459 protein-coding genes, 24 tRNA genes, 9 rRNA genes, 4 pseudogenes, 3 riboswitches and 2 other annotated features (2 of these 501 cut by a window edge) are annotated in these 461373 nt (G+C 43.3%); of the genes and pseudogenes, 387 read left to right on the top strand and 109 right to left on the bottom strand.

The window, feature by feature from the left end; genetic code table 11:
• From NSQ26_RS10705 to rrf (NSQ26_RS10590), 24 genes are all read left to right on the top strand, one after another.
• Window positions 1–420, top strand: the 3' portion of a protein-coding gene (locus tag NSQ26_RS10705) for a hypothetical protein (RefSeq protein WP_499718143.1). 78 nt of this gene lie to the left of the window's left edge; the window shows 420 of its 498 coding nt (coding positions 79–498); its start codon lies off the left edge, out of view; its stop codon occupies window positions 418–420.
• Between the two features lie 26 nt (window positions 421–446).
• The gene (locus NSQ26_RS10700) at window positions 447–590 is read left to right on the top strand and encodes a hypothetical protein (protein WP_499718142.1); all 144 of its coding nucleotides are present in this window, start codon (window positions 447–449) and stop codon (window positions 588–590) included.
• A gap of 104 nt (window positions 591–694) precedes the next feature.
• Window positions 695–1633 carry a cysteine synthase A gene (cysK, locus tag NSQ26_RS10695; RefSeq protein ID WP_499718141.1) on the top strand — a complete coding sequence of 313 codons (939 nt, stop codon included), beginning with the start codon at window positions 695–697 and terminating at the stop codon, window positions 1631–1633.
• Between the two features lie 127 nt (window positions 1634–1760).
• The gene (pabC, locus tag NSQ26_RS10690) at window positions 1761–2594 is read left to right on the top strand and encodes an aminodeoxychorismate lyase (RefSeq protein WP_499718140.1); all 834 of its coding nucleotides are present in this window, start codon (window positions 1761–1763) and stop codon (window positions 2592–2594) included.
• A 31-nt stretch (window positions 2595–2625) separates the two neighbouring features.
• The gene (folP, locus tag NSQ26_RS10685; RefSeq protein WP_499720045.1) at window positions 2626–3390 is read left to right on the top strand and encodes a dihydropteroate synthase; all 765 of its coding nucleotides are present in this window, start codon (window positions 2626–2628) and stop codon (window positions 3388–3390) included.
• Entirely contained in the window at window positions 3391–3759 is a 369-nt protein-coding gene (gene folB, locus NSQ26_RS10680; RefSeq protein WP_499718139.1) for a dihydroneopterin aldolase, read from the top strand.
• Window positions 3749–4276 carry a 2-amino-4-hydroxy-6-hydroxymethyldihydropteridine diphosphokinase gene (gene folK, locus NSQ26_RS10675; protein WP_499718138.1) on the top strand — a complete coding sequence of 176 codons (528 nt, stop codon included), beginning with the start codon at window positions 3749–3751 and terminating at the stop codon, window positions 4274–4276. Before folB ends, folK begins: the two co-directional genes overlap by 11 nt.
• A 69-nt stretch (window positions 4277–4345) precedes the next feature.
• Entirely contained in the window at window positions 4346–5338 is a 993-nt protein-coding gene (dusB, locus tag NSQ26_RS10670; protein ID WP_090776625.1) for a tRNA dihydrouridine synthase DusB, read from the top strand.
• A 103-nt stretch (window positions 5339–5441) separates the two neighbouring features.
• Window positions 5442–6941: a lysine--tRNA ligase gene (gene lysS, locus NSQ26_RS10665; protein ID WP_499718137.1), complete on the top strand. Its 1500-nt coding sequence runs from the start codon at window positions 5442–5444 to the stop codon at window positions 6939–6941.
• Window positions 6942–7292: 351 nt separating this feature from the next.
• Window positions 7293–8841 (top strand): 16S ribosomal RNA (locus tag NSQ26_RS10660).
• Between the two features lie 378 nt (window positions 8842–9219).
• Window positions 9220–12155: ribosomal RNA gene (locus NSQ26_RS10655) — 23S ribosomal RNA — on the top strand.
• A 60-nt stretch (window positions 12156–12215) separates the two neighbouring features.
• A 5S ribosomal RNA gene (gene rrf, locus NSQ26_RS10650) occupies window positions 12216–12331 on the top strand.
• 7 nt (window positions 12332–12338) lie between these two features.
• Window positions 12339–12411, top strand: a tRNA-Val gene (locus tag NSQ26_RS10645).
• 8 nt (window positions 12412–12419) lie between these two features.
• Window positions 12420–12495, top strand: a tRNA-Thr gene (locus tag NSQ26_RS10640).
• 34 nt (window positions 12496–12529) lie between these two features.
• Window positions 12530–12605 (top strand) — tRNA-Lys (locus tag NSQ26_RS10635).
• A 5-nt stretch (window positions 12606–12610) separates the two neighbouring features.
• Window positions 12611–12693 (top strand) — tRNA-Leu (locus NSQ26_RS10630).
• A 7-nt stretch (window positions 12694–12700) separates the two neighbouring features.
• Window positions 12701–12772, top strand: a tRNA-Gly gene (locus NSQ26_RS10625).
• A gap of 24 nt (window positions 12773–12796) precedes the next feature.
• Window positions 12797–12885, top strand: a tRNA-Leu gene (locus NSQ26_RS10620).
• A gap of 13 nt (window positions 12886–12898) precedes the next feature.
• Window positions 12899–12975, top strand: a tRNA-Arg gene (locus NSQ26_RS10615).
• A gap of 10 nt (window positions 12976–12985) precedes the next feature.
• A tRNA-Pro gene (locus NSQ26_RS10610) sits at window positions 12986–13062 on the top strand.
• Between the two features lie 8 nt (window positions 13063–13070).
• Window positions 13071–13146: transfer RNA gene (locus NSQ26_RS10605), tRNA-Ala, on the top strand.
• A 173-nt stretch (window positions 13147–13319) separates the two neighbouring features.
• Window positions 13320–14868, top strand: a 16S ribosomal RNA gene (locus tag NSQ26_RS10600).
• Between the two features lie 378 nt (window positions 14869–15246).
• A 23S ribosomal RNA gene (locus tag NSQ26_RS10595) occupies window positions 15247–18182 on the top strand.
• Window positions 18183–18242: 60 nt separating this feature from the next.
• A 5S ribosomal RNA gene (gene rrf, locus NSQ26_RS10590) occupies window positions 18243–18358 on the top strand.
• Together the 16S, 23S and 5S rRNA genes with 9 tRNA genes alongside form the textbook arrangement of a ribosomal RNA operon.
• Before the next feature lie 133 nt (window positions 18359–18491).
• On the opposite strand, the gene NSQ26_RS10585 is transcribed toward rrf (NSQ26_RS10590), so the two are convergent.
• Window positions 18492–18617, bottom strand: a complete 126-nt coding sequence (locus tag NSQ26_RS10585) for a YjcZ family sporulation protein (protein ID WP_090776710.1) — start codon at window positions 18615–18617, stop codon at window positions 18492–18494.
• Between the two features lie 182 nt (window positions 18618–18799).
• On the opposite strand from NSQ26_RS10585, the gene NSQ26_RS10580 reads away from it, so the two are divergent.
• The 12 genes from NSQ26_RS10580 to NSQ26_RS10525 all read left to right on the top strand — a co-directional run bounded on the left by NSQ26_RS10580 (window position 18800) and on the right by NSQ26_RS10525 (window position 27316).
• Window positions 18800–18871 (top strand) — tRNA-Glu (locus tag NSQ26_RS10580).
• A gap of 10 nt (window positions 18872–18881) precedes the next feature.
• Window positions 18882–18957, top strand: a tRNA-Val gene (locus NSQ26_RS10575).
• Window positions 18958–18976: 19 nt separating this feature from the next.
• Window positions 18977–19061, top strand: a tRNA-Tyr gene (locus tag NSQ26_RS10570).
• A 6-nt stretch (window positions 19062–19067) separates the two neighbouring features.
• Window positions 19068–19142 (top strand) — tRNA-Gln (locus NSQ26_RS10565).
• A 2-nt stretch (window positions 19143–19144) separates the two neighbouring features.
• Window positions 19145–19217, top strand: a tRNA-Lys gene (locus NSQ26_RS10560).
• A gap of 194 nt (window positions 19218–19411) precedes the next feature.
• Window positions 19412–19975, top strand: coding sequence for an RNA polymerase sigma factor SigW (sigW, locus tag NSQ26_RS10555; protein WP_090776711.1), 564 nt, complete (start codon window positions 19412–19414; stop codon window positions 19973–19975).
• A gap of 22 nt (window positions 19976–19997) precedes the next feature.
• The gene (locus NSQ26_RS10550; RefSeq protein WP_090776712.1) at window positions 19998–20636 is read left to right on the top strand and encodes an anti-sigma factor family protein; all 639 of its coding nucleotides are present in this window, start codon (window positions 19998–20000) and stop codon (window positions 20634–20636) included.
• Between the two features lie 106 nt (window positions 20637–20742).
• Entirely contained in the window at window positions 20743–21570 is an 828-nt protein-coding gene (gene cdaA, locus NSQ26_RS10545) for a diadenylate cyclase CdaA (protein ID WP_499718136.1), read from the top strand.
• Entirely contained in the window at window positions 21563–22792 is a 1230-nt protein-coding gene (locus NSQ26_RS10540) for a CdaR family protein (RefSeq protein WP_499718135.1), read from the top strand. Before cdaA ends, NSQ26_RS10540 begins: the two co-directional genes overlap by 8 nt.
• Before the next feature lie 23 nt (window positions 22793–22815).
• Window positions 22816–24156: a phosphoglucosamine mutase gene (glmM, locus tag NSQ26_RS10535; RefSeq protein WP_499718134.1), complete on the top strand. Its 1341-nt coding sequence runs from the start codon at window positions 22816–22818 to the stop codon at window positions 24154–24156.
• A gap of 379 nt (window positions 24157–24535) precedes the next feature.
• Window positions 24536–26341, top strand: a complete 1806-nt coding sequence (glmS, locus tag NSQ26_RS10530; RefSeq protein WP_499718133.1) for a glutamine--fructose-6-phosphate transaminase (isomerizing) — start codon at window positions 24536–24538, stop codon at window positions 26339–26341.
• 81 nt (window positions 26342–26422) lie between these two features.
• Window positions 26423–27316, top strand: a complete 894-nt coding sequence (locus tag NSQ26_RS10525; RefSeq protein ID WP_499720044.1) for an aminoglycoside 6-adenylyltransferase — start codon at window positions 26423–26425, stop codon at window positions 27314–27316.
• 45 nt (window positions 27317–27361) lie between these two features.
• Here the strand turns inward: NSQ26_RS10525 and NSQ26_RS10520 are convergent.
• Window positions 27362–28577 (bottom strand): annotated as a pseudogene (locus NSQ26_RS10520) (NupC/NupG family nucleoside CNT transporter).
• 338 nt (window positions 28578–28915) lie between these two features.
• Between NSQ26_RS10520 and NSQ26_RS10515 the strand changes: the two are divergent.
• On the top strand, window positions 28916–29380 hold the full coding sequence (locus NSQ26_RS10515; RefSeq protein ID WP_499718132.1) for an ASCH domain-containing protein: 465 nt from the start codon (window positions 28916–28918) through the stop codon (window positions 29378–29380).
• Window positions 29381–29401: 21 nt separating this feature from the next.
• Here NSQ26_RS10515 and NSQ26_RS10510 read toward each other — a convergent pair whose 3' ends face one another.
• Both NSQ26_RS10510 and NSQ26_RS10505 read right to left on the bottom strand, forming a co-directional pair.
• Window positions 29402–29953: a GNAT family N-acetyltransferase gene (locus tag NSQ26_RS10510; protein ID WP_499718131.1), complete on the bottom strand. Its 552-nt coding sequence runs from the start codon at window positions 29951–29953 to the stop codon at window positions 29402–29404.
• Window positions 29954–29955: 2 nt separating this feature from the next.
• Window positions 29956–30354, bottom strand: coding sequence for a VOC family protein (locus NSQ26_RS10505; RefSeq protein ID WP_499718129.1), 399 nt, complete (start codon window positions 30352–30354; stop codon window positions 29956–29958).
• Window positions 30355–30577: 223 nt separating this feature from the next.
• Here NSQ26_RS10505 and NSQ26_RS10500 point away from each other — a divergent pair, with 223 nt between their 5' ends.
• Both NSQ26_RS10500 and NSQ26_RS10495 read left to right on the top strand, forming a co-directional pair.
• A complete protein-coding gene (locus NSQ26_RS10500; RefSeq protein ID WP_499718128.1) occupies window positions 30578–31066 on the top strand; it encodes a GNAT family N-acetyltransferase in 489 nt (162 codons plus the stop codon).
• A 14-nt stretch (window positions 31067–31080) separates the two neighbouring features.
• Complete coding sequence (locus NSQ26_RS10495) at window positions 31081–31278, top strand: hypothetical protein (protein ID WP_090776723.1); 198 nt, start codon at window positions 31081–31083, stop codon at window positions 31276–31278.
• Window positions 31279–31319: 41 nt separating this feature from the next.
• Here the strand turns inward: NSQ26_RS10495 and NSQ26_RS10490 are convergent, their stop codons facing one another.
• Both NSQ26_RS10490 and NSQ26_RS10485 read right to left on the bottom strand, forming a co-directional pair.
• Window positions 31320–31763: a DUF86 domain-containing protein gene (locus NSQ26_RS10490; RefSeq protein WP_090776724.1), complete on the bottom strand. Its 444-nt coding sequence runs from the start codon at window positions 31761–31763 to the stop codon at window positions 31320–31322.
• A 2-nt stretch (window positions 31764–31765) separates the two neighbouring features.
• Complete coding sequence (locus NSQ26_RS10485; protein WP_499718127.1) at window positions 31766–32074, bottom strand: YutD family protein; 309 nt, start codon at window positions 32072–32074, stop codon at window positions 31766–31768.
• A gap of 165 nt (window positions 32075–32239) precedes the next feature.
• Between NSQ26_RS10485 and NSQ26_RS10480 the strand changes: the two genes are divergently transcribed.
• The 8 genes and pseudogenes from NSQ26_RS10480 (at window position 32240) to NSQ26_RS10445 (ending at window position 38132) form a co-directional block, all read left to right on the top strand.
• Window positions 32240–33214, top strand: coding sequence for a YncE family protein (locus NSQ26_RS10480; protein ID WP_499718126.1), 975 nt, complete (start codon window positions 32240–32242; stop codon window positions 33212–33214).
• Window positions 33207–33896 (top strand): response regulator transcription factor, encoded by a 690-nt coding sequence (locus NSQ26_RS10475; RefSeq protein WP_499718125.1) that lies wholly within the window; start codon window positions 33207–33209, stop codon window positions 33894–33896. Before NSQ26_RS10480 ends, NSQ26_RS10475 begins: the two co-directional genes overlap by 8 nt.
• Window positions 33893–35281, top strand: coding sequence for a sensor histidine kinase (locus NSQ26_RS10470; RefSeq protein ID WP_499718124.1), 1389 nt, complete (start codon window positions 33893–33895; stop codon window positions 35279–35281). Before NSQ26_RS10475 ends, NSQ26_RS10470 begins: the two co-directional genes overlap by 4 nt.
• Before the next feature lie 15 nt (window positions 35282–35296).
• Entirely contained in the window at window positions 35297–35782 is a 486-nt protein-coding gene (locus NSQ26_RS10465; protein ID WP_499718123.1) for a FixH family protein, read from the top strand.
• 162 nt (window positions 35783–35944) lie between these two features.
• A complete protein-coding gene (locus tag NSQ26_RS10460; protein WP_499718122.1) occupies window positions 35945–36754 on the top strand; it encodes an alpha/beta fold hydrolase in 810 nt (269 codons plus the stop codon).
• 30 nt (window positions 36755–36784) lie between these two features.
• Window positions 36785–37279: a GNAT family N-acetyltransferase gene (locus NSQ26_RS10455; protein WP_499718121.1), complete on the top strand. Its 495-nt coding sequence runs from the start codon at window positions 36785–36787 to the stop codon at window positions 37277–37279.
• 55 nt (window positions 37280–37334) lie between these two features.
• Window positions 37335–37586: pseudogene (locus NSQ26_RS10450) on the top strand (hypothetical protein); the annotation flags it as partial.
• A gap of 87 nt (window positions 37587–37673) precedes the next feature.
• Window positions 37674–38132, top strand: coding sequence for a hypothetical protein (locus NSQ26_RS10445; RefSeq protein ID WP_499718119.1), 459 nt, complete (start codon window positions 37674–37676; stop codon window positions 38130–38132).
• Window positions 38133–38806: 674 nt separating this feature from the next.
• On the opposite strand, the gene NSQ26_RS10440 is transcribed toward NSQ26_RS10445, so the two are convergent.
• Window positions 38807–40447, bottom strand: coding sequence for a GNAT family N-acetyltransferase (locus tag NSQ26_RS10440; RefSeq protein WP_499718118.1), 1641 nt, complete (start codon window positions 40445–40447; stop codon window positions 38807–38809).
• Between the two features lie 108 nt (window positions 40448–40555).
• Entirely contained in the window at window positions 40556–42349 is a 1794-nt protein-coding gene (gene abc-f / locus NSQ26_RS10435) for a ribosomal protection-like ABC-F family protein (RefSeq protein ID WP_499718117.1), read from the bottom strand.
• Window positions 42350–42992: 643 nt separating this feature from the next.
• Between abc-f and mgtE the strand changes: the two genes are divergently transcribed.
• Window positions 42993–44366 carry a magnesium transporter gene (gene mgtE, locus NSQ26_RS10430; RefSeq protein WP_090776685.1) on the top strand — a complete coding sequence of 458 codons (1374 nt, stop codon included), beginning with the start codon at window positions 42993–42995 and terminating at the stop codon, window positions 44364–44366.
• 60 nt (window positions 44367–44426) lie between these two features.
• Here the strand turns inward: mgtE and NSQ26_RS10425 are convergent, their stop codons facing one another.
• The gene (locus tag NSQ26_RS10425) at window positions 44427–44675 is read right to left on the bottom strand and encodes a GlsB/YeaQ/YmgE family stress response membrane protein (protein WP_090776686.1); all 249 of its coding nucleotides are present in this window, start codon (window positions 44673–44675) and stop codon (window positions 44427–44429) included.
• Window positions 44676–44948: 273 nt separating this feature from the next.
• Between NSQ26_RS10425 and NSQ26_RS10420 the strand changes: the two genes are divergently transcribed.
• Both NSQ26_RS10420 and NSQ26_RS10415 read left to right on the top strand, forming a co-directional pair.
• The gene (locus tag NSQ26_RS10420) at window positions 44949–45302 is read left to right on the top strand and encodes a hypothetical protein (RefSeq protein ID WP_090776687.1); all 354 of its coding nucleotides are present in this window, start codon (window positions 44949–44951) and stop codon (window positions 45300–45302) included.
• Window positions 45303–45380: 78 nt separating this feature from the next.
• Entirely contained in the window at window positions 45381–46667 is a 1287-nt protein-coding gene (locus NSQ26_RS10415) for an aspartate aminotransferase type Ic (protein WP_499718116.1), read from the top strand.
• A gap of 44 nt (window positions 46668–46711) precedes the next feature.
• On the opposite strand, the gene map is transcribed toward NSQ26_RS10415, so the two are convergent.
• Window positions 46712–47479, bottom strand: coding sequence for a type I methionyl aminopeptidase (map, locus tag NSQ26_RS10410; RefSeq protein ID WP_499718115.1), 768 nt, complete (start codon window positions 47477–47479; stop codon window positions 46712–46714).
• 174 nt (window positions 47480–47653) lie between these two features.
• Between map and NSQ26_RS10405 the strand changes: the two genes are divergently transcribed.
• The 7 genes from NSQ26_RS10405 to NSQ26_RS10375 all read left to right on the top strand — a co-directional run bounded on the left by NSQ26_RS10405 (window position 47654) and on the right by NSQ26_RS10375 (window position 58622).
• Window positions 47654–48109, top strand: coding sequence for a flavin reductase family protein (locus NSQ26_RS10405; protein WP_499718114.1), 456 nt, complete (start codon window positions 47654–47656; stop codon window positions 48107–48109).
• Between the two features lie 57 nt (window positions 48110–48166).
• Window positions 48167–48703: a signal peptidase I gene (locus tag NSQ26_RS10400; RefSeq protein ID WP_499718113.1), complete on the top strand. Its 537-nt coding sequence runs from the start codon at window positions 48167–48169 to the stop codon at window positions 48701–48703.
• 434 nt (window positions 48704–49137) lie between these two features.
• Complete coding sequence (locus NSQ26_RS10395; protein WP_499718112.1) at window positions 49138–51498, top strand: S8 family serine peptidase; 2361 nt, start codon at window positions 49138–49140, stop codon at window positions 51496–51498.
• 74 nt (window positions 51499–51572) lie between these two features.
• A complete protein-coding gene (locus NSQ26_RS10390) occupies window positions 51573–52289 on the top strand; it encodes a M73 family metallopeptidase (RefSeq protein ID WP_090776693.1) in 717 nt (238 codons plus the stop codon).
• A gap of 360 nt (window positions 52290–52649) precedes the next feature.
• The gene (locus tag NSQ26_RS10385; RefSeq protein WP_499718111.1) at window positions 52650–55052 is read left to right on the top strand and encodes a S8 family serine peptidase; all 2403 of its coding nucleotides are present in this window, start codon (window positions 52650–52652) and stop codon (window positions 55050–55052) included.
• A 391-nt stretch (window positions 55053–55443) separates the two neighbouring features.
• The gene (locus NSQ26_RS10380; RefSeq protein ID WP_499718110.1) at window positions 55444–57816 is read left to right on the top strand and encodes a S8 family serine peptidase; all 2373 of its coding nucleotides are present in this window, start codon (window positions 55444–55446) and stop codon (window positions 57814–57816) included.
• 86 nt (window positions 57817–57902) lie between these two features.
• Window positions 57903–58622 carry a hypothetical protein gene (locus tag NSQ26_RS10375; protein WP_090776696.1) on the top strand — a complete coding sequence of 240 codons (720 nt, stop codon included), beginning with the start codon at window positions 57903–57905 and terminating at the stop codon, window positions 58620–58622.
• A 38-nt stretch (window positions 58623–58660) separates the two neighbouring features.
• Here the strand turns inward: NSQ26_RS10375 and NSQ26_RS10370 are convergent, their stop codons facing one another.
• Together NSQ26_RS10370 and NSQ26_RS10365 are read right to left on the bottom strand one after the other, a co-directional pair.
• Window positions 58661–59197, bottom strand: a complete 537-nt coding sequence (locus tag NSQ26_RS10370) for a DNA-3-methyladenine glycosylase I (RefSeq protein WP_090776697.1) — start codon at window positions 59195–59197, stop codon at window positions 58661–58663.
• 25 nt (window positions 59198–59222) lie between these two features.
• On the bottom strand, window positions 59223–60011 hold the full coding sequence (locus tag NSQ26_RS10365) for a TerC family protein (protein WP_090776698.1): 789 nt from the start codon (window positions 60009–60011) through the stop codon (window positions 59223–59225).
• A gap of 73 nt (window positions 60012–60084) precedes the next feature.
• Window positions 60085–60264: riboswitch (yybP-ykoY riboswitch) on the bottom strand.
• Between the two features lie 149 nt (window positions 60265–60413).
• Between NSQ26_RS10365 and hflX the strand changes: the two genes are divergently transcribed.
• Window positions 60414–61682: a GTPase HflX gene (hflX, locus tag NSQ26_RS10360; protein WP_499718109.1), complete on the top strand. Its 1269-nt coding sequence runs from the start codon at window positions 60414–60416 to the stop codon at window positions 61680–61682.
• A 20-nt stretch (window positions 61683–61702) separates the two neighbouring features.
• Here hflX and NSQ26_RS10355 read toward each other — a convergent pair whose 3' ends face one another.
• From NSQ26_RS10355 to NSQ26_RS10340, 4 genes are all read right to left on the bottom strand, one after another.
• The gene (locus NSQ26_RS10355; protein ID WP_499718108.1) at window positions 61703–61852 is read right to left on the bottom strand and encodes a hypothetical protein; all 150 of its coding nucleotides are present in this window, start codon (window positions 61850–61852) and stop codon (window positions 61703–61705) included.
• Between the two features lie 78 nt (window positions 61853–61930).
• Entirely contained in the window at window positions 61931–63604 is a 1674-nt protein-coding gene (locus NSQ26_RS10350; RefSeq protein WP_499718107.1) for an ABC transporter permease, read from the bottom strand.
• Between the two features lie 85 nt (window positions 63605–63689).
• Window positions 63690–64766 carry an extracellular solute-binding protein gene (locus NSQ26_RS10345; RefSeq protein WP_245701289.1) on the bottom strand — a complete coding sequence of 359 codons (1077 nt, stop codon included), beginning with the start codon at window positions 64764–64766 and terminating at the stop codon, window positions 63690–63692.
• A gap of 185 nt (window positions 64767–64951) precedes the next feature.
• Window positions 64952–66007, bottom strand: a complete 1056-nt coding sequence (locus NSQ26_RS10340) for an ABC transporter ATP-binding protein (RefSeq protein WP_499718106.1) — start codon at window positions 66005–66007, stop codon at window positions 64952–64954.
• A 271-nt stretch (window positions 66008–66278) separates the two neighbouring features.
• Between NSQ26_RS10340 and NSQ26_RS10335 the strand changes: the two genes are divergently transcribed.
• The 3 genes from NSQ26_RS10335 (at window position 66279) to salA (ending at window position 68745) form a co-directional block, all read left to right on the top strand.
• The gene (locus NSQ26_RS10335; protein WP_245701291.1) at window positions 66279–66764 is read left to right on the top strand and encodes a DUF2521 family protein; all 486 of its coding nucleotides are present in this window, start codon (window positions 66279–66281) and stop codon (window positions 66762–66764) included.
• A 32-nt stretch (window positions 66765–66796) separates the two neighbouring features.
• Window positions 66797–67564, top strand: coding sequence for an N-acetylmuramoyl-L-alanine amidase CwlD (gene cwlD, locus NSQ26_RS10330; protein WP_499720042.1), 768 nt, complete (start codon window positions 66797–66799; stop codon window positions 67562–67564).
• 116 nt (window positions 67565–67680) lie between these two features.
• Window positions 67681–68745 carry an iron-sulfur carrier protein/transcriptional regulator SalA gene (gene salA / locus NSQ26_RS10325; RefSeq protein WP_499720041.1) on the top strand — a complete coding sequence of 355 codons (1065 nt, stop codon included), beginning with the start codon at window positions 67681–67683 and terminating at the stop codon, window positions 68743–68745.
• 71 nt (window positions 68746–68816) lie between these two features.
• On the opposite strand, the gene gerD is transcribed toward salA, so the two are convergent.
• Window positions 68817–69404, bottom strand: a complete 588-nt coding sequence (gerD, locus tag NSQ26_RS10320) for a spore germination lipoprotein GerD (RefSeq protein WP_367576300.1) — start codon at window positions 69402–69404, stop codon at window positions 68817–68819.
• Between the two features lie 142 nt (window positions 69405–69546).
• Here gerD and NSQ26_RS10315 point away from each other — a divergent pair, with 142 nt between their 5' ends.
• A complete protein-coding gene (locus NSQ26_RS10315) occupies window positions 69547–70137 on the top strand; it encodes a KinB-signaling pathway activation protein (RefSeq protein WP_499718105.1) in 591 nt (196 codons plus the stop codon).
• A 95-nt stretch (window positions 70138–70232) separates the two neighbouring features.
• On the opposite strand, the gene pdaB is transcribed toward NSQ26_RS10315, so the two are convergent.
• Window positions 70233–70994 carry a polysaccharide deacetylase family sporulation protein PdaB gene (gene pdaB / locus NSQ26_RS10310; protein ID WP_090776705.1) on the bottom strand — a complete coding sequence of 254 codons (762 nt, stop codon included), beginning with the start codon at window positions 70992–70994 and terminating at the stop codon, window positions 70233–70235.
• 133 nt (window positions 70995–71127) lie between these two features.
• On the opposite strand from pdaB, the gene NSQ26_RS10305 reads away from it, so the two are divergent.
• From NSQ26_RS10305 to rrf (NSQ26_RS10290), 4 genes are all read left to right on the top strand, one after another.
• Window positions 71128–71373 carry a hypothetical protein gene (locus tag NSQ26_RS10305; RefSeq protein ID WP_090776709.1) on the top strand — a complete coding sequence of 82 codons (246 nt, stop codon included), beginning with the start codon at window positions 71128–71130 and terminating at the stop codon, window positions 71371–71373.
• A 256-nt stretch (window positions 71374–71629) separates the two neighbouring features.
• Window positions 71630–73178: ribosomal RNA gene (locus NSQ26_RS10300) — 16S ribosomal RNA — on the top strand.
• Between the two features lie 444 nt (window positions 73179–73622).
• A 23S ribosomal RNA gene (locus tag NSQ26_RS10295) occupies window positions 73623–76558 on the top strand.
• A gap of 60 nt (window positions 76559–76618) precedes the next feature.
• A 5S ribosomal RNA gene (rrf, locus tag NSQ26_RS10290) occupies window positions 76619–76734 on the top strand.
• A gap of 87 nt (window positions 76735–76821) precedes the next feature.
• On the opposite strand, the gene NSQ26_RS10285 is transcribed toward rrf (NSQ26_RS10290), so the two are convergent.
• The 3 genes from NSQ26_RS10285 to NSQ26_RS10275 form a co-directional block, all read right to left on the bottom strand.
• On the bottom strand, window positions 76822–78471 hold the full coding sequence (locus NSQ26_RS10285; RefSeq protein WP_499718104.1) for an L-lactate permease: 1650 nt from the start codon (window positions 78469–78471) through the stop codon (window positions 76822–76824).
• A 111-nt stretch (window positions 78472–78582) separates the two neighbouring features.
• A complete protein-coding gene (nrdG, locus tag NSQ26_RS10280) occupies window positions 78583–79035 on the bottom strand; it encodes an anaerobic ribonucleoside-triphosphate reductase activating protein (RefSeq protein WP_499718103.1) in 453 nt (150 codons plus the stop codon).
• The gene (locus tag NSQ26_RS10275) at window positions 79032–80888 is read right to left on the bottom strand and encodes an anaerobic ribonucleoside triphosphate reductase (RefSeq protein WP_499718102.1); all 1857 of its coding nucleotides are present in this window, start codon (window positions 80886–80888) and stop codon (window positions 79032–79034) included. The genes nrdG and NSQ26_RS10275 overlap by 4 nt, the downstream gene beginning before the upstream one ends.
• Window positions 80889–81315: 427 nt before the next feature.
• Between NSQ26_RS10275 and NSQ26_RS10270 the strand changes: the two genes are divergently transcribed.
• Together NSQ26_RS10270 and NSQ26_RS10265 are read left to right on the top strand one after the other, a co-directional pair.
• Window positions 81316–81390 (top strand) — tRNA-Asn (locus NSQ26_RS10270).
• Between the two features lie 8 nt (window positions 81391–81398).
• Window positions 81399–81472, top strand: a tRNA-Thr gene (locus tag NSQ26_RS10265).
• Window positions 81473–81594: 122 nt separating this feature from the next.
• On the opposite strand, the gene NSQ26_RS10260 is transcribed toward NSQ26_RS10265, so the two are convergent.
• Window positions 81595–82794, bottom strand: coding sequence for a tyrosine-type recombinase/integrase (locus tag NSQ26_RS10260; RefSeq protein ID WP_499718101.1), 1200 nt, complete (start codon window positions 82792–82794; stop codon window positions 81595–81597).
• A gap of 23 nt (window positions 82795–82817) precedes the next feature.
• The gene (locus NSQ26_RS10255; RefSeq protein WP_499718100.1) at window positions 82818–83495 is read right to left on the bottom strand and encodes a helix-turn-helix domain-containing protein; all 678 of its coding nucleotides are present in this window, start codon (window positions 83493–83495) and stop codon (window positions 82818–82820) included.
• 203 nt (window positions 83496–83698) lie between these two features.
• Between NSQ26_RS10255 and NSQ26_RS10250 the strand changes: the two genes are divergently transcribed.
• From NSQ26_RS10250 to NSQ26_RS10085, 34 genes are all read left to right on the top strand, one after another.
• Window positions 83699–83908 carry a helix-turn-helix domain-containing protein gene (locus tag NSQ26_RS10250; RefSeq protein ID WP_499718098.1) on the top strand — a complete coding sequence of 70 codons (210 nt, stop codon included), beginning with the start codon at window positions 83699–83701 and terminating at the stop codon, window positions 83906–83908.
• Window positions 83909–83975: 67 nt separating this feature from the next.
• Window positions 83976–84197, top strand: coding sequence for a helix-turn-helix domain-containing protein (locus NSQ26_RS10245; RefSeq protein WP_499718097.1), 222 nt, complete (start codon window positions 83976–83978; stop codon window positions 84195–84197).
• 94 nt (window positions 84198–84291) lie between these two features.
• Window positions 84292–84513, top strand: coding sequence for a hypothetical protein (locus tag NSQ26_RS10240; protein ID WP_499718096.1), 222 nt, complete (start codon window positions 84292–84294; stop codon window positions 84511–84513).
• A 60-nt stretch (window positions 84514–84573) separates the two neighbouring features.
• Window positions 84574–84987 (top strand): Rha family transcriptional regulator, encoded by a 414-nt coding sequence (locus tag NSQ26_RS10235; protein ID WP_499718095.1) that lies wholly within the window; start codon window positions 84574–84576, stop codon window positions 84985–84987.
• Between the two features lie 153 nt (window positions 84988–85140).
• Complete coding sequence (locus NSQ26_RS10230) at window positions 85141–85902, top strand: phage antirepressor KilAC domain-containing protein (RefSeq protein WP_499718094.1); 762 nt, start codon at window positions 85141–85143, stop codon at window positions 85900–85902.
• A complete protein-coding gene (locus NSQ26_RS10225; RefSeq protein ID WP_499718093.1) occupies window positions 85886–86191 on the top strand; it encodes a hypothetical protein in 306 nt (101 codons plus the stop codon). Before NSQ26_RS10230 ends, NSQ26_RS10225 begins: the two co-directional genes overlap by 17 nt.
• Complete coding sequence (locus tag NSQ26_RS10220; RefSeq protein ID WP_499718092.1) at window positions 86188–86961, top strand: DUF2800 domain-containing protein; 774 nt, start codon at window positions 86188–86190, stop codon at window positions 86959–86961. Before NSQ26_RS10225 ends, NSQ26_RS10220 begins: the two co-directional genes overlap by 4 nt.
• A gap of 16 nt (window positions 86962–86977) precedes the next feature.
• Window positions 86978–87520: a DUF2815 family protein gene (locus NSQ26_RS10215; RefSeq protein ID WP_499718091.1), complete on the top strand. Its 543-nt coding sequence runs from the start codon at window positions 86978–86980 to the stop codon at window positions 87518–87520.
• 61 nt (window positions 87521–87581) lie between these two features.
• On the top strand, window positions 87582–89519 hold the full coding sequence (locus tag NSQ26_RS10210) for a DNA polymerase (protein ID WP_499718090.1): 1938 nt from the start codon (window positions 87582–87584) through the stop codon (window positions 89517–89519).
• A gap of 12 nt (window positions 89520–89531) precedes the next feature.
• Window positions 89532–91934, top strand: a complete 2403-nt coding sequence (locus tag NSQ26_RS10205) for a virulence-associated E family protein (RefSeq protein WP_499718089.1) — start codon at window positions 89532–89534, stop codon at window positions 91932–91934.
• A gap of 346 nt (window positions 91935–92280) precedes the next feature.
• Window positions 92281–92559 (top strand): PDDEXK family nuclease, encoded by a 279-nt coding sequence (locus NSQ26_RS10200; protein WP_499718088.1) that lies wholly within the window; start codon window positions 92281–92283, stop codon window positions 92557–92559.
• Window positions 92556–93923: an SNF2-related protein gene (locus NSQ26_RS10195; protein ID WP_499718087.1), complete on the top strand. Its 1368-nt coding sequence runs from the start codon at window positions 92556–92558 to the stop codon at window positions 93921–93923. The genes NSQ26_RS10200 and NSQ26_RS10195 overlap by 4 nt, the downstream gene beginning before the upstream one ends.
• Before the next feature lie 4 nt (window positions 93924–93927).
• Window positions 93928–94305 carry a hypothetical protein gene (locus tag NSQ26_RS10190; protein WP_499718086.1) on the top strand — a complete coding sequence of 126 codons (378 nt, stop codon included), beginning with the start codon at window positions 93928–93930 and terminating at the stop codon, window positions 94303–94305.
• Window positions 94306–94734: 429 nt separating this feature from the next.
• On the top strand, window positions 94735–95496 hold the full coding sequence (locus NSQ26_RS10185) for a DNA-methyltransferase (RefSeq protein ID WP_499718085.1): 762 nt from the start codon (window positions 94735–94737) through the stop codon (window positions 95494–95496).
• Entirely contained in the window at window positions 95471–95806 is a 336-nt protein-coding gene (locus tag NSQ26_RS10180; protein WP_499718084.1) for an HNH endonuclease, read from the top strand. Before NSQ26_RS10185 ends, NSQ26_RS10180 begins: the two co-directional genes overlap by 26 nt.
• 107 nt (window positions 95807–95913) lie before the next feature.
• Window positions 95914–96231 (top strand): P27 family phage terminase small subunit, encoded by a 318-nt coding sequence (locus tag NSQ26_RS10175; RefSeq protein ID WP_499718083.1) that lies wholly within the window; start codon window positions 95914–95916, stop codon window positions 96229–96231.
• Window positions 96209–97918 (top strand): terminase large subunit, encoded by a 1710-nt coding sequence (locus tag NSQ26_RS10170; RefSeq protein ID WP_499718082.1) that lies wholly within the window; start codon window positions 96209–96211, stop codon window positions 97916–97918. Before NSQ26_RS10175 ends, NSQ26_RS10170 begins: the two co-directional genes overlap by 23 nt.
• 22 nt (window positions 97919–97940) lie before the next feature.
• Window positions 97941–99140 carry a phage portal protein gene (locus NSQ26_RS10165; RefSeq protein ID WP_499718081.1) on the top strand — a complete coding sequence of 400 codons (1200 nt, stop codon included), beginning with the start codon at window positions 97941–97943 and terminating at the stop codon, window positions 99138–99140.
• A 34-nt stretch (window positions 99141–99174) separates the two neighbouring features.
• Window positions 99175–99900 carry a head maturation protease, ClpP-related gene (locus NSQ26_RS10160; RefSeq protein ID WP_499718080.1) on the top strand — a complete coding sequence of 242 codons (726 nt, stop codon included), beginning with the start codon at window positions 99175–99177 and terminating at the stop codon, window positions 99898–99900.
• Window positions 99901–101040 carry a phage major capsid protein gene (locus NSQ26_RS10155; protein WP_499718079.1) on the top strand — a complete coding sequence of 380 codons (1140 nt, stop codon included), beginning with the start codon at window positions 99901–99903 and terminating at the stop codon, window positions 101038–101040.
• Window positions 101041–101124: 84 nt separating this feature from the next.
• Window positions 101125–102120, top strand: a complete 996-nt coding sequence (locus tag NSQ26_RS10150; protein WP_499718078.1) for an Ig-like domain-containing protein — start codon at window positions 101125–101127, stop codon at window positions 102118–102120.
• A 1-nt stretch (window position 102121) separates the two neighbouring features.
• A complete protein-coding gene (locus NSQ26_RS10145) occupies window positions 102122–102430 on the top strand; it encodes a head-tail connector protein (RefSeq protein ID WP_499718077.1) in 309 nt (102 codons plus the stop codon).
• Window positions 102423–102731, top strand: coding sequence for a phage head closure protein (locus NSQ26_RS10140; protein ID WP_499718076.1), 309 nt, complete (start codon window positions 102423–102425; stop codon window positions 102729–102731). The genes NSQ26_RS10145 and NSQ26_RS10140 overlap by 8 nt, the downstream gene beginning before the upstream one ends.
• On the top strand, window positions 102732–103106 hold the full coding sequence (locus NSQ26_RS10135; RefSeq protein WP_499718075.1) for an HK97-gp10 family putative phage morphogenesis protein: 375 nt from the start codon (window positions 102732–102734) through the stop codon (window positions 103104–103106).
• A complete protein-coding gene (locus NSQ26_RS10130; protein WP_499718074.1) occupies window positions 103103–103492 on the top strand; it encodes a hypothetical protein in 390 nt (129 codons plus the stop codon). The genes NSQ26_RS10135 and NSQ26_RS10130 overlap by 4 nt, the downstream gene beginning before the upstream one ends.
• Before the next feature lie 20 nt (window positions 103493–103512).
• Window positions 103513–104082, top strand: a complete 570-nt coding sequence (locus NSQ26_RS10125; RefSeq protein WP_499718073.1) for a major tail protein — start codon at window positions 103513–103515, stop codon at window positions 104080–104082.
• 89 nt (window positions 104083–104171) lie between these two features.
• Window positions 104172–104537: a phage tail assembly chaperone G gene (gpG, locus tag NSQ26_RS10120; protein ID WP_499718072.1), complete on the top strand. Its 366-nt coding sequence runs from the start codon at window positions 104172–104174 to the stop codon at window positions 104535–104537.
• Between the two features lie 237 nt (window positions 104538–104774).
• Window positions 104775–109391, top strand: a complete 4617-nt coding sequence (locus NSQ26_RS10115) for a phage tail tape measure protein (protein ID WP_499720039.1) — start codon at window positions 104775–104777, stop codon at window positions 109389–109391.
• Between the two features lie 2 nt (window positions 109392–109393).
• Complete coding sequence (locus NSQ26_RS10110) at window positions 109394–110221, top strand: phage tail family protein (protein WP_499718071.1); 828 nt, start codon at window positions 109394–109396, stop codon at window positions 110219–110221.
• A gap of 9 nt (window positions 110222–110230) precedes the next feature.
• The gene (locus tag NSQ26_RS10105) at window positions 110231–111256 is read left to right on the top strand and encodes a phage tail protein (RefSeq protein ID WP_499718070.1); all 1026 of its coding nucleotides are present in this window, start codon (window positions 110231–110233) and stop codon (window positions 111254–111256) included.
• Window positions 111253–112275, top strand: a complete 1023-nt coding sequence (locus tag NSQ26_RS10100; RefSeq protein ID WP_499718069.1) for a hypothetical protein — start codon at window positions 111253–111255, stop codon at window positions 112273–112275. Before NSQ26_RS10105 ends, NSQ26_RS10100 begins: the two co-directional genes overlap by 4 nt.
• Before the next feature lie 56 nt (window positions 112276–112331).
• The gene (locus NSQ26_RS10095) at window positions 112332–112733 is read left to right on the top strand and encodes a phage holin family protein (RefSeq protein ID WP_499718068.1); all 402 of its coding nucleotides are present in this window, start codon (window positions 112332–112334) and stop codon (window positions 112731–112733) included.
• Window positions 112733–113470, top strand: a complete 738-nt coding sequence (locus NSQ26_RS10090; RefSeq protein WP_499718067.1) for a peptidoglycan recognition protein family protein — start codon at window positions 112733–112735, stop codon at window positions 113468–113470. Before NSQ26_RS10095 ends, NSQ26_RS10090 begins: the two co-directional genes overlap by 1 nt.
• A gap of 467 nt (window positions 113471–113937) precedes the next feature.
• Window positions 113938–114321: a hypothetical protein gene (locus NSQ26_RS10085; RefSeq protein WP_499718066.1), complete on the top strand. Its 384-nt coding sequence runs from the start codon at window positions 113938–113940 to the stop codon at window positions 114319–114321.
• 228 nt (window positions 114322–114549) lie between these two features.
• On the opposite strand, the gene NSQ26_RS10080 is transcribed toward NSQ26_RS10085, so the two are convergent.
• Both NSQ26_RS10080 and esaA read right to left on the bottom strand, forming a co-directional pair.
• The gene (locus tag NSQ26_RS10080; protein ID WP_499718065.1) at window positions 114550–115014 is read right to left on the bottom strand and encodes a type VII secretion EssA family protein; all 465 of its coding nucleotides are present in this window, start codon (window positions 115012–115014) and stop codon (window positions 114550–114552) included.
• Window positions 115004–117943 (bottom strand): type VII secretion protein EsaA, encoded by a 2940-nt coding sequence (gene esaA, locus NSQ26_RS10075; RefSeq protein WP_499718064.1) that lies wholly within the window; start codon window positions 117941–117943, stop codon window positions 115004–115006. Before esaA ends, NSQ26_RS10080 begins: the two co-directional genes overlap by 11 nt.
• 268 nt (window positions 117944–118211) lie before the next feature.
• On the opposite strand from esaA, the gene NSQ26_RS10070 reads away from it, so the two are divergent.
• The 13 genes from NSQ26_RS10070 (at window position 118212) to NSQ26_RS10010 (ending at window position 131535) form a co-directional block, all read left to right on the top strand.
• Window positions 118212–118505 carry a WXG100 family type VII secretion target gene (locus NSQ26_RS10070; protein WP_499718063.1) on the top strand — a complete coding sequence of 98 codons (294 nt, stop codon included), beginning with the start codon at window positions 118212–118214 and terminating at the stop codon, window positions 118503–118505.
• A gap of 79 nt (window positions 118506–118584) precedes the next feature.
• Complete coding sequence (gene yukD, locus NSQ26_RS10065; RefSeq protein ID WP_499718062.1) at window positions 118585–118827, top strand: ESX secretion system protein YukD; 243 nt, start codon at window positions 118585–118587, stop codon at window positions 118825–118827.
• 12 nt (window positions 118828–118839) lie between these two features.
• Window positions 118840–120159 (top strand): type VII secretion protein EssB, encoded by a 1320-nt coding sequence (gene essB, locus NSQ26_RS10060; RefSeq protein ID WP_499718061.1) that lies wholly within the window; start codon window positions 118840–118842, stop codon window positions 120157–120159.
• Window positions 120156–124625, top strand: a complete 4470-nt coding sequence (gene essC, locus NSQ26_RS10055) for a type VII secretion protein EssC (RefSeq protein WP_499718060.1) — start codon at window positions 120156–120158, stop codon at window positions 124623–124625. The genes essB and essC overlap by 4 nt, the downstream gene beginning before the upstream one ends.
• Window positions 124626–124683: 58 nt before the next feature.
• Window positions 124684–125100, top strand: coding sequence for a YwqH-like family protein (locus NSQ26_RS10050; protein WP_499718059.1), 417 nt, complete (start codon window positions 124684–124686; stop codon window positions 125098–125100).
• A gap of 78 nt (window positions 125101–125178) precedes the next feature.
• Complete coding sequence (locus tag NSQ26_RS10045; protein ID WP_499718058.1) at window positions 125179–125868, top strand: YvcA-related protein; 690 nt, start codon at window positions 125179–125181, stop codon at window positions 125866–125868.
• A 14-nt stretch (window positions 125869–125882) separates the two neighbouring features.
• The gene (locus NSQ26_RS10040; protein WP_499718057.1) at window positions 125883–127376 is read left to right on the top strand and encodes a DUF6792 domain-containing protein; all 1494 of its coding nucleotides are present in this window, start codon (window positions 125883–125885) and stop codon (window positions 127374–127376) included.
• Window positions 127377–127394: 18 nt separating this feature from the next.
• Window positions 127395–127967 (top strand): T7SS effector LXG polymorphic toxin, encoded by a 573-nt coding sequence (locus tag NSQ26_RS10035; protein WP_499718056.1) that lies wholly within the window; start codon window positions 127395–127397, stop codon window positions 127965–127967.
• Between the two features lie 21 nt (window positions 127968–127988).
• The gene (locus NSQ26_RS10030; RefSeq protein ID WP_499718055.1) at window positions 127989–128123 is read left to right on the top strand and encodes a hypothetical protein; all 135 of its coding nucleotides are present in this window, start codon (window positions 127989–127991) and stop codon (window positions 128121–128123) included.
• Window positions 128098–128955 carry a YkgJ family cysteine cluster protein gene (locus tag NSQ26_RS10025; protein WP_499718054.1) on the top strand — a complete coding sequence of 286 codons (858 nt, stop codon included), beginning with the start codon at window positions 128098–128100 and terminating at the stop codon, window positions 128953–128955. Before NSQ26_RS10030 ends, NSQ26_RS10025 begins: the two co-directional genes overlap by 26 nt.
• A 26-nt stretch (window positions 128956–128981) precedes the next feature.
• Window positions 128982–129296 (top strand): hypothetical protein, encoded by a 315-nt coding sequence (locus tag NSQ26_RS10020; protein WP_499718053.1) that lies wholly within the window; start codon window positions 128982–128984, stop codon window positions 129294–129296.
• Window positions 129297–129380: 84 nt separating this feature from the next.
• A complete protein-coding gene (locus NSQ26_RS10015; RefSeq protein ID WP_499718052.1) occupies window positions 129381–130313 on the top strand; it encodes a hypothetical protein in 933 nt (310 codons plus the stop codon).
• Window positions 130314–130365: 52 nt separating this feature from the next.
• Window positions 130366–131535 carry an ATP-binding protein gene (locus NSQ26_RS10010; protein ID WP_499718050.1) on the top strand — a complete coding sequence of 390 codons (1170 nt, stop codon included), beginning with the start codon at window positions 130366–130368 and terminating at the stop codon, window positions 131533–131535.
• Window positions 131536–133175: 1640 nt separating this feature from the next.
• Here NSQ26_RS10010 and NSQ26_RS10005 read toward each other — a convergent pair.
• From NSQ26_RS10005 to NSQ26_RS09990, 4 genes are all read right to left on the bottom strand, one after another.
• Complete coding sequence (locus NSQ26_RS10005) at window positions 133176–133409, bottom strand: DUF7447 family protein (protein ID WP_499718049.1); 234 nt, start codon at window positions 133407–133409, stop codon at window positions 133176–133178.
• A gap of 91 nt (window positions 133410–133500) precedes the next feature.
• Window positions 133501–133743, bottom strand: a complete 243-nt coding sequence (locus tag NSQ26_RS10000; RefSeq protein WP_499718048.1) for a hypothetical protein — start codon at window positions 133741–133743, stop codon at window positions 133501–133503.
• 156 nt (window positions 133744–133899) lie between these two features.
• Window positions 133900–134379, bottom strand: a complete 480-nt coding sequence (locus NSQ26_RS09995; protein ID WP_499718047.1) for a hypothetical protein — start codon at window positions 134377–134379, stop codon at window positions 133900–133902.
• 210 nt (window positions 134380–134589) lie between these two features.
• The gene (locus tag NSQ26_RS09990; RefSeq protein WP_499718046.1) at window positions 134590–135390 is read right to left on the bottom strand and encodes a DUF4240 domain-containing protein; all 801 of its coding nucleotides are present in this window, start codon (window positions 135388–135390) and stop codon (window positions 134590–134592) included.
• 667 nt (window positions 135391–136057) lie between these two features.
• On the opposite strand from NSQ26_RS09990, the gene NSQ26_RS09985 reads away from it, so the two are divergent.
• Together NSQ26_RS09985 and NSQ26_RS09980 are read left to right on the top strand one after the other, a co-directional pair.
• The gene (locus NSQ26_RS09985) at window positions 136058–136465 is read left to right on the top strand and encodes a YqxI family protein (RefSeq protein ID WP_499718045.1); all 408 of its coding nucleotides are present in this window, start codon (window positions 136058–136060) and stop codon (window positions 136463–136465) included.
• 83 nt (window positions 136466–136548) lie between these two features.
• A complete protein-coding gene (locus NSQ26_RS09980) occupies window positions 136549–137013 on the top strand; it encodes a hypothetical protein (RefSeq protein WP_499718044.1) in 465 nt (154 codons plus the stop codon).
• 157 nt (window positions 137014–137170) lie between these two features.
• Here the strand turns inward: NSQ26_RS09980 and NSQ26_RS09975 are convergent.
• Together NSQ26_RS09975 and NSQ26_RS09970 are read right to left on the bottom strand one after the other, a co-directional pair.
• Window positions 137171–138276 (bottom strand): IS3 family transposase gene (locus tag NSQ26_RS09975; RefSeq protein WP_499718015.1). Its coding sequence is split into 2 segments (ribosomal slippage): window positions 137171–138027 and window positions 138027–138276, totalling 1107 coding nucleotides; the frame shifts between segments, so codons are not numbered across the junction.
• Window positions 138277–138508: 232 nt separating this feature from the next.
• Window positions 138509–138769, bottom strand: a complete 261-nt coding sequence (locus NSQ26_RS09970; RefSeq protein WP_499718043.1) for a helix-turn-helix domain-containing protein — start codon at window positions 138767–138769, stop codon at window positions 138509–138511.
• 242 nt (window positions 138770–139011) lie between these two features.
• Between NSQ26_RS09970 and NSQ26_RS09965 the strand changes: the two genes are divergently transcribed.
• The 8 genes from NSQ26_RS09965 to NSQ26_RS09930 all read left to right on the top strand — a co-directional run bounded on the left by NSQ26_RS09965 (window position 139012) and on the right by NSQ26_RS09930 (window position 144973).
• Window positions 139012–140175: an AimR family lysis-lysogeny pheromone receptor gene (locus NSQ26_RS09965; RefSeq protein ID WP_499718042.1), complete on the top strand. Its 1164-nt coding sequence runs from the start codon at window positions 139012–139014 to the stop codon at window positions 140173–140175.
• Between the two features lie 18 nt (window positions 140176–140193).
• Window positions 140194–140358: a hypothetical protein gene (locus tag NSQ26_RS09960; protein ID WP_499718041.1), complete on the top strand. Its 165-nt coding sequence runs from the start codon at window positions 140194–140196 to the stop codon at window positions 140356–140358.
• A gap of 546 nt (window positions 140359–140904) precedes the next feature.
• The gene (locus NSQ26_RS09955) at window positions 140905–141333 is read left to right on the top strand and encodes a YqxI family protein (protein WP_499718040.1); all 429 of its coding nucleotides are present in this window, start codon (window positions 140905–140907) and stop codon (window positions 141331–141333) included.
• A gap of 82 nt (window positions 141334–141415) precedes the next feature.
• The gene (locus tag NSQ26_RS09950) at window positions 141416–141835 is read left to right on the top strand and encodes a hypothetical protein (RefSeq protein ID WP_499718039.1); all 420 of its coding nucleotides are present in this window, start codon (window positions 141416–141418) and stop codon (window positions 141833–141835) included.
• Window positions 141836–142019: 184 nt separating this feature from the next.
• Complete coding sequence (locus tag NSQ26_RS09945; protein WP_499718038.1) at window positions 142020–143147, top strand: AimR family lysis-lysogeny pheromone receptor; 1128 nt, start codon at window positions 142020–142022, stop codon at window positions 143145–143147.
• Between the two features lie 14 nt (window positions 143148–143161).
• The gene (locus tag NSQ26_RS09940) at window positions 143162–143299 is read left to right on the top strand and encodes a hypothetical protein (RefSeq protein ID WP_499718037.1); all 138 of its coding nucleotides are present in this window, start codon (window positions 143162–143164) and stop codon (window positions 143297–143299) included.
• 203 nt (window positions 143300–143502) lie between these two features.
• Window positions 143503–144612 (top strand): AimR family lysis-lysogeny pheromone receptor, encoded by a 1110-nt coding sequence (locus tag NSQ26_RS09935; protein WP_499718036.1) that lies wholly within the window; start codon window positions 143503–143505, stop codon window positions 144610–144612.
• A 16-nt stretch (window positions 144613–144628) separates the two neighbouring features.
• Entirely contained in the window at window positions 144629–144973 is a 345-nt protein-coding gene (locus NSQ26_RS09930; RefSeq protein ID WP_499718035.1) for a hypothetical protein, read from the top strand.
• 357 nt (window positions 144974–145330) lie between these two features.
• On the opposite strand, the gene NSQ26_RS09925 is transcribed toward NSQ26_RS09930, so the two are convergent.
• Window positions 145331–146524, bottom strand: a complete 1194-nt coding sequence (locus NSQ26_RS09925; protein ID WP_499718034.1) for a site-specific integrase — start codon at window positions 146522–146524, stop codon at window positions 145331–145333.
• Between the two features lie 178 nt (window positions 146525–146702).
• On the opposite strand from NSQ26_RS09925, the gene NSQ26_RS09920 reads away from it, so the two are divergent.
• The 18 genes from NSQ26_RS09920 to NSQ26_RS09835 all read left to right on the top strand — a co-directional run bounded on the left by NSQ26_RS09920 (window position 146703) and on the right by NSQ26_RS09835 (window position 162924).
• The gene (locus NSQ26_RS09920; RefSeq protein ID WP_499718033.1) at window positions 146703–147449 is read left to right on the top strand and encodes a DNA-methyltransferase; all 747 of its coding nucleotides are present in this window, start codon (window positions 146703–146705) and stop codon (window positions 147447–147449) included.
• A gap of 325 nt (window positions 147450–147774) precedes the next feature.
• The gene (locus NSQ26_RS09915) at window positions 147775–148077 is read left to right on the top strand and encodes an HNH endonuclease (RefSeq protein ID WP_499718032.1); all 303 of its coding nucleotides are present in this window, start codon (window positions 147775–147777) and stop codon (window positions 148075–148077) included.
• Window positions 148078–148221: 144 nt separating this feature from the next.
• Window positions 148222–148521 (top strand): P27 family phage terminase small subunit, encoded by a 300-nt coding sequence (locus NSQ26_RS09910; RefSeq protein WP_499718031.1) that lies wholly within the window; start codon window positions 148222–148224, stop codon window positions 148519–148521.
• Entirely contained in the window at window positions 148518–150149 is a 1632-nt protein-coding gene (locus NSQ26_RS09905) for a terminase TerL endonuclease subunit (protein ID WP_499718030.1), read from the top strand. Before NSQ26_RS09910 ends, NSQ26_RS09905 begins: the two co-directional genes overlap by 4 nt.
• Window positions 150150–150153: 4 nt before the next feature.
• The gene (locus NSQ26_RS09900) at window positions 150154–151302 is read left to right on the top strand and encodes a phage portal protein (RefSeq protein WP_499718029.1); all 1149 of its coding nucleotides are present in this window, start codon (window positions 150154–150156) and stop codon (window positions 151300–151302) included.
• Complete coding sequence (locus tag NSQ26_RS09895) at window positions 151286–151873, top strand: head maturation protease, ClpP-related (protein ID WP_499718028.1); 588 nt, start codon at window positions 151286–151288, stop codon at window positions 151871–151873. The genes NSQ26_RS09900 and NSQ26_RS09895 overlap by 17 nt, the downstream gene beginning before the upstream one ends.
• A gap of 16 nt (window positions 151874–151889) precedes the next feature.
• A complete protein-coding gene (locus NSQ26_RS09890; protein WP_499718027.1) occupies window positions 151890–153026 on the top strand; it encodes a phage major capsid protein in 1137 nt (378 codons plus the stop codon).
• A complete protein-coding gene (locus NSQ26_RS09885; protein ID WP_499718026.1) occupies window positions 153023–153304 on the top strand; it encodes a phage head-tail connector protein in 282 nt (93 codons plus the stop codon). The genes NSQ26_RS09890 and NSQ26_RS09885 overlap by 4 nt, the downstream gene beginning before the upstream one ends.
• Entirely contained in the window at window positions 153291–153656 is a 366-nt protein-coding gene (locus NSQ26_RS09880) for a phage head completion protein (RefSeq protein WP_499718025.1), read from the top strand. Before NSQ26_RS09885 ends, NSQ26_RS09880 begins: the two co-directional genes overlap by 14 nt.
• Entirely contained in the window at window positions 153653–154039 is a 387-nt protein-coding gene (locus NSQ26_RS09875; RefSeq protein WP_499718023.1) for a hypothetical protein, read from the top strand. Before NSQ26_RS09880 ends, NSQ26_RS09875 begins: the two co-directional genes overlap by 4 nt.
• A gap of 2 nt (window positions 154040–154041) precedes the next feature.
• On the top strand, window positions 154042–154407 hold the full coding sequence (gene gp17 / locus NSQ26_RS09870; protein WP_499718022.1) for a tail completion protein gp17: 366 nt from the start codon (window positions 154042–154044) through the stop codon (window positions 154405–154407).
• Window positions 154408–155019: a major tail protein gene (locus NSQ26_RS09865; RefSeq protein ID WP_499718021.1), complete on the top strand. Its 612-nt coding sequence runs from the start codon at window positions 154408–154410 to the stop codon at window positions 155017–155019.
• Window positions 155016–155579, top strand: coding sequence for a head fiber protein (locus tag NSQ26_RS09860; RefSeq protein WP_499718020.1), 564 nt, complete (start codon window positions 155016–155018; stop codon window positions 155577–155579). The genes NSQ26_RS09865 and NSQ26_RS09860 overlap by 4 nt, the downstream gene beginning before the upstream one ends.
• 2 nt (window positions 155580–155581) lie before the next feature.
• Window positions 155582–155911, top strand: a complete 330-nt coding sequence (gene gpG, locus NSQ26_RS09855; RefSeq protein ID WP_499718019.1) for a phage tail assembly chaperone G — start codon at window positions 155582–155584, stop codon at window positions 155909–155911.
• 77 nt (window positions 155912–155988) lie between these two features.
• Window positions 155989–156114: a phage tail assembly chaperone GT gene (gene gpGT / locus NSQ26_RS09850; protein WP_499718018.1), complete on the top strand. Its 126-nt coding sequence runs from the start codon at window positions 155989–155991 to the stop codon at window positions 156112–156114.
• A gap of 48 nt (window positions 156115–156162) precedes the next feature.
• Window positions 156163–159921 carry a peptidoglycan DD-metalloendopeptidase family protein gene (locus NSQ26_RS09845; RefSeq protein ID WP_499718017.1) on the top strand — a complete coding sequence of 1253 codons (3759 nt, stop codon included), beginning with the start codon at window positions 156163–156165 and terminating at the stop codon, window positions 159919–159921.
• On the top strand, window positions 159921–160757 hold the full coding sequence (locus NSQ26_RS09840; protein WP_499720037.1) for a phage tail family protein: 837 nt from the start codon (window positions 159921–159923) through the stop codon (window positions 160755–160757). The genes NSQ26_RS09845 and NSQ26_RS09840 overlap by 1 nt, the downstream gene beginning before the upstream one ends.
• Window positions 160720–162924, top strand: coding sequence for a peptidase G2 autoproteolytic cleavage domain-containing protein (locus NSQ26_RS09835; RefSeq protein WP_499718016.1), 2205 nt, complete (start codon window positions 160720–160722; stop codon window positions 162922–162924). Before NSQ26_RS09840 ends, NSQ26_RS09835 begins: the two co-directional genes overlap by 38 nt.
• Before the next feature lie 13 nt (window positions 162925–162937).
• On the opposite strand, the gene NSQ26_RS09830 is transcribed toward NSQ26_RS09835, so the two are convergent.
• A protein-coding gene (locus NSQ26_RS09830; RefSeq protein WP_499718015.1) for an IS3 family transposase occupies window positions 162938–164043 on the bottom strand; the annotation gives its coding sequence in 2 pieces (ribosomal slippage) (window positions 162938–163794 and window positions 163794–164043; 1107 coding nt in all).
• 203 nt (window positions 164044–164246) lie between these two features.
• Here NSQ26_RS09830 and NSQ26_RS09825 point away from each other — a divergent pair.
• The 10 genes from NSQ26_RS09825 to NSQ26_RS09780 all read left to right on the top strand — a co-directional run bounded on the left by NSQ26_RS09825 (window position 164247) and on the right by NSQ26_RS09780 (window position 170876).
• Window positions 164247–164783, top strand: a complete 537-nt coding sequence (locus tag NSQ26_RS09825) for a peptidase G2 autoproteolytic cleavage domain-containing protein (protein ID WP_499720036.1) — start codon at window positions 164247–164249, stop codon at window positions 164781–164783.
• A gap of 14 nt (window positions 164784–164797) precedes the next feature.
• Window positions 164798–166144, top strand: coding sequence for a phage tail protein (locus NSQ26_RS09820; protein WP_499718014.1), 1347 nt, complete (start codon window positions 164798–164800; stop codon window positions 166142–166144).
• A 77-nt stretch (window positions 166145–166221) separates the two neighbouring features.
• A complete protein-coding gene (locus NSQ26_RS09815) occupies window positions 166222–166557 on the top strand; it encodes a phage holin family protein (protein WP_499720034.1) in 336 nt (111 codons plus the stop codon).
• A gap of 7 nt (window positions 166558–166564) precedes the next feature.
• The gene (locus NSQ26_RS09810) at window positions 166565–167560 is read left to right on the top strand and encodes a peptidoglycan recognition protein family protein (RefSeq protein WP_499718013.1); all 996 of its coding nucleotides are present in this window, start codon (window positions 166565–166567) and stop codon (window positions 167558–167560) included.
• A gap of 376 nt (window positions 167561–167936) precedes the next feature.
• Window positions 167937–168200 carry a DUF5344 family protein gene (locus NSQ26_RS09805; RefSeq protein WP_499718012.1) on the top strand — a complete coding sequence of 88 codons (264 nt, stop codon included), beginning with the start codon at window positions 167937–167939 and terminating at the stop codon, window positions 168198–168200.
• A gap of 13 nt (window positions 168201–168213) precedes the next feature.
• Window positions 168214–169803 (top strand): T7SS effector LXG polymorphic toxin, encoded by a 1590-nt coding sequence (locus NSQ26_RS09800; protein WP_499718011.1) that lies wholly within the window; start codon window positions 168214–168216, stop codon window positions 169801–169803.
• Window positions 169804–170010 carry a hypothetical protein gene (locus tag NSQ26_RS09795; RefSeq protein ID WP_499718010.1) on the top strand — a complete coding sequence of 69 codons (207 nt, stop codon included), beginning with the start codon at window positions 169804–169806 and terminating at the stop codon, window positions 170008–170010.
• Window positions 170010–170222 carry a hypothetical protein gene (locus tag NSQ26_RS09790; protein WP_499718009.1) on the top strand — a complete coding sequence of 71 codons (213 nt, stop codon included), beginning with the start codon at window positions 170010–170012 and terminating at the stop codon, window positions 170220–170222. Before NSQ26_RS09795 ends, NSQ26_RS09790 begins: the two co-directional genes overlap by 1 nt.
• Before the next feature lie 209 nt (window positions 170223–170431).
• On the top strand, window positions 170432–170680 hold the full coding sequence (locus tag NSQ26_RS09785) for a hypothetical protein (protein WP_499718008.1): 249 nt from the start codon (window positions 170432–170434) through the stop codon (window positions 170678–170680).
• Window position 170681: 1 nt separating this feature from the next.
• Window positions 170682–170876, top strand: a complete 195-nt coding sequence (locus tag NSQ26_RS09780; RefSeq protein WP_499718007.1) for a hypothetical protein — start codon at window positions 170682–170684, stop codon at window positions 170874–170876.
• 305 nt (window positions 170877–171181) lie between these two features.
• Here the strand turns inward: NSQ26_RS09780 and NSQ26_RS09775 are convergent, their stop codons facing one another.
• The 3 genes from NSQ26_RS09775 to NSQ26_RS09765 form a co-directional block, all read right to left on the bottom strand.
• The gene (locus tag NSQ26_RS09775; protein WP_499718006.1) at window positions 171182–171430 is read right to left on the bottom strand and encodes a hypothetical protein; all 249 of its coding nucleotides are present in this window, start codon (window positions 171428–171430) and stop codon (window positions 171182–171184) included.
• An 89-nt stretch (window positions 171431–171519) separates the two neighbouring features.
• Complete coding sequence (locus NSQ26_RS09770) at window positions 171520–171696, bottom strand: hypothetical protein (protein WP_499718005.1); 177 nt, start codon at window positions 171694–171696, stop codon at window positions 171520–171522.
• Between the two features lie 458 nt (window positions 171697–172154).
• Window positions 172155–172556 (bottom strand): hypothetical protein, encoded by a 402-nt coding sequence (locus NSQ26_RS09765; protein ID WP_499718004.1) that lies wholly within the window; start codon window positions 172554–172556, stop codon window positions 172155–172157.
• Between the two features lie 182 nt (window positions 172557–172738).
• Between NSQ26_RS09765 and NSQ26_RS09760 the strand changes: the two genes are divergently transcribed.
• From NSQ26_RS09760 to NSQ26_RS09740, 5 genes are all read left to right on the top strand, one after another.
• Window positions 172739–173437: a hypothetical protein gene (locus NSQ26_RS09760; RefSeq protein WP_499718003.1), complete on the top strand. Its 699-nt coding sequence runs from the start codon at window positions 172739–172741 to the stop codon at window positions 173435–173437.
• A gap of 95 nt (window positions 173438–173532) precedes the next feature.
• On the top strand, window positions 173533–173634 hold the full coding sequence (locus NSQ26_RS09755; protein WP_499718002.1) for a putative holin-like toxin: 102 nt from the start codon (window positions 173533–173535) through the stop codon (window positions 173632–173634).
• Window positions 173635–174316: 682 nt separating this feature from the next.
• Window positions 174317–175432, top strand: coding sequence for an AimR family lysis-lysogeny pheromone receptor (locus NSQ26_RS09750; protein ID WP_499720032.1), 1116 nt, complete (start codon window positions 174317–174319; stop codon window positions 175430–175432).
• Window positions 175429–175584, top strand: coding sequence for a hypothetical protein (locus tag NSQ26_RS09745; RefSeq protein WP_499718001.1), 156 nt, complete (start codon window positions 175429–175431; stop codon window positions 175582–175584). The genes NSQ26_RS09750 and NSQ26_RS09745 overlap by 4 nt, the downstream gene beginning before the upstream one ends.
• A 146-nt stretch (window positions 175585–175730) precedes the next feature.
• A complete protein-coding gene (locus NSQ26_RS09740; protein WP_499717752.1) occupies window positions 175731–177386 on the top strand; it encodes an IS1634 family transposase in 1656 nt (551 codons plus the stop codon).
• 363 nt (window positions 177387–177749) lie between these two features.
• Here NSQ26_RS09740 and NSQ26_RS09735 read toward each other — a convergent pair whose 3' ends face one another.
• Complete coding sequence (locus tag NSQ26_RS09735; protein ID WP_499718000.1) at window positions 177750–178130, bottom strand: helix-turn-helix domain-containing protein; 381 nt, start codon at window positions 178128–178130, stop codon at window positions 177750–177752.
• 317 nt (window positions 178131–178447) lie between these two features.
• On the opposite strand from NSQ26_RS09735, the gene NSQ26_RS09730 reads away from it, so the two are divergent.
• The 27 genes from NSQ26_RS09730 (at window position 178448) to NSQ26_RS09600 (ending at window position 199023) form a co-directional block, all read left to right on the top strand.
• Window positions 178448–178672: a helix-turn-helix domain-containing protein gene (locus tag NSQ26_RS09730; protein WP_499717999.1), complete on the top strand. Its 225-nt coding sequence runs from the start codon at window positions 178448–178450 to the stop codon at window positions 178670–178672.
• A gap of 155 nt (window positions 178673–178827) precedes the next feature.
• Window positions 178828–179091, top strand: coding sequence for a hypothetical protein (locus tag NSQ26_RS09725; RefSeq protein ID WP_499717998.1), 264 nt, complete (start codon window positions 178828–178830; stop codon window positions 179089–179091).
• A gap of 2 nt (window positions 179092–179093) precedes the next feature.
• Window positions 179094–179666: a host-nuclease inhibitor Gam family protein gene (locus NSQ26_RS09720; protein WP_499717997.1), complete on the top strand. Its 573-nt coding sequence runs from the start codon at window positions 179094–179096 to the stop codon at window positions 179664–179666.
• Between the two features lie 4 nt (window positions 179667–179670).
• Window positions 179671–179871 carry a hypothetical protein gene (locus NSQ26_RS09715; protein WP_499717996.1) on the top strand — a complete coding sequence of 67 codons (201 nt, stop codon included), beginning with the start codon at window positions 179671–179673 and terminating at the stop codon, window positions 179869–179871.
• A gap of 6 nt (window positions 179872–179877) precedes the next feature.
• The gene (locus NSQ26_RS09710) at window positions 179878–180795 is read left to right on the top strand and encodes an AAA family ATPase (RefSeq protein ID WP_499717995.1); all 918 of its coding nucleotides are present in this window, start codon (window positions 179878–179880) and stop codon (window positions 180793–180795) included.
• A gap of 11 nt (window positions 180796–180806) precedes the next feature.
• Complete coding sequence (locus tag NSQ26_RS09705; RefSeq protein WP_499717994.1) at window positions 180807–181244, top strand: DUF669 domain-containing protein; 438 nt, start codon at window positions 180807–180809, stop codon at window positions 181242–181244.
• Window positions 181245–181305: 61 nt separating this feature from the next.
• Window positions 181306–183735, top strand: coding sequence for a phage/plasmid primase, P4 family (locus tag NSQ26_RS09700; protein WP_499717993.1), 2430 nt, complete (start codon window positions 181306–181308; stop codon window positions 183733–183735).
• 337 nt (window positions 183736–184072) lie between these two features.
• On the top strand, window positions 184073–184513 hold the full coding sequence (locus NSQ26_RS09695; protein ID WP_499717992.1) for a hypothetical protein: 441 nt from the start codon (window positions 184073–184075) through the stop codon (window positions 184511–184513).
• On the top strand, window positions 184513–185040 hold the full coding sequence (locus NSQ26_RS09690; RefSeq protein ID WP_499717991.1) for an ERCC4 domain-containing protein: 528 nt from the start codon (window positions 184513–184515) through the stop codon (window positions 185038–185040). The genes NSQ26_RS09695 and NSQ26_RS09690 overlap by 1 nt, the downstream gene beginning before the upstream one ends.
• A 472-nt stretch (window positions 185041–185512) precedes the next feature.
• Window positions 185513–185953, top strand: coding sequence for a hypothetical protein (locus tag NSQ26_RS09685; RefSeq protein WP_499717990.1), 441 nt, complete (start codon window positions 185513–185515; stop codon window positions 185951–185953).
• Window positions 185954–185970: 17 nt separating this feature from the next.
• On the top strand, window positions 185971–186144 hold the full coding sequence (locus NSQ26_RS09680; protein ID WP_499717989.1) for a hypothetical protein: 174 nt from the start codon (window positions 185971–185973) through the stop codon (window positions 186142–186144).
• 1 nt (window position 186145) lies between these two features.
• A complete protein-coding gene (locus NSQ26_RS09675) occupies window positions 186146–186310 on the top strand; it encodes a hypothetical protein (RefSeq protein ID WP_499717988.1) in 165 nt (54 codons plus the stop codon).
• 57 nt (window positions 186311–186367) lie between these two features.
• Window positions 186368–186955, top strand: a complete 588-nt coding sequence (locus NSQ26_RS09670; protein WP_499717987.1) for a DUF3310 domain-containing protein — start codon at window positions 186368–186370, stop codon at window positions 186953–186955.
• On the top strand, window positions 186948–187157 hold the full coding sequence (locus NSQ26_RS09665) for a hypothetical protein (protein WP_499717986.1): 210 nt from the start codon (window positions 186948–186950) through the stop codon (window positions 187155–187157). Before NSQ26_RS09670 ends, NSQ26_RS09665 begins: the two co-directional genes overlap by 8 nt.
• Before the next feature lie 18 nt (window positions 187158–187175).
• On the top strand, window positions 187176–187397 hold the full coding sequence (locus NSQ26_RS09660) for a hypothetical protein (RefSeq protein WP_499717985.1): 222 nt from the start codon (window positions 187176–187178) through the stop codon (window positions 187395–187397).
• Window positions 187390–187665, top strand: a complete 276-nt coding sequence (locus NSQ26_RS09655; protein WP_499717984.1) for a hypothetical protein — start codon at window positions 187390–187392, stop codon at window positions 187663–187665. Before NSQ26_RS09660 ends, NSQ26_RS09655 begins: the two co-directional genes overlap by 8 nt.
• Before the next feature lie 4 nt (window positions 187666–187669).
• Window positions 187670–188125 carry an ArpU family phage packaging/lysis transcriptional regulator gene (locus tag NSQ26_RS09650; protein ID WP_499717983.1) on the top strand — a complete coding sequence of 152 codons (456 nt, stop codon included), beginning with the start codon at window positions 187670–187672 and terminating at the stop codon, window positions 188123–188125.
• Entirely contained in the window at window positions 188109–188294 is a 186-nt protein-coding gene (locus NSQ26_RS09645) for a helix-turn-helix domain-containing protein (RefSeq protein ID WP_499717982.1), read from the top strand. The genes NSQ26_RS09650 and NSQ26_RS09645 overlap by 17 nt, the downstream gene beginning before the upstream one ends.
• Before the next feature lie 502 nt (window positions 188295–188796).
• Window positions 188797–188877, top strand: coding sequence for a putative holin-like toxin (locus NSQ26_RS09640; protein WP_367576276.1), 81 nt, complete (start codon window positions 188797–188799; stop codon window positions 188875–188877).
• A gap of 696 nt (window positions 188878–189573) precedes the next feature.
• On the top strand, window positions 189574–190710 hold the full coding sequence (locus NSQ26_RS09635) for a S8 family peptidase (RefSeq protein ID WP_499717981.1): 1137 nt from the start codon (window positions 189574–189576) through the stop codon (window positions 190708–190710).
• Between the two features lie 199 nt (window positions 190711–190909).
• Entirely contained in the window at window positions 190910–191104 is a 195-nt protein-coding gene (locus NSQ26_RS09630) for a hypothetical protein (RefSeq protein ID WP_499717980.1), read from the top strand.
• A gap of 322 nt (window positions 191105–191426) precedes the next feature.
• Window positions 191427–192605 carry an ATP-binding protein gene (locus NSQ26_RS09625; RefSeq protein ID WP_499717979.1) on the top strand — a complete coding sequence of 393 codons (1179 nt, stop codon included), beginning with the start codon at window positions 191427–191429 and terminating at the stop codon, window positions 192603–192605.
• A 260-nt stretch (window positions 192606–192865) separates the two neighbouring features.
• Complete coding sequence (locus NSQ26_RS09620; protein WP_090774846.1) at window positions 192866–193573, top strand: MIP/aquaporin family protein; 708 nt, start codon at window positions 192866–192868, stop codon at window positions 193571–193573.
• Between the two features lie 21 nt (window positions 193574–193594).
• On the top strand, window positions 193595–195097 hold the full coding sequence (glpK, locus tag NSQ26_RS09615) for a glycerol kinase GlpK (RefSeq protein ID WP_499717978.1): 1503 nt from the start codon (window positions 193595–193597) through the stop codon (window positions 195095–195097).
• Window positions 195098–195284: 187 nt separating this feature from the next.
• A complete protein-coding gene (locus NSQ26_RS09610) occupies window positions 195285–196943 on the top strand; it encodes a glycerol-3-phosphate dehydrogenase/oxidase (protein ID WP_499717977.1) in 1659 nt (552 codons plus the stop codon).
• Window positions 196944–196952: 9 nt separating this feature from the next.
• A complete protein-coding gene (locus tag NSQ26_RS09605; protein ID WP_090774849.1) occupies window positions 196953–197492 on the top strand; it encodes a glycerol-3-phosphate responsive antiterminator in 540 nt (179 codons plus the stop codon).
• A gap of 136 nt (window positions 197493–197628) precedes the next feature.
• Window positions 197629–199023 (top strand): alanine/glycine:cation symporter family protein, encoded by a 1395-nt coding sequence (locus NSQ26_RS09600; RefSeq protein ID WP_499720029.1) that lies wholly within the window; start codon window positions 197629–197631, stop codon window positions 199021–199023.
• Window positions 199024–199067: 44 nt separating this feature from the next.
• Here the strand turns inward: NSQ26_RS09600 and NSQ26_RS09595 are convergent, their stop codons facing one another.
• Window positions 199068–199403: a type II toxin-antitoxin system PemK/MazF family toxin gene (locus NSQ26_RS09595; protein ID WP_499717976.1), complete on the bottom strand. Its 336-nt coding sequence runs from the start codon at window positions 199401–199403 to the stop codon at window positions 199068–199070.
• Window positions 199403–199672 carry an AbrB/MazE/SpoVT family DNA-binding domain-containing protein gene (locus NSQ26_RS09590; protein ID WP_499717975.1) on the bottom strand — a complete coding sequence of 90 codons (270 nt, stop codon included), beginning with the start codon at window positions 199670–199672 and terminating at the stop codon, window positions 199403–199405. The genes NSQ26_RS09595 and NSQ26_RS09590 overlap by 1 nt, the downstream gene beginning before the upstream one ends.
• A 165-nt stretch (window positions 199673–199837) precedes the next feature.
• Between NSQ26_RS09590 and NSQ26_RS09585 the strand changes: the two genes are divergently transcribed.
• The 8 genes from NSQ26_RS09585 to NSQ26_RS09550 all read left to right on the top strand — a co-directional run bounded on the left by NSQ26_RS09585 (window position 199838) and on the right by NSQ26_RS09550 (window position 208967).
• Window positions 199838–201166: an oligosaccharide flippase family protein gene (locus NSQ26_RS09585; protein ID WP_499717974.1), complete on the top strand. Its 1329-nt coding sequence runs from the start codon at window positions 199838–199840 to the stop codon at window positions 201164–201166.
• A gap of 249 nt (window positions 201167–201415) precedes the next feature.
• Complete coding sequence (treP, locus tag NSQ26_RS09580) at window positions 201416–202846, top strand: PTS system trehalose-specific EIIBC component (RefSeq protein WP_499717973.1); 1431 nt, start codon at window positions 201416–201418, stop codon at window positions 202844–202846.
• Window positions 202847–202934: 88 nt separating this feature from the next.
• Complete coding sequence (gene treC / locus NSQ26_RS09575) at window positions 202935–204608, top strand: alpha,alpha-phosphotrehalase (protein WP_499717972.1); 1674 nt, start codon at window positions 202935–202937, stop codon at window positions 204606–204608.
• A gap of 10 nt (window positions 204609–204618) precedes the next feature.
• On the top strand, window positions 204619–205335 hold the full coding sequence (gene treR / locus NSQ26_RS09570; protein ID WP_499717971.1) for a trehalose operon repressor: 717 nt from the start codon (window positions 204619–204621) through the stop codon (window positions 205333–205335).
• A 56-nt stretch (window positions 205336–205391) separates the two neighbouring features.
• On the top strand, window positions 205392–206453 hold the full coding sequence (locus NSQ26_RS09565) for a nitric oxide synthase oxygenase (RefSeq protein ID WP_499717970.1): 1062 nt from the start codon (window positions 205392–205394) through the stop codon (window positions 206451–206453).
• A gap of 81 nt (window positions 206454–206534) precedes the next feature.
• Window positions 206535–207872 carry an amidohydrolase family protein gene (locus NSQ26_RS09560; protein WP_499717969.1) on the top strand — a complete coding sequence of 446 codons (1338 nt, stop codon included), beginning with the start codon at window positions 206535–206537 and terminating at the stop codon, window positions 207870–207872.
• Between the two features lie 12 nt (window positions 207873–207884).
• A complete protein-coding gene (locus NSQ26_RS09555) occupies window positions 207885–208676 on the top strand; it encodes a DUF2785 domain-containing protein (protein ID WP_499717968.1) in 792 nt (263 codons plus the stop codon).
• A gap of 186 nt (window positions 208677–208862) precedes the next feature.
• Window positions 208863–208967 carry a putative holin-like toxin gene (locus NSQ26_RS09550; protein WP_245701021.1) on the top strand — a complete coding sequence of 35 codons (105 nt, stop codon included), beginning with the start codon at window positions 208863–208865 and terminating at the stop codon, window positions 208965–208967.
• Between the two features lie 581 nt (window positions 208968–209548).
• On the opposite strand, the gene NSQ26_RS09545 is transcribed toward NSQ26_RS09550, so the two are convergent.
• Window positions 209549–210970, bottom strand: a complete 1422-nt coding sequence (locus tag NSQ26_RS09545) for an ISLre2 family transposase (RefSeq protein ID WP_499717674.1) — start codon at window positions 210968–210970, stop codon at window positions 209549–209551.
• Between the two features lie 251 nt (window positions 210971–211221).
• Here NSQ26_RS09545 and htpX point away from each other — a divergent pair, with 251 nt between their 5' ends.
• Together htpX and NSQ26_RS09535 are read left to right on the top strand one after the other, a co-directional pair.
• Window positions 211222–212136, top strand: a complete 915-nt coding sequence (gene htpX / locus NSQ26_RS09540; protein WP_499717967.1) for a protease HtpX — start codon at window positions 211222–211224, stop codon at window positions 212134–212136.
• 237 nt (window positions 212137–212373) lie between these two features.
• Complete coding sequence (locus tag NSQ26_RS09535) at window positions 212374–212697, top strand: AbrB/MazE/SpoVT family DNA-binding domain-containing protein (protein WP_499717966.1); 324 nt, start codon at window positions 212374–212376, stop codon at window positions 212695–212697.
• A 52-nt stretch (window positions 212698–212749) separates the two neighbouring features.
• On the opposite strand, the gene NSQ26_RS09530 is transcribed toward NSQ26_RS09535, so the two are convergent.
• Window positions 212750–213001, bottom strand: a complete 252-nt coding sequence (locus NSQ26_RS09530) for a hypothetical protein (RefSeq protein WP_499717965.1) — start codon at window positions 212999–213001, stop codon at window positions 212750–212752.
• 118 nt (window positions 213002–213119) lie between these two features.
• Between NSQ26_RS09530 and rnhA the strand changes: the two genes are divergently transcribed.
• The 4 genes from rnhA to NSQ26_RS09510 all read left to right on the top strand — a co-directional run bounded on the left by rnhA (window position 213120) and on the right by NSQ26_RS09510 (window position 219043).
• The gene (gene rnhA / locus NSQ26_RS09525) at window positions 213120–213743 is read left to right on the top strand and encodes a ribonuclease H (RefSeq protein WP_499717964.1); all 624 of its coding nucleotides are present in this window, start codon (window positions 213120–213122) and stop codon (window positions 213741–213743) included.
• A 30-nt stretch (window positions 213744–213773) separates the two neighbouring features.
• Window positions 213774–215135, top strand: a complete 1362-nt coding sequence (locus tag NSQ26_RS09520) for an aldehyde dehydrogenase (RefSeq protein WP_499717963.1) — start codon at window positions 213774–213776, stop codon at window positions 215133–215135.
• Window positions 215136–215353: 218 nt separating this feature from the next.
• Window positions 215354–217117: a M3 family oligoendopeptidase gene (locus NSQ26_RS09515; RefSeq protein ID WP_499717962.1), complete on the top strand. Its 1764-nt coding sequence runs from the start codon at window positions 215354–215356 to the stop codon at window positions 217115–217117.
• A gap of 144 nt (window positions 217118–217261) precedes the next feature.
• Window positions 217262–219043, top strand: a complete 1782-nt coding sequence (locus NSQ26_RS09510) for a M3 family oligoendopeptidase (protein WP_499717961.1) — start codon at window positions 217262–217264, stop codon at window positions 219041–219043.
• 123 nt (window positions 219044–219166) lie between these two features.
• Here the strand turns inward: NSQ26_RS09510 and NSQ26_RS09505 are convergent, their stop codons facing one another.
• A complete protein-coding gene (locus NSQ26_RS09505) occupies window positions 219167–219325 on the bottom strand; it encodes an FbpB family small basic protein (RefSeq protein ID WP_090774233.1) in 159 nt (52 codons plus the stop codon).
• Window positions 219326–219493: 168 nt separating this feature from the next.
• Between NSQ26_RS09505 and NSQ26_RS09500 the strand changes: the two genes are divergently transcribed.
• From NSQ26_RS09500 to NSQ26_RS09490, 3 genes are all read left to right on the top strand, one after another.
• On the top strand, window positions 219494–219652 hold the full coding sequence (locus NSQ26_RS09500) for a hypothetical protein (protein WP_499717960.1): 159 nt from the start codon (window positions 219494–219496) through the stop codon (window positions 219650–219652).
• Between the two features lie 41 nt (window positions 219653–219693).
• Window positions 219694–220026, top strand: a complete 333-nt coding sequence (locus tag NSQ26_RS09495; protein ID WP_499717959.1) for a hypothetical protein — start codon at window positions 219694–219696, stop codon at window positions 220024–220026.
• Between the two features lie 390 nt (window positions 220027–220416).
• Window positions 220417–221232 (top strand): YfkD family protein, encoded by an 816-nt coding sequence (locus NSQ26_RS09490; protein WP_499717958.1) that lies wholly within the window; start codon window positions 220417–220419, stop codon window positions 221230–221232.
• Window positions 221233–221258: 26 nt separating this feature from the next.
• Here the strand turns inward: NSQ26_RS09490 and yfkAB are convergent, their stop codons facing one another.
• The 3 genes from yfkAB to NSQ26_RS09475 all read right to left on the bottom strand — a co-directional run bounded on the left by yfkAB (window position 221259) and on the right by NSQ26_RS09475 (window position 225037).
• Window positions 221259–222377, bottom strand: coding sequence for a radical SAM/CxCxxxxC motif protein YfkAB (gene yfkAB, locus NSQ26_RS09485; protein WP_090774240.1), 1119 nt, complete (start codon window positions 222375–222377; stop codon window positions 221259–221261).
• A 125-nt stretch (window positions 222378–222502) separates the two neighbouring features.
• Complete coding sequence (locus NSQ26_RS09480; protein WP_499720028.1) at window positions 222503–223825, bottom strand: hemolysin family protein; 1323 nt, start codon at window positions 223823–223825, stop codon at window positions 222503–222505.
• Window positions 223826–224209: 384 nt separating this feature from the next.
• Window positions 224210–225037, bottom strand: a complete 828-nt coding sequence (locus NSQ26_RS09475) for a DUF368 domain-containing protein (RefSeq protein ID WP_499717957.1) — start codon at window positions 225035–225037, stop codon at window positions 224210–224212.
• A 119-nt stretch (window positions 225038–225156) separates the two neighbouring features.
• On the opposite strand from NSQ26_RS09475, the gene pdaA reads away from it, so the two are divergent.
• The gene (gene pdaA / locus NSQ26_RS09470; protein ID WP_499717956.1) at window positions 225157–225942 is read left to right on the top strand and encodes a delta-lactam-biosynthetic de-N-acetylase; all 786 of its coding nucleotides are present in this window, start codon (window positions 225157–225159) and stop codon (window positions 225940–225942) included.
• Window positions 225943–226003: 61 nt separating this feature from the next.
• Here the strand turns inward: pdaA and NSQ26_RS09465 are convergent, their stop codons facing one another.
• Window positions 226004–226372: a GAF domain-containing protein gene (locus tag NSQ26_RS09465; protein WP_499717955.1), complete on the bottom strand. Its 369-nt coding sequence runs from the start codon at window positions 226370–226372 to the stop codon at window positions 226004–226006.
• A 134-nt stretch (window positions 226373–226506) separates the two neighbouring features.
• Between NSQ26_RS09465 and rlmD the strand changes: the two genes are divergently transcribed.
• On the top strand, window positions 226507–227892 hold the full coding sequence (gene rlmD / locus NSQ26_RS09460; protein ID WP_499717954.1) for a 23S rRNA (uracil(1939)-C(5))-methyltransferase RlmD: 1386 nt from the start codon (window positions 226507–226509) through the stop codon (window positions 227890–227892).
• 179 nt (window positions 227893–228071) lie between these two features.
• Here the strand turns inward: rlmD and NSQ26_RS09455 are convergent, their stop codons facing one another.
• Complete coding sequence (locus tag NSQ26_RS09455) at window positions 228072–228518, bottom strand: hypothetical protein (protein WP_499717953.1); 447 nt, start codon at window positions 228516–228518, stop codon at window positions 228072–228074.
• 191 nt (window positions 228519–228709) lie between these two features.
• On the bottom strand, window positions 228710–229348 hold the full coding sequence (locus NSQ26_RS09450) for a type 1 glutamine amidotransferase family protein (RefSeq protein ID WP_090774250.1): 639 nt from the start codon (window positions 229346–229348) through the stop codon (window positions 228710–228712).
• Between the two features lie 104 nt (window positions 229349–229452).
• Here NSQ26_RS09450 and NSQ26_RS09445 point away from each other — a divergent pair, with 104 nt between their 5' ends.
• Both NSQ26_RS09445 and NSQ26_RS09440 read left to right on the top strand, forming a co-directional pair.
• Window positions 229453–230385, top strand: coding sequence for a helix-turn-helix transcriptional regulator (locus tag NSQ26_RS09445; RefSeq protein WP_499717952.1), 933 nt, complete (start codon window positions 229453–229455; stop codon window positions 230383–230385).
• A gap of 397 nt (window positions 230386–230782) precedes the next feature.
• On the top strand, window positions 230783–230995 hold the full coding sequence (locus NSQ26_RS09440; protein WP_090774254.1) for a hypothetical protein: 213 nt from the start codon (window positions 230783–230785) through the stop codon (window positions 230993–230995).
• Window positions 230996–231597: 602 nt separating this feature from the next.
• Here NSQ26_RS09440 and NSQ26_RS09435 read toward each other — a convergent pair.
• Window positions 231598–233103: an alanine/glycine:cation symporter family protein gene (locus tag NSQ26_RS09435; protein ID WP_499717951.1), complete on the bottom strand. Its 1506-nt coding sequence runs from the start codon at window positions 233101–233103 to the stop codon at window positions 231598–231600.
• A 302-nt stretch (window positions 233104–233405) separates the two neighbouring features.
• Here NSQ26_RS09435 and NSQ26_RS09430 point away from each other — a divergent pair, with 302 nt between their 5' ends.
• The 4 genes from NSQ26_RS09430 (at window position 233406) to NSQ26_RS09415 (ending at window position 238361) form a co-directional block, all read left to right on the top strand.
• Window positions 233406–235016 (top strand): putative polysaccharide biosynthesis protein, encoded by a 1611-nt coding sequence (locus NSQ26_RS09430; protein ID WP_499717950.1) that lies wholly within the window; start codon window positions 233406–233408, stop codon window positions 235014–235016.
• A 171-nt stretch (window positions 235017–235187) separates the two neighbouring features.
• Window positions 235188–236315 carry a putative lipid II flippase FtsW gene (gene ftsW, locus NSQ26_RS09425; protein WP_499717949.1) on the top strand — a complete coding sequence of 376 codons (1128 nt, stop codon included), beginning with the start codon at window positions 235188–235190 and terminating at the stop codon, window positions 236313–236315.
• Between the two features lie 138 nt (window positions 236316–236453).
• Entirely contained in the window at window positions 236454–237614 is a 1161-nt protein-coding gene (gene rodA, locus NSQ26_RS09420) for a rod shape-determining protein RodA (RefSeq protein ID WP_499717948.1), read from the top strand.
• Between the two features lie 27 nt (window positions 237615–237641).
• On the top strand, window positions 237642–238361 hold the full coding sequence (locus tag NSQ26_RS09415; RefSeq protein WP_090774262.1) for a pseudouridine synthase: 720 nt from the start codon (window positions 237642–237644) through the stop codon (window positions 238359–238361).
• A gap of 51 nt (window positions 238362–238412) precedes the next feature.
• Here the strand turns inward: NSQ26_RS09415 and NSQ26_RS09410 are convergent, their stop codons facing one another.
• Window positions 238413–238631 (bottom strand): DeoR family transcriptional regulator, encoded by a 219-nt coding sequence (locus tag NSQ26_RS09410; RefSeq protein WP_176763710.1) that lies wholly within the window; start codon window positions 238629–238631, stop codon window positions 238413–238415.
• 249 nt (window positions 238632–238880) lie between these two features.
• Here NSQ26_RS09410 and NSQ26_RS09405 point away from each other — a divergent pair, with 249 nt between their 5' ends.
• The gene (locus NSQ26_RS09405; RefSeq protein ID WP_090774265.1) at window positions 238881–239204 is read left to right on the top strand and encodes a hypothetical protein; all 324 of its coding nucleotides are present in this window, start codon (window positions 238881–238883) and stop codon (window positions 239202–239204) included.
• Between the two features lie 203 nt (window positions 239205–239407).
• Entirely contained in the window at window positions 239408–240184 is a 777-nt protein-coding gene (locus tag NSQ26_RS09400) for a phosphotransferase family protein (protein WP_090774266.1), read from the top strand.
• A gap of 10 nt (window positions 240185–240194) precedes the next feature.
• Here NSQ26_RS09400 and NSQ26_RS09395 read toward each other — a convergent pair whose 3' ends face one another.
• Window positions 240195–240449, bottom strand: coding sequence for a YtzH-like family protein (locus tag NSQ26_RS09395; RefSeq protein ID WP_090774268.1), 255 nt, complete (start codon window positions 240447–240449; stop codon window positions 240195–240197).
• Between the two features lie 64 nt (window positions 240450–240513).
• Between NSQ26_RS09395 and NSQ26_RS09390 the strand changes: the two are divergent.
• Together NSQ26_RS09390 and trmB are read left to right on the top strand one after the other, a co-directional pair.
• A pseudogene (locus NSQ26_RS09390) lies at window positions 240514–240687 on the top strand (zinc ribbon domain-containing protein); the annotation flags it as partial.
• A 174-nt stretch (window positions 240688–240861) separates the two neighbouring features.
• Complete coding sequence (trmB, locus tag NSQ26_RS09385) at window positions 240862–241539, top strand: tRNA (guanosine(46)-N7)-methyltransferase TrmB (RefSeq protein WP_499717947.1); 678 nt, start codon at window positions 240862–240864, stop codon at window positions 241537–241539.
• A gap of 127 nt (window positions 241540–241666) precedes the next feature.
• On the opposite strand, the gene NSQ26_RS09380 is transcribed toward trmB, so the two are convergent.
• Window positions 241667–241972 (bottom strand): hypothetical protein, encoded by a 306-nt coding sequence (locus tag NSQ26_RS09380; protein WP_090774272.1) that lies wholly within the window; start codon window positions 241970–241972, stop codon window positions 241667–241669.
• A 183-nt stretch (window positions 241973–242155) separates the two neighbouring features.
• On the opposite strand from NSQ26_RS09380, the gene NSQ26_RS09375 reads away from it, so the two are divergent.
• The 9 genes from NSQ26_RS09375 to ccpA all read left to right on the top strand — a co-directional run bounded on the left by NSQ26_RS09375 (window position 242156) and on the right by ccpA (window position 252459).
• Window positions 242156–243229, top strand: a complete 1074-nt coding sequence (locus tag NSQ26_RS09375; RefSeq protein WP_499717946.1) for a M42 family metallopeptidase — start codon at window positions 242156–242158, stop codon at window positions 243227–243229.
• A 37-nt stretch (window positions 243230–243266) separates the two neighbouring features.
• Entirely contained in the window at window positions 243267–244274 is a 1008-nt protein-coding gene (locus NSQ26_RS09370) for a PTS sugar transporter subunit IIC (protein WP_499717945.1), read from the top strand.
• A gap of 119 nt (window positions 244275–244393) precedes the next feature.
• On the top strand, window positions 244394–245185 hold the full coding sequence (locus NSQ26_RS09365; protein WP_090774277.1) for a DUF1444 domain-containing protein: 792 nt from the start codon (window positions 244394–244396) through the stop codon (window positions 245183–245185).
• Window positions 245186–245243: 58 nt separating this feature from the next.
• On the top strand, window positions 245244–247412 hold the full coding sequence (locus NSQ26_RS09360) for a DNA translocase FtsK (RefSeq protein WP_499717944.1): 2169 nt from the start codon (window positions 245244–245246) through the stop codon (window positions 247410–247412).
• A 238-nt stretch (window positions 247413–247650) separates the two neighbouring features.
• The gene (gene murC / locus NSQ26_RS09355) at window positions 247651–248949 is read left to right on the top strand and encodes a UDP-N-acetylmuramate--L-alanine ligase (RefSeq protein ID WP_499717943.1); all 1299 of its coding nucleotides are present in this window, start codon (window positions 247651–247653) and stop codon (window positions 248947–248949) included.
• Window positions 248950–249116: 167 nt separating this feature from the next.
• Window positions 249117–249569 (top strand): DUF948 domain-containing protein, encoded by a 453-nt coding sequence (locus tag NSQ26_RS09350; protein WP_090774283.1) that lies wholly within the window; start codon window positions 249117–249119, stop codon window positions 249567–249569.
• Window positions 249562–250002: a YtxH domain-containing protein gene (locus tag NSQ26_RS09345; RefSeq protein ID WP_090774285.1), complete on the top strand. Its 441-nt coding sequence runs from the start codon at window positions 249562–249564 to the stop codon at window positions 250000–250002. Before NSQ26_RS09350 ends, NSQ26_RS09345 begins: the two co-directional genes overlap by 8 nt.
• Window positions 250003–250170: 168 nt before the next feature.
• Window positions 250171–251283, top strand: coding sequence for a bifunctional 3-deoxy-7-phosphoheptulonate synthase/chorismate mutase (locus NSQ26_RS09340; protein WP_499717942.1), 1113 nt, complete (start codon window positions 250171–250173; stop codon window positions 251281–251283).
• A gap of 168 nt (window positions 251284–251451) precedes the next feature.
• Complete coding sequence (ccpA, locus tag NSQ26_RS09335) at window positions 251452–252459, top strand: catabolite control protein A (RefSeq protein ID WP_090774289.1); 1008 nt, start codon at window positions 251452–251454, stop codon at window positions 252457–252459.
• A gap of 69 nt (window positions 252460–252528) precedes the next feature.
• Here the strand turns inward: ccpA and NSQ26_RS09330 are convergent, their stop codons facing one another.
• Window positions 252529–253713 carry an acetoin utilization protein AcuC gene (locus tag NSQ26_RS09330; RefSeq protein ID WP_499717941.1) on the bottom strand — a complete coding sequence of 395 codons (1185 nt, stop codon included), beginning with the start codon at window positions 253711–253713 and terminating at the stop codon, window positions 252529–252531.
• Window positions 253714–253818: 105 nt separating this feature from the next.
• The gene (locus NSQ26_RS09325; protein WP_499717940.1) at window positions 253819–254454 is read right to left on the bottom strand and encodes a GNAT family N-acetyltransferase; all 636 of its coding nucleotides are present in this window, start codon (window positions 254452–254454) and stop codon (window positions 253819–253821) included.
• A gap of 195 nt (window positions 254455–254649) precedes the next feature.
• Between NSQ26_RS09325 and acsA the strand changes: the two genes are divergently transcribed.
• Window positions 254650–256359 carry an acetate--CoA ligase gene (gene acsA, locus NSQ26_RS09320; RefSeq protein WP_499717939.1) on the top strand — a complete coding sequence of 570 codons (1710 nt, stop codon included), beginning with the start codon at window positions 254650–254652 and terminating at the stop codon, window positions 256357–256359.
• 75 nt (window positions 256360–256434) lie between these two features.
• Window positions 256435–256839: a phage holin family protein gene (locus tag NSQ26_RS09315; protein ID WP_499717938.1), complete on the top strand. Its 405-nt coding sequence runs from the start codon at window positions 256435–256437 to the stop codon at window positions 256837–256839.
• A 270-nt stretch (window positions 256840–257109) separates the two neighbouring features.
• On the opposite strand, the gene NSQ26_RS09310 is transcribed toward NSQ26_RS09315, so the two are convergent.
• Entirely contained in the window at window positions 257110–259590 is a 2481-nt protein-coding gene (locus NSQ26_RS09310) for a transglycosylase domain-containing protein (RefSeq protein ID WP_499717937.1), read from the bottom strand.
• A 289-nt stretch (window positions 259591–259879) separates the two neighbouring features.
• Here NSQ26_RS09310 and tyrS point away from each other — a divergent pair, with 289 nt between their 5' ends.
• Window positions 259880–261124 carry a tyrosine--tRNA ligase gene (gene tyrS, locus NSQ26_RS09305; RefSeq protein ID WP_499717936.1) on the top strand — a complete coding sequence of 415 codons (1245 nt, stop codon included), beginning with the start codon at window positions 259880–259882 and terminating at the stop codon, window positions 261122–261124.
• Between the two features lie 75 nt (window positions 261125–261199).
• Here the strand turns inward: tyrS and NSQ26_RS09300 are convergent, their stop codons facing one another.
• From NSQ26_RS09300 to rpsD, 4 genes are all read right to left on the bottom strand, one after another.
• On the bottom strand, window positions 261200–261664 hold the full coding sequence (locus NSQ26_RS09300; protein ID WP_499717935.1) for a hypothetical protein: 465 nt from the start codon (window positions 261662–261664) through the stop codon (window positions 261200–261202).
• Window positions 261661–261858, bottom strand: a complete 198-nt coding sequence (locus tag NSQ26_RS09295; protein WP_090774311.1) for a helix-turn-helix transcriptional regulator — start codon at window positions 261856–261858, stop codon at window positions 261661–261663. Before NSQ26_RS09295 ends, NSQ26_RS09300 begins: the two co-directional genes overlap by 4 nt.
• A gap of 118 nt (window positions 261859–261976) precedes the next feature.
• A complete protein-coding gene (locus NSQ26_RS09290) occupies window positions 261977–262852 on the bottom strand; it encodes an Rpn family recombination-promoting nuclease/putative transposase (protein ID WP_499717934.1) in 876 nt (291 codons plus the stop codon).
• Between the two features lie 193 nt (window positions 262853–263045).
• A complete protein-coding gene (rpsD, locus tag NSQ26_RS09285) occupies window positions 263046–263648 on the bottom strand; it encodes a 30S ribosomal protein S4 (protein ID WP_090774313.1) in 603 nt (200 codons plus the stop codon).
• Window positions 263649–264062: 414 nt separating this feature from the next.
• Between rpsD and refZ the strand changes: the two genes are divergently transcribed.
• The 8 genes from refZ (at window position 264063) to NSQ26_RS09245 (ending at window position 272627) form a co-directional block, all read left to right on the top strand.
• Window positions 264063–264701: a forespore capture DNA-binding protein RefZ gene (gene refZ, locus NSQ26_RS09280; protein WP_499717933.1), complete on the top strand. Its 639-nt coding sequence runs from the start codon at window positions 264063–264065 to the stop codon at window positions 264699–264701.
• Window positions 264702–264953: 252 nt separating this feature from the next.
• Complete coding sequence (locus NSQ26_RS09275; protein WP_499717932.1) at window positions 264954–266654, top strand: septation ring formation regulator EzrA; 1701 nt, start codon at window positions 264954–264956, stop codon at window positions 266652–266654.
• Between the two features lie 118 nt (window positions 266655–266772).
• Entirely contained in the window at window positions 266773–267558 is a 786-nt protein-coding gene (locus NSQ26_RS09270; protein ID WP_245700944.1) for a sulfite exporter TauE/SafE family protein, read from the top strand.
• Window positions 267559–267585: 27 nt separating this feature from the next.
• The gene (locus NSQ26_RS09265; protein WP_499717931.1) at window positions 267586–268932 is read left to right on the top strand and encodes a bifunctional metallophosphatase/5'-nucleotidase; all 1347 of its coding nucleotides are present in this window, start codon (window positions 267586–267588) and stop codon (window positions 268930–268932) included.
• Window positions 268933–268986: 54 nt separating this feature from the next.
• Window positions 268987–269301: a YunC family protein gene (locus tag NSQ26_RS09260; protein ID WP_499717930.1), complete on the top strand. Its 315-nt coding sequence runs from the start codon at window positions 268987–268989 to the stop codon at window positions 269299–269301.
• 35 nt (window positions 269302–269336) lie between these two features.
• Complete coding sequence (locus NSQ26_RS09255; protein ID WP_499717929.1) at window positions 269337–270131, top strand: thymidylate synthase; 795 nt, start codon at window positions 269337–269339, stop codon at window positions 270129–270131.
• Window positions 270128–270631, top strand: a complete 504-nt coding sequence (locus NSQ26_RS09250; RefSeq protein WP_499717928.1) for a dihydrofolate reductase — start codon at window positions 270128–270130, stop codon at window positions 270629–270631. The genes NSQ26_RS09255 and NSQ26_RS09250 overlap by 4 nt, the downstream gene beginning before the upstream one ends.
• Window positions 270632–270730: 99 nt before the next feature.
• Window positions 270731–270904: riboswitch (Lysine riboswitch) on the top strand.
• Window positions 270905–270998: 94 nt separating this feature from the next.
• Window positions 270999–272627 (top strand): Na+/H+ antiporter NhaC family protein, encoded by a 1629-nt coding sequence (locus NSQ26_RS09245; RefSeq protein WP_499717927.1) that lies wholly within the window; start codon window positions 270999–271001, stop codon window positions 272625–272627.
• Window positions 272628–272647: 20 nt separating this feature from the next.
• Here NSQ26_RS09245 and NSQ26_RS09240 read toward each other — a convergent pair whose 3' ends face one another.
• Complete coding sequence (locus NSQ26_RS09240; protein WP_090774320.1) at window positions 272648–273337, bottom strand: lysoplasmalogenase; 690 nt, start codon at window positions 273335–273337, stop codon at window positions 272648–272650.
• A 116-nt stretch (window positions 273338–273453) separates the two neighbouring features.
• The gene (locus NSQ26_RS09235; protein ID WP_090774321.1) at window positions 273454–274449 is read right to left on the bottom strand and encodes a M23 family metallopeptidase; all 996 of its coding nucleotides are present in this window, start codon (window positions 274447–274449) and stop codon (window positions 273454–273456) included.
• Window positions 274450–274620: 171 nt separating this feature from the next.
• Here NSQ26_RS09235 and lipA point away from each other — a divergent pair, with 171 nt between their 5' ends.
• The 5 genes from lipA to NSQ26_RS09210 all read left to right on the top strand — a co-directional run bounded on the left by lipA (window position 274621) and on the right by NSQ26_RS09210 (window position 279040).
• Window positions 274621–275550, top strand: coding sequence for a lipoyl synthase (lipA, locus tag NSQ26_RS09230; protein ID WP_499717926.1), 930 nt, complete (start codon window positions 274621–274623; stop codon window positions 275548–275550).
• A 391-nt stretch (window positions 275551–275941) separates the two neighbouring features.
• Complete coding sequence (gene ectA, locus NSQ26_RS09225) at window positions 275942–276439, top strand: diaminobutyrate acetyltransferase (protein WP_090774323.1); 498 nt, start codon at window positions 275942–275944, stop codon at window positions 276437–276439.
• Window positions 276440–276471: 32 nt separating this feature from the next.
• Complete coding sequence (gene ectB, locus NSQ26_RS09220) at window positions 276472–277752, top strand: diaminobutyrate--2-oxoglutarate transaminase (protein ID WP_090774324.1); 1281 nt, start codon at window positions 276472–276474, stop codon at window positions 277750–277752.
• A 13-nt stretch (window positions 277753–277765) separates the two neighbouring features.
• Window positions 277766–278149 (top strand): ectoine synthase, encoded by a 384-nt coding sequence (locus NSQ26_RS09215; RefSeq protein WP_090774325.1) that lies wholly within the window; start codon window positions 277766–277768, stop codon window positions 278147–278149.
• A 195-nt stretch (window positions 278150–278344) separates the two neighbouring features.
• On the top strand, window positions 278345–279040 hold the full coding sequence (locus tag NSQ26_RS09210) for a hypothetical protein (protein ID WP_499717925.1): 696 nt from the start codon (window positions 278345–278347) through the stop codon (window positions 279038–279040).
• A gap of 5 nt (window positions 279041–279045) precedes the next feature.
• On the opposite strand, the gene NSQ26_RS09205 is transcribed toward NSQ26_RS09210, so the two are convergent.
• A complete protein-coding gene (locus tag NSQ26_RS09205; RefSeq protein WP_176763711.1) occupies window positions 279046–279195 on the bottom strand; it encodes a hypothetical protein in 150 nt (49 codons plus the stop codon).
• Window positions 279196–279362: 167 nt separating this feature from the next.
• Window positions 279363–279592 (top strand) — a binding site (T-box leader).
• A 40-nt stretch (window positions 279593–279632) separates the two neighbouring features.
• Here NSQ26_RS09205 and NSQ26_RS09200 point away from each other — a divergent pair.
• From NSQ26_RS09200 to NSQ26_RS09185, 4 genes are all read left to right on the top strand, one after another.
• A complete protein-coding gene (locus tag NSQ26_RS09200; protein WP_499717924.1) occupies window positions 279633–282275 on the top strand; it encodes a valine--tRNA ligase in 2643 nt (880 codons plus the stop codon).
• A 22-nt stretch (window positions 282276–282297) separates the two neighbouring features.
• The gene (locus tag NSQ26_RS09195; RefSeq protein ID WP_499717923.1) at window positions 282298–283596 is read left to right on the top strand and encodes a bifunctional folylpolyglutamate synthase/dihydrofolate synthase; all 1299 of its coding nucleotides are present in this window, start codon (window positions 282298–282300) and stop codon (window positions 283594–283596) included.
• 183 nt (window positions 283597–283779) lie between these two features.
• Window positions 283780–283920: a hypothetical protein gene (locus NSQ26_RS09190; RefSeq protein WP_499717922.1), complete on the top strand. Its 141-nt coding sequence runs from the start codon at window positions 283780–283782 to the stop codon at window positions 283918–283920.
• Between the two features lie 280 nt (window positions 283921–284200).
• Window positions 284201–284506, top strand: a complete 306-nt coding sequence (locus NSQ26_RS09185) for a DUF3784 domain-containing protein (RefSeq protein ID WP_090774329.1) — start codon at window positions 284201–284203, stop codon at window positions 284504–284506.
• Window positions 284507–284953: 447 nt separating this feature from the next.
• Here the strand turns inward: NSQ26_RS09185 and NSQ26_RS09180 are convergent, their stop codons facing one another.
• Window positions 284954–285709 (bottom strand): NAD(P)-dependent oxidoreductase, encoded by a 756-nt coding sequence (locus NSQ26_RS09180; protein WP_499717921.1) that lies wholly within the window; start codon window positions 285707–285709, stop codon window positions 284954–284956.
• Between the two features lie 178 nt (window positions 285710–285887).
• On the opposite strand from NSQ26_RS09180, the gene NSQ26_RS09175 reads away from it, so the two are divergent.
• The 12 genes from NSQ26_RS09175 (at window position 285888) to NSQ26_RS09120 (ending at window position 297800) form a co-directional block, all read left to right on the top strand.
• Complete coding sequence (locus NSQ26_RS09175) at window positions 285888–286604, top strand: prepilin peptidase (protein ID WP_090774330.1); 717 nt, start codon at window positions 285888–285890, stop codon at window positions 286602–286604.
• A 69-nt stretch (window positions 286605–286673) separates the two neighbouring features.
• Complete coding sequence (locus NSQ26_RS09170) at window positions 286674–287822, top strand: hypothetical protein (protein WP_499717920.1); 1149 nt, start codon at window positions 286674–286676, stop codon at window positions 287820–287822.
• 81 nt (window positions 287823–287903) lie between these two features.
• Complete coding sequence (locus tag NSQ26_RS09165; RefSeq protein ID WP_090774332.1) at window positions 287904–289859, top strand: S9 family peptidase; 1956 nt, start codon at window positions 287904–287906, stop codon at window positions 289857–289859.
• 450 nt (window positions 289860–290309) lie between these two features.
• Window positions 290310–291698, top strand: coding sequence for a group II intron reverse transcriptase/maturase (ltrA, locus tag NSQ26_RS09160; RefSeq protein ID WP_499717919.1), 1389 nt, complete (start codon window positions 290310–290312; stop codon window positions 291696–291698).
• Window positions 291699–291973: 275 nt separating this feature from the next.
• Window positions 291974–292702 carry a RadC family protein gene (gene radC, locus NSQ26_RS09155; RefSeq protein WP_176763713.1) on the top strand — a complete coding sequence of 243 codons (729 nt, stop codon included), beginning with the start codon at window positions 291974–291976 and terminating at the stop codon, window positions 292700–292702.
• 251 nt (window positions 292703–292953) lie between these two features.
• Window positions 292954–293988, top strand: a complete 1035-nt coding sequence (locus NSQ26_RS09150) for a rod shape-determining protein (RefSeq protein WP_090774333.1) — start codon at window positions 292954–292956, stop codon at window positions 293986–293988.
• Between the two features lie 13 nt (window positions 293989–294001).
• Window positions 294002–294886 (top strand): rod shape-determining protein MreC, encoded by an 885-nt coding sequence (mreC, locus tag NSQ26_RS09145; RefSeq protein WP_090774334.1) that lies wholly within the window; start codon window positions 294002–294004, stop codon window positions 294884–294886.
• Window positions 294883–295407 (top strand): rod shape-determining protein MreD, encoded by a 525-nt coding sequence (mreD, locus tag NSQ26_RS09140; RefSeq protein ID WP_090774335.1) that lies wholly within the window; start codon window positions 294883–294885, stop codon window positions 295405–295407. The genes mreC and mreD overlap by 4 nt, the downstream gene beginning before the upstream one ends.
• Before the next feature lie 13 nt (window positions 295408–295420).
• The gene (locus NSQ26_RS09135; protein WP_281241387.1) at window positions 295421–295552 is read left to right on the top strand and encodes a hypothetical protein; all 132 of its coding nucleotides are present in this window, start codon (window positions 295421–295423) and stop codon (window positions 295550–295552) included.
• Entirely contained in the window at window positions 295521–296210 is a 690-nt protein-coding gene (minC, locus tag NSQ26_RS09130; protein WP_245700949.1) for a septum site-determining protein MinC, read from the top strand. The genes NSQ26_RS09135 and minC overlap by 32 nt, the downstream gene beginning before the upstream one ends.
• A gap of 54 nt (window positions 296211–296264) precedes the next feature.
• On the top strand, window positions 296265–297059 hold the full coding sequence (gene minD, locus NSQ26_RS09125; protein WP_090774337.1) for a septum site-determining protein MinD: 795 nt from the start codon (window positions 296265–296267) through the stop codon (window positions 297057–297059).
• A 171-nt stretch (window positions 297060–297230) separates the two neighbouring features.
• A complete protein-coding gene (locus tag NSQ26_RS09120) occupies window positions 297231–297800 on the top strand; it encodes a biotin transporter BioY (protein WP_499717918.1) in 570 nt (189 codons plus the stop codon).
• Window positions 297801–297849: 49 nt separating this feature from the next.
• Here NSQ26_RS09120 and NSQ26_RS09115 read toward each other — a convergent pair whose 3' ends face one another.
• Window positions 297850–298767 carry an aldo/keto reductase gene (locus tag NSQ26_RS09115; RefSeq protein WP_499717917.1) on the bottom strand — a complete coding sequence of 306 codons (918 nt, stop codon included), beginning with the start codon at window positions 298765–298767 and terminating at the stop codon, window positions 297850–297852.
• 100 nt (window positions 298768–298867) lie between these two features.
• Here NSQ26_RS09115 and NSQ26_RS09110 point away from each other — a divergent pair, with 100 nt between their 5' ends.
• The 7 genes from NSQ26_RS09110 (at window position 298868) to NSQ26_RS09080 (ending at window position 306342) form a co-directional block, all read left to right on the top strand.
• Window positions 298868–299590, top strand: a complete 723-nt coding sequence (locus NSQ26_RS09110; RefSeq protein WP_499717916.1) for a peptidoglycan DD-metalloendopeptidase family protein — start codon at window positions 298868–298870, stop codon at window positions 299588–299590.
• A gap of 1 nt (window position 299591) precedes the next feature.
• Window positions 299592–300422 (top strand): M50 family metallopeptidase, encoded by an 831-nt coding sequence (locus NSQ26_RS09105; RefSeq protein ID WP_499720027.1) that lies wholly within the window; start codon window positions 299592–299594, stop codon window positions 300420–300422.
• A 67-nt stretch (window positions 300423–300489) separates the two neighbouring features.
• Window positions 300490–301998: an Rne/Rng family ribonuclease gene (locus NSQ26_RS09100; RefSeq protein ID WP_499717915.1), complete on the top strand. Its 1509-nt coding sequence runs from the start codon at window positions 300490–300492 to the stop codon at window positions 301996–301998.
• A 56-nt stretch (window positions 301999–302054) separates the two neighbouring features.
• Window positions 302055–302135, top strand: a sequence feature (ribosomal protein L21 leader region).
• A 13-nt stretch (window positions 302136–302148) separates the two neighbouring features.
• Window positions 302149–302457: a 50S ribosomal protein L21 gene (gene rplU, locus NSQ26_RS09095; protein ID WP_090774344.1), complete on the top strand. Its 309-nt coding sequence runs from the start codon at window positions 302149–302151 to the stop codon at window positions 302455–302457.
• A gap of 5 nt (window positions 302458–302462) precedes the next feature.
• Complete coding sequence (locus NSQ26_RS09090) at window positions 302463–302801, top strand: ribosomal-processing cysteine protease Prp (protein WP_499717914.1); 339 nt, start codon at window positions 302463–302465, stop codon at window positions 302799–302801.
• 6 nt (window positions 302802–302807) lie between these two features.
• Window positions 302808–303086 carry a 50S ribosomal protein L27 gene (rpmA, locus tag NSQ26_RS09085; protein WP_090774346.1) on the top strand — a complete coding sequence of 93 codons (279 nt, stop codon included), beginning with the start codon at window positions 302808–302810 and terminating at the stop codon, window positions 303084–303086.
• Window positions 303087–303843: 757 nt separating this feature from the next.
• Window positions 303844–306342 (top strand): alpha-helical endospore appendage domain-containing protein, encoded by a 2499-nt coding sequence (locus NSQ26_RS09080; RefSeq protein WP_499717913.1) that lies wholly within the window; start codon window positions 303844–303846, stop codon window positions 306340–306342.
• Window positions 306343–306629: 287 nt separating this feature from the next.
• Here NSQ26_RS09080 and gbsB read toward each other — a convergent pair whose 3' ends face one another.
• The 3 genes from gbsB to NSQ26_RS09065 form a co-directional block, all read right to left on the bottom strand.
• A complete protein-coding gene (gene gbsB, locus NSQ26_RS09075) occupies window positions 306630–307838 on the bottom strand; it encodes a choline dehydrogenase (protein ID WP_499717912.1) in 1209 nt (402 codons plus the stop codon).
• A 28-nt stretch (window positions 307839–307866) separates the two neighbouring features.
• Window positions 307867–309336, bottom strand: a complete 1470-nt coding sequence (gene betB / locus NSQ26_RS09070; RefSeq protein ID WP_499717911.1) for a betaine-aldehyde dehydrogenase — start codon at window positions 309334–309336, stop codon at window positions 307867–307869.
• Window positions 309337–309415: 79 nt separating this feature from the next.
• Entirely contained in the window at window positions 309416–309976 is a 561-nt protein-coding gene (locus NSQ26_RS09065; RefSeq protein ID WP_499717910.1) for a GbsR/MarR family transcriptional regulator, read from the bottom strand.
• 147 nt (window positions 309977–310123) lie between these two features.
• Here NSQ26_RS09065 and NSQ26_RS09060 point away from each other — a divergent pair, with 147 nt between their 5' ends.
• The 9 genes from NSQ26_RS09060 (at window position 310124) to NSQ26_RS09020 (ending at window position 316929) form a co-directional block, all read left to right on the top strand.
• Window positions 310124–310999: a glycine betaine ABC transporter substrate-binding protein gene (locus NSQ26_RS09060; protein WP_499717909.1), complete on the top strand. Its 876-nt coding sequence runs from the start codon at window positions 310124–310126 to the stop codon at window positions 310997–310999.
• A gap of 131 nt (window positions 311000–311130) precedes the next feature.
• The gene (locus NSQ26_RS09055; protein WP_499717908.1) at window positions 311131–312276 is read left to right on the top strand and encodes a cysteine desulfurase family protein; all 1146 of its coding nucleotides are present in this window, start codon (window positions 311131–311133) and stop codon (window positions 312274–312276) included.
• Entirely contained in the window at window positions 312273–313475 is a 1203-nt protein-coding gene (gene thiI / locus NSQ26_RS09050; RefSeq protein ID WP_499717907.1) for a tRNA uracil 4-sulfurtransferase ThiI, read from the top strand. The genes NSQ26_RS09055 and thiI overlap by 4 nt, the downstream gene beginning before the upstream one ends.
• A 114-nt stretch (window positions 313476–313589) precedes the next feature.
• The gene (locus tag NSQ26_RS09045; RefSeq protein ID WP_090774354.1) at window positions 313590–313778 is read left to right on the top strand and encodes an alpha/beta-type small acid-soluble spore protein; all 189 of its coding nucleotides are present in this window, start codon (window positions 313590–313592) and stop codon (window positions 313776–313778) included.
• A gap of 134 nt (window positions 313779–313912) precedes the next feature.
• Window positions 313913–314899 (top strand): signal peptide peptidase SppA, encoded by a 987-nt coding sequence (gene sppA / locus NSQ26_RS09040; protein WP_499717906.1) that lies wholly within the window; start codon window positions 313913–313915, stop codon window positions 314897–314899.
• 19 nt (window positions 314900–314918) lie between these two features.
• Complete coding sequence (locus NSQ26_RS09035; RefSeq protein ID WP_245700953.1) at window positions 314919–315473, top strand: RDD family protein; 555 nt, start codon at window positions 314919–314921, stop codon at window positions 315471–315473.
• Window positions 315474–315575: 102 nt separating this feature from the next.
• Window positions 315576–316241, top strand: coding sequence for a DUF2953 domain-containing protein (locus tag NSQ26_RS09030; protein ID WP_090774356.1), 666 nt, complete (start codon window positions 315576–315578; stop codon window positions 316239–316241).
• 69 nt (window positions 316242–316310) lie between these two features.
• The gene (gene ytfJ / locus NSQ26_RS09025) at window positions 316311–316739 is read left to right on the top strand and encodes a GerW family sporulation protein (protein WP_090774357.1); all 429 of its coding nucleotides are present in this window, start codon (window positions 316311–316313) and stop codon (window positions 316737–316739) included.
• 109 nt (window positions 316740–316848) lie between these two features.
• Window positions 316849–316929 (top strand) — tRNA-Leu (locus NSQ26_RS09020).
• A gap of 151 nt (window positions 316930–317080) precedes the next feature.
• Here the strand turns inward: NSQ26_RS09020 and NSQ26_RS09015 are convergent.
• On the bottom strand, window positions 317081–318310 hold the full coding sequence (locus NSQ26_RS09015) for a M23 family metallopeptidase (RefSeq protein ID WP_499717905.1): 1230 nt from the start codon (window positions 318308–318310) through the stop codon (window positions 317081–317083).
• 421 nt (window positions 318311–318731) lie between these two features.
• Between NSQ26_RS09015 and NSQ26_RS09010 the strand changes: the two genes are divergently transcribed.
• The 5 genes from NSQ26_RS09010 (at window position 318732) to NSQ26_RS08990 (ending at window position 323461) form a co-directional block, all read left to right on the top strand.
• Entirely contained in the window at window positions 318732–319844 is a 1113-nt protein-coding gene (locus tag NSQ26_RS09010; RefSeq protein WP_499717904.1) for an ABC transporter ATP-binding protein, read from the top strand.
• Between the two features lie 77 nt (window positions 319845–319921).
• Window positions 319922–320767, top strand: a complete 846-nt coding sequence (locus tag NSQ26_RS09005) for a carbohydrate ABC transporter permease (protein ID WP_499720026.1) — start codon at window positions 319922–319924, stop codon at window positions 320765–320767.
• Entirely contained in the window at window positions 320764–321582 is an 819-nt protein-coding gene (locus NSQ26_RS09000; RefSeq protein ID WP_090774369.1) for a carbohydrate ABC transporter permease, read from the top strand. Before NSQ26_RS09005 ends, NSQ26_RS09000 begins: the two co-directional genes overlap by 4 nt.
• 16 nt (window positions 321583–321598) lie before the next feature.
• Complete coding sequence (locus NSQ26_RS08995; protein WP_499717903.1) at window positions 321599–322927, top strand: ABC transporter substrate-binding protein; 1329 nt, start codon at window positions 321599–321601, stop codon at window positions 322925–322927.
• A 222-nt stretch (window positions 322928–323149) separates the two neighbouring features.
• Window positions 323150–323461 carry a hypothetical protein gene (locus NSQ26_RS08990; protein ID WP_090774371.1) on the top strand — a complete coding sequence of 104 codons (312 nt, stop codon included), beginning with the start codon at window positions 323150–323152 and terminating at the stop codon, window positions 323459–323461.
• 216 nt (window positions 323462–323677) lie between these two features.
• On the opposite strand, the gene NSQ26_RS08985 is transcribed toward NSQ26_RS08990, so the two are convergent.
• From NSQ26_RS08985 to NSQ26_RS08975, 3 genes are all read right to left on the bottom strand, one after another.
• On the bottom strand, window positions 323678–326158 hold the full coding sequence (locus tag NSQ26_RS08985) for a 5'-nucleotidase C-terminal domain-containing protein (RefSeq protein ID WP_499717902.1): 2481 nt from the start codon (window positions 326156–326158) through the stop codon (window positions 323678–323680).
• Window positions 326159–326410: 252 nt separating this feature from the next.
• On the bottom strand, window positions 326411–328009 hold the full coding sequence (locus NSQ26_RS08980; protein WP_499717901.1) for a carbon starvation CstA family protein: 1599 nt from the start codon (window positions 328007–328009) through the stop codon (window positions 326411–326413).
• 6 nt (window positions 328010–328015) lie between these two features.
• Window positions 328016–328522, bottom strand: a complete 507-nt coding sequence (locus tag NSQ26_RS08975) for a DUF8052 family protein (protein ID WP_090774373.1) — start codon at window positions 328520–328522, stop codon at window positions 328016–328018.
• Between the two features lie 119 nt (window positions 328523–328641).
• On the opposite strand from NSQ26_RS08975, the gene NSQ26_RS08970 reads away from it, so the two are divergent.
• From NSQ26_RS08970 to NSQ26_RS08935, 8 genes are all read left to right on the top strand, one after another.
• Window positions 328642–329331: an AzlC family ABC transporter permease gene (locus tag NSQ26_RS08970; protein ID WP_090774374.1), complete on the top strand. Its 690-nt coding sequence runs from the start codon at window positions 328642–328644 to the stop codon at window positions 329329–329331.
• A 1-nt stretch (window position 329332) separates the two neighbouring features.
• Complete coding sequence (locus NSQ26_RS08965; RefSeq protein ID WP_499717900.1) at window positions 329333–329623, top strand: AzlD domain-containing protein; 291 nt, start codon at window positions 329333–329335, stop codon at window positions 329621–329623.
• Window positions 329624–329743: 120 nt separating this feature from the next.
• Window positions 329744–330664, top strand: coding sequence for an ABC transporter ATP-binding protein (locus tag NSQ26_RS08960; RefSeq protein WP_499717899.1), 921 nt, complete (start codon window positions 329744–329746; stop codon window positions 330662–330664).
• A complete protein-coding gene (locus tag NSQ26_RS08955; protein ID WP_499717898.1) occupies window positions 330661–331419 on the top strand; it encodes an ABC transporter permease in 759 nt (252 codons plus the stop codon). The genes NSQ26_RS08960 and NSQ26_RS08955 overlap by 4 nt, the downstream gene beginning before the upstream one ends.
• A gap of 115 nt (window positions 331420–331534) precedes the next feature.
• Window positions 331535–331909, top strand: coding sequence for a GntR family transcriptional regulator (locus NSQ26_RS08950; RefSeq protein WP_090774575.1), 375 nt, complete (start codon window positions 331535–331537; stop codon window positions 331907–331909).
• Entirely contained in the window at window positions 331906–332604 is a 699-nt protein-coding gene (locus tag NSQ26_RS08945; RefSeq protein ID WP_499717897.1) for an ATP-binding cassette domain-containing protein, read from the top strand. Before NSQ26_RS08950 ends, NSQ26_RS08945 begins: the two co-directional genes overlap by 4 nt.
• Window positions 332544–333323, top strand: coding sequence for a hypothetical protein (locus NSQ26_RS08940; RefSeq protein WP_499717896.1), 780 nt, complete (start codon window positions 332544–332546; stop codon window positions 333321–333323). The genes NSQ26_RS08945 and NSQ26_RS08940 overlap by 61 nt, the downstream gene beginning before the upstream one ends.
• Before the next feature lie 67 nt (window positions 333324–333390).
• Window positions 333391–334455, top strand: a complete 1065-nt coding sequence (locus NSQ26_RS08935) for a M42 family metallopeptidase (RefSeq protein WP_499717895.1) — start codon at window positions 333391–333393, stop codon at window positions 334453–334455.
• Window positions 334456–334472: 17 nt separating this feature from the next.
• On the opposite strand, the gene NSQ26_RS08930 is transcribed toward NSQ26_RS08935, so the two are convergent.
• A complete protein-coding gene (locus NSQ26_RS08930; protein ID WP_090774381.1) occupies window positions 334473–334931 on the bottom strand; it encodes a Dps family protein in 459 nt (152 codons plus the stop codon).
• Window positions 334932–335038: 107 nt separating this feature from the next.
• Here NSQ26_RS08930 and queG point away from each other — a divergent pair, with 107 nt between their 5' ends.
• From queG to yhbH, 9 genes and pseudogenes are all read left to right on the top strand, one after another.
• Window positions 335039–336178 carry a tRNA epoxyqueuosine(34) reductase QueG gene (gene queG, locus NSQ26_RS08925; protein ID WP_499717894.1) on the top strand — a complete coding sequence of 380 codons (1140 nt, stop codon included), beginning with the start codon at window positions 335039–335041 and terminating at the stop codon, window positions 336176–336178.
• Window positions 336179–336225: 47 nt separating this feature from the next.
• Entirely contained in the window at window positions 336226–336747 is a 522-nt protein-coding gene (locus tag NSQ26_RS08920) for a methylated-DNA--[protein]-cysteine S-methyltransferase (protein WP_499717893.1), read from the top strand.
• A gap of 86 nt (window positions 336748–336833) precedes the next feature.
• A complete protein-coding gene (locus tag NSQ26_RS08915; RefSeq protein ID WP_499717892.1) occupies window positions 336834–337709 on the top strand; it encodes an amidase domain-containing protein in 876 nt (291 codons plus the stop codon).
• 77 nt (window positions 337710–337786) lie between these two features.
• Window positions 337787–338260 carry a tRNA (uridine(34)/cytosine(34)/5-carboxymethylaminomethyluridine(34)-2'-O)-methyltransferase TrmL gene (gene trmL, locus NSQ26_RS08910; RefSeq protein ID WP_499717891.1) on the top strand — a complete coding sequence of 158 codons (474 nt, stop codon included), beginning with the start codon at window positions 337787–337789 and terminating at the stop codon, window positions 338258–338260.
• A gap of 280 nt (window positions 338261–338540) precedes the next feature.
• A pseudogene (locus NSQ26_RS08905) lies at window positions 338541–340026 on the top strand (potassium/proton antiporter).
• Window positions 340027–340217: 191 nt separating this feature from the next.
• Window positions 340218–342113, top strand: a complete 1896-nt coding sequence (locus NSQ26_RS08900) for a PrkA family serine protein kinase (protein ID WP_090774387.1) — start codon at window positions 340218–340220, stop codon at window positions 342111–342113.
• A 122-nt stretch (window positions 342114–342235) separates the two neighbouring features.
• Window positions 342236–342775: a signal peptidase I gene (gene lepB / locus NSQ26_RS08895; protein ID WP_090774388.1), complete on the top strand. Its 540-nt coding sequence runs from the start codon at window positions 342236–342238 to the stop codon at window positions 342773–342775.
• Window positions 342776–342797: 22 nt separating this feature from the next.
• Window positions 342798–343337: a signal peptidase I gene (lepB, locus tag NSQ26_RS08890; RefSeq protein ID WP_245700959.1), complete on the top strand. Its 540-nt coding sequence runs from the start codon at window positions 342798–342800 to the stop codon at window positions 343335–343337.
• A gap of 214 nt (window positions 343338–343551) precedes the next feature.
• Complete coding sequence (gene yhbH, locus NSQ26_RS08885) at window positions 343552–344733, top strand: sporulation protein YhbH (protein WP_090774389.1); 1182 nt, start codon at window positions 343552–343554, stop codon at window positions 344731–344733.
• A 27-nt stretch (window positions 344734–344760) separates the two neighbouring features.
• Here yhbH and NSQ26_RS08880 read toward each other — a convergent pair whose 3' ends face one another.
• From NSQ26_RS08880 to NSQ26_RS08870, 3 genes are all read right to left on the bottom strand, one after another.
• On the bottom strand, window positions 344761–345456 hold the full coding sequence (locus NSQ26_RS08880) for a hypothetical protein (protein WP_499717890.1): 696 nt from the start codon (window positions 345454–345456) through the stop codon (window positions 344761–344763).
• 169 nt (window positions 345457–345625) lie between these two features.
• Complete coding sequence (locus tag NSQ26_RS08875) at window positions 345626–345760, bottom strand: hypothetical protein (RefSeq protein WP_499717889.1); 135 nt, start codon at window positions 345758–345760, stop codon at window positions 345626–345628.
• Between the two features lie 22 nt (window positions 345761–345782).
• Entirely contained in the window at window positions 345783–346820 is a 1038-nt protein-coding gene (locus tag NSQ26_RS08870; protein WP_499717888.1) for an AimR family lysis-lysogeny pheromone receptor, read from the bottom strand.
• A 685-nt stretch (window positions 346821–347505) separates the two neighbouring features.
• Between NSQ26_RS08870 and NSQ26_RS08865 the strand changes: the two genes are divergently transcribed.
• Together NSQ26_RS08865 and NSQ26_RS08860 are read left to right on the top strand one after the other, a co-directional pair.
• A complete protein-coding gene (locus NSQ26_RS08865) occupies window positions 347506–347703 on the top strand; it encodes a hypothetical protein (protein WP_499717887.1) in 198 nt (65 codons plus the stop codon).
• 71 nt (window positions 347704–347774) lie between these two features.
• On the top strand, window positions 347775–349007 hold the full coding sequence (locus NSQ26_RS08860) for an MFS transporter (RefSeq protein WP_499717886.1): 1233 nt from the start codon (window positions 347775–347777) through the stop codon (window positions 349005–349007).
• 98 nt (window positions 349008–349105) lie between these two features.
• Here the strand turns inward: NSQ26_RS08860 and NSQ26_RS08855 are convergent, their stop codons facing one another.
• Entirely contained in the window at window positions 349106–350884 is a 1779-nt protein-coding gene (locus tag NSQ26_RS08855) for an ABC transporter substrate-binding protein (RefSeq protein ID WP_499717885.1), read from the bottom strand.
• A 130-nt stretch (window positions 350885–351014) separates the two neighbouring features.
• Here NSQ26_RS08855 and NSQ26_RS08850 point away from each other — a divergent pair, with 130 nt between their 5' ends.
• Window positions 351015–352247: an MFS transporter gene (locus tag NSQ26_RS08850; protein ID WP_499717884.1), complete on the top strand. Its 1233-nt coding sequence runs from the start codon at window positions 351015–351017 to the stop codon at window positions 352245–352247.
• Between the two features lie 50 nt (window positions 352248–352297).
• Here NSQ26_RS08850 and NSQ26_RS08845 read toward each other — a convergent pair whose 3' ends face one another.
• Together NSQ26_RS08845 and asnB are read right to left on the bottom strand one after the other, a co-directional pair.
• Window positions 352298–352741, bottom strand: a complete 444-nt coding sequence (locus tag NSQ26_RS08845) for a YhcN/YlaJ family sporulation lipoprotein (RefSeq protein ID WP_499717883.1) — start codon at window positions 352739–352741, stop codon at window positions 352298–352300.
• A 125-nt stretch (window positions 352742–352866) separates the two neighbouring features.
• Entirely contained in the window at window positions 352867–354765 is a 1899-nt protein-coding gene (asnB, locus tag NSQ26_RS08840; RefSeq protein ID WP_499717882.1) for an asparagine synthase (glutamine-hydrolyzing), read from the bottom strand.
• A 188-nt stretch (window positions 354766–354953) separates the two neighbouring features.
• Between asnB and NSQ26_RS08835 the strand changes: the two genes are divergently transcribed.
• From NSQ26_RS08835 to NSQ26_RS08805, 7 genes are all read left to right on the top strand, one after another.
• Window positions 354954–356414, top strand: a complete 1461-nt coding sequence (locus NSQ26_RS08835) for an acyl-CoA carboxylase subunit beta (protein WP_499717881.1) — start codon at window positions 354954–354956, stop codon at window positions 356412–356414.
• An 82-nt stretch (window positions 356415–356496) separates the two neighbouring features.
• Window positions 356497–357108: a hypothetical protein gene (locus NSQ26_RS08830; protein WP_499717880.1), complete on the top strand. Its 612-nt coding sequence runs from the start codon at window positions 356497–356499 to the stop codon at window positions 357106–357108.
• Window positions 357101–357469: a rhodanese-like domain-containing protein gene (locus tag NSQ26_RS08825; protein WP_090774398.1), complete on the top strand. Its 369-nt coding sequence runs from the start codon at window positions 357101–357103 to the stop codon at window positions 357467–357469. Before NSQ26_RS08830 ends, NSQ26_RS08825 begins: the two co-directional genes overlap by 8 nt.
• Before the next feature lie 44 nt (window positions 357470–357513).
• Entirely contained in the window at window positions 357514–357681 is a 168-nt protein-coding gene (locus tag NSQ26_RS08820; protein ID WP_499717879.1) for a hypothetical protein, read from the top strand.
• A gap of 46 nt (window positions 357682–357727) precedes the next feature.
• Window positions 357728–358549, top strand: a complete 822-nt coding sequence (locus tag NSQ26_RS08815) for a YitT family protein (RefSeq protein ID WP_090774399.1) — start codon at window positions 357728–357730, stop codon at window positions 358547–358549.
• 15 nt (window positions 358550–358564) lie between these two features.
• Complete coding sequence (locus NSQ26_RS08810) at window positions 358565–359068, top strand: BsuPI-related putative proteinase inhibitor (RefSeq protein WP_499717878.1); 504 nt, start codon at window positions 358565–358567, stop codon at window positions 359066–359068.
• Window positions 359069–359367: 299 nt separating this feature from the next.
• Window positions 359368–360468 carry a DUF2325 domain-containing protein gene (locus NSQ26_RS08805; RefSeq protein WP_090774401.1) on the top strand — a complete coding sequence of 367 codons (1101 nt, stop codon included), beginning with the start codon at window positions 359368–359370 and terminating at the stop codon, window positions 360466–360468.
• A 165-nt stretch (window positions 360469–360633) separates the two neighbouring features.
• On the opposite strand, the gene NSQ26_RS08800 is transcribed toward NSQ26_RS08805, so the two are convergent.
• Entirely contained in the window at window positions 360634–360918 is a 285-nt protein-coding gene (locus NSQ26_RS08800; protein ID WP_499717877.1) for a hypothetical protein, read from the bottom strand.
• A gap of 221 nt (window positions 360919–361139) precedes the next feature.
• Here NSQ26_RS08800 and NSQ26_RS08795 point away from each other — a divergent pair, with 221 nt between their 5' ends.
• Together NSQ26_RS08795 and NSQ26_RS08790 are read left to right on the top strand one after the other, a co-directional pair.
• Window positions 361140–362312 carry an AimR family lysis-lysogeny pheromone receptor gene (locus tag NSQ26_RS08795; RefSeq protein ID WP_499717876.1) on the top strand — a complete coding sequence of 391 codons (1173 nt, stop codon included), beginning with the start codon at window positions 361140–361142 and terminating at the stop codon, window positions 362310–362312.
• Window positions 362313–362458: 146 nt separating this feature from the next.
• Entirely contained in the window at window positions 362459–363052 is a 594-nt protein-coding gene (locus NSQ26_RS08790; protein ID WP_499717875.1) for a DNA-3-methyladenine glycosylase, read from the top strand.
• 141 nt (window positions 363053–363193) lie between these two features.
• On the opposite strand, the gene NSQ26_RS08785 is transcribed toward NSQ26_RS08790, so the two are convergent.
• Window positions 363194–363646: an Rrf2 family transcriptional regulator gene (locus NSQ26_RS08785; RefSeq protein WP_499717874.1), complete on the bottom strand. Its 453-nt coding sequence runs from the start codon at window positions 363644–363646 to the stop codon at window positions 363194–363196.
• A gap of 166 nt (window positions 363647–363812) precedes the next feature.
• Here NSQ26_RS08785 and hmpA point away from each other — a divergent pair, with 166 nt between their 5' ends.
• Window positions 363813–364991 carry an NO-inducible flavohemoprotein gene (gene hmpA / locus NSQ26_RS08780; protein ID WP_499717873.1) on the top strand — a complete coding sequence of 393 codons (1179 nt, stop codon included), beginning with the start codon at window positions 363813–363815 and terminating at the stop codon, window positions 364989–364991.
• A 51-nt stretch (window positions 364992–365042) separates the two neighbouring features.
• Here the strand turns inward: hmpA and NSQ26_RS08775 are convergent, their stop codons facing one another.
• Together NSQ26_RS08775 and ctaG are read right to left on the bottom strand one after the other, a co-directional pair.
• Window positions 365043–365648 (bottom strand): SCO family protein, encoded by a 606-nt coding sequence (locus NSQ26_RS08775; RefSeq protein ID WP_499717872.1) that lies wholly within the window; start codon window positions 365646–365648, stop codon window positions 365043–365045.
• A 24-nt stretch (window positions 365649–365672) separates the two neighbouring features.
• Complete coding sequence (gene ctaG / locus NSQ26_RS08770) at window positions 365673–366545, bottom strand: cytochrome c oxidase assembly factor CtaG (protein ID WP_499717871.1); 873 nt, start codon at window positions 366543–366545, stop codon at window positions 365673–365675.
• Window positions 366546–366691: 146 nt separating this feature from the next.
• On the opposite strand from ctaG, the gene NSQ26_RS08765 reads away from it, so the two are divergent.
• From NSQ26_RS08765 to NSQ26_RS08730, 8 genes are all read left to right on the top strand, one after another.
• Entirely contained in the window at window positions 366692–367495 is an 804-nt protein-coding gene (locus tag NSQ26_RS08765; protein ID WP_499717870.1) for a Cof-type HAD-IIB family hydrolase, read from the top strand.
• Between the two features lie 57 nt (window positions 367496–367552).
• The gene (locus NSQ26_RS08760) at window positions 367553–368023 is read left to right on the top strand and encodes a GNAT family N-acetyltransferase (RefSeq protein WP_245700965.1); all 471 of its coding nucleotides are present in this window, start codon (window positions 367553–367555) and stop codon (window positions 368021–368023) included.
• Between the two features lie 220 nt (window positions 368024–368243).
• Window positions 368244–368843, top strand: a complete 600-nt coding sequence (locus NSQ26_RS08755) for a YkzI domain-containing protein (RefSeq protein ID WP_090774423.1) — start codon at window positions 368244–368246, stop codon at window positions 368841–368843.
• Between the two features lie 182 nt (window positions 368844–369025).
• The gene (locus tag NSQ26_RS08750) at window positions 369026–370285 is read left to right on the top strand and encodes a hypothetical protein (protein ID WP_499717869.1); all 1260 of its coding nucleotides are present in this window, start codon (window positions 369026–369028) and stop codon (window positions 370283–370285) included.
• Window positions 370278–373283 carry a DEAD/DEAH box helicase gene (locus NSQ26_RS08745; protein ID WP_499717868.1) on the top strand — a complete coding sequence of 1002 codons (3006 nt, stop codon included), beginning with the start codon at window positions 370278–370280 and terminating at the stop codon, window positions 373281–373283. Before NSQ26_RS08750 ends, NSQ26_RS08745 begins: the two co-directional genes overlap by 8 nt.
• Window positions 373284–373448, top strand: a complete 165-nt coding sequence (locus tag NSQ26_RS08740) for a hypothetical protein (protein ID WP_499717867.1) — start codon at window positions 373284–373286, stop codon at window positions 373446–373448.
• Between the two features lie 130 nt (window positions 373449–373578).
• On the top strand, window positions 373579–374271 hold the full coding sequence (locus tag NSQ26_RS08735; RefSeq protein ID WP_090774426.1) for a hypothetical protein: 693 nt from the start codon (window positions 373579–373581) through the stop codon (window positions 374269–374271).
• Between the two features lie 29 nt (window positions 374272–374300).
• Entirely contained in the window at window positions 374301–375002 is a 702-nt protein-coding gene (locus NSQ26_RS08730) for an NAD-dependent epimerase/dehydratase family protein (RefSeq protein WP_499717866.1), read from the top strand.
• 339 nt (window positions 375003–375341) lie between these two features.
• Here the strand turns inward: NSQ26_RS08730 and NSQ26_RS08725 are convergent, their stop codons facing one another.
• Window positions 375342–376940, bottom strand: a complete 1599-nt coding sequence (locus NSQ26_RS08725) for a peptide chain release factor 3 (RefSeq protein WP_499717865.1) — start codon at window positions 376938–376940, stop codon at window positions 375342–375344.
• A gap of 200 nt (window positions 376941–377140) precedes the next feature.
• On the opposite strand from NSQ26_RS08725, the gene NSQ26_RS08720 reads away from it, so the two are divergent.
• The 5 genes from NSQ26_RS08720 (at window position 377141) to NSQ26_RS08700 (ending at window position 382799) form a co-directional block, all read left to right on the top strand.
• Window positions 377141–378076, top strand: a complete 936-nt coding sequence (locus NSQ26_RS08720) for a beta-ketoacyl-ACP synthase III (protein ID WP_499717864.1) — start codon at window positions 377141–377143, stop codon at window positions 378074–378076.
• Window positions 378077–378116: 40 nt separating this feature from the next.
• Window positions 378117–379358 carry a beta-ketoacyl-ACP synthase II gene (gene fabF / locus NSQ26_RS08715; protein ID WP_090774430.1) on the top strand — a complete coding sequence of 414 codons (1242 nt, stop codon included), beginning with the start codon at window positions 378117–378119 and terminating at the stop codon, window positions 379356–379358.
• A 153-nt stretch (window positions 379359–379511) separates the two neighbouring features.
• Window positions 379512–380798, top strand: a complete 1287-nt coding sequence (locus NSQ26_RS08710; protein ID WP_499717863.1) for an acetyl-CoA hydrolase/transferase family protein — start codon at window positions 379512–379514, stop codon at window positions 380796–380798.
• Between the two features lie 107 nt (window positions 380799–380905).
• On the top strand, window positions 380906–382225 hold the full coding sequence (locus NSQ26_RS08705; protein WP_499717862.1) for an alpha/beta hydrolase: 1320 nt from the start codon (window positions 380906–380908) through the stop codon (window positions 382223–382225).
• A 157-nt stretch (window positions 382226–382382) separates the two neighbouring features.
• Window positions 382383–382799, top strand: a complete 417-nt coding sequence (locus NSQ26_RS08700) for a thiol-disulfide oxidoreductase DCC family protein (protein WP_499717861.1) — start codon at window positions 382383–382385, stop codon at window positions 382797–382799.
• A 1-nt stretch (window position 382800) separates the two neighbouring features.
• Here the strand turns inward: NSQ26_RS08700 and NSQ26_RS08695 are convergent, their stop codons facing one another.
• Together NSQ26_RS08695 and NSQ26_RS08690 are read right to left on the bottom strand one after the other, a co-directional pair.
• On the bottom strand, window positions 382801–384012 hold the full coding sequence (locus tag NSQ26_RS08695) for a CCA tRNA nucleotidyltransferase (protein WP_499717860.1): 1212 nt from the start codon (window positions 384010–384012) through the stop codon (window positions 382801–382803).
• Window positions 384013–384103: 91 nt separating this feature from the next.
• Entirely contained in the window at window positions 384104–384697 is a 594-nt protein-coding gene (locus NSQ26_RS08690; protein ID WP_499717859.1) for a cell wall hydrolase, read from the bottom strand.
• Window positions 384698–385116: 419 nt separating this feature from the next.
• Here NSQ26_RS08690 and NSQ26_RS08685 point away from each other — a divergent pair, with 419 nt between their 5' ends.
• Window positions 385117–386040: a CAP domain-containing protein gene (locus tag NSQ26_RS08685; RefSeq protein WP_176763725.1), complete on the top strand. Its 924-nt coding sequence runs from the start codon at window positions 385117–385119 to the stop codon at window positions 386038–386040.
• A 51-nt stretch (window positions 386041–386091) separates the two neighbouring features.
• On the opposite strand, the gene coaA is transcribed toward NSQ26_RS08685, so the two are convergent.
• The 3 genes from coaA to NSQ26_RS08670 form a co-directional block, all read right to left on the bottom strand.
• A complete protein-coding gene (coaA, locus tag NSQ26_RS08680) occupies window positions 386092–387042 on the bottom strand; it encodes a type I pantothenate kinase (protein WP_499717858.1) in 951 nt (316 codons plus the stop codon).
• Window positions 387043–387307: 265 nt separating this feature from the next.
• A complete protein-coding gene (locus tag NSQ26_RS08675; protein WP_176763726.1) occupies window positions 387308–387592 on the bottom strand; it encodes a hypothetical protein in 285 nt (94 codons plus the stop codon).
• A gap of 13 nt (window positions 387593–387605) precedes the next feature.
• Entirely contained in the window at window positions 387606–387746 is a 141-nt protein-coding gene (locus NSQ26_RS08670; RefSeq protein WP_176763727.1) for a hypothetical protein, read from the bottom strand.
• A 151-nt stretch (window positions 387747–387897) separates the two neighbouring features.
• On the opposite strand from NSQ26_RS08670, the gene NSQ26_RS08665 reads away from it, so the two are divergent.
• Together NSQ26_RS08665 and NSQ26_RS08660 are read left to right on the top strand one after the other, a co-directional pair.
• Entirely contained in the window at window positions 387898–388644 is a 747-nt protein-coding gene (locus NSQ26_RS08665; protein WP_090774438.1) for a DUF3603 family protein, read from the top strand.
• A gap of 330 nt (window positions 388645–388974) precedes the next feature.
• Window positions 388975–389523: a TlpA disulfide reductase family protein gene (locus NSQ26_RS08660; RefSeq protein ID WP_499717857.1), complete on the top strand. Its 549-nt coding sequence runs from the start codon at window positions 388975–388977 to the stop codon at window positions 389521–389523.
• A gap of 7 nt (window positions 389524–389530) precedes the next feature.
• On the opposite strand, the gene NSQ26_RS08655 is transcribed toward NSQ26_RS08660, so the two are convergent.
• Window positions 389531–390043 (bottom strand): HD domain-containing protein, encoded by a 513-nt coding sequence (locus NSQ26_RS08655; RefSeq protein ID WP_499717856.1) that lies wholly within the window; start codon window positions 390041–390043, stop codon window positions 389531–389533.
• Window positions 390044–390135: 92 nt separating this feature from the next.
• On the opposite strand from NSQ26_RS08655, the gene trhA reads away from it, so the two are divergent.
• Window positions 390136–390786, top strand: coding sequence for a PAQR family membrane homeostasis protein TrhA (gene trhA / locus NSQ26_RS08650; RefSeq protein ID WP_499717855.1), 651 nt, complete (start codon window positions 390136–390138; stop codon window positions 390784–390786).
• Window positions 390787–390823: 37 nt separating this feature from the next.
• On the opposite strand, the gene NSQ26_RS08645 is transcribed toward trhA, so the two are convergent.
• Entirely contained in the window at window positions 390824–392593 is a 1770-nt protein-coding gene (locus NSQ26_RS08645; RefSeq protein WP_499717854.1) for a UbiD family decarboxylase, read from the bottom strand.
• A 130-nt stretch (window positions 392594–392723) separates the two neighbouring features.
• On the opposite strand from NSQ26_RS08645, the gene NSQ26_RS08640 reads away from it, so the two are divergent.
• The 6 genes from NSQ26_RS08640 (at window position 392724) to NSQ26_RS08615 (ending at window position 397650) form a co-directional block, all read left to right on the top strand.
• Window positions 392724–394013, top strand: a complete 1290-nt coding sequence (locus NSQ26_RS08640; protein WP_499720024.1) for a putative glycoside hydrolase — start codon at window positions 392724–392726, stop codon at window positions 394011–394013.
• Between the two features lie 114 nt (window positions 394014–394127).
• Complete coding sequence (locus NSQ26_RS08635; RefSeq protein ID WP_090774584.1) at window positions 394128–394643, top strand: GNAT family N-acetyltransferase; 516 nt, start codon at window positions 394128–394130, stop codon at window positions 394641–394643.
• Between the two features lie 28 nt (window positions 394644–394671).
• Window positions 394672–394806, top strand: coding sequence for a hypothetical protein (locus tag NSQ26_RS08630; protein WP_281241390.1), 135 nt, complete (start codon window positions 394672–394674; stop codon window positions 394804–394806).
• A gap of 205 nt (window positions 394807–395011) precedes the next feature.
• Complete coding sequence (gene spxA / locus NSQ26_RS08625; RefSeq protein WP_090774442.1) at window positions 395012–395407, top strand: transcriptional regulator SpxA; 396 nt, start codon at window positions 395012–395014, stop codon at window positions 395405–395407.
• 236 nt (window positions 395408–395643) lie between these two features.
• Window positions 395644–396291: an adaptor protein MecA gene (mecA, locus tag NSQ26_RS08620; RefSeq protein ID WP_090774443.1), complete on the top strand. Its 648-nt coding sequence runs from the start codon at window positions 395644–395646 to the stop codon at window positions 396289–396291.
• 108 nt (window positions 396292–396399) lie between these two features.
• Window positions 396400–397650 (top strand): competence protein CoiA, encoded by a 1251-nt coding sequence (locus NSQ26_RS08615; protein WP_499717853.1) that lies wholly within the window; start codon window positions 396400–396402, stop codon window positions 397648–397650.
• 153 nt (window positions 397651–397803) lie between these two features.
• On the opposite strand, the gene NSQ26_RS08610 is transcribed toward NSQ26_RS08615, so the two are convergent.
• From NSQ26_RS08610 to NSQ26_RS08600, 3 genes are all read right to left on the bottom strand, one after another.
• Window positions 397804–398697, bottom strand: a complete 894-nt coding sequence (locus NSQ26_RS08610) for a ClpXP adapter SpxH family protein (RefSeq protein ID WP_499717852.1) — start codon at window positions 398695–398697, stop codon at window positions 397804–397806.
• A gap of 24 nt (window positions 398698–398721) precedes the next feature.
• Window positions 398722–399132, bottom strand: a complete 411-nt coding sequence (locus NSQ26_RS08605) for a globin domain-containing protein (protein WP_499717851.1) — start codon at window positions 399130–399132, stop codon at window positions 398722–398724.
• A 102-nt stretch (window positions 399133–399234) separates the two neighbouring features.
• Complete coding sequence (locus NSQ26_RS08600) at window positions 399235–399816, bottom strand: CYTH domain-containing protein (RefSeq protein ID WP_499717850.1); 582 nt, start codon at window positions 399814–399816, stop codon at window positions 399235–399237.
• Between the two features lie 138 nt (window positions 399817–399954).
• On the opposite strand from NSQ26_RS08600, the gene NSQ26_RS08595 reads away from it, so the two are divergent.
• The 5 genes from NSQ26_RS08595 to fabI are packed head-to-tail and all read left to right on the top strand — an operon-like array spanning window position 399955 to window position 403567.
• Window positions 399955–400353: a UPF0738 family protein gene (locus NSQ26_RS08595; RefSeq protein WP_499717849.1), complete on the top strand. Its 399-nt coding sequence runs from the start codon at window positions 399955–399957 to the stop codon at window positions 400351–400353.
• 36 nt (window positions 400354–400389) lie between these two features.
• The gene (gene yjbM, locus NSQ26_RS08590) at window positions 400390–401022 is read left to right on the top strand and encodes a GTP diphosphokinase (RefSeq protein WP_090774449.1); all 633 of its coding nucleotides are present in this window, start codon (window positions 400390–400392) and stop codon (window positions 401020–401022) included.
• 17 nt (window positions 401023–401039) lie between these two features.
• Window positions 401040–401840, top strand: a complete 801-nt coding sequence (locus NSQ26_RS08585) for an NAD kinase (protein WP_090774450.1) — start codon at window positions 401040–401042, stop codon at window positions 401838–401840.
• Complete coding sequence (locus NSQ26_RS08580; protein WP_499717848.1) at window positions 401833–402735, top strand: RluA family pseudouridine synthase; 903 nt, start codon at window positions 401833–401835, stop codon at window positions 402733–402735. Before NSQ26_RS08585 ends, NSQ26_RS08580 begins: the two co-directional genes overlap by 8 nt.
• Before the next feature lie 52 nt (window positions 402736–402787).
• Window positions 402788–403567 carry an enoyl-ACP reductase FabI gene (gene fabI, locus NSQ26_RS08575; protein WP_090774451.1) on the top strand — a complete coding sequence of 260 codons (780 nt, stop codon included), beginning with the start codon at window positions 402788–402790 and terminating at the stop codon, window positions 403565–403567.
• Window positions 403568–403658: 91 nt separating this feature from the next.
• On the opposite strand, the gene NSQ26_RS08570 is transcribed toward fabI, so the two are convergent.
• On the bottom strand, window positions 403659–403991 hold the full coding sequence (locus NSQ26_RS08570; RefSeq protein ID WP_499717847.1) for an alpha-helical endospore appendage domain-containing protein: 333 nt from the start codon (window positions 403989–403991) through the stop codon (window positions 403659–403661).
• A 162-nt stretch (window positions 403992–404153) separates the two neighbouring features.
• Here NSQ26_RS08570 and NSQ26_RS08565 point away from each other — a divergent pair, with 162 nt between their 5' ends.
• Window positions 404154–404564: a hypothetical protein gene (locus NSQ26_RS08565; RefSeq protein ID WP_499717846.1), complete on the top strand. Its 411-nt coding sequence runs from the start codon at window positions 404154–404156 to the stop codon at window positions 404562–404564.
• 59 nt (window positions 404565–404623) lie between these two features.
• Here the strand turns inward: NSQ26_RS08565 and NSQ26_RS08560 are convergent, their stop codons facing one another.
• Window positions 404624–405880: a nucleotide sugar dehydrogenase gene (locus tag NSQ26_RS08560; RefSeq protein ID WP_499717845.1), complete on the bottom strand. Its 1257-nt coding sequence runs from the start codon at window positions 405878–405880 to the stop codon at window positions 404624–404626.
• 468 nt (window positions 405881–406348) lie between these two features.
• On the opposite strand from NSQ26_RS08560, the gene NSQ26_RS08555 reads away from it, so the two are divergent.
• The 3 genes from NSQ26_RS08555 (at window position 406349) to NSQ26_RS08545 (ending at window position 408807) form a co-directional block, all read left to right on the top strand.
• Window positions 406349–407056, top strand: a complete 708-nt coding sequence (locus NSQ26_RS08555; RefSeq protein ID WP_090774455.1) for a BMQ_0737 family morphogenetic spore coat protein — start codon at window positions 406349–406351, stop codon at window positions 407054–407056.
• A gap of 99 nt (window positions 407057–407155) precedes the next feature.
• Entirely contained in the window at window positions 407156–407866 is a 711-nt protein-coding gene (locus NSQ26_RS08550) for a hypothetical protein (protein WP_499717844.1), read from the top strand.
• Between the two features lie 2 nt (window positions 407867–407868).
• The gene (locus NSQ26_RS08545) at window positions 407869–408807 is read left to right on the top strand and encodes a CgeB family protein (RefSeq protein ID WP_499717843.1); all 939 of its coding nucleotides are present in this window, start codon (window positions 407869–407871) and stop codon (window positions 408805–408807) included.
• Here the strand turns inward: NSQ26_RS08545 and NSQ26_RS08540 are convergent.
• The 3 genes from NSQ26_RS08540 to NSQ26_RS08530 all read right to left on the bottom strand — a co-directional run bounded on the left by NSQ26_RS08540 (window position 408800) and on the right by NSQ26_RS08530 (window position 412595).
• Window positions 408800–409873: a glycosyltransferase gene (locus NSQ26_RS08540; RefSeq protein ID WP_499717842.1), complete on the bottom strand. Its 1074-nt coding sequence runs from the start codon at window positions 409871–409873 to the stop codon at window positions 408800–408802. The genes NSQ26_RS08545 and NSQ26_RS08540 overlap by 8 nt on opposite strands.
• Window positions 409867–410208, bottom strand: coding sequence for a DUF1360 domain-containing protein (locus tag NSQ26_RS08535; RefSeq protein ID WP_245700972.1), 342 nt, complete (start codon window positions 410206–410208; stop codon window positions 409867–409869). The genes NSQ26_RS08540 and NSQ26_RS08535 overlap by 7 nt, the downstream gene beginning before the upstream one ends.
• 77 nt (window positions 410209–410285) lie before the next feature.
• Window positions 410286–412595: an ATP-dependent helicase gene (locus NSQ26_RS08530; RefSeq protein WP_499717841.1), complete on the bottom strand. Its 2310-nt coding sequence runs from the start codon at window positions 412593–412595 to the stop codon at window positions 410286–410288.
• A gap of 133 nt (window positions 412596–412728) precedes the next feature.
• On the opposite strand from NSQ26_RS08530, the gene comGA reads away from it, so the two are divergent.
• From comGA to NSQ26_RS08485, 9 genes are all read left to right on the top strand, one after another.
• The gene (comGA, locus tag NSQ26_RS08525; protein WP_499717840.1) at window positions 412729–413742 is read left to right on the top strand and encodes a competence type IV pilus ATPase ComGA; all 1014 of its coding nucleotides are present in this window, start codon (window positions 412729–412731) and stop codon (window positions 413740–413742) included.
• Window positions 413739–414776 (top strand): competence type IV pilus assembly protein ComGB, encoded by a 1038-nt coding sequence (gene comGB, locus NSQ26_RS08520; RefSeq protein ID WP_090774461.1) that lies wholly within the window; start codon window positions 413739–413741, stop codon window positions 414774–414776. Before comGA ends, comGB begins: the two co-directional genes overlap by 4 nt.
• Window positions 414777–414922: 146 nt before the next feature.
• Window positions 414923–414998, top strand: a tRNA-Ala gene (locus tag NSQ26_RS08515).
• A gap of 21 nt (window positions 414999–415019) precedes the next feature.
• Window positions 415020–415112: transfer RNA gene (locus NSQ26_RS08510), tRNA-Ser, on the top strand.
• A 21-nt stretch (window positions 415113–415133) separates the two neighbouring features.
• Window positions 415134–415210: transfer RNA gene (locus NSQ26_RS08505), tRNA-Met, on the top strand.
• Between the two features lie 10 nt (window positions 415211–415220).
• Window positions 415221–415295, top strand: a tRNA-Gln gene (locus NSQ26_RS08500).
• 5 nt (window positions 415296–415300) lie between these two features.
• Window positions 415301–415372, top strand: a tRNA-Gly gene (locus NSQ26_RS08495).
• Window positions 415373–415403: 31 nt separating this feature from the next.
• Window positions 415404–415477, top strand: a tRNA-Gly gene (locus NSQ26_RS08490).
• A 33-nt stretch (window positions 415478–415510) separates the two neighbouring features.
• Window positions 415511–415584, top strand: a tRNA-Ile gene (locus NSQ26_RS08485).
• A gap of 24 nt (window positions 415585–415608) precedes the next feature.
• Here NSQ26_RS08485 and yidD read toward each other — a convergent pair.
• Entirely contained in the window at window positions 415609–415842 is a 234-nt protein-coding gene (gene yidD / locus NSQ26_RS08480) for a membrane protein insertion efficiency factor YidD (protein ID WP_499717839.1), read from the bottom strand.
• A 225-nt stretch (window positions 415843–416067) separates the two neighbouring features.
• Between yidD and comGC the strand changes: the two genes are divergently transcribed.
• From comGC to NSQ26_RS08445, 7 genes are all read left to right on the top strand, one after another.
• Entirely contained in the window at window positions 416068–416376 is a 309-nt protein-coding gene (gene comGC / locus NSQ26_RS08475; RefSeq protein WP_090774463.1) for a competence type IV pilus major pilin ComGC, read from the top strand.
• Window positions 416357–416797: a competence type IV pilus minor pilin ComGD gene (gene comGD, locus NSQ26_RS08470; RefSeq protein WP_499717838.1), complete on the top strand. Its 441-nt coding sequence runs from the start codon at window positions 416357–416359 to the stop codon at window positions 416795–416797. Before comGC ends, comGD begins: the two co-directional genes overlap by 20 nt.
• Window positions 416787–417071: a hypothetical protein gene (locus tag NSQ26_RS08465; RefSeq protein ID WP_499717837.1), complete on the top strand. Its 285-nt coding sequence runs from the start codon at window positions 416787–416789 to the stop codon at window positions 417069–417071. Before comGD ends, NSQ26_RS08465 begins: the two co-directional genes overlap by 11 nt.
• The gene (locus NSQ26_RS08460) at window positions 417055–417501 is read left to right on the top strand and encodes a competence type IV pilus minor pilin ComGF (RefSeq protein ID WP_499717836.1); all 447 of its coding nucleotides are present in this window, start codon (window positions 417055–417057) and stop codon (window positions 417499–417501) included. The genes NSQ26_RS08465 and NSQ26_RS08460 overlap by 17 nt, the downstream gene beginning before the upstream one ends.
• Complete coding sequence (locus tag NSQ26_RS08455) at window positions 417488–417841, top strand: hypothetical protein (RefSeq protein WP_090774467.1); 354 nt, start codon at window positions 417488–417490, stop codon at window positions 417839–417841. Before NSQ26_RS08460 ends, NSQ26_RS08455 begins: the two co-directional genes overlap by 14 nt.
• A 41-nt stretch (window positions 417842–417882) precedes the next feature.
• Window positions 417883–418068 (top strand): YqzE family protein, encoded by a 186-nt coding sequence (locus tag NSQ26_RS08450; protein WP_090774468.1) that lies wholly within the window; start codon window positions 417883–417885, stop codon window positions 418066–418068.
• Window positions 418069–418165: 97 nt separating this feature from the next.
• Complete coding sequence (locus NSQ26_RS08445; RefSeq protein ID WP_090774469.1) at window positions 418166–418405, top strand: DUF2626 domain-containing protein; 240 nt, start codon at window positions 418166–418168, stop codon at window positions 418403–418405.
• Window positions 418406–418491: 86 nt separating this feature from the next.
• Here the strand turns inward: NSQ26_RS08445 and NSQ26_RS08440 are convergent, their stop codons facing one another.
• A complete protein-coding gene (locus tag NSQ26_RS08440) occupies window positions 418492–419127 on the bottom strand; it encodes an MBL fold metallo-hydrolase (protein ID WP_090774470.1) in 636 nt (211 codons plus the stop codon).
• 176 nt (window positions 419128–419303) lie between these two features.
• Between NSQ26_RS08440 and NSQ26_RS08435 the strand changes: the two genes are divergently transcribed.
• Complete coding sequence (locus tag NSQ26_RS08435; protein WP_090774587.1) at window positions 419304–419465, top strand: DUF2759 family protein; 162 nt, start codon at window positions 419304–419306, stop codon at window positions 419463–419465.
• A gap of 64 nt (window positions 419466–419529) precedes the next feature.
• On the opposite strand, the gene NSQ26_RS08430 is transcribed toward NSQ26_RS08435, so the two are convergent.
• On the bottom strand, window positions 419530–420327 hold the full coding sequence (locus tag NSQ26_RS08430) for a YqhG family protein (protein ID WP_090774471.1): 798 nt from the start codon (window positions 420325–420327) through the stop codon (window positions 419530–419532).
• A complete protein-coding gene (locus tag NSQ26_RS08425) occupies window positions 420314–421987 on the bottom strand; it encodes a DEAD/DEAH box helicase (protein WP_090774472.1) in 1674 nt (557 codons plus the stop codon). The genes NSQ26_RS08430 and NSQ26_RS08425 overlap by 14 nt, the downstream gene beginning before the upstream one ends.
• Window positions 421988–422180: 193 nt before the next feature.
• Window positions 422181–422277, top strand: a riboswitch (glycine riboswitch).
• 154 nt (window positions 422278–422431) lie between these two features.
• On the opposite strand from NSQ26_RS08425, the gene gcvT reads away from it, so the two are divergent.
• From gcvT to NSQ26_RS08405, 4 genes are all read left to right on the top strand, one after another.
• A complete protein-coding gene (gene gcvT / locus NSQ26_RS08420; protein WP_499717835.1) occupies window positions 422432–423535 on the top strand; it encodes a glycine cleavage system aminomethyltransferase GcvT in 1104 nt (367 codons plus the stop codon).
• 11 nt (window positions 423536–423546) lie between these two features.
• On the top strand, window positions 423547–424905 hold the full coding sequence (gcvPA, locus tag NSQ26_RS08415) for an aminomethyl-transferring glycine dehydrogenase subunit GcvPA (RefSeq protein ID WP_499717834.1): 1359 nt from the start codon (window positions 423547–423549) through the stop codon (window positions 424903–424905).
• Window positions 424893–426374, top strand: coding sequence for an aminomethyl-transferring glycine dehydrogenase subunit GcvPB (gene gcvPB / locus NSQ26_RS08410; RefSeq protein ID WP_499717833.1), 1482 nt, complete (start codon window positions 424893–424895; stop codon window positions 426372–426374). Before gcvPA ends, gcvPB begins: the two co-directional genes overlap by 13 nt.
• Before the next feature lie 70 nt (window positions 426375–426444).
• Window positions 426445–427227: a class I SAM-dependent methyltransferase gene (locus NSQ26_RS08405; protein WP_499717832.1), complete on the top strand. Its 783-nt coding sequence runs from the start codon at window positions 426445–426447 to the stop codon at window positions 427225–427227.
• A 56-nt stretch (window positions 427228–427283) separates the two neighbouring features.
• On the opposite strand, the gene NSQ26_RS08400 is transcribed toward NSQ26_RS08405, so the two are convergent.
• Window positions 427284–427667, bottom strand: coding sequence for a rhodanese-like domain-containing protein (locus tag NSQ26_RS08400; protein WP_499717831.1), 384 nt, complete (start codon window positions 427665–427667; stop codon window positions 427284–427286).
• Between the two features lie 358 nt (window positions 427668–428025).
• On the opposite strand from NSQ26_RS08400, the gene NSQ26_RS08395 reads away from it, so the two are divergent.
• Together NSQ26_RS08395 and helD are read left to right on the top strand one after the other, a co-directional pair.
• Entirely contained in the window at window positions 428026–428859 is an 834-nt protein-coding gene (locus tag NSQ26_RS08395; protein ID WP_499720022.1) for a lipoate--protein ligase family protein, read from the top strand.
• A gap of 43 nt (window positions 428860–428902) precedes the next feature.
• Window positions 428903–431230, top strand: a complete 2328-nt coding sequence (gene helD, locus NSQ26_RS08390) for an RNA polymerase recycling motor HelD (RefSeq protein WP_499717830.1) — start codon at window positions 428903–428905, stop codon at window positions 431228–431230.
• Here the strand turns inward: helD and dat are convergent.
• The gene (dat, locus tag NSQ26_RS08385) at window positions 431227–432084 is read right to left on the bottom strand and encodes a D-amino-acid transaminase (protein ID WP_499717829.1); all 858 of its coding nucleotides are present in this window, start codon (window positions 432082–432084) and stop codon (window positions 431227–431229) included. The two genes, helD and dat, sit on opposite strands and share 4 nt — an antisense overlap.
• 269 nt (window positions 432085–432353) lie before the next feature.
• Here dat and mntR point away from each other — a divergent pair, with 269 nt between their 5' ends.
• Entirely contained in the window at window positions 432354–432794 is a 441-nt protein-coding gene (gene mntR / locus NSQ26_RS08380) for a transcriptional regulator MntR (protein WP_090774481.1), read from the top strand.
• Window positions 432795–432844: 50 nt separating this feature from the next.
• Entirely contained in the window at window positions 432845–433741 is an 897-nt protein-coding gene (locus tag NSQ26_RS08375) for a patatin-like phospholipase family protein (RefSeq protein ID WP_090774482.1), read from the top strand.
• A gap of 21 nt (window positions 433742–433762) precedes the next feature.
• On the opposite strand, the gene NSQ26_RS08370 is transcribed toward NSQ26_RS08375, so the two are convergent.
• Complete coding sequence (locus tag NSQ26_RS08370; protein ID WP_499717828.1) at window positions 433763–434149, bottom strand: hypothetical protein; 387 nt, start codon at window positions 434147–434149, stop codon at window positions 433763–433765.
• A 250-nt stretch (window positions 434150–434399) separates the two neighbouring features.
• Between NSQ26_RS08370 and NSQ26_RS08365 the strand changes: the two genes are divergently transcribed.
• From NSQ26_RS08365 to NSQ26_RS08330, 8 genes are all read left to right on the top strand, one after another.
• Complete coding sequence (locus NSQ26_RS08365; protein ID WP_090774484.1) at window positions 434400–434903, top strand: YqhR family membrane protein; 504 nt, start codon at window positions 434400–434402, stop codon at window positions 434901–434903.
• Between the two features lie 68 nt (window positions 434904–434971).
• Window positions 434972–436045 (top strand): M24 family metallopeptidase, encoded by a 1074-nt coding sequence (locus NSQ26_RS08360; RefSeq protein WP_499717827.1) that lies wholly within the window; start codon window positions 434972–434974, stop codon window positions 436043–436045.
• Between the two features lie 85 nt (window positions 436046–436130).
• Complete coding sequence (efp, locus tag NSQ26_RS08355) at window positions 436131–436688, top strand: elongation factor P (RefSeq protein WP_090774486.1); 558 nt, start codon at window positions 436131–436133, stop codon at window positions 436686–436688.
• A 62-nt stretch (window positions 436689–436750) separates the two neighbouring features.
• Window positions 436751–437725, top strand: a complete 975-nt coding sequence (locus NSQ26_RS08350; RefSeq protein ID WP_499717826.1) for a class I SAM-dependent methyltransferase — start codon at window positions 436751–436753, stop codon at window positions 437723–437725.
• A gap of 216 nt (window positions 437726–437941) precedes the next feature.
• The gene (locus NSQ26_RS08345; RefSeq protein WP_090774488.1) at window positions 437942–439132 is read left to right on the top strand and encodes an acetate kinase; all 1191 of its coding nucleotides are present in this window, start codon (window positions 437942–437944) and stop codon (window positions 439130–439132) included.
• Between the two features lie 120 nt (window positions 439133–439252).
• Window positions 439253–440020 (top strand): EcsC family protein, encoded by a 768-nt coding sequence (locus NSQ26_RS08340; protein ID WP_499717825.1) that lies wholly within the window; start codon window positions 439253–439255, stop codon window positions 440018–440020.
• Window positions 440021–440039: 19 nt separating this feature from the next.
• The gene (locus NSQ26_RS08335; protein WP_499717824.1) at window positions 440040–440792 is read left to right on the top strand and encodes an SDR family oxidoreductase; all 753 of its coding nucleotides are present in this window, start codon (window positions 440040–440042) and stop codon (window positions 440790–440792) included.
• Between the two features lie 92 nt (window positions 440793–440884).
• Window positions 440885–441271, top strand: coding sequence for a hypothetical protein (locus NSQ26_RS08330; RefSeq protein ID WP_499717823.1), 387 nt, complete (start codon window positions 440885–440887; stop codon window positions 441269–441271).
• Window positions 441272–441342: 71 nt separating this feature from the next.
• Here the strand turns inward: NSQ26_RS08330 and NSQ26_RS08325 are convergent, their stop codons facing one another.
• On the bottom strand, window positions 441343–442452 hold the full coding sequence (locus NSQ26_RS08325; protein WP_499717822.1) for a M24 family metallopeptidase: 1110 nt from the start codon (window positions 442450–442452) through the stop codon (window positions 441343–441345).
• Window positions 442453–442576: 124 nt separating this feature from the next.
• Between NSQ26_RS08325 and NSQ26_RS08320 the strand changes: the two genes are divergently transcribed.
• The 3 genes from NSQ26_RS08320 to NSQ26_RS08310 all read left to right on the top strand — a co-directional run bounded on the left by NSQ26_RS08320 (window position 442577) and on the right by NSQ26_RS08310 (window position 444967).
• On the top strand, window positions 442577–443263 hold the full coding sequence (locus NSQ26_RS08320; protein WP_090774493.1) for a metal-dependent hydrolase: 687 nt from the start codon (window positions 442577–442579) through the stop codon (window positions 443261–443263).
• Between the two features lie 81 nt (window positions 443264–443344).
• Window positions 443345–443596 (top strand): hypothetical protein, encoded by a 252-nt coding sequence (locus NSQ26_RS08315; protein ID WP_141769827.1) that lies wholly within the window; start codon window positions 443345–443347, stop codon window positions 443594–443596.
• 75 nt (window positions 443597–443671) lie between these two features.
• Window positions 443672–444967 (top strand): DRTGG domain-containing protein, encoded by a 1296-nt coding sequence (locus NSQ26_RS08310; RefSeq protein ID WP_499717821.1) that lies wholly within the window; start codon window positions 443672–443674, stop codon window positions 444965–444967.
• Window positions 444968–444979: 12 nt separating this feature from the next.
• Here NSQ26_RS08310 and NSQ26_RS08305 read toward each other — a convergent pair whose 3' ends face one another.
• The gene (locus NSQ26_RS08305) at window positions 444980–445264 is read right to left on the bottom strand and encodes a YtpI family protein (RefSeq protein ID WP_499717820.1); all 285 of its coding nucleotides are present in this window, start codon (window positions 445262–445264) and stop codon (window positions 444980–444982) included.
• Between the two features lie 75 nt (window positions 445265–445339).
• Here NSQ26_RS08305 and NSQ26_RS08300 point away from each other — a divergent pair, with 75 nt between their 5' ends.
• Together NSQ26_RS08300 and NSQ26_RS08295 are read left to right on the top strand one after the other, a co-directional pair.
• Complete coding sequence (locus NSQ26_RS08300; RefSeq protein ID WP_499717819.1) at window positions 445340–446269, top strand: DHH family phosphoesterase; 930 nt, start codon at window positions 445340–445342, stop codon at window positions 446267–446269.
• A 387-nt stretch (window positions 446270–446656) separates the two neighbouring features.
• Window positions 446657–447787 carry a S8 family peptidase gene (locus tag NSQ26_RS08295; protein WP_499717818.1) on the top strand — a complete coding sequence of 377 codons (1131 nt, stop codon included), beginning with the start codon at window positions 446657–446659 and terminating at the stop codon, window positions 447785–447787.
• Between the two features lie 5 nt (window positions 447788–447792).
• Here the strand turns inward: NSQ26_RS08295 and ytrI are convergent, their stop codons facing one another.
• Together ytrI and NSQ26_RS08285 are read right to left on the bottom strand one after the other, a co-directional pair.
• Window positions 447793–448302 (bottom strand): sporulation membrane protein YtrI, encoded by a 510-nt coding sequence (gene ytrI, locus NSQ26_RS08290; protein ID WP_090774499.1) that lies wholly within the window; start codon window positions 448300–448302, stop codon window positions 447793–447795.
• On the bottom strand, window positions 448302–448652 hold the full coding sequence (locus NSQ26_RS08285) for a YtrH family sporulation protein (protein WP_090774500.1): 351 nt from the start codon (window positions 448650–448652) through the stop codon (window positions 448302–448304). The genes ytrI and NSQ26_RS08285 overlap by 1 nt, the downstream gene beginning before the upstream one ends.
• Window positions 448653–448790: 138 nt before the next feature.
• Between NSQ26_RS08285 and NSQ26_RS08280 the strand changes: the two genes are divergently transcribed.
• The 11 genes from NSQ26_RS08280 to citZ form a co-directional block, all read left to right on the top strand.
• Window positions 448791–452066, top strand: a complete 3276-nt coding sequence (locus tag NSQ26_RS08280) for a DNA polymerase III subunit alpha (RefSeq protein ID WP_499717817.1) — start codon at window positions 448791–448793, stop codon at window positions 452064–452066.
• A 199-nt stretch (window positions 452067–452265) separates the two neighbouring features.
• Entirely contained in the window at window positions 452266–453471 is a 1206-nt protein-coding gene (gene ystJ / locus NSQ26_RS08275) for an NADP-dependent malic enzyme (RefSeq protein ID WP_499720020.1), read from the top strand.
• A gap of 19 nt (window positions 453472–453490) precedes the next feature.
• Window positions 453491–454138, top strand: a complete 648-nt coding sequence (locus NSQ26_RS08270) for a FadR/GntR family transcriptional regulator (RefSeq protein ID WP_499717816.1) — start codon at window positions 453491–453493, stop codon at window positions 454136–454138.
• 56 nt (window positions 454139–454194) lie between these two features.
• Entirely contained in the window at window positions 454195–455085 is an 891-nt protein-coding gene (gene accD, locus NSQ26_RS08265) for an acetyl-CoA carboxylase, carboxyltransferase subunit beta (protein WP_499717815.1), read from the top strand.
• Between the two features lie 29 nt (window positions 455086–455114).
• On the top strand, window positions 455115–456092 hold the full coding sequence (locus tag NSQ26_RS08260; RefSeq protein WP_499717814.1) for an acetyl-CoA carboxylase carboxyltransferase subunit alpha: 978 nt from the start codon (window positions 455115–455117) through the stop codon (window positions 456090–456092).
• Between the two features lie 176 nt (window positions 456093–456268).
• A complete protein-coding gene (locus NSQ26_RS08255; RefSeq protein ID WP_090774506.1) occupies window positions 456269–456535 on the top strand; it encodes a hypothetical protein in 267 nt (88 codons plus the stop codon).
• A 256-nt stretch (window positions 456536–456791) separates the two neighbouring features.
• Window positions 456792–457751, top strand: coding sequence for a 6-phosphofructokinase (gene pfkA, locus NSQ26_RS08250; protein WP_090774507.1), 960 nt, complete (start codon window positions 456792–456794; stop codon window positions 457749–457751).
• Window positions 457752–457783: 32 nt separating this feature from the next.
• A complete protein-coding gene (pyk, locus tag NSQ26_RS08245; RefSeq protein ID WP_090774508.1) occupies window positions 457784–459538 on the top strand; it encodes a pyruvate kinase in 1755 nt (584 codons plus the stop codon).
• Window positions 459539–459671: 133 nt separating this feature from the next.
• Window positions 459672–460067 (top strand): FxsA family protein, encoded by a 396-nt coding sequence (locus NSQ26_RS08240; RefSeq protein WP_176763733.1) that lies wholly within the window; start codon window positions 459672–459674, stop codon window positions 460065–460067.
• Between the two features lie 54 nt (window positions 460068–460121).
• A complete protein-coding gene (locus NSQ26_RS08235) occupies window positions 460122–460622 on the top strand; it encodes a DUF441 domain-containing protein (RefSeq protein ID WP_090774510.1) in 501 nt (166 codons plus the stop codon).
• A gap of 68 nt (window positions 460623–460690) precedes the next feature.
• Window positions 460691–461373 carry the 5' portion of a citrate synthase gene (citZ, locus tag NSQ26_RS08230; RefSeq protein ID WP_090774511.1) on the top strand. The gene runs 424 nt beyond the window's last position, so 683 of the gene's 1107 nt are visible here — the first part of the coding sequence; it begins with the start codon at window positions 460691–460693; the stop codon falls past the right edge of the window.

Below are 461373 nucleotides of genomic sequence, written 5' to 3'. Positions count from 1 at the left end.
AAGAGCTTTAAAGATTTTGTTAAACAATTGGAATACAATCGTGAATTCTTGAGTGATGTCGATGAAGATGACTTCCTCCCTGTGGAAGATGAGATTTATAATGAAAAACAACTTGAGGAGGCTGTGAAAAGTTGGTCAGATCCTGCAATGATTACAGACACTTTTTTCTATTTTTCGAGCAAAGAAACGATATGTGATATTAATTGGTTAATCTCGCAAGCAATTGTTGCATGTCATCATCATGACGATCCTTTTTTTGTGGATGGTATCGTCGCCTACACATATAAAAGAATGACTTTCACGGATAAAAACGTGTTAAACAAGGAACTGGTCGATCAGTTCAAGGGAAAGATTCGGCAGTACCCAGAAGAATTTGTTTGTAAATATGCGGAAAAGATCGAGGATATTTTTTCGGCATGAGTGAGTGAAGGGGGATGAAAAGACACATGAAGCGCTTTAAGCGTTGGCTAAAGGAAGGTTTTAGACACCCGGGTCAAGTGAAACATGCGGGTGGCGATATTTTTACAACGGTTGTCGGGCTTAGTTATGCCGCTATCGCACATATTCTTCGCAAGAAGCAGCAAATGTGATGTACAACCATGATATTATTTGACTAAGATTGCACGATCTGATACGATTCGTATATAAAACCAATCAATATACTATGAATTAGGTGAGGAAGGGGCGGATACGGATGATGGTAGCAAATAATATTACGGAATTGATCGGCAATACCCCGCTTGTGAAGTTAAACAGATTAACGACACCGGCGCATGCGGATGTGTATGTCAAATTAGAGTACCAAAATCCCGGCAGCAGTGTGAAAGATCGGATTGCGCTGGCAATGATTAATGCAGCGGAAGAAGCGGGGACATTGAAGCCGGGAATGACGATTATTGAACCAACGAGCGGTAATACTGGAATTGGTTTGGCAATGGTTGCCGCGGCAAAAGGGTATAAAACAATGCTCGTTATGCCAGAAACAATGAGTATGGAGCGACGGAACTTATTACGTGCGTATGGAGCTGAGTTAGTATTGACGCCAGGGCCTGAAGGAATGGGTGGGGCCATTCGTCAAGCGGTTGAGCTTGCGGCGCAAGATGGTTTTTTCATGCCACAACAATTTGAGAATGAAGCCAATCCAGTCATTCATCGTGAAACAACAGGAAAAGAGTTACTCAAGCAAGTGGATGGACAATTAGATGGGTTTGTTTCTGGCATTGGCACAGGGGGCACGATTACTGGTGCTGGAGGACTTTTAAAAGAGCACTTCCCGCATTTACAAATTGTAGCAGTCGAGCCGCAAGATTCTCCAGTGTTGTCTGGTGGCAAGCCAGGGCCGCACAAAATTCAAGGTATTGGCGCAGGATTTGTACCGGAAATTTTAAATACAGACATTTATGATCGGATTGTGACTGTATCCACAGAACAAGCATTTGAATATGCGCGGCGTGCGGCACGGGAAGAAGGGATCTTAGGCGGGATTTCTTCAGGTGCAGCGCTTTATGCAGCGCTAGAGCTCGCAAAAGAGCTTGGTAGCGGGAAAAAAGTTGTCGCTATACTCCCGTCGAATGGTGAGCGTTATTTAAGTACACCGCTTTATCAGTTTGAGGAAGAGGAAGCGCGCTCGTAAAAATATGTTTTCCAACAAAAAGCAGCCCTTTTTTGCACGGGGCTGCTTTTCTTATGCTGCTATGTTTAGTAGAATAAAGAGCGACGAATGTGAATCGCTTTGACAATGATGCAAGGAGCGATGCTGGATGTATGTGTATGTGAACGGGATGGTGGTGTCGGAGGAAGAAGCAATGGTTTCTGTATTCGATCACGGTCTGCTGTATGGACTTGGTTTGTTTGAGACGTTTCGCTGGAGTAGAGAAGGGGTGTTCCGTTTAGATGCACATATGTCGCGTCTGCAAAAAAGTTTGCAGCAAGTTGGTATTCATGCTTCTTTAAGCATCGCAGAAATGAAAGCTGTGTTAGCAGCACTTGGTGAGGCAAATGGGCTCTTTGAAGCGTATGTACGCTGGAATATCACCGCGGGCACGTCACCGCTTGGTCTGACAGCGAAAGTGTACGAGCATCCGAATGTTATCGTGTATATGAAGCCGATGCCGCCGGTCGTTGCACATAAAACGGCGCGTGTGTTGTCGTTACCGAGGAATACACCGGAAGGGCAATGGCGGTTGAAATCACACCATTTCATGAACAATGTGCTTGCAAAACAAACACTTGGAGATGATCCAACGATAGAAGGGATTTTTTTAACCGCGAATGGCGATGTTGCTGAAGGCATTACCTCGAATATTTTTTGGTTATATGACGGAGATGTTTACACGCCATCTCTGGAAGCAGGTATTTTAAATGGTGTCACACGAGCATGTATGATTGAGCTGTTGCGGCAAGCGGGATATAAAGTAGTTGAAGGTTTATTTCCGCGATCGTCGTTAGTGACCGCAGATGGTTGGTTCATGACAAATGCGATTCAAGGGGTCGTGCCGATTACACTGTTGGAGGAGCAGCAATCACGCGCGTGTGACGAGGTGCAACAGATTCAACACCTGTATATAGAAGCACGAGCAAGAGAAATGGGGTGAGGTTTTGCAGCAATTAGAGCGGACGAGAATAATGGGTATTTTAAATATAACGCCGGATTCTTTTTCAGATGGAGGTTGTTACACGCAAGTGAGCGAGGCGATTGATCGTGCGGCGAGATTAATTCAAGAAGGAGCAGATATCCTCGATGTAGGTGGAGAGTCAACACGTCCGGGCGCAGTGGCTGTGTCGATAGAAGAAGAGCGCGAACGTGTTTTACCGGTTGTCGAGGCGTTGTCGGCTCGCTTTGACGTGCCAATTTCGATTGATACGTATAAAGCAGCAGTTGCAGAGGCCGCTGTGCAGGTAGGGGCAGCAATGATTAACGATGTTTGGGGTGCGAAAGCAGATCCTCGAATGGCGGAAGTAGCGGCGCAATATGATGTGCCAATTGTTTTAATGCACAACAAAGAAACAGCTGCGTATAAAGCGCTCTTGTCAGACATGAAAGCGGATTTGCAAGAGAGCATTCATATTTGTCGTGCAGCGGGTGTGCGTGACGATGCGATTTTACTTGATCCGGGAATCGGTTTTGCGAAAACTTATGCCGACAATATCCAAGTGATGCGGCATCTGGAGGAAATTGTTGCGCTAGGTTATCCGGTTGTATTAGGAACATCGCGAAAGTCTTTTATCGGTCAGACACTCGGTTTACCAGTAGATGAACGGGTGGAAGGAACGGGTGCCACGGTTTGTTTAGGTATAGCTAAAGGTTGTTCAATTGTGCGCGTACACGATGTGCGAGCGATGAAGCGAATGGTACAAATGATGGATGCGATGATGGGGAGGGTGTCATAAATGGATAAAATTCATATGAAGCAGTTATCTTTTTATGGTTACCACGGTGTCTTCCCGGAAGAAAGAAAGCTTGGCCAACGCTTTATGGTCGATGTGACGTTAATGCTTGATTTATCTGCAGCGGCGCTAAACGATGAGTTGACCGCGTCAATTGATTATGGTGATGTGTATGCACGTATTCGCGACATTGTTGAAGGAAAACCGCATCAGCTCGTTGAGGCATTGACAAACAAAATTATAGAAGAATTGTTTGCTGCATATGAACGGCTGCAAGGATGTACCGTTGTTGTAACGAAGCCGGATCCGCCAATTCCCGGGCATTACCAATCTGTTGCAGTAGAAATGACGAGGCAGCGCGATGACACATAACGTTTTTTTGGCGCTTGGATCAAATATTGGTGACCGGGAAGCCTATTTGAACGAGGCGATCCATGCGCTGCACGGGCATGCAGCGATCACGGTTGTGCGTATGTCAAGCATTTATGAAACAGCACCTGTAGGCTACACGGATCAAGAACCTTTTTTAAATCAAGTAGTGGAAGTGCAGACGACGCTATCACCGGATTCATTGTTACAAGCGACCCAGACGATAGAGTGTAGTTTGGGTCGTGAGCGGATGATTCGTTTCGGTCCAAGAACAATAGACCTTGACATTTTACTGTTTAATCGTGAAAATATTGAGAAGGAACAATTACAAATTCCTCATCCTCGCATGTGGGAACGCCTTTTTGTGCTTATGCCTTTGGCGGAGCTGGTGCCTGATCTTTACATTGAGTCGCGTGGCCAGACAGTACGGGCGTTATGTGAGGCATTTAGCGAGCGGGAAGGAATTAGCTTATGGCGTCCAGCTATAGAGATAGAAATGGCTATGTGTTTAGAAAAATGAACAGCGTAGATGCTGATCAATAGATCTGATAAAATGCAGCATAAATTTAAACGAAAGGGAGGTACAGGGATGCTGAAAATCGGAGACATTAAGATGAAAAACCAAGTCGTGCTTGCACCAATGGCGGGGGTATGTAACCCAGCATTTCGCTTAATTGCAAAAGAGTTTGGTGCTGGACTTGTTTGTGCAGAGATGGTGAGTGACAAGGCGATTTTACATCAAAACGAGAAGTCACTTCAAATGTTGTATGTAGATGAAAGAGAAAAGCCACTCAGCTTGCAGATTTTTGGTGGCGAAAAAGAAACGCTTGTTGAAGCGGCGCGTTTTGTTGACCAAAATACGAACGCAGATATTATTGATATTAATATGGGGTGCCCAGTCCCAAAGATTACGAAATGTGATGCTGGTGCTCGCTGGCTTCTTGATCCAACTAAAATTTACGAGATGGTTGCGGCGACGGTTGATGCAGTGAAAAAACCGGTAACAGTGAAAATGCGAATTGGTTGGGATGAAGACCACATTTTTGCGATCGAAAATGCCCAAGCAGTTGAGCGTGCTGGCGGTAGTGCAGTCGCGGTACACGGTCGGACGCGGGTCCAAATGTACGAAGGCGTTGCCAATTGGGAGATCATTCGTGATGTGAAGCAAGCGGTCAAGATTCCTGTTATTGGGAATGGTGATGTGACAACGCCGCAAGAAGCAAAGCGGATGCTTGATGAATACGGCGTGGATGGTGTGATGATTGGACGAGCGGCACTTGGGAATCCTTGGATGCTTTATCGGACGATTCGTTATCTAGAAAATGGCGAGTTGCCGCCTGAGCCGACAGCACGCGAGAAAATCAACGTGTGTTTATTGCACTTAGATCGTTTAATTGCGTTAAAAGGCGAGCGCGTGGCTGTAAGAGAAATGCGGAAGCATACAGCGTGGTACATTAAAGGCATGCGCGGCAAAGCGAAGATCCGCGACAAAGTGAACCAATTTGAAACACGCGAAGATGTCGCAAGCACGCTACACGAGTATATTGACTACTTGGAGGCGCACGAACTAGCGCAAGTGTAAGTAGTGTTATACACTGTAACGATAATATAAATGGGATAGGGTTGGGCCGATTCGCTCGGTCTCTCCCTTTTTCATCCATGAACATAAGGGGTTGAAAAAAGGGATGACAGATGAAGTAGCATTGCATGACTTGTTGGCGGTGCGTCAAGACAAGTTGCAGCAGTTATACGATCAAGGTGTGGCGCCTTTTGGCGGGAAGTTTTTACGTACGCATACGGCAGAGCAAGTGATCGAACAATTTTCTTCTTTCTCAAAGGAAGATTTAGCAACGAAAAATGATCGTGTTGTACTAGCAGGGCGATTAATGACAAAAAGGGGAAAAGGGAAAGCGGGCTTTGCTCATGTTCAGGACTTGAGTGGACAAATTCAAATTTATGTTCGTCAAGATGCGATTGGCGACGAAGCGTATGATTTATTTAAAGCGCTAGATATTGGTGATATGGTTGGCTTTACTGGTGTTCCTTTTAAAACGAAGGTTGGGGAAATGTCAGTCAAAGTAACGGAGTTAACACTGCTTAGTAAATCGCTGCGCCCACTACCGGATAAATATCACGGTTTAAAAGATGTGGAACAGCGCTATCGTCAGCGTTACTTAGATTTGATTACGAGTGAACAATCTCGAGATGTGTTTATCATGCGCAGTAAAATCATTCAAGCGATCCGGCGTTTCTTAGATCATAAAGGATTTTTGGAAGTGGAAACACCAATGATGCATAGCATCCCGGGCGGTGCGTCAGCACGTCCGTTTGTGACGCACCATAACACGCTTGATATGACATTGTATATGCGTGTCGCGCCGGAACTACATTTAAAGCGATTGATTATTGGTGGCTTGGAGAAAGTTTATGAAATCGGGCGGAACTTCCGTAATGAAGGTGTGTCGACACGGCATAACCCTGAGTTCACAATGATGGAATTGTACGAGGCATATGCCGATTTCGAAGATATGATGGCATTGACAGAGAAGCTCATTTCCCACGTTGCAGAAGAAGTATGTGGCACGACAACGCTCGTGTATGACGAGCACGAGGTCAACCTTGCTCCTGGGTGGGCACGCATCCACATGGTTGATGCAGTGAAAGAAAAAACAGGCGTTGACTTTTGGCAACAAATGAGCGATGAAGAGGCACGGAGTTTAGCGAGAGAGCACGGGGTGCCTGTGAAGGGAACAATGAAATTTGGGCACGTCGTCAACGAATTTTTCGAGCATTTCGTTGAAGAAACGCTTATTCAACCAACATTTATATACGGGCACCCGCTAGAAATTTCCCCACTTGCGAAAAAAAATGACCGTGACCCGAGATTCACCGACCGGTTTGAGTTGTTTATGGTTCGGCGTGAGCACGGAAATGCTTTTTCAGAGTTAAATGATCCAATTGACCAGAAACAGCGCTTTGAGTCACAGCTTTTAGAGCGAGAACAGGGTGATGATGAAGCCCATATGATGGATGAAGATTTTGTAGAGGCACTTGAATATGGTATGCCGCCGACCGGTGGATTGGGGATTGGAATTGACCGTCTTGTCATGCTTTTGACAAATGCATCGTCCATTCGTGATGTGTTGCTGTTCCCGCAAATGCGTGGTCGGGAAAAGAGCGACTGACAAAATGTAAATGTAGCATTTAAGTGAGCGGAGATATTAGCTATAATGGTGTGAACAGGTGTAATCCAGCACCTGTTCAATTTTTTTTTTGGAAGAAATAATAAAAAGCCCTTGCAAACATATTTGATAGATGATATAATATTTCTTGTCGCTAAGCCTTCGGTGATGTTGATACATAATTTTATTAAAAAGATATTGACAGTAGAAGGAGCAACTGGTATTATATAAAAGTTGCTAACAAGCGACACAAGCTCATTGAAAACTAAACAATAGCTAAGCGTAAAAAGAGATCAATAGATCTCAACACATGTAAGAACCACAAAGAAATTTGTGAATGAGCAATCAAACACTTTAATGGAGAGTTTGATCCTGGCTCAGGACGAACGCTGGCGGCGTGCCTAATACATGCAAGTCGAGCGCACAGAAGGGAGCTTGCTCCCGGAAGTGAGCGGCGGACGGGTGAGTAACACGTGGGCAACCTGCCCCCTAGCCTGGGATAACTTCGGGAAACCGAAGCTAATACCGGATCATATATGGACCTACCTAGGTCAATATTAAAAGATGGCTTCTGCTATCACTAAGGGATGGGCCCGCGGCGCATTAGCTAGTTGGTGAGGTAACAGCTCACCAAGGCGACGATGCGTAGCCGACCTGAGAGGGTGATCGGCCACACTGGGACTGAGACACGGCCCAGACTCCTACGGGAGGCAGCAGTAGGGAATCTTCCGCAATGGACGAAAGTCTGACGGAGCAACGCCGCGTGAGTGAGGAAGGCCTTCGGGTCGTAAAGCTCTGTTGTGAGGGAAGAACAAGTACCGTTTGAATAAGGCGGTACCGTGACGGTACCTCACCAGAAAGCCACGGCTAACTACGTGCCAGCAGCCGCGGTAATACGTAGGTGGCAAGCGTTGTCCGGAATTATTGGGCGTAAAGCGCGCGCAGGCGGCTTCTTAAGTCTGATGTGAAATCTTGCGGCTCAACCGCAAGCGGCCATTGGAAACTGGGAAGCTTGAGTACAGAAGAGGAGAGTGGAATTCCACGTGTAGCGGTGAAATGCGTAGATATGTGGAGGAACACCAGTGGCGAAGGCGACTCTCTGGTCTGTAACTGACGCTGAGGCGCGAAAGCGTGGGGAGCAAACAGGATTAGATACCCTGGTAGTCCACGCCGTAAACGATGAGTGCTAGGTGTTAGGGGTTTCGATGCCCTTAGTGCCGAAGTAAACACATTAAGCACTCCGCCTGGGGAGTACGACCGCAAGGTTGAAACTCAAAGGAATTGACGGGGACCCGCACAAGCAGTGGAGCATGTGGTTTAATTCGAAGCAACGCGAAGAACCTTACCAGGTCTTGACATCCTTTGACCACCCTAGAGATAGGGCTTTCCCTTCGGGGACAAAGTGACAGGTGGTGCATGGTTGTCGTCAGCTCGTGTCGTGAGATGTTGGGTTAAGTCCCGCAACGAGCGCAACCCTTGATCTTAGTTGCCAGCATTCAGTTGGGCACTCTAAGGTGACTGCCGGTGACAAACCGGAGGAAGGTGGGGACGACGTCAAATCATCATGCCCCTTATGACCTGGGCTACACACGTGCTACAATGGATGGTACAAAGGGAAGCGAAACCGCGAGGTGGAGCCAATCCCATAAAGCCATTCTCAGTTCGGATTGTAGGCTGCAACTCGCCTACATGAAGCCGGAATTGCTAGTAATCGCGGATCAGCATGCCGCGGTGAATACGTTCCCGGGTCTTGTACACACCGCCCGTCACACCACGAGAGTTTGTAACACCCGAAGTCGGTGAGGGAACCTTTTGGACCCAGCCGCCTAAGGTGGGACAGATGATTGGGGTGAAGTCGTAACAAGGTAGCCGTATCGGAAGGTGCGGCTGGATCACCTCCTTTCTATGGAGTCATACTCTAGTCGATACGATTGTCGTAAGACATCGTAACGCTTGCGCTATTGTTTAGTTTTGAGTGAGCAACATCACTCAAAAAATGGTTCTTTGAAAACTAAATCATGAAACAACTCAAATGAGTCATGGACGCGTGCTTCGCACGAAGAAATGACGTCTAGGATGAAAGAAAGCAAACTTTTTGCTTTAGCAAGACTGACAAAGTAGACAGTGGATGAAAATCCGCCGTTGATCTTTGAATAGTTTTTGTGAAAAAAACCGAGAAGTTCGAGGACACAAGCGTTCGAAGGAAGGAGCGTATCTTAATACGTGACTGACTGAGAAACGCGCAGTGGACGAAGAAATTCGAAGGTTATTTTTACAAAAAGGATAAGGTAGAAAGGGCGCACGGTGAATGCCTAGGCACTAGGAGCCGAAGAAGGACGCGACGAACAGCGAAATGCTTCGGGGAGCTGTAAGTAAGCAATGATCCGGAGATCTCCGAATGGGGAAACCCACCATCCGTAATGGGATGGTACCCACATCTGAACACATAGGATGTGAGGAGGCAGACCTGGGGAACTGAAACATCTAAGTACCCAGAGGAAGAGAAAGAAAAATCGATTTCCTAAGTAGCGGCGAGCGAAACGGAAAGAGCCCAAACCAAGAGGCTAGCCTCTTGGGGTTGTAGGACACGCAACATGGAGTTACAAAGAAACGGCGTAAGTGAAGCATCTGGAAAGATGCGCGGTACAAGGTAACAGCCCTGTAGCTGAAACTTCGTTTCCTCCTGCGTGGATCCTGAGTACGGCGGGACACGAGAAACCCCGTCGGAATCCGGGAGGACCATCTCCCAAGGCTAAATACTCCCTAGTGACCGATAGTGAACCAGTACCGTGAGGGAAAGGTGAAAAGCACCCCGGAAGGGGAGTGAAAGAGATCCTGAAACCGTGTGCCTACAACTAGTCAGAGCCCGTTAATGGGTGATGGCGTGCCTTTTGTAGAATGAACCGGCGAGTTACGGTGTCGTGCAAGGTTAAGCATGAAAAAGCGGAGCCGCAGCGAAAGCGAGTCTGAATAGGGCGCTATAGTACGCCGCCGTAGACCCGAAACCGTGTGATCTACCCATGTCCAGGGTGAAGGTCGGGTAACACCGACTGGAGGCCCGAACCCACGCAAGTTGAAAATTGCGGGGATGAGGTGTGGGTAGGGGTGAAATGCCAATCGAACTCGGAAATAGCTGGTTCTCCCCGAAATAGCTTTAGGGCTAGCCTCGAGTGAAGAGTATTGGAGGTAGAGCACTGATTGGACGAGGGGTCCCCACAGGATTACCGAATTCAGTCAAACTCCGAATGCCAAATACTTATGCTCGGGAGTCAGACTGCGAGTGCTAAGATCCGTAGTCAAGAGGGAAACAGCCCAGACCATCAGCTAAGGTCCCAAAGTATACGTTAAGTGGAAAAGGATGTGGCGTTGCTTAGACAACCAGGATGTTGGCTTAGAAGCAGCCATCATTGAAAGAGTGCGTAATAGCTCACTGGTCGAGTGACGCTGCGCCGAAAATGTACCGGGGCTAAACGTATCACCGAAGCTATGGCAATCCCGTAAGGGATTGGGTAGGGGAGCGTTCCAAGGACAGTGAAGGTAGACCGAGAGGACTATTGGAGTGCTTGGAAGTGAGAATGCCGGTATGAGTAGCGAAAAGAGGGGTGAGAATCCCCTCCGTCGAAAGCCCAAGGTTTCCTGAGGAAGGCTCGTCCGCTCAGGGTAAGTCGGGACCTAAGCCGAGGCCGAAAGGCGTAGGCGATGGACAACAGGTAGAAATTCCTGTACCACCTCGTATTCGTTTGAACGATGGGGGGACGCAGAAAGGTAGGGAGAGCGCGCCGCTGGCTGAGCGCGTCGAAGCAGTGAGGCTGAAACGTAGGCAAATCCGCGTTTCATAAAGGCTGAGCTGTGACCGTGAAGGACCCTAGGGTCCGAAATCCCTGATCCTCCGCTGCCAAGAAAAGCCTCTAGTGAGAAGACAGGTGCCCGTACCGCAAACCGACACAGGTAGGCGAGAAGAGAATTCTAAGACGCGCGGGATAACTCTCGTTAAGGAACTCGGCAAAATGACCCCGTAACTTCGGGAGAAGGGGTGCTCTAATAGGGTGAATAGCCCGAGAGAGCCGCAGTGAAAAGATCCAAGCGACTGTTTAGCAAAAACACAGGTCTCTGCGAAGCCGCAAGGCGAAGTATAGGGGCTGACACCTGCCCGGTGCTGGAAGGTTAAGAGGAGGGGTTATCCCTTACGGGAGAAGCTCTGAATTGAAGCCCCAGTAAACGGCGGCCGTAACTATAACGGTCCTAAGGTAGCGAAATTCCTTGTCGGGTAAGTTCCGACCCGCACGAATGGTGTAACGACTTGGATACTGTCTCAACGAGAGACCCGGTGAAATTATAGTACCTGTGAAGATGCAGGTTACCCGCGACAGGACGGAAAGACCCCATGGAGCTTTACTGTAGCTTGATAGTGAGTGTTGGTATCGTTTGTACAGGATAGGTAGGAGCCAAGGAAGCCGGAGCGCCAGCTTCGGTGGAGGCATCGGTGGGATACTACCCTGACGATACTGACATTCTAACCTCGACCCGTGATCCGGGTCAGGGACATTGTCAGGTGGGCAGTTTGACTGGGGCGGTCGCCTCCTAAACAGTAACGGAGGCGCCCAAAGGTTCCCTCAGAATGGTTGGAAATCATTCGTAGAGTGCAAAGGCATAAGGGAGCTTGACTGCGAGACCTACAAGTCGAGCAGGGACGAAAGTCGGGCTTAGTGATCCGGCGGTGCCGTATGGAAGGGCCGTCGCTCAACGGATAAAAGCTACCCTGGGGATAACAGGCTAATCTCCCCCAAGAGTCCACATCGACGGGGAGGTTTGGCACCTCGATGTCGGCTCGTCGCATCCTGGGGCTGTAGTAGGTCCCAAGGGTTGGGCTGTTCGCCCATTAAAGCGGCACGCGAGCTGGGTTCAGAACGTCGTGAGACAGTTCGGTCCCTATCCGTCGCGGGCGTAGGAAATTTGAGAGGAGCTGTCCTTAGTACGAGAGGACCGGGATGGACATACCGCTGGTGTACCAGTTGTTCCGCCAGGAGCATCGCTGGGTAGCTACGTATGGTCGGGATAAGTGCTGAAAGCATCTAAGCACGAAGCCCCCCTCAAGATGAGATTTCCCATGACGCAAGTCAGTAAGACCCCTTAGAGATGATGAGGTTGATAGGTCTGGAGTGGAAGTGTGGCGACACATGGAGCGGACAGATACTAATCGGTCGAGGTCTTATCCTAAATATTCATCCTTACATTTGAGTCCCATGGTTTAGTTTTGAGAGAATCGTTCTCTCATTATCCGGTGCTTATGGCAAAGAGGTCACACCCGTTCCCATGCCGAACACGGTCGTTAAGCTCTTTTGCGTCGATAGTAGTTGGGGGCTTCCCCCTGCGAGCGTAGATCAGTGCCGGGTGATAGTTGGAGGATTAGCTCAGCTGGGAGAGCACCTGCCTTACAAGCAGGGGGTCGGCGGTTCGATCCCGTCATCCTCCATTAATTATGCCGGTCTAGCTCAATTGGTAGAGCAACTGACTTGTAATCAGTAGGTTGGGGGTTCAAGTCCTCTGGCCGGCACCATTATATAAATTTATTTTATTTATGATAAATGTAAGAGCCATTAGCTCAGTTGGTAGAGCATCTGACTTTTAATCAGAGGGTCGAAGGTTCGAATCCTTCATGGCTCACCATGTTTGCGGGTGTGGCGGAATTGGCAGACGCGCTAGACTTAGGATCTAGTGTCTTTATGACGTGGGGGTTCAAGTCCCTTCACCCGCATTTACTTGCGGGAGTAGTTCAGTGGTAGAACACCACCTTGCCAAGGTGGGGGTCGCGAGTTCGAATCTCGTCTTCCGCTTGATAATAGTATTAGTAAGTCCTAGCCGGGGTGGTGGAATTGGCAGACACACAGGACTTAAAATCCTGCGGTAGGTGACTACCGTGCCGGTTCAAGTCCGGCCCTCGGCACCAGTAATTTCATAATGCGCCCGTAGCTCAATTGGATAGAGTGTCTGACTACGGATCAGAAGGTTAGGGGTTCGACTCCTCTCGGGCGCGCCATTTGATAAATCGGGAAGTAGCTCAGCTTGGTAGAGCACTTGGTTTGGGACCAAGGGGTCGCAGGTTCAAATCCTGTCTTCCCGACCATTAGAAATGGGGCCTTAGCTCAGCTGGGAGAGCGCCTGCTTTGCACGCAGGAGGTCAGCGGTTCGATCCCGCTAGGCTCCACCAATTCAACAAAGCTATTGACAAGGAACAAAATTAGTAGTAAACTTTTTAAGTCGCCAACAAACAGCGACACAAGCTCATTGAAAACTAAACAATAGCCAAGCGTAAAGAGAGATCAATAGATCTCAACATGTAAGCCACAAAGAAATTTGTGCAAAATGAGCAAATCAAACACTTTAATGGAGAGTTTGATCCTGGCTCAGGACGAACGCTGGCGGCGTGCCTAATACATGCAAGTCGAGCGCACAGAAGGGAGCTTGCTCCCGGAAGTGAGCGGCGGACGGGTGAGTAACACGTGGGCAACCTGCCCCCTAGCCTGGGATAACTTCGGGAAACCGAAGCTAATACCGGATCATATATGGACCTACCTAGGTCAATATTAAAAGATGGCTTTTGCTATCACTAAGGGATGGGCCCGCGGCGCATTAGCTAGTTGGTGAGGTAACAGCTCACCAAGGCGACGATGCGTAGCCGACCTGAGAGGGTGATCGGCCACACTGGGACTGAGACACGGCCCAGACTCCTACGGGAGGCAGCAGTAGGGAATCTTCCGCAATGGACGAAAGTCTGACGGAGCAACGCCGCGTGAGTGAGGAAGGCCTTCGGGTCGTAAAGCTCTGTTGTGAGGGAAGAACAAGTACCGTTTGAATAAGGCGGTACCGTGACGGTACCTCACCAGAAAGCCACGGCTAACTACGTGCCAGCAGCCGCGGTAATACGTAGGTGGCAAGCGTTGTCCGGAATTATTGGGCGTAAAGCGCGCGCAGGCGGCTTCTTAAGTCTGATGTGAAATCTTGCGGCTCAACCGCAAGCGGCCATTGGAAACTGGGAAGCTTGAGTACAGAAGAGGAGAGTGGAATTCCACGTGTAGCGGTGAAATGCGTAGATATGTGGAGGAACACCAGTGGCGAAGGCGACTCTCTGGTCTGTAACTGACGCTGAGGCGCGAAAGCGTGGGGAGCAAACAGGATTAGATACCCTGGTAGTCCACGCCGTAAACGATGAGTGCTAGGTGTTAGGGGTTTCGATGCCCTTAGTGCCGAAGTAAACACATTAAGCACTCCGCCTGGGGAGTACGACCGCAAGGTTGAAACTCAAAGGAATTGACGGGGACCCGCACAAGCAGTGGAGCATGTGGTTTAATTCGAAGCAACGCGAAGAACCTTACCAGGTCTTGACATCCTTTGACCACCCTAGAGATAGGGCTTTCCCTTCGGGGACAAAGTGACAGGTGGTGCATGGTTGTCGTCAGCTCGTGTCGTGAGATGTTGGGTTAAGTCCCGCAACGAGCGCAACCCTTGATCTTAGTTGCCAGCATTCAGTTGGGCACTCTAAGGTGACTGCCGGTGACAAACCGGAGGAAGGTGGGGACGACGTCAAATCATCATGCCCCTTATGACCTGGGCTACACACGTGCTACAATGGATGGTACAAAGGGAAGCGAAACCGCGAGGTGGAGCCAATCCCATAAAGCCATTCTCAGTTCGGATTGTAGGCTGCAACTCGCCTACATGAAGCCGGAATTGCTAGTAATCGCGGATCAGCATGCCGCGGTGAATACGTTCCCGGGTCTTGTACACACCGCCCGTCACACCACGAGAGTTTGTAACACCCGAAGTCGGTGAGGGAACCTTTTGGACCCAGCCGCCTAAGGTGGGACAGATGATTGGGGTGAAGTCGTAACAAGGTAGCCGTATCGGAAGGTGCGGCTGGATCACCTCCTTTCTATGGAGTCATACTCTAGTCGATACGATTGTCGTAAGACATCGTAACGCTTGCGCTATTGTTTAGTTTTGAGTGAGCAACATCACTCAAAAAATGGTTCTTTGAAAACTAAATCATGAAACGACTCAAATGAGTCATGGACGCGTGCTTCGCACGAAGAAATGACGTCTAGGATGAAAGAAAGCAAACTTTTTGCTTTAGCAAGACTGACAAAGTAGACAGTGGATGAAAATCCGCCGTTGATCTTTGAATAGTTTTTGTGAAAAAAACCGAGAAGTTCGAGGACACAAGCGTTCGAAGGAAGGAGCGTATCTTAATACGTGACTGACTGAGAAACGCGCAGTGGACGAAGAAATTCGAAGGTTATTTTTACAAAAAGGATAAGGTAGAAAGGGCGCACGGTGAATGCCTAGGCACTAGGAGCCGAAGAAGGACGCGACGAACAGCGAAATGCTTCGGGGAGCTGTAAGTAAGCAATGATCCGGAGATCTCCGAATGGGGAAACCCACCATCCGTAATGGGATGGTACCCACATCTGAACACATAGGATGTGAGGAGGCAGACCTGGGGAACTGAAACATCTAAGTACCCAGAGGAAGAGAAAGAAAAATCGATTTCCTAAGTAGCGGCGAGCGAAACGGAAAGAGCCCAAACCAAGAGGCTAGCCTCTTGGGGTTGTAGGACACGCAACATGGAGTTACAAAGAAACGGCGTAAGTGAAGCATCTGGAAAGATGCGCGGTACAAGGTAACAGCCCTGTAGCTGAAACTTCGTTTCCTCCTGCGTGGATCCTGAGTACGGCGGGACACGAGAAACCCCGTCGGAATCCGGGAGGACCATCTCCCAAGGCTAAATACTCCCTAGTGACCGATAGTGAACCAGTACCGTGAGGGAAAGGTGAAAAGCACCCCGGAAGGGGAGTGAAAGAGATCCTGAAACCGTGTGCCTACAACTAGTCAGAGCCCGTTAATGGGTGATGGCGTGCCTTTTGTAGAATGAACCGGCGAGTTACGGTGTCGTGCAAGGTTAAGCATGAAAAAGCGGAGCCGCAGCGAAAGCGAGTCTGAATAGGGCGCTATAGTACGCCGCCGTAGACCCGAAACCGTGTGATCTACCCATGTCCAGGGTGAAGGTCGGGTAACACCGACTGGAGGCCCGAACCCACGCAAGTTGAAAATTGCGGGGATGAGGTGTGGGTAGGGGTGAAATGCCAATCGAACTCGGAAATAGCTGGTTCTCCCCGAAATAGCTTTAGGGCTAGCCTCGAGTGAAGAGTATTGGAGGTAGAGCACTGATTGGACGAGGGGTCCCCACAGGATTACCGAATTCAGTCAAACTCCGAATGCCAAATACTTATGCTCGGGAGTCAGACTGCGAGTGCTAAGATCCGTAGTCAAGAGGGAAACAGCCCAGACCATCAGCTAAGGTCCCAAAGTATACGTTAAGTGGAAAAGGATGTGGCGTTGCTTAGACAACCAGGATGTTGGCTTAGAAGCAGCCATCATTGAAAGAGTGCGTAATAGCTCACTGGTCGAGTGACGCTGCGCCGAAAATGTACCGGGGCTAAACGTATCACCGAAGCTATGGCAATCCCGTAAGGGATTGGGTAGGGGAGCGTTCCAAGGACAGTGAAGGTAGACCGAGAGGACTATTGGAGTGCTTGGAAGTGAGAATGCCGGTATGAGTAGCGAAAAGAGGGGTGAGAATCCCCTCCGTCGAAAGCCCAAGGTTTCCTGAGGAAGGCTCGTCCGCTCAGGGTAAGTCGGGACCTAAGCCGAGGCCGAAAGGCGTAGGCGATGGACAACAGGTAGAAATTCCTGTACCACCTCGTATTCGTTTGAACGATGGGGGGACGCAGAAAGGTAGGGAGAGCGCGCCGCTGGCTGAGCGCGTCGAAGCAGTGAGGCTGAAACGTAGGCAAATCCGCGTTTCATAAAGGCTGAGCTGTGACCGTGAAGGACCCTAGGGTCCGAAATCCCTGATCCTCCGCTGCCAAGAAAAGCCTCTAGTGAGAAGACAGGTGCCCGTACCGCAAACCGACACAGGTAGGCGAGAAGAGAATTCTAAGACGCGCGGGATAACTCTCGTTAAGGAACTCGGCAAAATGACCCCGTAACTTCGGGAGAAGGGGTGCTCTAATAGGGTGAATAGCCCGAGAGAGCCGCAGTGAAAAGATCCAAGCGACTGTTTAGCAAAAACACAGGTCTCTGCGAAGCCGCAAGGCGAAGTATAGGGGCTGACACCTGCCCGGTGCTGGAAGGTTAAGAGGAGGGGTTATCCCTTACGGGAGAAGCTCTGAATTGAAGCCCCAGTAAACGGCGGCCGTAACTATAACGGTCCTAAGGTAGCGAAATTCCTTGTCGGGTAAGTTCCGACCCGCACGAATGGTGTAACGACTTGGATACTGTCTCAACGAGAGACCCGGTGAAATTATAGTACCTGTGAAGATGCAGGTTACCCGCGACAGGACGGAAAGACCCCATGGAGCTTTACTGTAGCTTGATAGTGAGTGTTGGTATCGTTTGTACAGGATAGGTAGGAGCCAAGGAAGCCGGAGCGCCAGCTTCGGTGGAGGCATCGGTGGGATACTACCCTGACGATACTGACATTCTAACCTCGACCCGTGATCCGGGTCAGGGACATTGTCAGGTGGGCAGTTTGACTGGGGCGGTCGCCTCCTAAACAGTAACGGAGGCGCCCAAAGGTTCCCTCAGAATGGTTGGAAATCATTCGTAGAGTGCAAAGGCATAAGGGAGCTTGACTGCGAGACCTACAAGTCGAGCAGGGACGAAAGTCGGGCTTAGTGATCCGGCGGTGCCGTATGGAAGGGCCGTCGCTCAACGGATAAAAGCTACCCTGGGGATAACAGGCTAATCTCCCCCAAGAGTCCACATCGACGGGGAGGTTTGGCACCTCGATGTCGGCTCGTCGCATCCTGGGGCTGTAGTAGGTCCCAAGGGTTGGGCTGTTCGCCCATTAAAGCGGCACGCGAGCTGGGTTCAGAACGTCGTGAGACAGTTCGGTCCCTATCCGTCGCGGGCGTAGGAAATTTGAGAGGAGCTGTCCTTAGTACGAGAGGACCGGGATGGACATACCGCTGGTGTACCAGTTGTTCCGCCAGGAGCATCGCTGGGTAGCTACGTATGGTCGGGATAAGTGCTGAAAGCATCTAAGCACGAAGCCCCCCTCAAGATGAGATTTCCCATGACGCAAGTCAGTAAGACCCCTTAGAGATGATGAGGTTGATAGGTCTGGAGTGGAAGTGTGGCGACACATGGAGCGGACAGATACTAATCGGTCGAGGTCTTATCCTAAATATTCATCCTTACATTTGAGTCCCATGGTTTAGTTTTGAGAGAATCGTTCTCTCATTATCCGGTGCTTATGGCAAAGAGGTCACACCCGTTCCCATGCCGAACACGGTCGTTAAGCTCTTTTGCGTCGATAGTAGTTGGGGGCTTCCCCCTGCGAGCGTAGATCAGTGCCGGGTTGATATTTAGTTTAAAAAGCACATCCCACTGGGTGTGCTTTTTTGGATTTTTTATGCCAACTACATCAAAAAATAAACATCCCGTTCACGTTACGGGATGTTTTATATGTGTTTAGGTCACGTAGCGTATCAATTATTTTATATATGCTGCACCAATGATGACAAGGAGGATAAATAAAACTACAATTAGTGCAAACCCGCTTCCGATACCGCTATCACAACCACCGCTTACTGGGCCGCATCCTTGATAATAACTCATTTGTACACACCGCCTTTACATTAAGGATACTATACCTTATGCAAATGTACCTGTTTGGCGACAAATCTGGGCGAATACTTAATCTTTTAACATGTGTCGAGGTAAAAATATTAGCAAGCAAAAGCAAAAAAAACTTGCATTTTAGTTCTGTATTTGATATTATATAATACGTCAGTAGGCATGGCCCGTTGGTCAAGCGGTTAAGACACCGCCCTTTCACGGCGGTAACACGGGTTCGAATCCCGTACGGGTCATTTTTTTTTTGGAGGATTAGCTCAGCTGGGAGAGCACCTGCCTTACAAGCAGGGGGTCGGCGGTTCGATCCCGTCATCCTCCACCATTTTATGCACACTTTTAACGGAGGGGTAGCGAAGTGGCTAAACGCGGCGGACTGTAAATCCGCTCCCTCAGGGTTCGGCGGTTCGAATCCGTCCCCCTCCACCATTAAGGTGGGCTATCGCCAAGCGGTAAGGCAACGGATTTTGATTCCGTCATGCCCTGGTTCGAATCCAGGTAGCCCAGCCATAGAGCCATTAGCTCAGTTGGTAGAGCATCTGACTTTTAATCAGAGGGTCGAAGGTTCGAATCCTTCATGGCTCATACAAGTAGGACCGTCACCCTGTGTCGGTTCTTTTATTTTTCCGATGAGAAAATATTTTTCATTATAGATTAGATGAGCTGATTTTTCTTGGGGAATCACCACATTGTTCATTTTCTTTTCTTGTTTTCATGGTATGATATTTGTGAAACCATCGGTCTGGAAAATCCGTATAACAATGTAGGTAGGGGATCAAATGGATATATTAACAGCTCGCTTAATAAGGGAGACAAAAAAAGGTAATGAGCAAGCATTTGCAGAACTAGTTGAGTTATATAAAGATAGTGTGTACCAAGTAATTTATCGGCTCGTAGGACATGCTCAAGAGGCGCAAGATATTTCTCAAGAGACTTTTTTGCGTGTTTATATGAATTTAGATAAGTATGATCTGACAAAGAAGTTCTCAACATGGCTTTTTCGTGTGGCGACGAATGCAGCAATTGATCGCTTACGAAGGCGTAAACCGGATATTTATTTACAAGATAAGATTAAAGGGACGGATGATCTCACTTATGAATCACAGTTAACTTCAAGCGAGGACTTACCTGAGCAGCAAGTTGTAAAAATGGAGCAACAAGCTTGGATACAAGCTGAGATTAATCAGTTACCGGTCAAGTACCGTACAATTATTGTATTAAAATATTTAGAGGATTTATCACTAAAGGAAATTAGCGAGATCATGGATATGCCTATAGCGACAGTGAAAACAAGGGTTCATCGTGGACGTGAAGCACTGAGAAAACGTATGCGTCATTTGTGACGACAGAAAGGAGGGGGTATGTGTGTCTACTTGTCAATTCTATAATGAAGTCATTCATAGATATTTGGATGGCGAGGCAACAAAAGAAGAAACTGCTGCAATGTACCAGCATATGTCCTCTTGCGCTGCTTGTGAACAGCATTTGAAGGAGTTAAAAAAGTCGATAGCGTTTATTCAAAGTTCTTCTCATATAGAGGCCCCGGCCAATCTCACGGCATGTGTGATGTCGCAATTACCAAAGCAAAAGAAGGTGTCACGTTTCAAACGGAAGTTACAACGTCATCCAATCCTCGTTGCAGTAGCGGTGTTTTTATTAATGATGTCGACATCTGTCTTTGCATCATGGGATTACAGCGGTCAGGATATTGTTGTATCGGGAAACGGTCCTTTTGTTATTGACAAAGAAAAAGGGATTGTAACTGTGCCAAAAGGGGCAGTGATTGAAGGCGATTTAATGGTTCGTAATGGAGAGCTTCAGCTTGAAGGGGAGGTAAAAGGCGATGTCCTTTTGTTAAATAGTGAGCTCAATGAATCATTGATGGCTTCTGTCAGTCATGTTACTGGTGAAATTGAGGAGATTGACCAAGCGCTTGCGTGGACTTGGTATAATATAAAGCAATTCTTTATCGACGTGGTATCTATTTTTAATAAAGACGACTAAGTTCTTGATTTTCCAATCACTTGATGGTTGAAAGTCAGCAACAATGTCGATGCTAAGGATGAACAAATTTTTTTGGTTGTTAAAGTTGAGATATGGAGGCGGGCATATGCTTTCATTAAACTATGATGTGTGGCCATGGCTGACGTATGTACGTCAAATTGTTGATATTTTGCTTGTAACGTATGTCGTATATAAATTAATTATGATTATTCGTGGAACGAGGGCAGTCCAATTGGTAAAGGGGATTGCTGTGATTTTTATTGTTTGGTTTGTGAGCAATCTTTTAGGTTTAAGCACACTGGAATTTATTACGAAGCAAACGGCGACTTTTGGTCTTTTAGCTATTATTATTATTTTCCAACCTGAATTGCGGCGAGGGTTGGAGCAACTTGGGCGTAGTCGGTGGTTTACAGGTCGACCTACACCAAAAGATGAACGAATACATTCGACAGTGGACGCAATTGTGAAAGCGTCAATGTATATGAGTAAGAGACGGATCGGCGCACTTGTGTCAGTTGAAAGAGAGACGGGTTTAAATGATTATGTTGAGACTGGTATTCCAATCCATGCTGTTTTGACTTCAGAGTTGTTAATTAATATATTCGTTCCTAATACGCCGTTGCATGATGGTGCTGTCGTCGTGAAAGGAGACAAAATTTTAGCGGCAGGTTGTTATCTGCCTTTGTCAGAGGACGTGACGATTTCAAAAGAGCTTGGCACACGTCATCGCGCTGCGCTAGGGATTAGTGAGATGACTGATTGTTTGACAGTTGTCGTCTCAGAAGAGACAGGCAGTATTTCTGTATCTAAAAATGGGACGCTGTATCGTGAATTGACAGAGAAACAGTTAGAAGAAATGCTCAAGCAGTCGCTAGTGCGTGCAACCACAGCAGCTGATGTTCGTTGGCAGTGGGGAGGGAAAAAGGATGGATAAATTATTTAACAGTATTTGGTTTGTCCGTATCCTTGCTTTTTTTATTGCGCTCATGCTTTTTGCGATGGTGAATCAAGACTACTTAGGTAAACCATCGCTTGTGCCAGAAGCGTCTCAATCTTCTTATACACTGGAAAATGTCCCATTAAAAGTTTTGTATGATGAAGCACGGTATGAGTTAGTCAATCAACAGGAGACCGTGAGTGTGGAATTGCAAGGATCTCAAGTGTCTATTACGTTGTTTCAATTAACAAATGGTCGTTCGACAGAAGTGTTTGTTGATGCGACGGAAGTGATGACAGAAGGAGAACAAACGTTGGTTGTACAGACCCGTAATTTTCCAAGTGATTTGTCTGTCACTGTTCAACCACAAGTTGCGACGGTAACATTAAAGGAAAAACAGGTTTCTTCTGTTCCGGTGCACGCGGAACTTAAGAATGTGGAGACATTAGATGATGAATACACGGTCGGTTCACCCATTGTGACGCCGGTCAATGTCGAAGTCATTGGGGCTGTAGATATATTGCAACAAATTTCTGAGGCAAAAGTATTTGTGGATGTGACAGGTGCAATGGAGAGTATTGAAGATGAATTCCAGGTCTACCTCTATGATGAGGACGGTAACGAGCTTGATTTAAATGTAGAGCCAAAGTTTGTGTCCGTGTCAGTCCCAATTACAAGTCCAACAAAACTTGTTCCAGTGAAGTTGACAACAGAAAATGATTTTCCTGAAGGGATGGGCATTGATGAGATAGAAATCGAACCAAATGAGGTGACGATTTACGGATCAAACGATATACTAGAGGAGATTGAATTTGTTGAGAGTGAACCAATTGACTTAGCGGGTATGTCTAATGAAGAAAAATTTTCTGCAAAAGTGCGCATGCCTAAAGGGATCGAAAGAGTTGAACCGAAAGAAGTGACTGCCTCATTTCAATTAGCGGAGGAGCAGTCGAAAACATTTGTGTCGCGTCCGATCAAAGTGACAGGTAAAAATGACGACCAGCAAGTGGTTTTTATGGAGGGGTCTGAGGAGACAGTGGATGTAACTGTCTTTGGTACTGCGTCGCGCTTGAAGCAAATTTCAGCTGAAGATATACATGTAACAGTGGATGTGAGCCAGTTAGATCACGGCGAGCATACGTTACCTTTAAAGGTAACAGGTCCTTTTTATGTACAATTTGAAACAGAGAAAGAAGTACGCGTTTACGTGCAGTCGTAGTTGATGGAAGGGGATTTTGAATGATGGCAAAGTATTTTGGTACAGATGGTGTGCGTGGCGTCGCTAACACAGAGTTGACACCAGAATTGGCATTTAAGTTAGGTCGTGCAGGAGGATATGTTTTAACAAAAGAGGTGCAGTGTCCAAAAGTACTAATTGGGCGTGATACACGTATTTCGGGTGAAATGTTAGAAGCGGCGTTGACGGCGGGTTTTCTCTCTATAGGGGTTGAAGTCATGCGTGTAGGAGTGATTTCTACTCCTGGTGTCGCTTATTTGACAAAACAGTTAAACGCTACCGCCGGAGCGATGATTTCTGCTTCTCACAACCCAGTAGCGGATAACGGCATTAAATTTTTTGGATCAGATGGATTTAAGTTACTGGATAAACAAGAAATCGAGATCGAAAATTACATGGATGCAGAAGATAAGATGCCGCGACCTACTGGTGGTGGTGTGGGTCAAGTGAATGATTACTTTGAAGGCGCACAAAAGTATATGCAATTTTTAAAGCACACAATTGAAGGAGATCTGGCGGGATTACGTATTGCTATAGATTGTGCCAATGGGGCAGCTTCTTCTCTAGCGACACACCTTTTTGCGGATTTAAATGCGGATATTTTAACGATGGGATCGTCACCGAACGGTGTGAATATTAATGAAGGTTGTGGTTCAACTCATCCTGAAGCACTCGCTTCATTTGTTGTAGAGGAAGGTGCCGATATTGGTCTAGCATTTGATGGTGATGCTGATCGGCTCATTGCGGTTGATGAGAAAGGGAATATTGTAGATGGCGATGAAATGATGTTTATCATTGGGTCTTATTTGAAGGATCAAGGAAGACTGCAACATGACACGGTGGTGTCAACCGTGATGAGCAATCTAGGCTTTTATAAAACACTAGCATCTAGAGAAATCCATTCTGAGCAAACCGCAGTTGGGGACCGTTATGTAATGGAAGCGATGCGTAAAGGTGGCTTTAATCTTGGGGGAGAGCAATCAGGGCATATTATTTTCTTGGATTACAACACGACTGGAGATGGTTTGCTATCAGGATTGCAGTTGGCGAGCATTTTAAAGCAATCTGAGCAGTCGCTGTCAGCACTCGCGGGAGAAATGGCAAAGTTTCCACAAACGCTTGTAAATGTCAAAGTCACTGACCGTAATGCAGTGAAGGAAAATGAGCGTGTGAAACAAGTGATTGCAAAGGTTGAAGACGAAATGGCAGGAAATGGGCGTGTTCTTGTACGGCCATCCGGGACAGAACCGCTCGTGCGCGTCATGGTAGAAGCAGAGACAGATGAGCAATGTGCGGTGTATGTAAAACAGATTGTCACGGTTGTTGAAGAAGAGCTGGGTGCATAACTTTACACATAAAGAAGCGGACACGGTTTTGGGTGTTCGCTTCTTGTGATAAAGATGTATGCACGACGGATGGCTGTAGTGAATATACTGCTTGAGAGAAAAGGTGTTGACTTTCTCTTTAACTTTGTTATAAGATGGAGAGCGTATGAATGATCTATTCATACATTTAAAGCGCCAGGACTGATGACAGATCAGTTGACGAGGAGAGGGCTAATCGAACTTCGGCGGATTCCCTCCGGTTGCTGCATGACAGCCGTAAGCTTCTGTAAAAACAACAAGGTGACTTGTTGCACAAAGACAGAGGTCGCATGCACCAATACAAAGAGTGGGGGCACGTCTGCCCCTGTAGGTGTGCTCCCACTACGGGAGGAAAAGAATTATGTGTGGAATTGTAGGTTATATCGGAACCGATGATGCAAAGGAACCATTGCTTTCTGGTTTAGAGAAGCTGGAGTATCGGGGTTATGACTCAGCGGGTATTGCTTTACGGAATGAGCAGGGCACGTATGTATTTAAAGAGCAGGGACGAATTGCCACGTTGCGTACCGCGATAGATCAAGATGTGATGGCATCAGTTGGCATTGGTCATACCCGTTGGGCGACACATGGTGTGCCGAGCAAACGGAATGCGCATCCACATCAAAGTGAAAGTGGTCGGTTCACGCTCGTGCATAATGGTGTGATTGAAAATGCCGATTCACTCAAACAGGCGTACTTAGTAGGTGTGCCATTTGCTAGTGATACCGACACCGAAGTGATTGTTCAGTTGATTGCCCGTCTTGTGGAAGAAGACGGACTTCAGACAGAAGAAGCAGTACGCCAGGCACTCTCACTTATGAAGGGTTCTTATGCGATTGCGCTTCTCGATGAAGAAGATAAAGAAACAATCTTTGTGGCAAAAAATAAAAGCCCACTTTTAATTGGCGTCGGTGAAGGCGTGAACGTCATTTCTTCAGATGCAATGGCGATGCTACAAGTGACGGATCAATTTTTAGAAATTGAAGATGGTGAGCTTGTGCTTGTTCACCGTGATGCAGTGACGATTAAGTCTCCTGATGGTGTGATCCAAGAACGTGCACCTTATCAGGCTGAGCTTGATGCAAGCGACATCGAAAAGGGTATGTATGATCACTTCATGTTAAAGGAGATTGATGAACAATCGATTGCATTGCGTAACATCATTCAGAAGTACCAACATGAGGATGGTGAGACGCGCCTTGATAGTGATATTCGTACTGTGGTGCAAGAAAGTGACCGGGTTTACATCGTTGCTGCTGGAACAAGCTATCATGCAGGCCTTGTTGGAAAACAACTGATGGAAAAGATTGCACATAAACCGGTTGAGGTGCATATTGCAAGTGAGTTTGTTTATAATATGCCATTGTTGTCCAAAAAACCACTCTTTGTGTTTATTTCTCAAAGTGGCGAAACAGCAGATTCACGTGCTGTGCTCGTCAAAGTAAAAGAACTTGGTCATCGTACGTTGACAATTACAAACGTGCCAGGCTCAACATTATCACGAGAAGCGGATTTCACGCTCCATACGTTTGCGGGGCCAGAGATTGCAGTGGCTTCCACGAAGGCGTATACGGCGCAAATGGCAGTGTTGACATTACTAGCAGTCGACACAGCCCGCGTATCGGGTATTGAGCTAGATTTTGATCCATTACAAGAGCTTGGGATTGTTGCCAATGCGATTGAGGCACTGTGTAGTCAAAAAGATGTATTTGAAGAGATTGCCAAAACATATTTGATGACTACCCGCAACACGTTCTTTATTGGGCGTGCGGTCGATTATTATGTAGCTTTAGAAGGCGCACTAAAACTAAAAGAGATTTCTTATATTCAAGCAGAAGGATTTGCTGGTGGTGAATTGAAGCACGGAACGATTGCTTTAATTGAAGAAGGCACACCTGTTATCGCACTTACGACACAATCGCATGTCAATCTAAATATCCGTGCCAATGTTCAGGAAGTGGTTGCACGGGGGGCATCGCCAATCATTTTGTCGATGGAAGGATTAGAACAACCGGGTGATACGTTTGTGTTGCCGCGTGTACACGAATGGTTAGCGCCACTCGTTGCAGTTGTGCCACTGCAACTGATTTCTTATTATGCTGCGCTACACCGAGGTTGTGACGTTGATAAGCCACGCAACTTGGCTAAAAGTGTGACAGTGGAATAACGTGTCAAATTTGCAAGAAGCTTGTTATGGTGGTAACATCATGACAAGCTTTTTTATTGTAAATAAGGAGGAGACGGGTTGATGAGAAGTGAACAAGAGATGTACGAGTTGATTCTTGGTGTGGCGCAAGAAGATGAACGTATTCGCGCGGTGTATATGAATGGATCGAGAACAAATCCAAAGGCGCGTAAGGACATGTTTCAAGATTATGATATTGTGTATGTAGTGACAGATGTTACTCCATTTGTAAAAGATCAACAATGGTTAAGTGTGTTTGGTGAGCAACTTATGATGCAAGAACCTGATAAAAATGATCAAGTATGTGCGCATATATCAGGAATGAACGTCGATACAAACGAGTCCTATGCGTTTTTAATGTTGTTTGCTGACGGGAATCGGATTGACTTGCGATTGCAAACAAAAGAAGCAATGCTGCAAGAATACGGAAAAGAGAGTTTAACGAAGTCTTTATTAGATAAGGATCGTTGTTTACCAGCGATTCCTGCTCCGACGGATCGAGATTATGTTGTGAAGCAACCAACAACGGAACAATTTTTTAGTTGTTGTAACAACTTTTGGTGGTGTTCACAAAACATCGCGAAAGGGTTATGGCGCGATGAAGTTCCTTATGCAAAGTATATATTTGAACAAGTTGTCAGGGTTGATTTAGATGAAGTTGTGTCGTGGTGGATTGGTTGGAAGCATGGTTTTTCCATTTCTACTGGGAAGCTGAACAAAGATTTTAAGAAACATTTACCGGATTCCTATTGGGAGATGTATCAACAAACCTATGCTGATGGAGATATAGATCGGATGTGGGAGGCGCTTTTTTGTGCTTGTGACCTTTTTCGTACGCTGGCAAAAGAGGTGGCCGCCGCATTCAAGTTTGTATATGAGACCGCAGATGATGAGCGGATGACTAAATATTTACAAGGTGTTCGGGCACTGCCGGTAAGGACAGCGACAGGGTATTAAAAAATGCTTCTCTCCGCACGATGGGAGAGAAGCATGGAGCTTATGCTAAATGAGCATACCAGCAATGACAGCGTTCATTAAGTTTACAAGTGTGGCCGCTAGTAGCGCCTTGAAACCGTATTTTGCGATGATTGCACGGCGATCAGGAACAAGGGCGCCAAGCCCACCAATTAAAATGGCCACAGAACTGATATTTGCAAAACCACAAAGTGCAAAACTTGTGATCGCAAACGTCCGATCGGACAGTCCAGCTTGCGCGTCCATTAAGGATGCGAAACCGATGAACTCATTCATAATTGTTTTTTTGACCGATAAAAGATCCAGCTTGAACTGCTTCTGCCCACGGGACACCAGCAATAAAAGCAAACGGCGCAAAAACCCATCCTAGGATTTGTTCAAGCGTAATGGTACCAATCCCAACACCATTAGTAATGGTTCCCAAAATTAAGTTGATAAGCGCGACCAATGAAACGAAAGCAATTAACATAGCAGCAACGTTAAGAGCAAGTTTTAATCCGTCAATTGCCCCACCTGCAGCAGCGTCGACAACATTTTCCGACCCAGTGACGTTTTCTAATTTAATCTTATCCTTTGTTTCGCTGACGTCTGTTTCTGGAATGAGCATTTTGGCCATTAGTAAGCCACCCGGTGCAGACATAAAGGTAGCGGCTAGCAAATATTCGAGAGGGATGCCTAATGCAGCAATCCCCGCCATAACAGAGCCGGCAACAGTTGCCATACCACCCGTCATTACAGCAAATAACTCAGAGGTCGTCATTTTGTTTAAGTAAGGCTTTACAAGTAGAGGTGCCTCTGTTTGTCCGACAAAAATATTTCCAGCAGCGGAAATGGACTCGGCTTGACTCGTACCAAGTAAGCGAGAAATCCCACCACCAATATAGCGAACGATGAACTGCATGATCCCGAAGTGATAAAGGATACTAATCACAGCAGAGAAGAAGATAATGATCGGCAGTACTTGGAAAGCAAAAATAAATCCAATGCCGTCAAGCCCAAGAAGGCCTCCAAATAGGAATTCAATACCGTCTCCGGAAGTACCAATGGCCTCTTGAACACCATTTGAAACCTTTTCTAATAAAAATTTACCAGGACCGGTCCAAAGCACGATGACTGCGAACAAAAATTGCAGTGCCAAAGCGCCGAGGATGGTCCGCCAGTTGATGGATTTTCGGTTGTTGGAGAATAAGTAGGCGATACCTAAAATCACGAGCATGCCGCCTAATCCCCATAGAACGTTCAACATTGAGAACGCCTCCTATTCTTGTTTAATAACGTGTGACGCACGTAGTGGGAAAGACCGTCTTTGTTACATTCCCCTAAAAATGGTTTTTCTTACATGATTATTTAAAAGTTTTGACGGATCCTGATCAAAGCTTTTAAATTAAAGCGGATACAAACGGTAACGTATTTCTATATAAGTGTATTATTTCCAATGTTAATCATTTCAATATCCACTTTACTTCAGTATAAAAAATATCAGGATATTTGTCAATGACGGTGGGAATACGTGAAATTATGACAAAAATCGTGACAGTCCCGATGTGTGTTGATACACTGTGACTAAGGAGATGGTGAATAATGAATGAAGCAGCAAAACAATATTGGGAAATGTTTTGGGACAGGAACAGAGAAGAGGAAGGTAAGGGGCAAGAGCTAATTGTGAAAGAGTGTCAATTTGGGGACGATCCAAAAGGTTTAGCGCAGAAAGTGATTGATGGGGTGAAGACGGCAACGTGTTCAGCACACATATTTTATGAAGTCGAAAATGAGCCGTTACCAGTAGTAGGTCAGTACGATGTGATTTTAAATGAACGTGAGGAACCGGTTGCGATCGTTCAAAATGTCGATGTCCAGCTCGTACCATTTAACGAGGTGTCAGAGGCATTTGCGCTGGCTGAAGGAGAAGGCACGTATGAAGAGTGGCGTAATATTCATGTTGCCTTTTTCACAGAGGAATTGTCAAAAATTGATCGCGTGTTTTCTGAGGACATGCTACTTGTGTGTGAAACCTTTAAACTCGTCGATGTGAAGAAGGAGCAATAGAATCACTCTTTCTTCACATCCCTAGCTTGAGCACAACTGTTTTAAGCGTGGGATATCATCCCATCTAAGCGCAACCTCTGTCAGCGTTTGACCGCTAAGTTGAAAGGTTACTTCATGATCGTCAACGGCTCCTAGTTTGCGGTAGAAAGCGCCGTGGCGATTGTCTGGGATGACACGTACAAGCATATTTTTCAGTGAGTTTCCGCATTTTTCTAGTTCAGTAATGAGGCTGGAGAGTAAGCGTTGACCGATGCCTTGGCGCTGATATGTGTCGCGCAAGTAAATGGCGTATAATTCTGCATCAATGCCAGCTTTTTTTCTCTCGGGGCCTCCGGTCACAAAACCCACCACTTCGTTATCGCAAGTTGCAACGATGAGGGCTGTGTCATTGCGGATAGGCAGTCCCGTATCTTTATGAAAATACGCACGCCATATCTTTTCTTTTTCTTCGTAACAGAGTTGATCTAAATAAGATTGGTTGATAATGCCTTTGTACGTTGTGCGCCAACTGTCGACGTGAACTCGGGCGATACTAGCTGCGTCTTTAACTGTCGCTTTGCGGATCGTAGTCATGATCATTCTTCTCTCTTGTCCGGTGCAACGAGTTCGACTTTTATCCGATCGGGGTCTTCGAAAAAGACTGCATAATAATTAGATCCACCAGCGAATGGATGGCGGTCTTTGTAAAGAATATCTATCCCTTTTTCTTCAAGGGCACGAGTCATGTCATCAACCTGTTTGCGAGAAGTGGCATGAAAAGCGAGATGATTTAGGCCAGTTCGTCTCCGGTGGTAAGGTGGATGCTGATATTTTTCTTCTGTTTGTGTAAAGACAAGGTAGGTATCGCCGCTTTTCCAACTACACCCTTTGTCCCATGATTGGAAGAGTGTATAACCGAGCTCACTTAGCAGTGGACTCCAAAATTGCTTGGAGGCAGTAAGGTTTGATACATTCAATTCAACGTGATGAAGCATGATGGACCCCCATTTTGTGTCTGGTTTTTGTTATCATAATATAGATATAAAGAATGGGTCAACAAATATGTAAGGAGAGGGACGCTCAATGCGGTTGAACAGATGATTTGTCATTCGTATGCGTGCGTGGTGGCAGGGTGCCGAAGAAGGTGAGAGGATCGCTTGTATTGTAAGGAAAGCGGGTGGCGATTGCAGTTGAACGGGCGATAAGGAGGTCTTAAAAATGAATATTAACATTACACCACTACAAGAAAGTGACATGGAAGATTTGTTTCAATTTGAAAAGAGACATCGTGAATATTTTCGGCAGTCCGTACCGGATAGAGGTGACGACTACTATGAGCCGGCTACATTTTTGGAGCGACAACAGTCATTACTCGCAGAACAGCGAGACGGAACTTCTTATTTTTACTTAATTAAAACGAAAACAGATGAGATTGCGGGCAGAATCAACCTTGTTGACGTAAACAAAGCAAAACGTTCAGCGGAACTGGGTTATCGTGTCGGTGAAACGTATGTAGGAAAAGGGGTGGCAAGTGCGGCACTGTCGCACTTGCTCCGGGATTTACCGGCTGAGATTGACATCATTCAGGCAAAAACAACGCCAGACAATCGCGGTTCGCAAAAAGTAATGGAACGAAATGGATTTCGTGCTTGTGGCCATACGACCGAGGGTGGCCTGACGTTTGTGCATTATGAGTGGCGGCGGTGAGTGGAGGGGGTTAGGTGGGTGTCATGCGTGTTTTAGCTTACGTTGTGCTTAGTGTCACTGGCGTGGTGAAGTTGGTGCATATTCTCTTTGATTTAAGAAGAGAGGATAATGATATGCTTGTGTTTCTTCTCAATCTGTCTGGACTTCTGTTTTGGGTAACGTTACTATTACTTGTCCTTTCTTCAGATACGAAGGAAAAGAAATCACATTAAATAACTGACAAAAATGTGTGTGGGAGTCCTAGGCGCTTTCCTCACTCCTCTGGCAAAAACGCGGTCACCGTACCAAGCTCATTTTTTAAATACGTGCGAATGGCTTGTGGGAAACGGGCGACACTGGCAGCGCTGTCTTTCATCCGTGTGATAAGTTTGGTGTGGTCAATTGTTGTGTAATCGTAAGCAAGCGTTTTGCGGTAGCGGATGAGCTGCTTTAACGCGTTTGCGTCTGTTTTTTCAAGAACGCGCTCGTCTAGGAGGATGTCGATGATGTCTTCATAGCTGCCTGGATCACGCATAATGAAGCCATCAATCATTTGGTTGCCAACATCAATGATTGCTTCAATTGTCACCATTGCTGCACGTTCTAAAGCGAGACGAGTAATGAGATCGCTCGGGAGGGGTGGCTCATTTAACATTGGTTGTAATGTTTTAATATAAGTGAGTGTCGCTTCAATTCGTTTTTGATCAACAAAGTACATAATCACGAAGGCTCCTTCTTTTTATGTAAGCGGTCGTTTGTTTTTACGCGTTTTAACACAAAGTAAGCACAGCCGAAGTTGCAGTATTCATATAAATAGTCGGGTAAGGTGCTAATTTTTTTGTCGAAAGTGGCGCGTCTGTTTTGGTCGTCAAAAAAGCCACGTAGCCGGAGTTGGTTATAACCCCAGTCGCCAACAATGTAGTCATATTTATTTAATACATCACTATAACGTTCTTGAAAAGCGACTTCGTCCCAGCCGTTTTTTTCATCGTGAACGAGTTCAAAAGAGACACCTGATATGACAACCATCACGTGCACCTCCTATTTGTTTGTTTCTTTCAATAGTTTACCATACAATTTCAATCTTTGCTGTAATGGTGTATGTTTTATATGTAGGGTGAAAGAATTGAAAGAAGTTCGTTCTTATTTCACATTTATTTTGTAAGCTAAAGATAGTTGCTTGGGGGTGAGAGGATGCGGCGTGTGAGCTTGATGTTACTTGTCGTGGTTTTGATTAGTGCGTGCGTCAAGGAAGCGAGAGTGACTTTACCAGAAGAAGGGAGTCCTTTTTTAGTTGTATCTCATTTGAAAGATCCTGCGCTAACATTTGTCGATCCACATACATATGAAGTTGTGCAGACAGTCCCATTAGAAGTGGCATGGCAAAAAATGATCCAAGTCAATGACACGTATTTATGGGCGTTACAAAAACAGTCCGGGGCATTACAGCAGCTTGCAAAAACAGAAGGTGTTCTTACCTCATTAACAGATGTAGGGTCGGGATTCAGTGATGTTGCCTTTTCTGAAGAACGGAATCGTGTTTACGTTGCTGATCCTAAGACCGGGCAAGTACATCGGATTGATCCTCAAGCAAAGTCTTTGGAAGTATCGATTGAGGTTGCAGGTGTGCCCGATGAACTGCTACTTTCTGGCGACGATCGTTTGTTTGTACTTGATGTATCTGCTTGTAAAGTGAGTGAGATTGACTTGAACAAGGAGGCTGTTACGCGCACTTTTGCGGTAGAAGACCGGGCAACTGGACTGTTTTTCGACGGACAATGGTTATGGGTTGGTGGACACGGAGCGATGGGTGAGTTGAATAAGTCGGTGTATGCGTATGATGTGCGTACAGGCGAACAAGTTGCTGAAGTAGAGGTAGGCTTGATGCCGATTGCCACGATATCCAGTGTGGACGGGCGCTCTCTTTATGTTGTTTCGCACGGGGATGATCATTTGTATGAAATAGACCGAGAAGCACAACAAGTGACACGCACGGTACGTGTCGGTCAAAACCCGAATTATATTTATCGTCGAGACGGGGTGTTGTACGTAAGTAATGTGGATAGCGATTCAATCTCGATCATTGATGAGGCGACATTCACGGTTAAAAAAGAAGTGCCAGTTGCTGGAGGACCTCATGCAATGTTGATGGAGGAATGGCATGAATAACACAATGAAAACAGTGCTTGTCGTTGATGATGAGCGTGAATTACGGGAGCTCGTTTCTCTCTATTTGAAAAAAGAAGCGTACCATGTGTTATGTGCGGCGGATGGGAATCACGCGTTGCAGATGCTCGCATCTTCGTCGGTTGATCTTGTGATTTTAGATGTGATGATGGACGGGCTAGATGGGTTTTCCGTTTGTGAAACGATTCGCAAGACGCATGTGCTGCCAGTGATCATGCTGACAGCACGTAGTCACGAAGAAGATAAAATTAAAGCGTTAAAGCTTGGTGCAGATGATTATGTGGTGAAGCCGTTTAGTCCGAAAGAATTGCTTGCCCGCGTTGAAGCGGTACTGCGCCGGTCGTATGATGTACCGCGGATGGCGGATACAATTGTTGCTGGTGAGCTTTTGATTGACCGCGGGGGGCGGGAAGTTTATATCGCCGGAGACGTGGTGCGTCTCACTCGTAGAGAGTACGAACTTTTACTGTTTTTAGCTGAGCATAGGGGACAAGCATTTTCGCGCGAACAATTGTTTCGACAAGTATGGGATGAATACCGGGACCATAGTACATTACGGACGGTGGACACGCATATTAAGACGTTGCGCTTAAAGCTTGGTGAAGCAGGGAGATTCGTTCAGACGGTATGGGGTATTGGTTATAAATTTGAGGGTGTACGATGAGGCAATGGTCGACTCGAACGAAAGTGTGGACAGGCATCGTTGTCGTCATGTTGTTGCTCGTTGTTGCGGTGCTTGCGCTACTATTTTTTTTATACGAACGGCTTTATGTTGATAAACAATTGGAAATGATGTTGTTAGAGGGTGAGGCACTTGTTCATATTTATGAAACGGAGGGCGCACAAGCGTATTTCCAAGATCGTGTCACATGGGCGAATGGCAGCTCGGAAGCAACGTTCACGTATAGTGAGGATCCAATGGTGTTGGCAAGTGGTGCGTTATTTGAAGAAGATACCGATTATCATCTCATTACACTAGCAGAGCGTGAGCAACTACTACAAGGAGAAACGGTTGTTGTGCGGCGGGCGCATCCTCGTTTTAACCAAGAATTGCTTGGGGTAGTCTTACCGCTTATCGTCGACGAGCGGCTTGAGGGGGTTGTATTCAGTTCCTTGCCATTAGCTGATGTGTACGAAGCGTTTTCTGAAGTGCAGCCCTTACTTTATGGAATGATTATACTTGTGATTGTAGCGATTGCCTTTGTTGGTCATCGTGTGAGCCGCCGTTTGGTCGATCCATTATTACAAGTAAAAGAACAGGCAAAAAAAATGGCTCTGGGCGATTTGCAGGCACGCTTGCCAACAAAGCAGTCTACAGTGGAATTTTCTGAGTTGGCTCATGCAATCAATCGTCTCGCACAAGCGTTAGGCGAGACTGAGCAAAATCGGCGTGCTTTTTTAGCAGATGTTGCACATGAGCTTAGGACACCGCTTAGTTACATGAAGGGCTACGCCGAGGCTGTAACCGAAGGCGTCGTTGAGACAGAAAAAGGGATGGCAATTGTCACAAAAGAAGTAGCCCGAATGGAACGGTTGGTTCATGATTTGCTTGATTTAGCGCAACTCGAAGGTGATACGTATAAGATGCGTGAACAGGTGCTTGTTTTTGCCGAATTGATCCGCGAAGTGACAGCAACGTTCGCGTTGCGGGCACAGCAAAAAGAAGTGGCGCTTGTACTCGATTTGGATGAGACGGTAATTGTGGAAGGTGATAGCGACCGACTCCAGCAAGTAATCGGTAACTTACTCGATAACGCGCTGACGTATTCTTCTGTAAATCAAACGATCACACTTACATTGTATCGTGAAGGTTCATCCTGCCAGTTTGTGTTGGCAGACCAAGGAAGTGGCATCCCTATTGTTGATTTGCAGGCAGTGACGGAACGATTTTACCGGGTGCACAAAGGACGGAGTCGAAGCGATGGCGGCACAGGGTTAGGACTGTCAATCGTGTCACAAATTGTTGCCAAGCATCAAGGGAAGTTTCAGTTAAAATCAGAAGAAGGCAAAGGAACGACGGCCATTGTGACGTTACCAATGTTAAAATAATGGAGGTAGAAGAAGATGAAATGGATTGGAAAAACGATGTGTGTTGCTGGATTAATGGTGCTTGTTGCGTGTGGCAACGATGCGGCTGAAAAAGAGAAAGAACCCCAAAAAGAAGAGGCGGTTGAAATGGTGGAAGTAGAAATCCCGATGAAGGACGAAGCGCCACTGAATGAAGAAGTAGATTTAAAAGCTGAAGTGACTTATAAAGGTGAGACAGTTGCTGATGCAGATGAAGTGCGATTTGAAGTGTGGAAACAAGATAAAAAAGATGACGCTGTTTTCTATGACGGGAAACTTGAGGGAGACGGTTTATATCATGCTACGCATACATTTGAAGAGGACGGCATTTACATCGTACAAGCCCATGTCACAGCAAAAGATATGCACGTAATGCCGAAAGAATCAATTTTTGTGGGTGACGTGTCTGAGGAAGAAAAAGCCGCTTTTGAAGAAGATGAGGATGAGAAAGACGATGAGAGCGGTGGACATGGCGGGCATTAATATGGGAGAGAGGCTGCAGCTTGGGGCTGTGGCTTTTTTCGTGTTGTAGTGGAATAAATGTTTGAGCATTTCATTGTACAGTGATTTCTCTGTTATGTTAAACTGCGAATACGCTTTCGTCAATGTTGCGGAACACAGACTTTTAGAGAAAGAAGGATTAATATGCCCTACTGCAAAGTGCGACAAGCTGATATTTATTATGAGGATATAGGGGAAGGGAAACCGATTGTGATGCTACACGGCTATACACCGGACCATCGCTTAATGAGTGGTTGTATGGAACCGATAGTTGCTGAAAGGGACGGATGGCGCCGTATTTATATTGATTTACCAGGAATGGGCATGACAAAAAATTATCACGAAATCAGCTCGTCTGATGAGATGTTGGGTGCTGTTTCAGATTTTGTCCAAGCGATTCTGCCTGGTGAATCCTATATCGTTGCTGGTGAATCTTACGGTGGCTACATTGCAAGGGGACTTATTCATCAGCAAAAAGAGCGCATACTCGGCGCAGCCTTTATTTGTCCGGTCATCCTTCCTTTAAACGAAGATAGAACGGTAGAGAAACATAAAATCATGAAGATAGACGAAGCCTTTATAAAGCGTTTATCAAAAGAAGAGTTAGAACAGTTCAAAAGTGACCAAGTGGTGCTTGATGAGTACAATTGGTTACGGTATAAAAATGAAATTATGTCCGGATGCAATATTGCTGACCAATTATTTTTGAACAAAGTGAAGGAGCAATATCAATTTTCATTTGAAGTGGACGATGTACCATTTGAGAAGCCGAGTGTATTCCTTTTAGGAAAGCAAGATTCGGTTGTTGGCTACCAAGATGCGCTCAACATCATGGACAAGTACCCGCGCAGCACATTTGCTGTACTCGATATAGCGGGCCATAACTTACAAATTGAGCAACCACAAGTGTTTCATGCGCTTATCAATGAATGGTTGGATAGAATAGAAACCTAGTGTAAAGGTTTACAAAGGAGGCGTTTGTGAATGATAGAAACAAAACGACTATGCTTACGTCCGTTTACAGAAGATGATATTCCGCGGCTGCATGAGATTTTCTCTGATCGTGAAACGATGGCGCATTATCCATCCCCGTTTAGCTATGAGAAGACAGAAGCTTGGGTGAGATGGAATCAGGAAAGCTATGAAGAAAATGGCTTTGGGCTCTGGGCAGTTTGCTTACGGGAGAGTCAAACATTGATCGGTGATTGTGGATTGGTTAAGCAAACAGTCGATGGCTGTACCGAAGTGGAAGTGGGTTATCATATTGATAAAAATCACTGGTCACAAGGCTTTGGTTCTGAAGCTGCGTTCGCTTGTAAAAACTATGCGTTTGAAACGTTAGGATTGAACCGAATCATTAGTATCATTGTACCGGACAATATGCCGTCGCGTCGTGTCGCCGAGAAAATTGGTTTGCGCGAGGAAAAGAAATCATTTGTGTTTGGGAAAAATCATGTTATCTATTCAGGTGAACGTTAAATATTATATTCGGGGGGATACCTATGCAACATTATATTTGTGAAACGTGCGGTGTGTGTTGCTAACGGGGGATGTCATTCAAGTCGTCCCCGATCAAAATTGGGTCAGCTTTATGTACAGTTATCCAAATTTGATCCCATTGCCTGCAGAGAAAGTGCGAGACATTGCGAGTAAGGTCGGGGCGTTGCCGTTTAACCGCATTTACAACGCCTTCCATCGGATAGTAAAAGAGGATGCGCGCGCGGCTGTACAAAAGTCAGCTGAGCGGTATATTGCGGCACTTGATGGGACGTTGTTTCAGGCTTGAATTGTTGTGAGGGGGATTTATTGCTACTAGAAATAGCGACTTTTTAGATGTCTCCCTCCGTAAAATTGTCGAAAGGGAAGTTGACAAATGATCAATAATAAAAAACAATCTTTCTATCTGATGTTAAATATTGCGCGGAACATCCTTGTTATCGCGTTATGTTTTATCGCAATCATTACAGCACCGTGGATCATTATTTATCTTGGATCTACGACTTCTTTCATTTCCTTTCAAGGCAATAATATGATGTGGCGTGATATTTTGTTTTTTTGGGACTTTATGCTCCTGGGAACACTCGCCTTAGGTTTATTTTTGCTCATCACATTTTCTTTTCTAGCCAAAATCGTTCGGGAACGCTCAATTGTTTTAGGGAGTATATATGGGGCGTCTCTACTGCTATATTTGGGGTTATATGTTTACATATATCAAGCGATTTCTCCGAAGTTAGAAACAAACTTAGCAGGTTCATTGTTGATTGCACTTGTTTGGATGGTGACAGCTGTTTTGTTCGGTTGGGTTATTGAGAAAATGACAAGGGAAAAGTAAGTAGAGGTTTTCAAGGTGAAAATTGAGTATATGACAACCTATACAAATGTAGAGGGGGACATTAACACGATGTTCGTGTTTTTAATACGCACAATTCTTCCCGGGGTTCTAATCTTCTTTCTAAGTTCCATATTGTTGTACTCTATATACAAAAAATTGTCTTCTCTAGTAAAACATCTGTTTTTGAATGCAATGATACCCGCTATCATTGTTGCTAGTTATTTATTGTTTCTGTATGATTTCACAAAAATAGGTATGTTGTTTTTCGCATACTTTCCGGTCGCATTTCTCTGCTTCGTCATTTTCGGTTCCATACCACAAATACTTTGCGTGCGCTTGCAATCTTCCCGTGTACAACGCGGGTTTATCTATATGATGACAGGTGCAGTTGGTTTTCTCTGTTTACTTTTGATTTTTAGAGAAGGAAGAAGTTTGGTCGACACGATCGACGTCAACATCATCATTCTTTATGTACTTTCTTGGGGCACATTTTTTTTCATGGATGTATGGTTAGATAGAATGGGTGATTCCGATAAGTAGGGCATATGATTACTCATTCGAAAAATGGTTAATGTGTGGGTTGCGGTAAAAAGATAGAACTCTTAGGGAAGAAAGAAGGTAGGCATGTGACAGTGACAGCATGCTACCTTCTTTCTTCGTGTGTCTACTTAGGTTTACTTAGAACTCAAATCCAACCGGAACGAGTAGCAAAACTTTTCAAAGCCTATTCTTTCGTAAAACCGGTGGGCATCGAGTCTTTGCAGTCCCGATTCTAATGCGATGTACTGACACCCTTGTTCTCGCGCGTAATCAGAGAGGTAAGTGATCAATTTTGCACCGTATCCTTTTGAGCGTGCTGTTTCTTTTGTCACGAGATCATAGATGTACAAGTGCTTTTTGTTGTAAAAATTCGTCTGAATCGCGACGCCTGCGATCGCTGTTAGTTCTTGCCCTTCCATGTAGCCAAATATCGCATAACCACTCTGTTGCATGTCTTCAAATAAGTGGGTGAATGCTTCGTGTGAAAGGTCTGGTCGTAATGTGTGTAATAAATCATAAGCAAGTTTGATGTCAGTTTCTTTTTTGAGTGGCTTGATCATGGGATTTCTCTTTTGTATGTCGGCGTTTACCCTCAATCTCCCACTCTCTTTACTTTCCATTATCAAATCACCACCTTGGATTGTTCCAATGCCATCCACGATCCAACCATGTTGCTGTTTTTGTGGGACTTGGGAGAGGACGAGCTGTGCTTGCGGAGCGTACTTGAGTCCTTCGCCTGTGTAAAGAATAATCGGTTGTTTGATCATGTAAGTTTGCCCGTTGATGTTCAGTTCTACAAATGACTGGTGCAATGTTTTTCCATCGTATTTTAATATGTTCATTGGATCGAACTGAGTGAGGGTTATGTCTCCTTCTATTGTAAGGGTAAATCCTGATTTGTTCATTACATGGGCAAAAGTGTTTGCCATCTCTTTTTGAAAGGTAGAGGCAAGTGCCTTCGTTTCTGGACCGATGTGAATAGTGTCTGGATACGTGATATTAGCGCTTACATTGCTTTTCAATTGTTCATACAACGACAGTTCATTCTCAAAGAATGATTTTCGCCAATTCGGTTTTTGTATGTCTAATAATAGACAAAGAAGGAGTCCGCTGTAGTAGCAGCTTTCACGTAGTTTTAGTAGTGTTCTTTTTTTATCTAGTAATTTTTCAGCATACGGTATAATCGCTGTTTTAGGTGTACAATCTCGTTTCATCGCGTACGCATGAAGTTCTGTATACAGTGCAGGTCCCTCGATTGTTTCAACTTGTAATTCGTAATGAACAAAATCATTCATGAGCGTGGTGCGTTGTTCACGGCAAGCGATGAAATGTTGTAAATGCTCATTTTTCTTTGCTGGAGATGCCGCCATGTATGCTTGATGGAGATGATGGCGCTCTTGATTTCGTAGCTCAATGTTTTCTTTTGAGAGTGGATATAATACGCCTTGGCATTCATCTGGGAAGCGTGCTTCTCCTTTCATATATTGATAGCCGTGAAAAAGTTCGTGTATCAGGATGGCATATTGTGATGCGCCGTCATTATACCGTGTAACATCAATGATGGCAGTTGGGTAATCTTTATATACGATAAGCGTGTCTGCACAAAACTGAGCTGTTTTTTTGCAGAGGGTCGGTTGTCGCTCAAATTTTGGATGATTGTACAAAAGGACTTTCTCTTCATCATAGAGGGCATAAGCGACTGCGCTAAAGCCAGGGAAGTACGTCGTTAAGTCTGTATTTGCGAGCGGATCAGTCAGTACGTTAGGAAAAGTCATGGTTGTGTCCCCCTTCTTCATTGTTCTTCTCTGACTAGTATAGCTTAATTCTAAGATGCGGGAAATACAAATGCCCGGCGAATCGCATCATGATTCACCGGGCTTATTTCATGTCTCTAACGCCCTCAACCGCGCCTTCAACTCCTTAATCTCCGTCTCTTGTTCAGCTGACAGCATTTCTGTCGTTGCACTAATGAGTGTTGTGAGCTGAAATTGCAGTTGCTCGCGCTCATTAGCACGTAGCTGTGCGGCTGTGTCGAGCCGAGGATGGGCGCGTTTTTCTCGGTAAGCGCTGTAGTTACTATCATACATATCAACGCGCCCTTTTTCTACATGCAGAACGCGGGTGGCGATTTTCTCTAAAAAGTACCGGTCGTGTGAGACAACAACGAGAGCGCCGTCGTATCCCTGCAACAAATCCTCAATAATTTCGCGCGTATCAATGTCGAGAAAATTGGTCGGTTCGTCCAGCACAAGTAAGTTTGCCCCGCGTAAATAAAGCTTCAAAAACGCAACCCGACATTTCTCACCCATACTAAGCGCGCGCACTTGCTTATACACATCATCTCTAGAGAAGAGAAAACAACCAAGTAATGTGCGAACATCCGCTTCAACAGTGCCTGGAATCGTTAAAAAAGAGTCGAGGATTGTTTGCTTGGCAGACAAGTCATCAAGTTCTTGTGAGAAATAGCCAATTTTCGTTTGTGGACTCATCGAGACTTTCCCAGTAACAGGTGTAAGTGTGCCAATCATACATTTGAGCAACGTCGTTTTGCCAGCGCCATTCGGACCGGTGACGGCAATTTTGTCGCCGCGGTTGACAGAAAAGGTGACATTTGTAAAAAGGTTTTTGTGCCCGTAGGCAAAAGAGACATCTGTCGCTTGTAGCAATGTGCGACCGGCAAAAGAAGTTGCTTGTAAATGCATATGGAGACGGTCACTTTGTTGTGGTTTACGAATGCGCGACTCATCAAGACGTTTCAGCGCCGATTCTTTGGCGTGTAGACGGGAGACATTTTTCTTTGCCTTGGCGCGGGCAAAATCATTTTGTCCAGCTTGTTTATGAGCGGCTTGAAACCATTGTTGGTAATTACGAATGGCTGCCAGTAACGCTTGGCGTTCTTGTTCTTGTTTTTTTGCTTCAGCTGCTTGTGTTTTCTGTTCGATGTCTTTTTGGTGTCTGTAAGCTGTATAACCGCCTTCGTAACGGGTGCAACTTGTTTCGGTTAATTCATAGATCGCATCGGACGTTTCATCAAGGAAGTAGCGGTCGTGTGATACGTACATGACAGCACCTTCATATTGTTTGAGCCATTTGGCAAGCCACGTAATCGTTTCTTCGTCTAAATGATTGGTCGGTTCGTCCATCACTATACAATGAGGTTGTTGCAATAAAATACGAGCAATTTGCGCGCGCGTTTTTTGTCCGCCGCTTAACTGAGAGACAGATGTGTGCCAAGTGTCTGGTGGTAGTCCGACGGTGTGCAAACATTTTTCTACATCCGTATCGAGGTTGTAACCATCCATTTGCAAAAAACGTTCATATAATACTTCGTAACGTTTGAATGAATCGGGGTCTGCCAGCTTTTGTGTCAATGTCTCTAATTGTTGTTTTATGAGTGCGCGCTCATGGTCTCCGGTTGCAACATAGTCTTGCAACTTTGCTGTTGCATGGACTTCTTGGTGCAAGAAAGCCCATTGCGAGACGGGAACCATGTGGGTCACCGACCCATGATCGAACGTGGTGTCTCCGCATAATCCGCGTAGTAGCGTCGTTTTGCCAACGCCATTTTGTCCGTATACGGCGATGTGCTCTCCGTTCTTTAATTCGATGTTGATATTTTCAAAAAGCGTGTGTCCACACCATTCTTTTTTTAAACAAGTTGCTTGAAAAATAAACATATCCATACCTCCCATGAATGTCGCGAAAAGTGTGAGGAAACGCGCACGTAAAAATGATGGGTAATATGGATACACAAATAAACGCTTAGCCGCTATGTACGGTATAAGCTTGTTTCTATTGTTTGTGGTCAACATCGCCCTAAAAAAGTGCATACGAATCCCGTCTTTTCACGCTAAAACTGTGCGTATTTGTCGGGTTATGAAAGAAACAGTTCGTATGATTACTTTTTAAGCTCGATGTCGTCCACCTCCAGTACATGTTTTCCATATGAATTTTACATTGCTACAGGAACCATGTCAATAAATCAGTAGAAAAATGATTGACAGCGTGGGTGGATCACGGTAAAGTGGAGCACGAAGGATGTTTGAGATGAGAAAGATACGTTGGAGTTGAACAGTCTAGAGTGCACAAGCAGTTGTGCAATGTACTTTTGCGATAAGTATGGAACTGTTTTGACACCTCCATTTAAACGAGGTGTTTTTTGTGCGTACCTAAAATGAATGATAAAGGGGGTGGTGTGGGATGGATAGTTTACCCAATCCGAGGATAGGCTGTAGAAAACGAGATCAGTTTGAGGAGCAATTCATCCTACATCAGCCTGTAGGAATGAAGCGCCTCTCTTTTTAAAAGGAGGGGATCGATTTGGAGTTGTTGAAAAGTAAGTGGAAACGGAATGATTATGAAAAAGAAGTGATCAAACATTTATCTGAGCGTAATTTACGTCTTTTTAGAGAGTCATTTTTAGCCTTGCATCCAACCGATCAGATGGAATTATTTTTGCGGCTAGAAAAGGCGTTACAAAAACAAGTACTATTATTTTTGAGCCCACAAGAGTTTGCCGATTTGTTTCAAGGGTTTGAGTTAGAAGATCAACTCACGCTTTTCCCTGAGCTCAGTTACCAATATGCTGTGTCGATGTTTAACCATATGTCTGCTGATGATGTGGCTGACTTTTTAGCTGAAATTGATAAGAATAAAGCAGACGACATGCTTAGTGCGATGGATTTAGAAGAGTCTAAGCGTGTAGAAGAGCTCATGGCTTACGCACCAAAAACAGCCGGTGCGATTATGACAAAGGAATTTATTCGTCTTGCCGTTACTTCTACAGCGAAAGAAGTGATTGAGGCATTAAGGCAAACAGCGCCCGAAGCGGAAACCATTTATTATTTATACGTTGTGGATGCAAATCAACATTTGGTTGGCGTTGTCTCATTACGTGACCTCATCGTTGCAGCACCATCTCGGACAGTAGAAGAAATGATGAGTACGAAAGTTGTATCTGTATTTGAAAATGATGATCAAGAAGACGTCGCCCATTTAATCAAAGAATACGATTTCTTAGCGGTACCAGTTGTAACGCCGGATAAGCGGCTAGTTGGTATTATTACGGTTGATGATGTCATTGATGTTTTGGAGGAAGAAGCCACGGAGGACTTTGATGATTTTGCTGCATCACGCGGGGCGACTGACTTATCATTAACAGCATTTGCGGCGGCGAGGAAACGAGCACCGTGGTTAATTTTGTTGATGTTTTTCGGTTTGTTAACAGCTAATATTATTGGTCGGTTTGAGGAGACATTAGAACAAGTGGTGTTATTGGCAGCGTTTATGCCACTGATCATGGGGACAGCGGGAAATACAGGGACGCAGTCGCTAGCAGTGGCTGTGCGTGGACTTGCAACAGGGTCATTTGAACGGAGCGGTGTATGGAAACCAATTAGACGTGAACTTGGGACAGGTTTGTTGCTTGGTTTAATATGTATGGTTGTGTTAATGGTCATTATTAGCGTGTTTTATCAAGGGAATTGGACGCTTGCCTTTATTGTTGGTATCTCACTATTTGTAGCGTTAAGCATTGCAGCTGTCATTGGTACCATTATTCCGTTGATCATTGATAAATTCAAAATTGATCCGGCAGTGGCATCAGGGCCATTTATTACCACCTTAAATGATATTATTGGCTTACTCGTTTACTTTACAGTGGCGACCGTTTTGCTAGGAAATATCGTGATGTAAAAATGTCACAGGAAAACATAGTGTGTAACGAGCAGATCCTTCTCTGTTACACACCTATGTTTATTTTTTTATTGCCCGTAATACGGCACTGGTTACAAGTACTAAAATAATCGCCCCAACAAGCGCGGGAATTAAAGCAAAGCCGCCGAGACGAGGTCCCCACGCGCCAAAGATCCACATGCCTAAATTTGCGCCGACAATCCCAGCAATAATGTTGCCCAGAATGCCATATGGAATATCTCGTTTTGTGATGGCACCAGCAGCCCAACCAATTAAACCACCAATTAGAATGCTCCAAAGAATACCCATGATTTCCTCCTTTTCTTTTATCAGTGTTTACGTGATAAAAAACGATGTACCTTTTGTTTTCCCTATTTAAATAAAAGTAAACAGGAGAAATTTGGTATGCTATTCAAACCCTTTTATCAAGCGGTTTTGAACACGGGGTGGCAACTTTTTTAAGAATTTAAGGGCTTTAAGCTGAGATTTTTGAATAAAACCGCTATAATGGAGGAGTACACGTAGGATCAGTCCATGGTTCTCCTCGATTTTGTGTAACATGCATGAAAGGGTGAATGATCAATGAGAGACGTAACAATTGTGAAGCAGCAACGGAATGTGTTGCGAGAAGAGCTGGGTAAGTGCATTAATAAAGTGAAAGAGATGAAGGTGGATGAGGCAAGTTTCAAACAAATGTCACAGCACGAGCAACAAGTGTATATTTATTTAGACCGAACGATGCAACGGTTACGCACACAAATTAATGCGCTTGAGTTTGTGTTGAATGAAGATACGCAGTTGGCTGATCCGTATTTTGATCGGGCTGCAGAAAAGTTGGAGATTAGCCGAGAGACGATTTTTGGTGGCGCGAAGAAACCAGTGCCAGCTGGTGAAGGTGATTACAACCTTGATATGAGTAAAGTAGACAAGCATTAAAATAAGATTGACAGACCACAGCTTCTGCGTGCCAATACGCACGTAGAAGCTCGTGGTGATGCAAGGGAGGAGCCACATATGGACACGTTACATACAATGAATAAGACTGGATTACAGGAACATTATCATATGTTAAAAGGGCAATTTGATCATTTTTGTGCCCAAAATATCTCCTTAAACATGGCACGCGGAAAGCCGAGTCCTGCACAACTTGATTTATCGATGGATTTATTAAATGTACTCACTCCGAAAGATTGTCTGCAAGTAGAAAACGGCATCGATCCACGAAATTATGGTGGGCTAGATGGTATTCCTGAAGCAAAAGGATTATTTGCCAAAATGTTTGGGGTACGCAGTTCGCAAGTGTTTGTTGGTGGCAATTCAAGCTTAACATTAATGCACGATCGTGTTGCGCGGGCGATGACACATGGTGTAGAAGATGGATGCTTGCCGTGGTCCAAGCTTCCTAAAGTGAAATTTCTATGTCCTGTCCCAAGCTATGACCGTCACTTCGAGATTTGTGCATTGTTCGGCATAGAAATGATTCCCATTGCAATGACAGAAGAAGGGCCGGACATAGATGAAATAGAGCGACTTGTACGTGAAGATGATGCGATCAAAGGGATGTGGTGTGTCCCGAAGTACAGTAACCCAACTGGTATTACTTATAGTGACGAGGTGGTTCGTCGATTAGCAAGGATGCAAACAAAGGCACGAGATTTTCGTCTTTTCTGGGACAATGCGTATGCTGTTCACCATTTGACGAACACACCTGATGAGTTACGCAACATTTTTGAGGATGTTGCGGGTACAGAAAATGAAAACCGTGTTTACATGTTTGCTTCTACATCAAAAATGACATTTCCTGGCGCAGGTATTTCAGCATTTATCTCAAGTGAAGCGAATATTACGGCAGCAAAAAAAAGGTTTTTTTCGGTGCAAACAATAGGTGCCGATAAAATAAATCAATTGCGGCATGTCCGCTTTTTTGAGAAAGTCGGTGGGATTCCCGCATTGATGAAAAAGCATGCTGAAATTTTAAAGCCGAAATTTGCGGAAGTGGATCGCGCATTCACAGCGTCATTATCTGGGAAAGGCATTGCCACGTGGACGAAACCAAAAGGTGGCTATTTTGTTAGCTTAAATGTGCTTGATGGTTGTGCAAAACGGGTTGTGGCGCTTGCTAAGCAAGCTGGCGTGACGTTAACGACTGCTGGTGCGACATTTCCATATGGCGTTGACCCGCGAGACAGAAATATTCGTATTGCACCAACATATCCGAGCATGAGTGAGCTAGAGCAAGCGATGAAAATTATTTGTGTTTGTGTAGAGCTAGCTGCTGTAGAAAAATTGCTGGCGGTATGAGCATGCATCTATGACGTCGTTACGTAGAGATGGAAGTCGTCCTACTAATATGTAGGGCGCGCTTCCCCTTGGTCTGTTAAGATGAGCGGTCCATTTTTTGTGATGGCTATCGTATGTTCGTACTGAGCAGAGAGTGAGCCATTAATTGTGCGTGCGGTCCAACCGTTATGATCAAGTTTGCTTTCATAGCGACCAATATTAATCATTGGTTCAATGGTGATCACCATGCCTTCACGCAAGCGTAGTCCTTTGTTTCGTTCCCCAAAATGTAATATTTGTGGGGGCTCATGGAGTGTGGGGCCCACGCCATGCCCTGTAAAACCGCGGACCACGGCATAGCCGGCTGTCTCAGCATGAGTTTGAATTGCATGCCCAATGTCGCCAATACGATGACCGATTTGAGCTTGTGAGATGCCTTTGTATAGAGACTCATGAGTGACCTTCATCAAATCACGTGCTTCTTTGGAAACGTTGCCAACAGCATATGTCCAAGCGGAATCGGCCAAGGCACCATTCAAATTAAATACAGAATCAATCGTGACAATGTCGCCGTTTTTCAGTGGTGTACGACGCGGGAACCCGTGACAAATTTCGTCATTGATCGAGGCGCATGTTGCGTATTGATAGCCTTTATACCCTTTTTGTTCGGCTGTGGCGTGATGTTTTTTTAAAAACTGCTCAACAAATAAATCAATTTCAGCTGTTGTGATACCCGGCTTGATGAAGGACGAGAGTGCTTTGTGGCAAGACGCCAGTAATGCTCCCGCTTTTTGCATCAGTGCGATTTCACGGTTTGATTTTAATGTGATCAAGATGATTACCTACTTTCTTATGGTCAGATTAATATATATAATGTGTAAAGAGAATAACGGTTCATTTTTTTATGTATGTTATTTTAGCATATTGTTTTGTAAGACAGAAGCGGCTGAGTCAATTTCAACTTTTATTTATGATTATGATGTTTTTATCTAGGGAGGGGAATGACAATGGATGATCGATTATTTAAAACGGCAATGAGTAAATTTGCAACAGGCGTAACTGTGCTATTAACCGAAGTGGAAGGCAATTACCATGGGATGACAGCAAATGCATTTATGTCAGTTTCTCTTACCCCAAAGCTGATTGCGGTTTCCATTGCAAATCATGCAAAGTTTAAACCGATGGTAGAAGAAACGGGGACGTTTTCTGTTAATATTTTGTCAGAAGATCGTGCTGACTTGTCTATGCATTTTGCAGGACAAAAAGAGTCAGAAAATGTTTCTTTTTCGTTTCTAAACGGGTTGCCTGTTGTAGAAGGAGCAATTGCGACCATTGCTTGTGATGTGCACGATGTCAGTGTTCAAGGTGATCACTCAATTTTTATTGGGAAAGTAAGAAATGTGGTTGTGACGAATGAATCGCCGCTTGTTTATTATGAAGGTGGTTATAAAAGGATGGTTTAGAACTAACGTGTAACGGAGTGATGCAGTATCGCTGTTGTAAACAAGGCAGGTGTCGTGATGAAGCAACACATTATATCCGTAATAAAATTGTTAGGTATAGGGATCTTTTCATTTTTATTTTTTGTAGTCATTTTATTTGTTCTCCAAGGAAAAGACGAATATGGGAGAGGGCCCACTTTGTTTGGATGGTCTTCTTATACCATATTGTCAAATAGCATGCAGCCATCTTTTAGTAGTGGAGATGTGGTGGTGATGAAGCCAGTAGAGGACATTGAAGTCACTGTGGATGATATCATTACTTTTATGATGCCAGAACGCCGATTTGTTACCCATCGCGTCACGGATCAATATGTTGAAGAAGGTGTCACTTATTATGTAACAAAAGGAGACAATAATAATGTCACAGACGAAGATCCTGTTGTGAAGGAACAGATTGTTGGTGTCCACGTGTTCACGATTCCTAAATTAGGTTCACTTGCGCAGTCTATTCGACAACCGATCGGTTATGTACTACTGATTGCTTTGCCACTTGCAATTTATTTATTGCTCACGCTCTATGAAATCATCAGAAAACGTTCTAACGAGAAGTCTTAGAAAGTTGCATTCAAAAGGAATGTCCACTTTAATGCATCCATGCTCTCTAAAGCATTTTTAAAGAGAGGTGGATGCTTTGATTGTTCATGTGCTTTTTTGTGTGAAATTAATGATGATGAGGTCATCGCATAAGTCAAATGGTCCATGGAGTTTCCTGATTTATGGGATTATAATATATAAATAGAACTATATTTCGTATGAGTAAAAAGGATCATTTTCAGACAGATGTTTAAAAAGGAACGGTTTGAAGAAAGAACAAAAGGTTCATAAATCCTAGTTACAAGGGGGGATTTACGTATTAAAAGTGTTCTATCTTCACAATAGACAAATCATATGTGAAGATAGAAGTGTGAGAAAAGGGCATCCTGTATGTTTATATTTTTGCTATAATTCGATTAGAATCACACACTTACACACGGGGAGAGGATGCTTTCATGAAAAAAGCAACATCAAGATATGCGAAGGTAGCTTGTGCAGCGACATTGGCACTAGGTATGGTCGCAAGTTCGTTTACATTTCCGTCGCAACCGTCTTTGGCAGAAAATGGAGAAAAGAAGCATTTGTACATTCAGGATGATATTGATTTAGAGAGTGAAGAGACAGTATCAGTCATTGTGGAATTAACGGAAATGCCTGAAAAAGTAGCTGTTGCTACAGCTGAAAAGCTCGGAAAGAAATTGTCAGAGAAAGAGGCAAAAGAGAAGGTCGAAGTGTCACATGTCGCGTTTGAAGAGGCGCTAGAAGAAGTTTCTAGTGAAGAATCAGAATATGTTATTGAGAAAACATATGAAACCGTATTCAACGGCGCGGCGTTAAGTTTACCGGCCAATCAAGTTGAGGATTTGTTAGAAGTCGAAGGAGTAAAGGCCATTTATAGCAATGATACAGTTGAGTTAATTGCTCCCGTTGAAGAGACAAGCCTAGACGATGTTGTGGAGCCATTGATGGCGAATAGTTTACCGCATTTAGGAATTACAGACATGCATGTCGATGGTGTGACGGGTGCGGGAATAAAAGTAGGTGTTTTAGATACAGGCATTGATTATCACCACCCAGATCTTACGAATGCTTATAAAGGTGGCTATGATTTTGTTGATGGTGATGATGATCCAATGGAAGCGACTTATGATGATTGGCTCGAGTCGGGTCTACCAGAATTTAGCGCTTCAGGTCGACCGTATTATACGAATCACGGGACACATGTAGCCGGAACAATTGGTGGACAAGCAGACAATGATGTAGACATGGCTGTGCTTGGTGTTGCACCAGATGCAGATCTTTATGCGTATCGTGTACTTGGTCCATATGGTAGTGGGTTAACATCAAATGTCATTGCGGCAATTGATCAATCAGTACGTGACGGTATGGATGTCATCAATCTTTCTCTTGGTGCGAGCGTTAATGACCCAATTTATCCAACAAGTATCGCAACGAATAATGCGTCGCTAGCCGGTGTAACCGTTGTCAATTCAGCAGGGAATGCTGGGAGTGGACTAGGCACAGTCGGTTCTCCAGGGACAGCGGCATTGCCAATTGGTGTGGGTGCAAGTGATCTACCAGCAACAATAACAGAGTTTTCAAGTTCGTATGTTTTAGGAGAAGCAACATTGACAGGAGACTTACGTGTTTTAGCGACCTCTTTTGGCGCTGATTTAGCGGCATTTGCGCATGAATCATATGAACTGGTTGGCGCAGGTCTTGGATACGCATCAGACTTTGAAACGATCGATGTAGAAGGAAAGATTGCAGTCATTTCTCGTGGTGAAATTACTTTTAACGAGAAGATTGCTAATGCGAAGGCAAATGGTGCGATAGCAACAATCATTTATAATCATGAGCCGGGTCAAGGGCACATTCCATTTTATCTTGGTGAAAGCCATAGCTATATTCCGAGCTTTTCACTAACGTATGAGCAAGGAAGTGCGATTGCAGAGAAATTAGAGGAAGGAAGTCAAGTAACGTTTGGTGACATGTCAGAAATGGTTGCTGGCGGCGACCGGTTGGCAGACTTTAGCTCTCGTGGACCAATTAACGTCACGGCCGCAATTAAACCAGAGATTGTCGCACCAGGCGTCTCAATTTTATCGACAGTACCATCGTACACAGCAGGCTCTGAGCACGTCGGGAATTATGATATTGCGTACGCTCGGATGTCTGGAACATCGATGTCGGCGCCGCACGTAACGGGTGTGGTTGCACTTATGCTACAAGCAAATCCTGATTGGACACCGGCTGATGTGAAAACACGGTTAATGAATACAGCTGTTCCCCTTTCTCAAGAATACAATGTGTTTGAAGTTGGTGCAGGTCTCATCCAACCAAAAGACGCGGTAGCTACAGATATGATGATTCAAACAACGATTGATGGCTTGCATCTGGAAAACGATCGTTTACAGCTTGTCGACGACTTAACGGGTGCTATCAGTTATGGATTTGTGAGCACAAATGATGGGAATATTCGTGAACGGGAGAGCTTACGCTTTACGAATAGCGGTGAAACAGCGAAGACCTTTAACGTGGATGTTGATTTTCATACTGTCAACGGCACACAAGAAGCTTCTGCAAATGGGATTGTGGCACAAACAAATACGGTTGTTTCCGTGCCAGCAGGTAAAACGGTGACAAACAATGTGTTCTTCCTCGGTCCAAAGACAGCAAAGCAAGGGTTATATGGTGGTTACATTACGTACACGAATCAAGACGATGATGATGAGGTGTACCGTGTACCATTTGGTGCATATGTAACACCGGAAGCAGTAGAACCATATCCTGTTGGTCGCTCTTTTAAAGAATAATCATGCAATGATAGTGGGGCTCATGTAGCCCTGCTATGTAGATGAAATTTATCACTCCAAGGGGGAATTCGGACATGAAGAAATTAAAAATAGCAATGATTGGTACGGCGTTTGCGGGAGCGATTGTTTTGATGGTAGGAAATAATGGATCTTTTTCATGGTTTACATCAGAAACATCAGCTTCTGGCCAGCTCACAAACGGTACGTTGGAATTAAATGACGGCAATAACATTTCAGGAAACATTGTTCAGGCAACAAACTTTGCACCGTCACAGCTCATTTTCGGCGACTGGTTGGAGGTCGGAAATACAGGAACGCTTGATGCACATTTACGTACCACATACTCCCATAGCATCGACGTAGCGGCACCAATTGATGCATATAAAGTGGGTTACATTGCAATTAAATATACAGTGGCGCCAGACAAGGACGTATACGAAGGCGCGCAGTATGATTTGCAGAAATTGTTTGATGGTGTTACCAATGAGCGCCAGTCTGCTTCTGTCTCGATGACGCAGGAGAAAAAACTAAACGGCGTTGAAATTTTGACGGGCATTGTGGATGAGGATGCGTATACGGATAATGCAACTTCATTTATTTTTGGTGATGGCGCCTTAGATGGAGATAAAAATAAGTTTTGGCAACTTAAGCAAGGGCAGTACATTGATATAAATATTGGCGTGAAATTAGACGCAGAAGCGGGTAATGAATATCAAGGTGCTACGTATGAGGCAGTGCTAGATGTTTTAGGGAAACAAACAGATGAGGGAGCATTGTATACAGAAAAATAGCATGTTTTCATGGACCAGCAACCTATTGCTGGTCTGTTTTTTATATGTCCGATTAGTGAATAGGTAGTATGGCCTACATTTGTCTAATATATGTAAGTTTCATAGTGTGATGGAAACATCTATTTATAGTCATATAAGCTCATTTTTAGTGTGTAAATGTGAAATATGGTAAAAAAGGATGAGATAACTGAATGGAAATGTTTTTGTACAGGGAGAAATTACCGCGGTGAAAATGAAACGTTGAAGTAAGTGATCTTTTGGAGCGGGAAATAGAAGAGGTTCAGATAGACGATTCTATGATCGTTGTTGTTATAATTTGATTGATAGCACAAAATTAAACAAGAAAGAGGCCACGAATTTATGAAGAAAACAAGATTAAGATATGTAAAGATTGCATGCGCAGCGACACTATCGGTCAGTATGATTACTGCGACTTCTCCAGCACTAATTGTGTCGGCCGAAACTAAAAGCAAAGAAGAGACCCTGTATATTGATGACAAAATTGATTTAAATAGCGAAGAAGATGTATCAGTCATTGTTGAACTTAAAGAGGTGCCTGAACAAGTGGCTTTAGTCGAGGCAGAAGCAGAAGGTGAAAAACTGACAGAAAAGGAAGCAAAAAACCACATTGAAGTATCACAAGAGGCATTTATTGATGCACTAGATGAGGTCGTAGAGACTAAATCTGAGTATGAGGTTGAACGAACATACAGCAAGATATTTAATGGTGCAGCGCTGACGTTGCCAGCGAATAAGGTTGAAAAACTATTAGACTATGAAGGAATTAAAGCGATTTATAAAAATGATAAGGTTGAACTTGTTCGACCTCTCAATCAAAAGACATCAACGGAAACGGTGACCAAAGAAACGACGGGTAGTACACCTCGTTTAGGTGTGGCAGAGATGCATACAGAAGGTTTCACCGGTAAAGGGATTAAAGTCGGTGTGATTGATACAGGTATTGATTACAATCATCCTGACTTGAAGTCTGCGTATAAAGGCGGCTATGACTTTGTCGATGATGACGATGATCCAATGGAGACAACGTATGACGATTGGCTTGAGGTGCGTGATTCTGATGATCCTGACGAGTTTTTTGAAGAATATTACACAGCTCATGGTACACACGTTGCTGGAATTATTGCTGGTCAAGCAGAAAACAATGTTGATCATGCAGTGCTAGGTGTGGCACCGGATGTTGATTTGTATGCTTATCGTGTGCTCGGTCCAGGAGGCTGGGGAGAAACAGCGGATATCATCGCTGCGATTGAACAATCAGTGTTGGACGAGATGGATGTCATTAACTTATCACTCGGATCACCAGAAAATACGCCACTGACACCAGAAAGCATTGCAGTGAACAACGCGGTACTTTCTGGTGTGACAGTGGTGGTTGCCGCCGGCAATGACGCGTTATATGCGCTATATGATGAAGATCATAGTTTATACACAGTGGGAGAACCAGCAACAGCTTCACTGCCAATCGCGGTGGGGGCAAGTTCAATGCCACTAGATATCCTGCAATTTGAGAGCACGTATACATCCGAAAACGAGATGTTGACAGGACAAGTACGTTTGGATCCTACTTTTGATGAAGATGTTGACGGAGAATCGCTAAGTGGACAAGAGTTTGAGTTGGTTAATATAGCAGAATCGGACCTTGATCATATTGACCTAGAGGGAAAGGCAGTAGTGATCTCAGCAAAAGAGCTTTTTAGAGATGAGGAAGGAAGACTGTTACGTGCAGGTGAGGAAGGTGCCGCTGCAGTGTTCATTTATAACGATTTTGTAGGTTTAGAACTCGATTCTTCATCTTTCTGGAACTTTTATGGTACTGGACTTGATATCCCAACATTCTATCTTTCAGATGAACAAGGCAGTGACATTGCAGCGTTAGCAGAGAAGGAAGTTTCAGTGAAGCTGGGGGCAAGTGAATGGATTGCAACGGGTGACCTCATTGCATCGTTTAGCTCTCGTGGTCCGGTTAACCAGACAGGTGCAATCAAACCTGAAATTGTGGCACCTGGGGAGGAAATCTTCTCTACAGTTCCTGATTTTATGCTTGGACCGGAGCATATTGGAAATTATGATGAGGCTTATGACCATTATTCAGGGACTTCAATGGCAGCGCCATACGTCGCTGGTGTTGCGGCACTCATGTTACAAGCTGATCACGACCTAACACCTGGAGAAGTGAAGACACGTGTCATGAACACAGCACGCCCATTAGCAAAAGAATACAATGTTTTCGAAGTGGGTGCGGGTTTAATTGATCCACGATCAGCAGTGACAGCCGATGTAACCATTCAAACGACAGTTGAAGGCGTGCATGTACAAGATCATATCTTGACAAATGTACCAGACCAGACAGGGGCACTAAGTTATGGCCTTCTCAGTACACATGACGGGAATATACGTGAACGAAATAGTGTGCGGTTGCAAAATCGTTCTTCTGAGGCGAAGACGTTTTTAGTTGACGTACAATTCCAAGATATAAATGGGACATTGCCAGCCGCTGAGAGCGGGGTTGTGTTGCAAACAAACAAAAAAGTCACCATTCCAGCAGGGAAAGCAGTGACAAATAATGTGTTTCTGATTTCACCAAAGACAGCTAAGAGTGGTGTGTATGGGGGTTATATGACGTACACAAATGAAAAAGACAAAAATGAGGTATATCGTATCCCATTCGGGGCATGTATTACTGCTGAAATGGTGGCGCCGTTTCCTATCGGAATTGAAATAAAAGATTCTTTGGCTTCGTAAATGACTTCAAGACCGGCATTGTTCTTGCCGGTCTTACATTATTTATCGTTTATTTACATAAGTTGCGATAGAATGGAATGAAAAACAAGACTTTTAGATCATCTTAAGTCCATTATATGTAAAATATATAGTCTGAAAGAACCTTTCTGTCTATGGGTATAAAGATTCATTTTTCTGATCAAATGATGTTAATAATGATTGAAAATAGTGACCATTGTTCATGCAAATGACCTTTGTGCAGGGACAAAATGGATAAGGGTAAATTTTTTAGGGGGCGTAGCACTCGTTCATAACTTTATAAACAAAAAACGCATCATGACAATTTTGTCGATAGTTTTGCTATAATTCAATTTAGAATGCTGGATTCATACACCAAAGAGAGGATGTTTCGATGAGAAAAACAACATCAAGATACGCTAAAATTGCATTTGCAGCGACGGTGTCACTCGGAATGGTAGCAAGTGCTGTGCCGACGTCCATGCAAACAGCATTGGCCGAAAGCGATGAAAAGAAAATGCTTCATGTCGATGGAAAGGTTGATTTAAAAAGTGATGAAGCAGTATCTGTCATCGTAGAGCTAGAGGAAGTCCCAGAGAAAGTGGCTTTAGCTGAAGCGGCAGCATTGGGTGAGAAATTAACAGAAAAAGAAGCAAAAGACAATGTAGAAGCATCACATTCAGCTTTTGAAGAGGTGCTTGATCATGTGGCCTCGCCAACTGAGTATGAAGTCGAACGTACATATGATGCCGTTTTTAATGGTGTTACGTTGACGTTACCAGCGAATAAAGTTGAAAAACTATTAGACTATGAAGGCGTTAAAGCCGTTTATAGTAATGATACGATTGAATTGGTTCATCCAATTGAGGAGAAAGGTGCAGATGAGCCAGTTGAAGCATTGATGGCTGAGAGTGTGCCACACCTCGGCGTTACAGATATGCATGTAGACGGTCTAACTGGTAAAGGGATTAAAGTGGCGGTCATTGATACAGGTATTGACTACAACCATCCAGATTTAAAGGCTGCTTATCAAGGTGGCTATGATTTTGTTGATAACGATGATGATCCAATGGAAGCAACGTATGAGGATTGGCTTGAATCTGGACAACCAGAAAAAAACCTAGATGGTCGATCATATTATACAAATCACGGTACACATGTTGCTGGTACAATTGCGGGACAAGCTGAGAATGATTCAGAATACGCTGTTTTAGGCGTGGCGCCTGATGTGGATTTGTATGCGTATCGTGTTTTAGGCCCGTATGGATCAGGTTTTACATCTGACGTCATTGCGTCAATTGAACAGTCAGTGGAAGATGGAATGGATGTCATTAATTTATCTCTTGGCGCTAGTGAAAATAACCCGACTTATCCGACGAGTATTGCTTCAAATAATGCGGCATTAGCCGGAGTGACAGTCGTGACATCTGCGGGTAATGCTGGTCTGGATGGTTTGGAGTCAGTTGGATCACCGGCGACATCGGCTTTGGCAATTTCTGTCGGATCAAGCAGTGTACCAACTACCTTGCCGGAGTTCGTAAGTTCGTATGATGTCGGAGAAGAAACACTGACTGGAGATTTACGGGTATTGGCTACTTCGTTTGATACAGACTACACAACATTGGCAAAAGAGACATTTGAAGTAGTAGGAGCAGGGCTGGGATATGAAGCAGACTTTAAAGATATAGATGTGGACGGAAAAATTGCATTTATCTCACGAGGAGAAATTACATTTGTTGAGAAGATTGAGAATGCAAAAGCAAATGGTGCAGTAGCTGTCATCATTTATAATCATGTCCCAGAAGATGGACATATTCCAACGTATCTTGGTGAAAGCCCTCGCTATATCCCGAGCTTTTCTTTGACATATGAGCAAGGCAGTGAAATTGCTGCATTACTAGCCGAGGGTTCAACAATGACGTTTGGTGAGATGAGCGAGCTCGTAGTGGCAGGTGATGTACTAGCCGACACAAGTTCTCGCGGTCCAGTTAAAATGACAGCGGCAATTAAACCTGAAGTGGTTGCACCAGGGGTAAACATTTTGTCAACTGTGCCATCGTATATGGCGGGACCGGAGTATATCGATCGCTATGAGTTTGCTTATCAGCGTGCGTCTGGGACGTCAATGGCTTCACCGCATGTTGCAGGCGTTGCAGCTTTAATGTTGCAAGCGGATGGAGATTTAACACCAGCAGAAATTAAGACACGTTTAATGAATACGGCGGTACCGTTGTCTGAAGAGTACAATGTCTTTGAGATTGGTGCGGGTTTAATTAATCCAAAGGCTGCCGTTGCAACAGACATGACGGTTCAAACAACAATGAATGGATTGCATGTGGTTGATGGTGTGCTTGAATTTGTTTCTGACCATACGGGGGCAATTAGTTATGGGATGCTTAGCACAAATAAAGGAAACATTCGTGAACGTCATAGCTTACGTTTAACTAATCGTTCTTCTGAGGAGAAAACATTCACTGTTGATGTGAAATTTCATGCAGTGAACGGAACGTTGCCGGCGGCTGCGAGTGGGGTTGTATTACAAACAAACAAAAAGGTCACTGTACCGGCAGGTCAAATGGTTACAAATAATGCATTTTTGATCGCACCAAAAACAACGACAACAGGTTTATATGGCGGTTATATCACATATACAAACCAAGCGGATGAAAATGAAGTGTATCGTGTGCCATTTGGTACCTATATTACTTCGGAAGTGGTTGAACCGTTTCCAATTGGTCATGTATTCCAAGACGAAGTAGCTTCGTAAGGCGAAAAACTGAATAGAGGGAGTGAGAAAAACTCCTTCTATACGTTTTTTATCGACATGATAAATATTTAGGGGGAATGATGATAATGAAAACGAAAAAGTTAAAGGTAGCGATGATTGGAACAGCGTTTGCAGGAGCTTTGGCACTCGTTGTAGGAACAAATGGTTCATTTTCTTGGTTTACTTCTCAAACATCAGCAAATGGAGAGCTTAAAAACGGTACGTTAGAATTGAACAATGGCAATGACATTTCTGGTGACATCGTCCAAGCTTCATCGTTTGCGCCGTCGCAATTAATTTTCGGTGACTGGTTGAAAATAGAGAACACAGGGACGCTAGATGCACATCTGCAAGCTACGTATGAGCACGAAATAAACGTGAATGCCTCAATTGACCCTTATAAGGTTGGTTATATTGCAATCAAGTATAAGAAAACACCTGATACGGATGTGTTTAAAGATGCCCAGTACGAGCTAGAAAAATTGTTTGACGGGATCACAAATGAGATTGGGGCGCTTAACAAGTCAACGAAGCGCACACACGTAACTGAAGACGTGGAAATTGAAGTTAATTTGATTGATGAGGACGAGGTGAACAACGCAGGCTCCTTTGTCTTAGGTGATGGTGCTTTAGATGGAGAGAAGAATGAGTTTTGGAAGTTGGAGGAAGACCAATATATTGATTTGAATTTCGGTGTGAAACTGGATGAGAAAGCTGGGAACGAGTACCAAGGAGCGGTATATGAAGCGACCCTTAATGTATTAGGGAAACAAACAGATAATGGGGCGTTGTATACGGAAAGATAAGCGAAAAAAGTTTGCCAGTGATCCTGGCAAACTTTTTCTTACGGGGAGGACTTGTTAAAGAGAAAACAATCGATCTGATGCCCATTAATCAGACCAGAGGATTGCATGAAGGAGTGGCATGTAGTTGGTCCAACGAAAGACATCCCGTGTTTTTTGAGGGCACGACTCATCTTTTTTGCCTGGTCCATGGAGGATGTATTCATGTTACTGCTGATGAAAGTGGAGATGTAATTGAACAGAGATTCGTGCGCTTCCTGTATGTTTCTTACTACATGTGCATTGTTTAGGACGGCACGGATTTTTCCTTCATGTCGGATGATGTTTTTGTTCTGCAACAACTGGGAAACATGACAATCCGTGTAGCGGGTTAACGTGTCGATGTTAAACTGAGCAAATGCCTCACGGATACCCTCTCGTTTTTTTAAAATGGTCAGCCAGCTAAGTCCAGATTGCATCGCCTCTAGCATGAGTTGTTCAAATAAAAGGCGGTCATCTGTTGTCTTTTTGCCCCATTCATGGTCATGGTAATGTTTGTATAACGGATCATGAGTGACCCAGCTACATCTTGTGCACATGTCTCTCCTTCTTTCTTGTGTCAGTTTATTGATCTAGTGGCGTATGCTGTGACTGCCCCTCTTCTTCTACTTTTGAGCAGAACCATCCAAACAGTACGATCACGACAAGTGTACAATAGAAAAACACCTTCCAAATTGTGCTGTGCGGGAAATGTTCATGGATAAGATTGACTGACGGATGGGCCAGTACTTGGACGACTAATTTTATCCCGACCCAACCAACAATAACAAAAGCAGCAGTCTCCAGCCCAGGTCGTTTTTGCAGTAAGCGAACAAATTTTACTGCTGCAAATCGCATAATGAGAAGACCGAAAAAGCCACCTAAGAAGACAACGACAAATTGTCCCACGTCCATGCTACCGACTGTCCCTAAGTTTGTTGGTGTGAGTGCACTAGCGAGTGCAACGGCAGCTAAAATTGAGTCAACAGCAAAGGCGATATCGGCAATTTCTACTTTTAGGACGGTCCACCAAAACCCGCTCCCTTTTTTGGCGACATCCATTCCGGCAGCCACCTCACTATTACGCACAATATATTTTCGCAATAAATGATTGGCAGCAATAAAGAGGAGGTACAGTGCTCCGATCGCTTGTACTTGCCAGATGTTAACGAGAAAAGAGATGACAAATAAAGATAATAACCGAAAGACAAAGGCACCAGCCAATCCATAAAACAAAGCTTTTTTGCGTTCTTTCTCTGGTAAGTGCTTTACCATGATCGCTAAGACAAGCGCGTTATCTGCAGCAAGAATGCCTTCCAATGCAACGAGGACGATGAGCACCCAGCTGTACTCCAACAATAAAGTCATTTCCATTTCATATTCTCTCCTTAAAAGGTTGTGCAATAGCAGTGTGCAATTGCCTGCTCAATGTATCCCGCCTGTAGCCAATCAAATAAACGAGACAGAAGACATAAAAAGACCTCTGCCACAGTCATTTAACTGAACATGGCAAAGGTCTTGCAAAGCATAGTCATTATGCCATCAAAGCCGGTGAACAGTTGTTCACGTCATGACGACTTTGATTCGAGTAAATACTACTCGATCGCTACTCCCCTTTGAAGGAATCCGATTGAATTTAATATGAGTATATCGCGGTTGTGTGATCGATGTCAAACATTTTTTGAACAGCTGTGCATGATGATGTATTGAAAAAGGTGTTATACTAGTGGCAGCGTGTATCTACATGGATTTCGAAACGTCTGAGGGAGGAAATGGATGGGAGACAATCAAAAACAAAGCGCAATCATTGTCGGGATAGATTTACCTGGAACAAATGATTTAGTGTATGAAATGCAAGAGTTAGAACACCTTACAGAAGCGCTTGACCTAGAGACGATTGGACAGCTAACCCAAAAGTTGTCGGTGCCAAATCGTGCAACCTATATTGGTAAAGGCAAAGTGAGGGAGTTACAGGCGATGTGCGAAGTAGGTGAAGCGACAATCGTTGTCTTTAATGATGAATTATCTCCGTCGCAAATAAGAAATCTGGAAAGTCTGCTAGAAGTGACTGTGTATGATCGAACGATGCTTGTGGTGGATATTTTTGCAAAAAGAGCGCAGACAAAAGAAGCACAAATGCAAGTATTACTTGCCCAATCACAGTATTTATTGCCGCGGCTTGTTGGCATGCGGGCCTCGTTAAGCCGTCAAGGTGGGAGTGGCGTAGGGTTAGCGACACGAGGTGGGGGAGAGACGAAACTAGAACTTGATCGTCGTAAAATTGAAACACGTATGCAAAGTTTAAAACGAGATCTTGCAAAAGTGGATGAACAGCGTGAAGAACAACGTAAGAAGCGCAAAAAACAGATGACGCCACTTGTAGCACTTGTAGGCTATACAAACGCCGGAAAGTCTTCATTAATGAATGCCATCTTACGTTATACACAACAATCTATTGAGAAGGCAGTGTTAGAAAAAGACATGTTGTTTGCGACACTTGATACATCCGTACGGCAAGTATCGTTAAATCAGCAGCACGCCTTTTTTCTGGCGGATACAGTAGGTTTTGTATCTAAATTACCTCATCATTTAGTGAAAGCTTTCCGGTCCACGTTGTCTGAGGCAAAAGATGCAGATTTGCTGCTGCATGTCGTTGATTACACCCATGAGCATTATTTAGAGATGATAAAGACAACGGATGAAACGCTTGCTTCACTTGGGATTGACCAGCCACGGCTGCACATCTTTAATAAAATTGACCAAGTTCCTAAGGAAGTGCCACGTATACATGAAAATGAACTATTTTTATCGGCAAAAACGGGGGAAGGATTGCCACATTTATTTAAGAGGATAGAAGAACTACTGTACGGATGTGATGTGACAAAAACATTTTTAATACCATACAATAAGCCGGACATATTTGCTGAGGTTCATCAACAGACAGTTGTACAGTCGGTGTTAAAAGAAGATGACGGATGGCGTGTTCAAGCGCTCGTGCGTCATTCTGAAGTGGACAAATGGAAAGATTATCAATCAAAAACATGATGCGCTTTTTTTAGCGTGCATCATGTTTTTTTTCGTAAATTTTCTTTTGCTTTTTGGATCGTGTCATCATCATACCAGTGACTGTACGTTAAAATATGACGTGACAGTCGGCGGTTAGCGATTTCTGTATGTGTTTGGTATTGTGTTGTGTTAAGGCGTGCTAAGTTCATAAGAGAGACGCTCCTTTTTACTGTTATCATTGCCAAAAGGAGGATTTTTAAACAAAATTAAATGTGATTTTTCATACGTTAATACTTTTTTAGCAAATACCGTAGTGGAATGAGTGAAACAAGAATGATGAGTAGTGCTGTAGGCGCGGCCTGTGCATACATTGCTTCACTTGTATCTACCCATATTCGTACGGAGAGTGTATCAAATCCAGGTGGTCGGAGTAAGAGAGTGGCTGGTAACTCCTTCATCGCACTGACAAATACGAGTGCACCGCCGGCAAGGATTCCCGGCAATACAGATGGAATAATCACAGTCAACATCACTTTCCATGGTGGTTGCCCAAGACTACGTGCAGCTTCATCTATTCGTGGTGAAATAAGCCGTAACGAAGCATCGGTGGCTTGCATCGATTGAGGTAAGAATCGAATAATGAAGGCAAAGGCAATTAAATAAAAGGTGTTATATAAAACTGGCACATATTGATTAAATAAAAAGATCACACCGATTGCAACAATGACACCCGGTAAAGCATAACCAGCATAGCTCAGCTTCGCAATAAAATAAGAAATGGTTGTTGGGTAGCGGGACCGTAAATAAACAACTGGTAAAGACAAAAACATACACGACAAAGCAGCTAGCGCCGAAACTTTGAGGCTGTTGAATCCGTATGTCCAAAATTTTGTATCAAGCACCCCATCACCAATGCCAATCATTGTCCAGTAAAGTAGGACTGCAATGGGCAACAGAACAGAGAGCGAAAAGATCAGAAAAACAAAAACAAAAGCAATCCATGTCCACTTTCCTAAAGAAAGCCGCTTAGGAGGTTGAAAGCTGTTTGTTGTTTGATAATAATGGCGATTTTTCCGAGTGCGTGTTTCAATCCACAGGATGATTAATGTAAGGATGATCAGCACGAGACTGAGTACGGTTGCTGAGAGGTGATCGTAGCTGCTCATCTGATAATAAATAGCGGCAGTAAATGTTGTGTATCGCAACATGGCAATCGCCCCGAAATCAGATAAGACATATAAAGCAATGAGAATCGCCCCAGCACCGATCGCAGGTCGTAAAAACGGTAAATTCACTTTAAAGAAAATATGTTTTGTTGACATGCCTTGTGCACGGGCGACTTCTTCAAAGTTGCGATTCATCTTGCGTAACGCTGCACTTGTAATTAAGTAGACATATGGATACGTAAACAACGTTAAAATAAAACAGACGCCCCAAAAGGTGTACAAATCAATTGGATATTCGCCGAATCGTTCAGAAAGCCATGCAGAATCACGCCAATACCGCCAAAGCCAGCCTCGGGGTCCGAAAATAATGATGTATGCGACGGCACCGACATAAGGTGGAATGACTAAAGGTAAAGCGAGCAGCCACTGCCACGTTTTATACCCGGGTAAATGTGTACGATGTACAAACCAAGCAAGGGAAACGCCAATTAAACAGGCGAAGAATGTTACAAGCAATGTGAGCGACAGTGTATTCCAAAGGAGGTGGGGTACACGTGTGTCCAGTAAACGTAACCAATTATCTGTACCTGCAAGTAATGCTTCTAGCGTGACGTACACGATAGGGATCGCCATAATAAGTGCTGTGATCATAGCAAGACCAAATAAGACAGGCCCAGGTGGCGCACCATGCCACAAGTTCAGCCAATACTTTTTCACGAAAACAAGCGAGGTTGACAGGCGTTGCCTGCATACCTCGCTTGTTGTGTGTTTTTTGTTATGATTTTTTTTATTCATGTGCAACTCTCTCCTACATATAAGGAATGATTAGACGGCATCACAACGGTACGTACGCCTCCATTGTACACTCCTGTAAGAAATGCTACAAATCGAGATCAAGACCAGCTTTCTCAATTAATTGGCGTGTGTCTTCCCAAACTTCACCAAGTTGATTGAGCGGCATATCATGGGTTTTGTAATCTTTAATAGATGCTGCGCCTTCAGGTGCTTCAACGTCTGGGTTAATTGGTACTTCTAAAGAGTCGTATGAGAATGCCTGTTGATTTTCTGGAAGAAGAATCCACTCTAAAAACTTCTGGGCGTTATTATGATTGGGTGCACCTTTAACGAGGCCAACACCGGCGGCGTTAACAACCGCTCCCATCTCGTCATCGCCTTGGTCTGGATAAATGACCCCAACGTTGTTATCTGTTGTTTCGCGAAGTTGTTGGTGGTAATAATAGTTGTTCACAAGTCCAAATGTAAATTCTCCTGCACCAACGGCGCGGCGAATGTCGCCGTGTCCTTCTAAGATGACGCCGGCATTGTCTTTCACTGCGGCAATCCACTCGGTTGTCTTGTCATCGCCCCACTCTTTACGTAGCGCAGAAACATGACCGACCATCCCGCTGTTTCCACCGCGAGTAATAGCGAATTGGCCTTTCCATTTTTCATCGGTCAAGTCTTCAATTTTTTTCGGCATATCTTCTTCTGTGATTAAGTCTTTATTATACATTAAAACGCGGGTCCGTGCAGACAGGGCAAACCAAGCGTTATCATCAGCGCGATAGCGTTCATCAATGGTATCAATTCCCTTTGGATTCGCGCCCTCAAGTAAACCTTCTAAATGTAAATGTTCAAGTGCACCAATGTCATTAGAAATGAAAATATCTCCTTGTACATTACCGGCTTCTGCTTTAATCCGGTTTAACGCATTGTCACCTGCATGTAACGCCTGAACTTCTATGCCGGTGTCTTTCTCGAACTTCTCCAGCAAGCTGTCAACAAACGTTTCATTACGTGAAGAATAAACAACGAGCGAGCTTGTTTCTTCTTTGTTTGCTTCCTTAGGCGTTTCTTTACCTTCTTCTTTATTTTCATCACCAGCGCCACATGCTGCTAACATCAGTGCAATTGCACCTGTGAAGCATAGTGATACCGGCTTCATTTTTTTCAACATAAATGATTTCCCCTTTGTTTATGTATTGCAGGTCAAAAAACGTTCCGACCGTACGCTTGTTAGTATAACGATAATGATAATCATTGTCAATTGAAATGAAGAAAAACTTGAAAATGTCAATTTACGGAAGTTTTTGGGCATGAAAAAGCTTGTCAGCCCAATTTTACGACAAAATGTAGGTCTTTTTATTCAACGAGTGCAACAAGTTCTGGTTGAATATCAAAAGAAACGGTCGAGCCAATATTGACATCTTGTTCCATAGGTGCGTAGAGTACAATCGGTTCAGTGAAGTCTGTTGTATCGCCAAGCGTCACTAAGACTTCTTGGTATTCACCACTATAAGTAACGCGGGTGACTTTGCCCGTGTAACGACCTCGTTCAGCTAACCTACATCCTTCTGGTCGAATAGAGACATTTACATCTTCAAGCATGACTTCAGATTGTGATGGTAGACAAACACGTCCAATGTTTGTATCGACATGCCGCATATCTGCACACAATTTACCGGAGAGTAGGTTGGTTTTTCCAACAAATTGAGCAACAAAACAATTTTTAGGACAACGATACATTTCGCGAGGGGTGTCAATTTGCTGTATTTCTCCTTCGTTCATGACAACGACACGATCGGCAACGGCAAAGGCATCTTTTTGATCATGTGTTACAATGAGGGCAGTTGCTGCTGCTTTTTGGAGAATGGTCATAATGTCATAACGCATCTTCTCCCGTAAACCGGCGTCTAAGTTACTGAACGGTTCATCCATTAATATGACATGAGGTCTGGGTGCAAGGGCGCGCGCTAAAGCAACGCGCTGTTGTTGCCCACCAGAAAGTTCGTGTGGATAACGATCAGCGTAATCGGTTAAACCAACAAGTGCAAGCACTTCTTTGACACGGGATTGTTTGTCCCTTGTTCGCCACTTTGTCAAACCAAACATAATATTTTTAGCAATTGATAAATGAGGAAACAGCGCATAGTCTTGAAAAACCATGCCGATCCCGCGTTTTTCTGGAGGGGTTGTTTGAAACTGGTCGTAAACAATTTGTCCACCAATCGTAATTTTCCCGTGTGTTGGCTGTTCAAATCCAGCAATCATGCGAAGTGTCGTTGTTTTACCGCACCCGCTCGGTCCAAGAAGTGCGATAATTTCCCCACGCTCAATCATTAAATCAATGGCGGTGACGGCAGGTCGGACAGCACGTGGAAATGTTTTCGATACTTGATGTAAGTGTATAAAGCTCATAAGGAACCTCCGAAGTGACGATCAATGTTGGTGCTGTGTATGTATAAGAAGATGAGAATGATTTTCATTCTGAATGGATTATAGCACATGAAAGCAGTTGCTGCAAACGCTACAATATGGAAAGCGTGATCAAAAACATGGTGTTAGTTGGACGAGCCAGCATGTTTTAGTAAGGCGGTCATTATTTGGTACAGTACGCAGTTTTTACTGCATGATGTGGTGTATGTCTCTAACGTGCTTCCTCATACTAAACAAAAAGGAGGGGGAATGCATGACTGTCATCACGACATTACCGGCAAAGAGAAAAGAAAAGCAACAGTTGTTTGAGCGAAAGATGCTAAGGCAACTATCACTTGACGAATTAGAGCGTGATATTCATCAATGTTTTCGACCATTGCTATCTTTGCAATGCACCAGTCGAAAGATGAATGCTGGTGCTGTTTCAAAAAATCAGTCGGTTCAAGCGTATCCATTTTTATTAGATCAGTGTTTAGACACGGTGATTGATGCATACTTATTAGGCGCTACGCATGGACGATTTGGTTTTTACGGGGAAACAGTGTGTGAGGCAAAAGAGCGATGTGATATTGAACGAGAAGTATTTGTTCATGGTCTATGTGCTGCATTAATGGGATGGGCAGATGAACCAAAAGAACGCTATGAACTTTTCTTAGGAGCAACGGAACCTTTAATTGACCGCTGGTGGAATAAAGGGTTTCAAGAAGGTAAAAAAGCTTATCGTTTACGGTTGTATTAGTAAAGAATAATTTGTCCCACTTCCTCGTATATATGAGTGAGGACAAGGGGGACAATGGTGTGACAAAATATAAATGGTTTATATTTGTGAGTGCAATGGCAGTCGCGATCGTATTGTTTTGGTTTCAAGCTGATCGGTCATCAAATGGGTCGCCTACCACTTGGCACATGCCATTATCAGGAAAAGTCATTGTGCTTGATCCGGGGCATGGCGGGATAGATGGTGGTGCTACTTCAAAATCTGGGTTGATCGAGAAAGAAGTGACGCTTGCTGTTGCTTTAAAACTTCGTGATTATTTGCAGGAAGCAGGCGCGCTTGTTTTTATGACAAGAGAAGAGGATGTCGATTTAGCCGATGAAGATGTAGTGAAAGTGCGGCGTCGTAAAGTGCAGGATTTGAAACGTCGTGTTCAAGTTGTCAATGAATCGAGCGCTGACTTGTTTGTTTCTATTCATATGAACGCGATTCCATCGCCTAAGTGGCGTGGTGCACAAACTTTTTATCATTTAAAAGAACACAAAAATGCGGAGCTCGCAACGTTGATCCAAGACGAATTGAGGAACCAGTTAGAAAATACGAAACGACACGCAAAGCCCATCCACCATGTATACTTACTGAAAGAAGCCAAAATCCCCGGTGTATTAGTAGAGGCTGGATTTTTATCGAATCCTGATGAGGCAAGGCTTTTGGAGACAGAAGAATATCAACGCAAATTGGCTGCTTCAATTTATACAGGCATGTTACGGTTTGTATCAGGGGAGGTTGTTGAGGAGCAAACGAAGGGTATGGAAACGAAGTAAGTGAAAAATAAGTTGTAGTGAGTGATTTCTGCTTAAGGAATATGCTATACTTGGTCACGATAGCAGTGTATAGACAAAGCTCTTTTAAAGAGAACAGCTGCAATTTGTATAGGGTGGTGGCTCTCGTGACCGAGAAAGAAATTTTGGCAGCGCTTAAGCGTATAAAAGACCGTGATTTAAATAAAAGCATTGTTGATACAGGCGGTGTACGACAGGTAAAGAATAAAGATGGCAACGTTAGCTTGAAAATTGCATTAGCGAAAACAGGTACAGCAGAGCAAATGCAAGTACAACAAGAGATTGTGAATGTGTTAAAGAGCGAAGGGGCAAAATCGGTTGGTTTACGATTTGAAACATTATCTGAGGAAGAATTAGAAAAATTTGGTGGCGCGACGGCGTCGCCGTATAGTGGACCGTCATTGCTCGCGCCAACAAGTAAGACGACATTTATTACAGTGGCGAGTGGAAAAGGCGGCGTAGGCAAGTCCACAGTCTCTGTGAATGTAGCAGTAGCACTTGCGCGACAAGGGAAAAAAGTGGGTATAATTGATGCAGATATTTATGGTTTTAGTGTACCTGACATGATGGGAATTGAAACGCGCCCTAAAGTGGTTGGGAAGCGGATATATCCTGTGGAACGTTTTGGGGTCAAAGTGATTTCAATGGGCTTTTTTGTTGAAGATAATGCCCCGGTCATTTGGCGTGGTCCGATGCTCGGAAAGATGATTAACCAATTCTTTTCTGAGTGTGAGTGGGGCGATCTCGATTATTTAGTGCTTGACCTGCCACCTGGCACAGGCGATGTCGCATTAGATTTACATGCAATGTTACCGGAATCTAAAGAATTACTTGTTACAACGCCCCATGCAACCGCTGCATTTGTTGCTGCACGCGCTGGCGCAATGGCAATTAAGACGCATCATGAAATGTTAGGTGTTGTCGAGAATATGTCTTATTTCCAAAGCGAGAAAACAGGTGAGAAGGAATATGTGTTTGGCAAAGGTGGCGGTGAACGACTGGCTGAGGAGTTGAAAACGGAGTTGTTGGCGAAAATTCCACTCGGACAACCTAAAGTGAATGAAGAAGATTTTGCGCCCTCCATTTACGACATCGCTCATCCAATTGGGCAAATTTATAATGACTTAGCAATCCGCATGATAGAAAAGACGCGTCATGTTTAAATGTCATAAATATTTATAGTAAAGAAATCCCCATTGTATGTAAATCATGGGGATTTCTTTCGGTAAATGAATTATTTGTCCTTCTTATCAGCTTTTTTGTCTTCTTCTTTTTGTTTTTTATTTGCTTCTTTCATTAAGTCAACCATCTTTGCAGCGAAGTTGGGACTTTCTAATGCCTCTTCCATAATTTCCATCACTTGTTCACGATATTCTTTTGACTTCATGAGAGACAGTGCTTGTTTCTCCATTTCAGGATCAGTTAAAATATCCATCATCATTTGTTGATATTCTGGATCTTTCATAAGGTCTTTTAATAACTTTTCGTGTTGTTCCTGCATACTTTCAGAAAATGCTTTGGCAAATTCATGATCTTCAAATGCTTTTTGCCAAAATTCCTTTCCTTCTTTAGATGTAAGTGTTTCTTGAATCGTCTTTTGGACAAATTCACTATCCATAACAAGTTCTTCACGCATATCTTCTTCAGCAATGACTTGTTGTAACGCCTTTTTTCCTTCATCGGTTTTTAGCAAATCAATGACCATTTTTTTCGTTCCTTCGTAATCAGCGCCTTGCTGTCCTTCAGCTGGCGCGCAGCTAGTAATGAGAAAGATGCTCACGATCGCCATCGTCCATAGTGGTGTAAATCTACTCCGTATCACGCCGGGTGTCAACCTCCGTTTCTTTTTTAAGAATGATGGAGATAGTGTTTACCAGCTACCGTAAAATATGCGTAAGCGCACTGGTATTTCAATACCAAGGTTGCTACAATGGAGACATGTGAGTGAATTGGAGGAAGTAGTTGTGAATAGCAGAAAAGTGGTTTTTATCTTTTGGTCGACCTTGTTTATAAGCAGTGTATGTGGAGGCATCGTAGGCGTCTTTTTAAATTGGGATGTGTATGTTGGGAACGGTATGACCAATTTTATTGTCGGTGTCATTTGGATGATCGGATTGGGCGCGGCGATTAGTGTTGTGGCACAAATGGGTTTCTTCGCTTATTTATTTTTACACCGGTTTGGATTAGGTTTATCAAAGACACACACACTGTGGAATCGAATTCAATGGATACTGATTGTGTTTGTGTATTTTGATCTTGTTTATTTTCGGTACGTGGCTTATGCAAAAGAGGGAGAAAGTTTTTTCGGTTATATGATTGTACCGACACTGTTGTTCGTGTATGGTGTACTCATTGCATGGGTGAAAGCACGTGAGACAAATCAAGTGGCTTTTGTACCTGCATTGTTTTTTATGTTTGTGATTACGACAATTGAGTGGATTCCGGCTTTAGTTGCAAATGATGCCAAGTGGTTAGCAATTTATATCACCCCACTACTTGTCGCAAATACATGGCAACTGTTATTGTTGCACCGTTTAATCAAGAAGCGAGCATAAATAAAACGCCCCGTCTATTTGTGAAGTGACCCCAAAAGCTAGTTTACGCTAACTTTGGGGCCTTCATTTTAGAAGGGGTGTTTTTTTGAGTGGCGTTATTCGACGATTTCACTGTCAGCACTGCTACCATCCATTAGTGTATGAATTGTTACAAAGGTATATCCTTGTTTCTTAAGTGCAGTTAAAATCGTCGGCAATGCCTGTTCTGTTTGTTTGACGGAGTCTGAAGCGTGGAAGAGCAGAACGTCTCCTGCTTGTGTATGTGAGAGGGTGTTTTCAATAATTGCCTCTGTGCCAGGGTTTTTATAATCATAAGAGTTGACACTCCAATGAACAACGTCAAATGATTGTTCGTCTGCAAGAGCCAATGTTTGTTTCGTGAAAGCGCCATTTGGTGGACGCAGTAAAGTTGGAGCCGTATCAGTTAGTTGTTGTAACACTTCTTTGCTGCGCCTCATATCGCGGATGACTTCTTCGTCATCTAGCATGGTGTAGTCTTTATAACGGTAACCGTGGCTGCCAATTTGATAACCAGCTTCCTGGATCACTTCGACTAAATCAGGGTATTTCTCAGCCCATGAAGCAAGCAAAAAAAATGTCGCATGCTCGACGTCATGATCTTGTAGCAACTTGACAATGGGTGCCACACGCTTTTCGCCCCAGCTAATATTAAAAGTAAGGGCGATCGATTGTTTCGCGTCGTTGGCCCGATAAAAAGCTTGTGGTCCTTCTGAAGTTGAAAATACAGACACATGCTCTTTGGCAATGAATAGCCAACTCGCGACAAACATTGCGGCAACACAAATAAAAATAAGGGGCTTCCGACGCCTAATGTTTAGCACCCAAATCCCTTTCATGATAACAGCTCCTTCACAGTAGGTCTTATGTACAATTTATGAACGCTTGGACGAGATATGAATAAAATATGTAAGAGAAGAGGAGAATGGTTAGTCATGAAGGCGATGAACTTGAGGAAGGATGGTGGGACTGATGTTAGGTGTGATGTTAACGGAAAAAGAAGTGGAGGAGATTGCATATTTACTGAAAAGGGAGTTGGAAGAGATTTTAAGTGACTTATCAGATAATCGATTAGAGCCAATTGTGCAAGTAGCAATGAAAGAAAAATATGGACTTGTATATGGCTTGTATAAGCGCTTTACTCGACCAGAAGAATGGTCGCAATACGCACTATCATCGAATTTATTAAATAAAACGCCTTTTGATAAAAAGGGTTGACGATTAATTTTGATGTGTGATATATTAATTAGCGTCGCTTTGAAGTGTGAGCGATTTTTATGAAGTGCAGTTAAAAAATCTTCTTAAAAAAAGAAGTTGACAGATCAAGTTAACTTCTGTATAGTATTAAAAGTCGTCAACAAACAGCGACACAAGCTCATTGAAAACTAAACAATAGCCAAGCGTAAAAAGAGATCAATAGATCTCAACATGTAAGCCACAAAGAAATTTGTGCAAAATGAGCAAATCAAACATTTTAATGGAGAGTTTGATCCTGGCTCAGGACGAACGCTGGCGGCGTGCCTAATACATGCAAGTCGAGCGCACAGAAGGGAGCTTGCTCCCGGAAGTGAGCGGCGGACGGGTGAGTAACACGTGGGCAACCTGCCCCCTAGCCTGGGATAACTTCGGGAAACCGAAGCTAATACCGGATAATATATGGATCTACCTAGGTCGATATTAAAAGATGGCTTCTGCTATCACTAAGGGATGGGCCCGCGGCGCATTAGCTAGTTGGTGAGGTAACAGCTCACCAAGGCGACGATGCGTAGCCGACCTGAGAGGGTGATCGGCCACACTGGGACTGAGACACGGCCCAGACTCCTACGGGAGGCAGCAGTAGGGAATCTTCCGCAATGGACGAAAGTCTGACGGAGCAACGCCGCGTGAGTGAGGAAGGCCTTCGGGTCGTAAAGCTCTGTTGTGAGGGAAGAACAAGTACCGTTTGAATAAGGCGGTACCGTGACGGTACCTCACCAGAAAGCCACGGCTAACTACGTGCCAGCAGCCGCGGTAATACGTAGGTGGCAAGCGTTGTCCGGAATTATTGGGCGTAAAGCGCGCGCAGGCGGCTTCTTAAGTCTGATGTGAAATCTTGCGGCTCAACCGCAAGCGGCCATTGGAAACTGGGAAGCTTGAGTACAGAAGAGGAGAGTGGAATTCCACGTGTAGCGGTGAAATGCGTAGATATGTGGAGGAACACCAGTGGCGAAGGCGACTCTCTGGTCTGTAACTGACGCTGAGGCGCGAAAGCGTGGGGAGCAAACAGGATTAGATACCCTGGTAGTCCACGCCGTAAACGATGAGTGCTAGGTGTTAGGGGTTTCGATGCCCTTAGTGCCGAAGTAAACACATTAAGCACTCCGCCTGGGGAGTACGACCGCAAGGTTGAAACTCAAAGGAATTGACGGGGACCCGCACAAGCAGTGGAGCATGTGGTTTAATTCGAAGCAACGCGAAGAACCTTACCAGGTCTTGACATCCTTTGACCACCCTAGAGATAGGGCTTTCCCTTCGGGGACAAAGTGACAGGTGGTGCATGGTTGTCGTCAGCTCGTGTCGTGAGATGTTGGGTTAAGTCCCGCAACGAGCGCAACCCTTGATCTTAGTTGCCAGCATTCAGTTGGGCACTCTAAGGTGACTGCCGGTGACAAACCGGAGGAAGGTGGGGACGACGTCAAATCATCATGCCCCTTATGACCTGGGCTACACACGTGCTACAATGGATGGTACAAAGGGAAGCGAAACCGCGAGGTGGAGCCAATCCCATAAAGCCATTCTCAGTTCGGATTGTAGGCTGCAACTCGCCTACATGAAGCCGGAATTGCTAGTAATCGCGGATCAGCATGCCGCGGTGAATACGTTCCCGGGTCTTGTACACACCGCCCGTCACACCACGAGAGTTTGTAACACCCGAAGTCGGTGAGGGAACCTTTTGGACCCAGCCGCCTAAGGTGGGACAGATGATTGGGGTGAAGTCGTAACAAGGTAGCCGTATCGGAAGGTGCGGCTGGATCACCTCCTTTCTATGGAGTCATACTCTAGTCGATACGATTGTCGTAAGACATCGTAACGCTTGCGCTATTGTTTAGTTTTGAGTGAGCAACATCACTCAATAAATGGTTCTTTGAAAACTAAATCATGAAACAACTCAAATGAGTCATGGACACGTGCTTCGCACGAAGAAATGACGTCTAGGATGAAAGAAAGCAAACTTTTTGCTTTAGCAAGACTGACAAAGTAGACAGTGGATGGAAATCCGCCGTTGTAGTCAGTTTTCGTGGATAGAAGCGAGTAGTTCGAGGACGCAAGCGTCGGAAGGAATGCAGAGCTTATATACGCGATTGTTTTGTGAAAAGAACCGAGAAGTTCGAGGACACAAGCGTTCGAAGGAAGGAGCGTATCTTAATACGTGACTGACTGAGAAACGCGCAGTGGACGAAGAAATTCGAAGGTTATTTTTACAAAAAGGATAAGGTAGAAAGGGCGCACGGTGAATGCCTAGGCACTAGGAGCCGAAGAAGGACGCGACGAACAGCGAAATGCTTCGGGGAGCTGTAAGTAAGCAATGATCCGGAGATCTCCGAATGGGGAAACCCACCATCCGTAATGGGATGGTACCCACATCTGAACACATAGGATGTGAGGAGGCAGACCTGGGGAACTGAAACATCTAAGTACCCAGAGGAAGAGAAAGAAAAATCGATTTCCTAAGTAGCGGCGAGCGAAACGGAAAGAGCCCAAACCAAGAGGCTAGCCTCTTGGGGTTGTAGGACACGCAACATGGAGTTACAAAGAAACGGCGTAAGTGAAGCATCTGGAAAGATGCGCGGTACAAGGTAACAGCCCTGTAGCTGAAACTTCGTTTCCTCCTGCGTGGATCCTGAGTACGGCGGGACACGAGAAACCCCGTCGGAATCCGGGAGGACCATCTCCCAAGGCTAAATACTCCCTAGTGACCGATAGTGAACCAGTACCGTGAGGGAAAGGTGAAAAGCACCCCGGAAGGGGAGTGAAAGAGATCCTGAAACCGTGTGCCTACAACTAGTCAGAGCCCGTTAATGGGTGATGGCGTGCCTTTTGTAGAATGAACCGGCGAGTTACGGTGTCGTGCAAGGTTAAGCATGAAAAAGCGGAGCCGCAGCGAAAGCGAGTCTGAATAGGGCGCTATAGTACGCCGCCGTAGACCCGAAACCGTGTGATCTACCCATGTCCAGGGTGAAGGTCGGGTAACACCGACTGGAGGCCCGAACCCACGCAAGTTGAAAATTGCGGGGATGAGGTGTGGGTAGGGGTGAAATGCCAATCGAACTCGGAAATAGCTGGTTCTCCCCGAAATAGCTTTAGGGCTAGCCTCGAGTGAAGAGTATTGGAGGTAGAGCACTGATTGGACGAGGGGTCCCCACAGGATTACCGAATTCAGTCAAACTCCGAATGCCAAATACTTATGCTCGGGAGTCAGACTGCGAGTGCTAAGATCCGTAGTCAAGAGGGAAACAGCCCAGACCATCAGCTAAGGTCCCAAAGTATACGTTAAGTGGAAAAGGATGTGGCGTTGCTTAGACAACCAGGATGTTGGCTTAGAAGCAGCCATCATTGAAAGAGTGCGTAATAGCTCACTGGTCGAGTGACGCTGCGCCGAAAATGTACCGGGGCTAAACGTATCACCGAAGCTATGGCAATCCCGTAAGGGATTGGGTAGGGGAGCGTTCCAAGGACAGTGAAGGTAGACCGAGAGGACTATTGGAGTGCTTGGAAGTGAGAATGCCGGTATGAGTAGCGAAAAGAGGGGTGAGAATCCCCTCCGTCGAAAGCCCAAGGTTTCCTGAGGAAGGCTCGTCCGCTCAGGGTAAGTCGGGACCTAAGCCGAGGCCGAAAGGCGTAGGCGATGGACAACAGGTAGAAATTCCTGTACCACCTCGTATTCGTTTGAACGATGGGGGGACGCAGAAAGGTAGGGAGAGCGCGCCGCTGGCTGAGCGCGTCGAAGCAGTGAGGCTGAAACGTAGGCAAATCCGCGTTTCATAAAGGCTGAGCTGTGACCGTGAAGGACCCTAGGGTCCGAAATCCCTGATCCTCCGCTGCCAAGAAAAGCCTCTAGTGAGAAGACAGGTGCCCGTACCGCAAACCGACACAGGTAGGCGAGAAGAGAATTCTAAGACGCGCGGGATAACTCTCGTTAAGGAACTCGGCAAAATGACCCCGTAACTTCGGGAGAAGGGGTGCTCTAATAGGGTGAATAGCCCGAGAGAGCCGCAGTGAAAAGATCCAAGCGACTGTTTAGCAAAAACACAGGTCTCTGCGAAGCCGCAAGGCGAAGTATAGGGGCTGACACCTGCCCGGTGCTGGAAGGTTAAGAGGAGGGGTTATCCCTTACGGGAGAAGCTCTGAATTGAAGCCCCAGTAAACGGCGGCCGTAACTATAACGGTCCTAAGGTAGCGAAATTCCTTGTCGGGTAAGTTCCGACCCGCACGAATGGTGTAACGACTTGGATACTGTCTCAACGAGAGACCCGGTGAAATTATAGTACCTGTGAAGATGCAGGTTACCCGCGACAGGACGGAAAGACCCCATGGAGCTTTACTGTAGCTTGATAGTGAGTGTTGGTATCGTTTGTACAGGATAGGTAGGAGCCTAGGAAGCCGGAGCGCCAGCTTCGGTGGAGGCATCGGTGGGATACTACCCTGACGGTACTGACATTCTAACCTCGACCCGTGATCCGGGTCAGGGACATTGTCAGGTGGGCAGTTTGACTGGGGCGGTCGCCTCCTAAACAGTAACGGAGGCGCCCAAAGGTTCCCTCAGAATGGTTGGAAATCATTCGTAGAGTGCAAAGGCATAAGGGAGCTTGACTGCGAGACCTACAAGTCGAGCAGGGACGAAAGTCGGGCTTAGTGATCCGGCGGTGCCGTATGGAAGGGCCGTCGCTCAACGGATAAAAGCTACCCTGGGGATAACAGGCTAATCTCCCCCAAGAGTCCACATCGACGGGGAGGTTTGGCACCTCGATGTCGGCTCGTCGCATCCTGGGGCTGTAGTAGGTCCCAAGGGTTGGGCTGTTCGCCCATTAAAGCGGCACGCGAGCTGGGTTCAGAACGTCGTGAGACAGTTCGGTCCCTATCCGTCGCGGGCGTAGGAAATTTGAGAGGAGCTGTCCTTAGTACGAGAGGACCGGGATGGACATACCGCTGGTGTACCAGTTGTTCCGCCAGGAGCATCGCTGGGTAGCTACGTATGGTCGGGATAAGTGCTGAAAGCATCTAAGCACGAAGCCCCCCTCAAGATGAGATTTCCCATGACGCAAGTCAGTAAGACCCCTTAGAGATGATGAGGTTGATAGGTCTGGAGTGGAAGTGTGGCGACACATGGAGCGGACAGATACTAATCGGTCGAGGTCTTATCCTAAATATTCATCCTTACATTTGAGTCCCATGATTTAGTTTTGAGAGAATCGTTCTCTCATTATCCGGTGCTTATGGCAAAGAGGTCACACCCGTTCCCATGCCGAACACGGTCGTTAAGCTCTTTTGCGTCGATAGTAGTTGGGGGCTTCCCCCTGCGAGCGTAGATCGGTGCCGGGTCATATTATAAAAAAGTACATCTCGCTTCAAATGAGATGTACTTTTTTGTGTTTGGTCTTGGTTGTTGTTAGTTCACGGCAAATATTTTTACAACAAGAGTCCGATAATCCCTGCAATTCCTGCGTAAATGACCATGGCAATGAGCGTAATCCGTATGATTGGACCTTCTTTTCCGACCAGACCAACGACGGATGCAGCAGCTACCACATTGACGACACAAATCATATTTCCTGCATTTGAACCAATGACTTGTAATGCAACAATTTGCGTCGGGTCTGCACCTATTTGATCAGCAACAGTAAATTGGAACAATGAGAACATCATATTACTAAATGTCGCACTTCCAGAGATGAAGGAGCCGAGCGCACCAATAAAGGGAGCAACGAATGGCCAACCGTGCCCGAGAACTTCTGCCGCTCGATTGGCAAGCTCTACCGGCATGCTTTCAAGTCCGCTCTGATTAAACCCAGAATTTATAAATAACCTTACCATCGGGACGGCTGTAAAGAGCGTGACGGCTGTCCCGATTAATGTTTTTAGTGAATTAGAAACGGCGTGGGTGAACGCATCTTTACGTATTTTATGAAGGAATAGTGTGAGAAACACAACGACAATAAATATGGTCCCTGGTAAATATAACGGTTGGAACGTTGCAGAGATGGAAGTGCCTAAAATATTTTCCCATCCTACATGGACTTGCATGAGCCATTGTTTAAGTGGAATGACATCTATCCGTGTTAAGACTAACAAAAGCCCTAGCAGTAAATAAGGCACCCATGCCAATAATAGTGACATTACTTTTGGTTTTTCTTCCGGTTTAGCTGTCATGTTTCCAAGCCAATCAGGTGACCATTGGTCTTTCTCGGCAAAGTCCCATGTTTCTTTTGGCATAAACCAGCGATTTTTGATGGCGACGAGTACGAGAAGTAGTCCAACAGCGCCACCAACAATAGACGGGAATTCTGGCCCTAGCAAATAAGCAACAATTAGTGCCGGAACGGTGAAACTGAATCCAGCAAAGAGGGCAAATTTCCATATTTCAAGTCCTTTTTTCCAGGACTTTTCTGCACCGAAAAAGCGCGTCAAAATAGCGACTAAAATGAGTGGAATGAGCGTTCCGGTAATGATATCAATTTGCATGACTTGTGCAGCTAGTTGGCGTAAATAATCAGTCATCTCCATGCCAGATAAATAAGGAGCGGTAATCGCGGCTAATTGACCGCCTTCTTCTAATCCCTGCTGTACACCAACGATAATGGGCGTGCCGACAGCGCCGAAAGAAACAGGGCTGCTATCAGCAATTAAGGCCACAACAACTGCGGCCAGAGGTGGGAATCCCACAGCCACTAGTAAAGGGGCCGCAATTGCTGCGGGTGTGCCGAATCCTGCTGCGCCTTCAATAAAAGCGCCAAACAACCACGCAATTAAAATGGCTTGAATTCTTCGGTCAGGTGTGACACTAATTAAATAGGAGCGGATGGCATAAATGGCTCCTGTCGCCTGAAGGGTATTTAGTAAAAGAATGGCACCAAAGACGATATACAAAATGGAACACCCGATTAAAATCCCCTCTATAATAGAAGCGCCAATATAGGGGAGTGGGATTTTCCAATAGATTAACGCAAGGATGGCAGTGACAACCAAGCTAATGGGCATGGCTTTCATGGCTGGCATCCGCATAAGCACAAGAAAAACCATGACAGATAAAATAGGTGTGAGTGCAACAATGGTTACCATGAAACGTCCTCCTTAACGTTAGTATGAACACACTGCTGTACTTAGTATACCATCCATTGCTCAATATTTCACAATCATATGTGTCTGACTTCGTAAAGTTTCTAATATTAATTATGTCAATTGAATAAGTCTTTGGTTGCGACTCCCCCGATAAAGTAAGGTTAGATCACGTTTGTCTCGTTCAAATTTACCGTCGACCAATACATCACAATAAAGAAGCAAGTGGCGATAATGTGCGTTTGGGTGAGACAAAATTTGTTCATGTGTGTAACCACTATATAACCAAATGTTTTTGTTAGAAGACTGCTTAATCAGGATGGAGAGTTGTATCAACTCTTTTGCATGTATGAGTGGTTCTCCGCCAGAGTAGGTGATGTTTGTCAGTGGATTGCTCATTATTTCTTGAAATACTTCTTCCACACTCATTGTCGTACCGTTAGAAATGTGCCAGCTCTCCTCGTTATGGCATCCTTTACATGCGTGAGGACAGCCAGCAAGAAATAGCACGGTTCGAAGCCCTTCACCATCAACAACACTGTCGTGAATAATGTTCATCACTTTCATATATGTGTCACCCGATCTTGTTCTTCTTGTCTTTTAGCTGTATTCCATCTTCTGACGTCACCAACTAAGTAGCCTGTAATTCGACGTATGCGTTCAATCGCCTCTTCTAGGTTGTTGTTACACTTTGGACAAGCATTGTCGATGACACCAATGTAGCCACAAGTTTTGCACCTGTCTAAAGGGTGATTGATTGAGACGAAGCCCATTCCTGCTGTTCGCATGGCTTGTATGAGTGTGTCAATGGCTGCGATGTTTCTTGAAGCATGCCCATCAAGCTCAATGTAGCTAATGTGCCCACCATTGCACATGGTGTGGAAGGGCGCTTCTCTCCTTATTTTATCTGCTGCCTTGATGGTGTAATGGACAGGGATATGAAAAGAATTTGTATAGTATGCTCGGTCGGTGATGTCAGACAATACGCCAAACTCATCTCGATCTTTCTGTACAAATTTTCCTGATAGTCCTTCTGCGGGTGTAGCGACCAACGAAATGTTTAAATGATGTGTCACTGTGGATTGATCGGCCTTTTCCCTCATGAATTGAATGATGCGTTTTCCTAAGAAAAATGCTTGTTCGCATTCACCGTGATGTTTTCCTGTTAATGCGACTAGCGCCTCGGCCAAACCAATGAACCCAATACTTAACGTTCCATGTTTCAACACGTCTTGTAGTGTGTCCTTCTCTGTAAGGTGGTCGCTTTCGTGCCAAATTCCTTGCGAGTAAAGGAACAAAAAGTTTTTTACGTGTTTTTTGCATTGTAAGTAGTACCGCTCAAGTAGTTGCTGGGTGGTTAAGTCGATATAATGTTCGAGTAAGGCAAAAAAAGAATTGGTGTTAGCACTTAATAACGCAATTCTTACAAGGTTAATTGAGGTAAAGGATAAATTTCCCCGGCCAACACTATTTTGTTTGCCGTGAACATTAGACATAACCCTCGTCCTGCAGCCCATATAGGCGACCTCACTTTCGGGTGTGCCATCATAAAAGGGTTTGTTCACCGGTGAGTCAATAAAGCTAAAGTTTGGGAACAGTCGCTTGGCGGTTGTTTCTAAAGCAAGTTGGTATAAGTCGTAGTTAGGATCACACTCATAAACGTTGATCCCTTCTTTCATTTTGAAGACTTGAATAGGGAAAATCGGTGTTTCTCCGTGTCCTAAACCAGCTTGTGTTGCTTTCAACATATTTTTGATGAGCATCCGACCTTCTTTTGACGTATCTGTCCCGTAGTTAATGGAGACGAAAGGGACTTGTCCACCCCCCCGGGAGTGCATACTGTTTGCGTTGTGTATGAAGGCTTCGCACGCTTGGTATGTGGTTCGTTCGGTTTCTGTCCAAGCAAGATCAGCGAGCTCGTTTGCAGTCATTGGTAGGGGGTATGTTTTTAACCGCTTGAGATGTTTGAGGTAAGTTTTATGCACATAGGGAGCTAAGTCGTAGTCAAACATCGGGAATGATTGTCCTCCGTGTTGCATGTTTTGGTTTGCTTGAAAAATGATGGAGGCAAGCGACATCGCACTCATAATGTCTTGTGGCTCGCGAATAAAGCCATGACCAGTATGAAATCCATTTTTCAATAAACGCCCTAATGGAATTTGGCAACAAGTCGTCGTGCCACTCGCTAAAAAGTCTAAGTCATGAGGATAAATAAAATTCTCGTCAATGGCTTTTTTTACGTTTGCTGATAGTAAAAATTGGTGCGCGTAATAGCGCGCGCTTTCTGAGGAAAATCGACTCATCTGACCCATAGGAGAATTGCCATCGACATTGGCGTTTTCTTGGAGTAAATCGTGATTATTTAATTGGGCAATAGTATGAAATGTGTCTTGTAATTGACTAATAGGTGTTGTGTTCATTTTGATTCCTCCATATCAATATATAGATATTTAAAAGGGATTGAAAACTATATATTGATGTTAACACGTTTTTCCGGTGATGTTTGTGACAGTTCCAGGTAAAAAAAGTAGCGAAGGTGTGTAGACGTAATGTTGAAGCAATATGTGGTATGTAGAAGGGAGAGGTGGCATATGGTTATTAAAAAATGTATGCGCTATTTTAGCCCATACACTTAATAGTGATCATACCATCGTCTCCTTTTTGAACACTCGCGATTATTATGGTGACAACAATGCTGATACTCACTGCAATGGTCAAAATACAAAGGAATTTCTTTATCTTCTCCATTACCTACCCAGCTCCTTTCTTGTTTTAAACGCGAAAGTCATTGACGTATAGGTGTTTCTTCAGTATAATCTTATGTAGACGTTTTGTCATATTCTTTATTCCACAGTAGCTCAGTGGTAGAGCTATCGGCTGTTAACCGATCGGTCGCAGGTTCGAATCCTGCCTGTGGAGCCATTTATTATGCTTCCATAGCTCAGCAGGTAGAGCACCACCATGGTAAGGTGGGGGTTCGGCGGTTCGAGTCCGCCTGGGAGCTTCCCCCAAACCCTTGATATATAGCCGTTTTTAGGGGTTTGGATACGTAATGAAAATATTGATATCAGGATCCGCGTGGCGAATACGTGGCGAACTCAGTTAAAACTTTCTCGAAGCTCCTTCTTAGGAGTTTTTTTTGTGAAATTCTTCGAAGACATCCGCCGCAGCTTTGTTGGCTTCTTTCAAGGTGTGCCCATATACGTTCATGGTTGTGGCGATGTTTGAGTGCCCGAGGATAGACGATATGACTTTGGCATGAATGCCTCGGTTGATTAAAATGGTTGCTGACGTATGCCGTAATGAATGAAAGGGGATGTATTTAAACCCGTTTCGTTTCACAAACTTTCTCCACCAATTTCCTACGGAGTAGGGATTAAACGGTTTTCCGTTTTGATCAGAGAATAAAAACACGGATTCAGCACGCCAGTTTGTCCCTGTGGCACGACGCTCTTCTTGTTTGTATTTATCGAGTTTGCCTAAAAGTTCAAGCAAAAAAGAAGAAACATGAAGGTTTCTCGTGCTACCGCGTGTTTTAACGCCTCCCACGACTAGGCCTTCTTTCTTTGAGTGAGTTACTGCTTGTCTGATCATAAGAACGCTTTTATCGTAGTCGATATGTTTGCTCTCTAACCCTAAAATTTCTTCTCTCCTTAACCCTGATGAGACGGCTAAAAGGATCGTGCAGCGCCATCTAATATCTTCTTTGTCGAGCGCGTCGAATAGTTTATGCACCGTGTCGCTGTCATACACATCTTTTTCTTTCGTTTTGACTTTTGGCTTCATGACTCTGTCCATTGGATTCTCGTCTTCTTTGATAAATTCCCATAAAACTGCTTGTTTGAAAATGCTTTTGAGTACACGGTGATGTAATTCAATCGTGCTATCAGATAATTTTCCCTTTTTACCATCTTTGCGCATTCCTTCAGATGATAATTCGTTAAAGTATTCAACAATGTGCATTGTGGTAACTTGATCTAGCCAGAGTTCACTGAATGATGGGAGAATACGCGCGTTTAAGATTTCAGTGTAGTTCTGCAAGGTTGTATGCGCATAATAATCCTCCGCAAAGTTTTTCAACCACTTCTCTTGCACGAATGTAACGAAGGGGAGTCTTGCTTGTTTCTTTTCGGCGGCCGCAAATTCCCGTTCCTTTTCTAGTTTGAATTCCTGCAGTGCTTTTTTTGCGGCGCGTGGACCTGATGCCTGTATGGTTTTTGTTCTCCGGTTGCGCTTCTTCTTCCCATTGACGTCGACGGTTGTAGGTAATTCTACAACCAGTCTATATCTTCCATTACCCTCTTCGAGGATTGATCCATCAGCCATGGAAATGAACCCCTTTCTGTAATTTATAAGCTGACTAAAACTTTGGCCACTTTTCCAATCACATATAGGTTGTCTTCGGTTGTTATAATGGGCTCGTATATGTCATTGGCTGGAAATAGTAACGCTGCACATTCTGGAAACAGTAACGCTGTACTTTCCTCTGCTAACCTTACTTTCCTTATCAGGAGCGGGCTTTCATTTTTGTGAAGCATGACCATAATGTCTCCGTCTGATATTTCGTCGGTGAGTTCCACAATCAATAAGTCACCGTCGTTGATGCGGGCATCTTTCATTGAGCTGTCTGGCATATGAATGGCAATCGTTTTCCCTTCTTTTAGGTGACCCTTTTTGGGAAGTTGTAGATAATCAATCACATGATCTTCATGAATGATGTCCTTGTCTGCTGAAATACCTGAAAGCAAAGGAATTTTAATGGTCTTCTTTTGAAGGTTGTTTAAGATAGCAGGATGGATGGCGTTCATTTCTTCCAGTAATCCTGCGCGTATTAGCATTTCTACATAGTCAACGTCGAGCGCTTCTGCGAGCTTTTTGATCGTATTTGCACTAGGGGTTTTCTTTTGGTTTTCAATGAGAGAGAGATATCCGCCAGAGACTGTTGATTTCTTCTCTAACTCTGTAATGGTCATTTTTTTTTCTGTTCTGGTGTTAAATAGGTATTCGCCAAAGCTAATGTCGCCCATATGAAACACCTCCCTTCTATATAGCTTGCATACATTATAATATAATACCATACAAAAATAAAGCTTATTTTATTAAATAATTGTATACAATGATATGTTTATTTAAATAAATTGTTGACGGCACCTATACCTCTTGGTATTATTACCTTATAAATATTCACCAATAAAACCGAAGGTTTCTTCGACGAGAAAGAGGGTTTGAAATGAAAGTACATGTTAGAGATGGAGACGCCATCAGGAAAAAAGCCATTGAGAATGGAATGGGTGTGAAAGAACTTGCTGAAAAAATCAATGTTACTGGGGGGCATCTTAGTAATATATTAAACGGAAGAGCACACCCAAGACCGGTTGTAGCAAAGAAAATGGTGGAATGCTTGCGGTGTGATTTTGAGGAGATTTTTTTTGTGAAGTAATATTAATAAATGTATATTGCTAAATAAAACATTATTGGGTTGGGTGATATCGTTGGAAAAAACTACTTTGAATGTACATGAGGCTGCAGAATATTTAGGGGTATCGGTATCAACGGTACGTAGGTGGATTGAGTCGCACAACTTGCCCGTTCTTAAATTGAAGCTTGGTGGTCGCCTGTTATTCAAGAAAGATGCCTTAGACGAATGGCTTGATATGCATATGGGCTACATACCAGAGCCAGGGACTGAATACAGCAAGTTTAAACAGATGAAAGTTTTACGTCCCTAGATTTATCGGGGTAAAGAAAGAGCCCACAGGGATTTGCTGAGGCACTACGGGTAACGGCAGATGTTGGGGAAGAAAATGAAAGGGGGCGGGAGTATTGAGCCTTGAAATCGTTGAATCAGCATTATTTAACGGCGTTGCTTGTAATTTCTATACCAATGAGGAAAACGATCTGTTCATGACACGCGACCAAATTGGAAAAGCGCTGGAGCACACAAATCCACGAGAAGCGATTAAAAATATTCACCGTCGGAACAGTGAACGATTGGATCAATTTTCAAGGGGGGCTCAAATTGAGGCCCCCTCTGGAGGAACGTAGGTGGATGAAATCGGGGGTAGTCAAAATGAGTACACCTCAAAATGAAGGGGGAAAAATGAATTGAAATGGATTCAGAAAAACGGTCAATTGTTGGTCGATAGTCGGGACCTGGCGGAGATGATTGGGAAAAGGCATGATCACTTGTTACGTGATATCGACCGTTACAAAGAGGTTTTAGGAAAAAGCACAGCCCTATCTTCTGATAGCTTCTTTCAAGCAAGTACCTATCAAGCAGGTGCGGGAAAGAACTATAAGCATTACTTATTGACTCGTAAGGGCTGTGATATGGTCGTACACAAGTTGACGGGGAAAAAAGGTATTGAGTTTAGTGCGGTTTATGTTGCTCAGTTGGAAGAGATGGAAAAACAACTGCAAACAAAGACGTCTTATAAAAACCCGCAGAAACTTGTTGAGGCGCTACGATCAGCAGCAGATGCTGCTGAAGAAAACAACTTGTTCATGACGCGTGAGTAAATTTGAAAAGAGTTAGGCACACAAATCCACGAGAAGCGATTAAAATTATCCACCATCGGAACCGTGAACGATTGGATCAATTTTCAAGGGGGGCTCAAATTGAGGCCCCACCGAGAGGGGAAAGTAGGTAGGTGAAACCAGGAGGGAATGATCATGGTGAATGAATTGATCACAACAAAGGAAAACGAGAACGGGCAGCTACTTGTAAGCGGGCGGGAACTACATGAATTTTTGGAGGTGAAAACAGCGTACAAAGATTGGTTTCCACGCATGATTCAATACGGTTTTGAAGAAGGAAATGACTTCTGCTCTTTTTTGAGCGAAAGTCGAGGAGGCCGCCCTGCGCAAGATCACCACATCACCATTGATATGGCGAAAGAAATCTCAATGCTACAACGGAATGAAAAGGGCAAACAGGCTCGCCACTACTTTTTGGACTTAGAGCGCAAATGGAATAGCCCAGAGATGATCATGAAAAGAGCCATGGACTATGCAAATGCGCAAGTTGCTAAACTGGAAACGAAGAATTTCTTGTTGACACAACAAAATCAAGAAATGGAACCGAAAGCATTTTACTTTGATAAAGTGATGCAAAGCGACTCTCTTTTAACGGTCTCTCAGATTGCAAAAGACTATGGGATGAGTGCTAGGCTGCTAAATAGCATTCTCAGAGAACTAGGCGTTCAATACAAGCAGAATGGTTGCTGGTTGCTTTACTCCAAATACCAAAATAAGGGTTACACGCAAACCAAGACGGAAGTGCTTTATGGTCAGGTCGTGCTGTACACCAGTTGGACACAAGAAGGACGATGGTTTATTTATAACTTACTAAAGCAAAAGAAACAATTGGTGCCTCTGATGGAGCGAGAAGAAACTGAAGGAATTGGAGGGATGAAGAATGAAGGTGACGATTGAAGCACCTGAGCTTGTAAGTGCGATCAAGGAATTGGTGGGCGAGTTGAAAAAAGAAGGTACGTCTTCATTAGTAGAAGCAGAAAAACAAGCGTTACCCGTAGAGGAGAAAACTGAAACTTCCTCGGTCAGCTTAGACGATGACATCCGCCCGCTATTAGGACAAGCGGTGGCGAACGGAAAAAAGGAACAGGTAAAAGCACTGCTAGCGGAATTCGGCATTAACAAGGCGTCAGAACTACCCGCCGATCAGCTTGAAGCCTTCTATAAAGAAGCGAGCAACAAGCTATGACTGAACATGCCAACCGAGCGCATGCCCGACTTAGCGCATCTAGCGCTCATCGCTGGATGACGTGCACCCCTTCGGTCCAATTGGAAGATGGGATCGAGGAGAAAGTAAGCAAGTATGCATTAGAAGGAACTGCAGCGCATGAATTGGCTGAAATTTATCTGCAACGAAAGTTTGAAAAGATCAGCGGCTATCAACTTGCCCATAGACACTATGATTTTACGGAGAATAGTTCCTTTTACAATCAGGACATGGAAACTTACGTGAAATCATATGTGGACTTTGTGGTAAGCCGGTATAACAAAATGGACAAACCCCGCGTCTTGCTTGAAGAACGTCTTGATTTTAGCCGTTGGGTGCCAGAAGGATTCGGAACTGGCGACGTGGTGTTAATCGCTGATGGGCTAATAGAAGTAATCGACTTGAAGTACGGTAAAGGCGTGCGGGTTGATGCGCTAAAAAACACGCAGATGATGCTCTACGCACTTGGTGCGCTCGATACATATGACATCGTCTATGATATTGAGACAGTACGGATGACGATTGTGCAGCCAAGGTTAGATCATATTAGCGTCTATACATTAAAACCGAGAGAGTTATACAGCTGGGCGGATCATATGGTCAAACCCCTTGCAAAAAAAGCACATGCCGGTGAGGGAGAGTACGTGCCCGGCAAGCACTGTCGCTTTTGCAAAGCAAAGTCGATGTGCGCGGCATGGGGTGCCTACCGCCGTAAATCGGCAATAGAGGAATTTAGTGTTATTACAAATTGAGAGAGGATGTTTACACATGAAAAATACAAAAGTGATCACAGGGAAAGTACGTTTGAGCTATGCGCATTTGTTTGAACCACACGCGATGGAAGAGGGGCAGAAAGCAAAATACAGCGTGACCTTGCTCATTCCAAAATCGGATAAAAAGACGCTTAAGATGATTGAGGAAGCCATCGAGGCGGCAAAAGAAAATGGAAAGGACGGAGTGTTTAGTGGCAAAGTTCCTCCGCTTCTAAAAACACCCCTCCGTGATGGAGACGAGGAGCGACCAGAAAAGAAGGAATATGCAGGTTGTTATTTTATCAATGCCAACAGCACGTCGCGACCGCAGGTTGTCGACCGTAATTTGGACCCGATCACGGATAGAGAAGAAGTGTATAGTGGCTGTTACGCTCGCGCATCTGTGAACTTTTATGCGTATAACGTTAGCGGAAACCGGGGTATTGCGGCAGGTTTGAATAATATCCAGAAGTGGGCAGACGGAGAACGTCTCGGGGGCCGATCAAGCGCATTTGAAGACTTCAACGAGCTAGCAGACGAGCTAGACGACTTGTTGTAACAATGAAAAGAGGCTAGAGCACTACATAGCCTCTTTTTCAATCAAATGGAGGAACAACAACATGACAATCTTAAGCATTGACATTGAAACTTACTCAAGTACCAATCTACGAACACAAGGTGTGTACAAGTACGCTGAAGCTATAGACTTTGAGGTATTACTTCTAGCTTATGCGTTTAATGACGAGGATGTGACAATCGTTGATCTGGCACAGGGAGAAGAGCTACCAAGCAATGTACTTGCATCCCTTCAAGACGAAACCGTCATTAAAACCGCCTTTAACGCGCAGTTTGAACGTGTCTGTTTGCAGGCGCATTTAAATATTAACCTACCAATCCATCAATGGCGCTGTACGCAAGTTCATGCGCTAACGCTTGGGCTACCAATCAGCCTAGCTAATGTCGCAAGTGTACTAAAAATGGGTGCGCAAAAAGATCGTGCGGGCACAGCGTTGATTTCTTATTTCTCGATCCCGTGTAAAGCCACCAAAGTAAATGGTGGACGCACAAGAAACCTGCCTAAACACGCCCCAGAGAAGTGGGAACAATTCAGATCGTACTGTGTGCAAGACGTTGTGGTGGAGCGAGCGATAAGAAAAAAGCTTGCGCCATTTCCTATGACAGATTTTGAACAACAACTTTACGCGCTTGATCAGCGCATCAACGACAAAGGCGTGTTGGTAGATACATCCATCATGCAACATGCGATTGAACTGGATGAACGATACTCACAAAAGATGCTAGATGAACTCCAAGCGCTCACTGGAGTTGAAAATCCTAATAGTTTACCGCAGTTAAAAGAATGGATGAACAAACAAGGGGTGCGGGTAGATAAGTTAGGTAAAGACGATGCCATAGCGCTATTTAAAGAGACAAACAATCCTGATGTAAAGCGTGCGCTACAATTACGTGCGCTAACAGCAAAAACGTCCACTGCTAAATACAGTGCTATGCAACGGGGGCAGTGTAAGGATGGTAGGTTGCGAGGTATTTTGCAGTTTTACGGCGCAAGCAGGACTGGTAGATGGGCGGGACGGCTCGTGCAGGTACAAAATTTGCCGCGCGGAAACATGAGCGGAAGAAATGCCGATATAGCTCGCAAGATTCTTAAAATGGGCGAGTTAGAAGGGTTGGAAAGGGTCTATGATAATGTCCCTGACGTACTGTCCTCCTTGATTCGTACCGCGTTCGTCCCTGCCCCTGGTAGACGTCTATTAGTCTCTGACTTCTCCGCAATTGAAGCTCGTGTGATTGCATGGCTCGCTGGGGAACAGTGGCGATTAGACGTGTTTAAGACGCATGGGAAAATTTATGAAGCATCCGCCTCGGAAATGTTCAACGTCCCACTTGACAATGTTGATAAATCCTTACGGCAGAAAGGGAAAGTCGCGGAACTGGCGCTCGGGTATCAGGGTAGTGTCGGGGCATTGAAAGCGATGGGGGCGGTCAAGATGGGACTTCCGGAAGAAGAGTTACAACCACTGGTAGACGCTTGGCGCGCATCCAATCCGGCGATTAAACGGTTCTGGTTTGATGTTGAACGGGCTGCTATTAAAGCGGTACAAACAAAAGAAGTTGTGTGCATGAAACATGGGTTAACATTTGTCGTGAAGAACGGTATCATGTTTATCCGTTTGCCTTCGGGACGTCAGCTTGCTTACGTGAGACCGCGAATTGAAGTTGATGAGAAGTTTAACAAGCAGGGATTGACATACGAGGGACCAGGTACTGGTGGCAAGACGGTAAGACTTCGGACGTATGGAGGCAAACTCACGGAAAACATTGTTCAAGCAGTGGCGAGGGATTGTTTAGCGGAATCGCTTATGCGGTTAAAAGACTATGACATCGTGATGCACGTGCACGATGAAGTCGTCATTGAAGCGTCAGAAGAAACGAGCTTAGAAGAAATAGAGGAACTCATGGGCCGACCAATTGATTGGGCGCCGGGCTTGCCGTTAGCCGCAGATGGCTTTGTGGCTGATTATTATCGAAAGGATTAGGGGTGGTAAGAAGTGGAGCTCAAACATGATGGGCAGCTTACGCTGGCAGTGGGCCAAAGCCGATTCGAAACAAAATGGCAGAACAAGACGCTTACGTGGTTAGAGCTGGTAACGCGTTTATCACATACAAACCGTACGGCTGAGACGGTAAATGAATATAAGAAAATGTCCAGAAAAGAGCAAGGCCAGACAAAAGACATTGGCGGTTTTGTCGGTGGATCGTTGAAGTCCTCAGGTCGTAGAAAAGCTGACAACGTACAAGAGCGGCATGTCATTACGCTGGATGCTGATCATTTGGTGCAAAACGACCCGATTCTAAGCCTGATAAACGACTTTTTTAATCACGCTATTGCTGTTTATAGCACGCACTCACATGTGACTGAAAAACCGCGCTTGCGCTTAATCGTCCCGTTGTTACGCCCAGTGACGCCTGATGAGTACGTCCCGATTGCGCGACGTGTAGCGGCTGATCTGGGGATCGATAAATTTGACGACACGACATATGAGCCGCACCGCCTGATGTACTGGCCGAGTACACCGCAAGACGGAGAATATTTTTTTGAATATAAGGATGAACCTTTTCTAGATCCTGATGCGGTGTTGGCACGGTATAACAATTGGCGCGATCCGGCTGAATGGCCCGAGTCAAGCCGGAAACAAGTTGCGGTGAAACGAATGGCAGCGAAGCAAGGTGACCCGCATACTAAGCCTGGACTCATTGGCGCATTTTGCCGCACGTATACGATAACGGAAGTCCTTTATACGATGCTGGCAGATGTCTATGAATCAGCTGGAAGCAATCGATACACGTACAAAAATGGGAGCACGACGGGCGGTCTGATTGTGTATGACAACAATACATTTGCGTATTCTCATCATGGCACTGATCCGGTGAGCGGAAAGTTGGTAAACGCGTTTGACCTTGTCCGTATTCATAAATTTGGATCCCAGGATGATAGTGTGGAGCCTGGTACACCTGTTGTGCGTTTTCCGTCGTTTGCGGCGATGATCGAATTAGCTCAGCAAGATGAGAACGTGAAGCGGCAGATGATAGAGGAAAAGCTGGTGGAAGCCAAAGAGGATTTTAAAGGCGTTGAAAAGGATGCAAGATGGACGAAGAAGTTAACCCTAAACCAGAATGGGAAATTTGCTAGTACGGCACCGAATATTCAGCTCATATTGCAGAATCATCCAGAGCTGAAAGGGAAGGTTGGATACAACCAATTTTCTAATAGACATATGGTGCTGGGCGATTTACCATGGAGGAAACTTGATGCGGGTGACACATGGCAAGACCGCGACGATGCAAGCCTGCAAAATTTCATGGAGCGTTACTATAGCATCACCGGGGCGCTTAAAATCCATAACGCTTTCTCAGAAACGAGCCATGAAAACGGATTTCACCCGATTAAAGACTACCTCTCATCGTTCGAATGGGATGGCAACCCTCGCCTAGACACACTTCTGATTGATTACTTAGGTGCAGAAGATACGCTATATGTACGTTCAGTGACGCGTAAGGCTTTTACTGCGGCCGTAGCACGCGTGTATGAGCCTGGTTGCAAATTTGACAACGTCTTGGTGACGGTGGGACCACAAGGTGTTGGTAAGAGTTATTTGGTCAAAAAGATGGGAAAAGATTGGCACAGTGATTCTCTAAGCACAGTTTTAGGGAAAGAAGCAATGGAACAGATTCAGGGCGCGTGGTTGATCGAGCTGGCAGAGCTAAGCGCGATGCGCAAAGCTGATGTAGAACCAATCAAGCAGTTTATCACCAAGCAAGAGGACGCATTCCGTGTGGCGTATGGACGGCAAGTATCGATCTTTAAAAGACAGTGCGTGTTCTTTGGAACGACGAATGATAGGAGTTTTTTGAGAGATAAAACAGGAAATCGTCGCTTTTGGCCAGTGGTGGTAAGTAAGGATCAAGCGAAGAAAAATTTGTTTACAGACCTTACCGAAGACGAGATCGGTCAAGTATGGGCGGAAGCAGTACAACGCTATAAAGACAAAGAGCAGTTGATTTTAGAAGGGGAAGTGGCTGATCAGGCGCAAGAAGTGCAAGAAATGCACATGGAAGAGAGCGATCTCTTTGGTTGGATACAAGAGTTTTTGGAACGCCCCGTGCCAGATGACTGGTATGAGAGAGACATTCAAAAGCGTAGGGATTATTTTCATGGCGGAGATTTTGGTGAGGAAGAGAACAGCGGCCAACCACGAGATCGGATTTGCGCAATGGAGATATGGGTAGAGCAGTTTCAAGGTGATCCTAAGCAGCTTACTCCAATGAAAAGTCGTGAGCTCAATGACATTTTGCGCCGCATGCCTGGCTGGGAGCCGTACGGCAAGAATCGCGGACGTTTGAAATTTGGCACGAACTACGGACAACAAAAAGCGTTTATTCGTGAGAAGTAAGGCGCCTAGGAGTGATGACCATGGCGACTTGTAGAATCAGGATTAAATATGTATTTTTTAGTAAAATATGGTAATTGTGTTTTGCGGTAGCCATGACCATGGACACTTTTCTTCCCATGTCTACCAGGCATGGACCCTTCATCAGCGTATACGTATCAAGGGTTTATCCTATATAGTCCCCATAGTATCCATATTTTATATATAGAGTATATATATAAGTAGTATATAGAGTATATAGATATATATGTATACTCTATATACTCTATGATTTATATATATTAGTGGTATAAGGGAATTCATGTCTTATGGACTCCTTGGGTACTCACCGAGAAGCGGAGGTCAGAACATGAGAGAATCGCAACTAGAAAAAAGACTGAAACACAGAGTGGAAGCATGGGGCGGGAAGTCACTGAAATTCGTTTCGCCAGGCATGTCGGGTGTGCCCGACCGACTGATTATATTCCCGATGGGACGGATTGTTTTCGCCGAGGTGAAAACTCCGGGGCAGAAGCTTAGAGCTTTGCAGTTCAAGCGCAAACAACAACTCGAGCAGTTAGGATGCCAGGTATATGTGATTGACTCTTTGGCATCGATTGATCAGTTGTTGAGGGAGGTGGGACCATGAAGTTTACACCTCATCCCTATCAGGAATATGCTATCCAGCACGTCATTGAGAACAGGGCATCCGCGCTCCTGCTCGATATGGGGCTAGGCAAAACGGTTGCAACACTCACAGCCATTGTTGACCTGATGCATGACTATTACGATGTGGCACGTGTGCTAGTGATAGCTCCCAAAAGAGTCGCAGAAGATACATGGTCAAGAGAATCCGATAAATGGGATCACACTAAGTATCTCAAGATAAGCAAAGTCCTAGGAAGTCAAAAGGAGCGCGTGCAGGCGTTAGAACAAGACGCGCACATCTATGTCATCAATCGCGAAAACGTAGAGTGGTTGGTCGATCATTACAAAGCAGGCTGGGCGTTTGACATGGTGATCGTAGATGAATTGTCCAGTTTCAAGTCCAGTAAAGCCAAGAGGTTCCGAGCGTTACGAAAAGTATTGCCGTACATTGACCGGATTGTAGGGTTGACAGGTACGCCAGCACCAAATAGTCTGCTAGATCTCTGGCCGCAAATGTATCTGCTGGATCAAGGTAAGCGGTTGGGGCGTACAATGACTGCCTACCGAGACACCTACTTCTTGCCAGGCGCAAGAAAAGGGCATATCGTCTATAACTGGATATTGAAAACTGGCGCGGAGAAGTTGATTTATAAGCGTATAGGTGATATTGCCATTTCAATGGCCGCAAAAGATTATTTGCAATTGCCGGAGCGAGTTGATAATGTCGTGTCTGTACGTATGAGCGGAAAGCCCTGGGAGATGTACAAGCGATTGGAGCGTGATTTCCTGCTTTCTTTTGCAGACGCGGCAGACGTTGTCGCCGATACGGCAGCCGTATTGGCGGGCAAGCTCGTGCAGCTGGCAAACGGGGCCGTCTATGACGAAGATGACGAAGTGCAAGAGCTACATAGTGCGAAGATCGATGCGCTACAAGAGATACACGAACAGGCACAAGGCAATCCTATCCTTGTTTTTTATAAATACCGACACGACTTAGAACGCATTAAGGCACGATTTAAACAAGCGCGTACGCTGGACAAGCCTGCGGACATTGAGGACTGGAATGCGGGAAAGACTGAGATGATGCTAGCGCATCCGGCAAGCGCTGGTCACGGACTAAACTTGCAGGACGGTGGGCATATGATTGTCTGGTTTGGATTGACCTGGTCTCTCGAAGAGTATCAACAAGCCAATGCACGACTGCATCGCCAAGGACAGACGCGCACCGTGGTTGTGCACCATTTGGTGGCACAAGGCACGCTAGACGAAGACATCATGGCTGCACTCAAGAGAAAAGCGACCGGACAAAATCAACTGCTTACTGCGGTAAAAGCGAGACTAGAGAACATACACACGGAGGTATGACAACATGAGCACAACACGAGCGGTGATTCGAACGTATAACGAGTTAGTCAAGCAAGTGAGTATCCTCAAGGATCTGATCGAGGTGACGACAGCTGAGAGGGATAACTGGTGGACCGGTGGGAAGTTTTTTGACAAGGTGCCGCTTGATAATGCGGCAGCACGAGTGGATAGGCTGAATGAGCGTTTGAGCGAGATGCATAAAGGGCTGGAAGAATTGGAGTATCAGAAAAAAGAGATCGAGTACAAGCTAAGCCAGCTGGACGGTTTGGAGTATCAAGTGGCTTACAAACGCTACGTGGAAGGCAAGCCACTAAAGGACGTTGCAAGAGAAACAGGGTATTCTCTTGATCGAATCAAACAGGTGAGCGCAAAAATAAAGTAAAACATTACACCCACATTACACCTCTGATGTGCTATAGTGGTAATATCAAAGAAATCCGAGCACCCGACGTTTGATATAGATAAAGGCATCTGTCCTATTTTGGGCGGGTGCTTTTTGGTTTTGAAGAAGGACAAAAAACTTGATACTTTTATGATACCCACGTATTGATTTGAATGTGCTACAGTATTAGTGACAAAGAAATCCAAGCACCAGAGGGATTAGGTGAGATGATACCAAGGGCTTGACTGGCATGCTATAGTGTCAGTGACAAAGAAATCCGAGCGCCAGAGGGATTAGGCGAGATGATACCAAGAACTTGACTCGGATGGTATAGTGTTTGTGTCAAAGAATTTCGCGCATCTGGCGCTTAACATAGAGATGAGCATCTGCCTTAAAAAATGGGTCGGATGATTTTGAAGGAGAGAAGATATGGATTTGAATAAGATTTACCACGATGACTGCTTACATGGGATGCGACAAATACCAGACGCGTCAGTCGACATGATCTTGTGCGACCCACCTTACGGGATCACAGGTAATGACTGGGATACACAGCTACCGCTTGGTTTTTTGTGGCAACAGTACAAGCGCATCATAAAAGACCACGGTGCGATTGTTCTGACGGCCACGCAACCGTTTGCGACTGCACTTATTTCATACGCGCCGGACATTTTTCGCTATTCGTTGGTCTGGGATAAGAAGATCGCAACGAATTTTTTAAACGCTAGACGAATGCCGATGAGGCGTCACGAGGACATTCTCGTGTTTTACAAAAAGCTGCCGACATATAACCCACAAAAAACACCAGGGAAGCCTTATAAATCTAAGACGAATAGCGTCAGTACCAATTACGGTGAGATGAAACCTATGCCAATCGAGAATCCTACGGGCGAGCGCAACCCTACGACAATCGTAGAAATCCCAAACAAGCGTGTGAAAGGCGGGCACGCGACACAAAAGCCGGTCGAATTGTTTGAGTGGTTGATCAAAACGTACACGAACGAAGGTGACCTTGTATTAGACAGCTGCATGGGAAGCGGCACGACAGCTGTCGCCGCAAAGCAGCTAGGAAGAAACTTTATCGGATTCGAGATGGAAAAAGACTACGTGAAGATGGCAAACGACCGAATAGAGAATACGGTGCAGGGGGCGTCATTACAGAAAGATGAACGAGTCCCAACGGTACTATGACAAGTACAAGCGTGATCAAGAATCAAGACGTTTTTATAACAGCAAGGCATGGCAAAAAGCAAGAAGACTAACCTTGAATAGAGATGATCACCTGTGTCGTCATTGCTTTGACAATGGCACAATTACCAGCGCACAAACGGTGCATCACATTAAATATTTGAAAGATCACCCAGAATTAGCGCTTGATTTAACAAACTTGGTGAGCCTTTGCTTTAGCTGTCATAATCAAATACATTCAAACAAGATGAAGCCGCTGGAAAAACGACATGTGCGTATGATTACAGAAAAAAGCAATCCAGAAAGGTTCTGAAAAGCCCGCCCCTACGCCTAAAAGTTATGGGTGGGACGTAAAATGACCGATGGGGGCCTTCGCTTCCACCGCTGGAAGTTTTTCCACGAGAGGGGGAACGATGCACAATGGTAACGGCAGAAAAATTACGGGAATATCTTGGAGAGATTTACGAAGAAAGCGATGAGGAGTTAATTGGTTTGTACGTAGAGACACATGCTTTTTACGCACGTCTCCAAAAGGAGCTGAAAGAAACGCAACTCATGATGTCTTATACCAACAAGGCAGGTGCGACAAATCTTGTGAAGAATCCCCTCTCGATTGAACTCACAAAAACCGTACAAACGCTGAATAATCTACTGAAATCACTTGGTTTGACACCTGCACAGCGAAAGAAGTTACGCGCGGCAAGTAGTGAAGCAGATGAATTTGACAAATTTGATTGAAGCATCGCCCGAACTTCTAACGACGCATTATGCCGAGCAAGTGGTGAGTGGAGAAATTATCGCGAGTAAGAAAAACATTTTGGCTGCTAGACGTCACTTAAATGATCTTGAAAAGCAAGGGACGTCAGATTTTCCGTGGGTGTTTTTAGAGGAAAAGGCACACAAGCCGATCCGCTTTATCGAGCAATTTTGTCGACCATCAAAAGGGGAGACGCGCAAACTAGTGCTTCAAGCGTGGCAACACTTTATTATTGGCTCATTATACGGGTGGGTACACAAAGACACAGGTATTCGGCGCTTCCGTGAAGGGCTTATTTTTGTTGGACGTAAAAATGGTAAATCGACCATGATTTCTGGGTTAGCTAATTATGCGCTAGGAAAAGACGGGGAGAGCGGGGCAGATATTTACTTACTCGCAAACAGTAAGCAACAAGCCAGCATCATCTTTGAAGAAGCAAAAGCGATGGTGAAGACATCCCCACAACTACGTAGACATTACACCCCATTACGATTTGAGATTTTGTATAAAAAGGCGTTTGCCAAGATGGAACCCAGGGCCTCAGATAGTGACAAGTTGGACGGTTTAAATACGCACCTGGGCATTTTTGATGAAATCCATGAGTTTAAAGACTACAAGTTGATTAATATTATCAAGAAATCACGGGGATCCAGAAAGCAACCGTTAATCTTGTATATCACGACGGCCGGTTATCAGCTAGATGGGCCGCTCGTCAACTACTACGAACAAGCCGCAGATGTACTAGAAGGCGCACTTGCCGATGAGCGAACGTTTTACTATATGGCAGAGCTCGACGATGAGAAAGAATTTGATCAGCCGGAAACGTGGATTAAAGCCAATCCGAATATGGGCGTGTCGCTTGATCTTGATATCTTACAGGAAGACTGGCAAAAAGATAAGCGCACGCCAGAGGAACGGACAGACTTCATTACGAAACAATTCAATTGGTTTGTTCATGCAAGTAAGCTGTCTTTTTTGGACTTCGACACCTTGAAACGCAATCACAAACAGCTTGATCCCTCTTTATTTTACGGGAAGCCGTGCATCGCGTCTTATGATTTATCGGAAACAGAAGATTTTACAAGTGCGGTGCTCGAATTTCCAGTGGTGGAAACTGGCGAAGTGTTTGTGATTTCTCATTCGTGGATTCCACGGAAGAAGGTTGACCAAGGAAATGAGAAAATCCCGTATCGCGAATGGGCTGAACAAGGATTGCTTACAATTTGTGAGGGCGACTATATCGACGAGGAAACCGTTTTACAGTGGTTATTAGAACAGAGGAATCAGTTTCAAATTGAGAAAATCGCCTACGATCCTGCAAAAGCCTTTCGCTTGAATAAAGCACTTGAGGCAAACGGCTTTGAAACAGAAGTGGTGCGCCAAGGTTTTGCCACACTAGGGCCAGCGATGCAAGACTTGAAGCATTTGTTTCTCGATGGAAAAGTGATTTTTAACAACAACCCTCTGTTACGCTGGTATATCAACAATGTTGAACTTGTAAGGGATCGAAACAACAATGTCATGCCGACAAAATCAAACCGCTACCGTAAAATAGACGGATTTGCGGCGTTGTTAAATGCCCATATGCATGTGATGGGGCAATTTGTATCTCCGGCGGGGGCAGGTGAGATTGATGTGTTATCCATCAAAGATATTATGGGTAGGTGAGTGAAGTGGAGAAGGTGATTGTTTGAAGCCGTGGTTAAAGTTAAAAAACATACTTAGAGGGAGAAAGAAAACGGACGTGAAGCAACGAACGAGAACGCGCATCGGGAGTGGCTTTCATGTAGAGAACCGTACGCTCGCCACAAATGAAACGATCTTTGCGGCAGTCAATCGCCTAGCCAATTCCATGTCTGTATTACCGTTAAAGCTCTATCAAGATTATCGAGCCAGCCCCGATCACCCGATGCATGAATTAGTCGCAAATAGCCCGAATCCGAATCAGACCTCTTTTGATTTTATCCGACTGCTTGAGACGCACCGGAATGTAAAAGGAAATGGGTATGCAATTAAAATTCCTGGTGTTTACGGGCAAATTGAACAGCTTGTGGTATTGAATCCAGATCATGTCCGTCCGATCGTTCACGCTGAAACAGGTGAACTATGGTATGAGGTAAGAGGTGTAGATATGTATTACGTTCATCATCTGGACATGATCCACGTAAAACATATCCATACAAACGGATGGTTGGGGATTAACCCAATCCGAGTGCTTGATAACACGATCACGTATGACGCTGAAGTACGACAGTTTTCAATGAAACAAATGAATGGTGCGATTGAATCCTTTATCTTGAAATACGGTGCACAAGTGGATTTAGCAAAGAAACAGCACGTAGTCGAGAATTTTCGCAGGTTTTACGAAGAGAACGGCGGCATCTTATTTCAGGAACCAGGCGTCGAGATTGAACCGATCAAGAAAGAATTTATCAAGCCAGAAGTGTTTGAAGTTGAGAAAATCACCCGTTCACGCGTCGCACTCGTTTTTAACGTTCCTGAGCATATGTTAGGGGTTTCAGACGGTGTGAGCTATAGCAGCATGGAACAGTCCAATCTAGACTATGTCCAAAATACATTGATGCCGATTGTCCGGCAGTACGAACAAGAATTTGATCGGAAACTGTTGTCGGTGGAAGAGCGGAAAGCGGGTTATTATCACAAGTTTAATGTAGCAGGGTTGTTAAGAGGTGACATCAAGACACGCGGCGAGTTTTACCAAAAAGGCGTGCGGAATTCATGGCTGCGGCCGAATGAAATTCGCGGCTATGAAGACTTGCCACCGGTGCCCGAAGGAGATATTTTACTCGTTAGTAAAGACCTGATGCCTTTGGCGCAAATACAAAAAACATATGAAGACCATCCAACAAAGCACACTCAAGAAGAGTAGTGTTTTTAATTTGGCAAAGGAGGTGAGGGGCAACGTGACAGGAAAGAAATACTGGCAATTCAAAGCCAAGGCTGACAGCGCGGCCGATTTATATCTCTATGAAGAGATTGCTTCATGGGGCGGCGGATACGAAGCACATTCCGCAAAAAGTTTTAAAAACGAGCTGGATCAGCTTGGAGACATTCAAACATTGAATGTGTTTATTAACTCCCCAGGCGGTGATGTGTTTGAAGGCGTGGCTATTTATAACATGCTTAAACGTCACCAAGCTCATGTGCACGTGCATGTAGATGGCATTGCGGCAAGCGTCGCATCGGTCATTGCCATGGCGGCAGATACGATTCATATGCCTTCCAATGCAATGATGATGATCCATAATGCTTGGATGATCACAGCGGGCGACTTCAACGAATTAAGAGAAACTGCCAATAGACTTGAGAAAATCAATGAATCCTTGATCCAGTGTTATGTAGATCGCGCTGGGGGAGCGTTATCGGAAGATGAACTTAAGCAGCTTCTAAATGAAGAAAGCTGGCTCAGTGCTACAGAGTGTGTGGACTATGGATTTTGTGACACGATTGAAAAAGCTGTGGATATGGCTGCTTTTTCGAAACAATCTCTAGTTGGCAGGTATGACAAGACACCAAAAGAACTATTTAACCAGAAACCTTTGCCAGAGGATCGGTCATTCCGTGAAAAGCTCATGAAAAACGCTTTGGAAAATGCACAAGCAGTGAAAACATACTTAGGGGGACTGTAGATGAAGACCTTATTTGAACTCAAGAACAATGTAAAAACCGTGGGCGATCACTTGGCTGCGTTAGACACTCAAATTACAGAAAAGGCTGTTGATCCGGAGACGACGCGAGAAGACTTAGAACGATTAAAAACCTCTCGTGATGATATGCAAGCACGATTCAACTTATTAAAAGAAAAGCATGATGAGATGGAAAAAGCACAAAAAGCATCTTTTCAAGCAGTACAACGGCAAGTCATTGCCCATGAGCACGATCCAAAAGCAAGAATGAAAGCCGCAAAAGCGGAATTATACCGTGCAACGGCACGTCAACGACCATTATCTGAAGAAGCAAAAGCGATCTTAGGGGATCAAAACAACACGGGCGGTGAAAAAATCCTGCCTACGACGATGACGACAGAATTGTTGCATGAACCGTTTGTGAAGAACCCGTTACGGAACGTATCCACGTTTACAAATGTGACGAATTTAGAGATTCCGAAAGTCAGTTTCCAGCTTGATGACGATGACTTTATTGCCGATACCGAAACCGCAAAAGAGTTGAAGACAGAAGGGAATGTGCTCACGTTTGGTCGTCACAAGTTTAAAGTGATGGCACCTTTATCGGAGACGATTCTTGCCGCAACGGACACGAATTTAGTACAGATGGTCGATCAGGCGCTTGAATCTGGTGTGGCGGCAAAAGAAAAGAAAGTAGCGTTTGAACAAAAACCGAAAGCAAGCGAAGAGCACATGTCTTTTTACGCGACGGGGATTAAAGAAGTCACTGGGAGTGACAAATATAAAGCGATTAAAGCGGCGATTGCCGACTTGCATGAGGACTACCGTGACAATGCCAAGGTCGTCATGCGCTACCAAGATTACTCCGATATCATCGAGGTGCTCGCAAATCAAAATGCGACTTTATATGGTGCGCCGCCAGAAACGGTGCTAGGCAAGCCGGTTGAGTTTTCCGATTCCGCTGTCGATCCTATCGTAGGAGACTTTACGTATAGCCATTACAATTATGATCCGCAGGTGCTCTATGATCGTGATAAAGACGTGAAGACAGGTATCGAATTGTTTGTGATCACGGCTTGGTTTGACCACCAAATCAAGTTAAAATCAGCATTTCGGATTGCAAAAGTCAATGCAACGCCCTAAACCACCCCAGCGATTGACAGCAACTAAAGTCAACACGAAAGAAGTTGCATTAGAGTGGTCATAGGGGAGAGGGGGACAAGAACAATGGAAGAAACGTATCATGTGTATCGCGATGGAAAAAAGATCGCGAGCAACGTAATAGAACAAACGTATACAGACACAGGCTTAAAGCCTGACACAGCATATCATTATCAGGTGAGTAGCGAGAATGAACACGGTGAGTCAGCGCTGTCGGATGAATTGATTGTACGTACAAAAGCGATTGCCGTATCGGGAGTGACAATTAAGCCCGAGACGGTATCGGTTGAAGAAGGCAAGACTGTGCAGTTACAAGCGACAGTGGCACCTCCTGATGCTACAAATCAACAAGTGTCCTACACTTCGTCGGATGAGAAAGTGGCTGCGGTCAATACCTCTGGTTTGGTAACAGCGGTGAAGCAAGGTGAAGTTACAGTGACAGTGAAAACAGCGGATGGCAACCACACAGCAACATCAAAAATCACGGTTACACCAAAACCAGTACCAGTCGCAAGTGTTAGCGTCACGCCTACGACAATGGAACTTGAAGTAGAAAAGACCGTGCAGTTACAAACGACAGTGGCTCCGAATGATGCAACGAACAAACAGGTGTTTTACACATCATCAGATGATAAAGTCGCAGTGGTAAATAAAGACGGTTTAATCACGGCAGTGAAACCAGGAGAAGCGCAAATCACTGTAAAAACCCAAGACGGAAACAAAACAGCGACATCAAAAATCACGGTGAAGGCAAAACCAGTACCAGTCGCAAGTGTTAGCGTCACGCCCACGACAATGGAACTTGAAGAAGGAAAAACACAGTCGTTAAAGGCAACCGTGAAACCAGATAACGCCGATGATAAGACGGTGACATTTAAAAGCGCTGATACTTCTATTGCAACGGTCGATGCAAATGGTTTAGTAAAAGCAGTCAAAGCAGGGAAAACAACGGTGACGGCTACTGCTAAAGGTGATACAAGCAAAACAGCCACTTGCGCCGTGACAGTGACAGCACCACCAGCGCCACCACCGGATGACGGTAAAGAAAAAGAAGGTAAGTAAGATGCAGCTTGAAGCGATTAAGAACTATCTGCGCATTGATCATGATGCAGATGATGAACACTTACTTTTCCTTCAAGAGGTAGCTGAGCACTACATTATTGATGCTGTTGATAGGCGTTTGACAAAGGATCAACTGTCAGAATGCAAGCCGTTCACATTAGCAGTGTTACTTTTGATCAGCCATTGGTACAAAACGCGTTCTGCCACGTCAGAAAAGCCATTTCATGACATTCCGCACGGTGTTGTGCCTCTTGTTTTAAAGGTTCGGGGGTGGCGTGATGCCCATTACCAATCCAGGAGAGATGAATGAACGTATTGTTTTTCTCAAGAAAATAGCGAGAAAAGACCAGCATGGGACACCTCAATTGGCTTATGAAGAGGTGTTTTCGTGTTGGGCTATGATGATGACGCAGTATTTAAGGGAAGTCACGGCAACGGTTGGTACAAAGCTCGAGAACACTGTCACATTTGTGGTTCGCCATCAACAACGGCAAGCAATCACAAATGACATGGTGATCAAACATCAAGGGATACAATACGAGATTATCCAGATCAACCCAGACTTACGACATAAAGCATTCATGACCGTTATTGCGAGGGAGGTCACATAAATGAGTGTAGAGGTTCGCGGCGGGGATAAGATCGATCGTCATTTGCGACAGTTGGCCGCGCGAGAAAAGCGCGTAAGAAACAAAGCGTTACGCGCCGCGGCGGTCGCAGTGGCGGATCGCTTAGAAAAAAACACGCCGGAAGATAAAAAGAGCCGTGGCAAGCACTTAAAAGACGACGTGAAAATTTCTGGCGTCAAACAAGATGGAAGCGTTGTGATCGGTTATGGCAAAGACACTTACTGGCGTGCACATTTTGTGGAGATGGGTACGATTAAAATGAATCCGCAGCACTTTATCCTTCAAACGGAGCGAGAAATGTCCACTCAAGTCATCCACATTATGGAGACAGAAATCAAGAGAGGACTAGGCTTGTGATGGAGAAAGAAAAGTTGCCGGCGGAGCGTGTGTATGATCTTTTAATGGGAAGTAAGGCGATCATCAATCTGGTCAATGTGGAGCATATTTACACCTTAGGTGTGCCAGAAGACTATCAAAAGGTAGAAAACGCACCGATGATCCGAATAAACGAGATAGGTGAGTACCAATCGGGCTTCGCCACAAATGAAGCGATTCAGTTAAGACAAACGGTGCAAATAGACGTATGGGGAACAGACATTCAAATGTTGAAGCCGATTCGGAATGCACTAGATGCAGTCATGTCAGGGCATCAATGGGCGCTTAGTACCTCTGCACTCGATAAAGACCCTGATATTTCGCTGCTAAGATTAGCAAGAAGATATACAACGACGTTACAAACATGAAAACAAAGGGGTGATGAACGATGGCAAGTGTCGGATTTGACGGCATTAAAATTGGCATCCACGACGGAGACACCGAACAGATCAAAGAAGTGATTGATATTACCGCAGATGCGGGCGCGATTGAAGCGGGAATTTCTGGTTTAGGAGCTCCTGTCAACACAACGTACGCCAATAACGCGCCGTTCTATGTCTCGGCGATTGGGACAGGAACGCCTGAATTGACCCTTCAAGTGGTCGATTTAGGGACAGAGGTGGTAAACAAAATTCTAGGCGTGACAGTAGAAAACGGAGTTGAAAAGCTCGGCGCAAAGACGGTTGCGCCATACATTTCAATTATTCTTTCTGCCGCTACACGTACTGGCTCGGATTTATATTTGGCGCTCTTAAAAGGAAAGATGTCTTATCCTGATCAATCTTTGGCGACAAGTACGGATAAAGGCGCAGAACTTAATACGGATGAAATTAGTGGAACCTTTGTGGCGCGACGAAGTGATGGCTATGCCTTTTGGAAAGCGCGGTCTGATACAGAAGGCTTTACGCTGGAAGCATTTGAAAAAGATGTGTTTCAAGGTTACGTCGAGACACCCTAATCCGCCCCGAGGATTGACCGAAAAGAGCGTGAGTGCAGATCAAGTCACGCTTACATGGTCATAGGGGGAGACAAGAGAGGAGTTTTAAAATGTTGACAATGACATTAAGACCCGCGGTACGCAATGACGAAGGAAAAGTCGTCTTAGATGAACACGGAGATGTAAAGCGCGAAGAACATACGTATGTGCAGCAACATATAGAGGCAAGTGTACTTCGGAGGCTTTTACAAATCCAAGCAGAAGCATCAGAAACAAGCGAAGCCATGATGTTCGAGAAGATGGTGCAGTTTGTGGCCAGTTGCTTTGATGGCGGTGTTGTGACTGCCGAGATGATCTGGCGTGGGTTTACATCAAGTGAAATTGCGGATGAAATAGCGGAGGCTGTTACGCAGATCATGGGCGGCGAAAAAAAAGTTCAGAATCAGAAAACGATCCACCAGACACCACACCGCTGACGTATGCACAATACCTCGAGCAGTTAGATCTCTTGTACCTTGACTTAATGGAAAGTGGCTACAAATACGATGAAATTGATCGGATGGACATCAACGGCTTTATGCGATTGATGGAGACAAAAGCTGCGTCAAGAAGTAGCCGAACAAGAAGATCAAAAGGAAAGCTCATGAGCGCGGAAGATTTTTTCAACACTATATAATAGGAAACTCGTGCAAGGTAGGTGAGGAACGTTGGCGATGGTAGGCAGACCACTGGGAAATATGATCATTGAGCTCGATATGAGTGGTACAAAATTTCAACGGTCACTTGATGGGATCAGAAGACAATTAAAAACCGCTCAAAATGAGCTTAAAGCAAAAATGTCGGTGATCAGCCAAGCTGGGGACGGCTATAAAACAATGGAAGCCAAAGTGGCTGGTCTCACCAAAGTCATGGCAGCCAACGAACAACAACTCGCCATCCTGCATGAGCGATATGAACAAGCCAAAAATGACTATGGCGAAAACTCAAAAGAAGCACAGCGCTACGCCGCACAGATCAACGACGCAGTCGCAAAGCAGTCAGCGATGCAGAAACGACTTGAAGACGCAGAGATTGCGATGCGTGATTACAAGCGAGGAACGCAAGACACACGGACACAACTTGATCAAGCCGGAAGGTCCATGCAAGCGCAAGTCTCTGTATTGCAGATGCAAGGTAGACAGTATGCCGCATCAAAAGCTACTCTTGAAGGATTGTCAGAACAACACCGCCTGCAAGGAGAACTCGTTGATAAAGAAAAAGAGAAACTAAACGATCTCATTGCAGTAAAAGGTGAAGATGCACGCGAAACGAGAGAGCAACAAGTTGTCGTGAAAGAAGCCATTGCAAACCACAAGATCATGGAAGCACAATTGGGCGATCTTGAAAAGCAAATTGGCGGTGTTGGCGATGCCTACGTTAATGCGGCCGACCGACTTACGAACTTTAGTGATAAGATGCGTGGGGTGGCGGATCAACTCAAACATGTAGGGCGCGAGCTAACGACAAAAGTGACGATGCCGATTGTGGCAGGAGTGGGCGCAGCCGTTGCCGCGGCGATTGAGTTTGAAGACAGTTTTGCCGGATTTAAGAAGGTCACAGATGCGACAGCACAGGAATTTACAGTGTTTAAGCAGGCGTTTCGAGACCTATCAAAAGAAATCCCCGTCGCGACAAGTGAAATTAATGAAGTTGCCGCAGCAGCATCTCAACTCGGCATCAAAAAAGAAAATGTTTTAGGTTTTACGGAAACGATGCTTGCGATGGGGGTTGCGTCAGACTTAACCAGCGAACAAGCATCTTTTGCGTTTGCGCGATTAGCCAATATCACGAAAATGCCGCAACAAAACTTTGACCGCCTTGGATCAAGTATCGTAGAGCTGGGTAATAACTTCGCCGCAACGGAGTCTGAAATTAGCGAGATGGCACTCCGTGTAGCCGGCGCAGGGACGCAAGTTGGCATGACCGAAGCGGATATTTTAGGGTTCTCCACTGCGTTAACCGCGGTTGGAATCAATGCAGAAGCCGGTGGAACCGCGATTTCCAAGTTGATCATTGAAACCGCCGCCGCTGTGGATGAGGGAGGTGCGTCGCTCAAACAATTTTCCGATGTAGCTGGTATGTCAACATCGGAATTTAAACAAGCCTTCGAAGAAGATGCCGCAAGCGCGGTGTTTATGTTTCTTGGCGGTTTAGGTGAGCTTTCAGAACAGGGAGAATCCGCATTCAAGATTATCGATGAAATGGGACTATCTGAAATCCGACTGCGAGATACAATTTTACGTACATCCAATGCGCGTGAGTTAGCAAACGATGCGCTAGAAACCGCAAACCGCGGCTGGGAAGAGAATACCGCGCTTGAAAAAGAAGCGGCTGAACGTTATGAAACGACGGCTTCGAAACTGAAAATTTTATGGAACCATCTGAAAGACCTTGGGCTGCAAATTGGTGATTTGTTGTTGCCTATGGTAAACGAATTGATCGTGCATATCACAAATGTGATCACCGTGTTTAGTGGCATGTCAGATGGCATGAAACTAGGAACGGTGATTGTGGCAGGACTAGCCGCGGCAGTTGGTCCGCTTGTTTTAACGCTCGGTCTATTTGCGGCGTCGATTTCATCCATTGCTGGGGTGATGGCAAAAGCGTCCATCGTGATGGGGAAATGGGGCGGTGTCGCCGGCATCCTTCGCAATATTTTTAGCGGCTTACGTGTGGCGTTTTTGGCTTTTACGGGACCAATTGGACTTATTGTCGCTGGGGTAGCAGCTGTAGCGGCAGGGTTTGTGCTCGCCTATAAAAAGATTGAACCATTTCGTGCGTTCATTAATCAAATTGGTGCAGCCATCATGCGAGCTTTTGGCAATATTAAAGCGTTTTTCAGCGGAGATATCCTCGGAAATGTGAAAAATATCCTGCCGCCTGAGCTGTTAACGAGATTACAGGTTTTTGGAGATGGTGTGAAAACTGTATTTCAAACACTAAAGCAACTTGTCTTACAGGCAGTATCAGTCATGACCGATTTTGCTAGAGAGAAGTTTGGACAGTTGAGCGCTTTCTGGGATCAAAACGGGAACCAAATTCTCCAAGCGCTACAAAATGCATTTCAAGGGATCAAAACAGTTGTCACAGCGGTATTTAGTGCGGTGATGACTGTCGCAAAGCCATTACTTTCTTTCCTATTTGATATAGGAAAAACCGTCTTACCCTATGTTGTGGAAGCCTTTAAATTCGGATTCAATGTCATATTATCTGTTGTCAAAATGGTATGGGAGAACATCAAGGGAGTAATCAACGGAGCGCTCAACGTCATTATGGGGACCATCAAGATCTTCACTGGGCTGTTTACGGGGGATTTCCGCGCGATGTGGGAAGGCGTTAAACAACTGTTTTTTGGCGCTGTTGAAGCCATTTGGAACGTGATACAACTGATGTTTTGGGGGCGGTTATTAAAAGGTGTCGTTGGTTTTGCACAAATGTTCACGGGGTTCTTTCGGGGCATGTGGAATGGCATTAAAGCCATTTTTACTACAGTCATTCAGTTTGTCGTGAACTTTGTCAAGAACAGTTTTACCGGCATGGTCAATGTCACGAAAAGCATCTTCAACGCATTCAAGAATGTGATCCACACTGTCATTAAAGCAGTAAACAATATTATTTCAAGCATCATTCGTGCTGTCGTAGGTTTTGTGACAAGACATTTCACTAAGATGAAGGACCAGACGACTGCCGTATTTACAGCTTTAAGAGACACCGTCAAACGTATTTGGGATGCAATACGATCCCGTATTGTGGATCCTGTAAAACGAACAGTAGACAACGTACGTAGTTATTTTGGGAGTATGCGGCAGCGCGTCATCGACATTTTTAATGGGATGCGCAATAAAGTTGGAGAGATCATCTCAAAAATGATTGATACGGTTAAAGCCATGCCAAAAAAGATGGGAGACGGATTGAAAAGAGCCGCAAAAAACATCGGTGGCGGAATCAAAGAAGTCAGCAAGCTACTACTAGAAGGACTTGCAAAAGGCGTAAATGGTGTCATCGGTGGTGTGAACTGGATTTTAGATAAAGTCGGTGTGGACTCAAAAATACCGAAGTGGAAGCTGCCCGAGTACGCCAAAGGAACAAAGGGACACCCTGGCGGTTTAGCCGTGGTGGGAGACGGCGGTGAGCCTGAGCTGATCCGTTATCCGGACGGTCAATTTTCATTGTCCCCAGCGACAGACACGCTTTTGAATTTGCCAAAAGGCACGCAAGTTTTAAGTGGTCGTGATACAGCCACGCTCTTGCATGCTTTACCTGCCTATAAGGATGGCACTGGTGCATGGGATTGGATTAAAAATGCAGGAAGTAACATTGCTAATACTGTAAAAGGTGGCGTATCAGCATTGAAGGATAGTGCCATCGACGTATGGGATTGGGTTACGGATGGTGCAAAAAAACTTCTCGACAAGGTGCTTGAAACCATGGGCGTGGAAGTGCCGGATATGAACGGTAGCTTCGGGAAAATCGCACGTGGCTCATTTGGGTTCATAAAGAACAAGATGGTGTCGTTTGTGGATGGGGAAATGAATGAGGGAATGCCAGAAGGCGGTGGTGGTCATGGATTTCCACCTCCCTTTCGTAAATCATCATCGTTTAACCCGCGCCGGAAACACCCGATTACAGGGAAAATTCAGGCCCACAACGGGGATGACTGGGCCGCACCTCCTGGCACGCGCATCCCGTCTCAATCAGGCGGACGCGTTTCGTACAGTGGGCGAATGGGTGGATATGGAAATATTGTCATCGTCAAAGGTGGCGGTGGACTAGAGTATCGCTATGCACACAATAGTCGTAACTTGGTGCGTCTGGGCGATGCCGTAAAACCAGGACAAACTGTTGCTTTGGTTGGTTCGACTGGCGATTCAACCGGTCCGCACCTTCATTTTGAAGTCCGTCGCGGTGGCAAACCACTGAACCCGTCAAAATATGAAAATGGTGGTTTCAGCCTGAAACATAAACTCGCTGAGATCAGTGAGGGAAACAAGCCAGAGGCGATTATCCCACTCCACCGATCGAAAAGAAGCAGAGCGATGCAGCTTCTGGCGAAAGCGAACGAGATTGTTGGGTTTGATCATGGTGGTCAAGTGCACGTGCAAAACGACAACACGGACATTATCGCAGAACTCGTAAAAGGTCAGGCGATGATGCAACAGCAGATTGACTTATTACAACAGTTGTTGTTAAAAGATCAACATGTCTACTTAGATGGTCAGAAGATCACAGATGATGTGAGCCGTCGTCAAGGCAAGCAATATCAGCGCTTAGCATGGCAGGGAGGGGTGTAGACTTGTCACTTACACAAACGTTGCGTTTAGACTTTGAAAATGGCACACGAAAAGAAGTTGGTAGCGGACAAGACTATTATTTAGTGGATTTTGACACGGGCAGTCCTCAACCCTCAACAAATTACCAAACGTTTGAAGGTGTGGACGGTGCACTAGACATGGGGACGACCTTTGGCCCTCGAACCCTTACCGCCACTTTTTTGATTACTGCTAGAGATGATGTTGACTATGTATTGTTACAGCGGGAGATTTGGCAACTATTTTTTCAACGGGAAGCTTATTACATCACATGGTCGGAGATGCCAGGCATGCGATGGCTTGTGCACTTGAAGCCGTTTGAATATACAAGGATCAATCTGCTAGATGCCACAATTACAATTGAATTTAATGCTTTTCAAGGTTATGCCGAGTCGGTTGGTACGACACAAGACGCGTTTACGTTTGATTCGGCATTATGGCAGACGGGACAAGGTTTGATTGGAGACGATTTTACGTACACCTTCTACACAAATAAATTTTCTGTTTACAATGCTGGGGGTATACCTGTTGATCCGAGAGAACATGAACTTGTCATCATCATTAAAGGCGAGAGCGAAGGACAGATGCGAGTAGTCAACCATGATACATCAGACGTATTTGTATATGAGCCGGCCTTTAATAAAGCAGATGAAATTAAGATTGACGGCGTGTATCCAAAAAGAAACGGAATTCACTCAGGAAGGGATACCAACCATGGGCTTATCAGTCTCTGTCCTGGTTGGAACAAAGTAGAGATTCAAGGCGTAAGGGAAGTCTATGCACGCTTCTTGTTTCGCTTTTTGTATCAGTAGGTGAGCGCAATGAAAACAGTCGTGATCACCAATTTCCAACAAACATATGCAGAAATATTAACCGATTTTGATCCTGCTTCCTTTACGGAAGAATGGTCACTGAATAATCAGTGGCAAATACAATTTTCGGTGATTAAGACACCTAAAAACGCTTTTGCCTTTGATTTAATTTCCCATGAGTCAACAATGTCATTTAACGAGCAAATTTTTGTGATCAAGCAAATGACAACAAAAGCAATCGGGGGTACGATTCAAAAGGACGTGACCGCATTGCATATTTATTTTACGATGCAGGACGTTTTCAAGCATGAAACTCGTTCGGGGAAATTGTCTATATCCGCGTGTTTAAGCCATTTGCTAGATGCCAATGACAGCGGATTTACATGGGGGACGGTAGGCGAGTTTACGTCAGTTGAACAAGAAAATTTCGGTGCAAAGAACTTGCTTGATGGGTGTATGGAGGTCATGAAAGATTATGATGCCGTCATGGTGGCAGACAACAAACATCTCACATTTTATGCACGTGATCAGTATGGAGCGAAGACAGGAAAATACATTCGCTATCGCTACAACACCGATGATATGCAAGCCCAGGTGGACACGACGCAACTTAAAACGCGTATAAAAGGTTTTGGGAAGCAAAAAGAAAACGGCAGTTACTATTTTGCGCCTGTCACGTACACAAGCGAGCAAGCAAAAAAATGGGGGATTCGCGAAGCAACCCCAATTACAGATGAACGGATGACGAATCAAGCAAGTATGAGCGCGAAACTTGCTCGGGAATTACAAGACTATCCCACAATTTCATTGAGTACATCGCTAAAGAGAGATCAGCCTGTTAAAAAAGGCGAGTACTGGGTGATTGTGTATGAACCGATGGGGCTTAAAATAGATACGCAATTGGTTGGTTACAAACAGTATCCCTTTACATCAACACCGCCTGAAATCACGCTGTCCAATGAAAAGGCTACGATCCTTGATATACAAGTTCAGCTAGCAAAAGATATAAAACGATGGAGAGGAGCGAAGCCATGAGGTTAAAGAGGTGGCAGAACCTATTAAGTCGTGATTTACGCAACGACACCAATGACAACTGGAGTGTGTTGGAAGAAACGATTGCACGGCTATATCACGAGGACGCAAATATTCGTGCACGACTGGACAACCTGGTTTTAAATAGTGGCGGTGATAGTCCGTTAGAAGTGGTAGATGCCCGTGTAGGAAGTGACCAACAATTGTATGCGACATTACAGGCGCGTTTGCGGGCGGAGTTTGCGAGGGTTAGGGGCAATACAGAGGATACAAATACGAGATTATTGCAATTTGCGGCGACCGCTTCTGATTTACAAAAGCAACTTAGGCGACTATACGGCGCGGATGAGTCCGATTTGTATATTTATATTGATGGTGATAAGGGTAGTGACAGCGCTGGGGATGGATCGTATGAAAAACCGTTTCGGACGATTTCGAAAGGCGTATCCATTATCCCTATGGTGGTCGCGAACAAAGTGTATGTCGTGTGCACGCCCGCCGTCTATGATGAAGACGTGGTGATTGCCAATACTAATGCGCCATCAATCGAGGTATTACCGACAAACTTAGAAACGCTTGAGGTCGGTAAACCAACAGGGTTTTATGTGCGATCGATTATGGCGATTGATTGCGCCGGTTATGTCCGCATCAACGGGATTGATCAAATGAATACAGCGAATTCTGGTCTAAAGTTGGAAGAAGAACGACCTGTGACTTTGTTTTTTGAGCGTGTAAAATATTATGCAGTGAATCTGTGCCATTTTGCGGATAGGGCACAATCAACAGACAATATTACCATATATGCGAGTGCGTCAAATGGGCGGGTATATTATAGTCACTTCGCAAATCAGTTTGAATGCGTACGTGTAAACTTTGCAGGGATGACGACTTTTAGTCCAAACAATACAGGGCAAAATAACAACCGTGTACTGGTATGCGCGCGATCTATTGTCATGGGCGCAGATCACCCCGTCAAGGCCGACAATCCAGATCGTACTTATGCAGGCGGGCAGATTTTTTAATGGGCTGAGAAGGCCTTTTTTTTTAATGCTTATAAACTAAGAGAGGATTTGATTAAATGGAACACGCATCATTCTTGATTAACATGGAGCATTTGGAAGTAGCCAAGCTGTATTTATTTGGGTCGGTGAAGTTTTTAGATCTGTTATTGCTTTTGATGGTTATCGATGTAGTGACAGGTATTTTAAAAGCTATTCAAAATAAAGAATTGCGCAGCCGTGTCTCGCTGATCGGCTATGCCCGTAAGATTGGCATTTTTGGGATCATCATTCTGGCCAATGTGATTGACGTTGCACTCGAACTAAACGGCATGGTTGTAACAGCAACAGTGGTTTTCTATTTGCTTAACGAAGCGTTGAGCATCGTAGAGAATGCGGCACAGATTGGATTACCAATTCCAACGATCATTAAGGATAAACTACGAGACTTTGAAAAAGAAGAAGAGGAGCGTGAACAATAATGGTCGCAATCAAAAAGGATTTTATTTCATCAAGGTCGAGCAATCGACCAGGACAGAAGATTAAAGCAACGCACATCACAGTACATGAAACAGCAAACACTGGAAAAGGTGCAAATGCTAAGAGCCATGCCCGTTACGTAAAAGGTGCAGATGCACGTCGTCGTTCAGTTTCGTGGCATTTTACAGTTGATGATAGTGAGATCATTCAACACTTGCCAACAGACGAACTGGCTTGGCATGCGGGGACGACTGGTAATCGCCAAAGTATTGGCGTAGAGTTGTGCGTTAATAAAGACGGCAACTTTGAACAGACGAAGAAAAATGCGGCATGGTTGATTAAGAAACTAATGAAGGAACATGGCGTTTCCTTAGGGAATGTCGTGACGCACAAGTATTGGACCGGCAAACAGTGTCCAGCGCGTTTGTTGAAAGAATGGTCAGCTTTTAAAAAATTAATTAAAGGCGGCTCATCATCAAGTGGTTCAGGTTCAAAAAGCAAGAAGACAAAGGAATATGTGCATTTACCGAAAACGGCTAAAACTTGGCGGACTTATAAATTGAACGTAGCGCCTGTGAAAAAGAACTCAGATTGGTCTTTGACACCTGCTCGTTACAGCGGTCTGACATATGAAGTCTTAGGAAAACCATATCCACACGTGGTGACGATAAAAACCGGGCGCGGTAAACGTAATATTTATGTGGCACCTAGCACAGGGGCAAAGGTTTTTCGGAAGTAGCTCATCATCAGGTTTAACTAAATAAGGGATAAAGCCTCTCGGGCTGTTGTTTTTATTATGCGGCAACCTGAGGTTTTGCCTTCTTAGGTCTTTGATTGTCTATTTCTGAAAAGAGGATCTACTTAATTCGCTAACCAAAAATGGTACTCATTGTGGGTTAATTAACAAGTTATGCACACCTTATCAACAAATTTATGCACATATAGGAGGTGATTCAATTCATCCCCATAGCAATAAAAAAGCGCTCACGCACTACTGCGAATATTGTCGTACGAAAAGTCAATTTATTAGCAGGAATGCCAGTTGATAACGTCGAATGACTCAACTGCAGGAAAGTAATTTAGCCGAAACTGGAGAATTATGCAGAAGTAAGCAGAGGAAAGTTGGAAAAAGGAGTTGTGCATACTTACAACGCTTATTCGTCGAGAACTGGAGTTTCCTAGAACTGATTTAGGAGGAGAAGCATAATGGAAATGATAAAAAGTACTTTTTCCGCGGTTTTAATTGCGTCTAGTCTAGTTTTCGCCAGTGGCGCACAAGCTACAGAAGTCGAGCTCAATGGAGGGGGATCACCAGGTCATCCAGCTGCTACGAGCCAAGCAGAGGCTGCACTTGCTGGTCCCGGGATCCCAACTGCTAAGTGGAATGGCGCGATCGAACCCACTGGAGGAGGAAAACCAGATATTGATAGGCAACAAGTCGAGCTTAATGGAGGGGGATCCCCAGGTCATCCAGCGGCTACGAGTCAAACAGAGGTTGCACTTGCCGGTCCTGGAATCCCAACTGCTGAGTCTAATGCAGAGGTCGAACCTACAGGAGGCGGTACGCCAAGGACTGAGTCACATACTTAAGCAATTAATTAGTGTATCGTTCATACAAGTAAGACCTCACTTCACATTTGAGCGGGGTCTTTTTTATGTGTGCCCGGCATGTTTAACGGTTGGAATGACGAACAGAGATGTACATGTGACCGGAGGAGGAGTTCCCGTCACGACAAATTAAAGCAAAAAGCTGTTCCGTTTGGGGCAGCTTTTTAATATGAAAACCACCTGCCACGGACGACAGGTGGTTCGCAAATTTTATTGTTCAGTCATACTAAACCCTTTAGGCAAGATATATACAAACAATGTCACGAGGAGTCCGGCCACAACAGTACCTAACACCCAAGGGAGCCAAGCGACAGACGATCCCTCATCATCAATTACTTTTTGTGGAAAAGTGATTGCTTTGTTAAACAACCCAATATGACTCGCCACAATTTCTGTTGTGATGGCATCTTCGCCGTTGAGAGAGAGGGCACCAACCATTTCATTATATTCTTGTTCTAGCGATTGATTGAACTTTAGTTGATTCACTTCTTCTGGTACGGGTTCTTGTTTCTCATCTTTAGCGGTGTTGTCTTTTAAATCTGGTTGAATATCGCGCGTTTGGTATTCGGCTGGATTTGTTCGCGTGGATTCTTCTGCCCCGAAAGAGAGGGGCGAGAGTCCTGCTAGAACCATCGCCATGGCACCGAAACAAACAATCAAACGTTTAAGCTTCATATTCTTCATCCTCTGCACGTAGCTTTTGTTTCTCACGAATATGCTTGACTACGGGGATTGCAACCGCAAGACACGTGATCGCGGCGAGTATCACCGTACCTGGCACAAATAGCTTTTGCTCTTTATGCTGAATCGACATGAATAGTTCAGCTATAGGGTTGGCAGAATTAAAGTTTGGCAGTGCCATGTCGAGTAGCGGTGCCGTGAATAAGAAGATCACCACTACGCTACCAAGTGCGCCCATCCACGGTCCGACCATATGCAATAAGCGTATTACCCCTGTCGTCGCAAGGACAAGCAGTACGGTAATAATTGTCCATTGAATGGATTGTGCATCAGTCATTGTGTAAATGCTTAAACCGTAGATGCTGATGATGAGTCCAAGTGCGATAGACAAAATCCCGTAAAGTGAGAGATGCACCGGAATAGGCAAGTGTCCGTAGTGATGTGCCAAGTAACCTATTAAGAGACTTACAAGCAAGATCACGACGAGCATCACCACTGGTGGTGTAAATGGTTCAGACGGCCCTTCTACTTGTGTATCTCCAGCAACATTGACTGGATTAGACAAGTGTTTGTATACACTGTCATTGTAATAGCCGTCGTTGATGGCGTTACCGAGGATGGCATTCATATCACCGTGGACAAGTTTTGTCGTGTCAACGCTATTCTTCCAACGCTCGTTGAGATCATCTGATTTGTTTTGCACGGAGGAGACTTGCTTAAACATATCTTCCGTTGATCCGATCAAGTCATCTTGATATTCGCCGAGTGATTGCACCGATTGGCCTAGTTGCTCGATCTCACTTAGGGAGGATTGTTGGCTTGCCTGTACTAAGTTGCCATCTAATCCTTCAATTGGCCCCGCTTCGACTTCGAGTGCGACGCGGCCGTTTCGCAATGTGTCGTCTACATTCCGTGCGCTTTCTAACGTGTTACTCAGCTCTGTACGCACAAATTGTTGTTGTTCGGCGATGTCTTGTTCCAGCGTTCGGAGCACTTCGTTGGTGTCTTGCATCAATTGATTAAATTCAGCTTGTGTTCCCTCTGAAAACTCCTTCATCTTTTCAATATCTTGGTATCGCTCCATGAAAGAAGATGTGTTCTCTTTGGATGCAGTGATCTTCTCGCGTAAATCTTGTGCTGTTAAATGTTTCTCAACGCTTTCTTGTGCCTTCTCGTTGTTGATCTGGTCTGACAAATATAAACCTAACCAGAGATCAAGGCGGGCAAGAGAGGCGTGGTATTGTGTCAACTCGCGCACATTGCGGCTTTTAATTGGTTCATCAATCGGTAGTGGCGCAAGTGATCGATGCGGGTCTCTTTCAACAATTCTCTTCTCAAGGTTATAAATCTCGTTAAGCAATGCATGAACATCTTGTCCAACATGCGCTTCAAGATAAGTGATGTAGCCGGAGATTTGTTCCATGTACGCGACATACTTTGGTACGATTTCTTCTATATTCGTTTGACGTGCCGTCAACTCTGTTTCCAGTTCTCCTAACAAGCCCGTCGCTTCTCTCCACGCATCACGCGGCGCGTCATTCTCATTGTTTACCTCATCGGAGCGATTGCTTTCATCCGTCTCAGATTCGGTTTCGTCAGTTGTTGAATCTTCATCTTCATCTATTGGCGGCGGCGAGGGATCAACTTTTTCTTCGGGTTTCAGTGTCTCTAGCAACGGTTTTAAAGATTGTACGTGAGCTTGGGCCTTCGCTAGGAAATCATCATCTAGGGATTCCAAGCCTTCTGGTTCTTCTGGACGTGTCCGTCCGTTGTTCCCTTGTTCTTGGATCAATCCTTCACGCATTGCTTTAGCTTCAGCGCGCGCATCTACAAAATTGATTGAATTGACGTTCCGATTATACATTGCAATGGCCTGTCGTCCATAAGTAGGCAAGTTATCGACTTCGGTATCAATTGCCAAGAAATGTGTGTTTGAGCTTGCACTAAATTCATTCATACGCCGTCCAAATTCATGCGTGTTTTCATTCCAAGTCTGGAGGTAGTCAAGGACATTTTCTCCTGTATTGTCCAGCTTAGGTTGAAAAGGTTCCTGCCCTTCTCTGATATTCTGTTCTCCTTGTTGTAGTAGCGCTTGAAATTCTGTTGCTGCATCGTTTACAAGTTTTTCGTTTTCGCTATCTGTCGCAAGCAATGTTGTGGTGAGTTCATCTTGATATTTGAGGTAGGTGTCAATGTTTTCAGTTAATGTTTCAAAGGATTTTTGCGCTTCTTCAAGATTGTTTTGGGAGTTACCAGCAATGCCTGTTGCTTCGTCGGAATTCACAAAGAGTCGGCTGATACGTTCACGCTGGCGGTCAATTTCTTCACCAAGTTCTTTTGAGCTTGGCGCGTAAAAGGCATGCATTTCATTTAAAAAATTAACCTCTTTGTCTACGATTTCATCAAAGTTTGTTTGCACCCCGTGCACTTCTTCACTGACATAGCGCCAGTACATTGCTGTTACTCGTCCATTTAACTGTTGTTGCGCGGCTTCCAATTCTTTCTGGACACGTTCCTGATTCTTTGCGTTTAGGTGAGGTGACATTTCGTACCGAATATTCGTGACACTTGGTGCAGTATCTTTGAATGACATAATGTCGGCTGAAAAAGTAGAGGGGATGTAAATAACCGCATCATACTCTTTGTTTTCAATTCCTTCTTGTGCACGATTTCTAATGACAGTGGGCCATTCGTACCCAGATTCCCCGTCCTGAATCATTTTCACTAAGTCTTCTCCTAACGTGACGGGGTCAGAAGTATCATCTTGCTCGTATCCAGCATCTTCATTGACAATGGCAATTTGATCGGTCGTGTTTTTAGGCTGGAACGTCGGCTCTGATCCGATATAGTTAAAAAATACAAACGACAACGCAACAATGACCAAAATGCCGATGAGCAATGTGATCATGCTTTTTCTTATCATAGTATGTACCCTCCTTCGAAAATGATAGATACGTCTATTATGGGGGAAACGTCAGGGATTTTGCAAGCGCTTACGAAAATCCATTGAAATAAATGTAGAAAATAGTAGAAAAAAGAAATAGACATAAGTAAGTTATAAAGTTTTTGTAACATTTCTTATATATCGCTTAAAGGGGGTTGGCAGAGCTGCCAGCATCATGTTATATTTGGTAATGTAAGCGTTGTTGTTACATTTTCATTACATGATCCAATTAGAGGAGGAGATTTACATGGCAGGACATATTGATGCGAAACCGGAAGAGCTACGTGAACAAGCACTTAAAATTCAAAATTTGGCTGAGGACATTGGCCGCATGATCAGTGATTATGATGGGATTATTGGTTTCCTTGGCAGTAGCTGGAAAGGTGCGTCTAACAGCGCGTACATCGAAAAATACGAAGAGCGGAAACCATTCTTGTTGAACATGCAAGAAGAAACAGAAGGCTTTTCTAACATGTTGAAGCAATATGCAAACAACGTCGAAGAAAACGACAACACAATGGCAAGTCAAATCCGCGGATAATCTACATTAGGTCAAAGGCGCAATTTTTATAGAGTTGCGCCTTTGTGCTTACATAATAATGAATGGGGAATGAGGAACGATGTATATTCAAGTAACGATCAATTTACACCATTATAAAAAGAAAACGCTGGATTTAAGAATATCAGATCAACATACCGCGAAAAAATTAATTGATATTGTATGGAAGCTGGAACGATTACCACAAATAGATCGACGCGAGGGCGGCTGGGTGCGTATTCAAAATAAGAAACGTATGCTGTCGGGCAGTGAAGTGCTCGCAGACAGTGGCGTCAGTAGTGGCGATCATTTAGAGATTTTATAGGGGGAAGCAAATATGGAAGAGAAAGAAAAAAAGAAGCGGCTTTATTTAGAAGAAGAAACAGCCGCACGGTTTGAGCGCGACAAAGAACAAGATACATATACATTACGGTTTCAAGCATCAAAGTTACGCTTAACTGATGAAGAAGAACTAGGCGTATACAAGGATTATGACCCACGAATCACAAGAGAATGGTCACGTGTGGAACATGAATTATGTATGACGGTCCGACCGCAAAAAGGGATGAAGCCTTACGGCGCGATGAGAACAGAAACAGACTACAATAAGCTACTCATTGCCCACTCGATCATTCAAGCGGTGATGCAACACACAAGCCCGCGCCTACATTTAATCATCTGCCCTGAAAATTTACTCATAGATGACGGATTACATATATCCTTTATTCATTACGGTGTAGAAGAGAGCTTGCCGCCTTATAAAAAGCAGACGGATGAAAAGTTGTTGGGAGAACTTCGCGCAACGTTACTCGTGATACTGGACGGGGCGCATCGCTTTGAAGAATATCTAAATTACACGGGCACGATCAACCTATCCGAAAAAGCGAAGAAGTTCATGGAACAAACGACTGCCGAAGAATATCTCGAACTCGTACAGGGCTGGATTAAGAAGCATAAATCCGCAGAAAAAGAATTGCAGCGTGTGCCAATCAAGAAGTGGAAAGCACAAAAATGGTCGCTATGGAGCGGGGGCGTCGTGCTTGGACTTGCTTTGGTGTATGTCGTCTATTCCCTCGCGTTTGTTAATCCTAGACAAGAAGCATTTATCGAGAGTGGTGCAGCGTTTGTGGAGGATAATTATAGCAAGGTTATTGACACGTTAGAGCCTTATAGTGTGAATCAAATGCCAGGCCCAGTCAAATATCAGTTGGCGCAATCGTACGTGGCAGTAGAAATGCTAAAGGATGACCAGCGAGAAAATTTAAGAAACGTGCTTGTGACAAGAGCGCCAGAAGAGACATTTGACTACTGGATTGCGATTGGCCGCGGTCAAAACGAAGAGGCAATTGACCTTGCACGTTCCTTGAGTATGCAAGAATGGATCGCTTATGCAAACATCAAATGGCGTGAACAAATCCGCAATGATAAAAGTCTATCCGGCAAAGAGCGCGAGGAAAAGATCAAAGAAATTGATGCGGAGATTGCCGAGTACCAAAAAGTGCGTGATGAAATGGCAGAAGAAGAGAAGTCTATTCCTGCATCTGTAGAAGAAGCGCCTGCTGTGGAAGAAGAACCAGAAGTTGAAGAAGAAGCGCCGGATGGGGAAGAAAAGGAAGATAAAAAGAAAGACAAAAAAGATGATGGTGATGAGTCATGACCGAACAAGCATTATGGGTGTTTTACGACCAAACCTTTCAAAAGATCATCGTCGGTGAAAAATCCGTTTCGATTGGTACGGGTGATGCTGTCGATATGCTCATCTCGTCTGTAGGGGAGACAACACTGCATGCGCAAATGACCGACGACAAAGGTGCGTGTGTACTCACAAATGGCAAGGAAACAATGACACTTGCTCCAAATGAACCGCACGAATACCACGATCTAACCTTTGTCTTGACGAATGCCGCTGTTCAAAAGCAACTGTATTACATTGGTCAACGAAAGACGATCACAATTGCCACCGGATCAGTTGAACAGGCAGATGTGATTTTCCAAGGTGACGAGACAGGAGAGATCGGCACACTCTTTCACAAGTTAAGCGGTGAATGGGCGTTTCAACCGAAGAAAGATGCACCTGTTTCTTCCTATATAAATGGCAAACAAATTGACAAGCAAACGGTCATGCAAGACGGGGATGTTTTGTCTGTTGGTTTTCATTCCTTCGTCATTGAAGAGGGAGACTTACTCAACATCGAAGCACGTACGCCATATGAAACAGACTTGTCCACCGTCGCCAAACCAACATCACCAACGAAAAAGCATTACCCGGTATATCGCCGAACACCTAGGATGGTGTATGAAGAGCCGGAAGAACAAGTGAAGTTCTCCTTTCCAACACAAGAAATAGAAGACAACAGGCCGTCATTGTGGATTACAATTGCGCCACCAGCGGTGATGCTTTTAGTCATGATCTTAGTCATGACACTCATTCCGCGCGGGATTTTTATTATCATTTCAATCACGATGTTCACGACGACGATTATTGTTTCGATCGTGCGTCACTTCAACGGAAAGAAACAACATAAAAAACAAGTCGAGAAACGCGAACGGGTATACAAGCGCTATATGGATGAAAAGCGCGATGAATTGCACGAGATGACGAAAAAACAATCCCATGCGCTACATTACCATTTTCCCGATTTTGAGGAAATCAAGCATATGACGCACCATTTGAACCGCCGCATTTGGGAGAAGACGAGCGCTGATGACGACTTCTTGCATGTGAGAGTCGGGCGGTCTGATATTCCAATCAGCTTTAAACTGTCTGAACCAGGCGGCGATTTATCGAATCGTGATCGCGATGACCTTCTGGAACGAGCCGATCAGCTCTATAAAGCCTATTCACATGTGAAAAATGCACCACTACGCTTAAACTTATCTCGTGGCGCGACCGGATACATTGGTTATCGCCATATTGTGCAACGGGAAGTCGCACAAATTGTTGGACAGCTCGCGTTTGCGCATAGCTACCACGACTTACGGTTTGTGGCAGTGTTGGACGAAGAAGAATACGACACGTGGGCGTGGATGCGTTGGCTCCCGCATTTTCAGTTGCCAGGCAAACATGCACGAGGATTTATTTACAATGAAGTAACACGTGATCAGTTGTTAAACTCACTCTATGAAATGCTTCGGGAGCGCGACCTCCAACAAGAGGACACCGGTAATTTTAGTTCAAACAGATTAAAGCAATTTTCACCGCATGTGATTTTCCTTGTCGCAAACCGCTCGTTAATTGGTGAGCATGCGATCATGGAGTATTTAGAAGGGCCTGATAAGCACTTGAGCTTTTCTGTTCTCTTCTTGACCGAAGAAGCGGAAAACTTGTCGGAGCACGTGCATACGATTGTACAGGCGGTGAATGACAGCGAAGGAGAGATCGTTTTACAAGAGAAAAAGGCAAAGCACCAACCTTTTCACTTTGATACCCAAACGCCTGAAACCAATACCACATTTGCGCGCACACTCTTTGCGTTGGATCATAAGCTGGGCATGATGCGCTCGATCCCAGACATGGTGTCGTTTATGCAAATGTTTGACGTAGATAAAGTGGAAGACTTGCAAATTGGTCACCGCTGGAAAAACAACAACAGTTCAGAGTCGATGTCGGTGCCGATCGGCTACAAGACGAAAGATGACCTTTTAGAGTTGAATATCCACGAGAAAGCGCATGGTCCACACGGATTGCTTGCAGGTACAACGGGTTCCGGTAAGTCTGAATTCCTACAAACGTACATCTTATCGTTAGCGGTCAATTATCATCCCCATGAAGTGGCATTTTTACTCATCGACTATAAAGGTGGCGGGATGGCGCAACCATTTAAAAACATCCCTCACTTATTAGGTGTCATCACCAATATCAATGAAAGCCAAAACTTCACGCTTCGTGCGCTTATGTCGATTAAGAGTGAGCTAAAAAAGCGCCAGCGGTTGTTTGATCAACATACCGTCAGCCACATTAACGATTACATGGACTTGTATAACCGGAAAGTTGCTTATGTACCGATGCCGCACCTCTTTATCATTAGTGACGAGTTTGCGGAACTAAAAGCAGAGGAACCAGACTTTATTAAAGAGCTTGTCTCGACAGCGCGAATTGGCCGAAGCCTTGGGGTGCACTTAATCCTTGCGACGCAAAAACCAAAAGGCGTTGTGGATGGTCAAATTTGGAGTAACTCACGTTTCAAGGTTGCACTCAAAGTACAAGACGAAGAAGATTCAAGAGAAATTTTAAAGAACAACGATGCTGCAAGCATCACTGAAACTGGTCGCGGTTATCTCCAGATCGGAAACAACGAACAATACGACTTGTTCCAGAGTGCTTGGTCTGGTGCACCTTACATGAAAGAAATGCGCCAAGGCGAAGATGACATTGCGATTGTAACGGATTTAGGGTTAAAGATGATTTCGGGCACCCAACCAAAGAAAAAAGAAGAAAAAGGTGTGACCGAGATTGAAGCGGTTGTAAAAGAAATTGCCGCGACAACAGAAAAGCTGGACATTACAAAAGCCGATAGCCCGTGGATTGATCCGCTGGAAGACCATATCTTACAGCCGGAATACAAGTTAGAAGATGGGCACATCAGAGTGCCTATTGCATTAGCAGATGATCCAGAGCGGCAACAACAATATCCTGTTTATTATGAGTGGATGCAGGACACAAACGTGGCCGTATTCGGTTCGGGCGGTTACGGGAAGTCGATGTCAGTCATGACATTGATGTTGTCTATGGCACAAGTCATTAGTCCTCGCGAATTGCATTACTACATCTTTGACTTTGGAAATGGCTCACTCTTACCATTCATGCAGTTAGCGCACACGGGCGACTATACGAAAATGGATGACGACCAAAAAATTGCGAAGATGATGGACTTCATCGAAGAAGAGATTGACCGTCGCCGTGACTTGTTCTTTAAAAATGAAATGAGTAACATCCGCATGTATAACGAGATGGCGGAGGAGCCTTTACCAGCGATTTATGTTGTACTTGATAACTATGACCTTGTCAAAGAAGAATTTGAACCACTCGACGCGCGTTTTGTCCAAATTGCACGTGATGGCCAAGCGCACGGTGTGTTCCTCATCTTTACGGCGACACAAGTGTCTGGTGTCGTGAAATCTTCCCTACGAAACAACATGCCGATGAAGATTGTGCACTACATGGTTAATGAAAGCGATATGCAAACGATACTCGATCAAACAAAGTTTGAAATCGAACCAGTTCCAGGACGGGTGATGATCAAACGAAAAGCAACCGAATTTGCGCAAATGTACTTGCCGATAGAAGGCAAGACAGAGACGGAACTTTGGGCAGCGGTGAAAGCCAAAGTGGCGGCTATCAATAAGCAGTACAAAAAAGAAGACCGCCCACAAGGCATGGCGATGTTGCCAGCAGAATTGACGCTCGAAGACTTCCGTACCACGTGGGCGAAGTTACAAGATGGGCAAATCCCGGTAGGACTAGACGAGATCACGGTCAAGCCAATTTACACACACGAATATTGTATGGTTGTCGGAAGTCCAGGCACCGGAAAGACAAACACGCTCAAAGTGCTATTATCATATGCGCAAGAGATGGAAGAACTCGAAGAAATTGTGCTATGCGACAATCCACAGTTCACGCTGAAGAAATTTATCACACACGACAATGTGCGTTTGATCGCAACAGAAGAAGAGACACTGGCATGGTTAGAGGATTTCTTCACCGAATTCAAAGCGCGCGAACAACTGTATAAAGAAGCGCTTAGCAATGGAGGCGCATTGCCAACGTTTAAACCGATCCTAGTTGTGATTGACGACCTACCGAAGATGTCGCGAAACATCACGGGCGATTTGGATAAACATAGTAACTCTGAAACAGCGAATGCGCTTGCTGAGATAGTCAAGTCCGGCAGACATTTAGGATTGAGGTTGCTTGTGGCAGGGACCTCGGGAGAATTTGCGGCAGGCAACGAGTTTACATCTGAATTAAAAATGACACGGCACGGCGTTGTGTTAGTCAACCCAACGGATCAAACGGTATTCAAAGGACTAAAAAATGACCGCGAAGCGCTGAAACCAGGTATGGGCTACTACGTAAATGGTACAGAGCGCACAAGAATGAAAATTCCAGAGCACGTATAAAAAGCTGTCTCCCGTCTAGTCAGGTAGACGGGAGAACATCCCAAAGGGGGCGAGGATCATGTATGCAGGACGAATCAGAATGAGAGAACGAGAAGTACAACAGTTTAAAGACCAAAAAGAAATGCTTGAAGGAAGAAAAGCACGGCTTGAGAAGGCAAGAACACAATTGTCAAGCAGTGAAGGGACGCTCGACGGGCATGCACCTTTAATCAAAGACCCAGCAATCAACTCTGCCCAGTGGAAAGGAAGAAAGGCAGACAAACACGAAGAATACCGGGAATCGATGAAAGAAGGACAATCAAAAGGAAGACAGCGTATTGCGGATTTAAGAGAACTGATTCAAGACGCAATCGCCAATGCGGATTCAGGCATTCGGTATTGCTCGGCTCAGGCAGGATGGCGAGAGCGAGAATTGAAGACGCTAAACCGCCAGCAACGCCGGTTTGAAGCGGCGAAAGCGAGTGAGTCAAGTTGATTTCGTGGTTGAATCTTTCTGCCATTATGTACATAATGAATACATAGGTGCAGGAGATGAAGAGAGGTGGAGTGTACATTGTTTTGGAAAACATGGTGGAAGACAATCGTCTTGATTGTAGGAATCATTGTATTAGCAGTGGGAGGGATTGTGTTGGCAAACCAACAGAGCAAAACAGGAGATATTGCATTGGACGATGAGTTCACAAGCAAATTTATTGATCGTGATGTAAAGGTGGATGACGGGTTTCATTTCTTTGAATCGGAGAATGGGCATTATACGATGTGGTTTCCTGAGGGGTATTATTTATCTGATGATGCTCAAATGTATGTGAGCACAGATCATTATGAGTGGTTAAGCATGTATGAAAGAGAAAATGAAGAGAAAAGCGATGATGTGTTTTCAGGAATGATCTACGTGATGTATAGGGGTTCGATGACCCAAAGCAATATTGATTCAAAACTACGTCGTTTATTGAAGGATGTCAGTTATAACGATCGACATAAAAAGGTTGAAACCGAAGATGTCATCATATACTACGGTGCCTCCAACTACGATTTAAAAGATAAACAGGCAGTTATTACTGATCCTGAGGACAGTTACGCTAATCAGTATTTTGCCTTGGTTCAAAACAAGAAGGGGGACAAATTTTTAACTGTAGATTATAGGTTATATTGTCCAAACGAAGACGAATCAGCATGTGGTAACAACGGCGAGGAAGAAGCCAGCTTTTTTTATACATTTATTCGTAACATCAAATTTCGCTAACAGGAGGAAATAATATGGCACTTCCAGAGTCATTCCGCAACGCGCTTGTACAGAAACAATATGGTGATATTGATGAAAAAACAATTGAGAAGTTATTGAAAGAGCATAACATTAAGGGTGTGAATCCTAAGGACATTACGGTTTACACGAGTGGTGGCAAAAACATTGATGGAAAAATTGGTGATAAGTCTGGATTTGATGGCGCCGCTGTACACATCTACAACAAGGAATCGGGACGAAATGAGGTTTATTACGTTGCTCGTGGGACCCAACTAGATAGTTGGCACGATATTACTTATGATGGATTGGGAGTAACTGCTGGTGAAGACGACGCTCAAATTGAAGATGCCTTAGAATTTTATGAAAAAGTAGAAGCGAAGATTGCCGCAAAAGTTTCGTCTAAAGATGTAGACAATATTGAACGCTATGGTGATGGGCACTCGCTAGGTGGTCATGTGATTGTGACGTTGGCGTTGCTAGAAAAGGGTTTTACAGATGTTCGTGGTTTAAATGCAGCCCCAGTGCATTTAAAACAACTGGCAAAATTGGATAGGGGCTTTGGCGATCATATCGTTCGTGTAACTGGAAAAAAGGACATCGACTCCCTATCCGAGCAAGAACTCACCGAGCTAGCCAAAAGCTATTATCAAAAAGAAATCAGTAACATTAAACATCTTCGCGTCAAAGGTGAACCTTTGTACGCACAAACGATCCCGTTCACGCAGTATTTTGGGAGGATCACAATGCTTGGTGACTATGGGGGCGTGTCTGAGTTTCCAAACTTGCTGGAAACATACGCAACAGGGAAATATGGTATAGATAAATACCTCTACCACCAAGTATTGGAAGCGGTTTTTGCTTGGCTTGAGAGAACGGGGCGTAACAGCTCCACTGATGAGATTGCTAATGCTATCGAGAATTTGACGATTTTCGATTTGATTGGACTCGGAGTCAGCAATATGCAATATATACCCGCCTTGGCGTTATTGCTAGAAGACCCACATATCAAGCAAACAATTCGTGAAATGTATGCTTATATGGATCAAATGGACTTACACGACATGAAAGTGGTCATTGCGGAATTTTACGTAGCTGAAGCTATATCATACATGACCCCTGATCGCGTAGGCGAATCCTTTTCATTTATCGAGTCCGTAATGCGAACAGACCGTACAGGATTGTTTTATTCTCTATTAAGAGGTGCCCTCTCGGCGAGCGGTGCCGGTAAACGAGTGCTGTTAGCAGTAGATACATTGAATGGCTTCCAGCAGTATCAATTTGCAGCGGAAGATTTTCTAGGTCTAGTTCAAACAGATCACGGCGCGGAGATTACTGTTACTAAGATGAACATGACGAGCCAGATGTTAGCGATCAAAGAAGAGTTTGAAGATGCAGTAAAAATGTGGATGGAAAAGATCATCGAAGAGGTAGAGAAGCAGAAGAAAATCATACAGGAGTATTGGGATCAGGACGAGGAAATGGCAAGCAGCATTAGCGCGATGGGGTAGAAAGGGGAGAAACGTAACATGAAGGTATTGGATTTTGGGGAAGTACATAGCTTCCTTGAAGCTGAAATCAAACGACACGGGGCGATTTTAGAAGCCGCTGCCCGTCTGGAAACCACGGCGGAAAATCTGAAGAACTTTAAGGGCTTGTGGGAAGGACAAGGGGCGACTGCTTTAACGGAACGTTATAACGAGATTCACGTCCCGTCCATCAAAAAACAAAAGGCGTTCAGCGAGATATACGTAGCGGCGCTGAACAAGGTCGCGACATACCTTGAGCGCATGGACAATAAGACCGCGCTTTGGCGTGACTCCTTTTTTACAGATGATATTCCTGATGGCCTGAATACACTCGAAGATGCGACAGAAGAGCTTGTAGAAGAAGTAAAGGGGATTGCGAATTCTATAAGTGATTTGATTGATGCCAAGTCGTATCACATGAATGAACTGCTTGAAGCGACAGCCAGCGCGCGTTGTCAGGTTGATAATTTGTCGGAGCAGTTATTGTTTTGCGATGGTTCGAACCGGACGACGGTACGAGAAACGCGCGACCAGTTATCCGAGTTTGTATCAGCAATAGGGAAGCTGGCGTAGCCGTTAGGAGAGGATATGCGCGTGATAGACGTAGAAGAATTCCGTGCATATCTGGATCGTCATATTGATAAGAAGATGGAGTTGATAGCGCGGCTTCGGGCTTTAGAGCATAAAGAGAGGAATGATTGTCATGAAGAGAAAAAAGTACTCGCCTAAGGATCCTTGCTTTTGTGGGAGCGGCCGCAAAATCAAGAAGTGTCATTCAGATGTACACCCCGATTCAAGGGCGGCGCATTTACTTCGAAACTATTTATCTTTGGATAAGAAGAAGGAAGAGTATCGCACAAAAATAGAGCAAAATAGTCCTTGTCAAAAAGGATGCTTTATATGTTGCCACGATGATTTCGCAATATCAGAAGTGGAGTTTGAATGGATAATGAGAGCAATGAAAAAATGGCCTGCTGAAAAAGTAGAGAGGGTGTACGATATTGCATTGCAGCAGTGCCAGCATGTGATGGAGTACAGCCCTGATGTGTGGAGCCGTTTAGAGGGGGATGCTAATACTGATGTAGAGGTATTAGAAAAAGACGCGTATTACTACGCAAATAGTAGGAAAAGAAATGTTTTTCCGTGTCCATTGCTAGATGTAGAGAATCAGTCTTGTTCAGTTTATAAAGAGCGCCCTTTCATTTGCCGCACGCATGGATCATTCCATTATGGAGAGGCGGAAAATGGAAAAAGATATATTTGTGATTTTATCACTGTTAATGGCCGTTTCATAGAAACGCATCCAGATGCTATTGAAGAGAATATAAATATAGAGAGAATCAGCAACCTTGAGGACCCTTATACGAAAGAAGTGCATTCAAGAAGGCCATACCCTATTTTTTATTGGTTTTATCTTTTTTATAAGCAAACAGGAAAGAAGATAGCCCGGTATAATCATGATAAGCCGTTAAATTTTGATAGGGCTATTGAAGAGTTAAATGGTAGAATATTCTTGGATGCACGTATTGATAGGTTATTAGGTAATCTTGGAAAGCGATAGCTTTGGAAAAAGTGAGGTCTTATAATATGAACGACGTACTACCAGCGGTTATATCTGGTGTAGGCAGTGAAGTTGCTGCAACGATAGAGGCGGTTGAAGAGGTCGTGGAGAGAAAAGAGAACCATGATGCCGCGCCTCATGGTTTATCAGAGACTAGCCTGTTAGGGACTTATCGAGGGGGTGTTTTGAGCAAACGACTGAAGAAGATTGCCGACTTTTTAGAGGATGAAGGGAATCAGTTTGAGATTCGACTCACGTTGAAGGAGATTCCGAATTCTGCTGATGTTGATGAGAAAGAAGAAATCTTGAAGAAGGTTCTGGGATTGTTGATGGATAAGTAGGCACAATCGCTGGTCTTTTATAAGGACTAAAAGAAAGATTAGCGATTGAACTGAAGTTGAGAGAGCGAAAAGGAGATGAAGTACATGGGTGAGCAGAGAATGACATCTGAAGTGCTGGAAATAGTGAATTTGTACTATCGATATTTTTCTACTGCGTGCAAGAAAGCATTTCATACAGCTTGGCTGTATATTTGGGCTTGTGTAGGATTTCTGCTTACGGTGGGGATGTTCGGAATAGGAATATTGAAAGTGTCGGTGGGGAAATTAGGAAATAACTACAGTTTGATACAAGAAATTCTCTTTTGGTTTGGTCCTTTTGTTATCGCAGCAGGGTTTTATTTTTACTTAGTAAAGAGTAAACATTTTGCCAAGATGAATTCAAAGATTATTGGCGTGATAAAAACAATATTTTCCTTCTTACTTTTGATTCTAGCAGGTTTATACTCACTCCTTGTGGCATTTGGGGTAGAAGGTTTAGGGACGGTGATGAAAACAATTTTTATTATTGCTTCACTTGTAGCAGCCGTTATCTATGGTCATAAAAGCCGAATGGCTGGACTTGGCGAGTTATATTGTAATTATTCGTATCAATTTATGTTGAAAGCGTTTAAAAAGATTTCATCCAATCGTAACTGGCAGCTTTCTACGATAGAGAATCGCTTGTTGCCACGGGTGAGAGCTCAGAGAGCAGATGCAGAGAAGCGTTCCTTACCCTCTTTTTTTAGAAATGTAGTTATTGCGATAGTAGCGGCCGCTGTTGTCACTGCGCCAGTTTTTCTTTTTACCGCGGCATTAAATGATCCAGAATCATGGGAGAAATACGGCGTAGAAGGTGTGATGAATATGATTAAAGATTTATCGCTTCAGATGACTATAGTGTTCCTTTATGCAGGGTCCGTCATATATTCATCTCTGCGTGTATTTGAACGCTTCACAGAAGCTGCAAAATTAAAGCGGTTAGAAGAAGTCATAGAAAAACATTTGGATGACGAAAAGATTGAACAAAAAAGCTCATGAAAATGACGGTAGCCAGAGGTATGATAAGACAATATTTACTGGGGGAAATTGAATGAATAAAACATTGAGAGGCACAGTCCAACGCCTTTTGTCAAAAGGTAAGGAAGGTGAGTACTGGGATTTTAAGCAAGAGTGGTATGAAAAAGAAAAGAAGGCAGATTTGATTAAGGATATTATATGTTTTTCCAACACACCGCACGATAAAGATTGTTACATTATATTTGGTGTGGACGATAATTGTAATGTTGTTGGGATGAAAGAGATAGAAAAGCGAAGGAAGCAGGCTGATATACTAGATACGCTTTCTAACATTCATTTTGCAGGAGATAATGTGCCAAAAATTTCGGTAGAGAGTATCGAAGTTCAAAGAGTAGAGCTTGATGTTCTTATTGTAGAAAACATGGAAAAGACGCCGGTCTATTTAAAACAACCATATCCTAACAAGAAGGGGGAAAAGCATAAGATAGAGCAAGGGTGCATTTACACTAGAACTGGTGATAAAAACACCCCTAATGGCGCAAATGCTGACATTCAGGACATTGAGAAGTTGTGGAAAAAGAGGTTAGGTTTATTGAAAGCTCCACTTGAATACATATACGATCGGCTGCAATATCGTGAGGAGTGGAATAAACAAGATAGTGAGGCGGGTTCCTATTATTATAATATCTATAGGCCGGAGTTAGTGCTCGATCGAACTCTCGGTAAGTATGATCCGAATGAGCATCAATGCTATTCTTATGTGATGATCAATCCAGACACATTTTTCTCAATGTTAAAGGTAAAATGTCAAGGAACTGTGTTAACTAAATATGAATTTGTTGGCCTTGATGGTGATAGATATAGTACTCCTGTTCCCGAGTGGAGGTTTAAGTGTGTTAGTGAGGACGGGCTAGAAGCATCATTTGATTACCGATATTTTATTTTCGACAGCAATCTTTATCGGCTGCACCTTTTCTTTTATGATGAAACCAATCATCAAGCAAGGGCAGCACGAGATAAATTCATGGAAGTGGTCCTCGTGTATGATTCGGTTCAAGAGAAAGATGAATTCGAAAAATACGTCAAAAGAAATTACAGCGCTATTGAGGATGGAATAGCTTCTAGCAATTATTATGCTACCATTGGGACTGGTGACAAGTCACTAAACGAATTATATAAAGAACGTCTTCGTACAGGCTATGTTCTGAATAAATGGTTAGAGAAATTTCGTAAGGGACAGTAAATAAAAGGAGACTAGGGTTATAGTTATATTTCCTGTCGCCTTTTACCTCGGCATCCACATGATTTGCTTTTTCCATTATTAAGTGTTCTTTGTGCCACGTCTCTTTCTGTACCGCAAACGCATCGACAACGCCAGTAGCGCACGGTTCGTCGCGGTGGTGCTTCTTCGAGGACTGTCCAATGGTTGATTTGTTGCCCAGTTAAGTATGCTCCACGTCTTGCTCGGTGTATATCTTTGAGTAAGCACCCACAAGATGTTGTACTCTTGCTCCTCAGATTGGGTTGAGAGATTTCTTTTTTGTGTCCACAAGTGCACTGACAAAGCCAATATCTATGTTTATTACGCTGCTTTGCTTCTTTCAAGACGGTTAATCGGCCAAAAGTCTGCCCGGTGAGATCGAGTAGACAGCCGCCGCACGACTTACTGAGTCCACTTCGAAGCGATGTTTGAGGAATTTCTTTCTTTTTCCCACAAGTGCATCGGCAAAGCCAGTATCTTAGGTTATTGCGTCTGTCAACTTCTTTCAAGACGGTAAGTTTACCATACTGATGTCCGGTAAGATCCATTAGTTTTCGATTATGATACATCTCTATTCTTAAACACCCACACGATCGTGTCTTCCCATTTCTTAGAGAATACCCAAGAATCTCTTTTTCTCGTCCACAGCTACACCGACAAAGCCAGTATCGTCTCCCATTTCGTGGCTCTATTCCTTTCAGCACTGTTAATCTGCCGAATTTTTCACCGGCAAGGTCGGTGTATCTCCTGCTTTCTGCGTTCTTTGTTGTCTCCTCAGCTTTATTAGTTGGCGCTTGTCCTGTTAATGGGTCGATTAGTTTTTTAGTCATTTATTTATACGCACCTCTAATGTGTTCATATAAAATTATATTTTGAGCCTAATTTATAGTACGAGGTCTATTTTGTTTGCATCCGCAAGACGTTGTTGTTCCTCGCCTTAGAGAGTTTGCAGTTACGTGAGTGACGTTTCCGCAATCACATTTGCATTCCCAGTATGTGTGATTTGTTGTTTCTCTATTGGGAGCCCTTTTAATGATTGTTAGTTTGCCAAACCTTGCGCCTGTTAAATCTTTGAATTTTCTCTTTGCTGCATCTCCTCGTAAGCATCCACATGCCTTCGTTTCTCCAGATCGTAATGATCCCATATAAATTATTTTTTCATTGCCGCAGGAGCACTTGCAGTGCCAGTAACGGTTATTCCCTCGTGGTTCTGCTTCATTTAAGACGGTCAATCTTCCATATACCTTTCCTGTTAAGTCTATCCTTGACAATATGTCTCCCTCCTTAATAGTTTTAGTATATAAAGACATCTTGACGTTGGGATCTGCACGATTAACGTCGCAGGTCAGATTTATTTATCTCTCATCTACAAGAAGCTCATATGGTTTAATTGGTGCATGGCTGCTCTATTTTAGTCGGTGCTTTTCCTGTTAATGGTTCTATATTAACATAGATCCGGGATTTGTCGGATAAAAAAGCAAACAAAAAAACACGCCAGGATTATTGCTTCCTGGCGTGAAAAGTAACAGGAGATGTACCACACAATACCAACGCTACTAGGGCATAGGCCTATAAACCTTTGTCGGACGAGCAGCAGGGGGGCAGAGCCCCTCTGGCGTGCGCTATTTTTTCGCGATCTTGTGTAGATGCGCTTCAGCCGCTTCGTAGGTTTCAAAGTCTAGCTCGTCCACACGGTCGCCAGCGGAGGTGTCAAGGTTGTAGCGTCGTACGTAGAAGCGCCCGTCGTCATTTCCGCAGTGTTCTTGAACAATGAAATACCCTTCCCGTCCGGCTGCCGTTTCGACGATGGCGAGGAATAAGTCCATGGTCCTTTTGCTAAATTCGCGTTGTTTCATGTGATTCATCTCCGGGGTTTAATTTAACTTACACACTAATTATATCATGATAATAATAGTATGTAAAGTCTTTTTATACCTTTCCGGAGAATTACTTATAGCGTTTTCTGCGCTCCTTTACTTGCACGGCGTACGCTTCAACCTCTTCTTTTAGATAGAGTTTAATCGTACCTGGGCCGGTCCCTGTCTTAAAAAAAGGCGTTAATTTATGTGTTTCCACCGACTGTCTAAAGCCGTCTGCCGATTGGCCTGTTATCGCTCTTGCCTCGTGTTTATTTAACAGGTTTTCCTTCAGATATTCCCTTAGTTCTTCTTTATCAATCATAAATATCACGCTCCCTTTCATCCTGAATTTTACATGACTAATTAGGGAGTGTAAAGTTTGTTCTTACGTTTACGGGAAGGGCTGTCCTAATAACAGCCCGCGATCTCGTTTTGTCTATCTAACTTAAGTTGCTTTCCCCGTCGCAGAATCGTAGTAGTGTTTCAGTCATGTTACCGTCTCTTTATTACCGAATAAATAAAGCGGGGGCATTAAGCCCCCCCATGGTTGGTATTTTTTAACTAGTTCCCATAGTGCGTGCCGGGTATGGGCGTGTTCGCCGAAATTTGGTACCGGTATGTCTAGTACCTCTGACATGGTTTCTAGTAGCCCGCAAAATTCTTCGGCGTCAATCGCGGCGACTATGTCCGGGTATTCCGCTATGTCTTTTCCGTTCGTAGCAACTCCGCCGAATTTACCGCGTAGGATTTTTATATCTATTCCGCCGTTAGGCCAGAAGTACTCCCTATCTATTAGGTACTCGTATAGGTTTAAAATCCCGAAGCCTTCGTTTAGTCGGAAGCAGCCCAGGGCCCCGTTCCAGCCTGTTACGTCTTTTTTGTCTACTGCTACGAACGTTGTATACGTTATTTTTGGGGTGTAGTTGCTTACTGCTTCCGTATTCGTTGCTGCTGATGGGTAGTTCATGTTTACCGCCTCCGTATGTTTTACTTTAACTTACATACTTATTATATCATGATAATAATAGTATGTAAAGGTTTTTTGGAGATTTTTCTGATATTTATTTTGGCGTTTCTCCAAAAATATCGCCATGGCTGATGTGCCATTGTGGTAATGTTTTACATAAATAAAGCAGGGCACTAGGCCCCACTTTATCATTGGTATTCTTGAATCAGTTTAGTTATCTCGTTGAAGAATAAAACTTAGTTCGTGGGGGTTGTTTGGGTCTTGTCTTGTTAGTACGGATATAGTTCCCTTACTGTCCTGTAGCCCCTTAGTAGGGTTTAAGTTGAATCCCCATTCCAGGATGATCTTTTTTAGGTGGTCTTTACCCTCTTTTAGTTCCTTGATTTCTTCTCGTTTATACGGGATGTCCTTTGTTGTGCTCTCTAACCAGGCGAGGGAATCAATCATTTCTGTCCAGGTATAGTACATTTCCGCAAGTTCTTGTTGCTTTTCAGGGGTAAGATCCTCTAACACAGCGGTTGTTTCCTTTGTTTTCGAGATTTCTTGAGATATTTGTTCTTTCGCGATCAGTCTAATTTTGTGTGTAGTTTGTTCGTTTTCACTTAGCCGATCTGCCGCGCGTATCGCTGCCATAAAAAGATCATCTTCGCGCGGGATGGTTACCGCTTTAGCTAAGTAATTTCGTAAGTAATTGGGGTTTTTTAGTGAACTCATGAAGACGTTTTCCCCTTCTAGTATGATTCCCGATATAATATCGCCCAGGATATCGTCTGAGAAGTGGAGGTCTCTTTTTCCCACCGCCTCGTCACGTATAATTCGAGATAATGTATCGTTGGAGAACATTTTTGATCTCAGTTTTACTATTGCCGCCTCAGCGTATACCGCGTCTTCAAGACCTCGATTGAGTAATTCATTTTCCAACCATTTGGTTCTGGTTTCTGACCCAAGGCCATCGTATTTCGGTTTAGTCTTTGATTGTTCGATGAGTTTCCAGAATGTCTGCATATTCATTTGTTTACCGCCTCCGTATGTTTTACTTTAACTTACATACTTATTATATCATGATAATGATAGTATGTAAAGGTTTTTTGGAGATTTTTCTGATATTTATTTGCGGGTTTCCCAAAATAATAAAGAAGGGGCGCTAGGCACAGTCTGTCACAAGGCAAGAAAACCCACAGTTAGGAAAGGAAGCGCAGCTGAAATTTTGAAATGTTGAGGAAAAAATTTATTTGTTGGTTTATTTTCAAATGGATTATAATTTATCAATAGGTACCTTATATGATTACTGTTATATGATCACAAAATTAACCGAACGAACAAAAAACTTTACGACTTTATACGATTAAGAAAAACAATTAACACCTATAAAATGCTTTATTCGCTAAAAAACACTACTTTATCTTAGGTTATTATGTAATTTAAAGTCGCAAAAAGAAGATAACTTATTGTAGACACTGATCAATATTGTGTTAAACTTGCATTATAGAGTAACTTATCGTTAACAAAGAAATTCCTATTCGTTATGCTTTAGGTTAACTACATACTTTGTTTAGGGGGTGGTCAAAATGGTGTAGATTGAAGAAGTTCATGTGCATGCATTTGTTGACGTTGTGATTCTTGTTGTGGTATTATTTTGATACCATGACAAACATATAATAAGGGGGAAATTTTGGTCATGGTTATGAAATCGTTTTTAGCTTCTTTGTCAGTTTTGGTAATGTTTATGTTGGTTGCGCCTTCTTTTGCATCCGCTTCCACGGACGGTGTCCCGAACATGGAGTTAAAAAGGGACTTTGATGATCTCGGGAAATATGATGATGATATTATTGAAGAGCAAGGATGGAAACTTTGGACGATTAAACAGGCGTTAAGGCATGGAGGAGATATTCTAAGTAAAATCATCAAACCATTGAGTAAAAAGAATGCTAACCTGGTAAAAAAGTATTCTAAAAAAATGGCTGATGGTCTGGATAAATTCTCGACGAAATCTGAAAAAGCGATAGCTACAGGATTCGAGAAGGTGGGAATCCCTAAAAAAGCTGCAAAAACCTTGGCAAAGATTGTAGCTGGGTGGATCTTGTAAACGGTTAATAAAGAGCGTCCTGTTCTAAAGGGCGCTTTCTTCTAACATATAATACATAGTAAACGGAAGGGGAGAACAAAAAAATGTATAAAAAGGTACTTGGATATACGGCGGTACTCGCGGCAATCATATTGATGTATGTTGCAGCTATTTTTCTCGCGGGAACGTTTTTCACCTTTATTCCGTTTCTTGCAATTGAAGTAGACTCGTTTTTCTCACTGTTCTTTTTCAGTATTTTTATTGTCTTGTACGTTGTTGTTGCTGAGATTGTAAATATTTTTGTGCGTGTTTTTGATTCTTTTGGTATAGATTGGTTGTCAAAAGCATTCAGTAAAAATGGAACGGGTATATATATTCATGGGGGACTATCCTTCATATATATATATATCATCGAAATAAATTTTGAAGGCGTAAGAATTCCTGTCTATTCTCTTGTGCTCTTACACTTATGTTTGATGTTAGGAGTTTATTTCTTTTTTAGGAGGAAAATAAATGATGATATTGAATCAGATGACATGGAAGAAGAAAGGCATCAGATGAACAAATAGGAGCACTCCCCCTTGCAAAAGATATTTTCTAGCAGGGGGATTCTTTGTTAATGGCTAAAATATTTCTATTTGTAGCGTAGAAACGCTAAATATTCACGTAACAATCTGTTTTCTTCGTCTGAAAGACTGGAATGGCAACACTAAATTGGACAAATTTTTAGAGGGCTATCTTGTACTCAATCGGACTGTTATATCCAAGTGTACTGTGTAAACGTTTTGTGTTAAACCAATGGACATAATCTCGCTGCTCTCTATCGAGGTCACCCAGCGTCTCAAACACATATTGCCTGACAAATTCGGTCTTAATCGTCTTGAATGTCGCTTCTGCAACGGCATTATCATATGGACATCCTTTCATGCTCAAAGAGCGCTCGATGCCGAACGTATGAAGCGTTTGATCGATTAGTTTGTTCTTAAACTCTGATCCCCGATCTGTATGAAATAATCGTAGTTTGCGTAAGTCACCTGAAATAGATGCAAATGCTTTTGCCACAAGTGCTGCGTCTTTCTTGCGTCCACAACTTGACCCAATGATTTCACGATTGAATAGATCGACTAACACGCACATGTAATGAAACTGATTCCCGACACGTACATAGGTTAAATCGCTGACAATGACTTTCTTTTCTTCTTGTTGATCAAACTCACGATTCAACTCATTTGCCACGTTATCTTCATTACAAGGAGTACGCTGTGGCTTGTAGTTGGTGATTGTGTAAATGGAAACCAACCCCTGTTCACGCATCATTCGTGCGATGCGACGGCGTGAGACTCGAATGCCTTCTTTTTGTAAGGCGGCCTTCATCCTTCTTGTACCATAAGTACGACGATTATCGTGAAAAATATCGACGACACGAGCGGTGATTGGGTCTTCAGCTGGTCGTTCTTTTGACACATAGTAGTATGTGCTTCTTGGGAGTTGTAGGACGCGACACATTGCTGAAACTGAATATTTGTGACAATTTTGCTTGATCACATCTACTTGCGTCCTAGTATCAGCGCGGCTTGCTTTAAAATGTCATTCTCCATCTCAAGATACTTATTTCTCTTACGTAACTCAATCAGCTCGACTTCTTCAGGGCTGCGATTATCCTTTTCTTTGAAGGAACCTGATGTCTTGCTTTGTTTAATCCATTTATCTAGGGAAGATGGTGTGAGTTCATAGTCTCGAACAATTTCTGCTCGTGGTTTCCCATTGTGATATAGCTGGACCATTTGTGCCTTAAATTCAGCAGTAAACTGTCTTCTTGGACGTTTTTCCATCCATGATCATCTCCTTAACTGGTAGGGTTTGAGAAAGTGCGAGACCGGCGCAACTTGACATTGAGCCTCCACGGGCATGTTTTTCTCGCCAAGTGCCAAGCTATGGTGAAGCATTGGCTACACCACTAGCCTAACATGCCCGAACTCAATGTAAAGTCGCTTCGTTTGAAGTTTCCTAGTTTTTTGGATGATATCCCCTAAAACTGGATTCCTATCTCGCTACCCCTCATCATTATTGTCCAGTTAAGTGTAACCCATCCAGACTTGCGTCTGCCAAAGGAAGGGTGGCATTAACAGTACGACCCAATAAATAATCGGCTGACACGTTAAATGTATCACAAATTTTTATTAATGTAGATGTATCAGGGTTTCGGTTACCTGTCTCGTAACCCGACACAGACACCTTTGTTACTCCTAGCATTTGCCCAAGTTGTTCTTGTGTCAGTTTCCGTTGTTTTCTCAGTGAACGCAAGTGATCTGGTTTTATAGACATATGCAACTTCCTTTCCTTGAATCATCTTTTCTCCTTATTCTACTATATATTACTATGTATTACACTACCTGTTTACTATTTTACACAACATGGTTTGAATTTTCTTTTTGTTAAACCGAAATTCGAATCTAATCGACAAAAGTATATAAATTTTTTGCAAGGATTTATGCTTTTGATGACGAAAGTATAAACAAGCAGGGATCTCTGTGAGATTTTTGTAAAAATTACTAAGGAGGATGGGTATGTCCAAACATGTTTCACCCTTAGAATTGGATGTAGTACGCACAATAACACCACAGACCCAACAAGTGTTGCAAGACATGGGGTTATGGGAGAATGGAGATGTGTGGACGCCATCCATCATGTGGGAGTTGGCTAGAGGCGAAGACTCTGATGGCGTTAAGATGTATGAAAAAATCTGCTTTGAACAAGTAATTCTTTCTGTTCGAAAGATGGCGAAAGGCCGCATTGTACCACTGATGAACGAATATGTGCTTGCTTTGGAAGGTGAAGGAGAAAGCCGAGAGTATGTAAAAGACGCTTTTGAATACGCAATGTTATTCGAACAAAAAACTGTATTGAAAAAACTTGTTGAGAGATTCCGCAAAAGCATGGATTTGGAAGAGTGGGGGACTGTCTATGATTTGATGTTGGAAGTATTAGAAGGCTCGTTATCGGAAAAAGGCATCATCCGTAAATCCCGTGATGCGGTGGGACATGTTTATGAAACTGTTTTGAAGACGCGTCTGGAGCTGTTGGAAATGTTCGCATATGAACGACTTGGTTATCCCGAAAAATCCGTGTCGCTCATTGACCATCTTCCAGAACAGTTTTTACGTATTAAGCCAGGATTCACAAAGAGTGTATTGGCTAGTCGTGCTATGCTCTGCATAGCAAATTCACTGCTCTATGTAAAGGGTAATATAGGGCAGGCTGAGAAATATTACTCAAATGTGTTGGATAATAGTATGACTCCTGAAGCGGTTCGTGCGTATGCTCACCATGGCTTGGCGTTGGCAACTTTGTATAAAGAAGGTGGTGGATTGCCACACCTAGAAAAAGCAATTGACTACGCAGAGCGGTTAGGATTGAATGATTATCGAGATCGCCTAAAGAAAAACGACTACCCGTTTTTACGAAATGTCTCCGGCGAACAGTTTGATGTAGAGGGCGTGGACGTTGAAGAACAGATCCATCAGTATGTTGTACGCGGGGAATGTGAACGAGCACTTGTGATGATTAAGGAATTGGAGTCACAAGGTAGAGATACAGCTTTGTTGGAATACTACAAGGGTAAGGCGACTAAAGATAAGAATGTGCTAGCATATGCTTTGAAACGGTTGGAGGTTGAGAATCAAGCTTTCTTACTTCCGCTTATCAAGGAAGAAATGGGGATTCCAGTTTAAAACACAAGGAGGGGTATTATGAAAGCGATTAAGGGTGTTTGTGTTATTATGGTTGTGGCAAGTCTTGCTTTTGTGAGTGCTGGATCCAATGGAGTATCAGAGGCATCTAATCCCGGCTTTTCAGTAGATGCTTCTGCAGGAGATGTTATGCCTTTAGGTCCTACTGTGCCCGGGCAAGCCTAAGATTTTTTGCGCTTATAGTCACAAGCTGGTCAGGGGGCTTCTCGCCCTCTTTTTAATGTGCTATAATACAAGTGTCACCGCCTAGGTGATTTACGGTATAGGGAGGGCTTTTGCCCTTCTCTTTTTGTTTTAATAGGAAGCTTGTTGCGCTAGTAATTTCATTGTGATATATTAAATGCACATCACATTTACCTTTATATATATGAATGATGTATTCATCCAGTGGGCTGCTCCTTGTTGCAAGGGGTGGTTTTTTGGTTATAATACCCAGCTAATAACCATATATATCCATTGAATAGAACAAAAGACATCCGCCTAATGTAAATATATGGAAATAAAATGATTCCATATGTAGAAATATGTCCTTATTTGACAGAAAAAATAGAAAAGTTATTGTTTACAATAGGTCAAAAGTCCTATACTATAGAAACTGTAATACTATCACAATGTTAAAGGATGTGTTGCATAACGAATAGTCGCAAAGTCGTATGGTTTTATGTGTAGAGGTTGCATTGGGTATAAAAAACAGAAAGGGTGACTGAAAGAATGAAAAAGGTAATACTGGCAAGCTTGTCCTCTCTTTTGCTTTTTAGCGCGGTTGTTCCCACTTTAGCAGATGCTAAAAATAATGCACAAAATCAAGATGTGGTGGCGATTCAACGTACTTATGATATCAACTTGGCACAAACACAAAAAGGGTACGAGCTTTCTCGAGATGAAGCGCGGGTAAATGCTAAGCTCAAAATTATTGCGGCACTTCTTCGGGCTGGTGGATGGGCGTTGGAAAAGGCTTTACGTCCATTTAGCAAGAAAAACGCCGACCTTGTTTTAAAATATCGGCACAAAATTGCTGATGTTTTGGAAGAGATCGAGACAGTTTCAGAGATGGCTTTAACACAGGCATTACGAAAAGCAGGAATTGCTAAGAAAGACGCAGAAGCCATTGCTAAGGTTATTATCTGGATTGTTCTTTAGAGTATAGTTTGGAAGAATACACCACTCATTTATTACATAGTATAATAGTGAGTGGTGTACTTTATCTTTGGAGGTTATTATATTGAACAAAGAGCGTCTTCTTATGTTTTTGGTTCTTGTTTCTATTGTAGTTTTTATTGGGATTGTTTGTGCTGCAGTGGTGTATTTTTTAAGTATGGTCTTTGGCGTCAAATTGATTAGTCTGCCCTATTTTTTGTTAGCATTTTTTATTTCGTTTTTAATTTTAGTGCCATTGAGCGTTGTTCTTGAAACTTATCTAAAAGTAAACAAGAACTACACTCATTTTTTTATTGTCTGGTCGGAAATTATACAATTCCTGCTTTTTGTTGTCGTGTTACATATTATAAATGACCACTTCCATTTAAGTGTGCATAAATCTTTTTTTATGGAGGTGCTTTTTTATTTTACATTGTATGTACTACTATGGGGAGGGGCGCTATTCGGGAAACACGTTGACAATAAAGACAAAATAATTAGTTGATCATCCAGAAAATTACATATTTTTCAATGATGTATAAGTGCATGACAAAACATGACGGCATCCCCTAAGAATTACGCGCAATGTGAAATAAATTGTCGCACGAAAAATGGGAAACAAGGAAGGAAAAGGGGGTTTTACAGTCGAAAACGTAAAGGAAAGACAAAATTAGGGGAGGTCAAATGTTTTGGCAATAGAATATGCTGGATTGTTTGGTGGCGATACTCTTCGTAGGATCACGAAGGAAACAGAAGAGCGGCTAAAGCAGATGAATTTATGGGGCAACGGTAAGGAATGGACACCAGCACTAATGCGCCAGCTTGCGCGTGAAGAAGTGAATGCGTTTTCTTTTGAGCAAGTAGCGTATTCTGTGAAAAAGATGGCAAAGCCACGAATGATAGAATTGATGAATGAATACACGTTATCTCTGCATTCCCTGCCACATGTCAAGGATTCATTTGAATACGCGGCGGTTTTTCAGCAACGGGACATTTTACATCAACTTATTGAACGTTATCAAGATGACGAACGTTTGACGGAATGGATAGATGTGCACCGTTTAGTGTTGTTGGTCCTTGAGGATCAATTCACTTACGAGGAGATCATTGATGAGGCGCGGAACCTTGATGTTAGTGTGAAAGAATCTGTTTTGAAGGTGCGTTTGAAGATATTAGTTACAAATGCATACGCCCAATTGGGTAAATTTGAAAAGATGTTTTTATTGCTTCAAGGCTTGGTAGATGACTTCGGGGAGATTGAAACAAGCTATACAAAAAGTTCGTTGGCGAGTCGCACATTGTTATTGGTAGGTAACTACTATCTGTACGGCAAGGGAGATGTGGACAACGCAGAAAATAATTATTTAGCGGTGACAGTAAACGAAGCAACACCAGAAGCGGCAAAGGTTGCCCCGAATCATGGATTAGGATTGATCATGATGTGCAAAGGGGATCGTAAGCAGTGTTCATATTATTTTGGTGAAGCAATCCGGATTGCAAAAGAGACGGGGCAGCACGTTTATCAAGAGTGTTTAAAGCGTGAATATTATCCGTTTGCGCGAAATATACTTGGAGAAACATTTGATGTGGTAGGAATTAACCCAGAAGAGCAGGCGCATCAACTCATTGTTCGCGGTGAGTATGAGAAAGCGCTGCGCGTGATAGAAGAAATGGAAGGATCAGGAAAGCGCGACCCTTTGCTCGTTTGGTATAAAGGGAAGGCTACAAGGAAGAAAGAACTCTTGTTATCCGCAATAGAACAACTTGAACAAAGCCGCTATGTGTTTTTAGCGTCACTTGTTCGAAAAGACTGGTAGAGGGGGAGATTTTAATGAGGACAACGAAACGCTTCTTGTGTATTACTGTGATTGTTCTTGGGTTGGCTTCTTTGGGTGGTCAAGTAAGTGCGGAGGTTCAGCAATCGGGACCAGGAATGCCAGAAATCAAGTCACATGCCAATTATAAATAGTATATTGCTTTTTCCGATAAGGGGGCTTCGAGCCCTTTTTTTAATTGTCTATTTACCCACTACTTATGTAAATTAATGGTAAATATGCTACACTAATGGTAATTCAGTGTAGCTCATTGATCTTGTACCTCGATCATGATATATTTTTGTTGCAATGTTATTTAATTCATTTTTAAGCAACAACAAAAGGGGGGGGAGGGCTATTGGAATTAGCTGATAAAGTGATAGACGCCATAGAGAAGAAGGGCATGACACAAGCAAAGGTTTCTGCTGCGTTAGGGTGGCATAGGTCTGTTTTGTGGAGATTTTTAAATGGGGGATCTCTCTATTTCCATAATGCTGTTCATTTATCCAAACACCTATTTGGAGAGAATTGGCTAGAAGTTATAGATGAATATTGTTTGACGCTAGATACGGATATGGGTATATTAAGTGCTTTTGAATATGCGTCTACCCACGATAGGCAACCTCTCATTGCGAGTTTGAGTAAACTTCATAAGAACAAAAAAGCGGAAATCCAGCGTTGGGTCTCTGTATATAAAGTACATGGAGAGGGTGCGTCTGAAGAAGCATTAGATATATTACGTGATATATATGGGAAAATCTTGTCAAAAGAAGTTAGAATAAAAGTGTTGTTGACAAAAGCTAAAATTTACTATGAAGACGGAGAATTGACTACGGCGGAAGCGCTCGTAAAAGCAGCTATACCTAAGATCAAGGATTTGAAAGTGAAGAATTCCTTTGTAAAACAATCATTGATGGTTGCAGCTAATGCTTTTTATGAGGATATTAAACTTTTGATTAGCTATGATACTGCTGGTGCGATTGAATGTGCAGATGAAGTAATAGCCAGTTGTGCATCAAGTGGGAAAATGGTAGCTAAGGCGTGGCGTGTCAAAGGTTTGGCATGTATGTATGATGATTTCGATGAAAGTATTAGTTGTTTGGAAAAGGCAGCTAATATTTATGGGGAAAATGAATTATTCGATATCAGGGATGAAATCATACGTGTTGATATACCTTTTGTGAAAAATGTCAACAAGAAAGTATTTTACGATGATAATGATATAGTTAAGGAAGAACTAGCACACCAGTACATTGTTCGTGGTGAACATGAAGAAGCATTGCGAGTGCTTGATTCTCTTGGGGAACCGAATGCAATTTCAGATTTTTACCGTTCCATGGCTACAAGAGATTTTAAAGGTATTATAAGTGCTTATCAACAACTCTTAATTTCAGGTAAAGCATATTATGTACATTTGGGCAAACGGGAAATAGTAGCAATTTATGATGAAAAGCTAATGAGCTGTTAAAGGGGATGAAATTGCATTGGATAAATCAGAGAAAAAGACACCGGTGGAAGGTGTTTTTTTAGGAAGAGTAAATCGAGAAGGAGACGTTGTGGTTTCCGATGTATTGACATCAAGCGATGTTGCAAAACATTACGATAATTTTTTGAAGTGTGAGTTTCGTCATAAGGTGCGTGCAGTAAATGATTTACCAGATAAGCATATAAAGGAAGGCGACACTCTTTACTTTGATAAAGGGAAGGAACCGCTTATCGAAAGTACTGTTATCGTAAAAATACGCAACGATGGGGAAGGGTACGTTGATAATTATACAGGTCAGAAATACGAGGCTTGTGTTTGTTATATAGAAAAAAGAAAGAGGTAAAAAACTCGCCACGTATTCTGCCACCTGTCGCCACTTAGGTGGCGGATAGGTGGCGAACTTTTGCCCAATCCTGATTTCAGAGGGAGATACGAGGTTTTTACGTGTAAAAAAAGTGCCTTAAAATAAGGGATGAGCGGAGATGATTACGGAGTTTCCTTCTCTGGCAGCGTGGAGGTCAGGGGTTCGATCCCCCTAGGCTCCATATTGGGAAACCCTTGTGTGACGGGGGTTTTTATGTTTTTTAAGGAGCATTCAGGGGAGCGAGAAAGGATCATTGATACGAATTTGATACGAATGCACTTTGATTTTTAAGCCGTTTCATGCATCTCTTTTGTTTTGATACGAATTGATACGAAGCTAATCTTCTTGGTAGAAGCTATCGCCAAACGCCTCGGCAGTGTCTTTCTGCATATTAGGTAACAAATGACTATAACAATCGAGGGTGATTCGGATATTAGCATGTCCTAATCGCTCGGAAACGATCTTGGGATTCACACCTTGCTTTAAAAGCATGCTTGCATGTGTGTGACGAAGATCATGGTATTTTATCCTTTTGACGTCTGCTTTTTTGATAGCCTTATAAAAGTCACGTAGTAAATTTCTCGGTGACAGAAAGGTTCCTATGCTAGTTCGAATAACAAGACCTGAATCTTTGTAAGTTTTCCCGCTTGCTTTTTTCTCCGCCTCATACTTTTCTTTCAATGCCAGAACTTTTCTCATAGTTCGTTTGTCTACGGATACCGAGCGGTTCCCTGCTTGTGTTTTCGCTCCTTTTTTAAAAGCCTTTCCGGTGTTCTCTAAAGTTTGTACTATACGGAAGGTCGAGTTTTTTTCATCGACATCGATAAAACGTAATCCTAAAACCTCTCCTTTACGCATGCCAGTTGTAAGTGAGATAAGGAAAGCCTCATAGTATCGTGATTCTTTTGCTGCTTCTAAGAACTTTTTTACCTCTGTTTCGTCCCACACCTTTACTTCGTTTTTAGTAACTTTTGGTGTTTCCACTACGTTTGCGGGATTTTTTAGGAGCATCTCCCATTGTACCGCTTTATTCAATGAGCTTTTAATAAGTGTGTGTAGGCGCCGAATGTTTCCCTCACTAAGTCGATTCTCGGCTTTTAGCTCATTGTATAAGGATTGTATATCTCTTGGTGATAGTTCCGCAAGCTCCATATGTCCTAGGTGTGGGATTACGAACTTCTCAATAAAGTACGTATATTGTTCAAACGTGCTGTTTTGGATATTCATTTTCTTATCTTCTAACCACGATGTGATGAAATCTTTATATGATGTTTTGCTAGGTTGAACATACACCCCTTTGTTCATAGCATTTTGTGCTTCCATCATCGCTGCTTCCGCTTCTTTTTTAGTTTTAAATCCACGTTTCAGCTTTTTCTTGTACTTCCCGTTTTCCTTGTAATTAAATGAGTAGTACCACTTGTTTTTCTTTGCTGTTTCATCTTTGTAAGCTGGCACTGTCATCACCTCTGTGAAGTAGTTATTTTTAATGGTATCGCACCAAGTCAATAATGACAATAAAAAAGGTAACAAAAAAGATCAAGATAAGTAATAAAAAGGTAACGATTTGGATGATCTGCCCGTTTATAACCGTGCTACAATTGTATCATCGCGACAGATAGCGGTCGAATACGTTACAGCATCCGTTAACCGCATCCGTGGTTTAGCGGGTGCTTTTTGGCGTACACAATCATCAAGGAGACACAACAACATGAGAAAACAACTAGAGCTAAACAACATCTACCACAATGACTGCATCGAGGGCATGCGCATGATAGCTGATGGGTCTATTGACATGATTTTATGTGACTTACCGTACGGGGTGACTGGTAATGATTGGGACTCGAAGGTTCCTCTGTTCAAACTGTGGGATCAATACCGGAGGGTTATTAAAGACAACGGGGCAATCATATTGACGGCTATAGAACCGTTTACAAGCGAATTAATTATGAGCAATGCTAAAATGTTTAGATATTGTTTGATATGGGACAAAAAGTTAAAAACAGGATTCTTGAATGCGAAAAAAATACCACTACGACAACATGAGAATATACTAGTTTTTTACAGGGCTTTACCCACATACAACCCACAAATGACACAGGGCAAGACTTACAAGACGCATGGTCCGTCTCAAACGGCGGGAAATTATGGAGGTATCAAGGGTACGTTGACAGATAATGAAACAGGCGAGCGTTACCCAACAACAATTTTGGAGATACCGCAAGTGCGAGTAAAGGGTGGTCATCCCAATCAAAAGCCGATTGCTTTATTTGAGTACTTAATCAAGACGTACACAAACGAGGGTGATACGGTGCTAGATAACTGCATGGGGTCAGGCACTACAGCGGTAGCCGCTAAGCAATTAAACCGTAACTATATTGGCTTTGATACTAATAGTGAGTATGTCGATATGGCACAACAGCGTGTGGAGTCGGCAGTGTGGGGATCGTCATTGTAAGTAAGACATCGAATCAAGCAGCATCCGCTTATGTGGGTGTTTTTGACGTACAAAACTGTGTATTACAGAGAGGTGGCAATGACAGTGGAGATCAAAGCAAATAAAGTGATCGAGCTAAGCGAGATAAAGATAGACAAGCGATATGGCAAACGCAGAGCAATGTACAAGGCTTTAAGTATTATAGCTAATTGCACGCTGTGGATTGTCATGTTACTGTGCGCATACAAGGTATCTGTCTGGCTAGGTGGTGCACTGTCCATAGTGTTAGCTACTCTCATAGTAACTGCTTTGTGGATTGAGCGACAAGATCGTAAGGTGAGAGAGTATGAGCTACATGACCAAGGAAGATAAGCGGCGCTTTTATAAGTCCACGCCATGGAAGCATAAGAGACTCGAAGCACTAGAGCGTGACAACTACGAGTGCCAAGAGTGCAAGCGTCAAGGGAGATACCACAAGGGTGAGCAAGTACATCACATTAAAGAGATTTATCACCATCCAGAGATGGCACTGGAACTAGATAATCTTGAGACGTTATGTATTAGATGCCACAACGCGGAGCACGGACGTACAACAGACAAATTTGTGGAGCGTAAAGGAGAAAAATGGGATCACGATGAAAAATGGTAATCGACTGAAACCCTTGGTATAACTGGATTTCCTTACATACTCCCCCGGTCAAAAGTTTTGGTTAATTGTCAGACAATTAGGGACCGAGGAGGGTGGTCGATTCCGTAGATTTTTGAGGTTTTTTCACGTTAGGGGGTGGTTATTTTGACTGTAGATATTAAAAAATTACAAGAACAACTCATGAATAAGATTGATGAAGCTGATTTAGTGCAAGTTGAAAAAGTTGAACGCTATATTGATTTGGTTGACTCTTTAAAAAGGGTGACTGAAACTATAAAGCGTGAAGGGGAATCAGTAACGACTAAGAACGGAGCGCAAGAATTTACTAAAGCGCATCCGCTAATCAGCGAGCGCAATAAGATTAACGCATCTTTGTTAAGCATTGAAAAGTCATTCGGATTTGTGGTCGGGGGGGATGACGATGAAGACAGTGGTATCCTATGATTTCGCATCCGTATGTTGATGATTATATAAGTCTTTACGAAACAGGAAAAATCAAATTTAACAAAGAGCGTCGGCAATTAATCAATTATTTGCGTGAGCATGTTTTTGTCAGAAATGACCTTTACTTTGATGACCAACAAATAGATCAGTGTGTGAGATACATCGAAAAATGGTACTTTCCGTTACAGCCATTTCAAAAGTTCATCATCGCTTTTTTCTTTTTGGTGAACAAAAAGACAGGACGCTTACACTACCGCCGCTATCTAATAATGATGGGGCGCGGTGGCGGTAAGAATGGTCTGATATCAGGTCTTACTAACTACTTAAACAGCGAGCTACACGGCATAAGAGAATATCATATCTCTATTGTGGCGAACAGCGAAGAACAAGCAAAAACATCATTTGAAGAAATATACAATGTGATCGACGCAAACAAGGCTTTGCAAAAGTCATTTTACTTAACAAAGTTAAAAATAACAAATAAGAAAACGCAGAGCACGCTTAGGTTTCGGACGTCTAATGCTAATACAAAAGATGGCGGTCGTGAAGGTGCTGTTGTTTTTGACGAGATACACGAGTATGCAGATCGTAAGACTGTGAACGTTTTTAAAAGTGGTCTAGGAAAGAAGAAATATCCACGTGAAATCTATATCGGGACAGATGGATTTTTACGGGAAGGTTTTTTGGATACCATGAAAGAGCGAGCAAGGGAAGTTTTAAAGGGAGAAAAACCAAACTCTAATCTATTTCCATTTATTTGTAAATTGGACAAGAAAGAGCAAGTGCATGATGTGGAGAGCTGGGAACTGGCTAATCCGATGTTTTGCCATCCGCGCGGGGAGTATGCACAAAACTTACTCGAAACGGTTTTAGAAGAGTACGAAGAAATCGGAGAAGATGCATCTGCTCGCGAAGAGTTTATGACTAAGCGCATGAACATGCCGGAGGTCAACCTTGAAAGGTCAGTTGCATTGTGGGAAGACGTACAGGCTACAGACCGCCCTTTCCCTGTATTGGCGCATCGTGAGTGTATTGGTGGTCTGGATTTCGCGGAGATCAAGGACTTTGCCGCTGTGGGATTGCTTTTTAAAGTTGGGGATGAATACATTTGGAAAACTCATTCCTTTGTTCGCCGGGGATTTTTAGAAGCAAAAACATTGAAGGTGCCTATATATGAATGGGAAGAAAAAGGGTTACTAACAATTGTGGAAGGTCCCGTCATTGAAGTATCCCACGTCGTTGAATGGTTCGTGAAAATGCGCGAAAGTTACGGACTCAGAAAGATCATTGTGGATACATTCCGTTTAAGTCTTGTAAAATCGGCGCTTGAAGCGGAAGGTTTCGAGATAGAGTATATACGCAATCCGAAAGCAATACACTCGTGGGTTGCACCTAAAGTGGATACGATATTCGCTAAAAGACAGCTTGTTTTTGGTGACAATCCGTTGATGAGATGGTACACCAATAATGTTTATGTGCACACGAGAAAGGACGGGAACAAGGAATATTTAAAGAAGGACGAGTACCGACGAAAGACAGACGGTTTTCAAGCGCTCATCCATGCGCTTTGGAAAGCTGATGAGCTGGAGGAAGCCACAGAATTTATGCTAGGAAGCATCGACTTTTAAGGAGGTGAGCGCGATTGAATGGTTAACAAAGCTTTTTAACCGCAACAAAGAATTAGCCATTATGTACGATGAAGAGCTGTTAGGGGATCAATCGAAAAAGGTGCACCTGAAACGTCTGGCATTGCAAACGTGTGCGGATTTTATTGGGCGTACCGTTAGTCAATCGGAATTTGTAATCATTAACGGAAAAGATCGCAAGAAAAACGAGATGTACTATCGTCTCAATATACGCCCTAACCAAAATATGTCGGCGGCAATGTTCTGGCAAACCGTAGTGCATAAGCTCATAAATGATAACGAGTGTTTAATCGTGCAAACGGATGCGGGCGATCTGGTGATTGCGGATAGCTTTAGCCGTAACCATTTTACATTGTACGAGGATACATTTAATCATGTTGTTGTGGGGAATTACACGTTTAAACGTACTTTTGTGATGTCGGATGTGATCTATATTGAGTATTCCAACGACAAATTGGCACGGTTGATTGATGATCTTTACAGTGACTATGGTGAGTTATTTGCTCGTGTGCTGTCTTTTCAAAAACGCAAAAATCAGATACGAGCAACGGTTAACGCAGAGACCGTAGGTGCCATGACTGACAAAGACATAAAAGGGCTACAAACGTTTGTCAATAAGTTATATCGAGCAATAGAAGATAAAGACGTTGCTGTTGTGCCGCAACAAAAAGGCTTCGAGTACAAAGAGCATCAATCATCATCGGCGGGCGCGGGTGTAGAAGAAATAAACAAGGTAACAGATGGATTTTTGGACAAAGTCGCGACGGCGCTTGGTATTCCAATCAGTTTACTCAGAGGCGATATGGCTGATGTAGAGAAGCAGACGCGTAACTACACAATCTTTTGCGTTAAGCCGCTGCTAAAAAAAATTAGCGATGAGCTGAATGCTAAGTTGTTTAGTAAAAGTGCTTACTTATCCGGCAACAAAATAGAAATTCAGACGGTATCATACCAAAATATCTTTGACTTAGCGACGAGCATTGATAAGTTGATTTCATCAGGTGCGTTCTCTCCTAACAAAGTGCTCAGAGAGTTAGGTTTTGACACAGTAGACGATCCGAAAATGGACGAGCACTACATCACTAAGAACTATGAAAAAATGAAAGGCGGTGAAGACGATGAAACACAAGATTAACGGAGAGATCAGCCTTGAAAACCCCGCAGTGGCGGCTTTTGTTGATAAGATGTCAAAGGTTGATCCTGATGAACCTATAATTCTAGAGATCAATTCTTATGGTGGTGATACGTTTCTTGGCATTGATATCTGCAATACTTTAAGCGCTCACCAAGGATATACGACGGCTGTTGTGACAGGAATTGCCGCGAGTGCTGGGTCTATTATCTGTATGGGGGCGGATAAGATAAAAGCATTTAGCAACACGCAAATGATGCTCCACAACGCGTGGACTGTTGCGATAGGCGAGTCGAAAGACTTAAAAAAGACAGCATCTTTTCTTGATCTTGTCGGGGAGTCTGTGATTGATACTTACGCTAAGCGCTTGGAAGATAAAGAAATGGTCAAAAAAATGCTCGATGAAGAAACATACTTGACCGCAGAACAGGCAAAAGAATATGGCTTTGTTGATGAAGTGATTACAAATGCACAACAGGCAGTACAATCAGAGCAAAAAGCGGAAGCGAAGGCTGAAACACCTAGTCCACAAGCACAAAACAAAACACTAGCAAATTTATTTGCAAAACTATAAGGGGAGAGGTTATATAATGGGGATTAAATTTGAAACTTTTAACGAAAAGAAACAAGAGTTTGCAGAAGCGATGCAAAACGGGGACGAGCAACAACAAACACGGGCGCTAGTTGATATGATTGATGCGCTATCTACTGATGTACGATCAGACATTTTAAATCGTGTGGAACACACTACGGCTGATATGTCGGTACTACAACAGCGTGGAATCAACGCCTTAACGAGCGAAGAGACACGCTATTTTAGTGAAGTGATTGAGAATGGCGGTTTTAAAGATCATGACACGCTGCTGAAAACAACGCAAGAACGCATCTTTAACGAGGTTACAGAGTCACATCCGCTTTTATCACATTTAGGAATTCAAAATCTTGGTGCGGTAACGGAGTATATTTATAGTGATCCAACAGGTGCCGCAGTGTGGGGTCCAATCTTTGGAGATATCCAAGGAACAGTAAACACGTCATTTCGTAAAGAATCCATTTCACAGCTAAAGTTAACCGCGTTTATGGCCGTAAGCAATGATATGTTGAAACTAGGTCCAGTGTGGGTAGAGCGTTATGTACGCACGATGTTGGTAGAGGTAATGAAAGTAGGTTTAGAGCGTGGATACGTTGCTGGTACTGGTAAAAACGAGCCAATCGGCTTACTAAAAGACATTGCAGGCGGCACCAACGAAGCAGGAGAGTACAGCGACAAGAAAGCCGCTGGAACACTTACATTTGAGCCTGGACGCACAGCCATTAATGAGATGCGCGACGTGATCAAAAACTTATCAATTCGCAAGTTTGGAGACGAAGAAAAGGTACGCAATGTAAGCGGCAAGGTTGTAATGGTCGTCAATCCTTTTGATGCTTTTGATATTAAGGCAAATGCAACAATCCAGACGCCTACAGGTGCGTATGTCACAAACATGCCTTTTAATCCGACAATCACAGAGTCTACTTTCGTGCCGCAAGGCAAAGTCCTGTTTTTTGTAAAAGGTGAGTATATCGCCGCTACAGGCGGTGCATTGCAGTTGTCTAAGTTTGATCAAACGCTTGCGATGGAGGATGCCACGCTTTATATCGCTAAGCAACATGCCACAGGTAAGCCCGTCGATAAATTCGCGGCGCAGGTCTACGACCTTGCACTCAATAGCGGGCTAGAAAAATGATCTCGAATGAGATTGTAAAAGACTTTAAAGATAGGATGCGCATTACTCACACAAGCGAAGATGCGTACCTATCTTCTTTGTTGCGGACTTCATACGTTGATATACAGGGAAAGTGCGGCGAATTTGATATAAGTAATGATGCAATCGGCAAAGAGTTAGTATTTGAGCGGTCACGCTATGTCTACAATGATGCGCTGGAGTTTTTTAATGACAACTTTTTGAGTCAAATTAATAGCTTTGCTCTCATGAATAGAGGTGCAGACGATGAAGCCTTATGAGTATAAGCCACCACGTGTCGGTAACGGCGATTTGCGTACTCCAGTGCATTTTTACGAGTACGAGAGCGAGGGTCCAATGCCTAATCCACAGCGCAAGCGCCACCTATACACCGCGTGGGCTAAGATTGATCAAGTTTGGCTTAAAGACTTGGAGCTTGCAAAAGCAAATGGTACCACATCAGATGTCACAATTATGATCCGTTGCGCTGGCAGTGATTATGCACCGTCCAACCATCACCACGTGGAGATTGACGCAGACGAGTATAGAGGGCGCACTTACAATATCAAGATGGTGCGCCCTGATTTGCAGCGTAATGACTTTATAACGATTGTGGCAGGTGTTGCAGTGTGAGTGTGGAGGTAAAAGGCACGAAAGCGGTTATTGCAGAGTTAGAAAAGCGATTAGGGAGACAAATGCAAAGTAAGATTGATCAAGCGCTAAAGAAAGCCGCAGGTGCATTTGTAGATGAACTAAAAAAGCAATTTGAAACGTTTAAGGACGAGGGCTACTCTATTGACGAGATCACGGTGACTGGTCCGGTGGTTGTTAGCGGCGTGAGAACTATGAAAGTCCACTGGAAAGGTCCACACAACCGCTATCGGATTATACATTTAAACGAATTCGGAACAACCAGAAACCCTAATCCACGCGGGAAGGGTGCTATTGCACGCGCAATGCGAAACAGCGAAAAGACTTATAAAGACGTGTTAGCCCGCGAGTTGAAGGGGTTGTGAGTATGTTAGATGTTATTTATAGAGCGCTAAAAAGTGATGATCTGATTAGTGCTGTTGTTGGTGATCGCATCAAGTTTTACAAGTTTCCACAGCCGGAAACGTTGGCGCAACCATGTATCATTATTGATCCATTAGACGTTGACAAGCCGTGTGATTTTGCGTCAAACAAATGGACGGCGCGCGATTATCTATATCAGATTGACGTGTGGTCACAAGATCACACAAAGACAAAAGAGGTCTCACAACGTGTGGAATACATGATGTGGGGCTTAAATTTTGCGCAAATTGGTGGCATTGATGAACACGATGAAGATTTTAACATATACCGAGACGCTAGACGTTATCGGGGAAAAGTGGAGGTAGTATAGATGTCTAAAAAATATCGGTCGGCAACGGGCGTGGAAGAACTTTACTATGCGGTATTGAGCGAAGAAGGTTCCGAACTCACTAAAGGTGACATTCAGATGGTGGATTATCTACAAACAATTGAGATCGAGATGCCGCAAGAGCCAGTACGGGCATTCGGATCGAACAGAACGGCTGAGATCGCGATTGCGAACGGTAATATCTCCGTATCGTCAGCATTCCACCGTATCCCGCAGGAGGACAAAGCTACATTGTTTGGCTTGGAGATGCGGAACGGTCTGTATGCATATGGTCCAGACGACATTCCACCCTACGTTGCAGTAATTTTCGCTAAAACATTTGAAGATGGATCGAAAGAATGGGTCGGGTTGGTAAAAGGAATCTTTATGCGTCCAAACATTGCTGGAAAAACAAAAGAAGACGGGGTGGAATTCTCGACAGATGAAGTAACAGCGGAGTTTATGGAACGCCGTGTGGATAGCTTCGGTAACGAATATAAAACATTGCTAATGGGTACGGATGAACGAGGTAAGACAGATGTGCGTGATCAGTTGTTTATGGATATTTTCGGAAAAGAATTTCCGGGCATTACAAACGGGGGGCTGAAACGATGAGCTTTAGTGTGAAAGTAGTACAAGGTATCAAGATTGGACGACTAGTAACATTGTCTTACGGCGATGATGGCAAACCAACTGCCGCACCAACCGAAGCAGGGGGATCACCAGATTTTTATACCACACGAGAGTTAAAAAATGGCGAATCTGTAAACGCAACATTTACGGGACGTAACACGTGGCGCATTGAAGCAGGCGAGGACTTAAAAGCTGGACAACGTGTACAGGCTGGACAAGGTGGCACGATCGTAAGTGTAGATGCTGGTGGGCTTGGATACGTGTTAGGTGATGCAAAATCAGGTGAGTTGGTAGAGTTTTATCTTGCTGCTAGCGGCAGTGGTGGAGCTGGCGAAAAGGGACCACGCGGAGATAAGGGTCCGGTAGGAGATAAAGGTGCTAAAGGTGACGCAGGAGATAAGGGTCCAACGGGAGACAAGGGTCCTAATGGTGATAAAGGACCAGCAGGAGATAAGGGACCAACTGGAGATAAAGGACCGCAAGGAGATAAGGGGCCGCGTGGAGATAAAGGAGAACCAGGAGACGCAGGAGGGGGAGAATAAAAATGGCAGACTTAAAACGTAACTCAATTACTTTGGTGACAGATGTAAAAGAAGGGGAAGTAGTAACAAAAACGTATCGCACGCCGCCTTTTATCCCGTTAACAGTTGTGTACCAAGCTATTGATTTGATCGCTAAGTTTCAAAAAGGAGACTCGAACGAACGTGAGCAAATTGAAGAGTTAGCTGAGTTTGTGTCTGGGGACATTTACAAAGATCAGTTTACAAAAGAGGAACTAGAAAACGGACTCCACGCGCCGGATGCGATGTCAACACTTACAGATCAACTTGTATTTGTCGCGCAAGGTAAGGAGACAGGAACCGAAAAAAAGTAGATGGTGAGGAACTGCTGAATGATGAAGACTTTACTTGGGCGAAGCAAAAAGAGTACCTAGACAAGTTTATTATTAATATGGTAGAAAACGGAAAAGACATAAACGAAGTATTAAATATGCCATATGATTTTGTCTTGCAATTGATGCTCGAAAAGAATAAACCACGCTACACAGAGTCCCTTATTGCTGCTTTTGGTGGCTAGGGGGCTTTATACATAACAAAAAGTTGACTATGAGGGGAGGGAGAACAAATGAGCAGAATAGAAGGTCTGTCGATTGCGCTTGATCTCGACTCTATAAAGGTAGAGCGTGGACTCACGGGGTTAAAGGATAAGCTTAAAACCGTCAATAGTGAGATGAAGTCAAACATGTCCGCATTTGACAGAAGTGATAAGTCAATAGGCAAATACGAAACACGGTTGAACGGATTAAATAAAAAACTAGAAGTACAAAAGCAAGTGACCAACGAAGCGAAAGCCGAATATGAAAAAATGGTGGCTGAACACGGTGAAGGCTCCAAACAAGCGGAAAAAGCGGCACGTGAATATAACAATCAAGCTGCTGCTTTAAACAACCTTGAAAGGTATGTAGGTGGCGTAAAAAAAGAACTGGAACAACTCGTAGAAGAACAACGTATTGCACAAAGCGGATGGACTAAACTTGGCAATGGACTGGACAAAGTAGGTACAAAACTAACCAATATCGGTGCTGGCATGCAGGAAGCCGGGAAAAGAATGACGATGGCTATTACTGCTCCAGTTGTTGCGTTATCGGGTGCTCTGGTTGCAACCGGTGTGGGATACAAGGCATTTAAGCAGGAGAGCCAGCAAGCATTTAGTGTACTTTTGGGTAGTGCAAAAGAAGCAGAAAAACATATGGACCGGATCATGGATTTTGCCAAGACAACCCCGTTTGCATTTCCTGATTTAGTGAGCGCCAATCGAAAATTAGTATCATTTGGTATGGAGGCAGAAAAAACAGGCGCAGTCATGGAAGCTATGGCAAATAGCACCGCTGCAATGGGTGGAAGTGGACAAGACATTGTGGAGATGGCGGACATATTCGCTAAAATTACCGCTAATGGAAAAATCACTGGAGAGGAACTAAACCGACTAGGTGATCGTGGCGTAAATGCATTACAGATTTTGGCTAACCAAGCAGGCGTGTCGATGGACAGCATGCGTAACCAAATCTCAAATGGAGCCATAAAGAGTGAAAAAGCAATAAACTGGTTGGTTGACGGGATGATGAATGGTACCAAAGGCGTTAACGGAGCGACTGTTGCAATGGGTGGATCACTTGACGCATTAAAAGGTACATGGGCAGGAGCTGTGGACAGTTTTAAAGGTGCATGGCGACGCGCAGGGGATGCGGTTGTGAGTGATAAGTTATTTAACAATATGACAGGTGCAGTAAACAAAGCAACAGATGTAATCGGTAGGTTGCCAGACTTGGTAGGACCTATCGCAGATCGACTAGGTAATATATTTATCTCAATAATAGACGTGATCAGCAATCTTGTTGATCGCTTTTTCGCTCTTGATCCAGCTTTGCAACAAGTGGTTGTTAATATGGGTGCGTTGTTAGTTGCGGCGGGTCCAGCGCTGTTTTTGTTTGGTGGTATAGCAAAGGTTGTGGGGCATGCAACAAAGTTTTTTGCGCCATTTGCACATTTGATCGCAAAAACAGGTGGTTTCTTTAAATTTATGTTAAATCCTGTTGGGCTGACTGTAGGGGCGATAGCCGGACTGGCGATAGGGGCAGTTGTCGCTTACCGAAAATTTGAGCCGTTTAGGCAAGTAGTCCACAGTGTGGGTAACGCTTTTATTAGTGCTTATAACAGCGTAAAAGAGTTTTTGACGACAAATGAGACAGTTTTAATGTTTGTAGAGATGATTAAAGCGGCGTTTAATGACGTTGTGGCGTTTTTTGGTCAAGTGTTTGTACGCATTAAAGCTTTTTGGGATCAAAACGGCACGCAGATGTTAGATGCAATTAAAAATGGATTTACGCTTATTTGGATGATCGTTAAACCGATAATAGATGGTATCGTTATGGCGATACAAGTAGCATGGCCGACAATATCAGCAATCATTACCAGTACAATGACTATCATATCTGGTGTAATCTCTAGTGTCTGGGGCGGGATAAAAGCAATCATCAGCGGTGCGCTAGATGTGATCATGGGTGTTGTCAAAGTCTTTACAGGTTTACTGACGCTTGACTTTGCGATGATGTGGGATGGTGTAAAACAAATATTCGGCGGCGCATTAACGATGATTGGCGGCGTGTGGAATACGATAAAAGGGATATTTATGTCCGTTGTAGGTGCTATAGTCGGGTTTGTTAAAACGCACTTTAGTGGTATGTGGGGCAATATCAAAGGGGTATTTAACGCGATAAGTAGTTTTACAGGGCAAGTGTGGAATGGGATAAAAAGTAAAGTGGTTGATCCGGTTGTTAGTCTTGCGGCTACTGTATGGGGCAAGTTTAAACAGGTAAAGGACCGTGTTGTACAGATATTTAATGATATAAAAACGAGTGTCGCGGATAGAGTATCGGACATGATCGAGGGTGTTAAGGCGATGCCTGGAAAAATGGGCGATGGTCTTAAAAAGATGGCAAAAAAAATCGGCGGTGGCGTTATCGCTGTAATTAATTTCATGGTCAGAAAACTTGGTGACGGTGTAAACGGCATTATCGGTGGCATCAACTGGGTGTTAGATAAAGTAGGCATTAAGGATGCTATTAGTAAATGGGATGTGCCACAGTGGGCACACGGTACGCGTGGTAGTGGTCATCCAGGCGGTCCCGCGGTTGTCGGAGATGGTAAAGGCACCAATGCTGGACAAGAGCTAATCGAGACACCAGACGGCAAACAGTTTTTGTCTCCTGCAACGCCTACGCTGCTAAATTTGCCAAAAGGCACGCATGTACTGTCTGCTAGAGATACACGCAAGCTAATTGGCATGCCTAAATATGCAAAAGGCACATGGGAGCTGGAAGATGAGCCGATGGAGGATGTAGAGGGCGACAAAGGGATACTGTCCAAGATTTGGGATGCCATTACAGACCCTGTTAGCTTGTTAAAGTCGGGATTGGCTATGCTTGGCGTTAAGATCCCAAAAGGCGTGACTGTTGCAGGTAAAGCTGCATTAGGTGGATTTAACAAAGTCTTTGACGCTGGTAAAGGATGGATTAAAAGCAAGATAGATGGATTTTTTGGCGGCGATGATGGTAACGGTGGAGGAGGTAGCGGTCGTGCAGGCTGGGGCGCACCTTTTAGGTTAACATCTGCTTTTAATCCAGGGCGGCGGCATCCCATCACGGGTCGCATACAAGCGCACCGCGGGGATGATTGGGCGGCACCACAAGGCACACCTATTCCGGCGCAAGCGGGAGGACGCGTATCTTTTTCGGGTCGTGCTGGTGGTTTTGGAAACTTAATCCGCATTGTATCCGGTGAGCTTGAGCGTTACTATGCACACAACATGCGTAACTTTGTTAGAGTTGGACAAATTGTGCAACCTGGTCAGACGATTGGATTAGTTGGATCGACAGGCGATAGCACGGGACCACACGTGCACTATGAGGTGCGTCGTAGGGGTGTACCAATCAACCCACGTGGATTTGCGACAGGTGGTTTGATCAACAAAGATGGTTTTTATCGTCTTGCGGAAGGTGGTTATCCAGAATTTGTAATCCCCACTGATCCGAGTCGTAGGACAGACGCAATGAAATTACTTGCTTTGGCAGGCAAGCAGATTGCAGGAAATAAGAGCGGCAATAAACGTCCACATCAATTATCCCACACGGGAGCAAGTAGCGGCGACACGGATGACTCACTTTTAAAAGAGTTGATCAAAAAAATTGATGCGCTTTTGTCTCAAAGTGGGTCGAATCAGCCGATTAACATACACATCGCAGGGCATAAAGTTGCAAGCATCTTAGGGAAAGATATGTCTCGTTATCTTGGTAATCGTACACGTAGTGATGAGGTTTGGGGGTGATGAGTGTGGTATACATTGAGGATAAGGCAACAGGTGAGGTCTTTGATTGTGAGAAATTCGGGATAACCACAGAAGAGTTTGACCCCCACTCATTAGAGCAAAAACAAACAATAAAAGAAGTACCTGGATCGCATGGGTATATATATGTTCCAGATGCCACAACTTACGCAGGACGCACCATTGATTGGAACATTTTTATAAAAGCGATAAATAGCACCCACTTGTTGTTAAAAAGAAAAGAACTTTTTTCACTCCTTTCGAAACGAGAGGAGTTTTTTGTTTACACACGAGACGAACCAAACAAATTGTATAGCGTTACGGCTCCCGATGGATGGAAGTTGGAAAAAGTGGCGCATTACGCAGGTAGGGCACCTATACAACTAAAGTCATCATCTCCGTTTTCGGTTAGTCGCGGCACGTTAGAGGATAAATTTCATTTTAGTGGTATCTGGAGTTTTGGCATGAATATCCCTATCCAGTTAGATGAGATCACATATCGTCACTATACGGACGAGTTCACAATTTGGAATTTAGGTGATAAAGAGATTGATCCGCGGCGGCTAAATGAACCGCTAAAAATCCTAATCGAAGGGAAAACGGAGAATCTGGCAATTGAAAATCAAACGACAAGCGATGTCTGGCAGTACCGCGGAAAAACAAACTCAGATGATGTGATTGTGATTGAAGATGTGTTTGCGTACAAAAACAGTCGCTCAATCATCGCAGACACAAATAAAGCAACCATGCGTCTTGCGTCCGGCGCAAACCACTTTAAGTTGCATGGTGTAACGGGAGCTATTGAGATTCGTTTTGATTTTCGGTTTTTATTTATATAGGAAAGGGGTTGAGGATATGGGCATCAATACAGCCATCATCGGCAGCGAAGTTTATAAGATGATACAAGGGCATAAAGAAGCACAAGCAAAGTCGATCGCATCTTATCAGCATGCACTCAGCGCAAAAGAAAAGGCGAGAATAGCATTAGAAGCATTCGAACTAATAAAAAAACAAATGAAAGAAGCATTAGATAGCGGCAACCAACTGGAAGAAGTTTTAATGCTACGAGTTGATCCGGTCACGGGTGAGACATACGACACTGCCGCGGATATGTTTGCGGCGAGCCAAACAAGAACGACTCAACAATTAGAGCACTTACGTGCACAGATGGAAGAAGGACTCAAGGCGATTGATCGAGTGGTGCACATAGATGATTTTATCCCCGCAGACGATGACGGTACCGACCAAACGCAGTATTTTGAGCAGGCGCTTGGAGAGGGTAATGTACACCTAAAATGCGGTAGTAAAAAGTATCGTGCTGCTATAAAAGCGCCGAGCAATACGATTATCGAGGGCGAGGGCAAAGGGCTAACCACGATCCAATTGCCGGATAACGCAAGTGCTGGTGAGTGGGTTATAACCAACAATGATTATAAAAATGGTAATAGTAACATTGTTATCAAGGGAATGACGCTCGATTGGAACAAAGTTAGATTAAGTGTTAGTGGCGATAGCGTACCATCTGGACAAGTATCATCTTGTCTGGCACTTGCTAAGGTGCATTTTGGGTGGATAAAAGATGTTGAAGCAATCGGAGCAGGATTACATGCTATTGACATAACATGTCCGATATATCCCACACATCCGGTGAATGCCGATAGCGACTACACAGCAGATGGATCACGCTTTATCTGGGTAGACAATTGTCATGCGCGCGGCTACGGTGATGATGGTATCTCCACACACTACAGCGAGTACATCTGGATATCTAATTGCACGGCAACTGATCCCGATGGCGGCAGACATAGAGAGGGCGCGGCAAATACAAACGGCATTGAGATTGACGATGGGTCAAAAAACGTGTGGGTTAGAGACTGTTACACATCTGGTAACGTGCGCGGTGTAGAGGTAAAAGCGCACGCAGAGTATCCAGCAGCGCAGCATGTCACAATTAGCAACCACGTGTCATATCGCGACTGTCGGTCATATGACTTGCGCCATATCGGGCACCATCTCAAAGGCGATCCTAACTCCACTACCGCATTTGATGTAAGCCTAGTAAACTGTACGGCAATTGAGCCGCGGTGGAATGACCTATATGATAGGCTATCGCCTGCAACGCTGGTTATATCAGCTTACCGCAACGTCAAAGTAAACAACTTTACGCAGATCGGTGACCCCGAGTATGACTATGGCGGTCATGCGATGGCGCGCATGCAGTATAAGTCGGCTAACGTAAGTATCAACGGCTTTAAAAGTCGCGGCTTTAAGTCCGCGGAATTCGACATAGCCGTAGTGGGTGGAGACCAGCACGCGGACAGAGTCAAGGTTGCTGATTTTGACATATTGGATTCCGCTCCCGTTGGTGTGCAGGCAGGCGGCGGTGTCATGCATGTGTCTATCTCAAGCGGAGACATCGTTAGCACAGACGGTACGGGTGTTACTGGGATCGTAACGGCTAACAACCAAGCACATATCAATGCGGTAAATGTAGAGGGATTTGCTAAAAAAGCGGACATTGCCGGACGTGTATACGTCGATCAGACACCTACCATTTTGCGGGGTGGGTCAGTGATCAGCTCAAGCACGGGCGCAGCCTATACGCCAACTGGTGCAATTGCAGCAAGTACAGGTAGTTGTGAGGCAAAGGGCGATCGTAACTTTATCGCGGCTTGCTCAGGAGGATCAAGCACAGAGGGGTCGCGGTCGGCGGTTATCGCATCCAACAACTGTCATGTGCGCGGTCGGGGCAATCGAGAGCCATTGGCGCGAGTCATTTTAGCGTCAGGGGAGATCGAGTCTAGCAAAGGTTATACAGTTACCGGAGGATATGAAGATAGGAAATGGGAGCTAGACTCGATGTCTGGTGATATTACCGCCGCGGGCGCACTCAATCAGGGTGGCGCGGTGGGTGACTACGCAGAGTGGTTTGAGAGTGTGGACGGCTCAGCGATTGAAGCGGGGCACATCGTTACGCTGCAAGGAGATATGGAATGGCAACACTAAATTGGACAAATTTTTAGAGGGCTATCTTGTACTCAATCGGACTGTTATATCCAAGTGTACTGTGTAAACGTTTTGTGTTAAACCAATGGACATAATCTCGCTGCTCTCTATCGAGGTCACCCAGCGTCTCAAACACATATTGCCTGACAAATTCGGTCTTAATCGTCTTGAATGTCGCTTCTGCAACGGCATTATCATATGGACATCCTTTCATGCTCAAAGAGCGCTCGATGCCGAACGTATGAAGCGTTTGATCGATTAGTTTGTTCTTAAACTCTGATCCCCGATCTGTATGAAATAATCGTAGTTTGCGTAAGTCACCTGAAATAGATGCAAATGCTTTTGCCACAAGTGCTGCGTCTTTCTTGCGTCCACAACTTGACCCAATGATTTCACGATTGAATAGATCGACTAACACGCACATGTAATGAAACTGATTCCCGACACGTACATAGGTTAAATCGCTGACAATGACTTTCTTTTCTTCTTGTTGATCAAACTCACGATTCAACTCATTTGCCACGTTATCTTCATTACAAGGAGTACGCTGTGGCTTGTAGTTGGTGATTGTGTAAATGGAAACCAACCCCTGTTCACGCATCATTCGTGCGATGCGACGGCGTGAGACTCGAATGCCTTCTTTTTGTAAGGCGGCCTTCATCCTTCTTGTACCATAAGTACGACGATTATCGTGAAAAATATCGACGACACGAGCGGTGATTGGGTCTTCAGCTGGTCGTTCTTTTGACACATAGTAGTATGTGCTTCTTGGGAGTTGTAGGACGCGACACATTGCTGAAACTGAATATTTGTGACAATTTTGCTTGATCACATCTACTTGCGTCCTAGTATCAGCGCGGCTTGCTTTAAAATGTCATTCTCCATCTCAAGATACTTATTTCTCTTACGTAACTCAATCAGCTCGACTTCTTCAGGGCTGCGATTATCCTTTTCTTTGAAGGAACCTGATGTCTTGCTTTGTTTAATCCATTTATCTAGGGAAGATGGTGTGAGTTCATAGTCTCGAACAATTTCTGCTCGTGGTTTCCCATTGTGATATAGCTGGACCATTTGTGCCTTAAATTCAGCAGTAAACTGTCTTCTTGGACGTTTTTCCATCCATGATCATCTCCTTAACTGGTAGGGTTTGAGAAAGTGCGAGACCGGCGCAACTTGACATTGAGCCTCCACGGGCATGTTTTTCTCGCCAAGTGCCAAGCTATGGTGAAGCATTGGCTACACCACTAGCCTAACATGCCCGAACTCAATGTAAAGTCGCTTCGTTTGAAGTTTCCTAGTTTTTTGGATGATATCCCCTAAAACTGGATTCCTATCTCGCTACCCCTCATCATTATTGTCCAGTTAAGTGTAACCCATCCAATAAGATAAAAATTGCAGATGAGGGAGATGATCCGCTGGGTGTTATCTCTGAGACTGCCGCGGCTATACTTGGTGGCGCTACTTTTTATTGGCAAGATAAGTACCTAAAATCAGAATTTGGCGGCTATATATATGAAGAAAGAGAAATAGAAGAAAAAGAAATTTGCGTAGGAGATGACGGCGAAGAGTACACACGAACTGTAAAAAAGATCATGAAACTGCCAGTATTAAACCCTGCTTATGATGAGTCAATGGATGAGGATTATAAGACAAGAGCGGAACGCGATGAGTGGAATATTGTTGGTCTACTGGGTCAAGTGTACGTGCGTGTGGATGAGGATGTTGAAATTGGCGACAAAGTTGCGCCTAAAAATGGCGGGATCGGCACTAAATCAGATACAGGATATAAAGTCATGAAAATCACAACGCCGCACGACGCTGATAAGGGTTACGGTGTAGCGCTATGTCTCGTAAGGTAGGGGATCATATGAATGTGAGTTTGCCAATCCTGATGACAGATAAGTTAATAGAGCCGATTGTGGACTTTGATACAGATAGTTTTACGATAAAGGAGGTCGCAAGCGGGGAGCGCTCGATCTCTTTTAGTATTTTTAAAACATACCGCAATGGACGCGCATTTGACGCTTTAACCCCTAAGGCATCGTTTGAGGTATTAGAAAATGTTTATGTGATTGATACGGTCGAACAATCAGGGGGCGCGGTGGTCGAAAAAAGCATCACGGCGCACCATGAGATCGTAGACCGCATGCGCTCACAGTTTTGCAAAGAAGAGCACACAGCCACGCTTAAATTTGATTTTTGTCTAGCAAGGTGCTTTGCGAACACTGGAATGACATATGAGATACGCGGTAAGTTTGATAGTCGGGAGTTTGAAAACTTTGGTAAGAGCAATCAGTGGGACTTGTTTAAGCAGGTGCTTAGCCGTTTTAATGCCGAGTATGATGTTAAAGGTAAACATGTCATTATTGCGCCGCATAACACACTAGGTGTGGTAACAGATGCACAATTCCGGCACAACCATAACACGCAAACCATTAGTGAGAGCTTTGATACTAATGAGCTGGCGACATATGGAGAGGCATACGCTGATTGGGATGATGAGAAGAAAAAGTATAACTTGCATGTGACATATACATCGCCCAGCGCTGATAACTACCGAGACGCAGAAGGTAACATAAAATACTACCACAAGGTAGTGTATGACGATAAGATCAAACACAAAAATGTCTTGCTAAATAAGCTAAAAAATGAAATGCAAGATGTGCCCGATTACTCCATTAGCATCACGCTTGCAGAATTGTATAAAAATGGGTTGAGGATGCATCCGTATGAACTATTTGACTACGTGTGGGTGATCTATGAACCCCTAAATATGGAGTTACAAGCACGCATTACAAGTCGCACGCGCTATCCCTATGCCCCCGGAAAGTCTGAGGAAGTGGAAATTGGCAACTACCGTAAGGATATAACAAAGCAAATGGCAAGGTTTGTGAAAGCGGAACGAAAAATTGAAGCGGTGGAAAGCAAGGTAGTGAGAACGGAAGAGACAGTCCACAGGGCTGAACGAGCGTCTCAGGAAGCACGGGAGTTGGTGAGCGGCGCAGATGGCGCAATACGAACCCACACGACTAACAACCAAGTACATCTAAGGGCGGGCGAGCGCGAACGCTGGGATGGCAAAATAGATGTGCGCAAGGCAGAGGAAGTGGTTGAAAATAAAACAACCCCGATTGTGGATCAACTCAAGGAGGTGAAAGAGGTTGCGGACAATTTAGCGATGCGAGTGCTGGAATTGGAAAAGAAACTGGAGACCGAATAGGTCTTTTTATTTTGCATGAAAACAAATAAGAAAAGGACGTGGACAATTTGGATCAGATAACAGTTGAGGCGGCGCATATGTACTTATTTGGCGGTGTTAAGTTTTTGGATTTACTCGTAGTATTAATGTTAGTGGACATCGTAACGGGCATCTTTAAAGCGATAAAAAATAAAAACTTGCGTAGCGCAACGGCGTGGATCGGATATGCGCGCAAGATTGCGGTATTTGGGATCATTATTGTAGCAAGTGTGGCGGACCGTATGCTCGATCTTAACGGCATGGTTGTAACAGCAACGGTATTGTTTTATATCGCAAATGAGGCACTCAGTATCACCGAAAACGCCGCTCAGATCGGATTAAAAGTGCCGGAGATCATCACAGATAAACTAAAAAATCTTGATGAAAAGGAGTAGATAACTAATGCAGATTAAACAAGACTTAATCCCTGCAAGCGCAAGTAACCGACCGCAAGCACCTATAAAGGCTACCCACATCACAATCCACGAGACAGCTAATACATCGCGTGGCGCAAACGCCGCAACACACGCGCGCTACCTAAAAGGTGCAGATGCTCAACGCCGCAATGTGAGCTGGCACTACACCGTGGACGATAAAGAGATTTATCAACACTTACCTGATCGCGAAATGGGCTGGCATGCAGGCGCAAATGGCAATCGTCAAAGCATTGGTATAGAGTTATGCGTTAACAGTGATGGAGATTTTAACCAAACAAAACAAAATGCGGCATGGTTAGTGCGTAAATTAATGTCAGATCACAAGATCAATATAAACAATGTTGTCACTCATAAGCATTGGACAAACAAAAATTGTCCAGCTAATCTGTTGCGCGAGTGGGGCGCGTTTAAACAACTTATCGCCGGACATAGTAATCTACAACCACCAGCAAATGGCAGAAGACAACAATATCCCCCAGCAAAACGGGGAGAGGGCATTGTAGATTATCTAAAGCGTATCGGTGTGGACTCTAGTTTTTCTAATCGCAGACGTTTAGCAGAGCAACACGGCATCCGTAACTATACAGGGACTGCCGCACAAAATACGCAGCTTTTACGGTTATTGTCCGGCGCGAGTACAAACGCGGCTAAAGTTAGCAAGACGGCTACCAAAGCAGCGCCTAAGCCACAGGTAACGCCTGTACGCAAAAAAGTAAACTTGCCTAACGCGGTCTATCGCGCTAAACGACCGTACCCACGCGGCACTGGAGTGCGACAAGTGCAAGAGGCATTGGCAAAGTTGCATTACTATCCAGATAAAGGCGCAAAAAACAACGGCATTGACGGCGTGTATGGTCCAAAGACAGCGGACGCGGTGCGGAGATTTCAGAGTATGCACGGGTTGGGGCAAGATGGTGTATATGGTCCCAAAACACGTGCGCAAATGCTAAAACTGTTGTAACGGCGTTTAGATAGTCCATATTGCATTTTGGTTTACACGAATATAAAACCCTTTGGATTGTCCGCGCGGTGCATTGTGGGGCAATCTGGAGGATTCTTTTCTGTGTATAACAAAATTAAAAGAGGATCAGACGCATCCAATCCCCTTGAACGCACGCCGAAGCAATACGCCGCAATTAGTTATAGTTTATCATATACAATGAATTCATAGCTAGTGCCTTAATTGGTGCTGGCTCTTTTTGTTTTGAGAAGTTTTTTATGGATTGACAACGGTTACGCGCTACTTTAGCATAATAGGTGTATGTAAAATTGCAATTGATGAATTGATAAATATTGCAAGTTAGCAAAAAGGCATGGGAAATAGGGAGTGATAAAAAGTGGAAATTAAAATCCACGTGGAGGAAGCCATTGTGATTCTCCAGGCTATCGGAGAACTTGCAGGGAGTTTTGAAAAAGAAGTCATCGGTTCGAATGAGGACCTGGACATGTTGCTTGAAGAAACAAATGCGGTAGAAGATATACAGGAACAAGCAGCCATGTATTTGCAAGCTTTAAGTCAAATGGAGAAGCAATTTCAAACAATGGTACAAGAATACGATACCGTGGATCGTGCGTTAGCAGGGAAAATCAACGCTCAATAGGAGGAGAGAGCCATTGAAAATACTAGATGTAAATAAAGCTGTTACCAAATTGGATGAAGACATGGCAGTATTGCAAAGGATGCTCGACTTTTTTTCATTGGTGGAATCTGGTATGGATAGTGCCGTGAATATGGAAGGTTCAATGACTGGCGAAGGTGGCGAAGCGATTATCCGTAACCATTCGGAGTTGCAACTTCCAACTGTTCGCGCTTTTCGCGCTCATATCTCCAGTACGATTGAAAAAATTAACAAGATGAAGGGGTATATTCTTGACTTCGAACCATCCGAGAACGGCGTGGTGACTGAAGATTATTGGGATACGCAAATGAATCGAAACTTAGATAAAGTCGAGGAGTCCACAGAGCAATCAAAAAGCAATGTAGATGCTCTTACGAATTCGGTTAGTCATATTATTAACCTTGGTAAGTTGAACGTGGATAACGTATTGAATCGCGTTGAAAGCTCTCGGAAATTCGCTGGTGAAACTGTGGATGGTTTACATACGCTTGATGCGGATGGCGTGGACTTAATGAGTGAAGTGCAAGCAGACAGTACCGAGTTGAAAGCAACAGTGAAGAATGCGGTTGAATGGATGAACACAGGCGGTTTGACGATGTCAGGTGTGAATATTCAGGATGTACGAGGGTATTTTGCGGATGCTACGTTGCATACACAGGCACCTGCGGTTGACTGGAGTAACGATATGTTTCTTAATCTGAAATCATCATCAGATCCGACGTTAAGACAACATGTGTCGGTATTGTATACACTTGCAGCAATAGGAGCACATCCAGATGTAGTAGCTGCTGCTGCAAAAAGGTTAGATACTTACCTAGGTCGCCCAGTATCGCAAAGTATTATTCAAAAGGCTGTCTTGACACAACATTCAACCACAGAGGTATATGCGATGGCATTTCCGTTAACTGCACAGGCAACTTATTTACGACAAGTTCGAGAAGCGATGTCAAATACAGGTACTGGGGCAATTGGTGAGGGGAAAGTGATATATAAGTGGGAAGGGCATGGAGACAAGATGACCGCTAGAGGGGCGCCTGTGGATTATGAGGCGCTGGGGATTAGACCATCCGTTGAACCTGTTGGGGACTACGATATTCGGTTTACAGTAGTAGATGGTCAGTTTATTTTGTTCCGTGACGATCCTGATTTGGTGTATTATACGCAGGGGGCGAGAACAGGCACTTGGGGAATAAGTACGACAGCGGCCAAGTTAACGAAGAAAGCTGCATATGCTTATGGTCTATATGCAACAGGAGCTGTAGCAAACCGCATCCCTGGATTGGGGAAAGTGAATGGTAAAGCAAATGAAATTTTGAGTGAGGATGTAGCTAACTTTGGTAGAGGTTTTTTGGTGGACGAGGTACAAAATCATGTTCCAGTTTGGAAAGAGATTGTCGGAACCCCTGTGCCTAAATCAGGAACAGAACAAGTATTGGTTTATATTAGTAGTGATGACGGCAAAACATGGGACGAGAAAATTCTCTTTACTTTAGAGCCGAATAGTAAACGTCCTAAACTAGAAACGGATTTTGGCGAAGGATTCGAGGACTCCTTCAAAGGATTATTTGGCTTGGAGGATAAATAAATGTGGGATTCATGGGATACATTTATATATAATTTTATCCTGCTTGGGGCATTGATGTCTTTAGCAAAAATCCTTAGCAAGAACGGACACAAAGCAAGTTGGCGTAATGTATTTTTGGGCTGGCTCATTGTAGGAGTCTTATATCTGCTGTTAGCTTGGGCGTTTAGCTTTTTTGGCATACAGTTTAAAGGAGCTCCGAAATTTTAATGTTGAAGCGCAAAATTTGGAAAGAGGTCGTCGGAACCCCTGTGCCGGAATCAGGAACAGAGCAAGTGTTGGTATATATCAGTGACGATGACGGCGAAACCTGGAATGGAAAAATTTTATTTACTATAGAACCAGACAGCATAGACCCTGATACTGAAAGGCAATTTGGTGAAGATTTCTGGGATTCTGCTAAAGGACTGTTTAAATGGTAATGGTAAATTATTTTATCTTGTCTTGGTTATTCGCGGTTATCGCAAAGTTGATGAGCAAGGAGCCATATAAATCTAAATTTAGGTGGCGATGGGTATTCATCTCAGGTATTATTGGCGGAACTATTCTTGTCTCTCTTGACTTACTCTTGGGCCTTTTTGGTATAGATTTTCATGTCGGTCCAAAATTTAATTGATGTTAATCGCTCCTGTTGTCATCGTATGATCATGACAATGGGAGCGTACATATTTGTGTTTGGAAAGAAATTGTTGGTACTCCTGTACCTGAAGCAGGAACAGAACAAGTATTGGTTTATATCAGCGATGATGACGGCGAGAACTGGAACGGAAAGATTATGTTTACAGTAACCCCGGATGGAAATGTGTCTTATGATACAAATTTCGGTTCAGATGATTTCCTAGACAACGTGAAAGATTTATTTGGATTGGGAGACAAATAGTATGTGGGCAGGATTAGTCTATTACGTTTTATTTGGTTGGGCTTTAGCCCTTGTTGGGAAATTACTAAGCAAAAAAAAGAATGAAATAAGCTGGAAATGGGTGTTTTTAGCGGGAATTATAGGAGGGATAGGTCTCTTTTTCATTGAATGGGTACTTACCTTATACGGTATAGACCTTGGCATAAGACCTCGATAGAGTGAGGGGTGATTTGTCATGCGTATCTTAGGCTACTTAGTCATCATAATCGTTTTAGCTATTGCACTACCCTATATTTTGTTTGATATCGGTAATAGCCATGTAGTCAGATTGGCTAGTGCTGTATTTTGGGTGACAGTGCTCCTAATGTGGGCCACCAGAAAAAGCAAAAAAGAAAAAACATCAAAGTAAGTCAACACTGGTAAAGACCTGCAATTCATGCTATGATTTAAGCTCGATAAAGTAATCTTCTTTATTCTCTGCGTCGATGCAGCGATCCCACCATTTTATATTGGTGGGCTTTTTTAAATCCTATATTCCATTGACTTTAACACGATTCTCTTTAAGCTATCCGCGCCATACCTACGATCTTCACGGTCTATGTGTCCACCTTTGGCGACTAGACACACAACTGTATCACTGTCATAGTCGGGACAATCTCCAATTACTGTCCAAGCAGTACCCTCGTCTAAATCAGCCATGATCCACGTATGACCGCGATGCTTATTAAACTTTTGACGTGCTTCTTCTAATCCTTCAAATATTTCTTTCATTTGATCCCATCCCATAACTTTTTTATTATTCTAGTCTGATCAGGGCAAGTTTAACCAAAAAAATAAGCCTAGCCCACAGTGGACGCAGGCTATAGCTCGTCTCGTTTTTGTTTTATTAGCTTTTCCAACTCGTCCAAGTCGTTGTTCGTTGCGTGCTTACGAATAAATGTCCGCGCCTGAGATCGGTACCGCAGGTATCGTTTGTGATCCTTGTTTTTCTCTGCCCATCGTTTGTTATACTCAACCTGATCATACTGTTTTGTCACGTTTTAACGCCCCTAACTCGACTAGCACAAAAAGTGTTACGCCCATGTATGCGGCTGTTTGTAAGATTGTGCTGTTTGTAAAGTACGATACCCACAACAGCACGAGCAGCAGTATATACAGCAGTTTTTTTGTCATAAGTTTTGTGCTATGATAGTATAGAGGGTGTAGAGGGCGCAAGCCCTCCTTAACACCGTCAGTCGCGCGTGTCCGTCTTTCGCGTTAGCGCCCAGACGATGCCAACCGTTGACGCTACGTGAAACAAGATGCGTGCGACTTGCTCTATGTTATCCAGCATTTTTTCACCTCCTTGTTATGATCTATCTTAATTATAATACGCGTATTAGATAAATGCAAGAAGAATCGTTCGACATTTGACGGCATGAGTAAAAACCCCAAAACGTCTATTGGATAAGGGGTTTCACGAATTGAGTATTGCTTTTTTTCATACGTTTCCTTGTTAAGATATAATTGATAAAGTTGCTTTTGCGCGCCACCTATCTTTATCTAGCCATTTTTCATACTTCAACAAAGCGTGAGATTGATTTTCGTTGTCGTGTAATTCTGCCGTTCGTATTTCTTTTTCACCAATAAGGTCTGGAAAAGGATCAGGACTTTTGTAGTAGTCAAATTTGATATTACGACGAAGACTTTTGTTGTACTTATATATTTCCCCCACTGCCCAAGATTCGATGTCTTTTATTAGCCAGCCGTGAGCTTCTTTTTCTGTAAGTGGATTTTTTACCTTCTTATATTGAGATGTACCCTTGTCATTTTCATAAGGTAGGAATGCTATTTTGTTCTCTCCATTAACACTGAAATCAATTTCGAAGTTTTCAACGAGTTTTCTGGCATTACCCATTCCTTCACCCCTTTCACACAGCAGTCCACACTTTTTCAAAATGCTCTCTGTATAGCTCCAACATGTAAAAATTATAGCACATAAAAAATAAGTGTGGAATACTTACGTTTTGACAGCGCTTACGAGGAGTAATATACTTATAAAGTGCATAATAAATACAAAATTTTGGAGGTAGTTTATACATGAGGAAATTATTGATTTTACCAATCGCGGCAAGCGTGATTGCATTAGGTGCGTGCTCCACAACTGAGACAACAAAGACAGAGACGGAAAAGAAAGAAGAGAAGACGGAAGCGGTTGAGAAGAAAGAAGACAGTAATAATGAAGAAACTGGATCAGGGGAAGAAGAGGACGGTGAACTAACTGAGGTTGGCGACACGATCACTGATAAGCTTGGCACACAGACGTTGAAAGCTGTGGCGACAAGTCCCGTAACCGTGGGAAGTGGTGACTTAGATTTTACAATAGATCGTGTGGAATACATCGAGGTAGAAAATGCAGATCAAACGGAGTGGGAAATGATCGGGATTAATCTTGATGATTACAACAAGATCGGAGTTTTACACCTGGATATGAGTATCAAAAACAACACGGAAAAGAGATTAAGTGTTGGTTTCGCGGAAAAACTATTGACGTCAACATCCCAGACGCTCGATCAATTTAATAAGCCAGGAATCATCACAGACACATCCGAAATTTTAGACCAAGATATGCTTAGAGGCACAGAACAACAAGGACGAGAGACATATGTTTTTGAAATAGATGATGCGGATGAAGTTTTAGAGTGGATTGAGCTTTATTTTTATGCCACTTTGGATGATGAGTCAATGGAGTCAATTGACGGAATAGAGGACGTTGTGAAAGTCGAGTTTGATTCTTGATGTCTCGACATAGTGCAAAGATATGATATATAATAAAACAAGCTGAATACTCATGATCGGGCTTAGGCAAAACCTCCTAGAGGGGAGGTGGCGCCATGTCGGTATACGAAGCATTATCGCTTGCAATTGCGACAAATGTGCTTTTGCTGACGTTGTTAACGTTTGTTGTAGTGCTGACTAAACGCGACAAAAAATAGCCCCCATGAGTCTTTAGCGGGACCAAATGGGGACTATCTTCATCACCTTATTTTACCTGCCTAAGCCCGAAAAGGGATTCAGCACACCGTCTTGAGTAGTAGCTCAGGGCGGTTTTTTAATTATATGACTTGTACAGTTATATTATACGTTAATTGTGGGATTGTATGCAAGTGGTTTTGTTTTTAAGGTAGTGGTGTATGTAGTCCACACGTTGACACCGCTTCAAAAGCAGCATAATAATCCACAGTTGAGCTTGCTGATGCAGGCTCTTTGTGCTTGGTTAAATTCGTGCGGAAAAACAACAAAATAATAACGGATAAAACAGCCCGATTTCACCAATTGCGCTTAACCAGTATACTATAGTAAAATAACCATAAGTGATTTTTCTGATCTTTGTTTTATTATTGATTAGCGCAACACAAACTCATACGACAAAACTTTACATATAGATGTCGGGAATTGGCGTACGAATGTATGTTCTTTTTTCTTTACTTAGGCGGTGCCGTGTTGTATAATAGTATTATGTGAATCGGGGTTCATTTATCCACGGAAGATAATGTAGTACCAGTCAGCTTTATTTGTTTTAATTTTTTAATCAATTATATCAAAGTTCCTTAATTAATAAAAAGTGACATAGGGGAGGGCTTGAGATTGGATTTAAGAGGGGAAGCAAAAAAAGCCGTGTGGTCTAAAGGGACAACGCAACATGATTTAGCGTATCAAATGGGGATGAGCGAACAAGCATTGTCGCGGCTCATGCAAGGCAGATCGCTCGATTTCAAAAACACATTTATAGCTGCAAAATATTTTTATAAAGATTCTTGGGCTGAAAAAATGGATGAATATTGCTTAGGTATGACAACAACGGCAGGTGTTATTTCAGCATTTGAATATGCGTACTCTAACGATCGTGACAAATTAACAAAAAAACTCCTGGAGAAGCACAGTAAATCAGAGCAGGAGATCAGGGATTGCCACGCAATCTATAAATCATTTTTTGGATACACAAGCAGCAAAGAAAATGGCGAAGATCGCAAAGAAATTTACTCGAAGTCATTGGAAGAACTGCGATTGTTGTACGGGCATGTAAGCGATCCGGTTTTAAACACTCGTATATTCCTTTTTTTGGGACTTCTGCATTTCGACAACAAAGCACTAGGGGTAATACCGACTTACCGCGGGATGTTTTCACAAAAAATAAACGCGCTAAGGGATACATATGTACGTGACTCGTTGTTTGCGCAATACCACACATTGGAGGCGTCCTATTGTCTATACGCTGACGGAGACGTGGAATTAGCCCGACTTCACGCGGGTGAGGTTATTAAGAATTACACATCTTCTTTTCTTCGGAAAGGAGCCGCTATGCACATCAAAAGTTTGTCTTACCTCTATAAAGATAAACAAAAAAGTATATCCTGCATGAAAGAATCTGCAGAACAGTACAGACGCGGCGGATACCGCAATTATGCCGACGAAAGAGAAAAAGAAAATACTTTTTTTATAAGGAACGTGCATAAAGAAGAATTTTATGACGAGGATCTGCAAGGGGAAGAATTGGCTCACCAATTGATTGTTCGAGGGAAAAACAAAGAAGCCTTGGAAGTTATTGATTGTGCCGTTGGAGGAGACGAAGCGTGTATACAACTTTATAAATCTATGGCGAAAAGAGATGTGCGTGGAATCATGAAGGCGTATAAGTTTTTTTTGAAGCAAGGGTATACATACTTTCTTGAGTTGTGCGAAAATGAACTTGAAGCATTAGTGCACCACAATTTGAAGGAGGAATTAACATGAGAGTATTAAAAAAATGTATGTTGATTGGAGTTGCCGTTGTGGTAATGTCGACGGTTTGGTTATCCGTATCAGGGGAAAGTTTAGCAGGGCCTGGACACCCCACGGTGACCCGCGCTTATTTTGCACCTTACGACTCAGGGCTTTGGAAATAAAAACACTTGTTCGCGTATCGTTTTTATGTATAACTCACATTTCGCATCCTTCCTATCACCCTAGGAAGGATTTTTTCATCCAATGTCGAATGATGTATAAGCAGGTATAAAGCTACCCGAAATACATAGCCAGATGAGGGATGGACATGAACATACAGATTGATGCAGTTTACCAAGCCACGTATTTGAATATGATTAGCGAGCTCATAAAACAATTGAAACTCCCAAGTAAAATCACGAACTTTGTCAATGCCAACGACCAATGTCAGGTGTCGCCAGGAGATGCTGTTCATCTATTATTGCTCGATATTCTTAGTGGCCGTCAAGCCTTGGTACATGTAGAAGAATGGGCAAAAGAGATCGATCTCCATAAACTGTTACATGAAAAAGTCGCTCCTAGCTTTTTTAATGATGACGCATTAGGAAGACATTTAGATCGCTTACATGATGCAGGCATTCACCAACTTTTATCATCGATTTTGCTGGATGTATACAAACACGAGGAGATCCCCTTGAGCGTATTTCACGGCGATACAACAAGCCTGTCCTTGTACGGCGCATACGATCGCCCAAGCCGAACACTGAACATCACAGAAGGATACAGTCGAGATAAACCCGGTTATAAGCAAATTCAATTTGGTGTTGTCGCTAATGAAGATGGCATCCCTATTTATGCGGATGTTCATGACGGAAATGAATCTGATAAAAGCTGGAATCCTCAAGTGTTAGACCAACTCCATGATCAATTCTCACAAGTCGATCTGGATGGGTTCATTTATGTAGCGGACTCAGCTGCAATGAGCGCAAAAACGTTAAAACAAGCGAAAGCTGCGGGCGCAGCGATCCTTACCCGAGGGCCGAATCATTTAAAAATCGTGAAAGCTGCACTTGAGAAAGCAGATGAGACAGACACACCATGGTCCGAGGAAATCTCCTTTGTTTCAAGCAAAAAAGGTGCCACGTACCGCTTATTTGAATGCGCTGATACATATGAGGGACATGACGTGCGACTCATCGTTGCCGAATCCAGCGCATTAGACAAGAAAAAAGAAAAGACACTAACAAAAAAACGAGAACAAGAACACGCGATGATCGAGAAGCAACAACAAAGCTGGATAAAATCACCGTTTCATTGCGAAGAGGATGCAATAAAAGCCTTTAGCGAGTGGGAAAAAGAAGCAGGTCTCTGTTTTCATACGGTTCAACCAAACATTCGCGCCACCGAGGTAACGAAGCGGAAGCGCGGCCGCCCGAAAAAAGGTGTAGAACCTGAAGTCCAAACGCACTACATCCTTGAAGTAGAGAAGACGTTTGATGAAACAGCTTTTGCACACGCAAGAAGAAAGGCTTCACGTTTTGTACTTGTCACAACAGTGCCAACCGAGTGGCAAGGAGAACCTGCGTGCCCGAAGCGTTTGCTTGAGCTTTACAAAGGACAGATCAACGTGGAGATGAACTTTCGCTTTCTCAAAAACCCTTTTTATATCGATGATGTCTATGTCCATAAACCAGAGCGTGTTCAAGTACTTGGTTACTTATTTCTTCTCGCCCTTGTCATTTATCGAGTCTTCCAACGACGTATCCGGCAACATATTACCACAGCGCATCCAATGAAAGGAGCCGGTGGTCGAACGCTAACAAAGCCTACAGGAGAGGCGATTTTTCAGCTATTTAAATACATTCAAGTGGTTGCCTTTACGCTACCAGACAACACAAAACAAAGGAGTTTTTCACGACCGCTTACGTATGAACAACAAAGGGTGTTAACCGCGCTGGGCATGGATGAATCGATTTACCTGTAATCAATTCCATATGAATGAGCCATGGAAAAAAATTTGCCTCTTCCATGGCTTTTCGGGTAGCGTTAAATCTATAGGTAAAAAAAGGAATTTAATTCTTGGTTATTCCACCTCGGAGAGGTGCGAAATGTGAGGTATAATTGAAAGTGCGGTAAGAAACTGAACGGAGAATTTTGACTCACGTACTACTCCAAACAAGTCAAAAAAAGAGCACCCATGCGCGGGTACTCTCGGAGTGGCTGGCGTGATGTCAAATTACATATATGTATGTAAAAAATAAGGGGGAAAATATGCGAGATGTTATAAATCTTGAACACCTGATACTTCAAACAACAGATAGTACCGATGAATTGAAAAAACTAATAGCTATCCTTGAAAATCGCGAAAGGTGCGAAGGGTTTGAACAACGTACTTAGCTTCATCAGAGGTTAATTCTTTCCCGTCGACTTTAAGAGTGTATCTATCCAACACGTCCCTGTCCGATAAATCAGGGAATTCATTCATAAACCTTTGGGCACTATGCGCAGAGGTTTTTTCTTCTTCTTCCGTAATTCTTCCGCATAGATAATCTAATGAAACGTGAAACATATCCGCTAACGCTTCTGCTATGTCCGTCCCCAGCTTGTTTTTGCCCTTTTCTAAGTCATAAAGATATGTCGGAGTGATCCCGAGACGTTTTGCCACCTCTGGACCCGACATTTTTTTTTCGTTTCTTATCTTCCTGATATTGTTGTTTTTTTCATGCACTTCAAGTCATCCCTCTCAAGTTTGTTCTAAATTCTGTTGCGTTAAGAATGTCAAAACCTAAGCGGCTGTAACAAACGTCCGGTTTGCGTATATAATTCTGTTGCGTTAAAAAGCTATTTGCTTAATAATAACATGTTTGCAACAAAGGTCAAAATGAGTATATAGCTCAAAAATGGAGATATTCAGAGTAAAATATAGATATACATTCATTTTTGTGCAATAATAAGCTAATAAAGAGTTATTTACTATATTTTAAGGGTTGATATATTGAGCAAATAGCTATATAGTAAAAAGTGTGAAGGGGGCGCAAGAAAAAAATGAACTTTACACCGACAGTTAAAACGGCGATGAAAAATGCAGGGTTGAAAAAATCCGATCTTGCCAGGATGACAGGTTACAGCTATCAATATATACGCGATTTATTGCGAGGGGATCGAAGGTGGAATGAAGATACTATAGAAAGAGTATCAGGTGCATTAGGGATAAAAGTTGATTACAAACTTTGTGAAGAGGTGAGTGACGTTGATAAAACGCGCGTTTGAGAAAAACGGTATAACATTAGCTGCATTATTGGTATCAATGTCAATGGTAGCAACAATCGTAATAATGCCTGATCCTCCTAATCCCACGGTTGAGGAGCAACAAGAGCGGCAGGATCTAGCAGACGCAATTAAAAAGGCGAGGGAGGGAAAATAACATGCTATCAGCCGAAAAGATGCGTGAGAAATCACAAACGATGCTCGATATTGAGCGAGAAAAAACCTTGCATGAAATCTTTAATAGGATGAGTAACGCCGTCTACGCAGGTAAAACACAAATGGTCGCAACGCTCGATAACGTGTTATGCGGATGGGAAGATGTTAACTACTACACCGCTAACTTGGGGATGTTTGGATACCAGGTGTTAAAAACAGAGACGCAAGGCGAGCAATTAATACTACATATTAGCTGGGAGGGATAACGATGAATGAATTGCAGGCAAGAGAATTGAAAGAACTTGAAAGCATTGACTTTATCCACACAGAGGAAGAAAAAGAACGGTTTAAGATTACCGATCAGGCGCAATTGAATTGGGCGTTTAGAAAGTTGGCAGCGTTAAATGATAAAAAGCGCGGCGTGGAAGAGCTAGCAAAGCAGGAAACAGAACGCATCAACGAGTGGAAACAGGCAGAGCTTGCGCCCGTTGATAAATCAATAGAAGACTTTACAGCCTTGGTGCAAGACTACCACAGTCGAACATTACGAGACGATCCAAAAGCCAAGACCCTTGCTACTCCACACGGTAAGTGCAAGAGCACAACCCGTAAACCAACACCAGTTGCAGCAGATAAGGACAAGCTGTTGGAGCATGTTAAGGCATCCGGCATGACAGATTTTGTGAAAATTAAAGAAGAAGTCAAGTGGGCTGATCTAAAAAAGGAATTGAATGTGGTCAAGCTAGGCGACAAAGAAACCGTCATCGACTCAAACGGGCAAGAGGTTGCAGGTGTGGTAATCCAGCCAGAAACAACGACTTACAAAATTGATCTGGGGTGATTAGATGCAAAAATATACTGTTTATGCAGATGTTGATATACGGTTTTGCACTAACGTCGTGGTCGAGGGAAACTACAAAAAGCGCAATGACCCGCGTATAAGGATTGACGCGAGGAAAAAAGCGCAAGAAATGGCGTTTGACGAACTGACTGTGACAGGAAAAGAGTACAGCATTAACTTTGTGCACGAAGGTGAAAGAGGGTGATGAAACATGTTTGAAGTCCACACGGCAAGGAGAGAGAAACAAAAGGCGGTTGTCGGGTTAATTGGACCGTCTGGCGCAGGTAAGACAGTAGGCGCGCTAATGATTGCTAAGGGAATGATGCAAGCTGCTTACCCCGATGCAGACGACTCCACATTGTGGTCTAAAATCGGCGTGGCTGATACGGAGCATAAGCGGTCGATGTTATATGCCAATGTTGATTTTGGTAATGACAACAAGATAGGTGAGTTTCTCCATATAAATTTTGACCCACCGTATAGTACAGACCGTTATCAAGCGGCAGTTGAAGCACTAAAGCAAGCAGGCGCGGAAGTAGTGGTCATTGACAGCCTATCCCACAACTGGCAAGGCGAGGGCGGCATAGTCGATCAACATGCAGGTATGTCGGGTAACTCGTTTCAAAATTGGGGCAAATTGTCATCAGAGACTACAAAACTTGTAAAAACACTCACGCGTAACAATGTACACATCATCGCGACATTGCGCACCAAGCAAGAGTATGCCGTTGAGACAAACGACCACGGGCGCATGCAACCAGTCAAGATTGGCACAAAACCCGTGCAAAAAGATGAGATGGAATACGAGTTTATGCTCAATTTTAGTCTTGACATGAGTAACAAGGCGGTAGCAACAAAGGACAACACGCTACTGTTTAAAGATCAAGAAATCAAGCTCACGCCTGATATCGGCAAAAATCTATATAACTGGCTGGAGTTGGGCGCAGATGTGAAAGCAGAGGAAGACCGTGAGCGGCAACATTTGTTGGATGATATAAAAATAGCAATTGCCAACGATGCCGAAAAGAAAAAACTGGTAGAGCAATTCGAGTTTAAAACAGGCATGAAAATTGAAGATTTTGACTACAAGTACACGAAAGCAGCACACGAAAAACTAAAACTTAACTAGGAGTGATTTGAATGTCAGTTTTGAAGATGGATTATAGCAATGTAGAAGGATTCGAAGCGGTTAAACCGGGCAAATACGAGGTAATTGTACACAACTACGCGGAAAAGCAATCTGCATCAGGGAGCAACATGTTTGTTGTGGATTATGAGATTCGCAACGATGTTGATCAACCTTATGGAGGGCGTAAAATTATGTTTGATAATTTTGTTGCCACAGAAAACAGCCAATGGCGTTTTGCGGCACTGGGTAAAGCAGTAGGATTGCCGGAAGGTACGGAATTCAATAGCTACAAAGAATGGGCAGATATGGTTTTAAATAAACCATTGCAAGTGATTACAGGTTACCGAGAGCATAACGGTCAAAAATATGCGCAAGTCAAAGGCTTTGAAAAATCTCAAGTTGCACCACCGGAAGCTGTCAAAATTGATGATTCGGATGTGCCTTTTTAGCAGATAGACGATTGAGGGGCTTCGGCTCCTCTCCATACATAGACGAGGGAGGAGGTAAGGAATGGCATACGATTTTAATAACATACCGGACGAGTTACAAGAGTGTCCACAGTGGGTGTTATGGCGTAAAGAAACGCGTGGAGATAAAGCAACAAAGGTGCCATATCGGGCAGACGGGATACACGCAAAGTCAAATGATCCAAGCGACTGGATGCAGTTTGATAGGGCAGTGCAGTCGTATAACGACGGCAAATATGACGGTATCGGTTTTATGTTTACGCAAAATGATCCGTTTATAGGCGTGGACATAGACCATTGCATAGATGGCAAGAGTTATAGCGAGATGGCACAAGATATAATTCTTAGTCTTGACAGTTATACAGAGAGATCACCGAGTGGCGAAGGACTGCACATCATTATAAAAGGTGAGTTGCCTGAGCGTGTCAAAAATACAGGTGCAAAAAATCCTGAGAAAGGATTAGAGATATACAGGCATGGACGTTACTTTACATTTACCGGCGATGCAGTGCATCCAACAAGCGTGCAGGAGCGCACAGACGAGATTAAAGCGATATTTGATGCTTATATACCAGACAAGCGGGCAGGGCGTAGACAGCGAGAGAGCAGCCCACAGGGGGATGGCTTTACTGCATTAAAAAGCGACAGCGAGTTACTGGATGAGATGTTTAATGGTAAGAACGGTGCAGCGATAAAAAAACTGTGGGAGGGACATTTTGAGGGAAATGACCATAGTGGGGCTGATTTGTCCCTTTGCAATCACCTAGCGTGTTATACAGATCGCGACACCGCGCGTATGGATGCACTATTTAGGCAATCGGGATTGATGCGTGATAAATGGGACAGCGCCCGTGGTGACAGCACATACGGAGCCGACACCATACAAAAAGCCGCAGATGAGTGCGTTATAACTATATCGGAGTATAAGGAGCAAAAAAGGCAAGAGAGACAAGCGGCGCAGCAACAAAAGAGCGATGCAGGGGCTGCACAGGGTGCACAAGAGCAACCGCGATTTAACTTGACGGAGCTTGGCAATGCAGAGCGTATAAAACATTATGAGGGGCATCGTTTAAAGTACTGCAAAGGTATAGGCTGGCTTGTGTGGGACGGTAAAAAGTGGGCAAATGACGAGATGGAGCGGCTGGACAACATAGTGTCGGAAACCCTCAGGAAAATTTACGCGGAGGCGCACGCCGAACAGGACGAAGACTTAAAAAAAGAGATGCTGAAATGGGCAAAGAAAAGCGAGTCGCTAACAACGACAGATAACAGCATAGAGAGACTACGCCGGAAATCACCTATCTTAAAATCAAAACTAGACAGCCACGAGATGCTTTTTAATTGCAGTAATGGAGTTATAAATTTGAAGACGGGGGAGCTAATGCCGCATGACAAGGAGTTATATCTCACGCAGATCACGGACGTTGAGTATAACCCACACGTTGAGTGCCCGACATGGTTAAAGTTTTTAAATGACATTATCGTAGACAAATCAGGCAAAACGGATGCAGATACAATAAATTATTTGCAAAAGGCGTTCGGGTACTCGTTGACAGGGAGCACAAAAGAGCAATGTATGTTTTTTCTGCACGGCGGAGGTAAGAACGGTAAAAGTACCCTTGTGTCTACTCTACGAAATGTTTTAGGTGATTATGGCAGGCAGTCAGACGCAAAGACATTTATAGAGCAAAAAAATGAAGGTGTACGAAATGACATTGCCGCGCTTGACGGATCACGGTTCGTCGCCGCAGTCGAGTCAAAAAAGGGACAGCAATTAGACGAATCGCTTGTAAAACAATTAACGGGCGGCGACAGCATTAGAACACGTTTTTTATACAAGGAATCATTTGAGTTCACGCCGGACTTTAAAATATTTTTCACGACCAATCATAAGCCGATCATAAAAAATGATGATGAGGGTATATGGCGACGGGTGCATTTAATCCCATTTAACGCGCACATCCCACCAGAAGATCGAGACCCAGACTTACTGGACAAGCTACGGGCAGAAGCGCAAGGCATCCTCAATTGGCTGGTACAAGGAGCCATAAAATGGCAAAAGGAAGGACTTGAAAAGTCGGAAATGGTGGAGCAGTCCACACGTTTTTACAGGGAAGAAATGGACATATTAGCACCATTTTTGGATGAAATTTGCATCAAGCATACTGAAGCAAAAGTAGAAGCGAAGGTACTTTATAGCCAATACAAAGACTGGTGCTTCAAAAACGATGAAGATTTACAGGTTACTTCTAGTCGGAATTTTTACCGGATGATGGAAGAGCGGGGTTTCAAAAAAGATCGAGGGGCGAAGAATAAGATGTTTATTTTTGGCACGGGACTAAAAAAAGACTATTTCAAGCCCGTTCATGGAAAGAAAGGCGCTACGGTTGCTTTAAAAAGTAACCCAGAAAAAGCGGAAAGTAACCCGATTAGTAACCCAGACAGCACATTCATCAGTGTTGAGTTAGATTAATCAGAAAATCTTTTATCCTAGTTGCATCAAGGGTTCTGAGATGAAAAAGAATATTGTTTTTATTCTGATGGGTTACTTAGGTTACTTAGGTTACTTTTATATAAAAAAGTACCTATAAAGAATATATACATATAGACAGTGTGTGTGTATATATGAACCCAGTTTATTTCTGAAAAGGTAACCTAAGTAACCCAAACGGCGAAAACCCTTGCTACATCAACATTCCGTGGGTTATTAAAGGGGTTACCTAAGGTTACTAAACGGGTTATGGGGTTACTTTTTGAAAGTCACAGGGTTGATAAACAGTTTTTTACAATAGAAGAGGGGGCTGATTTACATGCATCCTATGAAAATAATAAAGTCAGTCAAAATTGAGGGCGGATCAATAAGGTTAGTGGATGGCGGTTTGAAAATTGAAGATTCCAGCCACGTAAGCGAAGCACTGCAATCTTTTGTGGGAGAAAACAAGGTCCGCATTGCTAAATACTTGCGTGGTGATTATGACGAAAAGAAAGGCAAGATAGACGACGCCAACGACAAACTTGTGGATTTCATGACGGGCTACGATGTTGACACTCATAAGGCTATAGACGAGTTTTTGCGAGCAGATGCCGTTGCGATTGATCTAGTAGTAAAGCGGATGCAAATACTCTGGCATCAAGGTTGGCAAGGTGTGGAATCAACGAGCAACTACGAGGACGCAGAGACGGACAAGCTAGCGGAGGAAATTTACAACCGTGCTGTCGACTACGGCAAAAGAAAAAAGGGGGCGGCGTGATGGGGTTGGCGTTTAAATATACTAAAGCGGAGATTGAGCGGATACTGAAAACGCTCGTCATCACCGTGGACACAAGAGAGCAACAGAATCAACATGTGCTGGAGTATTTCCGGCACAAAGAAATCCAGTTTGACAACTGCACAATGTCAACAGGCGACTACGGTTGCTACATACCAAAAAACGAGGACATGGGCATCATGCGAGACTTACACATCAGCGGATGCATCGAGCGTAAAAACGGTGTGGATGAGTTAGTGGGTAGCATAAAAGATCGCACACGCTTTGAAAACGAGCTAATACGAGCATCAAAAGCACCATTTGTCTTGTTGGTCGAGGATGTCGGGGGCTATCGCAAGATTTTAGAGGGTAACTATAGGAGCCAATACACGCCGCAAGCGCTGTTAGGTAGCTTAAAAACCTTTGAAGCTCGTTACAACTTTAGCACGGTGTACATCGAGCCAGCGCACACGGGTAATTACATTTATCATCATTTTAAATATTTGGCAAAGGAGTTGCTAAAAGCATGAACTATGTAACTGGTGTTAAATTCAAAGTTTTTACTGTGGTTGACAGTGGACTTTTAGAATACAAGTTGAACAGTTTTTTAATCACAAACCCAAATGTAGAGATAGTAGACGTGAAGTTGTCTACATCTAAGAATAAGTATGATGCGCACTGTGTCACAGTGTTGATTGTATATAAGGAGTCGTTAAAAGAATGAGTGCTATAAGATCGAGCACCTCAAAGAGTATACGCGAGAAAATAACAGCAACAAAGGTAGATGACGAGATTTTACGAGAGCGCAGATCATCATGTTATAAGACGGGCACAGACTTGGTGTTAGTAATCTCCCATAAAAGCAAAATCAAGCTAGTTAAAGAGGTGCAAGCAAAAGAGTCACGCGGATGGGAGTGTGCGGAGCCTATCAAAGAGCAGGGTGGGCATTATGTTGCGAAAATGACATTTAAGCAGCGATAAAAATAAAAGGGGTTGAGTAGTATGACATTTGACGAGTACCAAGAGCTTGCGCATAAAGAGTATGTAGATCATCCAGAGATTGATACAGTGACCTATCATCATTTGCAAATGGTTGAGTCGATAGGCAGGTTAGCGCTAGGCATCAAACAAGAGACGTACCACAGAGTGGACATGTCGCGACAGCAGGCTTATCTACTGCTAGGACATATATTGCGAGATTACGCCAACTTGCATCGTGTTTTAAAGTGTGACTGGGTCGACTTACCTAAGATTGATCTAAGCATCGTGTGTAACTTAGGCGGGATAAGCGTTGAACGCGAGTGTTTAGACTTATCTACGGCGGAGCTACAAGATGTCGGTAAGCACTTACGGGCAATAGCTTATCACTACGGCATCAGCTTATCAGATGCAGCGGAATATTGTGTAATTCGGGACGAACTAGAGGTATATGTTGCCTTTTAAAATAGGAGGGATTGAATATGTCAATCGGCGAAAACTACGGTTTTAAACGCATCGAAGCAAGCAACTACCGCGATCTAAATAAGAAAATCTGGTCGTTTATGGCAGATAGCCGCATCAACATTGTGGAGTTAGATATAAAAATGCCAGACGGAGCAGCGACAGCGGAGATTATATATAAGGAGATGATGTGAAATGAGTTATGGCGAACCTGAAGGGCTATACGTAGAGATAATTTACAGGCTTGATGGGGCGAGTATGCAGTTAACTGTTAACATGTGGCTAGAGCAATGTGGAGCAGTTGAAGTGATGGATATACAGTTTTTAAGCCAAGAAAGTGCGGCTATTATATATCGGTGACGAAGATGGCGATAGAGTATGACCGGAGCAATTTAAAGAAAAGGAGATGGAATAAACATGAGTTACACAAAAATAAACCTCAGCCCGAGCGCTTACGTTAATGTGTTGGAATATGCAGGGGCAGAAATCTTGTTTTTTATGCCGATCGGCAACAACAAAAAAGGCTGGTGGTTTGCTAAGGTTAAGCATTTGAACCGCCAGGGGTGGGTGCTGGATAGATACGGAAAAGAAAGTAAAGAGTTTTGGGAAAAGACACCCTGTAGAAATATCGGATTAGGCTATTTGAAAGTTATGAGGGAAGCTGATTGTTTACGAGGTGAAGTGAGACACCTTGCGTATAGCGGCTATATTACCCTGGATGAATTGAATCAGGTTTTGGATTTTATTGATAAAGCGGAAAATGATAGGTTGGATAGCGGCGTAAAAGATGACAAAGTTCGGCCGTCATACTACGCCGGCAAGATTGAGACGTTTGAGTACATGCGAGACAAAATGACGAGTGAATCATACGAGGGCTTCTTGGCTGGTAATGTGATTAAGTATATCAGCCGCTATCATAACAAAAATGGTGTTGAGGATTTGAAAAAATGTCGGGTGTATCTTGATAAATTGATTGAGCATAAAGGGGAGAAGGGAAATGGATAAAAAAAAGCTTGTGGAACACATCAATAATATCGTCAAAGAGGAAACGCGGAAGCTAAGTGAGGTTAAGATCAAAATCCAAGAAATCGATGACATGGGTATGATTCCTGATTCTGGCATTGGATGGCGCGGGGGTTACTCTGAGGGGCAGTTGGTTTTGGCGCTGAAAATTCAGAAACATTTAGAAGGAGAAGAAAATGATTGAGCATAAGGAGGGGCAGGGATGACAACAAAAGAGGGATCGCTTGAAGAATTAAAATGGGAAATGCTGCATTTACGGGATGACTTGAAGGTGATCACAAAGAATGTCAATAACGAGATTTACGAATATGACAGGCTAGGTGTTGACGACCCACGCCGTGAACGTGACTATGCTTTTTATCAGGGGCAGTTACTGATTGTTGAAGAGGTCTTAGACATGATTGGAGTTGGCGAGGATGATTAAGTCCAAAATCGTTTATGAAGAATGGGAAGAAAGCGGTTTTGATACATCGTGGAAGTCAGAAAAGAACGGTCTGGATAGGGCTACTTATTTTGAATTAAAAGCGGACGGTTATAGTGACATGCAGATTTGCAAGAAATACGGTTTGCCTAATAAAAAATTGATTGTGTTACGTGCAGAGTGGGGTTTAAGCGGGATATTGACTCAGCGTTGGATGAGCAATCTGGATCGAGCAAGAGAACAAGAAACGCAAACATTTAAAACGGGGTGATTGGATGATTGAACTGCAAAATATTGATAAGCGCAAAACACAACAAGCTGTGGAGTCACTCTTTGATAAGTACCGTCTTTATAAATATGTTGGATTTGATAAGCGATCAACGCAACTTGTGCAGGTGCTTAGCGACATGCCACGTGGTGGTGGGACAAGTGATCAAACGGCAGATGTCGCAATGCACAATGCGGATGCGGAGACTTTATGTAAGATGTTTTGCGACAGGATAGAGCAAACTGTGGAGTCACTGCCGGAAGTGGAACAATTTTTAATCAAACATCGCTACATGTCACGAGACGCGTCATACATGACGGACTTAAAAATGTATACCGTGGTGTTTGATCCACCTGTGAGCAATAAGTTTTATTATAAGGTGCGCGGGGAAGCGTTTTACAAATTGTCACTTATGTTATTAGGAAATGGAGAGGGGAATAATAAAGATGAAAAGATTGGTTGATTATCCCGAGGTTATGGAGCCGAAACACGTAAAGCAATTTCTAGGTATCAGCGAAACGAAGACATACGAACTTTTAAATCAACAGCCGCCGCCGTTTCGTTTTGTGCGAGTTGGGCGTTATATCAAAATTTCGAAAGAAGCATTTAGAAAATGGTTTGAGGGTGCCTGAGTTTCAGGTACTCTTTTTTTGACCCTTAATGCACCAAGAATAAAATTGATACGAATTTTGATACGAAAATTTATAGTGTCGGGTGGTGTTAGGCGTGTAGACTTTTCATATCCGCTCAATAAATCCCTTTAAAATGAAGGTTTTTAATGGTTTAATGGTGTCGTGTTGAGTTAGAACAAGTAAGGAGCTTTGTTCTGGCAGCGTGGAGGTCAGGGGTTCGATCCCCCTAGACTCCATATTGGGAAACCCTTGTGTGACGGGGGTGAGATCAGCGTAAAACAAAAGAGCAAACACCATCTGAAAGATCGGTTGAAGCACTCCAAGCAGAGTTAGAACACTTACGTATTATTGTGGGGGCACCACTATTACAAACATTATACCACACACTTGATAGCGTTTGCGAAAAATAGTTTCATTGTGCTACACTGAACTATACTGAACAGGCAATAACATACGGGTCTTTAAGGGTGGCGGCACTTCCCATAGAAGGGAGGTGTTGCGGATGACGACATTTCAAGTGCTGATGCTTATGATTGCATTTGCAGGTTTGATGGTGTCGGTTACATCACGAGACAACAAATAAACCGCCCTTAGAGCGTGCCAGCTTGTTAGGGGCGGTTTTTACCTTACCAGAGTTAGGCTGTCCCTCTTAAAGGGAACCCAGTTATTGCAGACCATGGGTGTTACCAGCACCTGTGGTCATTTTTAGTTTATGCATCTCTTGAGCTCAGTATACATGCAGTGTGTGGGATGCGTCAAGTGTATTTTTGATGTGCAAAAATACGGTTCTGGGTCCAAATATTGAATCTGAGTCTATGTTTTAAGCGAAAGATAATGATCAAATGAAGTTGCAAACGTCGTTAAAAATTATAGCGTTGAGTATTCACAGTGGAGGGCACTATTTGGATAGGACAATATTTTGCTCTAAAATGTCTTTAAAGTAAAGAAACAGCAATAAAAATGTAAAAATGGCGCATGCCATTGGGGTGCTTTTTTTTTTTGGTATTTTCCCAACGTGGCATGTTTTATTTCTTATGAATGTATCTCTATTTACTCACAATTAAGACATATAAACCGACAAAAAAATTTAAATTTAGACATGATCCTTGTGGTCTTATGATCGACCTTTCCCAATCATTGAATCTCTTAAGTTGTGATATATTGAAGTCTATCACATTAAAAATGGGATGGTGAAAATGTACTTCTTTAGGCGTATCCTTTAGAAAAAGGGATCATGTATATTTTCATTGAATTCCAATAAAAAGAGGAGTGAGGTTTTTTGTTTAATAAAAAGAGAATGTCAGTGTCGTTTTTGTCTACGGTGTTATTTGTCAGTGGTGCTACGATGATTGCTTCTGCGGAAACATTGGAGAATGAGAAGGAAAGGTATTTAATTGGCTTTCAAAGTCAACAAGTGTTAGAGTCGTACTTAGATTCGTCTCAAAGTATGAGTACATCGGTGTCTGATGAATTGTTTAACTTTTCTGTGGAACACACATATAAAGAGATCGAAGCGGTGTCAGCAAATTTAACGATGGAAGAAGCAGCGCGTTTGGAGGAAGCACATGGTGTTGCTTATGTGGAAAAAGATGAGGTCATGACCATTTCGAGTCAGACTGTTCCGGATAATATCGAACAAGTGAAAGCACCGGTTGCCCATCAACGTGGTTTAACAGGTGCAGGTGTAAAGGTGGCTGTGCTCGATACAGGGATTGCCCCACATCCGGATTTACACATTGCTGGTGGTGTGAGTTTTGTTTCTGGAGAAGATTATGAAGATGAAAATGGGCATGGCACCCATGTGGCGGGAACGATTGCTGCACTTGACAATGGCATAGGTGTCGTCGGTGTGGCGCCAGAAGCTGATTTGTATGCAGTGAATGTACTTGGCAAAGAAGGTGCAGCATTGACAAGTGTTGTGATCGAAGGGATTGAATGGGCAATAGAAAATGACATGGATGTTGTTAATTTAAGTCTTGGTGGCGGTGCACCTTCTCAAGCACTGGAAGAAACAGTTGATGCAGCAAGAGAAAAAGGGATTCTCGTGGTTGCGGCTAGTGGAAATGCAGGGACATCGTCCATTGATTATCCTGCTCGATACGAGTCAGTAATTGCTGTCGGGAGTGTTGACAGTGACAATAAAAGAGACGCTACTTCCCAATACGGTGATGGTTTAAGTCTTGTTGCGCCGGGTGTTGATGTTTTGAGTACATTTTTAGACGGGGAGTATGTAGAGGCTTCAGGTACATCAATGGCTACACCGGCTGTGGCTGGGGCAGCAGCGCTTTTGAAAGAACAATACCCTCACTGGACGGCCAATGAAATTGAGCAACGTCTCTTATCGGAAACAACAGCAATTGGGCCAACGTTTGAATATGGGCAAGGCTTGTTAAATCTTGACTTGGCAACGAAATAATGAAAGAAAAAGAACTGGACCTTTGTCGTTACAACCTAATTGTAGCGGCAAAGGTCCTCTTATGCATGAAGGCAAATTAATCAATTTTTTTGCAAAAAGACAGAATGCGTGTAATACGCCGGGGCATGATTGCTGCTTGGACATATGATGTAGGGAGCTGTCGGTTGGGACAGCAATATGGATAAAGGGGGCGTCTATCTTGAAAAATTGTCGTAAGTGCAAGAAGTTCCAAAAGCAAGAGCAGTGCTTTGATCAAGTACAATACTTTGAGCGGAGTGCAACAAATGGATGTGGATTATTAACTGGTCGGTGTCCAGAAGTCAATGTGATTGTCAATGGCAATGGCAACGGCAATGGTAACGGCAATGGCAATGGACTATTAAATTTCTTGTAGTTGTTTGAATGTGATACAACGTATTGTGTAATGATGATCGTGCTTGCCTTTGCATGCCTTATGCAGAGGCATTTTTTGTGTTTGTTTTCTGAAACAACAAATCTGACACAGACTAATCATGTATCTAAATTTTCAGACCTAATATAGAGGAATTTATTTCTTTGTGTCGAAGAGTAGAAAGGAGCGTAAAAATAAGCAAAGGGGCGATGAGGTGATGGTCATCATCGAAAAAATGGTAATCAATATCTTTGTAATGTTAGTCCCAATACTTTTATACATTTTGCGATCAAATGGAGGGTTCAAGGAAAAGAAGTCCTTCGTCATGGTGATTTCTATGAGTGTTGCTGCCTACCTTTGTTTTCAAGCATCAATTCAGGATGTATTGTCTTTTTTAGCAGTATGTAGTTTACCGATTTTGCTGGCATTTTTTTATGGAGGAAGGTGGGCCGGTTGGATTGTTGGCATGGTTTCAACAGTGACATGTCTATTTTCATATGGGATCGGTTGTTGGTCCATGTTCACACAAATTTTGTTTGTTTGTTTTCTTTGTACAACGGTCATTTCTCGTTTTGAGCAGTTACAATCAAAATGGTTAAGAGTTCGATTTGCTTTTTTTATTGCTTTTGCTGCACTCGTAAGTCAAATTGCAATCATGTTTTTTTCGATGACCGCAGGTGGAGAACAAGTGCAATTAGATGGAAAAGTCCTATCAGAGGTGTTGCTCATGTTGGCCGTGACCAGTGGCATTGCGTTTTTGTTAATATTATTGTATGAATCCATGCGACAAAGGGAGCAATTGGTTGCACATATACTTGATGTTGAGAGATGTTTGACATTAGGAGAGTTGGCGTCTTCCATTGCACATGAGATTCGCAACCCACTGACAGTTGTAAAGGGGTGTTTAGAGCTGTTAGATGAAAAGAGAAAAAGAAGTGAATATCATGATGTAATTGTAAATGAAATTACACGTGCAGAAGAAATTATAGGGGATTACGTTAGTGTTGCCAGCCCTACAATTGAACCACGAGGAGCGGTACTGGTAGATGAAAATGTCCGTAGTGTTGTGTCTTTGTTTGAAGCGTATGCACGCAGAAGAGGGTTAAGTCTTACTTACCAATGTGAACATGGGTTATATGTTGAAGCAATCGGTGCAAAGTTAAAGCTCGCTTTGGCAAGTGTAATTAAAAATGCCATTGAGGCGACAGAATCTGGTGGGGTTGTCACAATTACAACGTATTTAAAAGAAAATAAACAGGTTGTGTATGAAATTAAAGACAATGGCGTGGGCATGACGGCACAGCAACTTGACAAGATCGGTACAACTTATTTTACAACAAAAGAATCTGGAACGGGGTTTGGGACGATGATTTCAATTAAGCTGATTCAAGAGATGGGGGGACAAGTGACATACGAAAGTCATTATGCAGAAGGAACAAAAGTACATATTGTGTTTCCTTTACTTAAAAAGGGTGAAGTGTCTCAACAACGTGAAGAAGAATAATAAAGGTAAAAAAAGGAATTTTAACAGCGCATGTATATGCCTTCGTTGCAAGTTTGATCAGCTTTATAGGGCAAAGTGTCTGTTCTCATTTCACAAACAATTTCATTTGCACATATGAAAAGGTTTACAAAGTAACAGCTTTCTTTTACAATGCATAGAAGCAGGAATGCCGACGTTTGAAGTATTTTGTCAGCAAGAATGACGCAGCAACAAAAAAAGATGTTGTGAAAGCGTCACCTGAAAAGGAAAGGAGTTTTAAAATGCAAGCATTGTTAGGAGAGCTCATGGGTACGATGGTGTTAATCATCTTTGGCGCAGGTGTTGTTGCTGGTCATGTGCTGAAAAAAACGAAGTCTGAAAATGCTGGTTGGCTGTCAATTACAGTTGGCTGGGGATTTGCGGTAACAATGGGGGTGTATGTGGCTGGAACAGCGAGTGACGCGCATCTAAATCCGGCTGTTTCGTTAGCGCTTGCAACGATTGGTGAGTTTGCATGGGCGGATGTGCCGTTTTATGTGATCGGTCAATTACTTGGTGCATTTATTGGCGCAGCGATTGTTTTTGTACACTATTATCCACATTGGGAGAAGACAGAAGATACAGGGGCTAAATTGGCTGTTTTTTCAACTGGCCCAGCAATTCGCCATTATCCATCAAATTTTATAAGCGAATTTATTGGTACAGCTGTGTTGTTATTTGGCTTGCTAGCAATTGGTGCGAATCAGTTTGCAGAAGGGCTCAATCCGTTAGTCGTTGGTGTGCTAATTGTAGCCATCGGTCTGTCTTTAGGTGGGACAACCGGTTATGCTATTAACCCCGCGCGTGATTTTGGACCACGGCTGGCGCACGCGATATTGCCAATTAAAGGAAAAGGTACGTCTGACTTTCGTTATGCATTGGTGCCAATTTTAGGACCAATTGCAGGTGGGATTGTTGGTGCACTTGTGTTTGTCTGGTTGTTAAAATAGAAATAAAGGGGAGCTATAAAAATGACACAGCAATATATTCTGGCAATTGATCAAGGAACAACAAGCACACGGGTCATCTTATTTGACCAAGCAGGGAATATGGTCCACACGGTTCAACGTGAATTTACGCAACATTTTCCACACCCTGGCTGGGTAGAGCATGATGCCAATGAAATTTGGGGTTCAACGCTTGCCGTGATGGCAGGACTTTTCACGGAAACAGACATTTCTCCTAAGCAAATTGCAGCTATTGGCATTACAAATCAGCGTGAGACAACGGTGGTTTGGGACAAAAAAACAGGTAAACCCATTTATCATGCGCTCGTTTGGCAATCGAGACAGACGCAACACATTTGTGATGAACTTAGAGCAGCAGGACACAATGAGACGTTCAGACAAAAAACAGGGTTGTTGCTTGATCCGTATTTCTCTGGAACAAAGGTAAAGTGGATTCTCGATCATGTGGATGACGCACGGGAACGAGCAGAAAATGGGGAGTTGTTATTTGGTACAATTGACTCATGGCTTATTTGGAAGTTAAGTGGTGGTGCAGCTCATGTGACCGATTACACAAATGCGTCGCGTACATTGATGTTTAACATTCATGAATTGAAGTGGGATGACGAGTTGCTGTCATTGTTAGATGTACCAAAAGCGATGCTACCTGAAGTAAAATCATCTTCTGAAGTGTATGCGCACACTATTGACTACCATTTCTTTGGACAAAAAGTCCCGATTGCTGGTGTTGCTGGAGACCAGCAGGCGGCGTTGTTTGGCCAAGCGTGTTTTGAAAAAGGAATGGTGAAGAACACATATGGCACGGGCTGTTTTATGTTAATGAATACAGGAGAAGAAGCAGTCATCTCGGAAAAAGGCTTGCTTACGACCATTGCGTGGGGGCTAGATGGAAAAGTAGAATACGCACTAGAGGGCAGCGTATTTGTCGCAGGTTCAGCAATCCAGTGGTTGCGTGATGGACTACGCATGTTCAAAGATGCAAAGGAAAGTGAAGTGTATGCGACACGCGTGACATCAGCCGATGGTGTGTATGTTGTGCCAGCATTTGTCGGTCTGGGGACACCTTATTGGGACAGTGAAGCACGTGGTGCTATGTTTGGTTTGACTCGGGGGACATCAAAAGAACATATGATTCGTGCAACATTGGAGTCACTTGCTTATCAGACGAAAGATGTGATGGAAGCAATGGGGGCAGATTCAGGTATTACGCCGAAAAAGTTGCGCGCAGATGGCGGGGCAGTGAGTAACAACTTCTTGATGCAATTTCAAAGTGATTTATTAGATGCACCAGTAGAACTCCCAACCGTAAAAGAAACGACAGCGCTTGGTGCTGCGTATTTGGCTGGTTTGGCGGTCGGTGTGTGGAAAGACAAAGAAGAAATTGCGAATAAATGGAAGTTAGAGCGTGCTTTTGAAGCAGAAATGGATGAAGAAACGCGTCATGATCTTTATACAGGTTGGCAGAAGGCGGTTGAAGCTACGATGACGTTTAAACCAAAGTCTTAAGTAAAACCTTTACAACAGTTGAAGATACGGTTATACTAAACGTAAGTTAATGAGATGGTCTTGAGTATATGAGGGGATCACAGTAATCAAGAGGCGGGAGACGTCTTATTTGATGATGCTGTGGTCCCTTTTTGCATGATTGGATATGCTAGGAAAGAACGGGATAAATAGAGCTGGAGGATGAGGGATGACGTTTTCTTATAAGGATAGGCAAGACGCGTTAGAACAGATGGGAAAGGAACAACTGGATTTGCTCGTAATTGGTGGTGGCATTACTGGTGTAGGCATTGCGCTTGATGCAACGACGAGAGGGATTTCAACTGGGCTATTGGAAATGCAAGACTTTGCAGCAGGCACGTCGAGTCGTTCAACGAAACTTATTCATGGTGGCTTGCGTTATTTAAAGCAATTTGAAGTGAAGCTTGTTGCAGAGGTTGGAAAAGAGCGGGCTGTGGTATATGAAAATGCACCACATGTGACGACACCCGTGCGAATGATGCTGCCTTTTTATCAAGGAGGGACATTTAACGCATTGACGACGTCGGTTGGTTTGGCTGTGTATGATCGGTTAGCCGGGGTAAAGAAATCAGAGCGGAGAACGATGTTGAAAGCGAAAGCAGCAGGAGCACAAGAGTCATTGTTGCGACAGGAAGGATTAAAAGGAGCGGGAATGTATGTCGAGTATCGGACCGATGATGCGCGCTTAACGTTAGAAGTAGCAAAGACGGCTGCTGATCGTGGTGCTAAATTAGCGAACTATGTAGAAGTCACATCATTTTTGTATGAGGAATCGCGTCTTGTTGGTGTTGTTGCCACAGATCGGATCAAGAAAAAACAAATGCACATTTACGCAAAGAAAATTGTCAATGCAACAGGACCGTGGGTCGATCGTTTACGAGAATGGGACCATTCGAAAAAAGACAAAACGATTCACTTAACAAAAGGTGTACATCTTGTGTTTTCCAGACGTCATTTCCCGTTGAATCAGGCGCTGTACTTTGATACACCTTTTCAAGATGGACGGATGATGTTTGCAATTCCACGTGGAGAGAAAGTGTATATTGGCACAACGGATACGAACTATGATGGCGATCAACAAGAGCCGGGTGTCACAAAAGAAGATGTTGATTATATTTTGCGGGCAACAAATGGGATGTTTCCAGGTCAGCAACTTACCATTGCTCATATTGAATCCAGCTGGGCTGGTTTACGACCGCTTATTCATGAAGAAGGAAAAGACCCATCCGATATTTCTCGCAAAGATGAGATTTTCCATTCGAAAAGTGGACTGATGACAATCGCAGGTGGGAAATTAACAGGGTACCGCAAAATGGCAGATACAATTGTAACGATCGTTGCTGATGCGTTATCAAAAGAAACAGGTCACTCTTATGGTCCATGTCAAACGAAATCGTTGGCATTATCAGGAGGAGAAGTTGGTGGTGCCGATGCTTTTAACACGTTTAAAGAAAAGCAAATCGCCCTAGGGAAGACACATGGTTTAGACGAAAAAACAGCACGTACTCTCGTAGAACGCTATGGATCGAATGTACCCGCTGTGTATGCATATTTGAATGAAAAGGAAAGGGAATTATACGGACTTGATAAACAAGTGTGGGCTGCACTACGTTATGCAATTGCGCATGAATTGGCTTTAACACCAGTCGACTTTTTGTTGCGAAGAACAGCTTATATGCTATTTGATATTGGCATGGCACGCACATGTAAAGCTGGTGTTGTCAAGGCAATGAGCGTACTGCTTCATTGGACGGCAGAAGAGCAGAAGCATTACGAAAAGGAACTGGATGCCAAGTGGCAGTTGTTGACACTAGAACAGATAAGGTAGGGATGAGACATGTTTAAGGGTCAATCTGTCTTGCCTGCAGTAAAAGGGATGAAAGAATTTGAACGCGTACTTTCGACATCACATCATTATTTTGTTGTCCTTGAGATTCATTTATCAAACATTGCAGCGATGAAAAAGAAGGCGCGTCACTCAGAGAAGAAGATGATCCTCCACGCAGACTTGATTCAAGGCTTGAAAGGTGACCGTGCGGCAGCAGAGTTTTTATGCCAAGTCATTAAACCAGCAGGTCTCATATCTACGCGAGGAGATGTCTTGCGAGTGGCAAAAAAGAATGGTGTCCTGGCAATTCAACGTGTGTTTTTACTAGACACATTAGCGATTGAAACGAGTAATCAACTTGCAAAAACGATCAAACCAGATGTCATTGAGCTTTTGCCAGGTGTCATTCCGCCATATATTACACGTGTAAAGGATAAAATCGGTAAGCCTGTAATCGCTGGAGGACTGATTGAAACAAGTGATGACGTGCAAGCCGCCTTAAAAGCAGGCGCAGAAGCGGTGACAACGTCGAAAAGTGAGCTTTGGTAAGAGAAGGAATCCTTTCACTCCAACGCAAGGGTTCTTTTTTCTTTTATAGAAAAAGGTGTAAAAAAGAGCTATACTAGGAAAGGGTTTGTGAGGTTATGATAACTAAAGATGTAATGGAGGGATGAGTTTGGAGACGATGGATCGTATGACCATACAAATGGAGAAGGTTGTAGGACAAATCAATGATTTTATTACACCAATATTGGTCACTGTACTTATCGCAGTTGGTTTATACTTAACGTGGCGGACGAAGTTTGTTCAACTGCGTTTGTTTCCGCAAATGTTTACAGCGTTAAGAGAAGGTAGCACACGTAAAGGAGAGGTCTCTGCTTTTCAAGCATTTTGCATTAGTGCTGCATCTCGCGTTGGTGCCGCGAATATTGGTGGGGTTGCTGTCGCGATTGTCGTCGGTGGACCGGGTGCGATTTTTTGGATGTGGGTCGTTGCTTTTATCGGGATGGCGACGGGATTTGTAGAAAGTATGCTAGCACAAGTATATAAAGTCCGTCAAGATGGCCAATTTCGAGGCGGTCCTGCTTACTACATTGAGCGAGCGTTAGGAAAGCGCTGGTTAGGTGTCATTTTTGCAGTGCTTGTGTCATTGACATTTGGTTTTGTGTTTAACTCTTTTCAGTCAAATACAATTGCGCATGCACTAGATGAAGCATTTGCTTTTGATCCGTTGGCAGTAGGCGTTGTCATCGCGATTGCAACAGGCATTATTATTTTTGGTGGTGTGCGCTGGATTTCAACGTTTTCATCAATCATCGTCCCAGTCATGGCGACACTTTATTTGCTCATTGTTGCTTATGTACTTGCGATCAACGTAACAGCCATACCGGAGATGTTTATGTTAATTGTTGGTGATGCGTTTGGCTTGCGGGAAGCAGGGGTCGGCATTGCGACAGGTTTACTCGTCGGTGCAAAACGCGGACTGTTTTCCAATGAAGCGGGGATGGGGAGTGTGCCGAATGCGGCAGCGGCGGCAGATGTTTCTCACCCGGTTAAACAAGGGTTGGTGCAGTCACTAGGCGTATTTTTTGACACAATGATGATTTGCTCTGCGACCGCATTTATCATTTTGCTGACGGATGTGTATCAAACAACGAACTTAGAAAGTGTTGCACTAACGCAAGCCTCACTCAGTCACTTTGTCGGTGATTGGGCGACAGTCTTTATTGCAATTGCGATTTTCTTTTTCGCTTTCTCCTCCATCATCGGGAATTATTATTACGGCGAGACGAACCTAGCGTTTATGACGAAAAGTAAAATCATGTTGCTCATTTATCGTTTTTGTGTCGTGATCATGATCGTACTTGGTTCTGTCATGGGATTAAACCTTGTATGGAGTATGGCTGACATCTTTATGGCATTTACAGCGATCGTCAACTTAGTGGCGTTGTTGCTGCTCGCCCAAGTTGCTGTTTCGGTACTTAATGATTATCAGAAACAAAAAAAGCAAGGTGTGCGTCCTGTTTTTCGGTCAAAACAAGTACCTGGAGTAAAGCGAACGGATTGTTGGGAAGAGTAATGTTTAAGGAGGGTACTTCTTCGGGGGTACGCTCTTTTTTTATATTACTCGCTTCCGATGAATGTATGAATCAAGACTAAACAGTCGCGAACAATGTCATCTGGCGCTTTTCCTTTTACTTTAAGGTGGCGACTACGCCAATCCAAACTTTTGATTTGGTCGGTCAAAATGACGCCTTCGACAGCTAGTCCATTTGGTAAGGGTACTTCAAATGGGTAATGTTTTTGCTGGCGTGTGATTGGACAAACAACAGCAAAACCGGTGATTTGATTAAAGGGGGCTGGCGATAAAACAATGGCGGGGCGTGTTCCTGTTTGTTCATGTCCCGACTGGGGTTGAAAATTTAAGTAGACGAGGTCGCCCCGGTTTGGTACAGTCATTACAACATTTCATTCCCTTCTGTGCCAAAATCTATTTCGGCATGGCGGTTTTCTGGGGTAACATCAGCGAGTAGGTCTTGTAAAGTAGGTTTTGGCTTGTTTGGTTTTAAGGTGAGCACTTGTTCCTCTACAGTTAGCGTCACCTCTGATCCAGGTTGAAGTGCAAGTTGATCAGCAAAATGACTTGGGATCCGGATAGCGAGGCTATTTCCCCACTTTTGAACTTTTGTTGACATCGCCATCACACCTTGTTCATTTTTTTCTTTCATTTTTATGGTACCACTCCAATCGGGCTTTGTCTATACATAGTATATACATCTATCCAGAAATCAGAAGTCGGAAGCCAAACTTTTTCGCTACTAACAATCGATTTCTCTGTTCTTTCTCCCCCGCTTGTCTCATAAATTGATGAAGAGGACAAAGGGGAGATGGGCGTGCGGACATTTTTTCGAGGGGTGCTGTTGTTAAGTGGCGCCGCTTTTGTCGGTGAATGTTTAGAGTTTTTCATTAATGTTATATTAGCGCGCGAGCTAGGTGATGAAGCGTTTGGTTTATATATGGCGATTTTGCCGACGATGTTGTTTGTCGTTGTTTTAGCGAGTATGGAATTACCTGTTTCCATTTCAAAATTAGTAGCGGAAAGAGAAACGGTCTATCATTGGAAAATATTAATGAGTGCTCTACAACTCGCATTCATCTGTGCGGCTGTCGTAATGGCACTTGCCTTGCTTGTATTGCCGCACTTGTCTGTGCTTGATGCATATCATGACGGCGTGCGATGGTTGTTATTGTTGCTCGTACCAGTTGTGACGTTTTCTTCGGTTGCGAGAGGCTATTTAATTGGTGCACGTCATACGGCTAAAATTGCGATTGCCAATATCATTCGTCGCGCTGCACAATTAGGGAGTTTGTTACTCGTTTTTCAGCTGTTCTCTTTTGATAGTACGGTGGCGATTTTCATGGCGCTGTTAGCCCTAAAATTAAGTGAAGTGCTCGTGCTTATTTACTTGCTCGTTGTATTTATAAATAAAATAAGAGAGACGAAAGCAACTAAAGAAGTGAAACCCGTTTCGGCCCGGGAAGTGCGGCAAAAGTTGTTAGCAGTGTCGATTCCAACAACAGGCTTACGTATTTTTCATTCTGCGACGTTTGCAATCAAGCCGTTTTTTATTACGAAAACATTGGTCATGGCGGGGATGTTGGAGAGTGCGGCGCTTGTACAATACGGCAAGTTGTCTGGGATTGCTTTTACAATCGGTTTTTTCCCCTCTTTTATTGCGCACGCATTGCTTGTTGTGCTCATCCCGATTGTTTCTGATGGATACGCGAAAAGAGACTTTCCACTTCTGCACCGGTACTTACGCATATCACTACTTGTCACGGTCGTTTACGGGACACCGGTAGTGCTCATGTTTTATTTCTTTGCGGAACCAATCACGAATTTGTTTTTTGCGCCATCAGAGGCAGCCTCGTATTTAAAGATTCTGATACCTTACTTTTTGTTTCATTATTTTGCGACGCCATTGCAAGCGTATTTAATTGGTATAGGTCTAGTGAAAGATGCATTTTTACATTCGTTATACGCAACAACCGTTGCCTTTTGCGTGATGCTGGGCCTTGGTTCTATGCCAAGTTTACAAATGGATGGCATTATTTTAGGAATGAATGTGGGAGCGGTATTGTTGACGTTGCTTCATTATATAACGATTTGTAAGCGGCTATCGTTGAATGCGTGGTTAGGAGAGAGAACGATCTATAATTAATAATGTGCTAGATAAAAAGGCATCCAAAGGGGTGTTTTTTTATTTGTGTAGCGTGTGTAGTATTTGGTGAATGAAGGAGCGAGCATTGTGAAAGCCTAAGTCAGACAAGCTTTTAATATAGAGGGAATAAAAGGTAATGAACAGGAACAGTTGACAAATTTGTATATACAAGATAAGATTAAATCGTTATTATTTGTATATACAAGTTATAGATTGAACGATGAAAACGCTCACAGAGGAGGAAAAATGATGTCAAAGTATCGTCAAGCCGCTGAGCAAATTTTGGTTGCGATTGGTGGCGTGGAAAATATCTCATCCGCGACGCACTGTGTGACACGCTTACGTCTTGTACTTCACGATGAGAACGTAGTTGACACAAAAGCGCTTGAAGTAGTGCCAGAAGTGAAAGGAGCATTTGCGACGAGTGGTCAGTTTCAAGTCATTTTAGGGAATGGCATTGTCGAGAAAGTGTATCAAGAATTGATGGCGCTCACAGGACGGTCGGAACAGTCAAAAGAAGAAGTGAAGGAAGAAGCTGCGAAAAAAGGCAACCCATTGCAGCGCGCGATTAAAGTGCTAGCAGATGTATTTATCCCGATTTTACCAGCGATCGTGACAGCGGGTTTGTTAATGGGGTTAAATAATGTCTTAACTGGTGGCGGGATTTTCTTTGCAGAAGGTTCGATCATTGATCATTATCCGCAATGGGCTGACTTTGCCGATATTATTCATGTCATTGCCAATACTGCCTTTACCTTTTTGCCAGCGTTAATTGGTTGGTCGGCAGTGAAGCGGTTTGGTGGGAATCCACTGCTTGGGATTGTGATCGGATTGATTCTCGTTCATCCGGCATTATTAAATGCATGGGATTACGGGAAAGCGCAAGCAGCTGGTGAGATTCCGACGTGGAATTTGTTTGGTTTTGAAATTAACAAACTTGGCTATCAAGGACAAGTTTTACCAGTGTTTGTTGCATCAATCATTTTGGCTAAGCTCGAAGTTTTCTTAAAGAAACGGATTCCAGATGCAATTCATTTGTTGACAGTTGCCCCAGTTGCATTATTGGTAACCAGTTTTTTAACATTTGCTTTCATCGGCCCTGCGACGTTTGCAATTGGAAATGGCATTGCCGATGGATTCATTTGGTTGTTTGATACGATTCCGTGGGTTGCGGGTTTCTTATACGGGATCATTTATGGTCCACTCGTGATTACCGGCATGCACCATACATTTTTAGCGATTGATTTACAGTTAACAGCAGGGACTACATCGGGAGGTACATTCCTCTGGCCAATTTTAGCGTTATCAAATATTGCCCAAGGATCAGCAGCGTTTGCAATGTATTTCTTAGTGCGAAATGCGAACTTAAAAGGGTTGTCAACAACAGCCGGTTTATCGGCATGGCTCGGGATTACAGAACCGGCGTTGTTCGGGGTGAACTTACGTTTCCGTTTCCCGTTTTTCATGGCAATTGTTAGTGCCGGGATTGCCGGGATGTTCATTACAATGTTTGGGGTGCTGGCCAATTCCGTTGGGGTTGGTGGTGTGCCAGGGATTGTGTCGATCCGCCCAGGTGATTGGTTCCCATTCTTTATTGGCATGTTAATTGTTATTATCGTCCCATTCTTGCTGACAGTGCTTTACGGGAAGGTGCTTAAGCCGAAGAGCTTGCAGGAGTAGATGATTTTTAAGGCCAGGATTGAGGAGGAAAAGGAGGATGACCAATGTGTCGCCCTCCTGTTTCCGATTGGAAAGGATGAAAGTTGACATGAACGAATGGTGGAGAAAAAGTACGGTTTATCAAATTTACCCTAAGAGTTTCAATGACACGACGGGCAATGGTGTCGGTGATTTGCAAGGGATTATTGAAAAGCTTGATTACTTAAAAGAACTCGGGATTGACGTCATTTGGCTTACGCCAGTGTATACGTCCCCGCAAAAAGATAATGGTTATGATATTGCCGATTACTATGACATTCACGAAGAGTATGGGACGATGGCTGATTTTGAGCAGCTGCTCGGAGAAACACATGCCCGTGGGATGAAATTGATTATGGATTTGGTTGTCAATCATACATCGACAGATCACGAGTGGTTTCAAAATGCGAAGATGGGTAAAGACGCGCGTTACCGCGATTTCTATATTTGGAAAGAAGCGCGTGGAGATGGTCCACCAACGAATTGGCAGTCTAAGTTTGGTGGCAGTGCCTGGGCATATAATGAAGCGACGAATGACTATTATGTACATTTATTTGACGTGTCGCAAGCGGATTTAAACTGGGAAAATGAAGACGTCCGCCGCCACGTATACGATATGATGCATTTTTGGTTTGACAAAGGCATTGATGGTTTCCGTTTAGATGTCATCAATTTAATCTCAAAAGATCAGCGCTTTCCAAATGATGATGGCTCTGTCGCGCCCGGGGATGGGCGGAAGTTTTATACAGACGGTCCCCGGGTGCACGAGTTTTTGCATGAAATGAACCAGGAAGTGTTAACAAAATACGATAGCATGACGGTCGGAGAAATGTCATCAACAACGATCGAAGACTGCATTTTGTATACGCGTCCGGATCGACAAGAACTGTCAATGACGTTCAATTTTCATCATTTGAAAGTTGACTATCCAAACGGTGAAAAGTGGACGGTGGCTAATTTTGATTTTCGGCAGCTAAAGGAAATTTTATCTGAATGGCAGGTGCGGATGCACGCGGGTGGTGGTTGGAATGCGCTCTTTTGGTGTAATCACGATCAACCGCGTGTCGTGAGTCGATACGGAAATGATACGACGTACCATAAACAATCGGCTAAAATGCTTGCTGCGACGATGCACATGATGCAAGGGACGCCGTACATTTATCAAGGTGAAGAGTTTGGGATGACGAACCCGCATTTTGAAGACATCTCTTCGTATCGTGATGTCGAGACATTAAATATATATGCGCAGTTGAAGCGAGACGGTGTTGCTGAAGCAGATATTCTTGCGATTTTAAAGCAAAAATCTCGTGACAATTCACGGACGCCGGTGCAGTGGAATGACGAGCGCCATGCTGGTTTTACAACAGGCACACCGTGGATTGATGTGAGTCGTAACTATGCGGAAATCAATGCTGAACGAGCACTTCAGGATCCGGATTCGATCTTTTATTTCTATCAAAAGTTGATTGCGTTGCGGAAGCAATATGACGTGATCACAACCGGCGATTATGAGCTACTTTCTCTTGATCATCCACACGTGTTTGCGTACACGCGCCGAGCCGAGAATGAGCTGCTCCTCGTTATATCCAATTTCTATGAGGAGAAAACGGATTTCATTTGTCCATCACATATGGTATCGTTAAAGGAAACGGTGCTCATTAGCAATTATGATGAGCCATGTGGACTAAAAGAAACAGTTTCGCTTAGGCCATATGAAACGGTTGTATTTCATTTAATAAAGTAGGCGATTGGACGTGAAAAGTAAGTTTCGGTTTGTATATCAACAGTTAGCTGATGAGATACGGGCTAGTCGATATGAGCCGGGCAGTTTACTGCCATCTGAGCATGAGCTGACAGATCGGTTTCAAGTGTCGCGTGAAACGATTCGGAAAGCATTAAAGCTCCTTTCTGAACACGGCTATATTCAGAAAGTACAAGGGAAAGGCTCCGTTGTGTTGGATTTTGCTCGCCTTGAGTTTCCTTTTTCAGGTGTGATGAGTTTTCAAGAGTTGAATGAGAAGCTCGCGCTCAGTGCATTGACAGACGTGATTCGCTTTGAACAGCAGCCAGCCACGTCGACAGCGGCAACGCGTCTGGATTTAATAGAAGGCGACCCCGTTTGGGCGGTGGAGCGGGTGCGCACGATTGAAGGCGAGCGGGTCATTTTAGATCAGGAGTTATTTTCGGTTGCGGTGATCCCGGGTTTGACACAAGACATTTGCCAAGGCAGTATTTATGCGTATATTGAAGGGACACTCGGGCTTACGATTAGTTTTGCCAAGAAGGAAATCGTTGTTGAAGAAGCGACTCAGGCAGATCAAGCCCATTTAGATTTGCATGGCGCAACACATGTCGTCGTCGTGCGTAGTTATACGTACTTAGACGACGCGACCCTGTTCCAATATACAGCATCACGTCACCGACCGGACAAGTTTCGTTTTGTCGACTTTGCCCGGCGTGTGCTACAGTAGAGGTAGGTTTTCCTACCTCTTAATTTTTTTACTTTCAAAAACGAAGGGTGATCGTGATGGAAGCGGCAGCGCGGACATTTATTACACAATATTATGATGAACTGAATCGATTCGAGGAAGAAAAAAGGCAACGTTTAGAAGAAGTGTTGGTTGAGATTCGCGCGACAGGAACGTACACACATACATATGATGAACTTGTTTTTGGGGCAAAAGTAGCTTGGCGCAACAGTAATCGTTGTATTGGGCGCTTATTTTGGGAGCGACTGCATGTACATGACGCCCGTCATTTAAACCGGATGGAAGATGTTGTTCAAGCGTTATATCATCACATTGCTTATGCGACGAATGGTGGGAAGGTGATCCCAACGATTACGGTTTTTCAGCAAGGGTCACGGATGCGTATTTGGAATCATCAACTTGTGCGCTATGCCGGATATGAGCGGAATGGACAAGTCATCGGGGATCCGGCGTCGCTCGCACTGACGCGTATTTGCGAACAACTTGGCTGGCGTGGGGCAGGTACGCCGTATGATGTGTTGCCCCTTGTTGTGTCCATTGACGACAGCAAGCCGCAATGGTTCCCCATCCCTGCTGAGATCGTACAAGAAGTGTCCATCACTCATCCAACGCTGCCAGCATTTGCGACGCTCAATTTACAATGGTATGCGGTGCCAATTATTTCTGATATGAGATTAGAAATTGGTGGGATTTCCTACTTTGCAGCGCCATTTAATGGTTGGTACATGGGGACTGAAATTGGTGCCCGCAATTTAGCCGATGATTTTCGCTATAATTGTTTGCCGCATATTGCGCATCTCTTAGGGTTGAATATGGCCCACGAGTCAACGTTATGGCGTGATGAGGCACTTGTTGAGTTAAACCGCGCGGTGCTTTATTCGTATCAAAAAGCAGGTGTCAGCATTGTTGATCACCATACCGCGGCGAAACAGTTCGAGCAATTTTGCAAGCGAGAGCACAGACAAAGTCGTGAAGTAACAGGTGATTGGACATGGCTCATTCCGCCCGTTTCGCCAGCACAAACGAACATTTTCCATCAAGCATATCGCAATGAGGTGAAGACACCAAACTTTTTTTATGAGCAGGCGCCGTATGGGTAAGCGGCTCTTTTTTTTGTTGAAACCAAATTTAAGTATAAACGTACATGTAAGTTAGGTAGCGCTTGAAAGGGGAGAGATGTGATGACGGCACAATGGATGACAAACGTGAATGTATTAAATGTACGGACAGGACAGTATGACTTGTACAATGTGAAAATTGACGCAGGTCGCTTTGCGGCGTTACAAACGGCACCACCATCCGAAGATGCAGGTGTATTTTTAGATGGAAAAGGTTATTTTATGTTACCTGGACTGATTGATAGCCATTGCCACATCATGCCGAGTTACGCGCCTTTATTTACAGCGGCGGGTGTGACAACGGTGCGGAACACAGCCGGTAGTTTCTTTTTGTTGTCATCGTTATTAGAAGCAGAGGAAACCGCACCGTCCCCACGGTTATACACGACTGACCGGTTGATTGACGGTGTGCCAGGTTTGTGGGGAGAAACAAGCATTGGCACGCTGTCGACGGAAGACGAAGCTTTAGCAGTACGAGAAGTACGGCGTCAAGCGTCACTTGGGGCGCGGTTTATTAAAGTATATGGACGCTTGAAAAAAGAAGTGATGGCGGCGGTGGTGCGTGAGGCACAAGCGTGTGGGCTAGATGTGAGCGCTGATATTATGGTGTCGACAGAAGTAGATGCGCGGTCAGCGGCAGGTATGGGTGTGAAGTTTTTAGAACATAATTCTGGCATGATGCAAGCGTTGTTTCCCGACTGGCGTTATCTCGGGGATGCGCATCAATATGAGCGTGTACGTCAGTGTGATATGCCGTGGGCTAAGATAGAGGCACTATGTGAGCACTTGTTATCACGTAATGTCGTGCTTGTGCCGACGACTGTGTTGTTTGATCAGATGGCACGCAAAGAGGATCATTGGCAGCCAAGTCGTGTTGAGGACTCATGCTTTGCTAGTTTCCAAGAACAGTGGCATCAAACAGCAAGTCATGTTGAACCTAGTAAATATCAACTCATCACTGAATATACAAAGGCTTTCACCGAAACGTATGTCCGCCTTGGGGGCACGATCCTTGCCGGGACAGATGCACCAATCGTCTATATTCATCCAGGGTATGCCCTTCATCGTGAATTGGCATTGCTTGTCGAAAGTGGGTTAAGTCCACTTGCGGCACTACAATCTGCAACGATTGTGCCGGCTCAAGTACTTGGAGAGACGGAAATTGGTGCAATTGAAGTAGGCAAGAAAGCAGACTTTATATTACTACGGGAAGATCCACTAGAAAATATCACTGCAATTGACACGATTGAGAAAGTCGCCAAATCAGGGAAATTGTATGATCCTCAGGAGTTACAAGAAGTGGCTAAAGCAAAAGAAAATCAAGTGACAGAAGCGTGGTACCATGAGCGAATTCAGGAATTTGAAGCATATATGAAAGAATACGAGCAGTCATGTGAGTGAGAGGGGAACAGCGTGAAGGAAATAGATAAGAGCATACAGCACGGGAGCACCGTAGAGGACAAACAATTAGAAGAGGCGCTTGCGCGAATTGGTGATACGGACCCGCATGTACGTGATAATGTCATTTACCCGCAATTTCAGCAATGGTTGTCGGCAGGCGCGCTTTCGTCAGTGCAAGTTGCGCGTGTACTGACTCAATGTGTGTTAAATCTTCAGCGCGGGATTGGCGAAGTTAATACGGATACAGTGTTTACGAGGTCTTTTTCGGCACTTGTCGCTGCGGAAGCTGTCAATGGACCGGTGGCGATTGAACGCACGTTGTATGAGCGTACGATCGCCTCTTGCCATCATTATTTAGAACACGAAAAAGATGTGCGTGGCTATGTAGAGGGAAAAGGTTGGGCCCATGCGATTGCCCACGGCGCAGATTTATTAGCCGCGCTTGTTTGTCACCCTTACTATGAGCGGGCGCATATTGAACGGACACTTGTAAGTAGTTACATGCCGTTGTTCCATGCACATGTGTTCATTGACGACGAAAGTGAGCGGCTCGTACAACCAATCGTTTGCTTGCAAAAGAAGTTTGATGCGGATATGATCATACCATTTGTGCAAACAGGGCTAGTAAGTATGCAAGAAAGGCTGGTGGCTTTACAGCAAGATTATAAAAGAAAGCCAAACTTATCATTCTTTTATGGTCGCACAAATGTTGTTTCATATGTCATGTTTCTCTATTTTTCTGTAGAGGACCGCAAGGTGAGAGACATGCTTGAGCAAGCGGTGCGTCAGTTTCGGGGGTTGTAGGTGTGGATAGGATCATTTTGCTTTACTGCTCCAAACGAAAGAGACTCTTTTGGGGCAGTAAAGCACTGGTACTTCAATAATGATAACGCTTTCTAAAGTGGGTCGTGGTGTGCTATACTCGTAGTGAAGTAACATGAAGGGTCTTTAAGGGTGGACGCCACTTCCTCTGAGAGGAGGTGTTGCGGGATGACGACATTTCAAGCGCTCGTGCTCATGATTGCATTTGGCGGGTTGATTGTATCGATCATCGGGCTATCGCAAAAGCAAGATGGCGATAAAACCAAGAAATAACCACCCTTAAGCGTTCCAGGCAGTAGGGTGGCAGGTTGTCACTATACGAACGGGCGTCCCTCTTAAAGGGAACCCTGTTATTTCAGGCCATAGATGCGGTTGGGCATCTGTGGTCTTTTATATAATATGCAATTAATTACTTTGAGTATACATGTTCTATGTGATACACGTCAACCCTGCCTTAAAAATGTATGTGTCAAGAATTTCTCGAGCGCCTTAAAAGACCAATGATTTCACCACTCTACAATTGTGCACTGATAATTGCCGTGTATTATTTCGAAATTTAGCTCCGTGAGGCTTGGCAGAGGGCAAGGGCCGGGTTGTATTTTTGAGAAAACCACTCAAAAATCTCCACCCTTCCCCCCTTGCCCTCTGCCATTTTGCGTGTGACTAAAAACGCCACTGATCGAGCGATAGACCGATGACATTTCAAGTTATATGGCTCGGTCATTTAGTTAGTTTAACACGCAAAAACGCTCGTACACCCGTCCTTCATTTGTGCTGCTCCATCAGGTTGAGACGCAAAACCGCGGGGATCACCCCGCACGCGAACTTCTCTCGCTCATCCCGATGACAAAAAGTCAGCCTACCAAATAGCCTTTCATTCCTTTCACAAATTTGCCCATTGGAGAAGAATGAGGACCGTTCAGGGCAAATGTTCCTTGGCGCACACTTGGGGTCACGGCTTGTTCATGATTTTTCTTGGCACGAGTCACTATTTGTTGGAACACGCGCTGCTGTCTCGTTGTTCGCCCTCTAAAGTGTAAGTATACGCTACGTAATGTGTTGTTAAGGATCCCTTGTTTGACCTTGACCATTGCTTCACACCCAGCTTTACTCCAATGCATGCCTCTCTTTTTCATCCGAAATGAGATGTGTCGCTGGTTTGATTCTATCGCACCTAGGGAGCGCGCATTCTCGGGTGGGTCAGCCACTTTCTCGCGCCAATCAAATATTCTCTCCCATTGGGATAAAAGATATTTTTTACATTGCTCAATTCTCTTGAGATGCTTCTCGTCTGTGATCGTACTTTCGTACGTGTCTATCCATTTTGTGAAAGTCTCTTTGTCACGGTCCTTTAAGGCTTGTTTTGCTTTGGTTTTATATTCATGGCTTTTTACCCCAAATGCGGCGCTTAAAGACTGTTGTACATGATAGCCATCGATTTGATTCAAAACAGGCTTGTTTGATTGAGAAAAGGCTTCTTGAAAACGATCTGGTGTATAACCTGCGCCACCATCACTTCCAGTGACGACTTGTGTCTCCGAAAGAGCATATCGGTGAGCAGTGACAGCTTGGACTTCTTGCCAAAAACGATTGATTTCTTTCGTTGTCATGATGGCATAAGGAGACGTTAGCTTCACACGCTTCCCATTTAGATCCCAGCCCTCGTACGTGATCGCGTGGCGCACTTCAATTTGTTTTTTCTTCTGAGTGCTTCTCACAAATACACCATCAGCTTCTCCGTAAAGATAGTCTACTTTCTTCCCTTCAGGAAGCTCTGCGGCTTCCTCTAGCTCTTGGACAAGAGCTTCATCTGCTTTCTGTTGGACCTCACCAACTTCTTTTACAATCTTTCCTACGGTCTGATGACTCATCGTCACTGCGGTCCATTCAGATAACGTTTTGGCTGTGCCTCGGTATGTTTGTTCGCTCGCTAATTCTGCCGTTTTCACTTCCACAAGTGGACTATATCTTTGGTATTTCACAAAACAGAGGTATTCGTCTAATGGATAGCTTCTCTTTCCTTTTCGGTCTTTCATTAACGCACGCTCATACGTAACGGATCCAAACATAAATTGGATTGTACGCTCATCTTTCCGCTCCATAGTCCAGCCTTCATTTTTCTTGTTTTGCGTGAGCTCTTGATCGATTTGTGATAAAACTTCTCCAGTTATACGAGCAAAGGTCGTTTCCATTAACTGTTTTAGGGTTTCTTCAGCTTCTATCATGTTGTTTTTGGTCTTTATTATGTTGTATATTTCGTGTACAATAGAAAGCATGAAAAGACTCCTCTCTCCAGATGTATTTGCTTTGGTCAGCACACATCTATTGTAGAGGGTCTTTTCTTTTTTGCCCAGTCTTTTGCACCCAATATTCCACAATGTGGAATATTACGTGTTTCAGTCCTCGAGAACTATTTTACACATACTTAAAAATAGATACATCCACAGCATCAACCACTTTTTAAACACATACAAATGTGGTAAAATAAAGACAGGTATATTGAAGCAAGAACAGGAGGAAGATAGGCATGCCAAAAAGAATTTTACTGTTTATATTGACCAATATCTTGGTGTTAACAACAATTGGCATCGTTTGGTCGCTCATTACCCGATTTACTGGTATGAATAGCTCGTATCATACTGGTGGTCCTGGTCTAGGAATTGACTTTGGGACATTGCTCGTATTTAGTGCCGTAATTGGTTTCTCAGGCGCGTTCGTTTCTTTAGCCATTTCCCGCTGGGTCGCAAAGAAAATGATGGGCGTAAAAGTCATCGATCCAGGCGGTTCGCTCACGTCACGCGAGCGTATGGTTGTTGAAAAAGTACACCGACTATCACGTGCTGCAGGTTTAATGCACATGCCAGAAGTGGGGATTTACAACTCACCTGAAGTCAATGCATTTGCGACCGGTCCATCGAAGAAAAAGTCGCTTGTGGCGGTTTCATCCGGTTTACTTGATGTCATGGATGATGATGCGATTGAAGGGGTCATCGCCCATGAAGTCGCGCACGTTGCCAACGGTGATATGGTGACGATGACGTTATTACAAGGAATTGTCAACACGTTTGTTGTGTTCTTATCTCGTGTGGCGGCAATTATTGTATCACGATTTGTGCGTGAGGAAATGCAGTTTATCGTTCAGTTTATTGCAGTAATTGTGTTTCAAATTTTGTTTTCGATTCTTGGTAGTATGGTTGTCATGGCATTCTCGCGGTACCGTGAGTTTCATGCAGACCGCGGCGGCGCCGACTTGGCAGGCAGAGACAAAATGGCACACGCACTCCGCTCGTTGAAGGCGTACATTGATAGAGCACATGTTGATCATGGTACAAATGATGCAGCCATACAAACAATGAAAATTAGTGGTCCAGGTGGGATTGCGCGATTGTTCTCATCTCACCCAGAATTAGATGAAAGAATTGCTCGTTTAGAGCGCATGTAAGAGAGGACTGCTTCCGATGAGGGGGCAGTTTTTTTAGCGCAGAAACGGATGATATAGCGGTAAATATAAATGATATATTTTTAAAATAAAAAAATCAAATGTTAATAAGTCATTATACTGGAAAAGTAAGCGTTCTCATGTTTTAATAAATATGGGTAGTACTTGAAATAGAAGTGAATTGTCACTTTTCTGGTGACATTTGATTTCTGGATATATAGATATAAGGGGGTAAATAAATTGAAGGCTACTGGTATTGTTAGAAAGATTGATCAACTAGGCCGGATTGTGATACCAAAGGAACTCCGGAATGTCATGGGGCTTGAAATTGGCACACCGATGGAGATTTATGTTGAAGAAGAGCGGATTATTGTGCAAAAATATGAACCATCTATTAAAGCATGTATGGTAACAGGCGAATCGTCACATGAGCATTTGTTGTTAGCGGATGGGAATATTGTAATAAGTAAACGAGCTGCAACGCAGTTGTTAGAGGAACTCCAGAAACAAATGAGCGCACCTCAAGATGAACAAGAAGAAAAAGAGGTTGTCGCATTATCATAAAAGCAAGTGTCTAAAACACTCGTGCAAACAAACTCGTTTGCACGAGTACATCTCAAGATACGCTTAGCCGTGCATCCTCTTGTTTATAAATTGCTTCAATTTCTTCCGCGATGTCTTCTTCTAACTCTTTCCACGTCGGTAACGAATCATAGTTTTGAATGACTGTAAATGTCTGTAAACAAACAAGCAAAAATGGATAAGACTCCCCTTTGTCTTCAATGATGATATACATATGGTTATCCTTCGTATAAATCATATCACCAGGCTTTCGGGCAGCAAGGGGTTCATTGACGTGAATATCCATGTACGAAACCTCCTTTTTCATTATCATTGTCAACCGAGGCAAAGTGTATACAGGCAAGTGATTGAGGCTGGTAAATCATACGCATTTCCGTTAAAGTACTAAGTGAGGAGGAATGTGTGTGGCAAAGAAGAAGTATTACGTCGTTTGGCAGGGAAGAAAGCAAGGCGTTTTTGATCATTGGTCAGCGTGCGAAGAACAAGTAAAAGGATTTACTGGTGCAAGATTTAAATCATACAATACGAAGAAAGAAGCAGATGAGGCATTTAAGGCTGGCCCACAAAATACAGCTTCAGTAGCAAAACAATCACCTAAAGAAGTAAAGGATCAATCCGGGATCATTTGGGATAGCATTAGTGTTGATGTAGGTAGCCGCGGAAACCCTGGTCCTGTTGAATATAAAGGGGTTGACACAAAAACGGGTGCGATTTTATTTGAAAAAAAGCCGATGAAGATGGGCACAAACAACATGGGTGAATTTTTAGCGATTGTGCACGGGCTGGCCTACGTGAAAAAGTTAGGGGTACAAAAGCCAGTCTATTCTGATTCAACAACAGCAATCGGGTGGGTTCAAAAGAAAAAAGCGAACGCAACGTTAAAGCGGACAGCAGATACCGCCGAAATTTGGGCGCTTGTCGATCGAGCAGAAAAATGGTTAAAGGAAAACCGCGACCATGCCCCGGTATTAAAATGGCATACGAAGCAATGGGGTGAAATTAAGGCGGACTACGGGCGAAAAGGTTAGCAGTACATTTGCGTGGAAGGGTGGATTTGTATGAACATGGATATGAGAGAGCGCCAACAAGCATACGTACGCTCCGGTATAACCAAACCGGCGACATTTCGAGAGCAGCAATTGCGTAAGTTAAAGGAGATGTTGGAGCGTTATGAGTCAACATTACTCACCGCGGTACAGCGTGATTTAAATAAACAGTCCTCGGAAGCGTATATGACTGAATTTGGCTTTGTTTATCAAGAGATTACCCACGCGCTTGAATCTTTAACCGCGTGGATGAAACCAGTCAAAATAAAGACACCTCCCTCACATGTCGGTTCTCGCAGTTGGGTGCAGCCTGAACCATATGGTAGTGTGCTCGTCATTGCGCCGTGGAACTATCCAATTCAATTAACGCTCACGCCGTTAGTTGGCGCGCTTGCGGCTGGTAATAGCGTTGTATTGAAGCCGTCGGAGTTAACACCACATACTTCTCGTGCCCTGGCAGAAGCGATCACAGCGACGTTTTCACCCGAGGTGGTCTCTGTCGTTGAGGGAGACGCAAAGGTAGCTTCAGCACTTTTAGATCAACCATTTGACTATATTTTCTTTACGGGCAGCGTTGCGGTTGGAAAGATTGTCATGGAAAAAGCTGCCCGCCATTTAACGCCGCACACATTGGAGCTTGGTGGAAAAAGCCCGGCAATTGTAGATAAAACAGCGAAACTTACAATGGCAGCGAAAAGGATTGCGTGGGGAAAGTTTTCGAACGCAGGGCAAACATGTATTGCCCCAGACTATGTACTCGTTCATCAACATGTGTATGAGCCGTTTCTTGAGCAATTAAAAAAACAAACATTAAAGTTGTTCTCTGAACGAACCGCCGACGGGACGTACACACAAATTGTAAATGAACGACATTTTAAGCGGTTGTGTGCGTATTTTGATGATGGAACGATCGCGCTTGGCGGACAACACGATATGTCAACGCGTATGATTGCCCCGACCATTTTAACGGATGTGTCATGGGAATCTGCGGTGATGCAAGAAGAGATTTTTGGTCCGATTTTGCCAGTCATCCCTTATGACAATGAGGATCACGTGCTTGCGCGCTTGCACGCGCTGCCTAATCCACTCGCACTCTATGTATTTGCAGAAGATGTAGCGATACAAGAGCTGTTTACCGCGCAAGTCTCATTTGGCGGTGGCTGTATTAATGACACGTTGATGCATGTAGCAAATGTCCATTTACCGTTTGGAGGGAAAGGGCCTAGTGGCATTGGTGCCTATCATGGTGATGAGAGTTTCCGCACGTTCTCGCATCAAAAAAGTTTACTGAAACAGTCAACAACAGTCGATATTCCGTTCCGTTATCAAACAGGTAAGCTGGGAGAAAAAGTCATTCGGAGATTGATGAAATAAACGTCATAATGTTGTTCGCCCCCTCATAGGATGTGACGAAGAGGGGGCGAACGCATTGTTAAAAAAGTGGACAAGCGAAGAAAAGTATTGGGTCATCGCTGGTGTTGTGACATTGGTCGTGATGATCAGTAGTGCTCATTATGGCTTACAATAGAAATTTTATGGTAGGATAGAAGTCATTCGTATAACGAAATAGAGAGAGAAAGTGGGCGAGAGAGATGAGTTATCCAATGAAATGGGATTTAGACTCTTTATTTAAAGGAGGAAGTCAGTCAGAGGAATTGGCTGCATTTTTACAGGAGACAGATACGTTGTTTCAAACATGGTTAGATCGTCCTGAAACTGATGTAACCATTTCCGAGTTAACACACGCCGTTGACATGCTGTTTGGACGGATCAATGAGATGTTTTCGTTTGTGTCGTGTTTAATTGCACAGGACGTGAACGACAATCAGGCCTTGTTGTTAGAAGAAAAGTTGCAAACACAAGGTGTGAAATTTGAGTCATTGCGCTTGCGTTTGGCAGCACGTTTAAGAGAACTAGAAGATGATGCGTTTGCGACATTACTCACGGAAGAAGCATTAAAACCATTTGCTTTTTCGCTTTCTGAGTTGCGCCAGCACGCGAAGGATGAAATGGATCCAGCACGCGAGCACTTGGCAGCAAGCCTCGCGAAAGATGGCTATCATGCTTGGCAGTCTGTATATAATGAAGCAGTCGGTCGGATGGAAATCCCGTTTGAAGAAGATGGCGAGACAAAAATATTGTCGGCAGGACAGCTGTCTAATCGTCTGGATAGTCCAAACACGGCAGTGCGCGAGCGTGCTTCTTTAGCATATCAAAAAGCATGGAGCAAAGAAGCACCACTATTTGCCCAAACATTAAATCGTTTAGCTGGTTTCCGCTTAAGTTTGTATGAGGCGCGCGGTTGGGATGATGTGTTGAAAGAACCACACGCCCTTAATCGTATGCAAGAAAAAACATTACAGACGATGTGGGAGACAATCACAAAAAATAAGTCGCGTTTTTACAGATACATGGATGAAAAAGCGAAGTTACTTGGTGTTGAGAAGCTGAGCTTTCGTGATGTTCATGCTCCTTTACCAGTGGAAAATAAAGAACAAAGCGATATACCATATGATGACGCGTGTGATCTCATCATTCGGCATTTCCGTAAGTTCAGTCCGAAGATGGCTGATTTTGCTGAGATGGCGCTCCGCGATGGGTGGATAGAGGCTGAAAATCGGGCCGGAAAACGTCCTGGTGGTTTTTGTACGACCTTTTTGTTGTCTGGAGAATCGCGTATCTTTATGACGTACGATGGGTCGATGGCAAATGTAGCGACATTGGCGCATGAGCTTGGTCATGCATACCATAGCTGGTGTTTAAAAAATAAACCCGTTCAATTAGCGAAAGAGTACCCAATGAGTATTGCCGAGATGGCGTCAACTTTTGCAGAGATCATTGTTGCGGATGCGCTATTGGCAGAGACAGAGGACGAAGCGACGAAGAAAATGTTAGTTGAAAATCACCTTTCTCGTTCGTTATCATTTTTTATGAATATCCATGCGCGCTTTCTGTTTGAAATGCGCTTTTATGAAGAACGTAAAAACGGCATGGTGTCACAGGAACGCTTAAATGAAATGATGGTTGCAGCACAGAAAGAAGCATATGGCGACCAATTGTCGGAATATGATCCGTATTTCTGGGCGTCGAAACTACACTTTCATATTACGATGCGGCCATTTTACAACTTTCCGTACACATTCGGATATTTATTTAGCCTTGGTGTTTACGCGCAGGCGTTAAAGTCGGGGGCATCATTTGAAGATCAATATATTGCACTGCTCGAAGATAGCGGCAGTATGACGATGGAAGATTTGGCAATGAAGCATCTAGGTGTTGATTTAACAACGCCTCAGTTTTGGCAAGAGGCCCTCGATGTTGTGTTGGCTGATGTGGACAAGTTTTTAGCGCTTTAATACGAACAAAAATGGCATGATCCTGCGCGAGGGTCATGCTGTTGTTCTTTTTAACAATTTTTTTAGAATATAAATGGACAAGTAAAAAATGGCGTGCTACGATAAGAATCAATTTATTTTCAAAGAGAGAAAGAAGGGGAGCGCATGACGGATACGAACATGACAAGTTATCGAATGAAGTGGGACTTAGATTCATTTTTTGAAGGAGGAAGTCATTCAAAAACATTTTCAGTCTTTTTGCAGGAGACAGAAGAATTGTTGCAAACATGGTTGGACCGTTCGATATGTGATGTAACGATTGCTGAATGGACGCTTGCGCTTAATATGTTGAGTGATCGTTTAGATCATGCGGACTCATTTGTAGAATGCTTGGTTTCACAAGATGTCAACGATGAGCAAGCATTGTTGTTAGAGGAACGTTTACAAGCACAAAGTGTGAAGTATGATATCTTACGTCTGCGATTGTCGACCCGTTTAAGAGAGCTAAAGGACAATGAATTTGCGGTTTTGTTAGAAGAAGAGGCATTAAAACCACTTGCTTTTGTCCTTTCTGAGATGCGGCAGCAAGCGAAGGACGAAATGGATTTAGAGAGAGAGAGCTTAGTCAAACGTTTAGCAAAAGACGGTTATCATGCGTGGCAATCTGTATATGATGAAGCCATCAGCCGAATGGAAATCCCCTTTGAAGAAGACAGCAAGACAAACATGCTATCAGCAGAGCAATTATTAAGAAAGCTTGACGGGCCAGACCGGACAGTGCGATTGCGCGCGTTTAAAGCGTATGAAAAGGCATGGGGACAAGAAGCGCCGTTATTTGCGCAAACATTAAATCGTTTAGCAGGCTTTCGTTTAAATTTATATGAGGCACGAGGTTGGTCCGATGTGTTGCAGGAGCCACTTGCGCTAAATCGGATGCAAGGAAAAACATTACAGACGATGTGGGAGACAATTACAAAAAATCAGTCGCGATTTTACCGTTATATGGATGCAAAAGCGACATTACTTGGCGTTGAGAAGCTTCATTTTCATGACGTTCACGCGCCTTTACCATCAAAAAATAAAGGAGACAATGAAGTTTCCTATAACGAGGCATGTGACTTGATCATTCGGCATTTCCGTAAGTTCAGTCCGAAGATGGCCGATTTCGCTGAGATGGCACTCCGTGACGGTTGGGTAGAGGCCGAAAATCGTACTGGCAAACGCCCTGGTGGGTTTTGTACGGGCTTTCCTTTATTAGGCGAATCACGTATTTTCATGACGTATGAGGGATCAATGACAGGTGTGGCCTTTCTGGCGCATGAACTTGGCCATGCGTACCATAGCTGGTGTTTAAAAAATGAACCATATGCTATGACGCGAGAATACCCATTAAGCATTGCGGAAACGGCATCGACGTTGGCCGAGATGATGGTTGCGGATGCGCTTGTCGAAGAAGCAGAAGATAATCATGCGAAGAAAATGATGATCGAGAATAAGCTTGCTCGTGCGCTCGTTTATCTCAAGCACGTCCATGCGACCTTCTTGTTTGAGACACGTTTTTATGAGGAGCGTAAAAACGGGATGGTGTCACAGGAGCGCTTAAATGAATTGATGGTTGCAGCACAGCAAGAGGCGTATGGCGATCGGCTTGCGACGTACGACCCGTATTTATGGGCTTCTGTCGAGCATTTTCATATTACGTCAGCGCCATTTTACAACTTCCCATACACATTTGGATATTTATTTAGTCTTGGCGTTTACGCGCAGGCGTTAAAGTCGGGGGCATCATTTGAAGATCAATATATTGCACTGCTCGAAGATAGCGGCAGTATGACGATGGAAGATTTGGCAATGAAGCATTTAGGTGTTGATTTAACAACGCCTCAGTTTTGGCAAGAGGCCCTCGATGTTGTGTTGGTGGATGTGGAGAAGTTTTTGTCGCTATAAATATAAAAACGGCATGATCCGAAGAGCATAAGGATCATGCCTATTTAGTCTTTTCGAACAAAACGTTCCAAAATGATCATGATAAGGTTATGTGCCATGATGTATGAAAGAAACGGTTTGAACTTACTGGAACCGTTTTCGTTTTTTCTCTAAACGATCTTTCTTCTGCGCACGCTCGTATAATTTGTCGTCAATTTGTGTGAGCGCCTCTTCGTCGTTCAATAAATCACGACGATTTTGATCAACCAACTCTTCGAAACGAATCAAATGTCTTTTTCGCATAATTTCCACCTTTATTTAGAATATTTCTTAACATAAATTATACCATGGCCTACTTAGATTACAACAGCAATTTTGTTACAAACATTTTATAAATTGATTTCTTAGTGAATGAAAGCAGAAGTTTTGTTGAAATATAGGAGCACGAAAGGTTGAGAGGAGGAAAGTCAAATGAGTGAACATCGTTTAAGTATACTTGAACAACAAATTGCTCAATTAGCAGAAGAGATCGCACAAATAAAGAGAAATCAAGGGATGCAGTTTTCTCAGTCAACAACAGACGAATATTTATTAGGTGTATACAATTGTGAAAGCTGCACAAACAAGTAAAATGTTTTACAATAAAGGAGCGTGGTAAGGAGGGAGAAGATATGACGAAAAAACGTGTTGTGTTTGTGGTAGCAACAGCTGTCGTTATTGGGTCAATTTTAACAAAAAAAGAATGGCGTACAAATGCATGTAAAGGCATGCGGCAAGCGAAACAAAAAGTGAGTGAAGCAGTGACTTTTATGAAGGACAATCGTGCACATATTATCGAAGAAACAAAAGAAGCGCTTCAAGAGATGCGGGGTTTGGGACAAGAGATCGTCACTGATGTGACAACCGTTGTGGAAGCAGTTAGCCATTTACGCACGTCCTCGAAAGAAGCGTTACACGTGGCGAAAGAAGCGCTAGGAGAGATAAAAGAGCCGACAGATGTATAGAAAAAAGAAAGTCGGAAATATTACGATATAAGGACGGCGGCATACGCTGCAGTCCTTCCTAATTGACATTATTGACATTGCAAGGCGTGTGGGCAAGATGTTGTTTGTCTTACACTTTTTTCTTTTAAAGAATGAGGTGGTTGCGTTGAGCAAAGGAACGAATCATTCAACCGTGTCCGATGAACATGATTGAAATGAGGTGTTTCCAAAAGACAACAATCGATTTTATCCCAGAAGCAGAAGTATATGTCATTAGGTAGAGAGGTAGCAACGTTTTCGTTGCTGCCTCTTCTTTTTGGCATTTTGTGGGAGTATGATTTCACGGATAAAATGAAAAAAAAGTCAAACACTACGGTTACACTATTTCAATGAAGAACATGAGGAGGAAGCATGATGAAACGAATGACGTGGATGATCTTAATTTGTATACTGCTCCAATCTTTTTGGTTGCCACAGTCGTTTGCAGAAGGCGTAGACGATAAAACAAAAGAAAGCTCATTTGCTGTGCCCCAATCTGTGTTATCTATTTCAAAAGAAAACACATATAAAAATGCTACGCAAGACTTGCCTTATTTACAACCGAGTGAATTAGCTCAGAAGTTACTCGATTCTACAGAAGAAGAGATAGAAAATCCTGATTTAATCCGACTTATGAATGAATCGACTGTACAGTTTGCTCGCCTTGGTTTTGCGACAAAATTATCCATTTATTTGGGAGCTTGGCCGTTATCTTATGAGTCAGAGGGAACAGAAGTAAATTGGGAATACCAAAAAGTAAACACCAATTTTATTGATAATCGTGGTGGAAACGCACCGCGGAAGATGTCGTATTATCAAGAACAGCAGAAGAAAATTTCAGGTGGATTGACAGCGAAAATCCCCAACGCTGAAGCTGTTGAAAAGATGATGATGATTTATGCAGCAGAAAAAACAAATTTGCCGCTTGCGTTTGATACAGTCATTGGTCAAGGAACGCGTAAAAGTCAAACGTACAATGTACCTCCTCAACAAGCGGGCTATTTGTATGGATATGTGCCAGCTGTTCATGAGAAGGGCAATGTCACTTACGGAGAAGTCTATTTTACATTACGTGGTGGCAAACCGATTTTAGAAGTAAAAAACATTACCGATCAAGGAATTGGTGCGTGGATACCTGTTCAAGATCATTTATCTTTTACATTTATTGCTTCAACCAACTTACGTTAAACATAAAATGATGCCTTATTTTGGCATCATTTTATGTTTAACTGAGATGTTCGTTTGAGAAAATCAACATCTTTATAGTAGGCGTCTTTCACTAATAAGTTTGGTCCAAGACACTTCACTGTCGGACAGTGACAAGAAATGGATTGCTGCAACTTAGATGATTGCCAGCGCTGAAAAGCATTTAAAAAGCTTGTATGTTGAATATTCCCGAGTTCAGGAACGTCACCAAAGTCTGTAACGATGATGTCACCACTAAATAGGTTGACATTTAAACGTGAGCGTCCATCTGGGTCATTGCGTACGGTCACAAGTGTTTCACTGTACAACCTTTCTTGAAGCGCCAAATCATCAGGGTTTTCGCTGCATGGATAAAAAGGCAGTGTACCAAATAACATCCATATGTTTTTGTTGCGACAATCAAGTAAACGATGGATACCGGCACGAATGTCATGTAAGCTTGCGACTTCCAAACTGCTTGCAAAGTCACTTGGATACATTGGATGAATTTCATGACGTTTACAGCCCATGTGAATGATTTGTTCATGAATACGTTCAAGATATGGGAGGGTTCGTTTATTTAACATTGTTTCAGCAGAAATGAATACACCTTCCGCAGAAAGTGCTTGTGCATTTTCAACCATACGGTGAAATAAAGCCTTGCGCTGCGCGGTAGATGGTTGATGTTTTGCGTTTGCAAAACCTATTTCAACAAAGTCATCGCTGCTTCCGTAATTATGAGAAATATGGAGGACATCCAAATAAGGAAGAATGCGTGTATACCGTTCAAGTGGCATGGTCAAATTAGAATTGATTTGTGTCTTTGCCCCACGTTCGTGTGCGTATCGCAATAACGGTTCAACGTAGTTCTTTACTGATTTGAGCGACATCATCGGTTCTCCACCTGTAATACTAAATGCGCGTAAATGGGGAATTTCGTCAAGGCGGCGAATGAGCAAGCTAAGCGGCAAAGGGTCGGGATCTTTTGGTGATAATGTATAACCAACAGCACAATGCTCACAACGCATATTACATAATGTTGTCGTGGTGATTTCAATGTTTGATAGTGTCAGTTTTCCAAAAGACTCTATATCTCGATAAGCTTCCCATGGATCATCATTTGTCTGTGTCGTATACATATCAATCATGTTTTTCTCTCCTTTACATTCAAACTTTATCTTAGCGTATTCAAACAAAAAATAAAAGCGTATGAAGGAAAGTAAAATGAGGTGAACGGATGGGCTCTTCCACCGTTCACCTCAAGTTGCTTTCGTTATGGTTTGTTTTTGTGTGAAGGAATGTTTTTCTTTGTAGGCAATACTTCAATTTGCTTGATCTGATTCCCGTCAAACATTTTAACGATGAAATCAAAGCCATCAAAGGAAATACACTCGTCAACGACAATGTCGTATTTCTCAGTAAGCATCCAACCGCCAATGGTATCGGCATCATCTTCGTCAATGGAAATGTGAAGCAAGTCGTTCACGTCTGTAATCAATGTTTTCCCGTCAATGATATAATGATGGTCTGCCAATTTTTTAATTAATGGATCCTCTTCAACGTCAAACTCGTCACGAATGTCGCCAACAATTTCTTCAATAATGTCTTCAACAGTAATGAGGCCTGCAGTGCCACCATATTCATCAAATAAAATGGCCATGTGTGTTTGTTGTTTTTGCATTTCAATGAGTAGATCATTAATCGGAATGGATTCGATGACAGAAATGACAGGGCGAATGTAGTCATCGAGCTTAATCTCCGGTTTTCCTTCAGCATGGGGAGAGACCATATCCATCAATACTTCGCGAACGTTAACAATCCCAAGAATATGGTCTTTGTCTCCATTGACAATCGGATATCGCGTATATTTCTCCATCCTGATAATATCTAAATTGACATCAAAAGGATCTTCAATGGAAAGCGCGCAAATTTCAGTACGTGGTACCATGATTTCTTTTGCAATGCGATTGTCAAACTCAAAAATTTTGCTGACGTATTTAAACTCTGCTTGGTTAATTTCGCCACCTTTGTAGCTATCAGAAATAATTAAACGAAGCTCTTCTTCAGAATGAGCTTGCTCATGCTCTGACATCGGCTTAAAACCGAGGAGTCGAATTAGTACGCGAGCTGAGCCGTTTAAAACCCATATAAAGGGGTAAAGAAGCCGATAAAACCAAATAAGGGGACGTGCAATGAGTAAGGTTACTTGTTCTGCTCGTTGAATTGCAATTGTTTTAGGAGCAAGCTCACCAATGACTACGTGCAAAAATGTAGCGAAGGTGAATGACACAAAAATAGCAAGTGTCGTCACAAGCGTAGGCGGAACAAACCCAGCAAAAAGTGGATGAAGCATATGTTCAAATGTTGGTTCGGCTAGACGACCGATTCCAAGTGCTGTAATTGTAATTCCGAGCTGACATGCGGATAAATATTCATCCAGATGACTAACAACCTTTTTTGCGAAAATAGCTGATTTTTTCCCAGTGTCAATATGTGGTTCAAGTTGTGTACTCCTGATTTTTACAATCGCAAATTCAGATGCGACAAAAAAAGCAGTGAGCAAAATTAAAACGGCTACGCCCATTAAACTAAGCATTTGTTGAATTTCCAAATAGTCCCCTCGAAGAATGAGGGAGTCACCTCCTGTGTGTTTAAGTCAAATGACAATTGTCAGTTTGACTTGCGAGTGTCTCAAAGATTTTTGCAGTTAAACGTACAAATCGAGACAGAACACACCCACACATACAACTAAGAGTGAGTGACTTTTAGTCAGTAAAGGGGTGGTTCAATGCATCTCGTACCATTTTCATTACATTGTACTCTCCACCATCGAACCACCCCTTTCACATTTATTCCTTTCTATCATATGCAAAAAGACAGAGAAAGTCAATCATTTTCTGGAATAATTAACAATTTATTTTATTAAATTAGAATTGTCGTTTGAAAGGTCGGCCTTTTGTGCCAGACCTTTCTCTGCTATTTATATTGCACGTTCTGCTTTCCCAAATGTGATAGCGGTCATAAATCCAGCAAAGAGCGCCAAGACACAAATGAGGCCATATAAAAATGAATGCGGCATGCCAATAGGGAAAATCACGATAATTGAACCAGCTACGAGACCAAACATGACAGCATATGTTGCTTGTGTGTATGTGTCAAAAAAGAAGCGGATCACCCGGCTTGTAATAAGAATGCCAGCACAAACGCCAAGACCAATGGCAGTAATGACAGGCACATTGAATGTTGTTAGTGAGGAAATGGCTGTATGGTATACACCGAGCACCATGAGCATTAATGAGCCACTCACGCCTGGAAGGACAAGCGCAGTACTTGCAATCCAGCCAGAAGCAAATAAAAATAAGTAGGTGCCGGTATCTAGGTTGGTGATGACAGTTGTCGTCGGTTCACTAACGAAGCGCATCAGTGCCACGAGTGCGAAAGAGACGACCATAAGTATGAGGTGAGTGAGTCGGAATGATTTTTTTGAATGGGTGCGACCAGACCGCCATAAAAACGGCAAAATGCCGATAATTAGTCCAACAAAGAGATAAAATAACGGTGCTTCGTGATGTTTCAATAAATACTTAATCAAGTGACTGAACAATAGCAAAGCACAAACCATCCCGATCCCAAGCGGGACTAGAAATCCAAACGCACGCTGCCAATTTCCTTTTGTTAAGTCGCTTAAAGATTGTAGTAAACGTTCGTATATGCCCATTAACATTGCAATGGTACTTCCGCTAATGCCAGGCATAATCTCAGTGATCCCCATCGCAGCACCGCGAAAAATATTCGACCAAATAACCATGATGTAGCCTCCAGTATAATAACGTGTGAAAAGTGTCATGCTAATCAAACCATAGTCGAGAGAAACATGCAAGTCCAACGCTTGAAAGATCGATATATCATTTGATGGGAGGAAGAAAGATGAGGCGATACAGGAATGTTGTTGCTTTTTTATGTATCATCATGATGTTTCTACATGTACAAACAGTGAACGCGTATCATAATCAGACATATAACTGGAGTTATAAGCCGGCGCCACAACATACACCAGCAACGACTGAGGAAATGTATGAGCAAATGCTGACACAAGCAGATGGATACTATATTGGCGATACAAATGAAAAAGTTTTGTACTTAACATTTGATAATGGCTATGAGAATGGCTATACAGAAAGCATCCTCGATACATTAAAGGAGAAAGAAGTGCCAGGAGCATTTTTCGTGACCGGTCACTATTTAAAGTCGGCATCTGATTTGGTGAAGCGGATGGTAGAAGAAGGTCATATTGTTGGAAATCACTCTTTTCATCACCCAAGTTTGCCAGCAGTGAGCGATGAACGGCTTGCCGCTGAGTTAGAAGGTGTGAAAGAATTGTTTACAAAACTGACAGGTGAGCAGGAGATGCGTTATTTACGCCCACCACGAGGAGAATTTAGTGAGCGAACATTGATGAAAACAAAAGAACTTGGCTATACAAATGTCTTTTGGTCACTCGCGTATAAAGATTGGGATCCAGACCGGCAAAAGGGTGGCGATTATGCTTATGAACAAGTAATGAAACGTATTCACCCAGGGGCCATTATGCTTGTGCACGCCGTTTCTTCTGACAATGCGGAGGCACTGCCGCGCATCATTGATGAATGCCACAAGCTTGGCTACACGTTCAGGAGCTTAGATGATTTGTCATTTTCGCACGTAATGCCATAAAAGAGTAAAAGCAGCGCGGATGAAACCACGCTGCTTTTGCACATGCTCATAGTGGAAGCAGTCATAAAGAAGAGAGTGTGACATCATGACCGATGGCTGCTGCAATGGTTTCTAATGTCGTCCTATCGGTTGGATCAAACGCGTCTACTTGTTTTGTGCGAACGATCATGAGGCCAATCTTTTGATCGTCACGATTATGAATTGGACATATCAATTCATTCGTATGTGATTCTTGCAAATCATGTTGAAAAGAAGATGCGGCCACAAGTTTTGTTTCGGTCCCTTCGCATATGTAAATGCCTGTCCAATCAATATACGGAACGGTTTGAACTAAACTGTGTGCGGTTTTTGTAAAGATCGCTGTCGTGTCCTCTGTTTGAAAGACATCAGCCATAATTTTTAATGATGCGATATCAGTAGCGATTGACAAGATTGTTCCCTCCCAATGTGTTGTTTCCCTTTTCATTTTAACAGAACTCTTTCTTGTTCCGGATTAGCAAGTTTAGGAAATGAGCCCGGTTTGTTATAATAGAGGGATGAATTGGATGTACGGGGGTTTATGAGATGAATGGAAAGAACATGAGACCGGAAAAAGGACAGACGATCCCGCTTAAAGTGAAACGATTGGGCATTAATGGGGAAGGAATGGGCTATTATAAGCGTCATGTTGTATTTGTAAAAGGGGCATTACCAGGAGAAGACATTATTTGTGAAATAACGAAAGCGCATGAGAAGTTTTTCGAGGCAAAGGTAGAAAAGATCCGCAAACATTCACGTGAGCGCGTCAAGCCGCCGTGCCCGATTTATGAAAAGTGCGGGGGCTGCCAACTGCAACATATGACATATGCGGCTTCGCTTAGAGCGAAGAAAGAGATTGTCAGACAAGCGTTTGCACGGTACACCAAGATGGATGCCCGTACGTTGCCCCTTCACGACACAATCGGGATGGAAGATCCGTGGTATTACCGGAATAAAAGTCAACTGCAAGCACGAACAGAAAAAGGGAAGGTTGTTGCTGGATTATATAAGGAAAATAGTCACCAGTTGGTTGATTTGTCTGCTTGCATGGTGCAACACCGCACACTAAACGAGGTCACCCAAGTAGTAAAAGACATTTTAACGACATTAAAGATTCCCACGTACGATGAAAAAAAGCATCGCGGGGATGTGCGCACGATTGTGACGCGAATTGGATTTGAAACGGGACAAGTGCAACTTGTGCTCGTGACGACACGGGAGGCATTTTCGAAAAAAACAGCGTTCATCGAAGAAGTAAGGCGACGATTACCGGAAGTGACTTCACTCGTACAAAATGTGAATCATAAACGAACGTCACTTATTTTTGGTGAGGAGATGATTCACTTAGAAGGAGAAAAAACGATTGAGGAGAGACTCGGTGAGCATGCTTTTTCTCTATCGGCACAAGCTTTTTTCCAACTGAATCCAGTGCAGACAGTCCATTTATATAATGCGGCGAAAAAGTGCGCGCGCTTAACAGGCGAAGAAAAAATCGTTGACGCGTATTGTGGTGTCGGCACGATTGGGCAGTGGTTGGCAAGTGACGCAGCTGAAGTACGCGGGATGGATGTGACAAAAGCGGCGATTGTAGATGCACGGAAAAAAGCGGCGCAGATGCATATCAATGCCCGCTATGAGGTCGGGACAGCAGAGACGTGGTTGCCGCGTTGGGTAAAAGAAGGATTTCGACCGGACGTCATTGTTGTTGACCCGCCGCGGACAGGTTGTGATGAGAAATTGTTAAAAGCGGTGTTGCAAGTGAAACCGGAGCGATTTGTATATGTATCGTGTAACCCATCGACATTAGCAAAAGATGTGGCGAAACTTACTGCGCGGGGGCATTATGAAGTGACGTCGATTCAGCCTGTCGATATGTTTCCGTGGACGGCGCATGTTGAGACGGTTGTATTGATGTCAAGGGTAGAAAAATAAGAGTGTAAAAGTGCTTGATATAAAGGGATTTCCGAGATTCCCAATAAAAATAAGAAATTCATAAATCCCGTAGAATTGCCTAAAACCAAACATATCCACGGTCAAAATGCCACAGGGTTGAGTTGACAGGATTAAAACAGGTAGGTTGGGTTGATAGAAATGTTGTAGAAATAGGCTAATCAACATTGCTGAAATGAATCCCAATGATGATTAGCCTGACAACAATTATAGCCTGTGCACCATTGAATGTTATAGGAGCTATCACTTTCCTTTAATGGGGTAAGTGATATCAGCAACCAATTCTCTGTTCCGGTATTTGGATTTTTTTCATACAAGCGTTGTATAGTTAATTCGGCTAGTGTGATGATGACATGGTGAAATTGATCTGTACTTTTTAATGGTTTTACAAAGATGTTAGTCAGTACACTGTGGTATGATAATTCCAGAAGAACTTGTTTTTCTTCTTGCGTGTCTAAGGTATCAATTCTTATATCCACAAGAGGGTTGCAAGGGTCCTCAACTAGTCGCTTAGAATATGCTGATATTTTTTTGAGAAGTGCATTTTGGATTTGTGAATTGCCTTGATAATAAATTGATATATGCAATATAGGTCTTCTGTTATTCATGATAATACCTCCTTAGGTAGTATCACATATTAACTCTAAAGGGCGGTATTATCAAGTTGTAAAATGAACAATAAGGTTGAATTTGTTATACTTTTGATTATGCTCATATCCTGTATATGAATAACAAGACCCATGCCGTTTATTAATTACTTCAATAAACGACATCGGGTCTAAATTAAGACAAAGGTGTATCAGTTTTGGTCGACAGACGGTAAAGTCTGCATTAGGGCAAAGAAATGTTCAGGCTTACCGGTACTAAAATAGTTATACCAAGCTTCCAATGTGTCTGATTGAAACACGCCTAAATGTTCAATGATTTGCTTTGCCCATAATAAGCCTCCGGTAGAACTTGCAGTAATAAGGTTGTGATCCGTCACAGATGGCTTGTCTATATAAAAACTTTGTCCTTTATAATTGGGAGAAACCATTTCAAGGAATCCCGCTCCATTACTGGTGTGCGGACGATTATCTAACACCCCAATATTGGCAAGTGCAACAGTAGCACCACAGATTGCACACACCGTACCGCCGGAAGAAAGCAATTCTTTTGCCTTTTCGATAATCGCGCCATGCTTTGGGTCGCTCCACGTATTTGCACCCGGTAAAATTAACACGCTTGTTTCACTCACAATAATATCCTCAATTTGACAATCCGGCACGATTGTCATTCCGCCCATTGTCTTAATCGGATCGTTAGAGTTGCTTACCGTTTTGAGCGATACTTTCTCCGCATCCTTCTTAAAAAATCTGCTCGAATGCAGCTCAGCAGTAACATATCCCGTTTCCCAGTCGGCTAAAGTGTCAAGAATATAAACATAGATTGTAAACATAAATTACCTCCATTTTTATTGTTTTATTGATTTGTTCGCTTTTTTATTGTATCATATAATTATTGACAACAGTATGGCAACAATTATAAACAGGAGGATGTCAGATGAAAATAGACAGGCTTGTTAGCATGATTATGATACTCCTTGACAAAGATCGGATTGGCGCACAGGAGTTAGCGGATATGTTTGAAGTTTCACCTCGCACAATCTATCGTGACATAGATACAATAAATATGTCGGGAATTCCTGTCCACTCCACATCGGGAGTAGGTGGCGGCTTTGAAATTATGCGAAATTATAAGCTTGATAAAAAGGTTTTTTCGACTGCTGATCTTTCTGCTATCTTGATGGGGCTTTCCAGCCTTTCAAACACGGTACGAGGTGATGAACTGGTAAATGCCCTTGCAAAAGTCAAGAGCTTTATCCCCGCCGAAAAAACAAAAGATATTGAAATAAAAGCCAATCAAATCTATATAGATTTAAGACCGTGGATGGGTAACAGTAACATACAACCGTACTTGGAAATTATCAAAACAGCCTTACAGGAAAGTAGGCTACTTTCGTTTCAATATTCTGCTCACCATGGAAATAAAACTGCACGAATAGTCGAGCCGTATCAGCTTGTATTGAAAAATAGTCATTGGTACTTACAAGGTTACTGCTATATGAGAAGTGATTATCGCTTATTTAAACTATCTCGTATATCAAATTTACAAATGCAAGTAGAAACTTTTATACCACGAGATTATGAGAAACCCATTTTAGAATTTCCGGATTTTTTAGAAACAATACAAACAAAAATTAAAATCCGTGTTCATAAATCTGTGATGGATAGAGTACTTGATTATTGTGCTTATGAACAATTTGCTCCAGATGGCGATGAGCATTACATTGTTGATTTCCCCTTTATAGAGAACGATTACTATTTTGATATTCTTCTTAGCTTTGGAAATAAATGCGAGTGTTTAGAGCCGTTACACATTCGTGCAGAAATGAAACGTAAAATACATGATATAGCTGTCTTATACAAAAACTAAAACATGAATACTTTCATAGCAAAATAGAATGGTGGCTATTCTGAGTTGATTTTAGCATCGCTACTGCGTAGGAAATATAAATAATCTCTCTACAACTTCCAATTTGCCTTGGGTTAGAATCATCTAAAGAAAGTAGGAATTACTGGTTGGACTGCAGATATTATTTCGGGAACAATTGTGACTTTACTTCTCTAAATTTAATAGAATGGGTGAATTATCATGCGCATTGTAGCCTATTTAGTGATCGTAGTCGTTTCGATTGTGATGCTAACATATATTTTCTTTGATGTCGGGAATAGACATTTAGTAAGATTGTCTAGCGCTATCTTTTGGATAACATTGATTTTAATGTGGGTAAAAAGAAAAGAAAAAAGGAAGAATCTTTAAGGGGATATACTTGGTTTTTCGTATGACAATGGATCACCCTGCCTATGTTTGTCATTTTGGTTCTGTAGACATCACGGCAAAAAAAGTAAAGGCGATTGCGACTGCCACAGCCAGTGCCTTAATCGATGCTGGCTATTTTTTGTATTATGGGTTGGCAGCGCTTATTTTGCACGATATAGTTAGATATAACGTTTGTATTCTCCATGACAGTAGAAAGGTGTAAAAGAAAATGAACAAAAAAACTATCCCATTAATATTGTTTTTAATGTTTGCTTCGCACTGGCTTTTAAAGATTTTTCTTCCTCTCTATGAGGACAGTTTAATTGGAAACATCATTTCTATATCCTTGATTATCGTTGGGGTCTTCTTGCTGGTCCTGTATTTTAAGAAGGATGGAGATTCTTAAGTTAAAATAGAATGGGTGATTTGTATGCGTATGGTAGGATATGCATTAATAGTAATTACTTTGATGATAGTACTAGCGTATATTATCTTTGGTGTGGGAAATACACATATAATTAGGTTGGCTAAGGTAGTCCTTGTTGTAACAGTGATTTTCATGATAGCGAGTAGAAAGACGAGAAAGCGTACACCTTAGGCTTCTCACCCGTTACCAGTACCGATAACAATAAAATGGACCGCCTTTTCACTGAACTATATCCTAAATACTGGACACTTTAAAAAGTGCTTGATTCAGGGATACCTTGGGGCGTGTGCTGTCTTCCTTCCGTGAAAAAAAGCGACCAAGAATGGCGCAGGTGGAGTGTGTGGTGGGGTTAGAGTTGAAATAATAAAAAGTACGCCCGCGGGCGTACTTTTTATTATTTATTTCTTATCTGTGGTCCCAGTCGCATGGTAGTTTTCCTTGTTTTTTTCTTCCCAGAAGTCGGCGTTTTTAATGCCAAGTTTCTTTGGGTCAAAAGTTGGATCAAGCCCTTGCTTCCTCTGTGAATCATAATCGCGCAATGCTTTCAGTGCAGGACGGGCGAGGAACACAATGGCAATGATGTTCAACCAAACCATAATACCGAGCCCGATGTCACCAAAGAGCCACGCATTTTTTGACTCATTCGTTGTACCGAAATAGACAGCAGCTAGAAGAATGAGTTTCGTAATAAACATGACCCAAGTCACTTTTTTATTACGGAATAAGTACGCAACGTTTGTCTCTGCGATGTAATAGTAGGCCATAATGGTCGTAAAGGCAAAGAAAAGCAAAGCAATCGCGACAAAAGATGTACCAAAACCTGAGAATGAACTGTTAATTGCGGCTTGTGTATACTCTACGCCTGGTTCAGCTACTTCAGGGAGGTTGTGCACGAGCATCTCTTCATTGGGCGCTTGTGTATTGAACATTCCAGTAAATAAAATCATAAATGCCGTGGCTGAGCAAACGAGCAATGTATCAATGTACACAGAAGCAGACTGCACGAGACCTTGTTTTACGGGGTGTGACACTTCAGCTGCCGCAGCGGTATGTGCGCCTGATCCTTGTCCGGCTTCGTTTGAATAAACACCACGTTTGACACCCCATGCGATGGCGCTACCGAACATGCCACCGAAAACAGAGTCAACGCCAAAAGCACTGCGTATAATGAGCATAAACGTCTCTGGAACCGCAGTAATATTTAAAGCGATAATGACACCTGCCATAAGCATGTAGCCGAGTGCCATAAACGGGACAACATAAGAAGAAAAAGCAGCAATACGTTTGACCCCGCCGAAAATAATGAGGGCGAGACATGCAATAATAAAGAGTCCCGTTGCCCACGCCGGGATCGAAAATGCATGTTTCATTGCAGCACCAATGGCGTTCGATTGTGCACCAGGCATAAACAGAGCCATTGCGAGTAGCGCGGCAATGGCAAACAACACTGCAAACCATTTAATGCCAAGTCCTTTTTCAATGTAGTAGGCAGGTCCACCCCGGTATTCTCCACCTAACTTTGTTTTATAAATTTGTCCCAATGTGGATTCAATAAAAGCACTGGAGGCCCCTAACAGGGCAATTGTCCACATCCAAAAGACGGCGCCAGGACCACCATAAAAGATCGCGGTGGCGACCCCGGCAATATTCCCGGTTCCAACGCGAATGGACAGTGACATCGATAATGCTTGGAAAGAGGAAATTCCTGCATCAGAACTTTTCCCACTAAACATTAATTTGAACATTTCTTTAATATGTCTTATTTGTACAAAGCGAGTGAGTAGCGTAAAGATGAGTCCAACGGCAAGTAAGATGTAAACGATGGGACCTTCCCATAAGAGATGATTTAATTTGTTTGCCATTTCCATGGTGAAACTTTGCAACGTTTCCCATAATTCGAGCATATTCCTCTCCTCCTTTTCGTGTAGATTTGTTTTTGGGTATACATAGGCTATTTTAATTTTATTTGTAAGTTTTAAAATGAGCAATGGTACATTTAGCCTATATTTTTGGGAGTAAAAGGGATTATAAATAGGGAATGGCCTGCAGTGACTTGAAAAATTGGATGTAAAAAGAGATTGAAAGCAGTAATTACTGTCGAATTGTGCTAAGATAGTGTTCCAGAGGATCGCAACGCACGTTTGAATTCTCTTGGTATTGATGTCTAGCGACTACTCCTGTATTCTGGAAAAGGATGGAGAACATAATGACGGATTCCAACTTAATACAAAAAACAAAAATATTAACCGCAGCGACACTCATTTCAAAAATCATTGGTTTCCTTTATGTGGTACCGTTAACGGCAATGGTATCAACAGATGGAATGGGTTTGTATTCGGAAGGATATCAACCGTATCAAGTGTTATTGAGCTTAGCAACACTAGGTGTGCCGCTCGCGATGTCGAAGTTCGTATCTAAGTACCATACGTTAGGTGATTACGAGACAGCGCACCGTTTGTTTCGATCGGGTATTATTTTTATGCTTGTTACTGGCTTTGTTGGCTTTTTATTATTGTTTTCGGCTGCGCCGATTTTAGCAGAGATATTTTTATCGCTAGGTGATAAGAAAAGTATTTATACTGTAGGCGATACAACGCTCGTCATTCGAATGGTTAGTGTCGCTCTCATCATTGTTCCTGCAATGGCCATTATTCGAGGATATTTCCAAGGGTTTGGTCAAATGGTGCCGACGGCTATTTCTCAAGTCATTGAGCAGCTTGTACGTGTGTCGTTTATTTTAGCGATCGTTTTCTATATTATGAAAACAAGTGGTGATGTCGTACTTGCCGTCGGGTTTGCAACGTTTGGCGCATTTATTGGCGCAATTGGCGGAGGGTTCGTGTTAATTTGGTATTACATGAAAGAAAGACCGACAATTGCGCATAAAGTTTCAACCAGTGCAGTTCGTCATCGATTGCCACTCGTTGGCATGTATAAGGAAATTATTCGCTATGCGTTGCCAATTTCTTTTGTGGGGCTATCTATCCCATTGTTCCAGTTCATTGATGTTGCGACGATTGAAAACGCACTGGGCAGTGGTGCAGGTAAAGAGTACAAAGGAATTTTGGTTATGATGGTACATAAGCTTGTCCTCATTCCAATGGCGCTCGCAACCGCGTTGTCTATTACCCTTGTGCCTACCATTACGCAGGCGTATACCTCTGGGGAAAAGACACTGCTGCAGCGAAATGTGTTCCAATCTTATCAAATGATCTTGTTCATTTGTATTCCAGCCGCATTTGGTTTGGTTGTTTTAGCAGAGCCTATTTATGGTGCTATTTACGGCGTAAAAGAACAATTCCACATCGGCGTTGAGACACTCATGTTGTACGGACCGATCACATTAATTTTTTCTCTTTATGCAGTGACAGGCGCGATTTTACAAGGGTTGAATCGGCAAAAGTATGCAATGATTTCACTTGCTATTGGTCTTCTGGCAAAAGTCATTCTCGCGTTCCCACTCTTATGGTTACTTGGACGTACGGGTGCAATTTGGACAAGTTATATTGGCTTTGGTCTTGCGTTGGCGATGAACGTGTGGGCAATAGGGAAATTTGCTCAGTTTCGTTATAATGTCTTATTGAAAAGAGCGCTACTCATATTCATGATATCATTAATTATGACAGCGGCGACGTGGATCATTAGTCGTGGGTTGATGGTATGGCTACCAATTGATTCTCGTTTAAGTGGTGTCATTGTGACAGCAATCTCTATTTCAAGTGCGATTGTTTGTTACTTTTTCTTGACCGTGCGCGTGCATTTGGCTGGGGAAGTGTTAGGGGAACGGTTCCGCTTTCTCAATCGGAGAGGGTATTGAGAAGAGCTCGTTCATTAATTTCCTGGGAAATTAGACAATCTTAGACATTTGTTTAAGAGAAAATCTCTTTATGTATGGGCTTTGCTTTTGGTATAATAGAGCCAGTTTAAAAATGTAGTGATAAAATGACGGTGGATGAGTGAGCGTCCGGTAAATAAGGGAGGGAACCGATTGGCAGATCAGGTGACAAAAGCGACACGTGGACGGAATGATTGGGTGTTAATTGGTACAACGCTTGGTTTGACAATATTTGGTTTGCTCATGGTGTATAGTTCTAGTTATGTTGAAGGGTTTTTGCTGGAACCAGAGAACCCAACATATTACTTAACGCGGCAACTGATTTGGTTTGCGCTCGCTATTCCTATTCTCGTGTTTATGATGTACTTTCGGTACGAGCATTATCAGAAAATGACCCCCGTCTTGCTCGGTGTTTCAATTGTGTTATTGCTGCTTGTTGTACTTATTGGAACGGGTCGAGAGACGACAGGCGCCGACCGCTGGATTCGAATGGGCTCCTTAAACATGCAGCCATCGGAGTTTGTTAAAGTGGCAATGGCCATTTATTTAGCACATGTTTATTCGCGCAAACAAGCATACATTGCACATTTTAAAACAGGGGTCTTGCCACCACTTGTTGTTGTAGGTGTCATTTTCTCATTAATTATGTTGCAGCCAGATTTTGGGACAGGCACATTAATTATGTTAACAGCGATCATGCTTGTCTTTTTTTCTGGGGCGAAATGGCGCCATTTGTTTGGATTAGCGGCAGTGGGTATCGTTGGATTTCTCGTCTTGGCGTTGCTCAGGCCATATCGGATCGCGCGCTTGACATCATTTTTAGACCCGTTTGCGGATGCAACAAACAGCGGTTTTCAATTAATTAACGGTTATTTAGCTATTGCTAATGGCGGCGTGACAGGTATGGGAATTGGACAAAGCTTACAAAAGATGCGGCATTTGCCTGAAGCACATACTGATTTCATTTTAGCTGTGATTTCCGAAGAGCTTGGTTTTCTTGGTGTCCTAATTGTGTTAATTGGTTATGGCATCATTTTATTTCGCGGTGTTGCAATTGGGACAAAATGCAAAAATCCATTTGGAAGTTTGCTTGCATTTGCGATTGTGTTTCAAATGGCAGCGCAAGTCGTTTTTAATGTGGGGGCAGTAACAGGATTGCTACCGATTACAGGGATGACACTACCGCTTATTTCTTATGGGGGAACGTCATTATTAGTGACATTCATTTCAATTGGAATTTTGGCAAGCATTCACCGTCATAATGGACGACAAGTGCTATAAAGATCAGTACAACAAGTATAATCTCGGAAAATATAGGTTTGAAATGAAGATTTAATAACCCCGGATGACTACACACTTGTTTGTGATAGGCAAACTAGGGGACCTCGAAACAAAAGTGACCGGAGAAAGTGGGATTTGATGGAAAAGAGACAATCTCAAATTGATTATACATTGTTATTTTTGTTGTTCTTACTTATGTGTATTAGTTTTATTGCCATTTATAGTGGCTCAGGTCAATACTATTCGGATGATCCAACATTTTTCTTGAAGCGACAAGTTGTTTGGTATGTCGTTGGGATCATGGTGATGGTTGCTGTTATGGTCATTGATTTTGATTACTTCAAGTATCTTTCAATTCCAGCCTACGGATTTGGGATGTTGTTGCTTATTTTAGTACCGATTTTGGGAAAGGAAGAGAATGGTGCGAAAAGATGGCTGTTTGGAGTCCAGCCATCTGAGTTTATGAAAATATTTCTTGTGCTTGCGTTGGCACACTTACTCTATAAAATCGTGACGAAGGAGCGTTATCGTTCTGTTAGGGAGGATATATGGCTGTTAATAAAAATAGCGGCCCTTAGTGTACCTCCGTTTTTACTTATTTTGATGCAGCCGGATTTAGGCACTTCCCTTGTTATTGTTGCTATAGTAGGGACGATGGTGTTGGTGTCAGGTGTGCGTTGGCGCTTATTGTTTGCACTTGCAGGTGCAGCGGTAGCAGGGCTTGCGTTGTTAGTGTACCTACATGAGGCTCACTTTGAAATATTTAAACTGATCGTTAAAGATCATCAACTACAGCGTATTTATGGTTGGCTCGATCCAATGGGGAACACAGGTGGTTTTGGTTATCAGCTGTATCAGGCGATGCTTGGGATTGGTTCAGGACAATTATCTGGGATGGGCCTTTTTGAAGGTGTGCAGACGCAAGGACATGCGGTCCCTGAAATTCATACCGATTTTATTTTTACAGTTATTGGTGAAGAGTCTGGTTTTCTTGGAGCCATGATACTTTTGTTTGTATATTTCTTGTTGTTCTATCGGATGATCACGATTGCGATGAATTGTAATAATTTGTATGGAACATATTTGGTTGCAGGAATCGTCGGACTGCTTGTGTTTCAAGTGTTTCAAAATGTGGCGATGACAATTGGCTTAATGCCAATTACCGGTCTTGCTCTTCCTTTTATTAGTTACGGTGGAAGCGCCCTTCTAACAAATATGGTTGCAATTGGGATTGTCATGAACGTTCGTTATCGTACGAAAGACTATATGTTTAGAAGTGAGGAAGGGGACGGCGTCTAAATAGGAGAAGAGAGAGGGAGACAGGCAATGAGACTGGATAAACTATTGTCTGAGAGCGGATATGGCTCAAGGAAAGATGTGAAAAAGGTGCTTAAGAAAGGGAGGATCACTGTAGATGGTCATGTGGTAAAAGATGGGAAGGTGAAGGTTGACCCATCTAGGCAGACCATTTTCAATGGAAATACGTGTGTGAAATACCAGCAACATGTATATTTAATGTTAAATAAACCGTCTGGTGTCATCTCAGCGACCGAAGATCCTAAACAGCAAACAGTTATTGACCTAATTGCAGCCGAGTGGGGACATAAGAAAATGTTCCCAATTGGACGATTAGATAAAGATACAACGGGTTTATTGCTACTCACAACAGACGGGACGTATGCACATGCACTCATGGCACCTAAAAGGCATGTAGCAAAACGTTATCGGGCGGTGATAGCGGGAGAAGTTGGTGAGAACGAGCGGAAACAGTTTGCAGAAGGAATATTGCTTGGAGATGGGTATATGACACGTCCGTCATCTTTATCTATCATCGAGTCGGGTCCGAAATCGGTCATAGAATTGGTGTTGACAGAAGGGAAGTTTCATCAAGTAAAGCGAATGTTTGCGGCCTGTGGAAAACAAGTCATCGCGCTTGAGCGGACACATATCGGTGAACTTGCGCTTGATCTAGCACTTGCCAGTGGCGCATATCGTGAGTTGACTGAGGAAGAGAAACATCTTGCTGTTTCAAGTGCGAAGACATAAAAAAGCAACGGTTATCGTAAGATGTCGTCACCGTTGCAATGTTATGTGATATTAAGATGCGTTTGTTTTTTTGTTCGTAACTTGCCATTTACCACGGGCGGCACTTGTGACAAGACCATTGTATTCGAGCACATTTAAGTCTCGTTGGATGGTGCGCTGGGTGATACCGAATTCTTCAACCAAATCACTCGTCGTCACGGTTCCCTCCTGTTTCATGTACAAGTAGATGGACTTAATGCGAGTCAACATACGATCAGTTGAAGTTTTCAAAAAACCACTCCTTCTTCGTCTTTGTCTTCGCTATGTGCCAAAGCTTATGAAGGCACCTAAGGAGAGTATATCACATTGTAAGGTGAAACGTAAGGACAAATTTGTGTAAAATTGTGTACAAAGACGGAACGGATTTAGCTTATCGTGTTGCAGACTTTCTCACTTGCCGTTATAATTAAGGATACTGAATGAATGGTAGTCATTTTTGGAGATAGATTGAGGCACGGACTATAGAAGGGGGGATCAGGTATGAATCAATGCGAATTCCGGGCACGGGATCACATGGTTGCAACTGACTATCATTGGCGTGTGCGAAAAGTGTTCAACTGGTGTGGTGGCATAGAGTATATGATTGAGTTGCTAGGCAGAGAAGAATGTATCGGTTTTGGCAACACGATGCGAGAAGCCCGACGTGACTTAGAGGAAGCGATGGGTCTATATGAGTTACGCAATGGGACAGCATCCTTGCCAGAGGTAGCGAAACAGGCGCAAATTATTGTGCTCGAACCATCAATGACGCTTGAAGAAATGTCAAATGTGAACGAGAATTTGCTGCAATTTAAGGAAATGTAAGCGACCATTTTCTATGAAAAAAGCGTGTCGAAAGATACAAAACAAATTACGATCATGTTTTTTATATACACGTAAGAACGAGGGCGCCATGGTAGATGCCGAAGCTTTGGTGCGCCATTTTTCATGAGGATTTTATATTTTTATACATAGGAAGCAGCGAACAAAGCACAAAGAAGATGTAAAGGAAATTGAGGGTGAATTGGGTGGAACTGTTTTTAGGAGAAGGCTGGGATGTTTTTCCTGCGGGTGGCGCGACGGGTGAAGCATATGTGGCGAAGTGCGGAGATTACCAGTTATTCATAAAGCGAAATTCATCCCCTTTTCTTGCGGTCCTATCAGCGGAGGGGATAGTGCCAAAGCTACTCTGGACGAAACGACTGGAAAGTGGCGATGTCATCACTGCACAACGGTGGATTCAAGGGAGAAAGTTAAAGGCGCAAGAAATGATGGGTAGTCGAACGGCGCGTCTGCTTGGTCATATTCATAGGTCAAAAGAATTGTTGGATTTATGCCAACGTATGGGCAACCAGCCGCTTACTCCAGAAATAATGATAAGAAATTTACGTGAACAACTGCAGTCTCAGCCTAGACGAGACGTGGTTCTTTCACGTGCCCTTACTTTCTTAACGAGAACGGTTACGGAGGTCACATCAAAATCGTATGCTGTTTGTCATGGTGATATTAATCATAACAATTGGTTATGCGATGAAGAAGACAATTTATATTTAATTGACTGGGACGGAACAACGGTCGCAGATCCAGCGCTCGATTTGGGTTTAATGCTCTATACGTACATTCCTCAGTCCAAGTGGAGAGCATGGCTTGCGGATTATGGGGTGACATTGGATGCATCGTTACATGTACGTATGCATTGGTATGTTGTGGCACATACAGTGTCTGAAGTGTTATGGCATACATGTCGTGCACAACATATAGATGCAAGTAAGTTACGGGAAAAACTCACAACATTGTTAGTGTGAAGTCGTGCAGTCAACTGTATTCTGTGTTGTCTAATGTTGAGAGCCATTGTTGCACAGCAGTATCTTCGACGTTTTCGCTTCCGGTTGTGCTTGCAATTGTTTGCAATGTTTGTGATAAAGAGGAATTGAGTGTTGGCTCGTGCATAAGTATGGTTGCAAGCTGTTGTAATTGTATTTGCTCATTTGCGGTAAAATACTGTTCACTTTGCCGGTTTTGTAACAGGTCACGTAGTAAACCGAGTTTTTGTTCGACTGATATAGGCATGTAGCACCTCCTGTTTTACAATAGTGTTTTGTCATTTAAGCATTTTTATACCCATCCGTATGTAGACCAATGGTTTCCGTCTAGTCAGACCTGTTCTACATGCGGTTATAAAGGCGGCAAGAAGTCACTTGACGTTCAAATGTGGACTTGCCAGGTGTGTCACGTGCACCATGATCGCGATATCAATGCGAGCATAAATATTTTAAATGAAGGACTACGCTTACAGACCTTATCCTAATCACTAAAATATGAGAACCGTAGGGACTACGGGGATAGCTTGGTAAATAAGAGAAACCGCTGTTAGTAAAGACATACGCTAACAAGTATGCTCTGTTCCCAAGAATCTCCCACTTCAAACACCCGTAGGGGGTGTTAAGTGGTGAGCAGTTCAAAAGAGAAGGAGTGTGTAACGATGCGATTAAGACATAAACCATGGGCGCGAGAGACCTTAGCTGCTCATCCGGATATCGTGGTCGCGGAGCCAGAGCGATATAGAGGAAAGTGGCACATGGCTTTTGATCAAGCACAACCACTTTACGTTGAAGTTGGAACCGGAAAAGGAAAATTTTTAACTGAAATGGCGCAAAAGTACCCGGACATTCATTTTATTGGGATTGAAAAATATGAAAGTGTATTGCTGACAGCGTTGGAGCGTGTAAAAAAAGCGGGTATTTCTAATGTGAGATTGCTTGCACAAGATGTAGCGAAGCTCGATCATTTTTTTGCTGAGGATGAGCTGGATCGTTTGTTTATTAATTTCACTGATCCATGGCCAAAAAATCGTCATGAGCGTCGGCGTTTGACATATCAATCCTTTTTGATGCAATATCAATATGTACTAAATCCTGATGGAGAGGTACATTTTAAAACCGACAACCGGGGATTGTTTGAGTATTCATTACAAAGCATGTCAACATACGGGATGGCTTTCCACGATGTAAGTCTTGACTTGCATAAAAGCGGATTGGAAGGGAACGTCATGACGGAGTATGAAGAGCGGTTTGTGCAGAAGGGGTTACCGATTTATCGGTTAGAAGCTCGTTTTACACGCGGTAAAGTTGGGGCTCTCTATAAAGATTATAAAAATTGACCTTTAGGGTAGCTTTTTCCTGTTTCAAGTAAAAATTACAAAATAACTGATCTGGTGTCAAGGCATGGATCAGTTATTTTGTGTTTCAGCGGTTTTTGGGAGCAACCTGGTTTATTAAGTATCGGTCTTATGAAACTTGCTCAAATTCTAGCAAAGCACCATTTTCTCTGTCTGCTAAGAACTCGTAATGTATTGGCCCGTCAACAGTTGCTTTTGTGATGCCGCCGCGGTAAACATCATATGTAAGTCCGGACCGCTCGACTGTTTCGGGTTCCATTTGAATCCAAGAATCACTCACGATGCAATCTTTTTTTGCGCGTGCTTTCACTTTTTTTAGAATTTGTTCAGGTGATAAGGACGTTTTCTTACACGCTTTGGCAGTGATGTAACCAAGAAGAATACCAACACTTAATCCAAGAGAAAAATGTTTCATCCCCTCATCCTTTCGTTAATAACAATGTGATATGACTAGTATAACGTAAAATGATTGGAGACGCTATGTGAAAAACTTTTAGGTGGCGCGCTTCTTGTTTTTTCGTTAAAATGAAAGGGGATGTGTTGCTAGCAGTGCCAAATCAATCAATGTCATATATATAATAGTTAATGGGGTGTAAAGATGAATGAACAAACAAAATCGTTATTTAAAACGCTTACAGAATTGCCAGGACCTTCGGGGTTTGAGCATGACGTCCGGGCATTTGTACGAAAAGAAATCTTAAAACATACGAATGAAGTGATGCAGGACAAACTAGGCGGGATCTTTGGCGTACTTCGTGGCGATCCTTCGGGTCCAAAGGTAATGGTCGCTGGCCACATGGATGAGGTTGGCTTCATGGTCACAAAGATCAATGAACAAGGGTTGGTCAAATTCCAAACACTTGGCGGTTGGTGGTCGCAAGTGCTCCTTGCGCAGCGTGTGCAAATTATGACGGATAACGGACCTGTCATCGGTGTCATTGGCTCGACCCCGCCACATTTGTTACAAGAGTCACAGCGTTCAAAGCCGATGCCGATAGAAGAAATGTACATAGATGTCGGGGCCGATGATAAAGATAATTGTATCGCGCTAGGCATTAAACCGGGACAAGCGATTGTGCCAGAGTGCCCATTTACACCAATGGCGAATGAAAAGAAAATTCTTGCCAAGGCATGGGATAACCGCTATGGTGTAGGTCTAGCGCTTGAATTATTGGCGCATTTAAAAGACACGCAGTTACCAAATACTGTCTTCGCTGGTGCGACTGTACAAGAGGAAGTTGGTTTACGTGGGGCGGCGACAGCGAGCAATCTGATTGAACCAGATCTTTGCTACGTATTAGATGCAAGCCCGGCAAATGATGCGACCGGTGGAAAAGATGCATTTGGTCATTTAGGAAAAGGGGCTCTCGTCCGTATTTTCGACCGGACGATGATTACGCATAAAGGGATGCGCGATTTCGTCTTAGATACAGCAGAAACGCATAATATCCCTTATCAATTTTTCTTGTCTCCAGGTGGGACAGATGCTGGGCGGATTCATACGTCAGGGGCAGGGGTACCATCGGTGGTCGTTGGGGTTTGTGCGCGTTACATTCATACATCTTCTTCAATTTTACATGTTGATGATTATGCTGCTGCAAAGGAATTGTTGATTAAACTTGTGCAAACATCCGATCGTGCAATGTTTGAAGCCATTTCATCGTTTTCCTAAGTGAAAAAAGTCTCATGGGTTAAGGTGTTGATTTGTTGTGAAAGATTTTCTAAGGCGAAAAGAGGTCAATCCTTCTTTACACTTGTATTTCATTGAGGCAATGGGGAAAATGACTTTCGGTTTGTTTGCGACACTCATTATTGGTTTAATGATCCGGACATTTGGTGAACAAAGCGGTTTTGATGTGCTGATTGAAATTGGCCAGTTTTCGATGGATTTGTATGGTGCGGCAATCGGCGCGGCAGTGGCGTTGGCATTGCGGGCTCCGACGTTTGTATTGTTGTCGGCAATTGTGTGTGGCGCTGCTGGTGCGATGTACGGAGGACCTGCGGGCAGTTTATTTGCTGCAATTGCAGGTGTAGAAGTAGGCAAACTTGTAAGTGGTGAGACAAAACTCGATATTTTAGTGACACCAATTGTCACGATTTTTAGCGGCTTTCTCGTCGCCGCAACTGTCGGACGACTTGTCTCATATATGATGACATCACTTGGAACAGCGATCATGTGGGCGGCAGAGCAGCAGCCACTTTTTATGAGTATCATTGTTGCGGCATTAATGGGGTTGGCGTTAACTGCGCCGATTTCCAGTGCGGCGATTGCGCTAATGCTGGATCTAGAAGGCAGTGTCGCAGCGGCTGCGGCAATTGGTTGCGCTGGACAAATGATTGGTTTTGCCATTGCGAGCTTTCGCGATAATCGTTGGTCGGGGCTTGTTTCACTTGGATTAGGGACGTCGATGTTACAAATGCCAAATATTATTCGAAATCCGCGCATTTTAATTGCGCCAGTCGTTGCTGGTATGATCAGCGCACCCATTGGCACATTGGGATTCGGATTAGTGAACAATGCAGCTGGCGCTGGCATGGGGACAAGCGGTTTTGTTGGTCCGTTAATGACATTTGCAGAAATGGGTTTCTCGTGGGCGACATTTATGCCAGTGATGTTGTGCTATGTGTTGATTCCAGCGGTTGTAAGTGGGTTGACGACGATGTGGCTCAAACATCGTGGTCATGTTCAACTGGGAGATATGAAAATATCCGTTTAATAAGATGAATGCAAAGTTCCATGGATCATCAGGCCCATGGGACTTTTTGTGCTTCTCACTTTGGTTTCAGGCGCATTCGTGATACACTAACAAGATAGAGATGGAAAAGGGATGACGATATGGATTTGCAAGCACTCAGACATAAAATTATTAGTACATTAGAGAGAGATGACTGGACTTTCTCTTATGATCATAAAGAAGCGACGTTACGGATAGAAGACACGACGTCGAAAAAAGGTGTCACGCTGTCTTTAAAACCACTTTTAGCGAAGTGGGAAAGAAAAGAATACGCAGCACTTGATGAAGCAATTCGTTACGTTCGTGTTGGACTTCAGGCAATGGTGGAGAAGGTGACACTGATTGAAAATGAGAAGCATATTTTTCCTGTCATTCGTGCTGCATCTTTTCCAACAGAGACAAAGGATGGAAAGAAATTAGTGACCGCGCCTCATACAGCAGAAACACAAATCTTTTATGCGCTTGATTGCGGTCAAACGTATACCCTTATAGATGAAGACCAGTTGAAGGAAAGCGAATTGAGCGCCGCTGCATTAAAGGAGATGGCTTTATTCAATGTGCGTACATTGCCGCAACCAGTGCGAGAAGACCGTGTAGCTGGCAATACATTTTACTTCTTATCAGCAAATGACGGTTATGATGCGAGCCGGATTTTAGACCAGTCATTCGTGCAAAAGATGACCGAGCAAGTAGAAGGGGAATTGGCAGTAGCTATACCACATCAAGATGCGCTCATTTTCGCCGATATAAAAAATGACACCGGGTATGACGTGTTAGCGCAAATGACGTTACAATTTTTCATGCAGGGCCGTGTACCGGTAACTGCATTGCCATTCATGGTCACTGCTGGCGAACTCGAACCAGTTTTTATTATGGCGCGAAAGAAGCAGTAAAAAATGAACCTGGTAACAACAAGGGGTCTTTTTTTGTTTCGGATGAGGAGGAAGATGAATGGCGATTTGGGACAAGTGGTTGCATTGGCTAAAGAGCTTAAAAGAAGACGAAAAAAAGGTTGAAGAAGTTTCGATTAAACGTACGCAAAGAGTGGAACTGGAAGAAGCACGAATGACATATCATTATGCGCGTTCGGATGTAAAACGGACATCGGCCACGGTTAGGAGTGAAGTAGGGAACGATGAAATGCCTAAACGATCAGCCGTTTCTTTAGAAAAGAATAAAGATTGGTTTCAAGGTCATTTTGTGCCATCAGACAGCCCCTCGCCAATTCACGGATTGCAAAAAAAAATTAAAACAACGACACACGAAACAACATCTCTTTTGAAAGAACGAGAAAAGCATGTGGATAAACGACAGCATGAAAGTGTGCATACGGCTAATCTCGAACAACAGGTGAAAGATACGTTTTATGAGAGGAACGCAGTTGATGTTACGCTAAGTGAGAGTGCAACATCTGTAGAGGCGCCTTCCCCTGTACTCCCCCCTCATCAAACGCTTTCTTCACCTAATGAGAATGAATTGCGTGGTCAAAAGCGGAATCAAGAAAAAGAAGTATGTACAGAAAAAAATGTGTCGAATAAGACGGAAAGGAAACGAGACACTGAACGGCATGACCGACAGAAGATGATACATGCAAGCGAGCGTGTGAAAAAAGAGTCTTCAAAAGAAAAATCGTTGAAGATCCCTTATAATGTGTTGATGCTTCCAGAAGACCGCCGTCAACAAGCGGACACATATGATGCGCCACCTATGCATTTATTGCATGTCCCGTCTCAACGTGTAGAAGAGAATCCAGATGAGATCAACGAACAAGCCGTGTTGTTAGAGGAGACTTTAACGAGTTTTCATGTTGATGCAAAAGTGGTTGCGAGTACAAAAGGACCGGCTGTGACGCGTTTTGATGTCCAACCCGCAAAAGGTGTGAAAGTCAATAAAGTTACGAATTTAATTGATGACATGAAACTGGCGCTAGCGGCACAAGATATTCGTATTGAAGCGCCAATTCCCGGTAAAAATGCCATTGGTATCGAAGTGCCGAATCGTGTTTCTGCCCCGGTCATGTTGCGGGAAATTTTACGGCAGGGTGTGTTTAGACAAGCAACCTCACCACTTTCGGTAGCGCTTGGTTTAGACATTGCTGGTCAACCTGTAGTCACAGACTTATGCAACATGCCACATGGTTTGGTAGCGGGAGCAACTGGATCTGGAAAAAGTGTATGCATTAATTCTGTACTAATTAGTTTACTTTACAAGGCATCACCAAAAGATGTGAAGTTGTTACTCATCGATCCAAAAATGGTTGAGCTTTCTCCTTATCAAGATATTCCTCATTTACTTGCGCCTGTATTGACCGATCCAAAACATGCCACGACGGCATTGAAATGGGTTGTACAGGAGATGGAAAGGAGGTACGAGCAATTTCGTGCGGAAGGTGTGCGCCATATTGCTGGCTACAATCAAAAACATCCGTCTGCTGTGTTGCCGTACATTCTAGTTGTCATTGATGAGCTGGCTGATTTAATGATGGTCGCACCTCAAGAAGTTGAAGAGGCGATTTGTCGTATCGCGCAAAAGGCACGGGCGTGTGGAATTCACCTTTTACTTGCGACGCAACGTCCATCCGTTGATGTGATTACAGGGTTAATTAAAGCGAACATCCCCACTCGGATTGCCTTTGCAGTGGCCTCCCAAACTGATTCACGCACAATCCTTGATATGGGCGGTGCGGAACGTTTACTTGGGAAAGGGGATATGCTTTTCCATGAAAATGGTCAAGCAAAGCCAGTCCGTGTGCAAGGAACATTTGTTTCTGATGAAGAAATTGCCGCGGTGGTGTCGCATGTAAAGCGCCACGGAAAGCCACAATATATGCTAGATACATCATCGATCGCAAAAGCTCAAGCAAGTAGTGAAGAAGAACAAACAGACCCTTTATTTTCTGAAGTGGCTCATTTTGTTGTGTCGCATGGGAACACGTCTGCTTCTAGTATTCAACGTCGCTTTCGTGTCGGTTATAATCGGGCTGCGCGCTTGGTTGAGATGCTGGAAATGCGGGGGATTGTGTCAGAAGCGATGGGCAGTAAACCACGCACAGTGCTGATCACAGAGGAGCAATTACACGAAGAGTTAGGAGAGGACTTTCATAAGAATAACAAGGTGTAACTTCCATGTTATTGGTTGCGACTTGAGAAAAACCGCAAAGTTCTATATGATATGAAAGGGTAAGCGATGTATGCTTGTTAAGAGGAAAGTGTTGGACCTTTTTTTGATTGCTACATATACTATTGTAAAAAGGTACGCGCGGTATATGTCCGTGTAGTGTCCAGCCGTCCTAGCAGCATCACAAAGCTTATTTTTAGATGAATACTTTGACTAGTTGTTAAGATTGGAGGCTTCACCTTTGAAAACCTACCATTTCACAGGGATAAAAGGCGCAGGTATGAGTGCATTGGCGCAAATATTGGATGACTTAAACGAGAATGTCCAAGGATCAGATATTGAAAAGACGTTTTTTACGCAAAAACCACTTGAGAAAAAAGGGATTCCTTTGTTACCCTTTTCTAAGGATAATATTAAAACAGGACAGCAAGTTATTTTCTCCGCTGCTTATGGTGAAGATCATGATGAACTCGTACGAGCGCGTGAGTTAAATGTAAAGGCACAAGTTTATCCTCACTTTTTAGGGGAATTTATACAGCAGTTTACAAGTATTGCTGTTACTGGATCGCACGGGAAAACATCTACGACCGGACTATTGTCTCATGTGCTTGGCGCAGTGAAGCCAACATCATTTTTAATTGGAGACGGTACTGGAAAAGGAACAAAGCAATCCACTTATTTTGTATTTGAAGCTTGTGAATATCGACGTCACTTTCTACACTATTCACCTGACTATTGCATCATGACAAACATTGACTTTGATCATCCCGATTATTTTAAGAGCATTGATGATGTCGTATGTGCATTTCAAACAATGGCGATGCAAATAAAAAAAGCGATTGTTGCTTGTGGCGATGATCCACATTTGCTGCAACTACAAGCAAATGTCCCAACGCTCTATTATGGCATCGGTGACGGAAACGATTATCAAGCAAGAAATGTACAAAGCACATCAAAAGGAACAACATTTGATGTCTATGTACGTGGTGACTTATATGGTGCGTTTACGATTCCAGGTTACGGTGAACATAATGTAAGAAATGCGATGGCAGTCATTGCGTTGTGTCATTATGAACAAATATCATACGACGAAATTGTGGCACATTTAATGACATTCTCTGGCGTCAAGCGTCGCTTTAGCGAAAAAAATCACGGATCACAGATTTTGATTGATGATTATGCACATCACCCAACGGAAATCGCAGTAACAATTGATGCTGTAAAGAAGAAATATGCGAACCGTGGAGTGACAGCTATTTTTCAACCGCATACGTATACACGAACCAAAACGTTTTTGCATGAATTTGCCGCAGTGTTAGGTCAAGCAGACCGCGTATATTTATGTGATATTTTCGGGTCAGCGAGGGAGTGTACCGGTTCTCTTTCGATTGAACAATTACAAGAATTAATTAGAGGCGCAGAGTTGTTGGGCGAAGATAACATACAATTATTAAAGAGACACGAAAATGATGTCCTTCTTTTCATGGGAGCAGGAGATATACAAAGATACCAGCAGGCATATGAAAAACTTTCATCATGAGAATAACAGTAGCGCATCGTGCAAATGATTTCTCCTTGTTTTTTTAAACAGGGAGGAAACGATACGCACGATCGCGAAGTATTATAATTAAGGAGATTTGCTCCTTTTTATTTTTTTAGGAAAACGATTGTTGACCGAGAAGCGTGTAGCAAAAGGGGAGAAGTTAGGTGGAATGGATCTTATATGGAAGCACAGCGGTTGTTGCATTGAGTTTTGCGTTGCTATGCATATATTTAATTCAAGCAACGCGTAAAGCGACAAAAACGCTGGAGCACACATCAGCAACTGTGGAAGCATTAAAACAGCAGCTGGAAGGTGTCTCATCTGAAACGGAGCAGTTATTAAAGAAAACAAATGTGCTTGCTGACGATGTGAAGCGCAAATCTGATGCAATACATCATTTATTTGAGTCAGCGCAAGAGCTCGGTGATGCGGTGAAGACAGTCAATCAGTCTGTTCGGCAAGCATCAGTGACAATTAGTGAGCAAACGAGTAAAAATGCTAAAACAGTTTCACAAGCTGTACAGTGGGGACAAGCTGTTTTAGATTTTTATACAAAGTTGAAAGCACGAAAAGCACAAAAAGAGGCAAAAGAGAAAGGAGAAGGTCAGCATGGGTGAGATGAATACGAAAGATTTTTTGATCGGGACATTAATTGGGGGGATTGTTGGAGCAACGACGGCACTTTTCCTTGCACCGAAGTCCGGAAAAGAGTTGCGTGGGGACCTGACGGAACAAGCGCAATTTGTTAAGGATAAAACGATAAAATTGTCTTCTGATGTACGAGATAAGAGCGGTGCCTGGATTGATGTTGCAAAGGAGAAGTCATCAGCGCTTGCCAAAACAGTATCAGATCAATCGCAACAAGTGGCAGAGATTGTGAAAAACGTCAGTGCTGCAGCGAAGGAATCTGCGCATAAGCAACGTGAGGAAACAGTCAGTCTTGTGAGTGATATGAAAGAAACAGTTGACGATGCAGGGGAAGAGATGGGTGATGTCATGAGAGAGACCGGCGAGAAGGTTGCGCAAGAAGTCGGTGGGAGAGCAAAATAATTTCATAAAAATGAGGAGGGTGTGTCGTCTTATTACGAGATGACACGCCTTTTTTGTGTGGTTATTCACGATTTTGTCATTTAAATACCGTATTTTGGTATCGTGGCGTCCCTTTTCTATCCATTTTGTGATATGATAACGTAAAAACAAGATGTAGGTGACGAATGGATGAATCATGAGCAGCTAGAAGAATTAAGGGAATCGCTGGATCGTGTCAATTTAGCGATTTTGGAACAAATTAATATGCGTGCTGAGATCGTCCAGCAAATTGGGGAAATAAAACGTGAACAAGGCATGACACGATATGATCCTATTCGTGAGCGGGTCATGCTTGATCTTATTGCGACGCACAATCGTGGTCCATTTCCGACAACGACCATGCAACATTTATTTAAACAAATTTTTAAAGCGAGCCTCGATCTGCAAGAGGATGACCATAGTAAGGCATTACTTGTCTCTCGAAAACGGCAGCCAGAAGATACAATGGTTGAAATTAAAGGAGAAAAAATAGGTGACGGGGAACAAAGATTTGTTTTCGGTCCGTGTGCAGTAGAAAGTTATGAGCAAGTATTTGAAGTTGCGAAGGCAATGCGCGCACGTGGCGAACGTCTGCTGCGTGGAGGCGCGTTCAAACCGCGAACGTCACCATATGATTTTCAAGGGCTGGGTGTAGACGGTTTAAAGATTTTAAAACGTGTAGCTGATGAATTGGATATGGCGGTGATTAGTGAGATTGTCACACCTGCACATATGGAGATTGCGTGTGAGTATGTGGACATGATTCAAATTGGTGCCCGTAATATGCAAAACTTTGCTTTATTGAAAGAAGCTGGTGCGATGAAGAAGCCAGTGCTATTGAAACGGGGTTTAGCAGCGACAATCGAAGAATTTATCCACGCAGCAGAGTATATTGTTACGCAAGGAAATGAACAGTTGGTTTTATGTGAACGAGGCATTCGCACGTATGAAAAGGCAACGAGAAATACGTTAGATATTTCAGCTGTATCGATTTTGAAACAAGAGACGCACTTACCTGTGATGGTAGATGTGACCCATTCAGGTGGGCGACGTGATCTCGTGTTGCCACTTGCGAAAGCGGCGCTTGCAATTGGGGCTGATGCGGTGATGGTAGAAGTTCACCCAGATCCAGCGGTGGCACTTTCTGATGCTGCACAGCAGCTAGATATTGCACAGTTCCATCAGTTCTTAGATGCATTAATTGCATCAGGTCTTTATCGTGAGAGAGATACGAATGCTGATGCATGTGATCGCTATGTTTAAAAATAATAGAAGTGGATAAAATAATGCGTAAATAAAAGGCATTCATATTTTGATTGCTACAAACATTTGTTGCCTTATGATAGAATGAATCATTTTTTATGGATATAAGAAGAGTGGACTGATTTTTTAAGAGAAAGTGAGGATAGCGCTGCATGGCAGCATAATGATATGAACCCAACCATTTATGATGTAGCAAGAGAAGCTGGCGTTTCAATGGCCACTGTTTCCCGTGTGGTAAACGGTAACCCGAATGTGAAACCGACAACACGAAAAAAGGTATTAGCAGCAATTGAGCGGTTAGGATACCGACCAAATGCAGTTGCACGTGGTTTGGCAAGTAAAAAATCAACGACTGTAGGTGTCATTATCCCTGACATTTCCAGCATTTTTTTCGCCGAGTTGGCGCGAGGAATTGAAGATATTGCCACGATGTATAAGTACAATATTATTTTATGTAACTCTGATCAAAATAAGGAAAAAGAGATCCATTTGATCAATACATTGCTTGAAAAACAAGTGGATGGCATTGTTTTTATGGGTGGAGAAATTACAGATGAGCATGCAGAACAGTTGCGTCGCTCTCCTGTCCCTGTTGTATTGGCGGCGACAATTGATCCGAAAGAAGAATTTCCTTCCGTGAATATTGACTATAAGCAAGCTGTCAATGACGCCATTTCCTTTTTAACTGAACAGGGGCATAAGCGTATCGGGATGTTAAGTGGACCATTAGAAGATCCAATTAATGGTTATCAAAAATTTGCAGGTTATCGGGAAGCGCTTGAACAGGCAGGTATTGCCTTTTCTGAGGACCTTGTAATCATTGGTGATTATACGCATGATTCCGGGGTGGAGGCAGTGGGGACATTTATGTCGCTTGCACAACCACCAACGGCGATCTTTACTTCAAACGATGAAATGGCACTTGGTGTCATTCACGGTGCACAAGATAGCGGTCGCAGCGTGCCAGAAGACTTGGAAGTGGTCGGATTTGATGATACGCGTTTAGCGACAATGGTGCGTCCGACATTATCAACCGTTGTCCAGCCGTTATACGATATTGGCGCAGTGTCCATGCGATTGCTAACAAAGTATATGAACAAAGAAGAGGTAAGTGAGCACACGGTTTGCTTGCCGCATCGGCTAGAAAGCCGAGGTTCTACAAAATCTTTATCTTAAAGTGATCTGTACATACAAATCCTACCCCGAAATTTTTAAGGGTAGGATTTGTGTTGTAAGTTCGACAGGTTATCTTTGTGTTTGATTTTCTATATGACTCGTTTTTCTCCGAATCAATGACAACGCTTTTTCTAAAGTGGCTTCATTTATCGCGGTGACCTCTTTTTGACGTGCGATGGTCGGGAAAGGTTCATCATCCCAACAAGTCGGAAGTGCTGTTATTGCCATAGTTCGAAAACGTTGGATCCATTTTTCTGGTAACGGACCTTTCGTAAGCGCTGTTTGATTTGTCATTTCAAGCCAAATGAGCGACCATGCGCGAGGAACGACGCGCCAATGATCATAACCACCACCACAGAGCGCAACCCAGCGTCCGTCACAATATTGGTGAGCCAATTCATGAGCTAGTTTAGGTATTGCTTTATACGTTTTCATTGATACACGTAAATGCGATAAAGGATCATAGTAGTGGGCATCAACGCCATTTTGGGTCAAGATGATGTCAGGTTTAAAAACGGAAACCACCTCTTGGAAAGCGGTTTCATATATTGACAAAAAAGAATCATCGTCTGTATAGGCATCAAGTGGGATGTTAATGGTTGTGCCATAGCCTTGTCCGACGCCTTTTTCAATGACGTGACCTGTTCCAGGGAACAAATAGCGACCTGTTTCGTGAATACTAATGGTACATACGTTTGGATCATTATAAAAAGCCCATTGCACACCGTCTCCATGATGAGCATCCGTATCGACATAGAGGATACGGACGTCATATTGTTGTCGCATATGAGCAATAGCAATTGCGGCGTCGTTGTAGATGCAAAAGCCAGAAGCCCGTCCACGCAAGCCGTGGTGTAAACCACCACCGAGATGAAAGGCATGCTCATATTCGTCACGTAGTACCGCATCACAAGCGCGTAATGTGCCGCCAACAAGATAACTTGCCGCCTCGTGCATATGTGGGAATATTTGGGTATCCTCTGTGTTGAGTCCGTATATTGCTGCATCTTTTTCTGATAAAATTCCTTTTCCTCCTTTTTGAACAGCAGCGATATAATCGCGGTCATGAACAAGGGAAAGGGTGTCTTCACTGGCATGATAAGGACTAAATATTGGTGTATATGGGTGAACAGCACCTAGTGCGCATAAGAGTGCATAGGTCACTTCTAGTCGAATAGGGTGAAAGGGGTGTTGGTCATGAAACGCATAACGGGGACCGTGCCCACTATAAATGAGGGCTGCTTCTTTTTTCATCGTTGATCACCTGCAGATAGACAGAACTTGTATAATGGATGCATGATGTTGATCTGCTGCAAGGATGAGCAGACCGCCCACCTCCTTCGTCCTGCAAAGATTCATTTATTCGTTCATGAAGCGGTTTGAAAACCGAAGACGATGAAAAGATTCAATCGAGTCTGAAGGTACATTTTCCCCAATCCTTGCCATCAAGCAATTGGCTTGGTGTGAGTTAATTTCGGGGTCGTCGGTTGTAAAACAAACGAGTCCGCCAGCATTCATCATTTTTTCCATCATTGTACGGTACTGCCAAACATCCAAACCGCTTCCTTTTAAATCCCAATGCCAATAGTATTCTGTCGTGATGACAATATAATTCTCCATCGCTTCATCTGCCATTGAAAGGCGTAACAGTGCTTTGCCTAACCCATAACCTCGATAATCAGGGGCAATTTCAATGCCACCCAGTTCCAACAAGTCCACCATATTTCCTTTTGACCAGTGTTCTAGTGGATCAGGATAAACAAATGTCACATAGCCAACAATTGTGTCTTGATCACGTACGACAATGACCCGTCCTTCAGGTAAAGTAGTGATTTTGAGTAACGCATCTTTTTGTGCAGGTGCTGGACGAAAAGAAGTTAAACGAGCATGAAAACGATAGCTAGCCAATGTTTGTTGTGTAAGTGGTCCTTCAATGATGAGTGTACCATTTGGATAAACATAAGACTCTTGAAATGTTTTCTTCGGATGGTTCAAGCGCTCACCTCATTGTAAAAGCATGCTTTTTTGCCCAAGCAAAGATGAAAGCGTTCTTCTTTATTTAGTATACACGTATTCAGACGAAATAAGAAGTGTATACATTCTATTTGAAACAAAGTTGGACGTGTACTATAATGAATGCACGGGAATGTAGCCAGTTTAAATCGAAAAGAAGGGTAGGGATAGAAAAATATGAAAGCGCTTCCTAAGAGTGTCCTTAACCATAACATGGTGGATTATGATCATTTTGTGAAAACGTTTGATTGGAAACAAGTAGAAAAGCAGTTTTCCTGGTATAAGACTGGAAAGGTAAATATGGCTTACGAGGCAGTTGACCGACATGTAGCAGGACTGAAAGCAGATCAAGTGGCACTTCATTACAGTGATGAGACGAGAAAAGTGTCTTATACGTTTCGTGATCTACGTTGCGAATCAAATAGAGCGGCAAATGTGTTAAAAGAGGTCGGTGTGACAAAAGGAGATCGTGTGTTTGTATTTATGCCGCGCACACCAGAGTTATATACAGGGATACTTGGTGCGCTGAAATTAGGCGCCATTGTTGGTCCGCTATTTGAAGCATTTATGGAGAGTGCTGTATACGATCGTTTGCAAGATAGTGGTGCAAAAGTGTTATTAACGACCCCCGATTTATTGGAGCGCGTCCCATTTGACGACTTACCGGCGTTAGAAACGGTACTTGTCGTTGCCGATTCATACGAAGACAACGGTTCTTTTTTGGATTATAAGACACGTCTATCCGCAGCGAGTAATGAATTAGAGATTACGTGGGTCGATAAAGAAGATGGCTTGATTTTACATTATACATCGGGATCAACAGACAAACCAAAAGGTGTCTTACATGCTCATGGTGCGATGGTTCAGCACCTTCATACGGCGGAAACAGTGCTAGACTTGCAAGAAGGCGATGTTTATTGGTGTACCGCTGACCCCGGTTGGGTAACAGGTACGTCATATGGGATTTTTGCGCCGTGGTTAGCTGGAGCGACAACGGTTGTCCGGGGCGGGCGCTTTTCACCACGAGATTGGTATGAAGTGGTTGAGCGCTATGGGGTGACGGTATGGTATAGCGCGCCAACGGCATTTCGCATGCTGATGGGATCAGGGGATGCGCTTGTAGCACAGCATAACTTGTCATCTTTGCGTCATGTGTTAAGTGTAGGGGAGCCATTAAACCCAGAAGTCATTCGCTGGGGTATGGATGTATTTGGTAAGCGTATTCACGATACGTGGTGGATGACTGAAACCGGGGCACAAATGATTTGTAATTATCCTACGATGGATATTCGCCTCGGCTCAATGGGGAAACCGATACCTGGGGTGGAAGCGGCGATTGTCGATGATGCAGGAAAAAAATTACCACCGAACCGCATGGGGAATTTAGCACTCAAAGCCGGATGGCCATCGATGATGCGGGCAATTTGGAATAACAAGGAGAAATATGAGAGTTATTTTATACCGGGTGATTGGTATGTATCCGGTGACTCTGCTTACATGGATGAAGATGGCTACTTTTGGTTTCAAGGGCGAGTGGATGACGTCATTATGACGGCTGGTGAAAGAGTCGGTCCGTTTGAAGTAGAAAGTAAATTGATTGAGCATCCTGCCGTCGCAGAAGCAGGTGTGATTGGAAAACCGGATCCCGTGCGTGGTGAGATCATCAAAGCGTTTATTGCTTTACGCGCTGGTTACACAATGACAGATGAACTAGACGAAGAGATCCGGGTGTTTGTGAGAAACAATTTAGCTGCACATGCCGCGCCACGTGAAATTGAATGTCGCGCGTCTTTGCCGAAAACGCGGAGTGGCAAGATTATGCGACGCGTGTTAAAAGCGTGGGAGTTAAACTTGCCAACTGGGGATTTGTCGACGATGGATGATTGAAGATGGGGGGGCGGAGAGCCCTCCATTTTTAAGGCTTGGAATTAAAAGATGTAGAAGAGAAAGGATGTATGAGGTTTGGAGAAATTATTATCATTCTTTGCCGCGGAAAATTTTGAGGTGGCACAACTGTACCTTTTTGGAGGGGTAAAATTTTTAGATTTACTGTTGCTTGTAATGGTATTGGATATTGTGACAGGTGTTATTAAGGCAATTAAAAAGGGCGAACTGCAAAGTAAGCAGAGCCTACTTGGCTATTCACGTAAGTTGCTCGTACTAGTCGTGATCGTACTTGCAAATGTGATTGATCAAGTTTTAGATATGGGCGGAGCGATTACATATGCAACAGTCGTGTTCTACATTTGTACAGAGGGACTTTCGATTTTAGAAAATCTAGCTGAGATGGGGGTAGCTATACCAACAAAACTAGCTAAAAAACTGAAGGTCATGCAGCCTGGTAGCAAGGATGAAGGAATGGGTTGATGATACATATGGGTAAGGGAAGCAATTGCTAAATGTGAAAAGAGGAGTGGACTTACTTAGTTCCCCCTCTTTTTTAGATGGTAATATAATTTAGCGATTAATTATTAATTGTTACCATAGTGAAACACGAGATGTATATAACAGTAAGATGATCGTATGTGAAATGCTAGGCAGAATAATGGTACGAATGAAGTCCCCACACAAAAACCATGGAAAGAAATTCATCTTTTCCATGGTTTTTCTTATAAGAGGATGGTCTATACGTCTATCCTAGTCATTGTCAGACGCAGAATCGTTTACATCACTGTCGACTTCTCCATCCTCTTGGTTATCTTCATTTTCCTCAGTTGCCGCATTATCCGATGTATCTCCATCGTTTTCTTCTTCTTCGCGTCTTTTCTTCTTTTCCTCCTCTTTCTTTTCCTTCTCTTCTTCTTCCTTTTGCTTTTTCTCGATCTTTTCTAATTCATTCTGTTGCTTTAACTGTGCTTGGAACGGACTAAGTCCATCAATTTTTCCAACCATATGACTAGCATACAAGTCGGAGGTGACAAGTTCTAATGCTTCGCATGCTTTACTTGGTGGTCCCCCAGTAATGGCACAGACGCTTCTGCGTGTCAAACCACCAGGTTGAGTGAAACGCTTGCCATTCGCAGACATTAAGGATGGATTGACGTTGTAGGCGGCGTTGGCTAGTCTTGTCCATATGGTTTGTGTGCGCTGCCCTGTGCCGCCACCATAAGTGGGACTTAAAGAAAGCTCTTTTCCCGAAAATCCATTCCAAAGTGCTAAAGTAATATTTGGATTTGTGGCGACAAAGAGAGAATCGCGGTTTGCATTCGTTGTTCCTGTTTTACTCGCCCAATCAGCAGAAAATTTAGGACGAGCATGTGTACCTGTCCCATTCCACATCACGTCACGCAACATATCTGTGACAAGGTAGCTTGTTTGTGGACTAAAGACAGTATATTGCTTGTCTTCATGTTCATAAACGACTTCTCCTGTACTCGTTTCGATTCGTTCAATCATGTATGGTTCGTGGCGAACACCATTATTAGCAAACGTGCTAAAGGCGCTGGCATTTTGTTCGACAGTAATTTCAACAGATCCGAGAGGTGCAGATTCAAACCCAGTAATGGTGGCAGCGTTAAAAGATGGTGTTTCCAGTCCTGCATTTTTAATGACGGATTCTCTCATACTAATTGGTGTTGCCCGATACGCTCTAACAGCAGGGGTGTTTCGAGATTTTACCAGGGATTCACGTACAGAAATATTTTTCTTGTAACCTAAGTCGAAATTTCGCACCGGGTCACCGTTACTGTAGCTTAGCGGAGTATCCGGGATAACTAATCCTGGCTGTGTCACCCCTGCTTCAATCGCCGGTCCATAAGCAAGTATCGGCTTCATTGTTGATCCTGCTTGTCTGTAAGACTGGGTGGCACGATTGAGTACGTCACCTTCAATAGACTCTTCACGCCCACCAACAAACGAAAGAATTGCGCCAGTTTGGTTGTGCAACAATACAGCACCAAGCTCTTCTCTAATACCGCCACGATCAGGCTCAAACAAATGATCTGCACTTGCCGCAGCTTCATTCATGGCTTTGTATAAATCGTGGTCAATTGTGGTGTAGACTTTATAACCTTGATTGACAAGCTCATTTTTGGCTTCTTCAGCAAACTTGTCTCGTTCAATCTTTTTAAGTGAGTCACTTAAATCGTCCCAACCTTTTCGCGCTGCGATTTTTTGTTTTACAAGAACATCGGTTGCTCGCTCTGTAATTTCTGTTGTTAAACGTGGATACTCTTGCATCGAGTCCGGTGCTTTCTTAGCAAAGTCTGCTGTCAAGTCATATTTGCTTGCCTCTGCATACTGCTCATCTGTAATGTATCCTTTTTCATGCAGTCGCTCTAACACTGTTTCCAGACGTTTAAAACCTGGCTTCATGCCGTTCTTGTCTTTTAGTTGACCATCTTTTGTGAACGGAGTATAACCAAAGGGGCTTTGCGGCATGCCAGCTAAGTAAGCAGCTTGCGGTAAGTTTAGTTCTTTTGCAGAAACCCCAAACACCCCTTGTGCAGCGGTCTCGATCCCGGCAATATTTGTTCCATTGGCGTTACGTCCGAACGGCACAACGTTTAAATACGCCTCTAAAATTTCATCCTTTGACATAAAATGTTCTAACCGTAAAGATAGGAAGACTTCACTTGCTTTGCGATCAAAAGAAACTTCACTAGATAAAATTTGTTGTTTTACTAATTGTTGTGTGAGCGTACTTCCGCCTGTTTGCACAGATGAATTGCTTAATTCTTGTAATGTTGCCCGTAATAACGCTTTAGGCACAATGCCGTCATGTTCATAAAAATGTTCGTCTTCTGTAGCGATAATGGCCCATTTGACTTCTTCGGCAATGTTATCAAGTGAGACGCGCTCACGTTGTAAATCGCTACGTAAGTTTCCTAAAAATTGTTCTCCTGCCCAATATATTTTACTTGTCTCGGTTAAGTTTTCTACTAAGGCAACCATATCATTTTCGTTGTAATCAATTTCATCTTTTACAAGTGAAGCAAAATACCCTGCAGCAACTGCACCGGCAAAGACGAGTGAAAGAAAACCAGTAATGATGGTAATGAGACATAAGTTCCAAAGTACTTGATAAGTAATTTCGACTTTGCGGAAGAATTGAATGCGCGCTAATTTGCGCATAAATGTGTGCCAGTAATGTCGACATTTTGCGAGCATTTCTTTCATTGTTTTCCCCCTAAAGGATGTTTTAATGTAACACTTATTTTTAGTATAAAAGCAACGTGAGGATAAATGATCTTTTTATTATACCTATGAACCATACGACGAAGCAAGAATCGACTCAGTTCTAGACATTTTGCATCGATTTCAGTATAACATAATGGGAAAGGAGGTGTATGGCATATGCTTTGAAAGATTGACACCACAAAATGAATATGTTAACAATAAAAGAAAACTTTGTTGATCAATCATGCGATGGAAGATCGTGTCGGTAGAGATAAAGGGAGAGATCAAGGTGACAGAAGAACGAGCATTGACAAGGGCAGAACAAGAGGCTGTAGATGAACAAATTGCTGCACTTATGCGTGGTGTGGTCGAGGTTGTACCCAAAGAAGATTTTCGTAAAAAAATTGAGGAAAGTGTGCGAACAGGTAGACCGTTAAAAATCAAGTTGGGTATGGACCCAACTGCACCTGATGTCCACCTCGGTCATACGGTCGTGATGCAAAAGTTACGTCAGTTTCAATCATATGGGCATCATATTCAATTAGTGATTGGTGATTTTACAGGAAAAGTTGGTGATCCTACAGGAAAATCAGAAACGCGTAAACCATTGACAGATGAGCAAGTGATGGAAAATGCTCGTACATACGTAGCGCAGTATGGCAAAGTGCTTGATATAGATAAAACGGAGGTTTTGTATAATTCCTCTTGGCTAAGTGAATTGAAGTTTGATGATGTCTTGAAATTAGCTGGTCAAATCACCGTTGCGCGCATGTTGGAGCGGGAAGATTTCAGTCAGCGTTACAAAAACGAGCAGCCGATTTCTGTGCATGAGTTCTTTTATCCATTGATGCAAGGCTATGATTCCGTAGCAATGGGAACGGATATCGAACTTGGCGGAACCGATCAGACGTTTAATTTGTTGATGGGCAGGCAGTTGCAAGAGACATATGGCAAAGAAAAACAAGTCATCATGACACTACCATTAATTGAAGGTTTAGATGGTGTTCGGAAAATGTCTAAGTCACTTGGAAATTACATTGGTATTGATGAAGCCCCAAATGAAATGTTCGGTAAAGCGATGTCGATTCCCGATGAATTGATGGTGAAATATTATCAGTTAGTGACTGACGTACCAATGGCAGATGTGGAAGCACTTGAACGAGGCTTGGCAGATGGCACGGTGCACCCGCGCGATGCAAAAATGGCGCTTGGGGCAAAGTTGGTTGAGATGTATCACAGCGAAGCAGCTGCAAAAGAGGCAAAAGATTATTTCACGACCGTATTTCAAAAACGGGCACTCCCAGATGATATGCCCGAGGTACAGTGGACAGGAGAGAAAGAAGTTCCTGTCATCGACTTGCTTGTTCAATTAAAGATGCAAGCATCTAAAGGAGAAGCCCGCCGCATGATTCAAGGTGGCGGTGTGAAGATTAATGAGGAAAAAGTGACCGACATTCATATGACTGTCTCGATGACGGATGGGATGATCGTTCAAGTTGGAAAGCGTAAGTTTATGAGGGTTTTAGAAGGATAGAATGAGCGAGCGCGCACTGTTACTACAGTGTGCGCTTTCCAATGTTAGGGGGATCAGGGACTCCGTACACGAAAATTACTCGTCTAGCTGTTTGTTTTTACGGATGGAGCGGGTGAGAGAGACGTATCCTATTATGTACCAAAACAGAGAGACCAGGATAGGAACCATGATCACATCTAACCAGCTATCATCTCCAAGTGGTTTAGTTAAAATGTTGAAGAGTAAAAAGATAAGGAAAAAGCCAATTGTAGACTTTAATAATGTTTTTTTCTTCGTTTTCTTGTCCTTTTCATCTTCAACATTGGCATATTCAATCCCGGATAAAGTATAACGTATCGTCACATACACTGGGAAAATCATGCTGGATAAAAAGGAGGTAGCAAGCCACGTGTCGTCACTGGCATTAAATAAGATTAGGAAAATACCCACAGCAAAAAATATGCTACAAGACAAAAACGCCCCTTCCGCGATAAAATAAAGCACTTTCTGCCGCTTATATTCGTCTTCAGGTAATAGCCATCCAATCCAAGAACGTATCACTGTAAATCATCCTCCCAAAATAAGTCATTTAAAGTTTTTTGTAATGCGCGCGCGATCGCTGTGCAAAGTTGTAGTGTGGGGTTGTACTGTCCTTTTTCAATCAGTCCAATCGTTTGTCGGGTGACGCCGACGGCTTTTGCTAAATCCATTTGTGTCATGCCTTGTTCGAGGCGGGCGAGTTTAACTTTGTTCATGAGTCTCCCTTTCGTGCAATTTATATATGACATATGTAAATTATATATGTCGTGATAAGTGATGTCAAGCAAAACAAAAACAAGCCTTCCGAATGGGAAAGGCTTGTTAATCCTACATTTAATCCTCCGTTTCCACCTCTTTTTTCAATTCGCGCACTTTTTCCAGTGGTAATTGCGTTACTTTCGCAATAAAAGTAATTTCAACTCCTTCACCAATCATGCGTTTTGCTGTTTCGATGATACCTTCTTCCCGTCCCTTTTTCCAGCCCCATTGCTCATATGAATTCATAAAATCATCAAGCATGACGCTTTCTTCTGGATGTAATTGATTGATTTCCTCTCGCAATGTTGATTCCTCCTTCTCGTTTAATGTGAGATAAGAATCGAAAAACTTCACGACATGATCGCGGTGTTCTTCTTTCAACTTTAACTTCAATAGAAGTCGCAAAAATGCTTTTTTACATGCGACTTTCTCTTCTTCAGTATACCCCATGAGTGCCAATAATGCAGCAGCGGCAGGATTTTTTGTCTCAATGAAATTTCGCCAAGAAAGCTTTTTTAAAAACAAGCTTTCATACGTAAAAGCGAAATAAGTTTTCCCATTAATTGTATGAAGGACCTTGGTTTCAGGTTCCTTATCTGGTGTTCTGTAGCTAAAGATGGCAATCGGTAAAATAGGGCATTGGTAACGATCGAGTAGGCGTGCATAATAGCCGCTCATGCGCTGATGAAATTTTGGGTCATAGCTCGATTGTGACTCGACGTGAACCAGGATGACGACATCTTCAGATTTCAACCGTGTTTTCACAACAAAATCAGGTCGCTGTGGTGCTTTTTGTTCTCCGGAAAACCAAGCGTCGGTTGATATAGGCTCGAGAGCGTGCAAATCAATATTCTCAGTGATGTCTGGAAAAAATGCCTGCATAAAATCAGCAAAAAAGTAGTCGAGTAGTTGACGGAAAAGTTGGTCGTGTGGCGGGTGTTGCGGGGGCATAAGAGGGGCTCCTTTCAGGTAGGTATAAGATTTGCGTATCGATGACACCTGTCTCATACTTTGACAAAGAACCATTCAATTCCTGCTAAAAATATTCATTTTGATAAGGTTTATTTACATATTCCTACGTTGAACAATGGATAAGAGATAAAAGAACAAGCCCTTCCGAATAGGAAAGGCTTGTTCTCGGTCATTAACGAGAATACCACTCAACGATGAGTGCTTCTGTAATTTCAGCAGGAAGCTCAGTACGATCAGGGTAACGATCGAATGTGCCTTCAAGCTTGTCAGCATCGAATGTAACAAATGCTGGCGTGAAGTTGTTTACGTCAAGAGACTCTTTTACAGCTGTTAAGTTGCGAGAGCGTTCACGCAAGCTGATCTTTTGACCTGGCTTCATGCGGTAAGATGGAATGTCAACACGTTTGCCATCGACAAGTACGTGACCGTGGTTGACAAGTTGACGTGCACCACGACGTGTGCGGGCAAGACCCATACGGTAAACGAGGTTGTCAAGACGTGATTCGAGTAGAACCATGAAGTTTTCCCCGTGGATACCAGCCATTTTACCAGCATCGTTGAAGATGCGCACGAATTGACGCTCATTGACACCATACATGTGACGAAGCTTTTGCTTCTCTTGTAGTTGCAATGCGTATTCAGATAGTTTTTTACGTTGATTTGGACCATGTTGACCTGGCGCATAAGGGCGCTTTGCCAACTCTTTTCCAGTGCCGCTTAGTGAAACACCAAGACGACGAGACAGTTTCCATGATGGACCTGTATAACGAGCCATAGTAGACTCCTCCTTGTTATTTTGATGTTGCAAAATAACAACCTCGTTGACAATCCCAATATACTGCGATTCCATCTTCATGTATCTTCGCTTCGACAGCTAGAAGTTACGCGATACACCTCAAATTTTACACAGCCGCTGAGGAATGGAATCGAACAAGCAATCGTTTGTCCCGGCTGTCACTCACACCGACCAATTATAGCTAACTTCGTAGATATTGTCAAGAGGTTTTCAACTCGTTTTCATTGTCGACATACACCTCTCTACAGTGGCATCCTTCGTCAGAAAGGGCGTGAGCGAGCATAATTTGTCTAAAAGTTTTCTCGCCATGCATGTATGTAAACAGAGGAAGGAAGCTGCCTGGCGCGAATATATACGTTAAGGGACGAGCATGTAAGTCGGGAGGCGAAGTGTATGAGAGAAGATACACGTGCATCGATTAAAGAAGCTGCGGTCAGGTTGTTTCACAAAAATGGATTTCATGGTACATCAGTACGCGATATTGCCAAAGAAGCACGTGTGAATGTTTCACTCATTTCCTATTATTTTGGCGGGAAGCGTGCATTATTTGAGTTACTGGTCACAGATTTCTTTGAGGGGTATATTGCAACCATTGAGCAAAGTATTCATCTAGACAATAACGATGCTGCGGCAGCCATTGAATCTGTTTTTTGGAATGTGCTCCAGTATCAACAGTCATGCCATCTACTTGCACGTATGGTTCATCGGGAAATGACACTTGATTCGGTTCTTGTACGAGAAGTCATGAGCACATATTTACAAAAAGAAAAGTATTTCTTAGAGAGGTTATTAAAAAAAGGGATGGCAGAAGGTCATTTCAAAAGGCAACCACTCGATTTACTCATTGTGCAAGTGCGGAATATGATGATTTTGCCGTTTACATCGCCACAATATTTACGAGAATTATTTCAGCTATTGCCGTCTGACGCAAATTTTATGTTACGGTATATGAAGCATGTAACTGTTTGGTTAAAAACGTTATTAGGAATGTCCGCAAATCAAAAGGAACCTGTCGGGTTATCTTTGTTTTAGGATGAGAAATGAAAAAAGGTGAGATCAGCTTAACATCCCTATTCTCTAGGGGTGTTTTTAGCTTCTCTCTATGATATAAGCAGGAAATCTACATTAGGATGAAAAAGATTTGTCGAACGTCAGTTAAGCGAATATGCCCACAAAATCATGCGTTCATGGTATGATAGAGTACACATATGTTAAGATATTAAGAGACACTTTTGGATATAAGCGAAATCTTTAGATAAAAGAGAGCATAGAGGGGCGTTTCGAGTGAAAGATATCACGGTCATGATCATCGGTTTATTAATTGTCGTATGTGTAGGGACAGTTGTTGGTGTTTTATTGAAAAGGCGCGTACATAAAATGGTTGACCGCGTTGATCAACGAAGATTAGAAATATACCACCGGAATATTCCTGAAGAAATCGCTAAAGTAAAGAAGTTGACAATGTCTGGGCAAACAGAAAAACAATTTGAAAGTTGGCGTGCTTTGTGGGATCAGCTTGTTGACGTACGTTTGCCCAACCTGGAAGAAGCGCTTGTTGAAGTAGAGTCATTAACTGCAAGGTATAAAATGAAGGCAGCAAAAGTCGCTCTTGCGGAAGTGGAGCAAGAACTGACTGAAATAAACGTGCAACTGGATAAGATGGTTGCTGAAATTGGTCAGTTCGTTGAAGCCGAGAAGGAAAATCGTGCCGATATTGAAGGGGTGCGCGCCTCCTATAGGAAATTATCGGCTTTGCTTATTCAAAAGCGGGTGGCTTTTGGTGAGAGTTTGTCAGCACTTGATGCCGAAATGGCTGATATGAAGCAACAACTCGCATTGTTTGAGCAATTGACCGAAAACGGGGATTATTTGCAAGCAAGAACGCTTTTAATTGCGTTGATTGAACGCCTCTCTCAACTAGAAGGACAGGCGGCGGTCATTCCAACGTTACTTGTGAAAGCAAAAACGACATTTCCGCATGAACTGAGTCAATTAATTGTTGGGATCCGCCAGATGGAAGATAGTGGTTACCACTTAGCTTCGTTTCGGTTAGATGAAAAAGTAGCCGCATTACAGTCTGTTGTTGAAGTGGCGTATAACGAGATTGGTGCGTTGCAAGTGGATGAGGCTTCAGCACGTTTGACAGCAGTCGAGCGAGAGATTGAAGACTTGTATGAGGTTTTAGAAAAAGAAGTGCAATCGCAAAAACAGCTACAAGCAATGTTACCTTCTTTCAAAGAAATTGTAGCGAATGTGAAAGGACAACTAGACGCACTTTTAAATGAGACAATCCATGTAAAGAAAAGTTATTTGTTGTCTGAAGCTGAAGCAAATTTGCACGAATTACTCCGAAAAGAATTGATGCAACATCAACAGCAGTTACAAGTGATTGTAGATATGACTGAAGCAGAAAACGAGACGTTCACCGCGACAAATGAAAAAGCCGTATTGTGGCGGCAGCAAATGCAATCTCTTTCTGATAAAGTTGCCCAAGGACTTGAGCGGCTACGGTGTTTGCGGAAAGAGGAGTTGCAAGCAAAAGAGGTCGTGACGCGTTTACGGACAGTCATGCTGGAGACGAAGCGAAAGTTGCATAAAAGTAATATTCCTGGTGTGCCAGTCATATTAATTGAAGCACTCGATGAAGCTGAACAGAAGGTGAATACAGCAAAGGAAGCGTTGACGCATACACCACTAGAAATGGATAAGATTGAGCAATGGTTAAATGAAGCCATTGCGCTAGTCGAGGACAATGCAACGCAGGCTGAGACGCTGATTAATGACGCAAGATTAGCGGAACAAGTCATTCAATATAGCAACCGCTATCGTGGTAAAAGCACAGAAGTACGGGAACGGCTTTTGCATGCGGAACAGGCTTTTCTTGCCTATGAATACCAGCAAGCGATTGAGGTTGCACAAGAAGCGGTTGCTTCTTACGATGGAGATGTTGTACAGAAAGTCACTCAGTTATTGAATACAAAATGATCTTTTTGGATGAACAGCCATGTTTTTTTCGATTCAGCCCCTTTCCATTTCATGCGTAAGGGGTTTTCGGTTATAATGGATGAACACAATACACGTTCGTTTAATGAAGAGAGCAGGGGTGTCTGTGATTTTCTTTTTACTTGTTTTACTCGGTTTTGTGAGTGCTACCTTTGGGAGTTTGCTCGGTTTAGGTGGTGGTGTACTGCTAGTTCCTGTGTTACTTTTTTTGACTACTGCTATCCCATCTGTGCCGGTCATTTCGCCGCAAGAAGCGGCGGGCACTTCGTTATTTGTTATGATTTTTACTGGTTTGTCTGCAGTGCGCGCATATTGGAAGCAAAAACAGCTTGATATTCGTCGTGCATTGCTGTTTTTAACAGGTATCATACCAGGTACCCTTATCGGCACATCAACAAGTAGCATCGTTCAAACAAATGACTTTATGCTTTATTTTGGTTTCCTCATGCTTGTGATTACAGGTTGTTTATGGTTGCGCCAGAACACCAAGCCAATGGAGACAGAGAAAAAAAACAAACGTGTTTTGATGATCAGTACGGCTGTTTTAGTCGGGATGGTGGTCGGTTTTTTATCGGGTTTGTTTGGCATCGGTGGAGGCTCATTAATGATTCCAATTTTGCTTGTCTGGTTTCGTTTTCCAGTCAAAGTTGTTGTGCCAATGGCGATGTTCATCGTATTGTTCTCGTCTCTTGTCGGGGCCTCAGCTCATTTTGTGGCCGGACATATTCACTGGTGGTACGCGCTTGCGCTCATTCCTGGTGCGTGGTTTGGGGGCAAATGTGGTGCGTGGTTAAACCATCGTGTCAAAAGTCGTTTTTTACTTGTCATTATGAAGATAGTCTTTGTTTTACTCGCGCTAATGTTAATTTACCAAGGACTTTTTTAGTCAATTTCTTGGAAAGGAGCCCAATGGATGCAAAAAAGTTTGACGTTGTTGCACACCAATGATTTACATAGTCATTTTACAAACTGGGCGCGCATTGTTCATTATATTCAAACCTATCGCGATGCACAGACACGCTATGTTGATATCGGTGACCATGCAGACAGGGCCCATCCGTTAACAGAAGCCACTTTGGGGCTAGGAAATATTCAGTTGTTAAATGAGGCAAAGGTTGATTTTGTTACGATTGGCAATAACGAGGGGATTACTTTTTCAAGAGACGCACTTCATGATATGTATTTTCACGCGAAGTTTCCCGTAATTGTAGCGAATATACAAGATAACGAGATAGGGCATCGTCCTGATTGGGCGATTCCTTATTACATTGATACAATGGATCATGGTGTATCTGTGGCATATGTTGGTTATACAGCGGCAATGACAGACTTTTATCACGAGATTGGTTTTTCTGTGGCGTGCCCTTTGTCTACACTGCCAACAGCGGTGGAAAAGTTGAGGGGAGAAGTTGACGCAATTGTGTTGCTGTCGCATCTAGGTTTGCCAATGGACGAAAAAATCGCTGCCCAAGTCGAGGGGATTGATGTGATCCTAGGTGCACATACGCATCACGCACTACAAGAAGGGAAACGAGTCAAAAACACATTAATTGCACAGGCGGGCAAGTGTGGACAATACATTGGAGAAGTCACGCTACAATTTGACGGTAAAACCCATCAAGTGATCGAGAAGCATGCGCGTTTAATTGATCCGGCGCCATTTCCGGAGGATGAAAAAATCGTGAGGCAACTGCAAGAATTAGCGAGACAATCTATAGAGGTACTCGAAAAGCCGATTACAAACCTTCCTCGTGTATTGCCTGTGGCGTGGTTTCGTCCTTCCGTCGCTTGCCAACAATTATGTGATGAACTAGTATTGTGGTGTGGCACGCAACTTGGTATGATGAATGCAGGTGTACTGCTAGAAGACATTCCAAAAGGGGTAGTGACGTATGGCGACATTCACCGTATTTGTCCACACCCGATTAATCCGTGCGTCGTTGAAGTGTCTGGGGCAGATTTACGGGAGACGGTCGCGCGCGCTGAAACGGCTGATTTGATGAATTTAGAGCTAAAAGGCTTTGGTTTCCGCGGAAAAGTGTTGGGGAAAATGGTTTACACAGGTATAACCGTGTCAGAAAACGGATTGTTTCTGCTCGGATCGCCGGTGATAGATGAGGAAATATACAAACTGGCGACACTAGACATGTACACTTTTGGTTTTTTATTCCCTAAACTTGCGCATGCACAAACAAAAACATATTTTATGCCGGAGATGTTGCGAGATGTATTATGTCAGATGTTAAAAAAGCAACATTAAACCAATGTTTCATACATAAGGTGCTTTATAATCGTTTGAATGGGGGAAAGACAAATGATTGATATGCATCCGGTGACAATTCAAGGAGAAACATTTATTGCCGTTACACTCAAGTTGCCGAAGACAAACTTTATGGCAGTGACATGTGGTCAAGGTTACATTATGTGTGGCGCGCTTGATGTTGGGCTATTAAACGAGAAGTTAAAAGCGCGTGGAATTGTCGCAGGTCGTGCCGTTGGTGTTCGAACAATTGAGCAATTATTAGCAGCACCTTTGGAGTCAGTGACGTGCGCTTGTGAACAAATGGGCATCCACGCTGGTATGAGTGGGCGCGAGGCTTTACTCAAGATGAAACAACCATCTGTATAAAAGGATAAACGGTCAGGAAATGGAGGAACACTACTATGCAGCAATATTTACAGCTATGCGAGCACGTATTAAAAGATGGCGCACAGAAGTCGGATCGGACAGGTACAGGAACAATCAGTACATTTGGTTATCAAATGCGATTCGACTTACAAAAGGGATTTCCTTTAGTGACAACGAAAAAAATGCACTTACGCTCAATTATCCACGAGCTCATCTGGTTTTTAAAAGGAGACACCAATGTACGTTATTTGCAAGAAAACAACGTCCGTATATGGAATGAATGGGCTGATGAAAATGGTGATTTAGGTCCTGTTTATGGGAAACAATGGCGTTCTTGGCAAGGTGCTGGTGGTGAAACGATTGACCAGATCTCGCAAGTGATGAAGGAGATCCAAGCGAATCCTGACTCACGTCGTTTAGTCGTGAGTGCATGGAATGTTGCTGAGATTGAGGACATGGCACTAGCGCCTTGTCACACACTGTTCCAGTTTTATGTGAATCATGGTCGGTTGTCTTGCCAATTGTATCAGCGAAGTGCTGATGTTTTCCTAGGGGTCCCGTTTAATATTGCTTCTTATGCACTTCTGACGATGATGATGGCTCAAGTATGTGATTTAGAACCTGGGGAGTTTATTCATACAATCGGTGATGCACATTTGTATCAAAACCATCTCGACCAAGTAAAATTGCAGCTCTCACGAACACCAAAGCAGTTACCCGTGATGAAGTTGAATCCAGATGTACGAGATATTTTTTCGTTTACATATGACGACTTTACACTAGAAGGGTATGAATCTTATCCGACGATTAAAGCAGAGATTGCAATATGATTAGTTTCATCTATGCGCGTGATAAAAAGGGTATAATTGGAAATGACAATCAATTGCCATGGCATTTACCGGCTGATTTGCGCCATTTTAAACTGACCACGGTTGGAAAGACCATTTTAATGGGGCGTAAGACGTTTACTTCTATTGGTGCAAAGCCGTTACCACAGCGGCGTAATGTCGTATTAACACGAGATCGCTCATTTTCAGCAGACGGCATAGATGTGGTGCATACCGTGGCAGAGATACGGGCGTTGGCCAAAGAAGAAACGTTATATGTCATTGGTGGCGCAGAAGTTTTTGCGCTGTTATGGGACGATTGTGACCAGCACATTGTTACAGTCATTGATCATGAATTTGTTGGGGATACGTTTGTGCCAATGTTGGATGAGAATGAATGGCATGTCACTGACGTTGTTCATGGAGTGACAGACGAAAAAAACCTTTATTCCTATGAGTTTCGCACGTATATGCGTAGACAACGCGCGGACGTGAGGATATAAGGAGATAATTGGAAGAAAATAAATGAAAAAAGATGATTGATTGTAGAACAATCATGTGATATTATGAAAAGCAATTATATAGAGAACACCTCATCTGCCAGATGGGGTAGAGGCGCAAAAATGATGAGTACATGTTTCGGAGCGAGGACAGCGATGATGAATGTGGAAAGGTATTTTTGCCGAAGCTAAAAAGGGTGTCCGTCCTTTTTAAGCTGGGTCGACATTGAATAAGTGTCGGACTGTCACAGGAAACTGTGGAGAACTACTATTGGATGGGACTGTTTTGTTTGCATTTGAGACAATGATGGGCTACCCGTGATTGTCTTTTTATGTTGATAGACAGGACCTAAAAAAGGAGAGGTTTTTCTTGTGGTATTCACTCATTCCCCCACTTGTTGCACTTGTATTGGTTATTCTTACGCGGCGAGTATTGTTATCATTAGGCGCTGCAATTGTTGTCGGGGCGTTCATTGTATTTCAGTTTGATGTTTTCATGGTATTGGCAGGAATTTTTCAAACAGCGATTGGGTTTATCTTTTCTTTTGATTCTATGGAATCTCCTACATTCTCTGGTGTGTTCCAGGCAATTTCTGCCGGTGGTTTTCACTTAAACACATGGGAGCTTTACATCATTTTATTTTTGTTGCTACTTGGTATGATGGCAAGTTTAATTCGTTTCTCTGGTGGTGATCAGGCATTTAGCCGTTTTGCAGCTAAGCGAATTGAAACAAAAAGAGGCGCGTTGTTGTTACCTTTTTGTCTTGGTTTATTAATTTTTATTGATGATTATTTTAATACACTCACCGTTGGAAATGTCAGCCGCCCACTCACGGACCGTTATCGTGTATCGCGGGCGAAGCTGGCCTATGCGATTGATTCAACTGCTGCACCTGTTTGTGTGATGATGCCTTTATCAAGCTGGGGAGCATTTATTATGGGAACGATGGCAACCATTTTAGCACCAACAGCCTTCTCTGTGCATAGTGGATTTGAAGCATTTTTATACACAATCCCGATCAACTTTTATGCAATTGTGACACTGTCGATGTTATTTTTGGTGATTTGGTTTCAAATTGATATTGGTTCCATGAAGCAGCATGAAAAACGTGCGCAACAAACCGGGGAGTTATTTGATCCAAAAAAAGGTTTACCGGCGGGAGACGATGGGTCTACCGAAGTCGTTGAGAGTGGGCATGTGACGCAATTACTGTATCCAATTATTGCGCTTGTCATGGGCACAAGTGCATGTCTCTTCGGAGCTGGAGCGATTGCGTTGCATGAGGCAGGGATGCCGCTCACATGGCTCGGCATGCTCGAACATACCGATATAGGTTTGTCGTTATTTCTCGGTGGTGTGATTGGATTTAGTGTTGCGGTTGTTATCACTATGCAGACAAGACCGGCATGGGGGGCATTTATTGAGGCATTGAAAAAGGGGCTTGCGACGATGGTGCCCGTTATCGTCATCTTGCTGTTAGCGTGGATTACAATTGAGATGATTACGCGATTAGGCACAGGTACGTACTTGGCTTCTTTAATTGATGGGGCAATCGATGTTCGCTTATTGCCACTATGCATATTTTTGCTGGCATGTGGGCTTAGTTTAGCGACAGGTACATCATGGGGCACATTTGGTATGTTATTGCCAATTGCCGGAGAAATGGCTTTAGTGTTAGATCCAGCGATGGTTATCCCAATGTTTGCGGCAGTATTGTCAGGCTCACTTTTTGGAGATCATATCTCGCCAATTTCTGATTCGACCATTTTATCATCGGCGGGTGCAGGAAGTCATCATATTGATCATGTGATGACACAATTACCATACGCACTGATAAGTGCAGGGATTGCCGCATTATCCTTTCTTGTGCTTGGTTTCGTTGGTGTCGCTGCTTCTTGGACTGTGCTCATCGTCATGCTTGGTTTGTTTGTAAGTTATCATACTGTACTGAAACGAAGAATGACGGAAAACCGAAAACTTGCGGAAAAACGAGGCTAGCACAGTCTCGTTTTTTCAACTTACTTGGATGACCATATCCAACTTTTTGCAATGAAAAATTGGGCGCTGTAGTAAGTAGACATGATGAAGATAGATGAATATGGGATCGGCGTCGCAAAATGATGCCAAGCAAGAATGCTATCGGAGAGGACAAATAATATTGCTCCAATAATGGCGTATTTGTTTTTTGTAAACAAAGCCATTGCTGCCATTGTGCCAATGACAATCATATATAGAACGACGGGAAAGATCATATGTGACTGGTCATCCAACATATAACTAATGAGCGATATGCCAAAGACGAGTGCATATCCTGCAATAAGTAGTGTTGAAAAAAGTCGGTAAGGTACAGGGGAGGCTGCACGGTAAAAACCAAATGCACTTGGTGGTGACGAGTGGGTGATTTGGGTTGTTTTCGGAAGCGCTTGATAAAAACCGATGATGTAACAAATATGTCCGAGTAGGAAAACAATGAGCCCACCAAGAAATGAAAAAATAATCACGGCATCTGCAATGAGACAAATGGATAAGCCGATAAGCATGGTCATTCCTTTTTTCTTGCCACGTTGCCATCGAGCATAAAGGATAATCAATAGAATGGGTACAACTTTAAATAAAACGAGTAGTGCTACGATGTTTTCAAGCGTGGGGATGAATGAAATATAAAATAAACTCATGAAAATAATGGCGGCGGGAAAAATCCTATTCACACATAGCAACCCCTTATCAGCATATTTAATAAATATTGTACATTTTTGTGTAAGCGCTGTCAAAATAAAATAATGACAATGAGACCTCCCATTGATCTAGGTAGGTCTCGTTGTCATTATGAATTGTAGCGTGCTTTTTTGGCAGCGCGCTCCCATACTTTTAAAGATGGATAAGGGTCAAATGACCACTCTGTTATCCCGTTATCTCGGTACATGCCGTAATGAAGATGGGGTGGAAATTTTCCTTGCGTACCTGGTTTGCCATAACCAGAGCTACCGCAATAACCAATAACTTGACCAGCTTTTAGAATGCTGCCTTTCTCAAGACCTTTTTCATAACCACTTAAATGGGCGTAGTAGTGATAAATGTTATCCAAATCACGGATACCAATACGCCAACCACCATAAGGATTCCATCCAATCGTTTCTACGATGCCGTAAGATGCAGATTGAATAGGCACACCATAGCTTGCGAAAATATCGGTTCCTTCATGAATACGTCTTCCCCCCCAGCCCCGTCGATCTCCCCAAGTACTGCGGTAGCTGTAATTATGATGAAGAGGCATGACAAAGGCATGCTCATGTAAATGTAGTTGGTCAAAATGTGCGTAGACTTGTGCATGGCCATAAACAATGTTTACACTTTGTTCACGTTGATAAAAATGCCATAGGGCAATTCGAAAATCATCTTCACTATAACCGTAAGACTCTAAATAACGTGCCAATGTATAGAGCACATCCTCGTCATCATCTAAGCGCGCATACCCGTCGTCGTTTCCGTCCAAGCCAATTCCTTCAAACAATTGAATCGTGTGGGGGTTTTGATCTTCTTTGTTAGGGTTTAATACGCCGACCCAGTCTTCTTTAGCATAGTAAATGGAAATCATACCTTCAGCTTCTTCACGATCTCGCAATGCCTTCCGTAAGCCGCGTTCATATGTATCGACAGCAGCTAAGTAAAACCAAGGCACGTGGGTAATGGTTTCCATTTTTTTATACAAAGCGAGTCGTTCAGCATAGACATCTTTTTCTGATTGTGCCTTTGCTTGCATACATGGTGAACAAATGAAAAGACAAATGAGTAAGCCAAGTATTATCCGTCGTAGTGTCATAAAAAATCTCCTTTCTTCTAGGTAATTCCAGTTTATTATGTGTTAGAGACGAAGAAGGATCACTGAAAAACGTTTCCATTTTTCCCATTTGAGCTTCTTAGGTGGAAGAAGAAGCGCGTTCATGGTACGATGGGAATAGAAAGTAGTAATTGGAAGAAGGGTGGAGCAACGATGGCACCAAAAGATGTATCAAAACCAAAAGAAGTGCATGTTCGAAAGCCAGACTGGCTTAAAATTAAACTAAATACGAATTCATCTTATACAGGTTTAAAAAAGATGATGCGTGAAAAAAAATTACATACTGTATGTGAAGAAGCCCGTTGTCCAAACATCCATGAGTGTTGGGCCGTGCGAAAAACAGCAACGTTTATGATTCTTGGTGATATTTGTACACGCGGTTGCCGCTTCTGTGCAGTCAAAACAGGCTTGCCAACAGAACTGGATTTACAAGAGCCAGAACGTGTGGCCGAGTCAGTAGAACAGATGGGGTTAAAGCATGTCGTTATTACAGCTGTTGCACGGGATGATTTAAAAGATGGGGGTGCATCCGTTTTTGCGGAAACGGTTCGCGCGGTTCGGCGCAAAAACCCGTTTTGTACGATTGAAGTCCTACCGTCTGACATGCGTGGTGATGAAGAGAGTTTGCGCATTTTAATGGACGCGCGACCGAACATTATGAACCATAACATTGAGACGGTACGCCGCTTAACACCGAAAGTCCGCGCTCGAGCTAAATATGAGCGTACGCTTGAATTTTTACGTCGGGCGAAAGAAATGCATGAGGATATTCCAACAAAATCAAGTTTAATGATTGGTCTTGGAGAAACAAAAGAAGAGATCATTGAGACGATGGATGATTTGCGGGCGCATGATGTTGATATCGTTACGATTGGTCAATATTTGCAACCAACGAAAAAGCATTTAAAAGTGATAAAATATTATCATCCAGATGAGTTTGCTGAGTTAAAAGAGATCGCACTAAGCAAAGGTTTTAGTCATTGTGAAGCTGGTCCCCTTGTACGTTCCTCTTACCATGCAGATGAGCAAGTGAACCAAGCACAAGTAAATATGGAAGCGAAAAAAGCTGCGGATCTTTCTTAGGAGAAGCTGCTAAAAGCACCGGTTATACCGGTGCTTTTTTGATCGTGTAAGGACGTTACTGTGCTAAAGTAAAATGACCTTGTTGTCAAAACGAAAAAATTAAATCGGTGTGAAAAGGGCTCAAATTAACAGTATTTCATACAATCAAAGGGCTTAATTGTCCTGATGGCGTGAGGGTCGCATTCAGCAGAGTTTATCGCGCTTAAGCTAGGTTGCGTATTTTTTTCAAGACCGTTATGATAAAAAGGAGTCAACAGGCAAGAAAAACGTTGTAACATAGCCATTGTTAACGTTTGCAATTGTAATGAGTTTTCTAGAGGCATATAAGTTCGAGCACAATCATTTCAAGAAGTAAAAACGGAATATTGTTAATAAAAAGAGGAGTGAGTCAATGAATCCGTCTTTAACACCAGTTTTGACAATTACTCGCCCGACAGTTGAAGAAGCTGCATCTATGTGGGAGCTTGTGCAACAATCAACACTCGACAAAAACTCTGCATATAAGTATGTCATGATGTGTACGTACTTTGCAGAGACCTGCGTTGTAGCAAAAGAGAACGATCATGTTGTTGGATTTATCACAGGTTTTATTCCACCTGAAAAAAGAGATGTTGTGTTTGTTTGGCAAATCGGCGTCGCTTCATCACAACGTGGAAAAGGTGTTGGTTCAAAAATGTTGCACGCACTCATCGAGCACGAGGCTTGCAAAGATGTGAACTATGTGGAGGCAACCGTGACGCCATCAAATAAAGCGTCGCAAGCGTTGTTTCGAAGACTTGCTCGAGATTATATGACGAACTGCTTTATTGGAACAGGGTTTAAGTCATCCTTATTTCCAGAGGATGGTCATGAAGAAGAACGCTGTTTCCGGATTGGTCCGCTCAAATAAAAAGTGATTACGACAAGGAGGATTTTTTTAACATGAGTCAAACAGACATGGAAGTCTTTCAAGAGTTAGAGTCGGAGGTTCGCAGTTATTGTCGCAGCTTTCCTGCTGTATTTACAAAAGCGAAAGGGTATAAAGTATGGGATATAGAGGGAAATGAGTACATTGATTTTTTTTCCGGTGCGGGTGCTCTTAATTACGGTCACAATGATGAAGAGATGAAACAAGCACTTGTTGATTATATTTTAAATGACGGTATTACCCATTCATTAGACATGGCGACTGACGCAAAAGGGACATTTTTGAGAAAATTTCATGAGGTCATCTTACAACCGCGTGCGCTCAATTATAAAGTGATGTTTCCTGGACCGACAGGAACAAATACTGTTGAAAGTGCGTTAAAATTGGCGCGAAAAGTGACTGGACGGACAGACATTATGAGTTTCACAAACGGGTTTCATGGGATGACGATTGGTTCGCTGTCTGTGACAGGAAACTTGGCGAAACGCAAAGGAGCAGGGATTCCGCTCACAAATGTAGTGACAATGCCGTATGACGATTATGTGAGTGAGGTAGACACGTTAGACTATGTAGAGCGGTTTTTATGTGATCGTGGATCTGGCATGGAGTTACCTGCAGCAGCAATTGTTGAAACGGTGCAAGGAGAGGGTGGCATAAATGTTGCCCGTACAGAATGGCTACAGCGTTTAGCAAGCATATGCAAAGAGCACGAGATCTTACTTATTATTGATGATGTGCAAGCTGGTGTTGGACGAACTGGCACATTTTTTAGTTTTGAAGAAGCAAAAATCGTTCCTGACATCGTTTGCTTATCAAAGTCCATCGGCGGTTACGGTCTACCCCTCGCATTGACATTAATTCGTCCTGATCTAGATGTTTGGTCCCCAGGCGAACATAACGGGACGTTTCGTGGTAATAACCATGCGTTTGTGACAGCAACAGCAGCATTAACGTATTGGGAGAATGAGGAATTTATGTCGACAGTGAAAGAGAAGGCAACTCACATTGAAAACTTCTTGAAAAAGTTGGTTGTTCATTATCCGACAATCGAAGGAGAAGTGCGCGGGCGAGGATTTATGGTTGGGATTCGCTCTAATGTAGCTGGTTTATCTAGCCGTGTGGCTGCTGCAGCATTTAAACGAGGTCTAATTATGGAGACATCGGGTGCAGAAGATGAAGTCTTCAAATTGTTTCCACCTTTAACGATAGATGAAGAAGGTTTAGAAAAAGGTTTAGCGCTTCTTGAAGAAAGTGTGCAAGAAGTAACAAAAGAAAAAGAAATGATTGTAAATTAGGAGGAACAGCGAGATGAAAGTAGTCAAATTACAAGATGTCATCGGAACAGCGCGCGATGTGAGTGGAGAAAACTGGACGAGTCGACGGTTGCTTGTAAAAGGTGACGGCATGGGCTATTCGGTTCACGATACGATCATTAAAGCAGGGACAGAGACACACTTATGGTATCAGCATCATTTAGAAGCCGTGTATTGTATTGAAGGCGAAGGAGAGGTAGAAACGTTAAAAGACGGGAAAGTGTGGCCCATTAAAAAAAACGAATTGTATGCACTTGATGAAAATGATGAACATTTACTGCGTGCGCATACGGAGATGCGGATGGTATGTGTGTTTAACCCACCGATTACAGGGCAAGAAGTTCATGATGAAAGTGGTGCTTACCCACTTGTCAAATAACCTTGTCACAGAAACAGCTTTAGGTATCCATCTAGAGCTGTTTTTTGGTCGTTGAGAAGTGATATCCACTATGTAAGACAAAAACTTTTGACGCAGTTATTTATTTTTTCCTTGCATGTTTGCAGTAAATTAAGTATTAATTAAAGGGAAGTATTTTTTTATATACGGAGAAGATAAGTATTGGAGGTGTATTTGGTGAGTAAAAATGAGGATCGTGTGTATGTTGATACACGAGTGAATGAGTTAAATGATGAACAAAGACAAATTTTTTGGAAGGTGGAAAAAGAAGTATATGCACAAGTGTCATCACAAAAGAAAGTAGATATGATTTTGCGATACATGATTAATGACTGGCTTGTTGCAAAAAAAGGACAGTGCATCGTTCATGAGAATTCAGCGTCCTTGCAACGTTATTGCACAACATTTATTTCTGACTTAAGAAAAAAGATGTCTCTTTTTAAAGTCGTACAGGTGGCGCGCATCGGTGCGTTGGTGCTGAGTGTTGCGTTTGCACTACAAATGTTTATCCATTCTTTCGGTTTTTTTGTGTCGTCCATTGAAGCAACGCGCTTCTCTTTGTTTCCATTTTTACTGCTTAGTTTATTTGGGTTTCTAGGAATTTACCTTGTCCAACGATCGGCATTACAAAAACATATACGGATGTGGAAAGTGGCTGGGTATATCAGTCAAGCATGTGCGATCATATTATTCTTTGCGGGGATGAAGTGGTGGGACAATATTTTGACGTTTAAATTAACATTTGTATCGAGTGCAGTATTTTTGGTTTTGGCTACAATGTGTTATATGATCCTTTCTCGTTGGCAGCAAAAGTTAGAGCACGAAACGCAAGAAAAGCAACCACTTGAAGTCACAATGGCACAAAAGTCGTAACGAAATTAGAAGCTCATCTCGACAATTGTGACACCAAGCAGTGCACATAAGTCTAATGTATTTGGTAAAAGAGACAGCTGGTTAAACGAGAAAGTAACACGTTGCAGGAGGAGATGTGTGTAAGGATGGCGAGGCATCTTCTGACAATTCGTCACGGTAAGCCCCCCTTTGTGGAAATAATATATAGTATATGTGTATAGATCGTTATATGTGAGTATTTTTTGGGGCGTCATCGAACAAGGGATAAAAGCGCCTATTTTTGGCTAAAATGATTGCACCAATAGAGAGTTATGTTATAATAAGTCTACTAACAAGTCGATATCGATATGTGTTGAGCAGGAGGAGTAGCATGTATGCGCACGTACAGAAAGAGGAGCCCATTGGCTGAGAGGTTCCTTCGTTTGCCCCATGTGAAGGTCGCCTAGGAGCTGTTATGCTGAAACGTTGAGTAAGCATAGCCGGTGAGAGCCGTTATTTTACTTAAGTTGTGTAACAAGCCCCAAGTGGCTTGCTGCAAACAAAGGTGGTACCGCGAGTCCCTTCGTCCTTTGAGATGGAGGGCTTTTTTTATTTTTTGAAGGAGGCGAATGAGATGGCAGAAGAAGTGACAATGAGCGGAAAGTACGATCCGAAAGAAACAGAAGCAAAGTGGTATGATTTTTGGGTGAAGGGGAAGTTTTTTGAAGCAACGGGCGATCCAGAGAAAACACCTTACTCAATTGTGATTCCGCCCCCAAACGTGACAGGAAAGCTACATCTGGGGCATGCATGGGATGCGACGTTACAAGATATTTTAGCACGCACAAAGCGGATGCAAGGCTTTGATACGCTATGGCTTCCGGGAATGGACCATGCTGGGATTGCGACGCAAGCGAAAGTTGAAGGGAAGCTGAGAGAAGAAGGGAAGTCACGCCATGATCTTGGTCGCGAAGCGTTTTTAGAGAAGTCTTGGGAGTGGAAAGAGGACTATGCATCATTTATCCGCCAACAATGGGCAAAAGTGGGGATTTCCGTTGACTATTCGCGCGAGCGGTTCACGTTGGATGAAGGGTTGTCAAACGCGGTGCGTGACGTGTTTGTGGCGTTATACGAAAAAGGCTTGATCTATCGCGGCGAATACATTATTAACTGGGACCCACAAACGAAAACAGCGTTATCAGACATTGAAGTCATTCATCAAGACGTTCAAGGTGCGTTTTATCATATGAAATACCCACTTGTGGACGGAAGTGGCACGATTGAAATTGCAACAACGCGTCCAGAAACGATGCTTGGAGATACGGCGGTCGCGGTACATCCAAAAGATGATCGTTACAAACATTTGATTGGAAAAATGGTGCGCTTACCAATTGTAGGGCGTGAAATTCCGATCGTGGCCGATGAGTATGTTGACCAAGAATTTGGTTCTGGTGCAGTTAAAATTACACCGGCACATGACCCGAACGATTTTGAAATTGGCAACCGCCATGACTTGCCCCGCATTCTCGTTATGAATGAAGACGGGACGATGAATGAGAACGCTGGAAAATACGAAGGGCTAGACCGGTTCGTGTGCCGGAAACAAATAGTGAAAGACTTACAAGAGATGGATGTGCTGTTCAAGATTGAGGATCACATACATTCTGTTGGTCATTCAGAACGTAGTGGTGCAGTGGTTGAACCGTATTTGTCGACACAATGGTTTGTGAAGATGTCACCACTAGCGGATGCAGCGCTTGAATTACAACAAGATGAAGCAACAAAAGTGACGTTCGTCCCAGATCGATTCGAAAAAACGTACGTCCGCTGGATGGAAAACATTCGAGATTGGTGTATTTCGCGCCAACTATGGTGGGGACACCGCATTCCGGCGTGGTACCATAATGAAACAGGCGAAGTGTATGTCGGTCACACCGCACCAGAAAATGAATCGGAATGGACACAAGATGAAGATGTGCTTGATACATGGTTTAGCTCGGCGCTCTGGCCATTTTCAACGATGGGCTGGCCCGACGAATCAGCAAGTGACTATCAGCGTTATTATCCAACCAATGTGCTTGTCACGGGCTATGACATTCTCCAGTTTTGGGTGTCCCGGATGATTTTCCAAGGCAAAGAATTTACAAATACACGGCCATTCAAAGATGTGCTCATACACGGGTTAATTCGTGATTCAGAAGGGCGCAAAATGAGTAAATCGCTTGGCAACGGGGTTGACCCGCAAGATGTGATTGAGAAGTACGGGAGCGACGCTCTTCGATTCTTCTTATCAACAGGGAGCTCTCCAGGCCATGATTTACGTTTCCACTGGGAAAAAGTTGAGGCCGCTTGGAATTTCGGTAATAAAATTTGGAATGCCGCTCGATTTGCGCTCATGAACATGGAAGGACTAAAGCATGACGAGATTGATCTTTCCGGTGAAAAAACGATTGCCGATCGTTGGATTTTAACACGTTTGCAAGAAGTGACAGCTGACGTGACCCGCTTAATTGACACATATGAATTCGGTGAAGTCGGGCGCTCATTGTACAACTTCATTTGGGATGACGTATGTGATTGGTACATCGAGATGGCGAAGTTGCCACTATACGGAGAAGATGAACAAGCGAAGAACATGACGCGTTCGGTGCTCGCCCATGTACTCGATCATACGATGCGTTTGCTTCACCCGGTCATGCCATTTATTACAGAAGAAATTTGGCAGCACTTGCCGCATAAAGGGGATTCAATTACGGTTGCTGCATGGCCGACGTATGATGAAACACTCATTGACGATGAGGCTGTCAAAGATATGACGTCATTAAAAGAAGTGATTCGTCAAGTGCGTAACACGCGTGCCGAAAGCAATGTGCCAATGAGCAAACAAATTGCACTCCACATTCGCCCAACGGATGACGAGACAGCAGCATGCTTGGCACGCGGAAAGGCATACATTGAAAAATTTGCGAACCCAAGTGAACTGCAGATTGCGGTGGACTTGCCAACACCAGCAAAAGCAATGTCGCACGCATTAACGGGAATGGAGCTGTTCCTCCCGCTGGCAGGGTTGTTAAACTTGGAAGAAGAAGTGGCGCGGTTGAAAAAAGAAGTTGAAAAGCTTGATAAAGAAGTGAAGCGGATCGACGGCAAACTGGCAAACAAAGGCTTTGTCGAGAAAGCACCAGCCCATGTCGTAGAAGAAGAAAAAGCGAAGCGCGCCGATTACGTTGCGAAGAAAGAAGCAGTGGAAGCGCGGATCGCCGAATTTGAAGCGTGATAAACAGAAAGGGGGCAGCGAGATGAAGACAGCAGAAGAAGCAATCGCATGGATTCATTCGCTGCTGCCGTTTGGCATCAAACCAGGGCTAGCGCGAATGGAAGCGATGCTTGCCGCACTCGATCATCCAGAAGAAAAGCTGCAAGCCATTCATGTGGCGGGCACGAACGGAAAAGGATCGACGGTCAGCTTTTTGCGTCATATGTTCCAAGCGGACGGCTGGTCAGTCGGCACGTTCACCTCGCCTTACATTGAACAATTTGCTGAACGCATTTCTATGAACGGGGTACCGATTAGTGAAGCTGATCTACTAGCCGCAGCACAAAAAATCCGTCCACTTGTAGAAGAGATCGCGAAAACACCTCTTGGGTCACCGACCGAATTTGAGGTGCTTACGGCAATGATGTTGTGGCATTTTGGTGAGGTGGTGCGCCCTGATATTTGCTTAGTTGAAGTCGGGCTCGGCGGGCGTATGGATTCAACGAATGTCATTTCCCCACTGGTTTCGGTCATTACGACGATCGGCTACGACCATATGCATATTTTAGGTGATACACTGTCTGAAATTGCGTATGAAAAAGCAGGAATCATTAAGCCGGGCACACCCGTCGTTGTTGGCAATGTTCCTGAGGAAGCGCTGGCGGTTATTGGTGAGGTGGCGGTTGATAAACAAGCACCACTGACGGTGTTTGGTGCAGATTTCGGGGTGGAAACGGATGTTGTGCAGCCTGAACCTGGTGTAGAAGCATTCGAGTGGAAATGGCAGAGAAAGCCTGCTTCTACATATAAGTTGGCCATGATTGGACCGCACCAACGAGAAAACGCGGCGGTGGCATTGGCGACGCTTTCTGTTTTAGAGAAACAAACAGCCTGTATGATTCGTGAGGAGACACGGCGCGAAGGTTTAAAGCAGGCGTCGTGGCCAGGACGGTTTGAATATATGCAACAAAAACCCGACATTATTCTTGATGGTGCCCATAACAAAGAAGGCTACGAAGCGTTGGCGGCGGTGCTCGAAGCGCGTTATCCAGGGAAGAAAATGATCATGTTGCTTGCGGCAACGAGAGAAAAAGACATTTGTGATTTACTCGCCCCATTTCGTGAGCTGGACATCGATTTCATGTTTACAACGTTTGACTTTCCGCGCGCGCAAGCAGCGGAAGTGTTGTATGAACGTGCCGATGTTGCAAGCAAACGGTGCGTACCTGATTGGCGAGCTGCACTTGCGGAGGTGCGCGAGCAGATGACAGAAGAAGATGTGCTTGTGGTGACAGGTTCGTTGTATTTTGTGTCGGATGTGCGGCGGGGGTTTGTGGGGTGAAATAGGTAACAGCGATTGCGCAGTCGTAAAATGCCATAATTGCTGTTTTTTACCTTTTTGAATGGAAAATAACGAAAAGAGACAACTTGAGTTATGTATCAGTTAATTTATTAAATGATAGGATTTGGCAGTCTCTCAGATCATAGATGTATCGCACATTGGAAAGAAAGGGGGTTTTGAAACATGGATTATAAGGTGGTTAATATTCAAACGTATTTTTTACAGGAAGAATCGGCTGATCAGGTGATAGATTTCAACCAACCTGAAAGCTATTTTGTCCAAATTAGCGATCCAAAAGTGTCGGACATCTTACGTTCAGAATAAAAGAAGTGAATGATGCGACTGTGTGAAGCATCATTCACTTCTTTTTTAGGATACATTGATAATTTTACTAATTAAAGGGAATTGAAGACTCTAATGGACTTGATAAAACCAGCGATGGAACATGGAATTGCGAAAATTTGTCGTTTTTTATTGGCGTGAAGGTGGAAACCATGTATGATTGTAGGCGTACACAAGAGGAATGAAGTACAGTCCTCTCCAAAATATTACATAGCCCCTCATCCTCCTAAGGGGTGGTTTGAGTAAAAAAGGAGTGGTATAAGTGCCTTTTGCTGGTGTTGTTACAATAGCAGTGTTTGCAAGTATGCAGTTGTTTATAGTAAGTTGGCTCATTTGGAAAAAGAAGATGCTATCTTTGGTGGCCGGATATGATGAGGACACTTTTAAAGGGGACAAAAATAAACTTGCCAGAGAAACAGGACTTGTTGCAACCATTACTGGATTATTAGTTTTGATGCTGCCTTTTGCTGATGAATATGTTGGTGAATGGGCTGGGAACATGGTAGGTATTGTGATGGCAGTTATGATTCTAGGATGGGTTATTTTCCGAAAGATACGTCCGTTTTGAGGAGGAGTGTTTCGAATAGATTCGTGATTATTTAACTTACAGTTACTATCAACATATGCTAGAATAAAAGGAAGCTGAATCACTCATGTGCGGGCTTGGCACACCTTCTAGGAAAGGAGGTGGTGCCGGATGTCGGTTTACGAAGCATTGTCGTTGACAGTTGCAACGAACGTATTGTTATTGTCATTGCTTACTGTGGTGCTTGTACTGACAAAGCGCAACGAAAAATAGCCCTCTCATGAGTGTCGTGGCAGACGCGAGAGGGCTATGACCTTTTTATCTGCCAAGCCCGTGACAGGGTTCAGCAATACCGTCTAAAGCTTTCGCTTTAGACGGTGTTTTATTAGTATTGCCTATACAACTATATTATACGACATAGAAGTGACTATTTTCAATGAAAAAGTTCCCTCCTAGTGCTTTCACTCAGAACGAAAAAAATAGCGTCCCTTATGGTGATACTTTATTGTAAATAACAGGCATTTTCCCTTTCCAATTGTGCCACTGCTCATCATTAACAATTAGATCAGCCATGAAATGGGCGACATTGATTCTAGTTGTTACACCGGGATTAAAGATGGCGCTTCGAGTTGGCGAATCGTACACATTGTATGCAGTGGTCTGATCTTCATCTTTCAAGCTATCGGGACGAACGACTGCCCATTCGATTGTGTTGTGGTCTTGTCTGATCTCTGTTCGCAAATAGTCAGCGGCGCGCTCATTATCTAAGTGCGGGGGTAACAACAGACGGATAACGCTCGTTATACATCTTTGTGCAAAAGAAACTCGTTCAGGGATGTCACGATTGCTATTACCAGCTGTGTTCATGAGTACAAATTTCACACGGTGTTCAGGGTTGTTTTCTTTAATAGCGTCACACAACTTGCGAGTAGCATCAGTGACGAGCATACGTGGATGCCCAAAAATTCCTTTTAAAGTCATATTGTGGCCTAAGCATGAAGCGACAGCATTACATCCATGAACATGATGAGCCATCTCAGTCTCGCAAAGTTCTAATATATTTGCGCGGATAATAGATAAGTGGGGGTGATTTTTCACATCCTCTTGCATTTTCTCAAGTGATCGAATAATTATTGTAACGTGGACACCGCGATTTAGCAGCTCTTTTACAAGCAACCGACCAGTGTTTCCGCTCGCACCTACGACAAGAGCTGTCACGGGTTTTTCTTTGTTTTTGGCATCCATCATTGCGTCTCCTCTCTGTGGCGGTGTATTTTTATCGTGTTCTATAGCATTCAAATGTTAATTTATATGATCCATAAACTCGAAAAATAATTCAAGTGTCATTTTCCCTCTAAAAAAGCAGGAACGACACAATTTTCATCGAATATGTCGTATAACGAAAAAAGAAAGGGGATGTGTCATGATGTTCTTGTTTGCAGCCGTATTAGGTGCGGTATGTGGGTCGTTTTTCCACGTAGTCGGGACGCGGGTACCGCTTTCGTCTGCGTTGTGGACACGATCCCGTTGTGATGCTTGTTTGCGCACATTACGTCCATTTGAATTAATGCCACTGATATCGTATGCGATTCAATTAGGGCGATGTCGTACATGTTACGCTAAGATCCCGCGCTTATCTCCAACTATTGAAGCTGTTACAGCAGGGTTATTTCTGTTAGCGTTCTGGAAGCACGGCGTCCAACTGGCGTTATTGTGGGTGCTACTTTTCATATCGCTCCTTGCCATTGTGACGGTAACCGATCTTTCACGAATGATTATTCCAAATGTAATATTACTTGTATTTGCGGTGCCACTCATTGGTATTCGCTTATTTTTTATTCCTACATTTACATGGATAGATGCACTTCTGGGCTTATGTGTGGTGGTGTCGTTGTTGTTTGTCGTATTCATATACCGACGTGACCAACTGGGGGGTGGAGATGTGAAATTACTTATCTTACTTGGTTTTGTGATGGGTGTCCCAGCTATTTTATATGTCATTGCAGTTGCTTCCTTTTTAGGATTGGTTTATATCGGAGGCGCGGTGTTAAGTAAGCGAATATCTGGAAGAGAGCGGATTCCTTTCGCGCCTTTTATTAGTATGGCAGCTGTGCTCGTTTATTTCTTATTTGATATGTAAAGAAGCCCGTTCTACTCATCCCATCTGTGTCATACAGATATATTAAGTACAGAGAAAGGAGGGGCTTTGATGCAGCGTGGTAAACGTACAATGTCATTTCATTTTGGACAAGCGGAAAAAGAGCAGTCACAGGTAAGTGTAGAAGCACGAGGAGATACAGAAGATCACAAAGAAACAGCACCAGCTGTACCAAAAATATTGACGTGGGATGCCGCCCCTTTTGCAAACGAGCGATCGTCAGGTGAACAAGCAAGTGAAGATGATGATTTTATTCCTGAGCCAAGTATGACAACTCATGATGATAAAGTGATCGACTTTACTCAAAAACAGGAAGAGAAACGAGAAGGTGAAGCGCCTTTCTGGGATGATGGCAATCGCGTCAATCCGCCAAAATTACCACCTAAAGGACGGAAACGGGTAATAAAAGATGTGATCGGGGTGGTGCCTTGGAACTTGGTGACAGCCATCGTCTCAGCCATTGTGGTCGGTCTCGGACTCGGTTTTGTTGTATATAAAATGGTTGTAACGGAATCTATCGGTACGGCAAGTGAGGGTGGTGAAAATTTGGATGCGGCATTGGCAGCAGCGGTCGAAGCTGGTTTGCCAACATGGCATGTAGATGTTGTTCAAGGTGCGGCGTTTGACACAGTAGAACAAGGACAACCTGTGGTTGATAAAGTAAAGCAAGGTGGTTTGCCCGCTACATTGTTTTCAAAGTCAGGTGAGTCGTCCTTTTTATTCGTTGGTGTGGCACCAGATAAGGCAGGGGCACGTTCTTTAAGCGCAATGATTGAGGAAAAGGGACAAGATACGTATGTAAAAACGTATACAATTGAAGGTGGACGGTCAAATACACTTGACACCGAAGCAATCACGTGGTTTTTACAAGCGCACGGGCTTTATAAAGAGCTTTTACAAGAGACATCGCGACGGCTTGTGGATGAAGAAGGTGCGTCTGTACAAGCTGATGATGTAATTAAGAAGATGGAAGGGACGCTGAAGGATTTGACTGCAGCACGTGACCGTTCTTTGAGTAAACTCCCAGAAAAGGCAAGCGAGCAAGCGTTAAATATGCATAACGGTTTGGTCAAAGGGTTACATGCTTTTGCTTCTTTTGAAAGTGGACAAGAGAAACAAGCTATGTGGCAAGCCCAGCAATCGTTGCTCGATGCACTCTATGCATATGCGTCAATGGTTGAAGTGTTAGCTGAAGCATGAAAGCGCTCATAATGGGCGTTTTCCTTTTTTTAGTGATGCGTTTTGTATATAATAGGAACATTCATGGGGGAGGGATTTTAATTGGGGGAAAAACAGATTTGCATTGATACATTATGTGACTTGGAAACAGTGACGAGTCCAAGTCTATCACCTGATGGAAAAACGGTTCTTGCGGTAGTAACATCGATCGATCATGTCAAAAATGACTATATTTCCAATGTTTATTCCTTTAAAGTGCAAGAAAAGAACGTGCCTTTGCAGCTTACATTTGGGACAAACAAACACATCTCACCAAAGTGGTCACCAACTGGTCATGCATTTGCTTTCTTGTCAGACCGTTCAGGGCGGATGCAGTTATTTGTAAAAGTCGGTTTAGCGGATGCTCGTCAATTAACGGATGTGGATGGTGCAGTGACAAAGTTTTCTTGGGCTCCAGACGGGAGACATATTGTGTTTTCAACGCGCGTAAAGGCAAGAGGCTCGATAGAAGAAGCAGCGCAGGATCATCTTCCGCAGCCGCATGTCGTGGAGAAGATGAAGTATAAATCAGATAGCCGTGGGATGTTTGACGATTCAGTGCAGCAAATGGCCCTGGTCTCTACGGATAAGGCAGAGGTGACGTGGCTAACAAACGATCATTATGACATACAGCTACATGGGTTTTCTCCAGACGGATCGGCGCTATTGATGTCAGGGGATGAACGCGATCATCACGATTTTTCGTTTTTGGCAGATCTTTGGTTGTTGTCTCTTGAAGACGGGAAAAGGGAAAAGCTCACTTCAGCGTCGCTTGTGATTCTAGATGCTTGTTTTTCACCGGATGGTGCATATGTGGCGATTCTTGGTCACCAACGTGAGTTTGAAAATGCGACGCAGCCCAAATTGTTTTTATATAAACGTGCAACGAAAACCGTTCAAATGCTTGCGGAAGACAAAGATGTCTATATCGGTGATGTGATGATTGGCGACTTTTTGCAACAAGTGGTTGACCAAGGGATAAAATGGACGGATGATAGTCAAGCGATTGACGCACTTGTCTCTCAGAAAGGTGCCGTTCATCTATGGCGTTTTCATTTGAATGGAGATGTTACAACGCTCATAGAGGGTGCGCAACATATTCATGGCTACGATATACAAAGTGATTGTGTGGTTGCGACAATGAGTACAGTAGAACGTCCGAGTGCTGTGTACTCAGTTAATTTACGCACAGACGATTTGGTGTTAATCCATGATGGGAACGAACAGTTATCTTTAGAAAAGAGTTACCCAGAACCGGTTTACTATGAACGAGACGATGGTACTTTTGTTGCGGGTTGGCTCATGAAACCGACCCATTTTGAAGAAGGGAAGAAATATCCGCTTATTTTAGAAGTTCACGGTGGTCCACACGCAATGTATGGTGTGACATATTTTCATGAGTTTCAAGTTCTATGCGCACAAGGGTATGGTGTATTATTCACAAACCCACGAGGCGGCCACGGTTATGGTCAAACGTTTGTGGACGCTGTGCGGAGTGACTATGGTGGTGGAGATTTTCGCGACTTAATGGATGTGCTTGATTTTACGTTAGCACAGCATGATTGGATTGATAGAAGTCGCCTTGGACTCACTGGTGGTAGCTATGGTGGCTTTATGACAAATTGGGTGATTGGTCATACGAATCGTTTTAAAGCAGCGGTAACGCAGCGATCGATCTCCAATTGGATCAGCTTCTATGGTGTAAGTGACATCGGTTATTATTTCACGGAATGGCAAATTGGGGCGGATTTAAGTGATATTGCGACGTTGTGGCATCACTCGCCATTAAAATATGTTGAAAAAGTGGAGACGCCTTTGCTCATTTTGCATAGCGAAAATGATTTGCGTTGTCCAATTGAGCAAGCAGAGCAATTATTTATTGCGCTAAAACGTTTAGGGAAAGAGGCGACATTCATGCGTTTCCCAGAAGCGAACCACGAACTATCGCGAAGTGGGAAACCGAATTTACGTTTTGCTCGTTTACAAGCGATTGTTGACTGGTTTGAGAAATATTTGTAAGCAACTTGAGAAGCAACCATGCGGATGGTTGCTTCTTCTAGGTGTGCCCGGCATGTCTAACGGCTAGGCGGTGAAAGTCCGCTACAGGCTTGGCAATAGGAACTGTTAGCGAAAGGCAAGGGTGTCTGGGGTGACCCAGAATCTGAAGGAAGCCGGACGCAAAATCCCGAGGTGACGAATAGAAACTGGATACAAGGCTGACTGGAGATGGATGAGTTTGCCTAACAAAACAAAGTCCGATACTGCCCGAGTCTCCTACAGTAAATCCAGCACCTACATGGGAGGAAAGTGGTTAGACTTACCCGGGGAGATCTTACAAGGGTCTCTTGAGAAGAGACAATCACATCAGTGATGATGAGATGAATTGTAAGAAGTCAGCAGAAGCCATAGTAGCTCTACGGAGTGAAGGGCTGAACAATGATAATCTTGGAAACAGTGGAGGTGTGAGGCATGCAGAGACCACAGATAACATCAAAAGATGGATCCCTGTCGGAGAATAGGATGGAATCCGAAGATAAGACAGGATCGTACAGGATGTCTTGCGGTGAACCTGAAGGAAAAGATGGTGTGAGCGAACTAATGATGGAGATCATCGACTCTGAAAACCTGAACCGAGCGTATCAGAAAGTAAAAGCGAACAAAGGTGCAGCAGGAGTCGATGATATGACAGTGGAAGAACTATTCGTGTATCTCCTGAAACACAAGCGGACGCTGGTGAAACAAATCAAAGAAGGAACGTACAGGCCTCAGCCGGTAAAGCGAGTGGAAATCCCAAAGCCGGATGGATCTAAACGCAAACTCGGCATACCAACAGTGTGCGATCGACTTGTGCAACAGGCAATTCTCCAGGTCATCAATAAATGGATCGATCCTAAGTTCTCAGACAATAGCTTTGGCTTTAGACCAAATCGAAGTGCACACGACGCGATGAAAAGAGCGAAGGGATACTTCGAAGAGGGATATCGCTATGTCGTTGACATTGACATGAAGCAATACTTCGACACGGTCAACCATGACAAACTGATGTATCACGTAGAAGAGCACATCCAAGATAAAACGGTATTAAAGCTCATCCGCAAATTTCTGAGAAGCGGTGTCTCGATCAATGGACAAATTGAAGCAACAGAAATTGGGACTCCGCAAGGAGGAAATCTTTCGCCACTCCTCAGCAATATCTACCTAGACCAGCTGGATAAAGAACTGGAGAAACGAGGGCACAGATTCGTCCGCTATGCGGACGACTGCAATATCTATGTGAAAAGCCAAAAAGCAGGGGAACGAGTCATGAACAGTGTGACCACCTTCCTAGAGAAGAGCCTAAAGCTGACAGTTAATCGGGAGAAAAGCGAAGTGGGTCGACCAACCAAACGAAAATTCCTAGGCGTATGTATACATGTCAGAAAAGATGAGGTAGGGTTTCGTCCGCACCCAAAGTCCCTAAGGAACTTCAAACGAAAATTGAGACAAGTCACGAGCAGGAAACGTAGTGGAAACATCCGGGATATCATTAAAGAAATCAACACGATTACAATCGGATGGATCAACTACTTCGGCATTACCTATATGAAAAGGCGAATCGAAAGTATATGCCAATGGCTGAGACGAAGGATCAGGCAAATCATATGGAAACGCTGGAAGAAGGTAAGTACGAAGTACAAAAGTCTCATGAAACTTGGAGTTCCAAAATCAAAAGCATGGCAATGGGCGAACACACGAAAAAGCTACTGGCGTATTGCCGGCAGCTTCATTCTGAGTAAATCCATCACAAACGCGATTCTTAGCAAGGTAGGTTTAAAAGATCTGAACCAACTTTATGAGAAAGCACACTCAAATCATTGAATCGCCGTATACGGATCCGTACGTACGGTGGTGTGAGAGGTCGGGAGCTAAAGCTCCCTCCTACTCGATGTGTAACTGTCTTTCATAAGCACGCCAGCTATTACTTGCGCACTGTGTAACAATTATATATACTATGCTTAACACCTCTTTTTCTTCTGTGAAAACCCCTTATCATACCCATGACACACCATGATATGCTCTTCCTTCCGTAGCAGAGATCCCTTAAAAAAACAATAAAAGAATTATAACCACATCATCCAAAGGAGAGGATTCGTTTGGCCATATTGATCCGTGATGTCCCAGAGAAAGAACGACCACGTGAGCGACTACTTCGTGAAGGGGCGCGTGCGCTGTCCAATCAAGAGATTATTGCTATATTACTCCGTTCTGGAACGAAAGCGCAGTCTGTTGTTCATCTTGCTAGTCAACTGTTGAGTCGGTTTCCAACATTAACTGCGTTAAAGGAGGCTGCAATTGAGGAGCTTTGTACCGTAAATGGGATTGGCGCAGCAAAGGCAGTTGAGTTAACGGCAGCCATTGAACTGGGAAGACGTATTCATATGGAAGAGAAAGGAGATCGCCATATTATTTCTACACCAGATGATGCTGCTCATATTATGATGGAAGAGCTACGTGAACTAAAGCAGGAGCACTTTGTTGCGCTATATTTGAATAGCAAAAACCATGTCATGAAAAAACAAACCTTGTTTGTTGGGAGTTTAAATGCAAGCATCGTTCATCCTCGAGAAGTATTTAAAGAAGCACTGCGTTACTCGTCTGCAGCAGTGATATGTTTACATAATCACCCAAGCGGTGACCCTGAGCCAAGTCGTGAAGACGTGTATGCAACAGAACGTTTAAGTGATGCAGGAAGGTTACTTGGCATTCCTTTACTTGACCATATTATTATTGGAGATGGTTGTTTTGTTAGTTTGAAAGAGAGAGGATTGTTAGCGGAGGGGAGAGAAAGTGGACAATTATTGGGTATGCGGGACTCTATGTGAATGAGAGAATAATTATGTGAAAATAAGGGGCGTTTCATTTAATAAAACCTTGCCTTTAGGCTATTCTTTTTGGCTGTTATTCGTTATAATAAAGGGTATGAATTTCACTTGAGTGAGTTTGTGAATTTACGATCACTTCAATTACGCACGAACCTACGTGTTTCTAAAAAGGAGGAAGAACCACTGAAATGATTAGGTTGACGTTTTTTTGGTGTTTTCAAATCATCGTCGTTCATTCAGTGGTGTTATAAATGTTTGGAAGTAGAGATATTGGGATTGATTTAGGAACAGCAAATACACTTGTTTATGCAAAAGGAAAAGGGATTATTCTGAGAGAGCCGTCAGTCGTGGCTTTACGTACAGATACGAAAGCAATTCAAGCAGTTGGAAATGACGCAAAGAATATGATTGGCCGTACGCCAGGAAATATTGTCGCGGTACGTCCGATGAAAGACGGTGTGATCGCTGACTTTGATACGACTGCAACAATGATTAAACATTTTATCAAGCAATCGATGAAGAACGGTTCTATTTTTAGTCGCAAGCCATCGGTCATGGTTTGTGTGCCGTCAGGAATTACAGCTGTTGAACAGCGTGCGGTTGAAGATGCAACAAAACAAGCAGGTGCAAAGGAAGCTTTTACAATTGAAGAGCCATTTGCTGCAGCAATTGGTGCTAATTTGCCAGTATGGGAGCCGACCGGGAGCATGGTCGTTGACATCGGTGGTGGAACAACAGAGGTAGCAATCATTTCTCTTGGTGGGATTGTGACGAAGCAATCTATTCGTGTTGCCGGTGATGAAATGGATGATGCAATCATTCAATATGTGAAGAAGACGTACAACCTCATGATTGGCGAAAGAACAGCAGAAATGCTGAAGTTAGAAATTGGTTCAGCAAGTACTGATGAAGAGCAACCTGAGGAAATGGATATTCGTGGACGTGATTTGCTTACTGGATTACCAAAAACCATTACGGTTACTGCAAAGGAAATTGTGGAGGCACTTAAAGACACAGTTGATACAATTATTGAGGCAGTTAAAAATACATTAGAGCAGTCTCCACCAGAATTGGCAGCGGATATTATGGACCGGGGCATCGTGCTTACAGGTGGCGGGGCATTGCTGCATAATTTGGACAAGGTATTGAGTGAAGAGACAAACATGCCGGTTATTGTTGCAGAAGATCCACTGGACTGTGTTGCAATTGGGACGGGGCGTTCGCTAGAGAACATTCATTTATTCCGTGCAAAAGCAGGAAATGCCCACCGCTCAAGTCAAAAGTAAGGGTGGCTAGCTAATGCATTCCTTTTTCTCTAATAAGAAACTCATCGTTTTGCTTGTGAGTATCATTATTCTTGTTGCGCTCATTGGTTTTTCAGTCAGAAGTGAGCGCTCGCTTTCAATGCCTGAAAAGGCAATCCGTGATGCTTTTGGTTGGGTACAAAATGTGGTTGCTCACCCAGCTCACTTTTTTACTGGCGTCGTGAATAATGTTCAGGAGATGTTCGATGTATATGAAGAGAATCAACGGTTAAAAGCACGTCTAGAAGAGTATGACCAAGTGTCAGTTGAACGTGATTTGTTGTTGGATAAGCAGGAAAGATTACTAGAGATGCTTGAGTTAGAAAAAACATTGCACCAGTATGATGTTTCGGCAGCAGCAGTGATTCATCGTGCTCCCGATGCTTGGGAGCAATACATCGGCTTAAATAGGGGAGAGCGAGACGGTGTGACTGACAATATGGCTGTCATTGATGTGAAAGGTGGACTTGTTGGCAAGGTAAGCAAAACAAGCAAATCAACCTCTTATGTACAGCTATTAAGTGACAATGACCGAGCAAACCGTGTATCTGCAACAGTCAAGTGGGATGACGGGGAAGCAGTCGGTTTTGTCGAAGGATATGACGCAAAAGAATCTCTTTTAATTATGCGTAAAGTTGACATGGAAAAAGACATTCCGAAAGATACAACCGTAACGACTTCTGGATTAGGAGGCATATACCCTCCTGGACTGACAATTGGTGAAGTGGTACGTACCGAAGTAGATGAGTATGGATTAACACAAGACGTTTATATTCGTCCGAAAGCAGATTTCTCCGTCTTAGATTATGTGTACATTGTGAAGCGAATGGATGAATCTCTTGACCCGTCTTTGTTAGAAGAAGAAGGTGAGGACGAATGAGCCGAACGTATTTTTCATTCGTCATTGTAGGCTTGTTTGTCCTTGAGGGGGCGTTGGTGTCGCATGTATTGCAAGCACATACGACACCAGATCAAATCGTTGTTCCGCGTTTTGTATTAATCATTGTAGTGATGATTGGACTATTTACAAATGGACGCACCGGCTTACTATATGGGCTTGCTTTTGGTTTGATGTATGACATTGTGTATACAAATTTGCTTGGGGTATATGCATTTGGTTTCGCTTGTTTAGGATATGTGTTTGGTTTATACCAATATGCATTTCGAGCATCGTCCTTTTGGGTGGTGTTGTTATCTATCGCTGGTGTTGTGCTCTTTGAATATTATCAATACGGTATTTTTTCAATGCTTGGAAAGGCTGATCTATCTGGAAGTACCTTTTTAACATCGCGTTTGTTCCCAACAGTGGTTTTTAATGGTGCATTTGCTATGCTTGTTGTATTGCCTTTCCGAAAATTGGCGCTGCATGTCTTGACACAAGCAAGTATTCGTGAACGTTAGGGAGGAGTTTGCTATGCTGAAGTCGAAAGAAGTAGTAGGGAAGAAGATTGAATTGTATTTCCCCGTTTTTTACAGCACGATGACAACGGCAGTGAACAGAGGTGAACGCTCCTATGAGCCAAACGAAAACGAGTGTCACAATTAAAGGGACAAAAGAAGGTTTAATATTTTTACTTGATGACCGGTGTTCCTTTGAACAGTTAATCTGTGAATTAAAGGAAAAACTATCAGTGAACTACTATCAGAGTGATGGAGATGAGCGAGGCGTCTCTGTTAGCGTTGACCTTGGCAATCGGTACCTTTCAAAAGAGGACAAGGCGCTTCTCGAAAAAGTGATTACTGAAGATCGTCATTTACAAGTAGAGCGATTTCATACAGGTGTGATTTCTTTAACAGAAGCGAAAAAAATGTGGGAGCAACAACAAACGACAACGCTGACGCGAATGATTCGCTCTGGGCAAGTGGTCCATGTTGAAGGAAACGCACTGTTAATCGGAGATGTTAATCCTGGTGGCGCGCTCGTTGCGACAGGAAATATTTATGTGATGGGCGCTTTAAAAGGAAAAGCACACGCTGGATCGACAGGACAAAAAAATGCACTTATTGTAGCATCTTTTTTAGCACCTTCTTTCTTGCAAATTGCAGAGACATGGATGACGTTTGCGGATTGTCCGGATGATGAGATATGGATGGGTGCTGCTTTTTTAGAGGAAAAAACCAGCCTTTTACGTATAACACGTATTCAGCGGTTGCTCGATCTGGTGCCAATCGATCGAGAAAGTGAATATGTTGCGCCTGTATGATTTTAGGCGGCGTGTAGGTACCTTGGATCTTGGAACGAGAAAGGAGACATGGACGTGGGCGAAGCAATTGTAATTACAAGTGGAAAGGGTGGTGTTGGTAAGACAACGACATCAGCCAACATTGGAACAGCCCTAGCACTATCCGGGAAAAAAGTTTGTCTCGTTGATGCAGATATTGGATTGCGAAACCTCGATGTAATGATGGGTCTAGAGAATCGTATCATTTATGATTTAGTCGATGTTGTTGAAGAGCGATGTAAGCTAAAGCAAGCACTGATAAAAGATAAGCGTTTTGATTGTTTGTATTTATTACCCGCAGCACAAACAAAAGATAAAACGGATATTTTGCCAACACAGATGAAACAACTAATTGATGAACTAAAGTCAGATTATGACTATGTGTTAATTGATTGCCCAGCTGGAATTGAGCATGGATTTCGAAATGCTGTTGCTGGTGCAGACAAGGCGATTGTCGTGACGACACCTGAGTTGTCGGCTGTTCGTGATGCTGACCGCATTATTGGTTTGCTAGAGCACGAGAATATCGACAGACCACGACTCGTCGTGAATCGAATTAGAAACCATATGATGAAAAATGGTGACATGCTTGATGTCGAGGAGATTACCTCTATTTTAGCAATAGACTTACTGGGTATAGTTGTTGATGATGATGATGTCATTAAGCATGCGAATAAAGGAGAACCGATTGCACTACATACAACAAGCAGAGCTTCTATCGCTTATCGGAATATCGCGAGGCGCATATTAGGAGAGACTGTCCCATTGATGGTGCTTGAAGAACGACGGACGATGTTCTCAAAATTAAAGCGTCTGTTTGGGGTACGTTAAAAACCTGCTTAAGCAGGTTTTTTTACTAGCCTCAGGATAATTTGTAAACTATGTATAGATAAATATTGACAATGGTTGTGCGGTCTTTTATAGTGTAAAAGAACGCTAAGAGATGAATGACAACATTCTTTTAGGTAACAGCAGCATAGATGAAAGGTTGAATAAATGATAATGAGCGTAAAAGATATGATGATGATAGGGATGATGACGGCGGTTGCCGGGGCAATTGGCTTCATTCCGGCTATTCCAATACCTGGTATTATCCCACCGATTACATTGCAGTCTATTGCACCGATATTAGCTGGAGGCATTCTCGGCGCACGACGCGGTGCATTATCGATGATTGTTTTTGTTGTGCTTGTGGCATGTTCTGTTCCAATGCTGGCAGGGATGCGAGGTGGGCTTGGTCACTTACTTGGTCCGACAGGTGGTTATATATTTAGTTGGATTCTCGTTGCCTTTTTTATCGGTTTATTTGTTTCTTATGTTCCAAAGTTAAAAGTATGGTCACTTGTCCTTGTCAGTGCCGTTTTAAGTATGGTGATACAATATCTTTTTGGTGCAGTATCTGTTTCTTTCACGAGTGACATGTCGTATACGGCAGCGCTTCAAATGAATGTCATATTTATGCCAGGAGATGTGCTGAAGGCAATTGTAGCAAGTATGGTCATTGTGCGCGTTCGGCATGCGTTGTATGGACTACGTCACGAAGAAGACATTGTATTAAATAAGGTATCATAGAGAGAGCTGCCTCAAAAGTTGTATATTCACTTTTGAGGCAGCGTTTTGTTTACGGTCGATGTTTATCATACAAAGTAGGTGTCGTTAGTTTAGCAAGTTCTTCATAGACAACTTTATTAATAGAAGTGTGAGACACAGCTGCGACATTCTGGCGCAGCTGGTCAACCGTACTTGCACCGACAACAACAGAAGAGACCGGAGGATGGGCTAAGCAATACTGTAGTGCAAGTACAGAACGTGTGAGACCATTTGTGGAAAGGGTGTCTAAGCCCCGCCGAATTTGTGCTAGTTCTTCAGGTGAATAATGTAAATAACCCTTTTTAGCGGCGGTAACAGTTTCTAACGGGCGTGGGCTTAAAATCCCTTTTGCTAACGAACCACGAGCGACAACACTCACACCATGCTCAGCTAAAAACGAAAACCACTCTTCTGGACGACGGTCAAGTAAACTATATTGCATCATGACTGTCGCCATGTTCGCATGCTTGACGTAGTGTGAGATGGTGTTTGGGCGAATGGAGGATAGACCGTAAGCACGGATGAGCCCTTCTTTTTTTAGAGATTCAAAAGTGTCAATGACTTCATCCATGTCATCGTCAATTGTCCCACCGTGCAGTTGATATAAGTCGATATAATCAGTTTGCAGACGCGACAAACTTTCCTTTACGGCTGCTAGCAAATGTTTACGAGATGGATCCCATGTCCAGCCACTTTCCCCTTGTTGAAAACGATTCCCTCCTTTTGTTGCAAGAATAACGTCTGGGCGCCTCTTCTTTAGCGCTTCTCCAATAAGACGCTCGTTTTCTCCGTAGTCATACAAGTCAGCTGTGTCAATATAATTTATTCCTAAATGTAATGCCTCGTCGATGATACGTGTGACATTTTTTTTGTTCGTGCCAATCGACATCGCTCCGAGACCTAGCTCACTAACATATAAATCGGATTTTCCTAAGCGTCTTTTTTTCATACATATCTCTCCTCACAATGTTCTTTCCTCTATTATTAACTTGAATATGATGCGAGGACAAGTCATAACATGTATTAAATGGACGAGGGGAGCGGCAAAGATGGATCATAATCGAAAAAATTTTGTGCGGAAAGCAGCAGAACGGCGAAAGAATGAGATGAAAACCGAAGCACCTGAGACGGGAAAAGAACAAATATCCCCCCCGCTAGAGGTGCATCAGAAGGAGAGAAAGACGTATAGACATCGTTGGTTCATGCAAGCACTGATTGCCGGTTGTTTATTTTTTGCGCTTGGAATTGTGTATGAGCGTGAGGAGGAACCATTTCAAACGGTTCAAGCGTTTGTGGATCAATCATTTGAGCACCAATTCCAGTTTGCTGCAGTTGCCGATTGGTATGAGAAGCAATTTGGTGGTCCACTTCATTTGCTACCAGACCAACGTGCCAGCGAGGAAGAGATATATGATTATGCGATTCCTGCTTCAGGCATTATTGGTGAGTCCTCAGCAGAAGATGGGAAAGGAATTTTATTAGAGACGGATGCGGAAGCAATAGTGAAGGCAGTAAAAGGGGGACAAGTGGTCCTTTTATCTAATGATAAAAAAGCGCTCGGTAAAATGATTGAAGTACAGCATCCAGATAAAACGACATCTATTTACGGTATGCTTGATGAAGTGTCTGTAAGTTTATATGATATGATTCCTGCTGGCACGACATTAGGCAAGGTGATGCCAATAGAAGGTGAGCAGACAGGAAAGTTTTACTTCGCATTGCGGCGTGGGGAAGCGTATGTAGACCCAAGTGATGTGATGTCTTTTGAGTAATATGTTAAAAAATATCCGGCTTCATCCGTTGTTCTGGCTTGTGCTTGGAGCGGGTGTCTTTACAGGTCATTTCAAAGAAGTGCTCATGTTATTTATCATTGTTTTTATTCACGAGATGGGGCATGCGTTGACAGCTGTTTATTTAGGGTGGAAAGTGAATAGAATTGAATTATTACCGTTTGGAGGCGTGGCTGAGACAGAAGACAGTGGTGTAAAGCCAATTCGCGAAGAAATGTACATTGTCCTTGCCGGTCCGTTGCAACACATATGGTTGTGCGGGCTTTCTTATATGTTTGTAGGCCAGCCTTTTTGGAGTCAATATGATCATCAGTTATTTTTAATGTATAATCTGATGATTGTTGGCTTTAATTTGTTGCCAATATATCCGTTAGACGGAGGGCGTCTTGTGCAGCTTGCCTGCCTAGTTATTTGGCCGTATAAGAGGGCATTAATTGTTTCGTTGCATGTGTCATTTTTGTTGTTGATTGTTATGGTCGTTGGGTTACTATTTGTGCCATTTCATTTGAACTTATACGTCGTCGTACTATTCTTGTTCGTCATACATTACTTGGAGTTTAAGCAACGCCATTACCGCTTTGTCCGATTTTTGATGGCTAAAAAGCAAGACGGAAAACACCGAAACGTTCATTGGATCTGCGTAAATCGACATGTTCATGTGCGAGAAGCAGTGGCTTTATTAAAACGGGGGCGAACAAATCGCTTTCGAATCGTTGGACAGCATGGATGTTCAGAGGTGGATGAGCAAATGGTGTTGGCTGCTTATTTTGAACCTGGTAAACGTTCCGCAACATTTGGGGGCTTATTTACATGAACGCATTGCGTTGCGCTCTTTTTTTCACGTACAATAGAGATGCGAGAAAAAAGGAGCGTTTATGTGTATGGAAAAAAAGATTGTTGTTACAAAAGGGAGAAATGGACGAGAGGCGGTCGTACTTGAAGACGGTGAAGTGGTTGAATGGTTTATCGAACAAGCCCATGCACCTGAACTCGTTGGCAGTGTCTTTCTAGGAAAAGTGCAACGTGTATTGCCGGGAATGCAAGCGGCATTTGTCGATATAGGAATCGGGAAGAATGGCTTTTTGTATCGAGATGAGCTGCTTCGTTTTCATTTAGATCCTGATCCAGTAGAAGTGAAACAACAACGAAAGATTACGCACTATGTGCAACAACATGAGATGGTGCTTGTACAAGTGACGAAAGCAAGCAACGGTGAAAAAGGGCCTCGTTTAAGTGGCGTCATTGCGATTCCGGGGCGTTACCTTGTCTATATGCCAGAAGCAAACTACGTCGCTGTATCTCGTCGAATTAAAGATGAGTCTGTACGGGAACATTTATCGGAGAAGATGACCAATGAGTTGCAACAGCCAGAAGGGCTCATTGTACGGACTGCAGCGGCAGCATGTGAACCGGATATGTTAGCGCAAGAGCTGCATGTATTGCGTACACTATGGTCTCAAACGGTGAAGCCTGTGAATGGAAAAGGAAAGCCAGCGCTTGTGTACCAGGCAGCTTCTATCATAGAAACGCTTGTTACCAATTACGTTGAGGAAACAATTGATGAAGTGGTGCTCGATGATTTGTCCGATTACCGGCTTGTGCAAAAGCTGCTCGGCACCGCACCGCTTATTCAAAAGGTGCGTCTGTATCGTACGCAAGGCTCAACGTTTGCATTGAACGATATTGATCGGCAGTTAGAAAAAGCTCGCCGTCGTCGCATTTGGCTAAAAAATGGGGCATTCATCGTCATTGATGAGACAGAAGCGATGGTGGTCATTGATGTTAACACTGGAAAATTTACAGGAAGTAACGGGTTGGAACAAACTGTATTAGCAGTCAATTGCCTTGCCGCCAAAGAAGTGGCAAAGCAAATTAGGTTACGCAATTTAAGTGGCATGATTGCGATTGATTTTATTGATATGAAAACAGATGAGGAACGAGAAAAGGTACAACAGACATTACTTTCGTACTTGAAAAAAGATCGGGTGCAGACAAGTGTTAAAGGCTTTACGCCGGTCGGTGTGTTGTTCATGACCCGAAAAAAAACACGTCTTCCTATGCGAGTGAGTGTATCTATGGACTGTCCATCATGTGCTGGGACAGGTGTTGTTTTAACAATGGAAGCGCAAGCGTCACAATTTGAGCGTATGCTGTTGATGTACATGAATCAAGAAGTGGAAGCACTCGTCATTGCGGCCACTTCTGAAGCAGTGATGGTTCTACTCGGAGCGAGTGAGTCGGATAAGACGCTTCTTGAACAGCGGATCGGCGCGCATATTTTTGTTGTATATGACGATACGCTGCCAGTTGCGGCGTGTTATACGCTCGTTTATGCCGGGTCTTTCATTGAGGCTGAGAAGCAGTGGGCGAGTAGGCAAATCACTGATTGACGACAATAAAGATTTATGCTATGATGGGGAATGTTAGTGAATTGGATCAGCACCCAATGAACTTACAACCGCGCATCGTAGGTTTACAAATGAGTAATAACGCTCTACCTACATAGATGGCGAGTCTGATGTTATGAGGAGGTGCAAGTGATGTACGCAATCATTGAAACAGGTGGAAAACAAGTCAAGGTTCAAGAAGGTCAAGAAATTTACGTTGAGAAGTTAGACGCAGAAGCTGGCGCTGAGGTGAGCTTTGACAAAGTACTTTTCGTTGGTGGAGATGCTGTGAAAGTAGGTGCGCCATACGTAGAAGGTGCAACAGTAACTGGAACAGTTGAAAAACATGGTCGTGATAAAAAGATCATCGTTTATAAAATGAAGCCAAAGAAAAATTACCGTCGTAAACAAGGTCACCGTCAGCCGTATACAAAAGTTGTCATCGGCAAAATTAACGGGTAATTAAAATGATACGCGTGTGCGTGCAATATAATGAGTATGATGCAATCGCCAGTTTTGACATGCAAGGTCATGCCGAGGCTGGCCCCCATGGACAAGACATCGTTTGTGCTGGTGTTTCAGCTGTCTCAATCGGAACGGTCAATGCAATTCATACTTTGTGTGATGTTGATATTGTCACTGATATGACAGATGCGGGTGGACATTTAATGTGTCGTGTGCCTGAAGGATTAGCGCCACGAACATATGAAGATGTGCAGCTGTTGTTAAAAAGCATGGTCCTTTCTTTACAAGCAATTGCTGATGTGCATCAAGCATATATGACAGTGGAAATAGATAGGAGGTGACTTTTCATGTTGAGAATGGATCTTCAATTTTTCGCATCGAAAAAGGGAGTAGGGAGCACGAAGAATGGACGTGACTCTCGTTCAAAGCGCCTTGGCGCAAAGCGTGCGGACGGTCAAACGGTCACTGGTGGATCAATCTTGGTTCGTCAACGTGGCACACGAATTTACCCAGGGAACAACGTAGGTAAAGGTGGCGACGACACATTGTTTGCAAAAACAGATGGTGTTGTGAAATACGAGCGTGTTGGACGTGACCGGAAGCAAGTGAGTGTGTATCCGGCGTAAATAGAAAAGGAAAAGCAGTCTCCTGATGATTGATTTTGGGAGGTTGCTTTTTTGTTGTCAGCAAGTTTCTTTTATTGAATCCAAATACGAATCTTATATACACAGCTAACTTTAACAGTGCAAATGTTTCGGTTATTTCAGCAGCGACACAATAAGTGATTGGAACAATTCTTGTAGGAACTAACCCAAAAGAGGTGGCATGAATAAAAATGAAAATTTGTTGCTTGCTTATGTAATTCGTTTGTATATGTGATTAATGGAAAACGCAGACTGTGACAACAACAATTACAGGAATGAATCTAACAAAAAACAACTGTAATTAACTGTGATTTATGTAGCAAACCAGGATTCAATAGTCTCAATCATTGATAGTGACATAAATGAACTATTATTACAACTACTGAACTTCTTGGTGCACGATGAGTAGTTGTGAATAAACATACAAATCTCACATATTGCAAATTTTAATGGCGAAACATCTCGGGTGATTTTGAAATGATTGTGAACGTCTCAACAGGCACACAGCCAACAAAATCATGCTTATACAAACCATCAAGACGTCTGCCTTTTGGCCTCTTTGTAGGTGCAAATAAAAAATACACACAAAAAGATAACGATCACTAAAGTTCTTCCACACAGGTACCCCTTACTTTTTATACCATAATACCCAATCAAAAAAAAAAAAATAATAAAATATACAGAATGCTATTTTGTTTTTTAAATAGTATTACAAATCATGCGGGAAAGGATGATTAAAGTGTCTCAACCCAACATGCCAAATTTTACGCCCAATATTACCCTTGATCGAGACGATGTGGTCAATTTATTGCTCGCATCAATAGCGATGGAGGAAATGGGTTTGGCGCACATTATTAATGCGGAAGGAGAGAAGATTCAATACGCTCTAGGAACATTGTCTGGCCTGACAGGACCTCCAGCTACACTACAGGAAATTCTGTCGATTAATGAAAGTGCTGCAGACATGCTTGACACGATTTTCAAGAAAGAAATTATTCTTGAGTCAAAAATGAAAGCAGCGACAAACATTCCTACGTTGATCGGACCGACAGGCGCGACTGGAGCGACAGGACCTGCCGGCGGGGTTGTTGCAATTAACAATATCCTACCTGATGTTGACGGGAACGTCGTCTTAACCATCGGGGACATCACGGGTGGTATTGCAAACATCAACGGCATTACTGCCGCACCAGATGGTAGTGTGACGTTAAATGCCGAGGACGTTGGTGCTTTTTCTTACGGAGAAGTGCCATCTGATAGTGACCTAGATTCCTTTATTACCGAGGGGGTATACAGTTCTGAAGGAAATGCAGGCGGACCTGTGAACGGTCCACTCGGATTTACAAGCCCAATCTGGACATTGTATGTTTCTGTCATTACCCCAGGACCGACAACATCGATTTTACAACTACTCATTGGCAATCCAACCATTTATGTACGAAGTGCGACTGATGACACAGGCACGACTTGGAATTCTTGGGAGGAGTTCGGTACACAAGGACCGACCGGACCGACGGGTGCTGGGGCTACAGGTGCTACTGGCGTCACCGGGGTTACTGGAGCCACTGGTGTGACTGGTTCTATAGGACCTACTGGTGCTACAGGACCAACCGGAGCCACCGGTGCAACAGGAGCCACAGGCATCACAGGCGTGACCGGAGCCACCGGTGCAACAGGAGCCACAGGCATCACAGGCGTGACCGGAGCCACCGGTGCAACAGGAGCCACAGGCATTACGGGCGTGACCGGAGCCACCGGTGCAACAGGAGCCACAGGCATCACAGGCGTGACCGGAGCCACCGGTGCAACAGGAGCCACAGGCATCACGGGCGTGACCGGAGCCACCGGTGCAACAGGAGCCACAGGCATCACAGGCGTGACCGGAGCCACCGGTGCAACAGGAGCCACAGGCATCACGGGCGTGACCGGAGCCACTGGTGCAACAGGAGCCACAGGCATCACGGGCATGACAGGAACCACCGGTGTAACAGGAGCCACGGGCGTCACAGGCGTGACCGGAGCCACCGGTGCAACAGGAGCCACAGGCATCACGGGCGTGACCGGAGCCACCGGTGCAACAGGAGCCACAGGCATCACAGGCGTGACCGGAGCCACCGGTGCAACAGGAGCCACAGGCATCACGGGCGTGACCGGAGCCACCGGTGCAACAGGAGCCACAGGTATTACGGGCGTGACCGGAGCCACCGGTGCAACAGGAGCCACAGGAATCACGGGCGTGACCGGAGCCACCGGTGCAACAGGAGCCACGGGCATTACGGGTATTACAGGACCAACTGGAGAAGACGCATTCATGAATGTGATTTATGCAGTTAACCAAGGTGACAATACAGTATCTGTGGTTGACGGCAATACATGGACGGTCATTGCTACGGTGAGTGTAGGGACTCAGCCATATGACGTTGCTGTTAATCAAAACACGAACCTCATTTATGTCGCCAATGTAAATTCGACCAACGTGTCTATTATTGATGGAGTTAACTACACTGTGATCGCGACAGTGACGGTTGGATCTGGAGACTTTGGTGTAACTGTAAATGAAAATACAAACCTTATTTATGTAGCAAATGAAACGAACAACAATGTTTCTGTGATTAATGGGCTAGATCACACAATTTTGACAACGATTGCAGTTGGTCAAAATCCTATAGGAGGTGCGGTAGACCCTAATACAGGTGTTGTTTATATCACGAATCAAGATGACGGGACTGTATCTGTGATTGATGGCTATGCCCAACAAGTGATCGACACCATCACAGTTGGTGCGCTCGCGTGGAACGCTGTATTTAACCCCAATATGAATCGGGTGTATGTAACGAATGCTAACAGTAGCAATGTCTCTGTGATTGATACTGCAAACAACACTGTCATTGCTACCATCACAGTGGGTGCCGGTAGCCGCGAAATTGCTATAAATGAAAAGACCAACTTGATTTATGTAACCAATCGAAATGGTGCATCTGTCTCTGTTATTTTTGCAACGACAAATACTGTGATTGCAACGATCACTACCACTGGCGCAGGCAGTCAACCTCAGGGCATTGGTGTTAACCCGAATCAAAATTTAATTTATGTTGGTTACTTTAACGCAGGCAATACGAATTTGTCTGTGATTGATGGTATCACGCAAACCATTATCACGACCATTACAAAAGGTCCCCGCACCACTGGAGTAGCTGTTTCATCAGGGTTTCGGTTGACAGGACCATTATATAGTTAGTCGTTTTTCTGCTATGTTATTTTGTGTTAAATGTATTGTTTATTGGAAATGACAAGAAATAACCCTAAAAAAGGAATGTTCCAAAATCCTCTGAAACACAGAAGACTGGTCGTCACGTTTGATCAGTCTTCTGGTTTTCTGGTGTATTTTATCGAAAAAAATGTTTGGAGTTATAGTGCCTTTCCAATGTTTCAAAAATAGAAAAAGCTATCCTAAAGGTCAGTTTTTATCTACCTTTAGGACAGACTCTTTAGGACAGCTCCTGCTTTTTGGACGATGTTACGAAATTACACCGTCTGCGGCACTAAATTAAAGCAACGCTTATAAAGCCATTTGTAGTCTTCTAATGATAAATCGCGCGGGTTTCCGATCGTTTGTGGATCTTTAAATGCTTCTGTTGCCCAGCGATCAACTTGATTAGGATCCACGCCTTGTGCTTCGAGGGACGGGATTTCGAGTTCCTCAACTAAGTCATACATATAACGGACCGCTGCTTTTGCTGCTTCTTCCGTTGTCATGTGATCGGTGCGAATGCCAAATGCTTGCGCAATACGGGCGAAGCGCTCTGGTGCGCCTTTCCAGTTAAATTCCATGACCGGTCCCATCATCGCGGCCACACATTGCCCGTGGGCGACTGGTACCATGCCACCGAGTGATTGACTCATCGCATGTGCAGCGCCAGCAGACTCACTGCCGTAAGAAAGACCAGCAAGCATTGCCGATTGTGCCATGCCGTAACGTGCTTCAAGGTCAGTCCCATCTGCGAATGCGCGGCGAATGTAAGTAGCTGCATATTCAATCGCAAGTAACGCAACGGCATCTGTCACCGGTTGAGCATATTTCATTGTATAACATTCGACTGCGTGCGCAATCGCGTCAATCCCTGTCATTGCCGTGACGTGTGGGGGCATGGACGTGTGTAATTTTGGATCAATGATCGTTAAGTGTGCAGCGATCAGTGGTCCACCTGTATTGAACTTGTATTCACGCGCTTCATCCGTGATGACCGCCCACTGTGTCACTTCAGAACCTGTCCCGGCTGTTGTTGGGATCGTCACAAGTGTTGGAATCCGGTTTTCAAGCGGCTTCTTTCCTTCAGCTGCTTCGTAATCTAAGACAGTGCCTTCATGTGTGACTTCAACGCCAATCGCTTTCGCTGTATCCATTGATGAACCACCACCAACGGCAACAAGACCATCACAACCTGTTTCTTTATAGAGCGCAGAACCTTTTGCGACAAGGCGGGTAGGTGGGTTTGGTTCGACTTCGTTGAATAGAACGATCTCGATGCCTGCTTCTTTTAGGCTTGCTTCAACGGGTGCAGTAACACCGGCGTTGTAAATGCCAGGATCGGTTACGAGTAACACTTTCGTAGATTGTAATGCCTTCACTTCTGCACCTAAATGACGGATGGAATCAATTCCGTGTTTAATTGCCGTTGGTACTTCAAATGTATGATAACCTAACATTGACTCTACTTTCATATGCATTGCCATTTGTATCTCTCCCTTATTTATGTGTATATTAGCCGAACCAGCCAACTGGTTGTGGGTTCGTATTACGGAAAACGTGTTTCACTTCGGTATACTCTTCAAGGCCAATCTTGCCAAGCTCGCGACCGAATCCAGATTGTTTGTAGCCACCCCATGGCGCTTGCGCGAAATAAGGATGGAAATCGTTAATCCACACTGTGCCCATACGTAGACGGCTTGCGACAAACTCCGCTTTCTCAATATTTGTTGAGAAGACCGCTCCAGCGAGACCGTAAATCGTGTCATTAGCTTTTGCAATTGCTTCTTCTGTTGTTTCGAATGTCTCAATCGTTAACACGGGGCCAAAAATTTCTTCTTGGACAATCCGCATGTCATTTGTACATCCTGTAAAAATGGTTGGTTCTAAGAAGAAACCATCTTGTAAAGCCGGATCGTCTGGGCGTTTACCACCGAGTACAACGGTTGCGCCTTCTTGTTTGCCGATCGCAATGTAAGATTCAACTTTTGCGCGGTGTTCAGCAGAAATAAGTGGACCTGATTGCGTGCCTTCGTCAAAGCCATTGCCAAGTTTAATGTTTTTCGCGCGTTCCACGAGTGCGGTCACAAATTTGTCGTGCAATGACGCTTCCACAAGCAAACGAGAACCAGCAGAACACACTTGTCCGGCATGGAAGAAGACAGCGTTTAATGCTTGATCAACAGCGGTGTCAAAGTCACTGTCAGCAAAAATGATATTTGGGTTTTTACCACCGAGTTCGAGTGCGATTTTCTTCACATTACTGCTTGCCGCTTGCATGATCGTTTTTCCAGTCTCAATCCCACCTGTGAAGGAGACAAGGTCGACATCAGTGCTTTCAGCAAGTGGGGCACCAACATCTTTTCCGTTTCCAAGAACGAGATTGACGACTCCTTTTGGAAACCCGATTTCATCGAAAAATTCGAAGATCTTCACCGTCGTCAGTGGTGTGATTTCACTTGGTTTAATGACAAGTGTGTTTCCTGCGGCAAGGGCCGGTGCAAGTTTCCATGCGGCTTGTAAGAGTGGATAGTTCCACGGTGTAATTAATGAACAAACACCGATCGGCTCACGCACTACTTGACTTGTTGAGTCTGGAATCGGACTTGGAATGAGCTCTCCACCATCTTTATCGGCAAGGCCAGCAAAATAAAAGAAGACGTTCGCAATATCAGCCATATCGGCACGACTTTCTTCAATTGTTTTTCCTGTGTCTAACGTTTCAAGACGCGCAAGTTCCTCGGCATGTTCTTTAATTTTTTCGCCGATGAGCCGGACTTTTTCGCCCCGTTCGTTCGCAGGCTTATTTGCCCACTCACCATCGTCGAATGCTTTTCTTGCTGCGGCAATCGCTTTATCACTATCCATTTTAGCTCCTTCGGCAGCAGTGGCGATTGGCGATTGGTCAAATGGGTTGATGATTGTGCGTGTGGCACGGTTGCTTGCTTCAACCCATGCGCCATTAATGTACATAGAAAGTTGCATAAACTCCACCCTTTCGATATGTTTAATACATATTAAACAAATAGTATGTAAATCATCTTAACACGGCAAGGGGGATGTGTCAAATCCCCTTTTTTGAGAAGCGTGAAAGCAATTCCTCAGCTAATTGACCGTGACGAAATTGCTCAACAAGTAGGTCGAGGAATTCATAATAAGCAAGAGAAGCAGTGATCGTTTTTAATGTGCGTTCAGCTTCTTGTTGTACGTCAAGCGGGGTGTTTGAATCAGTCATTAAGGCTTCGTACTCAGGAATTGCTGCATGAATTGCTTCAACATTGACAGCGCGTTCGCGTTCCCACCGCCGGGTAAAGAATGTCGTAAAAAAGTGGAAAAAATCTTTTTCTGCTTCGTATAAGTCTTTTCGTTCGCCTTTTCGATAAACACGATGAATCAACTTTTCTTCCAACAGTTTGCGGACACCAAGGCTCATGCTGCCTTTGCTCATGCCTAATTCGTCTCGTAATTGATCAAGTGTCATTGGTCCATTATGTAAATAAAGGGTAGCATACAACTGACCAATGGAGCGGTTTACACCGTAAATATCCATCGTATCAGCAATCCCGTCTTTAATATGTGCGTGTGCTTTTGCTAGTGATTGTTGTGCTATTTCCTTGTTATTCACCAATATTCCTCCTGCCCGTCATATTAGCGTTAGTATAGCGTGTCTATCAAGGAAGCGCAATAGTTGACATTGTGGATCAGTATGTTAGGATGGGTGCTGCATAGATTTAACTTGTTTAAAATTATTTGCATATACGGAGGGGAAACAATGAATAAAAAGTGGACAGCGATCATTGCTGCAAGCAGTGTGCTATTTGTTGCTGGTTGCAATGCGGCAGAAAAAACGGACGGAGAGGAAAAAGAAGCGATTGAGCTTGTGTATGTAGCATGGGAGTCAGAGGTCGCCTCAAATCATGTTATAAAAGAAGCACTTGAACAAGCAGGTGTGGATGTCACTTTAACAACCGTGGAACAAGGCATCATGTGGTCGAGTGTAGCTGAAGGGAAAGCAGATGGGTTTGTGGCAGCTTGGTTGCCCAATGATATGAAGAGTGATTATGAGACGTATGGGGATAAAGTGGAGGATTTAGGTGCAAATCTTGAAGGAGCAAAGACAGGATTAGCTGTCCCAGCATATATGGATATCGAAAGCATCGCAGATTTACACCCGGATGTTGTTACTGAAATTACCGGCATTGACGCCGGCGCGGGAATTATGACGACAACAGAAGAAGTGATGGAGGCATATGGGTTAGAAGGATTAACGCTCGTTGCAAGTACAGATGCGATGATGACAGCACAACTTGATAGCGATTATCAAAAAGAAGAACCAATTGTCATTACGGCTTGGCAGCCGCACTGGAAATTCCAGTCGTATGACTTGAAATTTTTAGAGGATCCAAAAGGTATTTATGAAGCAAATGGGGAAATTCGCACGATGGTGCGTCACGGGTTGAAAGAAGATGCCCCGATTAGCTACAAAGTGCTTGATCAGTTTTATTGGACACCGGAAGAAATGAATGAAGTGATGTTGCTCATGGAAGAAGACGGACTCACGCCGGAAGAAGCAGCAAAGAAATGGGTGAACGACAATCAAGCGCGTGTTGATGAATGGTTGGTAGGTATAAAAGAAAGCGCATCATAATTCTTTAAACGCTCTTTTACAGGGCGTTTTTTCGTGCTCAGTTGGATCTTTTTGACATGAAACCGTATTTTCACTAAGTGCGCAAATATGCTATGATAGGCAAGATGAGTTTGCATGAAAGAAGGATCGCAATGGAACAGATGATTTATTTAGATAATAGCGCGACGACACGTCCTTACGAGGAAGTGCTCTCTTTATATACGAAAATTGCGAGGGAATACTTTGGCAATCCCTCTTCATTGCATACGTTAGGGATGGAGGCGGAGCGTGTACTGACACATGCGCGTGAGCGAGTAGCCGCGTATTTGCTCTGTCAGCCGGATGAACTATTATTTACATCAGGAGGGACCGAGGCAAACGGTCTCGTTATTCATGGTGTCGTTCAGGCGAAGCAGCAAGAACAGGCTCATATCATTGCGACAACGATGGAACATGCGTCTGTTTATGAGTCATTAAAGCAATTAGAAGCGACAGGTGTGCACGTCACGTACATTGCACCAAATGCCGATGGGCACATGACAGTTGAGGCGATTGAACAAGCAATTCGACCGGAAACCGTACTTGTGACGATCGGCCATGTGCAAGGTGAGCTTGGTTTCGTGCAACCCATTGCTGAGATCGGGGCAATGTTGGCGCGTTATCCAACGATTCGGTACCATGTTGATGCCGTACAAAGTTTGACCAAAGTTGCGTTCTCGTTAGTAAATATTGATTTCCTTACGATTTCCGCTCATAAAGTGCACGGATTAAAAGGGACAGGCGCATTATTTGTCCGTAATCGCAAATGGTTGCGTGCCCTATATTATGGCGGATCGCAAGAACAGCGCTTGCGTCCAGGTACAGAAAATGTCGCCGGTGCAGCAGCATTTGCCAAAGCAATTTGGCAAACAGAAGCACGTCGTCGCGTCGAAGAAGGGCATTTGCAAATGCTTCAGCAAATGTTATGGGAAGGGTTAGAAACCATTTCTGGTATTGTGCGTAATACCCCGATGACTGGGGCTGCACCGCACATTTTGAATGTTTCTGTACCGGGCATCAAAGCGGAAGTGCTCGTTCAAGCGCTAGGTCAGGAAGGTATTTATGTGTCGACACAATCGGCGTGCTCCACGAAGACAGGGAAACCGAGTCGCGTTTTGTTAGGGGCTGGCTTTCCACTTGACCGTGCGAATAGTGCGATCCGATTCAGTTTCTCATATGAAACGACGACAGAAGACATCCAGACGTGTATAGCGGTTTGTAAAAGAGTCATTCCGCAATTAATAGAGGTGATTTCATGAATATAGATCATATTTTAATTCGTTACGGTGAGCTTGCGTTAAAAGGAAAAAATCGCGGTTCATTTGAAAAATTGTTATTAGCCAACATTCGCCGAGCGTTGGCTCACTGCGAAGGCGTCAAAGCGCGCCGAACGTTTGGACGTATTGTCGTCGAACTGAACGGTGTTGCGCACGAGCCTGTAGTTGAAGCGTTAGCACCTGTATTCGGGATTCATTCCTACAGTTTGGCGCTTCGCGTAGAAAATGACGTAGAAGCGATGCAACGTGGTGCGCTCTTTATGTTAAATCAGCATCCCGAAGCAAAGACATTTAAAATTAGTGCGCGCCGAGCGTACAAGCCTTTTCCGACTGATTCGCAAACGCTCAATCATCTTGTTGGTGGCTATGTGCTAAAAGCAAAGGATGGGGCGATTGCGGTCAATGTTCATACCCCGGATGCAAATATTAACGTTGAAGTACGGGAATCGGGCACATACATTACGTCAGGTGCATTTGCAGGAGCGAAAGGGTTACCTCTTGGTTCAAGTGGGAAGGTTTTGCATATGCTCTCAGGTGGGATTGATTCGCCAGTTGCCGCACATTTACTGATGCAGCGCGGTGCGGAGCTGGAGATGATTCATTTTCACAGCCCGCCATACACGAATGAACGAGCCAAGCAAAAGGTACTTGACCTCGTCCGGATTTTAACGAAATACGGGGGTGAAATGACCGTCCATCTTGTCCCTTTTACCGATATCCAAACGCATATTCACCAAAAAGTCCCAAGTAGTTATGAAATGACGATCATGCGACGAATGATGCTACGTATTGCCGAGAAAATTGCCATTGAGCGTGGGATTTTAGCGATCTCAAATGGAGAAAGTTTAGGACAAGTTGCTTCTCAAACATTGGCAAGCATGCACACGATTAATGAAGTGACAAATATACCTGTTCTTCGCCCACTTTTAGCAATGGATAAAGAAGTTGTCATCGGGAAAGCAAAACAAATAGGTACGTATGAAACATCTATCTTGCCGTTTGAAGATTGTTGCACAATCTTTCTCCCTTCTGATTCAAAAACAAAGCCAAAGCGTACGAACGCTGCAAGATATGAACAACATGTCGAGGTTGAAGAAAAGTGTAACGCAGCAGTGGCAGAAACTGAGCGACTAACGATTGCGACTCGTACAGCTAAAAATGAAATTGAACAGTTATTTTAAGTCTCTATAAATACGTCCGGCATGTTTCGTTTTTTATAAAAATTTACCAAGTTTTTTTTGTGTATGTTCTTCTCACTTTCGCGCATTCTAGTAGTACCGAAGGAGGTGAGACACATGGCAAACAGCTTAGTAACACCTGGTGCGCAACAAGCTATTGATCAAATGAAGTATGAAATCGCTTCTGAATTCGGTGTAACACTTGGTCCTGATTCAACTTCTCGTGCGAACGGGTCTGTAGGTGGAGAAATCACGAAGCGCCTTGTTGCAGCAGCAGAGCAGCAACTTGGTGGGTATCACAAATAATGATATAAAGCATGACTGAAGGACAAGGTCTCCCTTGTCCTTTTGTATGTTCATTTGGGGGAATGGTTTCATACATAGAGATGTTTGTGGTACGATAATGGATGAAGTGATTAATGGAGAAAGGTTGTGTTGTCATGCAAGCAAGACGTTGGGTCGCTCTTGGTTTGGGCGTATTTATTTTACTCATTTCGCTCATAACAAAATTTGCTTTCTCATCTACAGATGAGGCAGGAGGGGGTCTGCTTGATGAGTATGAAAAAGAGGTTGTACGTGACGGGAAGATGACGGGGCATATTGCTTTACTTGAAGTAAAGGGAACTATTCTCGATACAGAAGAGACTTTTTTTGGTGGAACAACGTATGACCATAAGATGTTTTTAAACATGTTAGAGGATGCGATGGAAGACAATGACGTGAAGGGCATTTTGGTCTCTGTTGATACACCAGGTGGCGGTGTGTTAGAAAGTGCTGAGATCCATACCGCGATCACAAAGGCACAGGAACAATATGATAAGCCAGTTTACATATCTATGGGGAATACGGCTGCTTCTGGCGGATATTACTTAGCTGCATCAGCGGATAAAATTTTTGCCTATCCACAAACAATTACTGGGTCAATCGGTGTTATTATGAGCACGATGAATGTAAGTGGCTTGCTAGATGAACTTGGCATTGAGGAAAAAGTTTATAAGAGTGGCGAGCATAAAGATATCATGTCACCAACACGCCCTGCTACAGAAGCAGATGATGACATTTTACAGACAATTGTGGACGAGTACTATGAGGAATTTGTTCGTGTTGTTGCAGAAGGACGCGACTTCTCTGTGGAGCAGGCGCGATCGCTTAGTGACGGTCGAATATATACTGGCAAGCAAGCAGTGGAAGTAGGGCTTGTAGACGAATTGGGTTCACTTGATGATACCATTGAGCAAATGCGAGAAGATGTCGGTGCATACCAAGTATTTGCTTATAACCAAACTTATGGGTTTGGTAGCTTATTTGGCGTCAAAGCACCGCGTATTTTTAATAACAATTTAGACCAACAAGTGTTAGAAGGCGTTTTTGATGATCGTTATCCGCGTGCTTTTTATCTTTTGCATCATCCAGAGGTAACACGTTAGCATGAAGGGGAAAATAGGTATGGACCATAGTGTACAAAAACTCTCTCATCGACGTTTAGCGACGCATCGACGTTTGCGGGGGCATACGGTACCTGCATCGTATGATCAGGAGCAAGGTACTGTAGAGGTTATGCAAACAGTGCGTTACGCTGGTTTTTGGATGCGTCTATGGGCGTTCTTATTTGATACAATGATTTTATCCGCATTGAGTGGTGCGATAATAGGAACGTGGTTGACGCCAGCTGCTTTTGTTTCTAATGGCTGGGGGATGTACTCATTTATAGCAGCGATCGTCTATGGACTGGTCACTTTTGCTTATTTTGCGCTGATGACAAAGTGGTGCGGTCAGACGTTAGGAAAGATGTTGTTCGGTTTACGCGTCATTCGTACAAATGGACACGCACTAACATGGGGAGACGTATTTTTTCGTGAAGGAATGGGGCGTCTCATTCAACAATCGTTTGCGTTGCTCTATATCATGTATTTGGTTGTCGCTTTTACACCGAAAAAGCAAGGGATTCACGACTTCTTTGCAGATACATGTGTTGTTTTTTGCGATTCTCTAAGATGTTGATTAAGAAGTGTTTAGAGAGATAAACGAACCAATTGTTCATGGTTCGTTTATTTTTTTTTATAAATGCATACGCTACATGTGGAGTAGGAAGGGTGATACGGCGTGAATGCATGGTATTGGACTGTACTTATTGTGGGGATCGTGACCATATTCATCGTGATGCTTTGTTTGTCTCGCATCGTGATTACTTGTACATATCGGCATGTGGCCAAAGATGATTTATTACAGTTAAAAGTGCAGTTATGGCGCTTCACAATATATAAATTCGAGACACCAATGATTCATTTTAACGAGGTACAGCAGTCAGTCACGTTTACAGAAGAATCCGAGTCTGCTGGTGCAGATAAGACAGAGAAGAAAAAGTGGACATGGCATACAATGATTCATTTTTGGCGCGATAGCCGTAGGATGCTTAAGCAAGTAGTTGATTTAAAAGGAAAAGTATATGCTTTTTTAGCTCATGTGACAGTCCAATCATTTTCATGGCGTACAGAATTAGGCACAGGTGATGCAGCTAGCGCGGCGAAGATTGCTGGTTTACTTTGGGGAGTGAAGGGAAGTTTATGTGGTTATCTCGGGACAAAATTAAAATGGCAAAAACCACCGAATTTGATCGTCGTTCCCCATTATCAGGCGGCAGGGTGGGCTGTATCATTTTCATGCATAGTCTCCTTTCGCCTCGGACACGCTATACGTACAGGAATCAAATTGATACGTGCACGAAAGGCGCATGCACAGTCATCAAATGATTCATATCAAACCGGATAGATCGTCGGCAGAAGTAGGGGGTTATCTCTACTTCCTGTATTGATGTGAAAATCAGAAGGAGAGATCATGATGTCTAATCATCCAATTGAAGGACTAATGAGAACGGCGATGGAAAATATTAAAGCAATGGTCGACGTCAATACGATTGTTGGCGACCCAGTGGAGACACCAGATGGCAGTGTAATTATGCCAGTCTCAAAAGTAGGATTCGGTTTTGCAGCAGGAGGAAGTGAATTTTATATAGAAGGAAAAGAGGGAGAAGAAGGTCAACATCACCCGTTTGGTGGTGGAAGTGGCGGCGGGGTGTCAATTACGCCTATTGCTTTTTTGGTCGTAAACAGTCACGGGGTGAAGATGGTACATTTAGATGGATCCACCCATTTGTATGAAAAGTTACTGGACTTAGCGCCACAAGCATGTGAGAAAATCCAACGCATGCTAAAGTGTGATCATGATGCATGTGAAACAAAACAAGAAAGTGGACAGCCCCCAATTTAATCGTATGAGGAAAGAAAGCAATTAGAAAAAATGGTTGACGTGCGCCTTAAGGCATGATATATTTATTCATGTCGAAAGTGCTCTTTGCGAGTACAGTAAGGCGTACAGTGCCGGTGTGGCGGAATTGGCAGACGCGCACGACTCAAAATCGTGTTCCTTTGGAGTGTCGGTTCGACCCCGACCACCGGTATAACTAAACGAGCAGAAACTCAGTAAAGTCAGGGCTTTGAGCGATTAAAGGGCTGGCTTTTTTGTGCTTTAGTGGGGTGAAGTGAGGGGCTAATCTGTCCAAAAAATAACTTGGGCTACTCCGCGCAGCCCAAGTTACCCCTTTCAACGATCTATTCCCCTGATAAAATTGATGCACTACAAGACGGAGCTGCTGGCCCATCTACACCTGTGTAGACGAAGGCATCACTGATCCATTGACCGTTTGTTAGTCGGTTCCAAATGTTTGTTGTACCCCATCTTCCAGTGAAGGAGGAACCCGTAGCGGTACAATCAATGCTAATAATGGCACCATCATTTCTCGATCCAACAATAGGATAGTTACTCCCAGGTCCAGAACGAAGGTTGATGCTGCTCCATCCGTATGAATCAACAATGCCTTGGTTTGTAGTGAGTCGTCCGTAATTATAAAGTGAATGTCCTCTATATCTGACAGCACTGCCATGCATCGCATAACCACCGTATGCGGAACCTTCAAAAAAGATCCAACCACCAATTTCTTTATTTTGTAATGCGGCACGGTTCCCATCTTTCAAAATGCCAAAATGCACATGACGACCGCTTGCATACCCGCCACAAGACACGTCTGTCCCCGTGTAGCCTAAAAAAGTACCTTCTGACACAAAATTTCCTGAAGGAACAATGTTGTTCCATAAATGATAGTAATCGGTTGCGTAACCGTTATCGTGATAGATCCGGATCCATCCTCTATTGTTATTGCACATTGTGTACGCATAGCCCTCTCTTGCTGCAAGCACACGTTGGTCCCCGCCGTGTAAATCAAGAGAGCTGTACGGCCTATCATACCCCGACCATCCGTGAGGGCCACCAGACATCATCCATGATTGACCAACAGCATAAGGCAAGCGTAGACCTGTTCGTGTGTTGATTGACTGAGTCGTTGCATTGGAAGAAAAGACCTTCTTCTCATCACGACTGATTACCTCGTCGGGGGCTTTTTGTGTTAGTTCACTGAAAGTGTGATCTCCTTCTAAAGCAACTTGCCAGCCTTCATCTGTGTCCCTTGCAATAAAAAGCCACCCTTCAGGAAAGGTGTGTTCTACTTTAGGCGCCTCAATGACTGCAGCACCGAAAGCCCATGTTTCATCCTTTGTCACACGCTTAAGATGAATTTGCTTTCTCTCCAGAATAGGAGCGGATTTCTCTTTGTCACCCCCAGTCCGCGCGATTAAGCTTTGTACAATCGCTTGTTCAAGCTCTGGATTTGGAGCGGGCATTTGCTTGTCATCTTGCAAAAAAAAGTGAGAAATACAAGTAAAAAGGATGACGACGAATAGCGAGATGAGTCCAATAAAGATGAGTTGCATACGACGATTCTTCATGTTTTCTCCTCCTGTATAATTTTCATAATATTATATTTATATAGGTACGTAAATGTGCGGGCGATTGCATTTTTAGGCGAAACATGTATGATGGCGTCTCGTGAGAAAACGTAACACTGCACGTTGACAGTTATCAATGGTCGTAGTATAGTGTACTTTGTTGGAATTTTTCCTGTTTTAACTATACGTTGCTTAAACACATCGCTTGCTATCACGATTTATGGTGAAGGGTATGGAAGTGAATATGGGAAAGAGTGCATTTAAATGAGATTTATGGAAGCGCTGTCATGTAGGTAGCTAAAAACCGACAAAATCATACATTTACAAACTCTTTATATTTGCGTATTGCTCGTTTAATTAACCTTAACAATTGCGTGATAGTGTGGAAGCAGCGAGAACAAGAGGTCATTGGGGGGGTTCGATGAAAAAGGTAGCATTATGTCATATGAAAAAATCATATGACCAAAAAACAACGGTACTCAATGATATTTCCGTAACGATTGAGCCGGGGGAGTTTTTCGTATTAGTTGGTCCATCGGGGTGTGGAAAAAGTACGATGTTACGTATGATTGCTGGTTTGGAGCCGATTACATCTGGGGAACTTCGGTTAGACGGAGAACTAGCAAATGATTGGAGTCCAAGTGCACGTGATCTATCGATGGTGTTTCAAAATTATGCACTGTTGCCTCATTTAACCGTTGAAAAGAACATTACATTTGGGTTGCATACAAAAAAACGCTCAAAAAGAGAACAAGAAAAACAGTGCCTTGAAGTATGTGAAATGTTAGGTTTGAGTGCGTACCGTCATAAGAAGCCGCGCGAGCTTTCTGGTGGACAGCGTCAACGTGTGGCATTGGCTCGGGCAATTGTGACGCAAGCACCGTTATGTTTAATGGATGAACCTTTATCGAATTTAGATGCGAAACTACGCGCAAAAATGCGTTCAGAAATCCGACAGTTACAAAGAAAACTTGGGTTAACGATGATCTATGTGACGCATGATCAAACGGAAGCAATGACAATGGCTGATCGAATGATGATTTTGCATAATGGTGACGTGCAGCAAATTGGACGTCCACTTGATGTGTACAATGAGCCAGCAAATCGCTTTGTCGCCTCGTTTATTGGTGCACCGCCAATGAATTTGATTACGGTCGATTGTACAGGAGCACAACTTACAATTGCGGGGCATACCGTCATGAATCTTAATACCACGACACGTGCGAAGATCGGTGAAGAGATGGTGACGTTAGGTATACGGCCGGAGCATATTCGCATTGCAGGGGAATCAGAAGAGGGTCTTTTGTGTGATGTCGCGAATGTAGAAATTCTTGGAACAGAAACATTGGTTACATTAAATGTGACAGAAGACACACAGTGGATTGCTCGTTTCATTGGACAATGGTCGATAGATATGGACAAGCCGATGAAGGTTGCGATGGATACGAACAAGGTGTGTTTGTTTTCACATGAGACCGGAGAACGCTTGTCTATGCCACACCAGGAAGTCGCAGCAACAGAGGTGCGCTCATGACAGAGCTAGCAACAAAGCCGCTTCCGCCGCGAAAAAAGCGGCTGCGTGCAAAAGGACTTGCTTCTTTTGGGTACGGAATGTTGTATGTGTTGCCATCGCTACTATTGTTTGGATTGTTTTTATTTTATCCGATGATCCGAACGATTTATTTAAGTTTTTTCCGTAGTGATACACAAGGGAATCCCATTGAATTTGTTGGTTGGGAAAACTTTAGTCATTTGTTGCAATCGTCCATCTTTCATGAGAGTGCAAAGGCGACATTTTTATTTGTGTTGTATACGGTGCCGCCTGGTGTGTTGCTTGCGCTCACACTTGCTTTGCTTGCAAACCAAAAGTTAAAAGGAATTAATATGTTTCGAACAATGTTTGCATCAACGATGGGCGTGAGTGTGGCGGCTGCATCGGTCATTTGGTTGTTTATGTTTAATCCGGCCATCGGTGTGTTTAACAAGATGCTATCCACAGTTGGCTTGTCAGGTGTACAGTGGTTACTCGATCCCGATTATGCGCTTTTGTCGGTCGCTTTGACGACGATATGGATGAATACAGGGTTTGCATTTTTGATCTTGCTTGGCGGTTTGCAAAATATTGATCGCTCGTTGTATGAGAGTGCACGGATCGCTGGGGTGAGTGATTTTTATCAGCTGCGGAAAATTACGCTGCCGCTTTTGTCACCGACGTTGTTTTTTATAACAACGGTGACGCTCATTAACGCATTTCAAACGTTTGGGCAAATTGACATTTTAACAAGTGGCGGTCCGATGGATTCGACGAATGTCATTGTGTATTCCATTTATAAAGATGCGTTTAGAAACTTTAATGTCGGCTCAGCAAGTGCACAAGCGGTACTGCTCTTCTTAGCCGTGTTTATTGTGACGATGCTCCAGTTTAAACTTTTGGAGAGGAAGGTGCATTATCAATGAATACGAGTATAGGAAAAAAAGTGCTTGGATATAGTGCTCTTCTACTAGGCGCAGTGATCATCATGTTTCCAATTGTGTACGCGCTATTGATCAGTTTTATGGAAGCTGGGGAAGTGATGCGTGGCAATCTATGGCCAGAATCATTTTCTTTTGCCAATTACATCGCCGCATTTGAGCGGGTTGATTTATTTGGGTATTTGTTAAATAGTTTTCTTGTGTCTTTCATCATTATGATAGGGCAATTAACATTGTCGAGTTTAGCCGCGTATGCGTTTGTGTTCCTAAAGTTTAAGGGACGTGACTTCCTATTTTACTTATTTATTTCAACAATGTTGATTCCGTGGGAAGCGACGATGGTTGCGAACTTTCAAACCGTTCAGTTCTTTGGTTGGATTGACAATTATGCAGGTTTGACCGTTCCGTTTTTTGCGTTAGCTTTTGGCACGTTTTTATTGCGTCAACAATTTAAAACGATTCCAACAGAGCTACATGAGGCGGCGCAAGTGGCTGGGATTAGTCGATTCTCTTTTTTCATAAAGGTGGTGTTGCCGATCTCAAAGACGAGCATGATCACGCTGGGTATTTACACGTTTTTAACGGCATGGAACATGTATTTATGGCCGTTGTTAGTGACAAATAGTGAACGTTTTCGTACGGTTCAAATTGGTTTGAAGCAAATGCAGTCGCAAGAAACGGGGACAGAATGGGGTGTCATTATGGCAGGCGCTATCATGATTATCTTGCCAACCTTGTTGTTATTGTTCTTTGGACAGAAACGATTACAAGAAGGCTTAACACGTGGAGCGATTAAATAAGGGGGAGAATGTAGCGATGAAAAAAGCAGCACTGAGTATTTTATTAGCGGCGACAGTGCTTGGCGCTTGTGCATCAGAGTCAAGCAAAGAAGGGAAGACAGAACAGAAAAAAGGTGGGGAAAGTGCACCAGCTGGAAAAGTGGAAGTTGATTTTTGGCACTCAATGAACGGTGAACTTGAAAAAGCACTTGTGAAGTTGACGGAGCAATTTAATGAAAGTCAAGACGATGTTCATGTGAAGTTAATGTACCAAGGGGAATATGAGGATGCGTTAACAAAGCTGAACACAGCGGCAGGGACGGCAGAAGCCCCTGCATTAATGCAGACGTATGAAATTGGCACAAAGTACATGATTGATTCTGGTCACTTCCAACCAATTCAAGATTTGATTGACAAAGAAGAATATGATACGTCAAATTGGGAAGAAGCCATTACCAAGTATTACAGCTTAGATGGGGTTCAATATTCGATGCCGTTTAATTCATCGACGCCTGTGTTGATTTATAATAAAGATGCGTTTAAAGAAGCAGGGCTTGACCCAGAGAAAGCGCCTGAGACGTATAGTGAGCTAAAAGAAGCTGCTGCCGCTTTAGCAGATAAAGATTATGGTGGTTTTTCAATGCTGAATTACGGTTGGTTTATTGAGCAAATGATTGCTGTGCAAGGTGGGCTCTTTATCAATGAAGACAATGGACGCGCAGGTGCAGCAACAGAAGCTGTCTTTAATGGGGACGAAGGTTTACGTGTGTTTCAATTGATGTCGGAAATGATTCAAGATGAAACCATGGTGAATGTCGGTGATGATTGGGATAGTATGCGTGCAGTTTTCCAAGCGGGGAAAACGGCAATGATTTTAGACTCTTCTGCCGGCGTACGTGGATTAACAGACCAGGCAACGTTTGATGTTGGTGTCGCATATTTACCTGTGCCAGACGATGTTGAACGCCAAGGTGTCATCATTGGTGGCGCGTCACTTTGGATGTCAGAAGGATTAGAAGAGGATGTCCAAACAGGTGCATGGGAGTTTATGAAATATGTTTCCTCTCCTGAAGCACAAGCGCAGTGGCATGTGGATACAGGTTATTTTGCAATTGATCCTCGTGCATACGACGAAGAAATTGTAAAAGAAGAGTGGGAGAAATATCCTGGTCTCAAAGTGACGGTTGATCAATTGAGTGAAACGAAACCATCTCCAGCGACACAGGGAGCGATTATGCCTGTTTTCCCAGAAACACGTGAGCACGTAGTTCGGGCGATGCAGAGCTTGTATCAAGGAACTGATCCACAAGAAGCCTTGGATCAAGCAGCTGAAGCGACGAACCAAGCATTACAACGCGGACAATAATTGGATATGGATGAAAAAGAGCGCGTTACGCGCTCTTTTTGGTGATTGCAAGTATAACCATTAAGGGGTGATGAGTGTCGAGAAATTATATTTTAATGGCGAGACGCTTAGAAACTGCATGATGAATTTGTCATACAGCACATTCATTTTTCTCTATAATATGGTACGATAACAGAAACAAGTGTAGGATGTTTTTAAATTAGGAAGGGTAGGATCAATGAAATGGAAGAAAACGTATGTGTGGTGACACGGAAGAAAGGCTCTCCGTTGTTGCGGATTGCGCGCCTTTTGTTTGTGCTTATCGGGATAACAGGAATTTTTGGCGGTATTTCTCTTGCGGCGCTTCAAAATAATGTATTCATGGCGGTTTTAGTACTAGGTGTGTCGATTGTTTGTATCGGTTTAGCGTTTGTTCGTCTTGCGCAAGTCACGTGTCCCAAATGTCAGTCTACAGCAACAGTACATACATTCACAGCTGACTTTGAATGCCGTGCATGCTTGACACCGACTGTGATTAAATGGGAAAAAGAATAACAAGAGCCGGCGATGAGCGAAAGTTGCTCATCGCCGGCTTTTTTTTGTCTGATTACCCAGAGACGATGGTAATCTGCTTTAACATGTCCTGGAATTGTCCAAGCACACCCATTACTCGAACCGTATCTCCGTTTTCATATGGGAAATAGGCAAACGTTGTACCTGAGCGGCTACCTAGGTGCACCCCGTTTTAGACGGCTGGAACACCAGCAATATCTAGTGCTTTGCTGGAGCTGGTGTTTCTGGTGCGTCAAGGAAAGCATAGTCACTCGAATTGCACATGCCTGGAGTTGAAAAATACGTCTCTAGTGAACCAGTAATCCGCACATATTTTCCAAAGTGTTCAGGATGGCTAGCAAGGTTTAACCCCGTCCGTACAGGTGTACCATTCACGAGTTGTACTGGTAACATTTTTGCCCGATCCGTCTCAGCTGGATCGTCAGCGAGTAGTAAGTTTGAAGGTGCATGTGTTCCTTCGCCAATGACAGGTTGGCTATTCACAATGGAACCGACAATATAGCCTTTCACTGGCTTTACACCTGACTGTTGTTGAATCGCCTCAGCAACTGTCAATGTACCGCTTGGATCAGAAGGAGAACCATCTTCTCCTTCAATGGTGATGCGGCTGCCTTCTGTTGTATTCATTGGACCTTCAGATTCGGTGACAAAATCCACGACTGCCTGCCAAACAGGTCCAAGGTTATCGTTTACAAGTGTGCCAATTTGGTAGAAAGAAGCACCATGCATGTAGTCGTTGTAAGCAACAGTGTAAGTTGTGTCCATGTCTAGCGGTGTGCCATCTGCAAGAAAAATCTTAACATCGCTAAACTTGTTATCACCTGGCACAAGTGTGTACGTGAGACCCGATACTTGCAAGTCAACACCGTTGTGGTGGCGAGACTGTGACAAGATCATTTCTTTTAGTTCGGATCCCGTCGCTTCTACAACAACAATCTTATTACCAAAGCGATCAAGTGCTTCAATTTGTTGGTCAGTGATCGGTCCTGGCGGAATTTCTCCAGTGATTGAAGAACCATTTAGAATTGCAATATCACTATTGACTTTGGCGCGCATTGCATCTGTATATAAGTTGCCGATGCCGACGTCGTGCTTATTTTTGTTAGCCGAATACAGTCCGGTTTCAGTGGACCCAATGATTTCACCTGGCAATGGACCTGATGGATCAACACTAATCTTAATCCGTCCTTCGCTCGTATAATCAAGGGCTTTTCCTTCGGCTGTTAACTTTAATCCATATTCTTTCATGGCTGTTGTCATTAGACCGACATTTCTTTCTAAAACGGTTCCTACAAAATTGTAGCCAGAGCCGCCAGTACCGATATAATCTGCCACTGCGACGTTGTATGTTTGCTCAAGGTCAACAGGTTCACCATTGAGCGTCATGTTGACATCAAGGAAGTTTCCAGTCATGCCAGTGACGATTTCATAATGTAACCCTGACGTTTGTAAGTCAATTTGGTTGCGACCATTGCGCGTATAAGAAAATTGAAGCACGTCTTTTAACGCTTGCCCTGTCATTTCGATGGACATGATTTGATTAGCAAATGGCTCAACTTTGTAAATGTCACGCATCGTTACAGGACCGCTTGCGATGCCATCACGAAGTCCCCCATTATTTGTTAACGCGATGTCTGCGCCTGCCAAATCTTTCATGGCGTCTGTCCAGAAGTTTCCGAGTGGGGCGTCACGATGTGTGCGTCCATCGCGTGGTAATCCTGTATGGGAGTGGCCAACGACTTCACCAAGGATGTCTTCCATCTCATCAGTGTAATGGTCAATGACAGCTTGTACTTCTGTATCAACTTCTGTAAATGATGAAACAGGTACCAATTGTCCATCGACCGCGGTCACTTTATCTGTGTCCGCATTGTAGGTGAGAGAAAGCTTACCAAGTTGTTGTAAGCTAGAACCAGCTTGCGTGATGGGTGTGCCGTTAATGACAACAGGCTTTTGCAATGGTGTATGTGAATGCCCACCGATAATTACATCAAAATAATCGACTTCTTCAGCAAGTTTACGATCATTAGGATGACCAATATGAGTTAAAGCAACAATGACATCAGCATTGGCTTCAAGCTCTTCTTGATAAGCGAGTGCCGTAGCGACATAGTCTTCTTCTAATGTCATTCCCTCAACATTATCAGGAGCTGTTGATGGTGGGGCTTCTGTTAGACCGAGGACGCCAACGGAGAGACCGTTTACATCTAAGATCACATAAGGATCGGGATTAGGAACGCCTGTATCACCTGTATCAATATTGGCGCCGAGCCATGGGAATGAAGAGGCTTCCATATTTTCCTGCAAATAGGTTGGACCATAGTCAAATTCATGATTACCAATTGCAACAGCGTCAAGTCCAACTAGATTGAAGATATCAATCATCGGTTTTCCATGATTTAAATCAACAATTGGATCGCCGCTAACGAAGTCACCTGCATCTAAGTATAAAAAGTGATCTGCAGCAGCACGTTCAGATTTGATGTAAGCGGATACTTTTCCAAAATCAGTTAACGCGGAATGAATGTCATTCGTATGGATAATATCGAGGGTAACGTCTCCTTCTAGAGATGGTGGTTGTTCTGGTGTTGGATCAACGGGTGGTGTTGGCTTAGGTACAGTAATAATAATCCAGCCAAGAAACACCACAAAAATTTTCTTAAGAATCATAGCTAACATCGTTGTTATGTTCCCCCTTTAGGTGATTGGTTTGTAGGTCTATGCCAGCACCCTTGTATAGAATAGCAGAAAAATAGATCTGTGTGTGAGGTATTATGTGAAATCATGTAAAGATTTCATGAAATTTAGAACGGAAACAGACGGTTTTCTGAAATCTATGTAAAAGATCTGTAAACAAATATACATAGAAAGAGAAAAGACCGGCTTAAGCCCGTCTAACAAAGTAAATGATTCTATGCCTTGAGAAGTGTTTTAGGTGTGTTTTTTCACGCTGCGAAAGGCTTCAATTGCTAAAAAGATGCACATTGAAAATAAAATAAACGCAATGATCGCTAGAAAGTAATTGCTATGGATCAAAACATTCATATAAATCATTACAAGTAGTGCCGAGGTTGTCACAAGAAACATAAAGATCATTGGGATGACCACAAATGTTGATTTCACTTTCATCTGAACAAGCCATAGTGTAATAGCAAGTAATGCTAGTGCACCAAGCATTTGGTTGGCTGCACCGAACAGCGGCCACACGGTTTGCCACGTACCTGTTAGTGCAAGCAATGTGGCACCACTGAGACCAATGACTGTCGCCGTATGTTTTCCTGTGAGGAAACGAATGTGCTGTCCTTCTCCAAGTTCGGAAATGGTATAGCGCATTAAGCGTGTCGCTGAGTCAAGTGTTGTCATGAGAAAGGCTGAGGCAGTAAGCGCCGCAAATGTTGTTCCAGCTGCAATCGGTAAACCCCAAGCCCCCATAAATGCACCCATACCAGCAGAGAAGACACTAATAGGATCGCCAAGTTCGGCTAAACGTGCAGAAAACTCGTTCATCGTCAAATAAGCGACTGAGCCAATCGCGATAATCGCAATGAACGCTTCTAATAACATGGATCCATAAGTGATGAGGCGACCACTTTTCTCATTTTGTAATTGTTTTGATGTTGTTCCAGAAGACACAAGAGAATGGAAGCCGGATATCGCTCCGCAGGCAATGGTAATGAATAAGATGGGGAATAAAAATCCTAATGTTTCATTGTAAAATCCTGTAAAGGCAGGCATTTCAATTGTCGGTCTTGCAACGAGTATGCCGATAAAAGCGCCACCAATAAGGGCATACAAAAGGAAAGAGTTTAAATAGTCTCGAGGCTGTAATAAAAACCAAACAGGTAATACTGAAGCAGCATACGCGTAGGCAATTAGCAAAAACGACCATGTTGTTGCACTCAATTCGAGAGGGAAACGCAAGCCGATCCAAATAGAACAAGCCATCATTGTGACACCGATCATTGTTGCAATCACTAAATTTAGGCGTAGTTGGTTAATAAGAATCCCAAAAATGATTGCCGCGGTAATGAATAACAATGATGCAGTTGCTGCACCCGGGAACGAGACAAATGTGTTGGCGACTAAAATAATGAAGACACCAACGATCAAAATAAGCGTGGCAATGGCAAATGATAAAAACAACAACTGTCCGCGCGCGCCCATATATTGATGAATCAATCCGCCAATAGACCTCGCTTTATGACGAACAGAAGCTTGTAAAGACGCATAGTCATGCACACCGCCGATAAATATACTACCAATGATAATCCATACGACAGCAGGTACCCACCCGAACACAATCGCAGCAATTGGTCCGGTGATCGGTCCTCCACCGGCAATCGTTGTAAAATGGTGCCCGAATAGTACAGGTGTTTTTGTGGCAACAAATTCTTTCCCATCCCCCATCGTATGTGCGGGAGTCGGTCTCTCGGGATCAATCCGCAATCGACGCTCCAAAAATCTTCCATACGAAAAGTAAGCGATAAGTAAAATGATTGCAGCAAGTAACATGAGTGTGACAAAATTCAATGGTCATCATCCTTTCTCATTGTAGATGTAGGTAGTAAGTGGGAGAACAAAGTCTTTCCCTTTGCGATGAACGTAAAGTTTTTGTTCCGTCATAGAGAAGATGGCGATATATCGTTCACACCAACCATGGAAGCCCCACTTTAACCAAGTGAACTTCCGTAACTTTTGAACTTGTTTTTTTATAGCATGAGGAATGTCGCAATCGGTGATCATTAGCCCGATATAAATAGATGACATATGCGCATCAGAGGATAAATGTGTCGTGTTTATATGTTGATCGAGTGCCGCTTTCAGATGTATAATGGTATCTTCACAGAGGCGATTTTCTGTGCAAATAAAGAGGTGTTGCGCACTTTCTGCATGCCAGATAGGGAGGTTTTTCGTGGCAAGATAGCGCATATCACGCCGGTGATGGTGAGCAGATAGCGGGATTGTCAAAGAACCAAGTGAGAGATTTGTTTTAATATTGTAGGAATGAGCAAGTGCATGGTGCAATTTTTGTAATGAAATCATGGTGAGAGCCTCCTCTATGATAACGCTTACATGATTATTTAGTATAAATGAAGATAGAGAGGGGCGCAATCTTATATTGTGTGAGTGAGTGCATTTTTCTAGTTTAGGGGGGTATAAATATGGATAAAAATGTCCCGCACAATTTGTTCTTGCAGGGGACGCGTACTGCGATCCCAATTATAATTGGTTACATTCCAATCGCGATGACATTTGGTATGCTTGGTGTACAAGCGGGCATTTCATTTTGGCACGTTGTCATGATGTCTGTGCTTGTTTTTGCTGGTGCTAGCCAATTTGTAGGTTTAAATTTAATTGCGGCAGGGACTGGGAGTATTACAATTATTTTAACGACATTTATTTTAAATTTGAGGCACTTTATAATGAGTATGTCTTTTATGCACAAACAAACAGCTTTATCTACTGGAGTAAAAGCGCTGTTGTCATTTGGGCTGACGGATGAGACGTTTGCAGTAGCGTCGATGGAAAATAGGCAATCAGGTGCTTTTTTTATTGGTTTATTTTTTTCTTCCTATGCAGCTTGGGTTGGTGGAACAATGATAGGTGGATTGTTAGCTCATTACATCCCACCATCTGTTAGTGAAGTAATGGCAATTACCTTATATGCACTATTTATTGGTTTGCTTATTCCAGCGATCCGTCAGCATAAAAAAGTGTTGATCATTGTTATTCCAACTGCTGCGATATGCTATATGTTCCATTTGATTCTCCCAATCGGCTGGGCAATTGTTTTGGCGACAGTGTTAGGAAGCTCATTAGGAATCTTTATCGATATAGAAAAAGAGGGATAGCATGTATATATTTTTGATTATTGTTGCAATGGCAATCGTTACGTATCTACCTAGATTTTTACCTGTGATTGCTTTAGGGTATATCACGCTTCCTACTTGGGCGGAAAAATGGTTACTGTGTGTACCCTATGCAGCATTAGCGGCACTCATTTTCCCGGGGATCTTGAGTGTGCATGAGAACCCGCTTGTCGGGATTGTGGCAGGTGGTGTGGCGGTCATTTGTGCATATTTCCGTGCGCCTGTCCTGATTATCCTCACGAGTGCGGTTGTGATGGCTTTTATGTTATCGTGAAGTGCCTTTATAATTAATTAACCTATCATTGCGCAAATTTATAGGTTAATTAGCTTGCATATTTATAAACAATAGTGTACTATTAATCTATAACACAGAAACGCAGGAGGGAAAAAAGTAATGAAGCATCCGCTCATAGTTGAAAGATTAAACAAAACAATGGGGAATACGCATATCATTAAAGATATGTCATTTGCACTAGAACGCGGACAAATTTATGGTTTTTTAGGACCAAATGGCTCAGGGAAGACGACAACGATTAGAATGATTGTATCTTTAATTGCGGCAGATTCAGGAGAAGTAAAGATTGAAGGGAAGTCAATCCGTACGGAGCGTGAAGAGGCACTTCCTCATATTGGTGCAATTGTGGAAGATCCAGATCTATATTTATATTTAACGGGAAAACAAAATTTAATCCACTATGCGAATATGAGTGTAAAACCAATTTCTAGGGAAAGGATCAATGAAGTTGCAAAACTTGTAGAGCTTGACGATGCAATCAATAAAAAAGTGAAAACGTATTCTCTTGGGATGAAACAACGGCTTGGCATAGCTGTGTCACTATTACACGAACCATCTGTGCTCATACTAGATGAACCAACGAATGGTTTGGATCCAAAAGGCATGCGAGATTTGCGGGATTATTTACGACGTTTGGCAAGAGAGAATGGGGTGACACTTTTTATCTCAAGTCATCAATTAAGTGAGGTAGAAATGTTATGTGACCGCGCAATCATTATAAAAGACGGTCACGTCGTGGATGAAGTAGACATGTCTCGTTCCCGGTCGGAGGAGGAATTGTATACAATACGATTGGAAGTAGCGCCTCATGCGGTTGCAAAAAAGGTTCTTGAAGCATTTGGTCATGTGAAATCGCGTGATGGAGAGTTAGTGATAGAGAAGCAACGCCACACAAACATCCCATCAATGATTCAAGCACTAATAGAGGCTGGGGTAGATGTGTTTGCAACGAATTACCAACAGCGCTTAGAAGACGCGTATTTCGATTTAACAGAAGAGAAAAAGGAGCGAGTCTCATGATGGGTCTTTGGAAAAATGAATGGATGAAGGCTTGGTATGGACGGAAAATTAGTATATTTCTAATGGTGATGGCGGGGTTGATTGTACTTGGAATCGGTCTTTCGCTTTTGGTTGATACAAGTGAAGATAAAATGACAGCAATGGAATTTTCTTTTCAAAGTACCTCTTTGTTTACGACTTTAGGCATTTTATATGGTGTGATTTTGATGACAGGAGCGATTGCAAGCGAGTTTTCAACAGGGACAGTGAAGCAACTATGCATTCGCCCAATGTCACGATTTCAAGTTTTAATAGCGAAATGGACGGGGAATATGGTTTTTAGTTTGGCAATCATTGTTTTTGTCTATATGATAACGATTATTGCAGGTGTCATCTTCTTTCCGCTGGAAGGAGAATCGATGGGTCATGTCTTTTATGATATGGGAAAACAATTGCTTTATTATGTGCCAACTTTATTTTTTTACATTGGACTCGCGACAATGATGGCGATTTTAACGAAGAATACAGCCGTGACACTAGTAGTGACATTGTTACCATTCTTTTTTAGCACCATCGTGTCAATTTTAGCCGCAACGGTTGATTGGTCAAAGTGGCTTTTCTTTACACATATTCATGTTTGGAATAACTATCATCCAGATGGGATGCAGTTAGCTCCTTTTGACAGCATGTGGGCCTCTATTACGTTTCTTACGCTCCATGCATTGCTGTTTTTATTCATCGCTCATGTTGTCTTTAAACGGAGAGATGTGGTTTAATAAGAGACAGAGCGAATGTACATGTCTAGATCATGATTTTTTAGGACGTACCAGGCTTTTAATCATGTCGGGTACGTTATTTGTTTCTACATAGTAAAGGGGGAAGTTGTTTGTCATGAGTGTCCAATTTGATCCGACGAAAGCGATCTATGCGCAAATTGCAGATTACTATTATCAACAAATTTGTAGTTGCGCGCTTGCCCCAGGGGAGAAACTACCTTCTGTGCGTGAGACTGCACAAAAGTTGCAAGTGAATCCGAATACGGTATCGCGTTCTTATTTGGAAATGGATCGCGATGGGGTGACGTTTTCAAAACGAGGACAAGGCACGTTTGTGACAACCGATTTAACTGTCATTGCGAATTTGAAAAAAACACTTGCAAAAAAACAAATGGAGGATTGTGTGGCCTATTTACGCAAGCTTGGTTACAACAATGAAGACATGGTTCATGCGCTAAAACAGTTGTTGCAGGAGGAAAAGGGCACATGAATACGATGATCTTGAATGGTGTGAAAAAAAGATATGGAAAGAAAGCAGTGTTGGCTGATATATCGGTTGTATTAAAGAACCATCAATTTGTCGTTTTACTTGGTGAGAATGGGATTGGGAAGACGACACTTCTAAAATTGTGCGCAGGGTTGATTCCGTATGATTCAGGAGAGGTGTTATTAAATGAAGCGCGTACGCGACAAGCGCGCGCACAAACGAGTGTATATGTTTCTGATGAAGTAAATATGGATCCTTTTTTAACGTTGAAAAAAGCGATCGAAGTCCATAAGCGAATGGAGTCAAGCTTTGATCAAGATCAAGCAATCGAATGGTGCAATCAGCTTGCATTGCCACTTGCAGAGAAAGTAACCACGCTTTCCACTGGGCAAAGACATTTATTTTCACTTGTGTTAGCCGCAGCAAGTTCACGCCCGATCATATTTATTGATGAGTTACTTGCTAATCTTGACTCGGCAAAGAAGGAAGCGATGATTGCGCTGCTTACAGATGTTGTCACAGATCAATCTCGCCTTGTTGTGATGGCATCACATGCATATGAAGAAGTGGAGTTACTAGCTGATGGTGCGATTTTTCTTCATGCAAATGGCGTAGAAGTGATTAAGGACATTGAGGAATGGCGGCAAGAGCACGGCGTGTCGCTAAAGGCATTATTTTCGAAAGTGGGGCGGTCGTAATGGCTTTTTGGCAGTTGTTAAAACGAGACTTGCGTCTGCTCGTGCCGGTGTCGGTGGTGTTTTTTGCGTTGGCATTGACTTTTTATGTATTTGTCATATGGTTTCGATTAGGGGTAAGGCCTTTTTCCGAGGAAGAGCACGTTGTTGTGGTGATTGGCCTGTATTGGTGGCTTATGTTTATCTACATGATTGCTGTTTGTGTGGAAGTTGTTTGGAGGGAGTGGCGTCAACGGACGCACGCGTATTGGTATGCGTTCTCTCAAGCTCTTCATGCCAAGATAATTAGTAAAGTACTGGCAGTGGGCATCGTGTCTTCGATTGTCTGGTCCGTATTAGACACAGTATTTAGGGTGTTGTTAAAGTATGTAACTGTTCCTGAAGTATATGCAGAAGTGTTTCCAATGTGGTTCTATGCTGACATATGGAGTATGTTGTGGACGGCGACAATTGTTTGCGCTCATTTCATATTAGTAACGATGTTAATCGTTTTTGTTTTCTTGGGAATAAAAGGGTGGTTGCGTTTTATATTTGCACCAGTGACTTTTATCATTGGATCGATCGGGTATTTAATGATGTTTTCGTATGTCAGCCCAAAAAATGAGCAAGAATTTCCGGCCGAAATTGCGGTGAATGGCTCGTTAATGGTTCTTGATATCATTTACCTTATTTTTTCCTACATCGCCCTCTATTACTTCCTATCAAGAAAAATTTCATTGTAATGGATTTGTTTTTCCTGTACGATCGCGCTATGATAGGAAAAAAGATGATGAGAGTGGATGTGATGTGATGGAAAGGCTTGTGCTATATGAACTCATTGATATATTAGAGGACTTGGTCAATACCCCGAGTCCATCCGGTTTTACTGAAGGCGCGATTCGCTATGCAGAGCAACATTTGCAACGTGCAGGCATTTTAACAACACGCACGCATAAAGGCGCATTACTGGCAACATTACGCGGGAAAGATGAGACGAAACAGCGTTTGTTAACGGCTCATGTCGATACGCTTGGCGCCATGGTGAAGGAAATAAAGAAAAAAGGACGATTGAAAATTGCGCTCGTCGGTGGTTTTAGTCACCACGCAATTGAAGGAGAGTATTGCCTCATTCATAAAGCCGACGGGACAACGATTTCTGGAACAATTGTGATGCATCAATCGTCTGTTCATGTGTACAAAGATGCGCGTACTGCGGAAAGAAATGAAGAAAATATTGAGGTACGTCTAGATGCACGAACAAGCTCACGAGCAGAGACGCAAAGTTTAGGAATTGAAGTCGGTGATTTTATTAGTTTTGCCCCACGGTTTGAACGGACGAACAGCGGCTTTATTAAATCGCGTCATCTCGATGATAAGGCGAGTGTTGCGATTGTTTTACAACTTTTAAAAGAGGTCGCTATGACTGGTGTTTCATTGCCTTATACCACACATGTACTGATTTCTAATAACGAAGAGATTGGTTATGGTGGAAATGCAAGCATCCCTCCTAAAGTGGTCGAATATGTTGCTGTGGACATGGGTGCGATTGGCGATGGGCAAACAACAGACGAATATAGCGTTTCGATTTGTGCCAAAGACAGTAGTGGACCATATCATTACGGGTTACGAAAGCATCTCGTCCATCTTTGCCAGCAACAAGGAATTGATTATAAAGTCGACATTTATCCATACTATGGCTCTGATGCGTCAGCAGCAATGAAGGCGGGGCACGATCTTGTGCACGCGTTAATTGGTCCTGGAATTGAAGGGTCACATTCTATGGAACGCACACATGAGCAATCTTTATGTGAAACATATCGGTTACTCGATGCGTATATACAGTCAGAGATGGTACATGAAAAAAAGGACTCTTGAAAAAGAGTCCTTTCAAATCATTGTGATGCATGCGTATCTTTTACAAAAGCGCGTAGCATCCATGTATGTTTTTCTATCGTTCCTTTTAAAGAGATGAACAAGTCTTCTGTACCAGGATCGTCAAGGGAATCACAAATGGTAATGCCATCTTGTAACTCGCTAGCAATTTGGTCGTAGTCAGAAATGAGATCACGCACCATGTCGTGTGCGCACATCGTTTTGTCTCCTTCTTTCAGTGTCGTCAGCTGCATGTATTCTTTTATCGTGGCAACTGGGAAACCTTGAATGGTTAATAATCGTTCTGCTAGTTCGTCAATGGTCGCGGCAGCTTCGTTGTACAGTTCTTCAAATTTCTCATGCAGGGTAAAGAAGTGTGGACCTTTTACATACCAATGGTAGTTGTGTAGCTTCACATAGAGGGTGTGCCAGTTTGCGATTTGTGTGTTTAAAGCGAGTTGAATCTTTTCTTGTGCCATGGTTGTTTTCCTCCTTTATTCTTTACTATACCCTGATGTTAACAACTTAACCGTACCATAGATTTTGTGCGTGAATGTAGATTGATTGTGGCAAAAAGGAGTTTTTTATGCGTTATGACGAGTTGAAACAAGACTTAATTGAATATAGCAACAAAATTGGAATCGATAAGATTGGTTTTACGACGGGAGACCCTTTTTTATTGTTAAAAGAGCGCTTAATTGCGCAGCAAGAGAAGGGGTATGCTTCAGGTTTTGAACATGCTGATATTGACGAGCGGGTGTTTCCTGAATTGAGTATGGACAATGTGCAATCAATTATCTCTATTGCCGTTGCTTATCCGACAAAGCTTCGGGATGCACCGAAAAATGTTCCAGGAGCACGAAGGGGCATGTTTTCTCGTTCTTCATGGGGGAACGATTACCATGTTGCGTTAAAGGCGCGTGCTCAGAAGCTCGTATCCTTCCTACATGAGCGTGTGCCGGAAGCAGCGTCATTAACGATGGTTGATACAGGGGCACTCGCTGACCGAGCGGTGGCGGAGCGAGCTGGAGTGGGATGGAGCGCAAAAAATACATTCATCATTACGGAGGAGTTTGGAAGCTTTGTATTTTTAGGCAATGTGTTAACATCGATTCCCTTTGAACCGGATGAACCATTGGAAGATTTATGTGGAGAATGTACAAAATGTTTGGATGCATGTCCGACAGGCGCACTTGTTGAGCCAGGTGTGTTAAATGCGCAAGCTTGTTTATCATATCAGACACAAACAAAAGGCTTTATGCCAGATGAATACCGAGAAAAAACCGGTCATTTTTTATACGGGTGGGACACCTGTCAAGTTGTATGCCCATATAATAAAGGGATCAATTACGATCACCATGCTGATATGTTGCCCGACCCAGAAACAGTCAAGCCTTTGCTATTGCCTATCTTAACGATGTCAAATAAGGAATTTAAGGAGAAGTTTGGTTATTTAGCAGGTGCGTGGCGCGGAAAAAAACCGATTCAACGGAATGCCATTTTAGCGTTGGCGCATTTTCGAGAAAAAAGTGCTTTACCGACATTAAAAACGTTGCTTTACGAAGACACACGCCCTGTCATTCGTGGCACAGCTGCTTGGGCGATCGGAAAAATTGGTCAATTAGTAACAGAGGAAAACACATTGCTCGAGGCGAAAAAGAGAGAAAAAGATATTGAGGTGATTGCCGAGATTGATAAAGGACTGAACATGCTACGAGCTAAATAAATTTCATTGCAATTGTGCAGATGAAATAGGAAAAGGAGGCGATTGACATGATCACGCCTGAACATTTTTTTGTGAAGGAAATGGCAAGCCCTTTAGGGACACTAACAATTATTGCAACCGAACGTGGCGTTTGTCAAATTCATTTTGGTGCGCTCCATGAACTGAATGGTCAATCAAAACTGCTAAAAACAGGTGTGAGAGAGGAGTGGGAGCGGTGTGAATCACGCACATCAGCTGTATGTGAACAATTACAAGCTTACTTCAACGGAACAAGGAAGTCATTTGATGTAGATATTGATTTAGTTGGCACACCGTTCCAAAAAAAAGTTTGGCGAGCACTTATGGATATTAACTATGGGGAAACAAGATCCTATAAAGAAATTGCTAAGCAAATAGGAGCGCCTAAAGCTGTTCGAGCGATTGGGGGTGCGAACAATCGTAACCCTTTACCAATTATCGTTCCTTGTCACCGTGTGATAGGCAGTAATGGTGCGATGGTTGGCTATGGTGGTGGATTAAACAAAAAAGAGCTGCTACTTCATCTCGAGGGAGCACTTACCATTTCATAAGAGCATTTAACAGTGTGATACACGCGCACGGTTGAGTGCTTTTTTTTATGGTTATGCATACTCATATATATGAGGAGGTGATGAGAATGGAGAAACAAGTGGTTCAACAAATTCATGCGCGTGCACAAATGTTTATGAAGGCGTGGATGTACGGCGATGAACGAATGTTGATTGGGAAAGAGGAAAGGCTAATACCAACGGAAAAAGAAGTACTCTCTCGTCGACAAGCATCTGTCGTTCATGCAAAAGTGTCTGGTGAGATCACGTCAGTTTGTACGTACGAGGCGCGTGTACAAGTCGATTATGTGCTTTTATTGGAGCGTTTTATCATACAACAAGAGGGAAATTACATAGAAGAGCGTCTATGTCAGAGGAGAGCGTTGTTTGTAGATGGTGAATGGCAATCAGATGATTTAATGAACGTGGAAAAAACGAGTAAGTATTGCCAAGCAGAAAAAACACCGCAAATCGTGATAGATGCTTTTAAAACGGTAGATAAATCATACGATCGGCGGGAAGCGGTGCGATATGCGGAACGATGGTGGCAGGGAGATACATCATCAAGCTGTGCACATTTTGTTTCACAATGTTTGTACGCAGGTGGTGCGCCTATGACGGATACAACTGAACGACATGGGTGGTGGTCCACAGGTGTTTCATATGGTGAAACTTGGTCTAACCCTCATTTATTACGTTGGTATTTGAGTGGTGCAACAAAAGGGCTCTGTGGCGAAATGCGCACCCAAGCAAAAGATCTACTGCCGGGTGATGTAATATGTTATGATTTTAACGGAGATGGTGTATGGGATCATGTTGCGCTTGTTGTCGCAAAAGATGTTTACGGGGAACCACTTGTCAATGCGCATCACATGAATAGTCGCATGCGCTACTGGACCTATGAAGACGCAGCTGTGTATACAAATGACACAAAATATGTGTTTTTTCATATTGTGGTCAACTAATCGTTGTTTCAACGCTAGGAACGATCACGAATGAATGATATAATGAAGTGATGTTCAATGAATAATGGGGTGTATGCATGGGTTTACATATTGTGTTATATCAGCCAGAAATCCCGGCCAATACCGGAAATATTGCGCGGACTTGTGCTGGAACAGGGGCGACGCTTCATTTAATTCGTCCACTTGGTTTTTCTACAGACGATAAAATGTTAAAGCGCGCTGGTTGTGATTATTGGCCGCAAGTAAAAATTCATTATTACGATGCGATGAAAGAGTTGTGGGAGACATTTCCGGAAGGGCAGTTTTATTATATTGAGACAAGCGGCACAAAAAACTATACGGAATTTACATATGCGGATGCGACCAAAGATGTGTTCTTTGTGTTTGGGAAAGAAACGACAGGGTTACCAGCTGAACTTGTAAGTGACGATACGGATCATTGTTTACGTATCCCACAAACAGATGCGATTCGCTCATTAAATTTGTCAAATACAGCAGCAATCGTCTTGTATGAAGCCCTTCGTCAACAAGGATTTCCGCATTTGACGTAAATATTTGTCGTTTAGTCCCTCCCTAATGGCGATGCCCTCTTTTCAAGTAAGACAATATTGGCTATAATAGGGGAAGAGGTATGTACTCGGTACAAAGATGGATGTGAGGAGGAATAGGCTCGATGAGAACGTTTTTAATGATGAGCGTCATTGTTGTATTTTTAATTTCAATGTTTGCAGGAGGCTATGAAGGCAACCCACATAAATCATAGAGGTGAAAACCGGGTGCGCCCGGTTTTTCTACGTTGCAAGTAACAAAGAGTGAGAGGAGGAAGAACAGATGCCATTTCAGACAGATATGATCATTCTTTTTGTTGCGATTTTGTTTATTGCAGGTGTATTGACAGCAAAGTTTTCAACACGGCTCGGCGTCCCTGCACTTGTACTGTTTATCCTCGTTGGTATGGTGATAGGTAGTGATGGGTTTAATATTGTAAATGTTGATTTTGAACAAGCAAAATATGCCCAGTTTGTTGGTATGTTTGCACTGGTCGTCATTTTATTTGAAGGTGGTTTACAAACAAAGTGGGCAACTGTAAAGTCGGTTGCGCTCCCGTCCTTGTCATTAGCCACATTGGGGGTTTTATTAACATCAACAATTGTAGCTGTGGCAGCAAAATATGTGTTAGGTGTTGGTTTGGCTGCAAGCGCTTTTATTTGGTGCAATTGTTGGATCAACGGACGCAGCAGCAGTATTTGCTGTCTTAAAAGAGCAAAATATAAAAACACGTTTAGGTGCGACGTTAGAAGCCGAATCTGGAACGAACGATCCAATGGCTGTTTTTTTGACACTATCATTCATCCAGCTCATTACAATTAGCCATACAAATATATTTTCACTACTTGGGTCATTCGTCTGGCAAATGGGACTAGGGTTGTTACTCGGTTTTATTTTTGGAAAGCTAGCCTCTTATGCTATTAATCAGATTAACTTAGATTCAAGTGGACTGTATCCAGTTTTTGCTTTGGCTTTTGCATTGCTTACCTATGGCGTCACTGCGTTAATAGGTGCAAGTGGTTTACTTGCTGTATACGTGGCAGCGCTTATTATTGGCAATCAAGATTTGACGTATCGTCATTCTATTTTCCGTTTTAATGAGGGATTTGCGTGGATGATGCAAATGCTTATGTTTATCATCCTCGGGCTACTTGTGTTTCCAACCCAATTATTTGAGCTTAATATATTTATTAAAGGGATGGTTTTATCACTTATTTTAATGGTTGTTGCACGTCCAATCGCTGTATTCTTGTCCATGGCGGGGATGAAATTCCGCTGGAAAGAAAAGCTCTTTTTATCATGGGCCGGACTCAGAGGTGCCGTACCAATTGTATTGGCAACGTTTCCGGTCATTGCAGAGCTTGAACATAGTCAATTGTTTTTTAATGTCGTGTTCTTCGTCGTGCTGACATCAACGCTCATTCAAGGTTCAACGATTTCATATGTTGCAAAAAAGCTGCAGTTAACGGAGCCGCAAAAGCCCACACCGCTACATTCGTTAGAGCTTGTTTCAATTGGAAAAACCAATGTTGAGATTGTGGAATTAGAGATGAAAGAAGATACACCAGTCATTGGTAAAACATTAGAGGAGATTACGTTACCAAAAGGAGCACTTGTCAATGCAATTATTCGATCCGAACAGTTAATTGCACCTTATGGACAGACAACCATTCAAGAAAAGGATATTTTATATGTGCTTGTACCGAAAAAGCGGAAAAAGCAGTTGAAACAAGTGTTTCGAGCAGTAGAAAAGGGTGAAGATGTTTAACTGAATATGAACATGACGTCGTTTCAAGTGAACAAATGTTTGTCTATTGGAATTCACATTTTCTTGGGGCGACGTCTTTTTTTGTGTGAGTAAAATGAGGAACATTGGCTGTATCAGATCACACGCATGCTCGTTGCTTTTCGTGCATATCGTTAAGTAATCTCGCTTATACGAGGACGGAGGTACGCGCAATGGATATTTTAAAAAAAATTGAGGACTATCGTGCTGAGGAAGAGAGCCTGCAATGGGAAGGAACATTTTCTGACTACTTACAATTAGTGAAGGAAAAGCCATGGGTTGCGCAGACGGCGCATTCACGCGTGTACAACATGATCAAAGACGCTGGCGTGACAGAAGAAAATGGGCACAAGACATATCACTTTTTTAAGGATGCGATTTATGGTTTAGAGGACGCACTTGAAAAATTGGTTGAGGAGTACTTTCATTCTGCTGCCAAACGGTTAGATGTGCGTAAACGTATTTTATTGTTGATGGGTCCAGTAAGTGGTGGGAAGTCAACGCTTGTGACGATGTTAAAGCGGGGGTTAGAGCGTTACTCTCGTACTGATGAAGGTGCGGTATATGCAATTAAAGATTGCCCAATGAACGAAGACCCGCTTCATTTGATCCCTCTTCATTTGCGTAAAGATTTTCAGGAAGAGTACGGGATTCGCATCGAAGGAAATTTGTCGCCACTGAACATGATGCGCTTGGAAACAGAGTATGGGGGGCGTATTGAAGATGTAATGGTGAAGCGAATATTTTTCTCTGAAGATAAAAGAACTGGGATTGGTACGTTTTCACCATCTGATCCAAAATCACAAGACATTGCCGATCTGACTGGGAGTATTGATTTTTCAACAATTGCTGAGTTCGGATCAGAATCAGATCCACGCGCATATCGTTTTGATGGGGAACTAAATAAAGCGAACCGTGGGATGATGGAGTTTCAAGAGATGTTAAAATGCGATGAGAAGTTTTTGTGGCATCTACTATCCTTGACGCAGGAAGGAAACTTTAAAGCCGGAAGATTCGCGCTAATTTCGGCGGATGAAATGATTCTTGCCCACACAAACGAATCGGAGTATCAGTCATTCATTGCGAATAAAAAGAACGAGGCACTTCATTCGCGCATTATTGTAATGAAGGTGCCGTACAACTTACGTGTGTGTGAAGAAGAGCGCATTTATCAGAAAATGATTGCCGATAGCGATTTGGCTCATGTCCATATTGCACCTCACGCGTTACGAATTGCGGCAATTTTTACGGTGTTAACGCGTCTGAAGGAGTCCCATCGGTCTGGAATGGACTTAGTGAAAAAGATGAAGTTGTACGACGGTGAAGAAGTAGAAGGGTTTAATAGCCAAGATGTAAAAGAATTGAAAGAAGAATTTAATGATGAAGGAATGAGCGGAATAGACCCACGTTATGTCATTAACCGCATTTCATCAGCAATTATTCGCAAGCAAATGACGTCCATTAATGCGCTAGATGTGTTGCGTTCAATAAAGGAGGGGCTGGATGCGCATGCATCTATCTCAAAAGAAGATAAAGAGCGTTATATGGATTATATTACAATTGCCCGTAAAGAGTATGATTTAATTGCGAAAGAAGAAGTTCAAAAAGCATTTGTGTATTCTTACGACGAGTCAGCGAAGACGTTGATGGAAAATTATTTGGATAATGTGGAGGCTTATTGTAACAAAAATAAATTACGTGACCCATTGACAGGGGAAGAGATGCTACCAGATGAGAAATTAATGCGGTCGATTGAGGAACAAATTGGCATCTCAGAAAATGCGAAGAAAGCTTTCAGAGAAGAAATCTTGATTCGAATTTCTGCTTATGCACGGAAAGGGAAGAAATTTGACTATCATTCTCATGAACGATTACGAGAAGCGATTCAAAAGAAATTGTTTGCCGATTTAAAAGATGTTGTCAAAATTACCACATCAGTCCAAACCCCAGATGAATCACAATTAAAGAAAATGAACGATGTGATTGCTCGCTTAATAGATGAGCATGGTTACAACTCTGTGTCAGCAAATGAATTATTACGGTATGTGGGCTCGTTACTAAATCGCTAATGAAGTACGCGGTCTCATTGTTTGGGATCGCTTCTTCTTGTTCTTTTCTAGAAAAAGTGATACGTTATATAGGACATTGTTGTTATAAAAATAAGAGATATATAGGAAAGCGAGGAACACTTGTGGCAGAGAAAAAATCAGAGTTTTGGGGCTGGATAAGAGCAATTATTGTTGCAGTCATTGTCACACTTGTCATTCAAACATTTGTGATCACAAGTTTTGTGGTAAGTGGTGAGTCAATGGAACCGACGACTTACAATGGTGAGCGATTTATTGTGAATAAATTAAGCTATCGACTTGGCGAGCCTGAGCGGTTTGACTTAATTGTTTTTAAAGCAGACGAAAACGCAGATTATATTAAACGCGTGATTGGACTGCCAGGTGATACGATTCGCTATGAAGATGATGTGCTGTATGTAAATGACGAAGCAGTACCGGAGCCTTTTTTAGAAGAAGTTGTTGCGGCAAATGGATCAGATTGGGCGTACACCGAAGACTATGAACTAAGCGGAGAAGTTCCAGAAGGATATGTATTTGTCCTTGGTGATAATCGAAATAATAGTTTAGATAGCCGGAGGATTGGTCCGGTAAAAATGGACGACATTATTGGCAAAGTTGGTTTACGTTTTTGGCCGTTGAATAAAATGGGGTTCATGGAATAGATAAGAGAAAGTAGGGGTTGCTGTGGCAACAGTGAAGGCAGAATTATGGAGTTGGCTAAAGGTTATTATGGTTGCGCTCCTCTTGACGTTTGTCATTCGCACATTTATTATGACGAGCACAACGGTAAAAGGAGTATCAATGGAGCCGACTGCGTCAACCGGAGACCGCATCTTTGTCAATCAAGCGACGTATTATTTCGGTGAACCTGAACGTTTTGATGTGATCGTCTTTAAAGCAAGTGAAGACGCAGATTATATTAAGAGAGTCATTGGCCTCCCTGGTGACATCATTCGTTATGAAGATGACGTATTGTATGTAAATGATGAAGCGATACCGGAACCTTTTTTAGCGGAGGCACGTGCATCGATGGTGCATGGGCGTTTGTATACAACTGATTATGTATCACATACAGTCGTACCAGAAGGGTATGTATTTGTCCTCGGAGACAATCGTCGGAAAAGCTCTGACAGTCGACAGCTTGGATTTATTGATATGAACGATATTATTGGTAAAGCTGGCTTGCGCTTTTGGCCACTAGACAAAATGGGATTTATGGAATAAAGATGTTGATCGAAAGTCTGTCGCCTATGTAGACAGGCTTTTTTTTCATGTCAATAGGCTTGTCCTCGAGAAACTTTTTGGCAACTATTACTCTTGTCTTACATAGGATAAGGAAAACAGGACTACATGTTTTTTATAGCCAATGTAGTGTATGAAAGGTGCGCAAAAAGGGTGACTTAAATTTCTCAAATCCAAGTCTTTGGGAGGGAAAAGCGTGGAAGAAACGAACAGTCGGCAATATGTCGTGTCACAGGAAAACTGGTCCCTCCATCGTAAGGGGTATCAAGATCAGCGCCGTCATCAAGATAAAGTTCAAGAAGCGATTAAGAAAAATTTGCCTGACTTAGTGAGTGAAGAAAATATTGTGATGTCAAATGGACGGGATGTGGTTCGTATCCCCATTCGTTCTTTAGATGAATACAAAATTCGGTACAATTATGATAAAAATAAACATGCTGGACAAGGACAAGGTGACAGCAAGGTTGGAGACGTCGTTGCGCGTGATCCAAATGGTGCCAAGCAACCTGGCGCTGGAAAAGGAAGTGGCGCAGGAGATCAAGCGGGTGAGGAGTATTATGAAGCCGTTGTATCGATTGTGGAGTTAGAAGAGATGTTGTTCTCAGAGTTAGAATTACCGAATCTACAAAAAAAGGAAGAAGATGCATTCATTGTAGAAGATATTTCCTTTAATGATATTCGTAAAAAAGGATTAATGGGCAATGTCGACAAACGGAGAACAATTTTAGCAGCAATCAAACGAAATGCATTAGCAGGAAATGCAGGAATTATGCCTATTTATAATGATGACTTACGTTTTAAGACGTGGACAGAAACGATTCGACCGGAGTCTAAAGCAGTGGTCATTGCAATGATGGACACAAGCGGCTCAATGGGGCGATTTGAGAAATATATGGCACGCAGCTTCTTTTTTTGGATGACCCGTTTTTTACGTACGAAATATGAGACAGTTGACATCGAATTTATCGCACATCATACAGAGGCAAAAGTAGTTAGTGAGGAAGACTTCTTTTCAAAAGGAGAAAGTGGCGGGACGATTTGTTCCTCTGCCTATCGGCGGGCGCTGGAATTAATTGATGAAAAATATCATCCTAATGCTTATAATATTTATCCATTCCATTTTTCAGACGGTGACAACTTGACGTCAGATAACGGTCGTTGCCTAGATCTTGTAGGAAAGCTGATGGACCGATCAAACTTGTTTGGCTACGGGGAAGTTAACCGGTATTCGCGTCATTCCACCTTAATGGGTGCTTATAAAAACATTAGCGATTCTCGCTTCATGCACTATATTTTGAAAGAAAAAGGCGATGTGTACCATGCGATGCGTCATTTTTTCAGAAAAGGAGCGATGGAGGAGCAAATAGTGGAGAAATAAACAAAAGGGGCTCTCGGAGCCCCTTTACTAATGAACGGTAATCGTTAAAATTAGTGTAAACCAGCTTTCTCCTCTTCGTGTCCAGTTTACGACATAGTCATATGTGCCATCGTTTTTCATATCCACCTGGATAAAGTGATCAGACTCTGTAATTTTGTATTTATTGAGGAAATCATAGTTGTAGTAAGATGCATAGGCATTTACACGTAATTTTGTGTTCTCTTCATAAGCGTAAGGCGCTCTCTTTTGATGCTCACGTACATACCAGTGTGTGCCAAGAGGCGTAGGATGGGCTGCCCATGTATGAAGAGAAGAGTCTTTATGACTGATCGTTGTACCGTGATCGTACCATGAAAAATTTAAGGTAGAACGCGCTAAATTGATGCCGATAAGGTCTCTCGTGGTCGCACTCACCCAACCGGTGTGGTAAGGAGCATGAATATGTGGTGGTTCCGTGTGACTTGCTTCTTGTGGTTCAACAGTGTAGGTGCCAGCTGTCCGATCAATATGAACTTGATAAGAGGCTGTCACGTCGTTTGCTTTTTTTGATCCGCGTACGATCAGTCGGTCACCTTCAGGGTGAGGCTCTAACACCACTTCTGTGAACGGGCTTACAGTGTGCGGTTGTAATGTGAGCCGTTCTTTTGCGTCTGCGTGCGCTTTCATAAAGAGAAACATAAAAAACATCAAGAAAACGGTACGAGCGAGCGGTTTCAAATGCATATGGAGCCTCCTGTGTCATTTGATTTGCTTTTTTATTTTAAATTAAACGAATATAAAAATCAATGAAATTGTTTCAGGGGAAACAAGAAAAGGGCTATTCCAAAGGTTATTTATAACCTTTGGGACAGCCCTTATAAAAGTTTACAGTTGTAAATTTGATTGGAGGGAGTTATGATGGTGTGTGTGAATATGGAACTGGTTCAGCCCCAGGACCTCCAGAAGGTTCAACCTCTGATGACGCTTGCGCTTGTACAGGAACAGCTAGTAATAACATAACAATGATGCCACACAAAGATTTCTTCATAAGCGCTCTTCCTCCCTTTAAATTAATTATCTAACGCCTGAATCTCACGTTCAACGATTGGCAACATGTAAGCGAGGTTTTCTTCCTGAAATTGTTGCTTAACCCGAGACATTAATTCTTTATTCGTCAATGCTTTTGCTTTATAAAAAGATATAAACACACCTCCTTTTCCACGCGCCTCTAAGTCTTCAATGAGATATAGCGCTTTCTTATGCTCACCACGAACAATGTGCTGATGTGCCACCTCCTCTTGAACAATATCTGTAGCATCAAATTGTTCACCGTGTAAGTTCTGTACAAGGGGATAGTATTCCTTTGTTAGTCTCTCGTACTCACGCATTAATCCGAACTCCTTTGCACGAGAAATTGCGATTTCAAAGCATCGTAAGCACTTGTTGGATTTTTCCAATAGCGCCTCGTTTAACAAAGAAAGACCACGATCTCGGTAAGATGCAACAATTAATGCGCTTGGTGTGGCATTGTTCATTATCACGCGGGAAAATCTCTTTTCGGCTCCAGAAAAGTCTCTTGCTATGAAAAGCAAAAATCTTGCCTCCGCTAATTCTATTCGGCTCTTTAAAGCGCTTTTTACAAAGTTTGGTTCCAATTGGTCCAAATGCTTTGAAAAGTAATCGAGCAGAGAGCCTACTTTGTGATAATCACCAAGGTGCGTATAAGCAGAAACATCTACTAGTTCTAATCGAAGTTGCAAGCTCTGGTCATACACTCCACTTTTCAACAGGTGAGACTGTTCCAGTACCTCTTCATGTGTGAACTTCCCTTCTATGACAGAAAGCAAAAAGCGATACACCTTCTCCCACTCTTCCCAAAACCTGTTCCCCTCATATCGATCAAGTATTTCCCTTAACAAGTCAATCTGCTGAAACAAAACAGCGTACTCCAGAGAATCCTGAACTTGCACACCATCCTTTAATCCTCTTACATACATATTCATGAACGTTACGAGTTGTTCTGGTGCTGCATTTCTCACCGTATACATCACTTGCTCAAAATAAAGTCGGCTCTGTTCCGCTCCCCCACTAGCCGCTAATCCGTGCATGACTTCCTCTGTAAATTTTTGTTCCCGTCGCCAACATTCTAACCTTTGCAGGTGAGTCTTCATTTCTGGCGTTATCATTTGAGTAGTCGTGGTGTGAGTGTTCATAGCTGTGATTGTTCTTTGACTTTCGTTTTGCATCATGCCACCCCACAATGATTTGACGTAATGAAATGATTTAAATTTAACAACGTTGTTCTGAGCCATCATTTTGACAAATTAACTACAAAGAAACAAATGGTGAATCGCTTTAATTGTAACATCATGCAGAAACGGGTTCAATAAGAGGTTTTGCCTAATTGTGTCTTTGATTGTCTTTTTATGTAAACACGGATTGAATGTTGATATAACAAAGGTTTTCACTCAAAGTAAAGCAATGCGTGAATATTGTTGTGAAAAAAATTGAATTTTGAGAAGGAATGAGAAGGAAAGGGAACTAATCGCGTCGAATTTTCTCTTAAGAGAAATAAATGAAAAATGGAGGGATGATAGTAATGTCAAAAAAAGAGGTTCCTGATTTTGTGGTAATGAGTTTGCATATGGTATATCCGAAGTGGAAGAAGTAGAAGAAGTAGAAGTAGAAGTTGTGTGTCCGTATTGTGATGGCACAATGCGTGAGGCGAGAATGGGCCCAAATGATTAATATACACTGGAGCGGTGCTTGTGTGAGTATTTTTGAGGTGATTTGATGCACAAAATTTTGGCGATCTTAATTTTAGGAATGGGTTTAACTGGTGCCGTTTTAATTATCTCGGTCGCACTGTTATTTGAGTCTCCAATAGAAAATATGCTGAAGGTGGTGACTGCAGCTTCAGGGACAGCTTTTGTTATATTCGCTTTCTTAGCTTTAGTATTTCGTCGGCGGTTAGATAGAAAAAGAGAGTAGTATATCTATTTTTTGGTTTCGAGTGACCCTATTTAAGGGAAAATCAAACAAGGAAGCGAGGCATCGCACACATGAACAAAACCATTGCCGCACTCATCACTTCTGAAAGCGCTCAATCGTTTCAACAAAGGATGATGTATTTAGTGATGACGTGGTATTTTATTAATATTGTCGATTCACCGGCAGTATTAGGGACGTTGCTCGCTTTTACTTATGCCCCAGCCATCATTGTGCCAATGCTTGCTGGAATGGCTGTTGACCGATTCAATAAGGCGGCTTTAGGGTTGAGCGCGACTGTGTGGGATTTTTTCGCTGTGTTTGGTTTGTTTATCTTATTTTTGCTAGAAGTACCTGCAAGTGGGATCGGCTTTTGGCTGTATGTTATTATGTTGGTATTTATGGGGATTACTGGAGGCATCTTAGACCCTTTAGAAAGAACGCTCATTCCTACTTTGGTAGAACCAAAGAAATTAAAAGAAGTCAACAGTCTTTTAAGTGCTCTCAAAAACTTAGCGGGCTTGTTCGGTCCAGTCGTAGCAGGGGCATTGTTGGCATTATCTGGATATCATGTGGCATTTATCGCAGTACTAGTTGTGGCACTGATCCCTATTTGTTGTTATCTATTTTTAGTGTTGCGTGTGCGTTTGCCGCGCACAAAGGTGGAAAGTAGAGGAGTGGTAGGTTCGTTCAAGAAAACATTTTCCCATTTTCGAACAGAGCGTTGGCTGTTGATAGCAGCAGCAACGGCAATGTTTACAAATATGGCTTTTGTCATGATGACAGCTGTGACTTTACCTTACCTCTATGCTGATTTAAAAATAAACGGTGCAGCAGCGCTCGGAACATGCATGATGGTGCTGGGGATTGGGAATTTACTTGGGACAGCACTCACGTATCGCTGGAAGCGTTTAAATTTGGATCGGGCAATGGTGCTTTTCTTTGCGTCTATGTTTGTGATGGTCGCGGCGGGTTTCTTCATTGAACCAGTCATTGTTGGGATCACATTATTTGGGATCATGGGTTTTTTATCATCGCCAATGACGATCATTTATATGACCGAGCTGCAGCAAGCCATACCGAAACATATGCTTGGAAGTGCAATGGGAATGTTGGGATCGGCTGCAATGATGGCGCAACCACTCGGGCCATTATTAGCAGGTGTGCTATTGCTCACTTTTCATGGAAGTATCGTCATGACTTTCGCGGCAACGATTTCATTGACTGCTGCTGTGATTGGTTGGGTGTTTTTGAAAAGAGAACAGGCGAGAAAAAGACAACAGGAAGTTGTCTCGGAGCAAGCGTGATCCAATTCGTCATGCGCCAAGTATACGATGATATAGGAAGTAGGCTGTTCAAAAGATCAGGACAGCTTTTCCTGTTTTTCAAACGACACATCATCCACTCAAATCTGATACCAAAGTTGATCGTAGCGCAAGCGGTTATATCTGTTAATCTCAACGCCTTGAAGGCGGTGATCGGCTTCAATATGGACATGGGTTTTCCGATCATACAAAAGGATAATGTCGTAGTGATCGAGTAAAAAGCGCTCTAGTAGGCGCATTTTTTGGTACGCTTCTTTCGTAGAGGCGCTCATGAAAATATCATTAAGTAGTGCATCAACGTGCAGGCGTGTGGTGGTTGGTAATGTCGTGTAAATGAAACTCGTTTTGTCAGTAACAAAGTTTAACATCGAGGCGAGGCGATCTTCTCCTAGTCCAATTCCAGCAATAATTAAATCTGCTTGAGACATATAGGAAGGGTGTGTGAGCTCGTTAATATCGACAATGTCGGTATGTAAGTCGATTCCCAAAGTCTCTAACGCTTCTTTCAATACACTTAATTCATATCCTAAGTGGGCGTTGTGACTCAAGCATGTGGATATAAGCGTCAGTGACTTCCCAACAAAGCCTTGATCTGAAAACCATTTCCGCGCTTTCTCGATGTGACTTTTTTGCCGTAATGGACCGGTGGCAGGAGAGCGCTCAAAGAAGCTATCGGGAAACCAAACATTGTAATGCGGGTGATCCGCAAATAGTGCTTCACGGTCTAAGGCATAGGATAGCATTTTCGGAAATTCTGGATGTGTGTGCCAGCCTTGTTTTTGGCGATTGACAACAAGGTATGTACCCCCAATTTCTGTATCGTGCCAATCATAATGTTTCATGTGCTTTGTGTCCTCTCGAACAATCCGATAATCGACTTGGCGATGACCACGCTTGTGATTTGGGATGTGATACAACTCAATTTGGTCTAGTTGTGGCCTTAAACCGAAATAGTGATCAAAAGCAGATAGTTGTATATAGCCATCGTGATGAGCATCAACTTGATAAGGACCTGTACCAATTGGATGCTGTTGAAATCGATCAGGGTCTTTTCCATAAGAGGTAGTAGAAATGATTCGCGCTCGGTTTCCGGTAAATACGTGCGGGAACAATCGATTTGTTTGGCATAGGTGAATCGTCATTATGTAGTCAGAATGGATTTCAATGGTTGAAATCATCTGCAGCATATCGTTTAACCAGCCAGTGGTAAAGGTTTTTTGCCAAAGGGTGATATTTTCCTTTACAATATGCGTGGTAAGACGGCTCCCGTCATGAAAAAGTACACCTTTACGTAAATAAAAGTGCCACACCCGACCGTTTTCTTTCTCTGTGAAATGGTGTAGTAGTTCGTAATCGAAAGTGTGGGTATCATGATTATAACGCAAGAGGCGATTAAAAATGTGTTCCCCTAAATGTCCTTCGTGTCGGGTGATCGTGTACATCGGATTCAATGTGTCGATCGGAAAGTAATAAGGATAACAGAGTTTGTCAATGCCATCGCTCTCTGTATTTGCTGTTCGCCAATGAAATTGTTTTTCTAGCCACTGAATAAATGATTGTTGTAAAGGGGCTTCCTCCATGAGTTGTAGCGCATGTTTAATGTTGCCTTGTTCAATGTATTGGCGAATGATCGTTTCATAGAGTGCTTCTTTAGAAAGGTTTAAGGAAAGTTTCGAAGGGTTGCCTCTCCCTGATCCAGGAAGCCATGTAATCCACTGTGCTTGTTGTAGTTGTTTCAAAATCATTTTGGTGTGTCGGATCGAACGTTTCATGGTTGTTGCGATGTCGCGTATGTAAACGTCGTGAGAGGATGGGCCCCATTTGTTTAATAAGGTGAGATAATGATCATGCAATTTCATCGTGATCGGCCTCCTTTGGATAAAAGGTGTGTATTTTAATATGAAAAAATAAGTTCTTTTTCTCTCCTTTTTTCTTTTGTATCATAAAATGACAAGAAATGCGAGTTTATGAGACAAAAGGAGACAAAAAATGGGACAACGTCAATATGTACAAACAGAAGAGAAAGTGCCATCTTTATGGAAAAACCGTTCTTTTTTGCTTCTATGGGGGAGCGGAGCAAGTGCAGCGATTGGTTTACAAATTTACACGATTGTCATTCCTTTACTTGTGTATGAGATGTCTCAAAGCGCACTGGCGATGAGTAGTATGCGGGTGATGGAGTTTTTGCCAAATGTATTACTCGGTATGGTTGCAGGAGTGATCGTCGATCGGTTGCGGCGGAAGCGGGTCATGATCGTGATGATCGGTGTTCAGTGGTTCGTATTATGTGTGTTATTGTCACTGTTGTGGACAGATTCACTTGGATTATGGATGTTATTTATACTCGGGTTCCTCTTTTCAAGTTCTGGCTATTTTATTGGTAATGCCTCTCATTCTGCATTGCCACAAATGATTGACAGGACGCAATTAACAGAAGCAAATGCAAAAAGGAGCTTTATAGATACGCTTATTCGCATGATTGGTCCTGGTATCGCGGGCGTCGTTTTAGCAGCAACGTCGTTTTTGGGCACATTGTCGATCCAATTTGTGTTCGTGACGTTGTCGTTTGTGGCGGTTTTATTGATGCATTTTCCTGAAGTAAAACATGTGCAAAAAAAGCAAAGTTTTTGGGCAGATATGAAGGAAGGGGTACGCGAATTATTTGGGAATCGTACATTGTTGACTCCTACAGTGGCGGTGATTTTTCAAAACTTTGCTTCGAGTATGGTGTTAGGTGTGCTCATCTTTTTTGCGGTCGATGTCCTGGGTTCGTCAGAGACAGAGGTTGGACTCATGTTTAGCGTTAGTGCGATCGGTGGCCTATTAGGCGCACTTGTCGTGAAACGGATGACAGATAAGTTTCCTCGGGGGAAAGTGTATACGTATGTAATGTTAGGAGAAGTAATTGGATATGTTGTCCTTCTCGTGGCAGGTACATGGTGGGTCATTGGTATCTCACTTGCAATCCGAACTTTTTTTATTACGATTTCCAACGTCGTTTATTTCTCAATTAGACAAGAATTCACCCCTAATCATTTGCTTGGACGGGTGTCTGGTACATCTTCTATGTTAATGAAACTGATGCTGCCAGCCGGATTGCTTGCGGCCGGACTTTGGGCAGAATATTTTTCTGTGCGCATTTTGTTTGTGGTGACGCTGGTGTTATGCTTGGTCATTTTTCTTGTGATGTTGAGAACAAATTTTTATCGGACAGTACGTTAAATTAAAAGGTGCCACTCCAACTCATGTGGAGTAGCACCTTTTTTATATTGTTATTTCCGGTTAGGAAACATCCGTTGAATCATCTTGTCAAATTCATCAAAAAAGCCTTCAATCGGTTCCCCTTGTTCAATCTTTTCAGCGTAACTGCCGAAATGATCTAACACATCTGGGTTGGCAGAGACATAGACATTTTCAATTGTCGTGTCTACTTCTCTTACTTGGTCAGCGACTGCTTGTTCGATCTCTTCAGTGACTTCTTGATCTTTTTCACCTTTTAGCATGACGCCAACGTAAGCGTTATTTTCAGTAACGAAAACGCTAGCGCGCTCAACGGTTTCAAGGTCAGTGACTTTGTCGGCAATCGCATCTGCAAATCTTAAATCATGCGTTGTTGTGTCATCTGTATCATCTGTGGCATTTTGATTATTGCCGCACCCAGTTAACGTAAGAAGGATGACCGCCAATAGCGCGCCGATATATCGTGAAAGTTTCATTTTACATTCCCTCCAAAGTGTAGTGATGATTTACACTATTAACGTGACCTTCCTCGTTCCAAATTATACATTTATTGCTAAAAACACCCCGAAATGAGAGATGCTCATTTTGGGGTGTAGGCAACTTAATTTCTTTTTGCGACAGGACGATGCTCTTTTTGTTCTAAAGTGGATGAAGAAATTTTATTTGCGATGTACATGTCATACCACATGATAAAGCATAGGGCAGTCCATAATTTTCGGCTATAATCGGCTTTGCCGTCTCGGTGGTCTGCTAGCATGCGTAGTAAAAATGGTTTATGGAATACGTCATCTTCACTCGATTGGATTAGCTGCTTGGCCCAATCGTATAGTTCATTTTTCAACCAGACCCGAATTGGAACAGGGAAGCCTAGTTTTTTACGAGGGACGATGGATGCAGGGATGCTCTCTTTTACTGCTTCACGAAGGACGTATTTCGTCGTTTTATTGGCTAGTTTCACATCGCGTTCAAGTGTGCTTGCAAGTGCAAACACTTCTTTATCAAGAAATGGCACACGGAGCTCGAGTGAATGCGCCATTGTCATACGGTCAGCTTTGACGAGAATGTCACCAGATAGCCACGTATGCATATCAACAAACTGCATCTTTGTTGAGTCGTTGTAGTTGCGCGCTAAGTGATACAATGGTGCTGTCGCATGTGTGTAAGAGATAGACGGATCATAATGCTTGAATAATGCTTCTTTCTCTTCTTCTGAGAAGATGAAGGCATTACCGATATACCGTTCTTCAATAGGTGTGGTGCCACGAATAAAATAGTTACGCCCCTTTACCGAAGGAGGTAGCTTGCGTGCCAACCGATTGATCATTGGCTGTAGGCGAGTCGGGATCTTTTTAAACCAAGCTAAGTCCAGTGGCTCACGGTAAATGTTGTAACCACCAAAAAGTTCATCTGCCCCTTCGCCTGAAAGAACGACGGTGACATGTTTTTTTGCTTCTCTTGCCACAAAATACAACGGCACAGCAGCGGGGTCGGCGACGGGTTCATCCATATGCCAAATGATGTTTGGTAATTCAGCAACGAACTCATCGGCAGTAATGACTTTATGGAAGTGATTGACACCGAGCGATGCAGCTGTTTGTTTTGCAATATCAATTTCACTATACCCTTCTGTTTCAAAGCCGACAGTAAAGGTTTTCAAGTCGGGATGAAGCTCCTTGGCGAGCGCAACAATTGTTGTGGAATCAATGCCACTTGATAAAAATGCACCGACAGGTACATCGGCCCTCATATGCTTTTCCACTGAGTCACGCAAAACATCGACGGTTTTTTTTGCAAGCGATTCAATTGATTGCCCTTGTTGCTCTGAAAAAGCATGTTTGCTGTAAGGGGTGATGGTCATAGAGAGATCGCGTTTCATCGTCAATGTGTGTCCTGGTAAGAGCTTATGTATGTGCTCAGTCAATGTGTTTGGTTCAGGCACAAATTGAAATGTTGCGTAATGTTGCAATGATGTTTGATTCAACTTTTTATGCGCAACGATGGGCATAATTGACTTTTGTTCAGAGGCGAAGTAAAAGCGTTCATCTGTGTGAAGATAATAAAATGGTTTAATGCCAAATCTGTCCCGAGCACAAAACAATGTTTCTGTTTCTGTATCCCAAATAGCAAACGCAAACATGCCGCGTAATTTTTCAACGGCTGCTTCTCCATATGCAGCATAGAGCGCCAGTAAAACTTCAGTATCTGAATCAGTGGCAAATGTATAGCCATCTGCAGTTAATTCTTCTCTCAATTCGATGTAGTTATAAATTTCGCCATTAAAGATAATATGATAGCGCGCTTGCGCATAAGACAACGGTTGTTTTCCTTGTTCCAAGTCAATGATACTTAAACGCTTGAAGCCGAGTCTCACACGCCCATCGATATATTCTCCTGTATCGTCTGGACCACGATGATGAATGGATTCAAGCGATTGCGTCCACAATTCTTCTGGGACATGGGTGCCGACTGTTTTCAGCATTTCTCCTACAAAACCACACATAAAAAGGTAACCTCCACTTAAGGTGAAATAATTTGTGAGTTTATCGTACCGAAACGAAAGGTTATTGTCAACAAATGACACTTTGTCGATTTGTATGTAAAAAAACATGAAAAATTCAATGATATTAAGGACGATGAATTTAGGGCATTGTACATTTAAGTAGTTGATGAAGTGTGTAGGAGGAACAGATGGATAACCATTTCAAAAATAAATTGCTACATAAGAAAAATGAGGAACTATTACAAGGCGGAGGACAGGCACGTCAACAGAAACAACGTGCTTCTGGAAAAGCGCTTGCTCGCGCGCGTATTGATGCGTTGGTTGATAAAGATAGTTTTACCGAGTGTTTACGGTTTGCAACGGGTGAGGCAGCGATATTAGGTGATGGGGTAATAATTGGGTATGCGACAATCATGGGGCGCCTTGTTTGCTTATATGCACAAGATTTCACAGTATGTGGCGGGACAGTTGGAAAAAAACATGCAGAAAAGATTGTGACCATTCTTGAGATGGCTGTGAAGTTAAAAGCGCCGCTCATTGGTTTGATTGATTCAGGGGGTGCCCGTATTCAAGAAGGGGTTGAAGCGCTTCACGGTTACGGACAAATTTTTCGAAAGCAAGTTCAATACTCCGGTGTGATTCCGCAATTGTCGGTCATACTTGGTCCATGTGCAGGTGGTGCAGTGTACTCACCAGCGTTAACGGACGTCATTTTTATGGTCGAAAAAATAAGTCACATGTTTGTGACAGGTCCAAAAGTGTTGGCAGCTGTGACAGGAAGTGATGTTGACATGGAATCCCTTGGCGGTGCGCGTATGCATGCAACACAAAGTGGCAATGTTCACGTAACGGCGAAAAGTGAAGCAGCATTGTTTAAGGAAGTCCGAGCCTTCCTTTCCTATATGCCAACGGGAAAAGAAATACCTTGTCATAAGCATATGGACAAAGTAGCCTCATTAGCACATGTTTTGCCTATCAACGAAATGTCCGTGTATGACGTGAGAGAAGTGATTCAATTGTTAGCCGATCGGCAATCATTTATGGAATTATCGTCTTGCTTTGCTAGAAATTTAGTGACAGGGCTTATCCGTCTTAACGAACAGACGGTTGGGGTGGTTGCGAATAACCCAAAGCATTTGGCAGGGGGAATTGATGTGGATGCAAGCGACAAATGCGCCCGTTTTGTTCGCTTCTGTGACTGTTACCGAATTCCATTGTTAGTTTTAGAGGATGTATGTGGGTTTATTCCAGGGACGGAACAGGAACAGCGGGGACTCATTCGCCACGGGGCAAAGGTTATTTACGCGTTTGCAGAAGCGACTGTGCCAAAGATTACAGTCATTTTGAGAAAAGCATACGGTGGCGCATTTGTGGCACTAAATAGTAAGGCGCTAGGTGCAGATTTTGTTTTCTCGTGGCCGACAGCAGAAATGGCTGTAATGGGTGCAGATGGGGCTAAGTCAGTCATTAACACTGAGTCGGCAGAAACAGAGGATACGCCAGTGCCAACCGCTTTTTTAGCAGCAGAGAAGGGCATCATTGATGATATTATTGAGCCAGAAACGACGAGGGCGCGCCTCATTGATGCATATGCCGTGTTGGCATGTAAAAAAATTGCTGCGTATCCTCACGGAAACATGCCACTTTAAAATAAGAAAAGATAACTTTTTCCTCATTGAAAAGCAATCTACTTTCATCCTTGTTTAAACCTGTGATACGATAAAGAGGAGATTGAATGAAAGCAGGTTGGTATCGATGATCATTGTGTCAGAAGGGTGGTTTCAAACGGGTCTTATTCTACTCATGTGTTTGCTGCTTGCAGGAAGTTTGATCATCGTGAGGCGAAAACTGCGACGTTCAAAAAAACAAGTTGCAGGGAAGACAGAAGCAGCGGCGACATTTCTCACGTGTGTCATGGTTGTCACACTATATTTTGCGATTTCCCTCTCTTTCCCGCGTGCTTTTTACGCTGATTTGTTGCTTTCAGAGTCAAAAACACAATTAATTACGCGTGAATCAATGAGGTACATGAGTTTTTCACCTGTATTCAAGTTGTATGTGATTGAGCGCGGACCAATCATTAGACCAGCTCAAGAAATGTCAGTGAGTATTGAAACAAACGATTATACACCGCTGTATACATATGCGAAAAAATATGAACATATTGTTCGAAGTGACCAATCGATCGATATGCAAGCGTATGTGGATGCAGTTATCGTTCCTGAATTGGCAAAATTAGATGATGAGTCGCTCACATTGACAGAATTAAAGACGGCGTTGCCACACCACACGTTTACATTTATTGAAAATATGGATGTAGAAGGAGGAGACGGAGATGAGTAAGTCTAAAGATGGGATTGTGCAAGTATCTACTGATGGATTAAAGGAATTAATGCAAAACCCGGATCGAGACATTGTATTGATCGATGTACGTGAGGTTGACGAGTATGAAGAAGGGCACATTCCTGGGGTACCTTTGATCCCCATGAGTGTCATCGAGCATCATGTTGCTCATATGGAACAAGAAAAGAGTTATGTGCTCATTTGTCGGAGTGGTGGTCGCAGCCAACGAACGGCACAGTTTATGAAAGAAAAAGGGTTTGCTGATGTGCGGAATTATGATGGGGGCATGCTTGCGTGGGATGGAGAGCAAGCTATCGGCGCTGAACGTGTTATTGTGGAAACAGAAGAGTTGTATCAGTAGTTTGTTCTTAATAAATTCGGATATAATGGGAGGAGTGTATGCACTTGAATAAGAAGTGTATAGTCATAGCAGCAACTGTCGCTGGTATGGTAGCCGGGACGATCGGCGTGTATTTAAAAAATGGAAAGTTATGTGCACCATGTGCACGTACAAGTAAACAGCAAAGCTTCACGTTAGGACACCCAGTTGGTTCCTATGAAGACAAGAAGTGATCTCGTAAACGATTGATGAGTGAGGTCATATTATTTGAGGTGTAAGATGAAAAGGGAATTAGGGAAAATCATTATTCTGGTCATCGGATCGTTTTTACTCGCATGCGCATTAAACTTTTTCCTGATTCCAGCAGATGTTTTTGCAAGTGGTTTTACAGGTGTCGCCCAGTTGCTGTCGCTTGTATTACCGATGTCAACAGGCGTGTTGCTTTTTTTACTAAACATTCCTGTTGCCATTTTAGGCTGGTTTAAAGTCGGAAAAAGTTTTACAATATATAGCTTTGTGAGCGTAATGCTTACATCGTTATTTTTAGAGATATTGCCGGTTTATCCGCTGTCTAATGAAATTATGTTAAATGCAGTATTTGGCGGGGTAGTCGGTGCGGCAGGCGCTGGATTGTTATTAAAATGGGGTGCTTCTTCAGGAGGGCTAGACATTGTGGCACTCGTCTTAGCGAGATATACGGATCGTTCAATTGGGAGCTTTTTCTTCTTGTTGAATTCCATCATTGTCATTGCTGCGGGTTTATTGTTAGACCCAGAAAAAGCATTGTTCACATTAATTTCAATTTATGTGACATCACGTTTTATTGACACGATTCACACACGTTATGTAAAGTTGACTGCGATGGTTGTTACTGAGAAAGCCGACTTATTAAACGCGGCGATTCATGAGCGATTGACAAGGGGAATTACGCGTATTCCAGCAAAAGGTGGTTATACGTTTTCAGAAAAAGAAATGCTCATTATTGTCATTACGCGGTATGAATTGTATGCTTTGAAGAATATTATTGACGAAGTGGATCCTGATGCGTTTACGAATATTGTGGAGACAGCAAGTGTGTTTGGGTTGTTTCGCAAAGATTAGAAAGGTGGCTTTCACTTGAAATTTGTTCATGGCTGTATTGCGGTGTTGGCTGTATTTTTGATGGTGGCGTGTAACGGGCAAAAGAAAAATGATGATGCAATTCCGACGGGGGGAGCGGAGAATATGGATAACATTTGGGCGTTTGAGGTAGATGTAGAGCAAAAAGATGACATGTTACATGTTGAGATGAGCCTTGAGAATGTTTCGGGCAAAGGGCAAACGTTAGTGTTTCCAACGTCACAAGTATATGATATCACCCTCTCAAATGCGCAAGGGGAGATGATTTATCGTCACTCGGATGGTTATATGTACACACAACAAATTGTTGAGGTGCACTATAAAGCAGATGAGAAAAAAGCATTTACAGAGACTGTACCATTAAAAAGCATTCCGGCAGGTACGTACACAATGTCGGTTTATTTGACGCCTTCACAACAGGAATTAAAGAAACTAGGCGATGAAAACGTGTTAACAGATACGTTTGAAATTGAAATTAAAGATATGTCATCTGCATCATAGCATCGGTTGACTTAAAGTCGAGTTTTGTCGTAGGAATAATCGGCTTTTTTCGTGAAAACGGTTGACAATGCTAGACTGTTATCGTATAGTAAACGTATCATCTCATTAGTCGTAGTATGGATGGGGTTGTAATGAAGCAACTGACATGAGTGACTGTTAAGATGGGCAGTTGCTGTATACATGAATGAGCCTCAGTCATTTCGAGTGCGTTTTCGATAGCTGAGGGCTTTCGTGTACTTTCCTGTCTGCTGTGGGACAAGCTGTACTAATTGAAAGCACTTTCATAGGGAGGAGAAGCAATGGACAAAGAACGGGTTTTATCAGAGATAAGAGAAGATATTAAGCGGATGGCAAATAATATTGATGATTACAGTGGGGAACAGTTACAAAAGTTTTTAGAGGGATATGGAAACCTAGTAAAATGTTTATGCTCAGCTATTATTGAAGAGACGGTATGTATACCAGAACGAGATACGACACCAACGCAACCAGAGAGGCGTGGCGAAAGTGTAGCATTGCCATCTGAACAACAACAATATGCAAGTGATGATGGCGCCGTGTTACCATTGTCACGTAAATTGCGCGGAGGAATGCTCGGGGGTGTTGTGTACATGCCAGAACATATTATTCGTGCGACCGGTGCTGAACACGGTGACCTGATTAGAGCATTAAAAATGGATGGATCAACGTCGGTAGGTATGCCAAGATACCACTTTGAGCTTGTTGAAAAAAGAGACCTAGCCGCGGAGTCTGATGTGGTAGAGTTTACATTTGGGATTGTTCGCTATCGCGAAGACTTGAAAGAGTTTGTTGTGGAAGAGAATGCGCTAGGGGAAATGTATCGTGTTGACGGGACACCCGCGACATTGCGCATACCTGCCGAAGATGTACAGGACATGTCCATCAAAGAAGGCGATGCGGTTGACATATCTTGGTACAAAAATAATCCGACAAATGTGAAAGTCCGTTGGGTTCACCAAATGGATAGTGTTGAAGCGAGTCAATCGATGAAAATGAAATTATATGCAGAAAACGATAAAAAGAGCAGCCGGACAAGCGCTGAATATGGACAAGAAGTTGAACAAACATTGGATGGAAAGGCCATTTTACTTGTTGGATTAGAACCTAAATATGCAGATTTACGTTTAGAGGTGGAACGACTTGGTGGTTCACTTGAATTTACAAACGGCAAATTAGGCGTACAAGAAATGGCAAAAAAAGTGCGCAAGAAAGACTTAATTGTGATTGGCATTGCTCATATTTCCCACAGAGCGAGTATCGATACAGTAAAGGCCGCGAAGCAAGAAGAAGTTCCTTTTATTACATTTAGCGGATACGGTAAAGACGGATTTTTACGTGAAGTACATCAAGGGCTCGCAAGCATTGATGCAAATTCGTAAGTGACCAGCGTTTTATATGAACAGTTTTATTGTGGGGTTTTTGTATGTGATGGATAAATGTTAGTGAGGCAGTATGACTGAAGAAGTGGTCGGATGTATGCAATTTCTACACAAGCGTTGGGATAGACTTTTGCATAGAAAAACGGAGTCCTAGGACTCCGTTTTTTAGCGGTCTGTTGCCGCTTCGAGTACGAGGACGATGGCTGTAATGACATGTAACAGCCAGCCAAGGAACGGAATCCACCCGAGCAATGCCGTAACAATGCCACAAATGTGTCCTGCCTTTTGCCGATAGTGAATCGCTGCGAAGATTAAACCAACGATGTGTAAAACAAGCATAAACGGAAGCGCAGAGTAACCAGAGAAAATAACGATGCTTCCACCGAGAATAGGGATTGCAAGGATTGCCTCAAAACTTCCACATAGTGTCTTTAATGTACGACTTACCATGTAATATTCCTCTTTTCTAGAATTAAAATATATCTTTGTTATGTTACGTGGTTAAGGTCAGAAAGGTTTCATATAGACTGAAAAAAATAGTAGGAAAGTAGTGTTGAATTAATAAACGTGTAATTTAATGTATGCTACTTGACGACAAAAGAAGACAAAAAATGCATCACTGCGGTGTTACACTTAAATAAACAATTACACTTGTGACATTGGGGGATATTATGCAAAACACAAATGAGCCAGTGATCACGCTAACCAACACAGACACCACGACAGCAGAAATGTTGACACCAGAGATGATCATACAATTACAACAGTTAGAATGTTGGAGACGAGATCAGCAGTGGACAGAAGAAGTGATGCACGGATTGGCGGCAAACGCAGGAGCAAATCAAAGTCGTTTATTTTTCGATCAAATGATGTACACCGTCAAAAAAAGAGCACCTAAGCAGCTTGTCAAGTTCATGAATGTTTATATACGTGGTTTGAAATACGGCGTCCATGTAAGAGACTCGTTTGAATACGCAGCGCTCTTTGAGCAAATGTCATTATTGAAAGAGTTATTGGCGCGTTATGCAGATGAGGAATCATTAAAAGAATGGGTTGAGGTATACCAGTTTTTATCGGATGCCGTTGAATTCTCTTGGGAATCCGAAAAAATTTTTCAAACTGTTAGTGACTTAATTCATCGTATAAGTGACAAAGAATTACAAGTACGGTTGTTTACTGTCCAATTAATTGCATGCGCATACTTAGGCTATAAAGAGAAACTGGTGGCGGTTTTTAATATGGCGGAAAGAGAAGTTGAAGGATTAGAACAAAGTTTTATGAAAAATTCTTTAGTAAGTCGTATTGCCTTAGAAGCGGCATACATATCCTTTTATGTAAAAGGTGAATTTGATGCGGCCGAGAAATTGTATATGCAAGTGATCGCAAACAATGCAACCCCTTATGCATGGCTTGCTCGTGCCTCACATGGTCTATCTTTAGTAACATTATTTAAATCAAGGACGTTTTGTATGCGACAACTAAAAAAAGCAATGACTTACGCTAAAGAAGCGAATATGCTTGATTTCTATGACATGCTTGTGAACGAGGTTCATCCGTTTATACTAAATATGTATGGTGAGTACTTTGATGTAGAAGGTGTCGTACCAGAAGAGCAAGTTCATCAATACGTTGTTCGTGGTGATAAAGAAAGGGCGTTGCAATTGGCACAGGAAATGGAAGACAGTGGGAAAGGCAGCTCATTCTTAGTTTTCTATCGTGCAAAAGCATTGAAGAGCCTCACGTTATTGCAAGAAGCAAAGCGCCAATTTGAAAACGGACGTTTTTCCTACATGATTTTTTTTGTTAATCGAGAGATTGCTAAAATGAAGGGGGAAATGACATAGACAATATTTAATCTACCCAAAATAAATGTTGTTGTCGCGGTGATGTTGCTGCGGCTTTTTTTATGCATTCTTTCTTGCTAAAATGGTATACATGTACATGACATTTGCAAATGAAAGAAAATCTTTGTAGTAGGGAGAGAAACGGAATGTACGGTCAACCATTGAGACAATCATTTTACCAACAACCTACACTTGAAGTAGCGAAAAGTTTGCTAGGTAAGGTTTTAGTAAAAGAGACGAGCGAGGGTATTGCGGCAGGGACCATTGTGGAAACGGAAGCTTATCTCGGACCTGAAGATCGCGCCGCTCATAGTTATGGAAATCGTCGGACGAAAAGAACAGAAGTGATGTTTGGTCCAGCTGGTCATGTATATACATATGAAATGCATACGCATTGTTTAGTGAATGTAGTCTGTGGCGCGCTTGATATGCCACATGCGGTATTGATTCGTGCCGTTGAACCTTGTGTAGGAGAAGACTTGATGCGCAAACGGCGGGGAGACAACCAAAAGCGTGCAGCGTTAACAAGTGGACCAGGGAAGTTAACACGGGCACTTGGAATTACAAAGGTTGACTATGGACATCGTCTTGATCAGCCCCCGCTATATATTTCAGAAGGGATACGAATCAATGATGAACAAATGATGGCTGGACCTCGAATTGGGATTGATGGGGCGAAAGAAGCGCGCACGTATCCGTGGCGTTTCTGGGTGAAGGGAAACCCGTTTGTTTCAAGATGATGTAATTATTATTCACTTTGTGTAATACAAATAAGACGAGCAGCGGCGCACCTGCTCGTCTCCATATGAAGGGGAAGTACGTAAATAGCACCGTTCGCTGATCTTTCCAAAAATAGAGTGGATGACAGTGATAAGAACTGTTCAGGCTCGTTGATTTTGTTTTTGTGCAAAAAGTGCTTGCATTGTTGTCCGGTCTTGTATGAGATCAGCTAGCGTATATTGATCTAGCACATGTAAATATGCTTGGAGTGCACTTGCTAAGATGTTCTTTAAGCCACACGCTGGAGAGATAATACATTGATTATTCTCTTTGTCGAAACATTCGACAAGATGAAAGTCTTCTTCTGTCTGACGAACAACCTCGCCAATATTAATCTTCTCTGGTTGTTGTGCGAGACGGATGCCACCGTTGCGCCCTCGTATAGTTTGGATATAACCCATTTTTCCGAGTTCAAAAATGACTTTCATTAAATGATTTTTAGAAATGCCATACGCCTCAGCGATTTCTTGAATGTTTGCAAGTTTTCCTTGATTGTGCGTGTGTAAGTAGATTAACACTCTTAACGTGTAGTCAGAGTAAAGTGTGAGCCTCACTGGTTAGCCTCCTCTATCATCATTGATATCTATTATACTGATTTTTTAAAGATCTGTCTAAAGATGTGTCTAATTTTTTAAACATGTATTATACATATATATTTAAATTGATAAATAAACTACAATAAAGATGTATTTAAAATTCATTTTAAAGAGGTGGATAGACATGGTGTCAGCGAAAACGGTGGAGATTGTTAAAGCGACAGCGCCAGTGTTAGCGGAAAAAGGAGAAGAAATTACCGCATGCTTTTATCAAAATATGTTTGCCGATCATCCAGAGCTATTAAATATGTTCAATCATGCGAATCAAAAGCAAGGACGGCAGCAAGCAGCCCTGGCGCGAACAGTTTATGCAGCAGCGCTACATATTGATCAATTGGAAGAGTTGTTGCCGGTCGTCAAACAAATTGCGCACAAGCACCGTAGTCTCGGTGTGAAGCGAGCCGATTACCCGATTGTCGGTGCCCATTTACTACGGGCGATGAAAGAAGTGCTCGGCGTGGCGGCAACGCCTAATGTTTTGTCAGCATGGGAAGAGGCGTATGGTGTCATTGCACAAGTATTTATTGATGTTGAAGCAGATATGTATGAACAGGCAGCAACAGAAAAAGGGGGCTGGCATGACTTCAAGGATTTTACGGTTGTGCGTAAGGAAGAGGAGAGTACAAATATCACCTCCTTTTATTTAAAGCCACGGGATGGCGGGGAATTGCCACGCTATTTACCGGGACAATATGTCACTGTGCGTGTCCGAATTCCTGATGAGACATACATGCACAACCGTCAATATAGTTTATCTGCCGCGCCAGGAAAAGGATACATGCGCATTTCAGTGAAGCGGGAGGATGAGTGCGAGCCAAAAGGGGCCGTGTCCCTTTTTCTACATGAACAAGTGAAAGCCGGAGATGTTTTATCAATCAGTGCACCTGCCGGTTCATTTACGCTCAATGCCTCACATGATCAGCCAATTGTATTCATCAGTGGCGGTGTTGGTGTGACGCCACTATTATCGATGTTACAGACCGTCGCCGTAGAAAATCCAACCCGTCCTGTCACGTTCATTCAAGTAGCACAAGACATGACAGTGTGTGCGTTCCGTTCAGAGATAGAGGCTTGCTTGCGCGCGTTGCCTGCGGGGAGAGGGCACCTTTGTTTAGGTGAACCACGAATCATTGCGCGCCAAATCAAAGAAATTTTATCGCAAATGTCTATAGAAGACAGTGATGCCTATGTATGTGGTCCCATTGGGTTCATGAAAATGGTCATTGACTTACTGCAACGAAGCGGGATGGATGGAGAAAATATTCATTATGAATGCTTTGGTCCTGACATGCCGCTGAAATAAAACAAGAAGTCGCGTTCCTTTACTCAAAATGGAGGAGCGCGACTTCTTTACTTATTGTACAGTTTGTTTAATGTCCGCAATGATGTCACTTTGGTCAAGCTCGAGTCCATTGTAGCGCCGCACGACTTCGTGATCACCATTGATAAGGAAAAAGCTTGTCGAGTGGACGACTTCTTCTGGTGTATCACCATGTGCGACCGGAGAACGAAATCCTTCCGCTGAAAAGTCGACAATGGTTTCGACGTCATAGCCAGTTAAAAAGGACCATTGATCGGTGGCAGCGTTAATGTTGTCAGTGTATTGCTTCAGGTGAGCGGGTGTGTCTTTCTCCGGATCGACTGAGAAAGTGACAAAATGGATGTTAACGTTGTCCTTTTGTAACTGTGTCTGCAAATACCTCATGTTAGGGATCATTGTTAAACACACCGTTGTACAACTAGTGAAGGCAAAGCTTGCCAGCCAATATTGTCCGTCCAAGTCTGCTCGTGAGAATGGTTCATTCTCTTGGTTTGTATAGGAAAAATCAGGAACAGTCAGCCCCGCCTCAGTCGCATCGAATTCAGATGAATGCCCAACCTCATACATCCAACTGCAGCCACTGAAAATGATAAGTAAAGCACAACTTGCTATGATGAAAATGTGTGTGCGTCCTTTCATGAAAATACCCTCTTTATCGTAAATTTAATGACGAGGAATATCACTAATCGTCATTTCACCGTCTTGGAGTTTTTCCTTTTTAAGCCATTGTTTAAACACATAGCCAATCATTGTCCCGTACACAATTTCTTGAAATACTTTCATTAACACACCAGCCAATTGTTGGTCTGTTCGTGCATCAAAGAAAGTCATGGATGTCGGTCCTCCGAACAGTGATAAAAGTGCGTCAGGTCCAACGTTTCCTGGCAAGCAAAAAGCCATTACTTTTGACCAAATAAGTGGATCAGTATACGTAGCATACATCGCTTCTGGTGCAAAAATAATGAGTGCGCATGCTGGGGTAATGAGGAGACCATTTGCAAAAATATAGAAAATACGTCGCAAATCTGGTAGTTTATACCCATTAGGTAACGGTGCAAGCATAAACCACCACATGAGGGCACTTGCTCCAAGTAATAGCCATTGATAGCCGCTATGTAGAAAGGGTGCTTGCATCAGCGTATCAAATATCATTGGAACATGGTAAAATGAAAACAGCCCATTAAAAAGTAATAGCGCGACAATGGGATGCCAAAAAAAATGACGAATCTTTTTTGCAGGTAATTTTGCATCGAGAAACATGTACCATGATTTGGGTATCCCAAGCAAAAGCAAAGGAACGGCAATAAAATAAGTAAAGACCATTTGCAACATATGAAATGTCATCATGACATGCCCAGCGACGAAAAACGGACTGCCCCAGCCAATATAAAGGGCACATAATCCTAATAGGAACAGGATCGGTCGCCCTTTTTTTCGTGCAAACCATATATATAATAGCGCAATGCTCAGGAGAGCAAATGCGAGTTCAGGTGTCCAGAGGGCGCGAAAACTGAGTTGTGATAACAACATTTCCACGGGATATCCTCCTCCTTTATGGGTCGACAAACGTAGGACCGTGCTATTGCAAGACTATACCATTTTACTATAGCATAAAACAAGGAGAGAGAGAAATGACGTTTGCGGCATTTTTGTTACTTTTATTCTAGAGAGGAAGTTAATTTATGAGTGTAAGACATTTGATCGCGCTTGATTTGGATGGCACGTTGTTGCCTCGCAATCAGCAAATATCTCCCCGAACAAAGCGCGTATTACAAGAAGCAAGAGATGAAGGGCATGTCATTGTGATTGCAACAGGTCGCCCGTATCGTGCAAGTAGCAAATATTATCATGAGTTAGCGTTAACGACACCGATTGTAAACTTTAATGGGGCTGAGGTGCATCACCCGAGCAATCCGCAATATCCGAGAACAACTGCTTCTGTCAGTTTAGAAACGACGCATCATTTATTAGAAATATGCGATACGATTGGTGTAGAAAATGTGATGGTAGAAATGTCGAATGAATTTTACGTAGCACGAAACCATGGTTTTTTCATAGAACATTTACCAGGTTATACAGAACCCGCAGGCGTTGGATCATTACGTTCGCTCGTCCAAGCACCCCCGACGACGATGATGATTCAGTTAGAGAAAACACATGTACCAAGGATTCAAGTAGCATTAAATGAGTTGGGAGAATCGGATATTTTACATCGGTGGTGGACTGGCGACACGCATGTTTTGGAAGTCGCACCAAAGCACGTTTCAAAAGCAAGTGGTTTAAGCACAATCGCAGAAGAATACGGTGTGGAGCAGGCGCGTGTCATTGCCTTCGGTGACCAAGTAAATGATATGGAAATGATTGATTATGCGGGGCATGGCGTAGCGATGGGGAATGCAATTGATTCATTGAAGGAAATCGCGACAGCGGTGACGAAAACAAATGAGGAAGATGGGATTGCGCATTACTTAGAAAAGATATTATAACTAGTATTTTACTTGGATACAACATGCCCATGTCAGGCTGATGAGGGAGGGGAAATTTTGACGGCAACAGATATGATTGAAGTAATTGAATTGACATCCACATCGCCATTACAGACGAGGCAACAGCTCATCGCGCTATTTCAAAAGCAGCTCCATGAGATTACAACGCCGCAAGCTTTGGCGCAAGTGGAGGAAATGCTGGAGAGTGTGCTTGTACCTCAGTCTCAAGCACACTTGTTTGTAGCGCAGCTTGGGGGAGAAACGATTGCATTTGCCTTTTTTAACGTCCTTGTGAGTTTCCAAAAAGGAGGATCTTATATTTGGCTAAATGAGTTATATGTAGAGGATGCATACCGCAACCGAGGCATCGCTAGAAAATTGTTGTTAAAAATTGTTTACTGGGCTGAACATCGGAAAATGAAAGGGATTGAACTGGAGACGGGTTTGAATAATGAGGCAACAAAGGCATTGTATAACTCCCTTGGCTTTTACGAGGTTGTCTCAAAGCGATACAGTTTCCGCTTTTAAAGTAAGTTTTTGCATAAAAAAGGAGAAAAAGACGGCCATAATGAGCGTCTTTCCTCCTTTTTTGTGTATTCATGACAAATCTAGACATTCGTTTGAAGAATGCCCAATTTCTTTAAAACTGGGCGTTTGGCTTCTTTTTTTTGGTGCTGGTACATAGGATAAAGCAAGCTAACAAAAACGCGAGACAGGTTGGTTCATCTCATCTAAAGGAGGCTAGGGCATGCAGGAGGCTGATATCTTAATTGAATTTAAAGAAATTTCAATTAATCTATCGAAGCCAGCGCTTCATCGTTTCATTAAACAGATGATACGAGATCATTATCATCTTCATTGGCGCTATGACGCAAGTACCATATATTTGATGCTCCAGTTGGATGATGAGATGAACGAATTACCGTTTGAGCGAAATAAAGATTTTTTAACATTACGCGCAAACAAACTATGTATGGATGATCAGATTTTGGCAGAAGCTGTCGAGCAGTTATTACGAACAGAAAAAGGAGATGGCATTGTTAAGCGTATGGGTAGGGGCCCGATATCTATGACGTCTTATCAAAGTGGAGATATTGAGCTAATGATTGAAATAGATAGGAGTGAGAAAGGCATGACGAATAAACATGGGTCCATGACGCGTTACAAAGACAGTGGGGAAACGCTGAGGCCAGAGACGATTTATAATGTAACAATGATGGAGATTGATTACGCATTAATGGAGTTATTTGAGGCATTGGAGCTAAAAGACAAAGAAAAAATTGCATTGCAGAAACAGCGATTAAAAAAACTGGTATCAAAGAGAAAAGAGGTGGAACAACTGTTGTGATGAAATTGAAAGTCTGTTGCTGGCAAGCACACAACTGACGTGCTTGCTTTTTTCGGGGGAACAAAAGGGATAAAACGATACATATTAATAAATCCGTGCCGCATAAACAATGAGGGCACCTTTTAATTTAGAGCGAAAAGCATTACAATGAAAGGATACGGTGTAAGCGGGAGGTGCAGTGAATGAGAGTAGACAAGGATGATGTGTATGCGCGCATGGTTAAGGGAGTCGAAAGAGAAGCGCACAAGATTTATCGAAAACTTGTCTCTACGTTATATACAGCACCTATACATATTGAGTCACTTGTAATGGAGTGGAAGAGAAATCAGGCGCAACTTCTTGAAGAAGCACCTTTATTTATTTATATAGCTTGTATTGAACAAGTTTTTTCTTTTGCGACAGCAGAAGAATTGGTGCGATATGAACGGCGTTTTACTGATTTTGTACGTGGCATCATCGCAAACGTGAAGCAATTGATAGGAGAACAAGGCTCTTTTGAGTCAAGCGAACAATTTATGACGCAAATGATTGTGAGAAAATATAGTCGACATGCACGAGAGGAATTGTCACCGTGGACAATGTTATTCTATATGTGGCAAGAAATTGCGCCGGAGGAAGAGCTGCAAAAGATAAAATTGCAACTGGAGGAGCTGTATCCGTTTACGGAGGCGGCAAAATCCGCACAACTTGTCTGTGCCTATTTTTTTGTGCGGCTTCAAGAAGAAGAGCGCGCGCTATCTAGTTTGCAAATACGTCCGTATGATATCGAAACACAAGATGTGGCAATTCATATTGAACAATTGTCTAAGAGAGCACAATATATTGCTGTGAAGCGGTGGTTACAGGCGTTGTTTCCTGGGCAATCGATACATTTTGGCGCGCTGCAAGTATATGCTGATCAAGCGGAAGTGGCGCTTGCTCTACACCCAGAGGAAACATGTGTACAAGTATGGAATAGGTTTGTACAAAATCCAAGTGAGCGCACGTTTATGATGTTGGTAGCGCCGTTAAATGAGACACAAACGGAGATCATATTACAAGATGTGCTGCCACGTTTACGCGCACGCTTGTTTTCTGATGGCGTAAGGTTATCATATGTGCAATTGTTGTATCGCTATCGCCGTTATGAGGAAGCAATGACATATTTTCTTGTGGATGAAGATCAGCCTTTCATGCTTTCCTCAGTGAAACGTGCGCTGTTACAGGCAGCAGCCGAAATTTACCCAGAGCAAGCAAAACCTATCTATCACCAATTTATTGTTCGTTTTGTGGAGAAAAGATCTCGTAAGCACTATATTGAAGCCGTGAATTATACAGTACAATTGCGTAAATTGTATGAAGCAACAAGTGATATGGAGCGATATGAGCATTTTCTTGAAAAATTAAAAGTGATGTACCGGACATCGCGAGTGTTTATAGAGGAGTTGAAGCGACGTGCCTGAGGAAAAAGTCATATTGCATGCTGGATGGTTAGCAAATGATGTGTTTATTTGGGGTGAACAAATGACAAATAAGCGTTCAGTGCAAACGGGCTTTGTGTATCCTTTTTTATTTGAGGCCTTTGAGTTGCGTTTGCGGCTTTACCGAGAAGATCCATCATCGTTCTATGGTACATTTATCCATACTACGCGCGCCCTAGTAGAAACGCCATTACATGGGCGCTTATTTCAGTCATTAGTTGGTGAATCGACCGTATATCAGGCAGATAACGATTGGAAAACGTATACATTTCCGGTTGAGGGCATTCGCTTATCAGTAGACGATCTTGCACAGCAATATGCTTTTTTGAAGACACGTGTGCACGATACACAATTTATTTTAGGAGACGATTTTACAGCTTTGCTTGTGTTTATTGATCAAGTACTGGATTTGATTGGGCGTGGGGCTGTTTGCCCGACAAATGAAGGGGCATGGGTACTTACGGTAGATGATGCATGGTACGAACAAATGAAACAACAATTTCCACTCGTATCTTATGCATTACGCTTAGAACAGTCAGCGGGGGTAAAGCCAGTTCAATTTTCAGTGGAGCGAGAAGAAACGGTTTTAAAAAGATTAGCAGATGCGGTTGTCCGTATGCTGATTGACAAGCCTCGTGTAAAGCCCGCATTTGTAAAGTGGCAATCATCTGTAGACGAAGTTTGGCAACCGTTTGTCGACCAATTAGGACACGGGCATAGGGGCAAGAAAGGACAAAAGAAGGCAAGGCAATCGATGCTTTCATCGCTAGGAATCACAGATGCAGTGCCATTTCAAACAGCGCTTACGCTTGTTGCGCCAAAGCAACCTGAAGAGGGTTGGTCAGTCTCATTGTCTGTCATTGATGTCAATCGTCCGGACATGATTGTGCCACTTGCACAAGTAAAAAAAGGTGCCCATCCGTGGCCAGTGGATCCGATGCCGAACATTCACATACACGTACAGACCATCTGTGTCGAAGTGCCTCTATTACAAGGGCTATCAGTTTCATCCCCGCAAGTATGTTTATCGGCTGACGAAGCATATACATTGTTTACAGTATATAGTGAACGCTTAAATGCACTTGGCGTTGAGCTCATTGTTCCAAAATGGGTGAAGAATCGATCACCACTTCAGGTTAAGATAAAAACACCTATGCAACTTCATGAGCGTTCTGTCGATCCTTTACTTAATTGGCAGACTGTCGCGCATTTTGAATATGAAATTGCGCTTGGCGATCAGAAGATGGACCAGGAACAATTTCAAGCTTATGTAAATGAAAAACGCCCATTTATTCATGTCAACGGGCAATGGATTGCTTGGGATCCGATATTGGCATCGCGGTTACAGCAATATATGACTGAAATTCAGCAAAAGTTTTCATATATGGATGGATGGAAATGGTTTCATGAAGAAGATCCTGTGCAAATATGGGACGATGTCCATTTTGGTCTGGAATGGTCAGGAGAAATGAAAGAAAAGTTGATGATGCTGTATCGTGGCCAACCTGATGCTGTCGTGTTGCCACCAACCGTCGCTGACTCATTACGTCCGTATCAAAAACGAGGTGTCGAGTGGCTCGTTCATTTACGGCGTATTGGATTTGGCGGTTGTCTAGCGGATGATATGGGGTTAGGAAAATCATTACAAACGATTGTGTATATGCAATATGTGTTAAAGGCGCAACGAAAAGAAGGAAAGGAAGTAGCCCCATTTTTACTCATCGTGCCGACATCGTTACTATATCACTGGGCAGAAGAATGTCAGCGCTTTGCCCCAGAGCTACGCGTGTTTATCCATCACGGAAATGAAAGAATGGCTTTGGATGATGAACAACCTTTGAGAGTTGATGTTGTGTTAACATCGTATATGCTTGCGTGGCGTGATCAGTCCCTTTTTACGTCCGTTTGTTGGAATGGGCTCATATTAGACGAGGCGCAGCATATGAAAAATAAAGATACAAAACAACGGAGAGCGATACGTCGGATCGAAGCAACCCATCGCCTCGCATTAACGGGGACACCGATCGAAAATCGGTTGCAAGAACTATGGTCATTAATGGATCTTCTAAATCCATCTTTGCTCGGTTCGTATGCTTCATTTCAGAAGAAATACATTCGACCGATTGAACGTGATGGCAGTACAGTGCAACAGGAAACATTAAAAACATTCATTCGTCCATTTTTATTGCGACGGACAAAAGCAGATCAAGAAGTCGATATTCATTTGCCTGAGAAGCGGGAGGTAACAGAATACGTAACACTATCACAAGAGCAAGCGGCCCTATATCAGGCAGTTGTCGATGATATCCGAACGCGTATCAAAGTGGTCTCGCGTGGAGAACGACGCGCTGTTGTGTTACGGGCAATGACACGATTAAAGCAAATTTGTAATCATCCAGCGCAATTTTACAAGCGTTCTCAGACAGAGGCGCATGAGTCACGGAAATGGGATGCTGTCCTTGAAAAAGTTGCTGCGATTGCGGCGAAAAAAGAAAAAGTGCTCATTTTTACACAGTATAAGGAAATGGGCAAATTGCTTTGTAAGGCATTGCAGCAGCAATTAAATCAACCTGTGCCATTTTTACATGGCGGGTTATCTCGAAAAAGACGGCAAGAGGAAGTGAGGCAGTTCCAAGAGGAAGAGGACATTTGTGCGTTTGTTTTGTCACTTAAAGCAGGGGGAACGGGCTTGAATTTGACAGCGGCGACAAATGTGATTCACTATGATCGATGGTGGAACCCGGCAGTAGAAAATCAAGCAACCGATCGGGTGCATCGCATAGGTCAAACGAAGAACGTGTCTGTTTATAAATTTGTTACGACAGGGACGTTAGAAGAACGTATTGATCAACTGATTTTACGAAAACAGACACTGGTGGAAGGGATGCTAGCGCCATTGTCTGTTCCTTTAACAGAATGGAGCGATGAGGCGTTGTTGGCACTCATTCAGCTGTCTAACGAGGCGGGAGGAGGATCATGAGTGAAAGGCGTGTTTGTGTCATTTTGGGAGAAAGCGGCAACAACAGCAATCCCAACAGTAGAAGTGGAGAAGAACATGACAGAGTCAGGAACAAAAGAATGGCGGGCATTCATTTCTGCGCTGCAAGCGGAGGCGAAACGTGTAAGAGAAGATCGTTGTAAGTGATTGTCTAGATGAGTTGAGAAGTTTTTTTGAAAAGTGTATATTTGCCCTGTCTTTTTTAGGGGTGGGCGCATAAGGTAAGCATGAGGTCATATCAACCTTGTGAAAACCTGTCATGTAGGAGCGATTAGTCATGTCTGTGTATGTGCGGTATGTCGATCTTGATGGCTGTACGAACCGTTGCCTCTTACCAGAGCGCCCAAATGGATTTGCAATTTTTTTCTTTGCGGATCATGGCATTGATCGTGAGCTGCCCTTGAATCGATGCGAACCCTTGTTAAAGTGTTTATTGAAAGCGGGCTACACTGTGTTTACGTCTTCTTTGTATGGTGCTCATTGGGGGTCCAAGAGAGCGGTCCTTCATACAAAGAGACTGTTACACATGTTTTTAAAGCAAGAAACGGTGAATCGACGCATTTTTCTTTTGGCAGAAGGAGCCGGTGCGCTTGTTGCAAAACAATTACTATATGAGTCAGGGATTGAATTACGGGCTGTTGCTTTACTCAATCCAACCTTAAGTTTAAAATCTTACTTTGAACAAGAAGTAATGAATGATATAGATAGAAAACGTTATGAACGTGCATTGTCAGTGGCACATGGTGTTGCATTGCCAATTACAATGGCATGGTTGAAGAAACAAGACAATCTTTATCATCAAAAAGGGTTGCTAGCGCCAGTACGTATTTTTCGTCGACTTGTAAACAAAACACAAACATTGGCACCTTTACCAGAATCTGAACAAGTTGATGTTCACTTCTTGCCGACAGCTATTTCTAGTGAAGCGCTCGCAAAGCAACTTGTCGTTTTTTTTAAACAGTTTCAATAAAAAGAGTAGCAAACGAGGGGGAATCGATAATGGAAACAGTGGCAGTGGTCGGTGGATTAGGGTTCCTCGGTTTTCATCTATGTCGACGGTTGTTAGACGAAGGATACAAGGTGATTGCCGTGGATCCTTTACATACAGATCGAGCAAAAGGGCAGTTGGAATTAGAAATGTACTTGGGGCGGCATGCGGAATTTCAATTTGAACGAGTGGCGATTGAAGACTATCGATTGCCAGAAAGTGTGACAGCGGTTATTTACGTAGCAAACTTTGTAGATGAACATACGTCTTCACTTGAGGCAACGTTTCTTCAATGTAATGAAGAACGGCGCGTAATCATTGCTATGTCAGTTAACGAAGTATGTGCAAAGCAAGTAGAGGTACATGCAGAAGCGCGAGGGTTTGACTATATGCTTTTACAGTTGCCACTCATATACGGCTTACATCAATCGCAAAAGACAGAGGAAATGCTTTTGGGTGCGCGTGAGGCAGCGGATACACCTGACTGGTTATATATTGAAGATGCAATAAGTGTGTTGTTGTGTGCCTTGACGTTGACAGGGAGTCACGTCTGTAAAGTCGGTAATTGTGAGCAAGCACGAGAGGATGAAGAGGAAGAATCACTGTGCCCATTGGTGTTTGAGCCTGCATACACATTTGACGAAGGATTTGTGGCGTGGCAAGAGGAGAAAAAAGAATGGGCGCGGCAGCAAGCGTTGGAAGATGAGCAGTAAGGGAGTGAGACTTTATTGATGATCATGTTTACACGATGTATATATGATAAAGTGAATACTCATGATTGGGCTTTGGTACATCTCCTACGAGAGGAGATGGCGCCATGCCGTATATGAATCGCTGTCATTCACGGTTGCGACGAATAATGTCGAGAAACGTTTAAGCGGCCTCAGTCCTGTAGAATGTAGGACTCAAGCCGCTTAGCTCAATTTTGTTACTTGATAGGGGGAATTCAGCATTTACCGTCTGGGGCGTTTCTCTAGGCGATTTCTTAGTGATATGACTTATACGTCATTCCAGTTCGAATACGCAAATGTTGTTTTTGTACCTATTTCGTACTACTCTACTTGAAAGAAAGAGTTCTCATGGAATGTCATATCCGGATACTTCTCTACCGCTGTCCGCATTTGGTAGTCATTTTCAAATAACGCAACGAGTCGTCCTTCACGATCAGTGACGAGGTTACGTTGTTTGTTTGCGAAGTTTGCCATGTCGGTTTCCGTCCCTGTGACCCAACGAGCGAGTGAGAACGGCTGTCGTGTTAACGTAATGTCAACGTGATATTCGGACTTTAGTCGATGTTCTAGTACTTCAAATTGCAAGACGCCGACAACACCGACAATTTGCTTTTCGAGGTGGCTGTTGTACGTACGGAACAGCTGAATCGCGCCTTCTTCTGTTAATTGTTGTAACCCTTTTTCATACGATTTATGTTTCAATGCTTCTTTCACGTGAATTTCAGAAAAATGCTCTGGTGAAAAGTGTGGCATTTCATTAAAGGTAAACGATGTGCCTTCGACGAGCGTGTCCCCAATCCGAAAGGAGCCGGAATCAAATAATCCGATAATGTCGCCAGCATAAGCGGTATCGACTGTGCTACGTTGGTGTGCTAAAAATTGCGTTGGTTGTGCAAGCTTGAGCGTTTTGTTCGTGCGCGCGTGCTTGACGCTCATGCCACGTTTAAAAGTACCGGATGTAATGCGTAAAAATGCAACGCGATCACGGTGTTTGGCGTTCATGTTTGCTTGAATTTTAAAGACAAAGCCAGAAAATTGATTGTGCGTCATCGGATCAATTAGTCCAATGGAACTTTCTCTTGGGGTCGGTGCAGGTGCTAGTTTTAGGAAATGGTTTAAAAATGTTTGTACACCAAAGTTAGAGATGGCACTTCCGAAAAAAACGGGTGTCAATGTACCAGCAGCGATTTGCGTGACATCATAAGCATCCCCAGCTATATCTAATAAGGAAAGCTCTTCGCGAAATTGTTCAACAAGCGCTTCGTCGCCAATGACGTTATCAATGGTTGGATCATTAGGTCCATCGACAGAGATGATATCAATGTCTTTTGGGTTTTCCGGATTAAAGCATTCGAGTTGTTTTTCATGACGATTGTAGACGCCTTTAAAAGACTGCCCCATCCCGATTGGCCAAACCATTGGATACGCGCGAATGCCGAGTAATTGTTCAAGCTCTTCAAGTAAGTCAAATGGATCGCGCCCTTGACGGTCAAGTTTATTAATAAACGTAAAGATCGGGATCTCTCTCATTCTACATACTTTAAATAATTTTTTCGTCTGAGCCTCGACCCCTTTGGCGGCGTCAATGAGCATTGTTGCCGAGTCAGCAGCGGTAAGCGTCCGGTACGTATCTTCTGAGAAATCTTCATGCCCAGGTGTGTCAAGGATGTTGACATGAAAGCCGTCATAGAGAAACTCTAATACGGAGCTCGTAACAGAAATTCCCCGTTGTTTTTCAATTTCCATCCAATCACTCATCGCATGTTTGGATTGTTTGCGTCCTTTTACCGTTCCGGCCTCACGAATCGCACCGCCAAAAAGAAGGAGTTTCTCTGTTAAAGTTGTTTTCCCGGCATCGGGGTGCGAAATAATCGCAAATGTGCGTCGGTTGGCTATTTCTTGTTGTGTATTTGTCCCCATGAAAAGTTGGACCTCATTTCTACTGATTAGATGAGTTCATTATAACAATCTTTCGTGGATCCAACAAACTGGACTAGACAGTGACATAGATTGTTTGCTAATATTAGGATGAGGTACTAATTCCAAGTACTTGTTTATATATCAAGGAATGGAAAGGTGTGCTCATTCATTCCTCATATATAGGAGAGGGAGCGAGGCGGATGGCAAAAGCAGGGATTCTAAGTATGGGGCGTTATGTGCCGGAAAAACGTGTGACAAATGAAGCGTTAGAGCAAATGCTAGATACAACAGATGAATGGATTAGAACACGAACTGGAATAGAAGAGCGCCGAATTGCTGAAGGGATCGAAACATCGGAAATGGCTTATGAGGCAGCATGTCATGCGTTGCAGACAGCAGAAATGGCAGCTGAAGCGTTAGATCTCATTTTGGTGGCGACAGTGACACCAGATATGCCTTTTCCAACCGTAGCAACGATGATTCAAGAGCGCTTAGGTGCGAAAAATGCGGCGGCGATGGATATTAGTGCAGCGTGTGCTGGCTTTATTTATGGTGTTGCAACAGCGGCACAATTTGTAGAGACAGGTGCGTATCGCCATGTCCTCGTCATTGGTGTTGAAAAATTATCAAAAATTACCGATATGGATAATCGTAATACCGCTGTGTTATTTGGCGACGGTGCGGGTGCATGTATTGTCGGCCCTGTTGCCGATGATAAGGGGATTCTTGCTTTTGATTTAGGTGCAGACGGCAGTGGCGGGATGCATATTAACCAACAAGGCAAGTATATTGAAATGAATGGGCGCGAAGTATTTAAGTTTGCCGTGAGACAAATGGGGGATGCATCTATCCGTGTACTCGAGAAAGCCGGATTAACGAAGGAAGATGTTGATTTTCTTATCCCACATCAGGCTAACATTCGGATTATGGAAGCGGCACGAGAACGGCTTGATTTACCATTAGAGAAAATGTCGGTGACAGTAAACAAATATGGTAACACTTCCTCAGCATCTATTCCAATGGCACTTGTAGAAGAACTAGAAAATGGTAAAATTAACGATGGAGATGTCATTGTTTTAGTTGGTTTTGGCGCAGGACTTGTATGGGGTTCTCTTGTTATGCGCTGGGGGCGCTAATTGATTGATGTAGAAATGATCATAGAAAGGGCGAATCAAAGTGAACAAAAGACGTGTAGTTGTAACAGGACTTGGCGCGGTAACACCGCTCGGGCTAGATGTAGAAACTTCTTGGAAACAAGCGGTCGCAGGTGTGTCTGGGATCGGGCCACTGACGCGTCTTGACAAAGATGCGTTCCCGATGAAGATCGCAGCAGAAATAAAAGACTTTGACCCATCGGAATATATTGATCGTAAGGAAGCACGTAGAATGGATCGCTTTACCCAGTATGCGGTTGTAGCAGCAAAACAAGCATTAGAGGACGCGAAGTTTGAGATTACAGATGAAAATGCGGATCGTATTGGTGTATGGATTGGTTCAGGAATTGGCGGGATGGAAACGTATGAGTCCCAATTCCGGACTTTTTTGGAGAAAGGGCATCGCCGCGTCAGCCCGTTTTTCGTGCCGATGATGATTCCTGATATGGCGAGTGGGCAAGTGTCCATTTCGACGGGCGCAAAGGGACCTAATTCATGTTCTGTGACAGCATGTGCATCAGGAACAAACTCTCTTGGTGATGCATTTAAAGTGATCGAGCGTGGTGATGCAGATGCGATGCTCGCTGGTGGCAGTGAAGCACCTATCACAAGTATGTCGGTCGCCGGTTTCTGCTCAGCGAAAGCAGTCACAACAAGTGAAGACCCAACAACAGCTTCGCGTCCATTTGATCGGGATCGTAGTGGTTTTGTAATGGGAGAAGGTGCAGGTGTACTCCTCTTAGAAAGTTTAGATGCTGCCAAAGCACGAGGCGCGCACATTTATGCAGAAATTGTTGGTTATGGCTCAACGGGTGATGCTTATCATGTGACGAGTCCAGCCCCAGAAGGAGAAGGTGGCGCACGCTGTATGCAAATGGCATTAGATGATGCAAACATTGCACCTGAAGAGATTCATTATATAAATGCACATGGAACAAGTACGGAATTAAATGATCGTTTTGAGACGAAGGCAATTAAAACCGTTTTTGGTAAGCATGCATATGATTTGGCAGTGAGTTCAACGAAATCGGTGACTGGTCATTTACTCGGGGCAGCGGGTGCGGTTGAAGCGATCTTTACTATAAAAGCGTTAGAAGATGGCATCATGCCACCGACGATGAATTTAGAAAACCCCGATTCGGATTGTGACTTAGATTATGTGCCGAATGAAGCGCGGAAAGCGGATCTACAGGTTGCGATGAGCAATTCATTAGGGTTTGGTGGGCATAACGCGACGCTCGTGTTTAGAAAGTGGGTAGAGTAAGCAAAAAGCAGGGAATTTCCTGCTTTTTTACGTCCTGCGACCGTTCCCCCAAAGCTCCTCCTAAAAAATATGAACGAGCGCTCAATCACATGTATCTCTTTTGCGAAAAATGTCGTATAATAGACAATAATGACTCGTGGTGGAGGGATATAGATGAGATGGCAAGCGTTATATGAACAAAAAAAGAGGGGTACAGCATTAGAGGCATTGTCAAGCATCGAGGCTGGTGTGGACATTGTTTTGCCACTTGCTGTTGGGGAGCCGCGCGTGCTCGTTGAAGCACTTCCGCAGCATGAAAAGCTTGCAGGAAATCGTTTATTCCAAATGTTATCGCTTGGTCCCGTCATTGACGTCGATCCAGCGCGATTAAAAATTATTTCCATGTTTCTTGCCGGAGATGAGCGAAAAGCATTTTACAATAAGAAGATTGATCTGCTTCCAAACCACTTTTCTGATTTACCAGCGCTTTTGCAAGACATCACACACCAACCTGTTGTATTAGCAACGGTTTCAAAAATGGATGATGATGGTTATTTTTCGCTCGGGACAAACTGTGATTATGTCATGTCTTTAGTTGAATCAGGCGCCAAAGTAATTTTAGAAGTGAACGAGCATATGCCTTATACGTATGGGAAAAACCATATTCATATTGAAGCGGTAGAGGCGTTCGTGGAAAGTACACGACCACTTCCGGTGACACCTGAAATCCCACTTCGACAAGAGGATGAGCAAATTGGGAAGCGCATTGCAGCACTCATTCATGATGGTGCGACGTTGCAAATTGGTTTTGGGGCGATTCCTAATGCAATTATGAATGATTTACGTGAGCATAAAGACTTGACGATTCACACGGAGATGATTCCTGATAAAGTCGTCGATTTAATGGAAAGTGGTGCAGTGACAAATGTGAATAATTTGCTTGCGCCAGGCACAATGACCGCTGCGTTTGCTTATGGAAGTCAGCGGCTATATGACTTCATGGATCACAATGAGTCGATCCGAATGATGCCGGTTGACGAAACGAATAATAGTTGTCTCATGCGTGAAATGAGCCACCTATTTACGATTAATGCAGCAGTCGAAGTCGATTTGCTCGGTCAATGTAATGCGGAAACCGTTGCTGGTTCGTATTACTCTTCGACAGGGGGACAGGGTGATTTTGGTATCGGTGCCCGTATGTCGCGCGAAGCAACAGGTGTCATTTGTTTGCATGCGAGCGCAAAACAAGGTGCGATCTCCAAAATTGTCTCGCGTCTATCACCAGGGGCAATCGTGACAACATCAAAAAATGATGTAGACATTGTCGTGACAGAGTACGGCATCGCGAAGTTACGCGGCAAAACGATTCGTGAGCGGGCAGCAGCGCTCATTGCGATTGCGCATCCAAACTTCCGTGAAAAGCTGACGCAGGAAGCACGGGAGATGGGATATTTGGATTAACAAAAAGAGGAGGTGCATGGAAAAAACCATGTACCTTTTTCCATTTAGGTGAAACTTTTATAAAGTTTGATTCGTAAATAAAGAAAAGTGAAAAAAGGAGGGCTTTTATGTCAGCGCTTTCAAAATGGACGCTAGTGTTGCTTGCTTTATTGATGCTCGGTGCTTGTAAACAAGGTGCCCAGGTAGACATTGAAGAGGAAGTAGAGAAGATGGTTGATTCCATGCTGGAACAGGATTTTAGTCACATTCACAGCAATTTCTTTGGAGAAATAGCTCAAGGAGAATATTCGATTGCTGACCTGGAAGAGTTGTGGGAGACTTATATTGCAGACGCAGGTGCTCATGTGGATACGAAGGTGGAAGTGGAAGAGCAAGAGGAATCGATTGTGGTGCATGTCGTACTTACATTTGAAAACGTGGTCGTCAAGTTCGAACTTACTTTTTCTAATCAAGGGAAATTACGTGACATTCAGGTAACAGAAATGAGTTTAGCGTTACCTAGTCATGCGGTGGAAGAAGACATTACCATTGGTGAGGGGACAAATTACCCATTGTCAGGGAAATTAACGATTCCAGGGAATGTGGAAGGACCAGTGCCGGCAGTTGTGATTGTGCATGGTTCGGGCGGTAATGATATGGATGGCGTACCAATGTTTCCATCACAGACGTACCGAGACATTGCTTACGGGCTAGCTGAACAAGGGATCGCCTCCATTCGGTATGATAAGCGCACATTCGTTCATTTGCCAGAGCTGGTTGCTGAGTTTGGTGCGCGCTTTACTGTATGGGAAGAAACGATTGAAGATGCGCTATTTGCGACCGCGCTTTTAAAAGAAGACGCGCGTATAGATGCAGATGCTGTCTATCTTGTCGGCCATAGTTTAGGGGGCATGTTAGCGCCGAGAATGGATGTCGAAGGTGGAGATTTTGCGGGATTAGTCTCTCTTGGTGGGAGTCCGCGGACGTTTTGGGAAATATATTATGACCAACTGTTAGAGTTTGGGGCGGAAAAAGATGAAGAAGAACGAGTAGAATGGGAAGCATGGCTCATGTCGGAGCGAGAAAAAGCAGAGAAACTACTTGATTGGACAGAAGAGGAAGCTGAAGCAGAAACAGTGTTTGAAATGCCAGCATTTTACCTTCGCGACATGTTGACATTTGATATGGAAGAGTATATGCATACACTTTCTAAGCCGTTGCTTGTATTACACGGTGATAAAGACGCACAAGTTCGGACGGAAACAGACTTTGTTGTGTGGCAACAGCTGCTTGCGGGGCAGGAAAAAGCAACATTAAAAAATTATCCGCAGTTGAACCATTTGTTCGTGCGAGAGGCGCCGAATAAAGAAAAATTTGCTGGTTATCAAGTACCGGCTTATGTTGCAGAAGAAGTCATTGTGGATATGGCGGAATGGATGAAACATTGATAGGGTGGAGGAAAGAGACGATGAAAGACTGGATTGGAAAATTGGTAATGATCAGTCTTAGAAAAGGGTGTTGAAACTTTCAATTCATCGTGAGCATAGGATATAATGAAGATGGAGTCTTAGTCCCTGACTATGTCACAAGTTGGAGATGAGCGTGATGGCTACAGAAAAAGTTATTGTGTTTTACGATGGTTGGTGTTCTTTTTGCAAAAAAAGTGTTGCGCATTTGCGGAAGTGGGATCGACGTGGGCGGTTACAGTTTCTTTCTTTTCGTGAGGAGGGAATCACGGAGCGATATGGGTTAAATGTCGAGCGGTTGGAGCAGCGCATGCATACGTATGAATTAGACAAAAATCGGGTGAGAGAAGGCATTCATAGCATCCGTGTCATTGCGCGCCAAGTGCCTCGCTTACGTGCATTTGTACCACTCTTATGGGTGGCATCTGTGATAGGGCTTGGTCAATTTGTGTATGACCAGATTGCCGCCAGGCGCACAATTCTGCCGACAGGCGGATGCGAGGATGGTGTATGTCAAGTACCGTCCCTACAGCAACAAAAAGAGGAAGACGGGTGAGCTACTGGTTTGCGATATAATCGCTGAGCCATGTTGTCGCCTCTTTTTTTGTCGTCACTTCACCATTGAGTTGTGCACATGTGAGCGCAAACAACCAGTGGGAAAAGTGAGGACCGGGTGTGTGTCCTAATGTTTGTAAGTCTTTTCCCGATAAAAGAGGTGTGCATGTGACTTCTTTTCGCTGTTGTACGTAAGTAAGCAAGCGCGTTTGATCTTGATGAGAAAGTGCATAAGCTGCAAATATGATACTTTTATCAGAGATAAATGCAAGTAGTTGATGAAGCTCTCCTTGGGTTGTTGTCTTATTCACCTTATCCCACGAGACTGTGCGCCATTCTCGTTGGCGCCTTTTTTCTATCTTTGTACGTTCATACTTTTCAAGTGGCGCACCGCATGATAGTGCGAGCAGTAATTCAAACGGTTGTAGCTTCCCTGCCTCATTAAGCTTGTAAACATGGTTCCAGGCGTCTGACGTTGGTTTTTTCCCAAAAAGCGTATGCCATACATGAAGTGCGTCAAGCATACGGCTCCCGTTATATAAACCGCGTTCTTCGGCTAGTCGTTCAAGCTCGGTGTAAAGCCTATCAGCGCTAATCATATGTAACGCATCACCAACATTTTTAGCGTATGAGACGGTCGCTGGATCAAGTTGGAAATCAAGTCGTAAAGCGAAGCGCACAGCACGGAAAATGCGTGTTGGATCATCTTGAAAGCTTTTTGGATGGAGGACGCGAATGGTTTTTGTTTGTAAATCATTGTGTCCATGATACAAATCTATGAGTTCACCAAAGCGCGCGCAATTTAAACAAACAGCGAGTGCATTAATGGAAAAATCGCGCCGAGCCAAATCTTCCGTAAGAGAGGAACGAGTGACGCGTGGGAGTGCGCCAGGGTGGTCGTAATATTCTTTTCTACAAGAAGCAATATCAATGATTTTTTCGTTGTTTATCCATGTCGCTGTTTGGAAATGATCGTGTGTATGTACGTGCCCACCATATGTTTGTGCAAGATGGTTGGCAAATTGCGGTGCGTCTCCTTCGACAGCAATGTCGATGTCTGTATGTGGACGCGAAAGTAGTAAGTCCCGCACACTCCCACCGATAAGAAAGACCGGGAGTGTCATTTCATCTGCTTGCTGAGCAATCTGTTCTAAATAAGATACACGTGATGTGCCAAAAGAAGTGATAAATGTGTTGTGTGTGATATGTGTCAACGGTGTATGTACTCCTCTCTAAACAGCAGTTATGATTAAGTATAACAAAAAAGCCATGATCCTAGTCTACTAGAATGATGGCTTTTTACTTTTATCGCGCAAAAACATGGTTGCCAATGACGATGGTCCGTTCTCGTGTGGCAACCCAACTGCTTGTGGCTGTAGCAGGATTGTAAAAATAAAGAGAACCTTGCCCTTGTCCACGATAAGCAAGTGCTTCATTGACAGCCCGTCGTGCTTCTTCATTTGGGGTTTGATGAATCGCACCATCCAGTACAGGAGAGAACGCGTAATGCCCAGATGGCATGACTTGATAAATGACATCATGGACGTTGTTTGGATAGGATGGATGATCAACGCGGTTTAATACGACAGCAGCGACAGCGACTTTTCCTGCATAAGGTTCGCCCTGCGCTTCAGCATGAACAAGTTTAGCCAACAATTCCCGCTCTGCGTGAGAAACGGCAGCAGGGATCGTGATCGTTCTCCCAGTGTAAAGTGTTGGTTCTTTCATGTTGTTAATCCGCATAATTGCAGCTTGTGGAATTCCGTACCGCTTACTTAAAAGGTAGATCGTATCCCCTGACTGAACGGGATGTGTTAAAGTCTTTGCTTTTACTTCAGTGATGGATAAACAGTGAATGCTGATGAATCCGATCAATACATATAAAATCTTTTTTAACATCGTAGTGTCACCTCTTAATTTAAAACGATCAGATAAAATGCACATAGTTAATCACTATTTTAACAGAAATGAGTATAGAAAAAGAGAGGTAAAGTTGTCCATTTTTTTATGAATCACAGTTGTAAATAAAGAGGCATGTGGGCGCAAACCCTTTTGTTACAACGATGTAACAAGAAAAGCGCGTCATTACAGTTGTGTAACAGTTCAAAGAAATTTCCAGCTGTATTTTTTATTCCCATTTGTAATGGAAGTTTTCATACCAAGGTTCATTCCACTGTCATAAATGAGACTCAGTTGGTATTACATGAATCTTTTACCATAGAAACAGGTGATTTTCCTATGCTACGATGCACTCAAGAACAAATCAATGACGGCGCTGTGAGAAAGAAATGCGTGCGAACTTATAGGAGGACGTTAAGATGAAAAAATTATTGATTGCTGGAATTGCAGCAGCAACGTTGGCGGGGTTCTCGTCTACAAATATGGCAGAGGCTAAGGCAGGTGTTTATGTATCTGTCGATGGTCCTTATGTTTACAAAGTGAAGAAAGGCAACAGCTGGAACAACTGTTATTCACTAGGAAGCATGTTGCGTGATATGAAAGTGACGTATAAGCGTTTGGATCGAGGCACGATGAACTTGCAAGCTTTGTTAGAAGAATTGACTGCTGGTGAATGGTCAAAATACTTAACTGTCACACCAACACAACATAAGCCTGAACAAAAAGAACAGTCACCAACAGAAGAAAAGGCGCCTGAGAAGAAAGAAGAAAAGGAACCATCCACAACACCTGAACCAAAACAAGAAGAAAAAGCACCAAAAGAAGAGGTACCAGTAGAAACCAAAGAACCTGAGAAAAAAGAAGAAGTGCCAACAGAAACAAAGACACCGGAGCAGGAAGTTGAAACACCTGCACCAGAAGAAGTAAAAGAAGACAAAAAAGAAGAAGTGGAAACGCCAAGTGAACTGACGCAAGAAGAACAACAAATGGCAGACTTAGTGAATGAAGCGCGGACGCAAGCGGGATTAGCGCCATTAAAAGTCAATATCGATTTGACAAAAGTGGCACGTGTGAAATCGCAAGACATGATTACAGGAAATTATTTTTCACATAATTCCCCAACATACGGTTCGCCGTTTGATATGATGAGCAGCTTTGGTATCCAATATCGTTCTGCAGCTGAAAATATTGCAGGAAATCAAACGGTAGAAGCAGCGCATCGCGCACTGATGAATTCTTCTGGTCACTACGCGAATATTATGGGAGATTTCACAGAGGTTGGAATTGGCATTGTCGACGGTGGTCCTTACGGAAAGATGTTTACACAAATGTTTAAAAAGTAATTTTAAAAAGGCTGACTGGATCGTATCCATGTCAGCCTTTTTACCGTTTATTCATCTTTTTAAATGAACTTGTTCAATATAATGCCCAGCACCTTTTGTTAAAATAAGGTCTGCCCGTTCCCGTGTTGGATAAATGTTTTTCTCCAAGTTGACACCATTGATCGTTTTCCAAATCGATGTAGCAATATTTGTCGCTTCCTCGTCGCTGAGATCACGATAGCGATAAAAGTAAGAAGAAGGTTGTTGAAAAGCGGTATTTCGAAGCAGATGAAAGCGCTCAATGTACCAAGATAAAATCATTTCCTCATCTGCATCAACATAAATGCTGAAGTCAAAGAAATCAGAGACGAACATATGTGGCAACCGTTTCCCTTTTTTATTCACTTGGAGGACGTTAATGCCTTCTACAATGACAACATCTGGGTCTTTTAATGTTTGTACTTTATTTGGTTCAATATCGTAAAATAAATGTGAGTATACGGGTGCAGAAGTTTCAGGCGCACCGGCTTTTAAATCCGTTAAAAAGGAGAGTAGTCGACGAATATCATAGCTCTCGGGAAAGCCTTTCCGCTTCATGATCCCACGTTTTTCAAGGATCGCATTAGGATATAAAAAGCCATCTGTTGTGACAAGCTCGACTTTAGGATTTCCGGGCCAGCGAGACGCAAGTGCCTGAATGAGTCTAGCTGTCGTGCTTTTTCCGACAGAGACACTCCCGGCGATACCAATGACAAATGGGACACGCTTTTTAGTGATGTTTAGAAATTGATTCATTTCGTCTTGTAAGCGTTTACTGTGACACATACGGCGATAGAGCAGTTCTGAGAGGGGCAAATAAATGTCTCTTACTTCCGCTTCAGAGATGGACTCATAAATGCCTTCTAACCGTCGGCGCTCTTGCTTTGACAATGATAGGCCTGGGCGTGTACATAAAGCGGCCCATTCATCACGGTGAAAGGTTGTAAATGTGTCTGTCGTTCTTGTTAATTCGTCTGTTGTCATCATGAAGTCTCCTTTGAGAAGTCAGCAAAGTGGACAAGGGAAAGCGGCACGACCACAAATCTACGCGAACTTCTAAGTCTATACAAAGTAAGGACGTAATGTTCAGTGAAAATGTTTTTCTGTAAAAGAAGCGTAGCATGGTTTACAGTGAGAATCAAGAAGGATGATAAATTTCAAGCGTAATGTGTGGGGAACTGATGAGGACAATATAGAAAATGAGCAAACGAAATGCTTTACCATAGTAACGATAAGGAAACCCATTACGTTACTTTCGGTAAAGCATGGAGGAAAACAAATCACCAACAGGAATGTCTTTCATTTGCTCCATCAACCTTGCGAGCTCCTGCTGGTTTTTTAATGAGCCTTCTAATAACACCTGAACTGTTTGCTCACGATCAATTAAAATTGATTGCACAGATAGGGCATTTGTTAATAATGCTGTGACGATAGCAATTTCAGTCGGTGTAATTTTTGACTGCTTTTTTGAACCAAATGGATTTTGTTGACCAGTATATGATTGTCCCTGTTTGTTTGAGGCATCGTTCCACATACGAACCCTCCCTCTACGAATTGAAGACAACCAATGGGCTTGGCGGGATGGTATCAGCCCCAGGATCAGGGAATAAGTCAAACAAAAAGCTAAAAACGACAAATAGTGTCACGACAATAAGAATGACGACGGATATGCCAGATGGTACATTCATCGGAGTGATCACCTACTTTGAGGGGTTGCTATACTTTATGCACATGGGCACAATTGGTGCGTATGTGAAATCATCTTAAGAAGTAGTTTAAGAAAGGTGCTCCATGGTCATACTGAGTCCAAAGAGTGAACATGCAAGGAGGCACTTGTTAATGGTGATGATGAGAGATGTATGGGTAAATTGGTTTGAAGGGGAAGAGAACGGATATAACGTATGTCATTTTCACGAATGGCGTAGTGAAGACAGGGTGGAAGTGCTTGATCAAGTTGTATTATTACGTGGGGATGAAGCACTTGTCGATTATATTGAAAACCATTTATTGGAACTCCCGGAAGCTTTATTGGAGGATGTGTATCAAAAGAGTTATTTACGGAAAAACATGTCACGCATTGAGCTTGATTACTGCTTTATTATTTCTGATGGGTACCGGATTATAGCGGTGGATACAATGGGTTATAAAACGCCCATTCGTAAAAGTCGTTTAACGCCACGTCAAGAGCAGCTCGTATACGAGACGTTAAAAGACCAAGAAGTGGTTTTTTACACACTTGATTCGGTAGTACCAGAAAAAGAATATCATCTCCTTTCCCCTAATCCAGCTGATCTGAAAGGGTTGACGCGTAAAGAGCGTCAGTTGAAACAGTTGTTATATATGGTGCTTGACCAACTGCAATCGGCAGGCACTGATGCAGAATTAAAGTATTGGTGTACGGAGTGGTGCCCTGTTGCTTATAAAGTGCTGCAACATAAGGAAAGGGAAGAATTATGGGATTACTTAATTTCTGGTGTACGTAAAGGATGGAGCGAGTCTCATTATGAATTGTGTGAGGCCATGGTAAAAGGACAACCTTTCTTTGAAAAATTATGGGAACTTGAACACCCAGAGAGGGTAAAGTAAAGGAGTGTTTACAATCATTGATGTAGCCTCTATAATGAACATGAGTAGTTGACGAAGGAGGCACGTGTGAAATGGGAAATATGGATTCTCTTGCATATTTAATCATGCAAGTTCTCACAGTCGTTTTACTTGTAGGCCGCTCGGTTTGTCATTTTTTGTAGGTAAGGTATGGAAGAAGACAAACGGTTATTAAATAACATGTGTACTGCACGAAAAGCTGCGCACTATAGCCTGTCGATAGGCTGTGGGCGCGCTTTTTTGTTGTACATTCATAAAAAAGCTTCAATGAGCATAAAGGAATAGGGAGAGCTTGGGAAAGGAGAAATAGGGATGAAACTGTTGAAAACCTTTGGTCGTGTCGCCACATTTGTAGCGATTGGCGTTGTAGGTTGGGTGTATTTTCAGGCGGAACAGGTTTCTCCTTATGATGTTGAAGCGATTGTGAAGGAACGGGCGGAAGGGGTGCATGTTGGCAATATTGCGCCATCTTTTACACTTAAAACATTATCAGGTACGCAAGATGGCTACCTACCTCGGCCAGGAAATACAATCATTCATTTTTTTGCGACGTGGTGTTATCCGTGTCAAGAAGAAATGCCATTCATTGTGCGACTTCATGAACAGTTACGCGCACAGGGAGATACGTTTTTAGCTGTAAATTTAACACATGAAGGGGACAGGCAGTCGGACCTATCAGCCTTTTTAAATCACTTTGAGGCAACATTTGACCCCGTATTAGATGAGCGAGGAGACATACAGCAGTTATATCAAATTGTTGGCATACCAACGACCATTGTCATTGGTAGAGATGGGATCATTGAAGATAGAATTACTGGAGCATTATCACCACAAATGATCGATCAGTGGGTTTCTTTTTAAACATGTGTTATGTTAATAAGGTGTCGACTTTCGTATCTAATTCCTGTAACAATTGACGGGCAGTTGCATCATTGACTTTGTCATAATGATGTTTTCCACCAGGTGCTTCATCAGCTGCATCGGCTTCTGCGACAACTTGCTGTAAGGGGGTCAGTTGTAATGTACTTCCAGGTAAATACGAGTCAGTATGAAGTAAAACAGCTAGTGCAATTTCTTTTGCTTTCTTCGGGTGTTCGCCAAGGCGAATGAGTAATTTGTGTGCACGTTCAGCACCTTTAATGGCGTGAATATCATAGGCACGATAAAGGGAAAAGTCCCACTTACCGTTTCTGTACCAAGTATAATGTCCGATATCGTGCAAAAAAGCGGCTTTTGTAGCCAAATCTGGGCAGACATTTTTTTTATTCGCGAATGCAAAGGCGAGAGAGGCACAACGAATTGCGTGAGCCATACCCGATCGTTGAATATATTTTTGCGCAATATGATGGTGATAGATGTCAAGTAGTTTCACGTCTCGCATCACACGTCTCTCCTTTTCTACAGCGATGTGTGCTTATTTTTTAACTATCTATGATATAATAAAGGCATACGTTTGTAAAGGAGGGATATCTTTTGGGTTTAACACATGTTTTTTCCAAAGGTGAAGAAGTGGCCAATGCGATTACACACGGGATTGGTGCATTGTTTAGTGTTGTAGCATTGACATTGCTCGTCATTCAGTCAAGTTTGTATGGAACGGGCTGGCATATCGTTAGTTTCACCATTTATGGGGTAACGATGCTTCTTCTGTATATTTCCTCTACAATGGTGCATAGCTTAAGGCCTGGAAAAGCAAAAGACGTGTTTGAGATTTTCGATCATGCTGCCATCTACTTATTTATTGCAGGAACGTATACACCGATCTTACTCGTTGTTGTTGGTGGCGCATTAGGATGGACGTTGTTTGCCATTGTGTGGGGGCTAGCAGTTATCGGGGTTGTATTTAAAGTATGGTTTGCCAAACGTTTTATCATTTTGTCGACGTTGTTTTATTTACTCATGGGGTGGCTTGCTATATTTGCTTTTGGTCCTATTCGGGAGTCACTGCCATCTGTAGGATTATGGTTATTAGTAAGTGGCGGCATTGTCTATTCACTGGGTACGATTTTCTATATGTGGCGTTGGTTTCTATATCATCATGCGATATGGCATATGTTTGTCGTGGCTGGTTCTGTTTGTCACTTCTTACTAATTATTCGATATGTTTTGCCTGTATCAGTATAAAACAACAAGGATGGCACTCGTGCCATCCTTGTTGTTTTTATACATATCCTTTCGGGAAATAACTGGACCATTTTTCATCGACAGTACGTGCTGTTTTGTCATCGACAACAACTTCATCAGGATAAAAAGGTTTCATCCGAGCATCAATAATGATTGGACCTTTGTATCGAATATTATTGTGGACAATATCCGCTTTCGCATAGACATCGTGTGCCGGATCGAACCTTGTAAAGGTCGTCCATAGAAATAATTTTTGTGTGTAGGAGATGTTGGCATCATCAACAATAAAAACGAGCTGCCAGTCTTTAAAGGCTCCCTGTGCATGGTCTTTAAGCCAAGCCCCATAGTCTTCATGGTTTGTGTAACTTGGGCCTGCAACGACGAGACAGCCGCCACAGTAGGGTTTAATATCAATGGCACCGTCGACATGACCCCCTGTATACGTATGTGTCAGTGACCGAATGGGTTCTCCGAGTCCAGTCATAATGGCTTTACTACCGGCGTTGAATCGGCGACCAGTGTAGTCAAGTGTGTCCATGGATGTATCCGTTAAAATTAGCAGGTCACGTTCTGGTTTAAATCGCTCAAGGACTGCTTCTAACAATTCACTAAAGTGATTGAGATTAACCGTTTTGTTTGTGACCATCAGGAATTTTGTTAATGAAAGTTGTCCTTCTCCTAGAATACGAATGGCGTGTGTTAAACCTTCTTTATAATAAGAGTCACGTACAATCGCGCCAGTAAGAGAGTGGACACCTGTCTCACCATAAGCTTGTAAATCTTTGACACCGCTCATGACGAGTGGGTATAGCGGCTTGATTAAACGCTGCAAGTACTCGGCAATGTAATAATCTTCCTGATATGGTTTCCCAACGACAGTCGCAGGGTAAATGGCGTCTTTACGTCGCCACATGTGCTGAACATCAAACACTGGGAAATCGTGTTGTAAAGAATAATACCCATAATGATCACCAAATGGTCCCTCAGGTTCGCGTACATGAGGGGGGACGACACCAGTAAAGGCAAATTCTGCCTCTGCAATAAGTGGATGCGGATGGTGATCCACTTTGGCAGTTGTGAGCTTTTCTCCCATAAGTAAAGAAGTAAACATTAGTTCAGGTACCGCTTCAGGAAGCGGGGCAATTGCTGATATCATTAATGCAGGAGGTCCGCCAATAAATAAACTTGTTGGCAAAGCTTCATTCCGTTGTTCAGCGGCGTAATGGTGAAATCCGCCGCCTTTATGAATTTGCCAGTGCATACCGGTACGATTCTTTTCGCGTAATTCAATACGGTACATACCGAGGTTATGCTCATTTTTGTCTGGGTGCTCTGTATAGACGAGCGGTAATGTCACAAAAGGACCGCTATCATCTTTCCAACCAGTTAAAGCGGGTAAGATGTTCATGTCAACATCTGTGGTGTGTACCGCGGTTACTGGCGCTTTGTTTACAGAAATGTTTTTTGTGCCGAGGTTGAGGACATTGCGAAATAAGTGTCGCTCTTGCCATAATGAAGAGATGCTAGGTGGCATGAGTCGATCAAGTGCACTTGTTGCTTGCTGAACAAAAGTTTCAGGTTTTGGACCAAACGCCATATTTACACGGCGAATTGTACCAAACAAATTGGTCACAACAGGGAACTGGCTTCCTTTGACATTGGTAAAGAAAAGTGCAGGGCCTTGTTCCTCAATGATTCGTCGATGAATTTCTGGGATTTCCAAGTATGGGTCGACTTCAGTTGTTACTTCAACGATCTCTTTTTCTTCTCTTAACTGATCCATAAAGGAACGTAAATGAATATGCATTTGAAAAACCTCCGTTTGGGAAGTTGGCAGTATATACGCCAATAACCCGTGTCACTCCTCTTCTATCATACGTGTATTCGCTAAAAAACTCAAAGGAAATCCTGTGAACGGAATCAGATCAGTGGAAAAAATGTGGTATGAGCGGTATAATTTTTGTAAAGGCTATCATCAATTGGCGAAATGGACGAAAGGAGAGGAAAAAGTGCAAGTAACCCGGAAGTATTTGATCGCTGCGTGCACAGTTGTGGGATTGGGTCTCATATTGTTGGCAAGCAATATACAAGTAAATTCAGGGAAATCACTCTTGATGCACCCCCAAAAACAGTTAGGGGAAATGTCATTTGACGTGCCAATTGGGACAACGCGCTTTCTTCATCAAACAGACGTCCAATTTTCTTACCCGAAAGAGGGGGTACGTGGGATTTACGTAAGTGGCCCTTCAGCAGGTGGAACGCGTTTTTCCTCAATGGTTGAACTGGTTGAAAACACAGGATTAAACGCAATGGTCATTGATGTAAAAGATGATTTTGGTCATGTAACGTATCAACCTGATGAGCATTCGCCTTTTTATGATATTGCTAAGCCTTATATTAAAGATCCAAAAAAATTGATGAAAGTGCTGGAAGAAAAAGAGATTTATCCAATTGCGCGGATTGTTGTGTTTAAAGACACTGTTTTAGCAGAAAAACGTCCAGATCTTTCCTTTAAGGACGGCAAGGATGTTTGGGCAAACAGTCGCGGCGAAGCATTTGTCAATCCATTTTTAGAGGAGGTTTGGCGCTACAACGTTGCGATTGCTGAAGAAGCAGCAAAAATGGGGTTTCGTGAAATCCAATTTGATTACGTTCGTTTTCCCGAAGGTTTTGAGCATCGTGATGAACAGCTGAAATATGATACGGGCAAATATGGAGAGGGGGATGACAGTCATGTTCAGCGACGTGTAACAGCTGTCACTGACTTTGTCGCTTATGCACGAGAGGCGTTATCTGCCTACAACGTGGATGTATCGGTTGATATTTTCGGCTACGCGGCAACTGTCGTAGATACCCCAGGGATCGGACAAAACTTTCTCCGGATTGCTGAAAATGTAGATATCATTTCTGCAATGATTTATCCGAGTCATTGGACGGCTCATTTTGGCTTAGATAAGCCCGATTTATACCCATACGAGTTGACTGATGCATATGCTAAGGTGGAAACGGCATTATTAAATCAGCTGAAGGAAAACAAACCGACATCAAGACCATGGATTCAGGACTTTACTGCTAGTTATTTAGGGGAAGGTAATTATATTCCTTACGGTGTCAAAGAAGTTGAAGCGCAAATAAAAGCACTGTATGATAATGACATCGAGGAGTTCTTGCTGTGGAATGCAGGCAATAACTATACAACAGGTGTTCATTATGATAATCCAAAGTAGCGTATTTTTCTTTCCCTATTACAAATGTTAATGGTAAGTGTTTAAAAAATGAATGGAGGATGAAGCGTGTCAACATGGTATGAAAAGCTAGCGGAATATTTTCCAATTGAAGAAATGAAGTCAGAAGAACATATGAAGTTGTTGTTAAAGGAGAAAGGTGACATCTATCACAAAGATGAAAGTCCAAAACATGTATTGATGTATGTCGAAACAGAGGACTTTGTTTTTGTTGACTATTTGTTTGTATCTCGCGAAGCAAGAGGAGAGGGCATGGGGAAAAACTTGCTCATGAAGCTGAAGCGCAAGGGAAAGCCGATTATACTCGAAGTTGAACCGATTGATTATAAAGATACAGATACAAAAAAACGGCAGCGTTTTTATAATCGAGAAGGGTTTAAGCATGCGAAGTCTATAGGGTATCGTCGTCGTTCTCTTGCCACGAATAAAGTAACAGAGCTGGAGATTTTATATTGGACACCAGATGATGAAGATGAGCATAGTATTTATGAAAAGATGTGCCATACGTACGAAATGATTCACACATATAAGGATGAGCATTTATATGGTGAATCTTACGAAGAGGTAGATGAAGTGTTGACATTAAATCATAATCAGTCGCAAAAATCGTAGACATTTTCTTATAAGGGTGGTGGAGCTATTGAAGCAAAAAGATAAATTGAAGCAGAAACGACGGGGTTATTTAAAGGACGTATTTAAAAAACGATTGGAGCATTGGAAAAAGCGCCGTGGTCACGTATATCCGCGTCCACAGTCTTATAAGGTGAGTGCTTAAATAGAGATGTATCAAGTATGTGGGGTGTCGCAATGTTCGCTACAGAAACATACTCTCACACATTTTTTATCTGATATTTGTCTAATTTTAACCGCATTGCACTATACAGCGATTATGCAACCTTGTATAATAGAAGGTGTGATAACGTAAACAATCGGTAGAAAAAGTAGAGAAATTAAGATTGATGAAGGAGAGGTTTCGGTATATGGTCACATTGCTAACATCCCCTAGCTGCACATCGTGTCGAAAAGCAAAAGCTTGGTTAGAAGAACATGATATTCCTTTCGAAGAGCGAAATATTTTCATGTCTCCTTTGTCTGTAGAAGAAGTAAAACAAGTAGTTCGTATGACAGAGGACGGCACTGATGAGATTATTTCTACACGTTCAAAAGTATTTCAAGATTTAGAGGTTGAATTTGAGTCTTTGCCAATACAAAAGTTATTTACCATTATTAGTGAAAACCCAGGCTTATTGCGACGCCCCATCATTTTTGATGAGAAGCGTTTACAAGTAGGGTACAACGATGCAGAAATTCGCCGGTTTTTGCCTCGGAAAGTGAGAACGTTCCAACTAAAAGAGGCGCAACGCCTTGTAAATTAATTAATCGACCCTTCTATAGGTGGCCGAAGCACCTGTAGAGGTTTTTTACATTCGGTTGTTCGCTCCAAGTAAAAAACATTTGCAGGCGCTTCGGGACAGAACCTTCTGACTATTTTGTGTGACATAGGTAAAACATCTTGACAACGGAGATAAACTGAGAGAAAATAAGGAATTACAGACAGATTAAACTGAGCTTGAAACGCGTACATGTAATTAAGAATAGGGGGGAAACGAGTATGGAAATCGAGCGAGTCAATGATTCAACGATTAAGTTCTTCATTACGTATAAGGATATAGAAGCACGTGGTTTTGAGCGAGACGAGATTTGGTATAATCGTGAACGCGGAGAAGAACTTTTTTATGACATGATGCGTGAGGCGACACACCATGATGAGTTTGAGCTTGATGGCCCCCTATGGATTCAAGTTCAAGCGTTGGATCAAGGGCTTGAAATTATTGTTACACGTGGTCAAGTCTCAAATGGGAACGTGAAGCTTGAAATCCCCCTAAATGAGGATTTACTTGAAGAAAAAAGACAGTCAGACGATATAGAAGAAGCCCAAAGCCTGCCTTTAGAAGACGTAGATACGTTGGAAATTGTCATCGGTTTTGTCGATATTGAAGACGTTATTTCGTTAAGCCACACAGTTTCTGCAAATGAAGTGATGAATGAGCTGTACCATTATGACGATCGGTATTACTTATACGTTTACTTCAGCAATGAGGTCATGAATGAAGAGGAGCAAGATAACCTTCTTAGCCGGATGCTTGAATATGGATATGAGTCCGTGTTGACCATTCACCGTTTACAGGAGTATGGAAAGAAAATTATTCCGTCAGAAGCTTTGGCAAAAGTACGGCGCACTTTTTTTAGTAATGAGTAACAGTTGAAAGATTAGCGCATGATGTTGTGAAGTCGCACATCTGTATGTAAATGATGTGCAGGTGTGCGAGCTGAACGCACGAGATTTCTGTATGGAAGAGGTGTAGAAATGCTGCAGGCAGTAAACCAAGATGGAGTAAAACGTCATTTTTTGGAAGCGCTTACAGAAATGGAGTGGCGCGAGCGTAAACGACATGAACGTTTTTTCTGTCCTGTTTGTCAAGAAGAAGTGTTAATCAAACTTGGGAAGAAGAAAAGGTGGCATTTTTCTCATAAGTCACGAGCACGTTGTCCTGCCGCTCGGCATGGAGAGACAGATGTCCATCGTTTGGGAAAAGAAAAATTATTTCGTTGGTTGCAGTCGCAAGGAGAACAAGTCTCATTGGAATACTGGATTCCTGAAAGCCGACAAAGGCCAGATTTATATATATGCGGTGAACGACAAGTTGTGATTGAATATCAATGTGCAGAGATGACCGTCGATCAGACAATGAAAAGAACAAAAGCTTATCGTGCTCAGCGTATGAATGATATGTGGATTTTATCGGGTGCACGTGTACGCCGACGAATGACACAATTGTTTCGATTTCGATTATTTGAATGGTATATGTCACAAAACAGACATTACGAGCGCTATTTCGTTTATTTTGACCCGCAGTCAGACACATTTTGTTTTCTTCGTCATGTCATTCCCCTGGATGTTTCCTCATGTTTTGCTACGTATACATTGTTTCCATCATCAGAAGTGACGCTTTCCCAATTGTCTCATCCACCACCAATGGTGCCATCTTATGAAGCATCAATACTATCCTATCGACAGAAAAGAAGGAAGAGCCCAGTTTATCGTTATCAATATCGAACTTTTTTATCATATTTATCTTCTTATCATTGTCATACTCCCCCACTTGAGGCCGGTTGGCCACTACCTTCCCAATGTTATATCCAAATCCCTTGTGATATTTGGCAAACTCATTTTTTGTTCTCCTTTGTAGCGACGCAACAAAATGGTGTCATTTTATTTGATCAAGCCTGTTCTTTCTTGAAGCGCCTATTTGCTACTTTTCCACATGCGATTGTACCCTATTGCCGTCGACGCGATGTGATAGAACGAATTGTGAGTGAATATTTACAGTTACTATGTGTATTTTCTTCACTATTACCGCGCTCTGCAAGTACCTTCGTTTGTTGTTCCCCTCCACATAGTGAATGGACAGAAGAAACAGAACGCCATCATATAAAATATTGGGAAAGTCTATTTGTAAACCGCACTTCAACAGCTATGTTGGAAGGAGGAAAAAGTAGCAAAAAAGATGGGTATACAAAAGAGAGAGGCGGTGGCGGTAGGAGCGAAAAGGGATAGGAAATCGGGAAATAGAAAAAAGGAGTTGCCAAGGCGGAGGTTTTCCGTTAAAATATGGTTAATTGCAATTCACATTTTCTTCTTCGATAAAAAGAGGCTGTTCCAAGTGGTTGATGACTTGGGACAGCCTCTTTGTGTTTGATGAGAGTAGCGCTATCGAATCCAGCGCCAAAAGGTGCCATACCTAAAAGGAACAGCTTCAATTTTTTGTTGTAAAAGAAGCATTTTGAGCTGCCGCTCGGCTTCATCCAGGCTAAGATCCAATACAACGGCTACTTCAAGCGTAGCAACAAAATCAAACTGTTGTAAGAAAATTTCTAATGACAGCGAGTTCGATTTCCGAGGTGTAAATCCAAGCATGTCTGCTAACACTTGTACGTAAACCGAAAAAGGATACTCACCAGATATTTTAATACCAGCCTCTTCTGTATGTCCATTAAAAAAAACAAACGTAGGCACAGTTTCGACGCCCATTTCACGGGTTGTTTGCAAGTCGCACTGTAATGCTTTTACGGCGCTCGTGCTGGTTAAATCAGTGAGGAAGGCATCAACATCAAGCGAAGCCTCTTTTGCGCAGGTAATTAAAACTGTTTGGTCAGTAATGCATCGTTGTTTTAAAAATAATGCTTCCCGTAATTTACGTAAAAAAGCATGACCTGCCCTAGGTCCCTGTAGCTCGGCTGCTTTAATTGCGAGTGACACTTTAAATGGTTCGAGGTCCATATCTTGTATAGGAATGTTACCAGCAGAAGACATACTATGCTGACGTTCAATTGTAATGGTATTTAAATGAGCGTTACGCGAGCCACGGCTATTCCAAGTTGTTAATTTCCCTGCTACTAGAATACGAATTTTCAAGTAGTGACCATATTCTACCCGCAACTTTTTTAAGATCGGTTCCATTGACCAACATTGTGAACAGAGAGGATCAATAAAGGTATAAATTTCAATTGGTTTTTTTGTTGTCAGGATACGATCGTTGGATGTAATGCCGCAGACACCAAGTTGTTCATCGCACGTATTGTGTGAGTAATGCTTGATGTTCATTGGTCAACTCCTTCCTTTTCATCATCATGGTGTTGGATGGTTAATCATATGGTGTGCAGTCAAAGTGAAACGATGCATCATGTGCTCGCGTAAAGGACCCGAGAGTCCGATGTCATCCATGGCATGTGCCATACATGAAAGCCATGCTTCTGCTTGGACAGGCGTGATGATAAAAGGCATGTGGCGTGCTCGGAGTCGAGGATGTCCGAATGTCTCTGTGTAAAGGGGGGGACCCCCAAGAAATTGAGTTAAAAATTTTTTTTGTTTCGCTGCTGTTTCTGTTAAGTCTGTCGGGAATAAATGTCGTACTTCTTCATGAGATGATATATGTTGATAAAAGGTATCGACAAGACGAGAGAGAACCTCTTCTCCTCCAAGTGCGTCAAAGGCGCTTTGTTGTTGTTCAGGAACGGGCTTATTTCGATTGTTCGTCATGAACCGTCTCTCCTTATTGTGGTGCATATGAATGGCATAGTTTTGTGCTACTTATTCCATTTTATCAATCGCTTACGAAGACAGCAACTTTGCTGATCGATCTTAAGGTATGTCATTGCGTGACTGGTAGGAGTGAAAAAGACGCCCAATCTTACTCACGGTTGGAATTGGTTGTGTACCGACTTTGTCGAGAAGATTGTTTAAAACTTCTTGCGCATGTGTCATGGAAGAGCCTTCAAATTCCACTTCGTAATCCTCTGTTTGTAAATAAAAGCTATGATCAAGACAGAGCAACCCATTTTCATAAGAAATGACTCTTCTCTCGGTACGTATATGACCAAGGGGTGTCACATTTATGGGAGAACCTACTAACGAGGTGACGGCAATCTTAACAGGTCCCTCTGGGATTTCACCAGATTGTAGGAGCGCAGACATATCGGGTGTGAACGGTTGGTGTGTTTCTAATAGCCCATCCTGAAACGGTTGTTTGAATGTAAGTACGGTGTCCGTCTCTTTTGTTCGTACACGAAGTGCAGCCCCATGCTGTTTAAGCGTGAGTGTCTCTGTATCATAGTAAGTATTTTCTTGTGAAATCGCGGTGTAAGTGGGGAATAATTGTTGCAGACGTATAAATGTTTGCTTTTTTACGAGGGACTTCGCTTCAAATTCAACTTCTTTTGTCATTTTTGTGCTCCTTTTATTCATGCTCTGTCCGTTATTATACGGCGAAAGTGTGGTTTGTGCAAAGGATGTGCAGCATTTGTATAACAGTTGTGGTAAAATAGAGGCAGTTAAGTGGATCATGTTTGGGAGGACGATGAAGTGATAGAGCAATGGAAAGTAGCATCGATTCAAACGAACTATGAGGATGGTGTGGCGACCGCAATATTAGCTTCTCCAATGCGATCTCTACCTGTTCATTTACTTCAAGCAAAAGATCATGTGCTTGTTGATTCTCATGGTTTTGCTTTTCTATATATGTTAGAGGCAGAGGAAATGTACCATGTGCTTCGTTTTGAAGAAGATACATGGGCACAATTAAAAGATGCTTATGAGAAAGAAATGTCACTGTATGTGCAATTAGACAAGGAAACAATACTGCAATTAACGGGATTAAATGAAGAGATGGCATTCCTTCTAGAAAACATTTCTGGTAATAGCAACTATGGAGCGGATTTTGAGCAAGCAGTCCGGTGCATATTTTTTCAAGAAACAACATAATACATAGATGCTTCCAGAGCGACAGTAGGTGACTCGATGAATTGGCACTCGTTTTTAACGCCGTACCAACAAGCAGTGGACGAGCTAAAAGTGAAATTTAAAGGAATACGAGAACAATATGAGCAAACGTCAAAGCATACACCGATTGAATTTGTGACTGGCCGTGTGAAGCCTGTATCAAGTATATTAAATAAAGCCATGCGAAAAAAAATTGCATTAAATGAGTTGGCGGAGAAGATGCAAGATGTTGCTGGTGTGCGGATTGTCACGCAATTCGTGGAAGACATTGATACGGTACTACAACTCGTTCGTTCGAGAAAAGACTTTGAGATTATTTCTGAGCGTAATTACATTCAACAGAAAAAGCCTAGTGGTTATCGCTCCTATCACTTAGTATTGCGCTATCCAGTGCAAACAATTGAAGGAGAGGAACGAATTCTTGTTGAGTTACAAGTCCGGACGCTGTCAATGAACTTTTGGGCAACAATTGAACATTCACTCCGCTACAAGTATAGCGGGGAAATCCCTGAAGATATTAATATTCGATTGCAACGTGCATCAGAAGCGGCGTTTCGATTGGATGAGGAGATGTCTATTATTCGTGATGAAGTGCGTGAGGCACAACGTACGTTAACGACAAAAGAGGAACAAAGCCGACTTGGTAACTAGCAGAGAGGAGGGTATGTTTGAAATTTATTGTTGCTTCTCGCGGAGACACATTATCAAATGAATTGCAGCAGGTAATCGAAAACCGGCTATGTCAAGCTGAATTAATAAAAGACACGCGATCGCCTGATATGGTCATTACGGTTGGTGGGGACGGCACGTTTTTACAAGCGTTTCATGACTATAATGATCGATTAGATCAAACGGCTTTTGTAGGCATACATACAGGCCACTTAGGTTTTTATGCAGATTGGTCACCAAGTGAAGTGGATGCACTTTTGACACACATTATTAAAACGCCGTATCAAGTCATCGCGTATCCGTTGCTTGAAGTTGTGATTCGTTATGCTAATAATAGAGAACCAGCGCGTTATTTAGCCGTCAATGAATGTACAGTCAAGAGTATGGAAGGTTCTCTTGTGTGCCATGTAGAAATTAAAGGAGAGACCTTTGAAACGTTTCGTGGTGACGGACTCTGTATGTCGACCCCTTCAGGGAGTACAGCTTATAATAAAGCATTAGGAGGAGCGATTCTTCACCCGTCGCTTGCATCTATTCAGTTGTCAGAGATGGCCTCCATTAACAATCGCGTGTATCGGACGTTAGGTTCTCCACTTGTATTGCCACAGCACCATACTTGTCTACTTAAGTTAATCAATGGAGAAAAGGCACAAGTAACGATCGATCACTTCACATTGCCTGTTCATCAGGAAAAAGTTGAGACGATCCAGTGTCGTGTTGCGGAGGAAAAAGTCCGTTTTGCTCGTTTTCGTCCATTCCCATTTTGGAAACGTGTGAAGGAGTCGTTTATTAGTGACTAATGCGATGTCCTGGGTTGTGCAAAAAGAAGAAGCGCCCATGCTTTTGCGAACGTTTTTACGAGAGAAAAAGTCAGTCTCTAAGCGACTGTTGGCGGCAGTGAAATTTAAAGGTGGTCAACTGGAAGTGAACGGACAAGAGGTGACAGTGCGTCATTTATTGCAGCCTGGTGACACAGTACGGATGGTGCTACCCCCGGAGTATCCAACGCTTCAACCAGAACCTACCCCGTTTATGATTCATTTTGAAGATGACCATATACTTGTGGCAGAAAAAAAGGCAGGCATGTCAACGATTCCCTCTAGGGAACACCCGTATGGGTCATTGGCGCAAGCAGTGTTACATTATTATCAGGAACATCAAATTCAGGCAACGTTTCATGCGGTCAATCGTTTAGATAAAGGTACAAGTGGTCTGTTGCTTATCGCAAAACATGGTTATGCACATGAACGGATGTCTCAGTTACAAAAGCAAGGGCAATTAAAGCGGTGTTACCAAGCACTGATTCAAGGCCAATTGCCCCCTACACTGGATGTCATTGATGCACCAATTGGTCGGCAAGATACGAGCATCATCACGCGTGAAGTACGTGCAGATGGGAAGTGCGCACGAACGCATGTGAAGACAGGGGCATCTTCTCCAGATTATAGCTTAATCGAGCTGCAACTTGAGACTGGGAGAACACATCAAATCCGTGTGCACTTAGCATATATAGGGTATCCTTTAGTGGGGGACGAACTATACGGGGGACAGCCAGCTACTTTTGCTCATCAAGCGTTGCATTGTCACAAACTTGCGTTTAAACACCCTTTTTCTGGAGAGTGGTTATCTTTTCAACTTGCGTTGCCTTTTTCATGGTTTCCTTATATGAAGGGGATGGCCTGCACTTGTGAGTAGTGTTGGATGAACGGTTAAAAAAATTAAATATATTCATGTGGAGGGACAAAAAATGAGACAATTAAATTTATCAGACCGCACATATGTTGTGATGGGCGTAGCAAATAAGCGTAGTATTGCATGGGGCATTGCGCAAGCGCTAGCTGGAGCAGGGGCGAACTTGATTTTTACGTATGCAGGAGAGCGGTTAGGGGAAAATGTTCGAACCCTTTCAGAGACGTTGCCTGGAGCGCATCATGTATTCCCGTGCGATATTACGAACGATGAGCAAATTGAACAGGCATTTGCACATATGAAAGAGGCTGTGGGTACAATACATGGCCTTGTTCACTGTATTGCATTTGCAAATAAAGAAGAATTAGAAGGCGAATACTTAAACGTGACCCGTGAAGGTTATTTACTGGCCCAAAATGTAAGTGCCTATTCTTTTACAGCTGTAGCAAAAGCTGCGCGACCACTCATGACAGAGGGCGGCAGCATGACAACATTAACCTATCTTGGTGGGGAGCGTGTTGTGCGTAATTATAATGTGATGGGTGTCGCCAAGGCTGCACTGGATGCGAGTGTGAAGTATTTGGCCAACGATTTAGGGAAGGATGGAATTCGTGTCAATGCCATTTCTGCAGGTCCAATTCGGACGCTTGCGGCTAAAGGAATTAGCGGCTTTAACGATGTCTTAAAAGAGATTGAAGAAAAAGCGCCTCTACGGAAAACGACAACACAAGAAGAAGTGGGAGACACAGCGCTGTTTTTAGCGAGTGATTTGGCTCGAGGGATCACTGGCGAAGTTATTCATGTGGACGGTGGGTATAACATTTTGTCCTTATCATAAGAAATAAGACTGATACAAAGAAAAAGGCGTGCACTGGTAATGGCAGCACGTCTTTTTTTTATCAGTCTCAGAAATCCTGCAATGATAAGCATTATCCGCCATTAGGTGGTCCAGTTGGTACAGGAAGATCTAATATTTTAACGACATTCTTTAGTTTAGATTCTAAAATCATTTCTTTTTTAAAGATGGCGTCTAGCATGGATGCTACACTTTCATTAATCTCTATAATTTGTTCTACAGTGGCAGGAGGCCCAGTAATACCTGGTAGTGTACCAAGTACATATTGGATTTTCTCACCTTCCGCATTAATGATATGGGCGAGCCCCATTTCTTCCATGGCAATGGAGGCTAACAACAAATTTACGACAGCATCACGATCAATGGTAATCGTTGGTGTGAAATTGGGCATGCTTGCTTGAGACATTGGATTCCCTTCTTTCTATAGGCGGTTATTCAATCATATGCACCATTTCATTTATCTTGCTTGTATGATAATAAAAAATAGATCAACATGCGATTCCGTCATTTTTACTAATTGTATTCATACATATGCAATAGGAACGTTTTTTAGAAAGGGTGTGAAGGAATGAGTGAAGAATCTTTACGACCATTACGATTGACAGGCATACAGTTACAGCAACGGTTGATTCACGTACAGTCAGAAAATAATCGCTTGAAACGAGAGTTGGCACGTTATAAAAATGAATACCACTATGATATGATTGATCAATTAAAGAAGGAAAATGAGCAATTGAAACAACGCATTTCATTAATTGAGGAGGAAAAACAAATCAATGAAGAACCAGTAATTGTTGGTCAGCATTTTGTGCAGGAGCAGCCGGAGGAAAGTTTACATCGTAAAGAAAGTGCCGAAAGTAATTTTTTCGTTTCTCACCAAGAGAGGGAAACAGATTTAGAAGAAAAAAAGGAGCATAACTTAAAACATTCAGGTGAAGAGGATTGGTTTTCTCATAGTGTAAAAAGCCGTTCACGTTAAGAGAATAAGGAAAAAACCGTTGCGTGATTTTACAGCAACGGTTTTTTGTGGGAACTGTTTTACAATCGCTCTATCGGTTTCTCTGAAGCAATTGGACAGTTACGTGTGTCAAATAACATGTTGCTATGTTCGGTAATTATATTGTAGTCAAGACAAGAATGATCAGCGGTAATGAGTACAAGTGTGTGACGAGCAAGTGTTTCAGGTGTTAGTGGGATAGACGTAAGCGTTTCTTGATCAATCGTCATATGTTCGATGTAAGGATCATGAAAAGAGACGCTCATTCCTTTTAAACGTAATTGGCGAGCGATAAGGGGAACAATAGATTGTCTTAAATCATTGACATCTTTTTTGTAAGAAATGCCAACAAGTAGAACGGAAGCATCCTTTTGATTAATGTTGTGTAACAACGACTGGACACGAGAAGCAATGTAATATGGTTGCGCATCATTAATTCTTTTGGCTAAGTCGATGAAGTCTGTTTGGATATTAGACTGATTGGCTTTCCACTTTAAATAAAGTGGATCGACAGGGATGCAATGCCCACCAATACCAGGGCCAGGCTCATAGTGGCTATAACCATAGGGTTTTGTTTTTGCGGCATCTAAAACTTCCCATACATCAATATCAAGGTCATGACAAATACGTGCCATTTCATTAATGAAGGAAATATTGATAAAACGCTGTGTGTTTTCTAATAGTTTTGTCATTTCTGCGACTCTTGGCGATGAGACAGGGACGAGTTGATCAAAAACAGGTGTGTATAATTGAGTAATTTCTTCAAGACATTGAGGGGTCACACCGCTTATGACTTTTGGAATTGTTTTAAAAAGATAAGATGAATCACCTGGATTGATTCGCTCAGGGGAATATGCAATATATACATCTTCTCCAACAATAAGATTTTCCTGTTCACACAAAGGAATGAGGACTTCCTCAGTTGTTCCTGGAAAGGTTGAACTTTCTAATACAATGAGTGTGCCTTTTTTAATGTACGGAAGTAATGACTTCATTGCTGTTTGGACATAGCTTAAATCAGGAGACTGGTCCATAATGAGTGGCGTGGGCACACATAAAATAATGGTGTCGACTTCTTTAACGCGTTTAAAGGAAGAAGTGGCAGTAAAACCTCTTCCTTTTAATGATGTGATCGCCTCGTTTGAGACATCTGATAAGTAAGAAATACTTTCAGATAATTTCTTTATTTTATTTGTGTCAATGTCGATACCTAGTACTTGATCGTGATGTTCAGATAATGAAATGGCTAATGGTAAACCGACATAACCTAGTCCGACAACGGCTATACGTTTTCTCACAGGTTTATTCACTCCTTTACGCACTGCTAATAGGTGTACCAAAAACTAGGCGAGTGTCTATACATTAATTTACTGTATTCATGAATGACTTAAATGTGAATCAAATAAATTGTTTTTAGCAGGATTTAAAATAACAAGGCTAGTCACTAGCCTTGTTTGCACGCTTATTTTTTTGACAGCAACACTTGAGTTGGTGTTTAGCCCCCTTCTTTTTTTTGTTCTTTTTAAATGATTGAAAGGTATATTGATCAGTAGACGCTTTTTTATGTGTCATTGTATTCTCCCCTAATGGTTCATTTGATGCCATAATGTATGCATTGATCTTTATTTTCGTCCGTTTTTAAAAAATAAATATGCGAATGCCGCACATATTGGCGCGAAAGTCATACTATACAGTAGTCCGAACACCTAGAAACAAGGTTCAGAAAGAGATAGCTTTTCGCTAAAAAATTCAAAGGAGGTCCCTCCATGAGTCACGATCAGGAAAAACACAGCGTGTGTATCAGCGTGCCTAAAGTATTTGACTGGGTCACACGTCAAGTCGACTTACCTACAATTAGTTTTAGGGAGCCGGAGCTGACGGATATATTCCCTTGTGATGAAACGCCTGGGGAATCATTGTGTGATTTTCTTGAGGATTTTCCAGGATACACCACTCGGTGTAGAGTATTAGAAGAATCCTTATTAACGAGGGAAGTCACCGATCCTGCATGTCGGGTACAAGTAAATGTGTGCCTGCCAAATGGCAAAGAGGTTTGCTTGGAGAAAGTAAAGGTGTTGGCAAAAGGGTTGCTAGAAGTTGACATTTTGGATAGCACAGGTGATGTCATTTGTACATCTGATCCGATTGAATTCGCCACGATCCAGACGTTCTATTTATGCGCACCAAAAGATACATTGGTTGATGCATTTATCTCTGCTGGTCAATGTGACGCTGAAATTGTGTGTGACGATACGTTTGCACAATTAGATATTTCTTTCTCCTTCTGCTTAGACATCCATGTATACGCAGATGTTCGACTTGAAGTAGAGGCAGCGTATTGCAAACCACGAAATGAATTCCCAGTTACAGACATTGTTTGCCGCGATAACAAGTTCCCACCTCAATGCCCGGTTGTATTTCCAGGCAGTGATCAATGCCCACAACCAAGTGTGAAACAATCATCGGACTGTTAAATAATCCGAGCCGTCTTCTAGGGGACGGCTCGGTTCTTCTTATTTTCAAATGTCCTACATAAGAATATGTATACACGAATGAATGAGGAGGTTGTTACAATGAGTCAGCACGAACAATGTATGTTAGATCCATCCGTAATTCAAATGAAACAGCAGTTATTACACTTTCGTTCAGAAATGGTCCGTCAAGACCGTCTACTTAAGCAAGTGGAAAAAAAATTACATGAAAGAGAAAGGGCCATAGCCGAATTGACTGAACGACTAGCAGAGTTGACAGAACATTCTACAGTCATAGATGAAGGTGAGAATAAGGAGCATGCCTCTATTCAAACAACACCGCTGATTCATCCTTTTTTTACGTATTCAGTTATTATGCCTACTCTTCCTGAGGAATCACTTTTAATCAAAGGACATTTTGTTATTAAAAATGAAGGATCGGTTCCTTTAACAGAGCCAATTATTTGTTTGTCATTTAATCACGCTGAAGATGCCAACTTATCGGGAAAGATTAAAAGGGATCATTCAAATAAGAAAAAGGACTATCAAATTTCTCGTGAAGGGGTCATGGATGCTTGGCACTATGTAGAAGAGAATGCTGAAAAGATTGCGAAAGAAACCGGAGAGTATTGGTTAAGGCCGCCAGTGAACACACTCTCTCCAGGTGAAGAACTTGTTTTTTCTGACTTTGAGATTACAGTCCCTACTAAAACAAACATATCACACACGGTACAAGTATATGGATTTGTTTACAGTTCAGAGTTACCATCAGGACAACAAGCAGCGAACGTCGTTACACTTACACGCGTATGAAGATGTTGTTCATTTCCTCGGGCTATCGACGTGTATATCCATATTTTGAACAGGCGCTTTGTCGTGCGTTTGCACAAGTAGGTGTGAAGGTGGTTGGAGAGAAACCGTGTCCAGTTCAGAGGGTTGCAGCGTTAAAGAAATTGTGTGCTACCCACCAAGTGGATTGGTTGTTTATGTTTTTAGGTAATCATTTGCCAGAGGACTTTCGGCAAGCGTTACAAGCACGTGACTTGCCCCCACTCGCCGTCTGGTTTACAGAAGATCCTTATCATATCGAACGATCAATTAACGTTTTGCCGGTTGTAAAACGTGGCTTTACTGTTGAAGAGGGTGCTGTGAAGTTTTATCAAAAACTCGGTGGGAATGTCTCATTTTTACCGTTAGGGTATGATGAAGATACGTTTTATCCACAGGAGAAAAAGCAAGTTTATGATGTGTGTTTTGTCGGCCATCCTTATCCTGAACGTGTCACGTTGTTAAAATCACTCGCATCAGCACTGCGCATTCAAATTGAAGTTGTTGGTCCATGGAGAGTTGATCAGCTTCCAAAAAAAGTGATACATCGATCGCGGTGGTTGCACCCTCGTGATGTTGCGCATTGTTATCATCGGGCAAAAGTGGTGTTAAATACATTTAGACCTTATGAAAAAGGAGGTAGAGAGATTTTTGCAAAAAGTGTCAACAATAGGTCGTTTGAGATTGCCGCTTGTGCTGGATTTCAATTGAGTGAACATCGTCCAGGCATTGCCCGCTTTTTTTCGAAACAAGAGATTGAGACATTTACAGACACAAAAAATTGTATTCAAGCAGTTCGGTTTTATCTCGAAAACAAAAAGAAAAGAGACGAGAAAAGAAAAAAAGCGGCAGAAGAAGTACGACGCGCACATACCTTTTTCCACCGTGCATCTCATATTGTGTCTCAATTACAAAAAGTTAATTGAACTGGAGTTGTTGTTTCAGAAGAGACACTTCATCAAGATGTTGGCACAAATAGTCCAATTGCTTGTAAAGCCCTTTGCCATTGTGCGTTTTGACGACCCATCCTCCCTGTTTTTTGAGGACGGTTTCTGCTTGCGCGCCGAGGTGGAAGCACAAGACAGGGTATCCGAGTGTCAGTGCTTCGTGGGTAGTGTGTGAAAATGCTTCTGGGCAAATAGAGGGAATACACACGATGTCAATCTCATCAGCGAGCAATTTTTTTTCTATATTTGCCGTTGTGTATGTTCCGCGTTGAATAAGCAAAGGCGATGCTCGTAAAACACGGGCAACTTGTCCATAACTATACAATTGAACAGGCAAAGGGTTAGACTTTAAGTACGTAAGTAATTCTTTCACCGGTTGCTCCCCTTTATGCCGAAATAAGTGACCGAGTAACGCTACACGTAATGGTAGGTGTGGCGTTTTTTTTGGTAGGGAATGTCTTTTGAGCGCAACCACATTAGGAACGACGTCTATAGAGACGTCCGGAAAAAAAGAAGCATAAATTTGTTTGACGGTGTGGCTTGGCGCAATGATTCGTGTAGCCTTTTTAAATAAAGTATAAAAAGTGTTGCGCCATTTCGTGATAGAAGGGGTGTGAGGACGTAACATCATTTTCATCTGTTTTATTTTATCAGGATGTATACACGCATCGCAGGTGCTGCTACTCGTGGGAATATGACAATAGTCACCATTTTTTCGCACGAAAAAGAGACGTGGACAAATTGCAAAGAAGTCATGTAAGTAAATTGTTAGCGGCGATTTGATTTGCTGGACAAGCCATAGGCAGTCTTGGAGTGGAATATTGGCCAAATGTCGGATAACAATACCTTTAATTGGGAATTTTTGCAGCTTTTGTGCAACCCGCTTCATAGTGGGCAAGTACTCTTTTTTTCCTGTTGGGTTAGTGAAAATGTATTGTGCACCACGTTTATAGCAAAAAATCATAGGAGACGACATTGCACGCATAGATTGGGCAATGCCGCCACCTCCATTATGATGGATGACAAACGTATAACTGGTCACCATTTACGCAACCCCGTTTCAATGATTGCTGCAACCCATGCGGCGCTTAAGATGATGATGATGGGAATGAAGATGGTTGGGAACAGCACAAATCCAAAATATAAGAAAATTGCTGCCCAAATGCTTGAACACCAGTAACAAGCAAGTAAAGCACCAATCCAATATTGTATCCCAGTTCCTTTAGGGTGTGGATAGAGGACAGTTTCTCCTTCCTCTTCTTCTTCCTTCCACGTTAAAAACTGTTCCCGAATTGGTGCGGTGATTTCGTCTTCCACCATGAGACGTGTAAATCTTCCAACCGCTAAAGCAAGTAGTAACCATTCAAATCCACCAAGCATGCTTATCCCCCCTCGTTTCATATTATGAAGGGGGGCAAGCATATATAACGGTCCACAAATGAAATATGAACAAACGATCATTGTCTACGTCCAGTAAAAGTGCGCAAAAAACGTGAAGGGTATACACGTTTTTTGCGATAGTATGTTGGCACAGAAATCGTAAGGTGTGTTTTCGCTCGCGTCATTGCCACGTACATGAGACGGCGTTCTTCTTCTAATGGTGCTTCATCTCTGCCTCGTAAAGCATCTAATGCATATTCGTGCGGAAGGCTGTTTTCTACAGCCCCAAGGATATAGACATGGTCAAACTCAAGCCCTTTTGCGCGATGGATGGTGAGTAAATGAACACCATCTATATGGGTGTTTAGTTGTTGTTTCTCTCGGTGCATCGAGGTCATTTGCTCGATATAGCTTAAAAATTCGGGTACTGTATCAAATTGGGCGGCGATCACTTGGAGTTGACGAAAATCATCGCTTCCTTTATCCATTTTATGTCCCTCATGCCCTTGTTTTTTTAATGTGTCTTTAAAGTCAAGTGTATGTTCAACTTTGTTGAGCGCTGCGGTTGGTGTAAGTGCTTGAAGAGAACGACATTGTTCGGGCAGTGTTTGCAGCCTTTTTTGCTGGAAGGTAGGCAAGTTCTCTAAAAATGAGAGCGCTTCGAGTGAACTGCACTGATGTGTTGTTTGCAATAAATGGATGTCTGAGATGGTTGTACGTTTCAAGAATAATGCTTGTAAAAGATCACTTAGTACAGTGATGTTTTCTTCATCTTGCCCGATACGTAAAAAGGCGAGGGCGCAACGGACCATGTTTCTTTCATAAAAACTGGAAAAGTCTTGTTCAATTGTAAAAGGAATACCGGTACTCATAAGCCGTTCAATGATTGCGCGGGCAGCGACATTGGTCCGGTAAATGATTGCAATCTCCAATGGTGACACACCGTCATTTAGTGTTTGCTGGATGTCTTCCGTAATCATTGTTGCTTCCTCTTCTTCATTGTAAGGATAAAACAAGTGTGGAGATATGTCCGTTGTATACTGGGCCGTTAACGTTTTTTTAGTTCGACGTCTATTTTTAGCAATGACTTCATTTGCGCAAGAAATAATGGGGTGTGAGGACCGGTAGTTTTCTGTTAAATAAATGGTTGTTGCTTCTTGATAGATATCTTGGAAGGATTGGATATAATTTGGGTCACTTCCGCGAAAGGCATAGATGGATTGATCGTCATCACCGACCACACATAAGTTGTGGGTAGGTTGAGCGAGTAATTGAATGATGTCAAACTGGATTTTATTAATGTCTTGGAATTCATCTATTGCAATATAAGCAAATCGTTGTTGGTAACGTTGCAAAAGCGACTCATTATCTTGGAGTAAGTGCAAACAACCAATTAACATGTCATCAAAGTCAAATCGTTGCGCAGTGATGCGTGTCTGTTCGTAGCGTTCGTAAAGGTGGCGGCAACGTTCTTCAAATATGTCTGACGGTTCCACTTCATTTGGGGCAAGCAGATGGTTTTTCCAGTAGCTAATTTGCGTAAGTGCTTGGTCAAAAGCAAACGAGTCGTCTGTTAATCCGAGTTCGTTTCCAACTTCTTTTAAAAGTTGCACCCTTTGCCATTCTGGTTGTAACAACTTTGCTGGCTGCCACTGATTGGGCGCTGCATGTTGTAACATCGTATAAAATAAGCTATGAAAGGTACGAATGACAAGTGTCTGCACACTTTTTGGATCAACTCCTGGGTATGTGCGCATGCGGACGCGCATTTCTTGCGCTGCTTTGGCAGTAAAGGTGATGAGCACCATTTCTTTTGGCGAAATGTCTGCACATGCGATCATGTAAGCTGCTCGACTGGTTAATACGCGGGTTTTCCCGCTACCTGCACCTGCTAGTAGACACAAAGGGCCGTGGACATGTTGAATCGCTCTCCATTGATTGTTATCGACAATAATATTTTTTTCAGCGAGTATATTGCGGTAACGATGGCTAGCAACAGATTGCTCAGTGATTGGTGGCCTAAAGTCTGACATTTTTGTCATGGCTGTTGGCGACCGCCATTTTGAAGGAGTAGGGTTAGTTAAGATTGCTCGGCGTTGTGGCAGGGAAAAAGATCCGATTGTTGTCGCCGCAGTTTCCTCTTTTGCCGCTTGTATGCGTTCATAAGCGGCTATTTCCTCAGCACATCTCATATCTGAGTCAGGATGGACAAACGTTGGCGCTTCATGAATAGGAAAACGCATGTCGAGTGGAGCCCCGCAATGCAAGCAGGAAACCGCATCTTTTTTACTCGCTAAATATAGTGCGTGCCACTTTTCACGCGGATATGTAGAAAAGGAGACCGGTTGATTTTTATAGAGAGCTGTTTTTATCGCATCATGTTGCACGATGTGACCTCCTCAAATGGTTATGTAATAAGTATCGTATCAAATTGTGCCGGGAAAGCACAATAAAATGTGTCAAAAAAGCAGGAAACATAGATGACGTGCGCGAATAGTACTGTAATGAGAGGAGTGATGTATGGAGATGGATGACGTTTTTAGCGCCAGTCAGGCGTTAATAAAGGAAGCGATAAATAGACAGGCGAGTGATATTCACTTTACCCCGCAAGAAGATGGCTACCGGATTGCTTACCGGATTCATGGGCAAATGAACGATGAAACCCTTTTGCCTTGGATGGAAGCAGCGCGATTGCTTAGCCACTTTAAGTATACCGCTGGAATGGATATTGGAGAACGGCGAAAACCACAAAGCACGTCGATGACATTTACGCACGAACAGCAAACATACCATCTACGCCTTTCCACCTTACCAGCGAAAAAAGCCGAAAGTTTAGCGATTCGGCTCACCCCCAGATTTGCTTCGTACACTTTAGATCAACTTCCAGTATTAAAATCCCATAGCAAACGACTAAAAAGTTTCCTAACATATGAAAGTGGTTTATTACTCTTTACTGGCGCCACCGGCTCTGGTAAGACGACAACGTTGTATGCGTGCATCAAAGCATTGCTTGCCCAAAAACAGCGGGCAATTGTGTCAATTGAAGATCCGGTTGAGCATGAAATTGATGGTATTGTGCAAGTAGAGACGAATGAACGGGCGGGGATTACGTTTTCTTCGGCATTAAAGGCAGTATTGCGTCACGACCCTGATATCATTGTAATTGGTGAGATACGTGACCAAACGACGGCCCAGCTTGCTTTTCGAGCAGCCTTAACAGGACATTTAGTGTTGGCGACGTTGCACACCGGGAGCGCACGTATGGCGCGTCACAGGCTCGAACAATTTGAAATTGCCCAGTGCGATTGGATGGAAGCAATACGAGCAATTATCCATCAAAAACTTGTGCCCCTAAAAGATGGGGACAGACGAATGGCATTATATGAATGGTTGACATGTATAGAAGAGGACATAAGTCAGGCAACAAATACGACGGTAACCATCCCTCATGCTGCGCGGCGGGCTTGGAGTATTGGTACAATTGATGATGCGACGTTGCAAAGTTTGTGCGGAAAAAAGGAGGGAGGTAGGTGAGGAGAAGGCGAGAGAAAGATATGCTTGAGACGATTCGATTTTTAGAGCGATTAGGACGGTTACTATCACAAGGATATGCGATGGATGCAGCGCTTGCCTTTCTTGTTGTGCACAGTTCCGCGCGCCTAAAAGCGTGTATTGCCACAATTCGAGCGGGACTTCAAGATGGGCAGTCCTTTCATGATAGTGTTGAAGTGCTGGCGTTACCAAAAGAAATTTGGTCGTTTATTTACTTCTATGAACAACAAGGAACCCTTGATGAAGGGCTGCTCAAAACGTCGCAGTTGGCGTTAAAAAGACAACAAACAACAAAACAATTACAAAAGTTGTTGCGTTACCCACTACTGCTTGTTTGGGGCACAGTGCTCGTCATCCTCGTTTTAAACCAGTTAATTGTGCCGCACTTTTCCTCTTTGTTTGCGACAATGAATACGGACCCACCTATGATGACCCAATTATTCTTCGCATTTATGCGGTATCTCCCAGTTGCATTGCTTTGTTTTGTGCTTGTTGTTGGCGTTGTGGTGCTTTGTTTTTTTCTACATTTTAAAAAGCGTTCTCCTCACGATCAGATGTCTTTCCTGTTAAAAAGAAAAAGCTTGCGTCCAATTTTACAAAGAGTCATCACGTATTACTTTGCTTTACAAATGGGACGCTTGTTACAAGCTGGCATGACGATAAAAGATGCGTTACAATTGTTTGAAGGACAACGTCAACTCCAGTTTTTACGAGAAGAAGCGACGTACATCAGAGAGCGATTAGCGCAAGGCGAGGCCATCGAGGCAATTATTTTTGAACGGGATTGTTTTATGAATGAGTTGGCACTTGTCGTTGAGAATGGGACGAGAACAGGTTCTGTTGCGCGTGACTTGCAACATTATAGTGACTGGTTGTATGAGGAAATGGATGATCGCATGCAAAAGGGTGCAACGTGGTTACAACCATTATTGCTCATATTCATTGGTGGTTTTGTGTTTACATTGTTTCTTGTTGTGATGTTGCCGATGTTTGAAATGATTGGTGCGATTGAATGAGGAAGACTTTTCCACTTTACGCAAGCGGGCTTTTTGAATGCGCCAAATATTTTTTTCAAAAAGCCCTTGCGTACGCTCACAACGTGTGATATATTATTAATTGTCGCTGTTACTTAACGGAATGCGGCATACATACAAAATCATTTGGGGCCTTAGCTCAGCTGGGAGAGCGCCTGCTTTGCACGCAGGAGGTCAGCGGTTCGATCCCGCTAGGCTCCACCATGTTATTTTTAAATGTTTAATGGAGGAATACCCAAGTCTGGCTGAAGGGATCGGTCTTGAAAACCGACAGGCGGGTTAAACCGCGCGGGGGTTCGAATCCCTCTTCCTCCGCCATTTAAAATGATATTTTTTCGACGCGGGGTGGAGCAGTCTGGTAGCTCGTCGGGCTCATAACCCGAAGGTCGGTGGTTCAAATCCGCCCCCCGCAACCAAACTTATAATTGGGCCATAGCCAAGCGGTAAGGCAACGGATTTTGATTCCGTCACGCCCTGGTTCGAATCCAGGTGGCCCAGCCATATTTGCGGGAGTAGTTCAGTGGTAGAACACCACCTTGCCAAGGTGGGGGTCGCGAGTTCGAATCTCGTCTTCCGCTTATTTATTTTATGACAGAAGTGCTCCAAAGCGCGGGTGTAGTTTAGTGGTAAAACCTCAGCCTTCCAAGCTGATGTCGTGGGTTCGATTCCCATCACCCGCTCCAATTAAAGCAAGGTCTTTTTTTATGCCTACATAAGGGCCTGTAGCTCAGCTGGTTAGAGCGCACGCCTGATAAGCGTGAGGTCGGTGGTTCGAGTCCACTCAGGCCCATTATTTTAGCAAAGCGTTGTTCAATTATGAGCGACTCTTTGCTTTTTTTTGCGGTACCGGGTCAAAACCGCCGGGGTGGAAAGGATGACATTTTAAGATGCGCTTACATGTCAAATAACCACCTTTTAGTGCGCCGTGCAGTTTAATTGCTTCGATCCCGTAGTGAGAGCATGTGGGATAAAATCGGCATGAAGGTGGTTTAAGTGGTGAGATGCATCGTTGATATAAGCGAATGAGTTTAATCATGAGTGTGCGCATGCAAAGCTCCCTTTCTGGGCAAACGATCCGGAAAAAATGAGTGTGTGATTAGTATACCAGAGACTTAAGTGGGAAGCGACGGATGCGCAAAAAAATAAAAAAAGAAGCAGGAAAATAAAGAGCGGTGTCTAATTGTATAGTAACGGGTCGTATGATCCCGTATTTTTTAGAAAGGTGGGTTGTCCTCTGTTTCATCCCCGTAAAAATTCCTCGAGGTGATAAAATTTGAAGCGTATATGTAAAGACGAGCGTGGCTTTACGTTAGTAGAGATGCTCGTTGTGTTGATGATCATTTCCTTATTACTCCTCATTGCACTGCCAAACTTATCCAAAAATACCGATGTTGCCGGTGAGCAAGGTTGCCAAGCGACACAGAAATTATTGCAAACACAAGTTGCTGCTTATGAAATCGAGCATGGTACGCTCCCAACAAACTTACAAGCGCTTGTCGATGAAGGATATGTAGATACTGTCACCTGTCCGAATGGCAAAACGCTTTTGTTAGACGGTCGTAATGTTGTTATTTCTCCGTAATGAAGATGGTTTTACGTTAGTAGAGTTGCTGATTTCCCTCCTCATTTTGTCACTCGTTTTGCTCATCCCTCTCTCTTTTTTTCCAAACACAATAAAAACAAAAGAAGCGTTCTTAGCTGCAGACAAACTAAGAGATGATGTGCGTTTAGCACAACATATTGCCATGTCAAATGGAGCGCGTATCGACTTATCCTTCTCTGATCAGCAACTGACATTAACGAGTGAAGGTGAGGTTATTGCGCAATTTTCTTACCCTATTCCTATAGTGATAGAAGCGGTAACAATGGACTTCAACGAAATTGCGTTTTTAGAAAATGGTCACCCCCGTCAATCAGGCACATGGACTGTGGTGATCCACGGACAGACATTTGTCTATACGCTTCAACTGGGGAAAGGACGTGTGGCATATCGTGAACAATGAAGGATTTGCGTTAATGGAGGCGTTAATCGGTCTACTTTTATTAAGTTTAGTTGCAACCATTGTGCTTCCGTTACTGGTGACGATTTATGAAGACAAACGCGCTTTACAGCAAGAACAAGACCTCTTACTTCACTTAGAGGAGAAGCGGTATGCCTATGATATGGCAAGCGACCAAGACGGGTGGCACGCCTCTGAAGTAACAGGTGTGTTGAAATATTGCAAGCAAAGTCCATTACACAAAAGGGTGCATTGTGTCTATGTTAAAGAGCAGTGAAGCAGGATTTACGTTGTTAGAGCAGCTCATTGCTTTATTTGTGGTCTCTATTGTTGTACTTCTAGGCGCTGCTTTCTTTTCGTTTTTTATGACACAGTCATCCTCATTTAGCCAATTTCAAGAAACACAATTGTTTTTCAATCATTTGGCAACGGAAGCAAAAGAGGCAGATACGCTTGTGTGGCATGAAGAAGAATTGCAATTGCAATTCCCAGATTTCACATTGAGTTATCGTGTACAAAGAGAAACGGTGTTGCAACGTTTTCGGAATGGACGTGGGTTTGTCAGTATGGTTGAAGGTGTAGACGATTTTCATTGTAAAGTTGAGGAGGTATCCGCGGTGTGCCGCGTGCAATTAGATAATGGCAGCGTGTTTGAACGGCGTGTTTGGACAATGAAAGGAGTGATAAAAAACGTTGTGGAAAAATGAACAAGGAGCGGTACTTCCGCTGACATTATGTGTGCTACTACTTGTAAGCGTGTTTTTTAGTTATCAACTGTATACGTATGAGCGGAAGTCCACCTTTGTTGCGCACCAAAGCGATCAACTTATGTTAGATAATTTGTTACAACTTGGGCTTTCGTTTGCATTAGAAGAAGAGAACATGTCTCCGCTTATCGTTTCACATGGTGAAGTTTATTATGAATTTGCAGATGACGAGATTCTTATTAGTGCCCAATTACAAAACGGCGCAAAACGTGTTGCAACTGCTGTCGTTGATGAAGGCGGGAAACTGCTGCGATACCGTCAAGGAGAAGGTAAAGATTAAATATGCCAATAGGAGGGTAGGCTAATGATGAGGTGGAAGAGATGAAATTCCAAGATTTACTTAAATTTGCGACAGAAGAGATGGTAAAAAAGATTGAAGAACCGCAAGAAGTGCGGAAGAAAGCACGTGCTGAAAAGAAGGCTCAACGAGAGCCTCTTTCTACATGGGCGTTTGGTGTGCTGCCAATGGCGTTTTCGATGTTCAAAAGACGGAGACAGTCCGAATAAATAAAAGTGCTTTGTATGTGTGGGAGAAAGCATTTACAAGGCACACATTCATCGTATATAATGGTGGAGAGAATGTTTTGTGAAAGGGAGGAAGAAGATGGATCGCATGTTTCGTGTGTTAGCGTTCTGGACAGGAATCTTTTCAGTGCTCTTTTTTATTGGGCATATGGAAACAATGTCCCTATTGTTTTTTGCACAGACAGTCATCTTGCTAGGGCTTAGTTACTTGAAATTGTCCGAACGCGTGTATATGTATATTTTTGCAGGGTATTGTACGTTGTTTTTTGTTGGGTTCACGTACTACTCAATCTTTTTATACGTGCCAGGCTTTCATTAAAACCGATACATAGGGCATATCGTCGGCAGTTTCAGCGGCGTGATGTTTCTTAGCTGAACTGCCGACTTGCTCAAAAGCGAACGGTTTTAAGAGGGGAATCCGTGTAAAAAGGGATTGTTTGCCATTTCAGCGCCGATGGTTGTAAGCGCGCCATGCCCTGAGGCGACAACCGTTTCTTCAGGACAAGTGAGTAGCTGGTTGTGAATGCTTTCTAGCAGTTGTGTGTGGTTACCACCGGGTAAATCAGTGCGTCCGATGCCTTGTTGGAATAACGCATCACCAGAGAAAACAACAGATTCTGGTTTGTAGTAATAAGAAGTGCTGCCGGGTGAATGCCCTGGTGTGTAGCGTAACGTAAAAGTAAATGGACCAATATCAAGTTTTTTCTCGTTCCCCAATAAGATGTTTGCCTGCTTCGCTGTTACATTTTCACCAGGAAAAAAGGCAGAGCCGTTAAGAGTAGGATTTTCCAGCCAATTCGCTTCTTTTTGGTGAATATATACTGGACAATCAAAAGCGTCTCTCACGTCATCTACCGCACCAATGTGATCAAAATGGGCATGGGTAAGTAAAATAGCTAGCGGCTTTAATTGCTGTTGTTTAAGCCAAGAAATCAGTGCTGGACCATCACCACCGGGGTCAAAAATAACGGCTTCCTTCTGATCGTTATAAAGCACATAAGCATTTGTTTGTAATGGCCCTAAAGGGATTTGTTTAAACATTTGTTGTCAGCTCCTTTAAAAAGTTTACAGAGGTTTATCTAGGACAAACTTATCATATCGTGCAGTGATATACGATGCAAATGAGCCGACTCGCAAAAAATAAAAGTGCGTTACATGAAAAAGCCACAGAGCGTTTTTTACATAAATTGATTTTGTATAAATGGAGGGTGAAAGCAATGGTTTTAGCAATAATGTTTTTGGTCGTAGCGATCTTATCAGCAATTGGTGGGATTTCTAGTTTGAAAAAGAAAAATTTCTTTGCATTTGGTTTCAGTGGTGTAGCAGTGCTTGTATTTGGCTTCTTTTCGATTGCAACAATTATGAGTTACATTTTCTAGCTAAAAATAAAGTGAAAACCAACCATCGCGCTTAAATGCTATGGTTGGTTTTTTCGTGTTGATATTAGGAAAACACTTGTTGCTTTAAGTAGAGTAGCCCGCCGTTAATGAAGGATACACGAATATTTGGCTCATATTGTTCTTTTAACGCTTCTTTTTCAGCGAGGTAACTTTCTGGTTTTTCATCGTAGTCCCGGTAAAATGATTCGAGTAAGTCTAAGTCGTCATCCCAACGCTTTTTCGCAGCCACGGCCCAGTCGTTGGGCTCGTTTTCTGCAAATGTGCGGATCATTTGTTTGATCCTGTTAATGCCACTCTCAACGCGAATGAGCGGAGAAAGGGTGAAACAGTAGTCAGGGATTTTCGGTGTGAGTGTTTTTGACATTGCTTTATCATAAAAATCAGGGACAATCTGCCCATGAACCAGGTTGAGACCGAGTGACAGTAAAATGTCTTTTTTTCGGTCACATTGAAACGAAATTTGGGCATTGAGACAGAGCCAAGGGTGGAGTGGCTGAGCCTGTTGCCCTTGTGGTGGTGTTTGTTCATATAAGCGGATGAACGCGCCGAGTGACTTACTCGATTCAAAGATTTGTCTAAGGCGAGGAGAACCGAAATGCACCGCTTCTCCTTTCATATCGTCCGCGCATCGTGCCTGATCGGTGACGACCGTAAGTGTCATTGGATTAGGTACGCCACCTGTTTTTTCAAGGTAGTGCCAGTAGAAAGGACGATTCATGAGCGCCTTGTCTAATTCAATCGACAATTGTACCTCTAAATGGGCGTCACTTTCTGTTAAGATAGGGCTGTCATTGACAGTAAAGTAGCGCCGTAAATATTGGTGTACTTCAGGCTGTTTCATTGTTCTCGTCTCCTTTTTCGTCGTTGGCATCACGTTGTGCGTCATTCATGACAGCCGCTAAGTGGGCAAACTTTAGACGGATTTCTCCTTCAGATGTGGCGTTTGATACAATAGATTGTACGTGTTCCTCGATGTCTGGTAAATCAATCCGCGCCAAAATATCGTCTAGTTGTCCAATGACTGCTTCAAATAGATTGATCTTTTCATAAAGAAGCGACAAAATATGTTGTTCAACAGTATTTTGGACGGCAAAGTTGTAAATGTGGACATCTTGTTCTTGTCCTAAACGATGGAGCCGACCAATGCGTTGTTCGATCCGCATCGGATTCCAAGGCAAGTCATAGTTAATGACATGGTGACAAAATTGGAGATTAATGCCTTCTCCCCCAGCTTCGGTGGCAATCAGCACTTGGGCGTGGTTTTCAAAGAGCTGTCGCATCCAATCTTTTTTGCCTCGTTTAAAGCCGCCGCGGAACGGAACAGACGTAATCCCGTGTTGTTTGAGAAACCATTGTAAATACATTTGGGTGGCACGGTATTCCGTGAATATGACGACTTTATCATTGATTTGCTGAATAATTTCAAGCGCCTTTTCTGCTTTGGCATGTCCAGTAACGGTGATGACTTCATTGAGCAATTCAGCAATGAAACGTGGGTCGCCGCCTTCTTGTTCTGTTTTTTCAAATGTGTTTTTTAGCGTCATGAGCACAGCTTCACGGCTCGAGCAGAGTTCGCGCTTTAACGTGAGTAACGTAAAAGGATTGATCCGACCTTGCGCTGCGTCTAGTTTTTCGTAGTATCGTTGTTCATTGTCACTAAAAGTAATCGGCACGGTTTTTACGACCCGTTTTGTCCATTCTATTCCTGTTTCTTCTCTGCGGTTGCGCACCATTACTTTTTGGAGGAGCATCCTTAGTTGTTCGTCGTTTTTGGCAGATCGCTTGGCGGAGCGGAACTGGTGTGCAAACGATGTTGCATCGCCTAAATAACCCGGCTTCAGGAGTGAAACGAGATTAAAAATCTCCTCCAATTTATTTTGTACCGGTGTAGCAGTGAGTAAAATACAAAATTTCTTTTTCAATAGCTGGATAAACGCATAGTTTTTTGTTTTGGCGTTTTTCAGCTTGTGTGCCTCATCAATAATGACCATGTCGTACGGTTGCTGCAACACAATCTCACGGTGAGGGGCACGCTTCGCTGTATCAATAGAAGCGACAACGATGTCACACTTCTCCCATACATACGACTTTTTTTGTGGTATGGCTGGGATGTGGAATTTGCTGTTTAGTTCGTATGTCCATTGAGAAACAAGCGATGCGGGTACGAGAATAAGCGCTTTTTTCACGAGACCACGAATCATGTATTCTTTTAAAATGAGCCCTGCCTCAATTGTTTTCCCAAGCCCAACTTCATCTGCAAGAATGGCTTTTCCGTTCATTCTTTCAATGACGGTTTGCGCTGCTTCCAATTGATGTTCATATGGCTTAAGATCGGGCAAATGATTTGGTGCGACGAGCCCATGAAAATCAGGAATTTGTTCGTGCTTTACGGCTTCATAAGCTAATTTAAATGCGTCCAGCTGCGCCCACGGTCCATCGTGTGTTAATCGTTCTAAAAAGGTGGTTTGCCAACTGTCATCAAAATGAATATTTACGTGCAAAGTGTCTCGCTCCTTTCTTATGTAGAGGACGGTTAATTGATTTATAAAAAAGATGTTGCACAAAGAGAGAACCATTGATAGGATAAGAAGTATCAGAAGTCCATAACTTTTGTTAGTATGGACGAAAGTAGGCTTGTTTATCCTGAGACTTCTGACCACATGTTTTGTTCGATCAACAATCATATATTGGCGGATGATGGTAAAGGGAGAGACTGTGCATTTTTGTGCGCAGCGCCGAAGGAGCAAGCACAATCGCGAATCTCTCAGGCAAAGCAGACTTTTACCGGACGCACCTCTGGAGAGCGTCTGTTTACACAAAGACCACCTACGAAGACACTCTAGCCTAGTGCTAGAGGAAACTTTCTGGTTCAAGGACAGAGCACACAAGTGATTCATTTGTTGTGCTCTTTTTTGCGCGACAGGAAATAAAAGGGGGATGAAAAGATGACAGCAACATTGAAACAAACACCTTTGTATGAGGAATCGTTAAAAGCTGGCGCTAAAATGATTGATTTTGGTGGCTGGGCATTGCCAGTGTCTTATTCAAGTATTACTGCCGAGCATGAAGCAGTACGAAATGATGTAGGTTTGTTTGATGTTTCTCATATGGGAGAGGTACGTGTCGAAGGGAAAGATGCAACGAATTATTTACAAAAATTACTCACAAATGATGTAACAAAGCTCACAGACGGACGTGCGCAATATCATGCGATGTGCACGGAAACAGGTGGGACGGTTGATGATTTAATTGTTTATCGACGTGCAGAAGGTCGTTATTTACTTGTGTTAAATGCGGCAAATATCGATAGCGATCTCGAATGGATGACGCGTCATTTAGAAGGCGATGTGTGTTTGACGAATGTATCAGCAGAAACAGCATTACTTGCCGTACAAGGACCACAAGCAGAAGCGTTATTGCAAACGCTCACATCGACCGATTTAACGACAATTCGCCCGTTCCGCTTTCAAGAAGATGTAAATATCGGTGGGGTCTCTGTTTTGGCTGCCCGCACCGGTTACACCGGAGAAGATGGGTTTGAATTATATGTGTCAGCAACTGATGCAAGTCGGTTGTGGACAGTGATCATGGAAGCGGGCGCACCATTTAAGTTGTTGCCGTGTGGATTAGGTGCACGCGACACATTGCGATTTGAAGCATCCCTCCCATTATATGGGCAGGAGCTGACAACGGAAATTAGTCCCATTGAGGCTGGCATTGGCTTTGCGGTAAAAACAGACAAAGATACACCGTTTATTGGGCAAGAAGTATTGCGACGACAGAAAGACGGTGCACTCACTCGTCAGCTTGTAGGGATTGAAATGATTGAGAGAGGGATTCCGCGTACGGGTTATGCAGTGTTTGCTGGAGAAGAAGAGATCGGATTTGTCACAACCGGCACGCGTTCACCGACGTTAGGAAAAAACATTGGTTTGGCGTTACTAGACATTCGCTTTACTACAGTTGACACAGAAGTGATGGTCGCTGTCCGTAACAAGCATGTGAAAGCGCGCGTTGTCGCAACACCTTTTTATAAACGTAAAAAATAGGAGGGGCTTTTATGACTGCAATCCATCGTTATTTGCCAATGACAGAAAAAGATAAACAACACATGCTTGATGAAATTGGTGTTTCTAACATTGAGGAACTATTTACGGATATTCCAGCGTCGATTCGTTATGAAAAAGAGCTTGCTGTTGGCCGTGCGTTAAAAGAACCAGAGTTACTACGTTGCTTTCAACAGTTGGCGAATAAAAATGTATCTTTAAAAGACTATCCATCATTTTTAGGTGCGGGTGTGTATGAGCACTATGTGCCATCTGTTGTCGACCACGTCATTTCCCGGTCTGAGTTTTATACCGCATATACGCCGTACCAACCGGAAATTTCGCAAGGGGAGTTACAGGCGATCTTCGAATTTCAAACGATGATTTGTGAGCTCACCGGAATGGATTTAGCGAATTCATCTATGTATGATGGGCCAACGGCATTAGCAGAAGCGGCGATGATGTCATGCGGACATACAAAAAAGAAAAAGGTGCTCGTCTCAAAAGCCGTTCATCCAGAGGCACGAGCTGTGCTAGCAACGAATGCGTACGGGCAAGGTGTAGAAGTCATTGAAATTGATACAGAAGATGGGGTAACAAATATCGCTGCATTACGTGCCCACCATGATGAAGACGTCGCTTGTGTCATCGTCCAGCATCCAAACTTCTTTGGTAGCTTAGAGCCACTTGCTGAGATTGAGAAAGTTGCTCACGAAGGAAAAGGACACTTTGTCGTATCAAGCAATCCACTTGCGCTAGGCATTTTAGAGCCACCAGGCGCCTTTGGTGCCGACATTGTCGTCGGTGATGCACAACCCTTTGGGATCGCGACGCAGTTTGGCGGACCACATTGTGGTTATTTTGCTACAACGAAAAAATTAATGCGCAAAATTCCTGGTCGTCTTGTTGGGCAAACGGTCGACGAAAATGGGCAGCGTGGCTTTGTGTTGACACTGCAAGCACGTGAGCAACATATTCGTCGGGAACAAGCAACATCTAACATTTGTTCGAACCAAGCATTAAATGCCCTTGCGGCATCTGTTGCCATGTCAGCACTCGGTAAAGAAGGTGTGCAGGAAATGGCCGCGCAAAACGTGCAGAAAGCGGCATACCTTAAAAGGCGCCTCCAAGCAGCAGGGATAAAAGTGGTCCATTCGACACCGACGTTTAATGAGTTTGTCATCGATGTCGGTGAAGCTGTAGCGGATGTAAATGAAAAGTTATTAACGGCGGGTTTCATTGGCGGTTTTGATTTGACCCAAGTGGACGAAGAACGTAACGGTCAAATGCTCATTGCAGTGACAGAGTTGCGCACAAAAGAAGAGCTAGATACATTTGCGGAAAGTTTGGAGGCGATCGTATGCGGCAAGTAAAGGATACTGCATTCATTTTCGAGCAAAGTCAGCCAGGGAGAATCGGTCACAGTTTACCAGAATTAGACGTGGAGGAACAAGCGCTGTCTACGCTCATTCCATCTGAGTATGTGCGGAAGGAAAAAGCAGCCTTACCAGAAGTATCTGAACTGGATTTGATGCGGCATTACACAGCTTTGTCGGAACGTAATCATGGCGTGGACTCAGGCTTTTATCCGCTTGGTTCTTGTACGATGAAATACAATCCGAAAGTGAATGAAGATGTGGCACGGATACCTGGACTTGCGCACGTACACCCGTACCAGCCGGAAACGCAAGTACAAGGCTCACTCCAATTAATGTACGAGTTACAAGAAGCGTTAGCAGCAATTACAGGGATGGATGAAGTAACGTTACAACCAGCGGCGGGTGCACACGGGGAATGGACGGGATTAATGATGATTCGGGCTTTCCATGAGGCAAACGGTGATGATCAGAGAACGAAAGTCATCGTACCCGATTCTGCTCACGGAACAAACCCTGCTTCAGCTTCAGTGGCTGGTTTTGACACAATTACAGTCAGAACGAATGCGCATGGACTCGTCGATTTAGATCATTTACGTGAAGTTGTTGGTGCAGATACAGCAGCGTTAATGTTAACAAACCCTAACACACTTGGGTTGTTTGAAAGTGACATTGTTGAAATGGCGGCGATTATTCATGAAGCTGGCGGAAAACTGTATTATGATGGCGCCAATTCGAATGCAATTTTAGGGATCACCCGTCCAGGTGATATGGGTTTTGATGTCGTTCATTTAAACTTGCATAAAACATTTACCGGCCCACATGGGGGCGGTGGTCCTGGTTCAGGTCCTGTTGGTGTCAAAAAGGAGCTCATCCCATTTTTACCGAAGCCGGTTCTGCGTAAAAAAGATGATCGTTTTTATTTTGATGACCACCGCCCACAGTCAATTGGTCGGGTAAAACCTTACTATGGCAATTATGGGATCAACGTTCGGGCATATACGTACATTCGCACGATGGGACCTGCTGGGTTAAGGCATGTCTCAGAATTTGCGGTGTTAAACGCAAACTATATGATGCGCAAACTAGCACCTTACTTTGACTTACCATATACACAGCATTGCAAGCATGAATTTGTGTTATCTGGAAAACGGCAAAAGAATTTAGGGGTGCGTACGCTTGACATGGCGAAGCGGTTGCTTGATTTCGGTTACCATCCCCCAACAATTTATTTTCCACTAAATGTTGAAGAGTGTATGATGATTGAACCGACAGAAACGGAATCAAAAGAAACGTTAGATGCGTTCATAGATGCGATGATTCAAATTGCCAAAGAAGTAGAAGAGACGCCGGAAGTGGTGCAAGACGCACCACATCATACAGTGATCAGTCGTCTGGATGAGGCACGAGCGGCACGTAAACCGGTGTTACGGTACGAGAAAGAGAAAGATACGTTATCGGTGTAATGTATGTAACATGCAATCGATCCTGCTAACGAGCATTTTGGCAGGATCGAAATGATGAGGAGGGCTTTAGATGACCCCTTTATATGATCAAATTGGCACAACGTATGATGTGACAAGGAAAGCAGATCCTGAAATTGTTAGACGTTTGCGACATCATTTGAATGTTGCAGATGGGAATCGTGTGCTTGATGTTGCGTGTGGGACAGGAAATTATACCGTTGCCTTAGCAGGTACAGGTTTACAAATGACAGGTTATGATATCTCAACTGTTATGATTGAGAACGCACGAGAAAAATTTGAGCAAGTCGACTGGCACGAAGGGGATGTTCATCAACTACCGTATGAAAGTGGTGTGTTCCAAGGGGCTGTCTGTACATTATCTATTCACCATTTTGAACAGTTAGCAGGCGCGTTTCGTGAAGTGTATAGAACGTTAGATCGTGGGCGGTTCGTTATTTTCACGTCTTCTCCAGAGCAGATGAAGCATTATTGGTTAAATGAATACTTCCCGGAGGCACTAGAGAAGTCAATCACACAAATGCCGAGCATTGAAACGGTGAATGAAGCGCTCAAACAAGCGGGGTTTACATTGATTGGCGCTGAGTCATTCTTACTTGATCCACATATTCAAGACTTATTTTTATATAGCGGCAAGTTTGCGCCAGAACTGTACTTAGATGAGCGGATTCGCTCCGGAATGTCGACATTCGCTCATTTAGCATCGGTTGAAGAAGTGAGAGCGGGTTGTGCTAAACTGAAATTAGACATAGAAACAAATAAAATTAAAGACGTTTTGGAGCGTTATCACAGTCGATTTGGTGATTATATGTATGTTGTGGCGGAGAAGAAGTAGAAGAAAGGAGGACAAATAAAAAAGGCGCCCGAAGGTGCCTCTTTTTAGGTTACTCGTTACTTCTTCTTTACTTTCCCCGTCCACGTGCGGAATCCGCCTTTTAAATGGTTGAGATCTGTTGCGCCCCGCTTCTTTTTAATTATTTTAGCGGCTTGACGACTGCGCATACCTGATTGGCAATATAGATACACTGTTTGATCGGAACGAACTTCGTTTGCGCGTTGTCGTAGTTGGGACATCGGGATATTGCGCGCACCTAAAATGTGTCCACCCTCATATTCCCTCGGCTCACGCACGTCAATCAATTGTGCTTTACGGTAACCTTGAATAAATTCCTCTTGTGACAATACTTTTAAATATTTTGGGGTGTAAAGTCGGCGTATAATAAATACAGCAAGCAAAACAGCAAGTACGATGATTAAAATGATTTGAATGTCCATGAGACCTTTTAACGCTCCTTTTACAATATCAGCTATCGTTCATTATAGCGTTGTTATGAGGATTTTTCAATGAGTATGACCGTTCATTTATTGCTAGGGAGATAAAAATATACAGGTAATGTGGTTTGCAAAGGTGGGTCAGTCTTCCCTGTAGAGGGGAGGTGTCACGAATGACAGAATGGCGGTCATGCTGATGTGGTTCGCACCAGGCTGTATTTTAAAATTTATTCTTTATTACATTTTAATATACGTGTTGGTGTCCGCATAAGTCAAGGGGAGGTCTGAATCTGTATATGTAGATCTTTGGTGTATTGTTTGCTACACTGAGGAGGATGAAAATAGGAAAGAAGCGATGAATATGACTGAAACATGGCGTTTTATTGCGTTTGAAAAACATGATCCAGCTTACAATATGGCACTAGATGAAGCGTTACTTAACTGGCATAGTGAAGGGAAAATCCCACCGACAATCCGTTTTTACGGCTGGAATCCCCCGACGTTATCAATTGGTTACTTTCAACAATTGGAGAAGGAAATTGATATGGAGGCGGTGCGGCGCCATCAGCTAGGTTTTGTTCGTCGTCCGACCGGTGGACGAGGTGTGTTACATGAGCATGAATTAACGTATAGTGTCATTGTATCTGAGGCCCACCCTGATATGCCGCAAACGGTGACCGAAGCATACCGAGTCATTTCAGAAGGGTTATTGGAAGGGTTTAAAAAACTCGGATTAGACGCGTATTTTGCTGTACCGAAAACGGCAGATGAAACAGCGGCGTTAAAAAATCCACGCTCGTCTGTATGCTTTGATGCACCGTCGTGGTATGAGCTCGTTGTTGAAGGACGGAAAGTGGCTGGGAGCGCGCAAACAAGACAAAAAGGTGTCATTTTACAGCACGGATCTATCTTACTTGATATTGAGGAAGATAAATTATTTGATTTGTTCCGTTATCCAAGCGAGCGGGTACGTGAACGGTTGCAAAAGCAATTTGCGAAGAAGGCGGTTGCGATTAACGCGTTGCGCGAAACGCCTGTGACATTGGAAGAAGCAAGTCAGGCGTTTCACTATGGTTTTGAAAAAGGGCTTGGTATCAAACTTGCGCCATACACATTAACAAGAGAAGAAGATGCATATGTTGCGCAGCTAGCGAAAACGCGCTACGCAACCGCAGAATGGAATGAACGGCGATAAACGTGCGGTTGTGACAGAGAATTTTAAACAAGGGGTGAGAGGCTTGCAAGAGCAATTGGATTGGGAGCGACAGCGGGCCGTTTATATTCACGCATTTATTCGCACGAAGCAGGCGCTATTAAAAAGTAAAGTAGAAGGTGTCCACGCGGATGAACGTGAACTAAAAGAAACGTTTTGGAACGATGTGACGGTCAACTTTTCCACTGCGGATGATACAGCAGAAACCATTTCAAGCATTAAACAGCAAGCCGAGCTTTTAAATGAACGGGAGCGAAGCGCGGCGCTGATTAAAAAGCAGATGAAGACGTTGCGCCGGTTGGCAGAGTCGCCCTATTTTGGCCGGATTGATGTAAAAGAAGATGGACAGTCAGAGATAGAGGCCGTCTACATCGGTATTGCGTCGCTTATGGACGAGCAAGAATTCGATTTTTTAATTTATGACTGGCGCGCGCCGATTTGTAGCCTCTACTATGATTCAGAACCGGGTCAAGTTTCATATACGGCACCAGCAGGAGAGGTTCACGGAGAATTATTACAAAAGCGTCAGTACCTTTTTCATCGCGGCGAACTTGAAGCGATGTTTGATACGACGATTGCTATTGGTGATGATCGGTTACGGGCAGCGCTTGCTGCTGGCGCATCGACACAAATGAAAACAATCATTTCCACGATCCAAAAAGAGCAAAATGAGGCGATTCGTGATGAGAAGAGTGCTGCATTAATTGTGCAAGGTGTTGCGGGTAGTGGCAAAACGTCAGTGGCGATGCAACGTGCTGCTTATTTATTGTACCGGCAGCGGAAACACTTGGATGCGAGCCAGCTCATCTTGTTTTCGCCGAATCGGTTATTCTCAAGTTATGTGTCAACCGTGTTGCCAGAGCTCGGTGAAGAAAATATGACGCAAAAGACATTTGGCTCGTATGTGTATGAACGTCTCGGAAAGGTATATGATGTCGAGGATGGCTTCTCGCAGTTAGAGTATGCGCTTGGCGCCCAACATGACAAAGCATATGCGATGCGGATGATGAGCATGCGGTATAAGGCAAGTGCGCGCTATAAACAAAGAATGGATGACTATATTGCTTTATTACATGTGAGCGGCCTACCGTTTTGTGACCTCCTTTTTCGTAAGGAAGTGCTCATTTCAAAAGAGGAGATGAAACATTTCTTTGACCAGTTAAATAAGAAAATCCCATTGACAAACCGTGTGCATTTGCTGGCAGAGTGGCTACTAAAGCAAATTATCCAAAAGGAGAAGCAGGAACATCTTAATGATTGGGTAGAGGCAGAGAGAGAACTGTTGGATGAAGAAACGTTATTTTATATGCATCGCGAATTCCAAAGGCAGAATCCGAATGAAGATGTGTTTAACGAGAATGAAGCTGTTGACCATGTGGCAGCACGTCATTTAGTGAAAAAAGCTTTTCAACCACTCAGAAACTGGGTAAAGTCATTTCAATTTATTCATATGCCGTTGTTGTATAGCCATTTTCTGCGTTCTGATGTGCATCGAGATATAACGGATTTTGCGATGATTGCCGATTGGACAGAAAGTGAGTTAGCAGAAAAACGCATCCCGTTTGAGGATACGACGCCGTTCTTGTACTTGCAAGATGCGGTGCAAGGATTCCGAGTTGACCGGACAGTGAAACATGTGTTTATAGATGAGGCACAAGACTACGCTAGTTTTCAATTTGCTTATTTGCGGATGATGTATCCGAAAGCGAATTTTACAATTGTTGGGGATAGTAGTCAAGCGTTATTTCCGCATGTAGAAGTGGGAGAAGGTTTTCAAGCACTTTCGTCTTGGGCAGGCTCCAAGCAGTTGTCGTTCCATAAAAGTTATCGAGCGACAAAGCCGCTCATGTCTTTTGCACGAGAATTGTTGCCACATCCGGAAGTGATTGAGCCATTTGAGCGAGTGGGAGAAACACCATTGCTCATTGTTGCCTCAAATAGTGATGCACATATGAAGGCAGTGCGCACGCAAATTGAAGCGCTCAGTACACAAGGGATAAAAACGGTTGCTGTTGTAACAAAGACAGTGGCTGAGGCTGTACGAGTTCACGCACAGCTTAGTGAGTGGCACGACATTCAACTTGTTGCAAGAGATGACCAAACGTATCAAAATGGGGCGGTTGTCTTACCTGTCTACTTAGCAAAAGGGCTGGAGTTTGATGCGGTGCTCGTCTTTGATGCTTCAAAAGAAATGTATGTCAGTGAGTATGAGCGTTATCATTTATACACGGCGTGTACGAGGGCAATGAACCAATTGTTTATATTTGCAACTGTTGCACCGTGCCATTGGATAGCAAAAGTACCGTCTCATTTCTACCGACGAAAAGAAGCAACAACACCTCCTCTCGATTAAGAGGAGGTGTTTGTCGTGGCGATACCGATACGTGCGGTAAAGGCTTCTTGAATGCGCTTGGTTACTGGGCCGATTGGCAGTGTGACATGGACGTCGCCAGTAAAAGAGTGAATCGGCATAATTTCAATGGTTGTACCGGTAAGGAACGCTTCATCCGCATGCGCAAGAACTTCTTTTGGGAAGGGCTCTTGAACAACATTGATATGGCGCTCTTCTGCGATGTCAATGACTTCTTGTCTGGTGATGCCATCTAGAATAAAATTGTTTGCTGGATGTGTATATAATGTCCCGTTATTGACAAGAAAAATATTTGTTGAGGCACCTTCTGTGATCATACCATCGCGGTGCAAAACAGCCTCAGCACATTGATGATCAGCAGCTTGTCGTTTCGCCATTACGTTACCAAGCAAGTTGAGACTTTTAATATCACAGCGTAACCAGCGAATATCTTCGGTGACATAAGCGGCAATCCCGCTCGTATGTGCTTGACGATGGTCTTTTTGTGGAAGGAGGTATGCGCTTAAGATGGGTGTTTCAGTACGTGAATAAAGATGGTCTCTCGTTGAAGTTCCCCGGGTTACTTGCACATAGACATTGCCGTTGTCAGCGTGATCTTTTTGGATGAGTTGATAGAGTAAATGGGTAAGTTCTGCCGATGTATAAGGCAGTGTCATATCAAGCTTCTCCGCACTTTTATTGAGGCGCTCAAGGTGTTTCTGTAAAGCGAAAAACTGACCATCATATAACCGAACCATCTCATAAATACCATCGCCAAATTGATAGCCACGGTCAAAAAGGGATGCTTGTGCAGTGGCTTCTTTCATGATTTGCCCCTGCCATAGAATGTAAGCCATATTCATCTCACTCCTCTTTGCCCTTATTTTGCACAGGGTCTGTTCACTGACTTCTATTTTCACGAAAGAAATAGGCATTTGTCAATACTTAATGTGACCCTTCATTTTTATGATGATCGGGACGGAAAAAGAAGCAACATTGTTGAGGTATATCACTCGGCAGTGTCATTTTTTGTTATACGATTGTTGCACCTGTGAGTGGGCATGGATAAAATTTTATAGTAAGATGAGGTTGTAACATTGATTTGTGTTTGTAATGGGAGGTTATTATGCCAACACCAAGTATGGAAGATTATTTAGAGCGTATTTATGTGTTGATAGATGAAAAAGGCTATGCGCGTGTCTCTGATATTGCTGAGGCATTGGCGGTGCATCCATCGTCTGTAACGAAGATGGTTCAAAAGCTTGATAAAAGTAAGTATCTTGTATACGAGCGTTACCGGGGACTTGTATTGACTGCGAAAGGAAACAAGATTGGGAAAAGGCTTGTATATCGTCATGAGTTATTAGAGACGTTTCTTACGATGATTGGCGTTGACGAAGCGCATATTTACCGGGATGTGGAAGGAATTGAGCATCATTTAAGCTGGGATGCGATTGATCGGATTGGTGATGTGGTTCAATATTTTCAAGAAGATGAGGAGCGTATTCAGGCATTAGGTGCTGTGCAAAAAAGAAATGAAGAGACGGTCGCTGATGAAGAGGAGTAAGTGATTTTTTTTTCTCTTATGCATATGATGAGCGTAGGAGGTGGAACGCCATGGATGTGGATGCGGTTTTTGCAGGAGGCGGTGTGAGAGCGTTTGCTTTCATTGGTGCGCTTGAAGTGACAGAACAAAAGGGATTGAAGTTTCATCGTATTGCTGGGACAAGCGCTGGCGCAATTGTAGCAGCGCTTGTCATGGCCGGCTATCGAAGTGACGAGCTACTGGAGACATTATCAACGTTAGATGTTAAGACGTTACAAGACGAGCGTTTCCCATATTTGCCTTTTCCATTTGTAAAGTGGCTTAATTTATACTTTCGGCTCGGTTTGTATAAAGGGGATCGTCTAGAGCAATGGTTGCAAGATTGTTTAGAGAAAAAAGGGGTTCGGTCTTTTGAAGATTTGCCTCAAGGCGCACTTAAAATTGTTGTGTCAGACGTGACGCGTGGACGGATTGTTGTTTTACCTGATGATCTAAAAGATTATGGCATTATCCCTGAAAAATATAGCGTTGCCCGTGCAGTGCGAATGAGCTGCAGCATTCCTTATTTTTTCGAACCCGTGAAGTTGCATCATAAAACAGTTGATCGCGGTGTGTCATATATTGTTGATGGTGGCTTGTTAAGCAATTTCCCAATGTGGATCTTTCATGATAGAAAAAAAACCCCTCGTCGTCCTGTAGTTGGTTTCCAATTGTCCCCACAGTTAGAAGAGGAACCGCCTCATCAAATTTATAATGCATTTGATATGTATAAGGCGGTGTTTGACACAATGATGAGTGCGCATGATAAGCGTTACATTAGCAAGGAGCACGCGAAAAATATTGTATTCATTCCCGTGGATACGGTGAAAGTGACTGACTTTTCAGTTACAGATGTGGAGAAAGAGGCCATGATTGCAGTGGGGCACGAAAAAACAGCAGCATTTCTAGAAAATTGGCCTTCTTCTTAATGATGACGATAAAAATGGTGATTAAGCTTTCCACTTTCGTGTCTTATTGCTTTTCTTTCCTTCTATAACTGTGAGGTGAGGCTGGTCACGACGTGCAAGCTTAGACTTACGTGCGATTTGACGCTTACTTTGTTGTTGATTCGGTTTCACGGTACTTGTGCGTTGTGCTTTTTTAATTTGTGCACGTGTAGGGCCTGGTTTCTTTTTCGGAAACAAAGATGTTTTTTGTTGTTGTGAGACGATGAGGCGATACACGATGTACATGACAGCACAAATCCCAGCGATAAAGATGATGTGTTGAACGAACCCAAGAATATTTGTAGCGATGCCAATCACGGCAAGAATGAGGATGGTCATGAGAATAAAGCGCATCGTCCGTGTCATGAGGGCACTGCTACTAATGATCATTAGTAGCAGATTCACCTCCCTTCTGTATGCATGGTCTGTTTATGCGAGCGTATAGAGCTGTCAGCATTTATTTATACAAAGTATACGCTTAGTTGGTCATTGTTTCAACAAGTGTCACCGTAATTGGAAAATAGGTTCAGATATATCTTTTTCTACAAACATAATAAAAAATCCTTTCTCTAATAAGAAGAATGATAAGTGGTTGGTTTTTTTATGTATGGGCATACTTCAGTGTAGGAGGTGTGGACCAATGGGTAAAAAGAAATATACAGATCACGAAATGAAGCAACAAAAACAAATGAGTTTTGCCGCAAAGACGGTTTGGATTGGTTTTATAGGTGGGCTTTTATGGTCCTCACTAGGGTATTTTTCTCACTATTTCAATTTCATGCAGATTGGACCTGCGTTCATTTTGCAGCCATGGGCGCTAGGAGAATGGAAAAATGGGCACCTAGGTCAAGTTGTAGGGATTTTTACCATTTCAATTGGCTCAATTGGTGTAGCTTTTTTGTACAAATGGACGTTACAAAAAATTAGTCGTGTCTGGCCTGGTTTGTTATTAGGGGCATTTATTTGGGTACTCATCTTCTATTTGTTAAATCCTTTTGTCCCACAGTGGAAACCAGTCCAGTCATATACACTCACGACATTAATTACGTCACTTTGTTTATGTTTAGTGTATGGCTTATTTATTGGTTATTCTATTGCCTATGAGTATGCTGAGCAAAAAGCAGGACAAAAAGATTTCGGCTAAACCCTTTTCAGCGCGCCTGAAATTGTGCTACAATTCTTTTATCCACGCAAGGAAAAGAGGGGTTGCACATGGGTGCCATTGTCGAGATACAACGTGATTTAGCTGCACACAATATTGATGGTTTATTAATTGAAACTGGGATTAATCTTCGCTATGTAAGTGGTTTTACAGGAACATCTGGTGCCCTCTTACTTACGAAAACAGCTGCGTTTTTTGTAACTGATTTTCGTTATACAGAACAAGCAAAGGCAGAAGTGAGTGGCTGTGAGTTTGTTTGGCAAAAGGGCGCACTCGCAAGTGAAGTGGCAAACCTTGTGAAGAAGTTAGCGATTAAACGGCTTGGATTTGAAAAAGCGCGACTTACATATGAAACATATGAAACATATCAACAATTATTACCAGAGGTCACGCTTGTACCTGTAGCAGATGTAGTGGAAACACACCGCCTTGTGAAAACAGACGCTGAGCTTGCAATTATGCAGAAGGCAGCGGATATTGCAGATGCAGCTTTTACGCACATACAAAGCTTTATTCGCCCTGGTGTGACGGAGCTATCTGTTGCGAATGAATTAGAATTCTTTATGCGTAAACAAGGAGCGACTTCATCTTCGTTTGATATGATTGTCGCCTCAGGTGTACGTGGCGCTTTACCGCATGGCGTGGCGAGTGAAAAAGAAATTCAAGCTGGGGAATTGGTGACGCTTGACTACGGAGCGTACTACCAAGGATATTGTTCAGATATGACGCGAACGTTGGCTGTGGGACCGGTATCTGATCAATTACGTAATATTTATGAAACGGTACGTGTGGCGCAACAGTTAGGCATGGATGGTACAAAAGCAGGTATAACTGGACAAGAAGCAGATCGCTTGACGCGCGATTACATTGTGGAAAAAGGGTATGGTGCATATTTTGGGCATTCCACGGGTCACGGATTAGGAATGGAAGTGCATGAAGCGCCTGCGCTGTCATCCAAGTCAACGGATGTTGTATTGCGTCCAGGCATGGTTGTGACAATTGAACCAGGGATTTATGTGCCGAATGTTGGTGGCGTACGAATCGAAGATGACATCGTGATTACAGATGAAGGCAATCGATCACTGACAAAATCACCGAAAACGTTGATTGAGCTAGATGTATAAAGACATTGGCGGCAAGCTATGGTATAGTAAACATGGTTGTGGTTGGTAAAGTGCAAAGCAATAGTCCAAAAGTCGGAGGGAAAACATGATTTCAGTAAATGATTTTAAAACAGGTTTAACAATTGAAGTAGATAACGGCATTTGGCAAGTCATAGACTTTCAGCATGTTAAACCGGGTAAAGGCGCTGCTTTTGTCCGCTCTAAACTACGTAACTTGCGAACGGGAGCAATCCAAGAAAAGACGTTCCGCGCCGGGGAAAAAGTAGCGAAAGCACATATTGAAAATCGCCGTATGCAGTATTTATACGCAAGTGGTGATACACATACATTTATGGATAGTGAGACATACGAACAACTGGAACTTCAAAGTGGACAAATCGAATACGAGCTAAAGTTTTTGAAAGAAAATATGGATGTACACATTATGACGTATCAAGGCGAAACGATTGGTGTAGAAGTACCAAACACGGTGACGCTCGTTGTTACTGAAACGGAGCCAGGCATTAAAGGTGACACAGCATCTGGTGGCACGAAACCAGCAACAGTTGAAACGGGTTTAACTGTTCAAGTACCATTTTTCGTGAATGAAGGGGACAAGCTCATTATTGACACACGAAATGCTTCTTACATTTCGCGAGGGTAGAGAGTAAAAGACAGCGCACATCGACGTGGGCTGTTTTTACATTTAGTAGAGGGGGAATTTAGGTGGAACCATCGGTGTATTTGTACCAAATATTAGATGAACAAGCAGAAAGACTAGAACAAGCTACGTCATTCACTTATTTAGAAGCGATTGCGAAAGTAGGTAATGGTTTGTTTACAGGAGAGGCTCCTCGTCAGCTTGACGCAACGGCATTTCTTAAGGTATATGAACAATTCAAGCAGCAACAATGGTTACCAGAAGATGTGCGCAAAGCGTTCAGGCTTGCTTGTTTAAAAGGGATGAAAGGTCAGGTGCAAGCACATCATGAAATGACACCTGATAGCGTCGGCTTTTATATGAGCTACCTGGTGAATAAATGTATGAGTAATCGGAAGGAAGCGTATGAATTGTTGGACATCGCTGCTGGAGCGGGCAATTTATTATTTACGATTTGCAATCATGCAGCATCCCCTGTTCACGCATCGGGAATCGAAGTCGATGAAACGTTGCTCCATATCGCTTACGCAAGTGCAAATTTGCAACAACGTGAAGTATCACTGTTACATCAAGATAGTTTAAAAGTGACGATGCCTCCTGTCGATATGGTTGTGAGTGATGTGCCAGTTGGTTATTATCCAGACAATGATCACGCAAAAAGCTATCGTTTGGCAGCTGAAGAAGGACGTTCCTATGTACACCATTTGTGTATTGAGCAAAGCATGCGTATGCTGAAACCAGCTGGTTATGCTGTTTTGTTAGTGCCAAATCATCTATTTACAAGTGAGCAAGCACCCAAGTTGCATCGTTTCTTAAAAGAAGAGGCACTCGTTTTAGCGTTATTACAATTGCCAACGTCCATGTTTCAAAGTGAACAGCATGGCAAAAGTATTTTATTACTGCAAAAGAAAACCACGGGGACGCGCATCCCGCGCCAAGCGTTGTTAGCAGAGCTGCCTTCTTTTACAAACGAAGAAGCATTAAAACAAATGACGCAACGGATGAATGTGTGGTTTGCGGAGCAGTTGGGGATAGAGTAGTCTGTTCTTTGTAATATCCACGGACGCGAGTAACTGGGCTCCCTTTAAGTGGGGCAACCTAAATTTGACCGCCCTACCTTCAAGGTTAAGTTGTAAGGGGCGGTTTCGTCATGTCTGAAGAAATTTGGAAAAAGAAATTGTCGCTGTATGCTTGAAACGAGCGAAGGGGCATGCTTAAATAGAGAAGGAGTATAAAAAAGGGAGTGCAAATAAATAATGGGAAAAGTTATCGCGATTAACGCGGGCAGCTCATCGCTAAAGTTTCAATTGCTGTCGATGCCAGAAGAAATGATTTTAACAAAAGGGCTTGTCGAGCGGATTGGATCGAATGAAGGTGTATTTACGATTGAAGTCAATGATCAATCATATACAGTTACTGAACCAATTTTAAATCATGGGGTTGCAGTGAAGAAATTATTGGAACAGTTAACATTACAAAATATTATTGATTCGTTAGATGAGATTGAAGCAATTGGACATCGCGTCGTACACGGGGGCGAAAAGTTTAATGACTCCGTCGTCATTACTGATGAGGTACTTGCAGGAATTGAGGAAGTGAGTGAACTTGCACCACTTCATAATCCGGCAAATATAACGGGGATTAAAGCTTTTAAAGAAGTATTACCGAACGTGCCAGCAGTAGCGGTATTTGATACAGCTTTTCATCAAACGATGCCAGAAAGTGCGTATTTATACAGCTTGCCTTATGAGTATTATGAGAAGTACGGCATTCGTAAATATGGATTTCATGGTACGTCACATAAATATGTGTCACAGCGAGCAGCAGAATTATTAGAAAGACCAATAGAAGACTTACGTATTTTATCATGTCACTTAGGCAATGGCGCAAGCATTGCGGCGATTAAAGGGGGTAAATCGATTGACACGTCGATGGGATTTACGCCACTTGCAGGTGTAACGATGGGGACGCGATCTGGCAACATTGATCCAGCGCTCATTCCATTTATTATGGAAAAAACGGGACAATCTGTCGATGAAGTGTTAGCGATGCTTAATAAAGAAAGTGGTTTGCTTGGTATTACAGGCACATCGAGTGATTTACGTGATATTGAAGCAGCTGCAAGTAAAGGGGACGAACGGGCGCAAATTGCACTTGAAGTGTTTACGTCTCGAATCCATAAATATATTGGCTCGTATTCGGCACGTATGGGTGGTGTTGATGCGATCGTGTTCACGGCCGGCATCGGTGAAAATAGTTCCGTCATTCGTGAGCGTGTGTTAAAAGGATTGGAATTTATGGGTGTATGTGCGGACTTAACGAAGAACAATGTTCGTGGTAAAGAAGCATTCATTCAAACGGAAACGTCACCTGTGAAAATTATGATCATCCCGACAAACGAAGAAGTAATGATTGCGCGGGATACGGTGAGGTTGACGTCGAAATAAGTTGTTGTTTACCTAAAAGGGTCAGATAAAAGGTCTGGTCCTTTTTGTGTATGCAGGATTTGACGATTAGAAGCGCGAATGAAAGAGAGAGCAGTACAGGAAGTGAGGAGGAAAAGGAAAATGGATGTTCAGCGAGAAGTTATGATGAGTGTGGCGCAATTTGAAGACTCCCTTTATAAGATAGCACGCGAGGATAACAAGAAAATAACACAACAGTCACTTTTACCGATTGAAAAACACTTTTACGGGAAAGTTGATGCGCTGATGATTCAATTGCAAAATATATTTTTGGAATGGCATAGAGTAAGCGAAAAATGTACCGTTGTATCACTCTCAGATGAAGCAACGTTATCCGTGTGGAAATCACATGCCTCATCTGTTCGCGTACATGAAGCAGCATGGCGGTTGCTATCTCTTGCACAAGGCGCATATGCAAATGCGAATCGGCTAGGGGCGGCGCTTGATATTCCAGCACAAGCATGGCTCCATATCCAGGCGGTTGCTTGCCTTGCGCATGCATATGGTTTTTCTATTAAGTCCCCGTTGGAGTCATTTTACGCGATACGTTTGATGTATATTGGCTATTTGCCGAAACAGGACCAGTGGCGTGAATGGTCGGTATTGTTAGATGAGTTGCGTGAACATGAGAAAGGTCAATTATTGTATCGCGCAGAAAAAGAGATTTCCCGCCGCGAAATTACATCAGCCCTTTGCTTGCAACTGTTAAAGATTGGCTTATGTATGCGTGGTAAACGAACGCGGTGGGTCGCAGTAAGTGTAGGTGGCGTGATAAACTACCAGTATGCGAGAAATGTGATTGCTTTAGCGAAAGCTTTTTATCAAAAGCGGTGGCTAATGCGGCAAAAAAACATGCAAGTTACTGGATAGTGGAAAAGGAGTGGTTGCGATGAGGCATGTATTCATTACAGCAGGAACGAAAGGGCTTGGCTTAAAAGTAACAGAAACATTTTTACAAAAAGGATATCAAGTTACAGCAACATATTATCAAGATCATGCACGCGCAAAAGAATTGGTCGCAAGGTGGCCAGCGACTCAACTCCAGCTCATTCAAGCGGATATGGCAAAGAAAGCGGATGTAAAGCGGGCCGTGGCAGCAGCGATGACATTTGTAGATAAAATTGACATTTGCATACATAATGCAGGACCGTACATTTTTGACCGGAAAAAGTTGATTGATTATAGTGATGAAGAATGGGTGAAGATGATAGACGGAAATTTAAGTTCTGCTTTTTATTTATTAAAAGAAGTTGTCCCATTCATGAGAGCACGGCAGTTTGGGCGGATCGTGTTTTACGGTTTCCAAGGGGCGAATCATGCCCCCGGGTGGACGTATCGCGCTGCTTATGCAGCAGCAAAAGTTGGGCTCGTTTCGTTAATGAAAACAGTGTCGATCGAAGAAGCAAACGCGGGAATTACCGCGAATATGGTTTGCCCGGGAAATATTATTGGCGAAATGAAAGAAGCATCCATTGAAGAGGCGCGGACACGTCCAGATAAAGAGACACCGATCGGTCGTTCGGGAACAGGAGAAGACATTGCCCGGACTGTCTTGTTTCTTTGTGAAGATGATGCAGATATGGTGACGGGGACGGTAGTCGAAGTGACCGGTGGTGTAGATGTGATTAATCGCTATCGTTAAGCATAAATAACACTTTGGGGGAAATATTACAGGAGATGACATGCCGTCGTCTCCTTAACTGTGTGTGAAGTAATATATGGAGGTGTAAAAGAATGACGAAGCAAGTGACAAAGGTATGCGTGCTTGTAGGGTGTATGTGGCTGCTTGTATATGGACATATGCACGCTGTATCAGGAACTGACTTGATGCAAGCTTTTTCTATGCGGGTGACGGTCTTTTCAGAAGGGACGACCTATGAATGGGAATATGATAATCCAAACCATTTTGAGTATGAAATAGGTGAAAAAGTGATGAAAGGTGCAGACGCCAAACCCGAGGTAGAACGCATTATGGAGCGTTTACGTTTGTCGGAGCATACGAGTAAAGAAGTGTACGCAAAGCGGATGAAGAAAATATTTCCTGAAATGAAAAAGTTAGAGATACGATGGGTGAATGCCAAAAGCGAACGTTACACATGGTTGTGGGAGAATGGTGCATAGTATCGATAAAAAGCCATCTACGAGTGAAGCACAGTTCACTCGTAGACGGCTTTTAGTTTCTTTCATACTCGTCATGTCCGGGCAGGGACAATCACGAGTTCTTTTGGGTAGGTTGTCAAACATTCCGCACCGTTCTTGGTTAAAAGGACATCATCTTCAATTCGAACACCAGCAACGCCGGGCATATAGATACCCGGTTCAATTGTATACGTCATACCGACTTGCAATTTTTCGGAGTTGGCACTGCTCATTGAAGGTGCTTCGTGCACATCAATGCCGAGCCCGTGCCCAAGTCGGTGAGGAAAATAGTCACCGTAGCTGGCACGTTCAATTACTTCTCGCGCTACACGGTCTAGCGTGCCAATAATTTCTCCAGGTTTAGAAGCGTTGCATGCGGCAATGTTTGCTTGTAAAACGATGTTGTAGATCGTTTTTACCTCATCACTGATGTGCCCATAAGCAATTGTGCGGGTAATGTCTGAGCAATAACCGTCAAACACGACACCGAGGTCTAAAAGCACAATATCACCTTCTTTCAAAGTGCGTTCCCCTGGCACACCATGGGGTTGAGCGGCATTTTCTCCAAATAAGACAATTGGTTGAAAAGACATTTCACGAATGCCACGTTGCTTGAGGGCATATTCAATTTGACCAACAAGTTCGATTTCAGTTATCCCCGTTCTTAACGAGGCAACAGCTGTTTCCACACCGAAATCAGCAAAGGCCGCCGCTTGGCGCAGGATTTGTTGTTCAGCTTCATTTTTGATGAGACGCTGCTTCATTAGTAAGGGCTCGCAGTCATCTAATAAAAAGGTATCATCACTTAATGTTTGTAAGGCGAGGACTCGTTCATAACATAAAGATCGATACTCAATAAAGGCTTTCGGATTTTTTGAGAGTTGATGCGATACTTTTTGTTTAATGAGTGCCCAAACGTCTTCATGATCGCTATATGTGAGTAATTCCCCTGTAAAGCCGGCAGCGCGGATTAAATCGGTTTCCATTTTTGGTGCGACTAAAAATAGTTCTTCTGGCAAAATGAATAAGGCAATGAGTCGTTCATGCGGATCAGCGCGGAAACCTGTTAAATAAAATAAATTTTCTTTTCCTTGGATCATAGCAAAATCAGCATTCATATTAGTGAGATCTTGTTTGAGCGTTTCAATTCTAACTTTGTGCATGAGAAAATCACTCCTTTTGTCCATTATAAGCGACAATTAAGACGGTGAATAGCAGGAAAAACGTCGTTTAAGCACGAAGAAACAAGAGAGAGGTTATTTTTATTACGGAGGAGATGTTTCAACAATGAAAGTCAGTTACCACGGACATTCTGTCGTTCAGATTGAGACAAACGGGTATCATATTTTGATAGACCCATTTATTACAGGAAATGGCTTGACGCAGTTAAATGCTGATACGATTGCACCTGATGTCATTTTATTGACGCACGGACATAATGACCATGTTGGTGATACAGTCGCCATTGCGAAGAGAACTGGTGCGCTTGTTGTTGCTGTTTTTGAGCTAGCAACTTACTTACGCTTTCAAGGAGTGGAAAATGTTCATGAAATGTCTATTGGCGGTGCACATCAGTTTGATTTTGGGCATGTGAAGTTTACCCAAGCGTTTCACGGCTCTAGTTTTATTGAAGAAGAATCAGGGAAGATCGTATATACAGGTATGCCAGGTGGTATTTTATTTACAGCAGAAGAGAAAACGGTGTACCATGCAGGAGATACGGCGTTATTTAGTGATTTAAAGCTCATTGGGGATCGTGAGAAAATTGATGTAGCGTTTATTCCAATTGGTGATAACTTTACAATGGGACCAGGCGATGCCAAAATTGCCGCCTCCTGGTTACAAGCAAAAAAAGTTGTGCCTATTCACTACAATACTTTTCCGGTTATTCATCAAGATGCAGCTGCCTTCGTTGACAGTTTACCAAAAGGTCAAGGAGTCATGCTTCATTCAGGAGAAGGGTTACGCGTGTGACAACGAAGGGAGGAGAACGTTGTTTAAAATGGCAGCGTTCTTTTTTATCGTTTTGTGCATAATGTATAGGACGAGGAGGGGATGAAACGTATGAAAATAAGGGCATTGATGTGTTTGTTTTTTGCGATCGTCATGGTTGTGTATGCATGGGATCGCTTACCGCTTAATGGACAAGGGTTAGAAAAAGTTTTTGCACTGTCTTGGCTCTCCTTTGCGGGTCTAGTCATTGGTGGCAACATTGTCGCCATAGCGAGACGAGGAAGAAAAAGTACGCAGGCAAAACAGGAAGTTGATAACGCGCGCGCCGTAAAACGCGCACGTCAATTTGGTTGAGGTATTGCTTCTGGGTGTGTTTCGGTCGTATACTGTAGAGAAGAAACATTGAAATCATGAAAGTGTGGTGCCAACGTGGCGACGAAACATGAACAAATTTTGACATATATCGAGCGTCTCGAAGTAGGTGGGAAAATCTCCGTACGTCAAATTGCGAAGGCGTTAGCGGTGAGTGAAGGGACTGCGTACCGGGCGATTAAAGAAGCGGAGATGCAAGGACTCGTGTCAACGATTGAACGTGTTGGGACAGTGCGAATTGAGAAGAAAGAAAAAGATAACATCGAAAAGTTGACGTATGCGGAAGTCGTTAACATTGTTGATGGACAAGTATTAGGTGGGCGAACGGGCTTGCATAAAACATTAAATCGTTTCGTCATTGGTGCGATGAAGATGGAAGCGATGATGCGCTATGTTACAGCTGGCAATTTGCTTATCGTTGGTAACCGTGATCAAATTCATCAAATGGCACTTGAGGCAGGTGCGGCCGTGCTTATTACAGGCGGGTTTGAGGCGAGCACGGATTGTGTAGCACTTGCGGATGAGCTAAACTTGCCGGTCATTTCTACTTCTTATGATACATTTACAGTGGCGGCAATGATTAATCGGGCGATCTATGACCAATTGATAAAAAAAGACATTGTGCTGGTGGATGATATTTTAATCCCGTTACAGGATACGTATTATATGACAACAACAAATACGGTTGAGAAATGGCATGAGTTAAACGAACGGACAGGCCATGGGCGCTACCCTGTGGTCAATGAGCAGCTGAAAGTGCAAGGAATGGTTGTAGCAAAAGATGTATTATCTGTGCCAAAACATATATTGATTGAAAAAGCCATGACAAAAGATCCAATTACTGTATGCGAACGTACTTCAGTCGCAGCAGTCGCTCATATTATGGTTTGGCAGCGGATTGAATTGTTACCTGTTGTGGATAGCCATCGTAAATTGGTTGGGGTTGTAAGTCGGCAAGATGTATTAAAAGCATTGCAAACAACACAGCGTCAACCACATGTTGGCGAGACGATCGAGGAAATTGTGACGAGGCGGATGGAGGAAAAGAACGACGGGTATATATGTGAAGTTATCCCACAAATGACCAATCATGTTGGGACCATTTCATATGGTGTTGTCACGACGATGATGGTCGAAGCAGCCCGTCGTTTTATGCAAAAGCACCGGCGTGGAAATATCGTTGTAGAAAATATTAATTTGTATTTTTTGAAGCCGGTGCAAATCGAAAGTTTATTGATGGTCATTCCCCAAACGCTAGAGATCGGGCGTAAACATGGGAAATTCGAGGTTGCGTTGTATCGAGAGCAAGAGCTTGTAGCGAAAGGGATGTTAACCGCGCAACTGATTGAATAACGAGTGAGACGTCTAGTCCAACTGTTTCATGTAATGTTTGTGTGCTTTGAAATGGTAGATCGTATGAATGCTGCCGATCAGGAGGAAGACAGCGCCGACAAAAAGTTCGGTTTTCCCATAGGACGCAAAAAATAGGAAATTGATACCGAGAAATAATAGTGCCGCTCCTAATGCGAGTCGCGCACGTACTTCGACGATCCGTTTTTGTAAGGAATCCGTCATACATAGTGAGCGGACACGTCCAATGACATAAAACAAGCATGAACCAATGACAAAAATGATAAGTAAACGAGCCAAAAGAATATACCTCCTTAAAAACTGTATCTCTATGTATTGTAGCGTTCGTGTGTAAAAAAAGAAAGAGGCGATGAAATGTTTGAACAAATGATTTCAGCGATTAAAGCGTATACGACGATTGTGATTCATCGTCATGTTCGTCCTGACCCTGATGCACTTGGATCGCAGTTAGGATTAAAATCGCTCATCCAGGCTGCTTACCCTGAAAAGAATGTGTATGCGGTTGGCGAGGAAGAAGTGTCATTACACTTTTTAGGACGTATGGATGTTATTACAGATGATGTATATAAAGATGCGCTCGTCATTGTGTGCGATACAGCAAATACAGCGCGTATTAGTGATGAACGATTCCGTTTGGGAGCACGTCTGGTCAAATTTGACCACCATCCAAATGAAGAACCATATGGAGACGTCCTGTGTGTTGACACGTCGGTCAGTTCGACGAGTGAACTTGTCGTCGCTTTAGCCGAGCATATGCCAGAACTCACGATGACGAAAGAAGCGAGTTTGTTACTGTATGGCGGGATTGTTGGTGACACGGGACGTTTTCGTTTTCGGAATACGACAGCAGGAACGATGCGTCGCACTGCGTTATTGCTAGAAACAGGTTTTGATAGTCAACGATTTTATCGGCGGTTGTACGAGCGGAGCATCCATATGATCCGCTTAGAAGGGTATGTGCTGCAACACTTTGAGGTAATCGATGGGAAGGTTGGTTTCATGCGCTTATCCGCTGAGATATTAAAACGCTTTGAAGTAACCGCTAATGAATCGTCGTTATTGGTGAACTGTTTTGCTGACTTGTCGGGTTTACAAGTGTGGGTGTTTTTTGTGGAAGAAGCAAATGGGACAATTCGTTGTAGGTTACGCTCCCAAGGTGTCGTTATTAATAATGTTGCGCAAGCATATGGCGGGGGAGGACATCCTGTTGCAGCAGGTGCAAGTGTAAACTCATGGGAAGAAACAGAAGAGATGGTTGCAGCGCTTATTGCTGCATGTTCTTAATATCATACGCAACTATGGAAATGCCTTACAAACGTTTGAATATTTCGCATTCTTATTTTAGCTATAGATGCATATATAGAAGGGAGCCCAGTAAAAAGCGTGTACTTATGACACGCTTTTTACTTAAAAATGGGCGTTTTTTTGGAAAGAGAGGTGTAAGTAGCAGAAAAGACATGAAGAAAGGCATCATTTGTTGTTCATTTTTTGTTCTCGCCCACACGATTTTTGTATCTATGTATAAGATGTAGAGCAGTCCAAAAAAGGAGGTGCAGATAGGGTGGATACATCATAAAACGCGTGTATGTGAGGGAGCAATAAAAGAAAAGCGGCAAATTAATATCTGATTTATTTATTTTTTAAAAATAATAAATAAAGGGGTTTTTGATGTTGGGATTAAATAAACATGTAAAGAGATTTGTCGGTGTTGCACTTGCATGTATACTCATTCTTAGTGGTGGTCAAAGCTTTGCAGCGACAACTTCAGCAAAAGGTGAATATTTGATAGGCTTTAAGAATGGTGAGCGTGCTCAAACATTGCAATTACTTGCTGATGAAGGTGTGAAAGTGCATCATCAGTTTAAATTTGCTGAAATTGCCCATGTTACTTTACCAAATAATGTAGCGCTTAGTCTTGAAGAACATGAGTCGATTGCTTTCGTGGAGGAAAATGCGGAAATGGTCGCTTATGCGCAACAAGTACCATATGGCGTTACAAATATTCGGGCGCAAGAAGTGCAACAAAGCGATGGCAACAAAGGTGCAGGTGTCCGCGTTGCTGTACTTGATACCGGCATTCAACATCATGAAGATTTGGCAGTAGCTGGTGGTGTGAGTTTTGTGCCATCAGAATCTAATTACCAAGACGGTAACGGTCATGGGACACATGTTGCTGGCACAATTGCGGCATTAGACAATCAAATAGGTGTGCTTGGAGTGAGCCCAGACGTTGAATTATATGCAGTAAAAGTTTTGTCCTCAAGTGGAAGTGGCACATTAGCTGGGATTGCTAGAGGCATTGAATGGGCTGCGGATCATGATATGGACATTGTCAATATGAGTTTAGGAGGAAGTTCTGGTTCGCAAACTTTGGAACAAGCAGTCAATTATGCACACGGTGAAGGCGTGACGCTAGTAGCTGCTGCTGGAAACTCAGGATCATTTTTATGGTTTAATACCATCGGCTATCCTGCCAAATATGAGAACGTTATTGCTGTAGGGGCAGTCAATGAAAGTAATGCTCGGGCTTCTTTTTCTAGCGTTGGTGATGAGTTAGATGTTATGGCACCAGGTGTCGATGTACTCAGTTCTCATTTAAATAACGCATACCAGTCATTTAGCGGCACTTCGATGGCTTCCCCACATGTTGCTGGTGCAGCAGCGCTGTTGCTAGCAGATGATCCATCCTTGTCAAATGAGGATATTCGCGGGTTGTTACGTGATACCGCAATTCCATTAGGTAGTCATTTTTATTACGGCAAAGGTGTGATTGATGTACGGGCAGCAATTGATGCAAATTAAGATGGTCACGTATCTTTTACAGAAATAATTTCCATATCTATTTGCAAGGTTGTATAAACGTAAACGCTACGCATGACAAGGGTGTACTTTGTTCCATTCACTTCATACGTCTTGTTTTCAATTGCGCCGCGTAGTACATCCTTGACATGTTCAATGGTTTCGATGTTCACACCTTGTAATTCAACGAGCTCTTGCAGCACTTGCTGCTTGAGCTCATACAAATGAAGTTGACTCAGTCGGTGCTTGTCACTATTAATAATAGAGACAGACACCTTTTGTATAACCAACTTGTTAGCATTTTCTTCATTTTGAAGGCGAATATCTTCAATCAGCCTCGTATTTTCCTGCTTAAGAAAAGAAATTTCACTTTCTTGGCGGGAAAGATCAGTAGAAAATTGGTCATAAGACGCACCATATTCAGTAACAAAAAATCCCCAGCCTATAAAAATGCCAAGTGCAATCCCCGCAAAGAAGCGGAGCCAACCGCGGTGTTTCTTATAACGTGGGACAAGCATTATACAGGATCTCCAATGATCCAACGTAGCAAAATGGTTCCTGATTGTGCACCGCAAAAAGCGACAAGTAACATCGCTAACGTTTTATAAATATCTTCATGTACCCCACTAAAGAGCCCATTTTCAATTCGGGTGATGGCATCGAACGACCCACCGATTGCTGCAACAATCGCCCAAATTTTTAAACTGCCAGCAATTTTATCTATTTCCATTAAAATAGGTTTGCCAATTAAAAATGCGCCAATTCCACCAATCAATGCGCCCCCAATCATGACACCGAAAGCAATAAAGAAATTCATAACAAGTGTCGCGAGCATCTCTTTTGTTAATAGCACAAACGCCACCCCCATGTGACAAATCGGACGTTTCTATCTTATGGTCTACTATATGGACGACTTGATTGAAATATGATTGTTGATCATCAGGACTTTCATCTTTAGGAAATTCATACTACACTAAGGAGAGAAGAAGTGAGGAAGTGATAAGATATGCGTGCGCTTGTAACCAATATTTATAGTGAATACAGTTTATTGCAGTCGACTAATCGGATTGACGAGCTTGTGTCACGGGCAGCGCATTTAGGATACGAGGCGCTTGCATTAACAGATAAACATGTACTGTATGGAAGTGTCCCTTTTTTTCAAGCATGTCAGCGCGCTGGTGTCAAGCCGCTTCTCGGGTTGGAAGTATCCGTTTCCTATGGAGAAGCGGTTGTCCCAGTGCAATTAGTTGCGAAAAATGAGATAGGTTATGCGCAGTTACGAAAATTCGCCACAGAGCTCGGCTGTACAAGTGGGGTACAAGCATTATCATTGGATCATTTTCAGCAAGGAAGTGACGCTTGCTTTATTTTTATTGGTGAGAGAGCATTAGGGCGAGACCCATCACAATGGTGGCAGCGTTGGTGTAGTCTCGCTCAAACCGGTCATGCTTTTTTTGCAGCTCGCGGAGCCGAAATTGATCAGGAAGGGATTGCTTTTGCGAAAAAAAAGAGGTTACCAATCATTGCCGCGCCATCCGTTCGGTTTTTATGTGAACAAGATGAACCTGTGTATCAACTGATTCGTGAAATGGCTCATGATAAAGGGGAAAATAAAGACGAACTATCTTCTTGTATGCCTTCACAGACACAATTAACAGCGCTATTTCCAGAGGAGCTTGGTGTGCTAGCTCATATGAAAGAAATTGCCGTCAATGCAAACGTCACATTGAAGCTAGGTGTCCCACATTTACCGACATATGACAACTTAAGTACGACCGAAGCAATGACGTACTTAAAACAGCAGTGTGCACGTGGTGTCAACGTGCGTTATGGGCAACTGACAAAAATAGTGCACAAACGCCTGGCGCAAGAGTTACGTGTCATTGAAGAGATGGGTTATGCATCTTATTTTCTCATTGTTGCGGACTTTGTCGGATACGCACGGCAAAAAGGGATGCTTGTTGGACCGGGACGTGGTTCAGCGGCAGGTTCGCTTGTAGCTTATGTGTTAATGATTACCGATGTTGATCCGCTTGCACATGGCTTAATGTTTGAACGCTTTTTAAACCGAGCGCGGGCGACATTGCCGGATATTGATATTGATTTTCCTGATTATCGTCGAGAAGAAATTATTGCGTATGTGCGTCGTCGTTTTGGGAAAGAAAAAACGGCTCAAATTGTCACCTTTGGCACGTTTGCAGCGAGGGCGGCAATTCGTGCTGTAGGAAAAGCCCAGAAGCTTCCTGATGAGTGGGTTGGAAAAATAGCAAAAGCAATTGTCCCAGCGTCGTTAACCATACAGGAAGCGGTCGAGAAAGGTATTTTTCGTCAATATGAGTGTCGTGCGTTAGATGAGCTGCTGTACTTTGCGCGCCAAATTGAAGGTTTACCGCGGCACGTATCTGTCCATGCTGCGGGGGTGATTATTGATGACCGTCCCCTCGTTCAGACGGTAGCACTCCAGAAAACGGAGGATGGACAACTTATTACGCAAGCAGACATGTATAGTTTAAATGAATTAGGGTTAATGAAGTTTGATTTGCTCGGTTTGCGCAATTTAACGTTGCTTGAGCAAGTATGTAGAAATATTGAGGCAATGACAGCGAAAAAGATGCGTGTCACAACGATCCCCCTGAACGATCAAAAGACTTTTGCAATGTTGCGAGAGGGTCGCTCAACGGGTGTGTTCCAACTAGAATCTACAGGGATGCGTCAAACATTAAAACAACTTGGTCCAACTGAATTTGCAGACATTGTGGCGACAAGCGCGCTTTATCGTCCTGGACCGATGGAAGTAATTCCAACATATATTGCGGGGAAGAAAAATCCGGCTGCAGTCACTTATATACATGAAGATATTGCCCCAATCTTATCGTCTACATATGGGGTGATTGTTTATCAAGAACAAATTATGCAGCTTGTGCAGGTGATTGGACGCTATACGCTTGCGGAAGCAGATATTTTCAGGCGAGCAGTCAGTAAAAAGCAGCAAAAAGTGATGGAAGAACAACGTGGGGAATTTATTCGCCGTGCGCAAGAAAATGGATACAGCGAAGCCGTCAGTTGTGAAGTCTTTGCCTTTATTGAGCGTTTTGCTCGCTATGGTTTTGTAAAAAGCCATGCGGTTGCCTATAGTTTTATTAGTTACTGGCTTGCTTATTTAAAGGTTCATTACACACCTGCTTTTTACGCAGCGTTGTTGTCGTCTGTATGGCAAAACCATGCTAAATTATATGCATATATAAATGAAGCAAAACGTGATGGGTTGAAAATTTTACCGCCGTCAGTACATGAGAGTGATGCGTTCTTCACTGTCCAAGGGAGTGCGATTCGTTTTGGGCTTTTACCGATTGCAGGCGTGAGCAAGCCGGTTGTCAGTGAGATCATTTCATGTCGCAAAAAAAAGCGTTTTGAAGACCTGTTTGATTTTTATGCACGCATGCCCACGAAAGTTGCCACAACCCGAGTGGTTGAAGCGCTAATTAAATCAGGAGCGTTCGATGAATTTGAGCAACCACGAGAAGTGTTGCTCGCGAATATGGAGAAAGCGGAGACTTTTGTTAAGCAACTACGATCATTTGAAAAGTCTTCAGCAGGATTGTTCACATTAAGACCGATGTCACCGGGTTATACAACAGATGTGGAATTGGATGATCGGGATTATTTAAGCGATGAGCGAGAAGTACTAGGATTTTATTTATCAGGACATCCACTAGAAAATGAGCAAGAAAAGCTGGAACGTTTTGATCGCGTGATGCTCCGCAGTTGCCGACCATCACGGGAAACCGTTCGAATTGCTGCCTGGATTCGTTTGGTGCGTCAAATTACGACGAAGTCTCATACAAAAATGGCATTTGTCCAAATGAGTGATGAGTCAGATGAGGGAGAAGCAGTTATTTTTCCAACCGAGTGGGAAAAGTTTCGACATTTGTTTGTTCCTCATGCCTTGCTATTTATGGAGGGGGTATTGGAGGAGCGTAAAGGAAAAAAACAATTTGTTGTCCAAAAGGCGCTTGACATTACCTTAATAGAAGCTGTTCGACCGACACATACGTTATATATTCGCCTCCCACAAGCGCTGGACACGCCAACACGTTTTAGCGATATGACGTATATTTTGCAACGAGATCAAGGGACAACACCGGTTATTTTATACCGGGAACAAGAGGGAAAACCACGTCAATTGGAAGATATTTATCGTGTGGCACCAAAAGAAGGGACATTGCGCCTCTTAAAACAAATGCTTGGGGAGAAAAATGTGGTACTCCAGAAGTCGGAGTGAAGGTAGATTTCAGGAAGGAAGGTATGAGTGGAAAGCCTTTGTGTACTTCTGGAGACGCCATGTTGATCTCTGAATGGAGGTTGGCTTTTGTGGTAAATTTGTTTATAATAGAAACCGTACATTTTTTAGTGGTCTGACCAGTGTGGTCGAAAATAAAGGAGAGAACAACGTGCCAACGACAAGAGAAGAAGCACTGCATATGCATCGCACAAATCAAGGAAAACTAGCAACAGTCGCAAAAGTGCCAGTGAAGGATGCCAATGATTTAAGCTTGGCATATTCACCAGGTGTCGCTGAACCATGCAAAGAAATTTTTGAAGACGTGGAATCGGTATATGAGTACACGATGAAAGGGAATATGGTTGCTGTTGTTAGTAATGGGACAGCGGTACTTGGGCTAGGAAATATTGGTCCTGAAGCTTCTTTGCCGGTGATGGAAGGAAAAGCAGTTTTGTTTAAATCATTTGCAGGCGTGGATGCTTTCCCGATTTGCTTACGTTCAAATGACGTCGAAGAAATAATTCAGACCGTCAAGATGCTTGAACCGACATTTGGTGGAATTAACTTAGAGGATATTGCAGCACCAGACTGCTTTGTCATTGAGGAACGGTTGAAAAAAGAGACAAACATCCCTGTGTTTCATGATGACCAGCATGGTACAGCAATTGTGACATTAGCAGGGCTTATTAATGCTTTAAAGTTAAATGGGAAAAAATTGTCCGAAATTAAAGTGGTTGCAAACGGTGCGGGAGCGGCTGGGATTGCGATTATTAAACTCATGTTGCGTATGGGTGTACGTGATGTGATTATGTGTGACACGAAAGGTGCAATTTTTGAGGGACGGACGTATGGAATGAACGCTGTGAAAGACGCCGTTGCTCGGCGCACAAATCGTGATAAGGTTGAAGGAACACTCACAGATGTCATGAAAGGTGCAGATGTTTTTATTGGCGTGTCAGTTGCTGGAGCAGTCACCCCAGAAATGATTGCAAATATGAATGAGCACCCAATTATCTTTGCAATGGCGAATCCTGTGCCAGAAATTATGCCAGAGGATGCAAAGGCAGCAGGCGCTTTAGTCATTGGTACGGGACGCTCTGACTTCCCTAACCAAGTGAACAACGTGCTAGCCTTTCCTGGAATTTTTCGTGGGGCGCTTGATGTGCGGGCAACACATATCAATGAAGAAATGAAAATCGCGGCGGTGTATGCGATTGCCAACCTTGTGTCTAAACAGGATTTGTCAGTCGATTATGTGATTCCCGCGCCGTTTGATTCTCGCGTTGCCCCAGCTGTGGCAAGTGCAGTTGCCACAGCTGCAATGGAAACTGGGGTGGCCCGGTTGCGCGTCGATCCAGAAGCAGTTGCTGAAAAGACAAGAAGGTTAACGATGATCGATGAGTGAGCGCAGGTGATAAAAGCGAATGTCAACAAAACAACCAAAACGATATGTTGAAATTATTCAAGCGCTTAGCGAAATGATTCAACAAGACGATTTAAAAACAGGTGATCGCTTGCCTTCAGAGAGAGAACTTAGCGACAGGTTGTCTGTTGGTCGTTCTTCTATTCGTGAAGCACTGCGAGGGCTCGAACTATTGGACATTATTGAAACCCGCCGTGGTGAAGGTACGTTTATGAAGGCGCCCTCTAGTTACCGTCTTGTTGACTTACTACTGTCGTTTCTGTTAAAAGATGAAAAAGCGATGCAGGATTTAACAGAGACAAGGCGAATCATAGAGTTACAGGCACTACAACTTGTATGTAAGCGGATAACAGCGGCTGATTTGGATAAATTAATATTACTGACCTCTTCACGCAGAGAGGTTTCTCTTGAAGAGGATTACCTGTTTCATGAAACGATTGTAGCAGCGTGTGGGAATACATTGTTACAACACTTGTGGAAATCGCTCGTTGCTTTTCACCGAGAGGCATTAAAGCATGCCACGCCAAATAGAGAAGTGCGTACGCTATGTGCGCGAACGCATGAAAAAATTGTTGAGGCAATAGCAGGTCGTGATGCGCCTCGTGCATTGCGTATCATGGCAACACATTTAGAAGAAAGCCCTTTTTAAGAGCAATTTGGTTGATTGCGCACGCATCAAGATGATTGAAGTGAGGAGCGATACATGTGTTGAAGGATATATTTACAAAGAAAAAGAAAAAGCGCCGGTACGCGACAATCCCCTCAGAAAGAGCGAAGCAAGAAGTGCCAGAAGGGCTCATGACAAAGTGCCCATCATGCCGTACGATCATGTATACGAAAGATTTGAAAAAGAACTTAGCGGTGTGTCGGACATGCGGTCATCATCATCGTATGACAGCAAAGGAGCGTATTGCTGTTTTAGTCGATGCGGGAACATTTAAAGAGTACGACCAAGACTTAATTGGGAAAAATCCACTCGATTTTCCTGGATATGAAGAGAAGTTGGCAAGTGATCAAAAGAAAACGGGTCTAAATGAGGCAGTTGTCTATGGTACAGGTAAGATCAATGATTACCCAATTGTCATTGCAGTCATGGATGCGAACTTTCGAATGGGAAGCATGGGTGCTGCTGTTGGCGAAAAGCTTACCCGTGCAGTGGAAAAAGCGATTGAAACGAAGTTCCCACTGTTAATTTTCTCTGCCTCAGGCGGTGCACGTATGCAAGAAGGCATATTAAGCTTAATGCAGATGGCGAAAACAAGTGTTGCATTAGAGCGTTTAAATCGTGCTGGAGGACTGTTTATTTCTGTCATGACCCATCCGACAACCGGTGGTGTGTCCGCAAGCTTTGCTTCACTTGGTGATTATAATTTCGCAGAACCAAAAGCATTAATTGGCTTTGCCGGGAGACGTATTATTGAACAGACGATACGTCAAGAATTGCCTGATGACTTTCAGACAGCTGAATTTTTATTAGAACATGGGCAGCTTGATCGCGTTGTTCCTCGATTGGAAATGAAATCTTTATTAACAGATGTACTTGCCATACATAGTGTAGCAGGTAGGAGGGGTTCACCGTCTCATGTTAGCGGTTAAATATGCCAAAATGATAAGGGGGAAGTGGAGTGTCCTCAGAGCAACCATTTGAACAACCAGTAATCGATTTACAAAAGAAAATTGCAGATTTGCGCGCATTTGCCACGGAGCGTGATCTAGATTTGAGCCGTGAGATTGAAAAGATGGAGCAGCGACTTGCTGTGCTAGAGGAAGATGTATATGAAAATTTGCAGCCGTGGGATCGGGTGCAAATTGCGCGTCACCATCACCGACCAACAACACTTGATTATGTCGCAGAATTATTTGATTCATTTTTAGAAATGCATGGTGACCGTCTTTTTGGTGATGATCAAGCAATCGTTGGTGGGATTGCACTGTATAAAGGTCAGCCTGTCACGGTCATTGGTCATCAGCGCGGAAAAGATACAAAAGAAAACATTCGTCGTTTTTTTGGCTCGCCTCATCCCGAAGGGTATCGGAAAGCGCTCCGGTTAATGAAGCAAGCTGAAAAATTTGGTCGCCCCATCATTTGCTTAATTGATACAAAAGGCGCATATCCGGGTAAGTCTGCAGAGGAACGTGGACAAAGTGAGGCGATTGCGAGGAATTTGTTAGAAATGGCGGGATTGCATGTGCCGACAATTAGTATTGTAATTGGCGAAGGAGGTAGCGGTGGTGCGCTTGCTTTAGGTGTTGCCGATCGCATTTACATGCTAGAGAATGCAACATACTCGGTTATTTCTCCAGAAGGTGCGGCAGCGTTGTTATGGAAGGATGCGACACAGGCAAGGAGAGCGGCAGAAACGATGCGCATTACAGCCCCTGATTTGTTTGATTTAGGTATTATTGATGCCATTATTCCAGAGCCACGCGGTGGCGCACAAAAAGACATTGTGAAGCAAGCAAAAGCCATTGCTGATGTGTTAGACACTTCTTTAGCAGAATTACAAGAAAAGCAAGTGGAGACATTATTGAATGAGCGCTATGATAAATTCAAAAAAATGGGTGAGATTGCTCAGAAAGTGAGCACAATAGCAACAAAGTGAACATTGTAAGCTTAGAGTGAGACAGCAACGGAGGGAAAAACTTTCGTTGCTGTTTTTATGTTTGTGCGCAAAGTAGGTATTTAATAGATTTTTAGAAATGAGAGGACAAGCGCCGCCTCATGAGAGAGGGTCTTGACATAGTGTATCTTATTCTCGAAAAAGGAGGTGTTTTTAAGATGATAGACAAGAATTTTTTATCTCTTCCAATAGAGGTGGAAATCATTCCATTAGGAGGGAGTAAAGAAATCTCTTGCGGTCCAGACAATGTGACACAAACATGGAACTTGACACCAGGAACAACGTATATTTATACGTGTCTTGATCCTAACAACGTTGAAACCATCTTAGGCGCATATGCGTGTGGTGTCATTGGTGGCGCAATTGTCATTCAACGTGTACCACCAGGTCTAAAGGCGGTATTGAAATGTGGCGGTGGTGCATAAGGGAAATGGAGAGCAATGTAAAGTTATGCCGTAATTATGATGATCACTGTGGCGGCATATCCTCTTCAGTATGGCTATCAGGTGCTGGCATGCTTTACTTGTCAGTACCTCTTTTTTATTGCACATAGAAAATGTAAGTAAAAAATATCCAGCCCTTGTGTTCCTTTAGGCAAAATGGTATGTTTATGGCAGAGGTATATCGTTATAAGACGTTTCACCAGTGGTTACATAAAGAAAGTGTGAGGAGGTTAAAAATTTGAAACGGATAGGCGTATTGACAAGTGGTGGTGACTCCCCTGGAATGAATGCCGCGATACGAGCAGTTGTGCGAAAAGCAATTTACCATAATATGGAAGTATTTGGAATCTCCTATGGCTACCATGGGTTAATGAATGGAGAGATACGTAAATTAGAAATTGGCTCTGTAGGTGATATTATTCATCGCGGTGGAACAATTCTGTACACAGCTCGCTCAGAAGAATTTAAAACGTTGGCAGGACAAGAAAAAGCAATTGCACAATTAAAACGTCTTGGCATTGAAGGACTGGTTGTCATTGGTGGGGACGGGTCTTATCGTGGTGCAGAGAAATTAACATCACATGGATTCCCTACGATTGGTGTACCTGGCACGATTGACAACGATATCCCTGGCACGGATTTCACAATTGGGTTTGATACAGCGTTAAATACTGTCATTGATGCGATTGACAAAATTCGTGATACAGCAACCTCTCATGAGCGGACATGTGTCATTGAAGTGATGGGACGTCATGCGGGTGACCTTGCGCTCTGGTCAGGCTTGGCAGATGGGGCGGAGACAATTATGATTCCTGAAGCTGACTATGATATGGAACAAATTGTGACGCGCTTGAAACGAGGAGAAGAACGGGGTAAAAAACATAGCATTATTGTCGTTGCTGAAGGTGTAGGTAGTGGATATGATATGGCTGAGCGTTTGAAAAAAGAAACAAATACGGAAATACGTGTGACGGTGCTAGGTCATGTTCAACGAGGCGGTTCGCCAACGGGGGCAGATCGCGTACTTGCAAGCCGATTGGGTGCCAAGGCGGTTGATTTGTTGTTAGACGGTGTTGCTGGTGTTGCGGTAGGGATTGAGCGTAACGAACTTGTACATCATCCAATTGCAGATGTATTAAACAAGCCACATTGCCCCAATTTACAAATGTATCAATTGTCACAAGAACTTTCTATATAAGACGAGAAAGATCATAGAAACAGGAGGAAAACATGCGGAAAACAAAAATTGTTTGTACCATCGGTCCAGCAAGTGAAAGTGTTGAAAAATTAACATCTTTAATTGAGTCAGGAATGAATGTGGCGAGGTTAAACTTCTCGCACGGTGATTTTACTGAACATGGACAGCGCATTAAAAATATTCGTCAAGCGGCAGCAGAAACTGGGAAAACGATTGCGATTTTACTTGACACAAAAGGTCCTGAAATTCGTACCCAAACAGTAAAAGGTGGTGCAGTTCCACTTGAAAAAGGGTCTCAACTTGTCATTTCAATGACAGAGGTGGAAGGAACAAGTGAAAAGATTTCAATCACGTATCCAGGGCTAGTAGACGACGTAAAAATTGGTGACTCGATTTTACTTGATGATGGTCTCATTGGTCTAGAAGTGACAGATATTCGCGCAAATGAGATTGTAACAACCGTTCGTAATAGTGGTGTGTTAAAAAATAAGAAAGGGTGTAATGTGCCAGGTGTACGGGTCAAATTACCAGGGATGACCGAAAAAGATGCGGCTGACATCGCTTTTGGTGTTGAACAAGGTGTTGACTTTGTCGCGGCCTCTTTTGTTCGGCGTGCATCAGATGTGCTCGAAATCCGCGAATTGCTTGAGCGTAAAGGTGCTGCGCATATTAATATCATCCCGAAGATTGAGAATCAAGAAGGGGTCAACAATATTGACGAAATTTTAGCTGTATCGGACGGTTTAATGATTGCACGCGGTGATCTAGGGGTAGAGATTCCAGCCGAGGAAGTCCCGCTTGTTCAAAAACAATTAATCAAGAAATGTAACGAACAAGCAAAACCGGTTATCACAGCGACACAAATGCTTGACTCGATGCAACGAAACCCGCGTCCAACACGGGCTGAGGCGAGTGATGTTGCAAACGCGATTTTTGACGGGACAGATGCAATTATGCTTTCAGGTGAAACAGCAGCAGGTGATTACCCTGTTGAAGCTGTACAAACAATGCATACAATTGCAAGTCGAACAGAGCAAGCATTGAACTATGAAAACATGCTCCGCAAAAAAATGCGCGAACAAAAAGTGACGATTACAACATCAATTGGACAGGCTGTTGCATACACTGCTTCAACATTGCAAGCAGCAGCAATTTTAACTGCGACAGAAAGTGGTCATACGGCGCGAATTACTTCGAAATTTCGTCCAAAATCACCCATTATTGCTGTGACAGGAAATGACCATGTTTCGCGGAAATTGGCGCTTGTATGGGGTGTTGTGCCGCTTCTTGGTCGTGCAGCAAAGACAACGGACGAGATGCTCGAGTGTACGGTTGAAACGGCTGTTGCGTCCGGTCATGTGAAGCAAGGGGAACTGGTCGTCATTACTGCAGGCGTACCTGTCGGTGAATCAGGGACGACAAACCTCATGAAAGTTCATATGTTGGGTGAAGTCGCTGCAAAGGGTCAAGGGATTGGTCAGTGCTCTGCCGCGGGTAAAATTGTCGTTGCAAGATCAGCCGAGGAAGCAAATGAAAAAGTGAACAATGGTGATATTTTAGTCATGGGTGCAACGGACAAAGAGATGATTCCGGCGTTTGAAAAGGCAGGTGCCGTCATTACAGCTGCTGGTGGTCTGACTTCTCATGCAGCCGTTGTTGGGCTTAACTTGAGTACGCCTGTGGTTGTTGGTGTGGAACATGCATTAACGTTGTTTAAAGACGGGGATGAAGTGACCGTGGATGCCGTCAGTGGTAATATTTATAGTGGACATGCCAGTGTGCTATAATTAAAAATCGATGAGGGCGCAACCTTGGATGGCGTTTTTATAGGAGATAAGCCAAAATGCTGGTGAGGATGGGGAGGAGACAGCGCCTCCCTTGCACTCTTCGAATGAGTAAACAGAAAAGTAGGGATGGATGATGAGGAGAATCATATTTGCTTGTGCCATCGGCTTCCCGTTGTTGGAGTTAGTGCTCATCGTTTTATTGAGTAACTGGCTTGGCGTTTTTTCAGTGATTGCACTCATGTTTTTGACGGGGACAATAGGCGTGATATTTGCAAAGCGCCAAGGGCTACAAACATTGCGATTAGCACAGTTACAAATACAACAAGGACAGCTTCCGAGTGGTGCACTTTTAGACGGGGTTTTCTTATTTATGGGTGCGCTGCTACTTATTGTTCCGGGTTTCTTAACCGATTTAATAGGATTATGTTGTTTATTACCTTATGTGCGAGGATGGCTGAAAGCTTTTGTTGTGACAATTTTTCAACGGATGGTTGCGCGCGGTCAGTGGATTGTCGTAAAGAGAAGATAAGGAAAAAAATATGGAAGATGTAGCTGAATGTTTGTATCTATGATATGATAGTACATGTTTGAATTGCTAGGAGGAAAAACAGTGTTATCACAAGGTTCATGGTTTCTGTTGTTGCTTATGGCAATAGCGATTGTCGCAAAAAATCAATCGTTACTCATTGCGGTTGTCATTTTGCTGGTCATCAAATGGACACAACTTGGTGATAAGTTATTCCCTCTTTTGCAAACAAAAGGCATCCATCTAGGCGTCTTAATCATCACGATTGCTGTACTCACGCCAATTGCGACTGGAGAGATCGGTTTTAAGCAACTCATTGAAGCAACAAAATCGCTGTATGCGTGGATTGCGCTTGGGAGCGGGATTGCTGTCGCCCTAATTGCGGCGAGCGGATTGGACTTATTAAAACAAGATCCTCATATTACCACGGCATTAGTACTTGGTACAATTATTGCTGTTTCTGTCTTCCACGGTGTTGCCGTTGGACCGCTGATTGGAGCTGGCATTGCTTATTTAACAATGAGAGTGATCCAGTTTTTTGCACAATGGGGTGGATAAATGTATCGTGAGGATAGGCGTGAATCAAGGGGTGGACAATCTTATATAGGCATAAAGGAGCGAGGAAGATGACGACAACGCGCGGTTTAGAAGGGATTGTAGCAACACAGTCAAGTGTGAGCTCAATTATTGATGATGAATTAACATACCAAGGCTATGGCATTGATGATTTGGCTAACCATGCTCGTTTTGAAGAGGTTGTGTACCTGCTTTGGAACGGCGTACTTCCAGCGAAAGAACAATTGCAATCGTTTTCAGACGAGTTACAAAAAGCAGCATTTGTTCCGAAAGAAATTTTTGAGCAAATGAAAGCCTATCCAATCACAACAGTGCACCCAATGGCAGCGCTAAGAACAGCCATCTCTACATTAGGTCTTTATGATGAAGAAGCTGAGGAGATGAATGGGGAAGCGAACTATCGCAAGGCGATCAAACTCCAAGCCAAAATCCCAACCATTGTTGCTGGATTTGAGCGCATTCGTTCGGGGAAAGAACCTGTTGAACCTAATCCAAATTTATCATTTGCAGCCAATTTCTTATACATGTTAAACGGTACAGTGCCAGATGAGCTATCCGTACGTGCATTTGATAAGGCACTTGTCTTACATGCCGACCATGAATTAAATGCATCGACATTTACGGCGCGCGTATGTGTTGCGACATTGTCAGATGTATATTCTGGTCTCACAGCAGCGATTGGTGCACTAAAAGGACCATTACATGGCGGTGCCAACGAAGCTGTGATGAAAAT

Origin of the sequence: Bacillus sp. FSL W7-1360, assembly GCF_038592975.1 — a bacterium.
GTDB lineage: Bacteria > Bacillota > Bacilli > Bacillales > Bacillaceae_D > Shouchella > Shouchella lonarensis.
This window is presented reverse-complemented; position numbering and strand designations above follow the sequence as displayed.

What these genes read in the sequence shown, in the direction of transcription:
- NSQ26_RS10700 (WP_499718142.1), top strand. Translation starts at nt 447, where the DNA reads ATGAAGCGCTTTAAGCGTTGGCTAAAGGAAGGTTTTAGACACCCGGGT.
- cysK (WP_499718141.1), top strand. Translation starts at nt 695, where the DNA reads ATGATGGTAGCAAATAATATTACGGAATTGATCGGCAATACCCCGCTT.
- pabC (WP_499718140.1), top strand. Translation starts at nt 1,761, where the DNA reads ATGTATGTGTATGTGAACGGGATGGTGGTGTCGGAGGAAGAAGCAATG.
- folP (WP_499720045.1), top strand. Translation starts at nt 2,626, where the DNA reads ATGGGTATTTTAAATATAACGCCGGATTCTTTTTCAGATGGAGGTTGT.
- folB (WP_499718139.1), top strand. Translation starts at nt 3,391, where the DNA reads ATGGATAAAATTCATATGAAGCAGTTATCTTTTTATGGTTACCACGGT.
- folK (WP_499718138.1), top strand. Translation starts at nt 3,749, where the DNA reads ATGACACATAACGTTTTTTTGGCGCTTGGATCAAATATTGGTGACCGG.
- dusB (WP_090776625.1), top strand. Translation starts at nt 4,346, where the DNA reads ATGCTGAAAATCGGAGACATTAAGATGAAAAACCAAGTCGTGCTTGCA.
- lysS (WP_499718137.1), top strand. Translation starts at nt 5,442, where the DNA reads ATGACAGATGAAGTAGCATTGCATGACTTGTTGGCGGTGCGTCAAGAC.
- NSQ26_RS10585 (WP_090776710.1), bottom strand. Translation starts at nt 18,617, where the DNA reads ATGAGTTATTATCAAGGATGCGGCCCAGTAAGCGGTGGTTGTGATAGC.
- sigW (WP_090776711.1), top strand. Translation starts at nt 19,412, where the DNA reads ATGGATATATTAACAGCTCGCTTAATAAGGGAGACAAAAAAAGGTAAT.
- cdaA (WP_499718136.1), top strand. Translation starts at nt 20,743, where the DNA reads ATGCTTTCATTAAACTATGATGTGTGGCCATGGCTGACGTATGTACGT.
- NSQ26_RS10540 (WP_499718135.1), top strand. Translation starts at nt 21,563, where the DNA reads ATGGATAAATTATTTAACAGTATTTGGTTTGTCCGTATCCTTGCTTTT.
- glmM (WP_499718134.1), top strand. Translation starts at nt 22,816, where the DNA reads ATGGCAAAGTATTTTGGTACAGATGGTGTGCGTGGCGTCGCTAACACA.
- glmS (WP_499718133.1), top strand. Translation starts at nt 24,536, where the DNA reads ATGTGTGGAATTGTAGGTTATATCGGAACCGATGATGCAAAGGAACCA.
- NSQ26_RS10525 (WP_499720044.1), top strand. Translation starts at nt 26,423, where the DNA reads ATGAGAAGTGAACAAGAGATGTACGAGTTGATTCTTGGTGTGGCGCAA.
- NSQ26_RS10515 (WP_499718132.1), top strand. Translation starts at nt 28,916, where the DNA reads ATGAATGAAGCAGCAAAACAATATTGGGAAATGTTTTGGGACAGGAAC.
- NSQ26_RS10510 (WP_499718131.1), bottom strand. Translation starts at nt 29,953, where the DNA reads ATGACTACGATCCGCAAAGCGACAGTTAAAGACGCAGCTAGTATCGCC.
- NSQ26_RS10505 (WP_499718129.1), bottom strand. Translation starts at nt 30,354, where the DNA reads ATGCTTCATCACGTTGAATTGAATGTATCAAACCTTACTGCCTCCAAG.
- NSQ26_RS10500 (WP_499718128.1), top strand. Translation starts at nt 30,578, where the DNA reads ATGAATATTAACATTACACCACTACAAGAAAGTGACATGGAAGATTTG.
- NSQ26_RS10490 (WP_090776724.1), bottom strand. Translation starts at nt 31,763, where the DNA reads ATGTACTTTGTTGATCAAAAACGAATTGAAGCGACACTCACTTATATT.
- NSQ26_RS10485 (WP_499718127.1), bottom strand. Translation starts at nt 32,074, where the DNA reads ATGGTTGTCATATCAGGTGTCTCTTTTGAACTCGTTCACGATGAAAAA.
- NSQ26_RS10480 (WP_499718126.1), top strand. Translation starts at nt 32,240, where the DNA reads ATGCGGCGTGTGAGCTTGATGTTACTTGTCGTGGTTTTGATTAGTGCG.
- NSQ26_RS10475 (WP_499718125.1), top strand. Translation starts at nt 33,207, where the DNA reads ATGAATAACACAATGAAAACAGTGCTTGTCGTTGATGATGAGCGTGAA.
- NSQ26_RS10470 (WP_499718124.1), top strand. Translation starts at nt 33,893, where the DNA reads ATGAGGCAATGGTCGACTCGAACGAAAGTGTGGACAGGCATCGTTGTC.
- NSQ26_RS10465 (WP_499718123.1), top strand. Translation starts at nt 35,297, where the DNA reads ATGAAATGGATTGGAAAAACGATGTGTGTTGCTGGATTAATGGTGCTT.
- NSQ26_RS10460 (WP_499718122.1), top strand. Translation starts at nt 35,945, where the DNA reads ATGCCCTACTGCAAAGTGCGACAAGCTGATATTTATTATGAGGATATA.
- NSQ26_RS10455 (WP_499718121.1), top strand. Translation starts at nt 36,785, where the DNA reads ATGATAGAAACAAAACGACTATGCTTACGTCCGTTTACAGAAGATGAT.
- NSQ26_RS10445 (WP_499718119.1), top strand. Translation starts at nt 37,674, where the DNA reads ATGATCAATAATAAAAAACAATCTTTCTATCTGATGTTAAATATTGCG.
- NSQ26_RS10440 (WP_499718118.1), bottom strand. Translation starts at nt 40,447, where the DNA reads ATGACTTTTCCTAACGTACTGACTGATCCGCTCGCAAATACAGACTTA.
- abc-f (WP_499718117.1), bottom strand. Translation starts at nt 42,349, where the DNA reads ATGTTTATTTTTCAAGCAACTTGTTTAAAAAAAGAATGGTGTGGACAC.
- NSQ26_RS10425 (WP_090776686.1), bottom strand. Translation starts at nt 44,675, where the DNA reads ATGGGTATTCTTTGGAGCATTCTAATTGGTGGTTTAATTGGTTGGGCT.
- NSQ26_RS10420 (WP_090776687.1), top strand. Translation starts at nt 44,949, where the DNA reads ATGAGAGACGTAACAATTGTGAAGCAGCAACGGAATGTGTTGCGAGAA.
- NSQ26_RS10415 (WP_499718116.1), top strand. Translation starts at nt 45,381, where the DNA reads ATGGACACGTTACATACAATGAATAAGACTGGATTACAGGAACATTAT.
- NSQ26_RS10405 (WP_499718114.1), top strand. Translation starts at nt 47,654, where the DNA reads ATGGATGATCGATTATTTAAAACGGCAATGAGTAAATTTGCAACAGGC.
- NSQ26_RS10400 (WP_499718113.1), top strand. Translation starts at nt 48,167, where the DNA reads ATGAAGCAACACATTATATCCGTAATAAAATTGTTAGGTATAGGGATC.
- NSQ26_RS10395 (WP_499718112.1), top strand. Translation starts at nt 49,138, where the DNA reads ATGAAAAAAGCAACATCAAGATATGCGAAGGTAGCTTGTGCAGCGACA.
- NSQ26_RS10390 (WP_090776693.1), top strand. Translation starts at nt 51,573, where the DNA reads ATGAAGAAATTAAAAATAGCAATGATTGGTACGGCGTTTGCGGGAGCG.
- NSQ26_RS10385 (WP_499718111.1), top strand. Translation starts at nt 52,650, where the DNA reads ATGAAGAAAACAAGATTAAGATATGTAAAGATTGCATGCGCAGCGACA.
- NSQ26_RS10380 (WP_499718110.1), top strand. Translation starts at nt 55,444, where the DNA reads ATGAGAAAAACAACATCAAGATACGCTAAAATTGCATTTGCAGCGACG.
- NSQ26_RS10375 (WP_090776696.1), top strand. Translation starts at nt 57,903, where the DNA reads ATGAAAACGAAAAAGTTAAAGGTAGCGATGATTGGAACAGCGTTTGCA.
- NSQ26_RS10370 (WP_090776697.1), bottom strand. Translation starts at nt 59,197, where the DNA reads ATGTGCACAAGATGTAGCTGGGTCACTCATGATCCGTTATACAAACAT.
- NSQ26_RS10365 (WP_090776698.1), bottom strand. Translation starts at nt 60,011, where the DNA reads ATGGAAATGACTTTATTGTTGGAGTACAGCTGGGTGCTCATCGTCCTC.
- hflX (WP_499718109.1), top strand. Translation starts at nt 60,414, where the DNA reads ATGGGAGACAATCAAAAACAAAGCGCAATCATTGTCGGGATAGATTTA.
- NSQ26_RS10355 (WP_499718108.1), bottom strand. Translation starts at nt 61,852, where the DNA reads ATGAACTTAGCACGCCTTAACACAACACAATACCAAACACATACAGAA.
- NSQ26_RS10350 (WP_499718107.1), bottom strand. Translation starts at nt 63,604, where the DNA reads ATGAATAAAAAAAATCATAACAAAAAACACACAACAAGCGAGGTATGC.
- NSQ26_RS10345 (WP_245701289.1), bottom strand. Translation starts at nt 64,766, where the DNA reads ATGTTGAAAAAAATGAAGCCGGTATCACTATGCTTCACAGGTGCAATT.
- NSQ26_RS10340 (WP_499718106.1), bottom strand. Translation starts at nt 66,007, where the DNA reads ATGAGCTTTATACACTTACATCAAGTATCGAAAACATTTCCACGTGCT.
- NSQ26_RS10335 (WP_245701291.1), top strand. Translation starts at nt 66,279, where the DNA reads ATGACTGTCATCACGACATTACCGGCAAAGAGAAAAGAAAAGCAACAG.
- cwlD (WP_499720042.1), top strand. Translation starts at nt 66,797, where the DNA reads ATGAGTGAGGACAAGGGGGACAATGGTGTGACAAAATATAAATGGTTT.
- pdaB (WP_090776705.1), bottom strand. Translation starts at nt 70,994, where the DNA reads ATGAAAGGGATTTGGGTGCTAAACATTAGGCGTCGGAAGCCCCTTATT.
- NSQ26_RS10305 (WP_090776709.1), top strand. Translation starts at nt 71,128, where the DNA reads ATGTTAGGTGTGATGTTAACGGAAAAAGAAGTGGAGGAGATTGCATAT.
- NSQ26_RS10285 (WP_499718104.1), bottom strand. Translation starts at nt 78,471, where the DNA reads ATGGTAACCATTGTTGCACTCACACCTATTTTATCTGTCATGGTTTTT.
- nrdG (WP_499718103.1), bottom strand. Translation starts at nt 79,035, where the DNA reads ATGAAAGTGATGAACATTATTCACGACAGTGTTGTTGATGGTGAAGGG.
- NSQ26_RS10275 (WP_499718102.1), bottom strand. Translation starts at nt 80,888, where the DNA reads ATGAACACAACACCTATTAGTCAATTACAAGACACATTTCATACTATT.
- NSQ26_RS10260 (WP_499718101.1), bottom strand. Translation starts at nt 82,794, where the DNA reads ATGGCTGATGGATCAATCCTCGAAGAGGGTAATGGAAGATATAGACTG.
- NSQ26_RS10255 (WP_499718100.1), bottom strand. Translation starts at nt 83,495, where the DNA reads ATGGGCGACATTAGCTTTGGCGAATACCTATTTAACACCAGAACAGAA.
- NSQ26_RS10250 (WP_499718098.1), top strand. Translation starts at nt 83,699, where the DNA reads ATGAAAGTACATGTTAGAGATGGAGACGCCATCAGGAAAAAAGCCATT.
- NSQ26_RS10230 (WP_499718094.1), top strand. Translation starts at nt 85,141, where the DNA reads ATGGTGAATGAATTGATCACAACAAAGGAAAACGAGAACGGGCAGCTA.
- NSQ26_RS10225 (WP_499718093.1), top strand. Translation starts at nt 85,886, where the DNA reads ATGAAGGTGACGATTGAAGCACCTGAGCTTGTAAGTGCGATCAAGGAA.
- NSQ26_RS10220 (WP_499718092.1), top strand. Translation starts at nt 86,188, where the DNA reads ATGACTGAACATGCCAACCGAGCGCATGCCCGACTTAGCGCATCTAGC.
- NSQ26_RS10215 (WP_499718091.1), top strand. Translation starts at nt 86,978, where the DNA reads ATGAAAAATACAAAAGTGATCACAGGGAAAGTACGTTTGAGCTATGCG.
- NSQ26_RS10210 (WP_499718090.1), top strand. Translation starts at nt 87,582, where the DNA reads ATGACAATCTTAAGCATTGACATTGAAACTTACTCAAGTACCAATCTA.
- NSQ26_RS10200 (WP_499718088.1), top strand. Translation starts at nt 92,281, where the DNA reads ATGAGAGAATCGCAACTAGAAAAAAGACTGAAACACAGAGTGGAAGCA.
- NSQ26_RS10195 (WP_499718087.1), top strand. Translation starts at nt 92,556, where the DNA reads ATGAAGTTTACACCTCATCCCTATCAGGAATATGCTATCCAGCACGTC.
- NSQ26_RS10190 (WP_499718086.1), top strand. Translation starts at nt 93,928, where the DNA reads ATGAGCACAACACGAGCGGTGATTCGAACGTATAACGAGTTAGTCAAG.
- NSQ26_RS10185 (WP_499718085.1), top strand. Translation starts at nt 94,735, where the DNA reads ATGGATTTGAATAAGATTTACCACGATGACTGCTTACATGGGATGCGA.
- NSQ26_RS10180 (WP_499718084.1), top strand. Translation starts at nt 95,471, where the DNA reads ATGAACGAGTCCCAACGGTACTATGACAAGTACAAGCGTGATCAAGAA.
- NSQ26_RS10175 (WP_499718083.1), top strand. Translation starts at nt 95,914, where the DNA reads ATGGTAACGGCAGAAAAATTACGGGAATATCTTGGAGAGATTTACGAA.
- NSQ26_RS10170 (WP_499718082.1), top strand. Translation starts at nt 96,209, where the DNA reads ATGAATTTGACAAATTTGATTGAAGCATCGCCCGAACTTCTAACGACG.
- NSQ26_RS10155 (WP_499718079.1), top strand. Translation starts at nt 99,901, where the DNA reads ATGAAGACCTTATTTGAACTCAAGAACAATGTAAAAACCGTGGGCGAT.
- NSQ26_RS10150 (WP_499718078.1), top strand. Translation starts at nt 101,125, where the DNA reads ATGGAAGAAACGTATCATGTGTATCGCGATGGAAAAAAGATCGCGAGC.
- NSQ26_RS10145 (WP_499718077.1), top strand. Translation starts at nt 102,122, where the DNA reads ATGCAGCTTGAAGCGATTAAGAACTATCTGCGCATTGATCATGATGCA.
- NSQ26_RS10140 (WP_499718076.1), top strand. Translation starts at nt 102,423, where the DNA reads ATGAATGAACGTATTGTTTTTCTCAAGAAAATAGCGAGAAAAGACCAG.
- NSQ26_RS10135 (WP_499718075.1), top strand. Translation starts at nt 102,732, where the DNA reads ATGAGTGTAGAGGTTCGCGGCGGGGATAAGATCGATCGTCATTTGCGA.
- NSQ26_RS10125 (WP_499718073.1), top strand. Translation starts at nt 103,513, where the DNA reads ATGGCAAGTGTCGGATTTGACGGCATTAAAATTGGCATCCACGACGGA.
- gpG (WP_499718072.1), top strand. Translation starts at nt 104,172, where the DNA reads ATGTTGACAATGACATTAAGACCCGCGGTACGCAATGACGAAGGAAAA.
- NSQ26_RS10115 (WP_499720039.1), top strand. Translation starts at nt 104,775, where the DNA reads ATGGTAGGCAGACCACTGGGAAATATGATCATTGAGCTCGATATGAGT.
- NSQ26_RS10105 (WP_499718070.1), top strand. Translation starts at nt 110,231, where the DNA reads ATGAAAACAGTCGTGATCACCAATTTCCAACAAACATATGCAGAAATA.
- NSQ26_RS10100 (WP_499718069.1), top strand. Translation starts at nt 111,253, where the DNA reads ATGAGGTTAAAGAGGTGGCAGAACCTATTAAGTCGTGATTTACGCAAC.
- NSQ26_RS10095 (WP_499718068.1), top strand. Translation starts at nt 112,332, where the DNA reads ATGGAACACGCATCATTCTTGATTAACATGGAGCATTTGGAAGTAGCC.
- NSQ26_RS10090 (WP_499718067.1), top strand. Translation starts at nt 112,733, where the DNA reads ATGGTCGCAATCAAAAAGGATTTTATTTCATCAAGGTCGAGCAATCGA.
- NSQ26_RS10085 (WP_499718066.1), top strand. Translation starts at nt 113,938, where the DNA reads ATGGAAATGATAAAAAGTACTTTTTCCGCGGTTTTAATTGCGTCTAGT.
- NSQ26_RS10080 (WP_499718065.1), bottom strand. Translation starts at nt 115,014, where the DNA reads ATGAAGCTTAAACGTTTGATTGTTTGTTTCGGTGCCATGGCGATGGTT.
- esaA (WP_499718064.1), bottom strand. Translation starts at nt 117,943, where the DNA reads ATGATAAGAAAAAGCATGATCACATTGCTCATCGGCATTTTGGTCATT.
- NSQ26_RS10070 (WP_499718063.1), top strand. Translation starts at nt 118,212, where the DNA reads ATGGCAGGACATATTGATGCGAAACCGGAAGAGCTACGTGAACAAGCA.
- yukD (WP_499718062.1), top strand. Translation starts at nt 118,585, where the DNA reads ATGTATATTCAAGTAACGATCAATTTACACCATTATAAAAAGAAAACG.
- essB (WP_499718061.1), top strand. Translation starts at nt 118,840, where the DNA reads ATGGAAGAGAAAGAAAAAAAGAAGCGGCTTTATTTAGAAGAAGAAACA.
- essC (WP_499718060.1), top strand. Translation starts at nt 120,156, where the DNA reads ATGACCGAACAAGCATTATGGGTGTTTTACGACCAAACCTTTCAAAAG.
- NSQ26_RS10050 (WP_499718059.1), top strand. Translation starts at nt 124,684, where the DNA reads ATGTATGCAGGACGAATCAGAATGAGAGAACGAGAAGTACAACAGTTT.
- NSQ26_RS10040 (WP_499718057.1), top strand. Translation starts at nt 125,883, where the DNA reads ATGGCACTTCCAGAGTCATTCCGCAACGCGCTTGTACAGAAACAATAT.
- NSQ26_RS10035 (WP_499718056.1), top strand. Translation starts at nt 127,395, where the DNA reads ATGAAGGTATTGGATTTTGGGGAAGTACATAGCTTCCTTGAAGCTGAA.
- NSQ26_RS10025 (WP_499718054.1), top strand. Translation starts at nt 128,098, where the DNA reads ATGAAGAGAAAAAAGTACTCGCCTAAGGATCCTTGCTTTTGTGGGAGC.
- NSQ26_RS10020 (WP_499718053.1), top strand. Translation starts at nt 128,982, where the DNA reads ATGAACGACGTACTACCAGCGGTTATATCTGGTGTAGGCAGTGAAGTT.
- NSQ26_RS10015 (WP_499718052.1), top strand. Translation starts at nt 129,381, where the DNA reads ATGGGTGAGCAGAGAATGACATCTGAAGTGCTGGAAATAGTGAATTTG.
- NSQ26_RS10010 (WP_499718050.1), top strand. Translation starts at nt 130,366, where the DNA reads ATGAATAAAACATTGAGAGGCACAGTCCAACGCCTTTTGTCAAAAGGT.
- NSQ26_RS10005 (WP_499718049.1), bottom strand. Translation starts at nt 133,409, where the DNA reads ATGAAACAACGCGAATTTAGCAAAAGGACCATGGACTTATTCCTCGCC.
- NSQ26_RS09995 (WP_499718047.1), bottom strand. Translation starts at nt 134,379, where the DNA reads ATGAACTACCCATCAGCAGCAACGAATACGGAAGCAGTAAGCAACTAC.
- NSQ26_RS09990 (WP_499718046.1), bottom strand. Translation starts at nt 135,390, where the DNA reads ATGAATATGCAGACATTCTGGAAACTCATCGAACAATCAAAGACTAAA.
- NSQ26_RS09985 (WP_499718045.1), top strand. Translation starts at nt 136,058, where the DNA reads ATGGTTATGAAATCGTTTTTAGCTTCTTTGTCAGTTTTGGTAATGTTT.
- NSQ26_RS09980 (WP_499718044.1), top strand. Translation starts at nt 136,549, where the DNA reads ATGTATAAAAAGGTACTTGGATATACGGCGGTACTCGCGGCAATCATA.
- NSQ26_RS09970 (WP_499718043.1), bottom strand. Translation starts at nt 138,769, where the DNA reads ATGTCTATAAAACCAGATCACTTGCGTTCACTGAGAAAACAACGGAAA.
- NSQ26_RS09965 (WP_499718042.1), top strand. Translation starts at nt 139,012, where the DNA reads ATGTCCAAACATGTTTCACCCTTAGAATTGGATGTAGTACGCACAATA.
- NSQ26_RS09960 (WP_499718041.1), top strand. Translation starts at nt 140,194, where the DNA reads ATGAAAGCGATTAAGGGTGTTTGTGTTATTATGGTTGTGGCAAGTCTT.
- NSQ26_RS09955 (WP_499718040.1), top strand. Translation starts at nt 140,905, where the DNA reads ATGAAAAAGGTAATACTGGCAAGCTTGTCCTCTCTTTTGCTTTTTAGC.
- NSQ26_RS09940 (WP_499718037.1), top strand. Translation starts at nt 143,162, where the DNA reads ATGAGGACAACGAAACGCTTCTTGTGTATTACTGTGATTGTTCTTGGG.
- NSQ26_RS09920 (WP_499718033.1), top strand. Translation starts at nt 146,703, where the DNA reads ATGAGAAAACAACTAGAGCTAAACAACATCTACCACAATGACTGCATC.
- NSQ26_RS09915 (WP_499718032.1), top strand. Translation starts at nt 147,775, where the DNA reads ATGAGCTACATGACCAAGGAAGATAAGCGGCGCTTTTATAAGTCCACG.
- NSQ26_RS09905 (WP_499718030.1), top strand. Translation starts at nt 148,518, where the DNA reads ATGATTTCGCATCCGTATGTTGATGATTATATAAGTCTTTACGAAACA.
- NSQ26_RS09895 (WP_499718028.1), top strand. Translation starts at nt 151,286, where the DNA reads ATGAAACACAAGATTAACGGAGAGATCAGCCTTGAAAACCCCGCAGTG.
- NSQ26_RS09890 (WP_499718027.1), top strand. Translation starts at nt 151,890, where the DNA reads ATGGGGATTAAATTTGAAACTTTTAACGAAAAGAAACAAGAGTTTGCA.
- NSQ26_RS09885 (WP_499718026.1), top strand. Translation starts at nt 153,023, where the DNA reads ATGATCTCGAATGAGATTGTAAAAGACTTTAAAGATAGGATGCGCATT.
- NSQ26_RS09880 (WP_499718025.1), top strand. Translation starts at nt 153,291, where the DNA reads ATGAAGCCTTATGAGTATAAGCCACCACGTGTCGGTAACGGCGATTTG.
- gp17 (WP_499718022.1), top strand. Translation starts at nt 154,042, where the DNA reads ATGTTAGATGTTATTTATAGAGCGCTAAAAAGTGATGATCTGATTAGT.
- NSQ26_RS09865 (WP_499718021.1), top strand. Translation starts at nt 154,408, where the DNA reads ATGTCTAAAAAATATCGGTCGGCAACGGGCGTGGAAGAACTTTACTAT.
- NSQ26_RS09860 (WP_499718020.1), top strand. Translation starts at nt 155,016, where the DNA reads ATGAGCTTTAGTGTGAAAGTAGTACAAGGTATCAAGATTGGACGACTA.
- gpG (WP_499718019.1), top strand. Translation starts at nt 155,582, where the DNA reads ATGGCAGACTTAAAACGTAACTCAATTACTTTGGTGACAGATGTAAAA.
- gpGT (WP_499718018.1), top strand. Translation starts at nt 155,989, where the DNA reads ATGGTAGAAAACGGAAAAGACATAAACGAAGTATTAAATATGCCATAT.
- NSQ26_RS09845 (WP_499718017.1), top strand. Translation starts at nt 156,163, where the DNA reads ATGAGCAGAATAGAAGGTCTGTCGATTGCGCTTGATCTCGACTCTATA.
- NSQ26_RS09840 (WP_499720037.1), top strand. Translation starts at nt 159,921, where the DNA reads ATGAGTGTGGTATACATTGAGGATAAGGCAACAGGTGAGGTCTTTGAT.
- NSQ26_RS09815 (WP_499720034.1), top strand. Translation starts at nt 166,222, where the DNA reads ATGTACTTATTTGGCGGTGTTAAGTTTTTGGATTTACTCGTAGTATTA.
- NSQ26_RS09810 (WP_499718013.1), top strand. Translation starts at nt 166,565, where the DNA reads ATGCAGATTAAACAAGACTTAATCCCTGCAAGCGCAAGTAACCGACCG.
- NSQ26_RS09795 (WP_499718010.1), top strand. Translation starts at nt 169,804, where the DNA reads ATGTGGGATTCATGGGATACATTTATATATAATTTTATCCTGCTTGGG.
- NSQ26_RS09790 (WP_499718009.1), top strand. Translation starts at nt 170,010, where the DNA reads ATGTTGAAGCGCAAAATTTGGAAAGAGGTCGTCGGAACCCCTGTGCCG.
- NSQ26_RS09780 (WP_499718007.1), top strand. Translation starts at nt 170,682, where the DNA reads ATGTGGGCAGGATTAGTCTATTACGTTTTATTTGGTTGGGCTTTAGCC.
- NSQ26_RS09775 (WP_499718006.1), bottom strand. Translation starts at nt 171,430, where the DNA reads ATGAAAGAAATATTTGAAGGATTAGAAGAAGCACGTCAAAAGTTTAAT.
- NSQ26_RS09765 (WP_499718004.1), bottom strand. Translation starts at nt 172,556, where the DNA reads ATGGGTAATGCCAGAAAACTCGTTGAAAACTTCGAAATTGATTTCAGT.
- NSQ26_RS09760 (WP_499718003.1), top strand. Translation starts at nt 172,739, where the DNA reads ATGAGGAAATTATTGATTTTACCAATCGCGGCAAGCGTGATTGCATTA.
- NSQ26_RS09755 (WP_499718002.1), top strand. Translation starts at nt 173,533, where the DNA reads ATGTCGGTATACGAAGCATTATCGCTTGCAATTGCGACAAATGTGCTT.
- NSQ26_RS09745 (WP_499718001.1), top strand. Translation starts at nt 175,429, where the DNA reads ATGAGAGTATTAAAAAAATGTATGTTGATTGGAGTTGCCGTTGTGGTA.
- NSQ26_RS09740 (WP_499717752.1), top strand. Translation starts at nt 175,731, where the DNA reads ATGAACATACAGATTGATGCAGTTTACCAAGCCACGTATTTGAATATG.
- NSQ26_RS09730 (WP_499717999.1), top strand. Translation starts at nt 178,448, where the DNA reads ATGAACTTTACACCGACAGTTAAAACGGCGATGAAAAATGCAGGGTTG.
- NSQ26_RS09725 (WP_499717998.1), top strand. Translation starts at nt 178,828, where the DNA reads ATGCTATCAGCCGAAAAGATGCGTGAGAAATCACAAACGATGCTCGAT.
- NSQ26_RS09720 (WP_499717997.1), top strand. Translation starts at nt 179,094, where the DNA reads ATGAATGAATTGCAGGCAAGAGAATTGAAAGAACTTGAAAGCATTGAC.
- NSQ26_RS09715 (WP_499717996.1), top strand. Translation starts at nt 179,671, where the DNA reads ATGCAAAAATATACTGTTTATGCAGATGTTGATATACGGTTTTGCACT.
- NSQ26_RS09710 (WP_499717995.1), top strand. Translation starts at nt 179,878, where the DNA reads ATGTTTGAAGTCCACACGGCAAGGAGAGAGAAACAAAAGGCGGTTGTC.
- NSQ26_RS09705 (WP_499717994.1), top strand. Translation starts at nt 180,807, where the DNA reads ATGTCAGTTTTGAAGATGGATTATAGCAATGTAGAAGGATTCGAAGCG.
- NSQ26_RS09700 (WP_499717993.1), top strand. Translation starts at nt 181,306, where the DNA reads ATGGCATACGATTTTAATAACATACCGGACGAGTTACAAGAGTGTCCA.
- NSQ26_RS09695 (WP_499717992.1), top strand. Translation starts at nt 184,073, where the DNA reads ATGCATCCTATGAAAATAATAAAGTCAGTCAAAATTGAGGGCGGATCA.
- NSQ26_RS09690 (WP_499717991.1), top strand. Translation starts at nt 184,513, where the DNA reads ATGGGGTTGGCGTTTAAATATACTAAAGCGGAGATTGAGCGGATACTG.
- NSQ26_RS09685 (WP_499717990.1), top strand. Translation starts at nt 185,513, where the DNA reads ATGACATTTGACGAGTACCAAGAGCTTGCGCATAAAGAGTATGTAGAT.
- NSQ26_RS09680 (WP_499717989.1), top strand. Translation starts at nt 185,971, where the DNA reads ATGTCAATCGGCGAAAACTACGGTTTTAAACGCATCGAAGCAAGCAAC.
- NSQ26_RS09675 (WP_499717988.1), top strand. Translation starts at nt 186,146, where the DNA reads ATGAGTTATGGCGAACCTGAAGGGCTATACGTAGAGATAATTTACAGG.
- NSQ26_RS09670 (WP_499717987.1), top strand. Translation starts at nt 186,368, where the DNA reads ATGAGTTACACAAAAATAAACCTCAGCCCGAGCGCTTACGTTAATGTG.
- NSQ26_RS09665 (WP_499717986.1), top strand. Translation starts at nt 186,948, where the DNA reads ATGGATAAAAAAAAGCTTGTGGAACACATCAATAATATCGTCAAAGAG.
- NSQ26_RS09660 (WP_499717985.1), top strand. Translation starts at nt 187,176, where the DNA reads ATGACAACAAAAGAGGGATCGCTTGAAGAATTAAAATGGGAAATGCTG.
- NSQ26_RS09655 (WP_499717984.1), top strand. Translation starts at nt 187,390, where the DNA reads ATGATTAAGTCCAAAATCGTTTATGAAGAATGGGAAGAAAGCGGTTTT.
- NSQ26_RS09650 (WP_499717983.1), top strand. Translation starts at nt 187,670, where the DNA reads ATGATTGAACTGCAAAATATTGATAAGCGCAAAACACAACAAGCTGTG.
- NSQ26_RS09645 (WP_499717982.1), top strand. Translation starts at nt 188,109, where the DNA reads ATGAAAAGATTGGTTGATTATCCCGAGGTTATGGAGCCGAAACACGTA.
- NSQ26_RS09640 (WP_367576276.1), top strand. Translation starts at nt 188,797, where the DNA reads ATGACGACATTTCAAGTGCTGATGCTTATGATTGCATTTGCAGGTTTG.
- NSQ26_RS09625 (WP_499717979.1), top strand. Translation starts at nt 191,427, where the DNA reads ATGGTGATTTCTATGAGTGTTGCTGCCTACCTTTGTTTTCAAGCATCA.
- NSQ26_RS09620 (WP_090774846.1), top strand. Translation starts at nt 192,866, where the DNA reads ATGCAAGCATTGTTAGGAGAGCTCATGGGTACGATGGTGTTAATCATC.
- glpK (WP_499717978.1), top strand. Translation starts at nt 193,595, where the DNA reads ATGACACAGCAATATATTCTGGCAATTGATCAAGGAACAACAAGCACA.
- NSQ26_RS09610 (WP_499717977.1), top strand. Translation starts at nt 195,285, where the DNA reads ATGACGTTTTCTTATAAGGATAGGCAAGACGCGTTAGAACAGATGGGA.
- NSQ26_RS09605 (WP_090774849.1), top strand. Translation starts at nt 196,953, where the DNA reads ATGTTTAAGGGTCAATCTGTCTTGCCTGCAGTAAAAGGGATGAAAGAA.
- NSQ26_RS09600 (WP_499720029.1), top strand. Translation starts at nt 197,629, where the DNA reads ATGGATCGTATGACCATACAAATGGAGAAGGTTGTAGGACAAATCAAT.
- NSQ26_RS09595 (WP_499717976.1), bottom strand. Translation starts at nt 199,403, where the DNA reads ATGACTGTACCAAACCGGGGCGACCTCGTCTACTTAAATTTTCAACCC.
- NSQ26_RS09590 (WP_499717975.1), bottom strand. Translation starts at nt 199,672, where the DNA reads ATGAAAGAAAAAAATGAACAAGGTGTGATGGCGATGTCAACAAAAGTT.
- treP (WP_499717973.1), top strand. Translation starts at nt 201,416, where the DNA reads ATGTCAAAGTATCGTCAAGCCGCTGAGCAAATTTTGGTTGCGATTGGT.
- treC (WP_499717972.1), top strand. Translation starts at nt 202,935, where the DNA reads ATGAACGAATGGTGGAGAAAAAGTACGGTTTATCAAATTTACCCTAAG.
- NSQ26_RS09565 (WP_499717970.1), top strand. Translation starts at nt 205,392, where the DNA reads ATGGAAGCGGCAGCGCGGACATTTATTACACAATATTATGATGAACTG.
- NSQ26_RS09560 (WP_499717969.1), top strand. Translation starts at nt 206,535, where the DNA reads ATGACGGCACAATGGATGACAAACGTGAATGTATTAAATGTACGGACA.
- NSQ26_RS09550 (WP_245701021.1), top strand. Translation starts at nt 208,863, where the DNA reads ATGACGACATTTCAAGCGCTCGTGCTCATGATTGCATTTGGCGGGTTG.
- NSQ26_RS09545 (WP_499717674.1), bottom strand. Translation starts at nt 210,970, where the DNA reads ATGCTTTCTATTGTACACGAAATATACAACATAATAAAGACCAAAAAC.
- htpX (WP_499717967.1), top strand. Translation starts at nt 211,222, where the DNA reads ATGCCAAAAAGAATTTTACTGTTTATATTGACCAATATCTTGGTGTTA.
- NSQ26_RS09530 (WP_499717965.1), bottom strand. Translation starts at nt 213,001, where the DNA reads ATGGATATTCACGTCAATGAACCCCTTGCTGCCCGAAAGCCTGGTGAT.
- NSQ26_RS09520 (WP_499717963.1), top strand. Translation starts at nt 213,774, where the DNA reads ATGAACATGGATATGAGAGAGCGCCAACAAGCATACGTACGCTCCGGT.
- NSQ26_RS09515 (WP_499717962.1), top strand. Translation starts at nt 215,354, where the DNA reads ATGAGTTATCCAATGAAATGGGATTTAGACTCTTTATTTAAAGGAGGA.
- NSQ26_RS09510 (WP_499717961.1), top strand. Translation starts at nt 217,262, where the DNA reads ATGACGGATACGAACATGACAAGTTATCGAATGAAGTGGGACTTAGAT.
- NSQ26_RS09505 (WP_090774233.1), bottom strand. Translation starts at nt 219,325, where the DNA reads ATGCGAAAAAGACATTTGATTCGTTTCGAAGAGTTGGTTGATCAAAAT.
- NSQ26_RS09500 (WP_499717960.1), top strand. Translation starts at nt 219,494, where the DNA reads ATGAGTGAACATCGTTTAAGTATACTTGAACAACAAATTGCTCAATTA.
- NSQ26_RS09495 (WP_499717959.1), top strand. Translation starts at nt 219,694, where the DNA reads ATGACGAAAAAACGTGTTGTGTTTGTGGTAGCAACAGCTGTCGTTATT.
- NSQ26_RS09490 (WP_499717958.1), top strand. Translation starts at nt 220,417, where the DNA reads ATGATGAAACGAATGACGTGGATGATCTTAATTTGTATACTGCTCCAA.
- yfkAB (WP_090774240.1), bottom strand. Translation starts at nt 222,377, where the DNA reads ATGATTGATATGTATACGACACAGACAAATGATGATCCATGGGAAGCT.
- NSQ26_RS09480 (WP_499720028.1), bottom strand. Translation starts at nt 223,825, where the DNA reads ATGCTTAGTTTAATGGGCGTAGCCGTTTTAATTTTGCTCACTGCTTTT.
- NSQ26_RS09475 (WP_499717957.1), bottom strand. Translation starts at nt 225,037, where the DNA reads ATGGTTATTTGGTCGAATATTTTTCGCGGTGCTGCGATGGGGATCACT.
- pdaA (WP_499717956.1), top strand. Translation starts at nt 225,157, where the DNA reads ATGAGGCGATACAGGAATGTTGTTGCTTTTTTATGTATCATCATGATG.
- rlmD (WP_499717954.1), top strand. Translation starts at nt 226,507, where the DNA reads ATGAATGGAAAGAACATGAGACCGGAAAAAGGACAGACGATCCCGCTT.
- NSQ26_RS09455 (WP_499717953.1), bottom strand. Translation starts at nt 228,518, where the DNA reads ATGAATAACAGAAGACCTATATTGCATATATCAATTTATTATCAAGGC.
- NSQ26_RS09450 (WP_090774250.1), bottom strand. Translation starts at nt 229,348, where the DNA reads ATGTTTACAATCTATGTTTATATTCTTGACACTTTAGCCGACTGGGAA.
- NSQ26_RS09445 (WP_499717952.1), top strand. Translation starts at nt 229,453, where the DNA reads ATGAAAATAGACAGGCTTGTTAGCATGATTATGATACTCCTTGACAAA.
- NSQ26_RS09435 (WP_499717951.1), bottom strand. Translation starts at nt 233,103, where the DNA reads ATGCTCGAATTATGGGAAACGTTGCAAAGTTTCACCATGGAAATGGCA.
- NSQ26_RS09430 (WP_499717950.1), top strand. Translation starts at nt 233,406, where the DNA reads ATGACGGATTCCAACTTAATACAAAAAACAAAAATATTAACCGCAGCG.
- rodA (WP_499717948.1), top strand. Translation starts at nt 236,454, where the DNA reads ATGGAAAAGAGACAATCTCAAATTGATTATACATTGTTATTTTTGTTG.
- NSQ26_RS09415 (WP_090774262.1), top strand. Translation starts at nt 237,642, where the DNA reads ATGAGACTGGATAAACTATTGTCTGAGAGCGGATATGGCTCAAGGAAA.
- NSQ26_RS09405 (WP_090774265.1), top strand. Translation starts at nt 238,881, where the DNA reads ATGAATCAATGCGAATTCCGGGCACGGGATCACATGGTTGCAACTGAC.
- NSQ26_RS09395 (WP_090774268.1), bottom strand. Translation starts at nt 240,449, where the DNA reads ATGCCTATATCAGTCGAACAAAAACTCGGTTTACTACGTGACCTGTTA.
- trmB (WP_499717947.1), top strand. Translation starts at nt 240,862, where the DNA reads ATGCGATTAAGACATAAACCATGGGCGCGAGAGACCTTAGCTGCTCAT.
- NSQ26_RS09380 (WP_090774272.1), bottom strand. Translation starts at nt 241,972, where the DNA reads ATGAAACATTTTTCTCTTGGATTAAGTGTTGGTATTCTTCTTGGTTAC.
- NSQ26_RS09375 (WP_499717946.1), top strand. Translation starts at nt 242,156, where the DNA reads ATGAATGAACAAACAAAATCGTTATTTAAAACGCTTACAGAATTGCCA.
- NSQ26_RS09365 (WP_090774277.1), top strand. Translation starts at nt 244,394, where the DNA reads ATGGATTTGCAAGCACTCAGACATAAAATTATTAGTACATTAGAGAGA.
- NSQ26_RS09360 (WP_499717944.1), top strand. Translation starts at nt 245,244, where the DNA reads ATGGCGATTTGGGACAAGTGGTTGCATTGGCTAAAGAGCTTAAAAGAA.
- NSQ26_RS09345 (WP_090774285.1), top strand. Translation starts at nt 249,562, where the DNA reads ATGGGTGAGATGAATACGAAAGATTTTTTGATCGGGACATTAATTGGG.
- NSQ26_RS09340 (WP_499717942.1), top strand. Translation starts at nt 250,171, where the DNA reads ATGAATCATGAGCAGCTAGAAGAATTAAGGGAATCGCTGGATCGTGTC.
- ccpA (WP_090774289.1), top strand. Translation starts at nt 251,452, where the DNA reads ATGAACCCAACCATTTATGATGTAGCAAGAGAAGCTGGCGTTTCAATG.
- NSQ26_RS09330 (WP_499717941.1), bottom strand. Translation starts at nt 253,713, where the DNA reads ATGAAAAAAGAAGCAGCCCTCATTTATAGTGGGCACGGTCCCCGTTAT.
- acsA (WP_499717939.1), top strand. Translation starts at nt 254,650, where the DNA reads ATGAAAGCGCTTCCTAAGAGTGTCCTTAACCATAACATGGTGGATTAT.
- NSQ26_RS09310 (WP_499717937.1), bottom strand. Translation starts at nt 259,590, where the DNA reads ATGAAAGAAATGCTCGCAAAATGTCGACATTACTGGCACACATTTATG.
- NSQ26_RS09295 (WP_090774311.1), bottom strand. Translation starts at nt 261,858, where the DNA reads ATGAACAAAGTTAAACTCGCCCGCCTCGAACAAGGCATGACACAAATG.
- NSQ26_RS09290 (WP_499717934.1), bottom strand. Translation starts at nt 262,852, where the DNA reads ATGCCCCCGCAACACCCGCCACACGACCAACTTTTCCGTCAACTACTC.
- rpsD (WP_090774313.1), bottom strand. Translation starts at nt 263,648, where the DNA reads ATGGCTCGTTATACAGGTCCATCATGGAAACTGTCTCGTCGTCTTGGT.
- refZ (WP_499717933.1), top strand. Translation starts at nt 264,063, where the DNA reads ATGAGAGAAGATACACGTGCATCGATTAAAGAAGCTGCGGTCAGGTTG.
- NSQ26_RS09265 (WP_499717931.1), top strand. Translation starts at nt 267,586, where the DNA reads ATGCAAAAAAGTTTGACGTTGTTGCACACCAATGATTTACATAGTCAT.
- NSQ26_RS09260 (WP_499717930.1), top strand. Translation starts at nt 268,987, where the DNA reads ATGATTGATATGCATCCGGTGACAATTCAAGGAGAAACATTTATTGCC.
- NSQ26_RS09255 (WP_499717929.1), top strand. Translation starts at nt 269,337, where the DNA reads ATGCAGCAATATTTACAGCTATGCGAGCACGTATTAAAAGATGGCGCA.
- NSQ26_RS09250 (WP_499717928.1), top strand. Translation starts at nt 270,128, where the DNA reads ATGATTAGTTTCATCTATGCGCGTGATAAAAAGGGTATAATTGGAAAT.
- NSQ26_RS09235 (WP_090774321.1), bottom strand. Translation starts at nt 274,449, where the DNA reads ATGACACTACGACGGATAATACTTGGCTTACTCATTTGTCTTTTCATT.
- lipA (WP_499717926.1), top strand. Translation starts at nt 274,621, where the DNA reads ATGGCACCAAAAGATGTATCAAAACCAAAAGAAGTGCATGTTCGAAAG.
- ectA (WP_090774323.1), top strand. Translation starts at nt 275,942, where the DNA reads ATGAATCCGTCTTTAACACCAGTTTTGACAATTACTCGCCCGACAGTT.
- ectB (WP_090774324.1), top strand. Translation starts at nt 276,472, where the DNA reads ATGAGTCAAACAGACATGGAAGTCTTTCAAGAGTTAGAGTCGGAGGTT.
- NSQ26_RS09215 (WP_090774325.1), top strand. Translation starts at nt 277,766, where the DNA reads ATGAAAGTAGTCAAATTACAAGATGTCATCGGAACAGCGCGCGATGTG.
- NSQ26_RS09200 (WP_499717924.1), top strand. Translation starts at nt 279,633, where the DNA reads ATGGCAGAAGAAGTGACAATGAGCGGAAAGTACGATCCGAAAGAAACA.
- NSQ26_RS09195 (WP_499717923.1), top strand. Translation starts at nt 282,298, where the DNA reads ATGAAGACAGCAGAAGAAGCAATCGCATGGATTCATTCGCTGCTGCCG.
- NSQ26_RS09190 (WP_499717922.1), top strand. Translation starts at nt 283,780, where the DNA reads ATGGATTATAAGGTGGTTAATATTCAAACGTATTTTTTACAGGAAGAA.
- NSQ26_RS09180 (WP_499717921.1), bottom strand. Translation starts at nt 285,709, where the DNA reads ATGGATGCCAAAAACAAAGAAAAACCCGTGACAGCTCTTGTCGTAGGT.
- NSQ26_RS09175 (WP_090774330.1), top strand. Translation starts at nt 285,888, where the DNA reads ATGATGTTCTTGTTTGCAGCCGTATTAGGTGCGGTATGTGGGTCGTTT.
- NSQ26_RS09170 (WP_499717920.1), top strand. Translation starts at nt 286,674, where the DNA reads ATGCAGCGTGGTAAACGTACAATGTCATTTCATTTTGGACAAGCGGAA.
- ltrA (WP_499717919.1), top strand. Translation starts at nt 290,310, where the DNA reads ATGCAGAGACCACAGATAACATCAAAAGATGGATCCCTGTCGGAGAAT.
- NSQ26_RS09150 (WP_090774333.1), top strand. Translation starts at nt 292,954, where the DNA reads ATGTTTGGAAGTAGAGATATTGGGATTGATTTAGGAACAGCAAATACA.
- mreC (WP_090774334.1), top strand. Translation starts at nt 294,002, where the DNA reads ATGCATTCCTTTTTCTCTAATAAGAAACTCATCGTTTTGCTTGTGAGT.
- mreD (WP_090774335.1), top strand. Translation starts at nt 294,883, where the DNA reads ATGAGCCGAACGTATTTTTCATTCGTCATTGTAGGCTTGTTTGTCCTT.
- NSQ26_RS09135 (WP_281241387.1), top strand. Translation starts at nt 295,421, where the DNA reads ATGCTGAAGTCGAAAGAAGTAGTAGGGAAGAAGATTGAATTGTATTTC.
- minC (WP_245700949.1), top strand. Translation starts at nt 295,521, where the DNA reads ATGAGCCAAACGAAAACGAGTGTCACAATTAAAGGGACAAAAGAAGGT.
- NSQ26_RS09120 (WP_499717918.1), top strand. Translation starts at nt 297,231, where the DNA reads ATGAGCGTAAAAGATATGATGATGATAGGGATGATGACGGCGGTTGCC.
- NSQ26_RS09115 (WP_499717917.1), bottom strand. Translation starts at nt 298,767, where the DNA reads ATGAAAAAAAGACGCTTAGGAAAATCCGATTTATATGTTAGTGAGCTA.
- NSQ26_RS09110 (WP_499717916.1), top strand. Translation starts at nt 298,868, where the DNA reads ATGGATCATAATCGAAAAAATTTTGTGCGGAAAGCAGCAGAACGGCGA.
- NSQ26_RS09105 (WP_499720027.1), top strand. Translation starts at nt 299,592, where the DNA reads ATGTTAAAAAATATCCGGCTTCATCCGTTGTTCTGGCTTGTGCTTGGA.
- NSQ26_RS09100 (WP_499717915.1), top strand. Translation starts at nt 300,490, where the DNA reads ATGGAAAAAAAGATTGTTGTTACAAAAGGGAGAAATGGACGAGAGGCG.
- rplU (WP_090774344.1), top strand. Translation starts at nt 302,149, where the DNA reads ATGTACGCAATCATTGAAACAGGTGGAAAACAAGTCAAGGTTCAAGAA.
- NSQ26_RS09090 (WP_499717914.1), top strand. Translation starts at nt 302,463, where the DNA reads ATGATACGCGTGTGCGTGCAATATAATGAGTATGATGCAATCGCCAGT.
- rpmA (WP_090774346.1), top strand. Translation starts at nt 302,808, where the DNA reads ATGTTGAGAATGGATCTTCAATTTTTCGCATCGAAAAAGGGAGTAGGG.
- gbsB (WP_499717912.1), bottom strand. Translation starts at nt 307,838, where the DNA reads ATGGCAATGCATATGAAAGTAGAGTCAATGTTAGGTTATCATACATTT.
- betB (WP_499717911.1), bottom strand. Translation starts at nt 309,336, where the DNA reads ATGCAACTTTCTATGTACATTAATGGCGCATGGGTTGAAGCAAGCAAC.
- NSQ26_RS09060 (WP_499717909.1), top strand. Translation starts at nt 310,124, where the DNA reads ATGAATAAAAAGTGGACAGCGATCATTGCTGCAAGCAGTGTGCTATTT.
- NSQ26_RS09055 (WP_499717908.1), top strand. Translation starts at nt 311,131, where the DNA reads ATGGAACAGATGATTTATTTAGATAATAGCGCGACGACACGTCCTTAC.
- thiI (WP_499717907.1), top strand. Translation starts at nt 312,273, where the DNA reads ATGAATATAGATCATATTTTAATTCGTTACGGTGAGCTTGCGTTAAAA.
- NSQ26_RS09045 (WP_090774354.1), top strand. Translation starts at nt 313,590, where the DNA reads ATGGCAAACAGCTTAGTAACACCTGGTGCGCAACAAGCTATTGATCAA.
- sppA (WP_499717906.1), top strand. Translation starts at nt 313,913, where the DNA reads ATGCAAGCAAGACGTTGGGTCGCTCTTGGTTTGGGCGTATTTATTTTA.
- NSQ26_RS09035 (WP_245700953.1), top strand. Translation starts at nt 314,919, where the DNA reads ATGGACCATAGTGTACAAAAACTCTCTCATCGACGTTTAGCGACGCAT.
- ytfJ (WP_090774357.1), top strand. Translation starts at nt 316,311, where the DNA reads ATGTCTAATCATCCAATTGAAGGACTAATGAGAACGGCGATGGAAAAT.
- NSQ26_RS09015 (WP_499717905.1), bottom strand. Translation starts at nt 318,310, where the DNA reads ATGAAGAATCGTCGTATGCAACTCATCTTTATTGGACTCATCTCGCTA.
- NSQ26_RS09010 (WP_499717904.1), top strand. Translation starts at nt 318,732, where the DNA reads ATGAAAAAGGTAGCATTATGTCATATGAAAAAATCATATGACCAAAAA.
- NSQ26_RS09005 (WP_499720026.1), top strand. Translation starts at nt 319,922, where the DNA reads ATGTTGTATGTGTTGCCATCGCTACTATTGTTTGGATTGTTTTTATTT.
- NSQ26_RS09000 (WP_090774369.1), top strand. Translation starts at nt 320,764, where the DNA reads ATGAATACGAGTATAGGAAAAAAAGTGCTTGGATATAGTGCTCTTCTA.
- NSQ26_RS08995 (WP_499717903.1), top strand. Translation starts at nt 321,599, where the DNA reads ATGAAAAAAGCAGCACTGAGTATTTTATTAGCGGCGACAGTGCTTGGC.
- NSQ26_RS08990 (WP_090774371.1), top strand. Translation starts at nt 323,150, where the DNA reads ATGGAAGAAAACGTATGTGTGGTGACACGGAAGAAAGGCTCTCCGTTG.
- NSQ26_RS08985 (WP_499717902.1), bottom strand. Translation starts at nt 326,158, where the DNA reads ATGTTAGCTATGATTCTTAAGAAAATTTTTGTGGTGTTTCTTGGCTGG.
- NSQ26_RS08975 (WP_090774373.1), bottom strand. Translation starts at nt 328,522, where the DNA reads ATGATTTCATTACAAAAATTGCACCATGCACTTGCTCATTCCTACAAT.
- NSQ26_RS08970 (WP_090774374.1), top strand. Translation starts at nt 328,642, where the DNA reads ATGGATAAAAATGTCCCGCACAATTTGTTCTTGCAGGGGACGCGTACT.
- NSQ26_RS08965 (WP_499717900.1), top strand. Translation starts at nt 329,333, where the DNA reads ATGTATATATTTTTGATTATTGTTGCAATGGCAATCGTTACGTATCTA.
- NSQ26_RS08960 (WP_499717899.1), top strand. Translation starts at nt 329,744, where the DNA reads ATGAAGCATCCGCTCATAGTTGAAAGATTAAACAAAACAATGGGGAAT.
- NSQ26_RS08955 (WP_499717898.1), top strand. Translation starts at nt 330,661, where the DNA reads ATGATGGGTCTTTGGAAAAATGAATGGATGAAGGCTTGGTATGGACGG.
- NSQ26_RS08950 (WP_090774575.1), top strand. Translation starts at nt 331,535, where the DNA reads ATGAGTGTCCAATTTGATCCGACGAAAGCGATCTATGCGCAAATTGCA.
- NSQ26_RS08945 (WP_499717897.1), top strand. Translation starts at nt 331,906, where the DNA reads ATGAATACGATGATCTTGAATGGTGTGAAAAAAAGATATGGAAAGAAA.
- NSQ26_RS08940 (WP_499717896.1), top strand. Translation starts at nt 332,544, where the DNA reads ATGGCGGCAAGAGCACGGCGTGTCGCTAAAGGCATTATTTTCGAAAGT.
- NSQ26_RS08935 (WP_499717895.1), top strand. Translation starts at nt 333,391, where the DNA reads ATGGAAAGGCTTGTGCTATATGAACTCATTGATATATTAGAGGACTTG.
- NSQ26_RS08930 (WP_090774381.1), bottom strand. Translation starts at nt 334,931, where the DNA reads ATGGCACAAGAAAAGATTCAACTCGCTTTAAACACACAAATCGCAAAC.
- queG (WP_499717894.1), top strand. Translation starts at nt 335,039, where the DNA reads ATGCGTTATGACGAGTTGAAACAAGACTTAATTGAATATAGCAACAAA.
- NSQ26_RS08920 (WP_499717893.1), top strand. Translation starts at nt 336,226, where the DNA reads ATGATCACGCCTGAACATTTTTTTGTGAAGGAAATGGCAAGCCCTTTA.
- NSQ26_RS08915 (WP_499717892.1), top strand. Translation starts at nt 336,834, where the DNA reads ATGGAGAAACAAGTGGTTCAACAAATTCATGCGCGTGCACAAATGTTT.
- trmL (WP_499717891.1), top strand. Translation starts at nt 337,787, where the DNA reads ATGGGTTTACATATTGTGTTATATCAGCCAGAAATCCCGGCCAATACC.
- NSQ26_RS08900 (WP_090774387.1), top strand. Translation starts at nt 340,218, where the DNA reads ATGGATATTTTAAAAAAAATTGAGGACTATCGTGCTGAGGAAGAGAGC.
- NSQ26_RS08880 (WP_499717890.1), bottom strand. Translation starts at nt 345,456, where the DNA reads ATGCATTTGAAACCGCTCGCTCGTACCGTTTTCTTGATGTTTTTTATG.
- NSQ26_RS08875 (WP_499717889.1), bottom strand. Translation starts at nt 345,760, where the DNA reads ATGAAGAAATCTTTGTGTGGCATCATTGTTATGTTATTACTAGCTGTT.
- NSQ26_RS08870 (WP_499717888.1), bottom strand. Translation starts at nt 346,820, where the DNA reads ATGCACGGATTAGCGGCTAGTGGGGGAGCGGAACAGAGCCGACTTTAT.
- NSQ26_RS08865 (WP_499717887.1), top strand. Translation starts at nt 347,506, where the DNA reads ATGCACAAAATTTTGGCGATCTTAATTTTAGGAATGGGTTTAACTGGT.
- NSQ26_RS08860 (WP_499717886.1), top strand. Translation starts at nt 347,775, where the DNA reads ATGAACAAAACCATTGCCGCACTCATCACTTCTGAAAGCGCTCAATCG.
- NSQ26_RS08855 (WP_499717885.1), bottom strand. Translation starts at nt 350,884, where the DNA reads ATGAAATTGCATGATCATTATCTCACCTTATTAAACAAATGGGGCCCA.
- NSQ26_RS08850 (WP_499717884.1), top strand. Translation starts at nt 351,015, where the DNA reads ATGGGACAACGTCAATATGTACAAACAGAAGAGAAAGTGCCATCTTTA.
- NSQ26_RS08845 (WP_499717883.1), bottom strand. Translation starts at nt 352,741, where the DNA reads ATGAAACTTTCACGATATATCGGCGCGCTATTGGCGGTCATCCTTCTT.
- asnB (WP_499717882.1), bottom strand. Translation starts at nt 354,765, where the DNA reads ATGTGTGGTTTTGTAGGAGAAATGCTGAAAACAGTCGGCACCCATGTC.
- NSQ26_RS08835 (WP_499717881.1), top strand. Translation starts at nt 354,954, where the DNA reads ATGGATAACCATTTCAAAAATAAATTGCTACATAAGAAAAATGAGGAA.
- NSQ26_RS08825 (WP_090774398.1), top strand. Translation starts at nt 357,101, where the DNA reads ATGAGTAAGTCTAAAGATGGGATTGTGCAAGTATCTACTGATGGATTA.
- NSQ26_RS08815 (WP_090774399.1), top strand. Translation starts at nt 357,728, where the DNA reads ATGAAAAGGGAATTAGGGAAAATCATTATTCTGGTCATCGGATCGTTT.
- NSQ26_RS08805 (WP_090774401.1), top strand. Translation starts at nt 359,368, where the DNA reads ATGGACAAAGAACGGGTTTTATCAGAGATAAGAGAAGATATTAAGCGG.
- NSQ26_RS08800 (WP_499717877.1), bottom strand. Translation starts at nt 360,918, where the DNA reads ATGGTAAGTCGTACATTAAAGACACTATGTGGAAGTTTTGAGGCAATC.
- NSQ26_RS08795 (WP_499717876.1), top strand. Translation starts at nt 361,140, where the DNA reads ATGCAAAACACAAATGAGCCAGTGATCACGCTAACCAACACAGACACC.
- NSQ26_RS08790 (WP_499717875.1), top strand. Translation starts at nt 362,459, where the DNA reads ATGTACGGTCAACCATTGAGACAATCATTTTACCAACAACCTACACTT.
- hmpA (WP_499717873.1), top strand. Translation starts at nt 363,813, where the DNA reads ATGGTGTCAGCGAAAACGGTGGAGATTGTTAAAGCGACAGCGCCAGTG.
- NSQ26_RS08775 (WP_499717872.1), bottom strand. Translation starts at nt 365,648, where the DNA reads ATGAAAGGACGCACACACATTTTCATCATAGCAAGTTGTGCTTTACTT.
- NSQ26_RS08765 (WP_499717870.1), top strand. Translation starts at nt 366,692, where the DNA reads ATGAGTGTAAGACATTTGATCGCGCTTGATTTGGATGGCACGTTGTTG.
- NSQ26_RS08755 (WP_090774423.1), top strand. Translation starts at nt 368,244, where the DNA reads ATGCAGGAGGCTGATATCTTAATTGAATTTAAAGAAATTTCAATTAAT.
- NSQ26_RS08750 (WP_499717869.1), top strand. Translation starts at nt 369,026, where the DNA reads ATGAGAGTAGACAAGGATGATGTGTATGCGCGCATGGTTAAGGGAGTC.
- NSQ26_RS08735 (WP_090774426.1), top strand. Translation starts at nt 373,579, where the DNA reads ATGTCTGTGTATGTGCGGTATGTCGATCTTGATGGCTGTACGAACCGT.
- NSQ26_RS08730 (WP_499717866.1), top strand. Translation starts at nt 374,301, where the DNA reads ATGGAAACAGTGGCAGTGGTCGGTGGATTAGGGTTCCTCGGTTTTCAT.
- NSQ26_RS08725 (WP_499717865.1), bottom strand. Translation starts at nt 376,940, where the DNA reads ATGGGGACAAATACACAACAAGAAATAGCCAACCGACGCACATTTGCG.
- NSQ26_RS08720 (WP_499717864.1), top strand. Translation starts at nt 377,141, where the DNA reads ATGGCAAAAGCAGGGATTCTAAGTATGGGGCGTTATGTGCCGGAAAAA.
- NSQ26_RS08710 (WP_499717863.1), top strand. Translation starts at nt 379,512, where the DNA reads ATGAGATGGCAAGCGTTATATGAACAAAAAAAGAGGGGTACAGCATTA.
- NSQ26_RS08705 (WP_499717862.1), top strand. Translation starts at nt 380,906, where the DNA reads ATGTCAGCGCTTTCAAAATGGACGCTAGTGTTGCTTGCTTTATTGATG.
- NSQ26_RS08700 (WP_499717861.1), top strand. Translation starts at nt 382,383, where the DNA reads ATGGCTACAGAAAAAGTTATTGTGTTTTACGATGGTTGGTGTTCTTTT.
- NSQ26_RS08690 (WP_499717859.1), bottom strand. Translation starts at nt 384,697, where the DNA reads ATGTTAAAAAAGATTTTATATGTATTGATCGGATTCATCAGCATTCAC.
- NSQ26_RS08685 (WP_176763725.1), top strand. Translation starts at nt 385,117, where the DNA reads ATGAAAAAATTATTGATTGCTGGAATTGCAGCAGCAACGTTGGCGGGG.
- coaA (WP_499717858.1), bottom strand. Translation starts at nt 387,042, where the DNA reads ATGACAACAGACGAATTAACAAGAACGACAGACACATTTACAACCTTT.
- NSQ26_RS08675 (WP_176763726.1), bottom strand. Translation starts at nt 387,592, where the DNA reads ATGTGGAACGATGCCTCAAACAAACAGGGACAATCATATACTGGTCAA.
- NSQ26_RS08670 (WP_176763727.1), bottom strand. Translation starts at nt 387,746, where the DNA reads ATGAATGTACCATCTGGCATATCCGTCGTCATTCTTATTGTCGTGACA.
- NSQ26_RS08665 (WP_090774438.1), top strand. Translation starts at nt 387,898, where the DNA reads ATGGTGATGATGAGAGATGTATGGGTAAATTGGTTTGAAGGGGAAGAG.
- NSQ26_RS08660 (WP_499717857.1), top strand. Translation starts at nt 388,975, where the DNA reads ATGAAACTGTTGAAAACCTTTGGTCGTGTCGCCACATTTGTAGCGATT.
- NSQ26_RS08655 (WP_499717856.1), bottom strand. Translation starts at nt 390,043, where the DNA reads ATGCGAGACGTGAAACTACTTGACATCTATCACCATCATATTGCGCAA.
- NSQ26_RS08645 (WP_499717854.1), bottom strand. Translation starts at nt 392,593, where the DNA reads ATGCATATTCATTTACGTTCCTTTATGGATCAGTTAAGAGAAGAAAAA.
- NSQ26_RS08640 (WP_499720024.1), top strand. Translation starts at nt 392,724, where the DNA reads ATGTGGTATGAGCGGTATAATTTTTGTAAAGGCTATCATCAATTGGCG.
- NSQ26_RS08635 (WP_090774584.1), top strand. Translation starts at nt 394,128, where the DNA reads ATGAAGTCAGAAGAACATATGAAGTTGTTGTTAAAGGAGAAAGGTGAC.
- spxA (WP_090774442.1), top strand. Translation starts at nt 395,012, where the DNA reads ATGGTCACATTGCTAACATCCCCTAGCTGCACATCGTGTCGAAAAGCA.
- mecA (WP_090774443.1), top strand. Translation starts at nt 395,644, where the DNA reads ATGGAAATCGAGCGAGTCAATGATTCAACGATTAAGTTCTTCATTACG.
- NSQ26_RS08615 (WP_499717853.1), top strand. Translation starts at nt 396,400, where the DNA reads ATGCTGCAGGCAGTAAACCAAGATGGAGTAAAACGTCATTTTTTGGAA.
- NSQ26_RS08610 (WP_499717852.1), bottom strand. Translation starts at nt 398,697, where the DNA reads ATGAACATCAAGCATTACTCACACAATACGTGCGATGAACAACTTGGT.
- NSQ26_RS08605 (WP_499717851.1), bottom strand. Translation starts at nt 399,132, where the DNA reads ATGACGAACAATCGAAATAAGCCCGTTCCTGAACAACAACAAAGCGCC.
- NSQ26_RS08600 (WP_499717850.1), bottom strand. Translation starts at nt 399,816, where the DNA reads ATGACAAAAGAAGTTGAATTTGAAGCGAAGTCCCTCGTAAAAAAGCAA.
- yjbM (WP_090774449.1), top strand. Translation starts at nt 400,390, where the DNA reads ATGAATTGGCACTCGTTTTTAACGCCGTACCAACAAGCAGTGGACGAG.
- fabI (WP_090774451.1), top strand. Translation starts at nt 402,788, where the DNA reads ATGAGACAATTAAATTTATCAGACCGCACATATGTTGTGATGGGCGTA.
- NSQ26_RS08570 (WP_499717847.1), bottom strand. Translation starts at nt 403,991, where the DNA reads ATGTCTCAAGCAAGCATGCCCAATTTCACACCAACGATTACCATTGAT.
- NSQ26_RS08565 (WP_499717846.1), top strand. Translation starts at nt 404,154, where the DNA reads ATGAGTGAAGAATCTTTACGACCATTACGATTGACAGGCATACAGTTA.
- NSQ26_RS08555 (WP_090774455.1), top strand. Translation starts at nt 406,349, where the DNA reads ATGAGTCACGATCAGGAAAAACACAGCGTGTGTATCAGCGTGCCTAAA.
- NSQ26_RS08550 (WP_499717844.1), top strand. Translation starts at nt 407,156, where the DNA reads ATGAGTCAGCACGAACAATGTATGTTAGATCCATCCGTAATTCAAATG.
- NSQ26_RS08545 (WP_499717843.1), top strand. Translation starts at nt 407,869, where the DNA reads ATGTTGTTCATTTCCTCGGGCTATCGACGTGTATATCCATATTTTGAA.
- NSQ26_RS08540 (WP_499717842.1), bottom strand. Translation starts at nt 409,873, where the DNA reads ATGGTGACCAGTTATACGTTTGTCATCCATCATAATGGAGGTGGCGGC.
- NSQ26_RS08535 (WP_245700972.1), bottom strand. Translation starts at nt 410,208, where the DNA reads ATGCTTGGTGGATTTGAATGGTTACTACTTGCTTTAGCGGTTGGAAGA.
- comGA (WP_499717840.1), top strand. Translation starts at nt 412,729, where the DNA reads ATGGAGATGGATGACGTTTTTAGCGCCAGTCAGGCGTTAATAAAGGAA.
- yidD (WP_499717839.1), bottom strand. Translation starts at nt 415,842, where the DNA reads ATGCGCACACTCATGATTAAACTCATTCGCTTATATCAACGATGCATC.
- comGD (WP_499717838.1), top strand. Translation starts at nt 416,357, where the DNA reads ATGTTGTTATTTCTCCGTAATGAAGATGGTTTTACGTTAGTAGAGTTG.
- NSQ26_RS08460 (WP_499717836.1), top strand. Translation starts at nt 417,055, where the DNA reads ATGTTAAAGAGCAGTGAAGCAGGATTTACGTTGTTAGAGCAGCTCATT.
- NSQ26_RS08450 (WP_090774468.1), top strand. Translation starts at nt 417,883, where the DNA reads ATGAAATTCCAAGATTTACTTAAATTTGCGACAGAAGAGATGGTAAAA.
- NSQ26_RS08445 (WP_090774469.1), top strand. Translation starts at nt 418,166, where the DNA reads ATGGATCGCATGTTTCGTGTGTTAGCGTTCTGGACAGGAATCTTTTCA.
- NSQ26_RS08440 (WP_090774470.1), bottom strand. Translation starts at nt 419,127, where the DNA reads ATGTTTAAACAAATCCCTTTAGGGCCATTACAAACAAATGCTTATGTG.
- NSQ26_RS08435 (WP_090774587.1), top strand. Translation starts at nt 419,304, where the DNA reads ATGGTTTTAGCAATAATGTTTTTGGTCGTAGCGATCTTATCAGCAATT.
- NSQ26_RS08430 (WP_090774471.1), bottom strand. Translation starts at nt 420,327, where the DNA reads ATGAAACAGCCTGAAGTACACCAATATTTACGGCGCTACTTTACTGTC.
- gcvT (WP_499717835.1), top strand. Translation starts at nt 422,432, where the DNA reads ATGACAGCAACATTGAAACAAACACCTTTGTATGAGGAATCGTTAAAA.
- gcvPA (WP_499717834.1), top strand. Translation starts at nt 423,547, where the DNA reads ATGACTGCAATCCATCGTTATTTGCCAATGACAGAAAAAGATAAACAA.
- gcvPB (WP_499717833.1), top strand. Translation starts at nt 424,893, where the DNA reads ATGCGGCAAGTAAAGGATACTGCATTCATTTTCGAGCAAAGTCAGCCA.
- NSQ26_RS08405 (WP_499717832.1), top strand. Translation starts at nt 426,445, where the DNA reads ATGACCCCTTTATATGATCAAATTGGCACAACGTATGATGTGACAAGG.
- NSQ26_RS08400 (WP_499717831.1), bottom strand. Translation starts at nt 427,667, where the DNA reads ATGGACATTCAAATCATTTTAATCATCGTACTTGCTGTTTTGCTTGCT.
- NSQ26_RS08395 (WP_499720022.1), top strand. Translation starts at nt 428,026, where the DNA reads ATGACTGAAACATGGCGTTTTATTGCGTTTGAAAAACATGATCCAGCT.
- dat (WP_499717829.1), bottom strand. Translation starts at nt 432,084, where the DNA reads ATGGCTTACATTCTATGGCAGGGGCAAATCATGAAAGAAGCCACTGCA.
- mntR (WP_090774481.1), top strand. Translation starts at nt 432,354, where the DNA reads ATGCCAACACCAAGTATGGAAGATTATTTAGAGCGTATTTATGTGTTG.
- NSQ26_RS08375 (WP_090774482.1), top strand. Translation starts at nt 432,845, where the DNA reads ATGGATGTGGATGCGGTTTTTGCAGGAGGCGGTGTGAGAGCGTTTGCT.
- NSQ26_RS08370 (WP_499717828.1), bottom strand. Translation starts at nt 434,149, where the DNA reads ATGATCATTAGTAGCAGTGCCCTCATGACACGGACGATGCGCTTTATT.
- NSQ26_RS08365 (WP_090774484.1), top strand. Translation starts at nt 434,400, where the DNA reads ATGGGTAAAAAGAAATATACAGATCACGAAATGAAGCAACAAAAACAA.
- NSQ26_RS08360 (WP_499717827.1), top strand. Translation starts at nt 434,972, where the DNA reads ATGGGTGCCATTGTCGAGATACAACGTGATTTAGCTGCACACAATATT.
- efp (WP_090774486.1), top strand. Translation starts at nt 436,131, where the DNA reads ATGATTTCAGTAAATGATTTTAAAACAGGTTTAACAATTGAAGTAGAT.
- NSQ26_RS08345 (WP_090774488.1), top strand. Translation starts at nt 437,942, where the DNA reads ATGGGAAAAGTTATCGCGATTAACGCGGGCAGCTCATCGCTAAAGTTT.
- NSQ26_RS08340 (WP_499717825.1), top strand. Translation starts at nt 439,253, where the DNA reads ATGGATGTTCAGCGAGAAGTTATGATGAGTGTGGCGCAATTTGAAGAC.
- NSQ26_RS08335 (WP_499717824.1), top strand. Translation starts at nt 440,040, where the DNA reads ATGAGGCATGTATTCATTACAGCAGGAACGAAAGGGCTTGGCTTAAAA.
- NSQ26_RS08330 (WP_499717823.1), top strand. Translation starts at nt 440,885, where the DNA reads ATGACGAAGCAAGTGACAAAGGTATGCGTGCTTGTAGGGTGTATGTGG.
- NSQ26_RS08325 (WP_499717822.1), bottom strand. Translation starts at nt 442,452, where the DNA reads ATGCACAAAGTTAGAATTGAAACGCTCAAACAAGATCTCACTAATATG.
- NSQ26_RS08320 (WP_090774493.1), top strand. Translation starts at nt 442,577, where the DNA reads ATGAAAGTCAGTTACCACGGACATTCTGTCGTTCAGATTGAGACAAAC.
- NSQ26_RS08315 (WP_141769827.1), top strand. Translation starts at nt 443,345, where the DNA reads ATGAAACGTATGAAAATAAGGGCATTGATGTGTTTGTTTTTTGCGATC.
- NSQ26_RS08300 (WP_499717819.1), top strand. Translation starts at nt 445,340, where the DNA reads ATGTTTGAACAAATGATTTCAGCGATTAAAGCGTATACGACGATTGTG.
- ytrI (WP_090774499.1), bottom strand. Translation starts at nt 448,302, where the DNA reads ATGCTTGTCCCACGTTATAAGAAACACCGCGGTTGGCTCCGCTTCTTT.
- NSQ26_RS08285 (WP_090774500.1), bottom strand. Translation starts at nt 448,652, where the DNA reads ATGGGGGTGGCGTTTGTGCTATTAACAAAAGAGATGCTCGCGACACTT.
- NSQ26_RS08280 (WP_499717817.1), top strand. Translation starts at nt 448,791, where the DNA reads ATGCGTGCGCTTGTAACCAATATTTATAGTGAATACAGTTTATTGCAG.
- ystJ (WP_499720020.1), top strand. Translation starts at nt 452,266, where the DNA reads ATGCATCGCACAAATCAAGGAAAACTAGCAACAGTCGCAAAAGTGCCA.
- NSQ26_RS08270 (WP_499717816.1), top strand. Translation starts at nt 453,491, where the DNA reads ATGTCAACAAAACAACCAAAACGATATGTTGAAATTATTCAAGCGCTT.
- NSQ26_RS08255 (WP_090774506.1), top strand. Translation starts at nt 456,269, where the DNA reads ATGATAGACAAGAATTTTTTATCTCTTCCAATAGAGGTGGAAATCATT.
- pyk (WP_090774508.1), top strand. Translation starts at nt 457,784, where the DNA reads ATGCGGAAAACAAAAATTGTTTGTACCATCGGTCCAGCAAGTGAAAGT.
- NSQ26_RS08240 (WP_176763733.1), top strand. Translation starts at nt 459,672, where the DNA reads ATGAGGAGAATCATATTTGCTTGTGCCATCGGCTTCCCGTTGTTGGAG.
- NSQ26_RS08235 (WP_090774510.1), top strand. Translation starts at nt 460,122, where the DNA reads ATGTTTGAATTGCTAGGAGGAAAAACAGTGTTATCACAAGGTTCATGG.